General features: G+C 64.6%; 410 protein-coding genes, 5 tRNA genes, 5 pseudogenes and 1 riboswitch (3 of these 421 only partly in view). Of the genes and pseudogenes, 224 read left to right on the top strand and 196 right to left on the bottom strand.

Features of this window, described 5'->3' with window-relative positions; all coding sequences use genetic code 11:
* A protein-coding gene (locus ACEN9H_RS31150; protein ID WP_413673245.1) for a dienelactone hydrolase family protein crosses the window boundary here: on the top strand, positions 1–6 show its end. The gene continues 639 nt to the left of window position 1, outside the view; the window shows 6 of its 645 coding nt (coding positions 640–645); the start codon falls outside the window, past its left edge; its stop codon occupies positions 4–6.
* Positions 1–1,003, top strand: the 3' portion of a protein-coding gene (locus ACEN9H_RS31145; protein ID WP_413673244.1) for a CapA family protein. 5 nt of this gene lie to the left of the window's left edge; the window shows 1,003 of its 1,008 coding nt (coding positions 6–1,008); its start codon lies beyond the left edge, outside the window; the stop codon is at positions 1,001–1,003. The genes ACEN9H_RS31150 and ACEN9H_RS31145 overlap by 11 nt, the downstream gene beginning before the upstream one ends.
* On the opposite strand, the gene ACEN9H_RS31140 is transcribed toward ACEN9H_RS31145, so the two are convergent.
* The 8 genes from ACEN9H_RS31140 to ACEN9H_RS31105 all read right to left on the bottom strand — a co-directional run bounded on the left by ACEN9H_RS31140 (position 1,004) and on the right by ACEN9H_RS31105 (position 15,696).
* The gene (locus ACEN9H_RS31140; RefSeq protein ID WP_413673243.1) at positions 1,004–1,918 is read right to left on the bottom strand and encodes an NAD(P)-dependent oxidoreductase; all 915 of its coding nucleotides are present in this window, start codon (positions 1,916–1,918) and stop codon (positions 1,004–1,006) included.
* A gap of 72 nt (positions 1,919–1,990) precedes the next feature.
* Positions 1,991–3,454: a glutamate synthase subunit beta gene (locus ACEN9H_RS31135; RefSeq protein ID WP_413673242.1), complete on the bottom strand. Its 1,464-nt coding sequence runs from the start codon at positions 3,452–3,454 to the stop codon at positions 1,991–1,993.
* A gap of 177 nt (positions 3,455–3,631) precedes the next feature.
* On the bottom strand, positions 3,632–8,347 hold the full coding sequence (locus ACEN9H_RS31130) for a glutamate synthase-related protein (protein ID WP_413673241.1): 4,716 nt from the start codon (positions 8,345–8,347) through the stop codon (positions 3,632–3,634).
* A 341-nt stretch (positions 8,348–8,688) separates the two neighbouring features.
* Positions 8,689–9,387: a transposase gene (locus tag ACEN9H_RS31125; RefSeq protein WP_371763171.1), complete on the bottom strand. Its 699-nt coding sequence runs from the start codon at positions 9,385–9,387 to the stop codon at positions 8,689–8,691.
* Between the two features lie 42 nt (positions 9,388–9,429).
* Entirely contained in the window at positions 9,430–10,113 is a 684-nt protein-coding gene (locus ACEN9H_RS31120) for a response regulator transcription factor (protein WP_056126096.1), read from the bottom strand.
* A 49-nt stretch (positions 10,114–10,162) separates the two neighbouring features.
* Positions 10,163–11,308: an ATP-binding protein gene (locus tag ACEN9H_RS31115; RefSeq protein WP_413673240.1), complete on the bottom strand. Its 1,146-nt coding sequence runs from the start codon at positions 11,306–11,308 to the stop codon at positions 10,163–10,165.
* A 182-nt stretch (positions 11,309–11,490) separates the two neighbouring features.
* Complete coding sequence (locus tag ACEN9H_RS31110) at positions 11,491–14,601, bottom strand: DEAD/DEAH box helicase (RefSeq protein WP_413673239.1); 3,111 nt, start codon at positions 14,599–14,601, stop codon at positions 11,491–11,493.
* Positions 14,602–14,778: 177 nt separating this feature from the next.
* Positions 14,779–15,696, bottom strand: a complete 918-nt coding sequence (locus tag ACEN9H_RS31105; RefSeq protein WP_413673238.1) for a LysR family transcriptional regulator — start codon at positions 15,694–15,696, stop codon at positions 14,779–14,781.
* 197 nt (positions 15,697–15,893) lie between these two features.
* On the opposite strand from ACEN9H_RS31105, the gene ACEN9H_RS31100 reads away from it, so the two are divergent.
* Positions 15,894–16,649, top strand: coding sequence for an SDR family oxidoreductase (locus ACEN9H_RS31100; RefSeq protein WP_056126209.1), 756 nt, complete (start codon positions 15,894–15,896; stop codon positions 16,647–16,649).
* An 11-nt stretch (positions 16,650–16,660) separates the two neighbouring features.
* Here ACEN9H_RS31100 and ACEN9H_RS31095 read toward each other — a convergent pair whose 3' ends face one another.
* Positions 16,661–16,843, bottom strand: a complete 183-nt coding sequence (locus tag ACEN9H_RS31095) for a hypothetical protein (RefSeq protein WP_413673237.1) — start codon at positions 16,841–16,843, stop codon at positions 16,661–16,663.
* A gap of 138 nt (positions 16,844–16,981) precedes the next feature.
* Between ACEN9H_RS31095 and ACEN9H_RS31090 the strand changes: the two genes are divergently transcribed.
* From ACEN9H_RS31090 to ACEN9H_RS31080, 3 genes are all read left to right on the top strand, one after another.
* Entirely contained in the window at positions 16,982–19,342 is a 2,361-nt protein-coding gene (locus ACEN9H_RS31090; RefSeq protein WP_413673236.1) for a Tex family protein, read from the top strand.
* Positions 19,343–19,421: 79 nt separating this feature from the next.
* Complete coding sequence (grxD, locus tag ACEN9H_RS31085) at positions 19,422–19,739, top strand: Grx4 family monothiol glutaredoxin (RefSeq protein ID WP_056126084.1); 318 nt, start codon at positions 19,422–19,424, stop codon at positions 19,737–19,739.
* Positions 19,732–20,325, top strand: a complete 594-nt coding sequence (locus ACEN9H_RS31080; protein WP_056330007.1) for a UbiX family flavin prenyltransferase — start codon at positions 19,732–19,734, stop codon at positions 20,323–20,325. The genes grxD and ACEN9H_RS31080 overlap by 8 nt, the downstream gene beginning before the upstream one ends.
* Here ACEN9H_RS31080 and ACEN9H_RS31075 read toward each other — a convergent pair whose 3' ends face one another.
* The 3 genes from ACEN9H_RS31075 to ACEN9H_RS31065 all read right to left on the bottom strand — a co-directional run bounded on the left by ACEN9H_RS31075 (position 20,326) and on the right by ACEN9H_RS31065 (position 22,537).
* Entirely contained in the window at positions 20,326–20,499 is a 174-nt protein-coding gene (locus ACEN9H_RS31075) for a hypothetical protein (RefSeq protein ID WP_200948981.1), read from the bottom strand. It lies immediately after the preceding gene.
* A 235-nt stretch (positions 20,500–20,734) separates the two neighbouring features.
* Complete coding sequence (locus ACEN9H_RS31070; protein ID WP_036233319.1) at positions 20,735–21,148, bottom strand: transcriptional regulator; 414 nt, start codon at positions 21,146–21,148, stop codon at positions 20,735–20,737.
* Positions 21,149–21,484: 336 nt separating this feature from the next.
* Entirely contained in the window at positions 21,485–22,537 is a 1,053-nt protein-coding gene (locus tag ACEN9H_RS31065) for an MBL fold metallo-hydrolase (protein WP_413673235.1), read from the bottom strand.
* A gap of 136 nt (positions 22,538–22,673) precedes the next feature.
* On the opposite strand from ACEN9H_RS31065, the gene ACEN9H_RS31060 reads away from it, so the two are divergent.
* The 8 genes from ACEN9H_RS31060 (at position 22,674) to ACEN9H_RS31025 (ending at position 31,113) form a co-directional block, all read left to right on the top strand.
* On the top strand, positions 22,674–23,108 hold the full coding sequence (locus ACEN9H_RS31060; RefSeq protein ID WP_160407248.1) for a MerR family transcriptional regulator: 435 nt from the start codon (positions 22,674–22,676) through the stop codon (positions 23,106–23,108).
* An 89-nt stretch (positions 23,109–23,197) separates the two neighbouring features.
* The gene (locus ACEN9H_RS31055) at positions 23,198–24,382 is read left to right on the top strand and encodes an isovaleryl-CoA dehydrogenase (RefSeq protein ID WP_413673234.1); all 1,185 of its coding nucleotides are present in this window, start codon (positions 23,198–23,200) and stop codon (positions 24,380–24,382) included.
* Between the two features lie 167 nt (positions 24,383–24,549).
* Entirely contained in the window at positions 24,550–26,379 is a 1,830-nt protein-coding gene (gene aceK, locus ACEN9H_RS31050; RefSeq protein ID WP_413673233.1) for a bifunctional isocitrate dehydrogenase kinase/phosphatase, read from the top strand.
* On the top strand, positions 26,372–27,571 hold the full coding sequence (locus ACEN9H_RS31045; protein WP_056126073.1) for an acetyl-CoA C-acyltransferase: 1,200 nt from the start codon (positions 26,372–26,374) through the stop codon (positions 27,569–27,571). Before aceK ends, ACEN9H_RS31045 begins: the two co-directional genes overlap by 8 nt.
* A gap of 76 nt (positions 27,572–27,647) precedes the next feature.
* Positions 27,648–28,316, top strand: a complete 669-nt coding sequence (locus ACEN9H_RS31040; RefSeq protein WP_056126071.1) for an SDR family oxidoreductase — start codon at positions 27,648–27,650, stop codon at positions 28,314–28,316.
* 27 nt (positions 28,317–28,343) lie between these two features.
* Positions 28,344–29,471: an acyl-CoA dehydrogenase family protein gene (locus tag ACEN9H_RS31035; protein WP_413673232.1), complete on the top strand. Its 1,128-nt coding sequence runs from the start codon at positions 28,344–28,346 to the stop codon at positions 29,469–29,471.
* 4 nt (positions 29,472–29,475) lie between these two features.
* Positions 29,476–30,039, top strand: a complete 564-nt coding sequence (locus ACEN9H_RS31030; protein ID WP_413673231.1) for a GNAT family N-acetyltransferase — start codon at positions 29,476–29,478, stop codon at positions 30,037–30,039.
* 45 nt (positions 30,040–30,084) lie between these two features.
* Positions 30,085–31,113 carry an MORN repeat-containing protein gene (locus ACEN9H_RS31025; RefSeq protein ID WP_413673230.1) on the top strand — a complete coding sequence of 343 codons (1,029 nt, stop codon included), beginning with the start codon at positions 30,085–30,087 and terminating at the stop codon, positions 31,111–31,113.
* On the opposite strand, the gene ACEN9H_RS31020 is transcribed toward ACEN9H_RS31025, so the two are convergent.
* Positions 31,114–32,127, bottom strand: coding sequence for a zinc-binding alcohol dehydrogenase family protein (locus ACEN9H_RS31020; RefSeq protein ID WP_413673229.1), 1,014 nt, complete (start codon positions 32,125–32,127; stop codon positions 31,114–31,116).
* 95 nt (positions 32,128–32,222) lie between these two features.
* On the opposite strand from ACEN9H_RS31020, the gene ACEN9H_RS31015 reads away from it, so the two are divergent.
* Complete coding sequence (locus tag ACEN9H_RS31015; protein ID WP_413673228.1) at positions 32,223–33,122, top strand: LysR family transcriptional regulator; 900 nt, start codon at positions 32,223–32,225, stop codon at positions 33,120–33,122.
* A 157-nt stretch (positions 33,123–33,279) separates the two neighbouring features.
* Here ACEN9H_RS31015 and ACEN9H_RS31010 read toward each other — a convergent pair whose 3' ends face one another.
* Both ACEN9H_RS31010 and ACEN9H_RS31005 read right to left on the bottom strand, forming a co-directional pair.
* On the bottom strand, positions 33,280–34,467 hold the full coding sequence (locus tag ACEN9H_RS31010) for a thiolase family protein (protein WP_413673227.1): 1,188 nt from the start codon (positions 34,465–34,467) through the stop codon (positions 33,280–33,282).
* A 99-nt stretch (positions 34,468–34,566) separates the two neighbouring features.
* Complete coding sequence (locus ACEN9H_RS31005) at positions 34,567–35,010, bottom strand: MarR family winged helix-turn-helix transcriptional regulator (protein ID WP_036233287.1); 444 nt, start codon at positions 35,008–35,010, stop codon at positions 34,567–34,569.
* A gap of 131 nt (positions 35,011–35,141) precedes the next feature.
* Here ACEN9H_RS31005 and ACEN9H_RS31000 point away from each other — a divergent pair, with 131 nt between their 5' ends.
* Positions 35,142–35,684, top strand: coding sequence for a PaaI family thioesterase (locus tag ACEN9H_RS31000; RefSeq protein ID WP_413673226.1), 543 nt, complete (start codon positions 35,142–35,144; stop codon positions 35,682–35,684).
* A 28-nt stretch (positions 35,685–35,712) separates the two neighbouring features.
* On the opposite strand, the gene ACEN9H_RS30995 is transcribed toward ACEN9H_RS31000, so the two are convergent.
* The gene (locus tag ACEN9H_RS30995; protein ID WP_413673225.1) at positions 35,713–36,138 is read right to left on the bottom strand and encodes a MarR family winged helix-turn-helix transcriptional regulator; all 426 of its coding nucleotides are present in this window, start codon (positions 36,136–36,138) and stop codon (positions 35,713–35,715) included.
* Between the two features lie 50 nt (positions 36,139–36,188).
* Complete coding sequence (locus tag ACEN9H_RS30990; RefSeq protein ID WP_413673224.1) at positions 36,189–37,097, bottom strand: LysR substrate-binding domain-containing protein; 909 nt, start codon at positions 37,095–37,097, stop codon at positions 36,189–36,191.
* A 113-nt stretch (positions 37,098–37,210) separates the two neighbouring features.
* On the opposite strand from ACEN9H_RS30990, the gene ACEN9H_RS30985 reads away from it, so the two are divergent.
* The gene (locus tag ACEN9H_RS30985) at positions 37,211–37,810 is read left to right on the top strand and encodes an FMN-dependent NADH-azoreductase (protein WP_413673223.1); all 600 of its coding nucleotides are present in this window, start codon (positions 37,211–37,213) and stop codon (positions 37,808–37,810) included.
* A gap of 4 nt (positions 37,811–37,814) precedes the next feature.
* On the opposite strand, the gene ACEN9H_RS30980 is transcribed toward ACEN9H_RS30985, so the two are convergent.
* Together ACEN9H_RS30980 and ACEN9H_RS30975 are read right to left on the bottom strand one after the other, a co-directional pair.
* Positions 37,815–38,609, bottom strand: a complete 795-nt coding sequence (locus tag ACEN9H_RS30980; protein WP_056126054.1) for an SDR family NAD(P)-dependent oxidoreductase — start codon at positions 38,607–38,609, stop codon at positions 37,815–37,817.
* Positions 38,610–38,619: 10 nt separating this feature from the next.
* A complete protein-coding gene (locus tag ACEN9H_RS30975; protein WP_371763150.1) occupies positions 38,620–39,141 on the bottom strand; it encodes an ester cyclase in 522 nt (173 codons plus the stop codon).
* Positions 39,142–39,236: 95 nt separating this feature from the next.
* On the opposite strand from ACEN9H_RS30975, the gene ACEN9H_RS30970 reads away from it, so the two are divergent.
* The gene (locus tag ACEN9H_RS30970) at positions 39,237–40,139 is read left to right on the top strand and encodes a LysR family transcriptional regulator (protein WP_413673222.1); all 903 of its coding nucleotides are present in this window, start codon (positions 39,237–39,239) and stop codon (positions 40,137–40,139) included.
* A 92-nt stretch (positions 40,140–40,231) separates the two neighbouring features.
* On the opposite strand, the gene ACEN9H_RS30965 is transcribed toward ACEN9H_RS30970, so the two are convergent.
* The 3 genes from ACEN9H_RS30965 to ACEN9H_RS30955 all read right to left on the bottom strand — a co-directional run bounded on the left by ACEN9H_RS30965 (position 40,232) and on the right by ACEN9H_RS30955 (position 46,075).
* The gene (locus tag ACEN9H_RS30965) at positions 40,232–41,188 is read right to left on the bottom strand and encodes a S66 peptidase family protein (protein WP_413673221.1); all 957 of its coding nucleotides are present in this window, start codon (positions 41,186–41,188) and stop codon (positions 40,232–40,234) included.
* A 179-nt stretch (positions 41,189–41,367) separates the two neighbouring features.
* Positions 41,368–44,130 (bottom strand): TonB-dependent receptor, encoded by a 2,763-nt coding sequence (locus tag ACEN9H_RS30960; protein ID WP_413673220.1) that lies wholly within the window; start codon positions 44,128–44,130, stop codon positions 41,368–41,370.
* Between the two features lie 142 nt (positions 44,131–44,272).
* Positions 44,273–46,075 carry an ABC transporter substrate-binding protein gene (locus ACEN9H_RS30955; RefSeq protein ID WP_413673219.1) on the bottom strand — a complete coding sequence of 601 codons (1,803 nt, stop codon included), beginning with the start codon at positions 46,073–46,075 and terminating at the stop codon, positions 44,273–44,275.
* Between the two features lie 212 nt (positions 46,076–46,287).
* On the opposite strand from ACEN9H_RS30955, the gene ACEN9H_RS30950 reads away from it, so the two are divergent.
* Positions 46,288–47,526 carry a nucleoside recognition domain-containing protein gene (locus tag ACEN9H_RS30950; protein WP_056126046.1) on the top strand — a complete coding sequence of 413 codons (1,239 nt, stop codon included), beginning with the start codon at positions 46,288–46,290 and terminating at the stop codon, positions 47,524–47,526.
* Positions 47,527–47,555: 29 nt separating this feature from the next.
* Entirely contained in the window at positions 47,556–49,136 is a 1,581-nt protein-coding gene (dacB, locus tag ACEN9H_RS30945; protein WP_413673218.1) for a D-alanyl-D-alanine carboxypeptidase/D-alanyl-D-alanine-endopeptidase, read from the top strand.
* 51 nt (positions 49,137–49,187) lie between these two features.
* Here dacB and ACEN9H_RS30940 read toward each other — a convergent pair whose 3' ends face one another.
* The 9 genes and pseudogenes from ACEN9H_RS30940 to murQ form a co-directional block, all read right to left on the bottom strand.
* The gene (locus ACEN9H_RS30940) at positions 49,188–49,847 is read right to left on the bottom strand and encodes a hypothetical protein (RefSeq protein ID WP_371763143.1); all 660 of its coding nucleotides are present in this window, start codon (positions 49,845–49,847) and stop codon (positions 49,188–49,190) included.
* Between the two features lie 126 nt (positions 49,848–49,973).
* Positions 49,974–50,582 carry a M15 family metallopeptidase gene (locus ACEN9H_RS30935; protein ID WP_413673217.1) on the bottom strand — a complete coding sequence of 203 codons (609 nt, stop codon included), beginning with the start codon at positions 50,580–50,582 and terminating at the stop codon, positions 49,974–49,976.
* Positions 50,579–51,484 (bottom strand): LysR family transcriptional regulator, encoded by a 906-nt coding sequence (locus ACEN9H_RS30930; protein WP_371770744.1) that lies wholly within the window; start codon positions 51,482–51,484, stop codon positions 50,579–50,581. Before ACEN9H_RS30930 ends, ACEN9H_RS30935 begins: the two co-directional genes overlap by 4 nt.
* A 253-nt stretch (positions 51,485–51,737) precedes the next feature.
* Positions 51,738–52,517, bottom strand: a pseudogene (locus tag ACEN9H_RS30925) (N-acetylmuramoyl-L-alanine amidase); the annotation flags it as partial.
* Positions 52,514–53,470 carry an N-acetylglucosamine kinase gene (locus tag ACEN9H_RS30920; RefSeq protein WP_413673216.1) on the bottom strand — a complete coding sequence of 319 codons (957 nt, stop codon included), beginning with the start codon at positions 53,468–53,470 and terminating at the stop codon, positions 52,514–52,516. The pseudogene ACEN9H_RS30925 and the gene ACEN9H_RS30920, both read right to left, overlap by 4 nt.
* Before the next feature lie 73 nt (positions 53,471–53,543).
* Positions 53,544–55,076, bottom strand: a complete 1,533-nt coding sequence (locus tag ACEN9H_RS30915; RefSeq protein WP_082577519.1) for a family 10 glycosylhydrolase — start codon at positions 55,074–55,076, stop codon at positions 53,544–53,546.
* 69 nt (positions 55,077–55,145) lie between these two features.
* A complete protein-coding gene (locus tag ACEN9H_RS30910) occupies positions 55,146–56,282 on the bottom strand; it encodes an acyltransferase family protein (protein ID WP_413673215.1) in 1,137 nt (378 codons plus the stop codon).
* Positions 56,279–57,544 (bottom strand): MFS transporter, encoded by a 1,266-nt coding sequence (locus ACEN9H_RS30905; RefSeq protein WP_413673214.1) that lies wholly within the window; start codon positions 57,542–57,544, stop codon positions 56,279–56,281. The genes ACEN9H_RS30910 and ACEN9H_RS30905 overlap by 4 nt, the downstream gene beginning before the upstream one ends.
* Before the next feature lie 46 nt (positions 57,545–57,590).
* Positions 57,591–58,472, bottom strand: a complete 882-nt coding sequence (gene murQ / locus ACEN9H_RS30900) for an N-acetylmuramic acid 6-phosphate etherase (RefSeq protein ID WP_413673213.1) — start codon at positions 58,470–58,472, stop codon at positions 57,591–57,593.
* 175 nt (positions 58,473–58,647) lie between these two features.
* Between murQ and ACEN9H_RS30895 the strand changes: the two genes are divergently transcribed.
* Together ACEN9H_RS30895 and ACEN9H_RS30890 are read left to right on the top strand one after the other, a co-directional pair.
* On the top strand, positions 58,648–59,943 hold the full coding sequence (locus tag ACEN9H_RS30895; protein ID WP_413673212.1) for a serine hydrolase domain-containing protein: 1,296 nt from the start codon (positions 58,648–58,650) through the stop codon (positions 59,941–59,943).
* Between the two features lie 100 nt (positions 59,944–60,043).
* Positions 60,044–61,276 (top strand): D-amino acid dehydrogenase, encoded by a 1,233-nt coding sequence (locus ACEN9H_RS30890; protein WP_413673211.1) that lies wholly within the window; start codon positions 60,044–60,046, stop codon positions 61,274–61,276.
* Positions 61,277–61,298: 22 nt separating this feature from the next.
* Here the strand turns inward: ACEN9H_RS30890 and ACEN9H_RS30885 are convergent, their stop codons facing one another.
* From ACEN9H_RS30885 to ACEN9H_RS30860, 6 genes are all read right to left on the bottom strand, one after another.
* Positions 61,299–61,565 (bottom strand): PAAR domain-containing protein, encoded by a 267-nt coding sequence (locus tag ACEN9H_RS30885; RefSeq protein ID WP_413673210.1) that lies wholly within the window; start codon positions 61,563–61,565, stop codon positions 61,299–61,301.
* 1 nt (position 61,566) lies between these two features.
* Positions 61,567–63,543, bottom strand: a complete 1,977-nt coding sequence (locus tag ACEN9H_RS30880) for a T6SS phospholipase effector Tle1-like catalytic domain-containing protein (protein WP_413673209.1) — start codon at positions 63,541–63,543, stop codon at positions 61,567–61,569.
* A gap of 1 nt (position 63,544) precedes the next feature.
* The gene (locus tag ACEN9H_RS30875) at positions 63,545–64,042 is read right to left on the bottom strand and encodes a hypothetical protein (RefSeq protein WP_413673208.1); all 498 of its coding nucleotides are present in this window, start codon (positions 64,040–64,042) and stop codon (positions 63,545–63,547) included.
* 86 nt (positions 64,043–64,128) lie between these two features.
* A complete protein-coding gene (locus tag ACEN9H_RS30870; protein ID WP_413673207.1) occupies positions 64,129–65,052 on the bottom strand; it encodes a DUF4123 domain-containing protein in 924 nt (307 codons plus the stop codon).
* Positions 65,049–67,586, bottom strand: coding sequence for a type VI secretion system Vgr family protein (locus ACEN9H_RS30865; RefSeq protein ID WP_413673206.1), 2,538 nt, complete (start codon positions 67,584–67,586; stop codon positions 65,049–65,051). The genes ACEN9H_RS30870 and ACEN9H_RS30865 overlap by 4 nt, the downstream gene beginning before the upstream one ends.
* Before the next feature lie 277 nt (positions 67,587–67,863).
* Positions 67,864–68,127, bottom strand: coding sequence for a hypothetical protein (locus ACEN9H_RS30860; protein ID WP_413673205.1), 264 nt, complete (start codon positions 68,125–68,127; stop codon positions 67,864–67,866).
* Positions 68,128–68,403: 276 nt separating this feature from the next.
* Between ACEN9H_RS30860 and ACEN9H_RS30855 the strand changes: the two genes are divergently transcribed.
* From ACEN9H_RS30855 to ACEN9H_RS30810, 10 genes are all read left to right on the top strand, one after another.
* A complete protein-coding gene (locus tag ACEN9H_RS30855; RefSeq protein ID WP_413673204.1) occupies positions 68,404–68,847 on the top strand; it encodes a YchJ family protein in 444 nt (147 codons plus the stop codon).
* 40 nt (positions 68,848–68,887) lie between these two features.
* Positions 68,888–70,495: a carboxyl transferase domain-containing protein gene (locus ACEN9H_RS30850; protein ID WP_371763131.1), complete on the top strand. Its 1,608-nt coding sequence runs from the start codon at positions 68,888–68,890 to the stop codon at positions 70,493–70,495.
* Positions 70,496–70,506: 11 nt separating this feature from the next.
* Positions 70,507–71,292 carry an enoyl-CoA hydratase/isomerase family protein gene (locus ACEN9H_RS30845; protein ID WP_413673203.1) on the top strand — a complete coding sequence of 262 codons (786 nt, stop codon included), beginning with the start codon at positions 70,507–70,509 and terminating at the stop codon, positions 71,290–71,292.
* 21 nt (positions 71,293–71,313) lie between these two features.
* Positions 71,314–72,657 (top strand): adenosylmethionine--8-amino-7-oxononanoate transaminase, encoded by a 1,344-nt coding sequence (gene bioA, locus ACEN9H_RS30840; RefSeq protein ID WP_413673202.1) that lies wholly within the window; start codon positions 71,314–71,316, stop codon positions 72,655–72,657.
* 2 nt (positions 72,658–72,659) lie between these two features.
* Positions 72,660–73,847 (top strand): 8-amino-7-oxononanoate synthase, encoded by a 1,188-nt coding sequence (gene bioF / locus ACEN9H_RS30835; RefSeq protein WP_413673201.1) that lies wholly within the window; start codon positions 72,660–72,662, stop codon positions 73,845–73,847.
* Positions 73,844–74,638: a dethiobiotin synthase gene (bioD, locus tag ACEN9H_RS30830; RefSeq protein WP_371770755.1), complete on the top strand. Its 795-nt coding sequence runs from the start codon at positions 73,844–73,846 to the stop codon at positions 74,636–74,638. The genes bioF and bioD overlap by 4 nt, the downstream gene beginning before the upstream one ends.
* Positions 74,639–74,657: 19 nt before the next feature.
* On the top strand, positions 74,658–75,686 hold the full coding sequence (gene bioB, locus ACEN9H_RS30825; protein ID WP_056126007.1) for a biotin synthase BioB: 1,029 nt from the start codon (positions 74,658–74,660) through the stop codon (positions 75,684–75,686).
* A gap of 163 nt (positions 75,687–75,849) precedes the next feature.
* Positions 75,850–77,859 (top strand): acetyl/propionyl/methylcrotonyl-CoA carboxylase subunit alpha, encoded by a 2,010-nt coding sequence (locus ACEN9H_RS30820; protein WP_413673200.1) that lies wholly within the window; start codon positions 75,850–75,852, stop codon positions 77,857–77,859.
* Between the two features lie 82 nt (positions 77,860–77,941).
* The gene (locus ACEN9H_RS30815; RefSeq protein ID WP_371763124.1) at positions 77,942–78,883 is read left to right on the top strand and encodes a 2-hydroxyacid dehydrogenase; all 942 of its coding nucleotides are present in this window, start codon (positions 77,942–77,944) and stop codon (positions 78,881–78,883) included.
* Positions 78,884–78,892: 9 nt separating this feature from the next.
* Positions 78,893–79,807 (top strand): hydroxymethylglutaryl-CoA lyase, encoded by a 915-nt coding sequence (locus ACEN9H_RS30810; protein ID WP_413673199.1) that lies wholly within the window; start codon positions 78,893–78,895, stop codon positions 79,805–79,807.
* A 27-nt stretch (positions 79,808–79,834) separates the two neighbouring features.
* Here ACEN9H_RS30810 and ACEN9H_RS30805 read toward each other — a convergent pair.
* Together ACEN9H_RS30805 and ACEN9H_RS30800 are read right to left on the bottom strand one after the other, a co-directional pair.
* A protein-coding gene (locus ACEN9H_RS30805) for an IS3 family transposase (protein ID WP_413671356.1) occupies positions 79,835–81,096 on the bottom strand; the annotation gives its coding sequence in 2 pieces (ribosomal slippage) (positions 79,835–80,749 and positions 80,752–81,096; 1,260 coding nt in all).
* 89 nt (positions 81,097–81,185) lie between these two features.
* Positions 81,186–81,262 (bottom strand) — tRNA-Pro (locus ACEN9H_RS30800).
* A gap of 79 nt (positions 81,263–81,341) precedes the next feature.
* Here ACEN9H_RS30800 and ACEN9H_RS30795 point away from each other — a divergent pair.
* A complete protein-coding gene (locus ACEN9H_RS30795) occupies positions 81,342–81,968 on the top strand; it encodes a hypothetical protein (protein WP_413673198.1) in 627 nt (208 codons plus the stop codon).
* Positions 81,969–82,090: 122 nt separating this feature from the next.
* On the opposite strand, the gene ACEN9H_RS30790 is transcribed toward ACEN9H_RS30795, so the two are convergent.
* Positions 82,091–83,059: an IS110 family transposase gene (locus ACEN9H_RS30790; RefSeq protein ID WP_413673197.1), complete on the bottom strand. Its 969-nt coding sequence runs from the start codon at positions 83,057–83,059 to the stop codon at positions 82,091–82,093.
* 238 nt (positions 83,060–83,297) lie between these two features.
* On the bottom strand, positions 83,298–84,206 hold the full coding sequence (rsmI, locus tag ACEN9H_RS30785; protein WP_413673196.1) for a 16S rRNA (cytidine(1402)-2'-O)-methyltransferase: 909 nt from the start codon (positions 84,204–84,206) through the stop codon (positions 83,298–83,300).
* A gap of 13 nt (positions 84,207–84,219) precedes the next feature.
* On the opposite strand from rsmI, the gene ACEN9H_RS30780 reads away from it, so the two are divergent.
* From ACEN9H_RS30780 to ACEN9H_RS30745, 8 genes are all read left to right on the top strand, one after another.
* Positions 84,220–85,446, top strand: coding sequence for a penicillin-binding protein activator (locus tag ACEN9H_RS30780; RefSeq protein WP_413673195.1), 1,227 nt, complete (start codon positions 84,220–84,222; stop codon positions 85,444–85,446).
* A 1-nt stretch (position 85,447) separates the two neighbouring features.
* A complete protein-coding gene (locus ACEN9H_RS30775) occupies positions 85,448–85,813 on the top strand; it encodes a YraN family protein (RefSeq protein WP_371770762.1) in 366 nt (121 codons plus the stop codon).
* 173 nt (positions 85,814–85,986) lie between these two features.
* A complete protein-coding gene (locus ACEN9H_RS30770) occupies positions 85,987–86,583 on the top strand; it encodes a phosphoheptose isomerase (RefSeq protein WP_413673194.1) in 597 nt (198 codons plus the stop codon).
* Positions 86,573–87,229, top strand: a complete 657-nt coding sequence (locus ACEN9H_RS30765; protein ID WP_413673193.1) for a BON domain-containing protein — start codon at positions 86,573–86,575, stop codon at positions 87,227–87,229. The genes ACEN9H_RS30770 and ACEN9H_RS30765 overlap by 11 nt, the downstream gene beginning before the upstream one ends.
* Before the next feature lie 25 nt (positions 87,230–87,254).
* Positions 87,255–87,767: a peroxiredoxin family protein gene (locus tag ACEN9H_RS30760; RefSeq protein ID WP_056125988.1), complete on the top strand. Its 513-nt coding sequence runs from the start codon at positions 87,255–87,257 to the stop codon at positions 87,765–87,767.
* 80 nt (positions 87,768–87,847) lie between these two features.
* Positions 87,848–88,480 (top strand): hypothetical protein, encoded by a 633-nt coding sequence (locus tag ACEN9H_RS30755; RefSeq protein WP_413673192.1) that lies wholly within the window; start codon positions 87,848–87,850, stop codon positions 88,478–88,480.
* A gap of 66 nt (positions 88,481–88,546) precedes the next feature.
* Positions 88,547–89,248 carry an MgtC/SapB family protein gene (locus ACEN9H_RS30750; protein ID WP_056125984.1) on the top strand — a complete coding sequence of 234 codons (702 nt, stop codon included), beginning with the start codon at positions 88,547–88,549 and terminating at the stop codon, positions 89,246–89,248.
* A 26-nt stretch (positions 89,249–89,274) separates the two neighbouring features.
* On the top strand, positions 89,275–89,481 hold the full coding sequence (locus tag ACEN9H_RS30745) for a hypothetical protein (RefSeq protein WP_371763115.1): 207 nt from the start codon (positions 89,275–89,277) through the stop codon (positions 89,479–89,481).
* A 10-nt stretch (positions 89,482–89,491) separates the two neighbouring features.
* Here the strand turns inward: ACEN9H_RS30745 and ACEN9H_RS30740 are convergent, their stop codons facing one another.
* The 8 genes from ACEN9H_RS30740 to ACEN9H_RS30705 form a co-directional block, all read right to left on the bottom strand.
* The gene (locus ACEN9H_RS30740) at positions 89,492–91,480 is read right to left on the bottom strand and encodes a helicase-related protein (protein ID WP_413673191.1); all 1,989 of its coding nucleotides are present in this window, start codon (positions 91,478–91,480) and stop codon (positions 89,492–89,494) included.
* Between the two features lie 137 nt (positions 91,481–91,617).
* The gene (gene lipA / locus ACEN9H_RS30735) at positions 91,618–92,622 is read right to left on the bottom strand and encodes a lipoyl synthase (RefSeq protein ID WP_036239623.1); all 1,005 of its coding nucleotides are present in this window, start codon (positions 92,620–92,622) and stop codon (positions 91,618–91,620) included.
* An 8-nt stretch (positions 92,623–92,630) separates the two neighbouring features.
* Positions 92,631–93,326 carry a lipoyl(octanoyl) transferase LipB gene (gene lipB / locus ACEN9H_RS30730; protein WP_056125979.1) on the bottom strand — a complete coding sequence of 232 codons (696 nt, stop codon included), beginning with the start codon at positions 93,324–93,326 and terminating at the stop codon, positions 92,631–92,633.
* Between the two features lie 100 nt (positions 93,327–93,426).
* Positions 93,427–93,693, bottom strand: coding sequence for a DUF493 family protein (locus ACEN9H_RS30725; protein ID WP_056125976.1), 267 nt, complete (start codon positions 93,691–93,693; stop codon positions 93,427–93,429).
* Positions 93,694–93,748: 55 nt separating this feature from the next.
* Entirely contained in the window at positions 93,749–95,728 is a 1,980-nt protein-coding gene (locus tag ACEN9H_RS30720) for a DUF6600 domain-containing protein (RefSeq protein ID WP_413673190.1), read from the bottom strand.
* 130 nt (positions 95,729–95,858) lie between these two features.
* The gene (locus ACEN9H_RS30715; RefSeq protein ID WP_413673189.1) at positions 95,859–96,494 is read right to left on the bottom strand and encodes a LysE family transporter; all 636 of its coding nucleotides are present in this window, start codon (positions 96,492–96,494) and stop codon (positions 95,859–95,861) included.
* 92 nt (positions 96,495–96,586) lie between these two features.
* On the bottom strand, positions 96,587–96,871 hold the full coding sequence (locus tag ACEN9H_RS30710; RefSeq protein ID WP_036239618.1) for an HU family DNA-binding protein: 285 nt from the start codon (positions 96,869–96,871) through the stop codon (positions 96,587–96,589).
* 107 nt (positions 96,872–96,978) lie between these two features.
* Positions 96,979–97,188 carry a BrnA antitoxin family protein gene (locus ACEN9H_RS30705; RefSeq protein WP_036239616.1) on the bottom strand — a complete coding sequence of 70 codons (210 nt, stop codon included), beginning with the start codon at positions 97,186–97,188 and terminating at the stop codon, positions 96,979–96,981.
* Between the two features lie 200 nt (positions 97,189–97,388).
* Between ACEN9H_RS30705 and ACEN9H_RS30700 the strand changes: the two genes are divergently transcribed.
* A complete protein-coding gene (locus tag ACEN9H_RS30700; RefSeq protein ID WP_160407168.1) occupies positions 97,389–98,318 on the top strand; it encodes a DUF808 domain-containing protein in 930 nt (309 codons plus the stop codon).
* A gap of 300 nt (positions 98,319–98,618) precedes the next feature.
* The gene (locus ACEN9H_RS30695; RefSeq protein ID WP_413673188.1) at positions 98,619–101,099 is read left to right on the top strand and encodes a TonB-dependent receptor plug domain-containing protein; all 2,481 of its coding nucleotides are present in this window, start codon (positions 98,619–98,621) and stop codon (positions 101,097–101,099) included.
* Positions 101,100–101,157: 58 nt separating this feature from the next.
* Here the strand turns inward: ACEN9H_RS30695 and ACEN9H_RS30690 are convergent, their stop codons facing one another.
* The 4 genes from ACEN9H_RS30690 to ACEN9H_RS30675 form a co-directional block, all read right to left on the bottom strand.
* Positions 101,158–101,424, bottom strand: coding sequence for a PAAR domain-containing protein (locus ACEN9H_RS30690; RefSeq protein WP_413673187.1), 267 nt, complete (start codon positions 101,422–101,424; stop codon positions 101,158–101,160).
* Between the two features lie 3 nt (positions 101,425–101,427).
* A complete protein-coding gene (locus ACEN9H_RS30685) occupies positions 101,428–102,756 on the bottom strand; it encodes a T6SS immunity protein Tli4 family protein (protein ID WP_413673186.1) in 1,329 nt (442 codons plus the stop codon).
* A gap of 113 nt (positions 102,757–102,869) precedes the next feature.
* The gene (locus ACEN9H_RS30680; protein ID WP_413673185.1) at positions 102,870–104,621 is read right to left on the bottom strand and encodes an esterase/lipase family protein; all 1,752 of its coding nucleotides are present in this window, start codon (positions 104,619–104,621) and stop codon (positions 102,870–102,872) included.
* 47 nt (positions 104,622–104,668) lie between these two features.
* The gene (locus ACEN9H_RS30675; RefSeq protein WP_413673184.1) at positions 104,669–107,413 is read right to left on the bottom strand and encodes a type VI secretion system Vgr family protein; all 2,745 of its coding nucleotides are present in this window, start codon (positions 107,411–107,413) and stop codon (positions 104,669–104,671) included.
* 236 nt (positions 107,414–107,649) lie between these two features.
* On the opposite strand from ACEN9H_RS30675, the gene ACEN9H_RS30670 reads away from it, so the two are divergent.
* On the top strand, positions 107,650–108,288 hold the full coding sequence (locus ACEN9H_RS30670; protein WP_413673183.1) for a glutathione S-transferase family protein: 639 nt from the start codon (positions 107,650–107,652) through the stop codon (positions 108,286–108,288).
* A gap of 33 nt (positions 108,289–108,321) precedes the next feature.
* Here the strand turns inward: ACEN9H_RS30670 and ACEN9H_RS30665 are convergent, their stop codons facing one another.
* A complete protein-coding gene (locus ACEN9H_RS30665) occupies positions 108,322–108,486 on the bottom strand; it encodes a hypothetical protein (RefSeq protein WP_413673182.1) in 165 nt (54 codons plus the stop codon).
* Here ACEN9H_RS30665 and ACEN9H_RS30660 point away from each other — a divergent pair.
* The 3 genes from ACEN9H_RS30660 (at position 108,470) to ACEN9H_RS30650 (ending at position 111,538) form a co-directional block, all read left to right on the top strand.
* Positions 108,470–108,625 (top strand): DUF2269 family protein, encoded by a 156-nt coding sequence (locus tag ACEN9H_RS30660; RefSeq protein ID WP_413673181.1) that lies wholly within the window; start codon positions 108,470–108,472, stop codon positions 108,623–108,625. The genes ACEN9H_RS30665 and ACEN9H_RS30660 overlap by 17 nt on opposite strands.
* 7 nt (positions 108,626–108,632) lie before the next feature.
* The gene (locus ACEN9H_RS30655) at positions 108,633–110,417 is read left to right on the top strand and encodes a DUF885 domain-containing protein (protein WP_413673180.1); all 1,785 of its coding nucleotides are present in this window, start codon (positions 108,633–108,635) and stop codon (positions 110,415–110,417) included.
* A gap of 104 nt (positions 110,418–110,521) precedes the next feature.
* Positions 110,522–111,538, top strand: coding sequence for a zinc-dependent alcohol dehydrogenase family protein (locus ACEN9H_RS30650; RefSeq protein ID WP_056125965.1), 1,017 nt, complete (start codon positions 110,522–110,524; stop codon positions 111,536–111,538).
* Between the two features lie 3 nt (positions 111,539–111,541).
* Here ACEN9H_RS30650 and ACEN9H_RS30645 read toward each other — a convergent pair whose 3' ends face one another.
* Complete coding sequence (locus ACEN9H_RS30645) at positions 111,542–112,312, bottom strand: glutaminyl-peptide cyclotransferase (RefSeq protein WP_413673179.1); 771 nt, start codon at positions 112,310–112,312, stop codon at positions 111,542–111,544.
* 71 nt (positions 112,313–112,383) lie between these two features.
* Here ACEN9H_RS30645 and ACEN9H_RS30640 point away from each other — a divergent pair, with 71 nt between their 5' ends.
* The gene (locus tag ACEN9H_RS30640; RefSeq protein WP_371771957.1) at positions 112,384–112,815 is read left to right on the top strand and encodes a hypothetical protein; all 432 of its coding nucleotides are present in this window, start codon (positions 112,384–112,386) and stop codon (positions 112,813–112,815) included.
* Here the strand turns inward: ACEN9H_RS30640 and ACEN9H_RS30635 are convergent.
* Entirely contained in the window at positions 112,800–113,864 is a 1,065-nt protein-coding gene (locus tag ACEN9H_RS30635; RefSeq protein ID WP_371771956.1) for an NAD(P)H-dependent flavin oxidoreductase, read from the bottom strand. The two genes, ACEN9H_RS30640 and ACEN9H_RS30635, sit on opposite strands and share 16 nt — an antisense overlap.
* A 181-nt stretch (positions 113,865–114,045) precedes the next feature.
* Between ACEN9H_RS30635 and ACEN9H_RS30630 the strand changes: the two genes are divergently transcribed.
* Positions 114,046–115,035, top strand: coding sequence for an XdhC family protein (locus ACEN9H_RS30630; protein ID WP_056125957.1), 990 nt, complete (start codon positions 114,046–114,048; stop codon positions 115,033–115,035).
* Here the strand turns inward: ACEN9H_RS30630 and ACEN9H_RS30625 are convergent.
* The gene (locus ACEN9H_RS30625; protein ID WP_413673178.1) at positions 115,032–115,649 is read right to left on the bottom strand and encodes a LysE/ArgO family amino acid transporter; all 618 of its coding nucleotides are present in this window, start codon (positions 115,647–115,649) and stop codon (positions 115,032–115,034) included. The two genes, ACEN9H_RS30630 and ACEN9H_RS30625, sit on opposite strands and share 4 nt — an antisense overlap.
* Positions 115,650–115,747: 98 nt before the next feature.
* Between ACEN9H_RS30625 and ACEN9H_RS30620 the strand changes: the two genes are divergently transcribed.
* Positions 115,748–116,641, top strand: coding sequence for a LysR family transcriptional regulator ArgP (locus ACEN9H_RS30620; protein ID WP_413673177.1), 894 nt, complete (start codon positions 115,748–115,750; stop codon positions 116,639–116,641).
* Here the strand turns inward: ACEN9H_RS30620 and ACEN9H_RS30615 are convergent.
* A complete protein-coding gene (locus tag ACEN9H_RS30615; protein ID WP_413673176.1) occupies positions 116,566–117,030 on the bottom strand; it encodes a hypothetical protein in 465 nt (154 codons plus the stop codon). The two genes, ACEN9H_RS30620 and ACEN9H_RS30615, sit on opposite strands and share 76 nt — an antisense overlap.
* Between ACEN9H_RS30615 and ACEN9H_RS30610 the strand changes: the two genes are divergently transcribed.
* The 4 genes from ACEN9H_RS30610 to ACEN9H_RS30595 all read left to right on the top strand — a co-directional run bounded on the left by ACEN9H_RS30610 (position 117,029) and on the right by ACEN9H_RS30595 (position 119,769).
* Positions 117,029–117,487, top strand: coding sequence for a MerR family transcriptional regulator (locus ACEN9H_RS30610; RefSeq protein WP_413673175.1), 459 nt, complete (start codon positions 117,029–117,031; stop codon positions 117,485–117,487). The genes ACEN9H_RS30615 and ACEN9H_RS30610 overlap by 2 nt on opposite strands.
* Positions 117,488–117,661: 174 nt before the next feature.
* On the top strand, positions 117,662–118,345 hold the full coding sequence (locus tag ACEN9H_RS30605) for a beta/gamma crystallin-related protein (protein ID WP_413673174.1): 684 nt from the start codon (positions 117,662–117,664) through the stop codon (positions 118,343–118,345).
* Between the two features lie 246 nt (positions 118,346–118,591).
* On the top strand, positions 118,592–118,909 hold the full coding sequence (locus ACEN9H_RS30600) for a transposase (protein ID WP_056132584.1): 318 nt from the start codon (positions 118,592–118,594) through the stop codon (positions 118,907–118,909).
* Positions 118,906–119,769, top strand: a complete 864-nt coding sequence (locus tag ACEN9H_RS30595) for an IS3 family transposase (protein ID WP_056132588.1) — start codon at positions 118,906–118,908, stop codon at positions 119,767–119,769. The genes ACEN9H_RS30600 and ACEN9H_RS30595 overlap by 4 nt, the downstream gene beginning before the upstream one ends.
* A gap of 63 nt (positions 119,770–119,832) precedes the next feature.
* Here the strand turns inward: ACEN9H_RS30595 and modC are convergent, their stop codons facing one another.
* The 3 genes from modC to modA are packed head-to-tail and all read right to left on the bottom strand — an operon-like array spanning position 119,833 to position 122,332.
* Positions 119,833–120,912 carry a molybdenum ABC transporter ATP-binding protein gene (modC, locus tag ACEN9H_RS30590; protein WP_413673173.1) on the bottom strand — a complete coding sequence of 360 codons (1,080 nt, stop codon included), beginning with the start codon at positions 120,910–120,912 and terminating at the stop codon, positions 119,833–119,835.
* Complete coding sequence (gene modB, locus ACEN9H_RS30585; RefSeq protein ID WP_371763093.1) at positions 120,912–121,595, bottom strand: molybdate ABC transporter permease subunit; 684 nt, start codon at positions 121,593–121,595, stop codon at positions 120,912–120,914. The genes modC and modB overlap by 1 nt, the downstream gene beginning before the upstream one ends.
* Positions 121,592–122,332: a molybdate ABC transporter substrate-binding protein gene (gene modA / locus ACEN9H_RS30580; RefSeq protein ID WP_413673172.1), complete on the bottom strand. Its 741-nt coding sequence runs from the start codon at positions 122,330–122,332 to the stop codon at positions 121,592–121,594. Before modA ends, modB begins: the two co-directional genes overlap by 4 nt.
* A 108-nt stretch (positions 122,333–122,440) precedes the next feature.
* On the opposite strand from modA, the gene ACEN9H_RS30575 reads away from it, so the two are divergent.
* From ACEN9H_RS30575 to ACEN9H_RS30565, 3 genes are all read left to right on the top strand, one after another.
* The gene (locus ACEN9H_RS30575; protein ID WP_413675652.1) at positions 122,441–123,208 is read left to right on the top strand and encodes a TOBE domain-containing protein; all 768 of its coding nucleotides are present in this window, start codon (positions 122,441–122,443) and stop codon (positions 123,206–123,208) included.
* 109 nt (positions 123,209–123,317) lie between these two features.
* Positions 123,318–124,421 carry a TIGR03118 family protein gene (locus ACEN9H_RS30570; RefSeq protein ID WP_413673171.1) on the top strand — a complete coding sequence of 368 codons (1,104 nt, stop codon included), beginning with the start codon at positions 123,318–123,320 and terminating at the stop codon, positions 124,419–124,421.
* A gap of 95 nt (positions 124,422–124,516) precedes the next feature.
* Positions 124,517–126,361, top strand: a complete 1,845-nt coding sequence (locus tag ACEN9H_RS30565; protein WP_413673170.1) for a hypothetical protein — start codon at positions 124,517–124,519, stop codon at positions 126,359–126,361.
* 3 nt (positions 126,362–126,364) lie between these two features.
* On the opposite strand, the pseudogene ACEN9H_RS30560 reads toward ACEN9H_RS30565, so the two are convergent.
* Positions 126,365–126,711 (bottom strand): annotated as a pseudogene (locus ACEN9H_RS30560) (GFA family protein).
* Between the two features lie 154 nt (positions 126,712–126,865).
* Between ACEN9H_RS30560 and ACEN9H_RS30555 the strand changes: the two are divergent.
* A complete protein-coding gene (locus ACEN9H_RS30555) occupies positions 126,866–127,234 on the top strand; it encodes a hypothetical protein (RefSeq protein ID WP_413673169.1) in 369 nt (122 codons plus the stop codon).
* 4 nt (positions 127,235–127,238) lie between these two features.
* Here the strand turns inward: ACEN9H_RS30555 and ACEN9H_RS30550 are convergent, their stop codons facing one another.
* Positions 127,239–128,630 (bottom strand): hypothetical protein, encoded by a 1,392-nt coding sequence (locus tag ACEN9H_RS30550; protein ID WP_413673168.1) that lies wholly within the window; start codon positions 128,628–128,630, stop codon positions 127,239–127,241.
* A 77-nt stretch (positions 128,631–128,707) separates the two neighbouring features.
* Positions 128,708–130,048: a type VI secretion system baseplate subunit TssK gene (gene tssK / locus ACEN9H_RS30545; RefSeq protein ID WP_413675651.1), complete on the bottom strand. Its 1,341-nt coding sequence runs from the start codon at positions 130,046–130,048 to the stop codon at positions 128,708–128,710.
* A 210-nt stretch (positions 130,049–130,258) separates the two neighbouring features.
* Here tssK and tssE point away from each other — a divergent pair, with 210 nt between their 5' ends.
* The 3 genes from tssE to tssG are packed head-to-tail and all read left to right on the top strand — an operon-like array spanning position 130,259 to position 133,679.
* The gene (gene tssE / locus ACEN9H_RS30540) at positions 130,259–130,762 is read left to right on the top strand and encodes a type VI secretion system baseplate subunit TssE (RefSeq protein ID WP_371763087.1); all 504 of its coding nucleotides are present in this window, start codon (positions 130,259–130,261) and stop codon (positions 130,760–130,762) included.
* 2 nt (positions 130,763–130,764) lie between these two features.
* Positions 130,765–132,621: a type VI secretion system baseplate subunit TssF gene (gene tssF / locus ACEN9H_RS30535; protein ID WP_413673167.1), complete on the top strand. Its 1,857-nt coding sequence runs from the start codon at positions 130,765–130,767 to the stop codon at positions 132,619–132,621.
* Positions 132,585–133,679: a type VI secretion system baseplate subunit TssG gene (tssG, locus tag ACEN9H_RS30530; protein ID WP_413673166.1), complete on the top strand. Its 1,095-nt coding sequence runs from the start codon at positions 132,585–132,587 to the stop codon at positions 133,677–133,679. The genes tssF and tssG overlap by 37 nt, the downstream gene beginning before the upstream one ends.
* 9 nt (positions 133,680–133,688) lie before the next feature.
* On the opposite strand, the gene ACEN9H_RS30525 is transcribed toward tssG, so the two are convergent.
* The 5 genes from ACEN9H_RS30525 to ACEN9H_RS30505 form a co-directional block, all read right to left on the bottom strand.
* Positions 133,689–134,396: an MOSC domain-containing protein gene (locus tag ACEN9H_RS30525; protein WP_413673165.1), complete on the bottom strand. Its 708-nt coding sequence runs from the start codon at positions 134,394–134,396 to the stop codon at positions 133,689–133,691.
* 93 nt (positions 134,397–134,489) lie between these two features.
* A complete protein-coding gene (locus ACEN9H_RS30520; RefSeq protein WP_413673164.1) occupies positions 134,490–137,624 on the bottom strand; it encodes an efflux RND transporter permease subunit in 3,135 nt (1,044 codons plus the stop codon).
* Positions 137,625–137,634: 10 nt separating this feature from the next.
* Positions 137,635–138,822 (bottom strand): efflux RND transporter periplasmic adaptor subunit, encoded by a 1,188-nt coding sequence (locus tag ACEN9H_RS30515; RefSeq protein ID WP_413673163.1) that lies wholly within the window; start codon positions 138,820–138,822, stop codon positions 137,635–137,637.
* A gap of 10 nt (positions 138,823–138,832) precedes the next feature.
* Positions 138,833–140,065, bottom strand: a complete 1,233-nt coding sequence (locus ACEN9H_RS30510; protein ID WP_413673162.1) for a TolC family protein — start codon at positions 140,063–140,065, stop codon at positions 138,833–138,835.
* Between the two features lie 189 nt (positions 140,066–140,254).
* Entirely contained in the window at positions 140,255–140,599 is a 345-nt protein-coding gene (locus ACEN9H_RS30505) for a hypothetical protein (RefSeq protein ID WP_413673161.1), read from the bottom strand.
* A 173-nt stretch (positions 140,600–140,772) separates the two neighbouring features.
* On the opposite strand from ACEN9H_RS30505, the gene ACEN9H_RS30500 reads away from it, so the two are divergent.
* Positions 140,773–141,360 (top strand): papain-like cysteine protease family protein, encoded by a 588-nt coding sequence (locus ACEN9H_RS30500; RefSeq protein WP_413673160.1) that lies wholly within the window; start codon positions 140,773–140,775, stop codon positions 141,358–141,360.
* A 1-nt stretch (position 141,361) separates the two neighbouring features.
* Positions 141,362–141,982, top strand: coding sequence for a hypothetical protein (locus tag ACEN9H_RS30495; RefSeq protein ID WP_413673159.1), 621 nt, complete (start codon positions 141,362–141,364; stop codon positions 141,980–141,982).
* A gap of 3 nt (positions 141,983–141,985) precedes the next feature.
* Here ACEN9H_RS30495 and ACEN9H_RS30490 read toward each other — a convergent pair whose 3' ends face one another.
* The 6 genes from ACEN9H_RS30490 to ACEN9H_RS30465 all read right to left on the bottom strand — a co-directional run bounded on the left by ACEN9H_RS30490 (position 141,986) and on the right by ACEN9H_RS30465 (position 149,184).
* Positions 141,986–143,362 carry an HlyD family efflux transporter periplasmic adaptor subunit gene (locus ACEN9H_RS30490; protein WP_413673158.1) on the bottom strand — a complete coding sequence of 459 codons (1,377 nt, stop codon included), beginning with the start codon at positions 143,360–143,362 and terminating at the stop codon, positions 141,986–141,988.
* Positions 143,349–144,911: an FHA domain-containing protein gene (locus ACEN9H_RS30485; protein ID WP_413673157.1), complete on the bottom strand. Its 1,563-nt coding sequence runs from the start codon at positions 144,909–144,911 to the stop codon at positions 143,349–143,351. The genes ACEN9H_RS30490 and ACEN9H_RS30485 overlap by 14 nt, the downstream gene beginning before the upstream one ends.
* 11 nt (positions 144,912–144,922) lie before the next feature.
* Positions 144,923–146,320 (bottom strand): efflux transporter outer membrane subunit, encoded by a 1,398-nt coding sequence (locus tag ACEN9H_RS30480; protein WP_413673156.1) that lies wholly within the window; start codon positions 146,318–146,320, stop codon positions 144,923–144,925.
* Positions 146,317–148,266, bottom strand: a complete 1,950-nt coding sequence (locus tag ACEN9H_RS30475; RefSeq protein ID WP_413673155.1) for an HD domain-containing phosphohydrolase — start codon at positions 148,264–148,266, stop codon at positions 146,317–146,319. Before ACEN9H_RS30475 ends, ACEN9H_RS30480 begins: the two co-directional genes overlap by 4 nt.
* 65 nt (positions 148,267–148,331) lie before the next feature.
* Complete coding sequence (locus ACEN9H_RS30470; protein WP_413673154.1) at positions 148,332–148,751, bottom strand: DUF4399 domain-containing protein; 420 nt, start codon at positions 148,749–148,751, stop codon at positions 148,332–148,334.
* Between the two features lie 13 nt (positions 148,752–148,764).
* A complete protein-coding gene (locus tag ACEN9H_RS30465) occupies positions 148,765–149,184 on the bottom strand; it encodes a DUF4399 domain-containing protein (protein WP_160407117.1) in 420 nt (139 codons plus the stop codon).
* 154 nt (positions 149,185–149,338) lie between these two features.
* Between ACEN9H_RS30465 and ACEN9H_RS30460 the strand changes: the two genes are divergently transcribed.
* Positions 149,339–150,511: a formylglycine-generating enzyme family protein gene (locus ACEN9H_RS30460; RefSeq protein WP_413673153.1), complete on the top strand. Its 1,173-nt coding sequence runs from the start codon at positions 149,339–149,341 to the stop codon at positions 150,509–150,511.
* 3 nt (positions 150,512–150,514) lie between these two features.
* Here the strand turns inward: ACEN9H_RS30460 and ACEN9H_RS30455 are convergent, their stop codons facing one another.
* The gene (locus ACEN9H_RS30455) at positions 150,515–152,548 is read right to left on the bottom strand and encodes a protein kinase domain-containing protein (RefSeq protein ID WP_413673152.1); all 2,034 of its coding nucleotides are present in this window, start codon (positions 152,546–152,548) and stop codon (positions 150,515–150,517) included.
* Positions 152,549–152,773: 225 nt separating this feature from the next.
* Here ACEN9H_RS30455 and ACEN9H_RS30450 point away from each other — a divergent pair, with 225 nt between their 5' ends.
* From ACEN9H_RS30450 to ACEN9H_RS30420, 7 genes are all read left to right on the top strand, one after another.
* Positions 152,774–153,061 (top strand): hypothetical protein, encoded by a 288-nt coding sequence (locus ACEN9H_RS30450; protein ID WP_056133709.1) that lies wholly within the window; start codon positions 152,774–152,776, stop codon positions 153,059–153,061.
* A gap of 101 nt (positions 153,062–153,162) precedes the next feature.
* Entirely contained in the window at positions 153,163–153,342 is a 180-nt protein-coding gene (locus tag ACEN9H_RS30445) for a hypothetical protein (RefSeq protein WP_371763069.1), read from the top strand.
* Between the two features lie 257 nt (positions 153,343–153,599).
* Complete coding sequence (locus tag ACEN9H_RS30440) at positions 153,600–153,869, top strand: hypothetical protein (RefSeq protein WP_413673151.1); 270 nt, start codon at positions 153,600–153,602, stop codon at positions 153,867–153,869.
* Positions 153,870–153,879: 10 nt separating this feature from the next.
* Positions 153,880–154,134 carry a hypothetical protein gene (locus ACEN9H_RS30435; RefSeq protein ID WP_413673150.1) on the top strand — a complete coding sequence of 85 codons (255 nt, stop codon included), beginning with the start codon at positions 153,880–153,882 and terminating at the stop codon, positions 154,132–154,134.
* 18 nt (positions 154,135–154,152) lie between these two features.
* Positions 154,153–154,428: a hypothetical protein gene (locus ACEN9H_RS30430; RefSeq protein ID WP_413673149.1), complete on the top strand. Its 276-nt coding sequence runs from the start codon at positions 154,153–154,155 to the stop codon at positions 154,426–154,428.
* Positions 154,429–154,514: 86 nt separating this feature from the next.
* On the top strand, positions 154,515–154,799 hold the full coding sequence (locus ACEN9H_RS30425; protein WP_413673148.1) for a hypothetical protein: 285 nt from the start codon (positions 154,515–154,517) through the stop codon (positions 154,797–154,799).
* Positions 154,799–155,566, top strand: a complete 768-nt coding sequence (locus ACEN9H_RS30420; RefSeq protein ID WP_413673147.1) for a PP2C family protein-serine/threonine phosphatase — start codon at positions 154,799–154,801, stop codon at positions 155,564–155,566. Before ACEN9H_RS30425 ends, ACEN9H_RS30420 begins: the two co-directional genes overlap by 1 nt.
* A 7-nt stretch (positions 155,567–155,573) precedes the next feature.
* Here ACEN9H_RS30420 and ACEN9H_RS30415 read toward each other — a convergent pair.
* The 3 genes and pseudogenes from ACEN9H_RS30415 to ACEN9H_RS30405 all read right to left on the bottom strand — a co-directional run bounded on the left by ACEN9H_RS30415 (position 155,574) and on the right by ACEN9H_RS30405 (position 160,668).
* Positions 155,574–156,827, bottom strand: a pseudogene (locus ACEN9H_RS30415) (sigma-54 interaction domain-containing protein).
* A gap of 5 nt (positions 156,828–156,832) precedes the next feature.
* Positions 156,833–159,889 (bottom strand): peptidase domain-containing ABC transporter, encoded by a 3,057-nt coding sequence (locus ACEN9H_RS30410; protein ID WP_413675650.1) that lies wholly within the window; start codon positions 159,887–159,889, stop codon positions 156,833–156,835.
* A gap of 14 nt (positions 159,890–159,903) precedes the next feature.
* Positions 159,904–160,668, bottom strand: a complete 765-nt coding sequence (locus ACEN9H_RS30405; RefSeq protein ID WP_413673146.1) for a peptidylprolyl isomerase — start codon at positions 160,666–160,668, stop codon at positions 159,904–159,906.
* Between the two features lie 405 nt (positions 160,669–161,073).
* On the opposite strand from ACEN9H_RS30405, the gene ACEN9H_RS30400 reads away from it, so the two are divergent.
* The 4 genes from ACEN9H_RS30400 (at position 161,074) to ACEN9H_RS30385 (ending at position 166,377) form a co-directional block, all read left to right on the top strand.
* A complete protein-coding gene (locus tag ACEN9H_RS30400) occupies positions 161,074–162,417 on the top strand; it encodes a hypothetical protein (RefSeq protein ID WP_413673145.1) in 1,344 nt (447 codons plus the stop codon).
* Between the two features lie 67 nt (positions 162,418–162,484).
* Complete coding sequence (locus ACEN9H_RS30395; protein WP_413673144.1) at positions 162,485–165,622, top strand: TonB-dependent receptor; 3,138 nt, start codon at positions 162,485–162,487, stop codon at positions 165,620–165,622.
* 63 nt (positions 165,623–165,685) lie between these two features.
* Positions 165,686–166,003, top strand: a complete 318-nt coding sequence (locus tag ACEN9H_RS30390; protein WP_413673143.1) for a DUF1496 domain-containing protein — start codon at positions 165,686–165,688, stop codon at positions 166,001–166,003.
* Between the two features lie 161 nt (positions 166,004–166,164).
* Positions 166,165–166,377, top strand: coding sequence for a hypothetical protein (locus ACEN9H_RS30385; RefSeq protein WP_413673142.1), 213 nt, complete (start codon positions 166,165–166,167; stop codon positions 166,375–166,377).
* Between the two features lie 49 nt (positions 166,378–166,426).
* On the opposite strand, the gene glmS is transcribed toward ACEN9H_RS30385, so the two are convergent.
* Positions 166,427–168,256, bottom strand: a complete 1,830-nt coding sequence (glmS, locus tag ACEN9H_RS30380; protein WP_413673141.1) for a glutamine--fructose-6-phosphate transaminase (isomerizing) — start codon at positions 168,254–168,256, stop codon at positions 166,427–166,429.
* Positions 168,257–168,402: 146 nt separating this feature from the next.
* On the opposite strand from glmS, the gene ACEN9H_RS30375 reads away from it, so the two are divergent.
* The gene (locus tag ACEN9H_RS30375; protein ID WP_413673140.1) at positions 168,403–168,876 is read left to right on the top strand and encodes an Lrp/AsnC family transcriptional regulator; all 474 of its coding nucleotides are present in this window, start codon (positions 168,403–168,405) and stop codon (positions 168,874–168,876) included.
* 252 nt (positions 168,877–169,128) lie between these two features.
* Here ACEN9H_RS30375 and glmU read toward each other — a convergent pair whose 3' ends face one another.
* Positions 169,129–170,505, bottom strand: coding sequence for a bifunctional UDP-N-acetylglucosamine diphosphorylase/glucosamine-1-phosphate N-acetyltransferase GlmU (gene glmU / locus ACEN9H_RS30370; RefSeq protein WP_413673139.1), 1,377 nt, complete (start codon positions 170,503–170,505; stop codon positions 169,129–169,131).
* Between the two features lie 28 nt (positions 170,506–170,533).
* Between glmU and ACEN9H_RS30365 the strand changes: the two genes are divergently transcribed.
* The 6 genes from ACEN9H_RS30365 (at position 170,534) to ACEN9H_RS30340 (ending at position 175,542) form a co-directional block, all read left to right on the top strand.
* Positions 170,534–171,430 (top strand): DUF6279 family lipoprotein, encoded by an 897-nt coding sequence (locus ACEN9H_RS30365; protein ID WP_413673138.1) that lies wholly within the window; start codon positions 170,534–170,536, stop codon positions 171,428–171,430.
* A gap of 18 nt (positions 171,431–171,448) precedes the next feature.
* The gene (gene rsmD / locus ACEN9H_RS30360; RefSeq protein WP_413673137.1) at positions 171,449–172,090 is read left to right on the top strand and encodes a 16S rRNA (guanine(966)-N(2))-methyltransferase RsmD; all 642 of its coding nucleotides are present in this window, start codon (positions 171,449–171,451) and stop codon (positions 172,088–172,090) included.
* A gap of 121 nt (positions 172,091–172,211) precedes the next feature.
* Entirely contained in the window at positions 172,212–172,712 is a 501-nt protein-coding gene (coaD, locus tag ACEN9H_RS30355) for a pantetheine-phosphate adenylyltransferase (protein WP_036237176.1), read from the top strand.
* A gap of 14 nt (positions 172,713–172,726) precedes the next feature.
* Positions 172,727–172,990: a YfhL family 4Fe-4S dicluster ferredoxin gene (locus ACEN9H_RS30350; RefSeq protein ID WP_413673136.1), complete on the top strand. Its 264-nt coding sequence runs from the start codon at positions 172,727–172,729 to the stop codon at positions 172,988–172,990.
* A gap of 336 nt (positions 172,991–173,326) precedes the next feature.
* On the top strand, positions 173,327–174,889 hold the full coding sequence (locus ACEN9H_RS30345; protein WP_413673135.1) for a methyl-accepting chemotaxis protein: 1,563 nt from the start codon (positions 173,327–173,329) through the stop codon (positions 174,887–174,889).
* Between the two features lie 50 nt (positions 174,890–174,939).
* Entirely contained in the window at positions 174,940–175,542 is a 603-nt protein-coding gene (locus ACEN9H_RS30340) for a chalcone isomerase family protein (RefSeq protein WP_413673134.1), read from the top strand.
* Positions 175,543–176,098: 556 nt separating this feature from the next.
* On the opposite strand, the gene ACEN9H_RS30335 is transcribed toward ACEN9H_RS30340, so the two are convergent.
* Positions 176,099–176,296, bottom strand: a complete 198-nt coding sequence (locus ACEN9H_RS30335) for a hypothetical protein (protein ID WP_160407078.1) — start codon at positions 176,294–176,296, stop codon at positions 176,099–176,101.
* A gap of 200 nt (positions 176,297–176,496) precedes the next feature.
* Here ACEN9H_RS30335 and ACEN9H_RS30330 point away from each other — a divergent pair, with 200 nt between their 5' ends.
* Positions 176,497–177,477 (top strand): LysR family transcriptional regulator, encoded by a 981-nt coding sequence (locus tag ACEN9H_RS30330; protein WP_056133791.1) that lies wholly within the window; start codon positions 176,497–176,499, stop codon positions 177,475–177,477.
* 30 nt (positions 177,478–177,507) lie between these two features.
* Here the strand turns inward: ACEN9H_RS30330 and ACEN9H_RS30325 are convergent, their stop codons facing one another.
* Positions 177,508–177,963 (bottom strand): Lrp/AsnC ligand binding domain-containing protein, encoded by a 456-nt coding sequence (locus tag ACEN9H_RS30325; RefSeq protein WP_036171419.1) that lies wholly within the window; start codon positions 177,961–177,963, stop codon positions 177,508–177,510.
* Positions 177,964–178,144: 181 nt separating this feature from the next.
* Here ACEN9H_RS30325 and putA point away from each other — a divergent pair, with 181 nt between their 5' ends.
* Together putA and ald are read left to right on the top strand one after the other, a co-directional pair.
* Positions 178,145–181,780: a trifunctional transcriptional regulator/proline dehydrogenase/L-glutamate gamma-semialdehyde dehydrogenase gene (putA, locus tag ACEN9H_RS30320; RefSeq protein ID WP_413673133.1), complete on the top strand. Its 3,636-nt coding sequence runs from the start codon at positions 178,145–178,147 to the stop codon at positions 181,778–181,780.
* Positions 181,781–181,883: 103 nt separating this feature from the next.
* Positions 181,884–182,999, top strand: coding sequence for an alanine dehydrogenase (gene ald, locus ACEN9H_RS30315; protein WP_413673132.1), 1,116 nt, complete (start codon positions 181,884–181,886; stop codon positions 182,997–182,999).
* Here the strand turns inward: ald and ACEN9H_RS30310 are convergent.
* The gene (locus tag ACEN9H_RS30310) at positions 182,969–183,766 is read right to left on the bottom strand and encodes a 5'-methylthioadenosine/adenosylhomocysteine nucleosidase (RefSeq protein ID WP_413673131.1); all 798 of its coding nucleotides are present in this window, start codon (positions 183,764–183,766) and stop codon (positions 182,969–182,971) included. The genes ald and ACEN9H_RS30310 overlap by 31 nt on opposite strands.
* Before the next feature lie 1,286 nt (positions 183,767–185,052).
* Between ACEN9H_RS30310 and ACEN9H_RS30305 the strand changes: the two genes are divergently transcribed.
* The 8 genes from ACEN9H_RS30305 (at position 185,053) to ACEN9H_RS30270 (ending at position 193,074) form a co-directional block, all read left to right on the top strand.
* On the top strand, positions 185,053–186,678 hold the full coding sequence (locus ACEN9H_RS30305) for a GMC family oxidoreductase (protein ID WP_413673130.1): 1,626 nt from the start codon (positions 185,053–185,055) through the stop codon (positions 186,676–186,678).
* Between the two features lie 136 nt (positions 186,679–186,814).
* Positions 186,815–187,588 carry an ABC transporter ATP-binding protein gene (locus ACEN9H_RS30300; RefSeq protein ID WP_413673129.1) on the top strand — a complete coding sequence of 258 codons (774 nt, stop codon included), beginning with the start codon at positions 186,815–186,817 and terminating at the stop codon, positions 187,586–187,588.
* Positions 187,585–188,292, top strand: coding sequence for an ABC transporter ATP-binding protein (locus tag ACEN9H_RS30295; protein WP_413673128.1), 708 nt, complete (start codon positions 187,585–187,587; stop codon positions 188,290–188,292). Before ACEN9H_RS30300 ends, ACEN9H_RS30295 begins: the two co-directional genes overlap by 4 nt.
* Before the next feature lie 20 nt (positions 188,293–188,312).
* On the top strand, positions 188,313–189,515 hold the full coding sequence (locus ACEN9H_RS30290; RefSeq protein WP_413673127.1) for an ABC transporter substrate-binding protein: 1,203 nt from the start codon (positions 188,313–188,315) through the stop codon (positions 189,513–189,515).
* 20 nt (positions 189,516–189,535) lie between these two features.
* The gene (locus tag ACEN9H_RS30285; protein ID WP_413673126.1) at positions 189,536–190,420 is read left to right on the top strand and encodes a branched-chain amino acid ABC transporter permease; all 885 of its coding nucleotides are present in this window, start codon (positions 189,536–189,538) and stop codon (positions 190,418–190,420) included.
* Between the two features lie 10 nt (positions 190,421–190,430).
* Complete coding sequence (locus ACEN9H_RS30280) at positions 190,431–191,411, top strand: branched-chain amino acid ABC transporter permease (RefSeq protein ID WP_413673125.1); 981 nt, start codon at positions 190,431–190,433, stop codon at positions 191,409–191,411.
* Positions 191,408–192,244: an alpha/beta fold hydrolase gene (locus tag ACEN9H_RS30275; protein WP_371764100.1), complete on the top strand. Its 837-nt coding sequence runs from the start codon at positions 191,408–191,410 to the stop codon at positions 192,242–192,244. Before ACEN9H_RS30280 ends, ACEN9H_RS30275 begins: the two co-directional genes overlap by 4 nt.
* Positions 192,245–192,303: 59 nt before the next feature.
* Entirely contained in the window at positions 192,304–193,074 is a 771-nt protein-coding gene (locus ACEN9H_RS30270) for a sulfite exporter TauE/SafE family protein (protein ID WP_413673124.1), read from the top strand.
* An 18-nt stretch (positions 193,075–193,092) separates the two neighbouring features.
* Here the strand turns inward: ACEN9H_RS30270 and ACEN9H_RS30265 are convergent, their stop codons facing one another.
* The gene (locus tag ACEN9H_RS30265; RefSeq protein WP_413673123.1) at positions 193,093–194,139 is read right to left on the bottom strand and encodes a DUF1176 domain-containing protein; all 1,047 of its coding nucleotides are present in this window, start codon (positions 194,137–194,139) and stop codon (positions 193,093–193,095) included.
* A 148-nt stretch (positions 194,140–194,287) separates the two neighbouring features.
* Here ACEN9H_RS30265 and mnmG point away from each other — a divergent pair, with 148 nt between their 5' ends.
* From mnmG to ACEN9H_RS30185, 16 genes are all read left to right on the top strand, one after another.
* On the top strand, positions 194,288–196,222 hold the full coding sequence (gene mnmG, locus ACEN9H_RS30260; RefSeq protein WP_413673122.1) for a tRNA uridine-5-carboxymethylaminomethyl(34) synthesis enzyme MnmG: 1,935 nt from the start codon (positions 194,288–194,290) through the stop codon (positions 196,220–196,222).
* The gene (gene rsmG, locus ACEN9H_RS30255; RefSeq protein WP_413673121.1) at positions 196,219–196,866 is read left to right on the top strand and encodes a 16S rRNA (guanine(527)-N(7))-methyltransferase RsmG; all 648 of its coding nucleotides are present in this window, start codon (positions 196,219–196,221) and stop codon (positions 196,864–196,866) included. The genes mnmG and rsmG overlap by 4 nt, the downstream gene beginning before the upstream one ends.
* A 128-nt stretch (positions 196,867–196,994) precedes the next feature.
* Positions 196,995–197,765 (top strand): ParA family protein, encoded by a 771-nt coding sequence (locus ACEN9H_RS30250; protein ID WP_413673120.1) that lies wholly within the window; start codon positions 196,995–196,997, stop codon positions 197,763–197,765.
* Positions 197,766–197,783: 18 nt separating this feature from the next.
* Positions 197,784–198,668 (top strand): ParB/RepB/Spo0J family partition protein, encoded by an 885-nt coding sequence (locus tag ACEN9H_RS30245; RefSeq protein WP_413673119.1) that lies wholly within the window; start codon positions 197,784–197,786, stop codon positions 198,666–198,668.
* A 414-nt stretch (positions 198,669–199,082) separates the two neighbouring features.
* Positions 199,083–199,427 carry an ATP synthase subunit I gene (locus tag ACEN9H_RS30240; RefSeq protein WP_056133835.1) on the top strand — a complete coding sequence of 115 codons (345 nt, stop codon included), beginning with the start codon at positions 199,083–199,085 and terminating at the stop codon, positions 199,425–199,427.
* Positions 199,424–200,260 (top strand): F0F1 ATP synthase subunit A, encoded by an 837-nt coding sequence (gene atpB, locus ACEN9H_RS30235; protein WP_056133839.1) that lies wholly within the window; start codon positions 199,424–199,426, stop codon positions 200,258–200,260. Before ACEN9H_RS30240 ends, atpB begins: the two co-directional genes overlap by 4 nt.
* An 87-nt stretch (positions 200,261–200,347) precedes the next feature.
* Positions 200,348–200,590 (top strand): F0F1 ATP synthase subunit C, encoded by a 243-nt coding sequence (atpE, locus tag ACEN9H_RS30230; RefSeq protein WP_056133842.1) that lies wholly within the window; start codon positions 200,348–200,350, stop codon positions 200,588–200,590.
* 73 nt (positions 200,591–200,663) lie between these two features.
* Positions 200,664–201,134, top strand: a complete 471-nt coding sequence (locus tag ACEN9H_RS30225) for a F0F1 ATP synthase subunit B (protein WP_056133845.1) — start codon at positions 200,664–200,666, stop codon at positions 201,132–201,134.
* 2 nt (positions 201,135–201,136) lie between these two features.
* Positions 201,137–201,670, top strand: coding sequence for a F0F1 ATP synthase subunit delta (locus ACEN9H_RS30220; protein WP_056133848.1), 534 nt, complete (start codon positions 201,137–201,139; stop codon positions 201,668–201,670).
* A 67-nt stretch (positions 201,671–201,737) separates the two neighbouring features.
* Positions 201,738–203,273, top strand: coding sequence for a F0F1 ATP synthase subunit alpha (gene atpA / locus ACEN9H_RS30215; RefSeq protein WP_056133851.1), 1,536 nt, complete (start codon positions 201,738–201,740; stop codon positions 203,271–203,273).
* Positions 203,274–203,337: 64 nt separating this feature from the next.
* Positions 203,338–204,219, top strand: coding sequence for a F0F1 ATP synthase subunit gamma (atpG, locus tag ACEN9H_RS30210; RefSeq protein ID WP_056133854.1), 882 nt, complete (start codon positions 203,338–203,340; stop codon positions 204,217–204,219).
* Between the two features lie 53 nt (positions 204,220–204,272).
* Positions 204,273–205,676: a F0F1 ATP synthase subunit beta gene (gene atpD / locus ACEN9H_RS30205; protein WP_056133857.1), complete on the top strand. Its 1,404-nt coding sequence runs from the start codon at positions 204,273–204,275 to the stop codon at positions 205,674–205,676.
* A gap of 25 nt (positions 205,677–205,701) precedes the next feature.
* The gene (locus ACEN9H_RS30200; protein WP_056133860.1) at positions 205,702–206,127 is read left to right on the top strand and encodes a F0F1 ATP synthase subunit epsilon; all 426 of its coding nucleotides are present in this window, start codon (positions 205,702–205,704) and stop codon (positions 206,125–206,127) included.
* Between the two features lie 335 nt (positions 206,128–206,462).
* Positions 206,463–206,894 carry a CoA-binding protein gene (locus ACEN9H_RS30195; protein WP_413673118.1) on the top strand — a complete coding sequence of 144 codons (432 nt, stop codon included), beginning with the start codon at positions 206,463–206,465 and terminating at the stop codon, positions 206,892–206,894.
* Entirely contained in the window at positions 206,891–207,727 is an 837-nt protein-coding gene (locus ACEN9H_RS30190) for a PPK2 family polyphosphate kinase (RefSeq protein ID WP_371764109.1), read from the top strand. Before ACEN9H_RS30195 ends, ACEN9H_RS30190 begins: the two co-directional genes overlap by 4 nt.
* Before the next feature lie 74 nt (positions 207,728–207,801).
* Positions 207,802–208,398 (top strand): glutathione peroxidase, encoded by a 597-nt coding sequence (locus ACEN9H_RS30185; RefSeq protein WP_413673117.1) that lies wholly within the window; start codon positions 207,802–207,804, stop codon positions 208,396–208,398.
* A gap of 208 nt (positions 208,399–208,606) precedes the next feature.
* On the opposite strand, the gene ACEN9H_RS30180 is transcribed toward ACEN9H_RS30185, so the two are convergent.
* From ACEN9H_RS30180 to ACEN9H_RS30170, 3 genes are read right to left on the bottom strand one after another with little or no spacing between them, the layout of a single operon-like run.
* The gene (locus tag ACEN9H_RS30180) at positions 208,607–210,451 is read right to left on the bottom strand and encodes a chorismate-binding protein (RefSeq protein ID WP_413673116.1); all 1,845 of its coding nucleotides are present in this window, start codon (positions 210,449–210,451) and stop codon (positions 208,607–208,609) included.
* Between the two features lie 11 nt (positions 210,452–210,462).
* Positions 210,463–211,041 carry a nucleoid occlusion factor SlmA gene (gene slmA, locus ACEN9H_RS30175; RefSeq protein WP_056133876.1) on the bottom strand — a complete coding sequence of 193 codons (579 nt, stop codon included), beginning with the start codon at positions 211,039–211,041 and terminating at the stop codon, positions 210,463–210,465.
* Positions 211,042–211,045: 4 nt separating this feature from the next.
* Positions 211,046–211,801 carry an HAD-IA family hydrolase gene (locus tag ACEN9H_RS30170; RefSeq protein ID WP_413675649.1) on the bottom strand — a complete coding sequence of 252 codons (756 nt, stop codon included), beginning with the start codon at positions 211,799–211,801 and terminating at the stop codon, positions 211,046–211,048.
* A 120-nt stretch (positions 211,802–211,921) separates the two neighbouring features.
* Between ACEN9H_RS30170 and ACEN9H_RS30165 the strand changes: the two genes are divergently transcribed.
* Positions 211,922–212,812: a TraB/GumN family protein gene (locus ACEN9H_RS30165; RefSeq protein ID WP_413673115.1), complete on the top strand. Its 891-nt coding sequence runs from the start codon at positions 211,922–211,924 to the stop codon at positions 212,810–212,812.
* A gap of 328 nt (positions 212,813–213,140) precedes the next feature.
* Here the strand turns inward: ACEN9H_RS30165 and ACEN9H_RS30160 are convergent.
* From ACEN9H_RS30160 to argB, 3 genes are all read right to left on the bottom strand, one after another.
* Positions 213,141–213,217: transfer RNA gene (locus ACEN9H_RS30160), tRNA-Asp, on the bottom strand.
* A gap of 155 nt (positions 213,218–213,372) precedes the next feature.
* Positions 213,373–213,447 (bottom strand) — tRNA-Thr (locus tag ACEN9H_RS30155).
* 37 nt (positions 213,448–213,484) lie between these two features.
* The gene (gene argB / locus ACEN9H_RS30150) at positions 213,485–214,414 is read right to left on the bottom strand and encodes an acetylglutamate kinase (protein WP_156403982.1); all 930 of its coding nucleotides are present in this window, start codon (positions 214,412–214,414) and stop codon (positions 213,485–213,487) included.
* Between the two features lie 136 nt (positions 214,415–214,550).
* Between argB and ACEN9H_RS30145 the strand changes: the two genes are divergently transcribed.
* Positions 214,551–214,745 (top strand): cysteine-rich CWC family protein, encoded by a 195-nt coding sequence (locus tag ACEN9H_RS30145; protein WP_082577624.1) that lies wholly within the window; start codon positions 214,551–214,553, stop codon positions 214,743–214,745.
* A 3-nt stretch (positions 214,746–214,748) separates the two neighbouring features.
* On the opposite strand, the gene ACEN9H_RS30140 is transcribed toward ACEN9H_RS30145, so the two are convergent.
* Complete coding sequence (locus tag ACEN9H_RS30140) at positions 214,749–215,867, bottom strand: alpha/beta hydrolase family esterase (protein ID WP_056133886.1); 1,119 nt, start codon at positions 215,865–215,867, stop codon at positions 214,749–214,751.
* A 269-nt stretch (positions 215,868–216,136) separates the two neighbouring features.
* On the opposite strand from ACEN9H_RS30140, the gene ACEN9H_RS30135 reads away from it, so the two are divergent.
* Entirely contained in the window at positions 216,137–216,346 is a 210-nt protein-coding gene (locus ACEN9H_RS30135; protein WP_056133890.1) for a DUF1289 domain-containing protein, read from the top strand.
* Between the two features lie 93 nt (positions 216,347–216,439).
* Entirely contained in the window at positions 216,440–217,399 is a 960-nt protein-coding gene (locus ACEN9H_RS30130; protein WP_056133893.1) for an NAD(P)H-dependent flavin oxidoreductase, read from the top strand.
* Between the two features lie 115 nt (positions 217,400–217,514).
* On the opposite strand, the gene ACEN9H_RS30125 is transcribed toward ACEN9H_RS30130, so the two are convergent.
* Entirely contained in the window at positions 217,515–218,096 is a 582-nt protein-coding gene (locus ACEN9H_RS30125; protein ID WP_056133895.1) for a hypoxanthine-guanine phosphoribosyltransferase, read from the bottom strand.
* A gap of 158 nt (positions 218,097–218,254) precedes the next feature.
* On the opposite strand from ACEN9H_RS30125, the gene ACEN9H_RS30120 reads away from it, so the two are divergent.
* From ACEN9H_RS30120 to ACEN9H_RS30085, 8 genes are all read left to right on the top strand, one after another.
* On the top strand, positions 218,255–220,072 hold the full coding sequence (locus ACEN9H_RS30120; RefSeq protein WP_413673114.1) for an aminopeptidase P family protein: 1,818 nt from the start codon (positions 218,255–218,257) through the stop codon (positions 220,070–220,072).
* Position 220,073: 1 nt separating this feature from the next.
* Complete coding sequence (locus tag ACEN9H_RS30115) at positions 220,074–220,334, top strand: hypothetical protein (protein ID WP_413673113.1); 261 nt, start codon at positions 220,074–220,076, stop codon at positions 220,332–220,334.
* A complete protein-coding gene (locus tag ACEN9H_RS30110) occupies positions 220,331–221,104 on the top strand; it encodes an MgtC/SapB family protein (RefSeq protein ID WP_371764119.1) in 774 nt (257 codons plus the stop codon). Before ACEN9H_RS30115 ends, ACEN9H_RS30110 begins: the two co-directional genes overlap by 4 nt.
* 15 nt (positions 221,105–221,119) lie before the next feature.
* Positions 221,120–221,698, top strand: coding sequence for a DUF924 family protein (locus ACEN9H_RS30105; protein ID WP_413673112.1), 579 nt, complete (start codon positions 221,120–221,122; stop codon positions 221,696–221,698).
* Between the two features lie 36 nt (positions 221,699–221,734).
* Positions 221,735–222,565 (top strand): Rossmann-like and DUF2520 domain-containing protein, encoded by an 831-nt coding sequence (locus ACEN9H_RS30100; RefSeq protein WP_413673111.1) that lies wholly within the window; start codon positions 221,735–221,737, stop codon positions 222,563–222,565.
* A gap of 150 nt (positions 222,566–222,715) precedes the next feature.
* Positions 222,716–223,333: a PEP-CTERM sorting domain-containing protein gene (locus ACEN9H_RS30095; RefSeq protein WP_413673110.1), complete on the top strand. Its 618-nt coding sequence runs from the start codon at positions 222,716–222,718 to the stop codon at positions 223,331–223,333.
* Between the two features lie 89 nt (positions 223,334–223,422).
* Entirely contained in the window at positions 223,423–223,800 is a 378-nt protein-coding gene (locus ACEN9H_RS30090; protein ID WP_413673109.1) for an MAPEG family protein, read from the top strand.
* A 123-nt stretch (positions 223,801–223,923) separates the two neighbouring features.
* Positions 223,924–224,286: a hypothetical protein gene (locus ACEN9H_RS30085; RefSeq protein WP_371764124.1), complete on the top strand. Its 363-nt coding sequence runs from the start codon at positions 223,924–223,926 to the stop codon at positions 224,284–224,286.
* On the opposite strand, the gene ACEN9H_RS30080 is transcribed toward ACEN9H_RS30085, so the two are convergent.
* Positions 224,287–224,865: a molybdopterin-dependent oxidoreductase gene (locus ACEN9H_RS30080; protein ID WP_413673108.1), complete on the bottom strand. Its 579-nt coding sequence runs from the start codon at positions 224,863–224,865 to the stop codon at positions 224,287–224,289.
* 71 nt (positions 224,866–224,936) lie between these two features.
* Here ACEN9H_RS30080 and ACEN9H_RS30075 point away from each other — a divergent pair, with 71 nt between their 5' ends.
* Together ACEN9H_RS30075 and ACEN9H_RS30070 are read left to right on the top strand one after the other, a co-directional pair.
* Entirely contained in the window at positions 224,937–225,512 is a 576-nt protein-coding gene (locus ACEN9H_RS30075) for an alpha-ketoglutarate-dependent dioxygenase AlkB family protein (RefSeq protein WP_413673107.1), read from the top strand.
* Positions 225,513–225,695: 183 nt separating this feature from the next.
* Complete coding sequence (locus ACEN9H_RS30070; protein WP_056133924.1) at positions 225,696–226,271, top strand: porin family protein; 576 nt, start codon at positions 225,696–225,698, stop codon at positions 226,269–226,271.
* A gap of 219 nt (positions 226,272–226,490) precedes the next feature.
* On the opposite strand, the gene ACEN9H_RS30065 is transcribed toward ACEN9H_RS30070, so the two are convergent.
* Positions 226,491–227,054 (bottom strand): REP-associated tyrosine transposase, encoded by a 564-nt coding sequence (locus ACEN9H_RS30065; RefSeq protein ID WP_056133926.1) that lies wholly within the window; start codon positions 227,052–227,054, stop codon positions 226,491–226,493.
* A 273-nt stretch (positions 227,055–227,327) separates the two neighbouring features.
* On the opposite strand from ACEN9H_RS30065, the gene mrtJ reads away from it, so the two are divergent.
* The 8 genes from mrtJ to trxB are packed head-to-tail and all read left to right on the top strand — an operon-like array spanning position 227,328 to position 235,307.
* Positions 227,328–227,678 carry a JDVT-CTERM system glutamic-type intramembrane protease MrtJ gene (mrtJ, locus tag ACEN9H_RS30060; RefSeq protein WP_056133929.1) on the top strand — a complete coding sequence of 117 codons (351 nt, stop codon included), beginning with the start codon at positions 227,328–227,330 and terminating at the stop codon, positions 227,676–227,678.
* Between the two features lie 18 nt (positions 227,679–227,696).
* On the top strand, positions 227,697–229,802 hold the full coding sequence (locus ACEN9H_RS30055; protein WP_413673106.1) for a choice-of-anchor D domain-containing protein: 2,106 nt from the start codon (positions 227,697–227,699) through the stop codon (positions 229,800–229,802).
* Positions 229,799–230,311 (top strand): TlpA family protein disulfide reductase, encoded by a 513-nt coding sequence (locus ACEN9H_RS30050; RefSeq protein WP_056133934.1) that lies wholly within the window; start codon positions 229,799–229,801, stop codon positions 230,309–230,311. Before ACEN9H_RS30055 ends, ACEN9H_RS30050 begins: the two co-directional genes overlap by 4 nt.
* Positions 230,308–230,526 carry a DUF4266 domain-containing protein gene (locus tag ACEN9H_RS30045; RefSeq protein ID WP_056133937.1) on the top strand — a complete coding sequence of 73 codons (219 nt, stop codon included), beginning with the start codon at positions 230,308–230,310 and terminating at the stop codon, positions 230,524–230,526. Before ACEN9H_RS30050 ends, ACEN9H_RS30045 begins: the two co-directional genes overlap by 4 nt.
* 9 nt (positions 230,527–230,535) lie before the next feature.
* Positions 230,536–231,681, top strand: a complete 1,146-nt coding sequence (locus ACEN9H_RS30040) for a DUF3570 domain-containing protein (protein ID WP_413673105.1) — start codon at positions 230,536–230,538, stop codon at positions 231,679–231,681.
* Complete coding sequence (locus tag ACEN9H_RS30035; RefSeq protein ID WP_413673104.1) at positions 231,675–232,589, top strand: FAD:protein FMN transferase; 915 nt, start codon at positions 231,675–231,677, stop codon at positions 232,587–232,589. Before ACEN9H_RS30040 ends, ACEN9H_RS30035 begins: the two co-directional genes overlap by 7 nt.
* A complete protein-coding gene (gene dsbD / locus ACEN9H_RS30030) occupies positions 232,586–234,364 on the top strand; it encodes a protein-disulfide reductase DsbD (RefSeq protein WP_413673103.1) in 1,779 nt (592 codons plus the stop codon). The genes ACEN9H_RS30035 and dsbD overlap by 4 nt, the downstream gene beginning before the upstream one ends.
* A gap of 4 nt (positions 234,365–234,368) precedes the next feature.
* On the top strand, positions 234,369–235,307 hold the full coding sequence (gene trxB, locus ACEN9H_RS30025) for a thioredoxin-disulfide reductase (protein ID WP_413673102.1): 939 nt from the start codon (positions 234,369–234,371) through the stop codon (positions 235,305–235,307).
* A 6-nt stretch (positions 235,308–235,313) separates the two neighbouring features.
* On the opposite strand, the gene ettA is transcribed toward trxB, so the two are convergent.
* Together ettA and rarD are read right to left on the bottom strand one after the other, a co-directional pair.
* Positions 235,314–236,981, bottom strand: coding sequence for an energy-dependent translational throttle protein EttA (gene ettA / locus ACEN9H_RS30020; RefSeq protein ID WP_056133951.1), 1,668 nt, complete (start codon positions 236,979–236,981; stop codon positions 235,314–235,316).
* A 276-nt stretch (positions 236,982–237,257) separates the two neighbouring features.
* Entirely contained in the window at positions 237,258–238,142 is an 885-nt protein-coding gene (rarD, locus tag ACEN9H_RS30015; protein ID WP_413673101.1) for an EamA family transporter RarD, read from the bottom strand.
* A gap of 217 nt (positions 238,143–238,359) precedes the next feature.
* On the opposite strand from rarD, the gene ACEN9H_RS30010 reads away from it, so the two are divergent.
* Positions 238,360–240,237 (top strand): potassium transporter Kup, encoded by a 1,878-nt coding sequence (locus ACEN9H_RS30010; RefSeq protein WP_413673100.1) that lies wholly within the window; start codon positions 238,360–238,362, stop codon positions 240,235–240,237.
* 100 nt (positions 240,238–240,337) lie between these two features.
* Positions 240,338–240,817, top strand: a complete 480-nt coding sequence (locus ACEN9H_RS30005; protein ID WP_056133960.1) for an FKBP-type peptidyl-prolyl cis-trans isomerase — start codon at positions 240,338–240,340, stop codon at positions 240,815–240,817.
* Between the two features lies 1 nt (position 240,818).
* Here ACEN9H_RS30005 and ACEN9H_RS30000 read toward each other — a convergent pair whose 3' ends face one another.
* The 3 genes from ACEN9H_RS30000 to ACEN9H_RS29990 are packed head-to-tail and all read right to left on the bottom strand — an operon-like array spanning position 240,819 to position 245,239.
* Complete coding sequence (locus ACEN9H_RS30000; RefSeq protein ID WP_413673099.1) at positions 240,819–243,224, bottom strand: ABC transporter permease; 2,406 nt, start codon at positions 243,222–243,224, stop codon at positions 240,819–240,821.
* Positions 243,225–243,234: 10 nt separating this feature from the next.
* On the bottom strand, positions 243,235–243,915 hold the full coding sequence (locus ACEN9H_RS29995; RefSeq protein ID WP_413673098.1) for an ABC transporter ATP-binding protein: 681 nt from the start codon (positions 243,913–243,915) through the stop codon (positions 243,235–243,237).
* 40 nt (positions 243,916–243,955) lie between these two features.
* Positions 243,956–245,239, bottom strand: a complete 1,284-nt coding sequence (locus ACEN9H_RS29990) for an efflux RND transporter periplasmic adaptor subunit (protein WP_413673097.1) — start codon at positions 245,237–245,239, stop codon at positions 243,956–243,958.
* A gap of 160 nt (positions 245,240–245,399) precedes the next feature.
* Here ACEN9H_RS29990 and ACEN9H_RS29985 point away from each other — a divergent pair, with 160 nt between their 5' ends.
* From ACEN9H_RS29985 to ACEN9H_RS29970, 4 genes are all read left to right on the top strand, one after another.
* Entirely contained in the window at positions 245,400–246,734 is a 1,335-nt protein-coding gene (locus tag ACEN9H_RS29985; protein WP_413673096.1) for a sigma-54-dependent transcriptional regulator, read from the top strand.
* Positions 246,724–247,944: a sensor histidine kinase gene (locus ACEN9H_RS29980; protein WP_413673095.1), complete on the top strand. Its 1,221-nt coding sequence runs from the start codon at positions 246,724–246,726 to the stop codon at positions 247,942–247,944. The genes ACEN9H_RS29985 and ACEN9H_RS29980 overlap by 11 nt, the downstream gene beginning before the upstream one ends.
* Positions 247,945–248,034: 90 nt before the next feature.
* Positions 248,035–250,182, top strand: coding sequence for a PEP-CTERM sorting domain-containing protein (locus ACEN9H_RS29975; protein WP_413673094.1), 2,148 nt, complete (start codon positions 248,035–248,037; stop codon positions 250,180–250,182).
* Positions 250,183–250,219: 37 nt separating this feature from the next.
* Positions 250,220–251,524: an MFS family transporter gene (locus tag ACEN9H_RS29970; protein WP_056133966.1), complete on the top strand. Its 1,305-nt coding sequence runs from the start codon at positions 250,220–250,222 to the stop codon at positions 251,522–251,524.
* Here ACEN9H_RS29970 and ACEN9H_RS29965 read toward each other — a convergent pair.
* The 9 genes from ACEN9H_RS29965 to ACEN9H_RS29925 form a co-directional block, all read right to left on the bottom strand.
* Positions 251,517–251,978 (bottom strand): GNAT family N-acetyltransferase, encoded by a 462-nt coding sequence (locus ACEN9H_RS29965; protein WP_413673093.1) that lies wholly within the window; start codon positions 251,976–251,978, stop codon positions 251,517–251,519. The two genes, ACEN9H_RS29970 and ACEN9H_RS29965, sit on opposite strands and share 8 nt — an antisense overlap.
* 13 nt (positions 251,979–251,991) lie before the next feature.
* Entirely contained in the window at positions 251,992–253,002 is a 1,011-nt protein-coding gene (locus ACEN9H_RS29960) for a histone deacetylase family protein (RefSeq protein ID WP_413673092.1), read from the bottom strand.
* A 157-nt stretch (positions 253,003–253,159) separates the two neighbouring features.
* Positions 253,160–254,755 (bottom strand): glutamate--cysteine ligase, encoded by a 1,596-nt coding sequence (gene gshA, locus ACEN9H_RS29955; RefSeq protein ID WP_413673091.1) that lies wholly within the window; start codon positions 254,753–254,755, stop codon positions 253,160–253,162.
* A gap of 88 nt (positions 254,756–254,843) precedes the next feature.
* Positions 254,844–256,601 carry a DUF885 domain-containing protein gene (locus ACEN9H_RS29950; protein WP_413673090.1) on the bottom strand — a complete coding sequence of 586 codons (1,758 nt, stop codon included), beginning with the start codon at positions 256,599–256,601 and terminating at the stop codon, positions 254,844–254,846.
* Positions 256,602–256,671: 70 nt separating this feature from the next.
* Complete coding sequence (prmC, locus tag ACEN9H_RS29945) at positions 256,672–257,499, bottom strand: peptide chain release factor N(5)-glutamine methyltransferase (protein WP_413673089.1); 828 nt, start codon at positions 257,497–257,499, stop codon at positions 256,672–256,674.
* Positions 257,499–257,969, bottom strand: a complete 471-nt coding sequence (locus tag ACEN9H_RS29940) for a disulfide bond formation protein B (protein ID WP_413673088.1) — start codon at positions 257,967–257,969, stop codon at positions 257,499–257,501. Before ACEN9H_RS29940 ends, prmC begins: the two co-directional genes overlap by 1 nt.
* 127 nt (positions 257,970–258,096) lie before the next feature.
* Complete coding sequence (prfA, locus tag ACEN9H_RS29935; protein WP_056133989.1) at positions 258,097–259,173, bottom strand: peptide chain release factor 1; 1,077 nt, start codon at positions 259,171–259,173, stop codon at positions 258,097–258,099.
* A gap of 75 nt (positions 259,174–259,248) precedes the next feature.
* Entirely contained in the window at positions 259,249–260,523 is a 1,275-nt protein-coding gene (gene hemA / locus ACEN9H_RS29930) for a glutamyl-tRNA reductase (protein WP_413673087.1), read from the bottom strand.
* 53 nt (positions 260,524–260,576) lie between these two features.
* A complete protein-coding gene (locus tag ACEN9H_RS29925) occupies positions 260,577–261,266 on the bottom strand; it encodes a response regulator transcription factor (RefSeq protein WP_056133996.1) in 690 nt (229 codons plus the stop codon).
* A 210-nt stretch (positions 261,267–261,476) separates the two neighbouring features.
* Here ACEN9H_RS29925 and ACEN9H_RS29920 point away from each other — a divergent pair, with 210 nt between their 5' ends.
* On the top strand, positions 261,477–261,983 hold the full coding sequence (locus ACEN9H_RS29920) for a DUF697 domain-containing protein (RefSeq protein ID WP_056133999.1): 507 nt from the start codon (positions 261,477–261,479) through the stop codon (positions 261,981–261,983).
* Between the two features lie 27 nt (positions 261,984–262,010).
* Here ACEN9H_RS29920 and minE read toward each other — a convergent pair whose 3' ends face one another.
* From minE to minC, 3 genes are read right to left on the bottom strand one after another with little or no spacing between them, the layout of a single operon-like run.
* A complete protein-coding gene (minE, locus tag ACEN9H_RS29915) occupies positions 262,011–262,262 on the bottom strand; it encodes a cell division topological specificity factor MinE (RefSeq protein WP_036231293.1) in 252 nt (83 codons plus the stop codon).
* 1 nt (position 262,263) lies between these two features.
* Entirely contained in the window at positions 262,264–263,079 is an 816-nt protein-coding gene (gene minD, locus ACEN9H_RS29910; protein WP_056134002.1) for a septum site-determining protein MinD, read from the bottom strand.
* A 53-nt stretch (positions 263,080–263,132) separates the two neighbouring features.
* Complete coding sequence (gene minC, locus ACEN9H_RS29905; protein WP_413673086.1) at positions 263,133–263,915, bottom strand: septum site-determining protein MinC; 783 nt, start codon at positions 263,913–263,915, stop codon at positions 263,133–263,135.
* 387 nt (positions 263,916–264,302) lie between these two features.
* On the opposite strand from minC, the gene ACEN9H_RS29900 reads away from it, so the two are divergent.
* The 10 genes from ACEN9H_RS29900 (at position 264,303) to ACEN9H_RS29855 (ending at position 274,352) form a co-directional block, all read left to right on the top strand.
* Positions 264,303–265,481: an acetyl-CoA C-acetyltransferase gene (locus tag ACEN9H_RS29900; RefSeq protein WP_413673085.1), complete on the top strand. Its 1,179-nt coding sequence runs from the start codon at positions 264,303–264,305 to the stop codon at positions 265,479–265,481.
* 78 nt (positions 265,482–265,559) lie between these two features.
* Positions 265,560–266,300: an acetoacetyl-CoA reductase gene (gene phbB / locus ACEN9H_RS29895; protein WP_056134010.1), complete on the top strand. Its 741-nt coding sequence runs from the start codon at positions 265,560–265,562 to the stop codon at positions 266,298–266,300.
* A 62-nt stretch (positions 266,301–266,362) separates the two neighbouring features.
* Positions 266,363–267,088: an AAA family ATPase gene (locus ACEN9H_RS29890; protein ID WP_371770459.1), complete on the top strand. Its 726-nt coding sequence runs from the start codon at positions 266,363–266,365 to the stop codon at positions 267,086–267,088.
* 296 nt (positions 267,089–267,384) lie between these two features.
* A complete protein-coding gene (locus tag ACEN9H_RS29885) occupies positions 267,385–267,771 on the top strand; it encodes a DUF2750 domain-containing protein (protein ID WP_056134013.1) in 387 nt (128 codons plus the stop codon).
* The gene (locus tag ACEN9H_RS29880; protein WP_413673084.1) at positions 267,768–269,087 is read left to right on the top strand and encodes an amino acid deaminase; all 1,320 of its coding nucleotides are present in this window, start codon (positions 267,768–267,770) and stop codon (positions 269,085–269,087) included. The genes ACEN9H_RS29885 and ACEN9H_RS29880 overlap by 4 nt, the downstream gene beginning before the upstream one ends.
* 51 nt (positions 269,088–269,138) lie before the next feature.
* Positions 269,139–270,095: a prolyl aminopeptidase gene (pip, locus tag ACEN9H_RS29875; protein ID WP_056134018.1), complete on the top strand. Its 957-nt coding sequence runs from the start codon at positions 269,139–269,141 to the stop codon at positions 270,093–270,095.
* A 76-nt stretch (positions 270,096–270,171) separates the two neighbouring features.
* A complete protein-coding gene (locus ACEN9H_RS29870) occupies positions 270,172–270,618 on the top strand; it encodes a DUF2721 domain-containing protein (protein WP_056134022.1) in 447 nt (148 codons plus the stop codon).
* A 21-nt stretch (positions 270,619–270,639) separates the two neighbouring features.
* Complete coding sequence (locus ACEN9H_RS29865; protein WP_371764156.1) at positions 270,640–271,095, top strand: hypothetical protein; 456 nt, start codon at positions 270,640–270,642, stop codon at positions 271,093–271,095.
* Between the two features lie 79 nt (positions 271,096–271,174).
* Positions 271,175–273,220 carry an FAD-dependent oxidoreductase gene (locus tag ACEN9H_RS29860; protein ID WP_413673083.1) on the top strand — a complete coding sequence of 682 codons (2,046 nt, stop codon included), beginning with the start codon at positions 271,175–271,177 and terminating at the stop codon, positions 273,218–273,220.
* A gap of 97 nt (positions 273,221–273,317) precedes the next feature.
* Complete coding sequence (locus ACEN9H_RS29855; protein WP_160407023.1) at positions 273,318–274,352, top strand: acyltransferase family protein; 1,035 nt, start codon at positions 273,318–273,320, stop codon at positions 274,350–274,352.
* 6 nt (positions 274,353–274,358) lie between these two features.
* On the opposite strand, the gene ACEN9H_RS29850 is transcribed toward ACEN9H_RS29855, so the two are convergent.
* From ACEN9H_RS29850 to ACEN9H_RS29835, 4 genes are all read right to left on the bottom strand, one after another.
* Complete coding sequence (locus ACEN9H_RS29850) at positions 274,359–274,847, bottom strand: hypothetical protein (protein WP_056134029.1); 489 nt, start codon at positions 274,845–274,847, stop codon at positions 274,359–274,361.
* Positions 274,848–274,942: 95 nt separating this feature from the next.
* A complete protein-coding gene (locus ACEN9H_RS29845) occupies positions 274,943–276,064 on the bottom strand; it encodes a beta-ketoacyl-ACP synthase III (RefSeq protein WP_160407020.1) in 1,122 nt (373 codons plus the stop codon).
* A 132-nt stretch (positions 276,065–276,196) separates the two neighbouring features.
* Positions 276,197–277,624 carry a S41 family peptidase gene (locus ACEN9H_RS29840; protein ID WP_413673082.1) on the bottom strand — a complete coding sequence of 476 codons (1,428 nt, stop codon included), beginning with the start codon at positions 277,622–277,624 and terminating at the stop codon, positions 276,197–276,199.
* Between the two features lie 80 nt (positions 277,625–277,704).
* Positions 277,705–278,910 (bottom strand): glycosyltransferase family 4 protein, encoded by a 1,206-nt coding sequence (locus tag ACEN9H_RS29835; protein WP_160407015.1) that lies wholly within the window; start codon positions 278,908–278,910, stop codon positions 277,705–277,707.
* Between the two features lie 253 nt (positions 278,911–279,163).
* Between ACEN9H_RS29835 and ACEN9H_RS29830 the strand changes: the two genes are divergently transcribed.
* From ACEN9H_RS29830 to ACEN9H_RS29785, 10 genes are all read left to right on the top strand, one after another.
* On the top strand, positions 279,164–280,531 hold the full coding sequence (locus ACEN9H_RS29830) for a UDP-glucose dehydrogenase family protein (protein ID WP_056330259.1): 1,368 nt from the start codon (positions 279,164–279,166) through the stop codon (positions 280,529–280,531).
* Entirely contained in the window at positions 280,528–281,541 is a 1,014-nt protein-coding gene (locus tag ACEN9H_RS29825; protein ID WP_413673081.1) for an NAD-dependent epimerase/dehydratase family protein, read from the top strand. The genes ACEN9H_RS29830 and ACEN9H_RS29825 overlap by 4 nt, the downstream gene beginning before the upstream one ends.
* Positions 281,538–282,578 (top strand): bifunctional UDP-4-keto-pentose/UDP-xylose synthase, encoded by a 1,041-nt coding sequence (locus ACEN9H_RS29820; protein WP_056134049.1) that lies wholly within the window; start codon positions 281,538–281,540, stop codon positions 282,576–282,578. The genes ACEN9H_RS29825 and ACEN9H_RS29820 overlap by 4 nt, the downstream gene beginning before the upstream one ends.
* 52 nt (positions 282,579–282,630) lie before the next feature.
* Entirely contained in the window at positions 282,631–283,773 is a 1,143-nt protein-coding gene (locus ACEN9H_RS29815) for an FAD-dependent monooxygenase (protein WP_413673080.1), read from the top strand.
* 201 nt (positions 283,774–283,974) lie between these two features.
* Positions 283,975–284,544 (top strand): Spy/CpxP family protein refolding chaperone, encoded by a 570-nt coding sequence (locus ACEN9H_RS29810; RefSeq protein ID WP_056134055.1) that lies wholly within the window; start codon positions 283,975–283,977, stop codon positions 284,542–284,544.
* Positions 284,545–284,832: 288 nt separating this feature from the next.
* A complete protein-coding gene (locus tag ACEN9H_RS29805) occupies positions 284,833–286,830 on the top strand; it encodes a M13 family metallopeptidase (RefSeq protein WP_413675648.1) in 1,998 nt (665 codons plus the stop codon).
* 218 nt (positions 286,831–287,048) lie between these two features.
* Positions 287,049–289,115, top strand: coding sequence for a M13 family metallopeptidase (locus tag ACEN9H_RS29800; RefSeq protein ID WP_413675647.1), 2,067 nt, complete (start codon positions 287,049–287,051; stop codon positions 289,113–289,115).
* Between the two features lie 151 nt (positions 289,116–289,266).
* On the top strand, positions 289,267–290,898 hold the full coding sequence (locus tag ACEN9H_RS29795) for an ArnT family glycosyltransferase (protein ID WP_413673079.1): 1,632 nt from the start codon (positions 289,267–289,269) through the stop codon (positions 290,896–290,898).
* Between the two features lie 46 nt (positions 290,899–290,944).
* On the top strand, positions 290,945–291,943 hold the full coding sequence (locus tag ACEN9H_RS29790) for a glycosyltransferase family 2 protein (RefSeq protein ID WP_413673078.1): 999 nt from the start codon (positions 290,945–290,947) through the stop codon (positions 291,941–291,943).
* Positions 291,940–292,335, top strand: coding sequence for a GtrA family protein (locus ACEN9H_RS29785; RefSeq protein WP_056134064.1), 396 nt, complete (start codon positions 291,940–291,942; stop codon positions 292,333–292,335). The genes ACEN9H_RS29790 and ACEN9H_RS29785 overlap by 4 nt, the downstream gene beginning before the upstream one ends.
* Before the next feature lie 47 nt (positions 292,336–292,382).
* On the opposite strand, the gene ACEN9H_RS29780 is transcribed toward ACEN9H_RS29785, so the two are convergent.
* The 4 genes from ACEN9H_RS29780 to ACEN9H_RS29765 form a co-directional block, all read right to left on the bottom strand.
* The gene (locus ACEN9H_RS29780) at positions 292,383–294,011 is read right to left on the bottom strand and encodes a hypothetical protein (protein WP_413673077.1); all 1,629 of its coding nucleotides are present in this window, start codon (positions 294,009–294,011) and stop codon (positions 292,383–292,385) included.
* 618 nt (positions 294,012–294,629) lie between these two features.
* On the bottom strand, positions 294,630–296,486 hold the full coding sequence (locus ACEN9H_RS29775; RefSeq protein ID WP_229412298.1) for a hypothetical protein: 1,857 nt from the start codon (positions 296,484–296,486) through the stop codon (positions 294,630–294,632).
* A gap of 393 nt (positions 296,487–296,879) precedes the next feature.
* Positions 296,880–297,986 (bottom strand): hypothetical protein, encoded by a 1,107-nt coding sequence (locus ACEN9H_RS29770; RefSeq protein ID WP_160407006.1) that lies wholly within the window; start codon positions 297,984–297,986, stop codon positions 296,880–296,882.
* A 49-nt stretch (positions 297,987–298,035) separates the two neighbouring features.
* Entirely contained in the window at positions 298,036–298,932 is an 897-nt protein-coding gene (locus ACEN9H_RS29765) for a c-type cytochrome (RefSeq protein ID WP_413673076.1), read from the bottom strand.
* A gap of 192 nt (positions 298,933–299,124) precedes the next feature.
* Between ACEN9H_RS29765 and ACEN9H_RS29760 the strand changes: the two genes are divergently transcribed.
* The 8 genes and pseudogenes from ACEN9H_RS29760 (at position 299,125) to ACEN9H_RS29725 (ending at position 312,720) form a co-directional block, all read left to right on the top strand.
* Positions 299,125–299,200: transfer RNA gene (locus ACEN9H_RS29760), tRNA-Arg, on the top strand.
* Between the two features lie 162 nt (positions 299,201–299,362).
* A pseudogene (locus ACEN9H_RS29755) lies at positions 299,363–299,473 on the top strand (type I restriction-modification system subunit M N-terminal domain-containing protein); the annotation flags it as partial.
* Positions 299,474–299,531: 58 nt separating this feature from the next.
* Positions 299,532–301,208, top strand: coding sequence for an ATP-binding protein (locus ACEN9H_RS29750; protein ID WP_413673075.1), 1,677 nt, complete (start codon positions 299,532–299,534; stop codon positions 301,206–301,208).
* Between the two features lie 1,019 nt (positions 301,209–302,227).
* Positions 302,228–303,124: a WYL domain-containing protein gene (locus ACEN9H_RS29745; protein ID WP_413673074.1), complete on the top strand. Its 897-nt coding sequence runs from the start codon at positions 302,228–302,230 to the stop codon at positions 303,122–303,124.
* Positions 303,125–303,129: 5 nt separating this feature from the next.
* Positions 303,130–303,390, top strand: a complete 261-nt coding sequence (locus ACEN9H_RS29740) for a hypothetical protein (RefSeq protein WP_413673073.1) — start codon at positions 303,130–303,132, stop codon at positions 303,388–303,390.
* 32 nt (positions 303,391–303,422) lie between these two features.
* Entirely contained in the window at positions 303,423–306,944 is a 3,522-nt protein-coding gene (locus tag ACEN9H_RS29735) for a helicase-related protein (protein ID WP_413673072.1), read from the top strand.
* A 12-nt stretch (positions 306,945–306,956) separates the two neighbouring features.
* Positions 306,957–309,845: a DUF1156 domain-containing protein gene (locus tag ACEN9H_RS29730; RefSeq protein ID WP_413673071.1), complete on the top strand. Its 2,889-nt coding sequence runs from the start codon at positions 306,957–306,959 to the stop codon at positions 309,843–309,845.
* 10 nt (positions 309,846–309,855) lie between these two features.
* Positions 309,856–312,720: an ATP-binding protein gene (locus tag ACEN9H_RS29725; RefSeq protein ID WP_413673070.1), complete on the top strand. Its 2,865-nt coding sequence runs from the start codon at positions 309,856–309,858 to the stop codon at positions 312,718–312,720.
* A gap of 214 nt (positions 312,721–312,934) precedes the next feature.
* Here ACEN9H_RS29725 and ACEN9H_RS29720 read toward each other — a convergent pair whose 3' ends face one another.
* The 8 genes from ACEN9H_RS29720 to ACEN9H_RS29685 form a co-directional block, all read right to left on the bottom strand.
* Complete coding sequence (locus tag ACEN9H_RS29720) at positions 312,935–313,168, bottom strand: hypothetical protein (RefSeq protein ID WP_413673069.1); 234 nt, start codon at positions 313,166–313,168, stop codon at positions 312,935–312,937.
* Between the two features lie 294 nt (positions 313,169–313,462).
* On the bottom strand, positions 313,463–313,804 hold the full coding sequence (locus tag ACEN9H_RS29715) for a hypothetical protein (RefSeq protein ID WP_413673068.1): 342 nt from the start codon (positions 313,802–313,804) through the stop codon (positions 313,463–313,465).
* Between the two features lie 55 nt (positions 313,805–313,859).
* Positions 313,860–314,555 carry a DNA-primase RepB domain-containing protein gene (locus ACEN9H_RS29710; RefSeq protein ID WP_413673067.1) on the bottom strand — a complete coding sequence of 232 codons (696 nt, stop codon included), beginning with the start codon at positions 314,553–314,555 and terminating at the stop codon, positions 313,860–313,862.
* 7 nt (positions 314,556–314,562) lie between these two features.
* Entirely contained in the window at positions 314,563–315,651 is a 1,089-nt protein-coding gene (locus tag ACEN9H_RS29705) for a hypothetical protein (RefSeq protein ID WP_413673066.1), read from the bottom strand.
* Between the two features lie 97 nt (positions 315,652–315,748).
* Entirely contained in the window at positions 315,749–315,928 is a 180-nt protein-coding gene (locus tag ACEN9H_RS29700; protein ID WP_413673065.1) for a hypothetical protein, read from the bottom strand.
* On the bottom strand, positions 315,928–316,173 hold the full coding sequence (locus ACEN9H_RS29695; protein WP_413673064.1) for a helix-turn-helix domain-containing protein: 246 nt from the start codon (positions 316,171–316,173) through the stop codon (positions 315,928–315,930). Before ACEN9H_RS29695 ends, ACEN9H_RS29700 begins: the two co-directional genes overlap by 1 nt.
* A 223-nt stretch (positions 316,174–316,396) precedes the next feature.
* Positions 316,397–316,828, bottom strand: a complete 432-nt coding sequence (locus ACEN9H_RS29690) for a hypothetical protein (protein ID WP_413673063.1) — start codon at positions 316,826–316,828, stop codon at positions 316,397–316,399.
* Entirely contained in the window at positions 316,815–318,146 is a 1,332-nt protein-coding gene (locus ACEN9H_RS29685; protein WP_413673062.1) for a tyrosine-type recombinase/integrase, read from the bottom strand. The genes ACEN9H_RS29690 and ACEN9H_RS29685 overlap by 14 nt, the downstream gene beginning before the upstream one ends.
* A gap of 316 nt (positions 318,147–318,462) precedes the next feature.
* Between ACEN9H_RS29685 and ACEN9H_RS29680 the strand changes: the two genes are divergently transcribed.
* From ACEN9H_RS29680 to prsR, 5 genes are all read left to right on the top strand, one after another.
* Positions 318,463–319,446: a glycosyltransferase family 2 protein gene (locus ACEN9H_RS29680; protein WP_413673061.1), complete on the top strand. Its 984-nt coding sequence runs from the start codon at positions 318,463–318,465 to the stop codon at positions 319,444–319,446.
* Positions 319,447–319,777: 331 nt separating this feature from the next.
* Positions 319,778–321,067, top strand: a complete 1,290-nt coding sequence (locus ACEN9H_RS29675; protein ID WP_056134137.1) for a nucleotide sugar dehydrogenase — start codon at positions 319,778–319,780, stop codon at positions 321,065–321,067.
* A gap of 261 nt (positions 321,068–321,328) precedes the next feature.
* Positions 321,329–322,711 (top strand): TIGR03013 family XrtA/PEP-CTERM system glycosyltransferase, encoded by a 1,383-nt coding sequence (locus tag ACEN9H_RS29670; protein WP_229412297.1) that lies wholly within the window; start codon positions 321,329–321,331, stop codon positions 322,709–322,711.
* A 31-nt stretch (positions 322,712–322,742) separates the two neighbouring features.
* Positions 322,743–324,845, top strand: coding sequence for an XrtA/PEP-CTERM system histidine kinase PrsK (gene prsK, locus ACEN9H_RS29665; RefSeq protein WP_413673060.1), 2,103 nt, complete (start codon positions 322,743–322,745; stop codon positions 324,843–324,845).
* Between the two features lie 11 nt (positions 324,846–324,856).
* Positions 324,857–326,218, top strand: coding sequence for a PEP-CTERM-box response regulator transcription factor (prsR, locus tag ACEN9H_RS29660; protein WP_413673059.1), 1,362 nt, complete (start codon positions 324,857–324,859; stop codon positions 326,216–326,218).
* On the opposite strand, the gene ACEN9H_RS29655 is transcribed toward prsR, so the two are convergent.
* The gene (locus ACEN9H_RS29655; protein WP_413673058.1) at positions 326,202–326,405 is read right to left on the bottom strand and encodes a hypothetical protein; all 204 of its coding nucleotides are present in this window, start codon (positions 326,403–326,405) and stop codon (positions 326,202–326,204) included. The genes prsR and ACEN9H_RS29655 overlap by 17 nt on opposite strands.
* A gap of 48 nt (positions 326,406–326,453) precedes the next feature.
* Between ACEN9H_RS29655 and ACEN9H_RS29650 the strand changes: the two genes are divergently transcribed.
* Positions 326,454–327,659, top strand: a complete 1,206-nt coding sequence (locus ACEN9H_RS29650) for a right-handed parallel beta-helix repeat-containing protein (RefSeq protein ID WP_413673057.1) — start codon at positions 326,454–326,456, stop codon at positions 327,657–327,659.
* On the opposite strand, the gene ACEN9H_RS29645 is transcribed toward ACEN9H_RS29650, so the two are convergent.
* The 7 genes from ACEN9H_RS29645 to ACEN9H_RS29615 all read right to left on the bottom strand — a co-directional run bounded on the left by ACEN9H_RS29645 (position 327,634) and on the right by ACEN9H_RS29615 (position 334,482).
* Positions 327,634–328,488: a hydrolase 1, exosortase A system-associated gene (locus ACEN9H_RS29645; protein WP_413673056.1), complete on the bottom strand. Its 855-nt coding sequence runs from the start codon at positions 328,486–328,488 to the stop codon at positions 327,634–327,636. The two genes, ACEN9H_RS29650 and ACEN9H_RS29645, sit on opposite strands and share 26 nt — an antisense overlap.
* Positions 328,478–329,341 carry a hydrolase 2, exosortase A system-associated gene (locus ACEN9H_RS29640; protein ID WP_413673055.1) on the bottom strand — a complete coding sequence of 288 codons (864 nt, stop codon included), beginning with the start codon at positions 329,339–329,341 and terminating at the stop codon, positions 328,478–328,480. The genes ACEN9H_RS29645 and ACEN9H_RS29640 overlap by 11 nt, the downstream gene beginning before the upstream one ends.
* Positions 329,338–329,589 carry an acyl carrier protein gene (locus ACEN9H_RS29635; protein WP_036231460.1) on the bottom strand — a complete coding sequence of 84 codons (252 nt, stop codon included), beginning with the start codon at positions 329,587–329,589 and terminating at the stop codon, positions 329,338–329,340. The genes ACEN9H_RS29640 and ACEN9H_RS29635 overlap by 4 nt, the downstream gene beginning before the upstream one ends.
* 51 nt (positions 329,590–329,640) lie before the next feature.
* On the bottom strand, positions 329,641–331,101 hold the full coding sequence (locus ACEN9H_RS29630; RefSeq protein WP_413673054.1) for an oligosaccharide flippase family protein: 1,461 nt from the start codon (positions 331,099–331,101) through the stop codon (positions 329,641–329,643).
* 36 nt (positions 331,102–331,137) lie between these two features.
* Positions 331,138–332,061 (bottom strand): hypothetical protein, encoded by a 924-nt coding sequence (locus tag ACEN9H_RS29625; protein WP_160406989.1) that lies wholly within the window; start codon positions 332,059–332,061, stop codon positions 331,138–331,140.
* A gap of 57 nt (positions 332,062–332,118) precedes the next feature.
* Positions 332,119–333,225, bottom strand: coding sequence for a glycosyltransferase family 4 protein (locus tag ACEN9H_RS29620; protein WP_160406986.1), 1,107 nt, complete (start codon positions 333,223–333,225; stop codon positions 332,119–332,121).
* Positions 333,226–333,342: 117 nt separating this feature from the next.
* Positions 333,343–334,482, bottom strand: coding sequence for an acyltransferase family protein (locus tag ACEN9H_RS29615; protein WP_413673053.1), 1,140 nt, complete (start codon positions 334,480–334,482; stop codon positions 333,343–333,345).
* A gap of 265 nt (positions 334,483–334,747) precedes the next feature.
* Between ACEN9H_RS29615 and ACEN9H_RS29610 the strand changes: the two genes are divergently transcribed.
* Entirely contained in the window at positions 334,748–335,758 is a 1,011-nt protein-coding gene (locus tag ACEN9H_RS29610) for a polysaccharide deacetylase family protein (RefSeq protein ID WP_056134163.1), read from the top strand.
* Here ACEN9H_RS29610 and ACEN9H_RS29605 read toward each other — a convergent pair.
* The 9 genes from ACEN9H_RS29605 to ACEN9H_RS29565 form a co-directional block, all read right to left on the bottom strand.
* The gene (locus ACEN9H_RS29605) at positions 335,712–336,782 is read right to left on the bottom strand and encodes a GNAT family N-acetyltransferase (protein ID WP_413673052.1); all 1,071 of its coding nucleotides are present in this window, start codon (positions 336,780–336,782) and stop codon (positions 335,712–335,714) included. The two genes, ACEN9H_RS29610 and ACEN9H_RS29605, sit on opposite strands and share 47 nt — an antisense overlap.
* A complete protein-coding gene (locus tag ACEN9H_RS29600) occupies positions 336,779–338,005 on the bottom strand; it encodes an aminotransferase class I/II-fold pyridoxal phosphate-dependent enzyme (RefSeq protein ID WP_413673051.1) in 1,227 nt (408 codons plus the stop codon). Before ACEN9H_RS29600 ends, ACEN9H_RS29605 begins: the two co-directional genes overlap by 4 nt.
* A 55-nt stretch (positions 338,006–338,060) precedes the next feature.
* Complete coding sequence (locus ACEN9H_RS29595) at positions 338,061–339,110, bottom strand: hypothetical protein (RefSeq protein ID WP_413673050.1); 1,050 nt, start codon at positions 339,108–339,110, stop codon at positions 338,061–338,063.
* A 217-nt stretch (positions 339,111–339,327) separates the two neighbouring features.
* Positions 339,328–340,548, bottom strand: coding sequence for an acyltransferase family protein (locus tag ACEN9H_RS29590; protein WP_413673049.1), 1,221 nt, complete (start codon positions 340,546–340,548; stop codon positions 339,328–339,330).
* 424 nt (positions 340,549–340,972) lie between these two features.
* Positions 340,973–342,241 carry an ArnT family glycosyltransferase gene (locus tag ACEN9H_RS29585; protein ID WP_413673048.1) on the bottom strand — a complete coding sequence of 423 codons (1,269 nt, stop codon included), beginning with the start codon at positions 342,239–342,241 and terminating at the stop codon, positions 340,973–340,975.
* A gap of 12 nt (positions 342,242–342,253) precedes the next feature.
* Positions 342,254–343,501 carry a glycosyltransferase family 87 protein gene (locus tag ACEN9H_RS29580; RefSeq protein WP_413673047.1) on the bottom strand — a complete coding sequence of 416 codons (1,248 nt, stop codon included), beginning with the start codon at positions 343,499–343,501 and terminating at the stop codon, positions 342,254–342,256.
* A 52-nt stretch (positions 343,502–343,553) separates the two neighbouring features.
* Positions 343,554–343,919, bottom strand: a complete 366-nt coding sequence (locus ACEN9H_RS29575) for a hypothetical protein (RefSeq protein ID WP_413673046.1) — start codon at positions 343,917–343,919, stop codon at positions 343,554–343,556.
* Positions 343,920–343,940: 21 nt separating this feature from the next.
* Complete coding sequence (locus ACEN9H_RS29570) at positions 343,941–345,431, bottom strand: UbiA family prenyltransferase (RefSeq protein WP_413673045.1); 1,491 nt, start codon at positions 345,429–345,431, stop codon at positions 343,941–343,943.
* A 176-nt stretch (positions 345,432–345,607) separates the two neighbouring features.
* The gene (locus ACEN9H_RS29565) at positions 345,608–345,730 is read right to left on the bottom strand and encodes a hypothetical protein (protein ID WP_413673044.1); all 123 of its coding nucleotides are present in this window, start codon (positions 345,728–345,730) and stop codon (positions 345,608–345,610) included.
* A gap of 384 nt (positions 345,731–346,114) precedes the next feature.
* On the opposite strand from ACEN9H_RS29565, the gene ACEN9H_RS29560 reads away from it, so the two are divergent.
* Both ACEN9H_RS29560 and ACEN9H_RS29555 read left to right on the top strand, forming a co-directional pair.
* Complete coding sequence (locus ACEN9H_RS29560) at positions 346,115–347,683, top strand: acyl-CoA ligase (AMP-forming), exosortase A system-associated (protein ID WP_413675646.1); 1,569 nt, start codon at positions 346,115–346,117, stop codon at positions 347,681–347,683.
* Positions 347,680–348,909 carry a pyridoxal-dependent decarboxylase, exosortase A system-associated gene (locus tag ACEN9H_RS29555; protein ID WP_413673043.1) on the top strand — a complete coding sequence of 410 codons (1,230 nt, stop codon included), beginning with the start codon at positions 347,680–347,682 and terminating at the stop codon, positions 348,907–348,909. Before ACEN9H_RS29560 ends, ACEN9H_RS29555 begins: the two co-directional genes overlap by 4 nt.
* On the opposite strand, the gene ACEN9H_RS29550 is transcribed toward ACEN9H_RS29555, so the two are convergent.
* Genes ACEN9H_RS29550 through ACEN9H_RS29495 form a run of 12 tightly spaced genes read right to left on the bottom strand, consistent with a single transcriptional unit; the run spans position 348,906 to position 364,520 of the window.
* Positions 348,906–350,243, bottom strand: coding sequence for a putative O-glycosylation ligase, exosortase A system-associated (locus tag ACEN9H_RS29550; protein WP_413673042.1), 1,338 nt, complete (start codon positions 350,241–350,243; stop codon positions 348,906–348,908). The two genes, ACEN9H_RS29555 and ACEN9H_RS29550, sit on opposite strands and share 4 nt — an antisense overlap.
* Before the next feature lie 9 nt (positions 350,244–350,252).
* Positions 350,253–352,160, bottom strand: coding sequence for an XrtA/PEP-CTERM system amidotransferase (locus ACEN9H_RS29545; protein WP_413673041.1), 1,908 nt, complete (start codon positions 352,158–352,160; stop codon positions 350,253–350,255).
* 42 nt (positions 352,161–352,202) lie between these two features.
* A complete protein-coding gene (locus ACEN9H_RS29540; protein WP_413673040.1) occupies positions 352,203–353,369 on the bottom strand; it encodes a TIGR03088 family PEP-CTERM/XrtA system glycosyltransferase in 1,167 nt (388 codons plus the stop codon).
* A 13-nt stretch (positions 353,370–353,382) separates the two neighbouring features.
* A complete protein-coding gene (locus tag ACEN9H_RS29535; protein WP_413673039.1) occupies positions 353,383–354,600 on the bottom strand; it encodes a TIGR04063 family PEP-CTERM/XrtA system glycosyltransferase in 1,218 nt (405 codons plus the stop codon).
* A 31-nt stretch (positions 354,601–354,631) separates the two neighbouring features.
* Positions 354,632–356,194: an exosortase A gene (gene xrtA / locus ACEN9H_RS29530; RefSeq protein WP_413673038.1), complete on the bottom strand. Its 1,563-nt coding sequence runs from the start codon at positions 356,192–356,194 to the stop codon at positions 354,632–354,634.
* Positions 356,185–357,387 carry a TIGR03087 family PEP-CTERM/XrtA system glycosyltransferase gene (locus ACEN9H_RS29525; RefSeq protein ID WP_413673037.1) on the bottom strand — a complete coding sequence of 401 codons (1,203 nt, stop codon included), beginning with the start codon at positions 357,385–357,387 and terminating at the stop codon, positions 356,185–356,187. The genes xrtA and ACEN9H_RS29525 overlap by 10 nt, the downstream gene beginning before the upstream one ends.
* 3 nt (positions 357,388–357,390) lie before the next feature.
* The gene (locus ACEN9H_RS29520; protein ID WP_413673036.1) at positions 357,391–358,488 is read right to left on the bottom strand and encodes a FemAB family XrtA/PEP-CTERM system-associated protein; all 1,098 of its coding nucleotides are present in this window, start codon (positions 358,486–358,488) and stop codon (positions 357,391–357,393) included.
* Positions 358,485–359,369 (bottom strand): XrtA system polysaccharide deacetylase, encoded by an 885-nt coding sequence (locus ACEN9H_RS29515; RefSeq protein WP_413337311.1) that lies wholly within the window; start codon positions 359,367–359,369, stop codon positions 358,485–358,487. Before ACEN9H_RS29515 ends, ACEN9H_RS29520 begins: the two co-directional genes overlap by 4 nt.
* Positions 359,366–360,436: an XrtA/PEP-CTERM system-associated ATPase gene (locus ACEN9H_RS29510; protein WP_413673035.1), complete on the bottom strand. Its 1,071-nt coding sequence runs from the start codon at positions 360,434–360,436 to the stop codon at positions 359,366–359,368. The genes ACEN9H_RS29515 and ACEN9H_RS29510 overlap by 4 nt, the downstream gene beginning before the upstream one ends.
* Positions 360,437–360,453: 17 nt before the next feature.
* Positions 360,454–362,037 carry a TIGR03016 family PEP-CTERM system-associated outer membrane protein gene (locus ACEN9H_RS29505; protein WP_160406952.1) on the bottom strand — a complete coding sequence of 528 codons (1,584 nt, stop codon included), beginning with the start codon at positions 362,035–362,037 and terminating at the stop codon, positions 360,454–360,456.
* Complete coding sequence (locus tag ACEN9H_RS29500; protein WP_413673034.1) at positions 362,018–362,959, bottom strand: XrtA-associated tyrosine autokinase; 942 nt, start codon at positions 362,957–362,959, stop codon at positions 362,018–362,020. Before ACEN9H_RS29500 ends, ACEN9H_RS29505 begins: the two co-directional genes overlap by 20 nt.
* 16 nt (positions 362,960–362,975) lie before the next feature.
* Complete coding sequence (locus ACEN9H_RS29495) at positions 362,976–364,520, bottom strand: XrtA system polysaccharide chain length determinant (protein ID WP_371764200.1); 1,545 nt, start codon at positions 364,518–364,520, stop codon at positions 362,976–362,978.
* A 409-nt stretch (positions 364,521–364,929) separates the two neighbouring features.
* On the opposite strand from ACEN9H_RS29495, the gene ACEN9H_RS29490 reads away from it, so the two are divergent.
* From ACEN9H_RS29490 to ACEN9H_RS29465, 6 genes are all read left to right on the top strand, one after another.
* Positions 364,930–365,688, top strand: a complete 759-nt coding sequence (locus ACEN9H_RS29490) for a S1C family serine protease (protein WP_413337316.1) — start codon at positions 364,930–364,932, stop codon at positions 365,686–365,688.
* 132 nt (positions 365,689–365,820) lie between these two features.
* Positions 365,821–366,450, top strand: a complete 630-nt coding sequence (locus ACEN9H_RS29485; RefSeq protein ID WP_056134225.1) for an XrtA/PEP-CTERM system exopolysaccharide export protein — start codon at positions 365,821–365,823, stop codon at positions 366,448–366,450.
* 190 nt (positions 366,451–366,640) lie between these two features.
* On the top strand, positions 366,641–367,261 hold the full coding sequence (locus ACEN9H_RS29480; protein ID WP_413673033.1) for a hypothetical protein: 621 nt from the start codon (positions 366,641–366,643) through the stop codon (positions 367,259–367,261).
* Positions 367,262–367,279: 18 nt separating this feature from the next.
* Positions 367,280–367,546 carry an HPr-rel-A system PqqD family peptide chaperone gene (locus tag ACEN9H_RS29475; RefSeq protein WP_413673032.1) on the top strand — a complete coding sequence of 89 codons (267 nt, stop codon included), beginning with the start codon at positions 367,280–367,282 and terminating at the stop codon, positions 367,544–367,546.
* Positions 367,540–368,457 (top strand): HprK-related kinase A, encoded by a 918-nt coding sequence (locus ACEN9H_RS29470; protein ID WP_413673031.1) that lies wholly within the window; start codon positions 367,540–367,542, stop codon positions 368,455–368,457. Before ACEN9H_RS29475 ends, ACEN9H_RS29470 begins: the two co-directional genes overlap by 7 nt.
* Positions 368,454–369,536 carry a nucleotidyltransferase family protein gene (locus ACEN9H_RS29465; RefSeq protein ID WP_413673030.1) on the top strand — a complete coding sequence of 361 codons (1,083 nt, stop codon included), beginning with the start codon at positions 368,454–368,456 and terminating at the stop codon, positions 369,534–369,536. The genes ACEN9H_RS29470 and ACEN9H_RS29465 overlap by 4 nt, the downstream gene beginning before the upstream one ends.
* A 67-nt stretch (positions 369,537–369,603) precedes the next feature.
* Here ACEN9H_RS29465 and ACEN9H_RS29460 read toward each other — a convergent pair whose 3' ends face one another.
* The 11 genes from ACEN9H_RS29460 to ACEN9H_RS29410 all read right to left on the bottom strand — a co-directional run bounded on the left by ACEN9H_RS29460 (position 369,604) and on the right by ACEN9H_RS29410 (position 387,693).
* The gene (locus ACEN9H_RS29460; protein ID WP_413673029.1) at positions 369,604–370,500 is read right to left on the bottom strand and encodes a PEP-CTERM sorting domain-containing protein; all 897 of its coding nucleotides are present in this window, start codon (positions 370,498–370,500) and stop codon (positions 369,604–369,606) included.
* 309 nt (positions 370,501–370,809) lie between these two features.
* Positions 370,810–371,721 (bottom strand): PEP-CTERM sorting domain-containing protein, encoded by a 912-nt coding sequence (locus tag ACEN9H_RS29455; protein WP_413673028.1) that lies wholly within the window; start codon positions 371,719–371,721, stop codon positions 370,810–370,812.
* Between the two features lie 188 nt (positions 371,722–371,909).
* Complete coding sequence (locus tag ACEN9H_RS29450) at positions 371,910–373,199, bottom strand: glycosyltransferase (RefSeq protein ID WP_413673027.1); 1,290 nt, start codon at positions 373,197–373,199, stop codon at positions 371,910–371,912.
* 79 nt (positions 373,200–373,278) lie between these two features.
* Positions 373,279–374,337 carry a molybdopterin biosynthesis protein MoeY gene (locus tag ACEN9H_RS29445; RefSeq protein ID WP_413673026.1) on the bottom strand — a complete coding sequence of 353 codons (1,059 nt, stop codon included), beginning with the start codon at positions 374,335–374,337 and terminating at the stop codon, positions 373,279–373,281.
* Complete coding sequence (locus tag ACEN9H_RS29440) at positions 374,334–375,221, bottom strand: ThiF family adenylyltransferase (RefSeq protein ID WP_413673025.1); 888 nt, start codon at positions 375,219–375,221, stop codon at positions 374,334–374,336. The genes ACEN9H_RS29445 and ACEN9H_RS29440 overlap by 4 nt, the downstream gene beginning before the upstream one ends.
* Positions 375,222–375,289: 68 nt before the next feature.
* Positions 375,290–376,066: an N-acyl amino acid synthase FeeM domain-containing protein gene (locus ACEN9H_RS29435; RefSeq protein ID WP_229412290.1), complete on the bottom strand. Its 777-nt coding sequence runs from the start codon at positions 376,064–376,066 to the stop codon at positions 375,290–375,292.
* A gap of 118 nt (positions 376,067–376,184) precedes the next feature.
* On the bottom strand, positions 376,185–378,965 hold the full coding sequence (gene prsT / locus ACEN9H_RS29430) for an XrtA/PEP-CTERM system TPR-repeat protein PrsT (protein ID WP_413673024.1): 2,781 nt from the start codon (positions 378,963–378,965) through the stop codon (positions 376,185–376,187).
* Positions 378,966–379,144: 179 nt separating this feature from the next.
* Entirely contained in the window at positions 379,145–379,465 is a 321-nt protein-coding gene (locus ACEN9H_RS29425; RefSeq protein WP_056134254.1) for a hypothetical protein, read from the bottom strand.
* Between the two features lie 85 nt (positions 379,466–379,550).
* Positions 379,551–382,838, bottom strand: coding sequence for a fused isobutyryl-CoA mutase/GTPase IcmF (gene icmF, locus ACEN9H_RS29420; RefSeq protein WP_413673023.1), 3,288 nt, complete (start codon positions 382,836–382,838; stop codon positions 379,551–379,553).
* 172 nt (positions 382,839–383,010) lie between these two features.
* Positions 383,011–386,586 carry an indolepyruvate ferredoxin oxidoreductase family protein gene (locus tag ACEN9H_RS29415; protein WP_413673022.1) on the bottom strand — a complete coding sequence of 1,192 codons (3,576 nt, stop codon included), beginning with the start codon at positions 386,584–386,586 and terminating at the stop codon, positions 383,011–383,013.
* A gap of 177 nt (positions 386,587–386,763) precedes the next feature.
* Positions 386,764–387,693 carry a LysR substrate-binding domain-containing protein gene (locus ACEN9H_RS29410; protein ID WP_413673021.1) on the bottom strand — a complete coding sequence of 310 codons (930 nt, stop codon included), beginning with the start codon at positions 387,691–387,693 and terminating at the stop codon, positions 386,764–386,766.
* A gap of 133 nt (positions 387,694–387,826) precedes the next feature.
* Here ACEN9H_RS29410 and ACEN9H_RS29405 point away from each other — a divergent pair, with 133 nt between their 5' ends.
* Positions 387,827–389,047 carry an HD-GYP domain-containing protein gene (locus ACEN9H_RS29405; protein ID WP_413673020.1) on the top strand — a complete coding sequence of 407 codons (1,221 nt, stop codon included), beginning with the start codon at positions 387,827–387,829 and terminating at the stop codon, positions 389,045–389,047.
* 3 nt (positions 389,048–389,050) lie between these two features.
* Here ACEN9H_RS29405 and ACEN9H_RS29400 read toward each other — a convergent pair whose 3' ends face one another.
* A complete protein-coding gene (locus tag ACEN9H_RS29400) occupies positions 389,051–390,088 on the bottom strand; it encodes a GGDEF domain-containing protein (protein ID WP_413673019.1) in 1,038 nt (345 codons plus the stop codon).
* 388 nt (positions 390,089–390,476) lie between these two features.
* On the opposite strand from ACEN9H_RS29400, the gene ACEN9H_RS29395 reads away from it, so the two are divergent.
* The 12 genes from ACEN9H_RS29395 to ACEN9H_RS29340 all read left to right on the top strand — a co-directional run bounded on the left by ACEN9H_RS29395 (position 390,477) and on the right by ACEN9H_RS29340 (position 401,491).
* The gene (locus ACEN9H_RS29395) at positions 390,477–390,656 is read left to right on the top strand and encodes a Flp family type IVb pilin (RefSeq protein ID WP_056134270.1); all 180 of its coding nucleotides are present in this window, start codon (positions 390,477–390,479) and stop codon (positions 390,654–390,656) included.
* 62 nt (positions 390,657–390,718) lie between these two features.
* Positions 390,719–391,243, top strand: a complete 525-nt coding sequence (locus ACEN9H_RS29390; RefSeq protein WP_056134273.1) for a prepilin peptidase — start codon at positions 390,719–390,721, stop codon at positions 391,241–391,243.
* Positions 391,244–391,337: 94 nt separating this feature from the next.
* A complete protein-coding gene (locus tag ACEN9H_RS29385; RefSeq protein ID WP_413673018.1) occupies positions 391,338–392,705 on the top strand; it encodes an ATP-binding protein in 1,368 nt (455 codons plus the stop codon).
* The gene (gene cpaB, locus ACEN9H_RS29380; protein WP_371770420.1) at positions 392,702–393,556 is read left to right on the top strand and encodes a Flp pilus assembly protein CpaB; all 855 of its coding nucleotides are present in this window, start codon (positions 392,702–392,704) and stop codon (positions 393,554–393,556) included. Before ACEN9H_RS29385 ends, cpaB begins: the two co-directional genes overlap by 4 nt.
* A 20-nt stretch (positions 393,557–393,576) precedes the next feature.
* On the top strand, positions 393,577–395,130 hold the full coding sequence (locus tag ACEN9H_RS29375; protein ID WP_413673017.1) for a type II and III secretion system protein family protein: 1,554 nt from the start codon (positions 393,577–393,579) through the stop codon (positions 395,128–395,130).
* Between the two features lie 9 nt (positions 395,131–395,139).
* Positions 395,140–395,418, top strand: coding sequence for a hypothetical protein (locus ACEN9H_RS29370; RefSeq protein WP_371764221.1), 279 nt, complete (start codon positions 395,140–395,142; stop codon positions 395,416–395,418).
* 57 nt (positions 395,419–395,475) lie between these two features.
* Positions 395,476–396,648 (top strand): AAA family ATPase, encoded by a 1,173-nt coding sequence (locus tag ACEN9H_RS29365; RefSeq protein WP_413673016.1) that lies wholly within the window; start codon positions 395,476–395,478, stop codon positions 396,646–396,648.
* Between the two features lie 19 nt (positions 396,649–396,667).
* Positions 396,668–398,011: a CpaF family protein gene (locus ACEN9H_RS29360; protein WP_413673015.1), complete on the top strand. Its 1,344-nt coding sequence runs from the start codon at positions 396,668–396,670 to the stop codon at positions 398,009–398,011.
* A gap of 24 nt (positions 398,012–398,035) precedes the next feature.
* Entirely contained in the window at positions 398,036–399,013 is a 978-nt protein-coding gene (locus ACEN9H_RS29355) for a type II secretion system F family protein (RefSeq protein ID WP_413673014.1), read from the top strand.
* 10 nt (positions 399,014–399,023) lie between these two features.
* Positions 399,024–399,965 (top strand): type II secretion system F family protein, encoded by a 942-nt coding sequence (locus tag ACEN9H_RS29350; protein ID WP_413673013.1) that lies wholly within the window; start codon positions 399,024–399,026, stop codon positions 399,963–399,965.
* A gap of 16 nt (positions 399,966–399,981) precedes the next feature.
* A complete protein-coding gene (locus ACEN9H_RS29345; RefSeq protein ID WP_413673012.1) occupies positions 399,982–401,076 on the top strand; it encodes a LytR C-terminal domain-containing protein in 1,095 nt (364 codons plus the stop codon).
* Positions 401,077–401,167: 91 nt separating this feature from the next.
* On the top strand, positions 401,168–401,491 hold the full coding sequence (locus tag ACEN9H_RS29340) for a BON domain-containing protein (RefSeq protein WP_371764225.1): 324 nt from the start codon (positions 401,168–401,170) through the stop codon (positions 401,489–401,491).
* 1 nt (position 401,492) lies between these two features.
* Here ACEN9H_RS29340 and ACEN9H_RS29335 read toward each other — a convergent pair whose 3' ends face one another.
* Positions 401,493–402,257: a head GIN domain-containing protein gene (locus ACEN9H_RS29335; protein ID WP_413673011.1), complete on the bottom strand. Its 765-nt coding sequence runs from the start codon at positions 402,255–402,257 to the stop codon at positions 401,493–401,495.
* A 126-nt stretch (positions 402,258–402,383) separates the two neighbouring features.
* Positions 402,384–402,584: an RNA repair transcriptional activator RtcR family protein gene (locus ACEN9H_RS29330; RefSeq protein ID WP_413673010.1), complete on the bottom strand. Its 201-nt coding sequence runs from the start codon at positions 402,582–402,584 to the stop codon at positions 402,384–402,386.
* Between the two features lie 124 nt (positions 402,585–402,708).
* On the opposite strand from ACEN9H_RS29330, the gene ACEN9H_RS29325 reads away from it, so the two are divergent.
* From ACEN9H_RS29325 to ACEN9H_RS29315, 3 genes are all read left to right on the top strand, one after another.
* Complete coding sequence (locus ACEN9H_RS29325; RefSeq protein ID WP_413673009.1) at positions 402,709–403,944, top strand: RtcB family protein; 1,236 nt, start codon at positions 402,709–402,711, stop codon at positions 403,942–403,944.
* An 11-nt stretch (positions 403,945–403,955) separates the two neighbouring features.
* A complete protein-coding gene (rtcA, locus tag ACEN9H_RS29320; RefSeq protein WP_413673008.1) occupies positions 403,956–404,984 on the top strand; it encodes an RNA 3'-terminal phosphate cyclase in 1,029 nt (342 codons plus the stop codon).
* 107 nt (positions 404,985–405,091) lie between these two features.
* A complete protein-coding gene (locus ACEN9H_RS29315; protein ID WP_413673007.1) occupies positions 405,092–405,712 on the top strand; it encodes a DVUA0089 family protein in 621 nt (206 codons plus the stop codon).
* A gap of 73 nt (positions 405,713–405,785) precedes the next feature.
* Here the strand turns inward: ACEN9H_RS29315 and ACEN9H_RS29310 are convergent.
* The 6 genes from ACEN9H_RS29310 to petA all read right to left on the bottom strand — a co-directional run bounded on the left by ACEN9H_RS29310 (position 405,786) and on the right by petA (position 409,971).
* Positions 405,786–405,861: transfer RNA gene (locus ACEN9H_RS29310), tRNA-Thr, on the bottom strand.
* A 21-nt stretch (positions 405,862–405,882) separates the two neighbouring features.
* Positions 405,883–406,356, bottom strand: coding sequence for a ClpXP protease specificity-enhancing factor (locus ACEN9H_RS29305; RefSeq protein WP_413673006.1), 474 nt, complete (start codon positions 406,354–406,356; stop codon positions 405,883–405,885).
* Positions 406,357–406,446: 90 nt separating this feature from the next.
* Entirely contained in the window at positions 406,447–407,058 is a 612-nt protein-coding gene (locus ACEN9H_RS29300) for a glutathione S-transferase N-terminal domain-containing protein (protein ID WP_036231132.1), read from the bottom strand.
* A gap of 90 nt (positions 407,059–407,148) precedes the next feature.
* The gene (locus tag ACEN9H_RS29295) at positions 407,149–407,910 is read right to left on the bottom strand and encodes a cytochrome c1 (RefSeq protein WP_413675645.1); all 762 of its coding nucleotides are present in this window, start codon (positions 407,908–407,910) and stop codon (positions 407,149–407,151) included.
* Between the two features lie 29 nt (positions 407,911–407,939).
* On the bottom strand, positions 407,940–409,355 hold the full coding sequence (locus tag ACEN9H_RS29290) for a cytochrome b (protein ID WP_056134401.1): 1,416 nt from the start codon (positions 409,353–409,355) through the stop codon (positions 407,940–407,942).
* A gap of 1 nt (position 409,356) precedes the next feature.
* The gene (gene petA, locus ACEN9H_RS29285) at positions 409,357–409,971 is read right to left on the bottom strand and encodes a ubiquinol-cytochrome c reductase iron-sulfur subunit (protein WP_413673005.1); all 615 of its coding nucleotides are present in this window, start codon (positions 409,969–409,971) and stop codon (positions 409,357–409,359) included.
* A gap of 265 nt (positions 409,972–410,236) precedes the next feature.
* Here petA and mscL point away from each other — a divergent pair, with 265 nt between their 5' ends.
* Genes mscL through ACEN9H_RS29265 form a run of 4 tightly spaced genes read left to right on the top strand, consistent with a single transcriptional unit; the run spans position 410,237 to position 412,922 of the window.
* Positions 410,237–410,671, top strand: coding sequence for a large conductance mechanosensitive channel protein MscL (mscL, locus tag ACEN9H_RS29280; protein ID WP_056134406.1), 435 nt, complete (start codon positions 410,237–410,239; stop codon positions 410,669–410,671).
* Positions 410,672–410,688: 17 nt separating this feature from the next.
* Positions 410,689–411,825: a Do family serine endopeptidase gene (locus ACEN9H_RS29275; protein ID WP_413673004.1), complete on the top strand. Its 1,137-nt coding sequence runs from the start codon at positions 410,689–410,691 to the stop codon at positions 411,823–411,825.
* Between the two features lie 26 nt (positions 411,826–411,851).
* Positions 411,852–412,538 (top strand): DUF2461 domain-containing protein, encoded by a 687-nt coding sequence (locus ACEN9H_RS29270; RefSeq protein WP_371771679.1) that lies wholly within the window; start codon positions 411,852–411,854, stop codon positions 412,536–412,538.
* Between the two features lie 12 nt (positions 412,539–412,550).
* Positions 412,551–412,922, top strand: coding sequence for a cupin domain-containing protein (locus ACEN9H_RS29265; RefSeq protein WP_413673003.1), 372 nt, complete (start codon positions 412,551–412,553; stop codon positions 412,920–412,922).
* Positions 412,923–412,942: 20 nt separating this feature from the next.
* Here ACEN9H_RS29265 and ACEN9H_RS29260 read toward each other — a convergent pair whose 3' ends face one another.
* From ACEN9H_RS29260 to ACEN9H_RS29240, 5 genes are all read right to left on the bottom strand, one after another.
* Entirely contained in the window at positions 412,943–413,971 is a 1,029-nt protein-coding gene (locus ACEN9H_RS29260) for an NAD(P)H-dependent glycerol-3-phosphate dehydrogenase (protein WP_413673002.1), read from the bottom strand.
* Positions 413,972–413,988: 17 nt separating this feature from the next.
* On the bottom strand, positions 413,989–414,444 hold the full coding sequence (locus tag ACEN9H_RS29255; RefSeq protein WP_413673001.1) for an SH3 domain-containing protein: 456 nt from the start codon (positions 414,442–414,444) through the stop codon (positions 413,989–413,991).
* Between the two features lie 101 nt (positions 414,445–414,545).
* Positions 414,546–415,019 (bottom strand): protein-export chaperone SecB, encoded by a 474-nt coding sequence (secB, locus tag ACEN9H_RS29250; RefSeq protein WP_056134424.1) that lies wholly within the window; start codon positions 415,017–415,019, stop codon positions 414,546–414,548.
* A 136-nt stretch (positions 415,020–415,155) separates the two neighbouring features.
* A complete protein-coding gene (gene grxC, locus ACEN9H_RS29245; protein ID WP_371764237.1) occupies positions 415,156–415,425 on the bottom strand; it encodes a glutaredoxin 3 in 270 nt (89 codons plus the stop codon).
* 16 nt (positions 415,426–415,441) lie between these two features.
* Positions 415,442–415,846 carry a rhodanese-like domain-containing protein gene (locus tag ACEN9H_RS29240; RefSeq protein ID WP_413673000.1) on the bottom strand — a complete coding sequence of 135 codons (405 nt, stop codon included), beginning with the start codon at positions 415,844–415,846 and terminating at the stop codon, positions 415,442–415,444.
* Between the two features lie 88 nt (positions 415,847–415,934).
* On the opposite strand from ACEN9H_RS29240, the gene gpmA reads away from it, so the two are divergent.
* The 16 genes from gpmA (at position 415,935) to ACEN9H_RS29160 (ending at position 431,882) form a co-directional block, all read left to right on the top strand.
* Positions 415,935–416,681 carry a 2,3-diphosphoglycerate-dependent phosphoglycerate mutase gene (gene gpmA / locus ACEN9H_RS29235; RefSeq protein ID WP_056134431.1) on the top strand — a complete coding sequence of 249 codons (747 nt, stop codon included), beginning with the start codon at positions 415,935–415,937 and terminating at the stop codon, positions 416,679–416,681.
* 69 nt (positions 416,682–416,750) lie between these two features.
* Positions 416,751–418,163, top strand: coding sequence for a murein hydrolase activator EnvC family protein (locus tag ACEN9H_RS29230; RefSeq protein WP_371771700.1), 1,413 nt, complete (start codon positions 416,751–416,753; stop codon positions 418,161–418,163).
* Between the two features lie 28 nt (positions 418,164–418,191).
* Positions 418,192–419,685, top strand: a complete 1,494-nt coding sequence (locus ACEN9H_RS29225) for a S41 family peptidase (protein ID WP_413672999.1) — start codon at positions 418,192–418,194, stop codon at positions 419,683–419,685.
* Positions 419,682–420,443, top strand: coding sequence for a HesA/MoeB/ThiF family protein (locus ACEN9H_RS29220; RefSeq protein WP_371771676.1), 762 nt, complete (start codon positions 419,682–419,684; stop codon positions 420,441–420,443). The genes ACEN9H_RS29225 and ACEN9H_RS29220 overlap by 4 nt, the downstream gene beginning before the upstream one ends.
* A gap of 151 nt (positions 420,444–420,594) precedes the next feature.
* Complete coding sequence (gene gspG, locus ACEN9H_RS29215; protein WP_371764243.1) at positions 420,595–421,050, top strand: type II secretion system major pseudopilin GspG; 456 nt, start codon at positions 420,595–420,597, stop codon at positions 421,048–421,050.
* 13 nt (positions 421,051–421,063) lie between these two features.
* A complete protein-coding gene (gspH, locus tag ACEN9H_RS29210) occupies positions 421,064–421,540 on the top strand; it encodes a type II secretion system minor pseudopilin GspH (RefSeq protein ID WP_056134443.1) in 477 nt (158 codons plus the stop codon).
* An 11-nt stretch (positions 421,541–421,551) separates the two neighbouring features.
* Complete coding sequence (gene gspI / locus ACEN9H_RS29205) at positions 421,552–421,941, top strand: type II secretion system minor pseudopilin GspI (RefSeq protein WP_371764245.1); 390 nt, start codon at positions 421,552–421,554, stop codon at positions 421,939–421,941.
* Complete coding sequence (locus tag ACEN9H_RS29200) at positions 421,938–422,606, top strand: type II secretion system protein J (RefSeq protein WP_413672998.1); 669 nt, start codon at positions 421,938–421,940, stop codon at positions 422,604–422,606. The genes gspI and ACEN9H_RS29200 overlap by 4 nt, the downstream gene beginning before the upstream one ends.
* Positions 422,603–423,589 (top strand): type II secretion system minor pseudopilin GspK, encoded by a 987-nt coding sequence (gspK, locus tag ACEN9H_RS29195; RefSeq protein WP_413672997.1) that lies wholly within the window; start codon positions 422,603–422,605, stop codon positions 423,587–423,589. The genes ACEN9H_RS29200 and gspK overlap by 4 nt, the downstream gene beginning before the upstream one ends.
* Positions 423,590–423,663: 74 nt before the next feature.
* Entirely contained in the window at positions 423,664–424,875 is a 1,212-nt protein-coding gene (gene gspL / locus ACEN9H_RS29190; RefSeq protein ID WP_413672996.1) for a type II secretion system protein GspL, read from the top strand.
* On the top strand, positions 424,872–425,390 hold the full coding sequence (gene gspM / locus ACEN9H_RS29185) for a type II secretion system protein GspM (RefSeq protein ID WP_056134458.1): 519 nt from the start codon (positions 424,872–424,874) through the stop codon (positions 425,388–425,390). The genes gspL and gspM overlap by 4 nt, the downstream gene beginning before the upstream one ends.
* Entirely contained in the window at positions 425,387–426,160 is a 774-nt protein-coding gene (gspN, locus tag ACEN9H_RS29180; RefSeq protein ID WP_413672995.1) for a type II secretion system protein N, read from the top strand. The genes gspM and gspN overlap by 4 nt, the downstream gene beginning before the upstream one ends.
* A complete protein-coding gene (gene gspD, locus ACEN9H_RS29175) occupies positions 426,160–428,499 on the top strand; it encodes a type II secretion system secretin GspD (protein WP_413672994.1) in 2,340 nt (779 codons plus the stop codon). The genes gspN and gspD overlap by 1 nt, the downstream gene beginning before the upstream one ends.
* A gap of 6 nt (positions 428,500–428,505) precedes the next feature.
* A complete protein-coding gene (gspE, locus tag ACEN9H_RS29170; RefSeq protein WP_056134463.1) occupies positions 428,506–429,930 on the top strand; it encodes a type II secretion system ATPase GspE in 1,425 nt (474 codons plus the stop codon).
* A 3-nt stretch (positions 429,931–429,933) separates the two neighbouring features.
* Complete coding sequence (gspF, locus tag ACEN9H_RS29165) at positions 429,934–431,154, top strand: type II secretion system inner membrane protein GspF (protein ID WP_056134466.1); 1,221 nt, start codon at positions 429,934–429,936, stop codon at positions 431,152–431,154.
* Between the two features lie 11 nt (positions 431,155–431,165).
* Positions 431,166–431,882, top strand: coding sequence for a type II secretion system protein N (locus ACEN9H_RS29160; protein ID WP_413672993.1), 717 nt, complete (start codon positions 431,166–431,168; stop codon positions 431,880–431,882).
* Between the two features lie 3 nt (positions 431,883–431,885).
* On the opposite strand, the gene ACEN9H_RS29155 is transcribed toward ACEN9H_RS29160, so the two are convergent.
* Positions 431,886–432,617 (bottom strand): helix-turn-helix domain-containing protein, encoded by a 732-nt coding sequence (locus tag ACEN9H_RS29155; RefSeq protein ID WP_056134472.1) that lies wholly within the window; start codon positions 432,615–432,617, stop codon positions 431,886–431,888.
* A 204-nt stretch (positions 432,618–432,821) separates the two neighbouring features.
* On the opposite strand from ACEN9H_RS29155, the gene ACEN9H_RS29150 reads away from it, so the two are divergent.
* On the top strand, positions 432,822–433,202 hold the full coding sequence (locus tag ACEN9H_RS29150; RefSeq protein ID WP_413672992.1) for a cupin domain-containing protein: 381 nt from the start codon (positions 432,822–432,824) through the stop codon (positions 433,200–433,202).
* A gap of 7 nt (positions 433,203–433,209) precedes the next feature.
* Here ACEN9H_RS29150 and ACEN9H_RS29145 read toward each other — a convergent pair whose 3' ends face one another.
* From ACEN9H_RS29145 to ACEN9H_RS29105, 9 genes are all read right to left on the bottom strand, one after another.
* Complete coding sequence (locus ACEN9H_RS29145; RefSeq protein WP_056134478.1) at positions 433,210–433,407, bottom strand: hypothetical protein; 198 nt, start codon at positions 433,405–433,407, stop codon at positions 433,210–433,212.
* A 28-nt stretch (positions 433,408–433,435) separates the two neighbouring features.
* Complete coding sequence (hslU, locus tag ACEN9H_RS29140) at positions 433,436–434,770, bottom strand: ATP-dependent protease ATPase subunit HslU (protein ID WP_056134480.1); 1,335 nt, start codon at positions 434,768–434,770, stop codon at positions 433,436–433,438.
* A 37-nt stretch (positions 434,771–434,807) separates the two neighbouring features.
* Positions 434,808–435,344, bottom strand: coding sequence for an ATP-dependent protease subunit HslV (gene hslV, locus ACEN9H_RS29135; RefSeq protein WP_036231052.1), 537 nt, complete (start codon positions 435,342–435,344; stop codon positions 434,808–434,810).
* A 94-nt stretch (positions 435,345–435,438) separates the two neighbouring features.
* Entirely contained in the window at positions 435,439–436,740 is a 1,302-nt protein-coding gene (locus tag ACEN9H_RS29130) for an STAS domain-containing protein (RefSeq protein ID WP_413672991.1), read from the bottom strand.
* Positions 436,741–436,948: 208 nt separating this feature from the next.
* The gene (gene dksA / locus ACEN9H_RS29125; RefSeq protein WP_056134490.1) at positions 436,949–437,401 is read right to left on the bottom strand and encodes an RNA polymerase-binding protein DksA; all 453 of its coding nucleotides are present in this window, start codon (positions 437,399–437,401) and stop codon (positions 436,949–436,951) included.
* Between the two features lie 153 nt (positions 437,402–437,554).
* Positions 437,555–438,616: a CobW family GTP-binding protein gene (locus ACEN9H_RS29120; RefSeq protein ID WP_413672990.1), complete on the bottom strand. Its 1,062-nt coding sequence runs from the start codon at positions 438,614–438,616 to the stop codon at positions 437,555–437,557.
* A 111-nt stretch (positions 438,617–438,727) separates the two neighbouring features.
* The gene (gene xerC, locus ACEN9H_RS29115; protein WP_413672989.1) at positions 438,728–439,666 is read right to left on the bottom strand and encodes a tyrosine recombinase XerC; all 939 of its coding nucleotides are present in this window, start codon (positions 439,664–439,666) and stop codon (positions 438,728–438,730) included.
* A 1-nt stretch (position 439,667) separates the two neighbouring features.
* Positions 439,668–440,333, bottom strand: a complete 666-nt coding sequence (locus ACEN9H_RS29110; RefSeq protein WP_413672988.1) for a DUF484 family protein — start codon at positions 440,331–440,333, stop codon at positions 439,668–439,670.
* Positions 440,334–440,492: 159 nt separating this feature from the next.
* Positions 440,493–441,566 carry a porin gene (locus tag ACEN9H_RS29105; RefSeq protein ID WP_371771665.1) on the bottom strand — a complete coding sequence of 358 codons (1,074 nt, stop codon included), beginning with the start codon at positions 441,564–441,566 and terminating at the stop codon, positions 440,493–440,495.
* A gap of 483 nt (positions 441,567–442,049) precedes the next feature.
* On the opposite strand from ACEN9H_RS29105, the gene ACEN9H_RS29100 reads away from it, so the two are divergent.
* A complete protein-coding gene (locus tag ACEN9H_RS29100; protein ID WP_413672987.1) occupies positions 442,050–443,639 on the top strand; it encodes a tetratricopeptide repeat protein in 1,590 nt (529 codons plus the stop codon).
* Positions 443,640–443,654: 15 nt separating this feature from the next.
* On the opposite strand, the gene dapF is transcribed toward ACEN9H_RS29100, so the two are convergent.
* The 3 genes and pseudogenes from dapF to ACEN9H_RS29085 all read right to left on the bottom strand — a co-directional run.
* Positions 443,655–444,518 carry a diaminopimelate epimerase gene (dapF, locus tag ACEN9H_RS29095; protein ID WP_413672986.1) on the bottom strand — a complete coding sequence of 288 codons (864 nt, stop codon included), beginning with the start codon at positions 444,516–444,518 and terminating at the stop codon, positions 443,655–443,657.
* An 11-nt stretch (positions 444,519–444,529) separates the two neighbouring features.
* A complete protein-coding gene (locus ACEN9H_RS29090) occupies positions 444,530–445,393 on the bottom strand; it encodes a lysophospholipid acyltransferase family protein (RefSeq protein WP_413672985.1) in 864 nt (287 codons plus the stop codon).
* A pseudogene (locus ACEN9H_RS29085) lies at positions 445,390–446,268 on the bottom strand (lysophospholipid acyltransferase family protein); the annotation flags it as partial. The pseudogene ACEN9H_RS29085 and the gene ACEN9H_RS29090, both read right to left, overlap by 4 nt.
* A 151-nt stretch (positions 446,269–446,419) precedes the next feature.
* Here ACEN9H_RS29085 and metK point away from each other — a divergent pair.
* The 4 genes from metK (at position 446,420) to metF (ending at position 450,434) form a co-directional block, all read left to right on the top strand.
* Positions 446,420–447,589 (top strand): methionine adenosyltransferase, encoded by a 1,170-nt coding sequence (gene metK / locus ACEN9H_RS29080; RefSeq protein ID WP_056134518.1) that lies wholly within the window; start codon positions 446,420–446,422, stop codon positions 447,587–447,589.
* Between the two features lie 66 nt (positions 447,590–447,655).
* Positions 447,656–447,726, top strand: a riboswitch (S-adenosyl-L-homocysteine riboswitch).
* Positions 447,727–447,754: 28 nt separating this feature from the next.
* Entirely contained in the window at positions 447,755–449,170 is a 1,416-nt protein-coding gene (gene ahcY, locus ACEN9H_RS29075) for an adenosylhomocysteinase (RefSeq protein ID WP_413672984.1), read from the top strand.
* 90 nt (positions 449,171–449,260) lie between these two features.
* Positions 449,261–449,614, top strand: a complete 354-nt coding sequence (locus tag ACEN9H_RS29070) for a phage holin family protein (RefSeq protein ID WP_371764265.1) — start codon at positions 449,261–449,263, stop codon at positions 449,612–449,614.
* Positions 449,601–450,434, top strand: coding sequence for a methylenetetrahydrofolate reductase [NAD(P)H] (metF, locus tag ACEN9H_RS29065; protein WP_413672983.1), 834 nt, complete (start codon positions 449,601–449,603; stop codon positions 450,432–450,434). The genes ACEN9H_RS29070 and metF overlap by 14 nt, the downstream gene beginning before the upstream one ends.
* 64 nt (positions 450,435–450,498) lie before the next feature.
* Here metF and ACEN9H_RS29060 read toward each other — a convergent pair whose 3' ends face one another.
* A complete protein-coding gene (locus ACEN9H_RS29060; protein ID WP_413672982.1) occupies positions 450,499–451,062 on the bottom strand; it encodes a 5-formyltetrahydrofolate cyclo-ligase in 564 nt (187 codons plus the stop codon).
* A gap of 79 nt (positions 451,063–451,141) precedes the next feature.
* On the opposite strand from ACEN9H_RS29060, the gene ACEN9H_RS29055 reads away from it, so the two are divergent.
* Positions 451,142–451,694 carry the 5' end (the start) of a transglycosylase SLT domain-containing protein gene (locus tag ACEN9H_RS29055; protein ID WP_413672981.1) on the top strand. Its footprint extends 1,469 nt past the window's final position, so the window shows 553 of its 2,022 coding nt (coding positions 1–553); its start codon is at positions 451,142–451,144; the stop codon falls past the right edge of the window.

Below are 451,694 nucleotides of genomic sequence, written 5' to 3'. Positions count from 1 at the left end.
CCCTGACCTGCGCCTCGTGTTCGGCGGCGACGTCATGCTGGGCCGCCACGTCCGCGACGTCATGCTGCGCGACGGCATCCACGCACCACTGGAAGCCGTCTCTCCGTTGCTGCGTGCGGCCGACGCGGCCATCGTGAACCTTGAGTGCGCACTCACTGACAGCCCGGAGCGCTGGCACGGCGTCCCCAAGGCCTTTTATTTCGCCGCGCCGCCGGCGGCCGGCCAGGCGCTGGCCGATGCCGGCATCCGCATGGTGAGCCTCGCGAACAACCACAGTCTCGACTACGACGTACAAGGCCTGGCCGACACGCTGCGCACGCTGGACGCACACGGCATCGCCCACACCGGCGCCGGCCCCGACCTCGCATGGGCACTGTCTCCGGCCGTCGTGGCGTGCGGCGAGGTGCTGGTCGGGATGGCGGCATTCTGCGACCACCAGGCCGATTTCGCCGCGACGGACACTCACCCCGGCATCGCCTGGCTCGGCCTGCACGACGAAGCGGCCGCCACCGACGCGTTCGCCCGCGCGCTCGCGCCCCTGCGCGCGGCGGGCGTGCGCTGGCCGGTCCTGTCGCTGCACTGGGGGCCGAACAGGGTGACGGCGCCCGCGCCGCACCTGCGCCGCCTCGCTCACGCCGCGATCGACGTCGGCTGGAAGATCGTCTACGGGCACAGCGCCCACATCTTTCACGGCATCGAGCTGTACCGCGGCTGGCCGATCCTGTACGCGGCCGGCGACCTCGTCGACGACTACGCCGTCGACGCGGACCTGCGCAACGACCATCAACTGCTGTTCGAGGTGCACCTGGGCGAGGACACCCTGCGCCGCATCGTGCTGCATCCGGTGTTCATCCGCCACGGCCGCGTGCTGCCTGCCGACCACACGCAACGCACCTGGATTTATACGCGCATGCAGGCGCTGTGCCGCGATCTCGGCACGACGGCGCGGCTGGACGGCGGCCTGCTCGTCATCGAGCCGGATGCCGCCGCGCCGCACGAGTGATCAGCTTCGCAGACCGGCGTCTTCCGACACGTTCAGCGCCGCCGCAGTCCAGTCGAGCTCGCCGCGGTCCTTCGCCAGCGCGGACAGGAAGCGGTCGTGCATCATGCTGGCCAGCGGCATCGGCACGTGGGCCTTGCGCGCGGCCGCCATCACGAGATTCGCATCCTTGAAACCCAGCGACAGCTTGAAGCCGGGGCTGGCGTAGTCGTGCTGCGCGATCAGCTTGCCGTAATTGACGTACAGCGGCGTGGCGAAGATCGATTGGGTCATCACGTCCATCATGGCCGAGCGCTCGACGCCGTATTTCTCGCACAGGGTCGCCGCTTCCGCCATCGCCTCGATGACGCCCATGATCATGAAGTTACCGCTCAGCTTGACGATGCTGGCGGCGACGGGGTCGTCGCCCAGCGGGAACACGCGCTGGCCCATCGTTTCCAGCAGCGGCATGATCTTGTCGCGCGCGCCGGCTTCGCCCGCGACCAGAATGAACAGCATGGCGGCGGCCGCGGCGGTCGGGCGGCCGAATACGGGGGCGGCGACGAAGGCGGCACCGCGTTCGGCGTGCAGGGCGGCGATGCGCTGCGTTGTCTCCGGCGACACCGTGCTCATCGACACGTGGATACCGCCCGGACCCAGTTTTGCCGCGATGCCGTCCGGCCCGCCGACGACCTGCTCCAGCGCCGCGTCATCGGCCACCATCGTGAACACGACGCCGTCGCCGGCCACGGCCTGGCCCGGATGCTCGACCAGCGTGGCGCCCTTGGCGACGAGGTCGGCCGCCTTGCCGGGCGAGCGGTTCCACACGCGGAGCGTATGGCCTTTACTAATGAGGTTGCTTGCCATGGCATGTCCCATGCCGCCCAGGCCGACGTAGCCGATCTCCATATTGTTCTCCGTGATTGTCAGAATCTGCATGCTAGCAGTTCGCGCAAAAAAAACGGCCCGGGCTGCACACCCGGGCCGTTCATCCAGACAGGCGCTGGCAGATCAGCGCGGCAGTACCGACGAACCCATCAGGAATTCATCGACGGCGCGCGCGCACTGGCGGCCTTCGCGGATCGCCCACACGACCAGGGACTGGCCGCGGCGCATGTCGCCGGCGGTGAAGACTTTCGGCACCGACGTCTGGTAGCAGACATCGCCATCGGTCGTGGCGCGCGCGTTGCCGCGGGCATCCTTTTGCACGCCGAACGCGTCCAGCACCTGCTGCACCGGCGAGACGAAGCCCATGGCCAGCAGCACGAGGTCGGCCTTCAGTTCGAATTCCGAGTTGGCCACTTCCGTCATCTTGCCGTCTTTCCACTCGACGCGGCAGGCGATGATTTTTTCCACTTTACCGCCCTTGCCTTCGAAGCGCTTGGTGGCGACGGCGAAGTCGCGCTCGCAGCCTTCTTCGTGCGACGACGAGGTGCGCAGCTTGGTCGGCCAGTACGGCCACACGAGCGGCTTGTTTTCCTGTTCCGGCGGCATCGGCATCAGTTCGAACTGGGTCACCGATGCGGCGCCGTGGCGGTTCGACGTGCCCACGCAGTCGGAGCCGGTATCGCCGCCGCCGATCACGATCACGTGCTTGCCCGTGGCCTTGATCTGGTCTTTCACTTTGTCGCCGGCGTTGACGCGGTTCTGCTGCGGCAGGAAGTCCATCGCGAAGTGCACGCCCTTCAGGTCGCGGCCCGGGACCGGCAGGTCGCGCGGTGCCTCGGCGCCGCCGGCCATGATCACGGCGTCGTAATCCTTGACGAGGTCTTCCGGGAAGATGGTGTCGCGCGCCATGTTGCTGACGGTGGCCGGGAAATCCTTGCCGATCAGGGTCGACGTACGGAAGGTGACGCCTTCGGCCTTCATCTGTTCGACGCGGCGGTCGATCAGGTCTTTCTCCATCTTGAAGTCGGGGATGCCGTAGCGCAGCAGGCCGCCGACGCGGTCGTTCTTCTCGAACACCGTCACGTCGTGACCGGCGCGGCCCAGCTGCTGGGCCGCGGCCAGGCCTGCGGGGCCGGAACCGATGATCGCGACCTTCTTGCCGGTCTTGACGGCGGCCGGTTGCGGGACGATCCAGCCGTGTTCCCAGCCGGCGTCGGCGATCTTGCGCTCGATCGACTTGATGCCGACCGGCTCATTGTTGATGCCCAGCGTGCAGGCGGCTTCGCACGGCGCCGGGCAGATGCGGCCCGTGAATTCCGGGAAGTTGTTCGTCGAATGCAAGTTGTCGACGGCGTAGCGGTAGTTGCCGTGGTAAACCAGGTCGTTCCAGTCGGGGATCTGGTTGTTGACGGGGCAGCCGGTGTTGCAGAACGGGATGCCGCAATCCATGCAGCGCGCACCTTGCACCTTCGCTTGCGCGTCGGTCAGGGTGATCGAAAATTCCTTGTAGTTCTTGAGGCGGGCAGCGGGTTCCAGGTGGTCTTCTTCCTGGCGCTGAAATTCCATGAAGCCGGTGATCTTACCCATTTGTATTCCTTGGTATGTCGTGTTCTGTTCGGTTCGAGGAGATGCGGGCGGCGCGACTTCGGTTGCTTTTGCTTGGGTCCCCGCCTTCGCGGGGACGACGTTCAACCGCTAACGTTTGATCCGTCGCCCCCGCGCAGGCGGGGGCCCAAGTTCAACAGGCACGCGGCCCTTGCAGCATCAGGCAGCCAGTTCGATCTTGTCGTTGGCTTCTTCCATGCTGCTGTTGTGCATCTCTTCCAGTGCGCGCTTGTACTCGGTCGGGAAGACCTTGACGAACTTGCTGCGGCTGTTGGCCCAGTCGTCCAGCAGGTTGCGCGCACGGGTCGAACCCGTGTGCTTGAAGTGACGCTCGATCAGGCGCTTCAGGATCGCTTCGTCCGACTCGCGCTCGCCGTTGCGGGTCTGTGCGTGCCAGCTGGCCTTGTCGCTCTGTTCCTTGGTCGACTGCACGCTCTCCAGTGCCACCATCGCGGTGTTGCACTTCTGCTCGAAGTCGCCCTTCGGATCGTAGACATACGCCACACCGCCCGACATGCCCGCCGCGAAGTTGCGGCCGGTGTCGCCCAGCACGACGACGGTACCGCCGGTCATGTATTCGCAGCCGTGGTCGCCCACGCCTTCGACGATCGCGGTCGCACCCGAGTTACGCACCGCGAAACGCTCGCCGGCCACGCCGTTCAGGAACGCTTCACCGGCGATCGCGCCGTACAGCACCGTGTTGCCGACGATGATGTTGTCGACGGCCCAGCCGCGGAACTCCGTGTTCGGACGCACGATGATGCGGCCGCCCGACAGGCCTTTACCGACGTAGTCGTTACCTTCGCCGACCAGGTCCAGCGTGATGCCGTGTGCCAGGAACGCGCCGGCCGACTGGCCCGCGGTGCCCTGCAGCTGGATGTGGATCGTGTCGTCCGGCAGGCCGGCATGGCCGTAGCGCTTGGCGACTTCGCCCGACAGCATCGCGCCAACCGTGCGGTTGACGTTCTTCACCGGCGAGATGAACGAGACGCGCTCGCCCTTCTCCAGCGCGGCCTTGGCCTGTGCGATCAACTTGTGGTCCAGGGCCTTGTCCAGGCCGTGGTCCTGGCCGTCCGAGTGCAGCAGCTGGCGTTTGTCGTCGACCTTCGGCTGGTAGAAGATGTTCGAGAAGTCCAGGCCCTGTGCCTTCCAGTGGCCGACGGCCTTCGACTTGTCCAGCAGGTCGGAACGGCCGATCAGCTCGTCGAACGTGCGGATGCCCAGCTGGGCCATGATCTGGCGCGCTTCTTCGGCGACGAAGAAGAAGTAGTTCACGACGTGTTCCGGCTTGCCCGAGAACTTGGCGCGCAGTTCCGGATCCTGGGTGGCCACGCCCACCGGGCAGGTGTTCAGGTGGCACTTACGCATCATGATGCAGCCTTCGACGACCAGCGGTGCCGTCGCGAAGCCCACTTCGTCCGCGCCCAGCAGGGCGGCGATGACGACGTCGCGGCCGGTACGCATCTGGCCGTCGGCCTGGACGCGGATACGGCTGCGCAGGCCGTTCAGCACGAGGGTCTGCTGGGTCTCGGCGAGGCCCAGTTCCCACGGCGTGCCGGCGTGCTTGACCGACGACAGCGGCGATGCGCCGGTGCCGCCGTCATGGCCGGCGACGACGACGTGGTCGGCCTTCGCCTTCGACACACCGGCAGCGACCGTACCGATACCGACTTCCGACACCAGCTTCACGGAGATCGACGCGTGCGGGTTCACGTTTTTCAGGTCGTGGATCAGCTGCGCCAGGTCTTCGATCGAGTAGATGTCGTGGTGCGGCGGCGGCGAGATCAGGCCCACGCCCGGCACCGAGAAGCGCAGCGACGCGATGTACTCGGACACTTTGTGGCCCGGCAGCTGGCCGCCTTCGCCCGGCTTGGCGCCCTGCGCCATCTTGATCTGGATCTGGTCGGCGGACGCCAGGTATTCGGCGGTCACACCGAAGCGGCCCGATGCCACCTGCTTGATCTTCGAACGCAGCGAATCGCCTTCGACCAGCGGGATGTCGGCGACGACGCGGTCCTTGCCCAGGATCGAGGCCAGGGTCTCGCCCTTGGCGATCTTGATGCCCTTGAACTCGCCCATGTAGCGCGCCGGATCCTCACCGCCTTCGCCCGTGTTCGACTTGCCGCCGATACGGTTCATGGCGATGGCCAGCGTGGCGTGGGCTTCGGTCGAGATCGAGCCCAGCGACATCGCGCCGGTGGCGAAACGCTTGACGATCTCTTTTGCCGGCTCGACTTCGTCCAGCGGGATCGCCTTGGTCGGATCGATCTTGAATTCGAACAGGCCGCGCAGGGTCAGGTGACGGCGGGTCTGGTCGTTGATGAGCTGCGCGTACTCTTTATAGGTGCTGAAGTTGTTGGCACGGGTCGAGTGCTGCAGCTTGGCGATCGCGTCCGGCGTCCACAGGTGGTCTTCGCCGCGCACGCGGTAGGCGTATTCGCCGCCGACGTCCAGCGCATTGGCCAGCAGCGGATCCTTGCCGAAGGCCAGGCCGTGCAGGCGCAGGGCTTCCTCGGCCACTTCGAACAGGCCGATGCCTTCCACCGTCGACGACGTGCCGCGGAAGTACTTGTCGACCAGCGACTTGTTCAGGCCGATGGCTTCGAAAATCTGGGCGCCGCAGTACGACATGTAGGTCGAGATGCCCATCTTCGACATGACCTTCATGAGGCCCTTGCCGACTGCCTTGGTGTAGTTGTAGATGGCTTTATCTGCAGCCATCTCGTGCGGCAGCGTGTGCGCCAGGTCGACCAGCGTTTCCAGCGCCAGGTACGGGTGCACGGCTTCCGCGCCGTAGCCGGCCAGCAGGGCGAAGTGGTGCGTCTCGCGGCACGAACCGGTTTCCACGACGAGGCCCGTCGATGCGCGCAGGCCGCGCTGGACGAGGTGCTGGTGGATCGCGGACGTCGCCAGCAGCGCGGGGATCGCGACCTGGTCGGCGTTGACGTTGCGGTCCGAGACGATCAGGATGTTGTGGCCCGACTTGACGGCATCGACGGCTTCCGCGCACAGCGAGGCCAGCGACGCTTCGATGCCTTCCTTGCCCCACGAGACCGGGTAGCAGATGTTCAGTTCATACGACTTGAACTTGCCGCCGGTGTGCAGGCTGATGCTGCGCAGGCGGGCCATGTCGTCGAAGCCGATCACCGGCTGCGACACTTCGAGGCGCATCGGCGGGTTGACGTTGTTCGTGTCCAGCAGGTTCGGCTTCGGACCGATGAACGACACGAGCGACATCACCATCGCTTCGCGGATCGGGTCGATCGGCGGGTTCGTGACCTGGGCGAACAGCTGCTTGAAGTACGAGTACAGCGGCTTCAGCTTGTTCGACATGACGGCCAGCGGCGAGTCGTTACCCATCGAGCCGGTGGCTTCTTCGCCCAGCACGGCCATCGGGGCCATCAGGAACTTCAAGTCTTCCTGGGTGTAGCCGAATGCCTGCTGGCGGTCCAGCAGAGAAATAGCGGCTTTCTCGCCCTGCGCATCCTTGGCACGGTTCTGCGACAGCTGGCTTTCCGACAGCTTGATTTCGTTGAGCTTGATGCGCACCGACTTGATCCATGCTTTATAGGGCTTGGCGTTCGAGTAGGTGTCTTTCAGTTCCTTGTCGTCGATGATGCGGCCAGCTTCCAGGTCGATGAGGAACATCTTGCCCGGCTGCAGACGCCATTTCTTGACGATGCGCGATTCCGGGATCGGCAGCGTGCCCGATTCCGAGGCCATGACGACCAGGTCGTCGTCCGTGACGATGTAGCGCGCCGGACGCAGGCCGTTGCGGTCCAGCGTACCGCCGATGTGGCGGCCGTCGGTGAAGGCCATGGCGGCCGGGCCGTCCCACGGTTCCATCATCGCGGCGTGGTATTCGTAGAACGCGCGGCGGTTCTCGTCCATCGTCGCGTGGTTTTCCCAGGCTTCCGGGATCATCATCATCATCGCCTGGGCGATCGGGTAGCCGGCCATGACCAGCAGTTCGAGCGCGTTGTCGAAGCAGGCGGTGTCCGACTGGCCTTCATAGATCAGCGGGAACAGTTTCTGCAGGTCGTCGCCCAGCACGGCCGACTTCATGACGCCTTCGCGGGCGCGGGTCCAGTTGAAGTTGCCCTTGACGGTGTTGATCTCGCCGTTGTGCGCCAGCAGGCGGTACGGGTGGGCCAGCGGCCACTCCGGGAACGTGTTCGTCGAGAAGCGCTGGTGCACCATGGCCAGCGCGGAGACGCAGCGCGGGTCCTGCAGGTCCTTGTAGTACACGCCGACCTGGTCCGCCAGCAGCAGGCCCTTGTAGACGACGGTACGGGCGGACATCGACGGCACGAAGAATTCCTTGCCGTGGATGAGTTTCAGGGCCTGGATCGCGTGGCCCGACGATTTGCGGATGACGTACAGCTTGCGCTCGAGCGCGTCCGTGACCATCACGTCCGGGCCGCGGCCGATGAAGATCTGGCGGATCACCGGCTCTTTGGTGCGGACGGTCGGCGACATCGGCATCGTGTCGTCCACCGGCACGTTGCGCCAGCCCAGCACGACCTGGCCTTCGGCGCGCACGGCGCGCTCGATTTCCTGTTCGCAGGCGATGCGCGAAGCGTGTTCCTTCGGCAGGAAGATCATGCCGACGCCATATTCGCCCGGCGGCGGCAGTTCGATGCCCTGCTTGGCCATCTCGTCGCGGTAGAACTGGTCGGGGATCTGGATCAGGATACCCGCACCGTCGCCCATCAGGGCATCGGCACCGACGGCGCCCCGGTGGTCCAGGTTTTTCAGGATCAGCAGACCCTGTTCAATAATGGAGTGGCTCTTGTTGCCCTTGATATGGGCGACGAAACCGACGCCACAGGCGTCGTGTTCATTGGCGGGATCGTACAAACCTTGGGCAATCATGGGGGCTCCGCAGCATTTTGAAGATATTGAAGGCCGAGGATAGAGCAGACTTCGGTAAACATCAATAGCAATAATTAGGGTCGGAGTCGAATTAAATGCCGAGTTTTTTAGTCGCGAATTAAATGGGGACATAGTAAGCAAAATTGTTCAGTTCGCTTATTCCATTAATAAAATCATATAGTTATACGAAAAACCGTCGTTCCCGCGGAAGCGGGAACCCATGCTGAGCTGGCCTTAGATATTCAGTATGGATTCCCGCTTGCGCGGGAATGACGGGCATAAAAAAAGGGAGGCAACGGCCTCCCCCCTCTGTATTTGTTGCAATGACGCTGCGCACAAATCTATTCCGCAGCCTTGACCTTGAACGGCCTCCCCCGCTTCGCCGGCAGGATCTGGCGCTTGGTCTTGTGCTCCAGCTCGACCTTGAACGCATGGGTCCCCAGCGGCGCCCCCTTCAGCACCGCCGCATTGATCGTGTCCAGCTCCTGCCCCGACATGCCCTGCTGCGCCAGCTCGATGAACGCCGCTTCGCGCTGGAACGGCGTGTTGCCGAGTTCCCAGTACTTGGCGTGGTCGGTAATGAGCGGATCCGGCCGCACGCCGGCGTGATGCGCGTAGCTCGACCACGGATAGTCGAGCGGATCGAACGCCAGCTGGCTGCGCAGCGGGTTCAATTCGATGTAGCGGATGCAGGCGAGGAAATACGCGTCCGGGTCGATCAGGGACGTGCGGAAGCGGCCCTGGAACAGGGTGCCCGAGCGGCCATACTTGTTGTTGAACCAGGGAACATATAACCGTCCCACCTTCTGCATCATCGCCGCCAGGCCGTCCTCGTCGGACGGCGTCGCCAGCACATGCAGGTGGTTCGGCATCAGGACGTACGCGTGGATGGCCACGCGGTAGAACTTCGCGCTCTCGCGCAGCCATTCCAGGAAGCGGCGGTGGTCTTCGTCGTCGCGGAAGATCAGTTGGTTGTCGTTGCCGCGCTGGATGATCAGATGCGGCTGGTTCGGCAGGATCAGTCGGGGTTGGCGGGCCATGGCGTCATTCTAACGCAATCACCCCGCTCTGTCCCCAATTAATCAGGCCAGCGTGAACCCGGCGGACAGGCTGTAGCCCTCGCCATAGGCGCTGCGCAGCGGCAGGTCCTGGCCGAGGCCGGTGCGGGCCTTCTTGCGCAGGCGGTAGACGAGCATGTCGACGCGGCGGCTGGCATCCGGATCGTCGCCACCCATGCCGGCCACGATCACCTGGCGCGGAACGGGCCGGGTGTTGATGGTCAGCAGGTGCAGGAAGTTGCACTCTTTTTCCGTCAGGTCGATCACCTTGCCCATCAGCTCGAGCTGGCGGGCCGAGACGCGCAGGGTCCACTTGCTCGGCGCGGGCGCCGGCTCGGACGACGGCCGCACGCGGCGGTCCAGCGCCTCGATGTGGGCGGCCAGTTCCGGGAATTTGATCGGCTTGGTGAGATAGTGGTCGGCGCCGAGGCGCAGGCCGAGGATGCGGTTGTCGAAGGCCACGCGGCCCGTCAGCACCAACAGCCCGATCTCGGGATACAGCTGGCGCATTCGTGGAATCACGTTGAAGCCGTCCTCGTCGGGCAGGCCCAGGTCGAGCACGACCACGGCCGCCGGCGTGCGCGTCAGCGCGGCCCACATATCGCTGGCGGTGGTCGCGATCGTGACGTCGTGGCCGAGTTCCTTGAGGAAATCGGCCATATCGCCTGCGTATTCGCCATTGTCTTCAACAATCAATATTTGCGTCATGGGTTTTGCCAATTCCTTGTTTCGTATTCCCGGCTTCGTTGTCGGGCGGCTAACCCCGGTCGCCATGCCGATTATCACTGCTGGTCATTCCGGAAGCAAGACTTTTTGCCCCGCTCGCCTGTGCCGGCAGCCATAGCCTGAACTCGGCGCCGCCCTCTGGAGGACATGCATATGTCAAACTGCCACCGTGCACTTCCACCACGGAGCGCGCCATGTACAGTCCGAGCCCGCTGCCCGCGACGCCCTCGACATTCGCGCCGCGGTAACCCTTGTCGAAGATGCGTGCGACGTCGTCCGCCGGCACGCCATATCCCTCGTCGCGCAGCGCCAGTTCGACGCCGCCGTCGACCCGCCGTCCCGCCACGTGCAGCGCGGTGCCGGCCGGTGTATAGCGCAGGGCATTGTCCAACAACACCTTGAGCGCCAGGCGCAGGCCGGACGGTTCGCCTCGCAGCGCGGCCGGCAGGTCGCTGGCTTGCAAGGTCACGGGACGTCCGGCCGCGCGCGCCTGCGCCACCAGTTCTTCCAGCAGCAGCTTCGGCCCCACCTTGTTCTCGCGGCGCTGGCTGCCGAGCGCGGCCATGCGCTCGGGGGACAGATAGTCGTCCAGCATCGCGATCAGGCGGTCCGTCGCGGTGGCGATCTTGCGGTAGCGCTCGCGCGTTGCCTCATCCGCCTTCGTGCCCAGCGCTTCGAGGCGCTGGATCGCGCCGTCTATCGTCGACAGCGGCGTGCGGAATTCATGGTTCAGCATGCTGGCAAACCGCTTTCTCTCGCGCTCCCGCTCGCGCCGCGCGGACACGTCGCGCACGAGGCCCAGCAGCGCCCGCGGCTGGCCGGCGTCGTCCAGCGCCAGGGTCGAAATCACCTCGACGGCCACCTCGCTGCCGTCCGGCCGGCGCAGGTCGAACTCGCGCATCACGCGCAGGCGCGACCCGTCGCCGGCGGCAAACCGGCGCAGCCGCTCCGGCAGGCCGGCGCACAAGGCGGCCAGCGGGCCGTCCCCCCCCTGCTCCATCTGCGCGCGGATGTCGGCGAGCGAATAGCCGAGCATGTCGTCGACGCCGGGGCTGACATACGCCGGCACACCGGTGGTGCAATCGAGGATGAAGGCCAGGTCACCGCCCAGTTCGGCAATCGTGCGAAAGGCGTCCGCCGTGGAGATGTCCGCCGAGACGGATGCGCTGCGCGTCATGATGGCCTTAATGAGAATGATTCCAGACAATAAGTATAGTGCCCGATATAACGCTTTGCATAGATAACCTGGGGCCGCCGTTGCGTCAAACACGCAGAATACGAAGATAAGCGATATATGCATGCGCAAATAAAAAGGGCAAGCCGCACAGGCTTGCCCTCTTGGCCACGACGCTGCCGCGTTTACTCGTCCAGCGGCGCGAAGATCGCCTGCAGGTCTTCCTGCGTGAGCGCCATCTTCTGCGATTCGCCTTCGGCCAGGATCGACGCCGCCAGCTCGGATTTCTTTTGCTGCAGCAGCTGGATCTTTTCTTCCAGCGTGCCCTTCGCGATCAGTTTATAGACGAACACCGGTTTGTCCTGCCCGATGCGCCATGCACGGTCCGTCGCCTGGTTCTCGGCCGCCGGGTTCCACCACGGGTCGTAGTGGATGACCGTGTCGGCCGCGGTCAGGTTCAGGCCCACGCCGCCGGCCTTGAGGCTGATCAGGAAGATCGGCACGGCGCCCTGCTGGAATGCCGCCACCTGCGCGGAACGGTCGCGCGTCTCGCCGGTGAGAATCGCGTACGGGATCTTGCGCGCATCGAGTTCTTCTTCGATCAGGCCCAGCATGCTCGTGAACTGCGAGAACACGAGGATCTTGCGGCCCTCTCCCAGCAGGTCGTCGACCATCTGCATCAGGTCGATGAGCTTGGCCGACACGGCCGCCGTGTTCTTCTTGCCCGGCATCGCCTTCACCAGACGCGGGTCGCAGCAGACCTGGCGCAGTTTCAGCAGCGCTTCCAGGATGACGATCTGGCTGCGCGCCACGCCCTTGCGGTCGATCTCGTCGCGCACCTTCTTGTCCATCGCCAGGCGCACGGTCTCGTACAGGTCGCGCTGCGGGCCCGTGATCTCGATGCGGCGGATCATCTCCGTCTTTTCCGGCAGCTCTTTCGCCACGTGGTCCTTCGTGCGGCGCAGCAGGAACGGCTTGATGCGGCGGTTCAGCAGCATGCGGCGCACCGGGTCGTCCTGGCGCTCGATCGGGTGACGGAACTGCGTATTGAAGGTCTTCTCGTCGCCGAGCAGGCCCGGCAGCAGGAAGTGGAATTGCGACCACAGCTCGCCCAGGTGGTTTTCCAGCGGCGTGCCGGACAGGCACAGGCGGTGGCGCGCGTTCAGCGAGCCGGCCGTCTGCGCCGCCTTCGAGCGCGTGTTCTTGATGTAGTGCGATTCGTCCAGGATCACGAGGTGGTACTCGTGCTCGCGCAGCTTTTCTTCGTCGCGCGGCAGCAGCGCGTACGTCGTCAGCACGATGTCGGCGCCATCGATCTGGTCGAACAGATCCATGCGCTCCTTGCCCTGCAACAGCAGCACCTTCAGGTCCGGAGCGAAGCGCGCGGCTTCTTCCATCCAGTTCATCATGAGGCTCGTCGGCGCGATGACCAGCGCCGGGTTCGTCAGGCGGCCCGCTTCCTTTTCCGTCAGGATGTGGGCGATCGTCTGCACGGTTTTACCGAGACCCATGTCGTCGGCGAGGATGCCGCCCAGGTCGTATTCGCGCAGGAATTGCATCCATGCGAGACCGTCGAGCTGGTAATCGCGCAAGGTCGCCTGCAGGCCCTTCGGCGCATCGACCTTTTTCACCTTGCCGAACTGGCTCAGCTTGCGGCCCGTTTCGCGCAGGCGCTCGCCGCCGGTCCACGTCAGTTCGGTGCCTTTCGCGAGTTCTTCCAGGCGCGCCGCATCCAGCGTCGACAGGCGGACCTTGTTCTTGATCTTGTCGTTGAAATACAGCTCGCCCAGCGTCGACAGGATGGGCTTCACGCGGCCCCACGGCAGCGCCACGCGCACGCCGTCCGGCAAGGTCGCCAGCATCTGGTCGGCTTCCGCGTGCGCGGCCAGCACGTCCGGATTGAAGTCCAGCGGCGCCGTGCGAATGAGTTGCACCAGCACGGGCAGCAGCGGCATGCGCTTGCGGTTGACGACGATGCCCAGCTCCAGCTCGAACCACGCGTTGCCGGCCTCGGGCGGCTCGTCGATGTCGGCATACCACTCTTCGACCGGCACGACGTCGTAGCGGTATTTCGGCGACTTCTGCACGTGCCAGCCGAGGTCGGACAGCGCGTCGAGGTCGTTTTCGGCGAAGCGCAGCCAGTGCGCCTGGCCGTCCAGCAGCAGCGCGCCGGACAGGGCCGACAGCGGCGTCGTGGCCGGCTTGCGGAAGCCCAGCTTGTTCAGGGCGTCCAGCGCGACCGCTTCCAGCGCGTCGTCGCGCTCGATGACTTCGGTGACGTCGCCGATCTGGCGCACGACGCGCTGGGCCGGGTCGAACGAGATGCGCTGGCCGTCGTAGTCGAACGACAGCACGGCGAAGTCCTGCCAGCGCTGGCCGTTACCCTCGGCCTGCGGGATGGCGTCCAGCAGCAGGTGCGGCTGCGGTTTCACGTCGGTGCGGATGCGCTGCGTGAGCGGCTGCGGCAGCGGCATCAGCTGTTGCAGGCCATGCGCCAGCAGCAATTGCGACACGCGTTTCTTGTCGTTGCCGGCCAGCGGCGGCGCCTGCGACACGAGTGCCTGCAGGTCGGCCAGCGAGATGTCGATGCCGCCGCGGTTCAGGTCCAGCGGGCCGCACGACAGGTTGTCGATGTACCACGGCGGATCCGTCGGCAGCATGTAGTCGACGAGATCGGCGCCGGGGTGCGTCGCGCCCTTGGCCGGCTCCACCGACCAGCCGAGCTTGGCCGCGCGGCCTTCGTCGCGCCACGTGAGATTGGCCTTGCGCACAGGCCCCGCCTGCAGCGGATACAGCAGGCCATTGGTCATGTCGGACCACGAGTTCGCCCACAGCAGTTTCCCTTGCGCGAGCAGTTGCTGCAGCAGGATGGCGCCGACCTTGCCCTTGGGCTCGGTCGCGCTCGTGCTCTGGTTGGAGCCGCTGCGCATGGCGATGAAGAAACGCACCAGGTCCTCGTCGTCGCCTTCGAGGTACGCGGGCGGCGCCGACAGCAGCGAGAACACTTCGCTCACCGGGCTGGCCGCGGCCACGTCGCCGTTCGGGCGCAGGCGCGCCTTGCACAGGCAGATCGCGACGTGGCGGCCGCCGCTGGTCGGGGCCATGACATAAACGAATTTGTACTGGACGGCCTTGGGGTCAGTGACTTCCGCGGTCAGCTTCGGCTGGGGATGTGCTGCGGCCTCGACCCTTTGCAGCCAGCTTAACACCGGTGCGGGCAGGGCCGGAGCGCGTGCAGGTGCTCGAGCCGGCGGTGCGTCGCTGGTGTCGTCGCGATGAAAATCAACTGTGTGCATGGGTCTCACGAGTCTTTAATTTGAAAAAACAACAATACCTATTATCCGTCATGCGACCCGAACAGCTTTGTTAGGGATCGCACGTAGCGGGTAAAACTTTACGAGACGAAAAGAGTAGAAGTTACACTCTGGCGCCTCGCTTTGCCAGCCCCCATCACGCATTTTTTTGCGGGTGCGTCATGACACGAGGCGCCAGTCCGGCGCACTCAGGTGCTTCATGAAGAACTCGGCCAGGGCTTCCACCTTGGCCGGCCGTGTGCGTGCCGATGGCGTGACGAAGTACAGGCCACCCCGCGCCATCTGCCAGCCCTCCAGTATGGGGACAAGCCGCCCGGCGCGCACGTGATCTGCCGCAATAAATTCAGGGAACTCGGCAATCGCCAGGCCCTCCAATACGGTGGGCAGCAGCGCATCCGAATTCGTCACCCGCAGCGGCCCTTCCGGCTTGATGGCGACTTCCTCCCCGTCCGCGTTGGTGAAGCGCCACACGTCGATGCGCGCGCGATAGGTATAGCCGAGGCAGGGATGATCCGCGAGCTCGGACGGATGCCGCGGCGTTCCCCGCGTTGCCAGATACTCGGGCGAGGCGACGATGATCTGCGCCACCGGACACAGCCTGCGCGCCACCAGCGACGAATCGGGCAGCACGGCGATGCGCAGGGCGGCATCGAAGCCCTGGCCCACGAGATCGACGGTGGCATCGGACAGGTGCAGGTCGATCTGCACGTCGGGGTATTCACGGAAGAACGCGGGCATCAGCGGCGCGACCCAGCGCACCCCGAACGACATCGGCACGGCCAGCCGCACGAGCCCGCGCGGCCGCGCCGACATCTCGCGCGCGGCATGCTCCGCCTCTTCGGCTTCGCGATAAATCTTCAATGCGCTGTCCGCGATGGTGCGGCCGAATTCGGTCAGCGCCAGCTGGCGCGACGTCCGATTCAGCAGCCGCGCACCGAGCCGCTCCTCGAGCCGCGCGACGGCCCGCGACACGGTCGCCACCGACACCCCGAGCGCACGCGCGGCGCCGGCGAACGAGCGTTCCTCGGCCACCTTGGCGAACATCGCGAGACCTTCGAAATCGGGCAACAGGGACATCGTTCGTCGTCGGCGGGGAACCGATGAGTTATCGAACCCGACATGTTACGGCATCCCGGCGCCGGTGCCTATCGGCCTTCCGAAGTATGCACGACAAAAATGCAAAGATAGTTTGCGATCAGTGCTATTTTAATGTGGCGTTGACCCCGGTACGATGGTTTCCGTCGACTTCGACATCAACCAAAACGGAGAACATCATGACTGCCAAACTCGCCAACAAAATCGCTCTCGTCACCGGCGCCACCAGCGGCATCGGCCTGGCCACCGCCCAACGCTTCGCCCTCGAAGGCGCACAAGTGATCGTCACCGGCCGCCGCCAGGCCGAACTGGACGCCGCGGTAAACAGCATCGGCCACGACGCGATCGGATTACGCGTCGACTCCAGCGACCTGACCGCGCTGGACGGCCTGTATGAAGAGATCCGCGCCCGCTTCGGCCGCCTGGACGTCCTGTACGCCAATGCCGGCGGCGGCTCGATGCTCCCGCTGGGCGACATCACGGAAGAACAGTTCGACGACACGTTCGGCCGCAACGTGAAAGGCACGCTGTTCACCGTGCAGAAAGCGCTGCCGCTGCTGTCGAAAGGCGCCTCGGTGATCCTGACCGGCTCGACGGCCGGCAGCTCCGGCACCCCGGCGTTCAGTGTCTACGCCGCCAGCAAGGCCGCCGTCCGCGCTTTCGCCCGCAACTGGATCCTGGACCTGAAGGACCGCGGCATCCGCGTCAACACGATCAGCCCGGGCGCCACCCGCACCCCCGGCCTCGTCGAACTGGCCGGCAACGACGCCGCCGCGCAACAGGGCCTCGTCGACTACCTGGCCGCGCAGATCCCGCTGGGCCGCGTCGGCGAGCCGGACGAGATCGCGAAAGCCGCCGTGTTCCTCGCGTCCGACGACGCCAGCTTCGTCAACGGCACCGAGCTGTTCGTCGATGGCGGCCAGGCGCAGATCTGATGCTTGACCGGCTATCGTCCGTCGCCGCTGGCCTTGTCGGCACGCTTGTCCGGCCAGACGGCGGCGGCGATCCCGCACACGACGCCCACGAAGATGGCACGCTCCCAGTCGAAGGTATGCGCGCTGCCCAACCAGCGCGCGTAGATCAGCGTGCCCAGCGCGGCGCCAAACGCGGTCGGTAAGAATTTTTTCATGACAGCAGCGTAGCAGCGTTCCTCTCTGGAAAATTCACCCTTTCCCACGCCACCGCAGATCGCCGCCCCTGTCAAGACTGGCGCATTGCTCGCGATTGCGTATGATTGCTCGTTCGATTCATCGACTCACCCGAACTCATGCTCCCTTCGATCGAACAACGCCTCGCTCAAGAACTGTCCGCCAAACCCGCACAGGTGGCCGCCGCCGTCGCCCTACTCGACGAAGGCGCGACCGTCCCCTTCATCGCCCGCTACCGCAAGGAAGCCACCGGCGGCCTCGACGACATCCAGCTGCGCCTGCTGGAAGAACGCCTGCGCTACCTGCGCGAACTGGAAGACCGCCGCGCCGCGATCATCTCGTCCATCACGGAACAGAACAAGATGACGCCGGAGCTGCTGCAGGCGATTTCGCTCGCGGAAGACAAGACGCGCCTGGAAGATTTATATCTGCCGTACAAGCAGAAGCGCCGCACGAAGGCCCAGATCGCGATCGAGGCCGGCCTGAAGCCGCTGGCCGACGACCTCCTCGACGACCCGGCGCGCGATCCGGAAGCCGAAGCCGCGAAATATCTGCGTGAAGGATTCACGAACGCGGACGGCGTCGCGAACCCCGGCGTGGCCGACACGAAGGCCGCGCTGGACGGCGCGCGCCAGATCCTGATGGAGCGCTTCGCGGAAGACGCGGAACTGCTGCAGTCGCTGCGCGAATACGTGCAGGAACACGGCGTCGTCGAATCGAAGGTGGTCGACGGCAAGCAGGAAGAAGGCGAGAAATTCGCCGACTATTTCGATTACTCGGAAACGCTGGCGACCGTGCCGTCGCACCGCGCGCTGGCGCTGATGCGCGGCCGCCGCGAGGGTATATTGGACGTGACCTTGCGCCTCGATTCCGAGCCGGAAAAACCAAAGTGGGACGCGCCGCACAACCCGTGCGAAAGCCGCATCGCCGCGCGCTTCGGCATCAAGGGCGCGGGCCGCCCGGCCGACAAATGGCTGCTCGACACGGCGCGCTGGACGTGGCGCGTAAAAAGCTTCATGTACATCGAGACGGAGCTGATGGGGCTTCTGCGCGAAAAGGCGGAAGGCGATGCGATCCAGGTCTTCGCGCGCAACCTGAAGGACCTGCTGCTCGCGGCACCCGCGGGCCCGCGCGCGACGATGGGCCTCGACCCGGGCCTGCGCACGGGCGTGAAAGTCGCCGTCGTCGACGCGACCGGCAAGGTGGTCGACACGTCGACCATCTACCCGCACGCGCCGCGCAACGACTGGGACGGTTCGCTGCACACGCTCGCCAAGCTCGCCGCGAAGCACAACGTGTCCCTGATCTCGATCGGCAACGGCACGGCATCGCGCGAGACCGATAAACTCGCGCAGGACCTGATCAAGCAGAACCCGGAGCTGAAGCTGACGAAGATCGTCGTGTCGGAAGCCGGCGCGTCGGTGTACTCGGCGTCGGAATTCGCGTCGCGCGAACTGCCGGAACTGGACGTGTCGCTGCGCGGCGCCGTCTCGATCGCGCGCCGCCTGCAGGATCCGCTCGCGGAACTCGTGAAAATCGATCCGAAGTCGATCGGCGTGGGCCAGTACCAGCACGACGTCTCGCAGACGCAGCTCGCGCGCCAGCTCGACGCCGTCGTCGAGGATTGCGTGAACGCGGTCGGCGTGGACGTCAACACGGCGTCGGCGCCGCTGCTCGCGCGCGTGTCGGGCCTGTCGAGCAGCGTCGCGCAGAGCATCGTCAACTACCGCGACCAGCAAGGCGCGTTCGCCTCGCGCGCGGCGCTGAAGAAGGTGCCGCGCCTGGGCGACAAGACGTTCGAACTGGCCGCGGGTTTCCTGCGCATCGTGAACGGCGACAATCCGCTGGACGCGTCGGCGGTGCACCCGGAATCGTACCCGGTCGTCGAGAAGATCCTGGCCGATATCCAGAAGGACATCAAATCGGTGATCGGCGACAGCGCGCTCGTCAAACGCCTGAATCCGGCCAAGTATGCGGATGACAAATTCGGCGTGCCGACCGTGACCGATATTCTGAAAGAGCTGGAAAAGCCGGGCCGCGATCCGCGTCCGGAATTCACGACGGCCACGTTCAAGGAAGGCGTCGAGGAGATCTCGGACCTGCGCCCGGACATGATCCTGGAAGGCGTCGTCACGAACGTCGCGGCGTTCGGCGCATTCGTCGACATCGGCGTGCACCAGGACGGCCTCGTGCACATCTCGGCGCTGTCGAACACGTTCGTGAAGGATCCGCACACGGTCGTCAAGGCGGGCCAGGTCGTGAAGGTGAAAGTGCTGGAAGTGGACGTCAAGCGCAAGCGCATCGCGCTCACGATGCGCTTGTCGGACAGCGCGCCGCAGGCGGGGTCGCAGCCTCAGCAGCGTGCGGATCGCGATGACCGCAAGCGCATGGCGGATCACCAGAACAAGCATCAGAAACAGGAGCGTTCGGCGCCGAGCGGCGGCGCGATGGCGGCGGCGTTTGCCAAGTTGAAGCGTTGAAGCGACGGCCGGGACACCCGTCCCGGTTTTCTTATAAAATGCCGTCATCTACTCAAATTCTCACCAAAGGCAGAACCAAATGAGCGACGTACAATCCTGGATCAAAGAGACCGTGACCGCCACGCCTGTCGTGCTGTTCATGAAGGGCACCGCCCAGTTCCCGCAATGCGGTTTTTCGGGCCGCGCGATCCAAATCCTGAAGGCTTGCGGCGTCGATAACATCGCCACCGTGAACGTGCTGGAAGACGCGGAAGTCCGCCAGGGCATCAAGGAATACTCGAACTGGCCGACCATTCCACAGCTGTACGTGAACGGCGAATTCGTCGGCGGTTCGGACATCATGACGGAAATGTACGAGTCCGGCGAACTGCAGGCCCTGCTCAAGAAGAATGGCTGATCCTGGCCCGCGCCGGATCGTCGTCGCCATCACCGGCGCGACCGGCGCGATCTATGGCGTGCAGCTGCTGCGGCGGCTGGCCGCCGTACCCGGCGTCGAGACGCACCTCGTCATTTCCGACGCCGCCACCCTCACCCTGCACCAGGAAGTCGGCCTGCAACGGCGCGACGTGGAAGCGCTCGCCCATGTGGTGCACCGCAACCGCGAGATCGGCGCCGCGATCGCCAGCGGCTCGTTCCAGACGGCCGGCATGGTGATCGCCCCCTGTTCGATGAAGACGCTGGCCGCGGTCGCGCATGGCTTGTCGGACAACCTGATCGCGCGCGCAGCTGACGTTGTCTTAAAAGAACGCCGGCGCCTGATCCTGATGGTGCGCGAAACGCCGTTCAACCTGGCGCACCTGCGCAACATGACGGCGGTCACGGAAATGGGCGGCATCGTCTTCCCGCCGCTGCCGAGCTTTTATCACCGCCCCGCCACGATAGCCGAGATGGTCGACCACACGGTGGCGCGCGTCATGGACCTGCTGGGCGTGACGAACGATCTCGCCCCGCGCTGGGGCGGCATGAACGGCGATACGCCCTGATCAGGCGTGGTCGCCGTACGGGTCGCGTTCGGCCCGTTGCTGTTCTCTTGCGTCTTCGATTTTTCTGCGCTGCTCGTTACGCTTGCGCATGATTTCTGCGTGCTGGGCCGCCGTCATCGGCGGTGCTGTCATGAGGTCCTTCAACTGCGCGGTGTTGCTGTAGTTATTAATCATGAGGCGACTGCATCCTTATATGACCGATAACACTGGCGGACGCCAGGCAGGAACGCGAACTCGACCGTTGCGACGTTCCGTTAGCGTTACCGATTATGCGCGAGACTCGGCGGTTTGTGCGGACTAATCGCAGAAAAAAATTGCAGTACAGAAGTGCATGACGCGGCGCCCGGAGCTTGCCGGACGCCGCGTCATGGGATTCGGCCATCGTGAATCCGATGGCGATCAGGAAGGATTATTTCTGCTGCTGGTGATTCATGCGCACGAGCATGCGGATGAATTCGCGCGCCAGCTGCTTGTGGTGCTCGTCCAGGCGTTGCAGGTCCGCGATCAGCTTGACGTCGGCCGATTCGAACCGGGTGCTGCCGTCGGCGCCGTCGCCATTGGCGGCGGCATTTTCCGAACCGCCGAAGCGCAGCCAGTCGGCCGGCACGCCCAGCCACTGCGCGATCATGCGCAGTTTTTCCTGGGTCGGGATCGCCTCTCCGACCAACCATTTACGTGCCGCGTGGACCGTAATCGGACGGCCCTCGAAGCGAATGTTAAATTCCCGCGCGAGCCGGGTGGGACTGTCCGGAGAATAATGGGCGTTTTTCAGGGCTTGCTGCAGGCGCTCGCTGAAGCTCTCCCGTTCGTTAGTCGAATTCATGGGTGGCACTAAGGGTTCATGCAAAGCCGTCATTAGGTCGCTCCGTTGACCAGACCGTCTGTGACGGCAGGAGAGGCTGTAGGTAACAAATAGGTGAGTATTGATCAATTCTCACAGTGCTGTCCAGCAATTCCCGTTGTATTCAGCATGCCGTGAGATATGTGTGAAAAATATCCTACAGGAAAAGGAAAACGTTTGCTCGTTCAATTTCTTACTAAAAATTAGAACATTTCTTCCTTTTGGCACGACAAAAGATGCCAAGAGTCAACAAAGCGGCGAGAAGTCCGGTTAGATTGTCGTGATTTTTGCGACACCCATTGGCCTCAATATGTTGTTTTAAGTCAACTTAAAACGGGCGATGCCATCGTCGCCGGTTACACGCGCGAGGTTACCGTTGTACCAAAGATAATGAAGATGGGCCAAGGCCTCGCCGATCGCAAAACTGAGCTGGTGCGCATCGAGTTGTCGCTTGAACATCAACGGGACAATGTCAACTGCGGATTTCGGCTCGGCGCAGACGGCGCGGACTTCGTCCAGCCGCGCCGCATGGTGCGCGCGCAACTGCGCGATGCGGGTGTGCAAGCCGCGGAACGGTTTACCGTGCGCGGGCAGGACGAGCGTGTCGTCGGGCAAGTCGGCGAACTTGTCCAGCGAATCCAGGTACATCTGCAGCGGGTTGCCTTCCGGCTCGACGGCGAACACGGAAACGTTCGTCGAAATGCGCGGCAGCACCATGTCGCCCGAGATCAGGATGCGGTCTTGTTCATCGTACAGGGAGACATGTTCTGGCGAGTGACCGAAACCGGTGATCACGCGCCATTCCCGCGCGCCAATGACGACCCGCTGGCCATCCTGCAGGCGGGTGTATGCCGCCGGCACGGCCGGCACGAGCGACGGGTAGTAATTCTTGCGGCTCTGCATCTGCTCGAGCATGCCGGCGTCGACGAGACCATGACGCCGGAAATGCGGGATCGCCGACGGACCGTCGACGCCCGGCAGCGCGGCGGCCATCATGCGCGCGAAGCCGAACTCGCCCGTACTGATCCAGAACGGGGCGTCGAACCGGTCGCACAGCCAGCCGGACAAACCGACGTGATCCGGGTGACAGTGGGTGGCGAACACGCGCAGCAGCGGCCGGCTTTCCATCGCGTCCGTGAACAGCTGTTCCCAGGCAGCCCGGGTCGCATCGGTGCCGGCGCCGCAGTCGACGAGGGACCAGCCGCGCTTGCCTTCCGCGGCATCGTCCAGCAGCCACAGATTGATATGGTCGAGGGCGAACGGCAGCGGCATGCGCAGCCACGACAGGCCGGGCGCCACGTCCGTGACCGTGCCGAGCGGCGGGATGGCATCGCCGAATGGATAGCTGAGCTGGGCTTCGAGGGGATTCATGCAATGGACTTTCGTATGGTTGCAGGGCGCAGGCGCGTTACAATGCCGCAAACGCTTTGACGTAAACGTAAACGGAAGGCGCAGGCTGTGATTCTAAGCGATTCCGGACCGCGCCACTTTTGACCCGCAGAACACCATGGCCACCACCTACACCATTGCCGAACTGGCACGCGAATTCGACATCACCGCACGTGCGATCCGCTTCTACGAAGACCAGGGGCTGCTGAGCCCGATGCGCGAGGGCCAGGGCGGACGCAACCGTGTCTACACGCCGCGCGACCGTACCCGGCTGAAACTGACGCTGCGCGGCAAGCGCCTCGGCCTGACCTTGTCCGAGATCAAAAGCATCATCGACATGTACGAGACGCCGAAGGACACGGTGGCCCAGATCAACCGTTTCCTGGGCGTGCTGGCGCACCAGCGCGAGACGCTGGAGCAGCAGCGGGCGGATATCGAAATGTCGCTGGCGGAAATTTCGGTCCATGAAGAAGAATGCCGGCGGCTGCTGGCGGAATCGGGTACTGCCGGCACGCTGCTGGACGAGGATGCCGGCGAAAAGGACGCAGCCTGATCCTCGCTTGACGTTTACGTTAACGTCACTCCGCGCTATCATCTAGCCTGGCCATCAGCCATCCACTAGACGACGAGAACGAGGACGACATGCTGCATCTCCCTGGCTTGACCTTTGACCACGGCGAAGACATCGCCGCCCTGCGCGAAGCCGTACAACAGTTCGCCACGAGCGAAATTGCCCCCCGCGCGGCCGAGATCGACCGCACCGACCAGTTCCCGATGGACCTGTGGAAAAAGATGGGTGAACTGGGCCTGCTCGGTATCACCGTCAGCGAGGAATATGGCGGCGCCAACATGGGGTACCTGGCGCACATCGTTGCCATGGAAGAAATCTCGCGCGCCTCGGCCTCCGTCGGCCTGTCGTACGGCGCCCACTCGAACCTGTGCGTCAACCAGATCAAGCGCAACGGCAATGAAGAGCAGAAGCGCAAATACCTGCCGAAACTGATCTCGGGCGAGCACGTCGGTGCATTGGCCATGTCCGAGCCGAACGCCGGCTCCGACGTCGTCAGCATGAAGCTGCGCGCCGAGTTGAAGGGCGACCGCTACGTGCTGAACGGCACCAAGATGTGGATCACGAACGGTCCGGACGCCGACACGCTCGTCGTCTACGCCAAGACCGACATCGAGGCCGGCCCGCGCGGCATGACCGCGTTCCTCATCGAGAAGGGCTTTAAAGGTTTCTCGATCGCCCAAAAACTGGACAAATTGGGGATGCGCGGTTCGCACACGGGCGAGCTGGTGTTCCAGGATTGCGAAGTGCCGGTCGAAAACGTGCTGGGCGGCGTGGGCAAGGGCGTCAACGTGCTGATGTCGGGCCTGGATTTCGAACGCACCGTGCTCTCCGGCGGCCCGCTGGGCATCATGTCGGCCTGCATGGACGTCGTCGTCCCGTATATTCACGAGCGCAAGCAATTTGGCCAGGCAATTGGTGAGTTCCAACTGATGCAGGGCAAGATCGCCGATATGTATTCGACGATGATGGCATGCCGCGCGTACGTCTACGCGGTCGGCCAGGCTTGCGACCGCGCATCGAACCCGGAACAGGTCCGCGCCCTGCGCAAGGACGCGGCCGGCGCCATCCTGTACAGCGCGGAAAAGGCGACGTGGATGGCCGGCGAAGCGATCCAGACGCTGGGCGGCAACGGCTACATCAACGAATATCCCGTGGGCCGTCTGTGGCGCGACGCCAAGCTGTACGAGATCGGCGCCGGTACGAGCGAAATCCGTCGCATGCTGATCGGGCGCGAGCTGTTCGGCGAGACGATGTAAGTTTGTGGAGAAGAGGAGACCGGGCGAACAAGAAGATCGGCAAGAGCCGGCTAAACAACAACACTCCACGTAGCCCGAAAACCACGAACGTCGTTCCCGCCCCCAGGCGGGAACGACGGATCGGGTAATACAATAACAATAACGTTCCCCACCGCGCGAGCCGCTCGATGACCCAGGCCACTTTCCCCAAGCTGCTGTCGTCCCAGATCGCCTTCGATATCGCGCGCACTATCCTGGACGGCTTCGACCGCCACTACACGCTGTTCCGCCAGGCCAGCAAGACGGCCAAGACCTGGTTCGAGCGTGCCGACTGGACGACGGCCCAGCAGGCCGCGCGCAAGCGCATCGATTTCTACGACAAGCGCGTGCAGGAATGCGTGCATGCGCTGGAAGACGAATACGCGCCGGAAGACCTCGACGACGACACCTGGCGCGAAACAAAGCTTCATTACATCGGCCTGCTGACGGACCACAAGCGCCCCGAACTGGCGGAAAGCTTCTTCAATTCCGTCTGCTGCCACATCCTGCACCGCAGCTATTACCGCAACGATTTCATCTTCGTGCGCCCGGCCGTCTCGACGGACTACATCGAGACGGACGAGCCGGCCCCGACCTACCGCGTGTACTACCCGGCGGCGGACGGCCTGCGCTTTTCGTTGCGGCGCATGGTGACGAATTTCCAGCTCGACTGCGCGTTCGCCGACCTCGACCGCGACATCGCTCTCGTCGAAGCACGCATGGTCGAGCATTTCGGCTTGCACGAGCGCGAACCGAACCAGCAGCTGCACGTGCTGTCGAGCCTGTTCTTCCGCAACAAGGCCGCCTACATCGTCGGCCGCGCCATCAACGGCGCCCGCGAGCATCCGTTCGTCGTGCCGATCCTGCACGACCGGGCCGGCCGGCTCGTCCTCGATGCGGTGCTGACCGACCCCGAGCAGGTGATCCTGCTGTTCTCGTTCACGCGCGCCTATTTCATGGTCGACATGGAGGTGCCGTCGGCATTCGTGCAATTCCTGCGCAGCCTGATGCCGAAAAAGCCGCGCAGCGAGATCTATACGATTCTCGGCCTGCAAAAACAGGGCAAGACGCTGTTCTACCGCGACTTCCTGCAGCACCTGAAGCACAGCTCCGACGCCTTCCGTATCGCGCCCGGCATCCGCGGACTCGTGATGCTCGTGTTCGAACTGCCCTCCTTCCCGTACGTGTTCAAGGTGATCAAGGATTTCTATCCGCCGCCGAAAGAGACGACACGGGCCCGCATCAAGGAAAAATACCTGCTGGTGAAACACCACGACCGCGTGGGCCGCATGGCGGACACGCTGGAGTACTCGGACGTGGCCTTTCCGCTGTCCCGCTTCGACGAGGAGCTGCTGGCCGAACTGCGCCGGTTCGCACCTTCGCTCGTCGACATCGAAGGCGACCACATCGTCATCAAGCACCTGTACATCGAGCGGCGCATGGTGCCGCTGAATATCTACCTGGACCGTGCACAGCGCAGCGGCGACGACGACCTCATCGAACACGGCGTGTTCGAGTACGGCAATGCAATCCGCGACCTCGTCGCCGCGAATATTTTCCCGGGCGATATGCTGTACAAAAACTTCGGCGTGACCCGACATGGCCGCGTCGTGTTCTACGACTACGACGAGATCGAATACCTCACCGACTGCAACTTCCGCGACATCCCGCAGCCGCGTAACGAGGAAGACGAAATGGCCGCCGAGCCCTGGTATCCCATCGGCAAGCACGACGTCTTTCCTGAACAGTTCGCGCGCTTCCTGCTCGCGAACCCAAAGATACGCGCCGCGTTCATGAAACACCATGCCGCACTATTGACGCGCGTCTGGTGGCAGTCGCACAAGGACCGCATCCTCGCAGGCGAGCTCGAAGACATTTTTCCGTATCCGCAGCACATCCGGTTCCATCTCGCGGACCCAACGAACCCGGCGACACCCTCGCCGCAACCCCATTACTTGGAGACCTTACACAATGAATGATCCAATCGTTATCGTCGGCGCCGCCCGTACCCCGATGGGCGCCTTCCAGGGCGACTTCTCTTCGAAATCCGCGAGCGACCTGGGCGCCGTGGCGATCAAGGCGGCGGTCGAGCGCGCCGGCGTCGACGCGAGCCTCGTCGAGCACGTCTACTTCGGCAACTGCCTGATGGCCGGCCAGGGCCAGGCGCCGGCGCGCCAGGCACTGATCAAGGCGGGCCTGCCGCTGTCGACCGGTGCCGTCACGCTGTCGAAGATGTGCGGCTCCGCGATGCAGGCCGCGATCTTCGCGCACGACGTGCTCAAGGCCGGCAGCGCGGACGTCGTCGTGGCGGGCGGCATGGAGTCGATGACCAATGCCCCGTACCTGATCCCGAAGGCGCGCGGCGGCTATCGCCTCGGCCATGGCGTCATGTTCGACCACATGATGATGGACGGCCTGGAAGACGCGTATTCGCGCAACGAGAAGACGGGCGAAGGCCGCTCGATGGGCACGTTCGCGGAGGAGTGCGTCGCGAAATACGGCTTCTCGCGCGAGCAGCTGGACGCGTTCGCGATCGAATCCGTCAAGCGCGCGCAGAACGCCACCGAGTCCGGCGATTTCCAGTGGGAGATCGCACCGGTGACCGTCGCGAACCGCCTGGGCGAAACGATCGTCGAGAAGGACGAAGGCCCCGTCAAGGCGAAGGTCGACAAGATCCCGACCCTGCGTCCGGCCTTCAAAAAGGATGGCGTCATCACGGCGGCGTCGTCGTCGTCGATCAACGACGGCGCCGCGGCCCTCGTCATGATGCGCGAATCGACGGCGAAGGAACTGGGCGTGACGCCGCTCGCCCGCATCGTCGCGCACACGACGCACGCGCAGGAACCGGACCAGTTCGCGACCGCACCGATCGGCTCGCTGCAAAAGCTGTTCAAGAAGACCGGCTGGACGCCGAAAGACGTCGACCTCTTCGAGATCAACGAAGCATTCGCCGCCGTGCCGATGGCCGCGATGCACGAACTGGACATCCCGCATTCGAAGGTCAACGTCCATGGCGGCGCGTGCGCGCTGGGCCACCCGATCGGCGCGTCGGGCGCGCGCATCATCGTTACCCTGCTGGGCGCGCTGAAGAAGACGGGCGGCAAGCGCGGCGTGGCGTCGCTGTGCATCGGCGGCGGCGAAGCGACCGCGATGGCGATCGAGATGGTCTGACGCGCCCTACGCGCATGTGCAAAACACGGTATGGTGACGGACTGTCATTGTCATCCATACCGTGAAGGAGCATCCCATGTCCACAGCCCTCATCATCGGCGCCTCGCGCGGCATCGGCCTCGAACTGGCCCGTCAATACCGCGCCGACGGCTGGCGCGTCATCGCCACCGCGCGCAAGCCGGCGGATTGCGAGGCGCTGCGCCGGCTGGGCGCGGAAGCGCACCAGGTCGACGTCACCAACGCCGAATCGATCGGCGGCCTGGGCTGGAAGCTGGACGACGAAAAGATCGACGCCGCCTGGCTCGTCGCGGGAGTGTACGGCCCCGATCACGCCGGCTTCCCGACGGCGAAGGAGTTCGACGACGTCATGCACACGAACGTGCTGGCCGCGATGCGCCTGCTGCCCATCGTCGCGCCGCTGGTGACTGCCACGCGCGGCAAGGTGGCCGTGATCTCGTCGCGCATGGGTTCCATCGGCGCGCGCACGAGCAACCAGGGGTCGCTGTACCGCGCCAGCAAGGCCGCGCTGAATTCCGTGCTGGCCGACGCCGCGCTGACGTATGGCCCGCAGGGCGCGACATGCCTGACGTTCCATCCGGGCTGGGTGCAGACCGACATGGGCGGCGCGAGCGCCACGCTCACCGTCGAGCAGAGCGCGGCCGGGCTGCGCGCCACGCTGGCCAGGGCGACACCGGCGCAGAACGGCGCCTTCCTCAATTACGACGGCACGCCCATCCCATGGTGAGCCGTCCAGGATAACAACCGAGACAATATGATTTTGACCGAAGAACACCAGATGATCCGCGACGCCCTGCGCACCTTCGCGCAGGAACGCCTGGCGCCCAACGCGGCGCGCTGGGACCGCGAGCACCATTTTCCGAAGGACGAGCTGAAGGAACTGGCCCAGCTGGGCGCGTTCGGCGTGGCCGTGCCCGAGCAGCACGGCGGCGCGGGCCTCGACTACGTCGCGCTGGCGCTGGTGCTGGAAGAGATCGCGGCCGGCGACGGCGGCACCTCCACCATCATTTCGGTCAACAACTGCCCCGTGTGCTCGATCGCGATGACGTACGCGAACGCGGCGCAGAAGGAACGCTGGCTGCGTCCGCTCGCGCAGGGCGATCTGCTGGGCGCGTTCGCGCTGACGGAACCGCACACGGGCAGCGACGCCGCTGCCCTGCGCACGACGGCCGTGCGCGACGGCGACCACTACGTCCTGAACGGCACCAAGCAATTCATCACGAGCGGCAAGAACGGCGACGTCGCGATCGTCATGGCCGTAACAAGCAAGGCGGCCGGCAAGAAGGGCATCAGCGCGTTCTGGGTGCCGACCGATACGCCCGGCTACATCGTCGCCGGCATCGAACAGAAGATGGGCCAGCATTCGTCGGACACGGCGCAGATCGTGTTCGACAACTGCCGCGTCCCGGTCGACAACCTGATCGGCGAAGAAGGACAAGGCTACAAGATCGCGCTGTCGGGCCTGGAGGGTGGACGCATCGGCATCGCGTCGCAATCGGTGGGCATGGCGCGCGCCGCGTTCGAGGCGGCGCTGGCATATGCGAAGGAGCGCGAAAGCTTCGGCACGCCGATCTTCGACCATCAGGCGGTGCAGTTCCGCCTGGCCGAGATGGCGATGCAGATCGAGGCCGCGCGCCAGCTGATCCTGCACGCCGCGGCTATGAAGGATGCCGGCCTGCCCTGCCTGAAGGAAGCCGCGATGGCCAAGCTGTTCGCGTCCGAGATGGCCGAGCGCGTGGTGTCGTCGGCGATGCAGGTGTTCGGCGGCTACGGCTACGTGGCCGACTTCCCCGTCGAGCGCATCTACCGCGACGTGCGCGTGTGCCAGATCTACGAAGGCACGAGCGACATCCAGAAAATCCTGATCGCACGGGCCCTGTGAACGCATGATGGACGGCGCCGCGACATTGACGATCCGCCCGGCCGGTGAAGCCGACCTGGCGCCGTTCTTCGCCTACCTGGACGACCACCTGCGCGACAACGGCGCCGACGGTACGCCGCTGTTCCAGCCCATCGCGCCGGGCCAGCCGCGCCTGCCCGCCGGGCTGCGCATCGCGTTCATCAAGGGCATCGACATCCCCGTCGGCCAGCCGGGCTGGCGCCGCCTGTGGCTGGCCATCGACGCCTATGGCGACATCGCCGGCCACGTCGACCTGCGCGGCCGCCCGGAACCGGCCGCGACGCACCGCGCCATGCTCGGCATGGGCGTGCACCGCGTGTGGCGGCGGCGCGGGCTCGGGCGGCGCCTGCTCGAAACGGCGGCCCAGTGGGCGCGGGCCGAGACGGACGTCGACTGGATCGACCTCGAGGTCTTGTCCGACAACCAGCCGGCCGTCGAGCTGTATGCGCGCGCCGGTTTTACCACCGTCGCGCGCGTGGCGGACATGCTCCGGATCGCGGGGGTCAGCCATGACCTGAGTTACATGACGGTCAGGTTGCGCCAGGGGTGAGAATCGGTGAGCATGCGTGCCATATCTGCATGCTAGAGTTGTACGATGAAAACCGCCCTGCCTCTCCTCCTCGCTGCCTGCATCGCTCAGGCGGCCCACGCCGGCGACTGCCAGGTCGGCAAACTTCTCCCCGCACCCACCGACCAGTCTGTGCACTGGACCGGCCCCTGCAAGGATGGCTATGCGGACGGCAAGGGCGTGCTCGAATGGACGACGAAGGACGGCATCACGCGCCGCATCGAAGGCACGTTCGCGCACGGCGCCGTCAGCGGCGAAGCGAAGCTGAAGGCGGGCGATAAATTCACCTACATCGGCTCGCTGACCGACGGTGTGCCGGACGGTGAAGGCTACCTGCGCTTCGCCAGCGAGCTGCGCTACGAAGGCGGTCTCAAGATGATGCGGCGCGAGGGCAAGGGCGTGCAGATCTATCCGAACGGCGACGTCTACCAGGGCGAATTCCACGCCGACCGGCCGAACGGCCAGGGACGCCTCACATATGCCCTCGGCGGCATGGTCGAAGGCGAGTTCCGCGACGGCCGTCCAGTCGACGGCGACCGCATCACGTATACGGGCAGCGGCCGCGCCGGCACGCTCGATGCTGGCGCCCGCAACGCGGCGCTGGCCCGTCCCAAGGCGGAGAACACGTTCCAGCAGCGCCAGGCCGAGCCGGACACGGGCACGCTGCTGGCGAAGACGGACGTGCGCTCGCCGCTGCCGACCAACGTCGGCTGGGATGGCCTCACGCCCGAACAGAAGGACATCGTCCGCAACGGTTATCCGGCGCTGGAGCCGGGCGACGATCCGCCGTATCCGCAGAACGGCACCGTCGAATTCAACCGGCTCGCGGTGGCTGTCGCCGGCAAGTACGATGCGCGCGGTGTGCTGCGCCTGCACGTGCTGGTCGGCGCGGACGGCAAGGCGAAGGAAGTACGCAAGGTGGGCAGCTTCGACGACGACGTGGTGCGCTACGTCGCCGCCGGCGCCATGGCCCAGCGCTACAAGCCCGCCGTCTGCCACGGGCAGCCGTGCGAGATGGTGTATCCGATCGCGATGGAATTCACTCGGCGCCTGTAATCAGAACCCCGCCAGCACGATCTTGCCCTGCGCGCGGTTCGACTCGATCAGCGCGTGCGCGCGCTTGAGGTTCGCCGCGTCGATGCGACCGAAGTTCTCGTTGGCCGTCGAGCGGATCGTGCCCGCGTCGATCAGGTCCGCCACGCGATTCAGGATCTCGTGCTGGCGGATCATGTCCGGCGTCGAGAACAGCGCGCGCGTAAACATCAGTTCCCAGTGCAGCGACACGGCCTTGCGCTTGAACTTGCGGACGTCGATCGGGGCCGGGTCGTCGATCAGGCCGAATTTGCCCTGCGGCGCGATGATCTCGACGATCTGGTCGAAGTGCTGCTCCGTGTGCGTGAGGCTGATCACGTAGTCCGGCGCGCCCAGGCCCGCACGCTGGATCTCGTCGGCGAGCGGTTTGCCGTGGTCGATCACGTGGTGGGCGCCGTGCTCCAGCACCCAGTCGCGCGTTGCGGGACGCGATGCCGTGCCGACGACCGTCAGGCGGGTCAGCCGGCGCGCCAGCTGCACGAGGATCGAGCCGACGCCGCCCGCCGCGCCGATCACCAATAATGTCTTGCCTTCGCCGCGCTCGTCGGTCGGCACTTCCAGACGGTCGAACAGCAGTTCCCACGCCGTGAGGCTCGTCAGCGGCAGCGCGGCGGCGGCGCCGAAGTCCAGCGACTGCGGCATCCTGCCGACGATGCGCTCGTCGACCAGTTGCAGCTCGCTGTTGCTGCCGGCGCGGGCGATGGAGCCGGCGTACCAGACGCGGTCGCCCGGACGGAACAGCGTCACGTCCGGCCCGACGGCCTTCACGATGCCGGCAGCATCCCAGCCCAGCACTTTCCACTCGCCGTCGGCCGGTTTGGCGCCGGCGCGCACTTTCACGTCGACCGGGTTCACGGACACGGCCCGCACCTCGACGAGCAGGTCATGGCCGGCCGCGACCGGGTCCGGCAGGGTGATGTCCACGAGGGCGTCGGCGTGAGCGATGGGCAGGTTGTTCTGGTAGGCGATGGCTTTCATGGTGGCTCCTTGGTGATCGATGTGATCATTCTGGGCGCTTCGATCTTTTTGATAAACTGCGCAATTACGAAATCAATTTCAATTTTTATTTGAAAATGAATCTGCGCGACCTCGAACTGTTCGTCACCACGGCCGAGCAAGGCGGCCTGTCCGCGGCCGCGCGCCTGCTGGATCTGTCGCCGGCCGTCGCCAGCGCGAGCCTGAAGCGGCTGGAGGCGGATCTCGGCACGGCGCTGTTCGTGCGCACGACGCGCAGCATGCGCCTGACGGTGGCCGGCGAACGCCTGCTGGCCCGCTGCCGCCCGCTGCTGGACGGCCTGCGCGACGCCGAGGCGGAAGTGCGTGCGGGAGAAAACACGATCGAGGGTCAATTGCAGATCTCGATGCCGTCCGACCTCGGCCGCCACGTGGTGCTGCCGTGGCTGAACGCATTCCAGGAACGGCATCCGGCCGTGCGCCTGAAGTTGCAGCTGACGGACCGGCTGGCCGACATTTACCGCGAGCCGGTCGACATCGCGCTCCGCTTCGGCAAGCCGAGAGAGTCCAGCATGGTGGCGCTGCCGCTGCTGGAAACGAACCGCCGCGTGCTGTGCGCGTCGCCTGCGTATCTGGCGCGGCACGGCGCGCCGGCGACGCCGCACGATCTATCCGCGCACAACTGCCTGTGCTTCATGCTGGACGAGGCGGTCAACGACCGCTGGCGCTTCCACAAGGACGGCGCGGAGATCGAGGTGACGGTGCGCGGCGACCGCGTGGCCGACGATTCCGAGATCGTGCGGCGCTGGGCACTGGACGGCCTGGGGCTGTGCTACCGCTCGCGCATCGACGTGCAGGCCGATCTCGCAAGCGGCGCATTGCGCATCGTGTGCGCGGACTGGGAGGGCAACAACCAGCCGCTGTACATGGTGCTGGCGAACCGGCGGCAGGTGTCGCCGGCCGTCAGGGTACTCAGGGAGTTTTTGGTGGAGCGGATGCGGGAGATGGTGGCGGCGTAATCCGTCGCCCCCGGACTAGGCGTCCCCCTTGGCGGGGCCCCAGGTTCTGCATGCGTCAACGTAACACTTGAAAATTGGATCCCCGCCTGCGCGGGGACGACGTCGTTTTACGTCCGCGTATTGTTTAGCGTCCGCGTATTGTTCAGCGTCCGCGTGTTCATGCGATCTGCTCCAGCGCCAGCGCAATCCCCTGCCCGCCTCCGATGCACAGCGTGACGACGCCACGCCGCGCCAGCCCGCGCCGCATCGCATGCAGCAGCCGCACCGTGAGCACGGCCCCCGTCGCGCCGATCGGGTGACCGTGCGCCACCGCGCCCCCTTCGACATTGATGACGTCTTCCGCCAGCGACAGTTTTCTGGCCACCGCCAGCGGCACGGCGGCGAACGCTTCGTTGATTTCGTAGCGGTCGACGTCGCCGACGTTCCACCCCGCGCGCGCAAGGGCTTTCTGCACGGCCGGCACCGGACCGAGACCGAACATGCCCGGCTCCACGGCCGCCACGCCCGAGGCGACGAGGCGCGCGATCGGCTGCAGCCCCAGGCGCTCGGCCGTCGCGCGGTCGGCGACGATGACGGCGGCCGCGCCGCTGTTCAGGCCCGGCGCATTGCCGGCCGTGATCGTGCCGTCCGGCCGGAATGCCGGTTTCAGTTTCGCCAGCGTCTCCAGCGTGGTGTCCGGGCGGTTCGCTTCGTCGGTGTCGAACAGCTGCACGCCGCGCTTGCCCGCGATCTCGATCGCCACGATTTCATCCTCGAACGCGCCGGCCGCCTGGGCGTCCGAGAAGCGGTGCTGCGAGCGCTCGGCCCAGCGGTCCTGCGCGGCGCGGGTGATATCCACGTCTTTTACCAAGTCCTCCGTGTGCCAGCCCGAGTGCTGGGCGGAGAACGCGTCGTTCAGGCCGTCGTGCAGCAGGCTGTCGTAGATCTGCGCGTGGCCCATGCGCGCGCCCCAGCGGGCCTGCGGCATCAGGTACGGCGCCTGGTCCATGTTTTCCATGCCGCCGGCCAGCACGACATGGGCGTCTCCCGCGAGGATCTCGTGCGCGGCCGACGCGATGGCTTGCGCGCCCGAGCCGCACACGCGGTTCAGCGTCATCGCGGGCACGCTGACGGGAATGCCGCCGTGGACCGCGGCCTGGCGCGCCGGGTTCATGCGGTTGCCCGCCTGGATCACGTTGCCCATCAGGACCGCGTCGATGGCGTCCGGCGCGATGCCCGCGCGCTCGACGGCGGCGCGCACGGCGGCCGCGCCCAGTTCGACGGCGGGGATGGATTTCAGGGAACCGTTGAACGCGCCGATGGCGGTACGCACGGGGGCACACAGGACGATGTCGCGGGCAGACATGATGACTCTCCTTTCGGGGTGGATGGCGGGATCACGCAAATAGGAGTATATACACGTATTTTGAAAGATGCATGACGTGCGGCCTGCCGGCGAGCGGATTTATTTGACTTCGGGCTCGTGGATGCCCGTCTCGACGACGGCGCGCAGCAGCATGCGCAGTTCGAGTGCGCGTTCGCTGCCGAAGTTCTGTTCGAAGGTCTGCTGGGCGCGGCGCCACAGCGGCAGCACGGCTTTTACTTTTGCCTTGCCGGCCGGCGTGAGGACGATCACGCGCTCGCGCTTGTCGTGCTCGCTGGGACCGGTCGTCACGAGGGCATCGCGCTCGAGCGGCTTGAGGTTGCGGGTGAGGGTCGTGCGGTCCATGACCAGTTCGGCGGACATCTGGTTGACCGTCATCGGCCCGAGCCCCAGCAGCTTGTACAGGATGGAGAACTGCGTAACGCGCAGGCCGGCCTCGCTCAGCACCTGGTCGTACACGCCGGTGATGTAACGCGACGCCTGGCGCAGGGCGAGGCAGTTGCACAGGGGGTCGTTCGATGTCATGTACGGTATTCCATTGCCGGGATGGCGTTAGTGCCGTCCCTCTAGCGAGTATAACCCCGGGGATGCCGGAACCCGTGCATAATCCGCCCGAAGCCTTGCATATACACCCAATCACACGACAGGAGGATCGCATGGAGACGCAGCCGACGGTGGCACGACAATGGGAAGAACAACTGCGCGCGGTGCGTGCGCGCATCGAGCGGGGCGGCGGACGTCCGGGCGTCGTGCCGGCGCAGGAAGCGCGCGGGATGACGGGCCTGGCCATCATGGAAGCGCTGCTCGACGGCCGCTTCCCGTACGCGCCCATCGCCGAGACGCTCGACTTCTTCCTCGTCGAGGTCGAGAAGGGCAAGGCCACGTTCCAGGGCACGCCGCAGGCAAAACACCTGAATCCGATGGGGACCGTGCACGGCGGCTGGTACGCGACCCTGCTCGACTCGGCCGTCGGCTGCGCCGTGCAGACGGCGCTCGAACCGGGATACGCCTACACGACGGCGGAGCTGAGCGTGAATCTCGTGCGCGGCGCGCGGCTCGACGGCGGGCCGCTGCGCGCGATCGGCACGGTGCTCCATTGCGGCCGCCAGCTCGCGACGGCGGAAGGGAAGATCGTCGATGCGCAGGGCCGGCTGTATGCGCATGCGACGACCACGTGTTTGGTATTCGAAGCCCGGTAGGGTGGGCACGCCGTGCCCACCCCTGGATTCATGCGGACGCCAGCGTCGACAACGACTGGCGCAATTCCCCGGCCAGCCCTGCGCCGAACTTGCTCTCGAATTCCGCCTGCGCCGTCTGCCACACGGGCATCGCTTCCGCCAGCCTGGCGCGGCCCGCGTCGGTGAGGCGCACGACGTTGCGGCGCGCGTCTTCCTCATGCGGTCCGATGGCCACGAGGCCGTCGCGGGCCAAGGGCTGCAGCGCGCGGATCACGCTCGTGCGCTCCATCACCATCGCCTCGACGAGGTCCTTCATCGAGGCCTCTTTGACCTCGTCGACGTAGACCAGGATCGAGAACTGCGTGCTCGTCAGGTTCACGCGCGACAGGTGGTCTTCATACATCTTCGTAATCAGACGCGCCGCCTTGCGGGAGGCGAAGCAGTTGCAGGCAATGAGTCGTTCGGAAGCGGTCATGGGCATAGTTTTATGTGCGTACGCACACGCGTCAAGCGTTTTCACAGAAATTACCCGTTCATGAGGGCATCCATGTGCGCCTGCAACATGTCGACGAACACGCGCGTGCGCGCCGGCATCAAACGTCGTCCCGGCATCACGCACCACAGGCTGGCCGTCGGCAGCGACCAGTCGGGCAGGACGCGACGCAGGCGGCCGTTGCCGATCCAGTCGCGCAGGGCGGCGTCGATCGGCAGCGCGGCGATGCCCGCGCCGCGGTACGCCATCTCGCGCTGCAACCGGGGCGAATTGCATACGAGCGGTCCCTGCACGACCTGCTCCCAGCGCGCGTCGCCGCGCGCCAGCACCCACGGCAGCGTCGTACCGTCGTGTCCGGCGTAGGCAAGACAGGCATGCTCGACAAGGTCATCGGGCGTCGCCGGTGTGCCGTGTTCGGCCAGGTAATCCGGGCAGGCAAACAAACCCTGGCCCACGTCGAACAGCTTGCGTGCGACGAGCGTCGTATCGTCGGGCAGGTGCTGGGCGGCGCGCACGGCCACGTCGAAACGTTCGCTCAGGAGGTCCACGCGGCGCGGGGACAGGTCGATGCGCAGCCGGACGGCCGGATAGCGCGCCTGGAACGCCTGGCAGAAGGCGACGAAGTCGAATTCGATGAGGTCGGGCGGCATCGACACGCGCAAGTCGCCGTGCGGCGTTTCCTGCCGGTGCTGGGCCAGCGCCGCGACTTCCTCCGTTTCGTCGACGAGGCGGCGCGCATGCTCCAGGATGCGCTCGCCGAACGCCGTGATCGCCACGCGCCGCGTGCTGCGCACGAACAGCTTTTCGCCCAGCGCTTCTTCCAGCAGGGTCAGGCGGCGCGACAGCGTCGACTTCGGCAGGTGGGCCCGCTCGGCCGCCTGCGAAAAACTGCCCGCGTCGACGACCCGCACGAACAGGATCAGATCGTTTGCATCCACCATGGCCCAGACTCCCGTCCCATAAATGGAACAATGATATCCGGAAACCCGGCTTAATCCCGTCGAAGAGTCTCAATACAATGTTCTCCATCGACCCAACACTTCTGGAGAACACGATGAACATCCTGCAAATCAACGGTAGCGCCCGTGCCAACGGTTCGAACTCCACCCGCGTCGCCGACGCGATCACGGCGCGCCTGAAGGCACGTCATCCGGAAGCGACGGTCGAGCTGCGCGACCTGGCGCGCGACCCGCACCCCGTGCTGGACGAAGCCGCGCTGTCCGCGCTGTTCACGCCCGCCGAGCAACGCACGCCGGAGCAAAGCGCCCGCGTGGCACTGGACGACGCGCTGATCGCGCAACTGAAACGCGCCGACGTGATCGTGCTGGGCGTGCCGATGTATAACTTCAGCGTGTCCGTGCAAATCAAATCGTGGATCGACGCCGTCGCCCGCGCCGGCCAGACCTTCCGCTATACGGCAAACGGCCCGGAAGGCCTCGTCACCGGCAAGAAAGTCTACGTGGGCCTGGCCCGCGGCGGCATCTACCGCGACACGGAGCGCGACTCGCAAGTGCCGTACCTGAAAGGCGTGCTGGGCCTGATGGGCATGACGGACGTCGAGTTCATCTACGCCGAAGGCGTGAACATGGGCGAGGACCGCGCCACTGCCGCCTTCGACGAAGTGGCCACGCAGATCGACGAAGTGGTCGCGTAAACGTCTACGCGATCGTATCGACTACCCCGCCATCCACCCGCAGCGCCGCGCCCGTCGTGGCCGACGCCTGCGGCGAGCAGACGTAGACGATCATGTTCGCCACCTCGTCCACGCTCGCCGCGCGGCGCAGGATGGAGCTGGGGCGGTGCGTGCGCACGAAGTCCGTCGCCGCCTGCTCGACCGACGTATCGGCTTCTTTCGCCGCGCCTTCCAGCATGGCGCGCACCCCTTCCGACAGCGTCGGCCCCGGCAGCACCGCGTTGACGGTGACGCCGCTGCCGGCCGCCAGCTTCGCCAGCCCGCGCGAGATGGCCAGCTGCGCCGTCTTCGTCATCCCGTAGTGGATCATGTCGGCCGGGATGTTCAGCCCCGATTCCGACGAGATGAACACGACGCGGCCCCAGTCCCGCTCCAGCATCCCTTTCAGGTAGTGCCGCGCGAGGCGCACGCCCGACATCACGTTCAGCTGGAAAAAATGCTCCCACGTGGCGTCGTCGATCTCGAAGAAATCCTGCGGCCCGTACGTGCCCGCGTTGTTGACGAGGATGTCCACGTGCGGCTCGGCGTTGAGTAGCGCCGCGGCGCCTTCCGCCGTCGCAAGGTCGGCGGCGACGCCACGCAATTGCGCGCCCGGCACCCGCGCCAGCACGGCCGCGCGGGCACGTTCGATGGCATCGCTGGAGCGCCCGTTGAGGATGACGGTGGCGCCCGCGTCGGCGAGCCCGATGGCGGTCGCCAGGCCGATGCCGGCGGTGGAAGCGGAAACGAGTGCGGTCTTGCCGGTCAAATCGATGTGCATGATGTCCCTTTCAGCGGGCGACGAGGCCCAGTTGCTGCATCAGTGTGAGGTTGTCTTCGATGTGCCAGTTGTCGGCGATCTTCCCGTCCGCGATGCGATAGATGTCGGTGGCGATGAAGTCGACCGCCTGCCCTTGTCCCTGCGTGGTGTCCCACCGTCCCGTGAAATGGCCGTGGAAGCGATAGTGCACGGTGACGCGGTCGCCCGCAACGATCAGTTGTAGCAGGTCGGCCTGCAGGTCCGGGATCGCCGTGCGCACGAATTTCGACGCGGCCAACGGCCCCGGCACGCCTTGCGCGCGGCCCGGCGGCAGCGTGCGGTCCGTGAAATCGGCTGCGAGCGCGGCGCGGGCAAAGCGTTCATCGCCAGTGTGCCAGAACGTGGCGTAGCGGCGCGCCGCCTGCATGTCCGCGTCACGCCGGGCCGGCGGCAGCGACGGGTCGACGATGACTTGCCGGGCGCTGACGAGTGGTTCGTCCGCACTGGCCGGCAGCGCGACCAGCATGGCGGCGAGGATGGGGATGGATTTCATGTTCGAGCTCCTTGATTCGATGAGTCCATCATAGATTTCACGCTGAACGAAAAATAGCGGCAGAATACGAAATCATTGTTTCCAAAAAGCGCAAGATGGACACGCTCGCCAACAACTTCCCTGCCCTCGTCGCATTCGCGCGGATCGTCTCGGCCGGCAGCCTGTCCGCCGCCGCGCGCGAGCTGGACGTGCCCGTGTCCGTCGTCAGCAAGCGCTTGTCCTTGCTGGAAGCGAGCCTGGGCACGCGCCTCCTGCAGCGCACGACGCGGCGCCAGACGCTGACGGACGAAGGCCGGCTGTTCCACGCGCGCGTGCTGCGCATCCTGGACGAGGTCGAGCAGGCCGAAGCCCTGCTCGCGCAGCGCCGCGACGGCGTGCACGGCCTGTTGCGCATCACGGCGCCGGGCGAATTCGGGCGGCGCTGGCTGGCGCCGATTGCGGCCGCGTTCCAGGAGCTGCATCCGCAAGTGACGATCCAGCTGGAGCTCCTGGATGCCGTCGTCGACCTGCTGGACAGCGGCCATGACCTCGGCGTGCGCTACGGCGCGCTGGCCGATTCCTCGCTCGTCGCGCGCGCGCTGGCGCCGAACTACCGCGTGCTGTGCGCGTCGCCGGCGTACCTGCAGCGCCACGGCGAACCGCGCACGCCGGCCGAACTGGCGGGCCACCGCTGCATCGTGATCGGCGATCAACGCCGCACGGACTGGAAGTTCGACGGCGACGAGACCGCACCCGTGCGCGTGGACGCCGCCTTCCTCACGAACGACGGCGGCGCCGCGCAGCAGCTGACGCTGGCCGGCAGCGGCATCGCGCTGAAATCGATCTGGGACGTGGGGGATGACCTGGCGGCCGGGCGGTTGCGGCGTGTGCTTCCGAACCACGCGATGGCGGCGGCGCCGCTGCATGCGGTGTATCCGCACCAGAGGAATCTGGCGCCGCGGGTGCGGGTGTTCGTGGAGTATCTGAAGGAGAGGTTGAAGGCGGCGTGGCGGTGGTAGCAACCAACGTCATTCCCGCGCACGCGGGAATCCATACCGAGTACGCTACGGACGCTCAGCATGGGTTCCCGCTTCCGCGGGAACGACGGTCTTCAGCTGACGGCCGCCTCCAGCAACGTCACCGTCCGCGCCTCCGTATCCAGCCGGCCCCGGATCCCGACCGGCATCGTGAACTGGTTGCGGATATGCCCGAACGAATACCCCGTCACCGCCGGCACGCGCAGCGGCTGCAGGTGCACGTCGAGGGTCTCGTCCAGGGTCAGCGACGGCCCGTCGCCCTGCGGCCCGCAATTCTCGCAGATGCCGATCATGACGCCGGCCGCCTTGTCGAAACCGACCGCCAGGTCGAGCTGCGTCATCCAGCGGTCGATGCGGTACGGCTCCTCGTTCACCTCTTCGAGGAACAGCAGGCCGCCCGTGAAATCCGCCGCGTACGGCGTGCCCGCCAGTGCGCTCACGAGCGACAGATTGCCGCCGATGAGCGGGCCCTCGGCGACGCCTCCGTGCACGGTGCGCGTCGCGTACCACGGCTCTTCCAGCGCGCGGCGGTCGTTCTCCGCCGACATCGGGATCGTGTAGGCGTCTCTCGGCTCCATCAGCACGGCCAGCAGGTGCTCCGTCGAATACCCGGACGGCGTGCTCGATGCGACCGGGCCGTGGAACGTCACGAGACCCGCGTGGCGGTGGATGGCGAGGTGCAGCGCGGTGATGTCGGAGTAACCCAGCAAGACCTTCGGATGCGTGCGGATCAGGCGGTAGTCCAGGTGCCGCAGCAGCGAGATGCAGCCGGAGCCGCCGCGGATCGCCCAGATGGCTTTCACCTCGGGATCGCGGAACATCGCGTGCAGGTCGGCGATGCGCGCCGCGACCGTGCCGCCGTAATTGCCCCACACGTCGCGCAGGTACGTGCCCGGCTTGACGCGGAAGCCCAGCGCCTCGATGTGCTGCACGGCCTTCTCGATCGAGGCGTCGCTCGTGTAGCCGCCCGGTGCGACGAGGCCGACGACGTCGCCGCGGCGCAGGCGCGGTGGTTTGATCAGTGGTGTCATTTTTCTCGATGCGGACCGTGCAGGCGCGAACGGAAGCAGCAGCGCCGCCGCCATCATCGCGTTGAATCGTCGCCTGCTGTTCATGGAATGAGGTTCAAGTAAAACGGCCCGCGCCGCGGAAGCTTGTGGCTTCCAGGGTCGCGGGCCGCAGGTCGTGCCAAGGATACTGGCGCTACCGATTAGAAGAAGCGATATTTGACGTCGAAACTCAGCGAGCGGCCGCGCGGGTCGGCCACGCGCGGATCCCAGCCGGCGCCCACGACTTCGTCCACGTTGTGCGCCGTGAACGGCGGGTCGCGGTCGAACAGGTTCTGGATGCCGACGGTGACCGTCGTGTTTTTCAAGCCCGTGTACGTCGTCGACAGGCCCCACGTCGTATAGCTGGCGACGTGCGGATTGAAGCCGGCCGGCGGCGTGCCCTTGCCGCCGTTCGGCACCTGGTCCTTGTAGCCGTCGCGGTACAGGTTACTGAGCAGGAAGCTCCACGCGCCCTTGTTCACGCTGAACGTGGCGTTGTGCTTCCAGCGCAGGTAGATATCGCGCGTGTAGAAATTGCCGGCGTATTCGACGTACGGCTGGCCTTCGAACTCGGCGAACTGGTAGCTCTGCGTCCAGGTGCCGTCTAGGGTCGCGTTCCAGCGCCAGCCGTCCGGCAGGTTGCCGCGGCCGCGCAGGCCCACGTCGGCGCCGCGCGTCTTGAGGCCGGCCGCGTTGATCCAGCCCGCGTCGACGTAATCGATGGTGCCGTCCGCATTGCGGTGGATGTACTCGCCCAGCGCAGCCGCATTGGCCAGCACGACTTGAGGCGTGCGGTTCAGGATGCGGTCCTTGACGTTGATCGCCCAGTAGTCGACCGACATCGAGAAGTTCGCGTTCGGCTCGACGATGAAGCCCAGGGTGCCCTGCCTGGAGGTCTCCGGACGCAGGTTCGGGTTGCCGCCGCTGAAGTAGTTCAGGCGCTCGATCGCGCAGTAGCGCGGGTCGCCCGGGTGGGACGCGCAGCCGACCGGGTCGGACACGCCGTTCGGCAGTTCCTGGTCCAGGCGGCCGGAATACAGCTGCGCGAAGCTCGGCGCCAGGAAGCCCTTGTTGGCCGAACCGCGCAGCATCAGCCAGCTCGTGGGACGATAGCTGAACGCGATCTTCGGATTCGTCGTCGCGCCGATCAGGCTGTAGTCGTCGCGGCGCAGCGCCAGCTGCAGTTCCAGGTTCTTCATGACCGGGACCACGAGCTCGGTGTAGATCGCCTTGACGTTGCGGTTGACCGTGTCCTGGTTCGCGTTACCCGGCGCCAGCAGGATCTTGGTCGCGTCGACGTCCTGCGCGAAGCCATAGCCTTCGCGGCGCAGGTCGGTGCCGATCGCGCCCTGCAGCGGGCCGGCCGGCAGTTGCCAGATCTCGCCCGAGATCGAGGCATTGAACTGCGTGAGCGTCGTCTTGCCGTGCTGGAGGCGGCCGTAGAACTTGGTGCCTTCCAGCGCCTGCATCGCGGCGGCGCTCTGGCCCTGCGACGGCGCGGCGAACGGGTTCACGACGCCGCTGCCCAGCACCTGGTACAGCGCGCTCGTGTAGGCATAGCCGTCGACGAGGTCCGTCTTGGTGTGGCTCTCGCTGTGCGACAGGTCGATCTTGTAGTCCCACTTGCCGGCGAGGACGCCCTCGGCGCCCGTCATCAGGCGCACGGTGTCGGTCGTGTAGTTCTGCGTGCGGTTACCCAGCGGCCAGGCGCGCCATTTGTAGATGATCGGCTTGGTCTTGTCGAAGGACGCGATGTACGGCGACAGGTCCTGGTAGTACGGGCCGCCCACCGGATACGCGTTGCCGTTCGCGAGCGACGTGGAAATCTGCGCCGGCGTCAGGATCGCCAGCGAATTCGTGTGCGCGGCGACGGCTTCGGCGAACACGCGGTGATCCGGGTTGACCTGCAACGTGGCGCGGGCGACACCGTTCGTGCGCTCCGTCGGCAGCTGCATCACGTAGTCGCCGCCGTAGTCGTAGGCGCAGGAATAGGTCGAGCGCAGCGGCGACGTCACGTCCTTCCACAGCGCCGTCGCGTACTGGTTCATGCCCTGCACGCTGTCGCACTTGCCCTGCAGGGAGAGGAGACCGGCCTGCAGGTATTTGTTCGGATCGCCCGGCATCTGGAAGTTCGAGCCCAGCGCGGTGCCGGCGCCGGTCAGCTGGTTGGCGACCGGGGTGCCGGTGGTGTCCGGCGACAGGCCGCGCGCCGGCTGGTAGCCGTTGGCGAACGAGCGCTGGTGCGAATCGAGTTCGTTGTTCCGGTCGTAGCCGACGGCCACCATGACGTTGAAGCGGTCGGTGTCCAGGTTGCCGTGGCCGGCCACGACCTGCAGCCGGCGGGTGGCGCCGCCGCCGTGCTCCGTCCAGTTGCCGGTGGCATTCGCCTGCACGCCTTCGTAATTTGTCTTGAGGATGAAGTTGATGACGCCGCCGACGGCGTCCGTGCCGTAAATCGCGGACGCGCCATCCTTCAGCACTTCGATGCGGGCGACGGCCGCCAGCGGGATCGTGTTCAGGTCGACCGCCTTGCCGGACAGGCCGTAGCCCGAAATGCGGCGGCCGTTGATCAGCACGAGGGTGCCGGTCGGGCCCAGGCCGCGCAGCGACGCGAACGAGCCGCCGCCGCTGACGCGGTCGGCATCGGCGCCGAACACGTTATTACCTGAAGTCATATTGTCGGCGCCCGTGCCGTTGGCCGAAATCAGGCGCATCAGCTGTTCCGCGTTCGTGACGCCCTGCTTGTCCAGCTGGTCCATCGTGATCGTCTGTACCGGCAGCGCGCCTTCGGTGGCGATGCGCTTGATGCTGGAACCCGTGATTTCGACGCGTTGGATCGGCTTGTCCGTTTGCGCTTGCTGCGCGACGGCCGGGGCTGCGGTACCGATCACGGCGATCATGGTCGCTAGCTTCTTTAACTTCACGTGGCTCTCCTTGGTGCACGATGACGTTGGCATGAATTGTTGATTCAAAGGTAAGCGCACTGACGCGCGCCCAGCCAATGAAAATTCCGGCGCTGACTATAACTGCAGGGAATATTTCACGTAGTCAATCTAGCAAAAAGTATCACTTCCCTCGTGCAGCACGTGTCCTTTCCGCAACATCGACATCCAGATAACGCCATTGCGTGAATTCGACAGGGTGGCGTTTGTAGTTTTTCAGCCACGGTTGTCGGATATCTGCCGAGAGCACATGCGTCAGCGGCACCCACGGGTTATAGGCGTGGATCAGCTGGTTCATCTCGAAGTACAGCTTCTGGCGCCCGGGACCGTCCTTGAGCGCGTGCGCCTGCTCGTAGCGTTCGTTGTAGGCCGGCAGATTGAAACGCGCGTAGTTGGCGCGTCCCGCATTGGGGCCGTACAGCAGCTGGTAAAAATTGTCGCCGTCGGGGAAGTCGGCGATCCAGTTACTCTCGAACATTTGCACCTTGCCGAGGCGCGATGCCTTGATGATCTCGGTTTTCTTGTCCGACTTGAACACGACGCGCAGGCCGACGGCATTCAGGCATTTGCGCCACAGTTCGTCGCGCAGGCGGCCGCCGACCGTCGCTTCGCTGCTCATCTGCAGCGTGAGCGGTTCCGTGCCGCCACCCGCCTTCGGCTGTCGCCGAAACCCATCGGGGTCGCGCTTGTCGTAGCCGAAGCGGTCCAGCAGCGCGTTCGCCATCGCCGGATCGTACGGGACGGGGCTGCGGTAGTTCGGGTCATAGCCCAGCACGCCCGGCGGCAGCGGCGATTCGGCCTTGATCGCGAACCCTTGTTTCAGCAGCGCGATGTCCTCGGCGCTGTTGTAGCTGAGCGAGATCGCACGGCGCAGCGCCACCCTCTCCTTCGAATAGCCGCCCAGCACCGGATCCTCCATGTTCATCCACATGTAGTAGGTCTGCAGCACGGGGAAGCGGTACAGCTGCATGCCGCGCGCGGTGAGCTCGGGTTTCAGCTTGCCGTTCCTGATGACCATGTCTGTCATCGATTCCGGCACCTGCTCCAGGTAGTCGTATTCGCCGTTCAGGAAGCCCAGCATGCGGCCCTGGAATTCTTCCGCGATCTTGATGTCGACCTTGTCCACGCGCGGCAGCTTCTGGCCTTCGAGCGCGCGGGCGATGGCGCGGTCGGCGGGATCGGCGGCCGGGTCCGTCGCCACGCTGGAGTGAAAGACGGACGTCGACGCGGGATTGGCGACGAGGACGATGCGGTCGCTGCGCTTCCAGTCCCCCAGCATGAACGGTCCCGTGCCGACGGGGTGATTGCCGGCCTGGCCCGGATACGCCTCGACCACTTCACGCGCGACGACACCGGTCGCCGGCGTGGCCAGGTAAAACAGGAAATTGTTATCCGGCTCGGAAAGACGGATGCGCAGCGTGTACCGGTCGATGGCCTGCAGGCCCGGGATGCCCGTCGCGTAGCTGAAACGGTCCTTCCACGCCGCATCGCCCAGCAGTTTTCCCTCGAACATGAACGACCACGGCGATTTCAGGGTCGGGTCATACAGGCGCTGGATGCTGTAGACATAGTCGGCCGCCGTCACCTCGCGCGGCGGCCCCTTGAACGCCGGGTCGGGCGTAAAACGCATGCCGGGGCGGATGTGGAACGTGTACGTCAGGCCGTCGGCGGAGATCTCGGGCAGGTCCTTCGCGCCATCGCCCTGCAGTTTGACGGGGCGCGCGAGGTAGTCGTAGCGCAGCAGCGGATCGAACAGGTTTTCCAGCAGGGACAACGTGGCGATGTCGGACGCGACGGCCGGGTCCATGCCTGTCTCGCTCGTCGACAGGAACATGTGCAGGACCTTGGGTTGCGGGCCTTGCGCGGCGGCGAATGGGGCGAGAGCGGTGAACAGCAGGGAAGCGAGGAAGGAGCGGCGAGTCGGCATGGCGAGGTCCTGGAAGCGTTGCGTATCATAGGCTCAGGCCTTGGACCCAGGCAATACGGCAGCGCGATAACAGAACGCCAAGCTTTCCAGAGGCGCATAACTTTTTTACATATCCCTAGCCCATACTTTCATCAGTGCAGCTTGCTCAGCGCCTATACTCTCCGCTGCACAATCGAGCTCAGGCGGCATCAGCCGCCGAAACTACGACACCCATGGCTTTAAATTACATCTGGATCGGCTTCTTCCTCGTCGGCTTCGTTGCGGCATTGGCCCAATGGATCTTCCTCGGAGACACCGAGATCTTCAAGCGCATCATCGACGGCACCTTCGACGCGGCCAAGATGGGCGTGATGGACATCGCCCTGCCGCTGGCCGGCGTGATGACCCTGTGGCTCGGCATCATGAACATCGGCGAAAAGGCCGGCGCCGTCGGCTGGCTGGCGAAAGTGATTTCTCCCTTCTTTTCGCGCATCTTCCCGGAGGTGCCGAAGGACCACCCGGCCACGGGCCACATGGTGATGAATTTTTCCGCCAACCTGCTGGGCCTGGACAATGCCGCGACCCCGTTCGGCCTGAAGGCGATGGAAAGCCTGCAGACGCTGAATCCAAACAAGGACACGGCCAGCAACGCGCAGATCATGTTCCTCGTGCTGCACACGTCGGGCCTTACCCTGATTCCGCTCGCGATCATGGCGCAGCGCGCGATCCTCGGCGCGAAAGACCCGTCCGACATCTTCATCCCGTGCATGATCGCGACCTATGTCGCCACGGTCGCCGGCATCATCGCCGTGTCGATCCGCCAGCGCATCAACCTGCTGAACGGCGTCGTGCTGGGCTGGCTGGGCGGCATGACGGCCGCGATCGCCACGCTGATCTGGTACTTCACGCAATACCTCACGAAGCCGGAAATCGAGACCGTCTCCAAGGTCGCGAGCAATTTGATCCTGTTCTCCATCATCGTCGTGTTCATCGTCGGCGCGATGATTCGGCGCGTCAACGTGTACGAGGCGTTCATCGAAGGCGCCAAGGGCGGCATCCAGACGTCCCTCACGATCATCCCCTACCTCGTCGGCATGCTCGTCGCCATCTCCGTGATCCGCAATGCCGGCGTGCTCGGCTTCGTCGTGCAGGGCCTGGAATGGCTCATCCGCATGGCCGGCCTCGACACCGCGTTTACGCCCGCCCTGCCCACCGCGCTCATGAAGCCGCTGTCCGGCAGCGGGTCGCGCGCGCTGATGATCGACGCCATGAAGACGTATGGCGTCGATTCGTTCGTCGGCCGCCTGGCCTGCATCTTCCAGGGCTCGGCGGACACCACGTTCTACATCGTCGCACTGTACTTCGGCTCCGTCGGCGTGCGCAAGACGCGCTATGCGATTTCCTGCGGGCTGATCGCCGACTTTGCGGGCATCATCGCGGCCATCTCGGTGGCCTACGTGTTCTTCGGATAATGGCTATAGCAAGAACAAAAAGGACAGGCATGCTTCGTCGTCACGCACTGACTCTTCTCTCCGCCGCGCTGCTGGGCATCGGCATGCCGGCCGCGGCCCAACTGCAACCGTCACCGCCGGCGTCGATGACGACGCCGCTGCCGATTCCCGTCACGGACGCCCTGCGCGCGGCGGCGATTCCCGAGGATGCCGTGAGCGCGCTCGTCCTGCGCGGCGACAAGACGGTGTTGTCGCACCTGGCCGACCATCCGCTGCATCCCGCGTCGACGATGAAGCTCGTCACCACCCTGGTCGCCCTCGAGCAGCTGGGCCCCGTGTTCCGCGGCCGCACCGAAATGCGCACGACGGGCGAGGTCAAGGGCGACGTGCTGCACGGCGACCTCGTGCTGCGCGGCGGCGCCGACGTCGACCTGTCCACCGAGACGTTGACGACCATGCTGCGCGCCCTGCGCTACCAGGGCATCCGCCGGATCGACGGCAACCTGGTCATCGACCGCACGCTGTTCAATCCGGCGCGCGCGGACGTCGGCGTGCCGCCGTTCGACGAGTCGCCGGAGGCCTACTACAACGCCATCCCGGACGCGCTGTTCGTCAACCGCAACATGCTGCAACTGGACATCCGCTCGACGCCGCGCCCGGACGGCAAGCCGGCCACGCGCGTGCGCGTCGCGATGCAGCCCGAGCTCGACGGCGTCACCGTCGACACGGACATGAAGCTCATCGATGCCGACTGCGCCACCTGGGAAAACGGGTGGAAGCTGCCGGAAGCCGTGCCGCGTCCGGGCGGCGGCATCAAGGTCGTGCTGCACGGCACCTTCCCGAGAAACTGCGTGGCCAGCGAATCGATCAACGTGATCGACCGCCAGGAATACGTCGCCCGCCTCGTGCGCCGCCAGTGGAAGACGCTGGGCGGCACCATCACCGGCACGGCCGTCGAAGGCGCCACGCCGCCGGGCGCGCGCCTGCTGGCCGAGCACGCGTCGCGCCCGCTGCCGGAAGTCATCCGCGACATCAACAAGCCCTCCGACAACACCCTCGCCCGCCTGCTCTTCCTGAGCCTGGGCGCACTCGAGCCCGACCCCGTGCTGGGCAGCCATCCGCAGCCCAACACATCCGGCACGACCCTTACGACGCTTGCCCGCAGCGAGGCGGTCGTGCGCGCCTGGATGCGCACGCACGGCATCGACGACGCCGGCTTCGTCGTGGAAAACGGCTCCGGCCTGTCGCGCATCGAAAGCATCACGCCTGTCCAGATGGCGGGCCTGCTGCAGGCTGGCCTGCGCAGCAACTGGGCGCCGGAACTCCAGGCCAGCATGCCGATCGCGGCCGTGGACGGCACGATGCGCCGCCGCCTGCACGACAGCCCCGCCGCCAGCCGCGCGCGCCTGAAGACGGGCACGCTGTCCAACGTCGTCGCGCTGGCCGGTTACGTGCCGGATGCGGACGGCAGGCAGTGCGTGCTCGTCGCCTTCGTCAACAGCGACCGGGTCGGCAATGGGCGCGGCCGGGCCGTGCTCGATGCGCTCGTCGACTGGGTTGCGCGGCTGGATGGGACGCCGTCGGCCGTACCTGCAGTTACGAACTCGGCGAACGGCGCTGCGACGCCGTAACGGTGCCGATGGCGGTCTCGACGGTGCCGCCGTCGCGTATCGCCGCCCACCCTACGGCTTGCTGACCTGTCCGGCTGCGGCGAGCGGCGCGTCACCACCCTCCAGCCACGGCGTTCCCGGCAGATTGGGCTTCGCTTCCACCAGCGACACCTGCGCCTTCGTGTTCGCGCGGATCGTGCGCACGATGTCCAGCATCGTGGTCTCGGTGAATTTTTCCGGTGTGCCGAGCATCATGCCTCCGACCCGGCGCGGCCAGGACAGCCAGCCGCCTTCGGGCTTCGTGAAAACGGCGTACATGTCGAGGTGGTAGCCGTTCTTGTACGGGAACAGGCAGGCGACCATGTTCATGTTGTCGCCGCCGCGTACTTGCGGGGCGGCCTTGGCGGTCCAGGCGGCGCCTTCGCAGCTCGGGCTCTTGTCGACGGCGGTGCCGGGCGCGGCGCTCGTCGGGTCGGCCATCTTGAAGTGGCCCGGTAGATCGGTGGCCTCGGCGGCCGGCGTCGCGATGGAGGCTTCCTTCACGTTGCGGTTGAGGCCTTCGGTGGCGGCACTGGCCACGGCCTCGCGTGCGGCGTCGGTCTTGATGTCGAATACGCGGTAGTACTCGACCGTCGTGTCGCGCGCGGCGAACCGGCTGCCGGCGTCGGTGCCGCAACCGGCCAGCGCGGCCATGATCAGCAGGATAAAACCGGACAACAACGAACTCTTCATCTCTTTCTCCTTCGCGTGGGCGTGGGTCAGTGGACCGATTGTCCCGGCGGAGAAATGCAGGAGAATGAGCTTGCTCAAGCGTGCACGGGTGCCGTCAGCGTGGCGCGACAGCACCGTGCGACGGGGTCAGAGCACGCGGCGGAAAGTCTGACGCACGAGGTTGCGGTCGCCGCAATCGAAATGCCACCACTCCGTGTTGATGCCGACGAAACCGGCCTGGAACATGGCGTCGCGCAGCAATTGCCGGTTGGCCACCTGCTCCGCCGACAATTCACCGCTGGCCAGGAAGCGGGCTTCCAGCGCGGGATGCGACAGTTCCGTCATGTCGTCGAAGCCAGTGCCCATGTCGAGTTCGCGGCCGTCCTCGTCGAGGATGGTGATGTCCAGCGCCATCCCGAACGAGTGGATCGAGCCGCGCTGCGGATGCGCGAGATACATCTGCAAATCGGTACCGGCCAGCGCATCCCATAGTTGCTGCTGGACGCGCTGCGGACGCAGGGCGTCCAGCACGAGCGGCGTGCAGCCGGGGCGTCGCGCCTTCAGCCACGCGACGACGCGCTCCAGCGCACACGCCGCGTCGCGGTGCAGCCAGGCGCAATCGTAGGGAGAGTACAAATCGCGGCCCACGAAATTGTTCGGGGTCGCGTAGCGCAGGTCGACGGCGATACCGGCGATGGTCGACAGGTGGCGGAACTCGGGGTGGCCGGCGACGTCCTCGCTGGCGATGGTATTCATGAACATCCCTTATCCAACAGATTGCGCGCCGTGGCGCCGATGCACATGGCCAGTTCGCGCGCGCCGTGCGACAGCGGCGCGTGGCTGGCCGTCAGCAGGTACAGCTGGACGGGGATCGTCGGCGCCCACGGGCGGCACTGCACCTTGCCCGGCGCCGCGGACGCGGCCGTGAACGGATCGAGCACCGCCGTACCCGCACCCGCCTCGACGAGAGATCTCGCGATCTGGTACGTCTGCACGACGGTGCGAAAGACCGGGTGCACGTCCTGCGCCTCGCATGCGGCCACGACCATTTCGCCGAGCGGGTCACGGTCGGCCAGGCCGATCAACTCGCCGCTGAGACCGGACGGCGTGATCGCTTGCGCGCACTCCGCGTCGGTCCACGTGCCGGCCGGCGCCATCACCATCAGCGCGCCCTGCGCGATCGGCTCCGCTTCGATGCCGGGGTGGCGCGGATCCTGCAGCGACAGCGCCAGGTCGGCCTCGCCGAGACGCAACGCGTTCACGATCTCGCTCGTGTGGAACGTGGCGAGCTCGCAGCGGGTCTGCGCGAAATCGCGGCGCCACACGGTCAGCGCGGCGGGCAGCACGGAGACGGCGATCGTCGGCGTGGAGACGAGCCGCACGGTTTCCTCGGCGCGGTTTTTCAGGCTCGCGGCCAGGCGGCGGATGCCCTGCAGGTCGCGGTTCAGCTTTTCGGTCTCGGCGAACAGGCGGTGCGCTTCCGGCTTCGGGATCAGCTTGCCGCGCACGCGCTCGAACAGCGGCATGCCCAGCTGCAGCTCGGCGTGCTGCAGGACTTTCGTCACGGCCGGCTGCGAGATGTGCAGGACCTGCGCGGCGCCGCTGATGGTGCCGACCTGCATGATGGCGTGGAAGACTTCGATATGGCGCAGGCGCATCGTCAATACCTGGTCACTGCTGCACAGGCGCGGGCGGCACCGGCGGCTGCGGCGGTACCGGCGGCTGCGGCGGTACCGGCGGCTGCGGCGGTACCGGCGGCACCGGCGGCACCGGCGGTTGCGGCGGTTGCGGCGGTTGCGGCGGTTCCGGAGGTGCCGGCGGCGCGGGCGGTATCGGCGTCACATCCGGCGTGATGACGGGCGCCGTAATGACCGGCGCCGGCAACGGCTGCGGCAGCGGACCGCTCGGGTTCGTCAGCGCTTCCAGCAGCGCGGCCGTCTCGACGTCAGGATTGCCGTCGATGTTGGCCGGACGGTATTTCATCTGGAATGCCGACAGCACGGTGCGCGTCTGCTCGTCGAGCACGCCCGACTGCACGAGGCCGTAGCCCCACGTCGCCAGCTTCTTCTGGTACCACGCGATGTCCGGCAATTGCACCTGGAAGATCGGCACGAGCATGGCGACGCGGTCGGCATTTGGCCACGCGACGAGGCCGGCGGCCGCGAGCTGCCGCCACGGGAACATCGGGCCCGGGTCCTGCTTGCGCAGCGGGGCGATGTCGGAGTGGCCCAGCACGTTTTCCGGCGCGATGTGGTGGCGCGTGACGATGTCGCGCACGAGCGGGATCAGCGCGTCGATCTGCGCTTGCGGGAACGGTGCGTAGACGCGGCCGGTCGGCGTGTCCTTCCAGCCCAGGTTGACGATCTCGATGCCGATCGAGCTGTTGTTCAGTTGCGTGAAGTTCTTCCAGCTCGAATTACCCGCATGCCAGGCCGCGTTTTTTTCGTCGACGAGGTTGTAGATGACGGGAACCGGATCGGCGGTCACGAGGTAATGGGCACTGACTTCCTGCTGGGTCAGGATCCTGAGCGATTCCGGGAAGTTCTGGGCGGTGTAGTGCAGCACGAGGAAACGTACGCGGCTGGCCTGGCCCTTGGCCGTGTACGTGTGGTCGTATTGCGGTCCGGATGGAGGCGGCGTGGCGCAGCCGGCCAGCAGGGCGAGAAGCAGGGTCGCGACGAGTGTCTTCATGTCGATGTCATGGGGTTGAGTGGATCGGCAGCGAGCGCCATGCGCGCCGCCGCGTGATGGGCCTGGCCCGGGGTCTGTGTCAAGGCGATGCCGGGCAGCGTCGCGCGCATGGTGTCGACGATCAGCGGATGCAGCTCCGCCGCCCGCCCGGACACGGCGACGGGACGCGGTCCGAAGCGCCCCGTCAGCGCCAGCGCGAGGCGCGCGAGTTCGCGGCCGGCCGCGCGCAGGATGTCGGCTGCGACGGGATCCTTATCGGCCGTCGCGGCCACCGCGAGCGCCAGCTTGCCGACGGCGCCCCGTTCCTGGCCATAGATGAACTGGCGCGAATATGCCCAGTCGGCGCCGCCGACGTAGTCGAACACGGCCTGCGCCAGCGGCGACGATTCCCAGCTGCCGGGCCGCTCGTCTTCGAGGCGCCAGACGTGGCGCAGCGCTTCCTTCGCGATCCAGAAGCCGCCGCCGCCATCGTCCAGCACGACGCCGCGGCCGCCCGCACGGTGGAACTGGCCGTGGGAGTCCACGAAGGCACCGATGGAGCCCGTGCCCGCGTACACGAGATAGCCTTCGCCCGGCGCGAAGCTGGCGCGGTAGGCGATCTCCATGTCGCTGCAGAAGTGGATGCGGGCCGGATCGAGGTGCAGCTCTTCCGCGAGCCAGCGCTGCAGCAGTTCGCTGTCGCCGCCGAAGCCCGTCAGGCCCGCTTCCACCCTGCCCGGCACGCCGTGCACGAGGGCTTGCGTCGCCAGTTCGGCGAAGGTGGCGCGGACCGTGTCGCGGCCGTGCGGCGTGCCCATCTGCAGCGCGGACAGGCCGGCGACGCGGCCCTCGGCCACGATGGCGCCGCCGGGCGCGGCAAGGGCCCAGCGCGTCTCGGTGCCGCCGGCGTCGATGCCGAGTCCCAGGCTGCCAGCCGGACTCGGCGGTATAGGTTCGGGTTGCGAATCGATCATGATCACCCGCCAGTGTACGCCGTCAGGCGCTCATCGGGCGAATGAATGGTGGCGTGCGATGCATGACCCAAGGTTATGCCTTGCGCCAGGCTTCGATCCTGGGACTCTCGTTGCCCAGGCGGTCGACGGCGCTGACGACGACGGCATCCGCCGCGCCCAGCTTCGCATCGTCCGGCACGGCCCAGTCCACGCGCGACGCGGGCGCCACGGCGAAGCGCCACTGGTTGCCGAAGCGCGACCAGATCGCGTACATCGCGTTGGCCTTGCCGGCCGCGAGTTTCAGGTACACGGACGGGCCCTTGCGCACGGCCGCGACGGACGGCGCGCCCGGCCCTTCGTTGCCGAGCCATGGTGTGGCGGGCACGAGCGCGGGTCCGGGATAGGACACGGCGCGTAGCTGGTCGCTGATCCCTTTGCGGTTTTCCATCAGCGGCGCCATGCTGAAGTGCACGTGGCCATTCGCGCTCGGACGAGATCGCGTGTGGTCGATCTGGTCGAGGATTTCCTGCGGCGGATACTCCTTCGTCGGCGCGCCGATGCGGCTCGTGAACAGGCCCGGCCACACGTGGCGGCCTTTTGGATTCTGCGTCAGCCAGTAGTCCAGCAGGACGTCGTACGCCTGGCCCGGCTGGCGGATGCCCCAGTACAACTGCGGCGAGAAATAATCGAGCCAGCCATTTTGCAGCCACGTCTCGGCGTCCGCATACAGCTTGTCGTACTGCGAAAAGCCGACGATGCCGCGCGGGCGGCGGTCCGGCCGGCCCAGGCCGAACGGGCTGATGCCGAAGCGCACCCAGCTCTTCTCGCGGTGGATGCCCTCGTACATGGCCTCGATCAGGCGGTTGACGTTCTGGCGCCGCCACGACGCGCGATCGAGCCGCCCGCCGCCGGCCAGGTAGCGCTGCCACGCCGGCTCGTCCGGAAAATCCAGCTCGGCCTTCGCGGTGCGGCCTTCCAGCGCGGCGCCTTCCGCGCCGGTCGCCGTCGGGGCCTCGATCGGGTACGGATAAAAATAATCGTCGATGTGGACGCCGTCGATGTCGTAGCGGCGCACGACGTCGAGCACGACGTCCAGCGTCTGCTTGACGGCGGCTTCCTCGCCCGGGTCCATCCACTGGTATTTACCGTAGGTCTTGACGGCGGCAGGATTCGTGCGCGTGATGTGGTTCGGCGCGGCCGGCGAGCGGGCGCCGTTGTGGCGGGCGCGATACGGGTTGAACCACGCGTGCAGCTCGAGCCCGCGCGCGTGCGCCTGCGTGACCCAGAATTTCAGCGGGTCGTACCATGGCTGCGGCGCCTGGCCCTGCAGGCCCGTCAGGTATTCCGACCACGGTTCCAGCTTGGACGGATAGATGGCGTCCGCGGACGGGCGCACCTGCAGCACGATGGCATTCAGGTTCAGCGCCTTGGCGCGGTCGAGGATGGCGATGGCTTCGGCCTGCTGCTTGTCGGCGGAGAGGTTCGGCTTGCTGGGCCAGTCGATGTTGGCGACGGTCGACACCCATGCGGCCCGGAATTCACGCGGGGCGGGCGGCGGCTCATCGCCGGCGGGGACGTTGCTCACCAGCGGAGGCGTCGAACTGCAGCCCGACATGAGGCCTCCCATCGCCAGCGCACCGGCGACTCCCGCGAACGCGAATGCGCGTCGTTTTTGATCAGGTTGCAACACCAACTCCTAGACTTTGACGAACCACCGTTTGCGCCACATGCCCCACGCGACGAGGAACATGCACGCATCGAACAACACGGCATGCAGCAGCGACGTATTGACGGCGCCGATCGTCAACGCGGCGATCGGCGCATACAACACCTGCCCCAGCGTGTGCTGGCTGCCGTCCGGCTGCGCGAAATTTACATAGCCCAGCATTTTCGCGACAAATCCGGAAAATGCAAAGATGAACAGCGCGTTCATGCCGTAGATGACGAACGGAAGAGTCCAGCGCGCCGCCAGCGTACGTACACGGGACGACGGACTCACGTCCAGCGGCCAATAGAATGCGGAAAATGCCAGGCAGGCCAGGCCGGTCATCAGGAAGCAGTACGACGGTGTCCACAGGCTCTTGTTGATCGGCATGAGAATGATATCGAGAAACATCCCAATCGCGACGCACGCGATGCCGGCGACCACCAGGCCGGCCACCTGCCGCGTGCGGTCCACGTTCGACGCGAGCCAGCGCCCGGCCAGCACGCCGAACAACTGGCTGCACAGCGCGGGCAAGGTGGACACGATGCCTTCCGGATCCCACGTCTTCGACTGAACCCACAAGTGCTTGCCCAGCAGCGTGCGGTCGACCCACGCGCCGAAGTCCTGTCCCGGCTCCAGCACGCCGGCGCCGATGCCCGGCACGGGAACGTAGAGCATCAGCACGCTGTACAGCGCCAGCACGCCCGCGATGATGGCCAGTTGCGCGCGCCAGCCGCAGTACACGACGATGGGTGCGGCCAGCAGGGTGCACAGCGCGATCCGCTGCAGCACGCCGGGGATGCGCACTTTGTCGATATTGAAGTAGGGCATGAAGTTCAGCAGGAAGCCGATCAGGAAGATCAGCAGCGCGCGCCTGGCCAGCTTGGCGAGCAGGCGCGGACGGTCGGCACCGGCTGCTGCCAGGCGGCCCAGCGACAGGGCCATCGCCACGCCGCCGATGAACAGGAAGAACGGGAAGATGCAGTCCGTAAAAGTCCAGCCGTTCCACCTGGCGTGTTCCAGCGGTCCGTACAGATGACCCCAGTCGCCCGGATTATTGACCAGCACCATCGCGGCAATGGTAAAGCCGCGGAAGGCGTCGAGCGACACGAGGCGTTGATGGTTCACTTCTTGCCGAACTCCGGATCGATCTTGACCAATGCCGCCATCGCGAAGGCGGGGATCGTCGCGAGGCAGGTCCAGACGAAGAAATGCTGGTAGCCGATCATCTCCTGCAGCTTGCCGCTCCACATGCCCGGCACCATCATGCCGAGCGCCATCAGGCCCGTGCAGATCGCGTAATGGGCCGTCTTGTACGGGCCTTCCGACACCATGATCATGTACATCAGCATGGCGGTGAAACCGAAGCCGTAGCCGAACTGCTCGATCGCGAGGAAACCGCAGATGACGCCGAAATTCTGCGGCTGCGCGGACGACAGGTACACGAACACGAGGTCCGGCAAGTGCACGGCCAGGACCATCAGCCACAGGCAGCGTTTCAGGCCCAGGCGCGAGATCAGATAGCCGCCGAACAGGCCGCCGATGGTCAGCGCGATGATGCCGACCGTGCCGTACGCGGTGCCGTACTGCTCGGTCGTGAGGCCCAGGCCGCCCGCGCTCACCGGGTCCTTGAGGAACGGCGCGACGAGCTTCAGCAGCTGCGATTCGCCCAGGCGGAACGTCAGAATAAAACCGAGGATCAGCCAGATGTCGCGCTTGCGGAAAAAGCTGGCGAAGGTGGCGAAGAAGCTGGCGAGGGGATTGGTCCCTTCTGCCGCCCGGTGATCCGTGTCCGGCCGCGGCAGCACGGCCTGGTGCCATGCGCAGAGCGCGAAGAACAGCCCGCACAGCACGAAGAACACGATGCTCCACGCCTGGTGCACGTCGCCCAGCGATGTCGAGAGATGGCCGGCCAGGATCACGAGCGGTCCCTGCGCGGCCAGGGTGGCAAGCCGGTAAAACGTCGAGCGCACGCCGACATAAGCGGCCTGCTGCTGCTGGCGCAGGCCCAGCATGTAGAAGCCGTCGGCGGAAATGTCGTGCGTGGCGGATGCGAATGCCATCACCCACATGACGGCCAGGCTGATCATGAAGAACGACGGTAGGTGGAGTGTCCCGCCGACGGCCCCCAACGCGGCGGCCAGCACCAGTTGCAGAGACACCGTCCAGCCGCGCTTGGTGCCGAACAGGTCGACGACCGGCGACCACAGCGGCTTGATCACCCAGGGCAGGTACAGCAGGCTCGTATAAAAGGCGATGTCGGTGTTGGACAGCCCCATGTCCTTGTACATGATGACGGACAGGCTGTTGGCGACGATGTAGGGGATGGCCTGGCCGAAATACAGCGAGGGCACCCACAGCCACGGGTTCTTGGATTGCGTAGTCTGCATGTTCTTTCGTCGTCGGCCGGCGGGCGTTGCTGGGGCCCGCGCCGCGTCAGCCGGCCAGGGCGGCGCGCACGCTGCCGCGCGCGCTCTCCAGCAGGGCACGCGCCTGCTCGACAGGGATGTTCTTGGACAAGGCCACGATCGCGACCTTGACATGGAAGTCGCACTGCGCCAGCACCGCGCGGGCCGCCTCCTCGTCGGCCCCGGTCGCGAACGACGTCAGGCGGATGGCTCGGCGGACCAGCTTGGCGTTGGTCGCCTTCAAGTCTACCATCAGGTTGCCATAAACCTTGTTCAAACGCACCATCAAAGCGCTGGAGAAGGTGTTCAGCGCGATCTTCTGCGACGTGCCCGCCTTCAGGCGCGTGCTGCCGGAGATGGCTTCCGGGCCGGTGTCCAGCGTGACGCCGATCTCGGCCTCGCCGGCGACGGGCGCCTCCGGATTGTTGGCGAAGCCGATCGTCAGCGCCCCGGCCGCGCGCGCGGCGCGCAGGGCGCCCAGCACATACGGTGTCGCGCCCGAAGCGGCGAGGGCCAGCACGACATCGTCCGGCCCCACGTTCGCGTTGCGGATATCGGCCGCGCCCTGGTCGACGTCGTCCTCGGCACCTTCGACGGCGACGAACATCGCATCCGTCCCGCCGGCCAGCAGCGCGACGGCCCGGTCGTGCGGCCAGGAGAAGGTCGGGTATAGCTCGACGCTGTCCAGCACGCCCAGCCGGCCGGACGTTCCGGCGCCCACATACACGAGGCGCCCACCCCGCTCCATCCGGGGCAACGCGGCGGTGACGGCCGCGGCGATGCGCGGCGCGGCGGCACGCACGGCATCGACGGCCTTGTACTGGTCGTCGACGAGCACGTTGACCAGCTCGGCGGTGGGATATTGATCGAGGGACGCGTGTTGCGGGGCGGGGGTTTCGGTGTTCAGCATCGCGTTGTTGTTCGACCTGGATGTGCGGACATGACCAGTGTAATACCGATGCCGCCGGGGCTGTCATGAAAGGATCGGCCGTTATCATTCCGAAAAGTTATGCGGGATTGACATCGCAGTATTTGCCCGGCGCGGGATCAGTCCGTATTCTCGCCTGCATATGGGTGAAATGGGGATGACGATGAACAGAGCGCGGCGTTTGTTGCTTGGCATGGGCTTGCTCGGTGCCACCGGACCGTTGCTGGCGGCGCCGCCGCGCCGGTTGGACAGGGAACTCGCCGCCATCGCCGCGGATCCGGCCTGCGAGCTGGCGAGCCTGTCCGTGCTGGCGATCCGCGCCGGGCAGGTCAGCTATGCGTATCAATCCGGTCGGCGCTTCATCGGGCACGACGGTCTGCCGGACAAGCCCGTCGGGCCGGATACGCTGTTCCGCATCGCGTCGATCTCGAAGATGATGACGACGCTCGGGCTGATGCGCCTGCTCGAAGACGGCAAGGTCAGCCTGGACGCGGACGTCTCCGGCTACCTCGGTTTTACGTTGCGCAATCCCCATTTCCCCGACCAGTTGATTACCCTGCGCCACCTGCTCACGCACACGTCCTCGCTGCGCGACGATGCCGGCTATTCGTGGGGCGCGGACGTCGCGCTGAAGGATGTGATCGACTCCCGGATGTTTGCAGCCAACGCGGGCCCGGGCGCCTACTTCACGTACTGCAACCTCGGCTGGGGCGTCATCGGCACCGTGATGGAACGTGTGACGGGCGAACGCTTCGACCGCCTGATGCGGCGCCTGCTGATCGAGCCGTTGGGTTTGCAGGCAGGCTATCTCCCTTCTGAACTGCCGCCCAAGGCGCTGGCCAATCTGGCCACGCTGTACCGCAAGCGCACGGTCGACACGGAGGTGTGGGATCGGGCAGGCCCGTGGATCGCCCAGGCTGACGACTACAGCGTGAAGCCGCCTGTTGCCATCGACCGTTATGTCATCGGCACGAACGCGACGCCGTTCAGCCCGACAGGCGGCCTGCGCATCAGTGCGCGCGACATGGGGATCGTGATGCGCATGTTGATGGGGCAAGGCATGCAGCTGTTGAAGCCGGCGACACTATCGCTGATGTTCAGTCGGCAATGGACGTATGACGGCCGCAATGGCGACACATCGGATGGCCTGTTTCACTGCTGGGGTCTCGGCAATGAACAGTTCCCGGACGAAACGGGGACGAGGCTCGTCGAAAGTGGCGGCTTTCCGGCCGTCGGGCACCTGGGCGATGCGTACGGGCTGATGTCCGTATTCGCATTCGATCCGAAGCGCCGGAACGGGATGATCGTGCTGGTGGGCGGTACGTCGACGGATCCGTTCGCGCCCGTCAACAAGGGCAAGTATTCGTCGCTGGCGCGGTTCCAGGAGCGCATACTGACCGCACTGTATTGGGGCGCGATTGCGCCCAAACTCGTGCCCAACAACAGTGCATAACATGAACACCGGTTATGCCCGGCCGCTCTACATTCATTAGCCGAGCGCCAGGCCGGCCCCTTAAGCTTCCCAGCATGTCCATGATCAAAAGCGTGCACGGATGCAACAAGTAATCGTCATCGGCGGCGGCGTCGTCGGCCTGACCTCGGCATGGTGGCTCCTCGAAGCCGGCTACCGGGTCACGCTGCTGGAACGCGCACCGGGCGTGGGCACCGGCACGAGCTACAGCAACGGCGGGCAACTGAGCTACCGCTACGTGTCGCCGCTGGCGGATGCCGGCGTGCCGCTGAAGGCCTTGAAATGGCTGTTCCAGGAACACGGCCCGTTGCGCTTCCGCCCGCAATTCGACGCGCACCAGTGGCGCTGGCTGGCCGCCTTCCTTGCCAACTGCCGCGCCGACCTGAATCGCAAGACGACGAACAAGCTGCTACAACTGGGCGAACTGTCGCGCCAGGCAATGGCCGCGCTGGCACCCGTCGTGCCGCTGGACGCGTTCGCATGGCGCGACGCGGGCAAGCTCGTCGTCTACCGCACGCGCGCCGCTTTCGACGCGGCGGCCGCGAAACCGAATGCCGGCGACGTGTGGGATGCTTCCGAATGCGTCGCGCACGAACCCGCGCTGGCCGCGATGGAAAACAAGCTCGCGGGCGGGATCTACAACGGCGGCGAAGCGGTGGCGGATTGCTACGCGTTCTGTGTTGCGCTGGCCGAACGTATCGCGGCGCATCCGCGCTTCTCGGGGTTCGTGCATGGCGAGGCTTTGCGCTTCGTCACTGGCGGCGGCCGGATCGCCGGCGTGCAGACGTCGGACGGGGTGCTGTCGGCCGACGCGTATGTGCTTGCGGCCGGCATGCAGAGCCGCATGCTTGGGGAATCGGCGGGGCTGTCGTTGCCGATCTACCCGCTGAAGGGCTACAGCCTGACGGCACCCATCCGCCTGGACGATGTCGCGCCCGAGATCAGTGTGACCGACTTCGAACGCAAGGTGCTGTATGCGCGTATCGGGGACAAGCTGCGCGTGGCGGCCATGGTCGACATGGTGGGCGAAGACCTGAGCCTGAACGCTCATCGGCTGGACAGCCTCACGCGTCAGGTGAAAGAGACGATGCCGCGTGCGGCCGACTACACCCAGATCACCCCGTGGGCCGGGCTGCGGCCGGCGACGCCGAACAGCGCGCCGATCATTGGCGCCACGCCGTACTCCAATCTATGGCTGAACGTGGGGCATGGGCCGCTTGGGTTCACGTTTGCTTGCGGCACCGCGAGTTTGCTGGCGGACCTCATGCGCGGGAAGGCGCCGCCGTTTGGGCTGGATGGGTTGACGCTGGGTTAAGCCCAAACGGATGATATGCTCGCTATCCTTGGGTAGCATCCACAAGGCTGGCGATCAGCGAGCAGCCGCATGCGGTTTTATGTCCATGCAACGCCACGCTCCTCCCACCGATGCTGAACACTGGACATCCTTCGATGATCTCGTTGGTGCCATGTCCCGGTAAGGGGCACGTAACCTTATCGCCCATGCGTGCGATGCCAATGCCGCGCAGAGTATGAATCGGTGATGCGGTGATCACAGTACCACCATGCGTCGTTTTATCGCCGAGCCGGATGATTGGGAGCGCCATTTCAGATACCAATTGCAGAGCGTACGGAATGCCAACCACCTTCTACTGCCTGCATACCGGTGTCCACCGCTTGCCCAACACTTTTGGCAACGCCCGAGGCACCGTCGTAAATTTGGCTACCGACTTCGCTCACTTTTTTCTGGGTTGCCGCCGCAGCAGCACTGGCCTGCTTCTTGGCCAGATCAATCGACGTGATGACCATTTGCTCGCCCCTCTTTACCGTTGAGATCAGTACCTCTTTGCCGCTCTGATAAACCTCGACCGTGTACTTAACCCCTGCGTGAACGGTGTCGACAACAAACTTTTCTCCGACCCGGTACGTATGCGTTGCCATAAGCTTGCCGTCTTCCCAGGTCTCGACAACAACGCCCTCTGCACAGTGATACACCTTGATAACACCGTTTTTGATAGCGGTGACGGCGTCATCCATCCAGTCCAGCCCGCGAGCCAGCACGTTTCGTGACGATTCAGCCGTACCACGCGCTGTGAAATAGCTGAACGGCTCGACAGCATGCAGAAAGCCGGCCTTGGAATCGTGTACGTGATGTTGTATAAAATAAAGCACTAGTTCCGACGCGGTCGCTTGCCAGGCATCCAGCCGCCATTTCGCCGGCCGGACAAGAAATCCATTCATTCTGCCTTCTACGTTCAGCGCGCGCGGGGGAAGGTTCAGTGGAGCATTGTTTCGAACGGCTTGATCGATCTCTTCCACAGCTAAAAAAACTGCAGCCTCTCGAGCAATGCCCTGATGACCTAAATTCTTGAAGACACCACCTCGCCCCTCTGCCTCAATGAGGTCCGGCGTTTTAATTTTTCGTCGAGTCATCGTACCCCAAGCAGAATATAGAGCCCTCATATGGGCATTAACAGCTTGCTCCACGGCTTCATGCGAACCTATTGCATTCATATATTTTGCGTAGGCTACCAGAGTGTCCAGTTTAATCTCAAATCGCAGTTCAAAAAGTTCCTTATCAAATTTCTTGATATCATCGTAGTCAACAAGCCGAACTCCGCTCTTTATGGCTTCACGCATCATATCTCGCATCGGAATTCGAGCATAATTGTTCGTAATCCCCTGACAGATCGGCTCATACCCTCCCCCAACATCGGAATGCGCTCCGGGATAAGCGGTTTCAGTCCAATTCGGCATGAGCTTGCCATCTTTTCGAATAAGGTCTACTGGAAACGAAAAACGCAATTCATGAGCTGCAATATAGTGAACACAGCGGTCCACTACAGGCGAGACTACTAAGTCTTTCTCATCGAATGGCATATCGACGTTTCTTGCTGCCACACCGAAAGACGCAACCGTATCGAACAAGCCCATAAAATTAAAACGAATAGGGACGCCGTTATAGCGAAGTACCCCGTCTGATCCACGCGTGGATTGCCTTGCCATTTCGTTACTGAAAGCACGGGCTAGTGCAGCGCCGCGCGAAAAGCCAAAAATTGAAAGATTAATGATGGTGATGAGACCATGTCCCTCTAGAGCATTGGCAAGGGCTTTAATATTCGCAGGTTTTCCTTTCTCAATATAAGGCGATAATGAAATATTTAATTTCGCGGCGCTTTGGGATAGCACTGTGCGTAAACGTGCGTTAACTCTTACTTCGCCATAATCCATCCTGCGTGTTCCGCCCGCGCCCGAACCAAGACCTAACACTTCAGTGTCCTGGAGTGACATCATTTTTTGGTCCATCCAATCTGTTGCCGATCCATTAAAAGGAGTCCCTACACCAGCAATATAGATAGCATAATTCGAACTATTCTCACCGACTAAAAGCTGTGTTGCGCGCCATATACGAGCAGGATTGCTCCATCTTAGCAAGGGCTCGTCGACTTCCTTGTTATTTCCAGTTCCATCAAAGAAGATGCTGATATTAACTACATCTGCGCAATTCTGTTTTGGACTTGGCTTTGCCGTAGGCGCATCACGATTGGAGCTTGCAGCAGCTGTCAATTTTTCGCACTTCCTCATATTATTTCCTGGCGTCCATTATTGTTCTGCCACGAACGGTCCGTTCGGGCATCGATTCCGAAAATATAATCTCTGCAGTATTATCTGGGTAGAGATGCAGTCCTGCATATTGTGCATCTTTTGAAATCTGGCCGGGCGAAACTGCCAATGTATTTCTAATTTTCTTATTCTCGCGAATAACGCCCTCTGGTCCACCTAAGGTATAAGTCAGCGTTTGGACTCCAAAAGGAATGCGTACGCCCGTGATTAATCCAGTGCCACCATACTTATTCATTACCCCAAGGTCAGTGCCGTCGAAAATAATATCAACAATGACCCGATCAACATACGAAAACATTTCGACGTCTAGCATGACATAGTCCCGCATTTTCCTCCCTTCTCGACCGCATGCTACTAGCGGCACTAAAAATCCTAATCCAAGCAATCCAAGCGCACCTCGCCTACGAGCTAGCGGCAATGATTTTTTTCCAGTAATATGTTTTACTTTCCATTCGCTCATTAAATTGGCCTTATCCTTTGTTTGTCTAACTTAACATTGCGTACAGTGGCTAATTGGGAATTTTTTAGACAGGCCTTAAACCTTTCCTATTCTGCATCTGGAAATTGTTTGGTTGCAGCGTCAAGACTGATTACGCCTGCCTTGACTTTTTCCAGCAATGCGAGGATCGTGGAATCAGTCTGAAGCAAATCACCATAAATTAACGCTGCACAGATATAGTTCAAAATATCGCGCATGCCGAAGAGTTTTAGTTTCCGCGCACTCAGGAGATGCTTTTCGATCGTCCTATAGTGCTGCGAGACCGGAACATCCCAAAGCAGCTGCGACTGGTTTTCGATTACCATCGCCAGTAGCTGGTCGGGAACGCCAGCCTCTACAAGCATGTCCACTTGCACTTGCGTGAGTTTGAGCGGCAAGCTGACCAAGTCCCCAGCGGCCGCCTCGGCGTTATCCCTCGGCAGTATTTGTTGAGGATTGCCGTCGCGGTCCCAATACCACCACGCCGATATCCCATGCAGCAGACGCGAGCGCTGCCGCTCGCTCAGTACCGGCGCCGGCACGTGCAAGGTGAGATCGCTTGCTTGCCCAGTCAAAGTCCCAAGCACTGCAGGATCCCAAAACGCGAGGATCATGTCAGTATCGTCGGGCAGGAGGACCTCGCTAAATGCTGCCAAATGGTCCCATACCGTGTCGAAGGAAAGTCGGCTGGCCAGCAACGTAAAACTTGCCGGATGCTGGGCTCCGCTGCGAAGAATATCCGGCCAGATGTCTGCGTCAGCGGCAAGTAGTGAGAGTTCCAGCAAATGTGGGGCGTAGTCCTCGATGTCGGAATCCAGCGCTGCTGGCAGCAGACATTTGCTACGCACGCCGATGTCATGTTTTTCGCATTTCTGGAGCAGTGACCTGTCTTGCGCCTTGTCGACGATTGCGTAGCAAGTAAGCTCTTGGTTATCAAAGGCACTCGCCAAATTCGATTCGAAGTTAGCTACTTCCAGCGGATCGATCTTCATTGCTGGGCTCCCTTGTTGACGAAAGCGCTTCGCTGCTTCGCACGTTTTTTCAGGCATTCCAAACAAACTTCCTTGGGAAGCGTCGGCAGTGAGTAAGCCATGGTCTTTGGCCCAGGCACGGAGAAATCGGAAGTGTGACTGATGCGTTTACCGCTTGTCATATCGGTAATCCCGAAGCCATTGATCTTGATCGCCGAACCGTCGGCGCCGATCACGACTTCCTTTTTTGCGAAGATTTCGATCCTGTCGGTGGCCGACAGGATCCGTAACACCTTCTCCGCAATAATATCTATATCCCCATTTTGGGCCTGCATTTCGACTTTTCCTTTGGCAGCAAACAGCTTAATGCCGGCGTTGTAGGCGAACAGGCTGATTTTTTCCTTAATGCTGGCAACGAGGCTTTTGCCCACAGCCAAGTTAGTGTCGGCGCCTGACGACATCGTCGTCTGGTCGCTGCTGTGAATGTGAGTGCTTTTGGGCGTGCTTAACCCGATGCCGGCAGGAGAGGCAATGAGTAGCAAGGGATCGACAAAACGATTGGCCTCCTCTTGACCTGGCCCGCTGTATTGCGCCTGAGTTGCGTCGACGAATTTCTGGAGTGCTTCCTGTCCTGGCAGCGGCTCGGCATTGGATTTCTCTGCGACGTCCGACAAATTTTTCGTCAGCTCCTGCGCTTCTTTCATCTGATCGTGCGCCTCGCGGACATCCAGTTGCGAACCTTTCGGACCTGGCCGGCCGTAAGTGCTGATGTACAGGCCCTGTTGCGCCGTAATGGCCCCGTAGGCATCTGAGTTGAGCGCAAAACCAGAGCCGTAAAAACCAGCCCGATAGTTTCCCTGTTGGCCAATCAGGTAGCCGAGACTGAGCTGCGCATTCGCATGACTGCTGAACAGTTGCGCCCGGTTCTGTTCGGATGTGTCATCCATGACCAGTTGGTTGAAGCCGGCGCCTTTGTATTCTTTTGATTTGTAACCGGACAGGCAGCCGTTGCTATGCCAATGCGGTGCCTGCTCGCCGTTGTAGATCCGTCCTGTAATGATCGGTCGGTCCGCGTCCCCATCGAGGAAGGTGATGATCACTTCTTGGCCGATGCGCGGAACGTGAACGGCGCCCCATCCATCGCCTGCATTTGGATAGCTGACACGTACCCAGCAGGACGCCTTTTCGTCACCAGGATTGAGCCGGTCCCAATGAAAGCGCACTTTCACCCGGTTCAGGTTATCGGTATAGATTTCTTCAGCGGCAGGGCCCACAACGGTCGCAGTCTGCGCATGCATCGACGGCTTTGCGTGGATGAACGGGCTGCGGTATTCGACGATACGGCGTTGCACCTCGAAACGATTAAAACAGTGACCGGTGCGGCTATTCTCTGCAGCCAACACTGCATTTTGAAGGTCCGCAAGCCCTGCTTCTGTCGCAAATTTGAGCAACTGGCCTTTTAGACTGTCCGAAAACTCTTTCTGCGTCTTGGACACGGGCAAGTTGTTTTCGATAGACCACTCAACATTTAAAATAACGAACTGACGGTCCTCATCGGCAGTGTTTTTATGGCCCGGGTGGTTGGTGAGCGTGAACCATCTGCCTACTGGCAAATGACGTACACCTGAAGTGCCGAAAAAGCGTTTGGCACGGGACTCCCACTCCTGCACGCGGATTCGCGACTGGTCGGTGCTATGTGCTACTCCCGAGCTCGTGTAGGCGCCAGTATATTCGTAGACCTCCAGCTGTGACGGTATGCAGCCGTGGTCCGGAAAAATCTGCATGCCATTCCCGTTATTATTGCGCGGCGCTTTATAGTCGAAAGTCCTCGTTGAAAGCTGGCTGTTCAGGAGCGTGCGTGCCGCGCCCCACTGGACAATCTTGTTGATCTCGTCGCTAATGCCAGCTCGATGGAAGGCGATCTCTTCGGGCTGAAGCGGCCTCAGACTGTACACGGAATCGGTGATGATCCACTCGTGGCCCCGACCGTCCGGCGCTTGCTCGATATACCCGTACCAGCCTTCGCTCTCCATCATGCGCATGACGAAGTGCCAGTCTGTTTCGTACTGTGTGCAATAGGAGCGAGACCGCGCCGTCTGGTTCAGTTTGAATCTGAAATGGCCGCGACATTGAGGATGACCGTTTAACACGGTCGAGATGATCTCCTCGGCATTTTTATCCTGCCAGATGCGTGCGTCTTTTCGAAATTTAAGAAAGTGAAAACAGCTCGAAAAACCTATCTGGTACGCAGTCAGCTCGCCATCGCTGCCAAGCTTTCTGGCAGTATGCACGTATCCATGCACCGGCAGATAGCTGGCATCAGTCTGCAACGTCCAAAGGGTAACTTCTTGGGCGATAAGCTGCTTGAGCTCGATATCAGAGTTCAGCGACAGTAGATCCACGGTGTAATCAAAACCTTCGCTGATGCGGTCAACACCATGGGCTCGCTGTGGAAGTAAGGTGTTGGCTCCCAAGGGAGTGTCCAGCTTCAGCAGCCGTCTTTCCTGGCCGATTTTTCCAAACAACCTGTCTGCCAGCTGCCTCGAGTCATTCATATGATCCGACTCCTGTTCAACTCACCCATCGACAAATTATCGATAATGATGCTTTACAGAAAGATTAAACTCATCGGAAACAATTCGATATGGCAACGATGAGCCGAGCAAATTTAAATGATTGCTCCGGATACGCTTTGACGACGCTCACATCCGCGGCTAAATGCCTCTCACCGGGAATTTAGAAAAGATTAGCGCTGCGGGGTAAGCCAAACTTTAGTAACTATGGACCCGCACCCCACACTCCTGCAACCGCAGCCACGTCTTGCTACCATCGTCAATGGTAACGGTGATATCCAACAAAACTCCCCGGCTTCATGCTGTCGCAAGGCACGCGCAGATGATATTTGCCCGGCTTGACGTCGATCGCCTGCCCGCGATGCGCAACAGCATCAGCGAGTTCCCCCGCCTGCACGCGCTCGAAAAAACGCGCCTTCGCGCGCTGCGGCACGTCTTTCTCGACCGTGACTTCCGCCGCTATGGCCGTGGCCAGCATGTTCAACAGCGCAGCGGCAAAGACGATCTTGCGAATCGTGGTCATCACGGTCTCCTTCGAGGCATCAGAACGTTGTCAATATATAATCGTTAGACCACGTTGTGCCATTCTTGCACCACTTTTCGACCCGATCGCAGGGAAAACTTGTTGAACAGCCATCGAAGGTACCCAGAAACAAAAAATTTCTTCGCCCATTTAATGAGCAGTTCATTTATTTTCGGCAAAAGATCTGCACAGATGCATTAACTGCATTCCATCTGCCGTTATCCCGCACGGCAGCATCGCTCACCCAGCCCCCGGAAATGGCGGATAATTGCCGCCATGCCTACTCCTGATAAGCCTCTCCCCTGTCCTTGCGGCGGCCCGTCGATCATGCGCTGCTGCGGCCCGTTCATCGCCGGCGCGGAACTGCCGCCAACGGCCGAGGCGTTGATGCGTTCCCGCTACACGGCCTTCGTGATGCGGGACGAAGCCTACCTGCGCGCGACCTGGCACCCCAGCACGCTGCCAGCGGAACCCATCATCGACCCAAACCAAAAGGTGCAGTGGCTCGGACTTGAGATAAAATCTGCTTTACGTTTACGTCAACGTAAAGCAGACCTGCCGGAACAACCCAACGAAGACACCGTCGAATTCGTCGCCCGCTTCAAGGTCCACGGCCGCGCTCACCGGTTGCATGAAGTCAGCCGGTTCGTGCGCGAGCCGGACCCTGCCGTGGGTGGCAAGATGCGGTGGTTCTATGTGGACGGCAGTTTCCCTGAATAAAACCGCGCCACAAGCCGCGAACAGCAGGAGACAGGATCCGATGCCCCAGATCGACACGAAACTCAACCCGCGCAGCGAAGATTTCAAAGCCAACGCCGCCGCCATGCAAACCCTCGTCGACGACTTGCGCGCCAAGGTGGCGCAGGTCGCCAAGGGGGGCGGCGAAGCCGCGTGCGCCAAGCATGTCGCGCGTGGCAAGCTGCTGCCGCGCGAGCGCGTGCAGATGCTGCTCGATCCGGGCACCCCGTTCCTCGAATTCTCCCAGATGGCCGCGTACGCGATGTACGACGATGCGGCGCCCGCTGCCGGCATCATCACGGGCATCGGCCGCGTCGCGGGCCAGGAATGCGTGATCGTCTGTAACGACGCCACCGTCAAGGGCGGGACGTACTACCCGATGACGGTCAAAAAGCACCTGCGCGCGCAGGAGATCGCCGAGCAGAACAATCTGCCCTGCATCTACCTCGTCGACTCGGGCGGCGCCAACCTGCCGAACCAGGACGACGTGTTCCCCGACCGCGACCACTTCGGCCGCATCTTCTATAACCAGGCCAACCTGTCATCGAAGGGCATCCCGCAGATCGCCGTCGTGATGGGCTCCTGCACGGCGGGCGGCGCGTACGTGCCGGCGATGAGCGACGAATCCATCATCGTCAAGGAACAGGGCACGATCTTCCTGGGCGGCCCGCCGCTCGTGAAGGCGGCGACGGGCGAAGTCGTCACGGCCGAGGATCTCGGCGGCGGCGACGTCCACACGCGCCTGTCCGGCGTGGCCGACCATCTGGCGCAGGACGACACGCACGCGCTGGCGCTCGCGCGCACGATCGTCTCGAACCTGAACCGCACCAAGCCCCGGCAGGGTGCGCTGCGGGAAAGCATCGAGCCGAAATACGCGCCGGAAGAGCTGTACGGCGTCATTCCTGTCGACACCCGCAAACCGTTCGACGTGCGCGAAGTCATCGCGCGCATTGTCGACGGCAGCGAGTTCGACGAATTCAAGGCGAGATACGGCACGACGCTCGTTTGCGGTTTCGCCCACATCTTCGGCATGAAGGTCGGGATCATCGCCAACAACGGTATCCTGTTCTCGGAATCCGCGCTGAAGGGCACGCACTTCATCGAGCTGTGCTGCCAGAGAAAAATCCCGCTCGTCTTCCTGCAGAACATCACTGGCTTCATGGTCGGCCGCAAATACGAAAACGAAGGCATCGCCCGCAACGGCGCCAAGATGGTCACTGCGGTCGCGACGGCGTCGGTGCCCAAGTTCACCGTGATCATCGGCGGCTCGTTCGGCGCCGGCAACTACGGCATGTGCGGCCGCGCCTTTTCTCCGCGCTTCCTGTGGATGTGGCCCAATGCGCGCATTTCCGTGATGGGCGGCGACCAGGCGGCGTCGGTGCTGGCGACCGTCAAGCGCGACGGCATCGAGGCACGCGGCGGCCAGTGGAGCGCGGACGAGGAAGCCGCATTCAAGCAGCCGATCAAGGAACAGTACGAACACCAGGGCCACCCGTATTACGCCACCGCGCGCCTGTGGGACGACGGCGTGATCGATCCGGCCGATACGCGCATGGTGCTGGGCCTGGGCCTCTCGGCCGCGCTGAACGCGCCGATCGAGGACACGAAGTTCGGCGTGTTCCGCATGTGAGGAGACAAGACATGGACTACCAGACCCTCACCGTCGCCATCACCGACCGCATCGGCCACGTCACGCTGAACCGCCCCGACCTGCGCAACGCGTTCAACGAACAAAGCATCGCCGAACTGGCACTCGCCTTCGACGAACTGGGACGCAATGAGCTCGTACGCGCCATCGTGCTGGCCGCGCACGGTCCCGCGTTCTGCGCCGGCGCGGACCTGAACTGGATGAAGAAGATGGCCGGTTATTCGGACAGCGAAAACCGTGCCGACGCCATGCGCCTCGCCGACATGCTGCGCACCATTTATATCTGCCCGAAGCCTGTCGTGGCGAAAGTCCAGGGCGACTGCTACGCCGGCGGCATGGGCCTGGTGGCCGCGTGCGACGTCGTCGTCAGCGTCGACACCGCGAACTTCTGCCTGTCCGAAGTGAAGCTTGGCTTGATCCCCGCGACGATCTCGCCATACGTGATCAAGGCGATGGGCGAGCAGGCCGCGCGCCGCTACTTCCTCACGGCCGAACGCTTCGACGCGAAGGAAGCCCACCGCATCGGCTTCGTGCACGAAATCGTGCCGGCCGCGGACCTCGACACGAAGGTCGCCGGCATCGTGCAGGCGCTGGCCAACAACAGCCCGAACGCCGTGCGCGAAGCGAAAAAGCTCGTGCGCGAGATCGCGGGCGAACCCGTCACGGAGGCGCTGCTGGAAGACACGGCCAACCGCATCGCGGTCATCCGCGCGTCGCTCGAAGGACGCGAGGGCGTCGCCTCATTTCTCGAAAAACGCCGGCCTTCATGGCTGGACTAGCTAGACCAAACAGGACGTAGATTGAAACCCACCACCACCTCCTCCGACTGGATCGCGCGCAGCCTGCGCAGCGTCTGGCATCCATGCACGCAAATGCAGCACCACGAAGAGGTGCCGCTGATCGCCGTCAGCCACGCCAAGGGGCCATGGCTGTACGACCATGAAGGCCGGCGCTACCTGGACGGCATCAGTTCGTGGTGGGTCAATCTGTTCGGCCACGCCAATCCGCGCATCAACGCGGCGTTGAAAGACCAGCTGGACAAGCTCGAACACGCGATGCTCGCGGGTTTTACGCATGAACCGGTGATCGAGTTGTCGGAACAGCTGGCCGCGCTGACGGGCCAGCAGCTGGGTCACGCGTTCTACGCATCCGACGGCGCATCGGCCGTCGAGATCGCGCTGAAAATGAGCTTCCATTACTGGCGCAACGCGGGCTATGCGGGCAAGCAGGAATTCGTCTGCCTGCAGGGCTCCTATCACGGCGAGACCGTCGGCGCGCTGGGCGTGACGGACGTCGCGCTGTTCAAGGATGCGTACGGCCCGCTGCTGCGCGCCGCGCGGACCGTGTCGTCGCCCGATGCGCGCAACGCCGTCGACGGCGAGTCCGCGCAGGATGTCGCGCTGCGTGCCGCGAAGGATGTCGAAGCGCTGTTCGCGGAACAGGGCGACAAGATCGCCGCCATCATCGTCGAGCCGCTCGTGCAGTGCGCGACGGGCATGGCGATGCACGACCCGCTGTACCTGCAGCGCCTGCGCGAGCTGTGCGACAAATACCACGTGCACCTGATCGCCGACGAGATCGCGGTCGGCTGCGGCCGCACCGGCACGTTCTTCGCATGCGAACAGGCGGCGATCTGGCCGGACTTCATGTGCCTGTCGAAGGGCATCAGCGGCGGCTATCTGCCGCTGTCGCTCGTCCTCACCACCGACAAGGTCTATGAGGCGTTCTACAGCGAGGACATCACGCGCGGCTTCCTGCACTCGCACTCGTACACGGGCAACGCGCTGGCCTGCCGCGCCGCGCTGGCCACGCTGCAGATCTTCCAGGACGACGACGTATTGAACAAGAACCGCGAGACGGCCACGCGCCTGATGCTGGAACTGGCGCCGCTGCTGGACCACAAGCGCGTGACCAACTTCCGCCAGCGCGGCATGATTCTCGCGTTCGACGCGGTCGAGCCGGACACGCAGCGCGCCTCGACCTTCGCACGCCGCTTCTTCACGAGCGCCGTGGAAAACGAGTTACTGCTGCGGCCCATCGGGCGCACCGTGTACATGATGCCGCCGTACGTGCTGGACGAGGAAGAGATCGTGGGCCTCGCCGCGCGCACGCGCAAGGTGTTCGAATCGGTGATCGCGGAGTGACGATGAACTTGATGGATAAAGTCCGCGCCCAGCTGGACGAGCTGGCAAGCCACAGCCTGACCCGCCACCGGCGCACGGCGGAGACGCCCTGCGCGCCGCGCCAGGTCGTCGACGGCCGCGACCTGCTCGCGTTCTGCAGCAACGATTACCTGGGCCTCGCCGCGCACCCGCGCGTCGTGGAAGCGCTGCGCGAGGGCGCGCGCCTGTATGGCGCCGGCAGCGGCGCGTCGCACCTCGTGTCGGGCCACAGCCGCGCGCACGCGCTGCTGGAAGAACGACTCGCCGCGTTCGAAGCGCCGCACCTCGAATCCGCACGCGCGCTGTACTTCTGCACCGGCTACATGGCGAACCTCGCCGTGCTGACGGGGCTCGGCAGTACGCTCGACGCGATGATCTTCTCGGAAGCGCTGAACCACGCCTCGCTGATCGACGGCGCCCGCCTCGCGCGCGCGGGCGTGACCGTGTACCCGCACGGCGACGTGGCCGCGCTGGAAGAGAAGCTCGCGGCGAGCGCTGCGCCCACCAAAATCGTCGTCACGGACAGCGTGTTCAGCATGGACGGCGACCTCGCCCCGCTGCCCGCGCTGCTCGCGCTGTGCGAACGTTATGGCGCGTGGCTCGTCGTCGACGATGCGCACGGCTTCGGCGTCCTGGGCGATTACGGCCGCGGCGCGCTGGAGCATTTCGACCTGCGCTCGCCGCACCTCGTCTACATCGGCACGCTGGGCAAGGCGGCCGGCGTGGGCGGCGCGTTCATCGCCGCGCACGAAGACGTGATCGAGCTGATGATCCAGCGCGCGCGTCCGTACATCTACACGACGGCCGCCGCGCCCGCGCTCGCGCACGCGCTGCTCGCGAGTGTGGATATCATCGAGGGCGATGAAGGTGAAAAACGCCGCGCCGACCTGCGTGCGCGCATCGCGCAACTGGACGCCGGCCTGCGCCTGGAACGCTGGCAGCGTCCCGTGTCGACGACGGCGATCCAGCCCATCATCATCGGCGCCAACGACGAGGCGATGGCCGCCGCGGCCCGCCTGCACGAGCAGGGGCTGTGGGTGCCGGCGATCCGTCCGCCGACCGTGGCGGTGGGGACGGCGCGCCTGCGCGTCACGCTGTCCGCCGCGCATACCGAACAAGACGTCGCGCAGTTGATTACTGCGCTCAACCAGCTGGAAAGGACCTGGGCATGAGTCTGAACGAGCCCGAACAATCCGTCGGCATGGCCGAACCGGCCGCGGTGCCGCTGACCATCCCCGCGCCGCTCGCCGCGGAAGGCGTGCCGACGCGCTTCGCCTGCTTCGTGACGGGCACGGACACGGAAATCGGCAAGACGCTGATCTCCAGCGCCATCCTCCATAAACTCGTGCGCCAGGGCGTGCGTGCGTGCGGCATGAAGCCCATCGCGGCCGGTGCCGAGGAACGCGACGGAGAATTGCACAACGACGACGCGGCCATGCTGCGCGCGGCCGGCAACGTGCTGCTGCCGCAATCGATCACGACGCCCTACATGCTGCGCGAACCGTGCGCCCCGCACATCGCGGCCGCGCTGGAAGGCGTGACCATCGAACCGGTGCCCATCCTGACGGCGTATGCCGAGATCCTGGGCGCGTCCGACGCGACCGTCGTCGAAGGCGTGGGCGGTTTCTGCGTGCCGTTCTCCGAAGATTTCGACAGCGCCGATCTGGCCGTACAATTGGGGTTGCCCGTCGTCCTCGTCGTCGGCATGCGCCTGGGCTGCATCAATCATGCTTTACTGACGGCCGAGGCGATCATCGCGCGCGGCCTCGTGCTTGCGGGCTGGGTCGCCAACCAGGTGGACCCGGACATGCGCTTCGCGATCGACAACGTCGCGGAGCTCGAACGCCGCCTGCCCGCCCCGCTGCTCGGCCGCGTGCCGCGCCTGGACGAACCGACGGCCGCCAAGGCCTCCACTTACCTCGAACTCGCGAGCCTGCCCGGATGGCCGGCCAAGCGAGCCTGACCAAAACAAGGAATCCGAAATGACCCAAGTCGTTACTCTCCACCCGCCGGTCACGCCGGCCTCCCTGCCGAAAGACGCCACCTGGCCCCTCGAAGACGTGCTCGCGCTGTTCGAACTGCCGCTGCCGGACCTGATGTTCCGCGCCCAGCAGGCCCACCGCGCCGAGTTCCCCGACGGCGACGTCGAACTCGCGACCCTGCTGTCGATCAAGACCGGCGGCTGCGAAGAAGACTGCGGCTACTGCCCGCAGGCCGCGCGCTACGACACCGGCGTCGAGGCGAAGAAGATCCTCGACCTCGACACCGTGCTGGACGCCGCGCGCGAAGCGAAGGCCAAGGGCGCGACCCGCTTCTGCATGGGCGCCGCCTGGCGCAGCCCGAAAGAGCGCGACATGGAGAAAGTGGAAGCCATGGTGCGCGGCGTGAAAGCGCTGGGCATGGAAACCTGCGCGACCCTCGGCATGCTGGAAGAAGGCCAGGCCGAGCAACTGAAGCAGGCGGGCCTGGACTACTACAACCACAACATCGACACCTCGCCGGATTTCTACGGCGACGTGATCTCCACGCGCGAATACCGCGACCGCCTGGACACGCTGGGCCGCGTACGCACGGCCGGCCTGAAGATCTGCTGCGGCGGCATCGTCGGCATGGGCGAGACGCGTGCCCAGCGCGCCGGCCTGATCGCGCAGCTGGCCAACATGAACCCGTATCCGGAATCGGTGCCCATCAACCACCTGGTGCAGGTGGAAGGCACGCCGATGCACGGCCTGCCGCCGCTGGACCCGATCGAATTCGTGCGCACGATCGCCGTCGCCCGCATCACGATGCCGAAGGCGCGCGTGCGTCTGTCGGCCGGCCGGCGCGAGCTGGGCGAAGCCGTGCAGGCGATGTGCTTCATGGCCGGTGCCAATTCCATCTTCTACGGCGACAAGCTGCTCACCACGGACAATCCGGAAGCAGACGACGACCGCAAGCTGCTGGAAAAGCTGGGCCTGAAAACGCGCTCGGCAATGCTGGAGTCGGTGCAGAAAGAAAGCTGCGGCTGCTAAAACCACAAGCACCCGCACGTCGTCACGCAAATCGACGTCGCCCCCGCGAAGGCGGGGGTCCAAGTTAAAAGCAGCCGATCAGCCAGCAAAATTGGGTCCCCGCCTCCGCGGGGACGACGGATTGAAAGCTAACGTTTACAAAACTTAAAACAGACGAGACACCATGTTCACGAAGATCCTCATCGCCAACCGTGGCGAAATCGCCTGCCGGGTCGCCGCCACCGCGCGCCGCCTCGGCATCAAGACCGTTGCCGTCTATTCGGAAGCCGACGCCGGCGCGAAACACGTGGCGGTCTGCGATGAAGCGATCCTGCTCGGCCCCGCCGCCGCCAAGGACAGCTACCTGCGCGGCGACAAGATAATCGCCGCCGCGAAAGCCACCGGCGCGCAGGCGATCCACCCGGGCTACGGCTTCCTGTCCGAGAACGCCGAATTCGCGGAAGCCTGCGCGGCCGCGGGCCTCGTGTTCATCGGTCCTCCGGGATCGTCGATGCGCGCGATGGGATCGAAGTCCGCCGCCAAGCAGCTGATGGAAGGCGCGGGCGTGCCGCTCGTGCCGGGCTACCACGGCGATGCGCAGGATCCCGAACTGCTGCAATCGGAAGCGAACCGCATCGGCTATCCGGTCCTGCTGAAAGCCAGCGCGGGCGGCGGCGGCAAGGGCATGCGCGTCGTCGAACGGTCCGAGGATTTCCAGGCCGCGCTCGCGTCGTGCAAGCGCGAAGCCATGTCGTCGTTCGGCGACGACAAGGTGCTCGTCGAAAAATACCTCACGCGCCCGCGCCACATCGAGATCCAGGTGTTCGCGGACACGCACGGCAACTGCGTCTACCTGCACGAGCGCGACTGCTCCGTGCAGCGCCGTCACCAGAAGGTGCTGGAAGAAGCGCCGGCGCCGGGCATGCCGCCGGAGCGCCGCGCCGCGATGGGCGAAGCGGCCGTCGCGGCGGCACGCGCCGTGGGCTATGTGGGCGCGGGCACCGTTGAATTCATCGCCAACCAGGACGGCTCGTTCTACTTCATGGAGATGAACACGCGCCTGCAGGTCGAGCACCCCGTCACCGAGATGATCACGGGGACGGACCTCGTCGAATGGCAGTTGCGGGTGGCCGCCGGCCAGCCGCTGCCGAAGCAGCAGCAAGAACTCGCGATCCACGGCCACGCGATCGAGGCGCGCGTGTACGCGGAAAATCCGGAGAAGGGTTTCCTGCCCTCGATCGGGACACTCCTCTGCATGGACACCCCAAGCCATGTCGCGTTCGAACTGGGCGACGTGCGCATCGATTCCGGCGTGCGCGCGGGCGATGCGATTTCGCCGTTCTACGATCCGATGATCGCGAAGCTGATCGTGTGGGGCGCGGATCGCGCGCAGGCGCTGGCGCGCATGGCGCAGGCGCTGTCCGAATTCCACATCGTCGGCCTCGCGACCAATATCGCGTTCCTGAAACGCCTCGTCGAAGGCGATGCCTTTGCGCATGCCGACCTGGACACGGGCCTGATCGAGCGAAACACGGCGACGCTGTTCCCGCCGGCAGGACCGGCGCCCTTGTCCGCGCTGGCGCTGGCGGCCGTGGCCCTCGTCGCGGCGGAAACTCCCGCAAGCAGCAACCCGGCCGACCCGTGGACCAGCACCCACGGCTGGCGCATGAACGGCACGTATCGCCGCCGGCTGGCGTTCGGCGACGAGTACGCGGCCACGACCCAGGCCAAGGTCTATGCAATCGACATGGCCTATCATGCGCATGGCTGGACGTTCGAAGCGGACGGCAAGGCCCATCCGCTGGCGCTTGTCTCGCAACATGACAGCCGCTACGCGATCCGCCTGGACGGCCAGGCGATCCAGGGCACGGTGCGGCGCGACGGCGAAACGCTGCACGTGTTCACGGGCGGCCTGCACCACGTGCTGGATTGGCACGATCCGCTCGCGCATGCCGGCGAGCACGAGACGGCGGACGGCCGCCTGACGGCACCGATGCCGGGCAAGGTGGTGGCCGTGATCGCGTCCAGCGGACAGCTCGTCAAGAAAGGCGAGCCGCTCGTGATCATGGAAGCAATGAAGATGGAACACACGATTGCCGCACCGAGCGACGGCCTGGTCGAGGAAGTGTTGTACCAGGTCGGCGACCAGGTCGCGGATGGAGCACCGCTGCTGGCCTTCAAGGCGGCAGCGTAATCAACGCCGCGGCGAAGACCGCGGCGCAGACCTACCAACGAGACAGCAAACGCAAACATCCATAACAATCAGGAGACAAGACATGCGGATACTGCTGTACCGGGGCGACGGCGTCATCGAACCGTGGGCCCGTGATTTTGCCGATGCATTGCCGCACGCGGAGACCGTCGTGTGGCGCGAGAACATGTCGCTGGCGTCGCAGCCGCCTTGCGACTACGCCGTCGTGTGGGCGCCGACGCCGCAGCTGCTCGACCAGCTGGCCCACGTCAAGGCGATCTTCCTGATGGGCGCCGGCGTGGACGCGCTGCTGAAGTTCGGCGACGCGCTGCCGCACGTCCCCATCGTCCGCCTCGGCGATGCGGGCATGGCCGAGCAGATGGCGGAGTACGTCGCATATGCAACGTTGCGCTACTTCCGCCGCTTCGACGACTACGAGCAGCAGGCGCGCCAGGGCATCTGGAATCCGCTGGAAACGCGCCGCCGCAAGGCCGACTTCACGGTCGGCGTGCTGGGCCTCGGCAAGCTCGGGATGCCCGTGCTGCGCACGCTGCGCCAGCTCGGCTTTCCCGTGCGCGGCTGGAGCCGGTCGCCGAAAGACGTGCCGGGCGTGCCGTGCTTTGCCGGCATGGACGAACTGGGCGACTTCCTGTCCGGCACGCAGGTCCTCGTCTGCATGCTGCCGCTCACGCCCGAGACGACGAACCTGCTCGACCGCGCGCACCTGTCGCAACTGCCCGAAGGCGCCTACGTGATCAACGTGGCGCGCGGCGCGCTGCTGGCCGAGCCGGACCTGCTGGCGCTGATCCGCGCCGGCCACATCGCGGGCGCCACGCTGGACGTGTTCCGCAACGAACCGCTGCCGGCGCCGCATCCGTTCTGGAACGAACCGCGCATCACCATCACGCCGCACATCTCCGCGCTCACCCTGCGCGAGGAAGCCGTACGCCAGATCGCCGCCAAGATCGGCAAGCTGGAACGGGGCGAGGCCATCGACGACATCGTCGACCGCGCCCGCGGCTATTAGGAAATCATCATGCACAACCAACTGCCGAAACACGTCAAGATCGTCGAAGTCGGCCCGCGCGACGGGCTGCAGAACGAAAAGGAAGCGGTGTCCGCCGCGGTCAAGATCGAACTGGTCGACCGCCTGTCGCGCGCCGGTTTCACCAACATCGAGGCGGCGTCGTTCGTCTCGCCGAAGTGGGTGCCGCAGATGGCGACGAGTGCCGAGGTCATGGCCGGCATCGCGCGCCGTCCCGGCACGCTGTATTCCGCGCTGACGCCAAACATGCAGGGCTTCGAGGCGGCGCTCGCCGCGCAGGCCGATGAAGTCGTGATCTTCGGTTCCGCGTCGGAAGCGTTCTCGCAGCGGAACATCAACTGCTCGATCGCGGAATCCATCGCGCGCTTCGAGCCCGTGGCGAAGGCGGCGAAGGACAATGGCCTGCGCCTGCGCGGCAGCATCAGCTGCGCGTTCGGCTGCCCGTACCAGGGCGACGTACCGCTGGATGCGGTCGCGGACGTCGTGGGCCGCATGCGCGACCTGGGCTGCGACGAGGTCGACATCGCCGACACGATCGGCGTCTCGACCCCGCGCAAGACGCAGGCCGTGATGGAGACGGCGGCGCGCGCCTTCGCGCTGGACCGCATCTCCGGCCACTTCCACGACACCTACGGCCAGGCGCTCGCCAACATCTACGCCAGCCTGGAACTGGGCGTCACGATCTTCCACTCGTCCGTATCGGGCCTGGGCGGCTGCCCGTATGCGAAAGGCGCGACGGGCAACGTGGCGACCGAGGACGTGGTCTACATGCTGAATGGACTGGGAATCGAGACGGGCATAGCCCTCGATGTCGTCGTGGAGGCGGGCGCGTTCATTTCGCAGCATCTCGGCCGCAAGGGCGCGAGCCGGGCCGGCAATGCATTGTTGGCGAAGAGAACGTTGTAACTGACTAGTCCTGAAATAGGTTGACGGTCAAACGTAGCAAGATTCGCTAGATTCTTGCGCTCTCAAAGACGCCCGGTGTACTTCATCGGGCGTTTTGTATTTCAGGGCCAAGTGTGGCCGCTCGTTGTTGTAGATGTCCACCGATTGCTTAACCATGCGCCTTGCTTCGTTCAGGTCTTGAGGACGCCCTAGCAAGTACTCGGTCTTGAGGATACCGTTGATTCTTTCGGCCAAGGCGTTTTGGTAGCAGTCATAGCCGTCGGTCATCGAGCAGGTCAGCCCATATTTCTGGTGCAGGGCCTGATAGGTGCTGGCGCAATATTGGACGCCGCGGTCGGAATGATGAATCAACGCTTGGCGGCCATGCCGTGAGCGCAGCGCGTTCTTCAAAGCTTGCGCTACCTCCTCGGTTTGCAAGGTGGCGTGGACGTGGTATCCGACGATCTTGCGTGAGAACGCATCCGTAACGAGGCTCAGATACACGCATTGCTGCTGGGTGGGAATGTAGGTGATATCGGCAACCCAGAGCTGCTCGGATCGCTGTGCCGTCTCGATAGCTGTTCCAGGTTTGAGCAGATTGGGATGCTTGTAGAATCGATGAAAGCTGTCAGTCGTCTTGTGGTACGCCTTGGATCGGGCCACCAGCAGATGAGCGCGCTTCAACGTCGCGAACAAAGCGTCGCGCCCCAGTTTGATGCCGGCAGCTGAAAAACGACCGTGCAAGAGATGATGCAGCTTTCGCCCGCCGATACGTGGCTGGCGTCGGCGGACTTCTCGCACCATTTCCTCTACCTTCCCATCACGCTCCTGCAAGGCTACCTCAACCCGGATCTGTTGATAGTACGCCTGCCGGCTAAGGCCTATGAACCTACACGCCTTGGCGAGACTCAAGCCAACTACCTGCCTTTGCTCGATGACTCGCCGGAAGGCTTTTTTGGCAGCTTGACCCCGTACTCTTTGCGGATCACTTCCAGCATCGCCTCAAACAACTGCGCTTTCTGGTTGGCATCCTTGAGCTGCGTCTCCAGTTCCTTGATGCGCTGCTCAGGCGTTTGCGGTTTGGGTTGCTTGCTCACGGGATCGCTCCTGTGCTGGTTGGGTCCCTTGAGGCTACCCCAATCCTGCCGGCCATGCTTGCGCAGCCACTTCAGCACCGTCGAACAACCCTGAATCCCATATCGCTGCTGCGCCTGCTTGTACGTCAGCTCGCCCCTTTCCACCTCATCAACTACGGCAAGTTTAAAGGCCAGGGTGTAGTCGCGTTGCGTACGCTTTACCCTCTCGTCCATGTCGACACTCCTTGAAAGTGTCAATCTATTCCAGGACGGGTCAAACAAATGAAAAAGGCCGACGATCTCTCGTCGGCCTCTTGCTATACTGGTCGGAGTACAAGGATTCGAACCTTGGACCCTCTGGTCCCAAACCAGATGCGCTACCGGGCTGCGCTACACTCCGAAGACAGCCATCATACCGTCCGGGTACTGTCCAGGTCAAGGAAACCCGTGAATCCGTGGTTTTCCGTACAGGTGAAGACGTGACGTTTGCAATCGACAACATCGACGGAACCCTCCCCGACCGCAAGCAAATGAACCGCATCGCGGCCGGCATCGCGCTGTCGGTGCTCGCGCACGCGCTGCTGCTCGCGTTCCATCGCCAGCCTGCCGCGACCCTGCCCGCCGTGCCGCCGGAACGGCTCACGATCCGCCTGCAGGCCGCGCCGTCGCCGCCCGTGCAGGTGAAACCGGCCGAGGAGCCGCCGAAACCGATCCCGCGCGCGCAGCCGCCCGCAAGGAAAACCCGCCCCGTGATCGCCGTGCCTGTGGAAAAACGCCAGTCGACCGAGGAAACCTATGCCGTGAAACCGGCACCGGACACGCCCGCGCCGCCGCCGGAACCTGCGACGACGACGCGGCATTTCGACATCGACGCGGCCCGCAGCATGGCGCGCGGCATGGCGACGAAGCTGGCCAACGAACCCGATCCGGACAAGGTGGGCACGGCGCTCGAACGCCTGCCGAAACCGGCGCTGCAAACGGAAAGCAAGTTCGAACGGGCGATCAAGCAGGCCAAGCGGCCGGATTGCAAGGATGGCGTGCCCGGGGGCTTGCTGGCACCGATCTTCCTGGCGATGGACAAGAAGGATAGTGGATGTAAATGGTAGGCGAACCGCACAAGTGACAGCATCGCTAAACCAAGCACGTCATTCCCGCGCAGGCGCGAATCCAAGTTTTTGGCGATACGCTAGCTTAAATTAGGTTCCCGCCTGCGCAGATACTGTGCTCCTCAAGCCTTGGCAAGCGCCAAATTCACATCGAAGGACTTGCCAGATTTGAGTACACCAATCATCCAGTGCACCAGCTTGCGCATGACGGCAATGATGGCCACTTTCTTGTTCTTGCCAGCCGCAACCATGCGTGCCGATAGCGCTGCAGCAGCAGCGTTGTAGCGGATCGCTGCCATGGCAGGCCAGTACAGGATCTTGCGTAGCCTGCCGTGCCCAAGTTTGCTAAGGCGACTTTTGGCTTGTACGGAGTCGCCAGATTCGTGATGCCGCGGCGATAGCCCGACAAACGCGACAGCTTGGCGTACATCGTCAAAACGCTCGCCACGAAGCCACGCGATTGCGTAGCTGCTTACACCGCTGCCGATACCGGGAATGCTCTGCAGCAGCTCGTCCTGCTCGCGTAAGCCAGGATGGTGGTCGATATGGTCACGGATCTTCTTTTGCAAACGCTTGATTTCATCGTTGAGCGTCGCAATCACACGTTCGATGGATTCCAAAGCAATACCTTGCGCTTCGTAACTCCGATTCTGCTCTTGCACATGCATCGACTGCACGGCTTCCAATCGCGCCAGCAAACGCTGTAGTTCCCGGATTTCCCGGGGTGGCGCTTGCCAGGCCAGTGGCTTCATCGTCTGGCAAAAGCGTGCGATCAACGTCGCGTCGGCGCGATCGGTCTTCTGCCGATTCATCATCGCCTGTCCAAACGCCTTGATTTGTGATGGGTTGACGACACTCACGGTATAACCCGCGTCGAACAACGCCAGCGCTACTGGCTCGTAGTATTGGCTTGTTGCTTCCATCGCCAAATGGCAGTTCTCGACAGTTAAGCCCTGTTTCTTCAGCCAGCCGAGCAGGTCGGCATGTCCCGCCTCCGTGTTCTCGAGCGCCTTGGTCTTGACCTTCCCGTCCTCTGACAACCAAGCTACGTCGAATTTGCGCTTTGCAATATCAATACCTACAAAGTTCATCGCTTCCCTCTGATGTTAGATTTCGCATGGCTTTATCTCGTGCATCCTTACAAACACAGGCTCAAGGCCTCAGATACTGTTCGCACTCTTCAGATAAAGGGGAGTACATGCGGCTTATCTGCGTAACAGGCTCGAAGCCTCGGGAACGACACAGCCTGCATGTACTCCGTTTTCCAAGCGTCCTCGGAAATCATAACGTCTTACATGACGTATAGGGAACGACGGTTAATCAGCGCTGTCAGTCCGCGCCCTTGATCTGCAACGCCCGCTCGTACAACGCGTTCTTCTTCTTCCCGGTAATCTGCGCCGCCAGCGCGGCAGCCTGTTTCACGGAACACTCTTCAAGCAGGATGCGCAACACGCGCTCCGCTTCGACGTCGCCTTCATCGTCCTCCGTCTGCGCACCTTCGACCAGCACGACAAATTCGCCGCGCACGCGGTTCGCGTCGGCCTTCACCCAGGCCAGCGCGTCGGCAAGCGGGCAGCGGTGGATTTCCTCGAACAATTTCGTCAGCTCGCGTGCAAAGACCACCTGGCGCGTCGGCTCGAATGCGGCGACGAGAGATTCCACACAGTCCGTGATGCGATGCGGTGCCTCATAGAACACGAGCGTCGCCGGCACGGCCTTGAGCGTGGCCAGTTCCGATTCGCGCTGCTTCGTCTTCGCGGGCAGGAAGCCGACAAAATAGAAGCGGTCGTTCACGAGGCCACTCGCCGACAGCGCCGCGATGGCAGCCGATGAGCCGGGCACGGGCACGACGTGCAGGCCGGCGTCGCGCACGGCGTCGACGATGCGTGCGCCCGGGTCGGACACGGCTGGCGTGCCCGCATCCGACACGAGCGCCACGCGCTCGCCCGCGCGCAGGCGCGTGACGAGTTTCTCGGCAACTTCGCGTTCGTTGTGCTGGTGCGCGGCGATCATCTGCTTGTTCAGGCCGAAACGGGTCAGCAGCGTACCGGTCTTGCGCGTGTCCTCGCAGGCGACGACGTCGGCCAGCAGCAGCACGTGCAGCGCCCGAAGGGTGATGTCGGTGACGTTGCCGATGGGTGTGGCCACCACGTAAAGCGTTGCGGTAGGATAGGACTGCTGGGCGGCCTCGCCCATGACGGGCAGTTGGGCGATCTGGCTGGACTGGGTTTCTGTCATGTTGGGGATACGGATGAAGATTCTCGAGGCACTGTGCGCCCGGCTGGCCTGGCTGCTCATCATGATGAGTGTCGGTGGCCACGCCCTTGCCGGCACGCCATGTGCCGGGCCGCAGCGATTGTGCGCGTCCGTGGACACTAACACAAGTGCGCACGCGCCTCTCCTCGCGATGCTGGATCCCGCCATCCAGCCGCGCCCGGCCCGGCCGCCACCGAACGAACCCGCGCCGCCGCCGCCACCGTCCGCCGCCCCCATCCGCATCGCCCTGCTGCTGCCGATGCGATCCAGCACGCTGGCAACGGCCGCCGAAGCGGTTCGCGCCGGCTTCATGGCGAGCATGGAACGGGACGGTACCGGCTTCAAGGCCGAGGTCGTCTCGACGGGCGACGCGCCGCGCGACGTGCTCGACGCGTACGCGCGCGCGGCGGTGGCCAGCGACATCATCGTCGGCCCGCTCGCGCGTTCCGCCGTGGCGACGCTGGCCGACAGCGATGCCGTCACGCGCCCGACCGTCGTGCTGAGCGTGCCGGAAGGCCGATCCAGTGTGCCACGGGGGATGCTCGTGGCCGGCCTGTCGATCGAGGACGAGGCGCGCCAGGTCGCGGAATGGGCCGCGCGCGAGCATCCGCACGGCCGTGCCCTGGTCCTCACGGGCGGCGCGGCCTGGGCGCAGCGCGCGGCCGGCGCGTTCGAGGCGCGCTGGGTCCGGCTGGGCCACACGAACCAGCGTTTCGCGATCCCGTCCGGCGAAGGGGGCAAGGCTGCCATCGGGGAACTGAAGCAGAAACTGGAGATCGACCCGCCCGACCTGCTGTTCGCCGCACTCGACAGCGCCGCGTTGCGCCCCGTGCGTGCGCTGGCCGCCGCGATCCCCTGCTATGGCGGCGGCGCGGCGAATCCGGGGCGGTCGACGGTGCCGGATGCGCCCGGCCTCGACGGCGTACGCCTTCTCGACCTGCCGTGGATCGTGCTGCCCGACCACCCGGCCGTGATGGTCTACCCGCGCCCGCTGGATACGGAACAGCCGCTCGACATGGACCGTTTATATGCCCTCGGCATCGACGCCTTCCGCGTCGCGCGCGAACTGGCACTGCGGGATGGCGCGCCGTTCAACATCGATGGCGTCACGGGCCGGCTCGACGTGATCGCCGGCCCCGACGGGCAATTGCAGCTGCAGCGGGTCGAGGCGGCCGTCGTCGTCCGCGGCGGCGCGTTCGAGCCCGTCGACAAGGGCCGCTGACATGTGGCCGACCCGGCTGTCGCGCAAGCAGGAGCAGGGACGCGCGTGGGAAGACGTAGCCCTGGCCCATCTCGAGCGCCACGGCCTCGTGCTGGTGGAAGCGAATTTCCAGTGCAAGCTGGGAGAAATCGACCTGATCCTGCGCGACGGCGCCACGCTCGTGTTCGTCGAAGTACGCCAGCGCGCGGCCGGGGCCCCGGTCAGCGCGGCGGAAAGCATCGGTCCGGCGAAAATCCGCCGCATCATCCGCGCCGCCCAGTTTTATTTGCAACGTTTCAATCGCCTGCCACCCTGCCGCATCGACGTCGTCGCCATCGATGGCAACCATGTCGAATGGTTAAGGAACGCCATTGAGACTAGCGTTTAAAAACCTGCTGCGCGTTGCATTTTTGCCCGGCGATGCTCGCTGTACTATTCGTACAGCTGCGCTTCTCGGCCAAAACTGCTGCCGCTCGCGACGGTTTCGAAAGGCTTGGAAGTGTAAGCATTTTTTGCTGGCCTTGATCGCTGGGCATTGCCACTGCACTATAATCTTTGACCATGAATACTCAACGCATCCTCGCCCACTTCCAGGAAAGCGCCGAACTCAAGTTGAAGTCGGCGAATCTCCTCGCACAACCGATTTCTCAAGCGATTGAGCTGATGTTCAATGCGCTTTCCAACGGCAACAAGATCCTCTCATGCGGCAACGGCGGCTCGGCCGGCGACGCGCAGCACTTCGCCGCCGAACTGGTCGGCCGCTTCGAGCGCGAACGCTTCCCGCTGCCGGCGATCGCGCTCACCACCGACACGTCGATCATCACGGCCGTCGGCAACGACTACAGTTTCAACGAAATCTTCAGCAAGCAGGTGCAGGCGTTCGGCCAGGCCGGCGACATCCTGCTGGCGATTTCCACGTCGGGCAACTCGGGCAACGTGCTGGCCGCCGTCGAAGCCGCGCTGGAGCGCGAGATGCGCGTCGTCGCCCTGACCGGCAAGGACGGCGGCAAGATCGCACAGATGCTGACCGACGCCGACGTCCACATCAACGTGCCGCATTCCCGCACCGCCCGCATCCAGGAAGTGCATCTGGTCGCGATCCACAGTATCTGCGACGGTCTCGACGTCGCCCTGTTCGGAGAAGAAGATGCAAATTAACGCCGGCGCCGTGCTGCGCCCCCTGTCGAAGGCCGTGCTGTGCGTGGCCCTGCTGTCGTCCCTGCAAGGCTGCGTCGCGGTCGTGGCAGGTGCCGCCGTCAGCGGCGCCGTCGCGACGGCCGACCGCCGCACGCTGGGCGCGCAGACCGAGGACAAGGGCATCGAACTGAAAGCCGCGGCCCGCATGGGCAACATCGTCGGTGACGCCGGCCACGTCAACATCAACAGCTACAACCGCAAGGTGCTGCTGACCGGCGAGGTGAAGGACGAGGCGATGAAGCGCGCAGTGGAAAACGAAGTGCGCGGCATTACCAATGTCGATAACGTCATCAACGAACTGCAGATCGCCGGCCCGTCCAGCTACACGTCGCGCGCCAGCGACGCCCTTATCACCAGCAAGGTCAAGCTCAGCCTCGCGGACAAGAAGACCGTGTCGGCCACCTCGTTCCAGGTCGTGACGGAGGGCGGCACCGTCTACCTGATGGGTCTCGTGACTCAGCGCGAAGGCAATATCGCCGCCGACGTTGCCCAGGGCGTGTCGGGCGTCATGCGCGTGGTTAAAATGTTCGAGTACATCAGCGAAGAAGACCTGCGCACGATGTCGCCACCGCAACAGCAGCAACCCGAGCCGCGGGGCACGTCGTAACACACCGGATGATGGGGATGAGACCATGACCACCTCACAACGCACCTGGATCAAGCCGGCCGCCATCGGCGCGGCCGTACTGGCGCTCGCGGGCATCGGTTACGCCACGTTCAGCCAGCAGCAGCAGGCGCCCGACGTCACGTTCATTACCATCGCCGGCCAGAAGATCAGCTCGCAGGAGCTGAGGGGCAAGGTTGTCATGGTCAATTTCTGGGCGACGTCGTGCGCCACCTGCGTGAAAGAAATGCCGCAGATGGTCGAGACGTACAACAAGTTCAAGCAGGACGGCCTGGAATTCGTCGCCGTGGCGATGAGTTACGATCGGCCGGACTATGTGTTGAACTATACCGAGACGCGCAAGCTGCCGTTCAAGGTGGCCCTCGATTCCGGCGGCGACCTGGCCAAGCAGTTTGGTGACGTCAACATGACGCCGACCACGTTCGTCATCGGCAAGGATGGCAAGATCCTCAAGCGCTACCTGGGCGAGCCGGATTTTGCATCGCTGCACGCATTGCTGCAGAAATCGCTGAAGTCCTGACGATCCCCGCGCACCGCTGACCTCCCGCAAACGCCGAGGTCCCGTTCGGCCCAAGCTTGATGCCGGCAAAGGAGGAGGCGATGCGCAAGCTGATCACGTACGTGCTCGTTGCGGGCCTGCTGACGGCAGCAGGCTGCAGCAGCGTGGACACCGGTCTGCGCAACACCGTGGTGTTGCATTACCAGCACGTCGCCAACGTTCACCGGATCGATTTCACCACGCCCGTCGCGCTGCCGAACCGCGCGCCCGTCCAGTTCGTACTGCCGCTGGATTCGCACGGATTCTGGGCCGTGTTCCTGCTGTGCGACCTGGACGTCACGGGCGCCAACATTCCGAGTTTTTATTTCGACGCCGACCGCCTGCGCGTGCAATACGGCGACCAGCGCTACGGACCGCTGCGGCCGTACACGCTGCGGCTGGAAGACACGGCCGACATCAACAGCCGCTTCGACACCGACGCCCTCGCGGATGCGATCGCGGCCGAACTCCAGCGCGGGCCGTCGAGCCAGGTCTTCCGGCACGGCTATTACGCGCAGCTGCATTACCGCTACGCCGTCTACGTGCCGCGCGCGCTGCCCGACTATTCCGGCGACCAGTTACGCCTGCGCTACGAAGGCGGACAGACACTGGCACTGGGCAATGGCTATCCGCCCGCCGACATCGCAAACGCCGGCCCTGGCGGTCCGGGCATTGCCGCGCGCTGCCTGCCGTGACGGTGTGCGCCGGCCAGCCGGGCCCGGTGCTAAGATGGCTCTTTGGATCTCATCAACACATCCATCATGCTGCCGGAAGCCGAACTCGTCGCGCGCCTGTGCCTTGCGGCCCTGCTGGGCGGGGCCATCGGGTTCGAGCGCGAGCGCCTGTCCTGGGCGGCGGGGTTGCGGACACACATGCTGGTCTGCGTCAGTTCCTGCCTGATCATGATCGTTTCGGCCTATGGCTTCAACGACGTATTGAACCACGACCATATTTCGCTCGACCCGTCGCGCGTGGCAGCCCAGGTCGTGTCCGGCATCGGCTTCCTGGGGGCGGGATCGATCCTGCTGCGCGGCGACGTCGTGCGCGGCCTCACGACGGCCGCGAGCCTGTGGTCGGTGGCGGCCGTCGGCCTGGCGGTGGGCGGCGGCCTGTACGTGGCGGCAGTCGCGGGCACGACCATCATCCTGTTCATCCTGGCCGCGATGAAACCGCTGGAGCAACGCTATTTCTCGTCCAGGCAAAAGCGCGAACTGGTGCTGTCGGCCGAGCGGGGCCGGCTCACGCTGCACGTGCTGGAGAAGGAACTCGGTCCGGTGACGAACCGCATCGGCACGTTCATCGTCCAGCAGAGCGAAGAGACGGGAAACCTGGACGACGTCCTCATCGCGTTCTCGCGCATGTCCGAGGCGGAATTCCACGCGTTGCTCGACCGCCTGCGCGCCATCCCCGGCGTGCACCGGGTCGAAGTGAAGAGTCGCCCCGACCGGCGCACATCGGCGTAAGCTGGCGTCATGACACGGAGACGACCATGGATGCGAACAACCAACCATTGACGGTCGAGCAGGCCTACCGCGCCATGCTCGCCTTTCTCGAACGCGAAGTCGACCTGACGGAATCGAGCGACCTGGCCGACCTGCTGGCCGGCTACCGGCTGGATGAAGACGGCCGGACGAGCGATCCAGCCCTGTGGGAAGAGTGGCTGGAAGCTGTCGGGCGGGCCCGGCAGCTGCCGTGAATCGGACTGTTTACCAGCGCCCCCGTTCCTTTTTGGCCTGCCGCTTGCGCGTCGCCGCGTTCTGCTGCTGCAACAGCGCATCGACGCGCTCGGACGCTTCGCGCGCCAGCGTCTGCGCTTCCTCGATGCTGGGGAAGAATTCCGGCATCCGATAGCCGAGCCAGGCATAGGCCGAGTACATGCGGCATGTGTCCTCGACTTCCTGCAGGTTTTGCCAGAACAATTCCTGCGGATGGGGCTGGAGCTTGCAGACCTTCCGCTTCGCCAGCGACTGCGCCCAGTGCGACCACGCGCTTTCCAAGGTCGGCACCCTGGTCGAAATGGGCACGAGCGACATCGTGAATTTCTCCGCCACGCTCAGGTCCAGCGTATCGAGCCACTCCGCGCGCTCGTTCTGTTCTTCCGTGATGCGCGGGTAGAAAAAGCCGTCCGGCACGTCGATGTTGTGCACGAAGCGTTTCAGCAATTTCACCAGCGACGTCTCGCCCGTCACCGACGAGATGCGGTGCAATTGCTCCAGCGAGGGGGCGACCGCGAAACCGCTGGCCGGCACGGGCGGGATCTTTTCCTTCATCAACGAGCGCATGACCTCGTGCGTGTCGTCGTCGTAGCCGGCGACAAAACCTTCCTCGTGCACGCCGTAGCGGCCCGCGCGGCCGGCGATCTGCTTGGCGAGCGCGGCCGAGATTTCTTCTTCCTCGACACCGTTGTACTTGACGGCCGTCGTCATCACGATGCGCTGGATGGGCATGTTCAAGCCCATCGCGAGGGCGTCCGTGCCGACGACGATGTCGGCCTGCCCTTCGCGGAACCGCTCGGCCTGCGCGCGCCGCACTTCCGGAGACAGATTGCCGTAGACGGTGGCGACGGACAGACCCATTTCCGTGATCATGTCGCGCCACATCAGCACCTCGCGCCGCGAGAAGGCGATGACCGCGTCGCCCCGCTTCAGGTTCCTCAGCTTGCGCACGGCGCCGGGTTCCATCGACAGCGGTGCCTTGCGTTTCAGCACGTGGACTTCGAGCGGACACTCCAGGCGCTCGGCCAGCGCCTCGATCGCGCGCCGCGCTTCCGGCGCGCCGACGAGGTACACAGTCGACGCCGGCGCACCGCACACGGCGGCCGTCCAGGCGGCGCCGCGGTCGCGGTCGGCCAGCATCTGGATCTCGTCGATGACCGCGACCTGCACGGGCGTCTTCGTGTCCAGCATCTCGACGGTGCTCGCGACGTGTGTCGCGCCTTCCGCCAGGCGGCGCTCCTCGCCCGTGATCAGGCTGACCTTGATGGGTTCGCCATCCGCATCGACCGTGTTCTGCAGGCGCTCGTAGTTTTCCAGCGCGAGCAGACGCAGCGGCGCGAGGTAGACGCCGCTGTCGGCCTGCGCCAGGTGTTCCATCGCGCGGTGCGTCTTGCCGGAGTTGGTCGGGCCCAGCAGCGCGATGAAGCGGCGCGCCATCTTGTTGGCCACGTCGAACGACGCCGGATACTCGGCCAGGTTGATGCTTTCCTTGGTGCGCGCGGCGTGGCGCTCTTCCTGCTCGCGCTCGCCGGCGTGCAGCAGGCGCTGGCGGATGCGGTCGAACACGAACTCGGCCGGCTCGGACGTTTCCAGCTCCTCCAGCACGTGCAGGAACAGCATCGGGTCGAAGCCGAACTCGTCGGCCTGGTCGGCGATTTCGCGCACGAATTCCTCGACCTCCTGGTTCAGGTCGTCGACGGCGTCGCGCGTGGCCCGCTCCTCGACGAGCGCGCGCCGGGCCAGCAGGTCCATCTTGCGCCACTTGCTCGGCTTGGCCAGCACGCCGCGCGACGGCACGAGGCGATACTCGACGTGCAGGCCGTCCACGCGCACGGCGCCGGCGAAGCGCAGGAAGACGCGGCCTTCCATGCGGACCAGCTCGACACCGCGGGCGTGCAGCCCCAGCTCGCGTTCGAGGAACGCGTCGTCGTCCTGGGTGTCGTCGTCGGGAGGGGTGAAACGGGGGTGGTGTTCGCTCATGTGTCCAATATAGCGCGGGTAGCATAAAAACGTCGTCCCCGCGGAGGCGGGGACCCAATTTGCTTGCGCTGACGACACGCCAAGAACTTGGATCCCCGCCTGCGCGGGGACGACGGGTTACTGCTGCGGACTTCGGCTTATGCTGCGACGCCCGCTTCGTGCGCCTGCTGGTCCGCGTGATACGACGAACGCACCATCGCGCCGACGGCCGCGTGCACGAAGCCCATCTCGTACGCCTTCTCCTCGAACATTTTAAACGTGTCGGGGTGCACGTAGCGGCGCACCGGCAGGTGCGAGTTCGACGGCGCGAGATACTGGCCGATCGTCAGCATGTCGATGTCGTGCGCGCGCATGTCGCGCATGACTTCCAGGATTTCCTCGTCGGTTTCGCCCAGGCCGACCATCAGGCCGGACTTCGTGACGGCGTTCGGGTACATCTTCTTGAAGTCGCGCAGCAGCACCAGCGAGTGCTGGTAGTCGGCGCCCGGACGCGCTTCCTTGTACAGGCGCGGCACGGTTTCCAGGTTGTGATTCATCACGTCCGGCAAGCCGTCGGCGAAGATGTTCAACGCTTTTTCCAGGCGGCCGCGGAAGTCCGGCACGAGCACTTCGATCTTGGTGTTCGGCGACAGCGCACGGGTCTTCTGGATGCACTCGACGAAGTGGCCGGCGCCGCCGTCACGCAGGTCGTCGCGGTCGACCGAGGTGATCACGACATACGACAGGCGCAGGTCGGCGATGGTCTTGGCGAGATTCCCCGGCTCGTTGACGTCGAGCGGGTCCGGACGGCCGTGGCCCACGTCGCAGAACGGGCAGCGGCGCGTGCACTTGTCGCCCATGATCATGAAGGTCGCGGTGCCCTTGCCGAAGCATTCGCCGATATTCGGGCAGCTCGCTTCCTCGCACACGGTGACGAGGTTGTTGGCGCGCAGGATGTCCTTGATCTCGTAGAAGCGCGACGACGGGCTCGCGGCTTTGACACGGATCCAGTCCGGCTTCTTCAGGCGCTCGTGTTGCTCGAGCGGCACGATCTTGATCGGGATGCGCGACGTCTTGCTCGCGCCTTTCTGCTTTTCGCTCGCGTTGTACGCATTTGCTGCGGATTCTGCTGCTGCGGTGCCGGTGTCGATTGGAGAAGTCATGTGCGTAGTCAGTTGGTTGCGGCCTGCGCGACCGCTGCGGTTGAAGAGGGTGCCGTGGACAGATGATCGATCAGCGCGGCGGCGAGGGCTTGCTGTACGTCGGCCAGCGGCACGTCGACGCCCATCGTTTTCATGTCCACCGTGGCCAGGCCGGAATAGCCGCACGGGTTGATCCAGGTGAACGGCGCCAGATCCATCGCCACGTTCAGCGAGACGCCGTGGTAGGTGCAGCCGTTGCCGCGTACCTTCAGGCCCAGCGCGGCGATCTTGGCGCCCTTGCGCGGACCGTCGGCGATATAGATGCCGGGCGCGCCTTCGACGCGTTCACCGGCAAGATTATACGCCGCCAGCACATCGATCACGGCCTGCTCGATCTTGTGGACAAATTGCCGCGCATACAACTTGCCGCCGGGCTTGTTGCGGCGCAGGTCCATCAGCAGGTAGATCACGACCTGGCCGGGACCGTGGTACGTGACTTCGCCGCCGCGGTCGGTCTGCACGACGGGCACGTCGTGCGCGCCGACGCTCAGCAGGTGGCCGCGGTCGGCGCCCAGCCCGAGCGTGAACACGGGCGGATGCTCGACGATCCACAACTCGTCGGGCGTGTCGGGCGTGCGCGCATCCGTGAAGGTGCGCATCGCGGCAAAAACGGGTTCGTAGTCGGCGCGGCCAAGCTCACGGATAGCCGGCTGGTTCGCTTGCATGGATAGGGTCTGTGAAGAGAGAGTACCCGTCATTATAAGCCAGCCTGATGGCTGGCGTTATAAACCCCTTCCGGCCGACGGGCCGGAAGCAACACCAAGTTTACAGAACGATCTTGACCATCGGATGCGACGACAGTTCGCGGTACAGGTTGTCGAGCATTTCGCGACTGGTGGCGCGCACGATCACGGTCAGGCCCGTATAGGCGCCCTTGGCCGACGGCCGCACTTCCATCTTGCCGGCATGGAAAGTCGGATCGTGGATGGTGACGACTTCGACGATCGTGTTGGCGAACTCGTCGTGCGTCGGGCCCATGACCTTGATCGGGAAATCGCTCGGGTATTCGATGAGGGAATCTTTCGGGTCCATGGCCACTCCTTTTGTAAAACAGCATTGTAGCCAAACCGCCCCATTTCCGCCCGGATCAACGCTCTTTCTGGTCCCGGCCGCGCTGGTCGACGTGGCGCCGTTCCTCGGATCTGGCCGGCGCGGGTGCCGGTGCCGCGACGGGTGCCGGACGCGGGGCCATCTGCACGGGCGGCGGGGCCGGCGCAGGGGCGGGTGCCGGACGCGGCGCCATTTGCACAGGCGGCGGAGCCGGACGCTCGATGCGTGGCTGCGGCTGCGGCTGCGGCTGGGGCTGGGGCTGGGGCTGCGGCTGGGCCTGCTGCGCCGGCTGGCGGTTGCGGCGCCATTCTTCCAGTTGTTCGCGGCGTTCGTCGCGGCGGGCGTCGCGCTCCATCCGGTCGCGCTCGCGGTCGATGCGGTCGCGCTGCCAGGCGCCGGGGACGCCCGCCGGCGGCATCGCCTGCGGCTGCTGGATCGTCGGGCTGGCCGTCGACAGCGCTTGCGGCGGCAGGTGCGGCGTCGGGCTCGTCACGGCGCTCAGCGGCTGCGGCGGCAGGTGTGGCGTCGGACTCGTGACCGGCAACCCCTGTGCTGGTGCCGAATTGACCGGTGGCGCCGTGATCACCTGGCCTTGCGGGCGCTGGGCAATAAAACCGTCGCGCTCGGCGCGTGCCCGCTCGGCGCGTGCCGTCTCGATGCGGCGCTCGCGGCCCGGGTCCGCGTGGCGGCCCTCCATGCGGCCGATGGCGACCGGGCCGCGGATGCCGTCCCCGTCGCGATCCGCACGATCCGGACGGTCCGGGCGGTTCGGCCTCACCGGGGCGGCCGGCGGCGCGCCCGTCGGGACGTTGTGCACCAGCACGGGCGGCACGGTCGTGATGGGCGTGCGCGGGACGTTCACCCGGCCCGGCCGGTCGAAGCGGTCCTGCGGGAGGACCGTGAGGCCTTGCGGGCGGTAGTCGCGCGGACGGCGCGGGTTGTCGCGCACGTGTTCGTTCAGCCAGCGCAGATGGTGGTCGGGCGCGCGCCACGTGGGCACGTAGCGGTCGTGCGGCGTCAGCGGATACCAGCCGGCGGCGGGCAGTGGGCGGTTGCGGTCGCGGAACGTGAGGTTCCAGCCGGCGCCGCCGACCCAGCCGACGAGCGCCGGTGCCCAGACCAGGTGCTCGTGACGGCGGCCCGGCGCCCAGGCCCAGCGGTTGTGCACGTGCACCCAGCGGCCGTAGTGGAACGGCGCATAGCCCCACGGCGCGTTGTCGACCCAGGTCCAGCCCCACGGATCGAGCCAGGTCCAGCTGCCGTCGCGGTACGGCACCCACGTGGAGGCCACGGTCGGGGTCCACAGCGGGCCGTATTCCGGATCCTCGCGCCAGCTGCCGTAGCGGTCGAGGTCTTCGTAGCCCGTCATCTCGGTCGTCACGTAGCGGCTTGATGCGGCATTGTCCTCGTAGCGGTCACGCACGAGGGCCCATTCGTCGAAATCGTCACGCACGGCGGCCAGGGTGCGCACGTCGGCATCGCCCACCTCGGCGCGGCGCCCGGCGCGCAGGGTCAGCTGCGAATCGCCGTCCTCGACGAGCGCCGTGCCGTCGAACACGGTGACGAAGCTGGTGTCGCGCACGCGCTCCGCGTCCACGCGCACGCGGCCGGGCTGCTGCAGGCGCACGCGCGCCTGCGGGGTCTCGAGTTCGAAGCCGGCCAGCACGTCCGCGTTCAACACCCGCACGCTGGCGCTGCCGTAGTGCAGGCGCAGGCGCAGGCCGTTGTCGTCCATCTGCAGCACTTCCAGCGACGAATCGCCGTCCAGGCGGATCGACGTCGAACCGACGCGCAGTTCCGTGCGGCTGCCGGCCGCCGTGCTGATCGTATTGCCCGACGTGACTGGCCAGTTGACCTGCGCGGCCATCATCTCCGCGCCGATGTCGCTGCCGATGGTGACCTGGCCCTGGGCCAGCGCGACGCGGCCCACGCGCGCCGGCGGATCGGCCGCCACGGCGAGCGCCGTCAGGGTGGAGAAGGCGAGGAGGACGGCGGTTTGCGCGACGCGGTTCGGCATGATGTCTCCAGGGCGGGAATAAACTCGTATTCTTGTTGGTAGACGCGACGGATTGCGTCTCCTGCATTACAACGCACGAGCGTACGAAACGACGACACGAATTACAAATGGTTGCGAAATGTTTCCGCGCTCAGGCGTGGGCAGGCTTGACGAAGAACATCAGCGCGCCGACCGCCATCAGCACGGCGCCAAAGAAGCGGTTCTGGACCTTGACGGCGCGCGGGTCGCGGAACCAGCGCTGCATCGTCGCTGCCAGCAGGGCGTAGCCGTGCATGACCGTGGTGTCGATGGTGACCATCGTGACGCCCAGGATCGCCAGCTGCGGCAGCACGGGCGCCGCGTCCGAGATGAATTGCGGCAGCACGGCGACCATGAAGATGATGCCCTTCGGATTGGTCGCGTTGGTGAGGAAGCCGGTCAATACGCGGCGGCCGAACGACGGGTGCGCCGCGAGGCCGGCCGTCGAGACGTTCGACGCTTCCGCCTTCGCGCGCCACTGGGCGATGCCGAGCCAGATCAGGTACAGCGCGCCGACGATCTTCACGATGGTGAACGCGGTTTCCGACGCGACCAGCAGCGAACCGACGCCGGCGCCGGCGATCACCAGCACGAGCACGAGGCCCAGTTGCAGGCCCAGCACGGTGGCGCTGGCCTTTTTCAGCCCGTAGGCGAGGCCGTGCGACATCGACAGGATGGCGCCGGAGCCGGGCGAAATGGCGATCAGCGAACCTGCGATGACGAAGGTGATCCAGGTGGCGAAGCTCATGGGAAGGAAGCGGAAGGGGAGAGAAAGGATACGCGGGCATGGCGCACGGCGCCGGCGATTGCCGGACGGCCACGGCCAGCCGCGGGTACTGCTTACTTCTTCTTCGGGTTGACGGCGGCCTTCAGGGTCGCGCCGGCAGCGAAGCGCGGCGTCTTCGACGCAGCGATCTTGATCACTTCGCCGGTTGCCGGGTTGCGGCCCTTGCGGGCAGCGCGCTTGGTGACCGAGAACGTGCCGAAGCCGGTGATACCCACCGTATCGCCTTTTTTCAGACGCTCGGTGATGATGTCGATGATGGTGTTCACTGCGTCATTCGCAGCGGCGCCCGACATCTCGGTACGCTTCGCAAATTCAGCGATCAGTTCGCCTTTTTTCATAAATCCTCCGGGTTGAAAGAGCCGGAAGATTAGCATAATTAATTGCTACGCGTAATCTTCTTACACGTCATACACCCTGTATTGGCGGGGTTTCTGCGATTTTTTGCTCAGGCCGCGGCCGGATTCGCGTCGCCGCTGGCCAGGCGCAGGCGCAGCGCCGCGTTGATCAGCGTCTGGTAACCGGTGCCGGTGCGCTCGGCGCGCGAGCGGAATTCGTCCAGGACCTCGTCGTCGAGGTAGATGGTGATGCGGGTCTTGCGCTTCGGAGGACGGGCACGGCGGCGCGGAACGGACGGCAGGTCGAGGTTCTGGTTCATGGGCATCTCCTTCAGGTCGGAAAGGCTGCTGCACCGCAGCCAATGTTGTCACTATACGTATCGCCCGCGATGAGCTGCACGGGAAAGCGACGAGATGCAGATTTTCGGGTTTGAAACGCAGAAAACGCGCCTGAACCGTGTACCGGACCGACGGGTCGTCTCGGTTAAGATGTGAGCATATTGATATTGGGGAGCGGTACATGGCTGCAGGAAGTTTATTGGCACTTATCGATGACATCGCCACCGTGCTCGACGACGTGGCCCTGATGAGCAAGGTGGCCGCCAAGAAGACGGCCGGCGTGCTGGGCGACGATCTCGCCCTCAACGCCCAGCAGGTGACAGGCGTGAACGCCGACCGCGAGCTGCCCGTCGTGTGGGCGGTGGCGATGGGCTCGCTGCGCAACAAGGCGATCCTCGTGCCGGCCGCGCTCGCCATCTCCGCCTTCCTGCCGCAGGCGATCACGCCGATGCTGATGGTGGGCGGCGCCTACCTGTGCTTCGAAGGCTTCGAGAAAGTCGCCCATAAACTGCTGCACAGCGCCGCCGAGGATGCGGCGCACGAAGAAGAACTGGCGACGGCGCTGGCGGCCAATGCCGACATGCGCGCGGTCGAAAAGGACAAGATCAAGGGCGCGATCCGCACCGATTTCATCCTGTCGGCGGAAATCATCGTGATCTCGCTGGGCGTCGTCAACGAACAGGGCGCGTCGTTCGGCGCGCAGGTGGCGGCCCTCGTCGCGGTGGCGGTCGCGATGACGATCGGCGTCTACGGTATCGTCGCGGGCATCGTCAAGATCGACGACCTCGGGCTGTACCTGAGCCGCCGCGCGAGCGGCGCCGCGCGCGCCATCGGCAACCTGCTGCTGGCGGCCGCGCCTCGCCTGATGAAGTCGCTGTCCGTGATCGGCACCGTGGCGATGTTCATGGTCGGCGGCGGCATCATCGGCCACGCGTTCGAGCCGCTGCACCACCTGGCCGAGAGCGCCGCTGCGGCGGTGGCAGGCGTCCCGGTCGTGGGCAGGCTGCTGGCGGCCGTGGCACCGGCCGTCGTCGATGCCGCGGCGGGTGTCGTCGTCGGCGCGGTCGTGCTGGCGGTGGTCACGCTCGTGCAGAAAATCCGCGGAAAGTAACCCTACCGTCACCCCCGCGAAGGCGGGGGCCCATGCTGAGCTTCCGAAGTCACGTCGTTGGATACGCTGCAAATGCGTCCAACGTACCGCATCCTGTTGCTCGGCATGGATCCCCGCTTGCGCGGGGATGACGGCTTGGGGCGCCATGCACCGCGCATGATCAACTGTTGCGTCCTTACATCTAATGCGGGTTAGCACAATTGACAACGATAACAAGCGCGCGCCAGTATCAATGCGCTTGCCCGTCGTATCCGCAACCCGCCGCCCCGCGGGCCTAGACCAAGAATAAGGATCAAGAGAATGCAACAACGATTCGTGCCGCAAAAATCCGTACTCGCCCTCTCCATCGCCACCCTGTTCGCCGGCACGCCGCTGCTGGCCCAGTCCCAGGACAGCACCGCCACCGTCGTCGTGACCGGTACCCGCGTCGCCAACCGCACGGCGCTCGACACGGCCTCTCCCGTCGACATCATCTCGGCCGACACCCTCAAGACGACGGGTTCGACCGAACTGAACCAGGCCCTGTCGGTGGCGCTGCCGTCGCTGAACTTCCCGCGTCCCACGCTGACGGACGGCACGGACACGGTCCGCCCCGCCACCCTGCGCGGCATGGCGCCGGACCAGAGCCTCGTGCTGGTGAACTCCAAGCGCCGCCACACCTCGTCGCTGGTGAACCTGAACGGCTCGATCGGCCGCGGCTCGGCCGCCGTCGACCTGAACACGGTGCCGTCCGCCATCGTGAAAAGCATCGAGGTGCTGCGCGACGGCGCGGCCGCGCAATACGGTTCCGACGCGATCTCGGGCGTCGTCAACGTCCGCCTGCGCACGGACCGCACGGGCGGCGAAGGCACGATCACGTACGGCGCGCACATCTCGGAATACGACCTGCTGAACGCCGCGCCGCCGGCCGGCGCCACGTGGACCGGCCCGAACTCGCGCAAGCGCACGGACGGCCAGACCACGACCGTCAGCGCCTGGAAAGGCCTGCCGCTGGGCGAGACGGGCTATATCACCATCGCGGCCGAGTACAAGGACCAGAACCACACCGAGCGCAGCGGCTACGACATGCGCCAGCTGTACGCGAAAGTGAACGGCGCCTACGATCCGCGCGAGCTGACCATCAACCGCTTCGACGCCTGGTACGGCGACCCGGAGATGCAGCAGAAGACCGTGTTCGTCAACGTGGGCAACAACCTGTCCCCGGACGTGAAGGTCTACGGCTGGAGCAGCTACCAGCTGCGCGACGCGCGCTCGGCCGGCTACTTCCGCATGCCGCAGGACAGCCGCAACGTACAGTCGATCTACCCGGACGGCTTCCTGCCGATCATCGCCCCGACCGTCGAAGACTTCAGCGCCGCCGCGGGCATGACCTGGAGCCTCGGCGAGTGGGACCTGGACACGTCGCTCGTGTACGGCCAGAACGGCATGAACTACGACGTGCAGAACACGCTGAACGCGTCGATCGGCCCGGCCAGCAAGACGAACTTCGATGCGGGCGGCTTCTCGTACAACCAGCTCGTGTACAACCTCACCGGCGTGCGCAAGTTCGACGTGGGCGGTCTCGCGTCGCCGCTGAACGTGGCGGTCGGCACCGAGGCGCGCCGCGAAGGCTATGAGCTGCATGCGGGCGAGCCGGATTCCTGGCGCAATGGCGGCGTGATCCTGCCGAGCGGCGTCCCGGCCGCGTCGGGCGCGCAGGTATTCCCGGGCTTCCGTCCGGCCAACGCGTCGCACAAGTCGCGCACCGCGATCGGCGTGTTCGTCGACGTCGAAGCGAACATCACCGACAAGCTGCTCGCCTCCGCCGCCATCCGCGAGGAGCATTACAACGACTTCGGCAACAACCTGTCCGGCAAGCTGGCGGGCCGCTACGACTTCACGAAGAACTTCGCGCTGCGCGGCGCCGTGCAGAACGGCTTCCGCGCGCCGTCGCTGCAGCAGCAGAGCTTCACGTCGACGTCGACCAACTTCGTCAACGGCATCCCGTACGAGATCACGACGTTCACGCCGAACGATCCGGTCGCCGTCGCGCTGGGCGCCAAGCCGCTGAAGGCCGAGAAGTCGACCAACTTCTCGCTGGGCGCCGTCATGCGCTTCGCCCCCGTCAGCCTGACGGTGGACGCCTACCGCATCAACGTGCGCGACCGCATCGTGCTGTCGGAGAACCTGCTGTCGACGGCCGTGCGCAACTACATCGTGTCGCAGGGCTTCATCGGCGTCGGCGGCGGCCGCTTCTTCATCAACGGCGTCGACACGAAGACGGAAGGCGTCGACATCGTCGCGAGCATGCCGTGGAACGCGGGCGCCGCCGGCCGCTTCGACTTCACGCTGGCCGGCAACTTCAACCACACGGACGTGACCAAGGTCCCGACCACCGCCCAGCTGGCCGCGCTGAATCCGGCGCCCGTGCTGTTCGACCGCGTGAACGTGCTGACGCTGGAAAAGGGCCAGCCGAAGAACAAGATCACGGCGAGCGTCAACTGGAAGCTGAACCAGTGGGGCGTGACGGCCCGCGCCACGCGCTACGGCGAAGTGCTGTCGCCGGGCACGACGGAAGCGTTCGACTTCACGTTGAAGGCCAAGACGATCGTCGACCTGGAAGCCCGCTACGCCTTCACTCGCCAGTTCAGCCTGGCGGTCGGCGCGGACAACCTGTTCGACCAGTACTCGGAAACCCTGCCGCCGGCGCTGAACACGACCAGCAACACGCCGTTCTCGAACTACACGCCGTTCGGCAACAATGGCCGCTACGTGTATGCGCGTGCGAACTACAGCTTTTGATTGATACGGCGTCTCCACGGAAGCCCCTGGGCAGGGGGCTTCTTTTTTTAAAGCTCGACTATTCCCCGGCAAAACATCCTGTCGTGGCGATCAACGCAGCGCCACAAGTCGTCGTGTGTCCCTCGTAAGCGACGGCGATGCCATCGACGAGATGATGCGGATCGCCCTCGGCAATCGTGCAATGTTCATGTCCCTTGATGGGACAACTGCATGAATCGCCGACGCGTGCGACGGCAATGCCGTCCACCGTGAAATGCGTCGCGCCGACGCTCTCGACCTTGCCACCGTGGCTCGTGGCGTCACCGAGACGAATGACATTGCGCATGGCTCAGCCCTTTTGCGGAGGCGGGATGTCTTCCTTGCGCTCGCCCGTGGTGCCGCCTACGGGCGTTTTTGTCGCAATATTGGCATGCGCGGGCGCATTGTCGTAGCCGACCAGTTTCCACATCGTCGCCGTGCGATAGATTGGGCGCTCGCCTGTGAACTTTTGCCATAAGGACGGTTCGCCCGATGTGATGGCATGGGGCATGATGTCGCCTACCTTGACGTGCTGGCTTTCTCCTTTGACGTCATCGGACGTCCACCAGCCGGTTTGGGGACAGGTACGTCCCGTTGCGGCAAGTTCCCCCAAAGGACGGCGCGGCCCAGGCTCGGCTTCGGCAGTCTTCGCCCTGGCGGCGCTCGTCGGACGCACGCGGATAGTGCTGGTGATCCGGTCCCACACCGCGACGGCTTCTTCATCGGTCAGGCTGGCCTTGGTCGCTCCGGCGACGTTGTCGGCGACGCCGGTCTGCATTCGTATGTCCGCATACGGTTTGTAGGGGTCAGACGGTATCCCCCTGAAATCCATGCCGAAATCATGGATCGGTTGGGCTTCTGACTGGTCCGGCGTATGCGATAAGGCTTCGAAGCCACCCACCCAGTCATGGATCTGGCGGTCTCCCCTGCGCAGGTATCTGGTCTTCAATTGTAAGTGGTTGGGATCTTCGGCCTTCAGCCTTTTCTCTAGCTGTTCGAGCTGCCATTTCAGGGAGTCACTGTCTTCGTAATGCGGATTCGACGGCCCGACGAAAATCGAGAGGTGCGTGTCCGGAAATTCCTGCAGGCGGAAACCGACGCGGATCAACTCGCCCTGGTTTTTCTCCTTCGATTCGAGGTCGTCTGGCAGGAAGGCGTATTCGATGCAATTGCCTGGCTCGGTGGGGATTTCGTTTTCGGGCAGTCGGCGGAGACGACGGGCGATGCTTTTTATGTCCACGATGGTTTTGTCTTTATCGTCTTGCAGTGGCCGTGAATCGATGATGACGCCATCGTTGTTCATTCTAAAATAGCCATTAATTTGCAGTCCGCTAATCGCTTCAAAATCTTCGTAACCGGTAACTATTTGTCCTTCAGGTTGAACTATGTCTTCGACCGATATCAGCAGAGGCACGTGATTTTTGTAAATCGCTTTTTCGCTTTTCAATTTCGCCATGAACTTTTTGGCCATTTCGTTCACCTCATCCATTCTATCAGGATAAACGCTAATGCCAAGAGGAACATCGACTTCACCCCATGCTACCGTCGCCGATGCCGGCACGTCGACCAAAAATCGACCGAAGCAAACGGTTTTGGTTTTCTCGAAAATCGTTTGTAGGCGCGGCGTAAGTTTCGTCATATTTGGCGTTCTCCATTCTCTTGGATTCGGGTCACAGGCGGTCAGAGCCAACAATGCTGCACAAAGAAGGAAAGAGCGGATACAGTGAAGTATATTCATATGACTGACTCTCTTTAGCATGTCCAAGTCGCGCTCTGGGCGATGCGCACGATGCTGTACAAGGTCGACGCGATGGCGCGCGAATCTTTGAAACTGGACTGGTGTTCATAACCGGTTTGGCGGAAGATTGCCTTGAACGCGCCGCTTTTCAGCTGGTGATCGGCCGATTTGGCGGGCACGGTCTGGTCACCCGGCGCCGACGGCGGAAGAATGGTCGCGTAGATCGAGGTCGGGGCCTCATCGTTGAAGGGCAGCGCCCCGACGTTGTTGAGGCCCTCCGGATCGTAACGGACGATTTCGACCCTGCCCTGCTTGGTATCGCTCAGAATAGGCCAGTCATGCCAGCCCGCGAGATCGGCGCAGTTCTTGTCGATTTCCCATATAACTTCGCCAAAACTTCGCCGTGCCGAATCCGCACCGTAATGTGCATAACTATTGGGATGAAATGTGTTTGCAATATTTCTATGGAAGCCCTGAGTTTTATCTAAATAGTCGTGGGTACGTCTAATTGTGCCGCCATTTTTCTGTGGAGGAAGACCGCATGGGTTAATCCATTCTTCACGGAACAATGCATACCATTTACCCCGAATTTTATAAATCTCGCTATAGGGATCGCCTTGCTTTGGCCATGCGTCGAGATCACGCCCACCATGCGTAACACGCAGCCAACCATTGCCATAAGATTCAGATGGCAATAACTGCAAAGCACCTTGCGAATTCGCCAATACCGCCGTGACCTCGTCGCCGTGATTACCGGCCACCTTGGCGGCAAGGCTTTCTTCCGGAGACGACAATACGCCCGGGTCCTCGAAACCCGCGCGCATGCGCTTGTAGGCGGCCGGGGCGCCGATCGCTGGCATCACGCCATGTACGATGCCCAGCACCTTGTCACGCAGGTTGCCATATTCCGGATGAATCAACGCCCGCCCGACGAGCCCGCCCATGGAATGGGTCACGACGATCACCTGGTTGCATTCATAGCCGGACTGCTTGAACTCGTCGATGACCTGGTTGATGCGGACGGCGATCAGCCTGGCACTGTCGCCATTGGACTGTAGCCAGTTATAGCCGAATGCGTACACGGCAAACCAACAACCGGTGACAACTTTCTTGAGCTCTTCCTCGGTCAACGCCTGCTGCGGCAAACCTGGATCAGCCTGCCAGGTATTGGGATCGACACCGACGACGTCACGCCACTCCTGCCGCAGCTTGCCCTCGAAAAAAGTATTGTTGAGGCGTGATTCGAGATGCTGCAGCAAGCCTCCATAGCTCTTGAAAAAGACTTCGCCCCATCCTCGTGCCCGCGCCTTTTGCACGGCGGTACGCCGGTTCTTCGCGGTGGGAGGATCGTCCGTTAACAAGGGCGAATCGAAGTTTTTCTCTAGGATCACATTTCCATGCCGTCCATCGCCACTGACGTCGGACGGCCCTGAGGGATCGTAGATGTCGACCGTCGTTTGCAGGGGATCCAGCCGCAATTGACGCTCTCTCGGCTTTTCGGTGGCGGCACCAGTGATATTCGACGGGCCAAGGATGTCCGGCCGCCACGCGATATTGTCTTTTCTGTGCAGTTCCTTCTGCCTCTGCTCACTCATGCGCAGATTCGATCCCATGATCCCCGGCAGAAAAATAATCGGCAAAACCTTTTTGGGAAGAAACCTGGCGCATTGAGGCTTCTTGTCCTGCTTCGGTGTCGCAAAGCCTTCGGTCTTGCGTGCGGCATGCTTGTGCTGATGCGCGGGCAACGGGTGTTCTGCGTTCTTCATCGTATCGATCCGCCTGTTCGAAGATTCTCTGGTAACGAAAAGGAATATCAGTCGTCAAGTGCTTCGACGGTATAGCGTCCGAAGGGAATGGCACTGGTAAAGCGCTCGGTCCTGCCAGTCGCATCGGTCCTGCCTTCGATCGTGCGTCCGTCTTCCGTCGTGATGCGATAACGCTGGTTCTTCATTGGTTCGTCGGTCCCTATCCAGCGCAGAATGGTTTGCTGGTCGTGCGCCGCTTCGCTGGCGGGCGACACGACACCTGCCGGGCTGCCGTCGCCGGGACGGATATGCGCGAATCTCGACGATTTGATCGTGTGCTCACCGCTGCTTTGCTGCGTGATGGCGCCGGCAACCATATCGACTTGCGCGCCCTGCGATACGAAACGTATTTTCGGTGCTTGCAATACGATTTCCTCGGCAGCGGTCAGCAGAATACGCTTCGAAGACGTAAGTTCGATATCGTCACCATGCGTCTGCAACTCGACCTTGCCGCTGGCGGCAATGAGTTTGATGCCAAGTCGATGGGCGAACAGACTGATGCTTTCCGATACACGCGCAAGCAATTTTCTGCCAACCGAAAGCTGGGTATTGCCGAGACTCAATACATCGATATGTGTTCGTGCGCCTATAGCAATATTGTCCTGGCTCGTCATTGCCAAGCCGGCGGGCGCCGACAACGCCATCACGGGTTCTGCACCGGGACTGTTGCTAGCGGTATTGCTGCCGGCTTCCCATTGGTTCAGGTAACCAATCAGTTGCTTGAGCTGTTTATCGTCGGTCGCGTCGGCATGATGCGTTGCCGATAATTCGGACAGATGTTGCAGCACGCCTTGTAGTGCTTCAATGAGACCGATCAGTTCGTCACGGTCCAGTTGTTTGCCACTCGCCCGTTCGCGCGCGGCGGCGCTGATGAGCACGCCCTTTGCGCCTCGTATCGCGACGGCGTGGTCGCTGCGCAGTTCCGCCCCTTCTCCCCGGGCCTCGCCTTTTCCCGCATTGCGGGGGTGGGTGAGATAACCCAAATTCAATTCGGTACAGCCATGCTGGGACGATAACTGGGCATTGATCTCCCCCGGCGTGTCGTCCAACCGCAGCTGGTTATATCGGGTTCCATTGACCTCCTTGCTTTTGATTCCGGCCAAGTACCTATTCCCAGGCAACACTCCAATGTGGCTGAACGAAGGTGGTGGGGTCGCGCCGCCGTACACCCGCGCCACAATGATTGGCTTGTCAGGATCACCGCCAAGGAAGCCGACAATGACTTCGTCGCCCACGCGAGGTAGCGTAATCGTCCCCCATCGATTGCTGGCCCAAGTGCTGGCAACGCGTACCCATGCCGAATCCCGATCGCTATTGCTGGCGCCGGCACCATACGCATGAACATGCTCTTCTTCACGGGCGGCCGGGAATCGCACCTTGACCCGCCCAAGTTCGTCGCAATGTATTTCTTCGCCTGGCGGCCCGACTACGATCGCGCTCTGCAACTGTGGTCGTGGAAGATCGATACGTGGATCGAAAGCCGGAACAATCGGGATATCGCGCCGCACGCAAGAAAAACGGTTGTTATAACGCGTGCCGTGCTCCAAGACCGATTGCTGCTGAATGGGATTGGATAGACCATCGTCCCAACGGTTAAGGGCAAACAAGCGCCGTACCCGGTCATCGATCGTCTTTGGAAGATTGTTCTCCGCATCCACGTCCAGGCCGGTGACGACGAATTCCCGATCTTTCGCGGGATGCGCATCGATCTCATAATGCCCACTCAGGGCAATCCACTGACCGACACACAATGTACGCACACTGCCCTCGCCATAAAAGCACTTGGATTCATATTCATGGCGTTTCATGCGCAAGTCGCCGAGTTTCAGGTAATCAGCGTTGTCGTCGCCCGCGTGCGGCACGTCGACAAGATAATCGTCGAGACTGGCAGCGAATCGATTGCCCGTTTCGCCCTGATCGATACGTGACGACGAGTTGCCGGTCATTGGACGGCCCTGCATATAATCCCAGCTGTGTCGAGTCACTTTGCCCGGCTTGATCCTTCGCACCGGACTCCATGCGGTAACGGTGTCTCGCTCTTCCGTCCCATCGTCCCGGTGGTAGCGCACAGTACCAGCGACGTTTTGCGGCAGCATATAGGCGTCGTCGAGCAGCACAAGGGAATGGGAGGAGACTTCGTTGTCTTGGGGCTGGCTGGCTGGGCCGGCACGCATGAACCATGCAATGCCGCGCCGCTTCCATAGCCGGCGCAGGAAGTCGGCATCGGACTCGTTGTGCTGCATCGTGAATTCCCGCTTCGGGTAATTTCCGGTGACGTACGACCAATCCACATCAAAAGCTCTAGCAAGCACTGGATTCATGTGGCGCCATTCGTTCAGAATGACTTCGGTGATTTCCAGTTCATTCATGTTGCGGAAAACCCGGGTATTGACCCGGTGCTCCATCAATGCAAGCGCATCGCGCATGACAAGTTCATACGTGGCAAGTCCGCCATCGCTCTGGCCAGCGGCCGCTTGCGCCACGATGCCGCAAACTGCATGCAAACCACCGCAGTCTGTCACGAACTGAATTTCTGCCGGTAACGCAATGAATTCTTTCAATGTAATGTCGGTGCTTTGCGAAACACAGAGAATTCGGTATTCCAGGCCGCCGCACATTGTTTCGGATCCCGTAACGCGTTTGACCATCAAAACGTTATCGAGCGCACGCTTTCCGTGCGAGAGCCGCAAACGGATGGGTCGTTTCGTCCCGGACCAGCCATCGAAAGTCTCCGTCAAAACCCTGAGGTCCACGCCAGCCTCCTTATAGAAAACTCACGCCGACAAACACGATTACGTCAGCAGCGTCAGCAAATCGGACACGCATCGATCCATGATAAGGATAGGAGCACGGCGAAACTTGAGATTGAGCAAGTTTCAAAATTGGAAGGACGCTGGAGCTACCACGTGGGAAGCAGCCAATGCTAATATCGTGATGAAAACATCTTTGGTGCGGCGGAATCCGTCGACCTTCTTTAGCCTAGGCAAACATGACGATCACGATCACCGCCTTCGAACGTTCGCCCGACGGCGGCAAGGGTCTCGCGCGCGACACGCGCGTGCGCTGGGCGCTGGAAGAAGCGGGCCTGCCGTACGACGTCCGCCTCGTGTCGTTCCGCGCGATGAAGGAGCCGGCGCACCTGGCCCTGCACCCGTTCGGCCAGATCCCGACGTACGAAGAAGACGGCCTCGTGCTGTTCGAGACGGGCGCCATCGTCTTTCATATCGCCACGCACCACGGCGCCCTGCTGCCGGCCGGCGACCACGCTCGGGCACGCGCCATCACGTGGCTGTTCGCCGCGCTCAACACCGTCGAACCGCCCATCCTGGAACTGGTCACGGCCCGGATCTTCGAAGGCGACAAGCCCTGGAGCAAGGAACGCATCCCGCTCGTCGAGGAACGCGTGCGCGACCGCATGAAGCAGCTGTCGGCGCGCCTGGGCGATGCCGACTGGCTCGACGGCGACTTCAGCGCGGGCGACCTCATGATGGTGTCGGTGCTGCTCCGGCTGCGGCCGTCCGGCATCCTCGACGAATTCCCCGTCCTGGCCGCCTATGTCGCACGCGGCGAGGCGCGCCCCGCCTACCAGCGCGCGTTCGCGGCGCAGCTGGCCGTGAATGCACCCTGACGCCACGATTTCGCCGGCTCGCTTACACTCGGATCAGGAACGGCGGCCGAGCATCGCACCGAGCGCCAGCCCGGCGCCGAACGCGCCGTAGACGACGGCCAGCGACGGCCGCGACAGGTGGACCTCGTCGCCGGGCTGGAAGCGCTGGGGCGTCAGCGGGTAGTCGGTCGTGTGGCTGCAGATGCGCCTGCGCGACATGGCGGCGGACGCCGCGCGCGACGGCACGCCGCTTCCTGCCCTGTACTGGACATACTTCCGCACATGGGTGGCGCTCGGCGTGCCCGCGTTCATCGCGTTCGTCTTCATCTTCTGGTTCATGGTGGCGAAGCCGATCTAGCTCTAGAATGCCTGCTTCACCACTGAAAGGCAGCATCATGATCCGTCTCGGCCTCGCCCTCCTGTTCGCATCCGGCGCCGCCTGCGCAGCCGCACCCGCCTGGGTCGCGCGCAGCGACGCCTACACCCAGCCGGTCCTGAAGGACACCGGTAAATACGTTCCCGAGGAATCCACGGAACTGGGCGACGAAAGTGTCGACACCCAGGTCGCCGACTTCAAGCCGCGCGTCTGGGAGCGCGAGCTGGCCGACACCGAAAAACGCCTCGCGGAACTGCGCCGCCAGCGCGCACAGGAACAGGACGTGAAGGTGCGCCAGGACCTCGACATCCTGATCGACTCGCGCGAAAAAAAGATCGCGACGATGAAGCTGGAGCACAAGTACCTGCTCGAGTACGTCAACGTGGGCGAAGTCGTGTACGGCGGCCTGCGCGCCCTGCTCGACCCGCGCAACAAGCCGGAACGCCAGAAGCTGGCGCTGGTGCGCCTGAAGCGCTATGCCGGCAAGGAAGCCGGCTACGCTCCGATCGCCGAGCTGGCGCGCGCCCGCGGCGAGGAGCGCCTCGCCAGCAAGACGCTGATCGGCCCGTACGTGGGCGAGGTCGAGGAGGGCCTGAACAACAACGCGACCTACCTGGACGGCATCGAGGAGTTGTTCAAGAAAGCGAACATCAGCGGCTGGGAAAGCGACTTCGCGGCGCTGAAGGCCCAGGTGAAGGACTACGACGACTGGGTGCGCAATCGCCTGATGCCGCGCACGCGCAAGGAAGTGCGCCTGCCGGAAGCGATCTATGTGAACCGCCTCGCCAACGTCGGCGTCGACATCGCGCCGGAGCAGATGATCGAGCGCGCCGGGTTCGACTTCCAGGAAGTGCGCGACGAGATGCAGGTCGTGGCGGGCATCATCGCCGCGCGCAACCAGCTGCCGTCGTCCGACTACCGCGACGTGATCCGCGAGCTGAAGAAATCCTCGATCGCCCCCGACCAGCTGATGCCGTACTACCGCGAGCGTTTAAAAGATATCGAAGGCATGGTGCGCGCCCACGATCTCGTGACCCTGCCGTCGCGCGAGGCGAACATCCGCACCGCGACGCCGGCCGAGGCGGCCCGCTCGCCGGCGCCGTTCATGAGCCCACCGCGCATGATCGGCAACACGGGAGAGTATGGCGAGTTCGTGATCCCGCTGGCGAACCCGAACGCGAAGTCGAAGGACAAGATGAACGACTTCGATTTTTCAGCGATGGCCTGGACGCTGACGGCACACGAGGCGCGCCCGGGCCACGAGCTGCAGTTCGCGTCGATGGTCGAGCAAGGCATGTCGGTGGCGCGCGCCCGCTTCGCCTTCAACAGCACGAACGTCGAAGGCTGGGGCCTGTATTCGGAGGCGATGATCCTGCCGTACATGCCGCCGGAAGGCCAGCTCGTCTCGCTGCAGGCCCGTTTGCTGCGCATGGCGCGCGCCCTGCTCGACCCGCAGATCAACCTGGGCCGCATGACGCCGGAACAGGCGAAGGACTTCCTGATGCGCGAAGTCGTGCTGTCCGAACCGTTCGCGCAGTCGGAAGTCGACCGCTATTCGTACCGCATGCCGGGCCAGGCCACCGCGTACTACTACGGCTACGTCAAGCTGCGCGCGCTGAAGACGCAGGCCGAGATCGCGCTGGGCGACCGCTTCAGCCTGAAGGCCTTCAATGACTTCATCATCGCCCAGGGCATCCTGCCGCCGGCGCTGATGAAACAGGCGGTGCTGGAGGAGTTCATCCCGAGCCAGCGGGGCAAGGTGGCGGCCCGATAAGCGCCAAATAAGCGCCAGATAAGCGTGCGCCACGCGCGCCGGTCTTGCGGCGACAATATCGTCCCGCCCGGCGTGGGCGGCCGACCAACCGATGGAGGACAGCGATGCGGGCTTACCAGATCTTACCCGGCGATGGCATCGACGGGCTGCAATGCGTGGATTTTCCTCACCGTGAACTGGGCAATGGCGAAGTGCGCATCCGCGTGCACGCCGTCTCGCTGAACTACCGCGACCTGATGGTCGCCAGCGGCAACTACCTCGTCACCGTCGACGACCCCATCATCCCCTGCTCGGACGGCGCCGGCGAAGTCGTCGCCACCGGTCCCGGCGTCACGCGCGTGCAGCCCGGCGACCGCGTCGCGGCCTCGTTCTTCCCGTACTGGCAGGATGGCCCGACCAGCCCCGAGAAAGTCCGTCACGCGCTCGGCGGCGACGTCGACGGCATGCTCGCGGAAGAAGTCGTGCTGGACGAGGACGCGCTAGTGAAAATCCCGGACGCGATGAGCTTCGTCGACGCGGCCACCCTGCCCTGCGCGGGCGTAACGGCGTGGAATGCGATCTTCGAATCCAGCAACGCCGTCCGCCCGGGCGACACCGTACTGCTGCTGGGGACGGGCGGCGTCAGCATCCTCGGCCTGCAGCTGGCCCGGGCCGCCGGGCTGAACGCGATCATCACGTCGTCCAGCGACACCAAGCTGCAGCGCGCGAAGGAGCTCGGCGCGCGCCACGTCATCAACTACCGCACGACGCCGGAATGGCAGGAAGAGGTGCTGCGCGCGACGGACGGCGCGGGCGCACAGGTGGTGCTGGAAGTGGGCGGCCAGGGGACGGTCAACCGCTCGATCGCGTCCACCGCGATGGGAGGCAGCATCGCCATCATCGGCGGCGTCAGCGGCTTCGGCGGCGAAGTCAACCCGGCCACCCTGCTGGCGACCGCCAAGCGGCTCGTGGGCGTCTACGTCGGCAGCCGCGCGATGCTGGAAAAAGTCGTGCGCTTCGCCGAGGCGACCGGGCTGCAGCCCGTCGTCGACCGCGTGTTCACGTTCGACCAGGCGCGCGAAGCGTACCGGCACATGGAATCCGGCTCGCACTTCGGCAAGGTCGTGATCACCGTGACGTGACGGTCACGGGCGCTTGATCGGCACCAGCTCGATCTCGAACAGCTTCGGCCACAGCTTGCCCGTCACGTACAGGCGGTGCTGCTTCGGCTCGTACGCGATGCCGTTCAGGACCGCGTCCGGATTCGTCGTCCCGCGCTGGTCCGGCGGCAGCAGGCCCGTGCAGTCGATCCAGCCGACGACGTTGCCGGTCTCCGGATCGATGCGGGCGATGACATCGGTCCCCCACACGTTGGCGAAGATCTGGCCGTCGACGATTTCGAGTTCGTTGAGCTGGGTGATCGGCTTGCCCTCGGCCGTCACGCGGATGCGGCGCTGCTCGTCGAGCGTCTTCGGCTCGAGGACGCGGATCTCGTTGGTGCCGTCGCTCATGTAGACGTGCTTCGCGTCGCTGGCCAGGCCCCAGCCCTCGCCCTTGTAGTTGAAGCGGCCCTTCAGGGCGAACGTCTTCGCGTCGAACAGGAAGCCCACGTTCGACTGCCACGTCAGGCCGACGATGGTGTCGCCGATGGCCGTGGAGCCTTCGCCGAAGTATTCGTCCGCCAGGTCCTTCTTCTGCAGTACCTTGCCGGTTTTCAGATCGACCTTGCGCAGCGACGAATGTCCCTTCTGGCCCGTGGATTCGTACAGCTGGCCGTCCTTGAAGAACAGCCCCTGCGTGAACGCCTGCGGGTCGTGCGGATAGGTGTTCTTGACGAAGAAGCCGTACACGGGAATGGCGGCGTGGGCGGACGTGACTGAAACGGCGGCAAGCGCGAGGGAAGCAAGGATTTTCATGGGACTCCACGGATCGGGCCGGACCGTCCCGGCGCGAGCAAGATAGTAACGCAGGATGGTAAGCTAGCGCCATGCAACGAAAGACTCTTACATATCTGCACCTGCCGCCCGACGCCGACCTGCCCGACCTGGGCGCGCGCCCGCCCTTCCTCGCCATCGTGCTGGCCGAGGACGAGGTCGCGGAAATGTGGCTGTGGGACGTCGCGCGCTGGCTCGTCGCGTCCGGCGCCCGCTATGTGCAGGCCTGGGGCAAGGATGCCGAGGCCTGGATCGAAGCCGTGGACGACGCGGCGCTGGAAGCCGTCGACTACGAGGACGCGCCCGAGGACCAGCGCGTGCTCGCGACCGCGCACGATGCCGGCGACGAGGACGTGGACGAGGTGTTCTGGTTCACGAAGCACCGCGCCGCGCACCCTGCCCTGCCGCTCGACGCGGTGCTGGTCGTGCACATCGCGTCCAGTCCGCGCAAGGAAGCCATCGAGACGGCTTACGCGGACGCCTGAGCCAGTTCCGCGCCGAGCAGGCGCACCAGTTCTCCCGCGGGCAGCGCACGCGCGAGCGCAAATCCCTGGCCGGCCCAGTTGACCGTGAAATCGTTGTTGCCCGCCTTCGTGGCCGCCGCGTTCAGCGCCTTCACGGCATCGTAGGCGATCGGATAATCCGGCAGCGGCGGGTGGCCGGGCGCGCCGATCTCGCTGAACAGCCGGTTCACGAGGCCGCGCGCGGGCCGGCCGGAAACGACGTCCGTCACGGCCGTGATGACGCCCTCCCCGGCCTGCATCAGCGCGCGGTGGTGCGGTGTCGCGGACGACTCCGGACACAGGATGAACGCGGTGCCCATCTGGGCGGCACTGGCGCCGAGACGCAGCGCGGCGGCGATGCCGTTCCCATCCATGATGCCGCCGGCCGCGATCACTGGAATGCGGACGGCGTGCGCCACCCCTTGCGTGAGCGCGAACGTGCCGATGGCGGGATCGCCCCGCTCCGGATCGAACACACCGCGGTGGCCGCCCGCCTCGTAGCCCTGGGCGACGACGGCGTCGATGCCGGCCGCCTCCACCTGGCGCGCTTCATCGACCGACGTCGCGCTGGCCAGCAGCACGATGCCCGCGTCCTTCAGCGCCTGGATGCGGCGCGCATCCGGCAGGCCGAAGTGGAAGCTGACGACGGCAGGACGCGTCTCCAGCAGCACGTCCAGCATCGGATCGTCGTCGAGGAAGCTTTTGTAGATTTCGCGTAAAGACGCCGGCGGCTGCGCGCCGCTGGCGGCGAAATGTGGAGACAGGTAGTCGAGCCAGGCCGCTTCGCGCGCGGCGTCGGCCTGCGCGGGACGGTGGCAGAACACGTTGACGTTGAACGGCCGGTCGGTCAGGCGGCGCACGTCGGCGATCGCGGCGCGGCCCTGCGCGGCGTCGCCCGCGCCGACGGAGATCGAGCCGAGCGCCCCCGCCTGCGACACGGCCGCCGCCAGCGCGGCCGTCGAGACGCCGGCCATCGGGGCCTGGACGATGGGAAGATCGATGCGCAGCAGGGACAACAGGTCTGGCTTCATGATGGTCTCCAACACGGGTCGCGATCCGGCGAGTATAGCGCCGCCGGCGCGGAAACGATTTATACCGTTTCCACCCTGCACTCTTGCCGGGTGCCGCAGCCCGTCGCGGTTCGTGTTTTTGCGTTAGGATGCATGCTGCCCTGTGGGCTCAAGAATTATCGATTGGCAACAAAGGAAGGCAATGGACAGTATCGACCTCGAAGTGCTGCACGCCTGCGACCAGTGGCTGCGCGCCGGCTGGCGCTGCGAGTACGTGACCGTCGTCCGGACGTGGGGATCGAGCCCGCGGCCGGAAGGCGCCACGATGGCGATCCGCGCGGACGGCGTCGTCGTCGGCTCGGTGTCGGGCGGCTGCATCGAGGACGACCTGATCGCGGCCGTGCGCGAAAATGGCATTGTACGTACGGCGCCGGAAGTCATCACGTACGGCATCTCGGCCGACGAAGCGCACCGCTTCGGCCTGCCCTGCGGCGGCACGATCCAGCTGGTCGTCGAACCGCTCGGGGCGCACAGCCGCATGGACGAACTGCTCGCGCTGGCCCAGCGCCGCGTGCTGACCCGGCGCACGCTGGACCTGACGACGGGCGCGGTCGAACTGGCGCAGGGCCAGGCCGACGAGCAGTTGCGCATGGACGGCCAGGCGCTCGTCACGATCCACGGTCCGCGCCTGCGCATGCTGATCATCGGCGCCGGCCAGCTGTCGCAGTTTTTGGCGCAGATCGCCGTCGGCCTGGAATACCAGGTGACCGTGTGCGACCCGCGAGAAGAATACCGCGCAAGCTGGAGCCTGCCGGGCGTGGAGGTCGTGCATGCGATGCCGGACGATCTCGTGCTGGAGATGAAGCTGGACAGCCGCAGCGCCGTCATCGCCCTCACCCACGACCCCAAGCTGGATGACCTCGCGCTGATGGAAGCGCTCAAGACGGACGCGTTCTACGTCGGCGCCATCGGCTCGCGCGCCAACAATGCGCGGCGGCGCGAGCGCCTGCGCGAATTCGACCTCACCGAGGACCAGATCGCGAAGCTGCACGGCCCCATCGGCCTGTACATCGGCAGCAAGACGCCGTACGAGATCGCCGTCTCCATCCTCGCCGAACTGACGGCGGTGAAGAACGGCGTCGCGCTGCCGGCGCAGATGTCGGTCGAGCACGGGAAGGCGCTCGCGGCCTAGTTCTCGAGCAGCAGCAAGGCGGCCAGCACGAGCATCGTCGTCCCGGTAAAACCTTCGATGCTGCGCCAGACGGCGGGCCGCGCCAGCACGAACGCGCAGCGGCGCGCGCCCAGGCCCAGGGCGGAAAACCACAGCAGCGACGCCGTCATCGCGCCGGCCGCGAACGACACGCGGTGATGCGCCGCGAGGCTGCTGCCGACGGCGCCCAGCAGCACGACGGTATCCAGGTACACGTGCGGATTCAGCAGCGACATCGCCAGCACGATGCCCAGCGCGCGCGATGCCGTCGCCGCCGCCTGCCCTTCGCCCGCATGCGGGGCCGCGGCGCCCTGCCAGCAGCTTTTCAGGCACCGCAGTCCGTACCACAGCAGGAACGCGGCGGCGCCCCAGCGGGCAGCCAGCAGCAGCGCGGGGGAATGCTCGATCAGCGCGCCGAAGCCGGACATGCCCAGCGCGATCAGGGTGACGTCGATCAGCACGCACGTGAGCACCGTCAGCACGACGTGGCGGCCGGCGACGCCCGTGCGGATCACATGCGCGTTCTGGGCGCCGATCGGCATGATCAGGCTCGCGCCCATGCCGAGGCCTTGCAAGAAAATCGGTTGTGAAAACATGCTACCTCCTGTTGTTATTGCGGAGCAGCATGCCTTGTACGCGCGGCTACATCAATTATATTAATGACTTCTAAAGTTCATTAAGCTGGACTAATCCAATGACCATCGATCCACGCCGCAGCGAGGCGTTCGTCGCCGCCGTCGACAGCGGCAGTCTGGAGCAGGCAGCCGCGCTGCTGAACGTGACGCCGTCCGCCATCTCCCAGCGCATCGCCGCGCTGGAACACGACCTGGGCACGCCGCTGCTCGTGCGCGCCCGTCCCTGTCGGCCGACGGCGCCCGGCATGCGGTTGCTGCAATTCCTGCGCCGCCGTGCGCTGCTCGAAGACGAATTCTTCGCGGAGCAGCAGGCCGATCCGGGCCCGGTGCGCGTGGCGCTGGCCGTCAACAACGATACGCTGGCGACGTGGCTGCTGCCCGTGCTGGCGCCGGTGCTGATCGAGGAAGGGCTGCTCGTGGAATTCGTCACGGGTGACCAGAGGCACACGTTCGCGCTGCTGGAACAGGGTCTTGCGCTCGCCTGCGTGTCGGGCGAGACGGAACCGATGCGCGGCTGCACCGTGAATCCGCTCGGCGTGATGCGCTACCGGATGGTGGCGGCGCCCGCCTTCGCCGCGCGCTGGTTCCCCGGCGGGATCACGCGCGACGCTGCGCGGCGGGCGCCGGTGATGGTCTTCGACCGCAACGACCGCCTGCAGACGGCCTTCCTGCTGCAGCACTTCGGCCTGCCGGAAGGCGCGTACCCGTTTCACTACGTGCCGTCCAGCGATCCGTACGTGCAAGCAATCCGCCTCGGTCTCGGCTACGGCCTGCTGCCGCTGGAGCAGTGTGCGGACATGCTCGCCGGCGGCGCCCTCGTCGACCTGACGCCGGATCTGTTCGTCGACGTGACGCTGTACTGGCACGCCTGGCGCATTCAGCCGCCGCGGCTGGAGCGGATGGGCGCGGCGCTGGTGAAGGGCGCGCGGGCGGCACTGCTGCCCTTGTCCTGAGCAACCGGCAGCCACTGCGCGACGCCCCAGCAGAACTCCGGCACGAGGAACAGCCACAGCAAGGGCGCGCCGCTGGCGGCGAGTGCCCACGCCATCCAGGTGGAGAACAGGAAGCGGCCGACGCCATCGTAGCGGCCCAGGGTGACGCTGGTGGCGCGCAGGCGCAGCACGGACCACACGAGCACGATGCTGCCCATCAGGCAGGCGAACAGCACGTGGAACGGGCCGAAGTCCGGCAACGCATCGCCGCCCAGGCTGCGGTTGAGGCTCGAGAGCTGCGCGTGCGCGAGGGCGAACGTCCACGGCGTGGCGAACGGCGCCGTGAGCAGCAGGTCGTACACGGCGCTGGCGCGCACGACGGTGAGAAAAGCGGATCGGCTGAGTTGCATGGAAATCTCCCGGGATGAAGGTTCCGGCATCATCGACCCTGGAGTACACTCCAAGGTCAAGGTATTTATCGCACCCACCGCCATGCAGATCGGAGAACTCGCCGCCGCCACCGGCCTCACCCGGGACACCCTGCGCTTCTACGAGAAACGCGGGCTGCTGTTGTCGCGCCGCCTCGCCAACGGCTACCGCGACTATCCGCCCGAAGCCGTGCAATGGCTGTGCTACCTGCGCGCCGCCCAGGCGTTCGGTTTTACCCTGGCCGAGATCGAGACCGGCCTGCCGCTGCTGGACGATCCGGCCGCCGCCGCGCCCCTGCTGCGCGATGCACTCGTGCGCAAGCTGGAGGACATCGATGCACGCATCGCGGGGCTCTCCGCCCTGCGTGCCGATCTCGCGCGCGAACTGGCGCAGCCGGGATTCGGCTGCCCCGTGCTGGAGGAACAAGCGGCCGCGTGAGGAGGTCTCGACGGCCTGGGCCGGCAGATCGCCGACCTGCTTCGGGCCGAAGACATCGAGCCATGCGCGTGCCGTTCGCGTAAAATTTTGTTACAAGGAAACTGTCAGCCGTCCGTACGGCGCCCGCGTTAACAGCACAGGCGCCGACGGATGGCGCACATCCATGGAGAGATCATGAAACGCCTGCTTGCCACCGCCGCCGTGCTGGCCACCTTCACCCACGCCGCCTTTGCCGGAGAACTGACGCTATTCTCGGACAGCAATTTCCGCGGCCAACGCGTGACCATCGACCGCGACGCCGCCAGTCTGGGCGATGTCAACTTCAATGACCGCGCGTCGAGCGCCGTCATCCGCTCGGGCACGTGGCTGCTGTGCGAGCACGCCAACTTCGGCGGCCGCTGCCAGGAGTTCGGTCCGGGCGAATACCGCGAGCTTCCGGGTTTCAACGACGCCATCTCTTCCGCACGCCAGGTCGACCGCGGCGGCCGTGGCAGCTGGCGCGATCACGACCGTGACGACAACCGGGGTGGCTGGCGCGGTGACGACCGCGGCGACCGGGGCGACCGTGGTGACCGTGGAGACCGCGGCGGCTGGCGCGGCGACCGGGGCGGTGCCGACGTCGTGATGTTCGCCGGCCAGCGCTTCGAAGGCCAGCAAGTGGAACTGTCGCAGGACGTGCGCGCGCTGAGCGACGTCGGCTTCAACGACCGCGCCACCTCGCTCATCATCCGCGAGGGCCGCTGGGAATTCTGCGAGCACGCCGACTTCCGCGGCGAATGCGTCGTCCTGGGGCCGGGCCGCTACGACGTCCTCGACCGCATGAACAACCGCATCTCGTCGATGCGCCGCGTGCGCTGAAAATTCGGGGTCAGAGCACATTTCACCGCAAATTCGGGGTCAGAGCACATTTTGGAACAATGACCTCGTAGCATTTCTCACACGCAGACCGCACGTGCAGACACAGGAGCACGATGGACGACGCGACGCCGTCGTATCCCAGGAACCATTGATCGGAAATTTGCTCTGACCCCGAATTTCTCGAAAAATGTGCTCTGAGACGTACCGGGTTTAGTGGACATCCCAAATAGAGGACAATACGTTCCCATGGATAAGACTAAACCCGACGCTACCGGACGCAAAAGCTTCACGAAGGCTTTCAAGCAAGAAGCAGTCGCACGTCTGAAGAAAACTGATAACGCGACGGCTCTGGCGCTGGAACTTGGCGTGCGGCGCAACTTGCTCTACAAATGGGCTGAGGCGCTCGAGAAAGCTGGCGCGGAGAAGGCGTTTAATGGCCCGGGGCGGCCGCTGGCACAGGACGAAGATGAGTTGACCCGACTGCGGCGGGAAAATGAGCGGTTAAAGATGGAGAATGCCATCTTAAAAAAGGCGGACGCGTACTTTGCGAAACGCAAGCCGTGAAGTACGCCTTTGTTCATCAGCACTGCAAAGAGTTTCCAATTGCGATGATGTGTCGGCTGCTGCAGGTAAGCCGAAGCGGCTGTTATGCCTCGCACAGGCGTGAGCCGAGCATACGCAGTCGTGAAGACGTCGCGCTACGTATTCGCATCGAAGAATTGCATGCAAAACAGTGGCGCGCGCCAGGCGTCATCAAGACTTGGCGCCTGCTGCAGGCTGACGGAGTGAACTGCAGCCGTAACCGCGTGGCCAGGATACGCCGGATTGCTGGTATCGAGACGCGACGCATGGCGCGGTTTAAAAAAATGCGGACGTATCAAAAGAGCGAGCCACCCGCAGAAGATTTGGTCAAACGCGAATTTGCCGTAAAGTTGCCCAACCGGGTCTGGGTCGGCGATATGACGCAGATCGCGACAAGAAAAGGGCCGTTGCATCTTGCCGCCTTCATCGACCTGTGCACACGTCGCGTCATCGGCTGGGCCACTGCAACGAGCCAGACAGCCAGGCTGGCCGTGACAGCACTGCAAGCAGGTATTGAACAGCAAAAGCCTGTCGGCGGGCTAATCTGTCATACGGATCAGGGCTCGCAGTTTGCCTCGGCCATGTTTCGCAATCACTTGCAAGACAACCAAATATGCCCGAGCATGAGCCGCAGAGGAAACTGCCACGACAACGCCGTGGCAGAGAGCTTCTTTTCGAACCTGAAGAACGAAGTGACGCACCACACGGTCTATGAAGATCAGCAGTCGGCACTAGCCGCCATCACCGCCTACATCGACGTGTACTACAATCAGCAACGCCTTCATCAGACGCTCGGCTACCGTACGCCGGCCGAAGTCGAAAAAATGCACAGGTGTACCTGATTTAACCTGTCCACCAAACCGGTGCATCTCACTCTGACCCCGAATTAGGGAATTAACTCTGGATCAACTGAGCAATGCCACGCCTTTGATCTGCACCCACAGCCGCAGCCCGGGTGCGATGCCCAGCTCGCGGCGCGAGCGTTCGGTGATACGGGCCAGCAGCGGCGATTCTCCCATCCGCAATTGCACGAGCACGTGGCCGGGCGTGTCGGTGGCGGCCACTGCCGTCACCACGGCCGGCAGCCGGTTGACGATGCTCGTGCCTTGCGGACGGTCCAGCGCCAAACTGACGTCGCGCGCGTGGATACGGCAGCGCAGGCGCGTGCCGACGGCTTCGCGACGCCGGCCCACGAACAGCGCGCCGCCCGCGAATTCCAGGCGGGATAACGCGTCTTCCTCGTGGCCGGCCAGGATCGTGTCGAGCACCACGCCGGCATCGTCGGCGAAGCTGGGCGGCAGGTCCACGCGCGCCAGCGTTTCCGACAGCGGCCCGCTGGCGACCGCCTTGCCGTCGTCCAGCAGCACGAGGTGATCGGCCAGCCGCGCGACCTCGTCCGGCGCATGGCTCACGTAGACGATCGGGATCGCCAGTTCCCCGTGCATCCGTTCCAGGTAGGGCAGGATCTCCAGCTTGCGGCGCAGGTCGAGCGCGGCCAGCGGTTCGTCCATCAGCAGCAGCCGCGGCGACGCGAGCAGGGCGCGCGCGATCGCCACGCGCTGGCGCTCGCCGCCCGACAGACCGTCCGGCCGGCGCTCGAGCAGGTTTTCGATGCCCAGCAGGGCCGTCACGGGTTCCAGCGCGAAGCGGCGCTCGTGCACCGGCACGCGCTTGCGGCCGAACTCCAGGTTGGCGCGCACGGACAGGTGCGGGAACAGGCTCGCTTCCTGGAACACGTAGCCGATCGCCCGCCGGTGCACGGGGACGAACACGCCACGCGCATCGTCCTGCCACACCTCATCGCCGAGCGCGACGACACCGCCGGGCGCGCGTTCCAGGCCGGCGATGGCGCGCAAGACCGTCGTCTTGCCCGAGCCGGAATGGCCGAACAGGGCGCTGATGCCGCGCAGGGGCAGGTCGAGGTCGACGTCCAATCGAAACGCGCCACGGTCCACGCGCAGGCGCACGCGCAATCCGTCCGTCATCAGCGCCGTCCTTTCATCGCTTGCGGATACAGGGTGTACAGCGCCAGCAGCACGATGAAGCTGAATGCCAGCATGCCGCCCGCGAGCCAGTGCGCCTGCGCATATTCGAGCGCCTCGACGTGGTCGTAGATCTGCACGGAGACGACGCGCGTCTTGTCCGGGATATTCCCGCCGATCATGAGCACGACGCCGAATTCGCCCACCGTGTGCGCGAACCCGAGCACGGCGCCGGACAGGAAACCGGGACGCGCCAGCGGCACCGCCACCGACCAGAACGTGTCCCACGGACTCGCGCGCAAGGTGGCCGCCACTTCCAGCGGCCGCGTGCCGATCGCCTCGAACGCATTTTGCAGCGGCTGCACGACGAAGGGCAGGGAATAGCACACGGACGCCAGCACGAGGCCGCCGAACGAGAACGGCAACAAGCCGATGCCGAGCGCCTCCGTCAGCTTGCCGACCGGACCGTTCGGCCCCAGCAGCAGCAGCAGGTAAAAGCCGATCACGGTGGGCGGCAGCACGAGGGGCAACGCGACGACGGCGCCGACCGCGTGCCGCAGGCGCGAACGCGTGCGCGCGAGCCACCATGCGACCGGTGTGCCGATCGCCAGCAGCAGCAGGGTCACGACGGTCGCCAGTTCCAGCGTCAGGCGGACGGCCGCGAAGTCGGCGGCGTCCAGGGTCACAATGCGTAGCCGTACGAGCGGATAATCTCTCTGGCCTTGTTCGATTTCAGATAACTTGCCAAAGCCTTCGCGGCCGGATTGGCGCCGCCCCTGGCGAGGATGACGGCGTCCTGGCGGATCGGACCGTGCAGGTTGTCGGGCACGATCCAGCCGGAGCCGGACGCGAATCTGCCGTCGCGATAGACCTGCGACAGCGCGACGAAGCCGAGCGGCGCGTTGCCCGTGCTGACGAACTGGTGCGTCTGGGCGATGTTTTCGCCCTGCACGAGCTTGCCCTGCACGCGGTCATAGACGCCCAGCTTGTTCAGCGTCTCGATGGCGGCCGCGCCGTACGGGGCCGTCTTCGGATTGGCGATGGCGAGATGGGCATAGTTGCCCGTCTTGAGGACCTGGCCCTGGCCGTCGACATAGCCGTCCTTTGCGGACCACAGCGCCAGCTTGCCGGTCGCATAGGTAAAACGCGTGCCGGGCACGGTGCGGCGCTCCGCTTCCAGTCTGGCCGGGGTCTCGTCGTCGGCCGCGAGCAGTACCTCGAACGGCGCGCCGTTGACGATCTGGGCGTAGAACTTGCCGGTGGCGCCGAACGCGAGGATGGCCTTGTGGCCCGTGTCCTGTTCGAATGCCGCCGCGATTTTCTGCATCGGCGCGGTGAAATTGGCGGCCACCGCCACTTGCACCTCGTCCGCCTGGGCGGCGTGGCACGCGATCAGGGCCAGCACGCCGGCGAGTTGCTTCATGGTCGACTCCAGTTCTTTATCGCTATATAGTAGAGTATATAACGAAACGGAACAGGACAGATCGTGGAAAACGACAACACAGGCTTCGCGCTGCAGGGCGCCGTCTGGATGACGGTCGGCGGCGAAAAATTCGGCGGCCAGGGACGGGTGGAGCTGCTGGCCGCGATCGGCCAGACGGGGTCGATCAGCCAGGCCGCGAAAGCGGTCGGCATGAGCTACAAGGGGGCGTGGGACGCGATCGACGCGATGAACAACCTGGCCGGCGAAGCGCTGGTGGAACGCGTCGCCGGCGGCAAGGGCGGCGGCGGCACGCGGCTGACGGCGCGCGGCGAACAACTCGTCAGGAACTTTCGCGCGCTCGAGCAACTCCACCAGCAATTCGTGGAACAACTCAACGGACAGGCCGGCAACCTGTCCGCCGACCTTACGCTGATCAGCAGGCTGAACATGAAAACGAGCGCACGCAACCAGTTCTTCGGCACGGTCTCCCGGGTCCAGCCCGGCGCCGTCAACGACGAGATCGAACTCGACATCGCCGGCGGCCACACAATCGTCGCCATCGTCACGCACGAGAGCACGGCCAGCCTCGGCCTGGCACAGGGCGCCCAGGCGTTCGCGCTGGTCAAGGCGTCATCGATCATCCTCATGACGGAAGGCGAGGGCGCGCGCTTCTCGGCCCGCAACCAGCTCGCCGGCACCGTGTCCCGCCTGATGCCGGGCGCCGTCAACACGGAAGTCGTCCTCGACCTGACGGGCGGGGGCAGCATCGCCGCCATCATCACCAACGAGAGCGCGCGGTCGCTCGAGCTGGCCGAGGGCCGGACGGCCACGGCGATGTTCAAGGCGTCCAGCGTGATCGTGGGCGTGCCGACCTGAAACTACCCATCCGGGGTACGTTTAGGCTACCTCAAATCCCTTCCATTCTCTCCCGCGCAAGATCGGCATTAGCGCGCGCTTCCTTCGAACGTTTACCGGAGAATGGAAAATGGAAAAGTTCTATAAATTCCTGGCCTGTGTCCTGGGTGTCCTGACCTTGACGGCGGTATCCCAGGCATCCGCGAGCGACTTCTACCGTCAGCGCAACCTGGTATCGGACAGCGCAGCCGTACCGGCGGAGCAGCGCGATCCCAATCTCGTGAACGCCTGGGGACTGGCGTTCAATCCCTATGGCGTGGCGTGGGTCGCCGATAACCACACGGGCGTCTCGACCCTCTACAACGGCAATGGCAATCCGCAGAGTCTCGTGGTCACCATTCCCGGCCCGGGCGGCGCCACTGGCAGCCCCACGGGCACCGTGTTCTATGGCGGCCCGGGCTTCGTCGTGACCAAGGGCGGCGTATCCGGTCCCAGCCGCTTCCTGTTCGCGAGCGAGGATGGCGGCATCGCGGGCTGGGCGCCCAACGTCGACGCGACGCACGCCATCCGCGTGATCGACAACAGCGCGCACGATGCCATCTACAAGGGCATCGCCCTCAGCGGCAACGGCCGCGGCACGCTGCTGTACGCCACCGACTTCCACAACGGCAAGGTCGATGTCTACGACAGCACATTCAAGCCGGTCTACCTGTCCGGCAAGTTCCGCGATCCGCGCCTGCCGGCGGGCTATGCGCCGTTCGGCATCCAGGCCGTCAACGGCGACCTCTACGTGACCTACGCGAAACAGGACGAGGAACGCGAGGATGACGTGGCCGGCCCGGGCTTCGGCTTCGTCGACGTGTTCGATCCGGACGGACACCTGCTGCGCCGCCTCGCTTCCGGCGGCGCGCTCAACGCCCCGTGGGGCATTGCGTTGGCGCCGGCCAGCTTCGGCCGCTTCAGCAACCGCCTGCTGGTCGGGAACTTCGGCGATGGGATGATCAATGCCTACGACCCCGCGACCGGTAAATGGCTGGGACGCCTGAAGGAACCGCACGGCAAGGCAATCCACATCGACGGCCTGTGGGGCATCGGGTTCGGCAACGGTCTCAATGATCAACCGGTCGACACGCTGTTCTTCGCCGCCGGCCCGGACGACGAAAACCACGGCCAGTACGGGCGCATCGACGTGGCGCCGGGCGACGAGCACGACGATGCGCCGGAAACGCAATAGACGATCGATGGCGGCACGGCGTCATCCCGAATATATGGAGAGCATTTCACAAAAGACCGCATAATCCCGACTGTGGCAACCACTGGCGGACGGCGATGAGCGATTTTTTGCCCAAGGAATGCGATATCGTGATGGAAGGCGGGGTGACCTCCGGCGTGGTCTACCCCGCGTTCGTGGCGCGGCTGGCCGAAAAATTCACCTTGCGCTCGATCGGCGGGACGAGCGTCGGCGCCGTGGCGGCCATCGCGGCGGCGGCGGCCCAGTTCAAGCGCAACCGCGTGCGCAAGGACGGGCAGGGTGAGGACGACGGTTTTCATCTCCTGGCCCGGCTGCCCGGCAGCCTGCAGGAAGCCGTCGGCGCGCACACCCGGCTGTTCTCGCTGTTCCAGCCCTGCGCAGCACTGCGTCCGCACTTCCGCGTGATCGCGGCGGCGCTCAACGAAACGAGCAAGTCTAAGGCATGCGGCTATTTATCCTTCGCCATGCTGTGGAATTTCCCGCTCGGTGCCGTGGTGGGCGGGGGCATGTGGCTGCTGGGCTTTCTGATCAGCAGCAGCCTGCTCGGCGGACACTGGCCAAGCGTGCCCCTCGTCGGCCTCGCCAGCGTCCTGTGGTTCGGCTTGTGCATGTTCGTGGGCGCGCTGGCCGGGGCGCTGCTGCAGGCCACGTGGTCGGCGTGGCGCGGGCTGCGCGCCAACCGCTGCGGCATCTGCTCCGGCCTGCGCACGTCCGCGGACAATCCGCCCGCGCTGACGGAATGGCTGCATGGCCTCGTGCAGGACATCGCCGGCCTTCCACTCGACACGCCGCTGACGTTCGGCCTGCTGCGCACGTCCGAGCCCCCGATCGAACTGGCCCTGATGACGACGGGCCTCTCCGAACTGCGCGCACACCGCCTGCCGCATTCGAGCGCCGACCTTGTATTCCGCGCCTCGGAAATGGCCGCCCTGTTCCCGCCCACGATCGTCGACTGGATGACGGCGCACTCGCGCCATACGCGCCACGGCGCACGCACGGTGACCGTACTGGAACGCATGAACGCCGGTGGCGAGGATTACTACTTCATGCCCGATCCGGACGACCTGCCGCTCGTGGTGGCCGCGCGTATGAGCCTCAGTTTTCCCGTACTGCTGCAAGCCGTGCCCCTGTACCGCCTGCGTGCGCTGCCGGTGCATGGGGACGGCGTCGACCTGCTGCGCGTCTGGTTCTCGGACGGCGGCCTGACCAGCAACTTCCCGATCCATTTTTTCGACAACATCCTCCCGACCCGTCCGACCTTCGGCGTCACCCTGCAGGACGACCTGGCCGACGACGATCCGTTCGACGCGCGCGTGTCTCTCCCGACAAACAACAACACCGGCGTGACGGCCGCATACATGGCGGTCGACGACACCGACGGCCGCCCGTCGCTGCCGCGCTTCGCGGGCGCCATCCTGCGCACGATCCGCACGTGGCGCGACGAAGCCCTGAAGCGCACCCCGGGCTACCGCGACCGCGTCGTGCAGATCCGCCATACGAAAAAAGAGGGTGGGCTGAACCTGAACATGACGCGCGCCGCCATCGACGTGATGAGCCGCAGCGGGGAAGAGGCGGCGCGCCAGGTGATCGAGCGCTTCCTGAACCCCGTCGAAAAAGAAAACGGCTGGCTGAACCACCGCTGGGTGCGCATGCGCAGCACGGCGGCCGTCCTGCAGGAAACCTTCGCGCCCCTCTCCGAAGCCTGGCATGACGCGCGCCTGAAACCCTCGTACGAAGCGCTGTGGATGGCCCACGGCATGGATGCCTTGCCCGCCTACCAGCTCAGCAAGGCCAACCGCACGGCCGGCTTCGCGCTGTGGGAACGCATCGTCGCGCTGCCGCAGGAAGTGGCGCCGGCGGAGCTGTCCGCCCACGCACCGCGGCCGCAGCCGGAACTCGTGATCGCGCCGCGCCTGAACTGATGGTCAGGCGTCGCGGCCGTCGAAGTGCTGCACGGGAATCGCGTCGAGATCGATGCCCTCGATGCAGCGCAGGTTGATGGCCGCCATCGGATTCCCCTTCGGATCGACTCCTTCCGCATACGGATGGATGCCGCACGTGGGACAGAAGCGGTGCTGGATGACGTGCTTGTTGAACGTGTAGGTCGCGGCCGCGTCCTCGGGCGTGCGCAGGCGGAACTGCGCACGCGGCACGAACCAGAGCAGCGATCCCTTGCGCTGGCACATCGAACAATTACAGGCGAGGCACCCTGGATCTCGCCCTCCACTTCATACGCCACCTGGCCGCAGTGGCAGCTGCCTTGATAAATCATGTGTCGTCCCCTTTATACGTTGAAATATGGGACTCATGGTAGCGCAGGATTTTTGCAAGCGCATGTGTCGGGGCGCGCACCCGACACAATCGGACATCGACCGGCGCGCGCAACCCGCTAGAGTGGCCGCATCGTCATCGACAAGGTGCAGACCATGACATCCGGTTTGATCAGGAAGCTCCTCCCGCTGGCCGCCGCCGCGCTTCTCATGCCGCTACCCGCATTTGCGCAAGGCGTGAACGTCTGCTCACTCGTCTCCTGCAGCGCCAGCGGCCGGCATGCCGCCGTGCTCGACGAACCGGCGCAACCAGGCCGCCCAGCGCAGGCGGCTGCAGTGGCACGCCGTCCCGCGCAGGAAGACACAACGCGCGATCCGTGGGCACGCCGCTTTCAAGGACGGGAAAACGAAGACGAGGATGTCTGCCTGCTGAACTTCGGCATCGGCGGCCAGCTGGCCAGGAAGGGATCCATCGACAGCCACGTGCTGGGCCGCACGCAGGCATGGCGCGCGCCGGCCCGCTGAGAGGTCAACCCACGGGGTGCACGACCGTGGCGATGCGGCGGTCCGGCATCTCGTTGGCGAGGCACAGCACCGGCGCCTGGCGCACGCCCGCGTAGTACGTCCCCAGCGCGAGCGCCGTCACGAACGGGACGACGCCGCAAGCGCCACTCGACGCCCCTACACGTACGATGTCCTCGCTGCCGTCGAGCTGCCGCATCGTCGTGGCCGCATATTCCATCAACTCGTACACAGGCCGCGACCGGTGACCGGTATCGGCGACGATCATCGCCACGCCATCCGTATCGGCACCTGCATCGGCGAGCGTGCGCTCGACGAGTCGCGCGAGCACGCGCTCGGCGTCGCGCCTGCGCCCGTCGGCCGGCTCCGCGACGCGCACTTCCGCGAGCGGCGCGAGCAGCGCCACCGCCTGGCCATCGGATGCTCCTGCCAGCACCGCGCTGCCCAGTAACATGCCGGCGGCGCCCTCGCCCGGCATCATCCCCTGCGGCTGCGCGGACGTGAACAAGACCTGTTCCGATGCCCAGCGCGCGACCGTTGCCTCACTCACATGCGACGCTGCCGCCACCACGAGCGTGACACCGGGCGCTGCGCCGGCCGCAGTAATGTCGGTCACAGGATCGGTGCCGCACATGGCCGCACCGATCTCTCCACGCCATCCGGCCTGCGCCGCCGCATACCGCAGCCACGCCGCAGCGGCATCGCGCTGCCGTTCGGACCAATCCGCCGGCAGCAGCGGCAGCACCTGGAGCCCGGGCATGGCATCGTCGCGCACGGTCCAATCGATCGCGGCCCGTCCCGCGAGTTCCGCGACCACGCTGCTGGCCAGCGTCAACGCACGCCACTGCTCGTCGCTGAAGTTTGCGTCATTGCCTCCGTGCGCCGCCAGCCAGTCGGTGACATCTTCCCGCAGCGCCTCGTCGTATGCGTCCTCGCAGCGGGCGCACAGCACGGGGAAACCGTCGTGGTCGACGAGGGCCCGGTCCAGATCCGGGCGTGCCTTGTTGTCCGCGATGGCGGCCGCCAGTTGTTCGGCCGATGCACCCTGCGGGGCGCGCAGTGCCGTCGCGAGAATCGCCAGGTGCTGCGCGTGCGCCGGGCGCGTGGCGGCGCTGGCCGGGCGCGCGGGTGTGGCAGGCAGCGCATCGGCCTGGGCGACGGTGCTGCGTTGCGCGATCCATTTGTGTCCGACGAAGCCCGCCAGCAGCAGGGCTACGGGCAGGCCGAACAGCAACAGCATCCATTCCGACGTGGCGGGCACGCGCGCACTCGCGCGCCACCAGACGATCGCGCCGCTCCAGCAGGCGACGAAGACGGCGGCGGCGATGAAGGCCGGCTTGATCCAGACGGGCGCTGTATCCGAGGCGGGGAGCGGTTCGGCGGTGAGAGGTGTCGACATGATGGTGTGGCGTCAAAGGTTGTCGATGGTGGCCTGCTGGCCTGCGCTGAGTTCAATGAGGAATATGCAGCGCGGGCTCAAGCGGCGACAGCCAGCAGTTCCAGCTTCAGCCCCTTCATCCCCGACGGCACGTAGATCGCCATCGATTGCGCCTGCAGCATGCGCTCGTACATTTGTCCCTTGGCATCGAGGATGAAATAGCACGTGTCGGGGCGCACCGGCACGGCGGCGGGCAGTTGTGGCGCGTATTGCAGGCGCACGCCGGGCAGGGCCGACAGCACGCATTTCTCGACGTCGTCCGGCGCGCCGACCTTGAAACGCAGCGGCACGGTGTCGACGAGTTCCAGGGTCGGGATGTCGGCCGAGACGGCGACGTAGAAGGTCGTCTTGTCGTCGATCTTGCCGGAGTCGAGCATGCCGTGGTGGTACGACGGCCGCACTTCGTTCAGGACGATGGCGAAGTACTTCGACGAGATCACGGTGTCGAGCAATTCGCGGATGATCTGGAACAGCCTGGCAAAGCCGGGGCCGGGATCTGCGTGCTGGTACACCGGCAGGTCGGTCAGCGTCCAGCTTTTCGAAAACGTCATCAGCGCGCCGCCCACGCCCAGCAATTGTTCGTGCAGGCGTTCCGGGTGCAGGTCGGGATGGTGAAGGTAGTGGGACAGCGATGCGCACGCGGAACTGGCGGTGTGTAATAACCAGAACGACGACATGTCGCCGGAACGGAATTCGATCACGTTGCGGCTCGGCTCGCGGTGGTGGCCATACAGCGAACTCACCTTGGCCTGCAACGCCTCGAACAGGCGGCGCACCTGCTGGAACAGGGCGGGTGCGGCACCCACCGACAGGCTGGGCGGCAGGAAGGACGGGTCCAGCTCGAAGCCGCCGGACGGGGCGCGCCGCAGGCGCAGCACCGGAAAGCTGAGGTAGGCGTCGCGTGGCTCGAATTCCGGAACGAGACGCACGGTTTTCCTGAGGTAGGACACGGACGCCGGCGCCGCTTGCGTGTAGAGGTCGGGCGTTTCCTCATTGGTTTGCACGAAGCGGACCGTCTTGGTCGGCTGACCCGGCTGGGCGAAATTGCCGCTGAAGGGTTTGAGGCCGGGCAGGGCGGCGTAATACGTGACGGTTTGCTGGGATTGCGGCAACTGGCTGAGGTCGACGGTGTCGGGCAATTCGTCGGCACCGGGCGCATCGACCAGTTCGCCGTCCTGGAAGCGCAGCGCGAGTTCGAGGATGCGCAAGACGTTGCTGGACAGTGCCTCGCGGTCGATCTGCAGTGTTTCGATGCCCCAGGCATACGGCTGTACCGCCCGGATGCTCTTGTACAGGCGGTGTTCATGGTACTGGTCCTGGCGCTGGAAATGCTGCGGACGCAGGAGCAGCCCCTCTCCCCACAATACCTTGCTGGCCATGTTGCCGATCATCGTGCTCGTCATGCATGTCCTCCAATCATTGACTTGTCCCAAGTCGATCACCTTAGTCCTTCGTGACGGTTTTTTTTCTGCTATGACCTGCAGTTTTGCTACTGCTCAAAGTAACCGTGGGTCATTCCCAACTGAACTATTTTTTCGCGCCTGACTGTGTGAAGATGCCGGCTTGCGCTGCCGGCATGGAGGAGTTCGATGGAAGGATTCACGCCTGGTTTTTTCGACCGTCTGCTGGGCACATCGGTGCGCGGTGCCGGTAACGCCACCGTCTCGCGCATCACCGCCGAGGATTTCAAGGATGCCGTCGCGCGCGACCTCGAGGCGTTATTGAACACGCGCTCCGTCATTCCCGAAAATTCACTGCAGGGTTTCCCCGAGTGCAGCGAGTCGCTCGTGACCTACGGCTTGACGGATTTCGCCGACCGCTCGCTGTCGAGCCCGAGCGACCGCGCTTACATCTGCGACTGCCTCGAAAAGACCATCGCCCGCCATGAACCGCGCCTGCGCAACGTGAAGGCGGTACTCGAAGTGCGCGACGAGAGTGCGGTGAACCGCCTGAAGTTTTCGATCACGGCGGTGCTCGTCGCCAGCGCATCGGAAGAACCGGTCAATTTCGACGCGCTACTGCAGCCGTCGACCCTACAGTACAGCATCAACAAGGCGGGCAGGACGTCGCCGGCCGCGTCCGCGCGAGGCTAAGCTTGGAACAATTGCTACCGTATTACGAGCGCGAGCTCGGCTACTTGCGCCGTCACCTGCGCGAATTCGCCGAGCGCTATCCGAAGATCGCGGGCCGCCTGCTCATCAGCGGCGAAGTGTGCGAAGACCCGCACACCGAACGCATGATCGAATCGTTCGCGCTGCTGAACGCGCGTATCGCGAAGCGGCTCGACGACGACTATCCCGAATTCACGGAAGCGCTGTTCGACGTCCTGTACCCCCATTACCTGCGCCCGTTTCCCTCCTGTTCGATCGCCCACATGGATTTCGGGGGGACCGCCAACCAGCAGACGGGCATCAGCGTCCTCCCGCGCGGCACCGCGCTGACTACGCGACCCGTGCGCGGCGCGGCCTGCACGTTCCGCACCGTCTATCCCGTCACCGTCGCGCCGCTTGCGCTCACCAGGGCCGCGTTCTCCGCCATCATCGACCATCCGGAAGCCGTGCGCCTGCCGGAAGGCGCGGGCTCCGGCCTGAGCCTGACGCTCACCGCCACGGCCGACCAGTTGCGCCTCGGCCGGCTGGCCCTGCCGCGCCTGCGCGTGTTCATCGATGGCGAACCGTCGTTCTGCGCGGCGTTGCGCGACACGTTGTTCATGCGGGCCGCGGGCGCGTACGTCGAGGCGGATCGCAATGGCCGCTGGTTTCCCCTGGACGCGATCCCGATCGAGCCCGCCGGCTTCGCCGACGACGAAGCCCTGATCGATTTTCCCGCGCGTTCGCATACCGCTTACCGCCTGCTGACGGAGTACTTCTGCTTCCCCGACAAGTTCAACTTCTTCGACATCGACCTGGCCGCACTCATGGCCGCGCTGCCGACCGCGCTGGCGGCCGGCGCGACGACGGTGACGCTGCACCTGGCGCTGGCGGGCCTGCGCGCGGATTCGAACACGGCGCGCATGCTCGGCACGCTGTCGACCAATAACCTGCTGCTCGGCTGCACGCCCGTCATCAACCTGTTCCCGCAGCGCGGCGAGCCGATCCGCCTGACCCACGCGAGCGCCAGCTACCCCGTGCTGGCCGACGCGCGCCGCGCCTTCGCCTACGAAGTGCAATCCATCGAATCCGTCAACCTCGTGCGCCAGACGCCGCAGGGCGAAACCGTCGTCGAATTCCACCCGTTTTACTCGCTCAAGCACGCCCAGACGCCCGAGCAGAACGGACATTACTGGGTGCTGCGGCGCGACGAGACGCTGGCCGAGCGCAGCCCCGGCTACGAGACGCAGATCGCCATCGTCGACATCGACTTCGATCCGGCCGCCGTCGAGACGCAAACGCTGAACATCCAACTCATCTGTAGCAACCGCGACCTGCCGGCCTCACTCTCCTATGGCCAGCTCGGCGGCGATTTGTTCCTCGAAGGCGGCTCGAGCATGAAGACGATCAACTTCCTGCGCAAGCCCACCATCACCTACCGCTTCGAGAGCGCCCGCAGCGCCCATTGGCGCCTGATCTCGCACCTGACGCTGAACCATTTGTCACTGGCAAACGGCGGCGTCGATGCCTTCCGCGAGATGCTCGCCCTGTACGACCTGCCCCGTTCGCCATCGTCGCAGCGCCAGATCGGCGGCATTGCCGGCATCGAACAACGTACCGCCAGCGCCTGGATGGCGGGCAATCCGTTCACCTGCCTCGTGCGCGGCGTGGAGGTGCGCATCCTCATCGACGAGGAAGCCTTCGTCGGCAGCGGCATCTATGCGTTCGCCCACATCATCGAACGGTTTCTCGCCCTGTACGTGCACGCCAACAGCTTCACGCAACTGGTGGTGGTGTCCAATAAAACCGGAGAGGAATTATTGAAATGCCTACCGAGAAGCGGCGATTTGAGCCTGCTGTAATCGAGCGCCTGTTCAGGGAACCCTATCGTTTCGAGTACTTCCAGGCCGTGCGCATGCTCGAGCTCTGGCTCAAGCGGCACGGCGGCCCCCAGCACGACGCCATCGCGCATTACGTGCGCTTCCAGAACTCGACGTCGCTGGGATTTCCGGCCAGCCAGCTGGAAGCCATCCAGCCCGAGCCGCGCGACCTCGACCGCGGTGCGCACGCGCTCGGCAAGGCATTGCAGGAAGCAAGACTCAGCTACATCCGCGTCACCCCCTCCTTCATGGGCCTGTTGAGCGCCACCGGCGTGCTGCCGGCCCATTACACGGAGCGCATCGCCGACCACCAGCAGCGCCAGTCCGACGAAGGTCCACGCGCCCTGCTGGACACGTTCTCGAACCGCTCGCTGGCCCTGTTCTACGCAGCCTGGCGCAAATACCGTCTGCACTTCAAATACCAGCTCGACGGCCAGGACACCTTCCTGCCACTGCTGCTGGCGCTGGCAGGGCTCGGCCACGATGCGCTGCGCCGGCGCCTGACGCACCACAGGGACGGCGCGCTGCTGGACGAATCGATCGGCTATTTCGCCGCGTCGATCCGCCAGCGCCCGCCCTCGGCCGTGCAGATGGGGCGCGTGCTGTCCGAGTATTTCGACCACCCGGTACGCATCGAGCAATTCGTCGGGGCCTGGTACGACGTGCCGTCCGCCCAGCAGACCGTCCTCGGCCACTCCACCGCCGTGCTGGGGACGAGCGCGATGGCCGGCGACCGCGTATGGCAGCGCGACCTGCGCCTGCGCGTCGTGGTGGGTCCGCTGGACCACGCGGGTTTCTCGTCGTTCCTGCCGGGCGGCCTCGCGGCGCGCGCCCTCAAAAGCCTGCTGGGCCTGCTGGCCGGCGTCACGCTCGAATACGAGGTCGAACTGATCCTGCGCGGAGAAGAGGTCCGCAGCACCGTCCTCGGCCCCGCGCCGAGCGGGAGACTGGGTTGGGATGCCTATCTCGTCACCGGACCACAGGCGGATGATCGCGACGACGTCCGCTACGCCCTGCAGCCGATCGAACAGCTGGCCTGACGGGCAAGCCTACGGCACGACCTCGGCGGAAAACAACCGTTCCACCGGCGCGGGATCGAACAACCCGCGCCCATCCCAGCGCGGCAGGTCGATATCCGATTGCGAGGGCACCGCCTTGCCCGCGTAGCGCGGCCCCAGCCGGGCGATCATGCCCGGGAAGGCGCGGCAATAACTCGACGCGATGCCGGCCAGCTGGGCCAGCCGCTTATACGTGATCACGCTGGCGGGCGGCAGTGTATCGAGCACGTGGACGATGCGCTCGCGCCAGTCGTCCGACCAGGCCGGAAGCGGCGCGCCCGCCACGCGGATCCGGTCGCCCGGCCGGATCTCGCCGCCGCGCAGCACGCGTGCCAGCATGCCGCGCCGTGTGCCGATGCGCGTCGACAGGCCCAGGTGGAGCGCATCCAGGTGCCCGCACGCTTCGCACTGGAACATCAGCCGCAGCAGGGCGCTGTCGCCGACCTGCAGCACGGTACCGGAGACGAGCCGCGACGTGTCGACGTCCACGAGCAGGTTCTCGCGCAGCGTGTGCGGCGGCAGCGCGAACGCGTCGTACGCGTCCGTGCCGGCCAGCAGCAGCTGGCGCGGCGACAGCGGGTCGGCGTGCACGTCGCCGTCCAGTCCCTGGAATGCGATGGCCCTCACGCCATCCACGCGCACGGGTGGCGCGGCCAGGCTGGGGCGCAGGGCCAGGGCTTCGATCCGTCCGATGTCCATGTGCGTGTCCATGTCTGTGTCAGTCAGCGATGACAAAGTCTGCCACAGGTGCGGCCGATCCGGATGGCGTACCGGACGGCCGCATCGTGACGCTCAACGATTCGCCGGATCGCGTGAACTTCCGTGCGCCCACGTGTACAAGGCGGGCAGGATCAACAGGGTCAGCGCCGTCGACGACAGGATGCCGCCGATGACGACCGTCGCCAGCGGCCGCTGCACCTCCGCGCCCGTGCTCGTCGCCAGCGCCATCGGCAAAAAGCCCAGCGAGGCGACGAGCGCCGTCATCAGCACTGCGCGCAAACGTACCTGCGCGCCTTCGCGCATGGCCTCCGACGCCGTGTGTCCCTGATCGCGCAGCGAACGCACGAACGTCAGCATCACGAGCCCGTTCAGCACGGCCACGCCGGACAGCGCGATGAAGCCGACCGCCGCCGAAATCGACAGCGGCAATCCGCGCAGCCACAGCGCCAGCACGCCGCCGGTCATGGCGAACGGGATGCCGCTGAACACGAGCAGGCCATCCTTGACGCTGCCGAACACCAGGTACAGCAGCGCGAACACGAGCGCCAGCGCGGCCGGCACGACGAGCGCCAGGCGCTGGCCCGCGGCCTGCAGGTTCTCGAATTGCCCGCCGAGACTCAGCCACACGCCCGCCGGCACGTTCAACTTGTTCAAATCGGCTTGCAGCGCGGCGACGAACGACCCGAGATCGCGCCCGCGCACGTTGGCCGTCACGACGATGCGGCGCTTGCCGTTCTCGCGGCTGATCTGGTTCGCTTCCGGCACGAAGTCCAAGGTGGCGATCTCGGACAGCGGAATGCTGGCGGCCCGCCCATCGCGTGCAGGCAGCGAGATCGGCAGGCGCCGCAGCGTGTCGACATCGTTGCGCGCCCCTTCCGGCAGGCGCACCGTGATCGCGAAGCGGCGGTCGCCTTCGAACACGGTGCCCACGTCGCGGCCGCCGACCAGCGTGCCGAACGCTTCCTGCACGTCCGCCACGTTCAGGCCGTAGCGCGCGGCCTTGATGCGGTCGACGGCCAGGGTCAGCGCCGGTAAACCTTCCGTCTGCTCGATCTTGACTTCGACGGCGCCCGGCAGCCGATCGAGCACCTGCGCGATGCGCTGGGCCGTCGCGAGCATGGTCGCCGTGTCGTCGCCGAAGACTTTCACGGCCACGTCGCTGCGCACGCCCGAGATCAGCTCGTTGAAGCGCAACTGGATCGGTTGCGAGAACTCGTAGTTGTTGCCGGGGATGCGGTTGGCCGCTTCCGCGATCGCGGCCACGAGCCCGGCATGCGTTCGTCGCGGCGTCGGCCACTGGCTTTCCGGACGCAGGATCAAATAGCTGTCGGCCGCGTTCGGCGGCATGGGGTCCGTCGCCACCTCGGCCGTGCCGATGCGCGCGAACACGCGTTCGATCTCGGGAAATTCGCGCAGCAGGGCGGTCTCCAGCTTCTGCTGCATCGCCACCGATTGCTGCAGGCTCGTGCCGGGAATCCGCAAGGTCATCACGGCCAGGTCGCCCTCGTTCAGGTTCGGCGCGAATTCGGTGCCGAGGCGCGTCGCCAGCAGGCCCGTCAACAGCACGGAGAGCACGGCGAACGTCAGGGCGACCGGGCGGTTGCGCAGGGTCCAGTCCAGCAGCGGCCGGTACCAGTCGCGCGCCTTGTGCATCAGGCGGTTGTCGTGTTCGGCCACGTTGCCGCTGACGAACAGTGCGACGGCAGCCGGCACGAACGTCACCGACAGGATCATCGCGCCGACGAGCGCCATCACGACCGTGAGCGCCATCGGGTGGAACATCTTGCCTTCGATGCCGGACAGCGCGAGCAGCGGCAGGTAGACCGTCATGATGATCACCTGGCCGAACAACAGCGGCCGCCTCGCTTCCGCCGCCGCAAGCGCCACCTCCGTGCGGCGTTCCGCGCCAGTCAATGGCCGCCCGACCTCGGCCTGGGCGATCCCTAGCCTTCGTATGCAGTTCTCGACGATGACGACGGCGCCGTCGATGATGATGCCGAAGTCGAGCGCGCCTAGGCTCATCAGGTTGGCGCTGACGCCCGCCTGCACCATGCCCGTGAACACGAGCAGCATCGTGAGCGGGATGACGAGCGCCGTGACGAGCGCCGCGCGCAGATTGCCGAGAAAAGCGAACAGGATCGCGATGACGAGCAGCGCGCCTTCGACGAGGTTGTTGCGGACCGTGCCGATCGCCTTGTTCACCAGCACGGAGCGGTCATACACGGGCAAGGCCTGTACGCCCGGCGGCAGCGAGCGGTTGACCTCGTCCAGCTTGCGGCGCGCGCTGTCCGCGACGGCGCGGCTGTTCTGGCCGACCAGCATGAAGACGGCGCCCAGCACCACCTCGCGACCGTTCTCCGTGGCGGCGCCGGTGCGCAGCTCGCGGCCCGGTTCGACGTCGGCCACGTCGCGCACGCGCACGGGTGCGCCGTCGACGACGTCCAGCACGATGTTGCGAATCTCCTCCAGCGTTTTCACTTGTCCCGGCGTGCGCACGACGAATTGTTCGCCACCGCGCTCGATGTAGCCGGCACCTGCGTTGACGTTGTTGCGGTCGATGGCATTTACCAAGGTCGCCAGCGACAGCCCGTGCCCGGTCAGCTTCGCCATGTCCGGCGCGACCTGGTATTCCTTCAAATAGCCGCCGATCGTGTTCACTTCCGTCACGCCCGCGACGCCGCGCAGCTGCGGCGCCACGATCCAGTCCTGGATCTCGCGCAGGTCGGCCGGCGAGTAGGGCGTGCCGTCCGGCTTCAGCGCGTCCGGGCGCGCTTCGACCGTCCAGTAAAAGATCTCGCCGAGGCCCGTCGCGATCGGACCCAGCGCGGGATCGGCCTGGTCCGGCAACCGGCTTTTCGCCTGTTGCAGCCGCTCGCTCACGAGCTGGCGGGCGAAATAGATGTCGGTGCCTTCCTTGAAGACGACGGTGACCTGCGACAGGCCGTAGCGCGACAGCGACCGCGTCTGTTCGAGCCGGGGCAGACCGCTCATCGCCGACTCGATGGGGAAGGTGATGCGCTGCTCGACTTCCAGCGGAGAGTATCCCTGCGCCGCGGTGTTGATCTGCACCTGCACGTTGGTGATGTCGGGCACCGCGTCGATCGGCAGGCGCTGGTAGTTAACCACGCCCAGTCCGGCGAGGGCGAGGACGGCGAGCACGACCAGCCAGCGGCGCGCGATGGCGAATGCGATAAGTTGTTGGAACATGGTCGCCTCGTCAGTCGTCGTGTTCGGCTTCGCTCTTGCCGAGGTCCGCCTTCAGCAGGAAGCTGCCGCCCGCCGCGACGACGTCTCCCGCCGCCAGCCCGCGCACGATCTCGATCCGCTTGCCGTCCGAGCGCCCGGGCACGACGTCGCGCAGCGCGAATCCGGCCTTCGTGCGGACGAACACGACGCTGTGCTCGTGGATCGTCTGGATGGCGTCGCCGGAGACCGTGACCGGCACCTGCGCCTGCGGCCCCATCAAGTCGACGCTGGCTAGCATGCCCGGCCGCAGGCGCGCGTCGCGGTTCGGCAGGACGATGCGTGCCGTCGCCATGCGCGTCGTCTCGCCGAGGACAGGGCCGACGAAGGCGACGGTGCCGTCGATCTCGCCCGGCTGCGTGCCGACGCTGATCTTGGCCGCCATGCCCGCGCCGACCTGGCCCAGGCTGTCGGCGGGCACGGCCGCTTCGATCCACACGTGCGACAGGTCGGCGATGGTCAGCAACGGCTTCGTCTCGTCGACCGCCTGGCCCGCGACGGCGGGCCTGTCGACAACGACGCCGTTCAGCGGCGCGCGCATCGTCACGCTGCTGGACACGCCGCCGCCCGCCTCGATGCCGAGGGCGGCCAGGCGCTGCGTGGCGGCCTGCGCGGCGATCTCCGCTTCCTGCATCGCCGTCGCCGCGGCTTCCAGATCCTGGCGGGCCGAGATACGCTCGTCCCACAGCGTCTTTTCGCGCTGATACGTCGTGCGGGCAAGCTGCAGGCGCTGGCGCGCGCTGGCGGCCTCGGCACGCCACTGCGCGACGGCCGGGCTCTGGATCGTCACCAGCGCCTGGCCCTTGCGTACCAGGGCACCCGGCGTCACGAGCACGGCCTGCACGATGCCCGGCGCGGGGGCGGCCAGCGCGACGGTGCGTTCCGCGTCGGTTTTGACTTGCGCGGGCAGGTGCAGCCGTTGCCGCAAGGTGGCCGGAGCGGCCGTGTCGAGGGCGATGCCGTTGGCCTTGATCTGCGCCTCCGTCATCGCGATGCCGCGTGCGCCCGCGTCTTCCGCTGCGCCGGTTTCCGCGCCGCGGTCGTCGTGACCGTGCGCATCTTTGGTGGGGACCGCATCCTGGCGCGTAAAGAGCATCAGGCCGGCAAGGAGGAGGGCGAACGCGCACATCAGCGCGATCGCCAGGGTCTGTTTCTTCGTCATGGTGTTCTCTTCAATCTTGATCGGTGCCGGCGAGGCGTTCGATGTCGGCCCAGGCGCGCCAGGCGGTTTCCAGGCTGTCCCATTGGCGCGTCTGCACCTGGAACCATGTGCGCTGCGCGTCGAGCACGTCCAGGAAGGAAAACTTCCCGTACTCGTATCCTTTCAGCGTCTGCTCGTACGCGGTCTTCGCGCCGGGCACGACGTCGTCGCGCAGCAGCCGGGCTTCCTGTTTCGCCGTTGCGTAGCGCGTGTGGGCGGCCGTCAGCGCGGCCGCCGTCTCGACCCGGGCTGCAGCCAGTTCGTCGTTCGCTGCATCGGTACGGCGCAAGGCCGCACGCAGGGCGTCCTCGTTGCGGTTGAACAGGGGCAGCGGCACGGACAGGCCGACGACGGCCTGGCGCCGGCCCGCCTGGTCATCCTTTTGCGTGCCCACGGACAGGGTGACGTCCGGCACGCGCGCCGCCCGCTCGACATCCGCCTGCGCCTGCCGCGCCGCGAGCTGGCCGCGGGCGCGTCGGACCGCGGTGGACTCGCGGGCCAGCAAGGTCGCGATGGGGGCGGCGTCCGGCAACCGGTCGCTGTCGTCTTCCAGCGCGAGGGTGTCCGCAGGACGGCCGACCAGCGCGGCCAGCCTTGTGCGGGCGATGGCCAGCGCGGCCGTCGCCTGGGTCAGCGCGGTCGATGCGTCGACCGCGGCGAGGCGGGCCCGCGTCTCGTCGATCGGCGAGATTTTTCCGGCCGCCACGCGCTTGCCGGCCACGTCGACGGTCCGGCGCGCGAGGTCCGTCAAGGCCTGGGCAAGCGCGAGCCGGTGTCCGGCGATCAGGACGTCGTGGTAAGCGGCGATGACCTCGCCCCGGATGGCCAGCCGCTGCGCCAGCCGGTCGCCGCGCGCCACGTCGGCCGCGCCCTGGGCGAGCGCGACGCGGGCCCGGCGTTTGCCGCCGAGCTCGATCGGCTGGTTGATCTGCACGGTGGTCGTGCGCGTGCCCGCCTGCTGGCCTTCGCGCAGCCAGGACAGCTCGGGATTCGGCAGGCGGCCGGCCTGGCCGACGAGGGCTTCGCTCGCCGCCACCTCATGCGCGGCCGCGCGCGCGGCGGGCTGGTCGAGGGCGAGCCGGATCGCTGTGGATAAGTCGATGGGGGCGGTGTCCGCCGCGACGCGCAGGGGCTCGGCGCCGCAGCGCCATGCCAATGCGGATGCGAGGACGAGCACCGCCAGTCTTTGTCTGAATGTGTTCATGCGTGCTCCTGAAAATGGGAGCGTCGAAAAACCTGCTGCGCGTTGCCCTATCGTCCTGCGATGCTCGCTGTACTAGCGTACAGCTGTGCTTCTCGAACGACATTGCTGCCGCTCGCGACGGTTTTTCGAGGCTCCCGATGGTCGATTCAGGCGCGCGGGGATGTGTGAGGGATCAACGCCGCGCGCGGGTCAGGCGGCGGCAGGCCATTGCGGCCGTTCGGGACGGCTCGCGGGCGGCGCTTTGAGGTAGGGCGGGAAGAAGGCGATGCTTGAAGCGTGCCGGCGCTCGGCCGGTATCACGACGAACGACGCGGGCAGGCAGGCCGTGTGTCCGAACGTGCAGGCCGCGCAGTGCGGGTCGGCCAGGGAGGCGCCGTCGTCGTCGGCCACGAACACGGGCCCGTCTACGCCCGGCGCGGCGACGCTGTGGTGGCTCACGCCGGCCGGCGTCATCGCGCAGCACTTGTCCGCCACGGCCAGGGCGACCTGGAATGGATAGACGACCAGCAGCAGGATGAGGATCAGGCGGCGCATGGCGCAATGATACCGCATTAAAAGATGGCGTTATTCATCAATGAGCGGCCTCAACCAATCACGGGAATCAGGTTGGGTTCGCAACCGATCTGCATATACCTTTATCGGGAGGGTTTATCCATATGTGGGTGATTCCCGAAATAAACGATTGAACTCGCTGGAGGGTCGCCGTAATGAAAAGCGCACATATTCTTGGCGGAATTTTTTTATTGGGAACTTTATCCGCCTGTTGTCATCCACCGTTGGTGTCCACGATCGACGTCCCGACATTGCCGCAGCAGGCGTCGAACTGGTGCTGGGCGGCCAGCGGGCAGATGACCATGCGTTTCCTGGGCCATGACGTCGCCCAATGCGTGGAAGCGAATCACCGTTTCGGCCTCACGACGTGCTGCGAAAATAATTCCGGAAGCTGCAATAACGGCGGCTGGCCGGAATACGAGAAATACGGTTTTACGGCCGACCAGACCTCCGATACGGCACTCACCTTCAGCCAGGTCAAATCGCAGATTTACTGCAAAAAGAAACCCATCGCATTCAGCTGGCACTGGCCCGGCGGCGGTGGCCACATGATGGTCGTAAAAGGTTATTTCACCGTGAATGGCGTGCAATACGTGGATGTCAACGATCCCGAGCCTTATACGGATCTGGATACGCTGGCCGGCGGCACGGAAACCATCATGACGTATGCCGATTACGTCAGCCGCGCGGGTGACCACACCCACTGGAACGACTATTACAACATCACGTACAAAGGTGACTGACATGCGCAAACTTCCTTTCGCGTTGGTCGTTGCGGTCGTCCTCTTCCTCGCCGGCTGCCAGACGAGCCAACCCCGCCCCAACCACAGCCAGGACACCGCCGCGCAACATGGCCTGGCCACGCTCCGGCAGGTCGTCAATGCCGGCAACTATGCGTCGCTCGGTTTCGAGTCGGAGGCCGAGGTACGCCAGGCCACGCTCGGCGCGCCGCTGCAGGTCTACCGGGTCCAGCTCGACGCCCTGCGTGCCTTTACCGAGAACACCGATCCGGAAACGCTGCTCGTCGACATCCGCCGCAGCCTGTACCCCGTCAAGGTCGGCGACCGGGTGGCCACGGCGATCTTCGTCACCGGGTCGCGCGAAGGCTGGCGGGCGTCCGAACTGGGCAACGCGGCCGTCGCACGGCTCGTCAGCCGCTATCGTCACGGCGAGGGCGATTTCGTCGTGCACGTGGCGGCGATGAAATCCTGGTTCGTCGCCGACCGGGTCGAAGGCAAGCTCGTGCTGACGCCTGTGATGGACGACCCACGCACCAAGCTCCGGGCGGGAGAAACCGTGCCGGCGGACGTCGTCTTCCTGCAGCTCAAGGCGGCGTCCGAAGGCTACAACGGCTTGCCGCAGTAGCGATCACCCGCCAAGCTGACGGAACGGGTCGAAGGCCAGGTCGATCAGGCGGCGCTTGCGCACGACGATTTCCGCACTCGCCGTCATGCCGTAGCGCAGCGGGTACGACGTGTCGCCCACGGTGTAGTGATCGCGCTCGAGGGCGACGCGGCCTTCGTACACGGGCAGCCGCGTCTGCGGCGAGGCCCGGGTCGCGGGCGCGATGGTCTGCAAGGTGCCGTCGATGATGCCGTAGCGCTGGTAGGGAAAGGCATTGAATTTCACCTGCACCGGCAAGCCTTCGCGGAGGAAGGCGCGGTCCTGTTCGGGGATCTCGATCTTCAGCAGCGGCCGCGTGTTCTTCGGCACGATGCCGCCCAGCGGGGTGTTCGCCTGGATCTTGTCGCCGGGCTGCGTGGACGTCACCTCTGTGATCACGCCGTCCACGGGCGCAAGGATGCGCAGGAAATTGTCTTTGTCGATGTTCTCGAACTGGATGCGCGATGCCGCATCCGCCACCAGCCGCGCCGTCTGCACCTGCAGGCGCAGCTTTTCCTCGACGTTGGTCGCTTCGCGCGTCGCCGCTTCGTACTGCAGGCGCAGGCTCGCGAGCTGCTGGCCGCTCGTCTCCAGTTGCGAGCGGGCCTCGGTCGTCTCCAGGCTCTGGCGCGCGGCGAGCTCGCTCGCGCGCGATTCCGCCACGCGCACCGCGTTCTCGGCTGCCTGCAGCGCATTCTTCTTGCCCTCCACCTGCAGTTGCGAGACCCCGCCGCCGCCCGGCAACGCGAACAGGCGCTCGTACTTGGCCGCCTCATCGCGCGCCGCATCCCGTGCCCGGCGCGCGTCGTCGAGGTTCGTGCGCGCTTCCTGCGCCTGCGCGCGCTGGCCGGCGGCGAGGCGGCTCGTGCCCTCGGCCTGGCGGCGCTCGTGCTGGCGTTCCTCCGTGTCCATCGCTTCCTTGAGCGCGGCCACCCGCTCGTCCAACAAGGCTTTCTTTTGCGGGAATTCCTTCCATTCGCGCTCCGCGTCTTCCAGTTTCAGGCGCGCCTCCAGCGCATTGCGCGCCGCCTCGATGGCGCCCCGCGCGTACAGCCGCGCCACCACGTCGCCCTTGAGCACGGGCTGCCCCTCGGCGATATAGATGTTGGCCAGTTCGCCGTCGATGGGCGCATACAGCCGGCGCACCTCGGATGCCGGCACCAGCGTGCCCGGCGCCATCACGAGCACGTCCGCGCGGCCGAAGAACGACCACGCCAGGCCGGCCAGCACCAGCGCCACCATCACGTAGATGGCCAGGTGCGTGAAGCGCGCCGGCGTGGCCGTCAGGATGCCGATGCCCTCGTCGCTGTGGTCTTCCAGCGCGCCGATCAGCGGGCGCACCGGTTTGTCACTCGTTGCCATCGCCGCCTCCTGTCAGGGCCAGCTTGCGCAGGTCGCTCGCCGCCTGCGCATACGTGTCGCGGAATGCCGGGACGTACGTCGAGATCGTCGCGAACGCGCGCTGGTGCGCCGGCTGCTCGTCCTGCCACTGGCGCACCATCCGGCTCAGGCGCGCGCCGTCGGCCGCGTCACGCACGGGGGCCGCCGCGCCGCCGCGCGCATGGACGAACCGTTCCACGTCGCCGACCCAGGCGATTTCCGCCACGAGCACCCTGGCATCCGCGTTGTGGGTGCCCAGGCGCCGCATGCGCGCCTCGGCCTGCACGGTGCGATCGAAGCGGCGCGCCTTCAGGTCCGCCATCCACTGCGGCAGTTCCGCTTTCAGCAGGGCTTCCGTGCCCAGCGCCTTCATGTCCGCATTGTCCGGGTCGCGCGCGAGACGGTCGTCGGCGAGGCGGGCCGCGGTCGCGAAATCGCCGCTGTCGACGAGGCCCTGCAACGCGCGCTCCGGCGCGCCGGCCAGCTGGAACAGCAGGATGAGCGCCACCACCAGCGCTCCCGCCATGGCCAGCCAGCGGCGCAGGCGCGCGGGGTCGGTGTCGCCGGCGGCGCCCATTGCGTCCAGCAGGGCGGCCGTCATCAGGGCGGCCTTGCCGCGCCGCATGTCGCTCTTGCTGTGCGCCGGCTCCACGGCGGCAGGGTTCACCTCGTCTTCCTGCGCGCCGGGCTGCTCGTCGGCGCAAAAGATGTCGAGGAAGGAGCCGGCCGACGCGACGAACGTCGTGTGGTCCGCATCCATCGCCGCGGGGGAGGCCGCCGGCGGCAACGACACCCGCGTGACGGTCGGCTCGGGCCCGGCCTGTTCCCATTGCAGGCGCACGCGGTAGACGAAGTGATGACCGCCGAACGCGAGCACGTCGCCGTCCTCCAGCGCATGGGCGTGCTCGTCGAGCCGCACTGCGCCGATGAACGTGCCGTTCGTGCTGCCCAGGTCTTCCACGTACGGCACGCCCGCCTTGAGGAAGATGTGCGCGTGGCGGCGCGACAGATAGCCGACCTGGTGCGGTTCCTTCTCCTTGTAGCGCGCGAACGTGTCGTCCACCTTGCTGATCAGGAAGGGAAAGCTGGTGATGACGATGGCTTCCAGCCCGAGATCGGCGCGTTCCGGTTCCAGCGTGAGACTGGCGAGCCGCGCCACCGGCGCCGCTGCCGGCGGCGACGCCTGCAGCCGCACCCGGTACGCGAGCACGCGCGCCAGGCCGACCTCGTCGCCGTCGTGCAGCCGCACGATGCCATGCCGCACGGCCACGCCGTTGACGGTGGTGCCGTTCTTGCTGCCCAGGTCGGCGATATACGCGTCGCCACCCTCGACGAAGACGCGCGCATGGCGGCGCGACAAATCGGCCACGAGCTCGGGCGGATACGCGGCGAACGGCGGCTCGGTGCGGCCGATGGCGAACAGGCCGTCGTCGATGGCGAGCGGACCGAGCTCGGGATGGTTCAGCGGTTCGAGCACGATGCCGACACGCTGCGCCTGCATCTTGCCCACCAGGACTTCGTCAGGCGCCATCGGAGCGTCTTTCAATGCTGCGCCGCATCGGCCACCTCCACGGGCGGCCAGCCGCCGCCCAGCGCCTTGTACAGCGTCACCGTGTCGGACAGGATCTGCTGCCGGTTGGCGAGCAGCGCCAGCTGGGCCCCCAGCAGGGAGCGCTCGGTCTCGAACACTTCCAGCTGCGACGCCACGCCCTCCTTGCGCTGCGCATCCGTCGTGCTGGCCACGAGCCGCAACTGGTCGACCTGCTGCTGCAATTCTTCCCGCTGCTTCTTGTGCGCCTCCAGGTTGACGAGCGCGTTTTCCACGTCTTCGAATGCGGCCATGACGGTCTGGCGATAGGCCTGCTCGGCCACCTTGGTCTGCGCCTCGCTCGTGCGCACGCGCGCCTTCACGCCCGGGTCGAGAATCGGGAAATTAATGCTGGGCAACAGCCCGAACGTGAACGATTTCAGCAAGGACGACAGCGCGAAGCTGGACGTCCCGCCGCGCCCCGTCAGGCTGATCGACGGCAGTTGCGCCAGCTTCGCCTGCCCCGTCAGGTCGTACGCTTCCAGCACGCGGTATTCGGCCGCGACGACGTCGGGCCGGCGCTTCAATAATTGCGACGGCAGGCCGCCCGGCACCTCGGGCACGCGCACCCGCTCCTGCAGGCGGCCGGCGGGCATCTGGAAGTCGCCGGCCGGCACCCCGATCAGGGTCGCCAGCGCGTTGGCGGCCAGTGCGCGCAGGCGCTGCAATTCGATCGACTCGGTACTCAGGCGGTTGACCTCGGCCGATTGCTGCAGCACACGCGTGTGCGGGATGAGGCCGTTCTGCTCCATCGCCTGGTATGTGGTCAATATGTCGCGGTTGCGGGCCAGCGTCTGACGCTGCTGGTCGATCTGTTCGTCGAATTGCAGGATCTGGAAATACGTCGTCGACACGTCCGACACGAGCTTTAAATAGCCCGCGCGCCAGTCGGCCTCGGTGGCGGAAAACTCGGCCTTCTGCGCCTGCACGCCCTTTTCGACCTTGCCCCAGATATCGATGTCCCAGTTGGTCTGCGTGGCCAGGTTGAACTGCTTCGTGAACGGTTGACCCGTGACCTTCTGGAAGCTCGCGCCCGCACCCGCGTCGAGCGTGGGCAGCGCGCCTGCCCGCGCTTCGCCGATCTGCGCGTTGGCCACGCCGATGCGCGCGGCGAGCACGGCCAGGTCGACATTGCCGGCGAGCGCGCGGCTGACGAGCTGGTCGAGGTAGGGATCGCGGAATTCGTGCCACCAGTCCGGCACGATCAACTCCGTCTTGGACAGCGGCAGGCTGGCCGAGTTCGCCCATGCCGTCTTGGCCGGTACGGACGGCCGCGCGTACGGGCGCATGCCGACGTCGGCGCAGGCGGCGAGCAGCAGGGCGGCAACCAGGCAAAGGAGACGGCCGGTCATGGCGCCATCCAAGCACGGGCGTCGACGAACACCTGGAACAGCCGCGCATCGATATGCCCCGCGTCGCATTCCTCGTGCATCAGGTCCAGCGCCTGTTCCACGGGCACCGCCTTCTTGTACGGCCGGTCTCCGGCCGTGAGCGCATCGTAGATGTCGCAGATCGTCAGGATGCGCGTCTGGATGCTGATCTGCGGCCCGCGCAGGCCCGACGGATAACCGGACCCGTCCAGCTTCTCGTGGTGGCCATGCGCGATCGCGGGCACGCCGGCCAGGTCTCTCGTCCACGGGATCAGGACGAGGAACGAATACGAATCCACCACGTGTTCCTCGATCTGGCGCCGCTCGTCCGCCGTCAGGCAGCCTTTCGCCAGGCTCAGCGCAGCCACCTCGTGGTCTTCCAGCAGCGCGAGCGGATGGCCGTCCGGGTCGTGGCAGCCGTAGTGGACGATGTCGCGCAAATCGGGCAGGGTGCTGCTGCGCGAGATGGCGGGCTCGTTGGCGCTGCGGATCGTGGCGAGGAAGCCGTCGAGCCGCGCCGCTTCCTCGGCCAGGCGCGCATCGGCGGTTTCTTTCTCGGCCCGGAACGTCGCCGCGCTCCAGCCCTCGTCGATGTGGCGCTGCGCGAGCGTGTGATAGGCCTGGCGCTCCAGGCAGGCGCGTGCGTACAGGAAGCGCTGTTCCAGCAGGCGCATGTCGGCATGGTGCAGCTTTTTCTCCTTGCGCAGCACGTGCTCGCGCACGCCGACCTTGCCGAAGTCGTGCAGCAGCGCAGCATAGCGGATCTCGCGCAACTGCTCGCGCGTAAAGGCAATACGGCGCACGTCCGGATCCTGCGCGCGGTCGAGCGCCGTGGCGAGGCGCTCGGCATAGCCCGCCACGCGGAACGAGTGGCCGGCCGTGACGGGATCGCGCTCCTCGATCGCCTGCACGGACGCGCGCACGAAGCCGTCGAGCAGGCGTTCGATGTCGGAATACAGCTGGAAATTCTTGAGCGCGACGGCCGTTTCCGCGCACACGCCCGTCAGCAGTTCGAGGTCGGCCTCCTGGAACGCGCGCGGGTCGGACGAGCTGTCGACCTGGATCAGCCCCAGCACTTCCTCGCCCACGATCAGCGGCGCGCACATGACGCTGCGGATCGCCTGGGCGACGATCGAATCCTGCGCGGCAAAGTGGCGGTCGGCCAAGGTATCGACGGACAGGATCGCGCGCTTCCTGCCGAGCACTTCGTCGACGATCGTGTGCGACAGGCGCGCCTGCCTCGGATCCTCGACCATGCCGTTGCGCCGCCGCGCCGCCACCGGTACGGGCGGGTCACGTTCGTTCTGGCGCAGCAGGATGAACGCGCGCTCGGCCAGCGGGAACAGGTCGAAGATGAAATTCATGATCTTTTCCGTCAAGGTCGCGCGGTCGGTGACGGCTCCCAGCGCAATGCTGACCTGGGCCATCGCATGCAGTTTCAGCACCGATTTCTCGAGCTCGCCGCGGGGCGCATCGCGCGGGCCGGCCGCCGGCACGTACTGGGTGACGTCGACCGACTTCCTGATCACCGTCGGCATGCTGGCCGCGCCGGGTGCGACCAGCGAGCGGAACACGAGCTGGGTAGAGGCGAGCGCCAGTTCGTCGCCGTCGCCCAGCACGTGCCACGACCCGGGCTGCAGCCGCGCGCCGTTGACGAACGTGCCGTTCGACGAGTGCAGATCCTCGACCGACCAGGCATCCCCGCGGCGCCGCACGCGCGCGTGGCGGCGGCTGATCGTGTGCAGCGGGATGCAGATGAACTGGTCGGATGCGAGCGCGTCCTGGCGATCGCGGCCGATCACGACCTCGTCGTGCAACGGAAACAGCCGCGGCCGGACCTCGCGCCCGCCCAGCAGCTCGAGATACGCGCTGACGCCGCCTTCCACGGGCGGTGCTGCATAAGGTTCCGGTGCCGGTTCGATCGCCATGTCGTCCTCGCCATAAGACCTGTAAGACAATGACGCCGCGCTACAGTTCGCGATTATTTCACCGCTCATTTGACTGTAATCGTGATTTTTTTGGACTGGACCGAAGGGTCGAACGTGACGTGCTGGTCGTCGCCCATGACGAGCTGCAGCGTATGCCTGCCGGGCGGCAGCTCGATCGTCGTCTCCGTTTCTCCGGCGCCGAAGTGCAGGTGATTGCGGTCGTTCGGGATCTCCACGCCGGGTCCGGGCGCGTCCGTGTCGATCAGCAGGTGGTGGTGGCCCGTATTCGGAAATTTCACGCCTTTCGGCGCCACGCCCATGTTGCGCAGGCCGAACCAGACGCGGATCGGCTTACCGGATGACACCACCTGACCGTCGTTGGGCCAGCCGATGTACAGGTAGGCGTTGGGCGGCGCCGGCGTCGGCCCGGCGGCGAGAACCGAAACGGCGGTGGCGAAAAGGAGGGCTGCCAGTCGTATGCGCATGGGGGCTCCTGTTTCACTTGACCGTGACCGTAATCTTTTTCGAGTAGACCGGCGGATCGTGCGGAATATGATCCTTGTCGGCCAACAGCAGCTGCAGCGTATGCGAACCCGGCGGCAGTTCTATTCTCGCCTCCGTTTCGCCGGCGCCGAAATGCAGGTGGTTGCGGTCGTTCGGCACGGCCTGGTCCATGTTCTCGGGCAGGTCGGTGTCGATCAGCAGGTGGTGGTGGCCCGTCTTCGCGATGTCCGTGCCCTTGGGCGCGATACCCATGTTGCGCAAGCCCATCCGCACCCAGAACGCGTGACCGACGACCATGCCGTCGCTGGGCCAGATGAAATACACCTGCGCGTTCTCGGGCGACGGCGTGCGTGCCAGCACGGGCACGGCCTGCAATACCACCGCGCTCAGTATCAAGACAATTGTTTTGCGCATCGTCCTCTCCTGCCCGCCGTGCGGGCCGCTGTTCCGGCAGCATCCGTCAACCGGGATGCATGGCACCTGTGCCAGCACAAACGTGCGGCGGGCACAATCGCGGCGGCCAGTGGTCTAAGCGGTTTCCTGACACTTGCGGAGGCGGCCTGTGTGGATGAGGCTCTTGATCCTGTGCAGCCTGATGGCGCTGGCGGCCGTCGCGCCCGTGCGTGCGCACGGGTTGCCCACGACGTTCCAGATGGCGGGCGTCCTGCCCAAGAACAGCGCCGAGCAGTTCGAGCTGGCGTTCTGGAATTCCGTCAAGGACAGCAAGCAGGTCGGCGACTACGAGGCTTACCTGCAGGCCTATCCGAAGGGGCGCTTCGCCAGCCTGGCGCGCACGCGCATCCAGCAGCTGAAGGCGGCCCCGCCGCAGGCGCCCGCGCCCGCGCCCGCGCCTGCGAAGCCGGCCGAGAGCAAGCCCGCAGGCACGCCGCCGCAGACGAAGACCGCGCCGAAGCCGCCACCGCAAGCGCAGCCGACCCGGCCGCCCGACCACAAAATACGCCCTGTGCCGGCACCCGTCGACGGCGGCCGGGAACGGGCGCTCGCGGCGGGACCGGCCGGTTCCGTCGCCACGATGAAGGATTGCGACGTCTGCCCGGTGATGGTCGCGCTGTCGCCGCGGCCGTTCATGATGGGCAACAACAGCAGCGATCCATCCGAACGCCCCGCGCACAAGGTGGCGCTGCACACGCCGTTCGCGATCGGCAAGTACGAGGTCACGGTGGGGCAGTGGAACCAGTGCGTCCGGGCCAGCGTGTGTCCGACGATGCCGTCGCTGGGCAACGTGCCCGAGGACCTGCCGATGCGCGACGTCAGCTGGGACGAGGCGCAGCTGTACCTCAAATGGCTGGGCACGGTGAGCGGGAAGCCGTACCGCCTGCCGACCGAGGCCGAGTGGGAATACGCGGCGCGCGGCGGCACCACGACCCGCTACTGGTGGGGGCAAGAGATGAAAGGCGGGAATTCGAGTTGCGCAGGCTGCGGCATGCCCTGGAGCGAGGAACGCCCGCCGCCGGTCGGCAGCTTCCCCGCCAATCCGTTCGGCCTGAACGACATGAACGGCAGCGTGTGGGAATGGGTGCAGGATTGCTGGCACAGCACGTACAAGGGGGCGCCCGCCGACGGCAGCGCCTGGGTCGAGGGTAACTGCCAGGCGCGCGTCATCCGTGGCGGTTCGTGGCGCGAAAACGGCAGCTACATGCTGTCCACCACGCGTTTCAAATACGACGCCAGCGTGCGCCAGTCGCAGAACGGGTTCCGGGTCGCGCGGTCGCTCGATTGATGGCTAGCGCCGCGCGTGCGTCGTGATCTGCAAGAAGTCGACGCCGATCGCGCCGTGTGCCCTGGCGATCGCGGCAAGTCGCTCGTCCAGGGCGCGCAGATACGCCGGTCCCGGTTCCGCATCCGGACGCAGCCCCTCGAACAGCGGCACGGACGTGGTCACCAGCACGAGCATGTCGGTGCCGAACGGCGGACCGATCACCCAGTTGCCGAGGCTGCCGATGGTGGCAGTGTACCGCGGCGGCGCCAGGTTTTCGCGCGCGGCCGCATTGGGCAGCAGGTGGACGACATTGCCGTCCAGGACGAAATAATCGACCGACACGTACGACTGGTAGTCCGGCGTGGCCACGTCGACCATCAGCGTATCGCCTGCCGCCAGGTTGCCGCCCCGGCCGCTGCCCGGGTTCAGGCGGAGCGACACGCCGGCCGTGCGCGACGCGACCCAGTAGCGGCCGAGGACGCGCATCAACGGGCACTTCGCATCGTCGACGTCGTGCAGGGTCAGCTCGACCCGCGTCACGCCCGGCAGTGCCGCCAGCATCGTCTTGAGGCGCGCCGGCCCCACGCTGTGCGCGAGATAGCCCTGCACGCTCACGACACGCCCATCGATGGCGGGCACGAGCGCCGAGCACGGCACGCCGGCCAGTACGGTGGAGACGGCCGCCAGGGTCGGCGGCGGCGCAGGCGCAGGGGGTGGCGAATGCGCGGGCGGCGGCGTGGCGGCGACGGACGCGGGCGGTCCCTGCGTGGCCGGCGCGGTGCCATGCCGCGGCAACAGCAGGCGCAGCGCGACGAACACGACCAGTGCGGCGGCCGCGGCGGCCAGCGCGGTTCCGGCCCCGATCAGCAGCGGCTGCCGGCGCCGCGCGTCGCGCGCACCGATCTCCTTCAAAAAACCGTTGACGGTGGGCGTGCGGAGCTCGCGCCGCAACGCGAGCGTATTGCGCAGCGCGCGCCATTGCCTGTGGCCGAGTCCGGGCGGCCGCTGCGGACGCAGGCCCGCATCGCGCGCCTGGAGGGCAGACAGCCGGTTGAACGGGTGGCGCCCCGTCAGCAATTCATACGTGATGCAGCCGAGCGCATAAATGTCGTCGCGCGGATCGGGCTCGCGGTTTTCCAGCATCTCGGGACTCGCATAGGCGGGCGTCAGGGCGCCGAGGCTGCCGGGATCGAAGACGGTCACGTCCGAGTCCTCTTCCGCCTTCTGGAACACGCGCGCGATGCCGAAGTCGATGACCTTGACGCCGCCCGGCTCCGTCAGGATCACGTTGGCCGGCTTGAAGTCGCAGTGGACGAAGCCGCGCTCGTGCGCATAGGCGAGCGCCCGGCCCATGCCGCTCACGATCTTCATCGCCTCGTCGAACGGCAGGACGTGGAAATCGGGCGCGCGCAGCATCTGGCTGAGCGACTTGCCCTGCAGGTATTCCATCGTGATGTAGACCATCGCCCCATCGCGGTCGAAGTCGTACACGGCCACGATGTTCGGATGGGCCAGCGCCTGCGCCTTGCGCGCTTCCCGCTGCAGGGAGATCAGCGATTTGGGGTGCCCCTGGAACTGTACGTTCAGCACCTTGATCGCAATATAGGGATGGCGGTCCGACGCTTCCAGCTTGCGCAGGTCGAGCGCCTTGTAGACGGTGCCCATGCCACCGAAGCCGACGCATTCCTCGAGCACGAAGCGGCCGTTGAGCGTGTCGCCGACGCCTTTCATGCGCTCGACGGCCGCGCCCGGCGGGCCGGCGATGCCCGTGGGCTGCGTCGGCGGTTGCAGGGGTTTCGTCTGGACATAGGTTTCTTCGTCGCTGACGCGCTCGCGCTGGCGCTGGCGCGCCTCGATCGCCTGCGCGATGCGGCGCTCGACTTCGCCATAGACCTCGGCCGGCAGCGGCGCGCGGCGATGCGCATCGTTGAGGGTCTTGAGCAGGCTCGAGACGCTCTCGGGCGTACTGGCCAGCAGGCGGTCGACGCGCGCGAACATCTCGGCTTGCCCGAGGGTGCCGCTCTGGAACTGGCGAAGGGTATCGGCGAGGTTGTCCATGTCTTCCTCTGACAGGTGCGCCGTGTGCAAATTCACCGTACAGACGATGTGTTGTTCCCGGCCAAACCGCGTCACTCCCAGTGTTGGACCGAACCCACCGGATACCGGATAAAACGTCGCGAATGGGCGCAAAAGGTGCTGGCACGGTTCTCGCAAAGAGTAGGGTGAGCACGACGAAAGCGGCTCGCCAACCAACCTGACTTCATACACTCAAGGAGAAACACGATGAACACGCTGTCGATCAAAGACCTGGCACTCACCTGCGAACTGGACCGCGGCGCGATGGCGCATGTGCGTGGCGGTCACGGCAAGATGCAGCAACCGTCGCATGGGCTGTCCCCGATGCCGGTGTACTTCCCGAGCTACAACTCGACCGTCGACGTCGACCAGAACCTGCAGCAGTTCCAGAACGTGACGAACGCGACGGCCAACGGCTCGGCCTTCATCGACGGCGTCACCGTACACAACAATACAAGCCAGTTCGGCCAGAACAACGCGGTGGTTGCTCATTAAATGTATCACTGAGCGGAACCAACGCGAATTTAATCTGTCACTCATGCCGGCCCGGTCATCTCGCGATGGCCGGGCCGGCATTCCTCATTCAGGAGAACGACATGGCAACCATCACCATCAAGGATTTGTCCGAAAACACCGACCTGGACCGCAAGGCGATGCAGGCGATCTCGGGCGGTTCACGCGCGCGCTCCCAGGCGGGCGTGCTGCAACCGGCGCAACCGCAGCGGATCGTCGATTTCCGCACCAGGGCGAAAGCAGTCGGTACACCATCCAGATAAACCATATAAACCATTTAGTTCGATCACATGCCGCCCGGCCAGCCAGCCGGGCGGTTTTTTTTTGCCTGCAGGTCCGGTGTTCGGATCGATCCAACAGATGCGGCGCGACGTTGGTCCGTGCCCGTCACATTCGCCTCCCAAACAGCAGGAACGCCCGGTTTTACGGGCTTTTTGGCCTGGCACGCATTCTGCTCATACCCTGGTGAGCGCAAATCAAACGCTCTTCCAACCAAATCACCGACGCAAGGAGAATCGACATGAAAACCCTGATCATCAAAGACCTCGCCGCCACCTGCGAACTGAGCCACAGCGACATGACCGCCATCCGCGGCGGCCACGGCACGAGCAGCCAGTCGTACTCGCTGTACCCGATGCCGTCGTATGCGAAAACCGTCAACGCGACGCAGAACCTGACCCAGTTCCAGAACGTCCTCAACGAGACGGCCGACGGCTCGGCCTTCGTGAGCGGCGTGACGGCGAATAACAACACGTCGCAGTTCGGCCAGAACAACCTGCTGGTCATCTAAGGAGAACATCATGTCGTCGATCGTCATCCAGAACCTCATCCGCACCCGCGCACTGGACACGCATGCCATGTCCGCGATCCGCGGTGGCCAGGCCTTCGGGCCGAACGTGAACGTCAACCTGAACCTCGACCAGCGCATCGCCCAGGTCCAGGACATCAAGGTCAACGTCCTCAACAACAGTGTGATCGGCGACGGCTTTACGGCCCCCGCTGTGACCTTGAACCCGCTGCAATTTGCTACCAACAATGCCGTCGTCCCGCTGTAATTTTTTAAGGAGAACATCATGAAAACCCTGATCATCAAAGACCTGTCCGTCACCGCCGAACTCGACCACGGCGCCATGGCCGCCGTGCGCGGTGGCTACAACATGAGCCAGACGTCCTGGTACCCGCTGCCGTCGCCGTCGCCGACCTACGGTACGACAGTGGACGCGACGCAGAACCTGACCCAGTTCCAGAGCGTCGTCAACGCGACCGCGAACGGATCGGCCTTCGTCAACGGCGTGACCGCGAACAACAACACGAGCCAGTTCGGCCAGAACAACATCGCGGTCATCTGACGCCGGATGGCGGGGATCCGGCGAGATCCCCGCCAAATCGATGAACCAAAACGAACAGCCGCTGTCTTTCAAAACAGGAGGCCCATATGGCGCATATCAGGATCGATGACCTTCGCGTCGAGCGCACCCTCGACGCGCGCGCGATGGCGCGTGTCCGCGGCGGCGACGGCGCGGCGTGGTGCTTCGGCTGGATCCAGGCTTATCTGCCCGAGCAGTTACGTACGGCCGCTGTCATCAATTTTTACCAGATCAACAATTACGCGGACCAGATGATCAACCAGTTCCAGACGGTCAGCGTGAGCAATTCGGCGCCGAACGCGGTGGTGACCGTCGGCGTGGATGAACGGAGTATCAACAACGGACACGTCTGATGGGCGAGGCGCTCCAACTCCGCTGGACCTCGGCGGCGCGCACCGACACGGGACTGGTGCGCACGAATAACGAGGATGCCGTGCTGGACCGTCCGGCGCGGCGATTATGGGCCGTCGCCGACGGCATGGGCGGTCATGCGTTCGGCGAAATCGCGAGCCGGATGACGGTGGAGGCGCTGGACGCGCTGCCGCCGGACGACACCCTGCAGCAGGCCGTCGCCGCCGCGCGCGTGTGCCTGCTCGAAGTGAACGGCCTGCTCGTGGCGGAGGCTGCCGCGCGCAACGTGCCCGTCATCGGCACGACACTCGTCCTGCTGCTGGCCTCCGGCCGCACCGCCGTCTGCGTCTGGGCCGGCGACAGCCGCATTTATCTCTGCCGCGGCGGCAGCCTGCACCAGCTCACACGCGATCACAACCAGTTCGAGGAACTGCAAACGCGGAACCACCTGTCTCCTGCCGACGCATCGGCCTACCCGGGCGCGACCATGATCACGCGGGCGCTCGGTGCGACCGCGGCCCTGGAGCTGGACGAAGTGCAGGTGCAAGTGAGCGACGGCGACATCTTCCTGCTCTGCAGCGATGGCCTGAGCAATGCGGTCAGCCCGGAGGCCATGTTCGGCGCGCTGACCGGCGGCGGCTGCGCGCAGGCGGCCGATACGCTCGTCCGGCTCGCGCTGGAAGCCGGTGGCCGCGACAACATCTCCGTCATCGTCGTGCGCGCGGACGACGTCGAGGCCGACCAGACCATCCTCAATCCCTCCTTGTGAATCGTTGCTAATGCCGGCGAAAATCCTTCGAATGCAGGCCGTGCTTCTTCAACAGGATCTGCAAATGGGAGCGGTTCATGTCCCAGCGCCGCGCCAGTTCGGCCACGGTGCCGCCGACGTCCTTCAGGCCGCGTTCCAGGCACGCGCGCTCGGCTTCGTCGCTGGCCGCACGCTTGGCTTAGGCCAGCGAGGCCGGCGGATCCGGTGCGGCCGTTTCGATCCGCACAGGTGCAACAGGGCGGATATCCTCGGGCAGGTGCGCGATGTCCGCCATGTCTCCGGCCAGGCATGCCAGGCGGTACATCAGGTTGCGCAATTCGCGGATGTTGCCGGGGTAGGTGTAGTCGAGCAGGAAGGCGCGCAAGGCCGGCGTCAGCGCCACCGGCCGCCGCTTCAGTGCTTCGGCCGCCTCGTCGCCGTAATAGGCCAGCAGCAGCGGGATCTCGTCCTTGCGCTCGCGCAGCGGCGGCAGGGTCACGTGGATCACGCTGAGCCGATAAAACAGGTCTTCGCGGAACTGGCCCAGTTCAATCAGCTTGCGCAGATTCTTGTTGGTGGCGGCGACGATGCGGGCGTCGACGGCGATCGTCTCGTCCGAGCCCACGCGCTGGATCTCGTGCGACTGCAGCACACGCAGCAATTTCACTTGTCCCTGCAACGGCAGCTCGCCGATTTCGTCCAGGAAGATCGTGCCCTTGTGTGCGCTTTCGAACTTGCCCTTGCGGTCCGTCGCCGCGCCGGTGAAGGCGCCGCGCTTGTGGCCGAATAACTCGGATTCGATCAGGCTCTCGGGAATCGCGCCGCAATTGACGGAGATATAGGCCTTGTCGGCACGCGCGCCATTTGCGTGGATCACCTTGGCCATCAATTCCTTGCCCGTACCGCTTTCGCCGTCGACGAGGACGGGCAGGTCGGTCGGGGCCGCCTTTTCGGCGATCTCGAGCGCGTCCAGCAGGCGCGGGTTGTCACCGAACGTGCCTTCGAACACGAAGCTGCGCGCGAGCAGGGCCTGGCGGCGCTCGCCCGGGATCGGCTCCGGCGCCGCCTGACTGCCGACGGCTTGTATGAAACGCTCCTTGTGCGACAACTGCATGACCTCGTCGCGCACGGCATTCGCCTGGCGCAGCAGCTTGTCGATGTCGGGCCGGTCCAGGCTGCTGGCCCAGCGCAGGGTCGAGCGCAGGATTTCCAGGCGCTCCAGCAAGCCAGCGTACGACATCGACGATGCACCCTGCGGCAGGTCCTGGTTGAACAGTTTCATGATAATCAAGCTGCGGCCAGTTGCTTATGCACGAGCTCGTAATACATGCCGCGCCCCGCCAGCAGCTCGTCATGCCGGCCCTGTTCGACGATGCCGCCCTCGTACAGCACGACGATTTTATCCGCCCGCATGATCGTGCTGAGCCGGTGCGCGATGATCACGGCCGTGCGTCCCGCGAGGATCTCGTGCATGTTCGCGATGATGTTACTTTCGGACTGCGTGTCGAGTGCCGACGTCGCCTCGTCGAACACGAGCAGGCGCGGGTCCTGGTACAGCGCGCGGGCGATGCATAAACGCTGCACCTGGCCGCCGGACAGCCCGACGCCGCGCTCGCCCACCACCTGCTCGTACCCGAGCGGCATCTTGCTGATGAAGGCGTGCGCGTCGGCCATCTTCGCGACCTGCTCGATGCGGCGCCGGTCCGGGCTCTCGTCGCCGCTCGCGATGTTTTCCGCGATGGTGCCGGAGAACAGCAGATTGCTCTGCATGACGTAGCCGACCTGCGCCCGGTAATAATCCTTGTCGATCGCGCTCATGTCGTAGCCGTCGACGAGAATCTTGCCATCGGTGGGCGCATAAAAGCCGACCAGCAGTTTCGCCAGCGTCGTCTTGCCCGAACCGCTGCGGCCGACGATGGCGACGAGCTCGCCGCGGCGGATGTCGATATTGATGTTTTCCAGCACATAGGCCGTGTCGTTGCCGCCATAGCGGAAGTACACGTTCTCGAGTTTCACGTCGCCGCGCAGGTCGGGCAGCACGACGCGGCTGGCCGCCTCGCTGGGCTTTTGTTCCGGTTCGATGTCGAGCACGTCGCCGAGGCGTTCCATGGCGACACCGGCGTCCGCCAGCCGGCTCCACAACGCCACCAGCCCCATCAACGGCGCCAGCACGCTGCCCATCAGGGCGTTGAAGGCGATCAGCTGGCCGATCGTCAGCTCGTGGTCGAGGACGAGGCTGGCGCCGGCCCACAGGATCGCGATCGTCGTGCCCGCATTGAGCAACTGGCTTGCCAAGCCGACGAGGATGTTGAATTGCTGCGCGCGGTACTGCGTGTCGAGCGCCTTCACGTACTTCTTTTCCCATTTCAGGCGCACGGGACGCTCGCTGCCCATGCCCTTGATCGTCTCGACGCCGCCCAGCGCCTCCATCAGGAAGGCGTGCGCGTCGGTGGAGGCGTTGAAGACGTCGCGCGCGTACTGCTTGATGTGCGGCGTCGTCAGGATCGTCAGCGCCATGATCGGGACGACGAACGCGATCAACAATAAGGTCAGCTTGACGTTGTAGACGAACAGGATGGAAAAATAGATGAACACCATCAGGAGGTTCAGCAACGTCGTGACGGTGGATTCGGTGAGGAAGGCGCGGATCGTCTGGTTTTCCTGGAAGCGCGCGACGATGTCGCCCGTCTTGCGCTTGGCAAAGAACGAGAACGGCAGCGACATCGTGTGCTTGAAAAACCCCGCCATCATCGAAAAGTCGAGATTGCGCACCATGTAGTTGGCGAGGTAGGCGCGCACGGTCGCCATCAGTTGCGAGAACACGTTCGAAATGACGAGCCCGGCAATCAGGAGATGCAGCAGGCTCACGTTCTGGTGCACGATCACGCCATCGAGAATGTTCTGGATGATCAGGGGCGGCACGATGCCCAGCATCTGGATCACGAACGTGGCCAGGAACAGGTGCAGCAATATCTTGCGATACGGCCGCAGATAGCCGACGAAGCGCAGCCACGGCGAGCGCAGGGCGGCCTGCGCCGCCATGTCCTGGCCGGGCGTGAAGACGAGGCAGGTGCCGCTCCAGCCGCGCTCGAACTCCTCGACGGACATCTTGCGGAAGCCCACCGCCGGATCCGCGACCCAGATGGTGCGCGGCGAGATGCCGTACACGATCACGTAGTGGTAGCCCTCCCAGTGCACGATGAAGGGCAGCTCGAACCCCTGCAACGCATCGAACGTGCACTGCACGCCGCGCGCCGAGAAGCCGAGCGTCTCGCCCGCGCGCGCGAGGCTGTCCAGGGTCGCGCCCTGCGTGGTGACGTTGGCCAGTTCGCGCAGCTTGCCGAGCGTGATCTGCACGCCGTGGTGGCGGCACAGCATGGCCAGGCAGGCTGCGCCGCAATCCATTTCCTCCGCCTGTTCCACGAGGGCGAAACGGCGGATCACGCGCTCGCCGGACTCGGGCTCGGCGAGGTCCAGCCGCAGCGGCCGCTTGCGGCGCTCGGCCAGCTTCTTGTGCCGCTCCAGCTCCCGTTCGACGAAGCGGATGCGGTCTTCCAGCACCTCGCGCAGGCCTGCGTTGCGCTCGAGGATCATGTGTGCCGTCTTTTCGGGAATGACGAGCAGGGTGGCGGGAGATACCGCCACGGCCGATGCCATCTGCTCCTGCCGCATCAGGCACGCCTTCTCCCCGAACGTATCGCCCGCCTGCAGGGTGGCCAGCGTCAATTCGTCGGCGCCGTCGTGGTAGACCAGTTTTACTTGACCCTGGCGCAGCACGTACAGGCGGCGGTCGTCGCGCCCGTCCTGCCTGAGGATTTCCTTGCCGGCCGGGACGCGTTTGACGCCCACGCTGCGCACCATCTCTTCCAGTTCTTCCTTGCCGACCTTGCCGCGCAAATCGAACAGGCGCGCCACGAGGCCGCCGGCGGAGCCGATCGCGACATAGCTCGTGACGAAGTCGAGCGCCCGTGGATTGCGCGCCAGCACGGGCTCGATCGCGGCGCGCGGGATCAGCCACAACTCCGTCTTCAGCGACGCGCGCGCCGACAATTCATGGTGGGCGTCGCGCAGCATGGCGATGTCGCCGAACGTCTCGCCGGTCTTGCGTACGCCGATGCTCTGTTCCTTGCCGTGCTCTTCGGAGAACACGCGCACGGCACCGGATTTCACCACATACAGCCCCTCGGCCGGGTCGCCCGCCTTGCAGATCGTCTCGCCGAACGCGTAATGGCGCACTTGCACCGCGTCCGCCAGCTGTTCCAGCGCCTCGCGCGCGAGCGGCGACAGGATCTCCACGGATGCCAGGAAATCCGTGGACGGCGGCGCTCTGGACGGCGTTTCCATGATGACTGCCAGGCTCAGCGCGTCGGACACGCTTCGATCACGTGCTCCTGCGCGCGCGCCACCAGCCACGCTTCGCGCAGCAGGCGGCGTACCTCGGCGGCCGTGTCGGCATCGAGCGTGGCCGGGTGTTTCGCGTTGACACAAAAGATTTCCCAGCACGCGCCATCGGGCGATGGAAACGGCCCGAGCAGTTCGCCCTCACGCGCATTGAACACGCGCGCCTCGATGTCGCCCTTGAGCGAGCCGCGCAACACCTTGCCGATGACGCCGCCCTGCTGGCGCGTGCCCTCGTCGACGGCGTGTTCGCGCGCCATCTCGGCGAATGCCTCCGGCTCCTCCTGCAGCACCGACAACATCTCCCGCGCCGCGCCTTCGGAATCGAGCACGACGTGGCTGATCTCCACGCTGTCGAAGCGCGGCGAATTGAGCTTGAAGTACTGCGCGACGGCCGCTTCGCTGCACACCTGCTCCAGCATCTTTTCCTGGTACAGGCCGTCGGTGATGTACGCCTCGAACTCGTCCAGCGAAACGCCGAGCGCGTCGAGATAGTGGTTGGTGTCGGCCGCGCGATGCAGGCCCAGCGCGCGGCGGAATGCATCGGCACGCTCCTGGATCTGTTCGGGCGCCAGCACGAGGCCGGCCTGCCGCGCGGCGCGCGCCGCGAGGCGGTCGCGCACCATCTGCTCGACCAGGCCTTCGAACTGTCCGTTCAGCTTCAGCGTACGGATGAAGTCATCCGTCGTGATCACTTCGTCGTCGATGCGCACGATGCCTGCCATGGTCACGCTCCTGCGTCCGGTCGATGTCCGGGGCAGGTGTTAGAGCGCGCGGCAAAGCTTAGGTTCGCAGTCGTTCAGCGTTGCAAATCAACAACACAGCCGGGGCGTGTTTCCCCGCGTGTAATCGGCAAAAAACCAACGGCTGGTGAATTTCATGTCCTGTCTTAAAGGTTATTGTAATTGTGGCCATGCCGTTGCCAATGGCATCATAAATCATGAGAATGTCCGTTATATATAAAGAACAATAACGGTTGAAGCACGATTGGAGCCCCGCGCTCCCGGGCATTCCCGTCCCACTACCCGTCCAGTGCCTCCCTTCGGAAGCATTTGCCCGACGCGTTTCCGCGCGGCACGGTGCCATGGACACATGAATAACGCATTAACACGACAAAAAGGAAGACGACCATGAGGAGAGAAGCGATGAAATTCCATGTTTCTGCGATTGCACTCGGCTGCATCGCACTGCTGAGCGGCTGCGGAGGCGGCGGAGGCGGCGGCACCGACGGGGCAGCGGAGCAGACCATTAACTTTCAACTTCCGTTCTCGGGCCAGGCATTGATCGGCGTGCCGCCCAATTCCGCAACGGCCACGCTGAAGGCGACGGCGAGTTCCGGCGGCGCCGTGACGTTCACGTCGAACACGCCGGACGTTTGCAGCGTCAGCGGCGATCAGCTGACGCTGCTGAAACTGGGCGAGTGCTCGGTGACCGCCACGCAGGCGGGTGCCAACGGCTACGCGCCGGTCTCGCAGCGCCAGATCTTCGTCGTTCCCAAGAACCCGCAGATGATCGCCAAGTTCCCGAACCCGGGCTGGCAGCCGCTCGATACGAAGCCGGTGCAATTATCCGCCACCTTCACCTCGGGCCTGCCGGCGAAATTCACGAGCAAGACGCCCGACGTGTGCTCGGTCAGCGGGACGACGATGACCAAGCTCGCCAACGGGATGTGTACCGTCGTCGCCGAGCAGGAGGGTAATGACTTCTATCTGCCGGCATTGGTGACGGGGAAAGATACGATGTCGGTGGCGATGGCGCAGTTCATGCAGAAAAACATTCCGATCGGTACTGAACTGCCGGCCAAGATGACTTTCCTGACCGGCTACAAGGACACCGACAACACCAACGAAGGCCTCATTGGCCATTTCGGTAACCAATGGTGGTGCGACAGTTGCGATCGCGCTGCTTCCGGCGACAGCTTCACCTTCACGGCAACGTCCGATGCGCCGCCGGAAGCATGGTGGTATAGCCGCGCGTCGTTCCAGTTCTTCGCAGCCGGCCTCGCAGACGCCGATCTCCTGTCGCCGGACGGCACGTACCGGGCCGGCGTCAAGGAAACCGCTCTCACCACGCCGGGCGCCGCGCCCAAAGGCCTGCAGCTCGAGATCCAGTCGGCGCTGCATTTCAACCTTGCGCAAAATCCGGAGTGGTTCGGCGCGGCCAACAACAAGTTCAACGTCGAACTCTTCCTCGGTCACTTCAACCAGAAGGACGGCAAGGCTTGCAACGTCGCCCTGAAAGCCACCGTCCAGCCGACCGCCGCCGCCGCCACGAACTACAGCGTCGGCCTCAAGGATCAGTTCGCAATCAGCGAAACCTGTGGCCTGAGCGGGCTGGACATCATGAACGAAGTGCAGAACTACCCGGTCATCGAGATGCGGTTCTCCGCGGTGCAGCCGAACGGGCAGGTGAAAAACGCGGCGTCGAAGTACCAGACCCAGTTCAAGCTGACCGGCCCGATCTACTTCCAGTGACATTGGACTGACATTCATGGCCACCGCACGGCGGTGGCAACCAAGGCATAGACAAAGGACATCAATAATGACAAAAGATGAGACGAAGGTCGTCAGGAAAACGATCAAGATGACCGCGCTGGCGATGGCCGCGGCGCAGTTCGCGATGCTGTGCGGCAGCGCGCAGGCGCAGACGACCGACGGCGCCACCACCACCGTCGTGGTGACCGGCCAGCGCAAGCAGCTCGAGACCGCGACGGCGATCAAGCGCGATTCCGACCAGATCGTCGATGCGGTCGTCGCCGACGAAGCCGGCAAGCTGCCGGACCGCTCGATCACCGAGGTGCTGCAGCGCGTGGTGGGCGTCACGATGGACCGTAACCAGTCGCGCCAGGGCGCCTCCCTGGCCGCGAACGGCCTGGAATTCAACGTGGAAGGTTCGGGCGTGCAGGTGCGCGGCCTGTCCTGGGGTTCGTCCACGATGAACGGCCGCGAAACGTTCTCGGCCGGCTGGCCTGGACGCGAACTGAGCTGGGGCGACGTGCCGCCGGAACTGATGGCGGGCGTGGAGGTCTACAAGAATCCGTCCGCCGACCTGATCGAAGGCGGCATCAGCGGCCAGATCAACCTGCGCACGCGCCTGCCGTTCGACGCCCCGGGCCAGTACGGCGCGCTGACCACCACGGGCAATTACGCCGAACTGGGCAAGACCAAATCGCCGGGCTTCTCGGGTCTGTACTCGAACCGGTGGAAGACCCGCGCGGGCGAATTCGGCGCGCTGGTGGATTTGTCATTCAACCGCACTAAGTTCCGCTACGACACGATCGACCAGAACGTCTACTACCCGAGGAGCGATCTCATCCCAGGCCAGACCGCGTGGGTGCCGGCCGGTGGCAACTGGGGTAGCAACAACGAAGATACCCGCCGCGTGGGCTTTTATGGCGCGTTGCAGTGGAAGAAGGACAACCTGGAATCGTCTTTGACGTACTTCGACTCCGCTTTCCATCAGGTCAACGCGAATGTCTCGATGGGTGTCAACCCTGAAAATCCGTACAAGACCGTCTACACCGACGCCAAGTTCAACAGCGCCGGCGTGTTCCAGTCGGGCGTCCTCAGCTATCCGATCGGCGGCAGGGGCGCGAACCAGTTCGTGGACGGCGGTCTCGCCATGAACACCACCCAGAACTTCCGCGACGTGCATGGCCGCACGCGCGAGCTGGCGTGGAACTTCAAATGGCGCGTCAATGAAAGCTGGTCGTTCCAGAACGATCTGCAGTGGGTACACGCCACCAACAACGGCAATTACGGCATGCTCAACCTTGGCACGTTCCTGCCGAGCGAAGGCCTGGACGTCTCCGGTTCGCGGCCCGCATTCAATTTCAACGACAAGGCGGTCGCCTTCATGGCCGATCCCCGCAACTACTTCTGGGGCATTTCGCAGCCTGAGTACAACCGCGCCAAGGCGGATCTGTACGCTTGGAAACTGGATGGCAAATACAGCTTCGACCATCCGGTGCTGCGCGACGTCCGCTTCGGCGTACGTATCACGGAGCGGAAGTCCCGCAAGGACAAGAATGCCGGTTCGGGTTGGAAATCCTACCAGGAAGAATGGGGCGTGAAGGAAACCGACGTTCCAGGGCAAATCCCGCACCTCGAAAGCTGGGACTGGCAGCGCCCGAACTTCGGTTACTTCAGCGACCCGAAATACGCAGCGCTGGGCAACGTTCAACCCTTCTCGTTCCCTGACTTCTTCAACGGCAGGATGCCTGCACCGCCGACGTTCATCGTGCCCGCGCAGTCGATGGTCAGGGACATGGCCGCGTACAGGAATCTGCTGACCGTGCTGCGCTATAACTGCGAGGACGACAACAGGCTGACGGGCGCGACGAGCGATTGCTCGACGGCCGGCGCCGATTGGCGCCCGCCTGGCTTCAGCACCGAACCGCAGTACGTCAGCCGGCACAGCGAAGGCACCCAGGCCCTGTACGGCAACCTGCGCTTCGGCTTCGACAACTGGAAGTACCCGGTGGACGGCGTCGCGGGCGTACGCGTGGTCCGGACCAACACCGTGGCCCATGGTTACACGGTGTTCAAGCCGAGTTATAGCGAGACCACCAATCCGAACGTCCCGCGCTTCGGCGAGATCAGCGATCCGATGGATCTCAAGTCCAGCCACGTCGACGTGATCCCCAGCCTGAACCTGAAGGCGAGCCTGACGGACAAGCTGCAGGCACGCGTGGCGCTGTCGCGCGGTATCTACCGTCCCGGTTTCGATCAGCTGCAGGAGTACATCACGCTGTCGCAGAACGTGATCAACGATCCCAACGACAGCAAGAAGATCACCACCATCGCGTACACCGGCACCAACGATGGTAACGTGAAGCTGAAGCCGCTCAAGTCGAACAATGTCGACTTGACGCTGGAATGGTATCCGCGCCCGGGCCAATCCCTGACCGCTGCATTCTTCTACAAGCAGGTCAAGGACATCATCATGAACGAATCCTATACGAGGACGTATAAGGATCTCGCCGGCAACGATATGGAGTTCACGATCACCGGCCCGGCCAACGCGGCCAAGGCCCGTGTGCGCGGTATCGAGCTGGCCGGCATGACCTACCTCGACCACCTGCCCGGCGTGAGCGACTACCTGCCGGACTGGGCGAAGGGTTTCGGCGTGTCGTCGAACTTCACCTATATCGACGGCAAGCAGCAGCTGTACCACCCGAACCCGTCGAATTTCTGCCCGTCCGGTGGCGAGCTGAAGGGATCTGCAGCGCTGTATGGCTGCGACACCAACGGCATCCCGTACAAGGATCTGCCGGTGCCGTACATGTCGAAGCGCGCCTTCAACATGGCCTTCATGTACGACCACGGCCCGGTGTCGGCACGTCTGGCGTATTCCTGGCGTGACCGTACCTTGCTGGCGACCGGTGTCTATGGCGCCAAGGGCTCCAACGGCACCAGCGCCGATCCGGCGCACGTGGACGACAAGGGCAACCCGCTGCAGGATGCGGGCTTCGGGATCCCGGTGTGGCAGCTGCCGGTGGGCCAGTGGGATGCGGGCATCAACTACCGCTTCAGCGACCACTTCTCGGGCAGCTTCAACATCAGCAACCTGACCCGTACGGTGACGAAACAGGTCAACCAGCAGACCCCTGGCGACATGGGCCGTTCCTGGTTCGATCCGGGCCGCAGCTTCCGCATGCAGGCCACCTACGTGTTCTAACCTGAAGTGCCGCGCCGGTGCAAGCCGGCGCGGCGTTACCTGAACAGGAACGCAATGAAATCAATGTTCATCACGGCCGCCGCATTGGCGGCCGTATTCGTCGGACCCGCCAAGGCCGCCGACCCATCCTACTGTTTTTACCAGGACCAGAAGTTTTCCGAAGGGGCCGCGTTGAATGGCCGCGTGTGCACGCGTGGCAATGCCAGCGGCAAAGGCGGAGATTTGATCTGGGCACCGCAAGAGGGCTCCGGACTCCCTGCCATGCAGCAAGAGGTGGAACGCATCCGCATGCAGACCCAGCTCGTCCAGGCCCGCATCGGCTTGGCCGAGACGGAAGCCCGGCATCGTGAAGTGGCGGCCAAATCGTCCGGCAAAAACTGATCTTCCAACAGTCTCAGGCGATGTGTTGGTCCCGCACCAACACAAACCGCCGTCCATGCCGGCCTGCCCGTTACGCGGCAGGTGGCATGCTCCCTGCATGGTAGAAGGTGGGCGCGTGACATGCGCGCCGTTCCACTTCCAACCATTCGAGGAGAACCATCATGAACACATTGATTATCGAAGACCTGGCCTTTGACGGCACGGCGTCGGCCGGCTCGCGAGTGCGCTCGCTGTCGAGCGAGGAGATGAAGCGGGTATCCGGCGGCCGGGCGATCAGCGTGCTGGTCGATGGCCGGACCGCCGGCACCGTGGACGATTTCTCGCTGAATATGGAGATATTCAAAGGGAACATCGGCGGGCCGATGGTGCTGTGACCATGGCCTCTCGGTGCGGCCGTGCGGCCATACGGCCGCACCGTACGGCTTATTCGACGGTAACGGACTTCGCCAGATTCCGCGGCTTGTCGACATCGGTACCACGCGCCAGCGCCGTGTGATACGCCAGCAGCTGCAGTGCTGCCACGTGCAGGATCGGCGACAGCAGGCCGTAGTGCTCCGGCAGACGGATCACGTGCAGGCCTTCGCTCGACACGATCTGGGTATCGACGTCGGCGAATACGTACAGCTGGCCGCCGCGCGCGCGCACTTCCTGCATGTTCGACTTCAGCTTTTCCAGCAGCGCGTCGTTCGGGGCGATCGTCACCACCGGCATCTCTTCCGTCACCAGCGCCAGCGGGCCGTGCTTCAGTTCGCCGGCCGGGTAGGCTTCGGCGTGGATGTACGAGATTTCCTTCAGCTTCAGCGCGCCTTCCAGGGCGATCGGGTAGTGGATGCCGCGGCCCAGGAACAGGGCGTTTTCCTTGCGGGCGAATTCCTCGGCCCACGCGATCACCTGCGGCTCCAGCGCCAGCACCGACGACAGCGCGACCGGCAGGTGGCGCATCTGCTTCAGGTAGTTCGCTTCCTGCTCGTCGGTCAGGCGGCCATTCACCTGGGCCAGGGTCAGGGTCAGCAGGAACAGCGCGGCCAGCTGGGTCGTGAAGGCCTTCGTCGACGCGACGCCCACTTCGACGCCGGCGCGGGTGATGTACGCCAGCTTGCACTCGCGCACCATGGCGCTCGTGGAGACGTTGCAGATCGTCAGCGTGTTCGTCATGCCGAGGCTGCGCGCATGCTTCAGCGCGGCCAGCGTGTCGGCCGTTTCGCCGGACTGCGAGATCGTCACGACGAGGGTGTTCGGGTGCGGAACGCTGTCGCGGTAGCGGTATTCGCTGGCGATCTCGACGTTCACCGGCAGCTTGGCCACCGACTCGATCCAGTACTTGGCCGTCAGGCCCGCGTAGTAGCTGGTGCCGCAGGCCAGGATCAGCACCCGGTCGATTTCCTTGAACACGCGGAAGGCCTGGTCGCCGAACAGTTCCGGCATGATGCCGGTCACGCCTTCGAGCGTGTCGCCGACGACACGCGGCTGTTCGAAGATTTCCTTCTGCATGTAGTGGCGGTACGGGCCCAGCTCGGCGGCGCCGGTGTGCGCGTGCACGGTTTTCACTTCACGCTCGGCCGGACGGCCGTCGATGTCGACGATCCAGTAGCGGGCCAGTTGCAGGTCGACGACGTCGCCTTCTTCCAGGTAGATGATCTGGTCGGTGGTGCCGGCCAGCGCCATCGCGTCGGAAGCGACGAAGTTTTCGCCTTTGCCGAGGCCGACGATCAGCGGCGAACCCTGGCGGGCGGCCACGACGCGGTGCGGCTCTTCGCGGCAGAACACGGCGATCGCGTAGGCGCCGTGCAGGCGCTTGACGGCCTGCTGCACGGTGTCGAACAGGTCGCCGTTGTACATGTGGTCGACCAGGTGGGCGATGACCTCGGTGTCGGTCTGGCTCTGGAACACGTAGCCCAGGCCGGTCAGCTCGGCGCGCAGTTCGTCGTGGTTCTCGATAATGCCGTTGTGGACGAGGGCGATGCGCGCGTCGTCGCTGTTCGGCGAGAAGTGCGGGTGCGCGTTCTTGGTGGCCGGCGCGCCGTGCGTCGCCCAGCGGGTGTGGGCGATGCCCGTGAAGCCTTGCAGGTGGGTTTCCTGGATTTGCGCTTCCAGATCGGCCACGCGCGACGTGCTGCGCGAGCGCGCCAGGCGGCCGTCCACGTGCAGCGCCACGCCGCAGGAATCATAGCCGCGGTATTCAAGACGCTTCAGGCCTTCGATGAGCACTGGGGTGATGTTGCGTTGGGCGACTGCGCCGACGATGCCACACATGGGAAACCTCCGAAATCGATGAATGCATGCACTGTAGAATAGAGGAAACGAAATATGCTTTCTAAGTACATCTCATTTTGATAGATAATTTCACGGTACATTCGACATGAAATATCCTTTCATTTTTCTCGAAAGATTTTACTTATATGGCACAAGAGGGTCCAAACCTTGACGATCTGGATCGTCGCATCCTGAACATCCTGCAGGTTGATGCCTCGCAGACCAATGCGGAATTGGCGGAATTGGTACACATCTCGCCGCCGACTTGCCTGCGCCGTGTCAAACAGCTCAGGGAGAACGGTGTTATCGAGCGGCAAGTTGCGATCGTCACGCCGGACAAGGTCGGCGCGCGTCTCTCCGCCATCGTCGAGATCACGCTGGACGTGCAGGCCGCCGACCGCATGGCGGAGTTCGAGCGGGTGGTGGCGGACGAGGCTGCCGTGCTGCAGTGCTACCGCGTGTCGCCCGGCCCGGATTTCGTGCTCGTCGTGCAGGTGGCCGACATGCCGGCGTATCACGCCCTGGCGCACCGCCTGTTCACCACGCACAGCAATGTGCGTAACGTCAAAGCCTACTTCTCCACATTCCGCAGCAAGTTCGAAACGCGTATCGCCGTCTGACGTCCTGTGGATAACTCTGTGCGCTTATTCCTGGCGCATCGGCAAGCCAGTAGCGCCATCTCCCGCCACAGGCGTATTTCACTGGGTTTCTGAAACGATCAGGCCCGCCGGGATAACGCGGCGGGCCTGTGGATGACTTTGTGGATGATATTGTGGACGGGCAGTTGACATCCCTGTGCACAGGCAGTGGACCAGGCTGTGATTACCCTGTGTTTATGCCGTGGATTGCCTGTGCGTATATGGTGGACAAGCTTACTTCTTGACCTTGACCGGACGCGTCCAGTTCTCGATCGTCAATTGCTTCGGACGCGAGATCGTCAGCTTGCCGGCCGGCGCATTCTTGGTCAGCGTGGTGCCGGCGCCGATCGTCGCGCCCTTGCCGACCGTGACCGGGGCCACCAGCTGGCTGTCGCTGCCGATGAAGGCTTCGTCTTCGATGATCGTGCGGAATTTATTGGCACCATCGTAATTGCATGTGATCGCGCCCGCGCCGATGTTCACGCGCGAACCGACGTCGGCATCGCCCACATAAGCCAGGTGGTTCGCCTTGCTGTGCGCGGCGACCTTGCTGTTCTTGATCTCCACAAAATTGCCCACATGGACGTCCTCGCCCAGCTCGGTGCCCGGACGCAAACGCGCATACGGACCGATGATCGATTTTTCGCCCACGACGGCGTCTTCCAGGTGGCAGAACGGCTTGATCTGGGCGCCCGCGGCGACGGTCGCGTTCACGAACACGCTGTGGGCACCGATCGTCACACCGTCGCCGATAACCACGCGGCCCTCGAACACGCAGCCGACGTCAATGGTGACGTCGCGTCCGCAGACGAGTTCGCCGCGCACGTCGATACGCGCCGGATCCATCAGGGTCACGCCCTTTTCGAGGAGGGCGATGGCGATGTTCAGCTGGTGACGGCGCTCGAGCTCGGCCAGTTGCACCTTGCTGTTCACGCCGGCCACTTCCCATTCGGCCGACGGCTGGGCCGACACGACCGGTACGCCGGCCGCGACGGCCTGGGCGACGATGTCGGTCAGGTAATATTCGCCCTGTGCATTGTTGTTCTTCAGCGAGCCGAGCCAGGACGTCAGGTGACGGGTCGGAATGACCATGATGCCGCTGTTGATTTCCTTGATGGCACGCTCGGCTTCATTCGCGTCCTTCTCTTCGACGATGCGCACGATGTTGCCGTTCTCGCGGACGATGCGGCCCAGGCCGAACGGGTTCGCCTGTTCGACCGTGAGGATCGCCAGCTTGTCGTCGCCGGCGGCGTCGACCAGGCGACGCAGCGAGGCCGCCGTCGTCAGCGGCACGTCGCCGTACAGGACGAGCGTCGGCGCGTTCTCGTCGATCTGCGGCAGGGCCTGCATCACGGCGTGGCCGGTGCCCAGTTGCGGTTCCTGCAGGGCCGTATCGATCGCGACGCCGCCCTGGGCGGACCAGGCTTCAACCGCACTCGGCACCGCTGCGCCGCCGTGCCCGTAAATCACGCATAATTTACTCGGGCTCAGGCTGCGCGCCGTATCGATAACATGTTGCAATAGCGGCTTGCCGGCCAGTGGATGCAAGACTTTCGGCAGTGCGGATTGCATGCGCTTTCCCATGCCGGCGGCGAGGATGACTACGTTCATAGGCCGTTCTCAAAACGAGTTAAAAAAGATGAAAAAGTTTAACACGCCCCCTACCGTGTTCCTGCGGGTACGCATGCTGTTCCTGATCGCCTTCGTGGCGCTGCTGAGTGCGTGCAGCGCCATCCGCTTCACCTATAACCACGGTGACACGCTGCTGTACTGGTGGTTGAACGCGTATCTCGATCTCGACAGCGACCAGTCCGACTGGGTCAAGAAAGATATCGACAAGCTGTTCCAGTGGCACCGCACGACGCAGCTGCGCGATTACGCCGGCCTGCTGACCAAGATGCAGCGCCAGCTCGGCGACGGCAATGTCACGCAGGACGAATTGCTGTCCGACTACCGCGACGTCAAGGCGCGGACGGAATTGCTGGCCTTTAAAGCGCTGCCGGATCTGGCCGACCTGGCGATGTCGATCAAGCCGGACCAGATCGCGCAGATGGAAAAGAAGTTCGCGAAAAATAACGAAGACTTCCGCAAGAAATTCATGAGCGGCAGCGTCGAGGACCAGCATAAAGCCCGCTATAAAAAGGCGATGGAACAGCTCGAATTGTGGTTCGGCAGTTTCAGCCGCGACCAGGAAGCGGCACTCCGCAAGGCGTCCGATGCACGCCCGCTCGACAACGAGGTCTGGTTGCAGGAACGCGTACTGCGCCAGAAAAAAATCATCGTGCTGCTGCAGCGTATTCAGCGCGACAAGCTGAACAAGGAACAGACGATGGCGGCGATCCACGACCTGCTGCGCGACTTGTTCGACCGCATGGAGGCGCCGGAGCGCAAGGCATTCTTCGACGCCTATGTCGACAACACGTCGAAATTCATCCTGACGGCGATCCGCCTGACGACGCCGGACCAGAAAGCCCATGCGCAGAAACGCATGCAAGGGTGGATCAACGACTTTAACGCTCTCGCGGCCGGGAAATAAGATGCTATATTCCGCGCCATGCAAAAAAAGAAGTCCGCCCCTACCTACGCCCGCCGCCCGGGCCCGCCGCAGCAAGTCCGCATCATCGGCGGCGCCTGGAAGCGCACCCCGCTTCCCGTCCTCGATGCATTTGGCTTGCGTCCCACGCCCGACCGCGTCCGCGAAACCGTCTTCAACTGGATCAATCACCAGATGACGGGCGACTGGGACCGCGCCGACTGCCTCGATCTGTTCGCCGGCAGCGGCGCCCTCGGTTTCGAGGCGGCCAGCCGCGGCGCGCGGTCCGTCACGATGATCGACACCGTCGGCCCCGTCGTGCGCCAGCTCGAACTGATCAAGGACAAGCTCAAAGCCGATAACGTGCGCGTGCTGCGTGCCGATGCCCTGGTCGTGGCGCGCGACTTCATCCAGCGCGGCCAACGCTTCGACGTGATCTTCCTTGACCCGCCCTACCAGCAGGATTTCCTGGTGCAGGCCTTGCCGCTCTGCGCACAACTGCTGAACGAAGGCGGTCTCGTGTATGCCGAATCGGGCGAGCGCCTGCCGTTCGCGGAGACGGATGAGGCGGCCGAGGATGTCCCCGAATGGCTGCAGCCCTGGCAACTGGTCCGCGCCGACAAGGCCGGCATGGTGCACTACCACTTGTTAAAGTTGCGTTAAAACACCGCTTTTCTGGGCAAAACTGCTTAAACAATAAGCAAAAGAGGCCCCACCCCGGGGCGGCTGCCGAAATTTCAGGCATAATGCGCGTCTATTCAGGTGCATTCTCCAGGGAGCCGCAATGGTTGTAGCCGTTTATCCAGGAACTTTCGATCCGCTCACGCGCGGCCACGAGGATTTGGTGCGTCGCGCATCGGGTCTGTTCGACACCCTGGTGGTCGGGGTCGCCGACAGCAAGAACAAGCGCCCCTTCTTCTCGCTCGCCGAGCGCCTGGAAATCGCCAACGAAGTGCTGGGCCATTATCCGAACGTGAAGGTCGAAAGTTTTTCCGGCCTGCTCAAGGATTTCGTTCGCCAGCACGATGCACGGGTGATCGTGCGCGGCCTGCGCGCCGTGTCCGACTTCGAATACGAGTTCCAGATGGCGGGCATGAACCGCTACCTGTTGCCCGACGTCGAAACCCTGTTCCTGACGCCGTCCGACCAGTACCAGTTCATCTCCGGCACCATCGTGCGCGAGATCGCCATGCTGGGCGGCGACGTATCCAAATTCGTGTTCCCCTCGGTCGACCGCTGGCTGCAAAAGAAAATCGCCGACATGGCGGCCGCACCGAAAGCCTGAGGTCATATTTAGTCATGGCATTACTGATTACCGACGACTGCATCAATTGCGACGTGTGCGAGCCCGAGTGCCCGAATGACGCGATCTCGATGGGCGCGGAGTTCTACCAGATCGATCCGCATAAATGCACGGAATGCGTCGGCCATTTCGATGAGCCGCAATGCCAGCAGGTGTGCCCGGTCGCCTGCATTCCGTTCAATCCCGAATGGCGCGAAACGCGCGAACAGCTCCAGGCGAAATACGAACGCCTGACTGCCGAAAAGGCCAAAGCGGCCTGATCGCACAAGCCGGCCTGCGCCGGCTTTTCTTTTGGCGGTCCGCCATCCGCTACGCCTCATCCAATGATTGCATTCACAATAGATTCATTCATTATGCATACAATCATTATCCACGTTCCAAAACACAACACTTTTCGTGCACTGCATTGGTGCGCAACAATGCCGCGTCTTCGTTCGCGGGCAGATGACGCCCGGGGCCGGGATTGTGCTCTTGCAGCATTGAAATAGTTTTGAGTCTCTAATTTTGCCAAACACATCGGTGCTATATTTATCTTGCAAAATTAGCACGCTCATTCTTTTTTTTGGACGGAGAGACTCACAATAATGATTAGAAATATGAGTATCGGACAACGTCTGGCCATCGGGTTCGGGGTCGTCATTGCCTTGCTGGTGCTGCTGGCGGGGCTGTCATACGTCAGGATTGCCAGCCTGAACAAGGAAATGGAGACCCTGGTCAAAGTGCGTTATGCGAATACCGTCGCGGCCAACCATATCAAGGAGGACGTGAGTGAAGCGACCCGCAGCATGCTCAACGTCCTCATCATGACCGATCCGGACCAGATCAAGAAAGAGCTGGCGAACACGGAAGCGAGAAGCGCCAGCGCCACGGCCCAGGTCGCCGAGTTGGCCAGGAGCACGGGCGATGCCGAGGCCGCCGACATCCTGAAAGCGCTGGCCACCATCCAGAACAAATTCCTGCCGGCGCAAACGGCATTCATCAAGCTCGTCAACGAGGACCGCAAGGACGAGGCGATGATGAAATTCATGTTCTCGCTGCGCCCCCAGCAAACCCGCTATTTCGAACAACTGGACAAATTCGTCGCCTGGCAAAACGCCGCGATGCACCAGGCCGGCGCCGACACGGCCGCCGTCACGCAGCGCACGCAGATGCTCATTCTGGCGCTGACGACGATCGCGGCCGGGCTGTCGCTGGGCGTCGCATGGCTGGCCACGCGCAGCATCACGCGGCCGCTGGGCCAGGTGGTGGAGATCGCCCGCCGCGTCGCCGACGGTGATCTCACGAGCGACATCGCCGTCGACAGCCGCGACGAGGCAGGCCAGATGATGGAAGCGCTGCGCCACATGAACGCCAGCCTGATCCGCATCGTCGGCGAAGTGCGCACGAGCACGGAATCGATGTCCTGCGCGTCCGGTGAAATCGCCACCGGCAACCAGGACCTGTCGACGCGCACGGAATCGCAGGCCATGTCCCTGGCGCAAACGTCGAGCTCGATGCGGGCGCTGACCGGCACCGTGCAGCAGAATGCAGACAATGCGCGCCAGGCGAATCAACTGGCGGCCCAGGCGTCGGAGGTGGCGGCGCGCGGCGGTTCCGTCGTCGCGCACGTCATCGAGACGATGGGCTCGATCACGGCGTCGTCGAAAAAGATCGTCGACATCATCGGCGTGATCGACGGTATCGCTTTCCAGACGAATATCCTCGCCCTGAATGCGGCGGTCGAGGCCGCGCGTGCGGGCGAGCAGGGACGCGGCTTTGCCGTCGTGGCCTCCGAAGTGCGCAGCCTGGCGCAGCGCTCGGCCGCGGCCGCCAAGGAAATCAAGCTGCTGATCGGCGATTCCGTGGACAAGGTGCAGGAAGGCAGCACGCTCGTCGAGCAGGCCGGTGTGACGATGGCAGAGGTCGTCGAAAGCGTGCGCCGCGTCACCGACATCATGGGTGAAATCAGCGCTGCCAGCCTCGAGCAGAGCGCCGGGATCGCCCAGGTCAGCCGGACGATCGTCGCGATGGACGAGACGACCCAGCAGAACGCTGCCCTCGTCGAGCAGGCCGCAGCCGCCGCCGCATCGATGCAGGAACAGGCGCAGCGCCTGGCGCGCGCCGTCAGCGTGTTCAAGCTGCAGAATGTCCAACCTACCCTGGCGCTGGTCGCGGCCTGAACGGCGGCCACGATGTTGACAACGATAGCTTTCCCACCAAGGAGACAACCATGACTACCCGTAAATTTGCCATCAAGGGCCTGCTCGCAGGCGCCATTCTCACCGTGGCCGCCAGCCTGCCGGCCATCGCCGCCGTCGTCGACGTGAACGGCTACAAGTTCGACGACATGACGAAGGTCGCCGGCAAGGACCTGAAACTGAACGGCGCCGGCATGCGCACCAAATTCATCGTCAAGGTCTACGCGGCCGGCCTGTACCTGCCGGAGAAGAAGAACAACACGGCCGAGATCCTGAAGGAAGAGGGCCCGCGCCGCGTGACCCTGCAGATGGCGCGTGACATCTCCTCCGAGGATTTCGGCAAGGCCTTCATGGATGGCCTGAACGAGAACATCGACAAGGCGGAAAAACAGCGCATCGTGGCCCAGATCAGCAAGATGGGCGAGCTGTTCGCGTCCGTCGACGGCCTCAAGAAGGGAGACGTGCTGCACCTGGACTGGATTCCGGGCACCGGCACCCAGGCCGAGCTGAACGGCAAGAAGCTGGGTGGCCCGATCCCCGACGTCAACTTCTACAACGCGATCCTGCGCATCTGGCTGGGCGACAAGCCCGTCGACCGCTCGCTCAAGCCGGCGCTGCTGGGCGACGCCAAGTAATCCACTCGTTTTTCCCCGAAACGCGGCCCCGGGCAACCGGCGGCCGCGTTTTTTTTCGCCCCTCATTTTTTGACTGCGCATGACCCGGATTTTTGGATGAGGCGGGGTGCCAACCGGCACGTCGATGCCTCTGGCGGCGCGTCCATTCGACAGAATCGAAAGTTACCTTAACTCATAGATATGAACTGACCAATCATGAACTTCTCTTATCATGCGTTGATACCTACTAGAACTACGGTAAATCCATCTATATCTTATCGTTAGATGCAGTATTCGAGCGCCACATGGCCAATTCAGCGATATTCTTCATCTCTCATCAATATGATTCCTTTCTCTGCGAACTCGTCGCCAACTCATCAATTCATGAATCATCGATTTTTTGATACGCCGTTCATGTAGAGACTAATTGTTAAATGAAATCGGCAAAAAAACGCCTGACAACTCGAGCGACCACGAGTTACCGGCGGCGGGTAAGAGTAGGGGCGAAAAAAAAGCGGCGCCCGGTTATCCGGGCCCCGCTTTCGGGAAAGAAGCTGTGTAAACTAGACTGTAAGGATCAGTGCGATCCCACCGCTGCGGCCTGGGCACGCTGCCTGCGTGCCGCCAGTTCGCCCTTCGTCGGGCGCGGGCGCACCACCAGTACCAGCGCGCGTACGATGCCGACCAGCAGTGGGCGGAAGAACATCAACACGCCGCCCAGCAGGGTCAGCTGGACCATGCACAAGAGCAGTTGGGTGAAGGGCAAAGCCAGCACCGGGGTCTGGAAAAGGGTGTCGGAGAAGGACATGGGAAGACTAAGTAGCAAGCTGATCTATTCGTTCGATGTAACTATAGTGCAACGCAACATATAAATCTAATTACACTTGGTAATAGCTATTATATTGATCGTGAATGGAAATCGGGTACACTTACCGTACCGACAAACCATTTACTGCCAGTCCTGAACGGAGTCCCATGAGCTTCCTCACGCTTGATCTGAACCTGCTCCGCGTCTTCGACGCCGTCATGACCGAGCAAAACCTGACCCGCGCCGCCGGTCATCTCGCGATGACCCAGCCGGCCGTCTCGAACGCCATTAAACGCCTGCGCGAAAGCCTGGGCGACGAATTGCTGATCCGCACGGCCTACGGTGTGAAACCGACGCCGCGCGCGGAAGCGCTGTGGCCCGCCGTGCGCCAGGCGCTGGCCGCGCTGGAAGCGGCCGTGATGCCGGAAACCTTCGACGTTTCCAAGGCCCAGGCGACGTTCCGCATGGCGATGGCCGACGCCACTGCCGCCCTGTGGCTGCCTTCTCTGGTGCGGTCGATCGAAAAAGAGGCGCCGGGCGTCAACATCCGCATGGTGCCGCTGACCACGCGCGAACCGCGGCCGATGCTGCTGCGCGGCGACATCGACCTCGCCGTCGGCTTCTTCCCCGGCGTCGCGGCCCAGCTGTCGTACGAAACGGGTTCGCCGATCCGCCACGAGCGCCTGTATTCGGGAGAATACGTCGTCGTGATGCGCAAGAATCACCCGCTCGCACAGGGCACGCTCTCCCTCGACGATTATTGCAAGGCGAACCACCTGCTGGTGAGCTTCTCGGGCCGCGCCCACGGCCTCGTCGACGAAGCGCTGGCGCAGCTCGGCCGCGAGCGCCGCATCCTGTTGACCGTGAACCAGTTCTTCACGGCCGGCCGCGTGGTCGCGAACTCGGACCTGGTGACGGTGTTGCCGAAGCACCTGATCGCGTCGACCGGTGCGGCCGAACAACTGATCTGGCGCGAGCTGCCGTTCCAGCTGCCGGCCGTGCACCTGGACATGCTGTGGCACGAACGCGACGGCCGCAGTCCGGCCCACCGCTGGCTGCGCAAGAACCTGGAAAACCTGTCCGCCTCGGCGCAAAAGATGCTTCCGCAAAAGTCGGAAACGTCGGAAAAGATGGAAAAGATTGCCTGAGATACAACGCCCTGCCTGCCAGGGCGTTTTTCATTTGATGGGCAGCTTGGTCGTATTCTTGACTTCTTCCATCACCGCATACGTGTGCGTCTCGCGCACGCCTTTCTGCAGCAGTGTCTTGCCGAGGAATTCGCGGTAAGCTGCCATATCTTTCACGCGCGCCTTGACGAGGTAATCGAACCCGCCGGCCACCATGTGGCATTCGAGCACTTCGGGAATCAATTGCACGCTCTGCTTGAACGCGTCGAAGACTTCCGGGGTGGTGCGGTCCAGCACCACTTCGATGAACACCAGCAGCGACACGTCCAGCAGCTGCGGATTCAACTGGGCCGTATAGCCCATGATGTAGCCGGACTCGTGCAGCTTGCGTACGCGCTCGAGGCAGGCGGCGGGCGACAGGTTGACCCGTGCGGCGAGCTCGACGTTGCTGATACGCCCGTCGCTCTGCAGTTCGGCCAGGATTTTCTTGCTGATCTTGTCCAGCATGTGCTCTCTCTCCACTATAAATATTATTTGGTGAAATTCTCTCACCAAAAACTATCTATTGCTAGTCTTCTGTAAAAACAGAATTAATCCAGAAGATTTCCTTCTACAATCGAATCATTGATCCGCACTCCAGACCGGCGTTTGCCGGTGCTCGTCCTCATCCATTTTTTCCTGACCGTTCATGAACATTGCCGCCTTCCCGGCTTCCACCTACGTCCCTTTCGACGCCCTGCAGGCCGAAACCCGCCGCGAACAGACGCCGCTGCGTGCCGCGATCACCGCCGCCTACCGCCGTGACGAGACCACCGCGGTGGAATGGCTGCTGGCCCAGGGTGCCTGCGCCAACGCCGACGCCTACATGCTGGCGCACCGACTCGTGTCGGCCGTGCGTGAAAAACGTACGCGCTCGTCGGGCGTGGATGCACTGATGCACGAATTCTCGCTGTCGTCGGAAGAAGGCGTCGCACTGATGTGCCTGGCCGAAGCGCTGTTGCGCATCCCCGACACGGAAACGGCCGACCGCCTGATCGCCGACAAGATCAGCAAGGGCGACTGGAAAAAACACCTGGGCGAATCGCCGTCGCTGTTCGTGAACGCCGCCACGTGGGGCCTGCTCGTCACCGGCAAGCTCGTGTCGTCCAGCAGCGAGAAGGGCCTCGGCGCCGCGCTGACCCGCATGATCGCCAAGGGCGGCGAGCCGCTGATCCGCAAGGGCGTCGACCTCGCGATGCGCATGCTGGGCAACCAGTTCGTCACCGGCCAGACGATAGCCGAAGCCTTGAAGAACAGCATCGAGAACGAAACCCGTGGCTACCGCTATTCCTATGACATGTTGGGCGAAGCGGCGCTGACGGAATCCGACGCCGACAATTACTATGCCTCGTACGAAGCGGCCATCCACGCGATCGGCAAGGCCTCCAATGGCCGCGGCATCAAGGACGGTCCGGGTATCTCGATCAAGCTGTCGGCCCTGCATCCGCGCTACAGCCGCGCACAGTACGCCCGCGTGATGGGAGAACTGCTGCCGCGCGTGCGCAACCTCGTGCTGCTCGCTAAGGAATACAACATCGGCATCAATATCGACGCCGAGGAAGCGGACCGCCTGGAAATCTCGCTGGACATGCTGGAAGCTCTTGCTTTCGATCCATCTTTGGCCGGCTTCGAAGGCATTGGCCTGGTCGTGCAGGCGTACCAGAAGCGCTGCCCGTTCGTGATCGATTTCGTCGTGGACCTGGCCCGCCGCAGCGGACGCAAATTCATGGTCCGCCTCGTCAAGGGCGCGTACTGGGATGCAGAAATCAAGCGCGCCCAGGTCGACGGTCTGCCGGGCTATCCGGTGTACACGCGCAAGATCTACACGGACGTGTCTTATCTCGCGTGCGCGCGCAAGCTGCTCGCCGCGACGGACGTGATCTACGCCCAGTTCGCCACGCACAATGCACATTCGCTGTCCGTGATCTACACGTGGGCGAAGGCCGACAACGTCACCAATTACGAATTCCAGTGCCTGCACGGCATGGGAGAAACCCTGTACGACCAGGTCGTCGGCAAGGAGAATCTCGGCAAGGCCTGCCGGATCTACGCGCCGGTCGGTTCGCACGAAACGCTGCTCGCCTACCTCGTGCGCCGCCTTCTGGAAAACGGCGCGAATTCGTCGTTTGTGAACCAGATCGTCGACGAAAGCGTGCCCATCGACACCCTGCTGACCGATCCGTTCGAAGCCGCGCGCGCCGCGCACTGCCTGCCGCACCCGCGCATTCCGCTGCCGTTGACCCTGTTCCCGGACGGCCGCCGCAACTCCGCCGGCCTCGATCTCGCCAATGAACATGTGCTGGCCGAACTGGCCGCCGATCTCGGTACGCCGCGCCATTACGTGGCCGCACCGCTCGTCGACGGTCCCATCGCAGCGGCCGGTAAGCTGAACATCGTGAATCCCGCGCAGTCGGCGGACATCGTCGGCCAGGTGACGGAAGCGACCACCGCCGACGTCGATACCGCACTGCAGGCCGCCGTACACGCCGCACCGGGCTGGGAAGGCGTCGGCAATGCGGCACGCGCCGATATCATCGCCCGCGTCGGCGATCTGTTCGAGCAATACCGCGGCGAACTGATGGCCCTGGCCGTGCGCGAAGCGGGCAAGTCTCTGCCGAACGCGATCGCGGAAGTGCGCGAAGCCGTCGATTTCCTGCGCTACTACGCGGCCGAGATCCGCAATGCACCGGAAGCGCGCGCGCTGGGCCCGGTGACGTGCATCAGCCCCTGGAACTTCCCGCTCGCAATCTTCACGGGCCAGGTCGCGGCCGCGCTGGCCGCCGGCAACGTCGTGCTGGCCAAGCCGGCCGAGCAGACGCCGCTGATCGCCCACCGCGCCGTGCAATTGTTCCACGAAGCGGGCGTCCCGGCAGGCGCGCTGCAACTGCTGCCGGGCCGCGGCGAGACTGTCGGCGCCGCATTGACCGCCGATGCACGTGTCAAAGGTGTCATTTTTACGGGCTCGACGGAAGTTGCGCAATTGATCAATCGGACGCTGGCAGCCCGTGCCGCGCAGGAAGGCGCCGACATTCCGCTGATCGCCGAGACGGGCGGCCAGAACGCGCTGGTCGTCGATTCCTCCGCATTGCCGGAGCAGGTCGTGCAGGATGTGCTCAGTTCCGCATTCGACAGCGCCGGCCAGCGCTGCTCCGCCCTTCGGGTACTGTTTTTGCAGGAAGATATCGCGGACAAGACAATCAAGATGCTCAAGGGCGCCATGCAGGAATTGCGCGTGGGCGTGCCAGACCGTTTATCCACCGACATCGGCCCCGTCATCGACAAGGAAGCCCAGCAAAACCTGCTCGGCCACATCGAACGCATGAAGGCGACGGCGAAGCAGCATTTCTCGCTGGTCTTGCCGGACGTGTTGCTGTCGCAGGGGACGTTCGTGCCGCCGACCGTGCTCGAGATCGGCTCGATGAGCGAACTGAACCGCGAAGTCTTCGGCCCCGTGCTGCACATCGTGCGCTGGCGCCGTTCCGAGCTGGGCAAGGTCGTCGACACGATCAACGCCACCGGCTACGGCCTCACGTTGGGCGTGCATTCGCGCATCGACGAGACGATCGAATTCATCACGACGCGTGCCCACGTCGGCAACATCTACGTGAACCGCAACATCGTGGGCGCCGTCGTTGGCGTGCAGCCGTTCGGCGGCGAAGGCAAATCCGGGACCGGCCCGAAGGCCGGCGGTCCTCTGTACCTGAAGCGCCTGCAAAAGGATGCGGCACCGCTGCTGCGTCACGCACGCCGCAGCAATAACGCGCTGGACGGCCTGCTTGCCTGGGCGTGCGCGAACGGCCATGGCGACATCGCGAACCTGACGCACGGTTACATGGAAACGACCCTGGACGGCGTGCGCATCGACTTGCCGGGCCCGACGGGCGAGCGCAACCAGCTCGATTTCGTTCCGCGCGGTACCGTCCTGTGTGCGCCGAACGGCACGGCGAGCCTGCTGAACCAGCTCGCGGCCGCGTTCGCGACGGGCAACCGCGCGCTCGTGCTGGCGGAAACGCTGCCAGCGTTGCCGATCGCGGTCAAGGAACACGTGCGTTTCATTACCGCGCAGGAACTGGATGGCAGCGACTTCGCCATGGCCCTCGTCGAGCAGGGTCTCGCCGGGGATCTGCAGGCGCGGCTGGCGGCCCGTCCGGGCGCGATCGTCGGCATCGTCGACACCCGCTTGGGCGAACCGGTGGCGTTGTGGCGCCTGGTGGCGGAACGCGCCTTGTGCGTCAACACGACCGCGGCAGGAGGTAACGCAAGCCTGATGACGCTCGGTCTGTAATCCGGGTCCTGATGGCTGCGACGCCGCGGTAGCAGGTTCTTGACCTGCGCCGCGGCGTTTTGTTTTTGGAGATGTTTTTTGTAGGTTTAACCTGGAGGCAGACATGTTGATAGGCGTACCAAAAGAAATCAAAAACAATGAATTCCGGGTGGGCCTGACGCCCCCCAGCGTGCATGAACTGGTCGCGCGCGGCCATCGGGTCATCGTGCAGACCGGCGCCGGTGCCGGCATCGGGTTGACGGACGAGCAGTACACAGCCGCCGGCGCCACGCTCGTCGCCTCGGCGCAAGAGATCTTCGCGCAGGCCGACATGGTCGTAAAAGTGAAGGAACCGCAGCCGCAGGAATGCGCGATGCTGCGTCCGGGACAGATCCTGTACACGTATCTGCACCTGGCGCCGGATCCGGAGCAGACGGCGGCCCTGGTGAAGTCCGGTGCCGTGTGCATCGCGTACGAAACCATCACGGGCCCGGGCGGCGGTTTGCCGCTGCTGGCGCCGATGAGCGAGGTGGCGGGGCGGATGTCGATCCAGGCCGGCGCCAGCCACCTGGAAAAATCGAAGGGCGGCGCCGGCATCCTGCTGGGCGGCGTGCCGGGTGTGGCGGCCGGCCACATCGTGATCATCGGCGCCGGCGTCGTCGGCACGAATGCGTTGCAGATGGCCGTCGGCATCGGTGCGCGCGTCACCGTGCTCGACAAGAACGTCGACCGTCTGCGCCAGCTGGACCTCGTCTACGGCAACCGGATCTCGACCCTGTATTCGAACGCGCACGCGATCGAGGAAGCGGTGTTGTCTGCCGACCTCGTCATCGGCGGCGTGCTCGTGCCCGGTGCCGCGGCGCCGAAGCTCGTCACGCGCGATATGGTGTCAAAAATGAAAAAAGGGGCCGTCATCGTCGACGTGGCGATCGACCAGGGCGGCTGTTTCGAGACGTCGCATCCGACCACGCACGCCGATCCGACCTTTGTCGTGGACGGCGTCGTTCACTATTGCGTGGCGAACATGCCGGGTGCGGTGGCCCGCACGTCGACATTTGCGCTGAACAACGCGACGATAGCCCACGCCGTGGCGCTGGCGAACAAGGGCTGGCGGCAGGCGCTGCGCGATGACGTCCACCTCAAGAATGGCCTGAACGTCTGCGAAGGCAAAGTCACGTACGCGGCCGTCGCGAAGGATCTCGGCTACGACTACGTGCCGGCAGATACCCTGCTGGCCTGAGTGACGCCCGCTTTTTGCCACCCCAGGCAGAACTGCCTGACGATGTGAAAGGCATACCGCGCGGCGACGGATTTCACGAAACGCATCAAATCCGTCGCCGCGTGTTCGTCGGCGTTGTCGGAAATCGTCCGGATCACGCCGAACGGGATGCCCAACTCGAAACAGGCTTGCGCGACCGCGGCGCCTTCCATCTCCACCGCCAGCAGACCCGGCAATGCCCCATTCAACGCGTCCAGACGGCCCTTGTCGCTCACGAACTGGTCGGCGCTGGCGATCAGGCCTCGATGCAGCCGCGGCCCGCTGAGCGCGAATACGGCCCTTTCCGCGGGGTCGACGGCAAGCGCGAAGTCGTCTTCCAGGAAGCGGTGCGCCGCATCCGCCAGCTGCAACGCCATGTGGTGGTCGGACAGGAAGTGCGTCAAACCCGTCAGCGGCACTTCGTAGCGGGGGAACAAAGGACTCGCATCCATGTCGTGCTGGACGAGCGATTCGGCCACGACGATGTCGCCGACACGGATCGAAGCGTCTCCAGCACCAGCCACGCCCGTAAAGAGGATGTGGGTAACACCGAACTTCTCCACAAGCGTTGCGGTCGTCAATGCCGCTGCAACCTTGCCTATACGCGATAAAACACACACAGCGTCGATTTCCCACAGTCGTCCGACAAAGTACTCGCGCATGCCGTGCGTGAGCTTGTAGGGCCCTTCCATGGCCTCCACGAGCCCCTGCTGTTCTTCGTGCAGCGCGCTGATGATCCCTAATCGCATGTTTTCAGCCTGTTTTGGATGGGTTGACGAACGGTTTTGGCGGCTTGTTCACGCTGTTCCCGCTGTTTTTGTATTAATAAAACAAAGATATATATAAAAAATGGTAGTGATAGTAAACGCGTTCCTAGCTGTGGATAAGACGGAATTTGTCTACAGCGTCAACGGTTTACGTGCTTGCGGAGCGGCTGGACAAGCATTGTATCGATGCTGAACCGATGTTGGACAAAAACCGGGCGAGCAGAAAAAACGGTTGTTCTGCACATCTGCTCCTGTGGATATGCAGGGCTTTTTCCACAGTCGAGCCGATTTTTGTCTGCCGCCAGGACGTTCGCGGGTTGCGAACGCTGTTCCGGATGCGACCTGGGCATCACGTTCTTCCTGTAGACAAACGGCAGTCGAGCAGTGGTTGCATCGGCTTCGGTTGCGACGTCGGCATGACGTTCTTTCTGTAGACAGACGGCAGTCGAGCAGTGGTTGCGCTAGCTTTTTTGGATGTGATGGCGTTCAGTTTCTTTTTTTTTGCAGACAGAAGAGCGTTCGCGTCGTGCCTGCTTCGCCGTCGATCGCTGCCGGGCGAGTTGTCCTTCTTTAGTTAACTTGGATAGAAAGAAAGGATAGTAATGATAGTAAACGCCGGCTGAACTGTGGATAAACGGGATTTTTTCCACAAGCTCAAGGGTTTACGTGTGTCGAAAGCGGTCGAACAAACCTTGTTTCTGTCGAGGACCAAAACTGGAAAAAAAATTCGAGATCGACTTTCGTGGCAGTTCCGCACATTCGATCCTGTGGATATTCAGCAGCTTATCCACAAAAGGCCCGGAAACAGGGAGCTTGGGGGCCGTCGGCAGCTGGCCTGGTCGACGTCGGGCAGGTGTTGTGGTGATGGACGCATCCGGAGTCGGTCTTTTTTTTTTGTTGAGCAGAACGATGTCGGGATCGACGACGAAAAATTTTTTTCGACAGGGCCGTAGCTTTCAAGGCGGCTCGTCAGGTTTACAACCAAAAGCTTGTATACAGAATAATGGTAATAGTTAACGGTGCCACTCTTCTGTGGATAAGCCGGGTTTTTTCCACAACATCAAACGTTTACGGTTCGCATAAGCCGGTGGGCTGGTCTTGTATGTGCCTTGTGGCAAAATTGGATAAAAATTCGGACTGTGCGAAAAACCGATCTTCCTCACATTTCGTACCTGTGGATATTCATACGCTTATCCACAGCCCATGGACCCCTTGTTGAGCTTGATCATCTGGTAAGCTTGCTCAACCGAATCACGATGCGAGGGTCCATGGAGTCCGCAGGGGAATTCGATGTCATCATTGTCGGGGCCGGTACCGCCGGTTGCGTACTGGCCAATCGCCTGACACGCAGGCCCGACGTGCAGGTGTTGCTGATCGAGGCCGGCGGCAAGGACGATTACCTGTGGATCCACATCCCCGTCGGCTATCTGTACTGCATCGGCAATCCGCGCACGGACTGGCTGTATAAAACGGAAGCAGATCCCGGTCTCGCGGGGCGAGCGCTGATCTATCCGCGCGGTAAAGTCCTGGGCGGCAGTTCGTCGATCAACGGCATGATCTACATGCGCGGCCAGGCCGAGGACTATGACCGCTGGGCCGCCATCACGGGCGACGCCTCCTGGCGCTGGGATCAGGTCCTGCCCATTTTCAAGGCAAGCGAAGACCATCATGGCGGCGCCAGCGCCATCCACGGCAGCGGTGGCGAATGGCGAGTGGAGCGCCAGCGGCTGTCCTGGGAGATCCTCGACGCATTCCGCGAAGCGGCCCACCAGACGGGCATCCCGAAAGTCGACGATTTCAACGGCGGCGACAACGCAGGCTGTGCCTATTTCGAAGTCAACCAGCGGCGCGGCATCCGGCTGAACACGGCGAAAGCGTTTCTCCGGCCAGCTTCCACGCGGCCGAACCTGACGATCATGACGGGTTGTCATGTCGAAAAGCTGTTGATCGCGCAGACGGAGCAGGGCGCTGTCTGCCGCGGTGTGCAATTCACGGGCAGCGGCCGGGCATTCACGGCGACGGCGCGGCGCGAAACCCTGCTGGCCGCCGGTGCCATCGGCTCGCCGCACATCCTGCAATTGTCCGGCATCGGGCCCGCCGCTTTGCTGCATCGGCATGGGATCACCCCCGTCGTCGATGCGCCCGGCGTCGGCGAAAATTTGCAGGATCATTTGCAGCTGCGCATGGTCTACCGCATCACAGGCGCCCGTTCGCTCAATACGAGCGCCGCGTCGTGGTACGGCAAGATGAAAATCGGCGTGCAATATCTGCTGTTCCAGAGCGGGCCGATGTCGATGGCGCCGTCGCAGCTGGGTGCGTTCGCACGGTCCGATCCCGGCCAGGCGACGCCGAACCTCGAATACCACGTGCAGCCGCTGTCCCTGGAAAAATTTGGCGATCCGCTGCACGGTTTTCCGGCTTTTACTGCCAGCGTGTGCAACCTGCGGCCGACGGCGCGGGGGCACGTCCGGCTGGCGGCGAACGATAGTTACGCGCCGCCGAAAATATCGCCGAACTATCTCAGCACGCCGGAAGACCGCAAGGTGGCGGCCGACGCACTGGCGCTGACCCGGCGCATCGTCGCGGCGCCCGCGCTGGCGCAATACCGCCCGGAAGAATTCAAGCCGGGGCCGCACTACCGCACGGAGGAAGAACTGGCGGAAGCAGCCAGCCTCATCGGCACGACGATTTTCCACCCCGTCGGCACCTGCCGCATGGGAAAAATGGACGATCCGCTCGCCGTCGTCGACGGTGAACTGCGGGTCAAAGGCGTCAAAGGGTTACGCGTCGTCGACGCATCGATCATGCCGACGATTACGTCCGGCAATACGAATTCTCCGACCCTGATGATTGCCGAAAAGACGGCGGCCCTGCTCGACCGCACGTGGACATAGTGCGTTTTTGCACAACGGGTTTGCGCGCCGTCATGATGTAGCGCAGGGCGATCCGCCTGCCGCGTGCTGTATCTTGACGAGTTCCAAAAGTGTGTATGATTTGTAAAGCTTGAATGGACGAAAGCGGGGAGACGCAATGCCGGACGTCATTCTGGAAACACGTGATCTGACGAAGGAATTCAAGGGTTTTACGGCTGTCAACCAGGTGAGTCTGCAGGTGCAGCGCGGCCATATCCACGCGCTCATCGGCCCCAATGGCGCCGGCAAGACGACGTGCTTCAACCTGCTGACGAAATTTCTTTCTCCGTCCGCCGGCCGCATCCTGTTCAACGGCACCGACATCACCTCGCTCAAACCGGCGCAGATCGCGCGCATGGGCATCATCCGCTCGTTCCAGATCTCGGCCGTGTTTCCTCATCTCACCGTGCTGGAAAATGTGCGCATCGGCCTGCAGCGCTCTCTCGGCACCAGTTTTCACTTCTGGCGCAGCGAAAAGACCCTGAATAAGCTCGACGACCGCGCCATGGCCTTGCTGGCCGAAGTCGACCTGGAACAGTTTGCCGACACCATCACGGCCGACCTGCCGTACGGCCGCAAGCGCGCGCTCGAGATCGCGACGACGCTCGGCATGGAGCCGGAACTCATGCTGCTGGACGAGCCGACGCAAGGCATGGGCCACGAAGACGTGCACCGGGTGACGGCGCTGATCAAGAAAGTGGCGAGCGGCCGCACGATCCTGATGGTGGAACACAACATGAACGTCGTCTCCGGCATCTGCGACCGCATCTCCGTGCTGCAACGGGGCGCCGTGCTGGCGGAAGGCAGTTACGCGGACGTGTCGCGCAATCCGCAAGTCATCGAAGCGTACATGGGGAGCGCCGACAACAACCTGGCGGGAGCACACGGATGACGCCGGCACTGGAGATCGAGAACCTGCAAGCCTGGTATGGCGAATCGCACATCCTGCACGGCGTCAGCCTGACCGTGCAGCCGGGCGAAGTCGTCACCCTGCTGGGCCGCAACGGCGCGGGCCGTACGACCACCTTGCGCGCCATCATGGGCCTGACGGGCGCGCGCAGTGGGGCGATCAAGGTCAACGGCGTCGAGGCGATCCACCTGGCCACGCACCGCATCGCCCACCTCGGCATCGGCTATTGCCCGGAAGAGCGCGGCATTTTCGCATCGCTGTCGGCCGAGGAAAACCTGATGTTGCCGCCGCAGCTGGCCGGCCGCGAGCCTGGCATGAGCGTCGCCGAGATCTACGAAATGTTCCCGAACCTGGTCGAACGGCGCCACAGCCAGGGCACGCGGCTGTCCGGCGGCGAGCAGCAGATGCTGGCCGTCGCACGCATCCTGCGCACGGGCGCGCGCCTGCTGCTGCTGGACGAGATCTCGGAAGGGCTGGCCCCCGTGATCGTGCAGGCGCTGGCGAAGATGATCACGACCCTCAAGGCGAAGGGTTACACGATCGTCATGGTGGAACAGAATTTCCGGTTCGCGGCGCCGCTGGCGGACCGGTTTTACGTCATGGAACACGGCCGCATCGTCACGACGATCGCGGCCGCGGAGCTGCAGACCAGCATGCCGGCATTGACCGAGCTGCTGGGCGTTTGATCATCGACAACGGAGACCACATGAAAACAGCGATTGCCTTTGCCGCCGCCACCTTCGCGGCCGGTTTGTCCATGCCGGCACTGGCCCAGATCTCGGGCGACACCATCAAAATCGGCATGATCACGGATTTATCGGGCGTGTATTCGGACATCGACGGCAATGGCGGCGCCGAAGCCGTGCGCATGGCGATCGCGGATGCTGGCGGCGCCATCAACGGTAAAAAAATCCAGTTCATCGTCGCCGACCACCAGAACAAGCCGGACATCGCCGCCAGCAAGGCGCGTGAATGGTTCGACCAGCAGGGCGTCGACATGCTGATCGGCGGCACCAACTCCGGCGCCGCCCTGGCCATGGCCAAGGTCGCGGCAGAAAAGAAAAAAGTCTTTATCGCCATCGGTTCCGGCAGTGCGCAACTGACCAACGAACAGTGCTCGCCGTACACCGTGCACTACGCGTACGACACGGTCGCGCTCGCCCGCGGCACGGGCGCAACGATCGTGAAGCAGGGCGGCAAGAGCTGGTATTTCCTCACGGCCGACTACGCGTTCGGCCAGTCGCTGGAAAAGGACACGACCGACGTCGTCAAGGCGAATGGCGGCACCGTGCTGGGCAGTGTGAAGCATCCGTTGGGCGCGTCCGACTTTTCGTCGTTCCTGCTGCAGGCGCAGTCGTCGAAAGCGCAGGTGCTGGGGCTCGCGAATGCCGGCGGCGACTTCATCAACTCGGTCAAGGCGGCGAAGGAATTCGGCCTGACGAGCAAGATGAAGATCGCGGGCCTGCTCGTGTTCATCAACGATATCCACACGCTCGGGCTGCAGACGACGCAGGGGCTCTACCTGACGGACGCGTGGTACTGGGACATGAACAACGACAGCCGTGCGTGGGCGAAAAAATACTTCGCGAAGATGAAGAAGGAGCCGTCGTCGCTGCAGGCGGCCGATTATTCCGCTGCGATGAACTACCTGAACGCCGTCAAGGCGATCGGCACCGACGATGGTGACAAGGTCATGGCCCAGCTGAAAAAGACCAAGATCAACGACATGTTCACGAAGAATGGCGAGATCCGTCCGGACGGCCGCATGGTGCACGACATGTACCTGATGCAGGTGAAAAAGCCGGCCGAGTCGAAGGCGCCATGGGATTACTACAAGGTCGTGGCCACGATCCCGGGCGCCCAGGCGTACACGACCAAGGCCGAGACCAAGTGCGCGGCGTGGAAGTGAACCTGGCGTAAGCACGTCATATGGAAATTTTCGGCGTCCCCCTGCAGGCGATGATGAGCCAGCTGCTGCTGGGCCTGGTGAACGGTTCGTTCTACGCGATGCTGTCGCTGGGCCTGGCCGTCATCTTCGGCCTGCTCAACGTGATCAATTTCTCGCACGGCGCGCTGTACATGATGGGCGCGTTCGCCGCGTACATCGGCGTCACGTCGTTCGGGCTGAACTACTGGGCGATGCTCGTGCTGGCGCCACTCATCGTCGGCGCGTTCGGCATCCTTTTCGAAAAGACGATGCTGCGCTGGCTCTACAAGTTCGATCACCTGTACGGCCTGCTGCTGACCTTCGGCATCACCTTGCTGCTGGAAGGCGTGTTCCGTTCGTTCTTCGGCGTGTCCGGCCAGACGCTCGACGTGCCGGAAGCGCTGTCCGGCGCCACCGATCTCGGCTTCATGATCCTGCCGAATTATCGCGCGTGGGTCGTGTTCGCCTCCCTCGTCGTGTGCCTGGCGACCTGGTTCACGATCGAAAAAACGCGGTTGGGCGCCTACCTGCGCGCGGGCACGGAGAACCCGAAACTGGTCGAAGCGTTCGGCGTCAACGTCCCGTTGATGGTGACATTGACCTACGGCTTCGGCGTCGCGCTGGCGGGCTTTGCCGGCGTGCTGGCGGCGCCCGTCATCAACGTCACGCCGCTGATGGGGTCCAATCTGATCATCGTCGTGTTCGCCGTCGTCGTGATCGGCGGCATGGGGTCGATCCTCGGTTCCATCGTCACCGGCCTGGCGCTGGGCGTCATCGAGGGGCTGACGCGCGTGTTTTATCCGGAAGCGTCGGAAGTGGTCGTGTTCGTCGTGATGGTGATCGTGCTGCTGCTGCGTCCCGCCGGCCTGTTCGGTAAAGAAAAATGAGGCGATGACCATGAACAGAACACTCGGCTACGGCCTTGCACTGCTGGTGGCGCTGGCGGCCCCGTTCGTGGGCTACCCGATCTTCCTGATGAAGCTGCTGTGCTTCGGGCTGTTCGCCTGCGCCTTCAACCTCCTGATCGGCTACACGGGGTTACTGTCGTTTGGCCATGCGGCGTTCTTCGGCGGCGCCGGCTATGTCACGGGCCACGCGCTGGCGGTGCTCAGCTTGCCGTTCGAGGTGGCGCTCGTGCTGGGCGTGCTGGCGGCCGCGGCGCTGGGTTTCGTCATGGGGCTGTTGGCCATCCGGCGCCAGGGCATCTATTTTTCGATGATCACCCTGGCGCTCGCGCAGATGGTGTATTTCGCCGCGCTGCGCGCGCCGTTCACGCATGGCGAGGACGGGCTGCAGGGCGTCCCGCGCGGCCGGCTGCTGGGCAGCATCGACCTGGGCAACGACCTGACCTTGTACTACGTCGTGCTGGCGATCTGCGTGGCCGGCTTTGCCCTGATCGTGCGCACGGTGCATTCGCCGTTCGGGCAAGTCCTGAAGGCGATCAAGGAAAACGAGGCGCGCGCCATTTCTCTGGGTTACGACGTCGATCGCTACAAGCTCGTCGCCTTCGTGCTGTCGGCCGCGCTGGCCGGCCTGGCGGGCGCGACCAAGACAGTCGTGCTCGGCTTCGAGACGCTGACGGACGTGCACTGGACGATGTCCGGCCTCGTCATCCTGATGACCCTGGTCGGCGGCATGGGCACCCTCGCGGGCCCGATCCTCGGCGCCTTCCTCATCGTCGCGCTGGAAAATAAGCTGGGCGACCTGGGGAACTTCCTGGCCGAGAAGACGCATGTAGAATGGTTCGCATCACTCGGAGAATCGGTGGGCATCGTCACCGGCCTCATCTTTGTTGCCTGCGTGTTGTTGTTCCGCCGGGGTATCGTCGGCGAGATCGCGGCGGTGCTCCACGCTCCGGTTTCAAGGAGACGCACGTGATCGACGAATCCCTCATGCTGGACGTGAACGGCATCCGCATCCACACGACGACGACGGGGCAGGGACCGGCCGTGTTGCTCTTGCACGGTTTTCCCGACACGCACCTCGTCTGGCGCAAGCAGGTTCCCGTCCTGGCCGCCGCGGGCTTCCGCGTGCTGGCGCCCGACCTGCGCGGCTACGGCCGCAGCGACGCGCCGGGCGGCGTCTTCGACTACACGATGGACAAGTTGCGCGGCGACGTGCTGGGCCTGCTCGACGCCCTGCACATCGATAAAGTCTTCCTCGTCGGCCACGACTGGGGCGGCATCATCGGCTGGCAGATCGCTGCGCTGGCACCGGAGCGCGTGCACCGCTACGTGGCGATGTCCACCGGCCATCCGTACGCCATCGCCCGCGCCGGCATCCTGCAGCGCTTGCGCATGACTTATATCCTCGGCTTCATCATGCCGGGCATCGCCGAGCATACGCTGCGCGCCGCCGACTGGTTCATCATGCGCCAGTTCACGGACGAGCCCGGCCAGGCCGACCACTGGAAGCGCGACCTGTCCCCGCCGGGCCGCCTGACGGCCGCCCTGAACTATTACCGCGCCAACCTGAGTCTCGCCCTGCCGCGCGGACACCGCCAGGTCAAGGTGCCCGTGATGGGCTTGTGGAGCGACCGTGACCCGGCCCTGGGCGAAAAGCAGATGCGCGACTCTGCCCACTACGTCGACGGCGAATTTCGTTTCGAGCGCATCCGCGGCGCGGATCACTGGCTGCAATTGACGGCAGCCGGCGAGGTCAACCGCCTGCTGCTGCAATTCCTGGAAGAGGGGCGGGCGGCGGCCGTCTGAGTTTGTTGCGCCGCAACAAGGGTGTCGGACTACAATAGCGCTTTTACGCGTGATTCAATATGTTCGATTTTGCCCTGCTGGCCGTCGCGGCCTTCGTTGCCGGTCTCGTGGATGCTGTGGTCGGTGGGGGAGGATTGATCCAGATCCCGGCGATGTTCGCCATGTTCCCTCGTGAGGTCCCGGCGACGCTACTGGGTACGAACAAGCTGGCCGCGATGTTTGGCACGGCGGTCGCGGCCGTCAAATACTCGCGGCGCGTGACGGTCGCCTGGAGCACGGCGGCGCCGGCGGCCCTCGCCGCATTCGCGCTGTCGTTCATCGGTGCGTGGACGGTGACCCGCGTGCCGGGCCATTTCGTCAGGAGTCTGCTACCGCTGATCCTCGTGGCGGTGGCCGTGTACACGTACAAGAAGAAAGACCTGGGCGCCGTGCATGCGCCGGCCCACAGCGGCATGAAGGAGCGGCTGCTGGCGATGGGTATCGGCGCCGCCATCGGTTTCTATGACGGCTTCTTTGGTCCCGGCACCGGCAGCTTCCTGATCTTCCTGTTCGTCCGCTTCTTCGGGTTCGACTTCCTCAGCGCGTCGGCGGCGGCGAAGATCGTCAACGTCGCCTGCAATATCTCGGCGCTGATCTGGTTCGGCTACAGCGGCCATTTGCTGTGGCAGCTTGGCCTGCTGATGGCCGTGTGCCAGATCGCAGGCTCACTGGTCGGGACTCGGCTCGCGCTGAAGCATGGCAGCGGCTTCGTGCGCAAGCTGTTCCTCGTCGTCGTCGGGCTGCTGATCGTAAAGACAGCGTTCGACACGTTCAAGCGGCTGGGCTGGTAATTGTTTCACGTGGAACAGTCAACGCGACTTTCGGACGTTTGTCACGAGCGTCGGTAAGTCCCATGCGCCGCCGGGCGTGAACTGGCGGCACATGCCGGATGTTTTGTCGGAGGTCTGGGCAAACGTGCGGCCGTCCCATGTCCAGGCCGCGGTTGCTACGCAGTCGGCAATGCCCCGTCCTTTCTGGAACGAGGTAATGACGCCGTCATCGTAATCCGTGGCGGACGTGGTGACGAGGACAGCTGAGTAGGGCGGCTTCTTATTGACGACCCAGTAGCCGTCGCCCGTGTTGTACGCCGCGATCCAGCAGGCGTGCGACGCGAGCAGTTTGTCCTTCGTGAGCGGACGCACCTCGAGCTGGCCCGCCGTTTCGGACGCAGAGTCCAGCAGTTCGCAATCGCCATCCTTCACGGTCTTGCGCAATGCGGTCTTGATCTCGCGGGTCTGCGCCGGGGTAAGCTTGATGGGGTTCTTGTCCTGGCTGACCGGCGCCGCCTCGATCTCTGGCGCGCGCGATGGTGGCAGGACACTTGATTCCGGTTTGCTGCCCTTCCGCACCAGCGCGCCAAGCGTATCGAGCCGGCCCTGGAATTCGTCCATCTTGAGGAGCACGGCATTCGCGCCCGCCGTCGAGATAGTCCATGTCGTGCCCTGGCCGGTCCAGGCGATGCGCCCGTCCTTTAGCAGGGCCGGCAGTAGTGCACGCATTTGCGCATCGCTCAGCGTGAGCGTGGACGATGTCGGTTCGATGCGGACGATGCCGACGGCGCGGCCGTCGATGCTCATCGCAAGCTGGTCGGGGGCCGGATGGCGTTCATCTTCCGCCAGCTGCAGCTCGACCTTGACCGGCTGGTGGGGTCCGGCAGCACGCGTCAACAGGATGGTGGCGTTCGGACCGTCGTCTTCTTTGTTGTAACCGGCTGCGCGACAGGTTCTCGTGTTGTCACAGACAAGTTCCCAGTCCTTGTGGCTGAACGTGGTCGACGGCAGATCCGAGCGTGGATACGCGCTGACGGTGGCGCTGGCGGCGAGCAGGAGACAGGTGAGAGGACGGCGTTTCGGCATGGCGACAAGGTCGAGTGAGAGTGTGGCGAAAAGCCTAACACAGCATTGTTTCACGTGAAACAAATCGTCGTTTTCGCGGCCGAGCCGAAGCCGCATGGAAAAAAGAATCTATAATCCCTTCTTAATCCTCCTCGCAACACACTCCATCATGCTATTTCCGACTGAATTCGACGTGATCGTCGTTGGCGGCGGCCATGCCGGCACCGAAGCGGCGCTCGCGTCTGCGCGCATGGGCCAGAAGACCCTGTTGCTCACTCATAACATCGAAACCCTGGGCGCGATGTCTTGCAACCCGTCCATCGGCGGCATCGGCAAGGGCCACCTCGTCAAGGAAGTGGACGCCATGGGCGGCGCGATGGCCATCGCCACCGACGAAGCCGGTATCCAGTTCCGTATCCTGAACTCCTCGAAGGGCCCGGCAGTGCGTGCCACGCGTGCCCAGGCCGACCGCATGCTGTACAAGCAGGCGATCCGCTCGCGCCTGGAAAACCAGCCGAATTTGTGGCTGTTCCAGCAGGCCGTCGACGACCTGATGGTCGAAGGCGACCGCGTCGTCGGCGCCGTCACGCAGATCGGCTTGCGCTTCCGTGCGCGCGCCGTCGTGCTGACGGCGGGTACTTTCCTCGACGGTAAGATCCACGTCGGTTTGCAGAATTACTCGGCCGGCCGTGCGGGCGATCCGCCTGCCGTGTCGCTGTCGTCGCGCCTGAAGGAATTGAAGCTGCCGCAGGGCCGCCTGAAAACGGGCACGCCGCCGCGCATCGATGGTCGCAGCATCGACTTCTCCGTGATGACGGAACAGCCGGGCGACCTCGATCCGGTCCCCGTGTTTTCGTATATGGGGAATGCCGCGATGCACCCCAAGCAACTGCCGTGCTGGGTCACGCACACGAATGCGCAGACGCACGACATCATCCGTAACGGTCTCGACCGCAGCCCGATGTACACGGGCGTGATCGAGGGCGTCGGCCCGCGCTATTGCCCGTCGATCGAAGACAAGATCCACCGCTTCGCGGCCAAGGAATCGCACCAGATCTTCCTCGAGCCGGAAGGTCTCACCACGAACGAGTTCTACCCGAACGGTATCTCGACGAGCCTCCCGTTCGACGTGCAGCTGGCCCTGGTGCGTTCGATGCGCGGCCTGGAAAACGCGTTCATCCTGCGTCCCGGCTATGCGATCGAATACGATTATTTCGACCCGCGCGGCCTGAAGGCGTCGCTGGAGACGAAGGCCGTCCAGGGCCTGTTCTTCGCCGGCCAGATCAACGGCACCACCGGCTACGAAGAAGCGGCCGCCCAGGGGATGCTGGCCGGTATCAATGCGGCGCTGCAGACGCAAGGCCGTGATGCTTGGACGCCGTCGCGTTCGGAAGCCTATCTCGGCGTGCTCGTCGACGACCTCACGACGCAGGGCGTCGCGGAGCCTTACCGCATGTTCACGAGCCGCGCGGAATACCGTCTGTCGCTGCGCGAAGACAACGCGGACATGCGCCTGACGGAGATCGGCCGCAAACTGGGCGTCGTCGGCGATGCGCAGTGGGAAGCGTTCGAGCGCAAACGCGAAGCCGTCGCACGCGAACTGGAACGCCTGCGCGCGACCTGGGTGAATCCGCGCATCCTTGCCGCGGCCGAGTCCGAACGCGTGATCGGCCAAGCGATCGAGCGCGAATACAACCTGGCGGACCTGTTGCGCCGCCCGGGTGTCGAGTACGACAAGCTGGTCACGCTGCAGGGCGTCGATGGCCAGGCGCTGGGCGGCCCAGGCGTGGCAGATCCGGCCGTGAAGGAGCAGGTCGAGATCCAGCTGAAGTATTCGGGCTATATCGACCGCCAGGCACGCGAAGTCGAACGCCACGATCATTATGAAAATCTGAAATTGCCCGAGAACCTGAACTATCTCGAGATCGCGGCGCTGTCGATCGAAGTGCGTCAGAAGCTGGATAAACAGCGTCCGGAGACGCTGGGGCAGGCCTCGCGCATTTCTGGTGTGACGCCGGCGGCAATTTCGTTGCTGCTCGTGCACCTGAAAAAACGCGGCGCCAAAGGCTTTACCAGTGCCCCGAGCGAGGAATCGGCCGCATGAAGAATTTCGATCGAGCGGCCTTGTCCGCCGTGCTGGGCGAGGGCATTGCCGCGATGCGTCTCGACGTGAGTCCGGCCCAGCAGGACAAGCTGATGAATTACCTGGCCCTGATGTTCAAGTGGAACGCCGTCTATAACCTGACGTCGCTGCGCGACCCGATGCAGATGGTCACGCACCATCTGCTGGATTCGCTGGCCGCCGTGCCGGCCTTCGCGGCCGCGCATAACGTGCTGGACGTGGGTTCCGGCGGCGGTCTGCCGGGCATCGTGCTGGCAATCGTACGGCCAGACATGAAAGTGTCGATGATCGACACGGTCCATAAAAAAACGGCGTTTCTTACGCAGGTGAAGGCGGAACTGGGCCTGGCCAACGTCACGGTGTACACGGCACGCGTGGAGCAACTGCAGGTGAGCGACAAATTCGACGTCATCACCTCACGCGCTTTTGCCGACCTGTCGGATTTCGTCAACTGGTCTTCGCACCTGCTGGCAGACGGCGGACGCTATATCGCCCTGAAAGGGGTGGCCCCGAAAGACGAACAGGAACGGTTACCCGCAGAGTGGAAGGTCGACAAGGTGGAACCGCTGGATGTACCGAGACTGGGCGCCGAGCGTCACCTGGTATTCATCGAACGTTCCACGTGAAACAATCGCGCGAACATTACCGTCCCGGCACAAGAATATAAACTGTATAAACAGTTTATACCGTTATTACCATATAAATCGTATAAACCGTTTTAATGGTATTAACCGTATGACAGTTAAAGGCATACATGGCGAAAATTTTTTGCGTAGCAAACCAGAAGGGCGGGGTCGGCAAGACCACCACCAGCGTGAACCTGTCCGCCGGTCTCGCCAGGCTGAACCAGCGCGTGCTGCTGGTCGACCTCGACCCGCAGGGCAATGCCACCATGGGCGCGGGCATCAACAAGGCGGGGCTGACCTCGTCCATCTATGAGGTGCTGCTGGGCGAGGCCGACGTGGCCACGGCGCGCCTGCGCAGCGAAGCAGGGCGCTTCGACGTCCTGCCCGCCAACCGCGAACTGGCCGGTGCCGAAGTGGAGATGGTCGAACTGGAAAACCGCGAGCGCCGCCTGAAAGAAGCGCTGGCCAAGGTCGACGGCGACTACGACTTCATCCTGATCGACTGCCCGCCCGCGCTGTCGATGCTGACCCTGAACGGCCTCGTGTCCGCGCACGGCGTCATCATCCCGATGCAGTGCGAGTATTACGCGCTCGAAGGCCTGTCCGATCTCGTGAACACGATCAAGAAGGTGCATGCGAACCTGAACCATGATCTGCGCATCATCGGCCTGCTGCGTGTGATGTTCGATCCGCGCATGACCCTGTCGCAGCAGGTGTCGGCCCAGCTCGAGCAGCATTTCGGCGACAAGGTGTTCAAGACGATCATCCCGCGCAACGTGCGCCTGGCGGAAGCGCCGTCGTACGGCATCCCGGGCGTCACGTTCGATCCATCCTCGAAAGGCGCGCAGGCCTACATCGCCTTCGGTGCCGAGATGGTCGAGCGCATCAAGACTATGTAACCAGAACTTATCAACGTCATGGCAACCAAAAAACTCAAAGGACTCGGCCGCGGTCTCGACGCGCTGCTGGGTGGAGACGCTCCCGAGACGCCGGCCGCGCCAAGCGGCGCGCCGTCCCTGCTGCCGGTCGGGCAGATCCAGGCCGGCAAATACCAGCCGCGCACGCGCATGGACGACGGTTCGCTGGCCGAGCTGGCCGCGTCGATCAAATCCCAGGGCATCATGCAGCCGGTGCTCGTGCGGCCCGTCGACGTATCGCCGTCCGGCGCGCGCTACGAGATCATCGCCGGCGAACGCCGCTTCCGCGCGGCCCAGCTGGCGGGACTGGACGAGATCCCCGTCCTCGTGCGCGACGTGGACGACCAGAACGCCGCCGCGATGGCGCTGATCGAGAACATCCAGCGCGAAGACCTGAACCCGCTGGAAGAAGCGCAGGGCATCGCGCGCCTGATCTCGGAATTCAGTTTTACCCACGAGCAGGCGGCGCACGCCGTCGGCCGCTCGCGCAGCGCCGTGTCGAACCTGCTGCGCCTCGTGAACCTGGCGCAACCGGTGCAGACGATGCTGATGGCGGGCGACATCGACATGGGACATGCACGCGCGCTGCTGGCCGTCGACGCGGCCAGCCAGATCGCGCTGGCGAACCAGGTGATTGCCAGGCGCATGTCCGTGCGCGAGACGGAAAAGCTGGTCGCGCGCGCGCTGGAAGAGCAGAACGCACCGCCGGTCGCGGCGCGCCAGAAGGAAAAATCGGGCGACATCGTGCGCCTCGAGGAAGAACTGTCGGACCGCCTGGCGACGCCCGTCGTGTTCAAGATGGGGCCGAAGGGCAAGGGACAGATGATCATCGACTTCGCCGACCTCGACGTCCTCGACACCGTGCTTGCGCGCCTGCGCGCCTGACGCCGCGACGTTTTCACCGATGCCGGGCACGCGCCCGGCATTTTTTTTATCCACAACGGATGCACCACGGCGACGCGCCACGCACTCCCAGCGCACAGCGTCCTCACTGCCGCGGTGCAAATCGAGCAGGGCGGTGAGCATGCCCCTGGTCGCGCTACCAGGCTGCGCCGGCCGGTATATGCATGGCCGGAACTATCGGTTTACCGGGCTCAACAGTCGCAAATACACAACATTTCGTAGGAAATTTAACAGTTTCCAGGTAATTTATTTTGTCGTTTTTACACCCGATATAAGCGGGCGCGCGGAGCGAAGAGTTTGACTATGGCTCCGATAACACCTTATAATCCCGCTGATTCATGTAATTACCATACCGTTACACGGTTCCACTACGGCTGGCGCGAAAAGAACAGAAAAATGCTGCGCTTGGTCTCCCTGCAAATCCTGGCAACACTTGTGGCCGGCGTGATCGCCGGACTGCTTGGGGGGTGGGCTGCGATGTTTTCGGCGGTACTTGGCGGGATGTGTTGTGTCGTGCCCAATGGCATCATGGCGTTTCGCCTGTTCGCCAGTTCACAAAAAATGGGCGGTCCAAACCCTGCCACATTTTTCATCTGGGAATTTGTAAAGATTGCTTTAACGCTTGCGCTGCTGTACGCAACGGCGCGGCTGTACCACGGCCTGAACTGGCTGGCCCTGCTGGGCGGGTTCATCGTGGCGCTAAAAAGTTACATCATTTTATTATTTGGGCATAAACAATGACGAACACGGTAGAAACCGCGGCGGAGCATGCGCCAACCGCAAGTGAATATATCCAGCACCACCTCCACCACCTGACCGCAGGTCACCAGAGCTTCGTCGTCGATTTCCACGTCTGGAATATCGATACCATTTTCTGGTCGATCTTTGCCGGCGTGGTCGGCTGCCTGATCATGTGGCTGGCCGCGCGCAACGCGACCGCGGGTGTGCCGGGCCGTTTCCAGGCCTTCGTCGAAATGATCGTCGAGATGGTCGAAGACCAGTCGAAATCCATTATCCACGGTGACCGCAGCTTCATCGCACCGCTGGCCCTGACCGTGTTCGTCTGGGTCGCCCTGATGAACTCGCTGGACTTCCTGCCGGTCGACCTGTTCTCGACCCTGTTCCGCGTCCTCGGCGTCGAGCACCTGTTCCCGACCCACCGCGTCGTCCCGACCGCCGACCTGAACGGCACCATGGGCATCGCGCTGGGCGTGCTGGCCGTGGTCCTGTACTACAACCTGAAAGTCAAAGGCGTCGGTGGCTGGGTGCATGAGCTGTTCGCTGCACCGTTCGGCATCTACATGGCTCCGTTCAACCTGCTGTTGAACATCATCGAATATGCAGCCCGTACCGTGTCGCTCGCGATGCGACTGTTCGGCAACATGTATGCCGGCGAGCTGTTGTTCCTGTTGATCGCCCTGTTGGGCTCCATGGCAACCGCGTTCGGCTTCGTCGGTCACGTGATTGCGGGTTCGGTCTGGGCGATCTTCCACATCCTGATCGTTGTCCTGCAGGCATTCATTTTCATGATGCTGACGCTGGTCTACATCGGTCAGGCCCACGAGAGCCACTGACAGACGCGATCGCAAGAACGAACAAGATAGTGGTAGTAAAGAAGTTGTAAATTTTTAATTTTTTAACATACTTTTGGAGTAAATCTAATGACTGACTATTCTTACGTTGCGCTGGCTTGCGGTCTGATCATCGGCCTGGGTGCAATCGGTGCCTGTATCGGTATCGCTCTGATGGGCGGCAAATACCTGGAAGCTTCGGCACGTCAGCCTGAACTGATGAACACCCTGCAGACCAAGATGTTCCTGCTGGCTGGCCTGATCGACGCGGCATTCCTGATCGGCGTCGGTATCGCCATGCTGTTCGCTTTCGCAAATCCGTTCCACGCCTAATCGAATCATTATTCGGTTCTGAACAGCCGAACCCCCCAGGTTCGGCATCCGTTTTTGTGAGAAGGAATACACCGTGAACTTGAATGCAACTTTGTTTGCCCAGTTCGTGGTCTTCTTCATCCTGGTTGTTTTCACGATGAAATTCGTGTGGCCGCCGCTGATGAAAGCGCTCGACGAGCGCGCCGAGAGGATCGCGAATGGTCTGGCAGCCGCCGACCGTGGCAAGGCTGAAATGGCCGCCGCAGAAAAGCGCATTGCCGCCGAACTGGCTGCAACGCGTGACGAAAGCACCAAGCGTATCGCCGACGCCGAAAAGCGCGCCGCAGCGATCATCGAAGAAGCCAAGCAGCAGGCATCCGTCGAAGCCGCACGCATCATCGAAGGTGCCAAGGCCGACGCGGAACAGCAGATCACCCGCGCGCGCGAAGAACTGCGTGGCCAGGTGGCTACCCTCGCCGTCGCCGGTGCCGAGCAGATCCTGAAGCGCGAAGTCAATGCAGCGGCCCACGCCGACCTGCTGAACCGCCTGTCGACCGAGCTCTGATCATGGCTGAACTCGCAACCGTCGCCCGCCCTTACGCCGAAGCACTGTTCCGCGTCGCCCAGCAGGGCGACCTGGCCGCCTGGTCGGCCACCGTCGCGGAACTGGCGCAGATCGGTGCCAATCCGGATGTGCAGGCATTTGCTGCCAATCCGAACGTCAAGCAAGCACAGCTGGCCGATACGATTGCGTCCCTGGTCAAGTCGCCGCTGAATGCTGAAGCGAAGAACTTTATCGTGATGCTGGCCGAGAACGGCCGCGTTGCCCTGCTGCCGGAAATCGGTGCCCAGTTTGCTGTGCTCAAGAATGCACAGGAAGGCGCCGCCGACGCGACGATTCACAGCGCGTTTGAACTTTCGGCCGACCAGCTCACCCAGCTGGTTGCCACGCTGGAAAAGAAATTTGGCCGCAAGCTGAACCCCACGGTCGTGGTCGATCCGTCGCTGATCGGTGGCGTGCGCGTGGTCGTCGGCGATGAAGTGCTCGATACCTCGGTCCGCGCGAAGCTGCAGCAGATGCACAACGCGCTGGTCGCCTGAGAAGTCGCACCATCTCCGCGTCCAGGACTTGCCCTACGCATCAAGAAACTATTAGGAGTTAGCACTCATGCAACTTAATTCGTCTGAAATCAGCGAACTGATCAAGAGCCGCATCCAGGGCCTCGAAGGTCAGGCTGATGTTCGTAACCAAGGCACGGTGATCTCCGTCGCCGACGGTATCTGCCGCATCCATGGTCTGTCGGACGTGATGCAGGGCGAGATGCTGGAATTCCCGGGCAACACCTTCGGCCTCGCCATGAACCTCGAGCGCGACTCGGTCGGCGCCGTGATCCTGGGTGCCTACGAGAACATCTCGGAAGGCGACACCGTCAAGACCACGGGCCGCATCCTGGAAGTGCCGGTCGGTCCGGAACTGCGCGGCCGCGTCGTCAACGCACTGGGCCAGCCGATCGACGGCAAGGGTCCGATCGATGCCAAGCTGACCTCGCCGATCGAAAAGATCGCCCCGGGCGTGATCGCCCGCGAATCCGTGTCGCAGCCGCTGCAGACCGGTATCAAGTCGATCGACGCGATGGTGCCGATCGGCCGTGGCCAGCGCGAGCTGATCATCGGCGACCGCCAGACCGGTAAATCGGCTGTCGCTGTCGACGCGATCATCAACCAGAAGGGCCAGGGCGTCACCTGCGTGTACGTCGCAATCGGCCAGAAGGCATCGACCATCAAGAACATCGTGCGCTCGCTGGAAGAGCACGGCGCGATGGAATACACGATCGTCGTCGCCGCTTCGGCGTCCGAATCGGCTGCCATGCAATACATCTCGGCCTACTCGGGCTGCGCGATGGGCGAATACTTCCGCGACCGCGGCGAAGACGCGCTGATCGTGTATGACGACCTGTCGAAACAGGCCGTCGCATACCGCCAGATCTCGCTGCTGCTGCGCCGCCCACCGGGCCGCGAAGCCTACCCGGGCGACGTGTTCTACCTGCACAGCCGCCTGCTGGAGCGTGCCGCACGCGTGAACGCCGACTACGTCGAGAAGTTCACCAACGGCGCCGTCACCGGCAAGACCGGTTCGCTGACCGCACTGCCGATCATCGAAACGCAAGCGGGCGACGTCTCGGCATTCGTGCCGACCAACGTGATCTCGATTACCGACGGTCAGATCTTCCTGGAAACCTCGCTGTTCAACGCCGGTATCCGTCCGGCGATCAACGCGGGTATCTCGGTGTCGCGCGTCGGTGGCGCAGCCCAGACCAAGATCATCAAGGGCCTGTCCGGCGGTATCCGTACCGACCTGGCACAGTACCGTGAACTGGCCGCGTTCGCGCAGTTCGCATCGGACCTGGACGAATCGACCCGCAAGCAGCTGGACCGCGGTGCGCGCGTGACCGAACTGCTGAAGCAGAAGCAGTACTCGCCGCTGCCGATCTCGCTGATGGCCGCTTCGCTGTTCGCCGTCAACAAGGGCTACTTCGACAGCATCGACGTCAAGCGCGTGCTGGACTTCGAAGCGGGCCTGCACGGCTTCCTGAAGTCGAGCCACGGCGCGCTGCTGTCGAAGATCGAAGAGACCAAGGCACTGGACAAGGACAGCGAAGCAGCGCTGGCCGCCGCCGTCGCCGATTTCAAGAAGTCGTTCTAAGACCGGCTTATTGATGGATCTCGGGACGGGGAGCGATCCCCGTCCACTTAAGGAGTAAGGGCTCATGGCAGCAGGCAAAGAGATACGAGGCAAGATCAAGAGCGTAGAAAATACGAAGAAGATCACCAAGGCGATGGAAATGGTCGCCGCGTCCAAGATGCGCAAGGCGCAGGACCGGATGCGCGCCGCCCGTCCCTACAGCGAGAAGGTCCGTAACATCACGGCCAACCTCGCCACTGCGAACCCGGAGTACACCCACGCGTTCATGGCGCAAGCCAAGGACGTCGAGGCGAAAGCCGTCGGCTTCATCGTCGTCACGACCGACAAGGGTCTGTGCGGCGGCATGAACACCAACGTGCTGCGCCAGGTGACGCAGAAGTCCCGCGAGCTGGAAAGCGCGGGCAAACGCATTGAAGCCGTTGCAATCGGCAATAAAGGTCTGGGTTTCCTGAACCGTGTCGGCGTGAAGGTCGTGTCGAGCGTCACCCAGATCGGCGACACCCCGCACCTGGAAAAGCTGATCGGCCCGATCAAGGTCATGCTCGACGCTTACCAGGATGGTCAGCTGGACGCGGTGTACCTGTGCTACACCAAGTTCATCAACACCATGCGCCAGGAACCGGTCATCGAGCAGCTGCTCCCGCTGCCGGCCGGTCACCTGGAAGCGGACAGCGGCGCCCACTCGTGGGACTACATCTACGAGCCGGACGCGCAAGTCGTGATCGACGAGCTGCTGGTCCGTTACGTGGAAGCGCTGATCTACCAGGCGGTGGCCGAGAACCTGGCGTCCGAGCAATCGGCGCGCATGGTGGCAATGAAGGCCGCGACCGACAACGCGGGTAACGTCATCGGCGAGCTGAAGCTGGTCTACAACAAGACCCGCCAGGCGGCGATTACCAAAGAACTCTCCGAGATCGTGTCGGGCGCAGCTGCGATCAGCAGCTGAGCGACGTAGCGACCTCACGAAACGACATTAAAACTATATCTGAAGGAACGAAAATGGCTGATGGCAAAATCGTTCAGTGTATCGGCGCGGTGGTTGACGTGGAATTCCCGCGCGACGCCATGCCGAAGGTGTATGACGCACTGAAAATGGAAGGCTCCGAACTGACGCTGGAAGTGCAGCAGCAGCTGGGCGACGGCATCGTCCGCACCATCGCGCTGGGCAGCTCGGAAGGCCTGCGTCGCGGCATGACCATCCAGAACACCGGCAACCCGATCATGGTTCCGGTGGGTCCGGCCACGCTGGGCCGCATCATGGACGTGCTGGGCAACCCGATCGACGAGCGCGGTCCGGTCAGCCAGGAACGCACCGCGTCGATCCACCGCACCGCCCCGGCCTACGACGAGCTGTCGCCGTCGCAAGACCTGCTGGAAACCGGCATCAAGGTGATCGATCTGGTCTGCCCGTTCGCCAAAGGCGGTAAGGTCGGCCTGTTCGGCGGCGCCGGCGTCGGCAAGACCGTGAACATGATGGAACTGATCAACAACATCGCCAAGGCGCACTCGGGTCTGTCCGTGTTCGCCGGCGTGGGTGAGCGTACCCGTGAAGGTAACGACTTCTACCACGAAATGGCCGATGCAAAGGTCGTCGATCTGGACAACCTGGGCAACTCGAAGGTCGCGATGGTCTACGGACAGATGAACGAACCGCCGGGCAACCGTCTGCGCGTTGCGCTGACCGGCCTGACGATGGCGGAAGCGTTCCGTGACGAAGGCAAAGACGTTCTGTTCTTCGTCGACAACATCTACCGTTACACGCTGGCCGGTACCGAAGTGTCGGCACTGCTGGGCCGTATGCCGTCCGCCGTGGGCTACCAGCCGACGCTGGCCGAAGAAATGGGCCGTCTGCAAGAGCGCATCACGTCGACCAAGACCGGTTCGATCACGTCGATCCAGGCCGTGTACGTCCCTGCGGATGACTTGACCGACCCGTCGCCTGCAACGACCTTCGCCCACCTGGACTCGACCGTCGTTCTGTCGCGTGACATCGCCTCGCTGGGTATCTACCCGGCAGTGGACCCGCTGGACTCGACCTCGCGCCAGCTGGACCCGCTGGTCGTCGGCGAAGAGCACTACGCGACCGCGCGCGCCGTGCAGGGCACCCTGCAGCGCTACAAGGAACTGCGTGACATCATCGCGATTCTGGGCATGGACGAACTGGCACCGGAAGACAAGCTGGTCGTCGCACGTGCACGTAAAATGCAGCGTTTCCTGTCGCAGCCGTTCCACGTCGCCGAAGTGTTCACGGGCGCACCGGGCAAGTACGTCTCGCTGAAAGACACGATCAAGGGCTTCAAGATGATCGCGTCGGGCGAGCTGGACCACCTGCCGGAGCAGGCGTTCTACATGGTCGGCACCATCGAAGAAGCGATCGAAAAGGCCAAGAAGCTGGCTGCTTAAGAGCTAGCCTCTTCAAAGGACACTTATGGCAAATACCATTCACGTTGACGTCGTCTCGGCCGAAGAGCAGATCTTTTCGGGCGAAGCGGAATTCGTCGCGTTGCCGGGTGAAGCGGGTGAGCTGGGTATCTACCCGATGCATACCCCCTTGATCACGCGCATCCGCCCGGGTGCCGTGCGCATCAAGGTGGCGGGCCGCAGCGACGAAGAGTTCGTGTTCGTTGCCGGCGGCATCCTGGAAGTCCAGCCGAAAGGCGTGACCGTCCTCGCCGACACCGCGATCCGCGGCGCCGACCTGGACGAAGCGAAAGCCCAGGAAGCCAAGCGCAAGGCCGAAGAGCTGATGGTCAACAAGGACTCGGTGATCGACTACGCCAAGGCGCAAGCCGAACTGGCGGCGGCGATCGCCCAGCTGGCGGCCATCGCCAAGCTGCGTCATAAAGGACGCTGATCGCTGGTTGTTCGAGCGCTCAAAAGAAAGGCAGCCTCTGGCTGCCTTTTTTATTGCCCAAATTCGGGGTCAGAGCACATTTATCGCGAAATTCGGGGTCAGAGCACTTTTTAGAACAATGGCTTCTGCGAATCAAAGCCCTGGTAAGCGATGCCGGTAGCCCGCCCGGCATGGCGACCCTCGCGCAAAGCGTTCTTCAGAGCCATTTCTTAAAAATGTGCTCTGACCCCGAATTTTTGCCGAAATGTGCTCTGACCCCGAATCGGTATCCTGCGCCGTCTGATGATGCAAACCTGATAAGCTAGTGTCAACGACAAGACAAACTCAGGCTTAGCATGCGAACCATCGAACAAATCCTCCGCGCCGCCCGGACCGTGGCCGTCGTCGGGCTCTCGAACAAGCCCGAACGCGCCAGCCTGGAAGTCGCCACCTACCTGCAGAAGCAGGGCTACCGCATCATCCCCGTCAACCCCGCCTACGCCGGCCAGGAAATCCTCGGCGAGACCGTCTACGGCACTTTGCAGGAGGCGGCCGACGCGCTGGCGTCGTCCGGCACGCGCATCGACATCGTCGATTGCTTCCGCAAGTCGGAAGAGATTCCGCCGATCGCCAAGGACGCCATCGACGTGCGCGCCAGCTGCTTGTGGATGCAGCTCGGCATCGAGAACCAGGTCGCCGCCGACCTGGCCCGTGCCGCCGGCCTGGACGTGGTCATGAACCACTGCATGCTGATCGAACACCGCAAGCTGGGAGAACAGGCCGCATGAGCATGCTGGAACGCTTCCGCGCGCCGAAAAACCTGGAACTGCGCGACAAGGATGCCGGCGCCACCCCGCTGCGCGACGACAAGAAGGGCAAGCTCAAGAATGGCGAACTCAAGGAGCGCGAGCGAGCGCTTACTGCCGAGCTGACGGCCGAAGTGGCCAAGCTGCAGGAAAAGCTGTACGCCGCGCGCGACCGGAAGCTGCTGCTGATCCTGCAGGGCATGGATACCTCCGGCAAGGATGGCACCGTGCGCGCGCTGTTCTCGCAGATCAATCCGATGGGCCTGCACGCCACCGGCTACGTGGCCCCGACCGAGAAGGAAAAGGCCCACGATTTCCTCTGGCGCGTGCACGCGCGCGTGCCGGCCAAGGGAGAAATCGGCATCTTCAACCGCAGCCATTATGAGGACGTGCTCGTGCCGCGCATTCTCGGCACGCTGGACGGGAAGGACCTCGAGCGCCGCTACGCCCACATCCGCGACTTCGAACGCATGCTGGCGGAGACGGGGACGACGGTCATGAAGGTCTTCCTGCACATCTCGAAGGACGAGCAGCGCGAGCGCCTGCAGGCGCGCCTGGACGATCCCGAGAAGCATTGGAAGTTCGACCCAGCCGACCTCACCGCGCGCGAGAAATGGGACGTCTACCAGGGCGCCTACGCCGATGCGATCAACGCGACGGACTGCGACCACGCGCCGTGGTATATCGTGCCGGCCGATTCGAAGACGCACCGCAACCTGATCATCGCGCACCTGATGCTGGAAACGATGCAGGGCATGAAGCTCGAATGGCCTCAGCCGAAGGCGGACATGTCGAAGGTAAGGATAGACAACTGAGTCGACGGGTGAGCCTGCCGGTCCGCGCCGATTGGCATAGAATGAAGATCCACCAACCCGTGCGATTTCCGACCATGCTCAAGTCCACCGCTTTGCTGCTTTCCCTCGGCGCCGCCGCGACGTTCTCCACGCTGACGGCGGCACCCGCGCAGGCGCAGACCCCGGCCGCCCAGCCTGCGGCCCATCCGGCCAGCTGCCCCGCCGTGCTGAAGCACACCTTCAACCGCCTGCAGGACGAAGCGCCGCAGGACCTGTGCCAGTACAGCGGCAAGGTCGTGCTGGTGGTGAACACGGCCAGCTACTGCGGCTTCACCAAGCAGTACGAGGGCCTGGAAAAGCTGTACGCGAAGTACGCGCCGCACGGCCTCGTCGTGCTGGGCTTCCCGTCGAACGACTTTAAACAGGAAGACGCGGACGCGAAGAAGATCGCCGACCTTTGCTACAACACGTACGGCGTGAAGTTCCCGATGTTCACGAGCACCGTCGTCTCCGGCGATAAAGCCAATCCGCTGTATTCGGAGCTGATCAAGGCGACCGGCAACCAGCCCAAGTGGAACTTCAACAAATACCTGATCGACCGCAACGGCAAAGTCATCGACTACTTCCCGAGCAAGGTGACGCCGGAAGATCCTGCCCTCGTCGGCAAGATCGAGCAGGCACTCAAAGGCTGAGTCCGCCAATCATCCCATCGTGGGCATTTTGATGCACATCAACGATTTTTTTGAGGTGGCTCAATAGACTGTCTTCATCGAATCCAAATGAAGAAGAGTCCCACGATGCACCTCCCCGCCTGAACGCCCGCAGCACCGAATCCCCGCTTCCTCCAAAAGCGTGCCGGCCGTAACTGGCCGGTTTTGGCCGGCCTCGTGCTGGCCCTTTTTACTTGCGCAGCACGGCGCGCAGCGGCCCGCGCAGCGCGTTGCAGACGACGATCTCCTGCGCACGCGCGAGGCTCTCGCGCGTGAGCGGGCATTCGATCGCGCCCCAGGCCGGATCGTCCAGCAGCACGCCGCGCATCACGCCGGGCAGCACGCCGGACGACAGCGGCGGCGTGTACCAGCGACCGCCGATTTTCACGAATACGTTGCTGCGGCCGCCCTCCGTCAATTCGTCGCGCTCGTTGAAGAACAGGGTATCGAAGGCGCCCGCGCTTTCCGCCGCGCGCCAGGCGGCGTCGTAGCGGCTGCGGATGCTCGTTTTATGGCGCAGGAAGACGTCGTGCGCGCGCGTGGGCGCGTCCGCCAGCAGCACGGCGACCGGTTCCTGCAGCGGCGCCAGCACGCCCGTCTGCACGACGATCTCGCCGTCGGGACGCAGCGCGAGCCGCACGCGGTGCGGGGCGTCGTCCGGCAGCGCGGCACACGCTTCCACCACGGCTGCACGCGCCAGGTCCGGCTTGAACGGATGGCCGAAATACGCGGCCGATGCACCCAGGCGCGCAAGGTGGCGTTCCAGGTGACGGCACCCGTCCGCGCGCGTGGCGTGGATGGTCTCGAAGATCTCGAAGTCGTTCGCCAGGCCCGTGAGGAAGCCGGCCTTGAGCCGGCATTCGGCAAACTCGGCGCCCGCGTCGCTGTCGTACACGATGCCCGCACCGACACCCAGTTCGCCGTGCCGCACGCCATTCTGTTCCGGCAGCAGGGTCAGCGTGCGGATCGGGACGGATAAACAGAAATCGCCGAAGCGCGCATGCTGCAGCGTCCCGAACCCGCTGCCCGCCGGCGGATCGATCCACCCGACCGCGCCCGTGTAGATGCCGCGCGCGGCCGGTTCCAGTTCGCGGATGATTTCCATCGTGCGGCGCTTGGGCGCGCCCGTGATCGAACCGCAGGGATACAAGGCGGCGAAGATGTCCTGCAAGGTGGTGCCGGGCGCGAGCTGGGCCTGCACGGTGGACGTCATCTGCAGCACGCTGCTGTAGCGCTTCACCTCGAACAGCGCCGGCACGCCCACGCTGCCGGTGCGCGCGATGCGTCCCAGGTCGTTGCGCAGCAGGTCGACGATCATGAGGTTCTCGGCGCGGTTCTTTGGATCCGCGGCCAGCTGCTGCGCGCGCACGGCGTTCACGACATCGTCGTGCAGGTCCGCGGGCGCCGTGCCCTTCATCGGACGCGCCAGCAGGCGGCCCGCGTCATGGCGCACGAACAGTTCCGGCGACAGCGACAGCACCGCGCGGCCATCCGGCAGGGAGACGAGCGCGCCGTAGGGCACCGGCTGGCGTGCGCGCAGGCGCGCGTACAGCTGTTTGATGGCGCCGAAGGCGTCGAAGCGGAGACGGTACGTGTAGTTGACCTGGTACGTGTCGCCGGCCGCGATGTAGTCGCGGATGCGGTCGATGGTCCGCGCGAACGTGGCCTCGTCGACGTTGGCGCGCACGGCGCCGATGCCGGCCGGGCCACTGGCTTCGTCCGCGGCGAGCCAGGCATCGACCTCGGCCGCGTCCAGCATCGTGTAGCGTTCGAACAGCAGCACCTGGGCCAGCGGCGCGTGCAGCTCGCGCGGTGCTGCGATGCCGAGCAACTGCTCGCCCAGTTCATAGGTGAGCACCGGCACGGCGTGCAGGCCGCGCGCGAGGGCGTCCTGCACGCCGTCCAGCAGGCGCGGCCAGTCTTCCACGTGCTGGCATGCCAGCACGCCCGCATAGCCCTCGTACAGGCGCGAGCGCGCCTGCGCATGGCCTTCGGGGCTCGCGTCATCGAGCAGGGCGAACACGGTGGCGTCCATGGCGATCGATATCAGGCGGCGAGGAGGAGGGCCAGCTGCAGCGGGCTGTTCTCGACTGGGTGCTGCTTGAAACCGCTCTTGGCGTAGCGGTGCCAGCGTCCCGTCACGTACGCGACGAGCATTCCGGCGCGCGCGGCCACGTCTTCCTCGCGGCCGTGGCCCTGCGTGCTGGCCACGCGCAGCGCCTGCTTGAACGCCAGCTCGACCTTGTCGTAGAACTGGTTCATGCGCAGGACCAGGCGGTCGTCCTCGCCGACGAGGGCATCGCCGATCAGCACGCGCGTCATGCCCGGATTGTTGGCGGAGAACGACAGCAGGATCTGCAGCATCGCATGCGCCTGCGCGACGCCGTTGTCCTCGCGTTCGGCGACCTGGTTGAACAGGGTGAACACGGTGCCCTCGATGAATTCGATCAGCCCCTCGAACATCTGCGCCTTGCTGGCGAAATGGCGATACAGGGCCGCTTCCGACACCGTCAGCCGGGCGGCCAGCGCCGCCGTCGTGATCTTCTCGCCCTTCGGGTGTTCGAGCATGGCCGCCAGGGCCTGGAGGATCTGCTGCTTGCGTTGGCCCGGCTTGGTGCTTGCCATGTTGTTAGAGGTTCTCCGTGATGTGTCGAGGTGCGAGCCGGCGCAGATGCGCGGGCAGCCGAAGAACGGATTTTACTTTGACATCGACGTAACCGGGGCGTTTGACCATCTTCGGCAGGGGGGCTTTGCCGATCGGATCGCTGTAGCGCAGGTATTGCGTGACCCAGGCCGTGCGCAGGCCGAGCTGCTTGGCGCGCTTGAGGTTGATGAGTGTGTCCTCGACGAGGATGCAGCGCCGCGCCGACACGCCGTGGCGCCGCAGCAGGCGGCGCAGCATCAGCTTCGACGGCTTGGGATGCAGCTGGCCGTGCACGCGCATGTCCTCGATCGAGACGTGGTGGGCGAACTGGCGCTGCAGGCCGATGTGGCGCACGACGCCCGTCGAATACGCGGTCGGCGCGTTCGTCAGCAGGATCTTGCGTCCCGGCAGGCGGCGCAGCAGGCGCTCCAGGCCGCGCTCGTAGCGCACCAGCTCGTGCAGGGCGCCGATGTCGTGCGTCTGGCGCAGGAAGTCGGCCGCGTCGACGCGGTGGTGGCGGATCATGCCCAGCAGCGTCGCGCCGTAGCGCTTCCAGTAGCCGATGCGGGCCGCGTCGACGGCTTCCTGGCTCGCGGGCGTGACGCCGTCGCCGAGCACGCGCGCGATGTATGTGTTCATGTTGGCGCTGATCGCCGGAAAGATCGCGTGCGATGCATCGTGCAGCGTGTTGTCGAGGTCGAACAGCCAGACAGGCGAGGGGAGCTTGGACACAGTGGGAATGGAACGGACAAGGGAATCCAGATTATATCGGCATGACGCAGCGCGGTTCTTCCTCTGATCCAGATCGCATGCCGGGATGTCGGGTCGATCCAGAATGGGTCGAGGATGACTTCCGCGAGGATGCGTATGCGCCGCTTCTTCCACCTGATTCTGGTATGCCTGCTGGCCACGCCGCTCGCCCACGCGACCGACCGCGGTGCGCTGTTCCGGCTCACGCTGGACGGTCACGTGATGCATCTGTTCGGCACCTTGCACGTCGGCCTGCCGGACTTCTATCCACTCGAAGACCGCCTCACGGGCGCGCTGGCCGAGGCGTCGACGCTGGCGCTCGAGATCGATCCCGACCAGCCGCGTGCCGACCTGCAGGACGCGCTGCGCACGTACGGCATGCTCGCGCCCGGCAATCCCGCCTACGACAGCCTGCCGCCCGAGCAGAAGCGGCGTCTCGACAGGCTGTTGCAGCAGGGGGGCCTCGACGCGTCATCGATGTTGAGCTTCAAACCGGTGCTGCTGGCGACGATGCTGGCACTGGCCGAATACACGCGCCAGGGGTACCGGTCCGACCTGTCGAGCGATGCGTGGCTGGCCCGCCAGGCGCGCCGGCACCGTGTCCGGGTGCTGGCGCTGGAATCATTGGGCGGCCAATTAGCGCTGCTGGACCGCCTGCCGACGCCGGACCGCTGGCGGTTTCTGGAAGAGATGATGGACACGATCGAATCCGGCGCCCAGCGCACGGAGGCCCGGGAAGTCGTGCGGGCCTGGAGCACGGCGGACCGGCAGGCGCTCGACCGGATGGCGGCGCGGTGCGAGACGGACCGGAGCGTGTCCGGCCGCTTCGTGACCCAGGTGCTGCTGAAGGAGAGAAACGTCGGCCTGGCCGAGCGCTTGCTGCAGTTGTTGCGTGACGAAGACCGGACCGTGGCCGCGATCGGCGTGCTGCATTTGCTGGGGACGGGGAGCGTGCCGGCTTTGCTTGAGCGGAGCGGGGTGACGATTGAACGGGTCTACTGAGCCGTCATTTCCAGCATTGCTGGAAATGACTTTCCGGCATTGCCGGAAATGACTTCCCGCGCACGCGGGAATCCATATTGAAGCTGCTAAAGAGGCTCAGCATGGGTTCCCGCTTTCGCGGGAACGACGGATGCGAAACGAAAAAAGGTCCGACGAATCGGACCTTTTTTCTTGATGCTGGCGGAGCGGACGGGGCTCGCCCACGTTTCGCGGGCCGCGGTTTCGCTTGCAAGCGAAACCCTTCGAGCCCCAAACCGTGCCTCCCGCAGGGGAGGCACTCTGATAGAACGAAAAAGGGTCCGACGAATCGGACCCTTTTTCTTAATTCTGGCGGAGCGGACGGGGCTCGAACCCGCGACCCCCGGCGTGACAGGCCGGTATTCTAACCAACTGAACTACCGCTCCAGCTTTTACTGCGCTCTCGCATCCTGACGCTTGTCATCGCGCCGCGAGTGTCCTGCATTCCTGCCGCGCAAACGCGCAGCGTGGACAAGATGCTTGTCTTATCCGTTACGTCAGGCATCGGGGATACCAAAACAGGCGGGAATCTGGACAAATCCTGGTGCCCTTGACGTGGATTGAACACGTGGCCTCTCCCTTACCAAGGGAGTGCTCTACCACTGAGCTACAAGGGCAGTGATTTTTGTGGCGCCATTAAGACGCCACAGAAATTCAGTGCGAGCGGATCATAGTGCCAAAAGCCTGTTCGGTCAAGACTTCCAGCAACAAAGAGTGCTCAATGCGGCCATCGATGATGTGCACGGTGTTCACGCCCGACTTCGCGGCGTCCAGCGCCGACGAGATTTTCGGCAGCATGCCGCCGGAAATCGTGCCGTCCGCGAACATCTCGTCGATCTCGCGTGCCGACAGGTCGGTCACCAGGTTGCCGCTCTTGTCCTGCACGCCCGCGATATTGGTCATCATGATCAGCTTTTCGGCTTTCAGGATTTCCGCGATCTTGCCGGCGACGACGTCGGCGTTGATGTTGTAGGCCTGGCCGTCCTGGCCGAAACCGATCGGCGAGATGATCGGGATGAAGGCGTCGTCCTGCAGCGCTTTCACGACGGCCGGATTGATCGCTTCGATTTCGCCGACAAAACCGATGTCGAGGAACTCGCCCGGTTTCTCCTTGTCCGGCATGGCCATCCGGCGTGCGCGGATCAGGCCGCCGTCCTTGCCGGTCAGGCCCACGGCCTGGCCGCCGTAGTGGTTGATCAGCATGACGATGTCCTGCTGGACTTCGCCGCCCAGCACCCACTCCACCACTTCCATGGTTTCTTCGTCGGTGATGCGCATGCCTTGCACGAAGGTGCCCTGCTTGCCGATTTTCTTCAGGGCGTTGTCGATCTGCGGACCGCCGCCGTGCACCACGACCGGGTTCATGCCGACCAGCTTCAGCAGGATGACGTCGCGCGCGAAGCCGTGTTTCAGGCGCTCGTCGGTCATCGCGTTGCCGCCGTATTTGATGACGATGGTCTTGCCGTGGAAATTACGGATGTAGGGGAGCGCTTCGGCCAGGATCTGCGCCTTGATCTGCGGCGAGACCGCAGTCAGGTCGTTGTTCTGGTCGGCGCCCGTCAGATTGGTCAGCGTTGCGTTCATTGGGGGTCCGGAAAAGAATTTGCGAGATTTTACAGGCAATAGCCTACCGCAGTGGCCATTATAGAAGTTCTATGTTGTATTTTCTGGCACCGGCCGTTAAGGTGCATTACATCTGGATACACGATGTCACCTTTGCATGAGCACTTGTTCACAATGCGGCGCCGAATTCGGTTGCGCGATGGCGGATGGTACTGATGGCGCACCGTGCTGGTGCACGAAGCTGCCGCCCGTGGTCCCTCTGCCGGTGCCCGGCACAGCGGCCGGATGCTGGTGTCCGGCCTGCCTCGAACAGCATATCGCGCAACAGACTGACAAGGCGCCGGGCACGTAAGCGTCAGCGCGCCGTCCGGAAGAACCGCATCATTTCGCGGCTCGCATTCGGGCCTTTGCCATCCGTATAGCTGCCGCGCGTATCGCCGCCCGACCAGGCGTGGCCGGAACCGTGGATCTCCCAGTGTTCCGCGTGGATGCTGCCGTCGGGCCGGCGGTGCACGGTGCGCGTATAGGCGTGGCCATCCGGCACGTTGCCGGGTTCGACGACAACGTCTTCCGATGGATGGCGCCGGCGCTGGTTGATCAGTTCGTGGCCGTTGGCCGGATGCACGGTCGTGTCGCGGTCGCCGTGGAACACGATGATCGGCAACGATTTACCCGGCTTGTGGCCGGTGCGGAAATCGCCTTTCATCGCGGCCATCGCCGACGGCAGGTCGTGCGCCGCCGCGAACGGCAGGCCGGAGTGGACACCGACGGCCGCGTACAGGTCCGGATACAGCGTGCCCATGATGGCGGCCATCGCGCCCCCCGCGGACAGGCCCGCGACGTAGACGTGTTTCGGATCGATCACGTAGCGCGCCATGATGTCCTGCGTGAGCCCGGCGATGATAGCCGGCTCGCCCTGGCCGCGCTGCTGGTCCGCGGCGCTGAACCAGTTCCAGCAGCGCGTCGCGTTGGCCTGCTGCGACTGGGCCGGATAGGCGACGAGGCAGCCGTATTCCTCGGCCAGCGCGTTCATGCCCGTGCCGAGCGCGAAGTCGTCGGGATGCTGCGAGCAGCCGTGCAGCATCACGAGCAGCGGCGCCGGCTGTCCGGCATACGTGCTCGGGATATACAGTTTGTAGTCGCGGGTGCCCGCGTCGTTCGTATAACTGGCGTCGATGAAATGGCCGGGCAGGCCGATCGCGGCCGCGCCCGTCGACAGCGGCGGCACATTGAACGGGTTGGCGCTCTGGCCCAGGCGCGACAGGTCGGCCAGCATGTCGGAAAAGGCGTCGTAGGTCGGATAATTCGAGGCCGGCGGCGTGACGGATTCCACGCTTTTGACCGCCGCGGTCTGCACGGCGGTGGCATTCTTGACGGATTCCCGGATGACGGTGCGGGCAACGGACGGGCCGCGGCGCATCAGGGATCGGGTCGCAGCGCGCATTTGCGCCAGGAACTTGTGATTCAGGGACATCGGCACTCCTTGTGGGGTGTGTCGGCAATGCGCCGGCGCGTGGCTGAGGCATCGATCGAGGGTTCAGTCTTGATGGCAAAGCTTGCGCGAACCTTACAGATGGGGTAAGCGCAACGCGCAACGGAAGAGCTCCAGTCTACGCGGGTGGGCTCGTCGGTCAAGCGCGATTCGTCCCGGTAGGTTAATCTGCGCACCATGTGTCCTATATCCCTGACCAGTCAGCGCTCCAAGTGGCGCGACACAATACCGAAATTTTCACAGGCCGCGGCATGAACGAGACACGTCTTCCGCCGGAACAACAGACGCCCGTGCCGTCCCCATGCATCAATGTGTGCAAGATGTCGCCCGTGACGGGCTTGTGCGAGGGCTGCCTGCGCACCATCGACGAGATCGTCGCGTGGAGCCGCGCCGACGACGACACCAAGCGCGCCGTGTGGGCGGAGATCCGCCGGCGCGAAGAACAGATTCCATTCGATTGAGGCCGGCGCTGCAAATTTAGAGCCTTGAATCTAGCACGGTCGTGCTTTTCTAATCCATAATCGTCGGGTCCGATCAACTATCGCGAGAAATCCATGGCGCTGCCTCCCGTCCTGCAAAACCTGTCCCTCCCCGTCATCGCGTCGCCGATGTTCATCGCCAGCGGTCCCGCGCTGGTGGCCGCGCAGTGCAAGGCGGGCATCGTCGGATCCTTTCCGGCGCTGAACGCGCGTCCGGCCGAGCTGCTCGACACGTGGCTGACGGACCTCCAGCGCGAGCTGGCGGATTACCAGGAACTGCATCCGGACAGGAAAGTCGGTCCGATCGCCGTCAACCAGATCGTGCACCAGTCGAACGACCGCCTGGAACACGACGTGGCCGTGTGCGTGAAGCACCAGGTGCCGATCATTATCTCGTCGCTGCGCGCGCCGCCGAAAGAGATGCTGGACGCCGTGCACGCTTACGGCGGCATCGTCATGCACGACGTGGTCTCGATCCGCCACGCCGAAAAGGCGCTGGAGGCGGGCGTCGACGGCCTGATCCTCGTCGCGGCCGGCGCCGGCGGCCATGCGGGCGCGCTGTCGCCGTTCGCGCTGGTCGGCGAGGTGCGCAAATTCTTCGACGGCCCGATCGCGCTGTCGGGTTCCATCGCCACGGGCGACGCCATCCTCGCCGCGCAGGCGATGGGCGCCGACGTCGCCTACATCGGCTCGCGCTGGCTGGCCACGCGCGAAGCGAACGTCACCGACGCCTACCGCAGCGCGATCGTGGAATCGACGGCGGCCGACGTCGTCTACACGAATCTGTTCACGGGCGTGCACGGCAACTACCTGAAAAAATCGATCGTGGCGGCCGGGCTCGATCCGGACAACCTGCCGGTGTCGGACAAGAGCAAGATGAGCTTCGGTTCCGGCAGCGCCAAGGCGTGGCGCGATATCTGGGGCGCGGGGCAGGGCGTCGGGCTGATGGATGACGTGCCGACCGTGGCCGAGATGGTGGAGCGCCTGACGCAGCAGTATCAGGCGGCAAGGGAAAGGCTGGGCCTGAAGGCCTGATCACGTCATCCCCGCGAAAGCGGGGATCCATGCTGAAGTACCGAAGTACGCAGCTTTTTCGACTTCGGAAACTCAGTATGGGTTCCCGCTTTCGCGGGAACGACGGGGCGGGCGCTTAGCCCAGCACCTTGTCCGCATCCCGAATCACCCACAACCCCGGCAAATTGCGCCAATACCCATGCGCATCCATGCCGAAGCCGACGACGAACTGGTTCGGCACCGTCAGGCCGACGATGTCCGCCTGCACCGGTTTCACTTTACCGAGTTCCTTGTCCGCAAACACGGCCAGGATCACCTCGGCCGCGCCCATGTCCAGCAGGCGCTGCTTCACGTGGGCCAGCGTCTCGCCTTCGTCGAGGATGTCGTCGACAATGATGATCGTGCGGCCCGTGACGTCCTGGCGCGGGATGACTTTCCACACGACTTCGCCACCACGGTCCAGGTCGCCGTAACGGGTGACGTGGATGTAGTCGAATTCGAGCGGGAACGTGAGTTGCGGGAGCAGGTTGCCGGTGAACACCACCGCGCCGCCCATGACACCCAGCACCAGGGGAAATTCCCCCGTGTCGTCATTGTCGAAACGCTGGTTCAGCACCTCGGCGACGTTGCGTACGGCCGCCTGGACGGTGTCCGCGCTGACGATTTCCTCGGCATTGGCCAGCAGGGCGCGGGCGCGGGTGTAGTGAAAGTCTTGCATGATATTTCAGGGTCGGTTGCAGGATCGGATTGATCCCTGGGTGTGCGATTATCCGTCAGTTTGCGCTTGCGCGCGATTTCCGGCGGCGCGGGTCGGCGGTATGCTTCAGAGGGCGTATCATACCGGCTTGATAACCACATCGCGACAACCGAGCCACCATGCCAGCACCTGACTCCACCCGCGTGCGCGCCGAGCGCCTCGAGAAGCTGCGCGCCGCGATGGCGCGCCACCAGGTCGATGCTTTCATCGTACCGTCCGCCGATCCGCACCTGTCCGAATACCTGCCCGGCCGTTGGAAGGGCCGCGAATGGCTGTCCGGGTTCACCGGGTCCGTCGGCACGTTCATCGCCACGCAGGACTTCGCCGGCGTGTGGACGGACGGCCGCTACTACACGCAGGCCGAGAACGAACTGGCCGGCACGGACGTCCGGCTGATGAAGATCCCGTCCGGCGCGAGCCTGCTGCACATCGACTGGCTGGCCGACACCCTCGACGCAGGCCGGACGGTCGCCGTGGATGCGCGCGTGCTGGGTCTCGCCGTCGCGCGCCTGCTGGGCGATGCGCTGGCCGCCCGCGGCATTCAATTGCGCACGGACCTCGACCTGCTGGACGAGATCTGGGATGACCGCCCGAACCTGCCGCCCGAGCCGGTCTACGAACATGTGGCGCCCTTCGCCGTGCTCGATCGCGCCGATAAGCTGCATGCGACGCGCAACGCGATGGCGAAGCTGGGCGCCGAACGTCACTTCATCTCCACGCTCGACGACATCGCCTACCTGTTCAACCTGCGCGGCGCCGACGTCAGCTTCAATCCCGTGTTCCTCGCGCACGCGCTCGTGGAAGCGATGGGTGCCACGTTGTTCGTCGCCGACGGCAAGATCGATGCGAGCCTGCGCGCGCGCCTGGAACAGGATGGCGTGCGCGTGGCGCCGTACGAGGGGGCGCAGCAGGCGCTGGCGGCGCTGCCGCCCGACAGCACGCTGCTGGTCGACCCGCGCCGCATCACGGCCGGCATGCGCGCCGCGGTGCCGGCGCACGTGCGCGTGGTGGAAGCCATCAATCCGACGACCCTGGCGAAATCGCGCAAGCTCGATACCGAGATGGACCACGTGCGCGACACGATGGAACAGGACGGCGCCGCCCTGTGCGAATTTTTCGCATGGCTCGAGCAGACGCTGGCCGATACGAACCGCACGCCGCTGAACGAAGTCCACATCGACGACCGGATCACGGCGGCCCGCGCGCGCCGTCCGCACTTCGTCAGCCCCAGCTTCGGCACCATCGCCGGCTTCAATGCGAACGGCGCGATCATGCATTACCGTGCGTCCGAAGACAACTGCGCCGTGATCGAGGGCGACGGCCTGCTGCTGATCGACTCAGGCGGCCAGTACCTGGGCGGCACGACGGACATCACGCGCGTCGTCCCCGTCGGCACGCCCTCCAGCGCGCAAAAGCGCGACTTCACGCTGGTGCTGAAAGGGATGATCGCGCTGTCCGTCGCGCGCTTCCCGCGCGGGACGAAAGGGCCGATGCTGGATGCGCTGGCGCGCGCCCCGATCTGGGCCGCGGGCATCGATTACGGCCACGGCACCGGCCACGGCGTCGGCTACTTCCTCAACGTGCACGAGGGGCCGCAGGTGATCTCGCCGTCGGCGCCGCCGGAGCCGCACACGGCCATGGAACCGGGCATGATCACGTCGAACGAGCCGGGCATCTACCGCCCCGGCCAGTGGGGCATCCGCATCGAGAACCTCGTGCTCACGCGCAGCGTCGCTGACGAGGGCTTCGGGGAATTCCTCGGCTTCGAGACCTTGACCCTGTGCCCCATCGACACGCGCTGCATCGACCTGTCGCTGATGCGCGGCGACGAGGTCGCGTGGCTCAACGACTACCACCGCAGCGTGCGCGCGCGCCTGCTGCCGCACGTGACCGGCGCCGCGCGCGACTGGCTCGAACTGCGTACCAAGGAGATCTGACATGGCAGGAGCACGTTCCACCCGCGCCAGTGCCGCCGTCGACCGGCTCAAGCGGCGCACCGGCGTGACGTCGTATTCGATGGCGCGCACCGGCGACGGCCTGTTCTTCCTGTCCGAAAAGCCGGGCGCGCCGCCGCTGTGCGCGCCGCTCGAGCTCGACGAGTTCGTGGCGTTCGTCAACGGCCTCGGTCCGCAGGAGGTCAAGCGCGTCAGCAAGCACGACATCGAATTCGAAAAACAGCTGGTCAGGAAAAAGCCTTGACGGCTCCCGCATCGAACGACCTGGCCCTGACCCTGCCCGAGCTGGTCGGCGCGTACTGGTCGCAGGCCGAACTGGCCACGAACGCGCTGATCCTGCTGAACCTGGCGGGCGCGCTGCTGCTGGGCCTCATGGTCGGCTACGAGCGTTCGTACCACGGCCGCGCGGCCGGCATGCGCACGTATGGCCTCGTGTGCATGGCGTCGTGCGCGCTGACGATCGTCGCGGGCTATCCGAGCCACTGGTTCGGCGGGCACGGTTCGTCCGTGGCGCTGGTGGATCCCACGCGCGTGATCCAGGGCGTCGTGACGGGCATCGGCTTCCTCGGCGCCGGCGTCATCATGCGCTCGGGCTTCAACATCAGCGGCCTGACGACGGCGGCGTCGATCTGGTCGTCGTCCGTGATCGGCATCCTCGTGGGCCTCGGGTTCTACATGGCCGCGATGGGTCTCGCGTTCTTCTCCGCGATGATCATGATCTACCTGAACAAGGCCGTGGGCCTGCTGCCGTCGCGCCATGCGGTGGCCGTCACGCTGCACTTCAAGCCCGGCGTCTATCCGCAGGAAGAGACGCTGCGCCGCGCGGCGCTGGAGCGCGGCTACGAGATCGCCGGCGGCTCGCTCACGATCTCCAGCGAGAAGGGTTGCCAGGAGTGGCATTTCGTCGCGCTGGAATTGGCCGGCAAGCCGGGCGCGCCGCTGTCGCTGCTGGCCAGCGAACTGTGCACGTTCGAAGGCGTGGATGGCTTCCAGCTCTCGCACGCACGCAATTGATATGAAGGGATATGAATGACACCGCAGGACGTTCTCGATTTCTGGTTCGGCGCACCGGGCAGCCCTGAGGCTGGCAAACCGCGCCGCGAATGGTTCGTCAAGAAGGACGAATTCGATGCCGTCATCCGCGACCGCTTCGGCGCCGTCATCGAACAGGCGCTGGCCGGCGGGCTGCGCGAATGGGATGCGCAGGGACCGCGGGGCACCCTCGCGCGCATCCTCGTGCTCGACCAGTTCACCCGCAACGCCCACCGCAACACGCCGCTCTCGTTCGCCGGCGACGCGCTGGCGCTGGCGGCCGCGAAGGCGCTCGTCGACAGCGGCGCCGACCGCGAGCTGTCCCCGCTGCAGCGCGCCTTCGCCTACATGCCGTTCGAGCACGCCGAGGACGCGTACATGCAGGAGCGCGCCGTCGAACTGTTCGGCGTGCTGGCGGCCGAACATCCGGGCTTCGACGAGATGCTCGATTACGCGCACCGCCACCGCGGCGTGATCGCGCGCTTCGGCCGCTTCCCGCACCGTAACGAGATCCTCGGGCGCGCGTCGACGCCGGAAGAAGTCGAATTCCTGCGCCAGCCGGGCTCCCGTTTCTGAGTCCCCGTTTCTGAGTCCCGTTTCCGAGTCCCGTTCATGATGACGACCCTGAACATCGTCGGCGCCGGCCACGTGGGCCGCGCCCTCGGCCGCCTGTTTGTTGCGCGCGGCGTGTTCACCGTGCAGGACGTCAAAACGCGCGGCCATGACAGCGCGCGCGACGCCGTCGCATTCATCGGCGCCGGTACGCCGGCCGATGGCGAAGGCACCTTGCGGCCGGCCGACGTGTGGATGCTGGCCGTGGCGGACGATGCCATCGCCGGTGTCGCCGCCGCGCTGGCGCAATCCGCGCCGATGACGGGCGCCGTCGTGTTTCATTGCAGCGGCGCCAAGGCGTCCACGGCGCTGGATGCGTTGCGCCAGGCGGGGGCACTCGTCGCCAGCGTGCATCCGGTGCGCAGCTTCGCCGATCCGGCCGCGGTCGCGGCGGCGTTCGACGGCACGTTCTGCGGCGTGGAAGGCGATGCCGCCGCGCTGGCGGTCCTGCTGCCCGCCTTCGAGGCGATCGGCGCGCGGCCCGTGCGGATCGACCCCGCCGCCAAGACCGTGTATCACGCGGCCGCCGTGTTCGCGTCGAACTACCTGGTGACCGTGATGGATGCCGCGCTGCGCGCCTACGAGGCCGCCGGCATCCCGGCCGATGTGGCGCGCGAGCTGGCGCGGCCGCTCGCGACCGAAACGCTGTCGAACGTGCTGCGGCTGGGGCCGGAAGCGGCGCTGTCCGGACCCATCGCACGCGGCGATGCGGCCACGGTGGCGCGCCAGCACGCGGCCGTCGCGGCCTGGGACGGTCCGACGGGAGCGCTGTACGACGCCCTCGCCACCGCGACGTGGAGCCTGGCGCGGCGCAAGCCTCATAGTATGTGACGTCATGTCACGTATTTTGTCGATGAAATTTACAATTCGCGCTCGGGATGTTTCCCTGGTCGCGTAATGCCTTGTATTTTCAAACGAAAAAAATTCGGGCATTAATTTTGCGTCTCTTCTCGCGCTAAAACACGAGGGGAGGGTAAATCCATGTTTAACAAATTCTGGAAAGCCGGTGTAGCGAGCACGATGTTTCTGGTAAGCAGTTTGGCGGCTGCTACGCCCATCGCGTTTATCCCGCCAAACGACCCGACGGGGTACATCGGTTCGACGCATTCGAATGATGGGTGGTCCATGGGGCGCGGTATCGGCTTCAGGGTGACGACCCAGGAAACGATATCGAGCGTCGGCGTCTACGTGGACCTGGCCAATACGGAATTGCGTTGGGGTGTGTACACGATCGATTCGTTGGGCAACGACATCTCGAAGCTGGACACGCTCGCATCCGGCAGTTCGGTGGTCACCACCAACGGGCTCGCGTGGATCGACTTCAACGTTCCCGACGTCGTGATCAACGAATACTGGAATTACCTGATCGAGTTCTCGTTCGACGGTGACTCCAACCAGAATTTTTATTATTACAACCGTGACGAATCCTGGGATCAGGGGATCTACCGTTCACTGGACGGTGAAGCACTGGGACGTTTCGAAAGTTACTACAATGTGCCGGCGATCCGGGTCAATGGCGCCTACGTACCAGAGCCCGCATCGCTTGCATTGGTCGGTGCCGGTATGCTGGCGCTGGGTGTGCGCCGCCGCCGAAGCTGAAAACCTGGACCGGTGTGATTGCGCCGTTGTGCCTCATGCTGTAAAAAGCCTGTCTGCCCAAACAGATGGGCTTTTTTGTTGGAGTAAACATGGTGTTGACCGCATGGGCCACGCTGGCCGCACTGGGCGTGTATTTCTGGACCGGCGTCATGGCCGGCTGGGCCAGGAACAAGTACAACGTGCCGGCCCCGATGATGGACGGTCCGCTGCCGTTCCAGAGCGCGCAACGGGTGCAGGCGAACACCCTGGAACAACTGCCGCTGGTGCTGGCGCCGCTATGGCTGTGCGGCCACTATCTGGGCGACCGCTGGGCGGCCGCCGGGGGGCTGCTGTGGTGCGTTGGACGGATTCTGTATGCGCTGGGCTATTACCGCGATCCGGCCAAGCGCGAGATCGGCTTCATCGTCGGCATGCTGGCGTGTGGTTCACTCGTTGCGGGCAGCGTCATCGGCCTATTGTCGGCCTGAGCTGTTGCAGTAGAGCAAAATCTCGAAAACCATTCGTCGACAAAGTTCCCATACTGCAATAAGCTGTGTCTGATTTCAATTTATAGGATGACGGCGCCGCCGTCATGCGTGGAGGACGACAGCATGCTGTTCCTGAAAAGTACGAGTGTCACCAAGGCACCGGGCATTTATGAAGTCGACGTGGCAGCGAAGCCGCCGGGCAAGACGTTCGGCGTATTCATGGCCACCGATCCGGACAATCCGCCACGGGCCGTGCTGACGGCCCTGGCCGAACTCGGCTTCGAGAACACTTACCAACAGCCCTATGTCCACAAGGACAAGGGCAAAGTCCTCGACATGCATTTCCAGAAGAACGGCACCGACCTGTTCAACGGTTGGAAGACCGAAGAATGCGCGGCCAACCTGGCCGCGATCGACACCCTGTTCGGCAACGTCGGCATCAAGATCACGCCGCGCGTGATGAGCCTGGCCGAAGCCTACGCCTGATCAGGCTTTCACTTCGACGTGGTACAGCGCCCACGGGCAGGCGGCAAAGCGCTGCGGCAGCGGCAGTGCCGCCATCTCGGCCACCCGGTCGGCGTCGTACACGGCCCATAGCGGCCCAAGTCCTCCCAGCGGTATCGGATTGCCGTCGATATGCGTGGCGACGATGAAGCGCCGCGCACGCGCTTGCGCGACCGGCAGTTCCACGTTGTAGCCATCCACCGCGCGCAAGACCAGGACCGTCCTGTCGCCCACCGTTGCGCCGGTGCGCGCCAGCACGTCCGTCAGCAGCGGGCCGCGCAGCGTGTGCGGCTTGCCGTCGTACTCCAGGGTCGGGCGGATCGTCACGGGCGGCAGGGCCAGCAGGCTGGCGTAATCGAACGCCCAGGCTTTCGCGAACGTGACCTGGTGCTTGTGCATCATCTGGTCCAGCGCCGGGTCGAGCGGCCCGCGGTTGCTGTGCGCAATGTCTCCGGTGACTGTCAGCAGGGCAGGACCGCGGCCGGACGGTTGCGCCGCGTGGCCGGCGATCGGAAGGGCGCCCGCGACCGCAGCGGCGCCGAGGAATTGGCGTTTGTTCATGAGAAAATATCAAGGTCAGTGCGATCTTCTCATCATAGCAATATTGTCGAATGGATTTGTTTTCCACAAACATGGATTTGATCCCCATCCCGATCGAGGATGGCGAGTTGTCCATGCTGGCCCAACTTCCTATGCCGATCGGCAATGCCGAGATCCTGGCGCGCTTGCTTGCCGAGACACCATGGCGTGCCGACACTGTCGTCGTGTACGGCAAGCGCTATCTGCAACCCCGCCTGACGGCCTGGTATGGCGAAGCCAGCTATACCTATTCCGGCCTGACCCTGCACCCGCTGCCGCTGACGCCGCTGCTGGAAACACTGCGCGCCGCGGTCGAGCAGGCGACGGGACGGCGCTACAACAGCGTCCTGCTGAATCACTACCGCGACGGCGCGGACAGCATGGGCATGCACAGCGACGACGAGCCGGAACTGGGACCGCAGCCGGTCATCGCTTCGCTCAGCTACGGTGCCTCCCGTACGTTCACCCTGCGCCACAAGCGCACCAAACGTACCGTCAAGCTGGGCCTGACGGATGGCAGCCTGCTGTTGATGGCCGGGAACCTGCAGGCCAACTGGCAGCACGGCATCAACAAGACGGCCCAACTGGTTGGACCACGACTCAATCTAACTTTTCGTTACGTGAGCTAAATCGTTGTTATCTATGCTCAATTTTCATTAAAACACTACTGAATTTAGGGTCATTAAGTTACATTCGATTACAAGTCTTACGAGTTCAGCACGGACTTCACCAAATCGCGGTGCTATCTTGACCACATCACGATTCACGATCGAATCGCGAACCAGTCAAACAACGCAAAGGGAATCCGTAACATGAAAAAGCTCATCGTTGCACTGATCGCCACCACTGCCGCCGTCGGCGCGGCCCAAGCCCAGACCACCCAGACCCAACCGCGCGCCTACGTCGGCGTCGGCATCGCCACGGCGGACCACGTGAATTCGTCGGTCGGCGGCCTGACGAATTTCGACAGCGACGGCTACAAGGCCTCGGGCAAGATCTTCGGCGGCTATGAATTCGACCAGAACTGGGGCGTCGAAGCCGGCTACACCGACTTCCGCAACTCGGATTTCAACTACACCGCCAACGGCGTCAACGGCAGTGGCCACACCAAGGGCAACAGCTACTATGTCGCCGGCAAGTACAACTATCCGGTCAACGAGCAGTTCTCCGTGTACGGCAAGCTGGGTCTGCAGCACAGCGAGCGCAAGCTGGAAACCGCCGCGCTGAACCTGAAAAACACCGACACCGGTGCCTACGGCGCGGTCGGCGTGCAGTACAACCTGAACCAGCAGGTCGCTCTGACCGCCGAGTACGAGCGCTACGGCAAGAGCAAGGATTTCGGCGCCAAGGCCGACGTCTGGACCGTGGGCGCACGCTACAGCTTCTAAGCGTCCAGCTTCACTCCCAGGGTAGAAAGGCCTGCACATGCAGGCCTTTTTTTCGCCCGCAAAATTCGGGGTCAGAGCACATTTCCGATCAATTTCCCTCGGCGCAGCAGTTCCTTGACGCAGCCCATAGCCGCGACGTTGGATCCGCTGCCGACGACATGCAGCCGAATTGAACTTGCGGTGAAGATCGTGCACCAAAAAGTGCTCTGACCCCGAATTTTACGGACGCGCGATGTGTCCGGGCTGGCCTGCCGGCCGCATCCACGGCGGCAGCGCCAGCGGCAGCGCGGGCGGCGTGAATCCGGCCGAAATAAAACGGTGCAGCGACGACCACGGCCATTCCGCCGGATGCTGGCAAAAGCCGTGGCGCATCGGGTTGCCGTGCACGTAGTCGACGAGGCTTGCGTATTCCTCGTCGTCGCCCACGCGGTAGTCGCGATAGTGACGTTCCCAGATGGTGCCGTCGCCCGTGCCGCCATCGCCCTTGCCCTTGGCGCCGCCCGGCAGGCAGGCTTTATGCAAGGCCTTGGAAAAGGCGATCTTGACGGCGCGCCAGCGCGACGCGCAGTCGTGGTCGCCCGGCGGCAGGGTCCAGATGGCGTGCGCGTGGTTCGGCAGCACGACCCAGGCATCGACGTGGAACGGTTTGCGGATGCGCGCCTGGCGCATCGCTTCGCCGAAAGCCGAGAAATGGTCCGTAAGTAAGGTGCTGTCCCGATCCAACAAGCGCACCGTAAAGAAAAAGGTCCCGCCCGGGACCCGGTTGTCGCGGTAATGTGTCATGAACGTAGTCTGCCAAGCGGCGCAGCCATGCCGTGTCGATCTGGCGCAAACGCGCACGAGTTGAAGAGTCTCAACCACAACGATTCTACCCACGATGTCTCTTTGATGACGATCCATTTCCGCGCATTAAACCGTGTGGCGGATGTGGCAAACATGGTGTTTTGACACCGCAGCGGTCGTCATTTGTTCATCCGATGAATTTTTTTTCAAACGGACTGAACCTTTTCACAACGGCCGGTATTAACCGGACGATTTCCGCAGTAGCAACCTGATATGCCACCCATTGCCCTGCTGTCCCAGCACCTGGTCTGCACTGGCCAGCTCGTTGCGCCCGACGCCGCCGCGCTCGCGCGCCTGTTGTTGCTGGCGCCCGTGCTGGAGGAGTGGGTGGTGCGCGCCGGCTTGCAGGAGTGGCTGATCCGCCGGTCCGCGCCGGTGCCGGTGATCTTGTCGGCGGCCGCGTTCGCGCTGCTGCACGTGGGCGCCGGCTGGCACGCGGCGGCGCTCGTGCTGGCACCGGGACTGGCGCTGGCGCTGCTCTACCAGCGCAGCCGCGACTGGCGCTGGTGCGCGCTGGCGCACTGCGGGATGAATGCACTGGCCCTTGGTGGCTGTGCCCTTTGAACGAATCTGGGAGTCACTATGACCGGGCTGCAAAGAAGTGTTTATACCGTTCTCGCCGTGCTCGCGTTCGTCCCGGCCGCGCACGCGGCCGATGCACTGAACGGCAAGAACCTGTACCTGAACGGGCCGACCAGCGGCGGCACGTCCTGCGCGTCGTGCCACGGGCCGTCGCCCGCCGCCAACGTCAACGGCATCCTCGCCGCCGCCAACACCCCGAGCGTGATCACGAGTGCCTTCAGCGCCAACAAGGGCGGCATGGGCACGCTGTTCAACGGCAAATTCACGACGGCCGAAATCGCGGACCTTGCCGCCTTCATCGGCAACCCGACCGTGACCGCCGCACCGGCAGCTGCCGTCAATCCGGCCTCGCTGAGCTTTGCGGCCAGCACCATCGGCCAGTCGGCATCGCCGCTCGCCACCACCTTGTCCAACACGGGCAACGCGGCGCTGAACGTGGGCACGTTGACCCTGTCCGGCGCGGCCGCGGGTGACTACGCCGTCAGCGGCGGCACCTGCGCCAACGGCACGTCGCTGGCGGCGGGCGCCAACTGCACCGTGCAGGTCACCTTCAAACCCACCGCCTCCGGCGCACGCGGCGCATCGCTCGTCATCGCGCACAATGCGACGGGCGGCTCCAGCACCGTGGCCCTCTCCGGCACCGGCAACGTCGTCGCGCAGGCGACCGTCGCGTTGTCGGCCAATGCGATCGACTTCGGCGCCCTCGTCGCCAGCGTCGCGTCGCCCGCGAAGAGCATCACCGTCAACAATACGGGCCAGGCCGCGCTGACCTTCTCCAGTATCGCCGTCGGCGGCGCCAACGCGGGCGTGTTCACGCTGGGCGGCACGTGCGCGACTGCGACGGCCGTCCCGGCAGGCGGCAGCTGCACCGTGACCGTGACCGCGAATTCGTCGGCGAACGGCGCGTTCAGCGGCAACCTGTCGCTGGGTTCGAACGCGTCGAACGGCGTCGTGACCGTGGCATTGTCCGGCTCCGTCGCCGCGCCCGCACCGGCCGTCAAGGCTAGTCCGTCGGCCGTGGCGTTCGGCACGCAGACGATCGGGGCGCCGGCCGCGACGCAGACTGTCACCCTTGCCAACACGGGCAACGTGGCGCTCACCTTGAACGGCATCGCGGTCTCGGGCGCATCCACCGTCACCATCGCGAGCAAAACGTGCGGCACGACCCTGGACGTCGGCGCCAACTGCACCGTGACGCTGGCCTTCGCACCGGCGGCATCCGGCACGGCCGCGGCCACCCTGGCCGTCACGTCGAACGCCGCGCCGCTGCAGGTGTCGATCAGCGGTACCGGTACCACGGCCCCGGCGGCGAAACCGGCGCTGTCGGAAGCAGGACCCGTCGCCTTCGCGGATACGCAGGTCGGCAAGAGCGCCGCGACCCACACGATCACCCTGTCGAACGGCGGCACGGCCGCGCTGAAGGTCGCATCGCTCGTGCTGGATGGCGCGCAGGCGTCCGATTTCGAGTTGAAAGGCACCTGCGCGACGAACGTGTCCGTCGCCGCGTCGAGCAGCTGCACCATCGACGTCGGCTTCAAACCGACGGCCGCCGGCCAGCGCGCCGCAACCCTCGTCCTGATGACGGACGCGGGCAACCAGTTCACGGTCGAGATCAAAGGCACTGGCGTCGCCGTGCCCGTGCCGATGCTGACCGTGAACCCGCAATCCTTTGACTTCGGCGCGGCCGACGTCAACGGCACCTCGCCCACGCACCGCATCACGCTGGCCAATACCGGCGCCAACGCGGCCACCGTGACGGCCGCCACGTTCACCGGCCCGTACGCGCTGCAGGCGGATACGGGCGCCTGCGCGGCCGTGCCGTTCACCCTGCAGCCGGGCGCGAGCTGCGACCTCGTCGTGCGCTTCACGCCGGTCGGTGCGGGCGATGCCGCCGGCAGCCTCGCATTGACGGCCGACGGCGGCGGCGCGTGGAACGTCGCGCTGACCGGCAAGGGCAACGTGCAGACCGCGCAGGCGCCGCAGAACGCCGGTGGCGGCGGCTGCTCCTCGATCAAGGACGGCAACGATCCGGTGCTGGCGCTGCTGGTCGTGCTGTCGTTCGGCGTGCTGGGATGGCGTCGTTTCGGCAAGAAGGAGGTGAAATGATGGGCGCCCGGACGACGCGCGTACTGCGCATGGCGGTCGTGCTGGCCGCCGCACTGGAGGCGTCGACCGCTTCCGCACTCGACAAGGGCGCCGCGGCGCCAACGTTCGATTTGCCGGGCAAGGATGGCACGGTGCAGCTGGCCAAGTACCAGGGCAAGCTGGTGTACGTGGATTTCTGGGCCTCGTGGTGCGGCCCGTGCCGCCAGTCCTTCCCGTGGATGAACGAGATGCAGGCGAAATATGGCGCGCGCGGGCTGCAGGTCGTCGGCGTGAACCTCGACGCGAAGACGGACGACGCGCGCCGCTTCCTCGCCGAGACGCCGGCCCGATTCGCGATCGCGTTCGACCCGGCCGGCGCCACGCCGCGCGCCTACGGCATCAAGGGCATGCCGAGCAGCGTCCTGATCGGACCGGACGGCAAGGTCTTGTACGAGCACGCGGGTTTCAAGGAGGCCGACCGCGCGGAGCTCGAACAGGTGATCAAGAAGGCCCTGGGAGGTGCGCAATGAAGGCGCGCATTTTCTTCCTTTTGATCGTGCCGGCGCTGCTGGCGCAAGCCGGATGCGCCACCGTGCAGCCGTGGGAAAAAGGCAAGCTGGCCAAGCCGGAGATGACGTTCGGCGGCGACAAGCTCGAGACCCGTTACGCAGACCACATCACCACGAGCCGCGAAGCCGCATCCGGCGGCGCGGGCGTGGGCGGCGGCGGCTGCGGGTGTAACTGAGGAGCGTACATGACGACATCCAAGCAAGCTCCCCAGGACCTGGCGGCGTCGCTGCTCGCGGCCGCGCTGTTGCTGCCCGGCGTGCAGGCGCTGGCCGACGAGCCGCCGCAGGGCGGCAGCATCAGCCTGCGCTATCTCGACTACGCCGACCGCCAGAGCGGCCTCGATCGCATCCGTGCGCACTCGCCGTCGATCGCGGTGACGGCGCCGGTTGCGAGCGACTGGTCCATCGAAGGCACGCTGACGGCCGACGACGTGTCCGGCGCCTCGCCGCGCTACCACACGGCCGTTTCCGGCGCGTCGCACATGCAGGACGAGCGCAAGGCCGGCGATATCGCCGTCACGCGCTACTTCCGGCGCGGTACGCTGACGGCCGGCGCCGCGTATTCGACGGAGCACGACTACGTGTCGCGCGCGCTGTCGCTGAACGGCACCGTGTCCAGCGAGGACAACAACACGACGTGGGCGTTCGGCATCGCGGGCAGTCGCGACCGCATCGATCCGGTGAACCACGTCGTCGTCGATGAACACAAGCGCACGCTCAGCATCCTCGCGGGCGTGACGCGCGTGCTGACGCCGAACGACATCGGCCAGCTGACGCTCACGCGCACGAACGGCGACGGCTATTTCAACGATCCATATAAGTTGTTCGATAACCGGCCCCGTTCGCGCCGCCAGAACACGGCGCTGCTGCGCTGGAACCACTTCGTGGACAGCACGGGTGGCACGTCGCGCCTGTCCTACCGCTACTACAGCGACTCGTTCCGCATCCGGGCGCACACGCTGTCCGGAGAATACGTGCAGCCGCTCGGCGGCGGCTGGAGCATCGTGCCGGAACTGCGTTTGTACACGCAAAGCGCCGCCTACTTTTATTACGACCCCGTGTACGACGGCACGCTCGGCCCGCCGTTCCCGCCCGGCTTCGCGAGTGCGGAGCCGAACCGCCTGTCGTCGCCGGACCAGCGCCTGTCCGGCTTCGGCGCCGTCACGGCGGGGCTGAAGGTCCAGCGCGAGATCGGCAAGCTGTGGACGGTCGACGTCAAGGTCGAAGGCTACGAGCAGCGTGGCAACTGGCGTTTGTTCCACGACGGCAGTCCGGGCCTCGCGCCGCTGCACGCCCGCATCTTCCAGGTCGGATTGACGCGGCGATGGTAGACGCGGTGGTCCGCTTTCCGTTCGATGCGATGGCCAGCCGTTGTGAAGTGAGGCTGGCCGCGCCGGATGGGCATGCGGCGGAAGAACTGGCCCTCGCGGCCATCGCCGAAGTGCGGCGCATCGAGCGCACGTATTCGCGCTACCGCGCCGACAGCATCGTCAGCCGCATCAACGCCGCGGCCGGCCGCTACAGCGTGGAATGCGACGAGGAGACGGCGCAGCTGCTCGACTACGCCGATCACCTGTACCGCGCCAGCGGCGGCCTGTTCGACATCACGTCCGGCGTGCTGCGCCGCGCCTGGGATTTTCGTCAGCCGCGCGTGCCGCACGCCCGCGAACTGGCGCCGCTGCTGGCGCTGGTGGACTGGCCGGCCGTGCAGCGCGAGGATGGCGCCGTCTTCCTGCCGCGCACCGGCATGGAGATCGACTTCGGCGGCTTCGGCAAGGAATACGCGGCCGACCGCGCCTGCGCGCTGCTGCAGGAACGGGGCGTGCGGCACGGCTACGTGAACCTCGGCGGCGACATGCGCTTCATCGGCCCGCAACCCGACGGACGCCTGTGGAGCATCGGCATCCAGGATCCGCGCAAGGCCGATGGCACCGTCGCCAGTATCGCCGTGAGCCAGGGTGCGCTGACGACGAGCGGCGACTACGAACGGTTTTTCGACGTCGACGGCAAGCGCTATTGCCACGTATTGAACCCGCGCACCGGGATGCCCGTGTCGCATTGGCGCTCGGTGAGCGTGCTGGCGCCGCTGGCCGTCCTGGGCGGCAGCGTGTCGACCATCGCCATGCTGAAAGAGGACGACGGCCTGTCCTTCCTCGCCGCCAGCGGGCTCGCGTACTTCGCCATCGACGGCACGGGACAAGCGCATCACCACAGCATTTCAGGAGATTACGCATCATGAAGCAGATTTTTCGATGGATGGCCGCGCTGGTCCTGCTGGCCAGTACGCTGGGCCGGTCGGCGCTTGCCGCCGACGACTTCCTGCCGCCCGAACAGGCGTTCAAGCCGAGCGCGGAACTGCGCGCGGGCGGCATCGTTCATGTCACCTGGGCCATCGCGCCCGGCTACCACCTGTATCGCGACCGGCTCGTGTTCACGGCGCCGCAGGTCGGCCAGCCCACGTTGCCGGACGGCGTGCGCAAGTTCGACAGCAATTTCAACAAGGAGATGGAGACGTATGCGGGGCAGCTCGCGGCCGACCTGCCGGTGAAAGCCGACGCGAAGTCACCGTTCGTGCTGCGCGTGGGCTACCAGGGCTGCGCGGATGCGGGCCTGTGCTATCCCCCCGCCGAAGTCGCGTTCGCGGTGGACCCGGCGGCGCCGGGTGCATTGAAGCCTGCCGCAGCCGACGCCGTGATCGCTCCGCCGCCCGCGCACGAAGACGACAGCTCGCTCGCCCAGCGCACGCTGCAATCGGGCAGCGCCTGGCGCATCGGCCTCGCGTTCCTCGCGTTCGGCCTGCTGCTGTCGTTCACGCCATGCGTGCTGCCGATGGTGCCGATCCTGTCGTCGATCATCGTCGGCGAGGGCAACGTCTCGCGCAGTAAAGGTTTTATCCTCGCGCTGGCGTACAGTCTGGGCATGGCGCTCGTCTACACGGCGCTCGGCGTCGCGGCGGGCCTGGCCGGTGAAGGCCTCGCCGGCGCGCTGCAGAAGCCGTGGGTGCTGCTGACGTTCGGCGCGCTGCTCGTGCTGCTGGCGCTGTCGATGTTCGACGTCTACCAGCTGCAGCTTCCCAGCAGCCTGCAAAGCCGCTTGAGCACGACGAGCGGCAGCATGAGCGGCGGGCGCTTCGCCGGCGTGTTCGTGATGGGCGCCTTGTCCGCATTGATCGTGGGGCCGTGCGTGGCCGGTCCGCTGGCGGGTGCGCTGCTGTACATCAGCCAGACGAAAAACGTGTGGACGGGCGGCTGGGCGCTGTTCTCGATGGCGGCCGGGATGAGCGTGCCGCTGCTGCTGACGGGCGTCTCGGCGGGCAGCCTGTTGCCGCGCGCCGGCGCGTGGATGAACCACGTCAAGCGCGTGTTCGGCCTGCTGCTGCTCGCGGTCGCGATCTGGATGGTGACGCCGGTGTTCCCGGTCACCGTCGCGATGCTGCTGTGGGGCGCGTTCGCCGTGCTGTGCGCCGTGTTCCTGCGCGTGTTCGAACCCATCGCCGCCGGTGCGGGACTGGGCCGCTATGCCGGCAAGACGCTGGGCCTCGTGCTGTTGACGGGCGGTTTGTTCGAACTGGTGGGCGCCGCCAGCGCCGGCCAGGACGTGCTGCAGCCGCTGGCGCATTTGCGCGGCGCGCAGGTCGCCGCCGCGGCGGAGGGCAAGGAACAGAAGTTCGAGCGCATCCGCACGCTGGCCGAACTGGATCAGGTGCTCGCGTCGTCCCCCACGCCCGTGATGCTTGATTTTTATGCCGACTGGTGCGTGTCGTGCAAGGAGATGGAGCGTTTTACGTTCTCCGAACCGAAGGTGGAAGCGCGGATGAAGCAGGTGCGCCTGCTGCAGGTCGACGTCACCGCCAACAACGATGAAGACCGCGCGCTGATGAAGAAATTCGGCCTGTTCGGGCCACCCGGCATCATCCTTTTCAAGCAGGGAAAGGAAGTGCCGGAGGGTCGCGTCATCGGGTTCATGCCGCCCGAACGGTTCGCCGAACACCTGTCCCGCCACTTCGCCTCCTGACATCATGAAAAAACATGCCAAGGTCCTGATCCTGGGTTCCGGCCCGGCAGGCTATTCCGCCGCCGTGTACGCGGCGCGCGCCAACCTGAACCCGCTGCTCGTCACCGGCGTCGCGCAGGGCGGACAACTGATGACGACGACCGACGTCGAAAACTGGCCCGCCGACCCGGACGGCGTGCAGGGCCCCGATCTGATGCGCCGCTTCGAATTGCACGCGCGGCGCTTCGAGACGCAGATCGTCTTCGACCACATCCACACGGCGCACTTGCACGAGCGGCCGCTGCGCCTGTCCGGCGACCAGGGCGACTACACGTGCGATGCGCTGATCATCGCGACGGGCGCATCCGCGCGCTACCTGGGCCTGCCGTCGGAGCAGGCCTTCATGGGCCGCGGCGTCTCGGCCTGCGCCACGTGCGACGGCTTCTTTTATCGTGGGAAGGAAGTTGCCGTGATCGGCGGCGGCAACACGGCCGTGGATGAGGCGCTGTATTTGTCGAACATCGCGTCCAGGGTGACGGTGGTGCACCGCCGCGACCACCTGCGCGCGGAAGCGATTCTTGTCGAGCGCCTGCTGGCGCGCGTGGAAGAGGGCAAGGTGGACGTCCTGTGGAACCACACGCTGGACGAGGTGCTGGGCGACGCGGCCGGCGTGCACACGCTGCGCCTGCGCGGCGAGCGTGGCGGCATCCGCGTGCTGCCCGTGCACGGCGTGTTCGTGGCGATCGGCCACCAGCCGAATACGGGCCTCTTCGCGGGTCAGCTGGAGATGGAGAACGGGTACATCGTGACGCGCGCGGGACGCAACGGCCTGGCGACCGCCACGAGCGTGCCCGGCGTGTTCGCGGCCGGCGACGTGCAGGACCACATCTACCGGCAGGCGATCACCAGCGCCGCCAGCGGGTGCATGGCGGCGCTGGATGCCCAGCGCTATCTGGAGGAATGACGCAGCTTAGCTGGTGAGCGGCTTGTAGCGGATCCGCTTCGGCTTGGCGCCTTCTTCGCCGAGGCGCTTCTTCTTGTCGGCTTCGTACTCCTGGTAGTTACCGTTGAAGAAGGTGACCTGCGACTCGCCTTCGAACGCGAGGATGTGGGTGGCGATGCGGTCGAGGAACCAGCGGTCGTGCGAGATGACCATCACGCTGCCCGCGAATTCCAGCAGCGCGTCTTCCAGCGCGCGCAGGGTTTCGACGTCCAGGTCGTTCGACGGTTCGTCCAGCAGCAGCACGTTGCCGCCCTTGAGCAGCGTCTTGGCCAGGTGCAGGCGGCCGCGTTCACCGCCGGACAGGTTGCCGACCAGTTTCTGCTGGTCCGCGCCCTTGAAGTTGAAGCGGCCGAGATACGCGCGCGACGGCATCTCGAAGCGGCCGACGGACAGCATGTCGGCGCCGCCGGAGACGTCTTCGAACACGGTCTTGTTCGCGGCGAGGCTGTCGCGCGACTGGTCGACGAGCGAGACCTTCGCGGTCTTGCCGATGACGACTTCGCCGCTGTCCGGCTGCTCGATGCCCGCGATCATGCGGAACAGCGTCGACTTACCGGCGCCGTTCGGGCCGATGATGCCGACGATCGCGCCCGGCGGCACGGTGAACGACAGGTTGTCGATCAGCAGGCGGTCGCCGAACGCTTTCGAGACGTTCTTGAATTCGATGACTTCGTTGCCCAGGCGTTCCGCGACGGGGATGAAGATCTCCTGCGTCTCGTTGCGCTTCTGGTATTCGTATTCGGACAGTTCGTTGAAGCGGGCGAGACGCGCCTTCGACTTGGCCTGGCGTGCCTTCGGATTCTGGCGCGCCCATTCCAGTTCTTTCGCCAGCGCCTTCTGGCGCGCGGATTCCGTTGCTTCTTCCTGCTTCAGGCGGGCTTCCTTCTGTTCCAGCCAGGAGGAGTAATTGCCCTTCCAGGGGATGCCGTGGCCGCGGTCCAGTTCCAGGATCCATTCGGCGGCGTTGTCGAGGAAGTAGCGGTCGTGGGTGATGCCGACGACGGTGCCCGGGAAACGCAGCAGGAACTGCTCCAGCCACTCGACGGATTCGGCGTCCAGGTGGTTGGTCGGCTCGTCGAGCAGCAGCATGTCGGGCTTGGACAGCAGCAGCTTGCACAGCGCCACGCGGCGCTTCTCGCCGCCGGACAGCACGCCGATCTTCGCATCCCACGGCGGCAGGCGCAGCGCGTCGGCGGCCATTTCCAGCTGCAGGTTCAGGTTGCCGCCGTCGGACGCGGCGATGATCGATTCCAGGCGCTCCTGCTCCTTGGCCAGCGCGTCGAAATCGGCGTCTTCCTCGGCGTAGGCCGCGTACACGGCTTCCAGCTTGGCCTGCGCCTCGAAGGCTTCACCCAGGCCGCTCTCCACTTCCTGGCGCACGGTTTTTTCCGGATCGAGCTGCGGTTCCTGCGGCAGGTAGCCGATGTTCAGGCCCGGCATCGGGCGCGCTTCGCCCTGGATGTCGGTGTCGATGCCGGCCATGATCTTCAGCAGGGTCGATTTGCCCGAGCCGTTCAGGCCCAGCACGCCGATCTTCGCGCCCGGGAAGAACGACAGCGAAATGTCCTTCAGGATCTGGCGTTTCGGTGGGACGATCTTGCCCACGCGGTTCATGGTGTAGACGTAATTGGCCATTAGTAATGTGCTTCGATTTTGAAATGAGGACGACAGGATACTGAAAATTCGGGGTCAGAGCAGGTTTTTCGCCAAATTCGGGGTCAGAGCACTTTTTCGGGAAATTGCTCAGGCAGAAAAAGCAAAACCTGAATGGCGCGACACTCCTGTGTGGCGCCGTCGACGGGGAAGTGGCTGACAGCTTAACCGCATCGATGAGAAATTGTCCGAAAATGTGCTCTGACCCCGAATTGCGCCGGAAATGTGCTCTGACCCCGAATTTTGGTTTGCGGTGGCTCAAGCCTCTTTGGCCACCGGCTGCGGGCGATTCAGCAAGCCTTCGGCGGCGAACAGGGCCAGCGCGAGCCAGATCAGCACGAAGCCGACGAGGCGGTCCGCTGTGAACGCTTCGTGGAACAGCCATACGCCCAGCAGGAATTGCAGGGTGGGCGACATGTATTGCAGCAGTCCGACGATCGACAGCGGGATTTTTCTCGCGCCCGCCGCGAACAGCAGCAGCGGGATCGCCGTGATCGGCCCGGCCGCGACGAGCAGCAGGCGCGTCATGTTCGAGTCCGTGTTGATGAAGGTGTTCTGGCCGTGCACGCTGAGCCAGACGACGTAGGCGGCCGCGAGCGGGAACAGCACCATCGTCTCGAACGACAGACCCTCCAGCGCGCCGAGTGCGGCCGTCTTGCGCAGCAGGCCATAGCCGCCGAACGACACGGCCAGCGCCAGCGCGACCCAGGGCACGTTGCCGGCCTGCCACGTCAGCCAGGCAACGCCCAGCGCCGCGACGCCGATCGCCATCCATTGCGTGCGCCGCAGGCGTTCCTTCAGCAGCATCGAGCCGAACATGATGTTGACGAGCGGATTGATGAAATAGCCGAGGCTGGCCTCGATGACGTGGTTGTTGTTCACGGCCCAGATGTAGATGAGCCAGTTGACGCTGAGCAGCAGGGCCGACGCGACGAAGCTGCCGAACACGCGCGGCTGGCGCACGAGGTTCAGCCAGGCCCACTGGCGGCGCACGGCGAGCACGATCACGAGGAAGAGCAGCGACCACAGCATGCGGTGCGCGAGGATCTGCAGCGGCGGCACTTCGTCGATGGCGTGGAAATACAACGGAAACAGGCCCCAGCACAGGAAGGCGAGGGCGGCGGACAGGATGCCGGTGTTCATGGGGAGGCGTGATACGGGTGAACGGTCTGACATTATCCTTGAACGGACGCAGCCTTGCTGGCGGGCCCGCCGTTTGCGGCAACCGAGGCGTGCGCTCGGCCTGCTTCCATTGATGCAGACTTTGAGAAAATAGCGGCCGAGCAAAAGGTCGCGCTCTTGTTTTTCCTTGTCAATTATTCTATTGTGCAACGCACCAGAACAACAAAACGGTGAAACCTTGACGGCAGAACATAAGAAAAGCAGCCTGGCAGGGCTGACGCTGGCGGCGGTCGGTATCGTCTACGGCGACATCGGTACCAGCCCGCTGTACACGCTCAAGACCATCTTCGATCCCGTCCACGGCCTGGCCCTGACCACGCCGAACCTGCTGGGCATCGTGTCCCTGATCTTCTGGGGCCTGACGATGATCGTCTCGCTCAAATACGTCACGCTGGTGCTGCGCGCGGACAACCGCGGCGAGGGCGGCATCATGGCCCTGATGGCGCTCGCGCTGAATTCCGTCACGCGCACGTCGCGCTGGCATTACGTGCTGATGGTGCTGGGCGTGTTCGGCGCCACCATGTTCTACGGCGACAGCGTGATCACGCCGGCGATCTCCGTGCTGGGCGCGATCGAAGGTCTCGAAGTGGCCACGCCCGGCCTGGAAAAATACGTCGTGCCGCTGACGATCGTCGTGCTGGTCGGGTTGTACAGCGTGCAGCGCCACGGCACGGCGGGCATCGGCCGCTGGTTCGGCCCCGTCATGATCGTGTGGTTCGCCGCGCTGGCCGTCATGGGCGTCATCAACATCGTGCAGGCGCCCGTGATCCTGCACGCGCTGAACCCGCTGCACGCGTTCGAGTTCATGCTGCGCGAGAAGATGATCGCGTTCGTCGCGCTGGGCGCCGTCGTGCTGGCGTTCACCGGCGCCGAGGCGCTGTACGCGGACATGGGCCACTTCGGCAAGAAGCCGATCCGCTTCGCGTGGTTCATGGTCGTGTTCCCCGCGCTCGCCATGAACTACCTGGGCCAGGGCGGCCTGTTGATCACGCATCCGGAAGCGCTCGAGAACCCGTTCTTCCACCAGCTGGGCAGCTGGAGCGTGCTGCCGCTGGTGCTGCTGTCGACGATGGCGACCGTGATCGCGTCGCAGGCCACGATCTCCGGCACGTTCTCGATGACGCGCCAGGCCATCGCACTGGGCCTGTTGCCGCGCATGCGCGTGATGCACACGTCGGAGAGCGAGATCGGCCAGATCTACATCCCGGCCGTGAACTGGCTGCAGCTGATCGTCGTGCTGCTGGCGGTCGTCGGCTTCGGTTCGTCGGACAAGCTGGCCGGCGCCTACGGCATCGCGGTGACGGCGACCATGTTCGCGACGACGATCCTGACGTTCTTCGTGATCCGCTACCGCTGGCACCTGCCGCTGTGGCTGTGCTTCGGCGCCACCGGCTTCTTCATGGCGATGGACATCATGCTGTTCTCGGCCAGCACGTTGAAACTGCTGCACGGCGGCTGGTTCCCGCTGCTGCTCGGCGCGATCCTGCTGACGACGATGCTGACGTGGAAGCGCGGCCGCGAACTCGTGTTCGAGAACCTGGAAAAGCACGCGATCCCGCTCGACGACTTCCTGCAGTCGCTGTTCGTGGCGCCGCCCGACCGCGTGTCCGGCACCGCCATCTTCCTGCGCGGCGAAACCGACGGCGTGCCGCACGCGCTGCTGCACAACCTCCTGCACAACAAAGTGCTGCACGAGCGCGTCGTGTTCCTTACGGTGCGCATCCGCGAAGAGCCGTACGTGCCCGAGAGCGAGCAAGTCGAGGTCGTCCCGCTGGGCCACAACTGCTACCAGCTGAACGTGACCTACGGCTTCAAGGACGAAGCGGACATCCCGGACATCCTGCGCCTGTGCGCCGCCTGCGGCCTCGAGTTCGAGATGATGGAGACGTCGTTCTTCATCGCGCGCCAGACCGTGATCTCGGTGCCGGGGCAGGGCATGATGCCGTGGAGGGAGCACCTGTACGTGGCGATGCAGCGCAACGCCCGCACGGCCGCGGATTATTATCAGATTCCGAGCAACCGCGTCATCGAACTCGGCACCCAGGTCGAAATCTGAGCGGATTACAAAGGCATACAAATCCCCCACAGACGCTTGCAGGGCAGGTTGGTAAGGTTCGGGTTTCCATCCGATAACCAACCTGTCCCGTAGGAGTCCCATGAAACTGTCCTTCCCACTGGCCGCCGCCTTCGCCGCCATCCTGAGCCTGTCCGCATGCGGCGGCGGTGGCGATTCGGGCAGCACCACCCCTCCCGTCGTCAACAATCCCGCCGCGCTGACCAAGACCGACATCGCGATCGGCACCGGTGCCGAAGCCGTCAACGGCGCGCGCGTGCAGGTCAACTACACGGGCTGGCTGTACAGCGCCGCCGCGGCCGACTTCAAGGGCACCAAGTTCGACGCGTCGTTGCCGGGCAAGCCGTTCACTTTCGTCATCGGCGCCGTGAACACCAACGAATCCGTGATCCCCGGCTTCGGCCAGGGCGTGCAGGGCATGAAGGTCGGCGGCAAGCGCACGATCCTGATCCCGAGCAGCCTGGGTTACGGCGTGGGCGGCGTGCCGGGCGCAATCCCGGGCAACACCGGCCTCGTGTTCGAAGTCGAACTGGTCAAAGTCTGCGGCAGCGCGGCCTGCTGATTCATTCGCGCAGCGCGCTGGCGGGGCGGATCCGCACCGCCGCCAGCGCGTGGCGCAGGGTCGACACCAGCGCCACGACGCCCGCCACCAGCAGCGCGGCGGCGAGCGTCCAGCCGCCGATCGGCGCACGCTCGGTGAACCCGCCCAGCCAGCGCTGGATCGCCACCCACGCGAACGGTAATCCCAGCACCGCGCCGGCGCCGACCAGCGCGGCGAACTCGCGCGCCACCAGTTTTGCGATCGCCGCGTGGCCGGCCCCATACAGCTTGCGCAGCACGATCTCCCGTTCGCGCCTGCGCACGCTGTACGCGGCCAGCACGTAGATGCCGAAGGCGGCGATCGCCGTCGCGATCGCGCTCGATGCCGCCAGAAGCTTGGCGAGACGCAGGTCGTCGGCATAGAACATGTCTGACATGAGCGTCGCCACGCGCACGACGTCCAGCCCTTCGTTGGGGAAGTAACGCGGCCACAGGGCCAGGATCGCGCGCCTGACCGCGTCAACGTCGCCACTGCAGCGCACCGTGAACCCGCCGATGCGGTCGCGCAGGAGGAACACACTCGGCTGCTGGCCGTCGCGCGCCGAACGCTGGCGCAGATCCGGCGCGACGCCCACGACCTGCATCGGCTGGCTGCCCCCGCTAAACGTCACCACCTGCCCGACCGCGGCGCGTGGAGACGCGAAGCCGAGCTGGCGCGCCGCCGCCACGTTGAGCACCACGCGGTCGTCGTCGTTCACCTTATCGAACCTGGGCGAGTACAGGCGCCCGGCGATGGGCTTGACCCCGTAGACGTCGAAGAATGCCGGATCGACGCTGTAGACGTTGAGGTCGGAGGCCGTGCCGCCGGCGTGGCGCATCGACGTGATGTTGTGACCGACGCTGAACGGCAGATTCGAGACCGCCACGCCCGCGACGCCCGGCAGGCGCGCGACGGCATCGCGCAAGGCTTGCGTGCGCGGGTCGCGCAGGTCGTTATCGGCCGGGAACATCAGCAGCGGGGCCGTATCGAAGCCGGGATCGAGTGTGCTGACGTAGCGTGTCTGCCAGGCGACGGCAAGTGTCGTGGCCGTCAGGCCGATGGCGACGCCGAACTGCAGCGTGGTCAGCGCGCGCCGGATCCACAGGCCACGCGCGGTTTCTCCGGCGCCGCGTCCGGCCAGCGCGGCGGTGGCGCGTACGCGCAGTGCCGACCAGGTCGGGTAGGCGCCGGCGGCCAGGCCGAGCAGCATGCCCAGCGCCAGCGTCGCCGCTAGCGGGGCGGGGCCGAATATGCCGTCCAGCCTGCGCTGCACCAGGTCCTCGAACACAGGCAACAGCAGCCATGCCAGCAGCAGGCCGAGGACTGTCGCGAGCAGGCAGACCAGCACCGACTCGGCCAGGAACTGGCGCGCCACGGCTTGCGCGGAAGCCCCGAGCACCTTGCGCACGGCGATCTCGCGCTGGCGCGCCAGCGTGCGCACGGTGGCCAGGTTGACGTAGTTGGCCGTGGCCAGCAGCAGCACCAGCACGGCGACGGCGCCCAGGCCGATCACGCCCTGGCGGTTGCCGTGCGGCGCGAACAGGTCGTTCAGGCCGGGCGCCAGGTATACGTCGGCGATCGGCTGCAGGCGGTAATCGATCAGGTCGCGCCCGCCCAGCGCCGCCACCTGCTGGGCGTAATCGTGCTGCACGAGCGGCGACGCGCGCAGGCTGCGCCGCACGGCGTCGAGGACCGCATCGGCGTCGGCACCGGGCAGCAGCTTGAGGTAGATCCGGCCGGCCGAGCGGCCCCACGTGCCGGAGACGGACGCGCGCATGTCGGTCGGCATGATCGCGCTGCCCCTGCCGGCCAGGCCTCCGAACGACATCGTGGCGGCGGCGGGCGGGTCGGCCACGATGGCCACCACCACGTAGGTGCGGCCGTCGCCCTGCAGCGTTCGCCCGACCGCATCGGCGCGCCCGAACACCTTCAGTGCGGTGTCCGCGGTCAGCGCCAGCGCCTCCGGTCGCGTGAGGGCCTCGTGCAGGTCGCCCGCCAGCACGCGCGGCGCGAAGATCTTCTCGAAGTCGGGATCGACCAGCGTGACGCCGATGTTCCGGACCCGGCCGTCCACGCGCACATTGAGGCCGAAGTTGAGGAAGGCGGTGCCGAGCACTGGCTGGCCGCTCGCCTTCGCCGCCTCGAGCGCGGGCAGGCCGGTGGCGGTATCCCACTCGTTGCCGAGCAAGGCCAGGTTCCACCGCTGCTGCAGCTGGAACACGCGCTCCCGTTCCGGCACGTGCTCGTCGTACGAAAACGAGTGGCGCACGAAGCCGAGCAGCAAAAAGCACACGACGACGCCGACCGCCAGGCCGAGCACCACCACCGCGGAATAGGCCGGCTCCTTGACGAGCAGGCGCCAGCCGATGCGGAAATCGCGCAAATTCATCGTGGCCTCCTTATGCCGCCAGCAACGCGTCGACGACGATGCGGCCGTCGAGCAGGCGCAGCGTGCGCGACGCCTGCGCCGCGTGCGCGGGCGAGTGCGTGACCATCACGACCGTCGTGCCCTCGGCGTTGATGTTCCGCAGGAGGCGCATGACGTCGTCGCCGTGCGCGGTGTCGAGGTTGCCGGTCGGTTCGTCGGCGAGCAGCATGGCCGGCCCGGCCACGAGGGCGCGCGCGATCGCCACGCGCTGCTGCTGGCCGCCCGACAGCTGCGACGGCCGGTGCCCGGCGCGGTGTGCCACGCCCAGGCGATCGAGCATGTCGCGCACGCGCCGCCGGCGCTCGGCCGGAGGCATGCCCGTGTATTCGAGCGCGAGTTCGACGTTCTCGAACACCGTCAATTCCTCGATCAGGTTGAAGCTCTGGAAAATGAAACCGATCTTCCCGCGCCGCAGCGCGTTCAGCTTCGCCTCGCTCCAGCCGGCGACGTTGCGGCCCTCGAACCAGTACTCGCCGGACGTCGGCACATCGAGCAGCCCGAGGACGGACAGCAGCGTGGACTTGCCGCAGCCGGACGGCCCCGTGATGGCCACGTATTCGCCGGCCGCGATCTCGAGGTCGATGCGGTCGAGGGCCGTGGTGCGGACTTCGCCCGCCGTGTGGATCTTGCTGACGCCTGATAGTCGGAGCATGTCGTTCTTTCGTGGTTGATGTGATGTTGGAGGGTGCGGGTCACTTCGTCAATTCCAGCCGTCTGGCCTTGCCGAACGATGTGTAGCCGGACACGATGACGTCCTCGCCGGCGGCCAGTCCGGACAGGACTTCCACCTGCGTGTCGTTGCGGCGCCCCAGGCGCACGGTGCGCCGTTCGGCATGGCGGCCATCCGGCGCCGCCACGAACACCCAGGCGCCGCCGCCGTCGCCGGCATAGGCGCCCTGGGGCAGCAGCAGGGCCCGGGCCGGTTCGCCCAGGGTCACGCGCGCGTCCAGGCCCTGGCCGGGGCTGATCACGGGCGGCTGCGGGCCCGTGAACACCATCTCGACGGTGAAGCGGCCGTCCTTGACCTGCGGGTAGATCGTGGCGACGCGCAGCTGATACCTGGCGCCGTCCTGGACCGCCAGGCCAGGGCGTCCGGTCGTGACGCGGCTGAGATAGAACTCGTCGACCTGAGCGACCAGCTTGAAGCGCTGCGGATCGTCGATGCGGCCGATGCGCTGGTCGGGGCGCACCGTCTCGCCGACGAGCAGCCGGAAATCGGTCAGCACGCCGGCCGCCGGCGCGCGCACGGCCAGCGCGTCGACGGTCGCGTTCACGAGCTTCAGGCCCGCCTGCAGGCCCGCGATCACGCCTTCGATCTGCTGCAGCACGCGACCGCGCACCTGTTCCTCGGCGGCGCTGCTGGCCCGTTCGTCGTCCAGCAGGCGGCGCTGCTGCGCGAGCTTGTCGGCGGCATCCTCCAGCGCGGCCGTGGACAGGAAGCCGCGCGCGGCCAGGCTGGCGTTGCGCGCATGCTGCTTGCGCGCCTGCTCCAGCGCGAATTCCAGGTCCGCCAGGCGGCGCTGGTGGTCGGTGCGGCTGGCTTCCTGCGCCACGCGCAGGGTCGCGAGGTTCGAGATCTGCTGCGCGTACTCGGTCTGGCGCGCCAGCAGTTCCAGGTTGCGCTGCGGGTTCGACAGGCGGAACAGCAAATCGCCTTTCGCCACGCGCTGGCCGTCGTGCGCGACCACTTCCTCGACGCGGCCGGATTCGACCGAGTCGAGCACGATGGCGCGCAGTGGTTCGGCACTGGCGCGCACGACGATCTCGTCGCGGAAGACACCCGGCGCGACGCGGGCGATGCGCACGTCGCGTGCTGCCACCTGCAGCCCGTGCGGCAAGGCCTGCCACGCGGCGAAGGCGGCCAGCGCGCCGGCGGCCAGCAGCGCGCCGGCACGTACGGCGAGCCGGCCGCGCCGGACGGGAACGCGCACGTCCATGGCGGCGCCGGTGACGAGGTGGGGAGATGGATTGGTCATGCCGGCATCGTTTGCAAGCCCCGTGCCACGACCGTTTTGCCCGTGCCGACAAGGGTTTTATCGCGCGACTGTCCGGATCCGGACAGGGACCCCTGTGCGCTTCCGAACAGGTGACCGCCGGGCAGTACAACGCCGCGATGCGCGCTGCTAGAATGGCCCGATGGTTGAATCCCGCACCCGCCTCCTGATCCTCGACGACGACCGCGATGTCGCCTGCGCCGCGCAGATGCTGCTGCGCCGCCGCCATGGCGCGGTCGTCGCGCTCGACGATCCGGCGCGGCTGGAGGCGCTGCTGGCGGACGGCGTGCCGGACGTCGTCCTGCTCGACCTGAACTTCACGCCGGGCCGCATCGACGGCGCCGAGGGACTCGCGGTGCTCGACCGCCTGCGCACGCTGGCGCGGCCGCCCGCCGTGATCGCGCTGACCGCGTATGCCGACGTGCCGCTCGCGGTGGAAGCGCTGAAGCGCGGCGCCGCCGACTTCATCACCAAACCGTGGGACAACGCACGCCTGGTGGCCGCCGTCGATGCCGCGCTGGCGCGCCGCACGGCCGCGAACGTGCCCGGCGCGTCGGCCCTGATGGGAGACTCCGCGCCGATGCGCGAGGTGAAGGCGATGATCGCCGGTGTCGCGCCCACCGAGGCCAACGTGATGGTGCTGGGCGAGAACGGCGTCGGCAAGGAGCTCGTGGCGCGCGCCGTCCACCAGGCGTCGCGCCGCGCCGCCGGCACCTTTCTCGCCGTGGACATGGGCGCGCTGCCCGAGGCGACCTTCGAGAGCGAGTTGTTCGGCCACCGCAAGGGCGCGTTCACCGACGCGAAGAGCGACCGCGCCGGCCGCTTCCAGGCCGCGCGCGGCGGCACGCTGTTCCTCGACGAGATCGGCAACATGCCGCTGCCCGCGCAGGCCAGGCTGCTGACGGCGCTCGAGCGCAGGGAAGTCACGCCGATCGGCGCCGACCGTCCCGAGCCGGTCGACGTGCGCATCGTCAGCGCGACCAACCTGGCGGAAGACCGCCTGTTCGATCCGGCCGTGTTCCGCGCCGACCTGCTGTTCCGCCTGAATACGATCGTGATCCGCGTGCCGCCGCTGCGCGCCCGGCGCGACGACATCCCCGCGCTGCTGCACCACTACCTGTCGCTGTACGAGGGCCAGTACCAGCGACCCGTGCGCGAGCTGGCGCCGGCCGTGCTGGACCGCCTGTGCGCGTGGGACTGGCCGGGCAACGTGCGCGCGCTGCGCCACGCGTGCGAGCGCGCCGTGATCCTGGGCGCCGACGCCGACTACCGCTTCGAGGATTTCGGCCTCGCGCCTGCTGCACCGCCTGCGCCCGTCCAGGTGGAGAAGGAGCAGGACTTCAGGCTGGGCGCACTGGAACGCGACACCATCGCCGCCGCGCTGGACAAGGCCAGGGGCAACATCAGCCTCGCCGCGCGCATGCTGGGCGTCAGCCGCGCCGCGTTGTACCGCAAGCTGGGCAAGCATGGCATCTGAAGCGCGCGCGAAGGCGGTCGCGCTGCTGGCGGCGGCCGGCCTGGCGGCGCTGGCGTTCGGCGCCGGCCGCGCGGGCGATGTGCCGCGTGTCCTTGTGCTGTGCGGCCTGGCGGCCGTGGTCGCGGTGCTGGTCCTGTGGCGCAGCCTGGCCGCGCTGGCCGCGCTGCGCCGGCTGCCCGCGCCTGAACCCCGCGCCGTGCTGAACGTCGAGCAGCAAAGCCTGGTCGACAATGCGCTGGCCGTGGAAGCGCGCCTGGAACACGCGCCGGTCGCGCTGTTCGGCATCGACGGGGACGAGCACGTGCAGCCGCTGAACGCGAACGCGCGCAAGCTGGTCGCGCCGGGCCGCGCCACCGATGCCGCGGCCCTGTACCGCCAGCTGGCGCGTCAACCGCACGGCGACCGCACCTTGCTGCAGTTCGAGACCGAGCGGGGCACCGAACGCGCGCTGGCGACGGTGTCGATGCTGACCCTGCACGGCCGCCCGCAACGTCTCGCCGCGCTGATGCCGGTCGAGAGCGAACTGGAAGCCGAAGCCTTGAACGCCTGGCGCCGGCTGGTGCACGTGCTCACGCACGAGATCATGAATTCGCTGACGCCGGTGGCGTCGCTGTCGCGCACGGCGCGCGACCTGGTCGAGGAAGCGCGGCCCGCGCTGCCGGTCGACGTGGCGGCGGACCTCGGCACGGCGCTCGACGCCATCGGCCGCCGCGCCGACAGCCTGGCCGGTTTCGTCGCCAGCTACCGCAGCCTGTCCAACGTGCCGGACGCGCGGCCCGAGCGGGTGCCGCTGGCCGCCCTGTTCGCGCGGCTCGATGCGCTGGTGGGGCCGGCCTGGCGGGAGCGCGGCGGCGACGTCGCGTTCTCGGTGGAGCCGGCGTCGCTGGAACTGATGGCCGACCCGGGCCAGCTCGAGCAGGCGCTGATCAACCTGCTCAAGAACGCGTTCGAGGCGACGGGTGCGGGCGGCCGCGCGCGCGTTACCGCCCGCCTGGTGCGCGGCGCGCGCCTGCGCATCGAGGTCGACGACGACGGTCCCGGCGTGCCGGACGCGCTGGCCGCGCACATCTTCACGCCCTTCTTCACGACACGCAAGCAGGGCGGCGGCATCGGCCTCGCGATGGTGCGTCAATTGGTACATGGCAATGGCGGCACGGTACGTTACGCGCGCCCGGTGAGCCGGGGCGCGCGCTTCGTCATCACGTTCTGAACGCGTTCCGCGCACGCCTGATCTGGCTCAGTTCCGCGCGGCGCATCGGGCCGTATCGTTGGCACGCCTGAATGTCATCCGGAGCCTGCCATGTCGATACGCCGTTGCCTGTTCGCCCTGTTGTTGCCGTTCTTCGCCAGCGCGCACGCGTGGGCCGATCCGCTTTATACATTCGATTTCCTGCCTGCCGGTTTCGCGCCGTCCGCGCTCAACAACGCAGGCCAGATCGTCGGTACGTACGGCGGTGCGGCCGCCATCCTGTCCGGCGGCACCATCACGAGCCTGGGCAGCGTGCTGCCTGACAGCTACGGTCTCGCGATCAATAACCATGGCGACATCGCCGGCGCACAAAATAGCCCGTACAACGGCAGCGCGTTCGCCTACGTGGGCGGCAGCGTGGTGCCGGTGGCCGCGAGCCTGCCCGACATGTACGCGTATTCGAACGCGAGAGGCATCAACGACGCCGGCATGGTCGCGGGCAATGCTCAGCCCTACATCGGCGAGGCACAGCGCGGCTTCCTGGTCGACAGCGGGGGCATCCACCTGATCGGCACGTTCGGTGGCGACTGGAGCCAGGCCGCAGCCATCAACGCGTCCGGCACGGTGGCCGGCACGGCCACGCTTGCCTCCAGCACATTCGACCCGGACCGCCACGCCTATCTCTACCAGGGCGGCACGATGCTCGACCTCGGCACGCTGGGCGGCCTGCGCAGCGAAGCCTACGACGTCAATGACGCCGGCCTCGCGGTGGGCTGGTCGGAAACGGACGTCGTCCTGGACAACGGCGCGCTGACACGGCCCTTCGCGTACCGCGACGGTCACATGGTCGACCTCGGTTCGCTGGGCGGCAACTGGGGCTATGCGCGGGCGCTGAACAATGCGGGCCTCATCGTCGGCGCGTCGGACCTCATCACGGACGTCGGCTGGGGCTACCACGCCTTCATCTATCTCGACGGGCACATGGTCGACCTGAACACGCTCGTGACGGGGGCGAACGGCTGGGAGATCATCGACGCCACCGACATCAACGACGCGGGCCGGATCCTGGGCCGTGCCTGCCGCCTCGGCACGTGCGCGGACGTGCGCCTGGACCTCGTGTCGGCCGTGCCCGAGCCGGCCACCTGGGCAATGCTGGCCGCCGGGCTCGGCCTGCTGGCCTGGCGCGCGCGCCGGCGCCGCGTGAAGCCGGCGCTGATGCTCGGCGTATCCCTGGCAGTGGCGGCACCGGCCGTGCTGGCCGACCCGCTGTACACCGCGACCTTCCTGCCCGAAAACTTCACGGCCTACGGCATCGGCAACGACGGCAGCGTCGTCGGCAGCGGCATCAATCTCGACAACCAGCAACGCGCCTTCGTGTGGCTGGACGGCACGACGACGTTCCTGCCGACGCTGGGCGGCCCATCCGCCTGGGCGACCGCCACCAACGGCGGCGCCGTGGTCGGCGCCTCGCTGTCCGGCGACTTTACGCGCGGCTTCATCTACCGCAACGGCGACATCCGGAGCACCGGCACGCTGTACGGCGGCGAGAGCATTGCGTACGGCATCAACGCCGCGGGCCAGGTCGTGGGCGATTCCACGGATGCGTCCGGCAACAGCCGTGCGTTCCTGTACAGCGGCGGCACGCTGACCGACATCGGCACGCTGGGCGGGACGGATGCGCGGGCGCGGGGCATCAACGGCGCGGGCATGATCGTCGGGGGTTCCCAGCCGGGCCCGGGCTTCCCGGACGACGGCGCCCACGCATTCCTGTACCACGACGGCACCATGCAGGACCTCGGCACGCTGGGCGGCGGCTTCAGCTGGGCCGAGGCGGTGAACGATGCCGGCCAGGTGGCGGGCTACAGCCTCATCGGCGCCGCGGCCGTCTGGCATCCGTTCCTGTACAGCGGCGGCGTGATGCACGACCTCGGTTCCTTCGGCGGCGACTTCGGCGAAGCCCACGCCATCAACGCGGCCGGCATGGTGGTCGGTTATTCCAGCTTCGTCGGGGACGGTTTCTCGCATGCGTTCGTGTATGCCGACGGCAGCCTGGTCGACCTGAACAACGTGACGGACGGCCTCGGCATCCAGGTGCTGATGGACGCCGTCGGCATCAACGACGCCGGCCAGATCGTGGCCAACAGCTGCAACGACTTCGGGTATTGCGCGCCGGTCCTGCTCACGCCCGTGCCGGAGCCGGCGGCGGCGTTTTTGCTGCTTGCAGGCATCCCCGTGCTGTTGTGGCGCCGTAAAAATTGAGGAACTGCTATGCTGGGTCCGGACCCGGAGGATAGCTATGACCACGACGGATACAGCAGACCCGCATGCCATCGAACATCTCACATCGCGCCAGCGCGTGTTCGCCATCGTCGGCGCGTCGTCCGGCAACCTGGTGGAGTGGTTCGACTTCTACATCTATTCGTTCTGCGCCCTGTATTTCTCGTCTGCCTTCTTCCCGAAAGGCAATCCGACGACCCAGCTCCTGAACACGGCCGGCATCTTCGCGGCGGGCTTCCTGATGCGCCCGATCGGCGGCTGGCTGTTCGGCCGCATCGCCGACCGCTACGGCCGGCGCAATGCGATGATGATTTCCGTGCTCATGATGTGCGGCGGCTCGCTGATGATCGCCGCGCTGCCGACCTATGCCAGCATCGGCACGGCGGCGCCCATGCTGCTGCTGGTGGCGCGCCTGTTCCAGGGCCTGTCCGTCGGCGGAGAGTACGGCACCAGCGCCACCTACATGAGCGAGGTGGCCGAGCCGGGGCGCAAGGGGTTCTTCGCGTCGTTCCAGTACGTGACCCTGATCGGCGGCCAGCTCGCGGCGCTGCTCGTGCTGGGCATCCTGCAATTGCTGCTCACGCATGACGAACTGAAGGCCTGGGGCTGGCGCATCCCGTTCGTCGTCGGCGCCTGCGCCGCCCTCGTGTCGCTGTACCTGCGCCGTTCGCTGCACGAGACGACCACCGCCAGCGAGCGCAAGAGCGAGGCCGCGGGCAGCGTCGCGTCGCTGCTGAAGCACCACCGGCGCGCGTTCGTCACGGTGCTCGGCTTCACGGCCGGCGGCTCGCTGATCTTCTACGCGTTCACGACGTACATGCAGAAATACCTCGTCAACACGGCCGGCATGAGCACGGAGACGGCGAGCCGCATCATGACCGTCTGCCTGCTGGTCTACATGCTGCTGCAGCCGGCGTTCGGCGCGCTGTCCGACCGCATCGGCCGGCGCACGTCGATGATCGCGTTCGGTGCGCTGGCCGCCGTGTTCACGACGCCGATCATGATGGCATTGCGTAACGTATCGAGCCCGCTGACTGCCGGCGCGCTGATCGTGTGCGCGCTGGCGATCATCAGCCTGTACACGTCGATCGGTGGCCTGATCAAGGCCGAGATGTTCCCGGTCGAAGTGCGCGCGCTGGGCGTGGGCCTGTCGTATGCGGTCGCCAACGCGATCTTCGGCGGCTCGGCGGAATACGTGGCGCTGTGGTTCAAGCAGGCCGGCCACGAGCCGTATTTCTACTGGTACGTGAGCGTCATGTGCGCGCTGGCCTGTCTCGTCGCGATCCGCATGCCGGATCCGACCAAGGCCGGCCTTCTTAAGTAGCGGTGCGCACCATGTCGATGTGCATGATGCCGTCCTCGTCGTACGGCGCGGACACCGTGACGAAGCCGAAGCTCCCATAGAACGCTTCCAGGTGCGCCTGGGCGCCGATGCGGATCGCGTGGCCGGGATGCAGCCGTTGCGCGCACGCGATGCCTTGCGCGACCAGTTCGCGGCCCAGGCCCGTGCCGCGCGTGGACGGGCTGGTGACGACGCGGCCGAGCGACATCTCCTCGTATTTCGCGCCCGGCGCCAGGCAGCGCAGGGTGGCCGCCAGTTCGCGCTTGCCGTCGACGGTGCGCCAGCCGAGCAGGTGATGCGCGCCCGGATCGAGGCCGTCGATGTCCGGGTACAGGCACGCCTGCTCGAGCACGAACACCTGCTGGCGCAGCGCCAGCATCTCGTACAGTTCTGCCGCCGTCAGGTCGGCAAAACCGCTCCACTGCCATTCGATCATTGTCGTTTCCTTGTCAGGCCGCCGTCTCGAAACCTTCGAGCACGTTGACCACGTTGATGCCGAGTTCGGGCACGACCGAGCCGCCTTCGAACACGAAGACGGTCGGCAGGCCGAGAAAGCCGATGCGCTCGCCGATGCGCAGAAAATCGCCGCTGGCGAGGCCGAAGTGCGAACGCGGGTCGCCGCTGAAACCGTCGACGCCCAGCGAGACGACGAGCGCCTGCGGAGAAAAGCCCGCCATCTTCACGCAGGCCGTTTCCAGGGCAAGAAACCACTGCGCCGCCGCTGTTCCGCGCGGCAGCGGCACGTTCAGGTTGAAGCCGAGGCCCGCGCCGGCGCCCGTCTCGTCGGCGTGGCCCGCATAGTACGGGTAATCCGTGCGCGGGTCGGCGTGGATCGACGCGACCAGCACGTCCTTGCGGCGATAAAAGATGTCTTGCGTGCCGTTGCCGTGGTGGTAGTCGATGTCGAGGATGGCCACGCGCTGCAAGCCGTCGTCGAGCAGGTGCTGGGCCGCCAGCGCGGCATTGTTCAGGAAGCAGAAGCCGCCGCAGTAGTCGGCGCCGGCGTGATGGCCGGGCGGACGCGTGAGCGCGAACGTGCCGCGCTCGCCCAGGCGCAGCGCGTGCGCCGCATTGATCGCGCAGTCGGCGCCCGTCTTCGCGGCGGTCCACGTGCCGGCCGTCAGCGGCGTCGTACTGTCGAACGCGTACAGGCCGAGGCGGCCCGTGAACGTATCCGGTTCGACGTCGCGGCGCATGCCCTGGCCGGGCCACACGGAGGGGACGAGATCGCGCTCGGCGTTGCGCGGGTCGAGCGACAGCCACTCGTTCCACGCGCTGCGCAGGAAGTGCAGGTAGCGGGGCGTGTGGATGCGTTCCAGCGACGTCAGGGGCACGCCGTGCGGGGTGACGATGCGGCCCAGGCCACGCCGCGTGAACTCGTTCGCCACGACGTCGATGCGCTGGGGCGGTTCCGATGCGGGGGCGTGCTGGGCGTGGTGTTCGTTGAAAAAGGTGAGCAAGAAGAGCCCCGATTCAGCGTGAGACGTCGTTCCCGCGCAGGCGGGAACCCAAGTTCTGCTTGCGTTACCGTAACGCGTGCAAATTGGGCCCCCGCCTGCGCGGGGGCGACGTGCATGCGCGGGGCGACGTGCAGGCGTAAATGTCCAGGCTCGCGTGTTAGCTGTTACGGCACAGTGTACTACTGTTATACGCCGCCACGAAGTCGTCGAAGGAGCCGGTATCCGTCGCCTCGACCTGCGCCTGCTCGGCCAGCGACAGCCGCGCCATCTCGTCGAACAGCGCGGTCTCGGCCGGCATCAGCGGTTCGGTGCGGAAGGCCTCGGCGTGCAGTTCGCTCTGGCGCAGGCCGAACTGCGCGAACGAGCCGAGCGTGCGCACTTCCTGCAGCACGCGCGCGGACGGGGTCTTGTCCGGATCCGCGACCTTGGCCTTCTGCGCGTTCAGCGCGTCCATGTGCGCGCCCTTGTAATTGTGCTCGTGGTCCAGCAGTTCCGCGACGGGGCGGATGCGTTCCAGCAGCTCTTCCGCCCAATCCTTCAGCAGCACTTCGTGGTCGTTGCGCGTGAGGGTCAGGCCCGGACGGCGGCCTTCCTTCACGGTGCGCGCGAAGTTGCGTGCGTGGACCTGGCCTTCCATTGCATTGATCAGCGGGCTTTCCTCGAGGGCGCAGAACAGCAGGAAGGCGTCCAGGAAGCGGCCCGTCTCCAGCGCGATGCCGACCGGTTCGAACGGATCGACGTCCAGGCAGCGCACCTCGATGTATTGCACGCCGCGGGCGCACAGCGCCTGCACCGGGCGCTCGCCCGTGCGGATCACGCGCTTCGGGCGGATCGTCGAATAGTATTCGTTCTCGATCTGCAGGATGTTGGTCGACAGCTGGACCCACTCGCCATTCTTCTTCGTGCCGATCTCCGCGTACGGCGGATACGGGCGCTTGACGGCGTCCATCAGCGAGGTCACATAGCTTTCCAGGCTGTTCTCGTGCGGGCGCAGGCCGGACTGGGCGTCGTTCTGGTAACCCAGGTCGCTCATGCGCAGGCTCGTCGCATACGGCAGGAACAACGTGTCGTCCGACAGCGTCTCGAGATTGTGCTCGCGGCCGCGCAGGAAGCCCGTCGACAGGGTCGGCGATGCGCCGAACAAATACATCAGCAGCCAGCTGTAGCGGCGGAAGTTGCGGATGGTCGCGATATAGCTTTCGGACTGGAAGTCGCGCAGCGCGTTGCGGCGTTCTTCCGTGATGCCCTCGTGTTCCGCCAGCAGCTGCCACAGTTCTTCCGGCAGCGAATAGTTGTAGTGGATGCCCGCGATGCATTGCATGGCCTTGCCGTAGCGCAGGGCCAGGCCGCGGCGGTACACGTGCTTGAGCATGCCGAGGTTCGACTTGCCGTACCAGGCGATCTCGATGTCTTCCTCGGCCGGCAGCTGGCACGGCATCGACTGGCTCCACAGCAGTTCGCCGTCCAGCTTGGAATAGGCGTAGCGGTGGATCGCATCCAGGCGGTGCAGGGCCAGGCCGATGTCGTGTTCGGCCGGCGTGATGAATTCGAGCAGCGCTTCCGCGTAATCCGTCGTGATCTGCGGATGGGTCAGGGCCGAGCCGAGTTTTACCGGATGCGCAGTCCTTGCCAGGTGGCCCTGGCCATCGACGCGCAGCGTCTCGCGCTCGATGCCGCGCAGGCCTTGCAGGAGCAGGCCGCGGTGGGCATCGTCGTCCAGCAGGGCCAGGCGGCGGGTCAGTTGGTTCGACACGAGGTTTCCTTTCTTATACTGCCATGAGACGCAGAGATTAACCGAAATCGGCCAACCGCGCCGGTCAGCCCTCAATATGACTTTTTAGTTAATTCACCAGGTCAGGTTCCGGGACATTCTGCGCCGCGATCCAGCGGTCGATGCGCTTTTCCAGCAGGTCCAGCGGCACGGCGCCGTTTTCCAGCACGGCGTCGTGGAAGGCGCGGACGTCGAAGCGCGGACCCAGCGCCGCCTGCGCCCGCGCGCGCAGCGCGGCGATGCGCAGCTGGCCGATTTTATACGCCAGCGCCTGGCCCGGCTGGGCGATCATGCGGTCGACTTCGACCTCGTTGTCGGACGGCGGATTGGCCGTGTTCGCGTTCAGCCAGTCCACGGCCTGCTGGCGCGGCCAGCCCAGCGCGTGGATGCCGGTGTCGACGACGAGCCGCGCGGCGCGCAGCTGCTCGTCGGCCAGGCGGCCGAATTGCGAGAACGGATCGCGCATCAGGCCGAGCGTCGGCCCCAGGCTCTCCGCATACAGCGCCCAGCCTTCGCCGAAGGCCGGATACCAGGCGTGGCGGCGGAATGCCGGCAGGCCGTCGATGGCGTGGGCGCGCGCGACCTGCAGGTGGTGGCCGGGGATGCCCTCGTGCAGGGCGAGCGTCTCGACTTCCCATAGCGGTCGCGTGTCCAGGCGGCTCGTGTTGACGGCGAGGGCCGCGACCCGCTCCGGCGTGCCCGCTTCGTAATAGGCGCCGCCCTGAGTATCGGCGCCCGCCTGCTGCACGGGTTTGACGGCCAGTTCTTCCTGCGGGATCGTGCCGAACTGCGTGGGCAACTGGGCCTGGACGCGCGCGATGGTGCGGCGGTAGCGGTCCAGCAGCGCGTCCGCGTTCGTCGGGAACAGGCGCGGATCGCTGCGCACGAACGCGACGAATTGCGGATAACTCCCTTTGAAACCCGTGCGCGCTGCCGTCGCTTCCATCTCGGCGCGCAGGCGCGCCACTTCCTTGATACCCAGCGCGTGGATCTCGGCCGGCGCCAGCGTGGTGGTCGTCGCAGCCTTGACGAGATACGCGTACCACGCCGCGCCGCCGGGCAGGCCGGATGCGCCGATGGTCGTGCGCGCGGCCGGCAGGTAGTCGCTGCGCACGAAGTCTTCCAGCTTTTGCAGCGCACCTGCCGCCGTGCGCAGGGCGGCCGCGCCATCGGTCGCGAGCCGCGCGCGCGCGTCCTCGTCGATGGTCGCGGGCAGGCGCTGGAACGGCGCGCCGAGGGCGCCATCCTGCACGTGCTCGCGCATCGTCCGCAACTGCGCGGGCAGGCCGGCCATGATGGACTTCGGCGCCGTCCAGCCGGTGCGCATCCCCTCGCGCATCTGCTCGATGATGCCGTCGACGTGGCGGGGCAGAGCGTTCAACCGCGCGATGTAGTTGCGGTAGTCGTCTTCCGTGAAGAAGGGCATCTGCGCGACCAGTTGCGGGAAGCGGATCTGCAGGCCGTCCTGCGCGCTGACCGGCTGCGGGTCGAACGCAACGAACGCGGCGCGCGCGAGGATGCGTTCCTGGTCGCCCGTGAACAGGTCCCAGGAGAGGCGGTCCTGGCCGGCCAGCTGTGCGCGGTCGATCTGGCGCGCGAGGTCGAGCATGCGCCGCGCGTGCTCGACGATGGCCGTCTGCTCCGCGAGCGAGGTGTCGGCCAGCAGCGCGTCGTAGCGGTGGTCGCCGACGCTCGTGGCGAATTCGGGCCGGTGCTTGAGGCGCCATTGCCAGTCGCGCTCGAACAGGGCTTGCGCCGGGTCGGCGCTGTCCGCCGCGAATGCAACGAGCGGGCCGAGCAGGATGAGAGTCGCGAACAGTCGACGCATCGTGTTGGCTTCCGGGTGGTGGACCCGAAATTGTAACAAACGGGGCGTCCGGAGCGCGCCGGGGAGACGATCAGCCGAACCGGCCGCCGCTCACGCGCTCGATCCCGGCCAGGTCCTGCCAGCTTTGCACGTCGGTGAAGCCGGCGACCGCCAGCAGCGCGCGCACGGCCGCCGCCTGGTCGTAGCCGTGCTCGAGCAGCAGCCAGCCGCCCGGCGCGAGGTGGCGCGCGCTGCCCTGGATGATGATGCGCAGCGCGGACAGGCCGTCCGCATGGTCCGTCAGCGCGCCGACCGGTTCGAAGCGCAAATCGCCCTGGACGAGGTGCTCGTCGCCGGCCGCGATATAGGGCGGGTTGGAGGCGATGACGTCGAAGGTTTCCCCGGCGGCGAGCGCATCGAACCAGCTGCTCTCCAAGAAGCGCACGCGCGCGCCGTTGGCGGCCGCATTCGCCTGGGCGACGGCCAGCGCGTCCGGGCTGACGTCCAGCGCGGTGACGTCGGCATCCGGCCGCGTGTGCGCGACGGCGACGGCGATGGCGCCGCTTCCGGTCCCCATGTCGAGCAGGCGCGGTGCGTTGTCCGGCAGGCGCTCGAGTGACAGTTCGACGATCAGTTCCGTGTCCGGGCGGGGAATCAGCACGGCGGGGCCGACCTGGAAATCGAGGCCGAAGAATTCGCGCCGGCCGACGATGTAGGCGATCGGTTCGCCGCGCAGCCGGCGCGCCACGAGATCGTCCAGGCGCGACGCTTCGTCCGGCGTGAGGGCGCGGTCGCCCTGCGTGATCAACTGGACGCGGGTAAGACCCGTCGCCTCGCACAGGAGGATACGGTTTTCCAGCGGGTCGAGCGGCAGGCTTGCCTGCACGGCCGCGATGGTGGCGCCGGGCTGGATGGTCATCAGCGCGCGCGCCGCACCAGCACCCAGACGAGGGCCAGCGTGAGGATCGTGAACCACACGGCCGACCACTGCGGCACGTTCAGGCCGAACACGGTCTCCTGCGCCGCTTCGCACAGGCCGTCGGCGCGGAACAGGCCGGGCAACAGGGTCGCGGTCGGGATCTTGTTGAGCGTCGTCTGCATCGGATCGATGCCGCACGAAAAGCCCGGGTGCGCCAGCACGTACAAATGCTTGCCGACATAGCCGAGGCCGCCCAGCGCGCACAGCAGCGCGAGCCCGGCGCCGGCCTTGATCTTGTCGGCGAAGGCGCCGACCAGGCTGAAGATCGCGATGCCGAGGTAGAGGTAGCGCTGGATCACGCACAGCGGGCAGGGCAGCAGGCCCTTCACGTGCTGGAGATACAGGGCCGCACCGATCAGGGCGATGCTGACGGCGGCGATGGCGAGCAGGAGATTGCGGGACGAGGACATGGGCTTCCTGGTTGAGGTCGAAAAGGATATTTTCAGTCTAGCAACTTATAACCGTCTTAATACCGGGGTCAGAGCCCGATTTTTGGAAATTTCCCAAAAACGGGCTCTGACCCCGGTTTGTGGTTGATCAATCCCCCAGCGCTGCCAATTGTTCGGCCTGGTGCTCGGCCGACAGGGCGTTCGTCAGTTCGGCCAGGTCGCCGTCCATGATCATGTCCAGTTTATAGAGCGTCAGGTTGATGCGGTGGTCGGTCAGGCGGCCCTGCGGGAAGTTGTAGGTGCGGATACGCTCGCTGCGGTCGCCCGAGCCGATCAGGCTTTTACGGGTTGCCGCTTCCTTGCTCTGCTGCTCGCGCAATTGCACGTCCTTGATGCGCGCGGCGAGGACTTTCATGGCCTGCGCCTTGTTCTTGTGCTGGCTGCGGTCGTCCTGGCATTCGACGACGATGCCGGTCGGCAGGTGCGTCAGGCGGACGGCGGAATCCGTCTTGTTGATGTGCTGGCCGCCGGCGCCCGAAGCGCGGTAGGTGTCGATGCGCAGGTCGGCCGGATTGATCTGCACGTCCTCCACTTCGTCCGCCTCCGGCATCACGGCGACGGTGCAGGCGGAGGTGTGGATGCGGCCCTGCGTCTCCGTCGCCGGCACGCGCTGCACGCGGTGGCCGCCCGACTCGAATTTCAGTTTCGAGTAGGCGCCCTGGCCGACGATGCGCACGATGACTTCGCGGTAGCCGCCCAGGTCGGACGGCGATTCCGACACCATCTCCACCTGCCAGCGGTTGCGCTCCGCGTAGCGCGTGTACATGCGCAGCAGGTCGCCCGCGAACAGCGCGGATTCGTCGCCGCCCGTGCCGGCGCGGATCTCGAGGAAGATGTTGCGCTCGTCGTTCTCGTCCTTCGGCAGCAGCATCTTCTGCAGCTCGAGATCCAGTTCCGCCATGCGCGCCTTCGCCGCGTCGATCTCGTCCTGCGCGAATTCCTTCATGTCCGGGTCGGCGAGCATCTCCTGCGCGGCGTCGATGTCGGCCTGCGCGGTCTGGTACTGGCGGTAGACGGCCACCAGCGGGCTCAGTTCGGCGTGTTCGCGATTCAGCTTGCGGAAGCTGTCCATGTTCGCGGTGGCGCCTTCGGACATCAGGAGTTCGTCCAGTTCGACGAGGCGGTTGGCCAGTTGGTCCAGCTTGGCCAGCATGGATGGTTTCATAGGGTGTTCTTATCGGAATGACAGCGGACAAGCCGCGGGAAGCGGCACGCGGATACGGCGGAGGAGTGCAGGCCGCTAACGGCGGCCGCGGAACAGCTGGGGCAGCAAACTCGCGAGGCGGGCGCGTTCGTCGCCCTGGGCGCGGTGCAGGGCCTGTTGCGGGCCGTGCAGGAATTTCGCGGTGAGGCCCTTCGACAGGGCGTCGAGCACCGTCTCGATGTCTTCGCCCTTGGCGAGCAGCTTGCGCGCCCGTTCCAGTTCGGCCAGGCGCATCGCTTCGCTCGATTCGTGCATGTCGCGGATGACGGGCACCACGGCGCGGTCGCCGATCCAGTGCATGAACGACTGCACGCGTGTCTCGATGATGGCCTCGGCCTGGGCGACGGCGGCCTGGCGGCTTTCGACGCCGGTGCGCACCACCTCGGCCAGGTCGTCGACCGTGTACAGGAACACGTCGTTCAGGCGGCCCACTTCCGGCTCGATGTCGCGCGGGACGGCCAGGTCGACCATGAACATCGGCCGGTGCCGGCGCGCCTTGATGGCGCGTTCGACGAGGCCCTTGCCGATCAGCGGCAAGGTGGAGCCGGTGGAGGCGATGACGACGTCGAACTGCGCCAGGCGTTCGGAAAGGTCGGCGAGACCGATCGCGCTGCCGTTGAAGCGCGCCGCCAGCGCTTCGCCGCGCGCCAGCGTGCGGTTGGCGATCGTGATCGACTTTGGATTGTGGGCGGCGAAGTGCGTCGCGCACAGCTCGATCATCTCGCCGGCGCCGATGAAGAGGACGTTCTGCTCGCTGACGCGATCGAAGATGCGTTCCGACAGGCGCACGGCGGCGGCGGCCATCGACACGCTGTGCGCGCCGATCTCGGTCGTCGAGCGCACTTCCTTCGCCACGGCGAAGCTGCGCTGGAACAGCTGGTGCAGATAGGTGCCGAGGCCGCCCGCCTCGTCGGCAACGCGCACGGCATCCTTCATCTGGCCGAGGATCTGGGCCTCGCCCAGCACCATCGAATCGAGGCCGGAGGCGACGCGGAATGCGTGGCGCACGGCGTCGTGCTGCGGCAGCATGTACAAATGCGGGCGCAGGTCGGCGAAATTCAGGTCGTGGTAATCCGCGAGAAAGCGCGCGGATGCATCGAGCGGGTCGGGTGCGCAGCTGGCGGCGTACATCTCGGTGCGGTTGCACGTGGAGAGCAGCGCCGCTTCGTCTTCGCCGCGGGTATTAAATCTTGAAAACCACCCGCGCGCCGCCTGCACCGCGTCGCCCAGCTGCTCAGGCGCCAGCGCCAGTTGCTCGCGCAGCGAGACCGGTGCTGTGGTGTGATTGAGGCCGACGGCGAGCAGTTGCATGGGTGATCAAAAATTGGGCAGCGCGCCCATTATACCCCTACAGCGTCAGGGTTTCACGCGCCCAGCTTTTCCAGCCTGTAGCCGTAGCTATATACCGGCACGAGGCGGAAACCGTTCTCCGGACGCAGGCGCAGTTTGTTGCGGACGCGCGAAACGTGGGTGTCCATCGTACGCGACGGGACGGCCGTTTCGCGCACCCAGATCGATTCGTGGATGTACGCACGCGACAGCGGACGGCCCAGGTTGCGGAAAAACAGCAGCGCCAGGTTGAATTCCTTGTGCGTGACGTCGATCTGCTCGCCGTCCATCATCAGGCGGCCCGGGCGGGTCTCGAACACGTACGGACCGAACTGTAACTGTTCGGCACCATTCTGCGACGGGTACGCCCGGCGCAGCAGGGCCTGCGTGCGTGCGACCAGCTCGCCGCGGCGCAGCGGCTTGACGAGGTAGTCGTCGGCACCGGCCGTGACGCCGGCCACGATGTCGTCTTCGGCCGAGCTGCCGGCCAGGAACATCGTCGGGGTATTCGGCGCCAGTTTTTCCTTGGCGCGGCGCAGGAGTTCCGCCGCCGGGACGTCGGTCACTTGCCAGTCGACGATCAGCAGGTCGGTGCTGTCCTTGCGGAGTTGCCCCAGCAATTCTTTACCACTGTCAAATGCTTGACAGCTGTGCCCAGCTCCGTTCAGAACTTGGCAGATGAGTTCTGCCTGGGTCGTGTCGTTGTCCAGTACGGATATTCTCATGATGTTCAGGCTGTCTCGGCTGTGGGACTGTAGGACGTCACTGTAGGAACATTCCTACAATGTCACTAAATATATCAGACTTTTAAAACGCAAAGCTACCGATGCCTCAGATAAATTCACATTTTCGTTGGGAAATTGCGTCATAGTTGTGTCAGGCCGGAGACAAACTCCCGGTTACACTGGCTTCAACATTGTGGTTGAGGAGCTAACATGTTCAAGAAGAAGAGTCAGGACGGCGAATTGGCCCTGTTGCCGGTCTCCAGCGAGGACATCGAACGCGTGCGCGAACGCTGCCGCGGCCTCGTGCGCAAGCGCGCGGCCATTTCGGCGGGCGTATCCGTGATCCCGGTGCCGGGCGTGGACATCGTCGCGGACCTGTCCAGCTTTGCCGTCATGGTGGAAGAGATCAACCGGGCGTTCGGCCTGTCGCCGGAGCAGATCGACCGACTGCAGCCGCGCATGCGCATCGCCACTTACCAGGCCGTGGCGGCCATCGGCAGTACGCTCGTGGGCAAGATCGTGACGAAGGAACTGGTGCTGAAGCTGTTACAGAAGTCGGGTGCCAAGCTGGCGGCCAAGTCGGCGGCGAAGATCGTGCCGCTGGCGGGGCAGGTCGCGTCGGCCGCGATCGGCTTTGCGTTATTCAGGCAGATGGGCTACCAGCACATCGACGCCTGCACGCGCGTCGCGCGCGAGGTGGCAGCCGCGCCGGCGTGAACACCCCGGCGCGGCGGAAAGACGGAATCAGGCGTCCGGCAGGACGACGTTGACGTCGAGCACTTCCAGGTTGCCCTGGCGGTCGAGGGAAATCTTGATGTCCTCGGCGTTGACCTTGGTGTACTTGGAGATCACTTCGATCAGCTCGCGGTGCAGGGCGGGCAGGAAGTCCGGTCCGCCGCGGCCGCTGCGTTCGCGGGCGATGATGATCTGCAGCCTTTCCTTGGCCGCCGTCGCGCTTTTCTGATTCTTGGGAAACAGGAATGAGAGCAGAGGCATGTCACTTCGCTCCGAACAGACGCTGCAGGAAGCCCGGCTTTTCGTAACTGGTGAAGCGCAGCGGGATCTCTTCGCCCAGGAAGCGGGACACGACGTCCTGGTAGGCCTGGGCCACGTCGGTATCCTTGAAGTGGATGGCCGGGTTGCCCTGGTTCGACGCGTGCAGCACGGCTTCCGATTCCGGAATGATGCCGAGCAGGGGGATGCGCAGGATTTCCTGCACGTCCTGGTACGACAGCATTTCGTCGTTTTCCACGCGGCGCGGCGAGTAGCGGGTGATCAAGAGGTGTTCCTTGACCGGTTCGCCGCCGCTCTGGGCGCGGCGCGACTTGGCTTGCAGGATGCCGAGGATGCGGTCGGAATCGCGCACGGACGAGACTTCCGGGTTGGTGACGATCAGCGCCTCGTCGGCGAACGTCAGCGCCATCAGGGCGCCGTGCTCGATGCCGGCCGGCGAGTCGCAGATGATGAACTCGAAGTCCATCTTGACCAGCTCGTTCAGCACGTTTTCCACGCCTTCTTCCGACAGCGCGTCCTTGTCGCGCGTCTGCGAAGCCGGCAGGATGAACAGGTTGTCGCAGTGCTTGTCCTTGATCAGGGCCTGGGTCAGGCTCGCTTCGCCGTTGATGACGTTGATCAGGTCGTACACGACGCGGCGTTCGCAACCCATGATCAGGTCGAGGTTGCGCAGGCCGACGTCGAAATCGATGACGACGGTCTTGTGGCCGCGCAGTGCGAGGCCGGTCGAGAAGCTTGCGCTCGAGGTGGTCTTGCCCACACCACCTTTACCGGACGTTACAACGATAATTCTTGCCATGAAAAAACTGTGTCCTTTTCAGTATCTGGTCAGTGCTGGTACAGGGGCGCGCCTTAATTGCGGGTCGCCGAACCCAGCGATGATATATCGATTCGGTCGCCGACCAAACGGATTTGTGCCGGCTGGCGTGCGACCTCTGCCGGGAAACCTTCGTCGAACGTCCGGTAAACGCCCGCGATCGACACCAGTTCTGGTTGTAACTGCAGCGCGAAGATGCGCGCGCCCGCATTGCCCGACGCCCCCGCCAGCGCGCGGCCGTGCAGCGGCGCGTACACGTGGATGCTGCCGTCGGCGATGAGCTCGGCGCCATTGTTCACGACGGCGGTCACGATCAGGTCGGTGCCGCGCGCGTAGATGCGCTGACCGGCACGGACCGGCGTGTCGACGATCATCGCGTGCACCGGTGCCGCAGGGGCCGGCGCGGGCGATGGTGCAGATTCGGCGGTGGGCTCTGCCGCTTCGACCGGTGCCGCGGGCATCTCCCGTTCGCGGCCGGCGCTCGTTTGCAAGCCGCTGGTGCCGTCGTCCAGGAACAGGTCGTGGGCGCGGATCACATCGTGCAGCGCGGCCGGCGCGCCGCGCACGGCGACGGCGTTCAGGCGGTACTTCCTGAGCAGCGCGACCAGCGCCTCCCAATCGATGTGCGCGGCGTCGTCGGCGATGCCGGCGACGTCGATGACGGCAAATTCATCCTCGAAAAAATCCGACACACCCCCGGTCATCTGCTTCAGCGCGGCATCGATCGCGATCGGATCGGCCGAATGCAGGATGGTCGAAATGGCCACGACCGTGGAGATCTTGATTTCGATGGGCAGGGAGCTCGAGCTTTTGGGCATAAATCAATGTGGTTGGCTTAGCCCGTGCATTCTACTGTGAAATTTCACTCAACGGAAAAGGGTTTTGGCTCAGGTTTGGATGACTGGAAACTCCTGTTTCCTGAACAAAAATAATGTCTGATAAAGATGCTCAGCCTTAAGCAAAATCAATAAAAAGGCTGTTTTTTCCGATGAATAAGCTGATAAGATTGATTTTGCTTAAACAAGATTTAAGCGAGGTCACTAATATTGTTGGCTTTCTGTCCAAGCTTGAGCGGAGAATGCGATTCCTCAAGCGCGCGTTGTGCTGGTTTTCGAATTCTTCCAGGCCTGGGCAGAAAAAGGCCGACAGCAGGGCTGTCCACTCATTGAACCCCGGCCGCTGGGGCCGGGATACCGGAGATTGATATGGAAGATGTCGTAATCGTGGCCGCCGGCCGTACTGCAATCGGCAAGTTCGGTGGCACGCTCTCAAAAATTCCGGCTGCCGAGCTAGGCGCCCAGGTCATCAAGCACCTGCTGACGAAGACCGGCATCGACCCGGCCGCGGTCAGCGAAGTCATCATGGGCCAGGTCCTGACGGCCGGCGTCGGCCAGAACCCGGCCCGCCAGGCGGTCATCAAGAGCGGCCTGCCGGACAAGGTGCCGGCGTTCACCCTGAACATGGTGTGCGGTTCCGGCCTGCGCGCCACCCACCTGGCGGCCCAGGCCATCAAGTGCGGCGACGCCTCGATCGTGATCGCCGGCGGCCAGGAGAACATGAGCGCCTCGCCGCACGTGCTGAACGGTTCGCGCGACGGCTTCCGCATGGGCGATGCCAAGCTGACCGACACGATGATCGTCGACGGCCTGTGGGATGTCTACAACCAGTACCACATGGGCGTGACGGCCGAGAACGTCGCGCGCAAGTACGACATCTCGCGCCAGGAACAGGACGAATTCGCGCTGCAGTCGCAGCTGAAGGCGGAAGCCGCGCAAAAGGCCGGCAAGTTCAAGGACGAGATCATCCCGATCGAGATCGCTTCCAAGAAGGGCACCACCGTGTTCGATACCGACGAGTATCCGAAGCACGGCGCCACGCTGGAAGGCCTGTCCAGCCTGCGTCCGGCCTTCAACAAGGAGGGCAGCGTCACCGCCGGCAACGCCTCCGGCCTGAACGACGGCGCCGCCGCCGTGATCATGATGTCGGCCTCGAAAGCGAAGGAACTGGGCCTGACCCCGATCGCCCGCATCAAGGCGTATTCGTCGGCCGGCCTGGACCCGGCCATCATGGGCATGGGCCCCGTCGACGCCGCCCGCCAGGCGCTGGAAAAGGCCGGCTGGAAGCACGAAGAAGTCGACCTGATGGAAATCAACGAAGCCTTCGCCGCCCAGGCCGTCGCCGTCAACAAGCAGATGGGCTGGGACACGTCGAAGATCAACGTCAACGGCGGCGCGATCGCGCTGGGCCACCCGATCGGCGCCTCGGGCGCGCGCGTGCTGGTGAGCCTGCTGCACGAAATGGTCCGCCGCGACGCCAAGAAGGGCCTCGCTGCCCTGTGCATCGGCGGCGGCATGGGCGTTGCCCTGGCAGTCGAGCGCGATTAAACACCGCACGGCGCCACCGCTGGGGCGCCGTGCCGGTAACCGTAGTTAACAAGTGTGTGCAAAAACTAGGAGAAGACAATGGCTAGAGTGGCATTAGTGACCGGCGGCATGGGCGGCCTGGGTGAAGCGATCTGCATCAAGCTGGCGGCGCTCGGCTACAAGGTCGTGACGACGTACTCGCCGGGCAGCAAGAAAGCGGAAGGCTGGCTTGCTGCGATGCGCGAACAGGGCCATGACTTCAAGGCGTACGAATGCGACGTGTCCGATTACGACTCCGCCCAGGCCTGCGTGGCCAAGGTCGTGCAGGAAGTCGGCGCCGTCGACGTGCTGGTCAACAACGCCGGTATCACGCGCGACATGACTTTCAAGAAGATGGACAAGGTCAACTGGGATGCGGTCATGAAGACCAACCTGGATTCCGTGTTCAACATGACCAAGCCCGTCGCCGACGGCATGGTCGAGCGCGGCTGGGGCCGCATCATCAACATCTCGTCCGTCAACGGCCAGAAGGGCGCGTTCGGCCAGACCAACTACTCGGCGGCCAAGGCCGGCATCCACGGCTTCACGAAGGCCCTGGCGCTGGAAGTGGCGCGCAAGGGCGTCACCGTGAACACCATCTCGCCGGGCTACATCGGCACCAAGATGGTCACCGACATCCCGGCCGAAGTGCTGGAATCGAAGATCCTGCCGCAGATCCCGATGGGCCGCCTGGGCAAGCCGGAAGAAGTGGCCGGCCTGGTCGCGTACCTGTCGTCGGACGAAGCCGCCTTCGTCACCGGCGCCAACATCGCCATCAACGGCGGCCAGCACATGCAGTAAGCGGCCGCGCTTGCGACGCATCGACACCGCCTCCGGGCGGTGTTTTATTTTCCGGAGCAACCATGCCGCCGCTTACCGCCAAGCCTTACCTGCGTTCCGTCCAGGTCGATCCGCAGGCCGACATCGACCTGGAACGCTATCCGTTCACGATTCCGGCCGTGCGCGAGCTGGGCGTGCTCGAGCCGCATCCGGACGTCACTTTTTTCGTCGGCGAGAACGGCGCGGGCAAGTCCACTGTGCTGGAAGCGATCGCCGTGGCGCTGGGGTTGCCCGCGGAGGGCGGGACGAAGAACGTGTATCGGGAGCAGCAGGACGTGTCGCCGCTGCAGCACGTTCTGAAGGTCGCCAGGGGCTGGCGCTGGCCACGCAACAGTTATTTTCTGCGTGCGGAAAGCCTGTTCAATGTGTTCACCTATCTCGATGACCTCGGGCCCGATCCCCGCGGGCGGCCTTCGTTGCACCTGCGCTCGCATGGTGAAGCGTTCATGGCCGTGCTGCAGGATTTCAAAGGCGAAGGCTTTTATCTGCTGGATGAACCGGAAGCCGCGCTGTCCCCGAACCGCCAGCTGGCCGCGCTGACCGTCATCGACCGGCTCGTGAAGGAGGGCGCGCAATTCATCATCGCGACCCATTCGCCGATCCTGCTCGCGTACCCGCGCGCGAAGATCCTCAGTTTCGACGGCACGGGCATCGCCGAGATCAGCTACGAAGATACAGAACACTACGCCGTCACGCGCGACTTCCTGAACCACTACCCGCGCCGCCTGCAACAATTGCTCGACGACTAATGACCAGATTCGGGGTCAGAGCACATTTTTTCTGAAATTCGGGGTCAGAGCCATTTTTCGTCATATGTGTAAAAGCGACGAGGTTGCATCGTTCCCGTGACGTACGCATCGAGTAGAGCACATCAAGGGGACAATCTTCCCCGCAGACCATGTTTCGAAAAAGTGCTCTGACCCCGAATTTGCAGTGAAATGTGCTCTGACCCCGAATGAAGCGGGCTGGCTTGCGCGCCGTGCAGGGGCCAAGGTGTCGTATGCTCGTCCCGACGGCCGCCGCCGGGCGCGCGTGGGGAAAGTGAATGATCGATGCTGAACAAGTGAAGGCCGTGGTGCGCCTGCCGGCGCCGCAGCGCTATGAATATTTCGTCAAGCGGGTGGCCGCGTCGGGTACCGTGTGGGGCCTGTACCGCAACGGCTGGGCGCTGGCGAAGAAGGACGACGGCACGCTCGTGTTCGCGATGTGGCCGGACGAGGAGTTCGCGCGGCTGTGCGCGGAATTCGAATGGGATGGCTATGAACCGCAAGCCTTTTCGCTGGACGAGCTATTATCCGAGCTGCTGCCCCAGCTGCAGCAGGACGACCTCCTGCCCGGCATCTTCCGCACGCCCGGGTCGAAAGGCGTGATGCCGACGCCGGGCCTGCTGCGCGTCGACCTCGAGGACGAGTTGCGAAGGGAAACACCATGAACGCATTGCCGCACGGCGCGCTGGCCTTGTCCAGCCTCGAAGAACAGATGCTGCAGCCCGGCGTGAAGGGCTTGCCGTTGACGGCGCCGCTGCGCCAGGGCGCGATCGGCGTGCAGGGCTGGAACGTGCTGCATGGCGATACGAGTTTTCCCGTCGCGCTACTGAAAACGTCCGCGCTGCGCCACAACCTCGAGTGGATGCGCGATTTCTGCGACCGCCACGGCGTGCGCATCGCGCCGCACGGGAAGACGACGATGTGCCCGCAGCTGTTCGGCGCCCAGCTCGCGAACGGCGCCTGGGGCATCACGCTGGCGAACGCCGTGCAGGTGCGGGTGGCGCACCGCTTCGGCGTGCGCCGCGTGCTCGTCGCGAACCAGCTCGTCGCGCGCAGCGACGTGCGCATGGTGCTGCAGCTGCTGCACGAGGATCCTGGCTTCGAATGCGTCGTGCTGGCCGATTCGCTCGCGGGCGTGGCGCGCCTGGCCGAGGAAGTCGATGCGCATCCGCTCACGCGTCCTTTATCCGTGCTGGTCGAACTGGGCCTGTCCGGCAAGCGCGCCGGCTGCCGCACGCCGGAGGAAGCGCTGACGGTGGCGCGGGCCATCGAGCGCGCGCCGGGCCTCGTGCTGGCCGGCTTCGAAGGCTATGAAGGCTTGCTGGTATCGGACGACCACGATGCCGACCTGCGCGCCGTGTCCAGCTTCGTCGCGCGCCTGTGCGCGCTCGTGCGCGAGGCCGACGACGAAGGCCTGTTCGGCACGCGCGAGATCCTCGTGACGGCGGGCGGCTCGTCGTACTTCGACCTCGTCGCGCGCGGCTTCCAGGAGCTGCACGGCCTGTCGCTGCCGCTCGTGCCCGTGCTGCGCAGCGGCTGCTACCTGACGAGCGACCATGGCATGTACCAGCGCCACATCGAACAACTCGACGCGCGCGAAGGCGTCAAGCCCGGCGCGGGTTTGCGGGCCGCGCTGGAGATCTGGAGCGTCGTGCAGTCGCGTCCCGAACCGGGCCTCGCGATCCTCACGATGGGCAAGCGCGACGCGTCGCACGATGCCGGCCTGCCGGTGCCGCTGTGGCACCATCGGCCCGGTCCCGGCGCCGCGCACGCGCTGCCGGACGGCTGCGAGATCGTCAAGATGAACGACCAGCACGCGTACCTGCGCCTGCCGGAAGGCCCGGTGCGCGAGATGCTCGCGGTGGGGGACCTGGTCGGCTGCGGCATCTCGCATCCGTGCACGACGTTCGACCGCTGGCCGCTGCTGCTGGCCGTGGACGACGACTACGCGGTACGCTTCGCGCTCAACACTTTCTTCTAGAATGGCCGGGCGGTAGGCTACAATCGGTTGTCGTTTTTTCGCTGACCGATCATGCCCGCCACGCCGCCGTCGCTGTTCCCGCCCATCCTCCCGAACCGTCATGGCATGCTGGCCGTGGACGACCTGCACACGATCTACTGGGAAGAAGTGGGCAACCCGAACGGCATCCCCGTCGTGTTCCTGCACGGCGGTCCGGGCGCGGGCCTGTCGCCGCAGCACCGCCGCTTCTTCGACCCGAGCACCTACCGCGTGATCCTGTTCGACCAGCGCGGCGCCGGCAAGTCGACGCCGCTGGGCGAGTGGCGCAACAACACGACGCAGCTGCTCATCGAGGATATCGAACGCCTGCGCGCCATGTTCGGCATCGAGCGCTGGCTCGTGTTCGGCGGCTCGTGGGGGTCGACCCTGGCGCTGGCCTACGGGCAGGCGCACCCGGAGCGCTGCCTCGGCTTCGTCCTGCGCGGGATCTTCCTGTGCACGCCGGCCGAGATCGAATTCTTCCTGTACGGCGTGCAGTGGTTCTATCCGGAGCTGTACGACGAATTCATCGCGCCGATTCCCGTCGAGGAACGGGGCGATTTGCTGAAGGCGTACACGAAGCGCCTGCTGTGCGACGATCCGCAGCAGTACTGGCCCGCCGCGCGCGCGTGGAGCCGCTTCGAGGGGCGCCGCGTGTTCCTGCTGCCGCAGGAAGAAGAGCACGCGTCCGACACGCTCGACCTGGGCGTGGGCCGGCTCGAATCGCACTACATGGCGCACGGCGGCTTCCTCGAACCCGACCAGCTGCTGCGCGACGTCGGCCGTATCTCCCACCTGCCGGCCGTGATCGTGCAGGGCCGCTACGACGTGATCTGCCCGCCGCTGTCCGCATACCGCCTGCACCAGGCCTGGGCCGGCTCGCGCCTGCGCATGATCCCGGACGCCGGCCACGGCGCGCTGGAAGCGGGCATCGCCCGCGCCCTCGTCGCCGCCACGGAACAGTTCAAGCGACACGGCCGTTTCGATTGAAACGACGTCGATTCGGACAGAGGCCGCCGCCTGCTACACTGTCCCCAGCTTCTTACAATAACGACAAGCTACCCGCATGAATATCCAGACCAACGACATCGGCCATGTCATCCAGCTGTCGATCGCGCCCGTGTTCCTGCTGACCGGCGTGGCGACCAAGCTGACGGTATTGATGAACCGCCTCGCGCGCATCATCGACCGTACGCGCGACCTCAAGATCGAACTGCGCAAGGGGCCGGATCCGGATTGCAGCGAGGAGCTCGACGTGTTGTACCAGCGCTGGCGGCTGATCAATTATGCGATCACGGCCAGCACCGGCTGCGGCTTCCTGATCTGCGTGATCATCGCCTGCCTGTTCCTCGGCGATACCACCAATCTGCCGCTCGACCGCTACATCGCCGGCATGTTCGTGGTGGCCATGGTCGCCCTGATTGCCAGCTTCATTTTCCTGCTGCGCGAAGTGTCCGTCTCGTTCCGCTACATGCGTATCCACCGTCACGACGCGCCGGTCGGGCCGGACTAGTTTTTACGAATCGAGACCATCATGAACGACTATCAACGTCCCCCCACCCTGCACCGCTACGGCCTGCGCGCCGAGCTGGAACTGGCGCTGTCCAGCGGCCAGTTCAAGCTCCAGCCCGAGAACGGTTTCCTGACCCTGTCGTTTTCCACGGCGTGGAACCGGGGCCTGTTCGACGTCCTCGGCCCGGCCGACAGCTGCCTCGTCATCCACAACACGGAAGAATTCGGCGAGCGCCTGCACCGCGCCGTCCAGCGCGCCTTGCCCAACTGGGCCGGCATCGACGGCCAGGTCGAATACGGCATCCGCTCGCGCCTGGGCTCGGCCTTTTCCCGCCCGATTTCCGACGCGCGCGAAAAGGAGTGGAAGTTCGCGTGGCGCTCCCTGGCGCCGCATACGAGCCTGAATCCCGTCACGGTGCGCATCGGCAGCATCGAGCAGTTCGCGGAACTGCGCACGCCGGAGAGTTATCCGGCCTGACGTTCGCGCGTGTTGCGATTAGAACCACGGCTCCAGGAAATCCCGGTGTAATGCCGGGATCATCACTCACGTCGTGCCCATGACCGCCTCGCTCCCCGACACCGCTTATCCGCACCTGCTGTCCCCCCTCGACCTCGGCTTCACGACGCTGAAGAACCGCGTGATCATGGGGTCGATGCACACGGGGCTGGAAGACCGCTTCTGGAACTACGGGAAACTGGCCGCGTTCTACCGCGAGCGGGCGCGCGGCGGCGCGGGCCTGATCGTCACCGGCGGCATCTCGCCGAACCGCCAGGGCTGGCTGCTGCCTTTCGGCGGCACGCTGAACTTCCGCGGTGACGTGTTCAATCACCGCCGCGTCACGCGCGCCGTGCACGAAGAGGGTGGCAAGATCCTGCTGCAGATCCTGCACGCGGGCAGATACGGCTACCAGCCGCTCGTCGTGTCGGCCTCGAACGTCAAGTCGCCGATTTCTCCGTTCCGCCCGCGCGCGCTGACGGCACGCGGCATCGAGTCGACCATCGCGGCCTATGTCCGCTGCGCGACGTTGGCACAGAAGGCCGGCTACGACGGCGTCGAGGTGATGGGCAGCGAAGGCTATCTGATCAACCAGTTCCTGTGCGCACGCACGAACCGCCGCACGGACGCGTGGGGCGGCAGCATCGAGAACCGCATGCGCCTGCCGGTGGAGATCGTGCGCCGCATCCGCGCGACCGTCGGGCGCGAGTTCATCGTGATGGTCCGTCACTCCCTGCTGGACCTCGTCGACGGCGGCAACACGTGGGACGAAGTCGTACAGGTGGCGCAGGCGCTGGAGAACGCCGGCGCCACGATCCTCAACACGGGCTACGGCTGGCACGAGGCACGCATCCCGACCATCGTCACGTCGGTGCCGCGCGCCGCGTTTGCGTCGGTCGCGGCGCGGCTTCGGGATGCCGTCAGGATTCCTGTGGTCGCGTCGAACCGCATCAACATGCCGGCCGACGCGGAGCGCCTGCTGGCCGAGGGCAGCGCGGATATGGTGTCGATGGCGCGGCCGTTCCTGGCCGATCCCGACTGGGTGAACAAGGCCGCGGCGGGCCACGCGGACCGCATCAACACGTGCATCGCCTGCAACCAGGCGTGCCTGGACCACACGTTCGCCAACAAGCGCGCGACCTGTCTCGTGAACCCGCGCGCGTGCCACGAGACGGAACTGGTGTACACGCCGACACGCCAGCGCAAGCGCATCGCCGTCGTCGGCGCCGGGCCGGCCGGATTGTCCGCCGCGACGGTGGCGGCGCAGCGCGGCCATGCCGTCACGTTGTTCGATGCGCTTGAGCGGATCGGCGGCCAGTTCAACATCGCCATGCGCATCCCCGGCAAGGAAGAATTCGCGGAAACCATCCGCTATTTCGGCCGCCAGCTGGAGCTGACGGGCGTGGAACTGCGGCTCGGCCAGCGCGTCACGCGCGAGGAACTCGTCGCGGCCGGCTATGACGACGTGATCGTGGCCACCGGTGTCACGATGCGCCGTCCCCGCATCGAGGGCATAGCTCATCCGAAGGTGCTGTCCTACCTGGACGTGCTGCGCGACCGCGCGCCCGTCGGCCCGCGCGTGGCGATCATCGGCGCCGGCGGCATCGGCTTCGACACGGCGGAGTTCCTGGTCCACGACGCCAACGCGCCGCGCCCGCAGCCCGTCGCGGACTGGGCCGGCGAATGGGGCGTCGACCTGGACGTGGCCGCACCGGGCGGCCTCGTGAAGCCGCATGGCGTGACGCCCGCGCGCAGCATCTGGCTCCTGCAGCGCAAGGCGACGCGTCCGGGCGCGGGCCTGGGCAAGACGTCGGGCTGGGTGCACCGCGCCACGCTGGCCCGCAACGGCGTCGCGATGCTGGCGGGCGTGCAGTACGACCGCATCGACGACGCGGGCCTGCACATCACCGTGGGCGGGCAGGCGAAATTGCTGGAAGTGGACAACGTGGTGATCTGCGCCGGGCAGGAAAGCCTGGCGGAACTGATGCCGCCGGAAGGGCAGCAGGGCGGACCGGCGTTCCACAAGATCGGCGGCGCGGCATTGGCGGCCGAGCTGGATGCGAAGCGGGCGATCCGCGAAGGGGCGGAGCTGGCGGCGCGGCTGTAGGACGTAGCGTATTCGCAACTATTGGATAGAATTCAAGTTAACATATTGGCAAATAGATGGTAAGTTGCACAACTGATCCCTCTGTTTCAGCCTGACAATGTCCACATCCCCCAAAACGATTCCGTACCTCGACGGTTGGCGCGGCCTTGCGATCGTGCTCGTCCTGCAATCGCACTTCGGCCTCGGTGGCGGGGGCAGGCTGGGCGTCGCGCTGTTCTTCGCGCTGTCCGGCTACCTGATGGGGGAACTCCTGTTCGTCAAGAACGTGCCGCTGGGCCGCTTCTTTAAACGCCGCATCAGCCGCATCGTTCCGACGTACTGGCTGTATGTCGCCGCGGCGTTCGCACTGGCGGGCGCGGCGTGGTACCAGAAGCCGTACGAGGTGCGGACCGACGAACTGGTCTCGACGCTGCTGTTTGCGCGCACTTATTATCCGGCCGACGTCAGTATCTGGTCGGGCGCCTGGCAGATCGGGCATTTCTGGTCGCTGAACGTCGAAGAGCACAGCTATATCTACCTGGCATTGCTGGCCCTCGTGGCCGGGGCCGCCGGCGTCAAGAGAACCTGGCTGCTGGCGCTCAGCACGCTCGCGTGCCTCGGCCTTAACCTCTACTACACGTTTTATCCACCCGGCGGCGCGTCGCCGTGGTTCGCACGGTCGGAATGCGCGGCGTTGGGCCTGATTGCGTCGGCCACGCTGCGCGCGTGGCGGTACGAGATGCCGGCGCTGCACACGGGCGCGGCCTGGATTGCTCCCGCGACGCTGGCGCTCGGCGCCGTGTGCTTCACCTGGACGGGCCTGCCGATCCTCGCGATCACGCTCGGACCACTGCTGCTGGCCGTGTCCATCAACTATGTCGGGACCGCGCCGGCGCTGCTGCGCAACGCGCTGTCCGTGGGGGTGCTGCGCTGGTTCGGGATCTGCTCGTTTTCGGTGTACGTCTGGCAGCAACTGGCGTACGTGGCGTACCAGAACCATCTGTTGCAGCGCCAGCTGGCTGGTGTGATCGGGATCCTGGTCGGCGTCGTGGCGTTCTACCTGTACGAAGATCCGGTGCGGCGCTGGCTGAACGGCGAGCGCCGCACGAGCGCCGCCGCCGCTGCGCCGCTGCAGGCGGAAGGCCAGGCGTAACGACGCTTATTGCCCCGCGCCGCTGCTGCCTTTTTTACTCTTCTTGCTGCGGGAACCCGACGCCGGCTGCGCCGTCTGGTCACCCTGGCGCGGCGTGTCGAGATCACTCTGCCGGGAGCCCGCCGCCGATTCCAGCGAGCCGCCTTTCTGCTGCTGTTCCATGCCGCCGTAGCCCGACTGGCGCGATGCGTTCAGGCGGTCTTCCTCGCCGCGCGCCTGCATGCGCTGGGCGCTCTGGCGGGCGCTCCAGCCGGCCTGCTGCGCACCGGCGCCACCGCGCTGGCCGCCCACGTTGTCGTTGAGACTACCCTGCAGCGAGCCGCGCGCGCGCAGCGATGCGCCCAGCTGTTCGATATTGGCCGACTGCACGTTGGCACTGCCCGGCGCCACCCAGCCCGGCGCACGCGGCTGCTGGCTGTCTTGCGCGACGGTGACGGTTTTTTCCTTGGCGATGCCGCGCGAATGCGTGGTGTCCGGTCCTTTTTGTTTCGACATTTGATCCTCCTGTGAGCTGGGCTGACAAGAGGATCATGCGCGCGGGGAACGGGCTATTCCAGAGGAAGAGGGAGCGCACCTTTGTAGGACTGGAACTACCTTTTACGCACGACGACGCAGCCGATCGAATACCCCGCGCCGAACGAGCAGATCACGCCATGTGCGCCGCTGGGCAGGTCGTCCTGGTGCGAGTGGAACGCGATGATCGAGCCGGCCGACGACGTGTTCGCGTAGCGGTCGAGAATCACCGGCGCTTCGTCCGGCGTGGCGTCGCGGCCCAGCAGGGTGCGCACGATCAGCTGGTTCATGCTCAGGTTCGCCTGGTGCAGCCAGAAGCGGGCGATGTCCTCGATCTTCAGGCCCGCGTGCTCGACGGTGTCGCGGATCATCGCGGCCGCCATCGGGCACACTTCCTTGAATACCTTGCGGCCCTGCTGGCGGAACAGTTTATCGGGCTGGCCGATGCCGTCTTCATCGAAACGGTTCATGAAGCCGTAGTTGTTGCGGATATTGTTCGAGAACTTCGTCTTGAGTTTCGAATCGAGGATCTCGAACTGGTGGGCGCTCGTCGCCGTGTCGGCCGCTTCGATGACCATCGCGGTGCACGCGTCGCCGAAGATGAAATGGCTGTCGCGGTCGCGGAAGTTCAGGTGGGCGCTCGTGATTTCCGGGTCGAGCACGAGCACGGCGCGCGCCTGGCCCGTCTGGACGGCGGCCGCCGCGGTCTGGATCGCAAAGGTGGCGGACGAGCAGGCCACGTTCATGTCGAAGCCGTAGCCGTCGATGCCGAGCGCTTCCTGCACCTCGACGGCCATCGCCGGGTAGGCGCGCTGCATGTTGCTGGCGGCGACCAGGACCATGTCGATGTCGGCCGGCGTGCGGCCCGCGCGGGCGAGGGCCTGGCGCGCGGCGGCCACGCAGATCTCGGCCTGCAGCGACAGTTCCTCGTCGGCGCGCTCCTTGATGCGCGGCGTCATGTGCGTGGGGTCGAGGATGCCGGCCTTTTCCATCACGTAGCGCGACTTGATGCCCGACGCCTTTTCGATGAAGGCGCTGCTGGACGGTTCCAGTGCGGTAACCTCGCCGGCCGCGATCTTCTCGGCGTGCTCGGCGTTGAACAGCTCGACGTATTGGTTGAACGCCGTCACCAGCTCATCGTTGGAGATCGAATTCGGTGGCGTGAACAGGCCGGTGCCGCTGATGACGACAGGTTTCATGTTTGACTAGCTTTCATAGACAATAACGGGAGGCAACACTCCCTGAATCAGGCGATTCTACACAATCGTACTGACGGTGGGAACCGAGGCTCCATTCCACAGGAAGCCCGTCAGTACAGGCGTTGTGCGGAATCAGTGAGCCTGTTGGGCGAGCGAGGCGGGCGGCGTGGCGCGTTTGGATAACTGTACGGGCAGGCCTTGCAGATGGTGCAGCGCCTGGGTCAACTGAAAATCGTCCGCGCTGCCGAATTCCAGCGGCTTGCGGGTGCGTTCGGCGGCGAGGATCCGCATCTGCTCCTCGATGTCGTCGTGGTTCGTCGCTTCCTCGCCCGCGCGGCTGGTGTCGTTCTTGAGGTGGTGCTGCAGGTCGGCTTCGCGCATGCGCAGGGCGTTCAGGCCGTCGCCGTCGGCGTTCTCGTCGACGGGGACGTCGGGCACGATGCCGCGCGCCTGGATCGAACGGCCGCTGGGCGTGTAATAGCGCGCCGTCGTCAGTTTCACCGCGGTGTCGCCGGCCAGCGGGCGGATCGTCTGCACGGACCCCTTGCCGAACGTCTGGCTGCCGACGATGGCGGCGCGTTTATGGTCTTGCAGCGCACCCGCGACGATTTCCGATGCCGATGCCGAACCCGTGTTCACGAGCACGACCATTGGGACCGTCTTGAACAGATCCGGCACCTTGTCGAGCGGATCGTTGCCGCGGCTGAGCAGGTAGTACTCGGGGCTGCCGTAGAAGCGGGCCTTCGAATCGTCCAGCTGGCCGTTCGTCGAGACGATCTCGGCATTCTTCGGCAGGAACGCGGCGGAGACGCCAATCGCGCCCTGCAGCAGGCCGCCCGGGTCGTTGCGCAGGTCGAGCACGAGACCTTTCAGGTTCGGCTCCGCGCGCGCCAGCGCGGCCAGTTTATTGGCGAGATCCTCGACGGTCGGTTCCTGGAACTGCGACACGCGCACCCACGCGTAGCCGGGCGCGACGATCTTGCCCTTCACGCTCTTTTGCACGATCTCGTCGCGCACGATCGTGAACGACAGCGGCGCCGGGGCGTTCTTGCGCAACACCGTGAGCACGACCTTCGTGTGCGGCTCGCCGCGCATGCGCTTGATGGCCTCGTCGAGGTCCATGTCCTTCACCGCCGCGCCGTCGACGTGCGTGATCAGGTCGCCCGCCTGGATGCCGGCGCGGGCGGCCGGGGCATCCTCGATCGGGGTGACGATGCGGACATAGCCTTCTTCGCTCTGGTTGATCTCGATGCCCAGGCCGACGAATTTGCCTTCGGTCCCTTCGCGCAGTTCGCGGTAGGCCTTGCGGTCCAGGTAGGCCGAGTGCGGGTCGAGCGCGCCCACCATGCCGGAAATGGCCTGCGTGAGGAGCTTGCGGTCTTCGACAGGCTCGACGTAGCCGGCCTTGATCGTGTTGTAGGCATGCGCCAGCTGGTGCAGGCCTTCGATGGGCATGCCGTCCACCGGCTTGTGGGCCAGGGCCGAATATTGCATCGTGACGCCGACCCCGAGGATCACACCGAGGGTGACCAGGGCAACGTTCTTGAAGCTGGAGCGCATGGGTGATGAGCGAAAGGGGACTGCGGTCCAGTATAACCCTCCCGCGGCCCGGTGCGACGCCGGGACGCGCGGGAATCTCGTCAGGCGACGGCGCGGTTGCCGGTCGGCAAGGTGCCGCGGCTGTTGATGATGCGCGAAAACAACGTCAGCTGGCCATTGGTCGTGTCGTCCCAGCTGAAACCCTCGGCATAGCGGCGGGTGGCGGCGTGGTCCGGGTAGTTGCGGCGCAGTTCCGTGACGGCGTCGGCGATGCCTTTCGCCGTGCGCTCCTTCATCAGCACGCCGGCTTCCGGCCTGGCCACGACTTCCGGCGTGCCCCACACGTTGGATGCAACGACCGGCGTGCCGCAGGCCATCGATTCGAGCAGCACGTTGGCCCAGCCTTCGCGGCTGGACGCGAGGATCATCGCATCGGCCGCGTTGTAGTAATGCTTGAGCTCGGTCTGCGCGACGGCGCCGAGGAATTTGACGCGGTCGGTCACGCCCAGGCTGGCGGCCAGCGCTTCCAGCTTCTTGCGCTCCGGGCCGATGCCGGCAATGAGCAGTTTCACGTCCGGCAGCATCGGCAGCGCGCCGATGGTCAGGTCGTGCGCCTTGCGCGGGTCGAGCACGCCGACGGAAATGACGGTGAAGCCGTCGATGCCCAGCTGGGCGCGCGCGGCCGCGCGGTCCATCGGCACGAAGCGCTGCAGGTCGACGCCGTTGCGCAGCGCGACGATGCGGTCGCCCGGAATGCCCAGACCGATCATCTCTTCGCGCAGCGCCTGGCACACCGTGATCATGCCGGCCGCGTTGTTTGCCGCCCACATGAGTTGTTTTCTCGGCAGCGTGAACTGCGGAATCAGGTTAATGTCGGTACCGCGGGCCGTAATCACGACGGGCTTGTTGAAATACTTGCCCAGCATCGCCGCGGCCACGCCGTCCGGATAAAAATAGTGCGCGTCGATGACGTCGAAGTCATAGCCCTCGTCGATGATGCGCCCGATCTCTTTCTTGCAGGCCTGGGCCATCAGCCATGGCGCCGCCGTCATCCCGACCTTCGGAATGACGAGGTAGCGGGGGTGCGTGACCTCGATGTCGTAGCGGGTTTCACGCGCCGGCACCTTGGAGAAGGCCGCGTAATCGCCGAAACGCGGGTGCTGCGACGGGAACCAGGGCACGGGCGCGACGACTTTCGATTCGACCTGGCCGCTGGCGAGCAGGTAACGCAATCTTGTTTCGACAAAGATGCCGTGGCTGGGTTTGACCGTGTTCGGGAAGAGGGAACTGAATGTAAGGAGCTTCATCGACGATGTGCGCAGGGCGGAATAGCAGAGCGTAGCATCTATTATGTAATAGATTGCAATTACTTGGCTTTTCTAACGGAACGTGCCCCAGTTTAATAGCAAAAAAGCAAACGTGTAGCGTGCTCGCCAGAAATCTGTGATAAATTCGTCTAGTTATTAACCCGGCGGCATGTCCTCCGGCCCACCCCCTCATGAGGCGAACCGGCATGCAGCGCGGGCGTCCCATGGTCGAAACCTCAATCTGTAGAAGATCATGAAAATTTCAGTTATCGGGACTGGTTACGTCGGACTGGTGTCTGGCGCCTGCTTCGCCGACGTCGGCAACACCGTGCTGTGCCTGGACGTCGATACGCGCAAGATCACGATGTTGAAGGACGGGATCATCCCGATCCACGAACCCGGCCTGGACAACCTGGTCCAGCGCAACGCCGCCGCCGGCCGCCTGCTGTTCTCGTCGAACTACGACGACGCCGTCAGCCACGCCGACATCATCTTCCTGGCCGTCGGTACGCCGCCGGACGAAGACGGCAGCGCCGACCTGACCCACATCCTGTCGGCCGCTCGCAGCATCGGCGAGCGCCTGACGAAGCCGGCCGTGATCGTCGACAAGTCGACCGTGCCCGTCGGCACCGCTGAAAAAGTGAAACGCGCCATCGCGGGCGAACTGGAGAAACGCGGTGTGAACGTCGCGTTCCACGTCGTCAGCAACCCCGAATTCCTGAAAGAAGGCGCCGCCATCGACGACTTCATGAAGCCGGACCGCATCGTGGTCGGCTTCGACGACCTTGAGGCCGGCAAGCAGATGCGCCAGCTGTACGCGCCGTTCAGCCGCAACCACGAGAAATTCGTCGAGATGGACATCCGCAGCGCCGAGCTGACCAAGTACGCGGCGAACGCGATGCTGGCCACCCGCATCAGCTTCATGAACGAGCTGGCCAACCTGTCCGAACTGCTGGGCGCCGACATCGAGGCCGTGCGCCTGGGCATCGGCATGGACCCGCGCATCGGTCCGGACTTCCTGTACGCCGGCATGGGCTATGGCGGTTCCTGCTTCCCGAAAGACGTCAAGGCGTTGATCAAGACCGCGTCCGACCACAAGAAGGAACTGCATCTCCTGACCGCGACCGAGAAGGTCAACGAGGAACAGAAGAACGTGCTGTTCACGAAGCTGGTGCGCTTCTTCGGCGGCGCGAGCAACCTGAACGGCAAGACGATCGCCCTGTGGGGCCTGTCGTTCAAGCCGAATACGGACGACATGCGCGAAGCGCCGAGCCGCATCCTGGTCAAGTCGCTGTTCGACGCGGGCGCCAACGTGGTCGCCTACGACCCCGTCGCCAGCACCGAAGCGAAGCGCGTCCTGGTGGCCGAGCATGGCGAGGACCTGTGCAATACCCGTTTGCGCATCGTCGAGTCGGCCAAACAGGCCGTCGAAGGCGCGGACGTGCTCGTGCTGGTCACGGAGTGGAAGGAATTCCGCGCGCCGGACCTGCCGTTCCTGGCCGAGAACCTGAAACTGAAGGCCGTGTTCGACGGTCGTAACATCTACGATCCGGACGCCTTCGCCGCCGCCGGCCTCGTCTACGAAGGCATCGGCCGCCGTTCAGGGAAAGTCGAGCAATGACGGAAGCAGTGAGCAACAAGGGAACGATCCTCGTCACCGGCGCCGCCGGCTTCATCGGCAGCGCGGTGGCGGTGCGCCTGACCGCCATGGGTCACACCGTGGTCGGCTGCGACAACTTCAACGATTACTACGACCCGGCGCTGAAGCACCACCGCGTCGAGGCGCTGTTGAAGCCGGCCGGCGTGCCGTGCGAGACCGTCGAACTGAGCGACGGGGAGCAGGTGGCCGCGCTGTTCGAGCGCGTGAAGCCGGCGCTCGTCGTGCACCTGGCCGCCCAGGCCGGCGTGCGCTATTCGCTGAAGAACCCGGCCGCGTACGTACAGGCGAACCTCGTCGCGTTCGGCCACATGCTGGAAGCGTGCCGCAACCACAAGGTCGAGCACCTGCTGTACGCGAGCAGCAGCAGCGTCTACGGCGCCAACGCCAAGACGCCGTTCAGCGAGGACGACGTCACCGACGCGCCCGTGTCGCTGTATGCCGCGACGAAAAAGTCGAACGAGCTGATGGCCCATTCGTACAGCCATCTGTACGGCATGCCAACCACCGGCCTGCGCTTCTTCACGGTGTATGGACCGTGGGGCCGCCCGGACATGGCTTACTTCAGCTTCGCGCGCAAGATGCTGGCGGGCGAGGCGATCCCCGTGTTCGCCGAAGGCAAGCTGTACCGCGATTTCACCTATATCGACGACATCGTCGAAGGCGTCGTCCGGTTGCTGTTCAAGCCGACGACTCCGGCAGGCAAGCCGCCGCACGCCATCTTCAACATCGGCAACCAGACGCCGGTGCAGGTGCTGGACTTTATTCGCACGCTGGAAGGCGCGCTCGACGTCAAGGCGACACTGGACTTCCAGCCGATGCAGCCGGGCGACGTGCCGGCCACGCACGCCGATACCAGCAAGCTGCAGGACTGGGTGGGCTACAAACCCACGACGTCACTGGAGACCGGTTTGCGTGAATTTGCGCGGTGGTATAATCGGGCGATACGTGAAAATGTTTCCTACCTGAAATGAAAAAAGTCCTCATCCTCGGCGTCAACGGTTTTATCGGCCACCATCTCTCCAAGCGCATCCTGGAGACGACCGATTGGGAAGTGTATGGCATGGATATGAACTCCGAGCGGATCGCGCATCTGCTGGACCATCCCCGCATGCACTTTTTTGAAGGCGACATCACCATCAACAAGGAGTGGGTCGAGTACCACGTCAAGAAGTGCGACGTGATCCTCCCGCTGGTGGCGATCGCGACGCCGTCGACGTACGTGAAGGAGCCGCTGCGCGTCTTCGAACTGGACTTCGAGGCGAACCTGCCGATCGTTCGCTCGGCCGCCAAGTACAAGAAACATCTGATTTTCCCGTCGACGTCGGAAGTCTACGGCATGAGCCCGGACTCGGAATTCGACCCGGAGAACTCGGAACTGGTCTACGGCCCGATCAACAAGCCGCGCTGGATCTACGCCTGCGCCAAGCAGTTGATGGACCGCGTGATCTGGGGCTACGGCATGGAAGGCCTGAACTTCACGCTGTTCCGTCCGTTCAACTGGATCGGCGCCGGCCTGGATTCGATCCACACGCCGAAAGAAGGCTCCTCGCGCGTGCTGACCCAGTTCCTCGGCCACATCGTGCGCGGCGAACCGATCCAGCTGGTCGACGGCGGCCAGCAGAAGCGTTCGTTCACCTATGTCGACGACGGCATCGACGCGCTGATGCGCATCATCGAGAACAAGGACGGCAAGGCCACCGGCAAGATCTTCAACGTGGGCAACCCGGTCAACAATTATTCGATCCGCGAACTGGCCGGCATGATGCTGGACCTGGCCGCCGAGTACCCGGAATATCGCGAGACGGCCAAGCAGGTGAAGCTGGTCGAAACGAGCTCGGGCGCCTACTACGGCACCGGCTACCAGGACGTGCAGAACCGCGTGCCGAAGATCGAGAACACGGTCTCGGAACTGGGCTGGAAGCCGCAGGTGTCCATGCGCGACGCGCTGGTCAAGATCTTCGATTCGTACAAGGACAAACTGGGCGACGCCGAGCAGCTCAACACCTGATCTGCGTTCGACCCTCGTTGAAAAGGCTGCCGCGGCAGCCTTTTTTATTCACATGCACATAGCCATTCTCGGCGGCGGCGTGGCGGGTGTCGCCAGCGCGATCGCTCTCAAACTGAAAGGCCACGACGTCACCGTCCACGAACGGCGCGCCGGCGACGCGAACATCGGCGCGGGCATCGTCGTGTGGCCGAATGCCGCCTTCGTGCTGGCGCAGTTCGGCATCCTGGACGACCTGGCGGCCGTCGCGGGCCACCCGCGCGCGATGCGCCGCCTGTCGCGTGCCGGCGCGGACCTCGGTGCGCTGGACATCGGCCTGATCGAGGCGCGGATGGGCTATCCCAGCCTGTCCGTCCTCAGGAGCGATTTCCAGCGCATCCTGTCGGCACGGCTGCAGGCGCTGGGCGTCGCGGTCCGGTATGGCCGCAACGTCGCGCGCATCGAACCGGGCGCGGTCGTCCACTTCGACGACGGGGCGACCTTGACGGCGGATCTCGTCGTCGGCGCCGACGGCCGCATGGCATCGTGCGCCCGCCGCTACGTCACGGGCGGCAACACGCCCATCTACCAGGGCTTCATCAACTGGATCGGCGTCTGCGAGGGCGAGTTCGACGTGGACACGATCTCGGACTATTGGGGCACGGGCGCACGCTTCGGCATCGTGCCCGTCGCGCGCGACAAGGCGTATTGGGCCGGCGGCGCAGCGCAGGCCACGATCGGCGCGCGCGATCCGGACGCTTATCGGGACGAGCTGCAGCGCCTCTTCGCGGACTGGCCGGAACCGGTACGGCGCATCGTCGCCACCACGCCCGCCGCGCGCATCAACAAGATATACGTGCACGACCACGATCCCGTACCGACCTGGTACCGGGACAACCTGGTCATCATCGGCGACGCGGCCCATGCGGCCCTGCCCACGTCCGGCCAGGGCGCATGCCAGGCGCTGGAAGACGCGTGGCACCTGGCGAACTGCATCGAGGCGCATCCGGGCAATGTGGGCCAGGCCCTGCAAGCCTTCACCGCGCTGCGCTTCCAGAAGACGGCCGGGATCACGATGGCCGGCCGCGGCCTGGCGGCGTCGCTGTTCAACCGCGACGAGGCGTTCTGCCGCGACCGCGACCGCGCCAGCCGGCACGCGGACTACGCGGATCTCGCACGGGCGATGGCGGATGGGTGGAGCCGGCATCTGCCGCTGTAAGTACGAGATGTCAATACGACCTCGGGGTTCTTGTTAATCCTTGTATCTGCCGGCAAACACGGCGTAAGTATTTGTAAAGTGCCCGGACAGGGTGGGGGGCGGAGCATATAGTCCTTATCAGTTTTTCTCTCTCTCTCCACTCTTGAAGTGGTCTTTGCCCACGGTTCCCCCACCGTGGGCTTTTTTCTGCCCGGAGCCCAAATGATCACGACCCGGTTCGCCCGCGCTGTCCTGTGCGCGCTCGCCATCGGCAGCGCCGTCCCTTCGTTCGCCGTCCCGCTGATGGACATGCGCGCCGACGACCTGCTGTTCATGTCCGCCGACGTAAAGAAATCCCTGAGCCTGACCCCGAACCAGCAGACCTTGTGGAACCAGATGGAAGGCCGTTCGCGCTCCATCCTGCGCGAGCGCCAGCGCCGTCGCGAGACGCTGCAGGAACAGGCGAAGACGCTGCTGGCGAAGCCGGAGGTCGAATTGCGCGACCTGAACCGGGCCGTCGAGGCGGAAGCCGCGGCGACCAATACCGAGGACAAGCAGCTGCGCGAAGCGTGGCTGGAAGTGAACGATGCGCTCGACGACAAGCAGCGCGCCCAGGTCGCGACGTTCATCGGCGAGCAGTTGATGCGCGTGGTGCCGGAGGGGCGTTCGGGCACCGAACGCGGCGGCGAACGTGGCGGGGAGCGCGGCGGCGGCCGTCCGGGCGGCATGGGCGGCCACGGGCGTGGCGGGATGGGCGGCCCCGGCGGGGCGTCGATCAATCTCGGCGGCTGAGTCGTACATACAATGTATCGTTAAGTAAAAATCCGCTGCCGTTCGCTGATTCGACTATCCTTCCCCGCTAGAATTGGTGCCGCTGCGCAACCGATAACAACGATAGTCATGAGCATCAGCGAAGTCCTCAAGCGCCGGCTGCTGGCGATGCTCGTGCAGAGCGCGGCGACGGCGGCCCGGTGTATCGGCACACCGGGCCGTGTTACATTCGCGGATGGCCACAAGCCACCCCGCAGCACACAAGGACCCCTCTTGAAACGATACCTTCTCAGTACCCTGACCTTTTCCATGCTGACTACCTTCGTCTCCGCGGCAACCGCGGCGGCGGACCGCGCCGGCATCGACACGCAGTACATCGACCCGAGCGTACGCGTGCAGGACGATTTCTTCACTTACCTGAACGGCAAGTGGCTCAAGACGACCGAGATCCCCGCCGACCGCTCGAGCTGGGGCACCTTCATGAAGCTGCGCGAGGACACGCAGCCGCAGCTCCTCGGCATCATCGAAGCGGACCAGAAGGACCCGCACAAGAAAGCCGGCACCGATGCGCAGAAGATCGCCGACCTGTACACGAGCTTCATGGACGAGAAGAAGCTGGAGACGCAGGGCTACAAGCCGCTGACGGGCGAACTGCAGCGCATCCGCACCCTGAAGGACAAGAAGGGCGTGCCGGACCTGATCGCGCACCTGTCGAAGATCGGCGTCGCGACGCCGTACGGCATCGCCGTGGCGCAGGACGCGAAAGCGTCGACGAAGTACGCCACCTACATCCGCCAGGGCGGCCTCGGCATGCCGGACCGCGACTACTACCTGAAGGCGGACGACGCCAGGATGGCCGCGGCCAAGGCGAAGTACGAACAGCACGTCGCGAAGATCATGGCGCTGGCCGGCGACAAGGACGCCGACGCGAAGGCGAAGGCGATCGTCGCGTTCGAGACGGCACTGGCGAAGGCGCAGTGGACGAAGGTCGAACTGCGCGACCCGAACAAGAGCTACAACAAGATGGACGTGGCGCAGCTCGCCGCGCTGACGCCGGGCTATGACTGGAAGGCCGCGTTGGGCGCCGCCGGCGTGGGCAACCGGATCGACTACGTGATCGTCGGCCAGCCGAGCTACCTGCAAGGCCTCGACAAGCTCCTCGCCGACACCGACCTCGAGACCGTCAAGGCGTACTTCCAGTGGCAGCTGCTGCGCGAATACGCGCCTTACCTGTCGAAGGCGTTCGTCGACGCGGACTTCGATTTCTACGGCAAGACGCTGACCGGCGCGGACGTCAACCGCCCGCGCTGGAAGATCGGCGTGTCCGTCGTCGAAGGCGCGCTGGGCGAGGCGCTGGGCCGCGAATACGTGGCGAAATACTTCCCGCCGGAGCGCAAGGCGCGCATGGAGGAACTCGTCAAGAACGTCCTCGCCGCGTACCGGGAATCGATCGACCAGCTCGACTGGATGGGCCCGGAGACGAAGAAGGAAGCCAAGGCCAAGCTGGCGAAGTTCACGCCGAAGATCGGCTATCCAAACAAGTGGCGCGATTACACCCGCCTGAGCGTCAGGAAGGATGACCTGGTCGGCAACGTGATGCGCGCCGCGACCTTCGCCTACAACCGCAACATCGACAAGCTGGGCAAGCCGATCGACCGCGAAGAATGGGGCATGACGCCGCAGACGGTGAATGCGTACTACAACTCGCGCATGAACGAGATCGTGTTCCCGGCCGCGATCCTGCAGCCGCCGTTCTTCGACGCCAGCGCGGACGACGCCGTGAACTACGGCGGCATCGGCGCCGTGATCGGCCACGAGATCGGTCACGGCTTCGACGACAAGGGCAGCCAGTCGGACGGCGAGGGCAATCTGCGCAACTGGTGGACGCAAGAGGACCAGGCGCGCTTCAAGGCCAAGACCGACATGCTGGTCAAGCAGTACGAGGCGTTCGAACCGCTGCCGGGCTACCACGTCAACGGCGCCCTCACGCTGGGCGAGAACATCGGCGACAACTCGGGCCTCGCCATCGCGTACAAGGCTTATAAAATCTCGCTGCACGGCCATCAGGCCCCCGTCATCGACGGCCTCACGGGCGACCAGCGCTTCTTCATGGGCTGGGCCCAGGTGTGGCGCTCGAAGATGCGCGAGGCGCAGCAGATCGTGCAGGTGAAGACCGACCCGCACTCGCCGGGCCAGTTCCGCGCCAACGGCACGCTGCGCAACCAGGCCGCGTTCTACGAGGCGTTCGGCGTGAAGGAAGGCGACAAGATGTATTTACCGCCGGAGCAGCGCGTCACCATTTGGTAAGGAACCTCGGAAAACCGTAGCGAGCGGCAGCCATGTTGTCCGAGAAGCGCAACTGTACGAGAAGTACAGTGAGCATCGCAGGACAACAGGGCAACGCGCAGCAGGTTTTACGAGGTTGCTGTAACAAAACGGATCGCCATCAGCGATAATCAGGAGCGGCGGTACCCCCGCCGGCCCCACCATCCCACCCATAACAACCCGAGGGAGATGAAGAGATGATGAAGAAGCACACCCTGTTGAGCGCCCTGACCCTGGCGCTGCTTGCCAACGCCAGCCACGCGGCGGAAGGCGCCGCCGCCAAGAACACGGCCATGAAGAAGGGCCAGACCCTGGCCGCCGGCGTCGCCACCGAATACATCGATCCGGCGGTCCGCCCGCAGGACGATTTCTATGAATACCTGAACGGCAAGTGGATGAAGACGGTCGAGATCCCGGCCGACAAATCGAGCTGGGGCTCGTTCGCCAAGCTGCGCGACGACACGCTGCCGCAGCTGCGCGGCATCATCGAGAAAGCCGCCGCCGGCAACCCGGCCAAGGGCACCGACGCCCAGCGCATCGGCGATTACTACGCCAGCTTCATGGACGAAGCGAAGCTCGAGCAGCTGGGCATCACGCCGCTGAACGGCGAACTGGCGAAGATCGCGGCGCTGAAGGACAAGTCCGAGCTGCCCGCGCTGCTGGCGCACTTCGGCAAGATCGGCGTGAACGTGCCGTACGATTTCGGCATCCACCAGGACAACAAGGATTCGACCAAGTACGTCGCCGACATCTATCAAAGTGGCCTCGGCATGCCGGACCGCGACTACTACCTGAAGGCCGACGACGCCAAGCTGGCCGACGCGAAGGCCAAGTACCTGACGCACGTCGAGAAGACGCTGGCGCTGGCCGGCGACAAGAACGCCGCCGCCAACGCGAAGGCGATCGTCGACTTCGAGACGGAGCTGGCCAAGGTGCAGTGGACCAAGGTCGAACTGCGCGACCCGATCAAGGCCTACAACAAGGTGCCGCTGGCCGACATGGGCAAGGTCGCACCGGACTACGACTGGAACGGCTACCTGCAGGCCACCGGCATCGCCGGCAAGACGACCTATGTGATCGTCAGCCAGCCGACCTACCTGAAGGGCTTCGCCGAGATCTCCAACAAGACCTCGCTGGACACCTGGAAGGCCTACCTGACGATGCACCTGGTGGACGCGTACGCGAGCTACCTGAACAAGGCCTTCGTCGACGAGCGTTTCGACTTCTACGGCAAGACCCTGTCGGGCGTGAAGGAAATGGAACCGCGCTGGAAGCGTGGCGTGGGCGCGATCGAGCGTTCGCAGGGCGAGTCGCTGGGCAAGCTGTACGTGGCCGAGTACTTCCCGCCGGAGCGCAAGGCGCGCATGGAAGCGCTGGTGAAGAACCTGCTGGTCGCCTACAAGCAGAGCATCGACAAGCTGGACTGGATGTCGCCGGCCACCAAGAAGGAAGCGCAGGCCAAGCTGGCCAAGTTCACGCCGAAGATCGGCTACCCGAACAAGTGGAAGGATTACTCGGCCCTGGTCGTCTCGCGTGACGACCTGGTGGGCAACGTGATGCGTTCGCGCGACGTCGAGTACAACCGCGAGCTGAACAAGCTGGGCAAGCCGATCGACCGCGACGAGTGGGGCATGACGCCGCAGACCATCAACGCGTACTACAACCCGGAGATGAACGAGATCGTGTTCCCGGCCGCGATCCTGCAGCCGCCGTTCTTCGACGCCAAGGCGGATGATGCCGTGAACTACGGCGGCATCGGCGCCGTGATCGGCCACGAGATCAGCCACGGTTTCGACGACCAGGGCGCCCAGTACGACGGCGACGGCAACCTGCGCGACTGGTGGACCGCGGCCGACCACAAGAACTTCGAGGCCAAGACGAAGATGCTGGTCAACCAGTACAACCAGTTCGAGCCGATCAAGGGCTACCACGTGAACGGCGAACTGACGCTGGGCGAGAACATCGCCGACAACTCGGGTCTCGCGATCGCTTATAAAGCCTACAAGATCTCGCTGAAGGGCAAGAAGGCGCCCGTGATCGACGGCTTGAGCGGCGAACAGCGCCTGTACATGGGCTGGGCCCAGGTGTGGCGCACCAAGATGCGCGAACAGCAGCAGATCGTGCAGGTGAAGACCGACCCGCACTCGCCGGGCCAGTTCCGCGCCAACGGCACGCTGCGCAACCAGCCGGGCTTCTACGACGCCTTCAAGGTCAAGCAGGGCGACAAGATGTACCTGGCGCCGCAGGAGCGCGTCATCATCTGGTAATCCCGGCCCCAACGCCATCCCGCAGTCCGGGGATGGCGTTGTCGTTGTTAGCGGTCGCAAATACAACACGGTTACAACTTGATGCTCTTAAAGCTTGCAAATATGCTAAAGTTCGCGACGCTGTCCCATCGTTGACCTTTCCCCGACATACATGCAAGCGGTTTTCCAGAAACCCTCGTCCCGGTTCCTTTGCCTGGCTTATTTGTGCGCCGTCCTCGTCGGCGCGCTGGCCGTGTTCATGGCGAAGTCGTACCAGTCCGGTTTTTCCGGGGCGGATGAACCGTCGCACTTCCTCAACGGTTATTTTGTCTCCGATTACATTGCTCGCCATTTCGGCAGCAATCCGATGGGCGCGGCCACCGATTTCTACGTCCATTATCCGAAAATCTCGATCGGGCACTGGCCGCCGGCCTATTACGGCATCCTCGGTCTCGTATTCCTCGTACTGCCGCCGACCTTGCCGGTGATCTTCGCCGTCAACGTCCTGTTCGCCGCACTGCCGGCGATCGGCGTCGCCGCGGCGCTGTCCATGCTGGCCGACCGCCGCGCCGCGCTGGCCGGCGCGCTCGTCTACGCGGTGACGCCGCTGGTGCTCGAAGGTCACGTGATGTTCATGGCGGACCAGCCGCTGACCGCCTGCCTCGTCGCCGCCACCGCCGTCTGGATCGCGTTCAGCGTGCGTCCCGGCTGGGGCAGTGCGCTCGGGTTCGCGCTGCTCGCCGCAACGGCCGTGCTCGTCAAGGGCAACGGCTGGCTCGTCGTGTTCGTTCCCGTCTTCCACATCCTGCTGACGGCCAACTGGAAACTGCTGCTGTCGGTGCGGCTGTACGTCGCCGCCGCGCTGGCGGCCGCCATCGTCGTGCCGTGGTACATGCTGACGGCCAAGATCGCCGCCGACGGTTTCAACTATCAGGCCGGCCTGCCGTATGCGGCGAAGGCGCTGCTGTACAACCTGCAGGCCCTGGGGCGGAACGTGACGCCCGTCGGCGGCCTGCTGGCCCTGTACGCCATCGTGGCCGAGTTCCGCGCACGCCGCGCCGAGCCGCAGCGCTGGACGATCGTCAGCGCCGCGATCAGCCTGCTGCTGGCGACCCTGCTGCTGCAGTCGCTGGTGCCGGTCGACATCGTCGAACGCTACATGGCGCCCGCGCTGCCGGCCGTCGTCGTGCTGGCCGTGCTCGGCGCCGTGCGCCTGCTGGCGCACCTCCGTGCAGGCATGCCCGCACCGGCGCTCGCCGCGTTGGCCGTCGTGATGGCCGTGCCGGGCATCGTGCACCTGGTCCAGCGCGCGCCGAAGGCCGATACCGGCATCGCCGCCGTGACCGACCGCCTGGCCGCCGCCAAACCCGTGCTGACCGTCATCGACGGCAGCGCCTCCACCGAAGGCTGGTTCATCGCCGACATGGCCGTGCACGACAGCGCGCTGCGCGGCTACGTCGTGCGGGCGTCGAAGCTGCTGGCCGACTCGAATTTCATGGGCACCACCTATACCCTCAAGTACCACGACACCGCGGACGTGCTGGCCGAACTGCACCGGCTGGGCGTTCAGCACGTCGTCATCGTGCGCGAGGGCGGCAAGGACGCCTATCCGCACAGCGCCCAGGTGCGCGAGGCACTGGCGCGCGCCGATTCGGGCTTCCGGCTCGGCCAGACCCTGCCGCACCAGTACCGGTCGGGCGTCACCGAAGTCTACGACGCCGTCGCCCCGGCCCGGCCCGACATCGCGGCCGTCCGCAACATGGGCCTGCCGGCCAAGGCGACGGCGCTCACCAAATTGCAGTAATCCCAGTTCACCCGTCACACAACAGTATCCGCAGCGAGGACGCAGCATGCCTTCCACACTGAAAACCAACGTATTGCCGATCGAAGCGGCCCGCGCCGCATATGCCGGCCTCGACATCGCAGTGATCCTGCCTTGTTATAACGAGGAGGCCGCCATCGGCGCCGTCGTCGAAGGCTTCCGGCGCGAACTTCCGCAGGCGCGGATTTACGTCTACGACAACAACTCCAGGGACCGCACGTCCGAAGTGGCCGCGGCCGCCGGCGCCATCGTGCGCGCCGAGACCCTGCAGGGCAAGGGCAACGTCGTGCGCCGCATGTTCGCCGACATCGATGCCGACATCTACCTGATGTGCGACGGCGACATCACCTACGACGCCGCGAGCGCCCCGGCGCTGATCGCCAAGCTCGTCGACGAAAACCTGGACATGGTCGTCGGCTGCCGTGTCGACTCGGAGGAAGCCGCCTACCGCGCCGGCCACCGCTTCGGCAATGCCCTGTTCACGGGCTTCGTCGCGCACCTGTTCGGCAACCGCTTCACCGACATCCTGTCGGGCTACCGCGTGTTCTCGCGGCGCTACGTGAAATCGTTCCCGGCGCTGTCGAACGGCTTCGAGACCGAGACCGAGCTGACCGTGCACGCGCTGCAGCTGCGCATGCCGATCGGCGAACTGGACACGCCGTACGGCGCGCGCCTGGAAGGCTCCACCAGCAAGCTGTCGACCTACCGCGACGGTTTCCGCATCCTGCTGATGATCACGAAACTGTTCAAGAACGAGCGGCCGCTGCTGTTCTTCACGGTCCTGTTCGCGCTGCTGGCGCTGGTGTCGATCGGCGTGTCGATCCCGGTGCTCGTGACCTACCTCGAGACGGGCCTGGTGCCGCGCCTGCCGACCGCCGTGCTGGCCGCCAGCATGATGCTGCTGGCCTTCCTGGCGCTCACCTGCGGCCTCGTGCTCGACACCGTCACCCATGGCCGGCGCGAGATGAAGCGCCTGGCCTACCTGACCGTGCCGTCGGTCGGGGCCACGCGCGAGAAAAAGGCTTGAAGCAGTTCTTCCGTTTCTGCCTCGTCGGCGCGCTGGGCTTCGTCACCGACTTCGGCGTCCTGTACGCCGTCGTCAAGGGCCTGGGCCTCGGCCCCACGAGCGGGCGCATCGTGTCGTTCCTCGTGGCCGCCACGGTCACGTGGAAGGTCAACCGCCATTTCACGTTCGTGAAGCAGGACGCCGGCTCCGTGCGCGAGTGGCTGCAGTATCTGACGTTCACCGGCGTGGGCGGCTTCATCAACGTGGCCGTCTACCAGACCTGGCTCTGGTTCACCGACCACAGCACGCTGAACCTGTTCCTCGGCGTCGTGGCCGGGTCGGCGGTGGCGCTGATGTTCAACTTCGTGATCTCCAAGCGCGCGGTGTTCGCCGAGCGGCGCGCGGTGCAATAAAAGAAGGCCGCTCGAAGCGGCCTTCTTTCATGGTGCGGGTATAGCGATTACTGCGTCACGCTCGAGTAGGAGCACGACTTGACCTGGCCGCGTGCCGGGTCGCCGAACACGGCGTTGGTGCAGGCCACCGGACCGGTCACGACCTTCGAGGTGTAGATCGTGCTGGTGCCGTAGCGGACTTCACGCTTGCCGGTGAACGAGCAGGTGCCGTTTTCGGTGGCGCAGGCCGTGAAGGTCGGCGTGCTGGCCACCGGCGCGGCGGTCGTGGTCGTGCCGGCGTAGCTGCACGACTTGACAACGCCGCGGATCGGATCGCCGAACACGGCGGTCGTGCACGGGGTCGACGCGGTGATCATTTTCGACGTGTACACACCGTTCGCGCCGAAGCGGACTTCACGGGTGCCGCTGAACGCGCAGGTCGAGCCTTCGTTGCCGCAAGCGGTCCAGGACGCGGTCGTCGTGGTCGGCGCGGTGAGCGATTCGTACGCGCCGATGTCGATCTGGCCGACCACCGGACGGGCTTCGCCCGCAGCGACAGCCTTGTACTGCGCGACAGCCTTCAGCGACACGCCCTTGGCCGACACGCCCGGGTCCGAACCGGCATCGATCACCAGCGCGCTGCCGACCGGATGCAGGTCGTACGCGGCGCGGTTCGCGAAGCTCGGCGATGCCGAACGGTAGTTCGTCTTGTCGATCGTCGATGCCTGCGTGCTGAACGTGCCCACGCCGGCATAGATGTTGTTCTGGGCCACGGCCGGGGTCGGCACCTTGCCGCTGACGAACATGAACGTACCGCCGCTGCCCATGTCGTTCAGGAACGTGTTGTTGATGACGTACAGGTCGCTGCCGGCGTTGACCGCGCCTTCTTCACCGTAGGCCAGCATCGCCGAGTTCGAGTTCGAGGCCGGTTGCTGGATGATGTTACCGATGACGTAGGACGTACCGGCGTTCGGCAGGTCGATCTCGTACGACGGCTTGCCGGCGGCGGTGCTGCCCGTCTCGCCCGGGTTCAGGCTCGAGAAGCGGTTGTACGCGATCAGGTTGGTGTCCGCACGCGACTTCAGGTTGTGGCCGACGTTGGCGTCGTGCGAGAAGTTGTAGCGGAACGTCAGGCTCTTCACGTGGCCGATGTACAGGTTGTGCGACTGGCCGTCGCCTGCGCCGTTGTGGCCGAATTCGGTGTTCTCGATCACGACGTCGCTGTTCGCGTTGGCGTTCGCCAGGATACCGTTCTGGTTATCGTGGAGGAACGAGTTACGCAGCGTGAAACCGGCCGCTTCGAGGCGGAACGCGGCGCCGTTCGCGTCGGGCACTTTAGCGCCGTACATTTCGACGTTGTCCACGGTCAGGTTGTTGCCGTCGACGACCCAGATGCCTTTGCCACCGGCGTTCTTGCCGGCCGCATCGATCTTCGGACGGCCATTGACGCCGCGGATGGTCAGGTTGTGGCGCATGATGTAGCAGACGTCGCCGCTATACGTGGTGTTGCCGGTGATTTCGATGACGTCGCCATCCTTGGCGGCGGCGATCGCGGCGCACGGCTTGGCGTAGGTCTTGCCCGGGCCAACCGACAGCGTCGCTGCGGATGCAGTGGTCACACCTGCGAACGCCATCAGGACGGCAGCAGCAAGGTGCGATGCGGAGAATTGGGTGGTGCGCGATGCGGTTTGTTGCATGTCGATGTCCTCGTAAGCAGATTGCCTGTCAGCAGTTGTGCCTGCTGGAAAGTTGCAGAATACGAGGTTTGAGATCGACGGTTTGTAACGAAGTGTAACCGAAAATAGCTAAACGGCAAGCCTGAAAAGAGGCTAATTATTGTTCCTTTTAGCCTTATTTAGTAGAGCAAAAGAACATTTTGTGATCGCTTTTTCTAGCATCCACTACAAGAAAAAGGAAGCCTGAAACGACTTTTTACGGTTTTTCCCTATGGAATGTAATTTCCGGTGGAAAATTTATCGACAGAGCCAGAGTGACAATATGCATATCTGACTGGCAAGTGCCGAGCTGTCACCCGTTGTCGGAATGACTATGAAAAAAAATTTTCGAAATCAAGAGGATGTTGCGTTCACGCCGCAGTTTTTTTCGAAAAAATTTGTGTTGGCGACCAGCCCATCCGTGGACTGTACAGAAAAAGTTCAGTCCTGGAAACTATTTTATAAGGAAAAGTTGTATCTGGAGTAATTGCGGACTATTAATGAGACTTTGACGCCACAAACGGGCGCGGATCCGATCGCCACAAAAACAAAAAACGCGGCACGAGGCCGCGTTTTTCGGAAGGGGACAAGCCCCGCGAATTACTTGTAGCTGCAGGACTTGGCGATCCTGTAAGCCGGGTCACCGAAGACGGCGTTCGTGCAGGCAACCGGACCCGTCACGGTCTTGGTCACATAGTAGCCGTTGGCGCCGTAGCGGACCTGGTGGGTACCCGTGATCGAGCAGGTACCGCCTTCGGCCGCGCACGCCGTCCAGGCGGTGTCGTTGGTGGCCGGCGCGGTCGGGGCCGGGGCCGGGGTCGTGGTGCCCGAGGTGCCCGAGGTCGCGATCGTGTTGCTGGAGTAGCTGCAGGTCTTCAGCTGGCCTTTTGCCGGGTCGCCGAACACGGAATTCGCGCAGTAGATGGAACCGGTGAAGGTCTTGGTCGAGAACGAGGTACCGGCGCCGAAGCGGACTTCACGGGTGCCGCTGAACACGCAGGTGCCGCCTTCGCCGGAGCACGGAATCCACGACGGGCCCGTGGCCGCGGTCGCCGTCACGGTCGAGAGTGCGCTGGAATAGCTGCAGGTCTTGGCGACGCCGCGGATCGGATCGCCGAACACGGCGCTCGTGCACGCGGTCGAGCCGGTGACCACTTTCGACGTATAGATGCCGTTGGCACCGAAGCGGACTTCACGCGTACCGCTGAACGAGCAGGTCGAACCTTCGTTGCCGCAGGCAGTCCAGGTCACGGCCGTGGTGTTCGCAGCGTCGCCCGTCACTTCATAGGCGCCGATGTCCAGCTGGCCGGCCACCGGACGTGCTTCACCGGACGCGGTGGCTTTATATTGTGCGACCGGGGTCAGCGACACGCCCTTGGCCGACTTGCCCGGATCCGTACCGGCATTGATCACCAGCGCGCTGGCGGTCGGATGCAGGTCCCATTTGGCACGGTCGACGAAGCCCGGGGAGACCGAACGGTAGTTGTTCTTCACGATGGAGCTCGCCTGGGAGCTGAGGGTACCGATGCCGCCGAAGATATTGTTCTGGATCACCGCCGGGGTCGGGACCTTGCCGCTGACGAACAGGAACGTGCCGTCGCCATACTCGTTCAGGATCGTGTTGTTGATGACGTACAGGTCGCTGCCGGCGTTGATCGCGCCTTCTTCGCCGTAGGCCACGATGGCCGGGTTCTGGTTGGCGGCCGGCTGGACGATGACGTTACCGATGATGTAGGAGGTACCGGCGTTCGGCAGGTCGATCTCGTACGACGGCTGGCCGGTGGCGGTGCTGCCCGTTTCGCCCGGCGGCGTGCTGGAGAAGCGGCTGTACGCGATCATGTTGGTATCCGCGCGCGACTTCAGGTTGTGGCCGACGTTCGCGTCGTGCGAATAGCTGTAGCGGAACGTGAGGCTCTTCACGTGGCCGATGTACAGGTTGTGCGTCTGGCCGTCGCCGCGGCCGTTGTGGCCGAATTCCGTGTATTCGATCAGGATGTCGCTGTTCAGGTTGGCATTCGCCAGGATGCCGTTCTCGTTGTCGTGGATGAACGAATTACGCAGCGTAAAACCCGCGCCCTGCAGGCGGAACGCGGCGCCGTTGCCGTCCATGACCTTCGCGCCGTACATCTCGACGTTGTCGACCGTCAGGTTGTTGCCGTTGACGACCCAGATACCCTTGTCGGCCGCGTTCTTGCCGGCGGCGTCGATCTTCGGACGGCCGTTGACGCCGCGGATGGTCAGGTTGTGGCGGTTGATGCTGCAGGCATCGCCGCTGTACGTGGTATTGCCGGTGATTTCGATGACGTCGCCGTCCTTGGCGACCGCGATGGCGGCGCAGGGTTTGGCATAGGTCTTGCCGGGGCCGACGGACAGCGTGGCTGCGGAAGCGGAGGTCACACCTGCGAAGGCCATCAGAATGGTGGCAGCCAGGAGTGAATGGTTACGCAAAGTGTGCATGAGATTCCTCGTAAAGTTTCTGTGCGGGAAGTAATTCCCGCTGGCAAGATGCAGAATACGAGGTTTCTGTTCCGCTCTTTGTAACGGCGTGTAACAACAGTTGGTCAATTAAAAAGACCTGGAACAAAACGTTCGCCGCGCCGTTCAGCATTATGCATGCCAAAAATTCCATCTTGATGACGTCTTGAACATTTTATTCGGTCTTTTGGTGTTTGTATTTCCTCAACCCAACTTTTATTCTCCCTATGAAACGCACGAGTTTTGGTAACCAGAGACCAATAGTTAAAAATTTATAAGAGGTCTTAGCGTTTAGGCACAACGCGGCCGTTTTCACTTTTTTGAGAAAAGTCAGCGGAAAAAACGCTTACGGCCGCGAAATGTTGCGTATAAGCGTCAGCGGCGGCCGGTGCCGCTCGTCCACGGATCCGCCGCCGGCCCCGCTTTCAGGACGACCTCGTTGACCAGGGGCCGCAGCGTGAAGCCGGCACGGTCGATGAAGCCCGGTTTGTCCATGCGACGGTTGTCTTTCTGCACGGCGTTGCCCTGCGTGCTCACGGTGCCAGGACCGGCGAAGACATTGTTCTGGATTAGGGCAGGGGTCGATACCTTGCCGCTGATGAACAGGAACGTGCCGCTGCTGAAGTCGTTCAGGAAGGTGTTATTGATGACATACAGATCCTGGCCGGGATTCGTCGCTCCTTCTTCGCCATACGCCACGATGTTCGGATTGTCGTTGATGGCCGGCTGCTCGATCACGTTGCCGATGATGTAGGACGTGCCGGCGTTCGGCAGGTCGATTTCGTACGACGGCTTGCCGCTCGCCGTGCTGCCCGGCCGGCCCGGGGGCGTGCTCGAGAAGCGGTTGTACGCGATCATGTTGAACATCGCGCGCGACTTGAGGTTGTGGCCGATGTTGGCGTCGTGCGAATAGTTGTAGCGGAAGGTCAGGCTCTTCGCGTTGCCGATGTACAGGTTGTGCGTCTGGCCGTCGCCGTGGCCGTTGTGGCCGAATTCGCTGTGCTCGATCACGACGTTGCTGTTGCGGTTCGCACCCATCAGGATGCCATTTTCGTTGTCGTGGATAAAAGCCTGGCGCAGCGTGAAATTCGTGCCTTCCAGCCGCAGCGCCGCGCCGTTGCCGTCCATGACTTTCGAGCCCAGCATCTCCACGTTCTCGACCGTGATGTTGCTGCCGGTGACGACCCAGGTGCCCTTGTTGCCGAACTGGCGTCCGGCCGCGTCGATGACCGGCCGGCCCTGCACGCCGCGGATGGTCAGGTTGCTGCGGGCGATCGCACAGGTGTCGCCGCTGTACGTCCAGTCGCCGACGATCTCGATGGTGTCGCCATCCCTGGCGGCGGCGATGGCCGCGCACGGCGCGACATAGGTCTTGCCCGGACCGACCGACAGCGTGGCGGCGCCCGCAGCGCCGGCCGTGGTCAGCAGTGCCGCAGCGAGGGACAGGCGGATGACGGGGGTGTACGACGGTGACACGTTCATTCCTTATCTCATTCATGAAAAAACCGTCCCGCAGGACGGTTTTTCCGGCTTATTTCGCGGCCGCGACCATATAGTCCACCGCGGCTTTCACGTCGGCATCGGGCGCCGTGGAACCGCCTTTCGGCGGCATCACACCGGCCTTGCCCTGGAAGCCCTTGATGGCGTGCTCGTACAGCGTATTCGTGCCTTGCGCGATGCGCGGCGCCCATGCGGCCTTGTCGCCGAACTTGGGCGCGCCGGCGATGCCGGCGGTGTGGCAGGCCGTGCAGGCCGTATTGAACAGGGCCTTGCCCGCTTCGTTGTTGCCGGCCACGGCCGGCGTCGCGATCGCGCCCGCGGTGGGTGGCGTGCCCGGCGTCGCTGCCGGCAGGGCCGGGGCGGGTGCGGCGGCAGCTGCCGGTGCGGCTGCGGCCTGGGCCGGCGCCTGGGCGCCTGCCGCCGGGGCTTCCGGCTCCTTGAACTTGGCGCCCGACTGGTTGGTCATATAGACCACGGCGCGGGCGACTTCGATGTCGTCGAGATCGGGATTGCCGCCCTTGGCCGGCATGGCGCGGATGCCTTGCACGGCGTGTTGGACGAGGGTGTCGTAGCCCTGGGCGATGCGGGCGCTCCAGGCACTTGCGTCGCCAGCCTTCGGTGCACCTGCTGCGCCCGAGCCATGGCAGGCGACACAGGTGGCGTTATACACGGCCTGGCCCGATTGCAGCACCTTGGGCGCGTTCACGTCCTTGAACGCAAACCCTTCCTCGGCCACAGGGCGCACGCGCGTCGCGACGGCTTGCGCACTCTGGCTTTCGGACCCGGCGCCACCCAGGGGCTTGTTGGTGGCAAAGATCACCAGCAGGATGATGCCGATGACGATGACCAGGAAAAAACCAGCCACTGCGATGATCAGTTGCTTGGGGGTCCGGATAAAGGATTGGTGTTCGTTGTGCGCGTCGCTCATGATTTCCTTAATACAAATTAAAAAAACCTGCTTCTGCCCTGCGGAATACGTGGAATACTTATTTATATGCAATGCCGCCGGGCGATTATAGACCCAAAGACACTTGGTGGAAACGCAATTTCCCGCTGGAGCGGACGGTTGCCGTAGACGACGCCCGGGAAAGACTGTATCCTTCGCATCGCTTCCTCCAGCGCGGCTGTAGCTCAGTGGATAGAGTATTGGCCTCCGAAGCCAAGGGTCGTGGGTTCGATCCCCGCCAGCCGCGCCATCTAATCAAACACTTAGCGATATAGCTCTTCTTGAGAGAAGGCGCTGGGTTACGTCGGGGTTACTTCAACCTACTTCGCCCGCTGTTTTTAGTGCGATTGCCGCCCGAAGATGCTAATGTTTCGTCTTAGCAAACTGATTTCAGTAAACTTTGGGGCACCACATGTATTACCAAGGCTTGTCGTCGTTCATCTGGTCCGTGGCAGATCTTTTGCGCGGCGGCGACTACAGGCAAAGCGAATACGGCGAAGTCATCCTTCCTTTCACCGTTCTGCTCCCTGATCCCTTACTGCTGCGCACGGCAGGCCAAAGCTTTTACAGGGAGCACCACCATGGATGAGCAAGCGCTGCGTGATTTTCTACGCCGAAGCTTTCCCAAGGAGGACGCAAGCTGCGAGTGGAAGGAGTTCAAGAACCTGACCCATGCCGTGAGCGGGCACAAGGGCGAGGACATTGCCAGCTACGTCTCGGCCATTGCGAATATGGAAGGCGGGCATTTGCTGATCGGCGTCGAGGATGGCACGCTGAACATCGTCGGCATCGAGAATTTCGCTGGCTATACGCCGGACAATCTCTGCCCGCGCCTGCTCGGGCGCTGCCCCAACCTCGATGCCGAGGCGTTGCGGGCAGAGGCCTTCGTAACGGAAGACTCAGGCAAGACGGTATGGGTCTTGCACATCCCCCGACATCGGCCTCGCCTGCCAGTCTATGCCCATGACAAGGCCTGGCAGCGCCTGGCCGATCGCTTGGTCGAGATGCGTCCTGAAAGGCTAACGGCGATCCTGGATGAGCCTATTGAGTTGGTTGACTGGTCCGCCCAGGTGGTGCCGGCTGCCACCGTGGCCGATCTGGATGCCGAGGCGCTCGCGCTGGCAAGGCAGAAGTTCAAGGAGCGACACGCAACCGCACCATTCCTCGACCAAATCGACACATGGCCGGCGGAAGTGTTTCTGGACCGCGCCAAGCTGACAGCCAACGGTCAGATAACGCGCGCTGCTCTGTTGTTGCTGGGAGGGTCGTCGGCTGTCCACCTACTGTCTCCGAATCCGGCACAAATTACCTGGAAGCTGGAAACAGAAGAACGCGCCTACGAGCATTTCGGTCCGCCGTTCCTGCTGACGACCACACAAGTCCTGCAGCGTATCCGCAACATCAAGCAGCGCCTGTTTCCAGCCAATCAACTGTTGGCAACTGAGGTGTTGAAATACGACACGCGGGTGATTCTGGAAGCCTTGCACAACTGCCTGGCGCACCAGGATTACACGCGGCAGGCTAGGGTGCTGCTGACCGAAAAGGTGGATCGCCTGATCTTCGAGAATGCGGGCGGCTTTTTCGAGGGATTGGCAGAGGAATACTTTACTGGCGAGCGCACGCCCAGTCGCTATCGCAACCCTTGGTTGGCCCAAGCCATGGTTCAGTTGGGCATGATCGACACCATGGGTTACGGCATCCATACGATGACGCTGGCCCAGCGGCAACGGTACTTTCCATTGCCCGACTATGGACGCTCGACGGCAAACAGCGTGGTGCTGGAAATTTTCGGCCACACGCTGGACGAAAATTATTCACTGCTGCTGCTGGAAAAGCAAGATTTGGACATTGCTACCGTCATCCTGCTCGACCGTGTCCAGAAGAAGCGCCCCATTCCCGACAGTGCCGCAGCCCACCTGAGGCGGCAGGGCCTGATTGAAGGAAGAAAGCCAAACTTCTATCTTTCGGCAGCAGTCGCCGCGTCCACGAACGAGCAGGCGGCGTACACGCGCAACAAGGGATTGGAAAAAGAGCGCTTGAAACAGTTCGTCCTGAGCCACTTGCGCCAGTTTGCGCCGACCAGCCGGGAGGATTTAGACAACTTGCTGATCCCTATGCTTCCGGCTGGCCTGACAGAACAGCAGAAGCGTGACAAGGTAAAGAACCTCCTCTCTGAGATGCGGGCCAAGGACGGCACTGTCTGCTGCGAGGGCCGCGGGCCGGCAGCGGTATGGCGTACCGCCGCGCCAGTGGGTTAATTTTCGCCCAAACTTAGACAACCTTAGACGACTAATAGATAACTGGCGCAGCAGGGCTATCTGGAAGTTCTTCCAGATAGGATCATCGCATGGCGGCGACAAGCATATGCGGCACGCTATAGGCCTTGGCGATCTTGCGGTCGCTCCACTGCGCCCGCTCCGGGTCTTCCAGCAGCATCTGCACGGCGCGGCGTTTATCCGCGTTGCTGCGGCGCAGGCCGTGCGCGCCGATAGCGTGCAGCGCCGCGTTCTCGGCCAGCAGCTCGTCCAGCCGGGCCCACGGCGGTCGCGCCCTGTTCCGGGGCGGGGGGCGATCGTCGCCTCGGTGCCGGCCGTGCTAGGGGTATTTTTGGGGGTATCGGTGGCGAGGACTCGCTGCGAACTAGCGGCGGGTCCAATTCCGTCGAATTCGACGGTTTTTAAATCAGCGTCCGGCTTGGCTTTCCTGGCCGGCCGCATCGTGGCTGTGGTGCCGTGCTTGGTCGTGTAGGTGCGCGGCGTCGGTTCGCTCACTGCATTTTCAAGCAGTGAGGATTTGCGCACTGAATCCACCAGTGAGGCCGAGACCTGGCAGATCCTGGCGATCTCCGGTCGCTCCAGTTGACCTACTTAGGGTCGTCCAGCAGCAGCATCATCAGGCCTGTGACTGCCATTCTGCTAGGCGTGGTGGGGACCAAGTACGCGAGGCGACGATACTCAAGGCCGTCGAAGGCGCTCAAGCTGAGAAGTGAACATCTTCGTCGCCAGTTGAGCGCTTTAAGGTGAAGGATGTTTCATGTCAATAACCGCGACTAGGTCGAAAATGGCCTTGGGGACGGCAGTAGATAACCGAGCGTATCTGCGCCAATCGTATATCCGGGCCATTTAAGCAGTCTAGACATACTAAAGTCGGAATAACCTCGATTTCTCGCACCATCATCATCAAAATGCGATGTATATAGGATCTTTTTGAGGTGGCTTGACGTTCCATTTGGATATCCGTATGCTTTCAAAAATGCAACGTAAGCTGATCTACAACCATGTCCAGTGAGGGGCTCTTAAAAATGACTCAGGCGCAACGTGATCGGCTTGCATTCGTCGAGCTACGCCTGCGGTTCATTGGCGAAATCCGACGGCAAGACCTTGTGACGCGCTTTGGCATCCAGGCGGCAGCGGCCACGCGGGATATCGCTCAGTACAAGGAGCTGGCCTCCGGCAACATGCAGTACGACAACAAGGGCAAGGTCTATGTCCGCGCCTCGTGGTTCCGGCCCCTGTTCGACTTCCCCGCCGAGCGCATCCTTACTTGGCTGTCCCAAGGCTATGGCGACGGCGAGCCCGTCCGCTGGAAGGGGGGAGTGGCGCAGGAAGGTGCCTCCCTGCCGGGCAAGGTCGATTTGGAGCTGTTATCTGCCCTGACGCGCGCTATCCACCGAGGTGCCGTTGTTGAAATTGGTTACCGTGCGCTATCCAGCGGTCTGACTACCCGTGAGATCGTACCCTTCGCGCTGGCCGACAGTGGGCTGCGCTGGCATGTCCGCGCCTTTGACCGACGTAGCGGCCAGTTTAGGGACTTTGCATTGGGCCGATTCGACGACGCGCGGATCATCCCTGGCCCGGTGGCCGACCACGAGAAATCCGATCAGGATATCCAGTGGAACCGAGTTACTGAGCTTGAGCTCGTGCCGCATCCGGCCAATGTGCAGCACCCTGACACCATCGAAGCCGAGTACGGCATGGATGGTGGCGTGCTCAAGGTGCGCGTGCGCGCGGCGATGGCGGGTTACCTACTTCGCCGCTGGAACGTCGACTGCACCGAGGACCACAGCCTCAAGGGTGGCGAGTATCACCTGTGGCTCCGCAATCGTCAGGCGCTTTATGGCGTCACTAATTTGGTGCTCGCACCGGGCTACGGCGAATCCGGCGAGGAATGGTGACCGCGATGCTGATCAACTACGCCTGCAATCCCGCTGACTGTCACGCCGAAAGGAGTTACACCATGGCTAAGCTCTATGCCAATCACGGCAACCAATGGACGCCTGCCGAAGGTACGCAGTTAGCAGCTCATAAGGAAAACACGCCCACGCGTGTTATCGGCCTAAAGCTGGGCCGTTACGAAGACGCCATGTGCGCCAAGACCGGCGAGAATAATGTCTCGCCTAAGCCGACCAAACAGTCGCTTTATAACTGGCGCAAGCCCTGAAGGTAGACGATCAAAGAACAAAGGGACACACCATGCTGAAGCTCGAACTGATCCAGAAGAACGCGGCCATCTCGGGGCTGGAGCCCGGACAGGTGGTTCGCATTGTCACGACGGAGCCAGTCGGTGACAACGCCCTTACCGTCTACTACAAAATCGCCGACGGCACGCTGCGTGAGCGGATGCTGTTCCGCACCGACGAGGCCAATTTGTCGCTGGCCGAGGCCGGTCGCCCCTGGGGATTCGATGCGTCGGGTGAGGAGTTCAAACTTGCAGCAGAGGCCTATCGAATTCACCTTGCGCACCTATTTGATCCGATGATGGCTGTGCACACGTCGAACGTGGAGCCACTGCCGCATCAGATCACGGCGGTTTACGAATCGATGCTGCCGCGCCAGCCGCTGCGCTACGTGCTCGCGGACGACCCGGGTGCCGGCAAGACCATCATGGCCGGCCTTTTTATCCGCGAGCTGCTGATGCGCGCTGACGCTAAACGTGTGCTGATCGTCGCCCCTGGCAGCCTGGTCGAGCAGTGGCAGGACGAAATGTTCGAGAAGTTTGGCCTGTCATTCACGTTGTTCTCACGCGAGCAGGTCGAACAATCCCGCAGCGGGAACCCGTTCGACGATCACGATCTGCTGGTCGCCCGCGTCGACCAGCTGGCACGCGCCGAAGACCTACAGGAGAAACTACGCCTGTCGCATTGGGATCTGGTGGTGGTCGATGAAGCCCACAAGCTCTCGGCAAGCTACTTCGGCAACAAGATCAACAAGACCAAGCGCTTCCAGCTGGGCGAGCTGCTGGGCTCAATAACCCGCCACTTCCTGCTGATGACGGCCACTCCGCACAACGGAAAGGAAGAAGACTTCCAGCTGTTCATGTCGTTGCTGGATGCCGACCGCTTCTATGGCAAGTTCCGCGATGGCGCGCACAAGGTCGATGTCACTGACCTGATGCGTCGTATGGTCAAAGAAGACCTGCTCAAGTTTGACGGCACGCCGCTGTTCCCCGAGCGCCGCGCCTATACCGTCAACTACAAGCTCTCCGATCTCGAAGCTGCTCTGTACGCCGCAGTCACCGACTACGTCAAGACCGAGTTCGCCAAGGCCGACCAACTGGCCGACGGCGGGCGCAAAGGCACAGTGGGCTTCGCGCTGACGGCGTTGCAGCGACGACTCGCTTCGAGCCCCGAGGCCATCTACCAGTCGCTCAAGCGCCGGCGCAACAAGCTCAAGCGCCGCGTCGAGGACGAGAAACTGCGCCAACGCGGCCAGTCTCTGGCCGAGACGCTCAACGGCAAGAACGGCCTGCCGGAGGACGTCTGGGAAGCCGCCGATGCGCTATCGCCCGAGGACTACGAGACCTTCGAGGAGACTGTCGTCGACCAGGCCACGGCGGCACAGACCATCCAAGAGTTGGAGGCCGAGATCATCATCCTCGAAGGCCTCGAGGAGCAGGCCCGGCAGGTGGTGCATTCTGGCCAGGACCGTAAGTGGGACGAGCTCTCGCGCCTGTTGCAGGACACGCCAGAGATGCATGATGCCGAGGGGCGGCAACGCAAGCTGATCATCTTCACCGAGCACCGCGACACCCTGAACTACTTGGCTGTGAAGATCCGCGGCGTCATCGGCAACGAAGAGGCCGTCGTGATGATCCACGGTCGCGTCAAGCGTGAGGAACGACGCAAGGTGCAGGAGCTGTTCCGCAACGATCCAACGACGCGCGTGCTGTTGGCCACCGACGCAGCGGGCGAGGGCGTGAACCTGCAGAACGCCAATCTGATGGTCAATTACGATCTGCCCTGGAATCCGAACCGTCTGGAGCAGCGCTTCGGCCGTATCCACCGTATCGGTCAGACCGAGGTTTGTCACCTGTGGAACATGGTCGCCGCCGAGACCCGTGAGGGCGACGTCTTCCAGCGCCTGTTCGAGAAGCTCGAGGTCGAGCGCGAAGCGCTGGGCGGCCGGGTGTTCGACATCCTGGGCGAGATTTTCGAGGAAAAAAGCCTCAAGGACCTGCTGATCGAGGCCATCCGCTACGGCTCCGATCCTGAAATTCGCGCCCGCCTGTTGAGAAAGGTCGAAGGCGCGCTCGACACCCAGCACCTTGAAAACATCATCAAGCGCAACGCGCTTTGCGAAGAGGTGATGGACGAGAAGCGCCTGTTCGCCGTGAAGGAGGAAATGGAGAAGGCCGAGGCGCGTAAGCTGCAGCCCTTCTTCATCCGCGCTTTCTTCAACCAGGCCTTCCAGCAGATGGGCGGCGAGCTGCGGCCCCGCGAGCAAGGGCGCTACGAGATCACCAATGTGCCGGCGATCATCCGCGAGCGCGACCGTCAGGTCAGCGGCCGCGACCGCCGCAATACCGACCCCGTGCTGCGCCGTTACGAGCGCGTCTGCTTCGAGAAGCAGTATGTGCGGCTGGCGGACCGCGCAGGCGCCCCGATGGCCAGCCTTATCCACCCCGGCCACCCCTTGATGCAGGCAGTCACCGACCTCGTGCTGGAAGCCCACCGCAACAAGCTCAAGCAAGGGACCGTGCTGGTGGACCCGAGCGACATGGGCCTAACACCAAAGGTGATGTTTATCGTCGACCACTCAGTCAAGGAAGGAGCGGACCCGACCCGCAGTGTGTCCCGCCGCATGCAGTTCGTCGAAATCGACCCCAAGGGCCACACGATCAACGCGGGCTGGGCGCCACACCTCGACCTGGAGCCGCTTCAACCCGCCGACATGGTGCTGATCCAGGACGTCCTCTCCGCGCCCTGGATCACCAAGGACCTGGAGCACGTTGCGCTTGCACACGCCTCCAGCGAACTCGTGCCTGAGCACTTCGACGAGGTGCGGTCCCGGCGTGAGAAGGCGGTAGACAAGACGCTGGCCGCCGTCCACGAGCGACTGGTCAAGGAGATCAACTTCTGGTCCGACCGATACATCAAGCTGCAGGACGACATCGCCGCTGGCAAGGACGTGCGCCTCACGCTGGAGAACGTCCGCCGAACCATCGACGACCTTACAGCCCGCCGCGAGTCGCGTGAAAAGGAGCTACTGGCCATGCGCCACGTGGTCTCGGCCACGCCTGTCGTGTTGGGCGGTGCGCTGGTGATCCCTGCTGGTCTGTTAATGCAACGCAAGGGGCAGCCAGGTTGGTCCGCCGACGCTGACGCCCGTGCCCGCGTCGAGCACATCGCCATGCAGGCGGTGATGAATGCAGAGCGTGCTTTGGGCCACGACGTCATCGACGTCTCGGCACAGAAGTGCGGCTGGGACGTCACCAGCATCCCTAAAGCTCTCGACGGCCGGCTGCCCCCCTCGCGCCACATCGAGGTGAAAGGCCGCGCTAAGGGCCAGACCACGATCACCGTCACTCGCAACGAAATTGTCTACGGCCTGAACCAGGCCGATAGATTCATCCTGGCCCTCGTGCTCGTCGACGGTGACAAGCACGAGGGGCCGTTCTATGTCCGCAAGCCGTTCACCCAGGAGCCCGACTGGGCGGTGACCAGCATTAACCTCGATCTCGATCAACTGCTCGCCCGTGCGCAGCAGCCTGCATGAAAAAACCAACGAATGACTGCTATCAAGACTCCCAAGAAACTGATCGAGGTCGCGCTGCCCCTCGACGCGATCAACGCCGCCGCAGCACGCGAAAAATCTATCCGCCACGGCCATCCCTCCACGCTGCACCTCTGGTGGGCGCGCCGACCACTTGCCGCCGCGCGCGCAGTGCTGTTCGCGCAGATGGTCAACGACCCTGGTTACCAGCAGGGTGGAGGTTTTCGCTACGGCGTCAACAAGGAAAAGGCTGCTTTGGAGCGTGAGCGCCTATTTAAGATTATCGAAGACCTCGTAAAGTGGGAAAACACCAACAACGAGGAAGTGCTCGAACGCGCGCGCGCCGAAATCCGCCGCTCGTGGCGCGAGGTCTGCGAACTGAACAAGAACCACCCGCACGCGGCCGAACTGTTCAACCCCGACAAGCTGCCTGCCTTTCACGATCCCTTCGCGGGTGGCGGCGCGCTACCTATGGAAGCACAGCGTCTGGGCCTGGAGAGCTACGCTTCCGACCTCAACCCTGTGGCCGTCACCATCAACAAGGCCATGATCGAAATTCCGCCGCGCTTCGCGGGCCGCGAGCCGGTTGGGCCTCGCGTGCCGGGCGACAAGCAGGGCAAGCTAAGCGAGGACTGGAGCGGCGCGAAAGGGCTAGCCGAAGACGTGCGCCGCTACGGCGCGTGGATGCGGGGTGAGGCCGAGAAGCGCATCGGTCATCTGTACCCGCAGGTGGAAATCACCACCGCCATCGTGGCCGAGCGACCGGATTTGAAGCCCCTGCTGGGCCAGAAGCTCACGGTCATCGCATGGCTGTGGGCGCGCACAGTGAAAAGCCCCAATCCAGCGTTCAGTCATGTGGACGTGCCGCTGGCCTCCACTTTCATTCTCTCCAGCAAGGCGGGTAAGGAAAGCTGGGTGCAGCCGGTGGTCGAGGGCGACAAATACCGCTTCACCGTAAAAGTGGGCAATCCTACTGAGGAAGCGAAGGATGGCACCAAAGCTGCCGGTCGTGGTGCGAACTTCCGCTGCGTGTTCTCGGATGCGCCCATTGGCGGCGACTACATCAAGGCTGAAGGGCAGGCCGGGCGCATGGGCGCAAGGTTGATGGCGGTCGTCGCCGAAGGCGCGCGAGGCCGCATCTATCTGGCCCCAACCCAAGAGCATGAGGAGGCCGCCCGGCGGGCGCAGCCCGCTTGGAAGCCCTCGGGCAATGTGCCTGCCCGCCTCACAGGCGGTACATGCGTTCCCTATGGCTTGACCGAGTGGGGCGACCTCTTCACTCCGCGTCAACTAGCGGCGCTGACCACGTTCTCCGATCTGGTGGCCGAGGTCATCGCCAAAGTTAAGACTGACGCCTTGGCTGCTGGTTTGCATGACGATGACCGTGGTCTCAATGCCGGCGGTATCGGGGCGACGGGCTATGCCGAAGCGGTTGGGGTATATCTGGCATTTGCTGTCGACAAGGTTAGTGATCGCAACTCGAACCTGTGCGCTTGGGCAAGCCTGCGCGAGCATGCTCGCAATACATTTGGACGCCAGTCTCTGCCAATGACATGGGACTTTGCTGAGAGCAATCCACTTTCTGACTCCAGCGGAAATTTTGAAGGCGGCATCAAATCGATTATCGATGCCCTCGGTGAGATGAAACCTGTTGCTAGGGGTGAAGCTTGGCAAGCTGACGCGCAAACTCAAAGCCTATCTTCGAGCAGAGTGATCTCCACAGATCCACCGTACTATGACAACATTGCATACGCTGATCTATCAGACTTCTTTTACGTCTGGCTGCGAAAGAGTCTGAAGGCAACTTACCCCGATCTATTCGCCACGCTGGCAGTTCCCAAGACGGAAGAGCTTGTCGCGGCAACATACCGTCACGGGAGCAAGGAAAAGGCCGAGGTATTTTTCCTCGATGGCATGACCAAGGCCATGCACAACTTGGCCGAGAAGGCGCATGCAGCGTTCCCCGTGACGATCTACTACGCCTTTAAGCAGAGCGAAACAAAGGGCGAGGCGGGCACTTCCAGCACTGGATGGGAGACGTTTCTACAGGCCGTGATTGACGCTGGCTTCTCGGTGACGGGAACTTGGCCGATGCGGACTGAGCTTGAGAGGCGCATGGTGGGGACAGACACTAATGCACTTGCTTCCAGCATTATTCTCGTTTGCCGCCAGCGCCACGCCGACGCGGCCACTGTCTCTCGCCGTGAGTTCATCCGCGAACTCAATGCCGTCTTGCCCGAGGCGCTGGACGAGATGACGCGCGGCGGTATCAATTCGCCCGTCGCGCCCGTGGACTTGTCGCAAGCCATCATCGGTCCCGGCATGGCGATCTTCAGCCAATACGCCGCCGTGCTGGAAGCTGACGGCACGCCCATGAGCGTACGTGCTGCATTGCAACTCATCAACCGTTTCCTTGCCGAGGACGACTTTGACCATGACACGCAGTTCTGCCTGCACTGGTTCGAGCAGCTGGGCTGGGCCACCGGCAAATATGGTGACGCAGACGTGCTAGCCCGCGCCAAGGGCACCAGCGTTGGCGGCCTGCAAGCCAGCGGCGTGGTGGATTCGAGCAAGGGTGATCTGCGCCTGCTCAAGTGGGCCGAGATGCCACGCGACTGGTCGCCGGAATCCGACATCCGCCTGCCCGTATGGGAAGCGCTGCACCAGCTGATTCGCGCGCTGAACCAGGACGGCGAGTCGGCTGCCGGTAAGTTGTTGGCCCGCATGCCTGCCCGCGCCGAGCCTATTCGCGCACTCGCATATCGCCTCTACACCCTGTGCGAACGCAAGGGCTGGGCCGAAGAAGCGCGCGCCTACAACGAACTGGTCACGGCGTGGAGCGCGATCGAACAGGCTGCTGGTGAGGCAGGTGTGCTCGGCTCGCAAGGACTACTGGAAATCTGAGGGGAAGAACATGGCATTGAAACCTTGGCGCGAAATCGCGGAACCGCACTCCGATGTGCGGGAAGGCAAGTTCCAACAGGCCGAGTTCGCCGCCGACCTGTCGCGCGTGCATGCGGGCACGGCCAACGCAGAATATCAGAACCCGGCGCTGTTCTTCCAGCGCACCTTCATTACCGAAGGCATGCGGCTGTTGCTCGATTCGGTGGTCAAGCGTCTTGCGGGGCAGGGTGGCGACCCGGTGATGCAGCTTCAAACCGCGTTCGGCGGCGGCAAGACGCATACCATGCTGGCTGTCTATCATCTCACCAAGGGCGAGGCACCGGCCAGCGACTTGCAGGGCGTACCCGCCATTCTCGCTGCGGCCGGCGTGACCGAACTGCCCAAGGCGCGCATCGCCGTGCTCGACGGCATCAGGTCCTCGCCCAACCAGCCGCTGGTGAAGGATGGGCAGAGCATCCGCACGCTGTGGGGCGACTTGGCCTGGCAGTTGGGCGGGGCTGAGGGCTACAAGCTGGTGGCTGAAGCCGATGCTTCGGGCACGTCGCCGGGTAAGGAAGTGCTGGCCAATTTGCTGAGCTGCTACGCACCTTGCGTCATTCTCATCGACGAGCTGGTGGCCTATGTACGTCAGTTCGAGGAAGGCAAGGCGCTGTCTGGCGGCACCTTCGATTCCAACCTCAGCTTCGTGCAGGCGTTGACGGAGGCCCTCAAGGCCGTGCCGACCGCCGTGTTGCTGGCGTCGCTGCCGGAGTCCGCCAAGGAGGCGGGCAGCCAGCGGGGCGAGAAGGCGCTGGCATCCCTGGCGCACTACTTCGGGCGCATTCAGGCGCTGTGGAAGCCAGTGGCCACCGAGGAGGCATTTGAGATCGTCCGTCGGCGGCTCTTCAGCAACATCAACGACAAGCTGGCGATGGAGTCGGTCTGCCGGGCCTTCGCGGACTACTACATCGAGAACCGCGATGACTTCCCGCAGGAGACGCAGGACAGCAAGTATCTAGAGCGGCTGATCCACGCCTACCCGATCCACCCCGAGGTGTTCGATCGCCTGTACGAGGACTGGTCAACGCTGGACAACTTCCAGCGCACGCGCGGCGTGCTGAAACTGATGGCGAAGGTGATCCACCGCCTGTGGAAGGACGGCAACAACGATCCGCTGATCATGCCCGGCAGCTTTCCGCTTATGGATGCGGACACGCTGAACGAGGCGCTGTATTACCTGCCGCAGGGCTGGACGCCCGTGATTGAGCGCGATGTGGACGGCGAGCGTTCGGAGACGTGGGAGATCGAGAACAAAGACACCCGCTTCGGCAGCGTGCAAGCATGCCGCCGCGCGGCACGCGCTATCTTTTTGGGCAGTGCACCAAGTACATCGAACCAAGGTGTACGGGGTCTGGAGCTTGAGCGCGTGATCCTGGGCGTGGCCCAGCCCGGCCAGCAACCGAACCTGTTCAAGGATGCGCTGCGGCGCTTAGGTGACCGGCTGCACTACCTGAACCACGCTAACAACCGTTTCTGGTTGGACACCCGCCCGAACCTGCGGCGCGAGATGGAAGAACGCAAGCGCCGCTTCCAGGATAAGGAGGACGTGTTCCCCTCGATCCGCGACCGCGTGCAGCGCAGCTTCGCAAGCGGCGTCTTCGGTGGCATCCACACTTTTACCGGCAGCGGTGATGTGCCCGACGACTGGTCGCTGCGGCTGGTAGTGCTGCCGCCCGATGCAGCTTTCAGCAAGAGCGGCCAGAGCCTGGCTATCGATCGTGCCACCGAGATCCTCAAGAAACGCGGCGACCAGCCTCGCTTCAAGCAGAACCGCCTAATCTTCGTCGCGGCCGACTACGACAGTGTCAGCCGCCTAAAGGACCACGTGCGATCCTACCTCGCATGGCGCAGCATTGTTAGTGACTACAAGGACAACCGCATTGTCCTCGACAACCTGATGGCAAAGCAGGCACAAGCCAGCTTGGAGCAGGGCGAGGAAACCGTGCGACGAATGATCCGCGAGACTTACAAGTGGCTGCTGACCCCGGTGCAGGACGCCCGGCCCGGCAAGGGCTTGTCCGAAGTGATGTGGGAACATTTCCAACTGAACGCTAGCGCACAGAACTGGTCGCAGGAAGTCGAGCGCGTCCTCAAGGAAAACGAACTGCTCATCAGCGAATGGGCGCCGATCCACCTGGCTAAGGTGCTGAAGGACTGGTTCTGGAAGGACGACGTGAAGGACGCCAATGCGCTCAACGTGTGGCAACAAAGCTGCCAGCAGCTGTACCTGCCGCGCCTAAAGGACGACATTGTGTTCCAAAACGCGATGGCGGCCGGTTCCGACAGCCGCGAGTTCTTCGGCTATGCGCAAGGCAAGGAGGACGGTCGCTATGTCGGGTTCAGCTACGGCAAGCGTACGTCCATGATCCTAGATTCGTCTTCGCTGCTGATTGAGCCGCTGACGGCCGCTGCTTATATGGAAGCTCTGCGCGCGGCCGAGGAGGCATCGCGCGCGAAGATTGCCGAAGCCGAAACCGAAACCGAAACCGAAACCGGGGCCGGCACCACCGTGCCAGCGGGAGCCGGGCAAACCCTGCGCGTTGATGACTCGGGCAGAGGCGGCTATCAGGCAGGCAGCACCAGCACTGGGCCGACCGCCAAGAAGCAGTTCTACGGCAGCATCGACCTCGATCCGATCCTCGCCAAGAAGCAGTTCGCAGACTTGGTGGACGAGGTGGTCCAGCAGTTCACGCTGCGCCCGGGCGTAAAGGTCAAGATCGCAGTCGAGATTTCCGCCGAATCGCCTACCGGATTCGACGACGGACTGCAGCGCGCAGTGAAGGAAAACTGCAACGTGCTGAAGTTTAAGAACGCGGAGTTTGAGGTTGGTGAATGAGCGCACCCGTGCTTGGTCGTGTGGGTGCGCTGAGAGAGGAGTTCTCACTGTCCAACTTGGATAGTGAGGTGCGGTCACTTATAACTGTTTTAAGTGAGGCGCGCATGTTGCGGACGAAGGGCCGCGACATGCGGCACGCCTTGGCGATCGCGTTGTCGCTCCAGGTAACCCACTCCGGGTCTTCCAGCAGCATCAGCACGGCGTGGCATTAGGCTTAGCGCGATGATGCAACATGCTTTCGCCTCAGTCGCCCCAGTTGCCGTAGCTCGGCCGCTATCTCGATCAGTTGACGGCGGATCGGGTTCGGCTTGTAGGCGTTACGGGATGACTTGGATTTGCCCTCGGGCGTCCGGGGACCAGTCGACTTCTTCCATGGTTGCCAGGTCCGGATCAACATCGCCTGCCGTGCGCGGCGCTCGGTGCTCCAGCCGTTGGGTTTGCCGTCCATTAGTTCGATCTCCGAAAACAAGGTCTTCGTTCGTCACGTTCGTCACAACCTGCGGACAGTGCTGTGCAGCCGGCGCGGATCTAGGCGATGGTCTAACAAGGGACAGTCGGCCGATGGTAGCCCTTACTCGGCAGTTTACAGGGCGGCGAAGAGGACGTCGATCGCGTCTTGGCGGGCGCTAGAGCGTGAACGGCGCTCTGAAGTGTGGGTATAAGATAGTGGGTACAACTTGTACCCCTGACGGCAGATTTGGGAGTACAAGTTGTACCCCTAACCCTGCGCGCTGGAAGCTGATCAGGGCAGGACTTGGTCACCGATCCGGAACAGGGCGCAGCGTCTTCCATCAGGATCAAGACTGGCCACATGTTGACGGGTCCGAACAAGGAAGCCTGCATCAATCAGCTCGTCGCGTGCCTTGCTGAACTGTTGCCGGTTCTTCAGTCCAGCGACATGCGCGAACTCCGAGTAGGGTAAGGCGAACTCCTTCCCAGGGCGGTGGCGCCGCATCGCATAGAAGAACAACTTTGATGCAGCTCCCGACAGGGATTCAAACGCTGGCGTGTCGATGATACGGTGCGGGATCATGCTAAAGCCCTTGGTCTCATAGCTGTAGGCGCGATCGACAAGTTCTTGCACCTCCTCGTCGGGCAGGGGGGCAGACGTGTGGGCGGCGTTGATCTTGGCGATTCGTTTAGCTGCCTCGCCTTTTTGGAATGCCGCCGTGTTTGAGACCGGCAGTAGACTTGAACAGGTATGTGTTCCGCTCTCCCACAGCGATGAGTGGACTGATGCCGAAAGCATCAACAAACTCCTGAACCGGAATGGCCGGGCTGTCGTCGAGGTGGACGAGGCGGCTTCGATACGGTTGCTGCTTGTTGTGGACGAAGCCAGGAACCCGCATGACCCGGCACAGGTCCTTCACGCTGCGGTCGGCATCGAACATTTTTGCCAGCTGTTCCTGGAGATGTGAAAAGCTCTCCAGCCGGACTCCGTCGACTAGCCAGAATGCATGCCAGCGGCCAGGCGACGTTTCGGTGACCATGTGCGGTGCGATAGGTCCGTTCAGGACGGGGGCGAGTGGGGCGCCATCAAGGTCAACGAACAGTGCGCGCACGGCGCGTACGTTCGACAGCTTCCGCCCGTTGCCGTCGCCGGCGTTGACCATGACGAAGATGCCGGCGCCTTGCTCGTTCAGTCGCATCAGCGTCTTGGAGTGGACAGCCAACGACCCGTGCAAGATCCTGTTCAGGCCACGACGTTTTGCCTGACCGTCATCGAAAACTTGGAAGGTGCAGGCGCTTCCTCGCGCGAGAAAATCGAGGAAGCGCTGGGCGTCAGTCAGGTCGACCGACGCCTGAGGGAAGGAGAGGTTGATCTCGTCCGGCATGACCTGATCAGTCGACGACAGCATCCGTCAGGACGGACTGTGGTGCCGACGCCGGCTGTACCGTAGCGGCACTCTCAGCCGTTTCCTCCAGCACGTCGCCGGTACGATCATCGACATTGCCCTCCAGCTGTTGCTGGCAGTCCTTCTGATCCTGCATGTCTTGGCGCTGGACCAGCACATCGTTTTCCTTTTCCAGGATGGCGATGCGGCTGTTCAGTTCAGCGCACACGTCGGTCAGGCGCTGAACCTCGGCCTGGGCTTCGGCGAGCTGATTTTCGATCTCGGTCTTCTCGCTCGCCGTGGTCAGCTCGTCGACGCGCTTGCGCAGCACCGCGTTCTCGATGCGCAGGCGAGCCAGTTCATCGTCGTCCTCCGGCGGCAAGATGATCTCGGGCTTCGGATTGGCGGTACGTTCCTTAGATTCCTGAGCAGCGTCCTCGGCGACTTCCTTGTCTTGTTTCGATTTGCGCACATTCTTGGCAGCGGATTTCATTGCATCCTTGCCGGCCGCCGCGAGCGCGACTTGTTCCTCTTTCGGCAGGGTCGCCACTTGGGCCGCCACGTCGATCTTGATTTCCTCGGAACGTGCCATCTCGAGAATTTCCGGGACAGCGGAGATCTTGATTTTCTCGACCTTTGCGAGCGTACCTTCGGAAACCCCGGCGGCTTTGGCCAGGTCACGACGGGTGTCCATTGACGAGCCTTTCGACAAATTTGTCGACGGGCTCGAGTGCTGGTTAACACCAGCTTTTTGTTTTTTCTGCGCCAATGCTGCGAGCGCATCCTTCATTTTGAGGGCCAGATCGGACCGCTGGAAGTCGGTGAGATTGCGGCGCGCGAGCTGGTTGTTGATCATCCACGCCATCGCGCTCTCACGGCTGTCGACACGCTCCAGCGTCGTCGTCCTGAACGATTTGTTATTACGCTTGCAGATCTCGTAGCGGTTGTGGCCGTCGACCAAGATGTTGTTCCAGACCACCAGCGCGTCACGGCAGCCATCTCGCAGGATGCTCTGCTCCAGCGCCGCGTACTCCTCCTCCTGCAAGGGCGGAATGAGTGCCTTGAACTCGGGGTCAATGATCAGGTTTTTGCCCATTGGGCGCTCTCCTTTTATAAGTTAACCGCGGACTCGCGCGCTGGCGCCTGGGTACTAGAAGCAGCGCCAGCGTCGCGCACCGTGTGCTGGTGGTCGACTAGGATTCGTCGACGTCGAGTGCCTGCGACAGCTGCAGGCGGGTGAGGAAGTGATACAGCCCGTGCAGCTCGGGCGGGGACATGTGGAAGACGTCGCTGCCGATGCCCAGGCCGGAATGGCGCGACAGCAGCATTTCCAGCTCGTCCAGCGAGAACGGGTTGTCAATGCGCGCGTCCATTACTGGTTCTCCTCGACGAAGTCCACGCTGCGGGCTTTCAGGAAGGCGTCGAGGTCGGACTGGCGGTAGCGCACGAGGCGGCCGACTTTGAGGTAGGGGAGGGCGTAGCGGCCCGTGCAGCGCCACACGGCCAAGGTGGCGACTTCAACGCCCATGTATGCCGCGGCTTGGGCGGGCGTCATCAGCGTGGACGGCTGCGGAAAGGAAGCGATCGCGCTGGCCGCTTGGGGCAGGTTCTTTTCCAAGGTCTTCTCCTGGTTACGCAACCCGCCGCGTGATTGCTGCGGGTTTATGCACCGGAGTAGACCTCGTATACGTTTTGTTTTTAAGTGTTGGAGTTCAGTTGAAAACTGACTTTTTCTTCTCGGAACGAGAAAGAATTGGACGCCCTCGGCGTCGGCCACGGGGCATGACGATGTCGCCGAAGCTAATGTTGTCCGGGCAGTTCCGGGGGATATCCTTGAGCCACTAGCTTTCACGATAGACAGCGATCACCGTGAGGTAGGGCACCCCTACGTCACGTGCGACCAGCTCGAACACGTCCCTCTCCCCGCGCTCGAAACTGGCCCCTTCCTGACGTCGCCGTAGCAAAGCAGCGCGGATTTGCGATTTGCGCTGGTTCCGGTTGTGCTGGTTGTAGCGCGCCTTCTTGCTATGTGGCTTCCAGCCGAAGCACTTGTTCAGGTCAACAGACTTGCCGGTCTCGATCGCCGTTTCAATGCGCAGCATTTCATCGGCGGCCCAGCGCGGAATGACCGCCTGATAGCGCGCGCATTGCAGCAACGTTCTAAACAACGCATGCTGATCGCCTTTTAGGAAGGCGCGACGCTCCTCTGCGAGCTTCTGCATAATTTGATCGTCAGACACCAGGCAAAGTGCATCGTTTTCATTTTGCAGCATGTTCTTCCTTTCGTTGTCGTAGTGGTGCCCCGGTATTCGCCGACTGGCCTGTAGCCTGCTCGTCCGCTGGCGCAGGGACCACACCCTGAGCTGCCTCGTACAGTGCGTCAGCGGCCTGCGAAACCGATGCGCGAACCGGCTCGGCGCTCAGACGCGCATAGATCTGTGTCGCGGCCAGTGACTTGTGGCCCAGCGACTTACCAATGATCACGAGAGAGGACCCGAGCATCGCCTGCCAGCTGCCCAGGGTGCGGCGCAGGTCATGAATACGCAGGTTTTTGATTCCCGCGGCGTCTAAGATGGCCTGAACGCCGCGTTTGGGCGACTCCAAGTGCCCTGAACGGCCGGTGCCCGGGAATACCCACGTACCGCCAGGCGCTGGCCGTCCCTGCAGCACGGCCAGCGCTTGGTCGCACAGCTGTACCTCGACCGGCTCGTCGTTCTTCGTGTCCGGGATGCGCCACACGCCGCGAACCATGTCGATGTCGGCCCAGCGCATGGCGAGCACATTGCTGCGCCGGGCCCCGGTCAGGATCGACAGCAGGATGTAGTCGCGGATCGTGGTGTTCGTGGTCTGCGCGAGGGCAGCGAAGAGTCGCGGCAGTTCGTCGCGGCTCACGAACCTGTCGCGCGCCTTGATCCGCAGGATGCCGAATTCGGCAGCCGGGTTGTCGCCGTCGAACAGGCGCGCCTTGATGACGCAGTTGAAGACCACCCGCAGCAGCTTCAGCGCATGGTTTGCGGCCGCACGGCCGGCGCCCCGTGCCAACGATGACTTCAGTTCGGCGACCTGGACCGGGGTGATGCTGGAAAGTTTGCGGTGTTCCCAGTTGACCGAACCCGGCGATTTGGCGCGCGGTAGGCCGTGCTTCTTCACTTGGGAAGGCGGCAGGGCGCCGAGGTAGCGCTCGAAGTTAGCGCGCATCGCATCGACGGTCTTGAGACCGTCCGGGATGGCGCGATGCTCCACATACCAGTTAAACGCTTGTCCGAGCGTCAACTCGGCGCGCTGGTCGCGCTTGGCCTGGGCGGGATCCCGTCCGAGAGCGATGTCGTTGCGGATGGCAATAGCGCGAGCACGGGCCTGGTCAATCTTCAGGTCGGGGTACAGCCCGATCGTGATGCGCTGTGGGCGACCGTTGCGCACGCGCTTGAGCACGCAGAAGGTCTTGCGCCCGTTCGACGTTACGCGCAGTTGAAGGCCGGGTTCGCGCTTGTCGTGGTAAGTCGTGCGCGTCCCCGCCGGGGGCAGGGGGAGGTCATCAAGGGCAGCTATCGTAAATACGATACGCTGCGAGGGTGAGCGCGGTGCTGGCATGGTTCCGTCCTGGGTTACGATGGGGTTACGCAGGAGCGCAATGCCGGATAACTTTGGGACTCGTCTGTAAATATCGGCCGCGCTATAAGATCATGATTTCATAGGGAAGGTAAAAGCAAGTCAAACTTGGCGAAGCGTGGTAAAAATACCAACCTTGTGCCTCCGAAGCCAAGGGTCGTGGGTTCGATCCCCGCCAGCCGCGCCATGCCTTCCTGTCCCCCGCACACCGTAGTGCCCGTTTCCTTCCGGATTTGCTGCAAATGTGTCAACATTCGACACTGCAGCCGATTTTCCAGCCATTTCAAAGAGGACGACGATGAGCGCCAAGGTTTTTGTGGTGATAGTGACCTACAACGGATCCAAGTGGGTGACCCCGTGCTTTTCCAGCCTGCGCAAGTCGACCGTGCCGCTGCACACGATCGTCATCGACAACGGATCGAAGGACGACACGCTGGCGCGCATCGCGGCCGAGTATCCGGAAGTGGAGGTCGTCGCTACCGGAACGAACCACGGGTTCGGCAAGGCCAACAACATCGGCATGGAAATGGCGTACCAGCGCGGCGCGGACTATGTCTTCCTGCTCAACCAGGATGCCTGGATCGATCCGGACGCGGTGCAAAAGCTCGTCGAGGCGCAGCAGCGGCATCCCGCCTATGGCGTCATCAGCCCGATGCACCTGAATGGCGCCGGCGACGGCCTCGATTACGGCTTTTCGAACTACATCGCGCCGAACAAATGCCGGGGCTTGTACTCGGATCTCTTCCTCGGCCGCCTGAAGGACGTGTACGACGTCGGCTTCGTGAATGCCGCCGCCTGGCTGGTGACGCGCGCCTGCATGGAAAAGGTGGGCGGCTTCAGCCCGTCGTTCTTCCACTACGGCGAGGATGACAATTACACGCAGCGCCTGCAGTTCCACAAACTGAAGCTGGGCGTCCTGCCCACATCGCGCATCTATCACGACCGCGAACAGCGCCCGCCCAGCAAATTCTTCGAATCGGGCGAAACCTTCCGGCGCGAAGTCATCGCGCGCAGCTCGAACCCGAACACGCATTTCTCCTTCGGCCGCGAGTGGGTGTCCGTGTTCGCCCACCTCGGCTATGCACTGGCGCGCGTGAACATGCAGGACGTCAAACTGCAACTGGCCAAGATCCGCCTGCTGGCCGGCATCGACAAGGCGGCCATCGCCGCCAACCGCGAGCGCAGCAAGACCGGCCGCGCCGCTTTCCTTGATCTCGACGCCGGCAACGGCGCCGCCTACCCGGAAAGCATGGCATTACGGCAAGTTACTAGCGCTCAATAACCATGCTTACAACACTCCGGGACGTAAGGACAAGGTATTGCTTGCCTGTTTAGACCGCAGCCACTTATTCTGCTGTTCTCGGCGTGTTTCGATTCATGCGCACGGTATGTCTTGTTGCTAACTTGTAATCGATAAAATGTTATTATCTCATCAGCACGGCGGTGAGGATTCGTGAAAATTCGATGGGCTCCCACGATGTGAACGTTGGTCTGCAAACGACGATGGCACAAGGCGCCGTTGTCGGCAAGGCGAGTTGACTCGTCGAACGGGCAGGCGTTTTCCGTGCTGACTCAAAGTTATCGTAATAGCAACCAAGCGGAACGGAATCAATATGAAGCCAGACGAGGTCATCGCAGTAGTGGGATTGGGTTATGTAGGTTTGCCGCTGGCTGTCGAGTTCGGCAAGCTCGGCCCGACGATCGGGTTCGATTTGTCGACGACAAAGGTCGAGAGCTACAAGAAATTTGTCGATCCCGCCGGTGAGGTGTCGACTGAGCAATTGCGTTCGGCGCGCCACCTGAGCGTCACCACCGATCCGGCCGCGCTGGCCCAGGCCGACTACATCCTGATCGGCGTTCCGACCCCCGTCGACATCGCCCACGTGCCCGACTTCGCGCCGCTGATCAGCGCCAGCGAGACCGTCGGCAAGCACATGAAGCGCGGTGCGATCGTCATCTATGAATCGACCGTGTATCCGGGCGCGACCGAGGAAGTCTGCATCCCCGTCCTGGAAAAATTCTCCGGCATGAAGTGGAAGGATGGCTTCCACGTCGGCTTCTCGCCCGAGCGCATCAACCCGGGCGACAAGGAACACACGCTGACCAACGTGATGAAAGTGGTGTCCGGCGACGACGCGGCGACCCTGGAGCGCGTGGCGGCCATGTACGAGACCGTCGTCAAGGCCGGCGTGCATCGCGCGTCCAGCCTGAAGGTCGCGGAAGCGGCCAAGGTCATCGAGAACACGCAGCGCGACCTGAACATCGCGCTGATGAACGAACTGGCGATCATCTTCGACAAGATCGGCATCGATACGCTGGAAGTGCTGAAGGCCGCCGGCACGAAATGGAACTTCCTGCCGTTCCGTCCGGGCCTGGTGGGCGGCCACTGCATCGGCGTCGACCCGTACTACCTGACGCACAAGGCCGAGATGATCGGCTACCACCCGCAGGTGATCCTGGCGGGGCGCCGTATCAACGACGGCATGGCCAAGTTCGTGGCCGAAAAGACCGTCAAGTCGATGATCTCGGCGGGCTTCCACGTCAAGGGTTCGAAAGTCAACGTGATCGGCCTGACGTTCAAGGAAAATTGCCCGGACCTGCGCAATTCCAAGGTCGCGGACATTGTGTACGAGCTACAGTCTTACGGTGTCGAAGTGCACGTGCACGACCCAGTGGCCGAAGCGGACGAAGCGCAGCATGAATACGGCATCGCACTGGAGCGCTGGGAAGACCTGCCGAAGGGGGATGCCCTCATCGTTGCGGTGCCGCACAAGGAAGTGCTGGCGCGTTCGCTGACGGATTTCCAGTCCAAGCTGAACGACGGCGGCTGCTTCGTCGACGTCAAGGCGCAGTTCGATCCGAACGGGATCCGCGAGGCTGGCTACTGCCTCTGGCGTTTGTAATGTATCGCCGGCATCCGCAGCTGCGGATGCCGTGACTATTCGATGGGTCGTGCCGAGGGCAGGCCGCTTGGACCCCGAGCCTTGCCGTTTTGCATGTGATGATGACAATGACAGTTCCAGGCTATTTCCGGCCTTGTTTTATTTCCTTGAGTCAAGAACTTTTGGGAACGCGCACGCGTATCCCGGCTCAACTATTGGTTGTGCAAATCAGCAATAACAGCTACACCGGAGGCAATTGTGCTTAGGATTTCTAATCACTATGTGTCGAAGATCGTATTCGTCCTGCTGTTCGTCGAAGTGTTGGTGCTGCTTGGCGCAGCCTACATCGGCGCGACGGTGCGGTTCATGGAACTGGGACAGAACGCGTCCCTGCCCAACCTCGACCATCACTTCTTTACATCTGCCATCGCATTTACCGCCGCGATCATCTTCAGCATGAGCGCCATGGGCATGTACCAGCTCGACTTCAACGAAGGCCTGCGCCATCCGTTCTTCATGAAGCTGATGCCCTCGTTCCTGATGGGCTTCCTGATCCTGACGCTGGTGTTCTACGTGGCGCCCGACCTGTATTTCGGCCGCGGCATCATGGCGCTCGTGTTCGGCATCGCCGCGGGCGGCATCTTCCTGGCGCGCATGGTGTTCTTCAAGTCGTCCGAGCTGCGCTTCCTGGAAACCCGCATCCTGTTCCTGGGCAGCGGCCCGCTCGCCAAGGAATGCAGCGACCTGGCGATGCAGAGCACCAGCTACCACCGCTACAACATCGCCGGCTTCGTGCCGACGCCGACCGAGGAATTGTGCGTGCCGGGGACCAGCCTGCTGAAGTCGCGCGAGGGCGAATCGCTCGTCGCGCTGGCGCGCCAGTACAACGTCGAGGAAATCGTCGTCTCCGTGCAGAACCGCCGCGGCGGCTTCCCCATCAAGGATTTGCTCGAGTGCAAGCTGCAGGGCTTCAAGGTCACCGACGCCGCCACTTTCTTCGAGCGCGAGACCTGCCAGATCCGCGTCGATTCGCTGCAGCCGTCGTGGCTCGTGTTCGGCGGCGGCTTCGACCAGAGCTTCGTGCGCACGTTCATGAAGCGCAGCTTCGACATCATCTGCAGCCTGATCATCATGATGCTGACGCTTCCGCTGATGCTGCTGGCGGCGCTGGCCGTCAAGCTGGAAGACGGCGGTCCCGTGTTCTATTCGCAGGAACGGATCGGCAAGGATGGCGCCGCGTTCTTCGTCCACAAATTCCGCAGCATGCGCACCGACGCGGAAAAGGGCGGCAAGCCGCAATGGGCGCAGCAGAACGATCCGCGCATCACGCGCGTCGGCAATTTCATGCGCAAGACGCGTATCGACGAGCTGCCGCAGGTGCTCAACGTGCTCAAGGGCGACATGTCGTTCGTGGGCCCGCGCCCGGAGCGCCAGTACTTCGTCGACCAGCTGATCGAGGTGGTCCCGTATTACAACGTGCGTCACAGCGTCAAGCCGGGCATCACCGGCTGGGCCCAGGTGCGCTACGGCTACGGCTCCTCGGCCGAGGACGCGCTGCAGAAGCTGCAGTACGATCTGTACTACGTGAAGAACAACAGCCTGTTCCTGGACGTCCTGATCCTGATCGACACCCTGAAGGTCGTCCTGTTCCGCAGCGGACGCTGATGTTCCCTGCGGCCGCATCGTGCCCAGTAACGTGATCAATATCGCTGCTTCCAGCTACGCACTGGCCGCCACCGGCTTCCTCGCACTGGGCCTGTCGGTCCTGTCGGGCTGGCACGGCCGTGTCCAGCGCGGCACGCTGAGCGCCGCCTGCCTGGCGACGGCGGCATGGGCCGCGGCGCTGGGCCTGGATGCGGTCCAGGAGATCCTGTGGAACACGGGCACGGCCGCGCTCGAGGTGCTGCGCGACGGCGCCTGGTCGCTGTTCCTCGTGGCCCTGCTCGGCGACTGGCGCAGCGACGCGGACGGCCAGCCGGCCCGCCTGATCCTCGGCCGCTTCCCCGCGCCGCGCGCGGGACTGCTGGGGGCGGGATGCGTCTATCTGCTGCTGCTGACCGGCGTCGGCGTCGGCCACTGGGACAACGACCTCCTGCCCGTGCTCGGGCTGCCGCTGCTGATCGGCTATGTCGGCCTGTCCGTGTACGGCATGCTGCTCGTCGAGCAGGTCTACCGCAACAAGACCATCGAAGAGCGCTGGGCGATCAAGTTCGCCTGCCTGGGCATCGGCGGCATGTTCGCCTACGACTTCTACATGTACAGCAATGCGCTGCTGTTCCGCAAACTGAGCGCGGACCTGTGGACGGCGCGCGGCTTCGTCAACGCGCTGACGGTGCCGCTGATCGCGCTGTCGATCACGCGCCGCAAGTCGTGGACGACGTCGTTCGCCGTGTCGCGCCGCGTCGTCTTCCATTCGGCCGCGCTGTTCGGTTCCGCGATCTACCTGCTGGCCATGGGCTCGGTCGGCTACTACCTGCGCTACGTGGGCGGCAGCTGGGGCACGGTGATGCAGACGGGCTTCCTGTTCGGCGCCATTTCCCTGCTGGGCGTGATCCTGTTCTCCGGCACGGCGCGCTCCTGGCTGAAGGTCACGATCAGCAAGCACTTCTACCGCTACAACTACGACTACCGCGAAGAGTGGATGCGCTTTACCCGCACGCTGTCCGAGCGCGGCCCGAACCTGGGCGAGCGCGCGATCCAGGCGCTGGCCGTGCTCGTCGAAAGCCCCGGCGGCACCTTGTGGCAGCGCGATGCCGGCGGCCGCTTCACGGTGATGGCGGGCTGGCCGACGGTCGACACCCACGTGAGCGAGCTGGCCAACGCGCCGTTCTGCCGCTTCCTGGAAAGCACGCAGTGGGTCGTCGACGTCGACGAATACGTCGAGCGCCCCGACAAATACGAAGGTCTCGCCTTGCCCGACTGGCTGCTGGACTCCCCGCGCCGCTGGCTCGTCGTGCCGCTGATGCTGCAGGAAAAACTGTTCGGCTTCGTCGTGCTGCAGCGCGCGCGCAGCCCGGTGAAACTGAATTGGGAAATCATCGACCTGCTGGAGATCGCCGGCAGCCAGGCCGCCAGCTACCTCGCGCAGGAAGACGCCGCCAACGCGCTGATGGTGGCGCGCCAGTTCGAGTCGTTCAACCGCATGTCGACGTTCGTCGTGCACGACCTGAAGAACCTCGTCGCCCAGCTGTCGCTGATGAACGCGAACGCGGAGAAGCACAAGGACAACCCCGAATTCCAGCGCGACATGCTGGAGACGCTGAACCACTCCGTGCAGAAAATGAAGCTGCTGCTGCAGAAGCTGTCGCGCAGCGAGAATGCCGACAAGCCGCAGCCGCTGGCCGTCGACGACGTCGTGCGCCAGGCGCTGGCCCTCAAGAGCGCGTTCGAGCCGCATCCGCAACTGCTCGTCGAGCAGGCGGGCCTCTCGGTGCTGGCCGACCGCGAGCGCCTGGAGCGCGTGCTGGGCCACCTGATCCAGAACGCGATCGAGGCGACGCCGCGCGACGGCAACGTGATGGTCCGCGTGGCCCTGCCGGCCGATGGGCGCGCGGACGCCGTCGAGGTCGAGATCACGGACACCGGCGAAGGCATGACGGAAGAATTCATCCGCGAGCGCCTGTTCAAGCCGTTCGACTCCACCAAGTCGGCCGGCATGGGCATCGGCGTGTTCGAAAGCCGCGAATACATCACCGAGCTGGGCGGGACGCTGGACGTGTCCAGCCAACCCCGACTCGGTACCACGTTCAAGGTCGTCCTGCCGCTGCACTGCGTCGCGGCCGCCGCGACGATCGCCTGAAAGAAGACACCATGACCCAACAAAAACCCAAGCTGTTGATCATCGAAGACGATCCGGGCCTGCAGAAGCAGCTGCGCTGGAGCCTGGACGCGTACGACGTGGTGGTGGCCGGCGACCGCGAGGCGGCGCTGGCACAGATCCGCCGCCACGAGCCGGCTGTCTGCACGATGGACCTCGGCCTGCCGCCCGATCCGGACGGCTCCACCGAAGGCCTGGCCACCTTGCAGCAGATCCTGGCGCTGGCGCCGGACACGCGCGTGATCGTCCTGACGGGCAACCAGGACCATGCCAATGCCGTCAAGGCGATCGGCATGGGCGCCTACGATTTCCACCAGAAGCCGGTCGATCCGGAAGTGCTGAACCTCGTGATCCAGCGCGCCTTCTTCCTGCACAACCTGCAGCAGGAAAATCGCCGCATGCAGCAGTCGCAGGCCGATTCGCCCATGGCCGGCGTGATCTCGCGCGACCCGGGCATGCTCAAGGTGTGCCGCACCATCGAGAAGGTGGCGCCGACGTCCGCGTCCGTCATGCTGCTGGGCGAATCCGGTACCGGTAAAGAAGTGCTGGCGCGTGCCATCCACGCGCTGTCGCCACGCGCGAAGGAGCGCTTCATGGCGATCAACTGCGCGGCGATTCCGGAAAACCTGCTCGAGAGCGAGTTGTTCGGCTACGAGAAGGGCGCTTTCACGGGCGCCGCCAAGCAGACCAAGGGCAAGGTGGAGCTGGCCCACGGCGGCACGTTCTTCCTCGACGAGGTCGGCGACCTGCCGATGGCGCTGCAGGCCAAGCTGCTGCGCTTCCTGCAGGAGCGCGTGATCGAGCGCATCGGCGGCCACGAAGAGATTCCCGTCGACGTGCGCATCGTCTGCGCGACGCACCAGAAGCTGAAGGACTTGTGCGCGCAGGGCCGCTTCCGCGAAGACCTGTATTACCGCCTGTCCGAAATCGTCGTGACGATCCCGCCGCTGCGCCAGCGCGAGGGCGATGCGGCGCTGCTGGCCCATCACTTCAAGAACAAGTTCTGCGCGCAGGAATCGCGCCCGTCGCTGCACTTCGCGCCGGACGCGCTGGCCGCGATCGAAACCTACCAGTGGCCCGGCAACGTGCGCGAGATGGAAAACTGCATCAAGCGCGCCGTCATCATGGCCGACGCGAACACCATCGTCGCCGACGATCTCGGCCTGCCCGACACGGGTGTCGAGGAAGAGCCGCTGAACCTGCGCCAGGTGCGCGACGAAGCCGAGTACAAGGCCATCGCCCGCGCGCTCGCGCGCACGGACGGGAACATCGTCAAGGCGTCCGAGATGCTGGGCGTCAGCCGGCCCACCTTGTACGACCTGATGGGACGCCACGGCATCAAGGCCAGCGCGTGACGCCGGCAAAGCTGGCGCGCCGCGGCCTGCTGGCGGCGGGCGTACTTGCCGTCGTGGCGGGCGGCGTGCTGCTGGCCGCCATCGACCACGTCGGGCGCGCGCCGCGCACGCTCGCGCCGTACATCGAAAAACGCAGCAGCGGCCACAATCCGCTCATCGAGAACACGGGCCGTCGCGTCGCCGCCATCCTGACGTCGCTCGACCGCGGCGCGCCGGCGCGCCGCCCGCGCGGCTGGTGCTCGCGGCCGGCGCCCAGCCGCGGCCCGTCGGGCAGGACGGCGCCGGCATCCAGGTCGCCACGCCCGAGGCCTTGCGCGCGGCGCTCCTGCAGGCGTCGCCGGGCGACGTCATCACGCTGGCGCCGGGCACCTACCGGTTCCAGGGCAAGAGCATCGACGTACCGCGCCCCGGCCGGGCCGATGCGCCCATCGTCGTGCGCGCGGCGCAGCCGGGCACCGTGCACATCGAACTCGAAACGCTCGAGGGCTTCGTCGTCGGCGCGCCGTACTGGCGCTTCGAAAACCTGAACATCGACGGCGTGTGCCGGGCCGACGACGACTGCGAACACGCCTTCCACGTCATCGGCAACGGCCACCACTTCGCGAGCGTCAACAACACGATCCGCGACTTCAACGCGCACATCAAGATCAACGGCGCCGGCGGCCGCTTTCCGGACGACGGCCTGATCGAACACACGACCCTCACCGCCACGCGCGCGCGCGCGACCGCCAATCCGGTCACGCCCGTCGACCTCGTGGCGGCCAGCGGCTGGACGCTGCGCGCGAACCTGATCACCGACTTCGCCAAGCGCGACGGCAACCAGGTCAGCTACGGCGCGTTCGCCAAGGGCGGCGGCAGGAACAACGTCTTCGAGCGTAACGTCGTGTGGTGCGAACAGGTGCTGCGCGGCCTGCCGGGACAGCGCGTGGGCCTGTCGCTGGGCGGCGGCGGCACGGGGCACGAATTCTGCCGCGACGGCCGCTGCATCACGGAACAGGAGGGCAGCACCCTGCGCGCCAACCTGATCGTTGGCTGTTCCGATGCGGGCATCTACCTGAACAAAGCGGCGGGGAGCAAGGTCTTCGACAACACGCTCGTCGACACGTCCGGCATCGACGTGCGCTATCCGGCCAGCAGTGCGCAGGTGGACGGGAACCTCGTCGACGGCCCGATCCGCGCGCGCGACGGCGGCATCGTGCACCTGGGCGACAATCGCGCGACGCCGCTGTGGCGCGCCTACCTGGGCAGCCATCCCGTGCGTGGCCTGTTCCGCGCGCCGGACGCCGGCGATTTCATGTGGCGCGACGACGCGCCGCTGCGCGCCGAGGCGGATGAGGGAGAACGGCCGGCGGACGCGCTCGACCTGTGCGGCACGCGCCGCGCTTCTCCCGTCGTGTATGGCGCCTTCGCCCGCTTTACGGGGTGCCTGGCAACGCCGTGACCCACTCGCGGGTCCACTCGGCGACCTGGTCGCGCCACGCGCGGCGCGAGAACGTGTGGTCGGCCTCCTCGAGGCGGCGCCACGTGACGCGCGGCGTGGCGAGGAGGCGTTTCCAGGCCGGCGTCGAGCCGGTCACGTCGCAGAACTCGCGGCCCGTCAGGTCGGCGCCGCCGATCACGAGCAGGGTCTCGCCCTTGAACCCGTGCAGGCCCTGGCGCATGCGCTCGGGCAGCGACGCCGTCGCACCCTGGTCGGGTGGGCGTCCCGCGAGCGCGGTTCGCACGAGTTTCAGCATCGACGACAGCGAGCCCGCGTAATCGAACTGGCCGCGCGCCAGCTTGCGCCAGAATTCCGGGCTGCGCAGGCGGTCGCGGTAATGGTGTTTCAACGTCGTGCGGGCGACGCCGTCGTCCGTGCGCACCCAGGGGTTCAGCAGCACGAGGCCGCGCACGCGCGCATCGCCCGGCGCATACATCGCGGCCGCCGACGCGCCGTCGCACAAGCCCCACAGCACGACGTCGGTGAGGCTCGGTACGGCTTCGACGAAGGCGTCGAGCGCGGCGCGGATGTCGTCCTGGATCGCTTCGAAATCGCGTTCTTCTCCATCGCTGTCGCCCATGCCGCGGTAATCGAAGCGCATCGCGGCGATGCCGTGGGCGGCGAGATGGCGCGCCAGCAGGGCGAACTGGCGGTGGCTGCCGATGCGGTATTGCGGACCGCCGACGACGATCAGCACGCCGCGCTTACACGCCTGCGCGGGGACGGACGCGATCCCGACCAGCGCCGCGTCGCCGCAGCGGAACGACAGGGCGCGTTCGTCATACGACATGGGCGCGCTCCAGGGTGGCGTCGACGGTCGCGTCGAGCAGGGCCGGACAGGTCGAGATGCCGGTCGTGGCCCAGAACGGCGCGCCTGTCACCGTGTGCACGTGCAGTTGTGTGCCGCGCGCTTCCCAGGCCGCCTTGACGCGGGCCGCGGCCGGTCCCGGCGCCTGCCCCGGCGCGCCGAGCACCTCGAACCAGTGCGCGGGCACGGGCGGGATCATCGCATCGGGCGCGGGCAGGGCGTCGATGGCAAGCGCCAGTGCGGGCGTGAGATCGTAGCCCGCGATTTCCAGCGTTTCCCCGGCCTGCAGCGCGGCACGCAGCGCCTTCGTGCCGCTCTGCGCGCCCGCATCTTCGCCCAGCATCGCGTTCGCGGTGCGCAGGCGCAGGAACTGGGTCAGGTAAGTGGATCCCGCGGCCACCGGCTGCCACAGCAGCATGGGCGCGAGCGGGACATCCGTCGTGCGCGCATGGTCGAGCGCAAAGTCGAGCGCAAGCAGGGTGCCGAGGCGCAGGCCCCACAGCGTGAGCGGGGCGTCGACGCGCGCGCGCAGCCAGGCGGCGCCCGTGTCCAGGTCCTGCTTCCACAGGTCCCAGCGGGCGTCAGCGAAGTCGCCCGCGCTGTCGCCGGTGCCGAGCAAATCGATCTGCAGCACGCCAACCCCGTGCGCGGCCAGGCGGCGCGCGCCGAGGGCGGCCATGCGGCGGGTGCGGTTGAGTTCTTCGGCGAACGGCGGCACGTACAGGACGGCGCCGCGGCAGGGGCCCGTGGGCTGGTGGAACAGGCAGAAGCGCCGGTCCGCGCCGCTGCCGAGGAAGAACGGTTCCGTGTCCACCTCGGCCCGATCCGGTGTCATTCGGCGCGTTTCGCGGCCACGAAGTCGGCCAGGCTGCCCAGGGTTTCGAAGGTGCTGGCGCTCAGGTCGTCGTCGTCGATGGCGATGCCGAAGCGTTCTTCGAGGGCGCCGATCAGGCTGACGACGGCCATCGAGTCGAGTTCGGGCAGGCTGCCCAGCAGGGGGGAGTCGGCGTTCAGGCGCTGGCCGGCATCGCCCAGGCTCAGCACGTCGATCAGGGTCGCTTTGACTTCGTCGAGATACGTCATGATGGTCATTCGGTTCAGTAAGCGCCACGCCACGAGAGGGCGAGCGGTCGATTATACATTCGGGCGCAACAGGGCCAGCCGGGCTTTCAACGGTGCGGCCAGACGATGCACTTCGCCCACCAGTTCGTGGCGCGTGGCGCGCAGCAGGAGGTACCAGGCCAGGGCCAGCGGCAGCATCATCACGAGCAGCCGCGCCATGGCCGGGATGGACGCCGGCAGCAGCGCCGCCAGCAGCCAGGCGACCGCGCCGGTGCCCAACGCCACGACGGCGCTGGGCAGCAGGGCGCGGAACATCATCGCGGTCGTGAGGCCGAAATACCGGCTCTGCTGGATCGCGGTGACGGGGGCGCTGGCGACCGTTGCGAAGAACAGCGCCCAGGCGAATCCGTTCAGGCTGCCGTCGAACAGCAGCACGCCGAACAGGATGCGGGTCGCCAGGGTGACGACGACCGGGAAGGCGCTCAGGTAGGGACGGCCGATCGCCGTCACCGCCATCGGTATGTAGTTGAAGGCGAGCGTCACGACGGCGGCCAGCACGAGCGGCAGGATCGCCGGCACGCACTCGATCCATTTGGCGCCGTACAGCGCGACGACGACGTCCTGGCCCAGCACGGCCGTCAGCGCCAGCGCGGTCCAGCCGACGCCCGTCAGCAGCAAGGTGGAACGGGCGAGGATCGGCGCCAGCGATTCGCCCTTGTGATACGTCTGGGCCAGATACGGGACGGCGCCATAGTTCATCGTCGAACCGGCCACGTAGCTGAAGATCGACACGGTGGAATTCGCCCGGCTCAACAGGCCCACGTGGCGCGCCGAGCCCAGTTTGCCGAGCAGGATATCGGGAATCGAGTTGTTCAGCGTCGTCGCGCAGTTCGTCACGAGCGAGCCGACGCCGAAGTGCGCCACGCTCTTCCAGTGGCGGAAGCCCGGCAGCCACGGCATGCCTTTCGGGCGTAGCGGCACGTAGGCGATGCCGCAGGCGACGATGTTGATCAGGTTACCCCAGGCCATCGACATGGCGCCGTGGCCCATCTCGCCGAGGATCAGCGTGCTGGCGCAGAAGCACACGGTGCCGACGACGTGGACGACGGCCTGTTTCTCGGCCTCGTAGTGACGGGCGAGCAGGGCGCCCGTGACGGTGCCGAACGGGATGAACACGAAGCCGATGGCCAGCACGCGCATCACCGGCACGATGCCCGGTTCCTTGAACCACATGCCGAGCCAGCCGCTGGCCGCGAACAGGGCGGCCGCGATGACCCACGATGTCGTGAACACGACGCCGGTCGCCGAGCGGATCTTGTCGTTGTCGAGATCCGGTTCGCGCTGCAGGTAATAGCTGACGCCGAAGTCGCGGAACACCTGGGCGAAATTCACGAACACGACCGTCATCGAATAGATGCCGATCTCGCTCGGGCTCAGGATCCGGGCCAGCAGGATGCTGACGATGAACTGCAGGACCTTGGTGCCCGACGTCGCGAAGAAATTGATGACCAGCGAACGACGCAAATCTGCCATGACAACGCAACCAAGGAGAGAAAAACGCGCCGGGTATCAGGCCGGCGCGTTGGAGATCAGGTGGATGGCCTGGCGCGACGTCGTCTTGTACTTGTTATTGATGAAGCGCATCGGCCCGATGAAGTGGAAGAACGCCGTCTCCGCCGTGGCGCAGTCGGGCGTGCCGTATTTCGGGAACGGCAGCGATTTCGCGGCGAACGCGTTCGCCACCAGGTAGTTCGAGGTCACCTGTTCGGTACCCCAGCGTTTCCAGTCCTCGCCCAGCTTGCCCGTCATGCGGCGCGAGAAGTCGAGCAGGTTGTCGCGCATCGTCGTCGACGGCGGGAACCCCGTGAAGCCGGAGCAGCCGCGCACGTAGCGGGCATCGCCCGGCAGGCCGACGTTGGCCATCTCGGCTTCCGACAGGGTCTGGATGTGCGCGCCCGGCTTCACCTTCGGCAGCGCGTGGGCGCGGACCGCGTCCAGCGGGCGGATCGGCGTGTCCGGGATTTCGCCCAGCACGAAGCCGGCGCCGGCCTGGATGGCCTGCAGCACTTCCGGGATCGGCTGCATGGTCAGCGTATCGGCATCGAGCTGGATGACGTAGCTGTCCAGCGCATAGCCGGAAATCGCGAACAGGCGCTCCCAGGTGCCGCCGCGCGGGATGTCGGGATGGGTGAATTCGCCCGCCTCGCGCAGGATCAAGTGCGGCAGGTGGTGCTTCAGCACGGCGCGGTCGTTCTCGTCGATCGACGGATCGCACACGACCACGATGCGCGACGGATTCAGGAAATGGGTAAACGACTTGACCGCGACCAGGTAGGAATGGACGTCGCGCTGGTGCACCATCGACAGCAGCGTGAAGGGCAGGTCGCCGCGCTTGACGGGGCGGGTGTCCAGGATCTGGCGTGCGACTTTCTGGTACTGCCATCGGAAATAGTCTCGCCTGACGCGCTGGACCACCCTCTCGACTAAAGACATTCCTCGGGACTCCCTTTTCTGCTGATCAAATTCAAAGCGGTTGCGTTTGCTGGGCAATCATAGGAACCGCGCAATGTGTGCAGCGAACTCCTTGCTTTGACGCACAACATTATATGCGGTATCGACGTGCGCACGCGCGTAGTTACCATGCATTTTTGTCATTTCCGGATCGTCGACATAGCGCAGCACGGCCTGCGTGAAACCCGCGAAATCGTCCAGGCCGATCACGGCGCCGGTCTTGCCGTCGAGGATCGTTTCCTTCGGGCCCAGTGCGGCGCTGGCGACGACGGGGATGCCGCAGGCCATGGCCTCGACGATCGCATTGCCGAAGCTTTCGCGCTCGGCCGCGTGCACGAGCAGGTCGGCGGCGCGGTAGTACGGCACGAGGTCGTTCTGGCGGCCGGCGAACACGCAGACGTCGGCGAGGCCGAGTTCTTGCGCAAGCTGTTTCCACTGCGCGGCCGGTGGGCCGTCGCCCACGTAGATGAAGCCGATGCGCTTGGCCGGGCGCGCGTCGATGACGTCGCGCACCACTTGCAACAGCCGGTCCACGCGCTTTTCCGGGCGCGCCTGCGAGACGGCCAGGATCCAGAAGCGGTCGGGGTCCAGGCCCAGCTGCGCGCGCGCTTCGTTGCGGTCGCCGGGGTGGAACTTGACCGAATCGACCGAATTGCGCATCAGGACCACCTTGTCGCGCGGAAGCTTCTGGTAATTCAGCAGGAAGTTTTCCTGGGCGACGGAATTGGCGAGGTGCAGGTCGTGCTGCTGCATGCGCAGCACGCGCCGCAGCAGGAATTTCGCCACTTTCTTGATAGCGCCGTCTCGCTGGCGCGGGTCGAAACTGTCGTTTTCCGTGTTGATCGTGCGCACGCCCAGGCGGCGCAGCAGGTCCAGGCACACGGTGTTCGACAGCGCGCTCATGAAGACCATGACTTTCACGTCATGGGTGCGCACGAATTGTTCGATCGCGGCCCGTCCGGCCGGCGAGGTGTCGTAGCAATCCAGTTCGACGGGTTGCAAATTCTTCGGCTGGTAGCTGGGATTGCCGGTCAGCTTGGGAAACGCCATGTACACGTTCGCCCGCTCGCGCAGGTCGGCACTCGCGCGGTCGCGCACGGCGGCGGTGAAATTCCATACATACCCCGTATCGTCGGGATAACGCATGGTGAATACGACTCCTGGCTTGTCCGCTGCGGCCACCCTGTTCTCCGGCAATTTTGTTCGACCGGCTTTAGTTTCACTTTGACAACAACCGGCGCGAAATTATAGCCTATTGATAAGCTATCTAAAATGCAACACTTGTAACGTGCGCGCCTCGCCATGCTTCTTTGGCCCCAAGAAGTTCCTCAGCGGCAATTCAAAGAACCGGTAGCTCATGTGCGCCAGCAACAAAATGGCGGCTTCGAACAGCACCAGCGCGGCCACGAAGAACAGGACCGGGTGGTTGTTGAAGAACGGCAGTGCCCGGGCGGCCGCACCCAGGGCTTTTGCAAACACGTGCAGCAGCAGGCTGTGCCACAGATAGATCGAATACGAGATGTCGCCGATCCAGACCAGGACCGGATGATGCAGCCAGTGGCCGCCGCCGGTACCCATGCTGGCCGCATACACGAGCGCGCAAAAGCCCACGAAGGCGAGCATGTCGGCATACGGCGACGGTACGAACAGCAGGACCAGGAAGACCGCGGCCAGCGCGCCGTTGGCGGCAGCGTCGGCGAACGATGCCATGCGCCGGTGCCGGACGATCGCATACAGGCACGCGCCGGCGCAAAATCCGATCAGGCAGCGGAAGAATGCGAAACCGACCGTCAGGTTTGCGCTGCCGAAATGCATGGCCAGGAACGCGAACAGCCCGAGGATGACCGGCAGGGCGAGCACCGCCGCGGTGTTCGAGAAATAACGGCGGGCCAGCGGAATCGCAAACGGGAACACGATATACGTCCACCATTCGACGCTGATCGACCACGAAGGCTGGTTCCACGTCGTGTGGTTGAAGAATCCCATCGCGTGCAGGAGCAGCAGGTGGGCGGTAATCGACCAGTCAGGGTTTTCCTGGGCCTGCTTGATCCCGATGGCGGCCAGGCCGACATACACGAGCAGCAACAGCAGGTGCAGCGGATAGACGCGCGCGAACCGCGCGCGCAGGAACCGCATGTAGCTGCCGGCCCTGACGGCATCCGCGAAATGCCTGCCGTACGCATGGCTCATCACGAAACCGCTCAGGACGAAAAAGAAATCCACGAAGAGGTAGGTGTGCACGGCAAAATCGCGGAACAGGGATCCCTGCTGTAAAGGGGGGAACACGTCGCCCCAGATGACGATCAGGTGCGCCAGCACCGTGCACAGGGCAGCGATACCCCGGAGGGACGTCAGCGCATCGAATTTGAAATCGGATACCGGATTTTCGTGTTTGGCAGGCATCATGGTTTCCGATTCTTTCATTGATTGTCTGCGCAGCGGGCACGACCGCAAGTGTAGCAGCGTGAACCGCCTGATCTGCCATATTCTTACGCAGGTGTTGTAATGAAATCATCTTGTTCAGCCAGGTCCCGATTGCCGCACGGTTGATACTTAACAATAAGCTGTTGTGCTAGGATTGCAACATTTTTAGCGGCATCAACAAGAACGCCCGACGGCCATATTTATCGTGGCAACGTCGGGGGCATGGGACGCAAGAACGCAAGTAATGTTAACAAAAGCTCAGCATGTGCCGGCACAACTGGCACCCGGACAGCGTCCAGTCCTGCTCGTGATCGTCGACACCGAGGGCGAATTCGCCTGGGACCAACCGTTCAATCGCAGTGCGATCGGGACGACCTCGATCGCCAGCCAGCCGCTGATGCATGCGCGCGTGTTCGACGAGTTCGGCATCCTGCCCACTTACATGGTCGACTGGCCGGTCGCCACGACGCCCGGCGCGGTCGCGACGCTGCGCCGCCTGCTCGATGCGAAGCGCTGCGAGATCGGCGCCCACCTGCACCCGTGGGTCTCGCCCCCGTACGAAGAAGCGCTGTCGGATTTCAATTCGTATGGCGGCAACCTGCCGCGCCAGCTCGAATACGACAAGCTGCGCCTCCTGACCGAAACCATCGCCGACGCGTTCGGTCGCCAGCCGCTCGCATTCAAGGCCGGCCGCTACGGCCTCGGTCCGCACACGGCCGAGTCGATCGCCTCGCTCGGCTACGAGATCGATGCGAGCGTCGTCCCCTACAGCGCGTTCACGGAAGACGGCGGGCCGGATTTCCGCACGTTCGACGAGCACCCGTTCTGGTTCCAGGCGGGGCGGCGCGAACTGCTCGAATTGCCCGTCACGACCGGCTACTGCGGCTGGCTGCGCCACGTCGGGCCGCGCCTGTACGACCTCGCCCAGCGCCGCTGGGCACGGCGCCTGCGCCTGGGCGGTGTGTTGGCGCGCTCGCGCGCGCTGGAGCGCGTGCGCCTGAGTCCCGAAGTGGCGTCCGGCGCCGAGATGCGCCGCCTGACCGAGGCGTTGCTGGCCGGCGGCTGCCAGGTCTTTTCGCTGACGTACCACAGCCCGTCGATGATGCCGGGCCATACGCCGTACGTGCGCTGCGAGGCGGACCTCGAGCGCCTGATCACGACGGTGCACGATTATTGCGCGTGGTTCCGCGACCGCGTCGGCGGCGAGTTCATGAGCCTGTCGCAGCTGCGGCAGGCGCTGGCGGCGCAGCGCTGACGTCACCTGTGCGGCGTGCCGCCAGCGCATGCAGGCGGCCCAGCCACGGCCAGCGGTAGCCGTTCAAGTGGTACATCGTGCGGATCTCGTCGGTCCAGCGGGTGTGCCATTCCATCACCCGTCCATAGAATTCGATGCGCTCGAACCGGCCTTCGTCGAACAGGCCGCGCGTCGCTTCCTCGCGCATCAGCAGGGCCGGCGACAGCTGCGGACCGAGCCCCTCGTCATAGGCCGTCTTGAGGATCACGATGCAGCCGCCGCCTTCGACGCACAGGTCCATCGCGGCCAGGCGCGGGCCGTCCGGGCCGTCGAACCAGTAGCGGTAGACGCTGGCCGCATCGCGCCGCGCGAACGCTTCCAGCATCGCGCGGTAGAAGCGGCCCTGGTCGTTGTCGGCGGCGACGGCGGTGCCTTCGGACGCCTTCCAGCCGCTCGTCTCCAGCCGGCCGTAGTCGGCGACGGCAGCGGCCATCAGCGCGGGATCGCGCACGATTTCGAGGCGCGGCGCGATGCCGTCCTGGCGCAGGCGGTTGCGCTGCTTTTTGAGGTTGTTGCGCAGGTTCTTGCCGCGCGCGTTCCAGTAGTCGTCGAAGGATCCCTGCAGCGTGATGCGCGCCGTCTCGATGTAGTCGAAGCTGTGCGGCCCGGCCGGGCGTGCCGTCAGCATCGGGTCGCACTGCGTGAGGCCCAGCATCAGCGCGGGACCGGGCAGCGCGCGCAGCAGATCCGCGAGCAGGCCGTCGGCGGGACGGGTATCGCGCTGCAGCCACAGGCCGACGGGCGCCTGCGCGGGCTGGAACGTGTTCCAGACGCCGGGGCGGCCCGGGGCCACGATCGTCATCGCGTCCGTATCATCGCCCCGGCCGTGCCAGGCGAGCAGCTCGCGGCCCGTGCCGAACACGTCGAGCAGCGGCTGCACGAAGTCAAAGGCGAGCAGCGGCGATGCTGCGCCGGCCGCGTGCAGGCGCTGCCAGCGCGCGGCGTGCTGCGCGAACTCGCGCGCAGGGACGACAGTCCAGTTCATGCCGGCACCGCCGCGCAGGTTTCCAGCGCCTGGCGCACCTGCGCGTGCAGCCATGCGCGTTCGCCGTCGTCGAGCGCCTGGTGGCACGGGAAGGCGATCAGGCGCCGGCCCAGGTCCGCGCTGTTGGCGCACACGTTCGCATCGACGCCCGCCCACAGGGTCGCGCCGAAGCGCGTCATCGGCACGCCGGCGCGCAGCAAGGCGTCGAACACGGCCTGCGGCCGGTCGACGAGCAGCGGGAACATCCATGGACAGGCGCCGTCGGGCAGGGTCGAATACAGCGGGCGGCAGCCGGGCACGCCGTCCAGCGCGCGCTGCAGGTCGAGGTAGTTGCGCCGCCGCCGCGCGACGATGCGCGCGGGCGACACCGCGAGCAGCACCGCGCGCGAGAACCAGGACGAACGCTTGTCGGCCCAGCGCGCATCGAACTCGAAGCTGCTGTCCGACGATGACGGCGCCAGCGCGGGCGCCGTCGTGCCGCCGCTCTTGTTGCCGCTCTTGCCGCCGCGTGATTTCAATGCGCCCCACAGCGCGCTTTTCGCGCGCAGCGGCAGCGCGAGCAGCATCCGCAGCACGGGCAGGCGGCCGTAGGCGAACGCCGCTTCGAGCGCGTTCAGCGCGGCCTTCATTTCGAAGCCGGCGCCGGCGCCGTGCAGGGCCACGTCCAGCCGGTGCCGGCGCGAGACCAGGCAGCCGCCTTCGTAGATCGGGAAGAATTTCATCGTGCTGCCGATCGCGTAGTCGCCCACGCTCCCCACCGCGACGCCGTCGCGCGCACCGAAGAAGCAATGGGCGCAATCCTCGACGAGGCCGATGCCGTGCCGGTCGCACAGCGCGCGCAGCAGCGTGAGGTCCTGCGGGATGCCGAAGAAGTGCGTGGCGAGGATCGCCTTGACCCGTCCCCTGGCGACGTGCGCTTCGATATCGGCCAGGTCGGGCGCCGTGTCCGGCCGCACGCGGTAGAACGCGACCTCTGCGCCGCACCAGTGCGCGGGCGGGACCATCGACGGGCTGTGATAGGCGGGCACCAGCACGACGTCGCCGTCACCCACGCCGAGCGCGCGCAAGGCGAGACCGATGGCGACGCGGCCGCTCGTGACGAGGCGCGCGTCGGCCCCGTCCAGCAGCGACGGCAGCGCGGCACGGCGCCCGCCCGAGAATGCGGCAAGCGACAGCACGGGAACGGGTGGAATGGCGCGGCGGACGGGAGCTGTTGACGTCATGCATTTAATATAACATGCGCCCCCGCTTCCGTGCCCCCGGCGCGGCCCTGGAATCTCAGGCGCAGGCCTCGACGTCGACCGCGGTGCCGGCCTCCTGGTGCTTCAGGCGCCACATGGCGTAGTTGTCGTAGACGGCCTGCTCGACCATGCGCGGCACGGCCTTCAGCAGGCTTCCCTTGAGCAGGACGTTGCGCGACGATTCGGCGCGCATCGGCATGGCGGCGGCAGCGGACAGGCCATCCGTCGCGAACCGGTCGGTGTTCTCGCTCAGGAATTCGCAGAGCCGGGCCAGGCGGCGCTGGTTGACGCAGTGCCGGCGCGTCCTGGACATCTGCTGGTCCGAGGTGTGCACGTACTCGAACGGATGGGTGAGGATCACGACCTGCTCGACGCCTTCGCGGTACGCCTGCTCCAGCAGCATGCGCGTCTCGGCAAAATTGCTGCCCGTGATGGTCAGGCTTTTGAGGTGGGTCTTTCCGGGCACCTTCCAGTCGCGGAAGGTCAGGATCGGGCATTCGATCACGCCATGGCGTTCGTGGCGGCCGCTGTACAGGCGATAGTTCTCGTCGCCGCTGTCGAACACGGCCACGCCGACATGGGAACTGTAAGGAATCCCCGCGCGGGCCTGGGCGCGATACAGCGCGTCGTCGTGGTGCAGGCTCCCGCTGCGGAACACCGTCGGCGCCGGCAATCCCCACGTGTGGAACGTCTCGAGCCCGTACTCCATCAGTTTGAGCGATGCGTCTTCGGCGCGGCCATAAAAGGCGTCGATGCCGGGCTTCGTGCGCACGCGCGCGCGTTCGCGCCAGTCCTCGTGCTGGAAGATGGTCCAGCATGGGTGCAGGTGCAACTGCACGTCGTGCCCTGCCGTATGCAGTCTTTCGGCGATGTCGCGCATGGGGTCGCGATGGAAGTAATGCCGGTTCAGGACCTCGACGAAAAAGGTCGCCGTGATCCCGTACTGCGCGAAGCAGTCGAGCATATAGCCCAGGCCCTGCGATTTGCAACCGCTCACGCACCAGACCCGCTGCTCGGCGACCGGGCACACCGTTTGATCGCGAAACGCGCCCGCGATGCTGAACTCGGTGTCAACGGTAATGGACACTTGGGTACGCATATTGACACCAGGGAAATTTGCTTAAATTCAGCATATATACGCCGGCGTAAATACACAAGTTACGGTTATGAAATGAAGAGATTGCGGCGTGAAAACAACAAATTTGCTGAAATGTATTTAAAAGCGAAATATCGACACATGCGGGGTGCATGCAGATGCATGCCCCGTACAGGTCGATGAAGTGGGGTAAAAGAAGGCCGACCTGTCAGATGTCGAGGCGTCGCTCGTGATCGCTGGTCGCCAGCGGTGCGGCCATAGGATAGTCCGGGACGATGGGGACGTCCTTGCCGTGTGCCGACTGTGCCTTATCCCTTTTGAATAACGTTTTCAGGATCCTGGACAAGACAAACTTCAGGGGTTCGCATTTCAGGGACAACCATGTCGCCGCAACGAATGGAGCGATATAGATGGCCAGAACGTAGAACGTGCCTTGGGGGACCTGGGCGACGGCCAGGATGGCCTTGCAGAAGTACATCAAAGGATAATGGAAGAGGTACAGGCCGAAGCTCGTTTCTGCCGTCGTACGGACGAGGCGTACCGTTTGTTCGGAAGGGCTCCTGAAAACCCGTTGCATGCGGGCGAAGCCGTAGATGTTCAGTGCGATGAAGAAGCCCACGACATAGCTCTGCGGCCAGAAATTGATGCCCCATGACTTCAGATTGGCCAGCGGGTAAGCGATCGGGAGAGCGGTAAAGATCTTCGATCCACCCATCATGATGTACAGGGTGAGGCATACGATGGAGACAAGCAGGGCACCAAGGCCCAGCCGTGTCCTGTCCGCTGACACGTGTTTGTGCAGTAAATGGAACAGACCTACGCCGAGGAGCCATACGGGAAAGGCGATGATGATGCCGGGCCCGGCAATACACATCACGAGACCTGCCATGGCAACGCGCTGCCATCCACGAAAATAGATCAGCGTCGCAAAAATTGCGTAGTACCAGAATTCATACGACAAAGACCAGAACGGCCCGTTCGTTCCCAGCCAGATATCCAGGAACCATATCTCGTTGAGGAACAGCGCCGTGATGCCGGAAGCCGCAATCCATTTGTAGGCCGGATACGGCTGCATCGGCGCATATGCCGACAACGCAAGCCATTGACCCACCGTATCGAGGACGAGAGTCAGGACAATTGCCGGCAGAGCGACCGACCACAGGCGGGCGAAGCGTGCAATGAAATAATCGACGATGTCCCGGCGCTTGCCCGTCGAAGAAAACGCGATCACGAAACCGGACAGTACGAAAAACACGGCGACGCCCAGGCCGCCATAGGTGCCGAAGAACGGGAGCCTGTAGTGCGAAAAGTGGCCAGCGTGGAAGAGATAGACCATCAACGCGGCGAAATACCTGAGCAGGTCCAGATACACCGACAGATTCGGCTGCAACACGTTCGCTGGGTGAGAAAAAGTTGCTTTGTTTTCCATTATTCTGCCGTAGCGGGGTCAATGTGACCGGCACCGCCGGCTGGTCAAGACCGCTTACGATAACCGGTTTTGCCAGAGGAATGTCATTGTTTGTTAAATTTGCAACATAAACGTTCTTGTTGTGTCAATTGCGACATCATGCCTTCCTGATGCCTTTATGGTTTTTTTCCGTATCGTTCGAGATAATCGGACTCCATGCTCTCGCATGTTCGCAGTGCGTTGTCGCCAGGCCTGAATGATGGCTTGAGTTGCTCCACCCAGCAGTGTTCGATGGCCTGTCGGTCTGCTTGCCTGGCCTCTTCCGGTCGTGAAGCGCTCGTCGTAAGCCACGCGGCGGCGATGAGCATGCAAAACGATGCCGCGCCGCCAAGCCAGCATACCGGTTTGATCACCGCGGGTTTTAGCGCCGGAAATACATCCGTGTTCATGAGACGTGGGCGCGCTGTCGGGCGAATCGCGCCACGGCAACCGCCGCTTGCTCGAGCATCACCGCGGCCAGCACGCACACCACCGGCATGATGGGCTCGCGATAGCGGAAAATCACATAGAACAGCATGTGCACGGCGCTATACAACGCTACCGCAGTCCACAGGACTGCCAGCGAAGGCCGACTACGTACATATGGCAAGGTTGCTACCGCTGCACAAACAAGGACGGCGTATTCGATCAGCCAAACCAAACGAACTAATTTCTCTGCTCCCACAGGGGCATCGCGTCCGTTATGAATAGGCGGCATCCAGAAGAGTCCGAGCTTTTTAACCGAGAGCGCGAAAAACTCGCCTGGGTGGGACTTGATCCACGCCAGGGCTTCATGTTTGAGTGTTTCCGAGGCCTGGACCTCGCCTACTTCCTCCCGCAAAGCATGCCAGGTCGGTCCGCGGGGGGTTTTGGCGATGGACACGAACATGCCGTCAGCGGCTGGGTTATTCCCAAGATATAAATTGAATCCGCCGTTCGTATTCAACACTGGAGCACCCAGCAACGTGGCGTTTCTTACCAGCCAGGGTGACGCGACCAAGATGGCGACCACGAGCATGATCGGAACGCTCAGGATGCGGATACGGAGCGCGCACTTCGACACCAGGAGCGCGACGCCTACTGCTCCCGCCAGTGACAGCGCTGCATTGCCGGTCAGTGCCAGCAATCCGAACAGACCGCCGCACAGTACGGCAATACGAAGTTGAAACGTCCGCATCATCCGTAATGCGCACCACAAGATCCCCAGCATTAACGGGATCATGAAATTTTCTTTTGCAAGATAAACACCATACACGCCGCACGGCAGGTAAAGTGCCCAAAGAGCGGCGCTGAGCAGGCGCGCGTTTCGATTTGCTCCCGCTTCGCGAGCAACCATGTATACCAAGGCAATGGAAACCGTACCGCAAACCAGGTTAGCGAGACGCAGTCCCAAAAGGCTGTGCTCGGACAAAAAAAGTACTGGCGCGAGGACGAAGAAGGAATAGCCCATGTTGAAGAACGCGTAACCACCCGCGTTCATCGTTTTTCCGGCAACAAGATCTTCGGCCATTTTCAAATATGCCAGCTCATCGCTCTCCGGCGCGTGCGGATACACCAGGATGGCCGCGAGCCTCAGCAAGATACCGGCGACGATAATGGCGGACAACCAGCGCCATTCCTGGGAACTGGAATGTTTTTGGTTTGGAGTTGAAGCTTCACGGTTCAATGTTTTCATTGGAAAATGAATTTAAGACGTTGTGTAATTGGCGTGGCGCATATCGCGCCAGCTGATGAAGATTAACATGACTGATATCAGCAGGATCACGATGGTCGAAAAAAGATAGCGAGAATAAATAATCTGGTACACCAGATCCGGGATATGGGAACTGAGTGGAAATACTCGATAAGCCGGGACGAGCAGGATCAGGTATGTCACGCCGATAAGGATAAGCGTCAGCCTTGACTGAATTTCGCGCCCCATCAGCCATGCGGAACAAGCCAGAGGGAGCACGTATACATAGGTATGCCCCCACCCTAACGGCGCAACGACGGCAAGTATCGAAAAAATCATGGCGAGGAGCGGAATTGTGAAGCCTTTGATGAGTCTGGTTGCGATCGATATGCCTGTCGCAACTGCAACGGCGCCAGCAGTAATCAGTAACCGAATCGAAGCTGGTACCGCAAAGACCTGAAATGAACTAATACTTGTGCTAAGAGGCAAGTTGAGTCGGGCATAGAATGCTGCCAGGGACTGGTTGTATATGTTGACGATCGTATTCCCCGAAAATTTCGGTAGCAGATCGAGGAAATAGACCCGGTAAAGCCAAAAAGGCAGGGCTGGTGCCAGGGCAAGCGGCACAATGATCAGGCCGAAAGCAAATCCGGCCAGAATGCGGAGGGCATCCCGGCGAGAAAGTGCATAGGCAAGCAAAACGATCGGGTAGATTTTGATCCAGAACCCGGCAGCGAGAACCAGTCCACCCAATACAGGGCGTCCGCGCATGATTAAAACAATGTGCGCGACGCATAGAAGCAGGACCAGTATATCCACCTGCCCGGAAGCAACCGCGGCAAAGAATGGACCGGAAACACCCGACAGCAACACCAGGTTAATTTTTCCTGATTTCGAGACGGTGACGGCTTTATCGTTCGCCTCGCTGAGATTGATCCAGACTGCCATGGTTGCAAATCCGGACAGATACAGGAGTATCACGAAAACTCTGTAACTCCAGTCCAGGGGCAACAGGGAAAACGGTACGAACAATATCACCGCAGGCGGCGGATACAGGAAGCCTTGAAGCGTCCTTACAGAATTGGACTGGTAAAGCTCATTGACGTTGCTGCCGAATCGAAGCGCCGCGTTGTAAAAAATGCGGTAATCGGACCCAATGCGACCGGAAATGCTGTGTAATTCAAGGGCCAGCAAAAGAAGGCCAAGCGCGAAGCAGATGTATGTCCAGAAATAACATGTATTGAAGCTCATGTTGGGGGCCATGATTCAATGTCTCAATTCCTGATTTGGGCGCAAGAGAATTTGAGGCGGTAACTCAGCTTCGGCTCACCACAAAAACGCCAGTACAGATCAGCAGCGCGCCGAATACGCGCGGGACGCTGACTTGTTCCCCAAGAAAGACGCCGATGATCAGCGAGAGCGCGAACCCAAGTCCAACGAGGGGATACGCTTTGCTGACTTCCCAGCTGGAGAGAACCGCCAGCCACACGACCGCACCGACGCCATACAAAAGGAACCCCAACAGGACGAATTTATTGGTCGAGATGGCAATGGCGGACTGGGCATAGTCGGTAGTCGATAAGGCTGCACGAACAGCTGCGCTCGACATCCCGGCCTTCAGCGAAAACTGCGCCATTACCGACAAGGCTATGCTGCCAATGGCGATCAGAAGGATATTCATGACAATTCCGACATCGTTCTATTAATCCGGCAAAATCTCGACAAAATGTCCGAACACCATTGCGCCGACGCAGATCGCGATGGTCAGACAACTGCCGCGGTTCTTGAGCGCGTAGACGATGGGATCGTCATGCATTTCGCCGCGCGCCGTCTTTATCCACAGGCGTGTCAGCCAGTAAATCAGACCCAGCGCGACAATCCACAACACTTCCGGCGTGGCGTAGCGTTCCCGCGTTACCGACGCCGAAACGAACAGGCAGAAAATGACGACGGACGACATTGCTGCGGCAACGCCCAGCGGCCACAGTACGACGAGATCGGTGGTCCGGTAATCGCGCCCCTTGGCAGCTTCGATGTCCGCTGAGCGAAGCGAAACGAGTTCCGAACAGCGCTTGACCAACGCCAGGCTGAAAAATATGAATACGGAAAAGGCGAGTAGCCATGGGCTCATCGGGGCCCCGATGGCCAACGCACCGGCAACGATGCGTACGGTATATAAAACGGCCAATGTCAGGACATCGAGCAAAACGTACTCTTTCAGGCGCCATGTATAGGCCGTCGTAATGACCACATACGTCAGCAGGACGAGCGAAAAGCTTGGCGATACGAATGCCGAGAGCAAGAATGCGCCGCTCATCAGCGCAATGGCGGCTCCAATGCCGTCGACGATTTTGATCGCGCAGGAGGCAAACGGGCGTGCGCGCTTGCGAACGTGAGCGCGGTCGCTGCTCAGGTCCGAAAGATCGTTGACGATGTAGGTTGCGGACGCAGCGAACGAAAACGACAGAAACGCCAACAGAACCGTCAGCACGGCCGCAGTGCTTGAAAACGAAAATGCGGTCAACAGCGGCACGAAGATGAGCAGATTTTTCAGCCATTGATGCACGCGCAAAGCCTTGGCCCACGTTTTCAGTAGCGATTTCGCCGTGCGGAATTCCCGTTCCGTCGGAACGGATTGTCTGACTGCGCGCGACACGCTGTCGCCGACGTCGACCAGTATGGCGGCACGGGCGCTACGCCAGATCGGCAAATCGACCTTGCTATCGCCGGCGTACACAAAGGCGTGACCCACCTGTTCGCGTATCGCCGCCAGTTTACGCTCGCCCTTGAGATTGCAATTGGCGTCCGAAGCGATCACCAGATCGAACAGCCCGATATGGGCAGCGACCGCGTTGGCAATCGATTGATGGGCTGCCGTGGCCAGCACAAGCCGGCGCCCATCGGCCTTTTGCTCGGTAAGAAAGCGCAGAAGGTCTTCACGATATGGCAGACTTCGCGCAGAAAAAGTGGTCGCACCAGCGACTTTTGCCTTGAAATAGGCTATTCCTCGCAACAACCAGAAGGGCAGCAGGAAGAGGTTCAGCGGAGCCTGTTTGATCAGCTGAAGGACACTCTCGACAAGTGTGTCCGTCGGCGTCAACGTGCCGTCCAGATCGACCACCAACGGTGCAGCCTGTGCAATCATTGCATTGGTGTCGGGTGTAGCGAGCTCGGAGTTTTTTTGCATTTTCATATGCAGTTCGTCTTGAGTTATCGACGTCAAAGTTTTTCGAAATTTTCCACACAACCGATTGCGTGATGATGACTTGCTGATTCAGCGATATTCAGTTCGTGTTTGGAATCGCAGGGTCTTAGGCCCTGCTTGTCTACTGCACTGCGGACGAAGACAGCAGACATCGCCGATTTTTTTTACGGTACGTCGATCAATCCGGTCAGCCCGTGCAGGCAAAGTGATCGGATTCCCGGTACCAACCAGGCGCAGAACACCTCGCCGGAACGTAGCAGGCGTTTTTCGACGGTCAGGAAGTTCATCAGGACAGGAAACGCTGCGACGTGGGCATATCGGTCCGAGCTCGTTCTTTGCAGTCTGTCAATGACGAATATAAATATGCTAACAGCAGAGAAAATGTAAGTCTAGTCCTATAGGATAATGGCGCATATTCCTAACAACATACCAGCGCGTGCCGTAGACAAGGCGCGCAGGATGAGGCTCTGCAACAACACACCTGGGTCTGCAGGGCGGTGCCGGTGCGGGTTCAAACGACGATCGGACACTAGACTGCACGGCTGTTCCCGCTGACGCTGCCTCACCGTGACGCGCCGGTTCATGCGAGCGCTTCCTCTACGGTTCGATGGGTCGAACTGGTAAGATTGGCGTTTGCCCGATCACGCCTGCTGGCAGACCCTATGGCATTGATGAACCATTTGATCCACGACTCCCTGTTCGAGACCGCGGCGCGCGCACCCGCCGCCGAAGCGCTCGCGTACGGCGACAGGCGCTGCAGCTATGCGCAGTTGGCCGACGACGTGCGCGCCGTCGCCGCGCTGCTGCTGGACGCACGCCTGGAAGCGGGCGCGCGCGTGGCCGTGTACATGGAAAAGCGCATCGAGAACGTGGCTGCCATGTTCGGCGCCGCAGCCGCCGGCTGCGTCTTCGTACCCGTCAATCCGCTGCTCAAGCCCGAGCAGGTTGCGTACATCCTCGCCGACTGCAACGTGCGCCTGCTGGCCACGACGGCCGAACGCCTCGCGCAGCTGGCGCCCGTGCTGGAACGCTGCCCGGACCTGCGTGCCGTGCTGCTGGCCGACGGCGACGCCGCGTCCGTACCCGCCGCCGTGCCGGTGCTGGCGTGGCCCGAACCGCAAACCGGCGACCCGGCGCCGCACCGTCGTATCGACACCGACGTCGCCGCGATCCTGTACACGTCGGGGAGCACGGGCCAGCCGAAGGGCGTCGTGCTGTCGCACCGGAACATGGTCGCGGGCGCGCAGAGCGTGGCCAGCTACCTGGACCTGCGCAGCGACGACCGCCTGCTCGCCGTGCTGCCGCTCAGTTTCGACTACGGCCTGTCGCAACTGACGACGGCCTTCCTGCGCGGCGCCTGTGTCGTGCTGATGAACTACCTGTTCCCGAAGGACATCGTGACGATGGTCGCGCGCGAACGCATCACGGGCCTCGCCGCCGTGCCGCCGCTGTGGATCGCGCTGGCGCGCCTCGCATGGCCCGCCGCTTGCACGCTGCGCTTCATCACGAATTCCGGCGGCGCCATGCCGGTGCCGACGGTGCAGGCGTTGCGAGAGATCCTGCCGGACACGCGGATCTTCCTGATGTACGGCCTGACGGAAGCGTTCCGCTCCACGTACCTGCCGCCGGAGGAAGTCGCGCGCCGTCCCGATTCGATCGGCCGCGCGATCCCGAACGCCGAGATCCTCGTCGTGCGCCCGGACGGCACGCCGTGCGATGCCGACGAGCCGGGTGAACTCGTGCACCGCGGCGCGCTCGTCGCGCTGGGCTACTGGAACGACCCGGCGCGCACGGCGCAGCGGTTCCGTCCCGCACCCGGCCAGGATCCGGGCCTGCCCGTGCCGGAACTCGCGGTGTGGTCGGGCGACACGGTGCGCCGCGACGCCGACGGTTACCTGTATTTCATCGGCCGCAGCGACGACATGATCAAGGTGTCCGGCTACCGCATCAGCCCCACCGAGATCGAATCCGTGCTGCACGCGACCGGCCTCGTCGCCGAGGTGGCGGCCTTCGGCATCGAGCATCCGCAACTGGGCCAGGCGATCGCCGTGGTCGCCGTGCCGGTGGAGGAGGGGGCCATCGACGGCGCCGCCCTGCTGGCCGAATGCAAGCGCCGCCTGCCGGCCTATATGGTCCCGGCCCGCATCGACCTGCGCGCCGGTCCGCTGCCGCGCAACCCGAACGGCAAGATCGACCGCAATTTGCTGCGCCAAACCCTGCACACGAACGAAGCACAATGAACAAACCGCGCCACGCACCGCAGATCCACTTTCCCGTCGTCGACGACGTCCTGCAGGTCGGCGGCATCCCGCTGAACCGGCTCGCGCAGCGCGTGGGCCGCACGCCCTTCTTCGCCTACGACCGCGCCCTGTGCACGCAGCGCGTGCGCGACCTGCGCGCCCAGCTGCCGCAAGGCGTCCTGCTGCACTACTCGATCAAGGCCAATCCGATGCCGGCGCTCGTGCAGCACATGGCGGGCCTCGTCGACGGTCTCGACGTCGCGTCAGGCGGCGAGCTGAAAACGGCGCTGGATGCCGGCATGGCGCCGGCGCGCATCAGCTTCGCGGGTCCGGCCAAGCAGGAGGACGAGCTGGCGCAAGCCGTCGCGGCCGGCGTCTGCGTGAACGTGGAATCGGAGCGCGAACTGATCGCCCTCGCGCGCATCGGCGACGCGTTCGGCATCGCGCCGCGCATCGCCCTGCGCGTGAATCCGGACTTCGAACTGAAATCCTCCGGCATGAAGATGGGCGGCGGCGCCAAGCCGTTCGGCATCGACGCCGAAGAGGTGCCGCGCGTGCTGCGCCTGGCGGGGACGCTGAACGTCGACTTCCAGGGCTTTCACATCTTCGCCGGTTCGCAGAGCCTGCGTGCCGACGCCATCATCGACGCGCAGGCGCGCAGCATCGCGCTCGCGCTGCGCCTGGCCGAGGCGGCGCCCGTGCCTGTGCGCCAGGTGAACATCGGCGGCGGTTTCGGCATCCCGTATTTTCCGGGCGAGGAAAGACTCGATGTGGCGCCGATCGCCGCGCGGCTGGCGCCCGAGGTGGAGAGCCTGACGGCGGCGCTGCCGCAGGCGCGGCTGGCGCTCGAACTGGGACGCTACCTCGTCGGCGAATGCGGCGTGTACGTGGCACGCGTCGTCGACCGCAAGGTCTCGCGCGGCGAAGTCTTCCTCGTGACGGACGGCGGCATGCACCACCACCTGGCCGCATCCGGCAACCTGGGGCAGGTCATCCGCAAGAATTATCCGGTCGCCGTGGGCAACCGCATGGCGGCCGTGGACAGCGGCCCGGCCAGCGTGACGGGGCCGCTGTGCACCCCGCTCGACATCCTGGCCGACCGCATGGAGCTGGCGCATGCGCAGGTCGGCGACCTGGTCGTCGTGTTCCAGTCCGGCGCCTACGGCCCCACGGCCAGTCCGGGCGCCTTCCTGGGACACCCGGCGCCGCTGGAAGTGCTGGTCTAGCGCTTGCGGGGCGTCGCCACTGGCGCCGCCTGCTTCCAGGCGTCCGTCCGTGCCTTGCGGCGCGACAGGAAGGGCAGGCGCAGCGGCGGCGTGTTGTCCGGCTGCGGTGCGATGAACAACACCTTCTCGAGGCACACGAGGATCGCCAGGACATAGTACGGCAAGTCGTAATAGGCCATCGCCAGGAACGCACCCGCCGTCATGTAGCCGATGATGCTGACCTGGCACATGCGGGCCGTCGTCGCGGCCCAGGCGAGCTCCGGATCCTTGCCGCACTTCTTCACGATGCGCGAACCGGTGCGCCACGCGAAGAAGAACATCAGCAGGTACAGGATCAGGCCGAAGTAGCCGTGCTCCCCCAGTACCTGGAAGTAGATACTGTGGGCGACAAAGAACACAGTGGGATCGGGTGCGTACAGCTGGAAGATCTGCGGCGTGAACGTCGCGAAGCCGCCGCCGAGCGGCAGGTGGTTGGCGACGTTGATCGCGAAGCCCCAGGAGTTGATGCGGCCCAGCGCCGAGGGATCTTCCTTGTAGTTGTCGATGGAATGCATCCGGTCCATCCAGGCGGACGGCATCGCGACGAGGAGCAGCGGAATCGCCAGCGCGAACAGCATGCCGGTCTTGACCTTCGAACTCGATTTCAGCCACAGGAACAAGGCCATGCACGTGCCGCCCAGCAGGGCGCCGCGCGAATAGGAGCCGATGACCGATACGCCGGTGAGCAGTGCCACGACGATGGCCGCGCGCTTCGTCCATTTGGTGGGCGCGAACGATGATACGGCCATGATCAGCGGGACGCTCATCACCATGGCCAGTGCCAGGGTGTTGTTGTCGCCGATATAGGTGCCTTGCGGGCCGATCACACCGTTATGGCCGCCTGTCATGATGGTCCAGAGACCGCCCTTGAAGCCCCAGAATCCCAGCGACGCGGCGACGGTCAGCACCAGGGCCTTCACGTCGTTGACGGTGCGCGTGACCGCGATCGTCAGGACGACGATCAGCATCGTCTTCATGACGGTGCTCCACTGCTCCCAGGCGCCGGCCTGGTTGAGCGCGAACACCGCCGTCAGCGTGACCCAGAAGATCACGATCATCAGCTGGACGACGACCGGCGTGAACGGGAGCTTTTTCTGTTCTTTCGAAAACAGGGCGGACAGCAGTGTGACCGCCGCCATGATCATCGCGAACGGGAAGAAACTGGCGAAGCCAAAGGTCAGCCTGTGCGGATTCATCAGGCTGAAGACTGCATACACCAGCACGCCCACGATGGGGCGCTTGAGCGCGAACGGGATGCTGGCCAGCATCGCCATGAGAAGGATGATGTCACGCATGTTGCGTCCTCATGCTCCGGCGCTGACCCGCAGGAACGCGTCGAACATCATCAGCGACCACAACGCCACGCTGTGATCGGCCGTGCCGGCGTGGTGCTCGGCCACCAGCTTTTCCAGGTAGCGCCGGTTGAAGATGCCGGTATCGACCAGGCGCGCGCCCAGCACTGCCTCGCGCACGGCGTCGCGCAGCGGGCCGCGCAGCCAGGCCGCCAGCGGGATCGAGAAGCCCTTCTTGGCGCGGTACATGATGTCGTGCGGCAGGTGTGGTTCCAGCGATTTTTTCAGGATGTACTTGCCCTCGCCGCCGCGCAGTTTCAGGCTCGGGGGCAGCGTCGCCGCGTATTCGCAGAATTCGTGGTCGAGCAGCGGCACGCGCACTTCCAGCGAGTGGGCCATGCTGGCGCGGTCGACCTTCGTCAGGATGTCGCCCGGCAGCCAGGTCTTGAAGTCGAGGTACTGGATCAGCGACAGCGGATCGTCGGTCGGCGCCTCCTTGGCATGCGCGCGCATCACGTCGATCGCGCGGTAGCCTTGCAGGTCGCTCCGGAACGTATCCGAGAACAGCAGGTCGCGCTGGCGGTCCGGCAGGCGCGACACACCGTGGAAGTAGCCCTCCACCAGGTCGCGCGCAATGGACTCGAACGTCGTCTTGGCGCGGAACACGCGTGGTGCCCAATCGGCCTTCGGGTACAAACTACCCAGGGTGCCGAACAGCGGCTTCCTGATCGCTTCCGGCACCTTCGAGCGCACGCTGTGCTCGGCCATCGCGAAGCGGTAGCGGCGGTAGCCGGCGAAGTTCTCGTCGCCGCCGTCGCCCGACAGCGCCACCGTCACGTGGCGGCGCGCCAGCTGGCACACGCGGTAGGTCGGGATCGCGGAACTGTCGGCGAACGGCTCGTCGTACAAATGCGCCAGCGTGTCGATCAGGCCGTAGTCGTTCTTGTCGACGATCTGCGCGTGGTGGTGCGTGCGGTAGCGCTGCGCCACCTGCATCGCGTACTGGGTCTCGTCGAATTCCGGATCGTCGAAGCCGATCGAGCATGTCGTCACGCCCTCGCTGACCGTGCCGTCACGCTCGCCCGCCATCATCGCGACGACGGCGCTGGAATCGACGCCGCCGGACAGGAAGGCGCCCAGCGGCACCTCCGCTTCCATCTGGCTCTTCACCGCTTCGCGCACGCGCTCGATCAGCTCCGCCTCGACGTCCGCTTCCGGCCGCGCCGGCGCGACGTTGAACGACAGGTCCCACCAGCGCTTCGGCTGCACGGCACGGTCGCCGACCTTCAGCAGGATCGAGTGGCCGGGGCTGAGTTTATAGGCGTTGTGGAAGATCGTGTTCGGCTCCGGCACGTAGCCGTAGGCGAAGTAATCCTCGACGGCGCATGGGTTCAGCTTGCGCGACAGTTCGGGGAAGGTCATGATCGACTTCAGTTCCGAGCCGAACACGAACAGGCCGCTGGGCAGCAGCGAATAGAACATCGGCTTCACGCCCACGTGGTCGCGCGCGAGGAACAGCGTCTGCTTCCTGCGGTCCCATACGCCGAACGCGAACATGCCGCGCAGCCGGCGCACGCAGTCCTCGCCCCACGCGATCCAGGCGTTCATGACGACTTCCGTGTCCGACTTCGTGCGGAACACGTGGCCCAGCGCGACCAGTTCGTCGCGGAGCAGCCGGTAGTTGTAGATTTCGCCGTTGAACACGAGGGCCACGTCGCGCGCGGCGTTCAGGAACGGCTGCTGGCCCGTGGCCACGTCGATCACGGACAGGCGACGGTGGCCCATGCCCAGGGCTTTTTCCAGATACAGCTCGCCTTCGTCGGGACCGCGATGGTGCTGGCTTTCGTTCATGCGCCGCAGCGCTTCGCGGTCGATCTCCCGGTTGCCCTGGGTGTCAAAGATTCCGACTATTCCGCACATGATGTTGGCTTTCTTGCTTGTGTTGGGTGAAACGGTAACGCGTCAGTGTGCCTTGTTTCGGCAAAGTCCGTCGTACAGCGCGCCGTACGCGGCCACCATGGCGCGCAGGCTGAAACGGTCTTCCACGCGCGCGCGGGCAGCAACGCCGTGGGTGGTACGCAGGCCGGCATCCTGCGCGTAGCGCGCCAGCGCGGCCGCCAATGCGTCGACGTCGCCGACCGGCACCAGCAGGCCCTGCACCCCTTCGTCGACGACTTCCGGAATGCCGCCGACGCGCGAGGCGACGACGGGCAGGCCGCATGCCATCGCTTCCAGCATCGAGACGGGCGTGCCTTCCGCCAGCGAGGGCAGGGCGAAGATCGAGAACGTGTGCAGCACCGCGGCGATGTCGGCGCGTGCGCCGGGCAGCCACACGGCGCCGTCGAGACCGAGCTGCGCGACCTGTTCGCGCACGGCCGGCAGCAGCGGGCCGTCGCCGACGATCGCCAGCTTCAGGCGCGGCGCGAGTCGAGGCAGCTGATTGCGCAGCCGCGCGAACGCGTCGACGAGGGCGCGGTGGTTCTTGACGTCCTGCACGCGGGCCACGGTGCCGATCACGATGTCGTCCGCATCGAAGGGCGCGTCCGCCGCGGGCGTGCCGCCGGGCGCATATTTGTCCGTGTCGACGCCGTTCTTGATGAACAGCGTCTTCGCGGTGGGGATGCGCACGACGTCGCCGAGCCAGCGGTTGAGGTCTTCCGAGACGGGAATGAAGCGGTCGACGAACGGCACAAGGCGGCGGCGCAGGAAGTTGTGCTTCGGGTTCAGGCCGTGCGGATCGCTCGCGTCGCGGCCGTGTTCCGCGTGGATGCGCACGGGGACGCCGGCCAGCGTCGCCGTGAACGCGTATTCCAGCGCAGCCAGGTTGTACGTGTGCAGCACGGTGGGGCGCAGGCGCCGCATCAGGCGCCAGAACGTCAGGTGCGTGCCGAGGCCGAGGCCCGGCGGCTTGCCGAGCGCGTGCAGCTCGACGTCGCGGCGGGCGATGCGGTCGGCGAACGACGTATAGGTCGTCAGGCAGACGACGGCGTGGCGCCATGCCGGCATGCGGTTGATGCAGTCGACGAGCAGCGTCTCCAGGCCGCCCACGCCGAGCGAATACACGAGGTGCACGACCAGCGGCCGGGTGTCGACGCCGGCCGGGGTGAGTGCAGGAGCAGGTGCATTCATCGTCGCAGTTCCATCATGCCGCCAGCGCCTTCTGCGTCAATCGGCCGTAGATGGCCGGATAGCGGCCCACGCTGACCTTCCAGTTGCGTTCCGTCTCGACGTAGTGGCGGCCGGCCTGGCGCAGCTGCGGCCACGTCTCCTGCGCGGCGAGCAGCGCGCCGACCTTGTCGGCCAGCGAGTCCGGATCGTCGGCGCGGAACAGCACGCCGGTCTTGCCGTCGGCGATCAGTTCCAGGTGGCCGCCGACGTCGGATGCGGCCAGGATGCGGCCCTGCGCCATCGCTTCCAGCGGCTTGAGCGGCGTGACGAGGTCCGTCAGGCGCATCGACAGGCGCGGGTACACGAGCACGTCGAGCAGGTCGTAGTACTTGTTGACCTGGTCGTGCGGCACGCGGCCCGTGAACACGATTTTGTCGGCGATGTTCAGGTCTTTCGCCATCTGGCGCAATTGCGCGTCCTGCGGGCCGCCGCCGACGAGCAGCACGCGCAGGTCCGGCATGCGCGCCACGAGCGTCGGCACGGCGCGCAGCAGCACGTCCAGGCCTTCGTACGCGTAGAACGAGCCGATGAAGCCGATCAGGCGCGAGCCGGCGAGGCCCAGTTGTTCCTTCAGTCCGAAGTCGGGCGTGCCGCCCATCGAGAATTTTTCGATGTCGACCGCGTTCGGGATCACCGTGACCTTGTCGGCCGGGACGCCGCGCGCGACGATATCCTTGCGCAGGCCTTCGCAGATCGTGGTGACGGCGTCGGCCTGCTTCAGCGCATAGGTCTCGAGCGCGCGCGTGAGGCGGTAGCGCAGGCCGTTCTCCGTGCTGGTGCCGTGGTCGACGGCGGCGTCTTCCCAGAACGCGCGCACTTCGTACACGACGGGGATGTTGAAGCGCTTGCCGGCGCGCAGCGCGGCGATCGCGTTCAGCGACGGCGAGTGCGCGTGCAGGACGTCCGGTTTCACGAGCGGGATGATCTCGGCCAGGCGCTTGGCCAGGCCGTCGATCACGTTCACCTGGTTCAGCACGGGCATCTTCGCCAGCGCGCCCTTCGATTCCGGCGTGCGGTAGAAGTGCAGGCCGTCGACGGTTTCTTCCAGCATGTCGCCGGAATTCTGCTTGGCGCCGGTGACGTGGAAGGTTTCCCAGCCGAGCGCGCGTTGTTCGCGCAGGATCGAACGGGTGCGGAAGGTATAGCCGCTGTGCAGCGGGATCGAGTGGTCGAGGACGTGCAGTACACGCATGGTCGTTTTCCGTTCTGGTTGTCGCGTTGTGTTATTGGCGGGTGCGGGTCGCGTTCAGCGCCTGGTCCAGTGCCGGGCCCTGTTCGGCCAGGAAGCGGTGCAGCGCGGCGCGCGCCCGTTCCTTGTCGTTGTCGTACGGGACGGCGAGCATCACGGCGGCGCCGTCGTCGCCGCGCAGCAGCGCCTTGTTCGCGGCCTGCCACAGCTTGCCGACGGCGTCGTTGCCGGTGTAATGACCGCCGACCCATTTGAAGGACCAGACCATGATCGCGCTCTGCGGCGTGCGCAGGATGCCTTCGTGCAGCGTGACCGGCGTGCCGGCGACGGTCTCGGCACGCGACGTGCCTTCGACCTCGTGCCAGGCATCCTCGTAGCCGTTCAGGCGGTTCATGGAGCTGATCAGGCTCTTGTCCGGGTTCTGGTTGCGGTAGTACAGGACGGTCAGGCTGACGGGCACGCCGCCGGCCTGGTAGGCGCGGTGGAAGCGCGCATCCGGTTCCATGTAGAAGGGCTTCCAGTCCGCGAAGTCGGCCGCGGCCGGCGCCGTCACGGCGACGTCGGCCAGGCGTACGGGGGCCGGATTGTGGTTGGCGCGCTCGCCCACCAGCGCCAGCGCGGGCCAGAACGCGCACACGAGCAGCACGCCGATCACCATCGCCGGCAGGCGGCGTGGCGTGCCGGCGGCGCGCGGCGCGGATGCGGACGTGGCCGCAGTCGCGGAGGCGGAAGCCGGCGCGGCGACGGTATCTTCGCGCCAGAAGCTGCCGATCCAGAACATGACGAACATGACGAGACCGAAGAACAGCCAGCCGTAGATGATGTGGTCGACGCCGGTCGCCAGCTCCATGCCGGAGAGGTGGCCGATCATCACGATCATGTAGGCGCGCAGGCCGTTGGCGATGATGGGGACGATGACCGACAGGCCGATGAACAGCGCGCGCCGGAGCATGGACCGGTAGGTCAGGTAGGCGTACAGGCAGCCCAGCGTGATCGAGGAAATCAGGTAGCGCACGCCGCTGCAGGCTTCCACCACGGACCAGCTGCCGGTCGGCAGTTCGAAGCGGGTGCCGCTGCGCAGCACGGGGATGCCGGTGGCGCGCACGGCCCACACCGTGAAGTCGGCCGTGAACTGGATCAGCGGTGCCACGAAGATTTCGCCGAACGGCACCGCGAACAGCAGGAACAGCAGGGGGAAGGCGAGCGAGCCGGCCAGGCGCGGGCCGAACAGCGCCAGCGCGGCGACGGGGAACATCGCGACGAACGAGTATTGCGACACGACCTGCACCTCGCCCAGCTGGGCCGCGAGCCAGCCGGCGCCGAGGACGCCCAGCAGGAGCAGCGCGGGCGGCCAGGGCTGCGGCGGGTACAGGCTGAAATTCTCGCGCCGGCGCCAGATGAGCCACAGGCTGATCGGCAGGATCACGTAGCCGTGGGCGAAGGTTTCGGAACTGTTCCACACCGAGACGATCGAGCGCACGGTGCCCAGGTACAGCAGGAACGGCGCGAGCAGGGCCAGCACGATCAGCGCCGTGCCCTGGCGCGAGATGGGAGCGGAAGTGGCGTTGATCACGCCGGGCGGCGGTTTCAGGAACATTCGAGACTCTCCCCAATACAGGCCAGGTTGCTGGACCAGCTGTAGCGGCGCTGGACCTTGGCGCGGGCGGCGGCGCCGATCGCGGCGGCCGCGCTGTCCTGGCCGGCCAGCAGCGTGCTCACGGCGTCGACGAAGGCGCCGGCATCCTCGGCCAGTACCAGTTCGCTGCCCGGCACGGCGTCGATGCCTTCCAGCGCCTGCGGCGACACGACGACCGGCGTCGCCATCGCCATCGCTTCCAGCACCTTGTTCTGGATGCCGCGCGCGATCCGCAGCGGTGCCACCGACACGGCGGCATGCGCGATGTAAGGCCGTACGTCGGGCACGGTGCCCGTCACGACGACGCCCGGCAGCCTGGCCAGTTCCTGCACGGCCGGCGCCGGGCGCGAGCCGACGATGTAGAACTTCACGTCGCCGAAGCGCTCGCGCAGTCGCGGGAAGACGTCGGCCGCGAACCACTGCACGGCATCCACGTTCGGCCAGTAATCCATCGCACCCGTGAACACGAGGGCGCGCTCGTCCGGCGCATACGGATTCGCATGCGGGTGCTCGGGCGAGAAGTAGTCGGTGTCGACGCCGTTGCTGAAGTGGCCGATCTTGGCCCTGCTTTCCGGCGCCAGCTGGCGGAACAGATCCGCCTCCGGCGCCGAGACGAACAGCGACGCGTCGTAGTCGCGCGCCACGCGACGTTCGTATGCCAGCAGCTGGCGCGCCTCGTAGCGGTACAGCCAGTTCATCGGCCACGATTTCTGTTCGGCGTACTGTCTCCACTTGTCCGAGTCGACGTCGCAGAAGTCGACGACGCGGCGCGCCGAGCGGTACGGGTCGGCGTACTGCGCCATCGCCGACGAGAACACGAGCACGCGCTCGATCTTGTGTTTCGCCACGGTGGCGTCGACCCAGCGCGCAAGCGAGGCGTCGCGGTAGTACTCGAGCGACAGCGAGCGGTTCTTCAGCAGGGCCTGCAGGCTGCGCACGCGCGCCAGCATGGGCTTCATGCCGGCGAAATGGCTGCTGGCGCACAGCGCCTCGACATGCGGCACGTACTGCCAGTCGTCGGGGTCGTCCACGAACGTGGCCAGGTGCACGCGGTAGTGCCGGGCCAGGTGCTTGAGCAGGTGGTACGAGCGGATCTTGTCGCCCTTGTTGGGCGGATACGGGATCCGGTGGATCAGCAGCAGCAGGTCTTCCATCGCTTATCCCAGGTTACGGACGATGTAGGGGCCCATGAAATTCGCCACCGGCAGCGGCAGCTTCTTCCACATCTTGATGAACAGCTGGTATTTCGGGTTCAGCGGATTGTTGTCCGGCAGCGCGGTCGCGCCGTACAGCTTGTACTCGTACGGCAGGTGCTGCGCCGTGAAGCCCCAGTTCTTCTTGAAGTCGTAGGCGCCGGTGCCCAGCTTGCTGCGGCCGAAGTCGAACAGCCGGCAGCCGCGCGCGCTTGCTGCCTGCATCAGGTTCCAGTACATGAAGTCGTTGCCGGCCACTTCGCGCGCGAGGTCCATGCCGCCGCCGTAATAGGGCACGACTTCGTCGCGCCAGTAGAACGACAGCACGGCGGCCACGAGGCGGTTGTCTTCCGTGACGATGGTGCGCACTTCGCACTCGTCGCCGAAGACTTCCTGCAGCATGGCGAAGTATTTTTTCGGGAACACCGGCGTGCCCAGGCGGTGCACGCTGCGGGCGTAGGCTTCGAACATGCGGTCGACGTTGTCGTCGACTTCACCGCGCAGGCCCAGCTTGATGCCCTTGCGGACCATCGCGCGCTGCTTGCGCGGGATGGCGTTCAGGTTGGCCTCGTCGTCGCCCGTGATCTCCTTGCGGAACGTGACGTACAACTCCTTCGTGTGCCAGCTGGCGTCGTCCGGGTGGAAGCGCTGCATGCCGCGGTATTCCAGATGGCCGACGCCGAGCTTCTGTGCGAGTTCGTGCGCGGCCTGGTCGAGCATGGCGCGCGCCGCATCGGTCGTGGCGGCCGGGCCGCCGTACACGCAGAACGGCATCGCGCCCAGCGAGTGGCCGAACAGGCGGCTCCTGATTTCCGCGAGGGGGAGGACGCCGAGGATCTGGCCGTCCTGCTGCACGTAATAAAACCAGGTCTTGATGCCGAACGAGCCTTCGATGACCTTCTGCCAGCCGGACAGGTGGAAGAAGGTGGCGTCCGGGCAGGCGCGCACGAATGCGTCCCAGCGGGGATATTCGTGCGGTTGCAGCAGGTGCAGCGTCATGGGAGAAGTGGCCATGACGGGCGCGGCCCGTTTGGCCTGTGCGGCTTCGATGATCGAGTTCATGGGCGGTTCAGGAAGATGTTGTCCATGCGGTCCCACGCGAAGTCGCGCGCGAGGGATTCGATGCGGCGTTCCATCCGGTCGATGTTGATGTAGTGGCGGAAGCGCGCCTTGGCGCCGAGGCCTTCGGGACGCGGCTGGCCGGGGTCCACTTCCCACGGGTGGAAGTAGAACAGGGCGGGCTGGCCATCCTCGCGGTTGACCTTGGCCATCATCCAGCGCGACAGCGCGTACGGCAGCAGGCGGAAATAGCCGCCGCCGCCGGCCGGCAGGTTACGGCCCATCATCTGCACGGTCGTGATCGGGATTTCCAGCAGGCCGTCGGTGCCGTTCGGGTAGAACGCGAAGCGCGGCGCTTCCGGCATGCCGTAGTGGTCGTGCACGACCGGGTAGATGCTGGAGCTGTAGCGGTAGCCGGCGTCGAGCAGCTCGTCGAGCGCCCACAGGTTGTCGCGGCCGATCGAGAAGCTGGGCGCGCGGTAGCCCAGCACGGCCTGCCCGCCGATGTCTTCCAGCAGCGCCTTGGCGGAGCGGATGTCGTTGGCGAATTCGGCGCGGGTCTGGTCCGAGGCGCGCAGGTGACCGTAGCCGTGGCTGGCCAGTTCGTGGCCGGCGGCGACGATGCGTTTCACCACCTGCGGATAGCGTTCGGCGATCCAGCCCAGCGTGAAGAAGGTGGCGCGCACGCCGTGGCGTTCGAACAGTCCAAGGATGCGATCCATGTTGGCTTCGACGCGGCATTCGCGCGTCGGCCAGCTGGCGCGATCGATGTAGGGGGCGAATGCCGAGACCTGGAAGTAATCCTCGACGTCGCAGGTCATCGCATTGCGGATGCGTTGCCCCGGGGCCGGCACGGGCCGCGGGGCGAGTTCGACCATGTTCATTCTTGATTATCCATAGGGTGGGTTACCGCCCCGTGGGGCGTGGCGACGATCTTCTTCAGGATCGACAGCACGGAAACGATCGATTTCTCCAGGCGCATCATGCGTTCGTCGAGCACTTCGACGCTGCTGACGCGGCGCTCGCCGATGCGCTGGTCGATGGTGCGCAGGCCGGTCTTGTAGTCCGCGTCCCCATCGTCATCGGACAGGTGGCCCGGCAGCGTGTCCGGTGCCGGCGTGCCGACCGGGTCGGGCACCTGGAATTCTTCGCTGATGTCCTTGACGACGGTATTGATGTCCTGCTCGCCGAACGCGTGCATCTCTTCCAGGAAGCCCATCAGCAGCACGCGGTCCATCAGCGTGTTGACCTTGCGCGGGATGCCGCCGCTGTAGGCATAGATCGCGTCGTGCGCGCCGTCGTCGAACGCCGGGTCGCTCTTCCAGCCGACGGTGGCCAGGCGGTGCTCGACGTAGGCGCGGGTTTCCTGCGCATCCATCGGGCCCAGGTGGTAACTGGCGATCACGCGCTGGCGCAGCTGCTGCATGCCGGGGCTGTGCAGGGTGGTGCGGAATTCGGGCTGGCCGAGCAGGAAGGTCTGCAGCAGCGACTTGTCGTCGGTCTGGAAGTTCGACAGCATGCGCAGCTCTTCGACCGTGCGCGCGGACAGGTTCTGGGCTTCGTCGATCACGAGCAGGGCGCGCTTGCCCTGGTGGTCGACGTCGCACAGGAATTTTTCCAGGCGCGTGAGCAGGTCCGTCTTGCTGGCGCCCTCGTACGGCAGGCCGAAGGCCGAGACGACCATGCGCAGGGTGTCGTCCGGATCGAGGTGCGTGTTGACGATGTGGGCGGCCACGATCTGGTCGGAGGGCAGCCGGTTGAACAGGTTGCGCACGAGCGTGGTCTTGCCCGCGCCGACTTCACCGGTGATGACGATGAAGCCCTCGCCCTGCGACAGGCCGTACTCGAGGTAGGCCATGGCGCGCTTGTGGCCTTTGCTGCCGAAGAAGAAATGCGGGTCCGGGCGCAGCTGGAAAGGTTTGGCGGATAATCCGTAAAAAGACTCGTACATCGTATGCCTCCGCGGGCTCAATACTGGACGGTAAGCGTCGCCACGATCGCGTTCTCGTGGTAGTCGCGGTTGTCGAATACGCCGGCGCGGCCTTTCGAGTGGCGCAGGTCGAGCGATCCGGTGGTCTTGGTGTCGAAGCGGCTGCTCAGTCCCATGCTCAGCTGGCGGACGTCGTTGGTGACGCCGGTGCGCAGCGACTTGACGTTCACGCCGTACAGGCTCGCGTGGGCCGACGTGCGCGAGGACAGCTTGTAGTCGGCACTCGCGCTGGCGCCTTTCTGGTCCGTGTCCTCGTTCAGGGAGCTCAGCTGCGATGGCAGCAGGGTGCTGTCTTCCTGCTGCAGCGACAGGGCGTTCATGCGTTCCTTGAACACGGTGAACAGCAGCGTGCTACGCGCCCCGCGGAGCGTGGCGCCGCCCTGCAGGCGCTTGTTGCGCATGTAGCGGTTGCTCAGGTAGGGGATGGCGCTGGGCAGCGTGGGCGGCAGGCCCGCTTGCGCGATATAGGCCTGCACGATCTGCTGGCGCTGCACCGGATCGGGATAGCGGCTGACGAGCATCTGGTCCAGCATGGCGGCCGTATCGACCGCGGCCGGCAGCAGGAATTGCTGGCGCGACGTCGTGACGATGTCGGCATAGGTCACCGTCCACACGGTGTGCGGCGTGCGGTAGCTGGCGTCGAGCGAACCCGTGTTGCCGAAGTAACGGTGGCCGACCGTGGCCGCGATGCGGGTGCGGGTCGACGGTTGCCAGATGAAACCGGCGGACCAGCTGCGGCCGCTCGTCTTTTCGGAGAGCGCACTGTATTCGTACTTGTCGTAGCCGACGCTGGAGGTCAGGCTCAGGTGCGACGTGGCGCGGTACTGCAGGCCGGCGAGGCTGTTCTCGTTCGTCGTCTTGCCCGTGCGCTGGGCGCTCATGTCCTGGTGCGAATAATGCACGTTCCAGCCGAGGTCGGGGAATGCCGGACCGCTGGCCACGTCGAACGCACCCGTGCTGGCCAGGCTGTTGCCGAAACCGCTGCCGGTGCCGCCTTCGACCGAATCGCGCTGGTAGCGGGCGTTGAGGGTGGCCGTCGTGCCGAACTGGTGGCGCACGTAAGGGCTGATGCTCCAGGTGCGGATGTCCGTGCCGTTGTTGGCCGTGTACGAATTGTTCGGCAGCGGGCCGAACGCCGACACGGCCTGGCGCGAACCGCTCGCGCTGGTGTCCACATACAGCCAGTCCCTGACGGCGATGGCGTTGGCCACGGCCTGGTAGCGGCGGTCGCTGTTGCGCGTGTTGCCGATGTCGTCGTTGCTATAGGCGAACTTGCGCCATTCCGCGCTCGCCGCGACCTTCAGGCGCGGACCGGTGCCGGTGATGCTCAGGCTGGGCGCCGCTTCGCTGATGAAGCTGCCGTGGGCCTGATCGTCCGCCTGGTTGCTCGCGTTGTCGGAATACGTTTCGCGCAACTGGATCGTGGGGATGACCCGCCATTGTGCCCACGCCTGGTTCGACAGCAACAGTGCCGCCACTGCAAGCGGCGTGAGCCGGAGGGCGGCGCTGCGCGGCCATTTGACCGGCCGGTGGACGGACAAATTAGCCGTAGTGATAGTCATACGTTTCTTCGATGCCGGGGAACTCCCTGGTCTTGTTATAGATGAGATTGACGTTTTGATAGCCTTCCAGCTGGTGCAGCGCTTCCTTGACCGCATGCTGGGTCGTCGTCTGGGCTTCGACCACCATGACGATCTGGCCCATGTGCGAGGCCAGCACGCGCGATTCGCTCGTCAGCAGCAGTGGCGGCGAGTCGAAGATCACGATGCGGTCCGGATAGCGGTGGGCGATCTCGTCCACCAGCGAGCTCATGGACGAGCTGGCCAGCAACTCGGTCGCGCGCGGGGTGCTGGTGCCGGCCGGCAGGATCGACAGCGTGTCGACGTTGGTGCGCAGCATGACGTCGGCCATGTCGATCTTGTCGTCCAGCAGGATGTCCATCAGGCCGCGGTGCGCGGGCAGGCCGAGCGAGCGCAGCACCGACGGGCGCGCGACGTCGGCGTCGACGAGCAGCACCGTATGGTCGAGTTCCATCGCGATGCTCATCGCCAGGTTGATCGCGCAATAGGTCTTGCCTTCGCCCGGCAGCGAGCTCGTCACCATGATCAGGTTGCCGGGCTTCTCGCCTTCCGCCCGTTCGGCGAAGGCGCGCTGCAGCAGCGGACGCTTGATGACGCGGAAGTCTTCCAGCAGGCGCGTGCGGCCGCCGGCGGCGGTGACCATGCCCAGGTCGCGCATGCGGTTCAGGTCCAGTTCCACGCGGCGGGTCGAGAATTTTTGCGCCGGAGGCGCTTCGGCGGCGGCTGCGCTTGCCTGGGCCGCGGCGGCTTCTGCTGCCGGTGCTGCGTGCGCCGGCACAGTGGGCGCTACGACAGGCGCGTCCGCCTCGACGACGTCGACGGTGGCCGTTTCCGGCGTCTTGGCGACGGCGGGCGTGTTGCGCTGCAGGTCGATCCGGCTGGCCGCTTTTTCGATGATGCTCACGGTGTACTCCTTAATCTTAAAGCGTGGGACGGACCAGGATGGCAGCCATCCCGACGCCATAGGCGCCGAACAGCAGCAGGACCGAGCTCGCGAGAGCGACGAGGCGGCGCTTGCGCTTGACGGTCTGTTCCGGCGTCCAGTTCATGCCGATCGAACCCAGCACCGGCAGGCCGGTCACGTCGCGCAGCGTGCTCTGGCTCAGGAAGGTCGGACGCAGTTGGCTCATCAGGAACGCGACGGCCAGGCCGGCGACGAGGGCGCCGACGAACACCAGCGAGAACAGGCGCAGGCGGTTCGGGCCGCTCGGATGGTTCGGCACGGTCGGCGGATCGATCACGCGGAACTGCAGCATGTCGGTGGCGGACGACAGGTCGCCCGACAGGCGCGCCGACTCGCGGCGTTCGACCAGCTTCTGGTAGTTTTCGCGGTTGACGTTGTAGTCGCGGTTCAGCTGGGCGAACTGCGCTTCGATTTCCGGCGCCGTCGTGCTCTGGTTACGCAGGCGTGCCACGCGATTCTCGTATTCCGCGACGCGGGCGCGCATCGACGCCACGCGGGCCTCGGCCTGCGACAGCGACACGTTCAGCTGCTGCAGCATCGGGCTGTAGCTGGCGCCCGGGTCGAGGCTGCGCTTCTTGTTCTTGGCGAGATCGGCCTTCTGCGCCATCAGCTGATCGAGCAGGCGGCGGTTGGCGATCACGTCCGGATGCTGTTCCGTGTATTGCAGGCGCAGGTTGTCCAGGTTCTTCTGGGCCAGTGCGATGCGCGATTCCAGTTCCGGATCCACGAGGGCCGGGTCGACCGTCACGGTGCCCGGCTTGGCCGGTTCGCCGTCGATCTGGCGGCGGATCGCATTGCGCGCCTGTTCCGCTTCGGCCAGTTCCAGCCGGGCCTGGCTCAGCTGGTCGGTCGCCGTTTGCAGCTGTCCGCCGAAGTCGCCGGTACCACTGCCGCCACCCGGCAGCATGCCGAGGTTCTTGAGCTTGAACTCTTTCAGCGAGTTTTCGGCCGCGGCCAGTTTTTCCTCGTACGTCTTGATCTGGTCGTCGATGAACTGGACCGCCTTTTCGGAGTCCTGTTTCTTGCCGCTGAAGCTGCCCTCGACGAAGATCGTGAGCAGGGACGACACGACGTCCTTGCCCAGTTTCGGATTGTCGGACATATACGTCAGCGTATAAATGTCGTCGCGCTCCGTGCCGGTGATCTTGATCTGCGATATCAGTTCATCGACGATCTTGTCGTGTTCCTTGCTGTCCTTGGCCTTGACGTCGAGGTCGACCATGCGCATCAAGCGCTCGACGTTCGGGCGGCTGATCAGCGTGCGGCGCATGAACGTGACCTGTTGCTCCAGGTTGGGCACGGTCGTCATATTCGAAAGCAGTGGCTTCAGAATACTTTGCGTGTCGACATACACGCGTGCCGACGCTTCGTACTGATTGGGCAGGCGCAATACCACCGCCCAGCCGATCAATGCGACAACCCAGGTGATGACGACGGCATGCCAACGGTATTTGCCAATCGCCTTGAGGAAGTTTAGAAGTACGGCTGTGATCTCTGCCATCTCGTCAGTCTCGCCATGAACGACCCGTTACCCGTGGGGAAGAGGGGCCTAAAAAATAATCAAATATCTCGCATGATCGCTTGTACCCCGAGCAATTGCAATTACACGCGAGAAAAATATGGTGAGCTCATTCGGGAGTGCCTCATCTGCAACGCAAATGCCACCGAGCAAGCTGAGGACCGTGGGGTTTTTTGCTTAATATCCGTGAATTATTAGCATGGATTTAATAAAAAATCGTTAAACCGTTGTACGCCTTCAACGCTGACAGCGGACGGTGAGCGATCGCATCGCGTAGACTTACGTTTCAGCAATTTTTCAAATTCTAACGCTTTATTGTAATGTCTAAATTGCAAAAGGGGGTGCACGGTTGATGCCGTTTCGTAATAGATTCTGGTCACGCCGCCGCGGATTGACGGCGTTACTGGCGGCAGGCGCGCTGGCGGCAGGCGTGTTGCCTGGCCAGTCGATGGCGACCGACCTGCGGCCCATCGTGCCGGTCATCAAACGCTCGGTCGTCGGTATCGGTACGTTCGAGCGGACCCGCAGCCCGTCGACCGTCTTCAACGGTACCGGTTTCGTCGTCGGGGACGGCCTGGACGTCATTACCAATGCCCACGTCGTACCGGCCACGCCGGCCGACGGCAAAATGGTACAGCTCGGCATCGTCTTGCCGGACGGAGAAGGCGTGCGCTTCCGCCCGGCCGAACTGGTGGCGCGTGACAACGAACACGACCTGGCCCACCTGCGCCTGTCCGGCACACCGCTGCCCGCGCTCGAGCTGGGCGATTCGGATACGGTCCAGGAAGGCCAGGAACTGGCATTGACGGGTTTTCCGTTGGCCATGGCCTTGGGCCTGCATGCAGCCACGCACCGGGCGACGCTCGCGGCGATCACGCCCATCGTCCGTCCGTCGCTCGGCGCACGCAGCCTCGACCCGCGCCAGATCGCCGCACTGCAACGCGAACCCTTCAATATCTTCCAGCTCGACGGGACGGCGTATCCGGGCAACAGCGGCAGTCCCGTCTACGATCCCGCCACTGGCAAGGTGCTCGGCGTGATCAATGCCGTGTTCGTCAAAGGATTGAAGGAGACGGCGATCTCGGCGCCGAGCGGGATCACGTATGCGATTCCGGTGAACCATGTCCGGGACTTGTTGCGAAAAAAATAGGCAGAAAAGCCGCAAGCACGTCATGACCATGAACAATTTATATTGTGCGGCGTCTGTTCATTTGGCACTATGCTATACAATACCAATCTGTTAATGGCTTTATAACAATGGCTTTACCGAAAGGGATCTGACGTGGGCAAGTACAAGGCGAACCTGGGGAAATATTCGGCGATCGTGCTCGCCGCTGCATGCGTGCTGGCGCTGGGCGGTTGCGCAACGCGTGGTGGCCAACAGCCGATCGAGACGCAGGTGACCGATTCCCAATATCTGATCGGGCCGGGCGATGCCGTCAACATCATCGTCTGGCGCAACCCGGAAGTGTCGATGTCGGTGCCGGTCCGTCCGGACGGCAAGATCACGACGCCGCTCGTCGAGGACCTGCCGGCCGCCGGCAAGACGTCGACCGCGCTCGCGCGTGACATCGAAAAAGCCCTGGCCAAGTACATCCAGCAACCGGTCGTCACCGTCGTCGTCACGAACTTCATCGGCAATTACTCCGAACAGATCCGTGTGATCGGCCAGGCGACCAAGCCGCAGGCGCTGCCATATCGCCGCGACATGAGCCTGATGGACGTGATGATCGCCGTCGGCGGCACCACCGAATTCGCGGCGGGCAATCGCGCCAGCCTGATCCGTAACGTGGACGGCAAGCAACAACGCTTCAACGTCCGCCTGGACGACCTGATCAAGGATGGCGACATCTCGGCCAACGTGCCGATGCGTCCGGGCGACGTCCTCGTCATCCCGGAAAGCTTCTTCTGATAACATCAGTCGTCGATATTTTTTACACCACTCAGTGTTCCAACATACAATAGTGGTTGCTGGGTGGTACGGCGCCAAAATAAGCACCTGATTTAATGTAAGTTTTTCTTCCAGGAACCACGTTGGCGTAAAACTTGCTTGATCAGGTACTGGTCGCCCTCAGTGAGCGACAACATTTTGGGGAACGCACGTGGCTACCGAACATCAAGATAACGACAAGATCGAACCGGCGCCGTCCTTGACCAAACGGGGCGCGGCACGCCGTCGCCTGGCCAAAGCCGGCATGGGCGCGGGGGTACTCGCGACGCTGGAAAGCAAATCGGCGATGGCGTCGATGGTCTGCAGATCGCCTTCGGGCTCGCTGTCGGACGGCTTGTCGACGAGTCATTATGGGCCGAAGGCGCCGGCCTGCGGCGGCCTGTCGCCCGGTTACTGGAAACAGCCCCAGCACGCCTGGCCGGTGTCGCGCGACCTCAAGTTCACCGATGTCTTTTATGCGGCCAGCCCCGGCACGGCCTGTCCGGTACGGGCTGCCTCATACGACAATGGCAAGTGCTACGAGCCGGGCTCATACTTCTGCGCCAAGCTGGAAGACATGCTGAACCCGCAGTCGTTCGACACGAACAAGGTCGGCATGCACCTCGTGGCGGCTTACCTGAACCTCGAGCAGAAACTGATCGACTTCATCGACCTGAACGACCTGAAGACGATGTGGAGCGAGCTGCAGACCACGGGCCGCTACAGCCCGACCGCCGGCGTGTATTGGGACAATGCGCAGGTCGCCAACTACCTCTGCTCGATCCACGACTGAAGACAGGCGGCGAAACGCATGTGGCGTCTGATGCCTGGCCAGGCGCTGGCCTGCCGGGAATGGGATGGGGAAGCCGTGCTGTACAACGACTTGTCGGGCAATACCCACCTGCTGGATGGCGCCGCGCTCGACCTGTTGTTCGCCCTGCGTGACGAGCCCACCGATGCGGTTGGGCTGGCCGGCCGCCTGGCCGACCGCTTCGATGCCGGCGACGACGACCTCGTTTCCCTGATCGACGAGATGCTGGCAGCGCTTGCCGGGCTGGACCTGATCGAGCCATGCTGACGGTCGGTTCGCTGTCGCGCGCCGAACTGGCGGCACGCCTGTCCGGTGACGGCCTCGTGTTGCGCACCGGCCCCTTCATAAACCGCATCCGCAGCGACGTGGCGCCCTTGATCGACAGCGTCGCGCTGATGTATGCGGATTACCCCGTCGAGCCTGTGGGCGGCTTCGTCGACTTCCACCTCGAACTGCGGCGCTCGGGCGGCTTGCGCCGCTGGTACAAGTCACAGGTACATTTCGCCTACGACGGCACCACGCCGTTCCAGCCCCTGCCGCTGGCGCAGGCGTATCCGATGCTGGAATGGACCATGAACTGGTGCGTCTCGCACCGCGCCCACGGCTACCTGATCGTCCACGCGGCCGTGCTCGAGAAACACGGCCGCGCCATCATCCTGCCGGCACCGCCCGGCTCCGGCAAGAGCACGCTGACGGCTGCCCTGCTGGGCCACGGCTGGCGGCTGCTGTCGGACGAGATGACGCTCGTGCGCCTCGACGACGGCGTTGTCGTGCCGCTGCCGCGCCCGGTCAGCCTCAAGAATACGTCGATCGACATCATCCGTGCGTTCCGTCCGGACGCCATACTGAGCCGGCCCGTGGAAGAAACGACCAAGGGGACGATCGCCCACCTGAAGGCGCCGGGAGCAAGCATCGCCCGCGCCCTGGAACCCGCGCGCCCGGCCTGCATCGTGTTCCCGCGCTGGGAAGCCGGTGCCGCCATCGCATTGGAGCCGCTGCCGAAGGCGCGCGCCTTCATGCAGGTGGCCGACAACTGTTTCAACTACCAGGTGCTGGGGGCGCGCGGCTTTACGGCCCTCGGCGGGCTGATCGACGCCAGCGACGCCTACACGTTCCGCTACAGCAGCCTGCCCGAGGCGATGGCGCTGTTCGAGCGCCTGGTGCTGGGGGACGCATGATGCCGCTCTTGATACGCGTGTTGCGCGATCCGGGCACCGTGCAAGGACTGGACGACGCCGGCTGGGACCTGCTGCTGCGCCAGGCCGACGCCGCCAATCTCGACGCGTACCTGCTCGTCCTGCTGGAAGATGCCGGCCTGCTCGATGCCGTTCCCGCCGCGCCGCGCGCGCACCTGGAGTGGACGCGCGTGGGCGCCGCCGCACATGCCAGGGCGGCCCGCTACGAAGTGCGCCAGATCGGCCGGGCGCTCGACGGGCTGGGATTGCCGCTGATCCTGCTCAAGGGCGCCGCGTACGCGATGGCGGGCCTGGACGCCGGCCGCGGCCGCCTGTTTTCCGACATCGACATCCTCGTGCCGAAGGCGCGGCTGCCCGAGGTCGAGGCGGCGCTCATGATGCATGGCTGGATCACCACGCACCACGATGCCTACGACCAGCGCTACTACCGGGACTGGATGCACGAGTTGCCGCCCATGCAGCACGCCCGGCGCGGCAACTCGATCGACGTGCACCACGCGATCTTGCCGGAAACGGCTCCTGTACGCCCGGATCCGGCCAAGCTGCGCGCGAGCGCGCGTCCGATCCCGGGCGAGCCGCACCTGGCCACGTTGTCGCCGGCGGACATGGTCCTGCACAGCGCCGTACACCTGTTCTTCGACGGCGAATTCGACAAGGGCCTGCGCGACCTCGTCGACCTGCACCGGCTGCTGACGCAATTCGGCCAGGCGCCCGGGTTCTGGGAGACGTTGCCGGCGCGGGCCCGCGAGCTCGAGCTTGGGCGGCCGCTGTTCTATGCGCTGCGCTATTGTCCGCGCCTGCTCGGTACCGTCGTCCCGCCGGCCGTGCAGGCGGCGGTCGCGTCCGAGGGACCAAACGGGGCCCTGCTGTGGCTGATGGACCGGTTGTTCGCGCGCGCGCTGCTGCCGCTGCATGCAAGCTGCGCGGACGCAGCCAGCGGCGCGGCGCGCTTTGCCTTGTACGTGCGCGGGAACTGGCTGCGCATGCCGCCGCCGCTGCTGGCCCGGCACCTGTTTCATAAAGCGTTCCTCAGCGGGAAGAGCGACACTCAGGCGGCTTGACCCGTCGGGACATAAAAAAACCGCGGCCGAGGCCGCGGTTTTTACATGGTGCGGATGCCTGTCCGGATCAGGCCTTCGGAGCACGGCGGCGCTTGGCACCGACCAGGCCCAGCATGCCCATACCCAGCAGCATGATGCTTGCCGGTTCCGGCACGCGGCCGTTCTCGACCGAGAAGGCACCGTCGACCTTGAACACCAGGTCGCTCGGCGTCACGCTGTAGTCCGGGAACAGCGCGTCGCCACCTTGGTGGAAGCCGCTGGTCAGCGAGTCGCCGGCCGGCAGGTTCAGGTTCGAGTCGTACTTGAAGGTCACGTTCGTCAGGCCAGCCAGGTAGTTCTGGTCGATGAAGTCGCCCGATTCCATGATCGAAGCGCTCAGCTTGGTCGAGCCGATGCCGACACCCGTAGCGCTGTCGGTGGTGAACGTCGACAGCGTCACGTTCGGATCCACGGTCAGCAGGGCAACCATGATGCCATCATCGAAACCGGTGCCGGTGCTGGTGAAGGCGTTGGCTTTGGTGTCGTAGTAGATGGCGACTTTATTCGCGCCCGGGGTGTTGTTCAGGCCAAAGCTGGCGTTCAGGGTGGTGCCCGACGTGCTGGACGTTTTCACGAATTCGCTCAGCTTTGCGACGATGGTGAATTCGAAAGCCGAGGCGTCGTTCGCGGCGCCGTCCGCGGTCGAGTCAAGGTTGCCGCGGAAATTGGCGGTCGTGCTGCCGTTCACGGCGGACAGGTTGGCTTGGTAGAGGAAGTCGAACTGTTTGCCTACGGTCAGTTGCTGAGCGCTCGGGATCCCCTTGGCGACGCCGCTGCCGGTCGAGTTCCAGTCCAGGCTGGTCACGTTGGTAGCGTAGACACCGCCGCTACCGTCTTGCAGGGTGAATGCTTGTGCCGACGATGCAGCGAATGCGAAACCGAGTGCGGCTGCAACCGGAATCAATTTGCGGAACGAAATCTTCATGTTGGCTCCAAGTGGATGCTTATTAAGTTGTTCGGTATAGGCTCCGCGTTCTGCGGGCTTGTTCCCACTTAATGCAAACCCCGTGCCAGTTTTCTATTTTTCTTATAAATCAAAAGCTTACGTTAATAACTTGCGTCCGGGGTAGGCCAACTGTAAAAAATTCCGATTTTTATGTGTCCTTGCGTAAAGTTTTTAGATGTTTTTAGGAAAGAATGCGCAAAGGAAATCAGTCATATCACAAAGAAAGTTGCGCAAAATAAAAAACCGCAGCCGAAGCCGCGGTTTTTGTGGGGCTGATGCCCGTGTGAATCAGGCCTTCGGAGCGCGGCGGCGCTTGGCGCCGACCAGGCCCAGCATGCCCATACCCAGCAGCATGATGCTTGCCGGTTCCGGCACGCGGCCGTTCTCGACGGCGGTCGCGCCGTCGACCTTGAACACCAGGTCGTTCGGCGTTACGCCGTACGCCGGGAACAGGGCCGTGTTGCCGCCAGCACCGGAGTGGAACGAGCTGGTCATCGAGTCGAGTGCCGGCAGGTTCAGGTTCGAGTCGAACTTGAAGCTGACGTTCGTCAGGCCCTTCAGATAGTTCTGGTCGATGAAGTCGCCGCTTTCCATGATCGAGGCGGTCATCTTGGTCGAGCCCAGGCCGCTGCCGGTAACGACGTTGGTGGTGAACGTGGACAGCGTGGTGGCCGGATCGACGGTCAGCAGGGCGACCATGACGCCGTCGTCGAAACCGGTGCCGGCGCTGGTGAAGGCGTTGGCTTTGGTGTCGTAGAAAATCGCCACTTTATTGGCGCCGACGGTGTTGTTCAGGCCGAAGGTTGCGCTGACCGTCTTGTTGACCGGATCGACCGACGACGTTTTCACGTATTCGCTCAGCTTTGCCACGATCGTGAATTCGAAAGCCGACGAGTCGTTCGGGGCGCCGTCCGCGGTCGAATCCAGGTTGCCGCGGAAGTTGCCGGTGGTCTGGCCGTTCACGGACGACAGGTTCGCCTGATACAGGAAGTTAAAAGGGTTGCCTTGCGTCAGTGCCACGCCGTTGGCGATGCCTTTGGCAACGCCACTGCCGGTGGAGTTCCAGTCCAGGCTGTTCACGTTGGTTGCGTACGTAACGCCAGCACCATTTTGCAGGGTGAATGCTTGTGCCGACGATGCGGCGAAGACCAGACCGAGGGCGGCTGCGACCGGGATCAGTTTGCGGAACGAATTCTTCATGTAGGCTCCAAAAGTGGATGCGTGTTAGGTTTGTTCGGTTGAACCGCATGCTCGTTGATGCGGCTCATACCAACCCTAATGCAAATGCCGTGCCAGGAAGCGTTCTGCTGTTCTAAATCAACGACTTATGAAGAAATGCAAGAAATTACCCGATTCGGGGGAATAGTTGCTGTAAAAAATTTCGACAGTTATTGAGCAGCACTTGGTAACGCATTTTTTTGATTCTCGGTTGCAACGGTATTGATGTCCACGTAAGCGGTCGGTGCATGGCGATGGAATGCCTGTACGCCTTCCAGGAACGCCGTCATGCGTTGCGCCGCCGGATAGTTGGAGAAGGCGTCGGCCACGCGGCGGGCGCCTGCCCTCAGCGCCGGATCGTCGAGCATGGCGCGCACCTGGCGCGTCAGCTTCTTGGCGCGGAAGCGGTCGGCGCGCAGCAGGGCGCCGGCACCGGCCTTGATGACGCCGCTCATGTTCAGGAACTGGTCGAGATTGCTGGCGATGCCCAGCACCGGCACGCCGGCGGCCAATGCCTGCTGGCTGGTCGGGCTGCCGCCGTTGCAGACGACGAGGCTGGCGCGCTGGGCCGCCAGGTCGCCCGGCAGATAAGGGGCAACGAACGCGTTCGCCGGCGCACTGGCCACGTCGATCGTGCCGGCCGTGGCGGCGATGACCGTCACCGGCAGCGGCGCCAGCGCTTCCAGCACGAGCGGCAGGAGGCGGCCCTGGCCGGAACTGCCGAGCGTGACATAGACGATCGGCTTATCTTCCGGTAATTTATCCCACCAGTCCGGCTTGGCCAGCGGCGGCGCCCAGATGATGGGGCCGATGTAGGCATGCTGCTGGGGCAGGCTCTTCGGCGGGAAGAGATCGGGGACGTCGGCATACATGCTGTAGTCGGCGTCCGTATAAACCTTGCGCAGGTCGGTACCCAGCGACGGCAGGCCGTACTGGCGGCGTACGCGGTTCAGCGGCACGGAATGCGAGGCGAACGCGACCGGACGCGCCATGCGGAAGATCGCATTCGCGATGCGGATCGGCAGCAGGCGCGTCAGCGGGATGTGCGGCACGGCGTAATGCTGCACGACGTACGGGCTCCAGTAGGCGTTCATCAGCGACACGTACGGAATCCGGCGCAGCCGTGCACTGACCGAGAGCGACAGGCGGAAATCGCCGACGACGATGTCGGGACGGACCGCGTCGAGCACGCGCAGGTCGTCTTCGACGTAGCTGGTGAGCGTCGCCGTGCTGTACACCGGCTTGCCGCCCGCGAGCGCGTCGAGGAATTGCTGGCTCGGAATGCTGTGGATGGTCCAGCGGGTGAACTGCGTCCCGTTGAAGCAGAATTCGTAGCCGTCCGCGCACGCGACGTGCACGTCGAAACGTGCGGGATCGAGGGATTGCGCGAGCGCGATGGGGCGGCCGACGTGGGCGAGCGTCACGGCTTCCGCAAAGAACAGGATTTTGATACGTTCCATAGGGGTATCGATAGAAAGAGGGTTGCGGGAACGTGCCAGGCGGACGGCGCCGGCGGCGCGGACATCCCGCGCCGCCGGTTTACTTCATCAGTTCTTCGAGCGGCTTGCGCAGCGAACGGGCCTGGGGCGCCGTACCGGCGCCGAGCCGGCCCATGAAGACCGGATGGCCGTTGCCGGTGCCGATCAGCTTGTGCAGACGTTGTTGCAATTGCCGCGCCGAACCGTGCAATTTGTCGACGGTCGAGAACGGCTCGCCATGCTGCACGTAGGCGGAAAAGATCAGGGGCGTCATCTCCGGCTGCATCGCCAGGCCCAGGTCGGTCAGCGTGAGCCAGAAACGCTGCACGGCGCGGCCGGCGGCGACGTGATCCTCGACGGTTTCCGGCGCGTGTCTGGCCATGATGACGAAGTGGGCGGCGCAGCGCAGGCCCGGCACGAGGTCCATCTGCAGGCGCGGCGCCCAGGTGCCCATCAGGCGGTTCATCGTCGACAGGCGGCCCCAGCTGACCATCGCCCATTTCATCAGGCGCAGGGTGGCGGCATCGACGCCCAGGGCCTGGTCGGGCACGCGGTCGGGGCTGTGGCGTGCGTTCCAGTGGATGATGCGGCGGTGTACCTCGTAGGCTTCCGGCATCGTCAGGCGCAGTTTGGCGTTCGAAAACATCAGGCGCGCCGCGGCCAGTTTGCCGCTGAATCCTTCGATCCAGCGCACTTCGTAGCCGGGGCCGACGCTGTCCTCGAGGGCACGTTTTTCCTCGGGCAGCAGGGGGCGCGTGCTCATCGCGCGGCGCTGCACGCTGCGGGTCGTGATGGCGTCCAGCAGCGGACTCGGCTTCACAGCGGAATCGGGCACGAAGCGCACGTCGAATACGGGCAGGTGGTCCTGGTCGTCCGGACGCCGGGTAATCTCGGCGCGCAGCCCGTGGGCGGTGGCGGCGATCGCCATCGTTTCCAGCAGGGTGCCGTGCGAAATCTGGCTCGGGCGGCCGCGGAAGTCGTACACCGTATCCTCGCGGGTATCGTGGAAGTGCACGGCCACGTGGTCGGGACCGAGCACTTCGAAACGCCACACCTGCGTGTTGTCGCCGCTCGGCGCCCAGCGCGCCAGGTCGAGGATGTCGCGGAGGGTCTGGTTCATGCCTGTACCGCTTTCCCGGCGAGCTCGCGCGTCATCTGGCGCTTGGCGACGGCGATCATCAGGCGGTGGAACGGGTTGCCGTTGCCGCCCGGGCGCCAGGTGTGGGCCAGCTTGTTGCGATAGGCGTCGAACTGCATGCCGTGCGGCGCGGCCAGGACCTTGCCGCGTCCCAGCAGGATCTTCAGCGCCTCGGTGGCGACGATGCCGGCGCACAGCTGGCAGGCCATGAACGTGGAGGGACCGCGGCGCTCGGCGAAATTGACGGCGTCCGGCACGACGAGGTACGGGCGGTGCAGGCCGGCCGGCGCCAGGCCGACGACGAAGCGAATGGCCTTGTCCAGTTCGGGCAGGTCGCCCCATTGGAAATATTCTTCGAACGTCATCTGGCCCGGCATGAAATTCAGCAGGGCGGCACCCATGCCCAGCGGCGCGGCCGTCGTGGCCGGGATGCCGAGGCGGGCGCAGGCGGCGAACGTCTGCTGGCGGGCGTCGAAGGCAAAGAAGTCGAGTGCGTCGACGTAGAGGTCGACGCCGTCCAGGAACTGGTCGAGATTGCCCTGGTTGACGCCGTCAGGAAAGATCTTGACGTCGATTTCGGGATTGATGTCCTTGGCCATGCGGGCCAGGACTTCGGCCTTGGGCTGGCCGACCGTCGACATCATGGCGCCGACCTGGCGGTTGAAGTTGACGATGTCGAAGGTGTCGAAGTCGGCGATATGAAACTTCGCCACGCCCAGGCGCGCGAGGGTGAGCAGGTGTACCCCGCCGACCCCGCCGCCGCCGGCAATGGCGACGCGCTTGCCGCGCAGGGCCTGCTGTTCTGCGGGCGTTACCCAGCCGATATTGCGCGAAAACGCCTGTTCATAGCGGAACGGATTTGTCATTGATGAGGAAAAACGGTTTTATCGATAAAACGGCCGAAAGCACCGATATCTGCTACGCACAGCGCATTTTATGCGTGTTGTTCGTCCATGCGCAGGAGGCGGTTGATGATGCCTCGTTCTTCACGCGGCGAGAAGAAATAGGGATAAAACGAACGTTCGGACACGTTGTTATCGGCGCTGAATGTGCCACCGTATTTCTGGATCTGTTCCGTCACGAATTCCAGATTCACACGCAGCAGGTAGGCCGGTGCCTCGACGCGCGGATTGATTTTCAGCTGGCCCTCTTGCTGGAAACCGAGCATGCGTTCGTAGAAACGCCGGTGGCGCGGATTGACCTCGATGACGATATCCGTGCACTGGTGGATGTCGCGGGCATAGATCACGGCCAGGTGAAACAGGTTGGCCAGTGACGTTTTAGAGCGGACCGACGGGTCGAACGCCAGCTTCGTGAACTCGCACAGGCGCGCACCCTTGTTGCGGTGCGCGTCCAGCTCTTCCTTGAAGATCTGGTCCGCCATCAGGCCGATCGGCGAATCGATACCAATCGTGAGCGTACCGACCACGTCACCCTTGTCGGTGGCGGTGAGGGTAATGCGATTCGGGTCGTCGCTGAATTGATGGGTGCCGGCATAACCGCGCCAGGCATACATCTTGTTGATCAGCATACTTGCCGAATTTCGCCCGTCCGCAGTATCGGTAAGCCGGATTCCATACGAATCGTGGTTCACGATAACATCCTCATATTGCGAGGGCGTCATATTATCGCGATCACCAAAATCATGAGCGTCCGATAGGGATGCGGCCGAACCACCCTCTGGATCCTTGAAATCGTCGAAAGTCGTCATCGCAGGATTCCCCAATTGTTTAAAAACGTTCGCGTACTGCGAACGGAGTTCTGGTCGCCCAACGCCCTGGCAGTGCCGGGCGTGGATTATTATTTATTTATTAATGTATATTAGCTTCTTACAAAGCCTTTAGCAATGCGCGCGCTTCATCGGCCTGGGCGAACGATTTATCGTCCGCCAGAAGCTTGTCGAGCTCCTTGCGCGCGCCCGCCTTGTCGCCCGATTTGCTCAGGCCCACTGCGAGGTGGTAGCGCACTTCCGACGACTTCGGCGCCAGGGTGCTGGCTTTCTGCAGCAGCGGCAGGCCGCGGCCCGTATTGCCCTGTTCCACCAGCAGCCAGCCCAGCGTGTCCATGATGCCGGCGTTGTTTTCAGCAAGTTTATATGCCTGCTCGGCCGTTGCAAGTGCGCGCGGATCTTTCACTTGCTGATAAGCATACGCCAGGTTGTTCAGCGCGGCAGCATTGTTCGGCGTGCGCTTGACGATGTCTTCCAGGCGTGCGATCGCGGCCTTGTAATCCTTGGCAACCAGATGGTTCTCGGCGACGAACATGCCGACCAGGACGTCGTTCGGGTTGTCCTTCAGGAATTGGGCGGCACGGGCCTGTGCTTCCTTGCCCTTGCCGGTCAGCGTCATGGCCTGCAGGGATTTCATGAGGATTTCCGGCGCCTTGGCGATCGCGAACGCCTTGTCGTAGGCGGGCAATGCCTGTGCCGGCTTCCTTTGCGACATCAGCACGTCGCCTTCGGTGGCGTAGCCGACGGGCGACTTGTCGTCCATCTTCTGGATCTGGCGAGCCATGGCCAGCGCTTCGTCCCCGTGACCCATGCGCACGGCCAGCTCGACCTGGGCGAGACGGGCGGCGATCAGGTTCGGTTGCAGGTCGACGGCGCGCTTCAGGTCGTCGGCCGCAGCGCTATTGTTCTGCATTAGCATGTGCACACCGGCCAGGCGCAGGTGCGGCGCGGCCGATTTCGGGGCCAGGTTGACGAGCTTGCTGTACGTTTCCAGTGCACCAGCCGTGTCCTTGTTGGCGATCTGGGCCTGGCCCAGCAGTTCCACCAGTTCGGGATTGGTCGGGTTGGCGGTCTGGACCTTGCGTGCCAGCGTCAGCGCTTTTTGTGCCTGTCCTGTACGCAGGTAGTGCCGGCCGAGGTTGAGCGCCGGGCCGACGGCCTCCGGCTTCACATTGCTGGCCTTCTCGAACCACGACGTCGCTTCTTCGGGATGATTCTGCATCGTCGCCAGTTCGCCCAGGGCGCGCATCGCGTCGACGTTGTTCGGTTCCTTCTGCAGGACTTTTTCGTAGCGCTGCTTGGCGGCGTCGGGTTTCTTCTCGACGAGGTCCAGGCGTGCCAGGTTCTGGACGGCCGGGATGAAGGTCGGTTGCAGGGCCACGGCCTTGTCCAGCGCGGCACGGGCGGCAGGCACGTCGCCCTTGACCATGTTGACGGCGCCGCGCAGGGTCAGCACTTGCGGATTGTCGGGCTGTTGCTTTTCGAGCGCGTCGATGGCGGCCAGCGCCTTGTCGTAATGCTTGAGGCTGATTTCCGTCTGGACCAGCGCCATTGTCGCCTGCGCCGACTTCGGGTCGAGCTCCGTGGCCTTCTGCAGTTCGGACAGGCCGCGTGCCTGGTCGCCCTGGGCCAGCTTGGACAGGCCGAGCGAGGTACGCAGGCCGGCCGCCTTCGGTGCCAGCGTCGCGGCTTTTTCCAGGTAGGCGCTGGCCTTGTTGAAGTCACGCACCTGCATATAGGTTTCACCGGCCAGCGCGAGTACCTGCGGATCGTCCGCCGCGTTCTTCAGTGCCGGCGCGAGCGTGGCGGCGGCGTCGTTCGGTTGCGCGCTCTTGAGCTGGGCCTGGGCCAGCAGCTTGCGGGCGTACACGTCGTCCGGATTGAATTCCAGGTATTTGCGCAGGTGCTGGTCGGCCTGTTGCAAGGCGCCGAGGTTCAGTTCGGACGCGCCGGCCAGTAGCACGCTGGGCATGTGGTCGGGTGCGACTTTCAGTACGCGCTGCAGGGCATCCTGGGCAGCCGAATACTTACCTTGCGAGAATTCGTACAGTGCACGGGTATAGGTCACGAGCAGATTGCCGGGCGCATTCTTCTCGGCCGCGTCGATTTCCGCTTTTGCGTCCGCGAACTTGCCGCGGGTGATGTTGACGTAGGCTTTCTCGATGTGCGCCGTGCGATGGTGCGGATTCAGTGCCAGCGCCTGGTCGAAGGCGGCGAGCGCCTCGTCGGACTTGCCCTGCGTGCGCAGCAGCGAGCCGCGCGCCATGAAGACATCCGCATTCTTCGGATCCTTGGCCACGGCCTCGTCGATGTAACGCGCGGCCGCGTCCTTGTCCTGCTTGGCGACGGCGTAGCGCGCCAGGCCGAGCAGGGCGTCGCCGGCATTGGCGTTCAGCGCCAGGGCTTGTTCGAACGCCTGCTTGGCTTCGTCGAGCTTGCCGGTGGCCAGCAGGGCGTCGCCGCGCAGCGTCAGCAACGGCGCCGATTTGGCGGCCACTTCCGGCGTGACTTCGTCGAGGATTTCCTTGAACTTGCCTTGCTGCGACATCGCCCTGGCCAGCTGGGGCAGCACGCGGTCGGCGGCGATCCCATTCGAGCGGGCCTTGCGGAATTCCTTCTCGGCCGAGGGGAAATCGCCCATGTTGAGTTGGAGATTGCCGAGCTCCATGCGCGCCTCGCCGTTTTCCGGGCTCTTTTCGACCGCATTCTTGAGCTGAATCATTGCCGACTTCAGGTCACCTTTTTGCTGATACTGCCTGGCTTCAGTCAGCAGCTGCTCGGTCGACTGCGTGGAGCGGCCGCAGGCGGACAGCCCCGCGACCATGAACGCGCCGGACAGGATGGCAGCGGTAAGTTTCAGCTTGTTGGGGTGACGCGGCATCTGGCATTCCTCGAGATATGTATCGTAACCGCAATGGTGTGCGGATTCCTCTTCAACAATAATACCTGAAGGAATACTAACAAAGACGCACAAGTTTGCCGTCGTGTTGCAAATCCCCCCACCAAAGTGGTGGAAGTCAATCACATTTGACGTCATATCTCGACAATATGACGACTATATTACGATTCCGGGCCGTTTTCGCCCTTGCGCAGGCGGCTCAGCAGGGCTTCGACGTTGTCGCCGACGGGCAAGCCATGGCGACGTAACAATTGCACGTGCAATACAAGGTTTTCGAGCACGAGCTTGGCCGACACGGCCAGCAGGGTCATCAAACGGTCTTCGGTACTGAAGTTTTCCATCGAGGCGGCCATCTCGCACAGGTGGCTGGCGACGAGTTCGCGCAAGTCGTCCTCGGGAAAGGGCAGGTCCGCGAAGTCGATCGGGTCTTCCTGTTCGACTTCGCGCATGAGGTCGGCGAGTTGTTGCGGCTGGATCGGCATGAATGGCTCCTTAGGGGTCAGAGCACATTTTCGGCCGGGCCGAAAAATGTGCTCTGACCCCGAATTTTACCGCGCAGCCCCAGGCTTACATGTTACGGCGATACTGCCCGCCCACCTCGAACAATGCCGTGGTGATCTGGCCCAACGAGCAGACGCGTACGGCGTCCATTAGGCGGGCAAACACGTTCTCGTTGTCGATGGCGGCCTGCTGCAGCGCGGCCAGCGCGGCCGGTGCCGCATCCGCATGACGGCGATGGAAGTCTTCCAGGCGCGTGAGTTGCGACTGCTTTTCGTCGTCGGTGGAACGGGCCAGTTCGATCGTCGCCGGTGCTGCCGCCGCCTTCGGATTGCGGAAGGTGTTGACGCCGATGATAGGCAGGCTGCCGTCGTGCTTGCGGTGCTCGTACAGCATCGACTCTTCCTGGATCTTGCCGCGTTGGTAGCCCGTCTCCATCGCACCGAGCACGCCCCCGCGCTCGGCGATGCGCTCGAATTCCTGCAGCACGGCTTCCTCGACGAGGTCCGTCAGTTCCTCGAGAATGAACGAGCCCTGGTTCGGGTTCTCGTTCTTGGCCAGGCCCCATTCGCGGTTGATGATCAGCTGGATCGCGAGCGCGCGGCGGACGGATTCGTCGGTCGGCGTCGTGATCGCCTCGTCGTATGCGTTCGTGTGCAGCGAGTTGCAGTTGTCGTAGATCGCGATCAGCGCCTGCAAGGTCGTCCGGATATCGTTGAAGTCGATCTCCTGCGCGTGCAGCGAGCGGCCCGACGTCTGGATGTGGTACTTCAGCTTCTGCGAGCGGTCGTTGGCGCCATACTTGTCGCGCATCGCGACGGCCCAGATGCGGCGCGCCACGCGGCCCAGCACCGTGTATTCCGGGTCCATGCCGTTCGAAAAGAAGAACGACAGGTTCGGCGCGAAGTCGTCGATGTGCATGCCGCGCGCGAGGTAGGCTTCGACAAAGGTGAAGCCGTTCGACAGCGTGAAGGCCAGCTGGGAGATCGGGTTCGCGCCCGCTTCCGCGATGTGGTAGCCCGAGATCGACACCGAGTAGAAATTGCGCACCTGGTTCTGGACGAAGTATTCCTGGATGTCGCCCATGACCTTCAGCGAGAATTCCGTCGAGAAGATGCAGGTGTTCTGGCCCTGGTCTTCCTTCAGGATGTCCGCCTGCACGGTGCCGCGCACGTTCGCCAGCACCCACGCGCGGATCTTTGCCATTTCATCGGCCGCGGGCTTGCGTCCATTCTCGCGCTCGAACTTGTCCAGTTGCTGGTCGATCGCGGTGTTCATGAACATCGCGAGGATGGTCGGGGCGGGGCCGTTGATCGTCATCGAGACCGACGTGTTCGGGCTGCACAGGTCGAACCCGTCGTACAGCACCTTCATGTCGTCCAGCGTCGCGATCGACACGCCGGAGTTGCCGATCTTGCCGTAGATGTCCGGCCGCAGCGCCGGGTCTGCGCCGTACAGGGTGACGGAGTCGAACGCCGTCGACAGGCGCTTCGCGTCCATGCCCTGCGAGACCAGTTTGAAGCGCCGGTTCGTGCGGAACGCGTCGCCTTCGCCGGCGAACATCCGCGTCGGATCCTCGCCCTCGCGTTTGAAGGGGAACACGCCGGCCGTGTACGGGAAGGCGCCCGGCACGTTTTCCAGCATCAGGAAGCGCAGGATCTCGCCGTGGTCTTCGAAGCGGGGCAGGGCGACCTTGCGCACCTTGTTGCCGGACAGCGTCGTGTAGGTGAGGTTCGTGCGGATTTCCTTGTCGCGGATTGTCACGACGTGCTCGTCGCCCGCGTAGGTCTCACGCAACTGCGGCCAGGACGCGAGCAGCTTCTTCGCCTCGCCTTCCATCGCGTTGTCGCGCTCCGTGATCAGGTCGTCGAGGACCACCTCACGGTTGGCGGCGGCCAGCATGCGCTTCGTTTCCGTCAGCTGCTGGCGCTCGCGCGCAAGCTTGACCTGCTTGCCGACGTTGCGGTGGTAGCCGCGCACGGTATCCGCGATCTCGGCCAGGTAGCGCGAGCGCGCCGGCGGCACGATCACGTTCTTCCCGCTCGAGTATCTGGTGGCCGGCTTGGGCAGTTTCGGCGTGGCTATCTTCAGGCCGAGCTCCGCCAGCGCCGGCAGCAGGCCGAGGTACAGCGCGGTGACGCCGTCATCGTTGAAGCGCGACGCCTGCGTGCCGTAGACAGGCATCTCGTCCGGCGACGTGCTCCACAATTCCTTGTTGCGCTGGACCTGCTTCGCCACGTCGCGCAGCGCGTCCTGGGCGCCCTTGCGGTCGAACTTGTTGATGGCGATGAAGTCGGCGAAGTCCAGCATGTCGATCTTCTCGAGCTGCGACGCGGCGCCGAATTCCGGCGTCATCACGTACATCGACACGTCCACGTGCGGCACGATGGCGGCGTCGCCCTGGCCGATGCCGGACGTCTCGACGATGACGAGATCGAAGCCCGCGACCTTGCACGCGGCGATCACGTCCGGCAGCGCCTGCGAAATCTCGGAACCCGCTTCGCGCGTGGCCAGAGAGCGCATGAACACGCGTGCCTGCCCGTTCCACGGGTTGATCGCATTCATGCGGATGCGGTCGCCCAGCAGCGCGCCGCCGGACTTGCGGCGCGACGGGTCGATGGAAATCACGGCGATGTTCAGGCGGTCGCCCTGGTCGAGGCGGATGCGGCGGATGAGTTCATCCGTCAGCGACGATTTGCCGGCGCCGCCCGTGCCCGTGATGCCCAGCACGGGCACATGCAGGCCTTCGGCCGTATCCATGATGCGCTTGCGCAGGTCGCTGGACGCTTTGCCGTTTTCCAGTGCCGTGATCAGTTGCGCGAGCGGGCGATGGCGCTGCTCGATCGAACCCGTTTGCAGCGGCTCGAGGGTGGTCGGCGCATAGCTCGACAGGTCGACGTCGCACGCTTCCAGCATCGAGCGGATCATGCCGACGAGGCCCATGCGCTGGCCGTCTTCCGGCGAAAAGATGCGCGTGACGCCATACGCGTGCAGCTCCTCGATCTCGTGCGGGACGATGACGCCGCCGCCGCCGCCGAACACCTTGATGTGGGCACCGCCGCGCTGGCGCAGCAGGTCGATCATGTACTTGAAGTACTCGACGTGGCCGCCCTGGTAGCTGGAGATGGCGATGCCTTGCACGTCCTCGGCCAGCGCTGCGGTGACGACTTCGTCGACCGAGCGGTTATGGCCCAGGTGCACGACTTCGGCGCCGTTCGTCTGCAGGATGCGGCGCATGATGTTGATCGAGGCGTCGTGGCCGTCGAACAGCGAGGCGGCGGTGACGAAGCGGACTTTGTTGGACAGCTTGGCGTGCTCCGGCAGGTCGAGCTTGGCGGCAGGCGTGATGTCGTTCATGGTGTTCCCTGGAAAACGGAAGCGAACTGTGGGTTCTTTGTACGGTATATGACGTTAACGTAAACGTCAAGATTGCGAACGTCGTCCCGCGAAAGCGGGAACCCATTCTGAAGCAGCGTCAATGCAAACGCCGCATGGATTCCCGCTTGCGCGGGGATGACGGTCGGTTGGATCAAGCAGCGCGTTTCTTGATGCTGCCCGAGAGCAGCTCCTGCTTGCGCACGCGGTACTCGGCCACGGCCTGTTCCTTGACGTGCCCGAAGCCGCGGATCTGCTCCGGCAGCCCCGCCAGATCGACGGCGACGGCGTGATTCGTTGCATCCAGCGACGGCAGCAGTGCCTCGATCATGTCACGGTATTCGGTGACGAGGGCGCGCTCCATCCTGCGCTCGGCCGTGTAGCCGAACACGTCGAACGCCGTGCCGCGCAGGCCTTTCAGCTTGGCCAGCAGCTTGAACGCACTCCACATCCACGAGCCGAACTCCGCTTTCACGAGGTGGCCCTTGGCATCCTTCTTCGCGAACAGCGGCGGGGCCAGGTTGAATTTCACGCTGAACTTGCCGTCGAACTGGCTTTGCAGTTGCTCCACGAAGCGGCCATCCGTGTACAGGCGCGCCACTTCGTACTCGTCCTTGTAGGCCATCAGCTTTGCATACGACTTCGCCACGGCCATCGACAGCTTGTTGCCCAGCCCGAGCGCCGCCTCGCGTTCGCGCACGCGCGCGACGAGCGTTTCGTACTGCGCCGCGTAGGCCGCGTCCTGGTAACCGGTCAGGAACTCGACGCGCTTCTTGATCACGCTGTCGAGGCTTTGCGGCATCTGGATCAGGACCGGCTGCGCCGGGATCGCGGTGCGTTCCACGCGCTTCAGGTCGACGGCGGCGCGGCGGCCCCACAGGAAGCTGCGCTGGTTCGATGCGACGGCCACGCCGTTCAGTTCGATGGCGCGCAGCAGCGAGGCTTCCGACAGCGGCACGAGACCCTTCTGCCACGCATAGCCCAGCATGAACAGGTTGGCGGCGATCGAGTCGCCCATCAGCGCGGTTGCCAGTTTCGTCGCATCGAGGAAATCGGCGCCGGCCTCGCCGCCGACCGCTTCCACGATCAGCGAGCGGACTTGCTCTGCCGGGAACTCCCAGTCTCTCTGCTGGGCGAAGGTGCCGGTCGGCTGCTCGTGCAGGTTGACGACGACCATCGTGCGGCCCGGACGCATCTTCGAGATAGCGTCGGCGGCGCCGGCCGTCAGCATGTCGCAGCCCAGCACGAGGTCGGCCTCGCCGGTTGCAATGCGCTGCGCGCGCAGGCGCTCGGGCGTCTCGGCGATCTTCACGTGCGACGTGACGGAGCCGTTCTTCTGGCTCATGCCCGTCATGTCCAGCACGGACGCGCCCTTGCCTTCGAGGTGGGCCGCCATGCCCATCAGCGCACCGACGGTGATGACGCCGGTGCCGCCGATGCCGTTGATCAGGATGTTGTACGGTGCCGCGATCGAGGGCAGGGCGGGCGTCGGCAGCGGACCCCAGCCATCATCGCCATCCTTCTTGCTGGCGCCGGTCTTGTTCTTCTTCAGCGTGCCCCCTTCGACCGTGGCGAAGCTCGGGCAGAAGCCCTTGGCGCACGAATAATCCTTGTTGCACGCCGACTGGTCGATGGCGCGCTTGCGGCCGAATTCCGTTTCCTTCGGCAGGATAGCCACACAATTCGACTGCACGCCGCAATCGCCGCATCCTTCGCACACCGCTTCATTGATCACCATGCGTTTCGCCACGTCCGGGAACTCGCCCTTCTTGCGGCGCCGGCGCTTCTCGGCCGCGCAGGTCTGGTCGTAGATCAGCACAGTGACGCCCGGGATCTCGCGCAGTTCGCGCTGCACGTCGTCCATCCTGCTGCGGTCATACAGCGTCACTTCCGCCGGCAAGGCGGAACGGTCTTCATAACGCGACAGGTCTTCGGTGACGAGCGCGATGCGCTGGACGCCTTCGGCCGCCATCTGGCGCGCGATCAGCGGCACGGACGTGATGCCGTCGACCGGCTGGCCCCCCGTCATCGCGACGGCGTCGTTGTACAGGATTTTATAGGTGATGTTGACCTTGGCCGCGATGGCGGCGCGCACGGCGAGATACCCCGAGTGGAAATAGGTGCCGTCGCCCAGGTTCTGGAACACGTGCGGCACCTTGGAGAACGCGGCCTGGCCGATCCACGGCGCGCCTTCGCCGCCCATGTGCGTCGTGAGCTTGTTCATCTCCGGGTAGATCGACGTGGCCATCACGTGGCAGCCGATGCCGGCCAGCGCGAACGACCCTTCCGGCACCTTCGTCGACGTGTTGTGTGGGCAGCCGGAGCAGTAGAACGCGGGACGGAACGGCGTCGTCACGGCCTTCATCAGCACCGCATCCTTCGCTTCAAGGAACGCCAGTCTCGCCTTGATCAGGTCGCGCGTGCGGTCGTCGAGGTTCAGGCGGGTGATGCGGCCGGCGATCACGCGCGCAACCTGGGCGACGGAGAAATCGGCCTTCGGCGGCAGCAGCCATTCGCCGCGCGGCGCGACCCATTCTCCCTTTTCGTCGAACTTGCCGATCACGCGCGGCCGCACGTCGTCGCGCCAGTTATAGAGCTGTTCCTTGAGCTGGTATTCGACGACCTGGCGCTTTTCTTCCACGACGAGGATCTCGTCCAGGCCTTGCGCGAATTCGCGCACGCCTTCCGGCTCCAGTGGCCAGATCATCGCGACCTTGAACAGGCGCAGGCCGACTTGTGCCGCCATCGCTTCGTCGATGCCCAGTTCTTCCAGCGCTTCCAGCACGTCCACGTACGATTTACCCGACGCGATGATGCCGAGTTTCGCATCCGGGCTGTCGATCGTCGTGCGATTCAGCTTGTTTTCACGCGCATAGGCGAGGGCCGCATAGATCTTGTAGTCCTGCATCAGGGCTTCCTGATTGCGCGCCTGCTGGCCCAGCGGGATGGACGAGAGCGTCGTATTCAGGCCGCCTTCCGGCATCGCGAAGTCGTGCGGGATTTTCACGTCGACGCGGAACGGATCGGCGTCGACCGAGGCGCTCGATTCCACCGTGTCGGCCAATGCCTTGAACGCGACAGCCAGGCCGGAAAAGCGCGACATCGCCCAGCCGTGCACGCCCAGGTCCAGGTATTCCTGCACGTTGGACGGATACAGCACGGGGATCATGCAGGCGGCGAAAATATGGTCGGACTGGTGCGGCAGGGTCGACGAATACGCGCCGTGGTCGTCGCCCGCGACGAGCAGCACGCCGCCGTTCTTTGCCGTGCCGGCATGGTTCATGTGCTTGAAGACGTCGCCGCAGCGGTCCACGCCCGGACCTTTCGCGTACCACATCGCGAACACGCCGTCGTACTTCGCCGGGCCGATCAGGTCCACGGTCTGCGTGCCCCAGACGGCTGTCGCGGCCAGGTCCTCGTTCACGCCCGGCACGAACCGGATAGCTTTCGCTTCCAAGTGACCCTTGGCCTTCCACAGGTTCTCGTCCAGGCCGCCCAGTGGCGAGCCGCGGTAGCCGGAGACGAAGCCCGCGGTGTTCAGGCCGGCCTGCTCGTCGCGCAGTTTCTGGATCATCGGCAGGCGCACGAGGGCCTGGATGCCGGACAGGAAGATCTTGCCGGAGGTGGCGGTGTACTTGTCGTCGAGGCTGACGTCTTTGAGGGGGGCGGGAACGGCGGGCGCGGCAGGGATGGACGCGGATGCGCCCTGGCCCAGGACGGTGTCAGGCATGGTGTCTCCAAACTTTGTGTTTTCAGATGGACCCGTGCCGGAGGCGCGCCGGGTAGGCGCTGGCCGGAATGGGTCCCGGTGCCGCTTTGGCGGCTGTTACACCAAGTGTAGAGACAAGTTGACGTATACGGAAATACGGATTGGGGATGGAGCCATAAGAAAAAATGATGGCCCGGACTACACTTTCCGTGCGCCGATCCAGTGGCCCGCGGCGCACAGATCGTGCGCCACCTGGACCACGAGACGGCTGACGGCCGCCGCCGCATTCGTGAGCGGGATATTGCGCGAGGTGCACAGGACGACGGTGCGCGCGATGGCCGGATCGTGGATGGCCAGCGCCCGCATGGCGCCGCGCTCGACCTCCGCCTGCACCGGCGCCACGGGCAGGATGGTGGCGCCCATGCCGGCGAGGATGGCCGATTTCAGGATCGCGATCGAGTTGATTTCGATGACGCCGTGTGTGGCCAGGCCTGCGGCGCGCGCCGTGCTTTCGATGCGCGGCCGCACGCCATGCTGCAGGCCCGGCAGGATCAGGGTGGTGTCCAACGCATCGCGCAGGGTCAGGCTGTCATGGCCGGCCGCGGCGGGTGCGTCGGCGCGGCAGACGAAGCGCAGTTCTTCCTCGACGAGCGGAATGGCGGCAAAGCTGCCGAGCTGGCCATCGTCGAACAACACGGCCAGGTTGATGCGGCCGGCGCGCAGCTGCTCGGCGAGGCTGCCGGTGATTTCCTCGGTCAGCTGCAGCGTGATTTCCGGGTAGCGCTGGCGGATGGCCGTCAACAGCGGCAGCGCGAGGGCGTCCGAAATACTGTGCGGCAGGCCGAGCGTGACGCTGCCCGATGGCCGTTCGGCCGATTGCACGACGGCGGCCTGCGCATCCGCCACCTGTTTGAGGATCGCTTGCGCGTGCTCGTAAAACACCTTGCCGGCGTCGGTGTTGAGCACGCCCTGGGCCGAGCGATGCAGCAGTTGCACGCCCAGTTCCTCTTCCAGTTGGCGCAATTGCTGGGTCAGCGCCGGCTGCGCCACGTGCAGGACCAGTGCGGCCCGCGACAGCGACCCGTGGTCCACGATGGCAACGAAATAGCGCAGCTGACGGAGTTCCATTCTGTAAATACTTGTATCTTTATGGCTACAAAAAGCAACCAAAAGTTTATTATTAAAAAGTTTCTTGTCATCAAGTTGTTATACTTGAACGACGCCGGTCGCGGCGAGATTAACACACACCTTCTGGACGCCCATGCTCAAGAAAGTCGCTTCTTCCCGGTTGCGGGTAGGGATGTTCATCCATGACCTCGATTGCGGCTGGATGGAGCATCCTTTCCTCCGCAACCGCTTCAGCATCACGACCGAGGACGAGATCCGCAAGATCATGGCGTCGGGCATCCGTTCCGTGACGATCGATTGCACGCGCGGCCTGGACGTGGCCGATGCTCCGACGGTGGCGGAAGCGGAAGCCGCAACGGAGGCCGAGGTTGCCGCGATCGCCGCCAAACCGGTGGCGCCGCTGCGCACGACGCTGGCCGAGGAATTCGACCGTGCCCTGGCGATCCGGCGCCAGGCCGCCGGCCTCGTCAAGACCGTGATGCAGGATGCGCGCCTGGGCAAGGCGGTGGAAATGGACAAGGTGTCGCCGGTGGTCGAGAACATCACTGCCTCGATCCTGCGCAATTCATCCGCGTTGCTGGGGCTGTCCGCCATCAAGACCAAGGACGATTACACGTTCCTGCACTCGGTGAGCGTCTGCACCCTGCTGGTCGCCTTCTGCCGTTCGCGCAAGCTGGATGCCACGACCACGTACCAGGCCGGCATCGGCGGCCTGCTGCACGATACGGGCAAGGCCCTGGTGCCGGACGCCATCCTGAACAAGCCGGGCCGCCTGACCGACGAGGAATTCGAGATCGTGCGCCGCCACCCCAGGGACGGCTACGACATCCTGCGCCGCTCCTCCGAGATCGGTCCGATCCCGCTCGACATCACCTTGCACCACCACGAGCGGCGCGACGGCACGGGTTATCCGGACCGCCAGGGCGAACAGGAGATCAGCGAGCTGGCGCAGATGGCCGCGATCGTCGACGTCTACGATGCCATCACGGCCGACCGCTGCTACCACAAGGGCATCCCGGCGGCCGAGGCGCTGCGCAAGATGTACGAGTGGAGCAAATTCCATTTCAATCCGGCCCTGACGCAGGAATTCATGCGTTGCGTCGGCATCTATCCGATCGGGACGCTCGTCCTGCTGGAATCGGGCCGGCTGGCCGTGGTCGTCGAGCCGCATGAAACGAGTCTGCTCACGCCCAAGGTCAACGTGTTCTACAGCACGAAGAGCCAGACTTATATCAAGCCGGAGACGGTGGACCTGGCGCGTGGCGTGGGCTTCGGCGGCGCCGACAAGATCGTGCGCCACGAATCGCCCGACAAATGGCAGGTCGACCCGCTGCGTTTCCTGCAGGTGGCCTGAGCCTCAGAAGAATTCGGCGGTGTCGTTGGACGCGACGGTCTGCAGCAGGCCGTGCGCGACGAGGTCGTCGTAATGGCAGGCGCGGTTGCGTCCATTGCTTTTCGCGTAGTACAGCGCCTGGTCGGCGTGGCCCAGCGTGACCACGGGCGAATCGTACGCGCTGATGCTGACGAAGCCGACGCTGACCGTCACCCGTCCCACCTGCGGGAAGACATGGCTCTCGACGTTGATGCGGAAGCGCTCGATGATCTTCCAGGCATTGTCCAGCGTGGTCGAGCGCAACAGCACGACGAATTCCTCGCCGCCGAAGCGGAACACGCGGTCCTGGGCGCGGAACGACGAGTGCAGCAGGTTCGCGATCAGGATCAGCACTTCGTCGCCGTACAGGTGGCCGAACTTGTCGTTGACGGCCTTGAAATGGTCGACGTCGACGACGGCGAGCCACTGCTTTTCCTGGGCATGGTGCTGGCGCCGTTCCGGCAGGCCCGGCAGGCGCGGATCCCGTTCGTGGGCATTCTGCAACATGCGCGCCAGCTGGTCGTCGAACGTCTTGCGGTTGAGCAGGCCGGTGAGCGAATCGCGCTCGCTGTAGTCGAGCAGGTTCTGGAAATTCCGGTAGACGCCGACGATGCCGCCGATCACATATACGGTCTCGCGCGAAAACGCCTTGTCGTCGCGGATTTCGAGGCAGGTCGTGGCCTTGTCGCCGAACCAGATCGGCAGCCACAGCACGCGCATACCGTCGGCCGTCACAGCTTCGGCACTGGACTGGTGCTCGGCCAGGCAACGCTTGAGTTCGGGGAGAGCGGTCACAGGATCGCCCAGCATGCCGTCCTGCGATTCTTCCAGGCGCGCCGCGCCACCTCTCACGATGCACGCACGCGCGCGCAGATATTGCTGTCCCGACACCGTCGTGATGGCCAATATGCGCGTCTGCGCCGCACCCGCCAGCTCCTGCACTGCCGAGATCACGGAAATATCGAGCATCGCGTGATCGCGGTGGCCGGTCATGTCCACCATGTGTTTCAGAAGCGAATCCATGTCGTTCTCAGCAATGTAATCAACCGACCTGCAGGCTGGGCACAGCCGCCGTCGCGTTCGCAGGTATCAGGCGTTTCACAAAGAGCAAGCGAAACAGGATATAGCGTTTTTGCATTCTAAGCAATTATGCAAATGCAATTTTTTTAGCCTGAGTGAATTTTCTCAAAGCCAAACTACAACGTGCTCCCCCAGATTGGGGGGATGTTGATTCTTTCGAACAAAGAATAGTTCCGTGAGGCAAAGTTGTTGGTGCTCAACTTGCCGTGCGGCATCAAAACTTATAGTGAACTCACTGGCACGGAACGCAGCAAGTCAGCTGGAAGTGGTGACTTGACCAGCGTCGCCGGCCGGTAGCAGTTCTTATTAACCCACCATATGGGAGTTTGTCATGAGCAATTTCATCTCCGCAGTCAAAACCTTCGCTGCCGACGAAAACGGTGTCACGGCCATCGAGTATGGCTTGATCGCCGCCCTGATCGGCGTGGCGATGGCTGCCGCGGCAACAACCGTCGGTGAGAAAGTGGAAGGGGTATTCACCTACGTCGCAGGCAAGCTGGTTACCCCGTAATCGTCATGCCGTGGTAGCCCTCCGGGTCCCCGAGCCCGGGGGGCTTTTTTTTGGGAGCCGTCATGCAAATCGACCAATACCGCGATGCGCTGCTGCTGCTCATGGTCAGTATTGCCGCCGTCAACGACCTGGCCACGCGGCGTATCCCGAACCGACTTCTGTTCGCCGGCATGAGCGGTGCGCTGTTCCTCCACCTGTTGTCCCCCGAACCGGGCGCGGCCCTGCTGTCCGCCGTCGGCGGCATGCTGCTGGGCCTGGTCATCTTCCTGCCGTTCTACCTGGTGCGAGGAATGGCGGCCGGCGACGTCAAGATGATGGCCGTGATCGGCTTCTTCACCGGTCCGGCCGAAGCATTCCAGATCGCCGTTTTTACATGGTGTGCCGGGGGGGTGATGGCGCTCTTGCTGATACTGCTGCGCAGTCGCCTGCGACTGGCCCTCGTCAATATCGGCCACCTGCTGTCCGGACTCATCGTGCCGGGCACGAAATTAGCCGACATGACGCTCCCGCAAAGTGCCGGGTCGATGCCCTATGGACTGGCCATCGCGGCCGGTACGATCGTCGTTCTGGTCACTCAATATGGATGAGCCCGCTCTTGGCAAAGCTCAAGGGTGGCCAAAAGACCGGTCGTTAGAATCATTCTGACCTGTTTCGGAAAACAAGCAAGGCAAGGGGGTTCCGATGTTTGAAACGCTATCGACAGGCAGTACCGCGGCGGGATTCCGTGCCGCGCAGCCCGCGCCTGCGGGCGGTCCGGAGATCGCGCCAGTCCTGCCGCGCCAGGCAAAGACCGTGCGCGATACCGGACTCGAACCGCGCTTCGTGACGGATCTGGTGCTCAAGGCAATCCAGGCCGGCGGCAAGACCCCGTTGACCCATCTGGCCGGCAAGCTGCGACTGTCGATCAGCGTGCTGCGCGAGGTCCTCAATCCGCTGATCGCGGAACAGCAGGTGGAAGTGGCCTGGTGCGGCGAGTCGGACATCGACATGCAATATCAGCTGACCGCGTATGGCCAGCGCGGCGCCGCCGACGCGATGGCGCGCTGCGGCTATGTCGGCCCGGCTCCTGTCACGCTCGCGTCGTATCGCGCCGTGGTCGAACGCCAGGCGTTGCGCCATGCGGATGTGGAGCGCATCACACCCGCGCAACTGGCGGGTGCGCTGGGCGAGGAGGGGCTGTCGCAGGCAGCGCGCGACGTGCTGGGCGCGGCGCTGTACGCGCGCCGTTCGCTGCTGTTGTACGGACCGTCCGGCGGCGGCAAGACGACGCTGGCGCGCAAGCTCGGGCGCCTGCTGCCGGGCTCCATCGCGGTGCCGTATGCACTCATGGCCGGGCGCCAGGTGATCCGCCTGTACGATCCCGCCGTCCACGTGGCGCCGCCGCCGGCTGCGCGCCAGCAGGAAGAACGGCGCAGTTGCGATGCGCGCTGGACCGTGTGCCAGCGTCCGCTCGTCCACGTCGGCGCCGAACTGGGGCGCGACATGCTCGACCTGCGCTATGACGCGGAGCAGGGCGTGTACCACGCGCCGCCGCACCTGCAGGCGAACAACGGGATGCTGGTGCTCGACGACGTCGGCCGCCAGCGCATCGCCGCGGCCGAGCTGCTGAACCGCTTCATCGGTCCGCTGGATGCGGGGACCGACCAATTGTCGCTGCAGGGCGGCCAGGCGGAACTGGTGCCGTTCGATGCCGCCGTGGTGTTCGCAACCAACCTCGCCCCGACCAGCGTCTTCGATGACGCCGCGCTGCGCCGCATCGGCTACAAGGCCGACATCGGCGCCTTGTCGCCGAATGCCTATCGCGCCCTGTTGTGCCGCCAGTGCCGGCTGCGTCGCATCGATGTCGAGGACACCGCAGTCGACCACCTGATCGAGCGGCTGCACCCGCAATCCGGGCGCGCGCTGCTGGCCTGCTACCCGGGCGAGCTGCTCGACCGGGTAGCCGATTTCGCCGGTTTCGCCGGGACCGAACCGCGTCTCACGGTCGCTGCGGTCGAGCAAGCCTGGCGCAGCATGTTTATCGCTTGCGCGACGGAGATTCAAAAATGAAGAACAAGCGTGCCATCCTCGTCATGACCGTCGCGATCCTGTTCGGATTCGCGGCCGTCGTGTTCGCATCGCGCTGGCTGCTGAAGCAGCCGGGCAGCAGCAGCGGCCGCATCGTCGTGGCCGCCGCCGACATCAGTCTCGGCCAGCGCCTGACGCCCGAGATGTTCAAGCTGGCCGACTGGCCCGCCAACAGCGTGCCGAAAGGCGCTTTCACGGATCCGCAGAAACTCGGCGGCCGCGTTCTCAAGACGAACCTGTTGATGGGCGAGCCGGTCAGCGAGACCAAGCTGGCGCCGGCCGGCACGCTCGGCGGCTTGTCGGCACTGATCACGGAAGGCAAGCGTGCGATCACGGTGCGCGTGAACGACGTGATCGGCGTGGCCGGCTTCGCGCTGCCGGGCAACTACGTCGACATCATCGTCAGCACCCAGAAGGACGTGCCGCCCGGGACCGACGCCCGCCAGCAGAACATCTCGAAAATCGTGCTGGAGCGGATCCTCGTGCTGGCGGTGGCCCAGGAAGTCAACCGCGACGAGACCAAGCCGAAGGTCGTCAACGCGGTCACGCTGGAAGTGACGCCGGAGCAGGCGGAGAAGCTCGACCTGGCGCGCAGCGTGGGCACGCTGTCGCTGGCCCTGCGCAACCAGGTCGATCCACAGGCGGCCAGTACCGAAGGCGCGACCAAGCTCACCCTGCTGCCCGAGGCGCCGCCGCCCGCGCCGCGCAAGCCCGCGCCCAAGCCGGCACCGGCCGTGCGTCCCGTGCCGGTGGTGGTCAAGGTGGCGGCACCGGTGCGGCGTGACTGCGTCACCGTGCTCAACGGCCTGCGCATGTCGCAGGAGTGCTTCTGAATTTCATCCAGGGTAAAGCCATGAACGGATGCTTGACGCCATCACCGCTGTTTCGCTGCCTGTTCGCCGCCGGCCTGGCGCTGGCGGCCGCCGGACCTGCAGCCGCGGCTGCCAAATCGAAAGTCCAGGCCGCAGACAACCCGACCGGCGCCGCGCCGCTGCGTGCCGAGGCCGGGCCCAATTGCAAGGGCGAGGCCGCGAAGCCGGCTCAGTTGGCCCTGCAGATCGGCAAGTCCAGCCTGATGCGCCTGCCGGAACCGGTCCAGCATCGGAGCGTCGGCAACCCGCTCGTCGTGCAGGCGCTGATGGTGGCGCCCGACACGCTGTACATCGCCGGCGTCGACGTGGGTACGACCAACATGATCATCCAGGGCAAGAGCGGCCTGTGCAGCGTACTCGACATCACCGTGGCCATGGACCCGTCGGCCCTGCAGGCGATGCTGGCCACCGCCATGCCGGACGAGCACGACATCAAGGTGCTGGCCGCATCCGACGCGCTGGTGCTGACCGGCACCGTGAGCGACGCGAGTGCCGCGGCACGCGCCGTCGAACTGGCCTCCGCCTACGTGCGGCGTCCGCTGCGCGCACTGACGGTGCCCGACAAGGAAGACGCCGCGAGCCAGAACCAGCGCGAAAGCCAGAACCAGGGCGGCGCGGCGGCGGCCACCGCGCGGGTGGTCAATATGCTGGGCGTGCGCGCGCCCCAGCAGGTGCAACTGGAAGTCAAGATCGCCGAAGTGTCGAAGAGCCTGCTCGACCGCCTGGAAGGCGGTGCCAGATGGACCTTCAGTTCCGGCAGTTGGGGCGCCATGCTGCTGTCGAATTTCATCACCGGCACGGCGCATGGGGCGTTCGTGGCAGGTAAAAGTGCCGACCGCAGCTTGAGTGCCGCCGCCGAGAAGCAGGATGGCCTGGTGCGTGTATTGGCCGAGCCGAACGTGATGGCGATCAGCGGCCAGGAGGGCACGTTCCTCGTCGGCGGCAAGTTTTATATCCCGGTCGCGCAGGACAACAACCGGGTGACGCTGGAAGAGAAGGAATTCGGCGTCGGCCTGCGCTTCACCCCGACGGTGCTGGGTGGCGGACGGATCAACTTGCGCGTCGCGCCCGAGGTGTCGGAACTGTCGCGCGAAGGTATCGGCCTGTCTGCGACGGGGTTCAACGGCACTGCGATCCTGCCGGTCGTGACGACGCGCCGCGCCACCACCACGGTCCAGCTGTACGACGGCCAGAGCTTCGCGATCGGTGGCCTGATCAAGAGCAACCTGGTCGCCAACCTGAAAGGACTGCCGGTGCTGGGCGAACTGCCCGTGCTGGGCGCCCTGTTCCGCAGCGCGGATTATCAGCAGGACCGCACGGAACTCGTGTTCGTGATTACTGCGCACCTCGTCAAGCCCCTGTCCGGCAACGGCTACTCGCTCCCGACCGACAAGGTGGGCGAGCCGTCGCGCGCGGGGTTGATGCTGGGTGGTCGCCTGGAAGGCAAGCCGGAAAAGGCGACGACAGCCGACGTGTCGACGCCGGCCCCGGCAGCACCGTCCGCGCAAAGTTCCGGCGGTTTCGAATTGAAATAGGAGAGAGCGATGGCCATCAGATGCAAGCGAATCGCGTGTGCAGCACTGTCGGGCATGCTGTTGTACGGATGCAGCACGACCCCACGCTTCAACGCGCAGTTCGGCACGTCCGTGCGTGCCAACGTGGCGGCGCAGGTACTCGATCCGACCGCTTCCGCCAATACGAATCCCGCCGCCGGCATGGAAGGCAAGGCCGCCGTCATCGCCCAGGAACGCTACGAGAATTCGTTCAAGGAACCGGAGAAACCGATCAGGGCACTGGTCGTCAACGGGGTGGGCAGCAAGTGAGTCGTCCGCGCTTTTTCAATGACATGATTTTGACCGAACGCCGTCCCAAGGACCACGATGAAAGCCTTTCTGATCAGCCGCGACACCCAGCTTTACGCGGAGATCGCCTCCCAGGGTGCCGCACGCGTGCCGCCGCTGCATGTCGCCGCCAGCCGCGCCGGCCTGCGCGATGCGCTCGAGCGTCCGCTGCCTGATGGTCCGAGCCTGATCATCGTCGACATCAGCGATGCGGATGCCGCCGACGGCGACCTGCTGGAGCGCCTGACCCGCCACTACTCGACAGCGCATTTCATGCTGCTGACCGACAATCACCATCCCGACCTCCTGATCCGCGCCATGCGCGCCGGCGTGCGCGAAGTGCTGCAACTGCCGTTGGTGCACCGCGCGCTGCATGAGGCGATCGACCGCATTGCAGCCAGCGCCGGCGTGGCCGCGACGCGCGACGGGAAGATACTCGCCTTCATCGCCTGCAAGGGCGGCAGCGGCGCCACGTTCATCTCCACCAATTTCGGCTATGCGCTGGCTACGCTGGCGGACAAGAAGGTGCTGCTGATCGACCTGCATCGCCAGTTCGGCGACGCCACGCTGTACGTGTCGGACCAGAGACCGGCCATGACGCTGTCCGACGTGTGCCAGCAGATCGCGCGCATCGACGGGCCGTTCCTGGAATCGTGCCTCGTCCACGTGGCGCCCGGCTTCGGCGTGCTGGCGGCCGCCGACGACCCGGGCCAGACGAGCGAGGCGAAACCTGAACACATCGACACGATCCTGCGCGTCGCGCGCCAGCATTACGACTACATCCTGCTCGACGTCGGGCGCCAGATCGACGCGGTGTCGCTGCGCGCTCTCGACAGCACCGACGCGATCTACCCGGTGCTGCAGCTGGCCCTGCCGGACATCCGGGACGCCCGCCGCCTGCTCGACATCTTCCGCTCGCTCGGCTATCTGACGGACCACATCCGCCTGATCGTCAACCGCTACGAAAAGGGCGGCAAGCTGCGCCTGGCGGACCTGCATGCGGCGCTGGGCGCGGAAGTGCTGCACACCGTCCCCAACGATTACATCGCCGTCACCGACTCCGTCAACCAGGGCATTCCGGTGCTGCAGCTGTCGCGCGGCAGCGCCGCCGCGCGCAGCCTGGCCGACCTGGTCGAAGTGGTGACCGCACGCCGCATCCCCGAGGCGAAGGGTCTGTTCGACCGCCTGTTCGGGCGCGGCGAAGACGATTGATCTTTTCAAGGAGCCGTCCATGTCCCTGCGCGAACGCCTGTCCGTGACGGACGAGGAGCGTCAGCATCAGCCCGTAGCAGCTGCGGCGCAACAAGCCTATGCGGAACTGAAGAAAACAATGCACCAGATGATCCTCGACCGGATCGACCTGGAGCGCCTGAAGCGCCTGACGAGCGAGCAGTTCAAGCACGAGCTGGCGCTGCTGGTCCAGCGCATCATCGAGGAAGAGCGCATCGTGCTGAACCAGCAGGAGCGCCACCACCTCGTGCTCGACATCCAGCACGAGATGCTCGGCTTCGGCCCGCTCGAGCCGCTCCTGAACGATCCGACCGTCTCGGACATCCTCGTCAACACCTACGACAAGGTGTACGTCGAACGGCGCGGCCGCCTGGAACTGACCGACGTGTCGTTCCACGACAACGCGCACCTCATGAAGATCATCGAGAAGATCGTCTCGCGCGTCGGCCGCCGCGTGGACGAATCGAGTCCGATGGTCGATGCGCGCCTGCCGGACGGTTCGCGCGTCAACGCGATCATCCCGCCGCTCGCGGTCGACGGGCCGCTGGTGTCGATCCGGCGCTTCGGCGCGACGCCGCTTACGGTGCAGAACCTGCTCGACTATAAAAGCGTCACGCCGCCGATGATCAAGGTGCTCGAGAGCCTCGGCCTCGCCAAGGTGAACATCCTGATCTCCGGCGGTACCGGCAGCGGCAAGACGACGATGCTGAACCTGATCTCCGGCTTCATCCCAAGCAACGAGCGCATCGTGACGATCGAGGATGCGGCCGAACTCCAGCTGCGCCAGCCGCACGTCGTGCGTCTCGAGACGCGCCCACCCAACATCGAAGGGAAGGGCGAAGTGACGCAGCGCGCGCTCGTGCGCAACTCATTGCGCATGCGCCCGGACCGCATCATCCTGGGCGAGGTGCGCGGACCGGAAGCGCTGGACATGCTGCAGGCCATGAACACGGGCCACGAAGGCTCGCTCGCGACCATCCACGCGAACACGCCGCGCGACGCCCTGGCGCGCCTGGAAAACATGGTCGGCATGGCCGGCGTGAGCCTGACGCCGCGCGCGATCCGCCAGCAGATCGCTTCCGCCATCACCGTGATCCTGCAGGCCTCGCGCCTGGCCGACGGCACGCGCAAGGTCGTCAGCATGCAGGAAATCACCGGCATGGAAGGCGATATCATCTCGATGCAGGAAATCTTCCGCTTCGAGCAGACGGGCATCGACGCCGACGGCAAGGTGCAGGGCCATTTCTGCGCCACGGGCGTGCGGCCGCGCTTTGCCGACCGGTTGCGCATGTTCGGCGCCGCGGTGCCCGAGGACACCTTCGATCCCGACCGCGTGTTTACCTGAACCGCATCGCCGCGAAAGTCACGCATGGACATCCTCTTCTACGGATTCATCGTCTTCCTGTTCGCCGCCGTCATCCTCGGTATCGAAGGCGTCTATCTATGGTGGGTGAGCACGCATGGCGCCAGCGCCCAGCGGATCGCACGCCGGCTGCAGCTGATGTCGGGGAACCAGGGCCGCAGCGCCGAACGCATCTCGATCCTGAAGTCGCGCCGCTTCGGCCGGCACGACCTCGTCGACCGCCTGCTGCAGCGCTTCCGCTTCGCGCACCGCCTCGACAGGCTCCTCGTGCAGTCCGGCATCGCGTGGTCGGTCGAGCGCTTCCTGCTGTGCTCCGTCGCGACGATGCTGGTGACCGCCTACCTCGTGATGCAGTGGCCGATGCCGCTGCCGGTGCGCCTCGCGATCGTCCTGCTGTGCGTCCACGTGCCGCTGCTGCTGGTGCGGCGCGCGCGCCTGCGCCGCCTCGTGCGCATCGAGGAGCAACTGCCTGACGCCGCCGACTTCATCGCGCGTGCGCTGCGTGCGGGGCACTCGTTTTCGAACGTGCTGCAAATCGTCGGCAACGAGTTGCCGGAACCGCTCAGTGGCGAGTTTCGCATCGCGCGCGAGGAAATCAACTACGGCGTGCCGCTGGGCGAAGCGTTGCACAACATGGCGGCGCGCATTCCGCTGACCGACCTGCGTTACCTCGTCATCGCCATCCTGATCCAGCGCGAGACCGGCGGCAACCTGGCCGAGATCCTCGGCAACATCAGCCACATCATCCGTGGCCGGCTGCGGCTGGCGGCGCAAGTCCGCGTGCTGTCGGCCGAAGGGCGCATGTCGGCCTGGATCCTCGGGCTGCTGCCGTTTGCCGTGGGAGGCATGCTGGTACTGGTCAATCCCACGTACGTCAAGGTGCTGTGGACCGATCCGCTGGGCGTGAATATGCTTTGGACGGCGCTTGTCATGATCATCATCGGCGTGATCTGGCTGAAGAAGGTGATCCGCATCCACATCTGAGGAGACATCGATGACTCGCGCTCAGTTGCTGTTCCTGTTGATCGTCTTCGTGGTCGTTTGCTGCCTCGCGTGGCTTGCGGCGGTGCTGTTCGCGCCCGCCGCACTGCGTGCCCGGCTGGCGAGCTTCATGGGCCGTGCGAACGAGGACCAGACGGAACGCAGCGGCTGGATCGAACGCGTGGCGCGCGCCGCCAAGCCGCTCACCAGACTGTCGGTGCCGGAGGAGGGCTGGGAAAAGTCGGCGCTGCGCACGCGCTTCATGAACGCCGGCTGGCGCAACCCGGCGGCGCCGACGCTGTACTTCGCATCGAAGACGGCCCTCGCGCTGGGCCTGCCCGCGCTGGTCGGCATCGTACTGGCTTTCGTGCCCGCCACCATCGCCGAGCTCGGCATGCTGTTCCTGCTGCTGCTCGCGGCGACGTGCGGCTACTACCTGCCGAACACGATTCTCGACCGCGTCATCAAGCGCCGCAAGCGCGACATCTTCGAGAACATTCCCGACGCGCTCGACCTGCTCACCGTGTGCGTGGAGGCGGGCCTGAGCCTCGAGCGCGCGTTTGTCAAGGTCGCCGGCGAGATCCACATCAAGAGCGTCACGCTGGGCCAGGAATTGCAACTGGTGCTGATGGAGATGCGCGCCGGCTTCAGCAAGGAAAAAGCGTTGCGCAATTTCGCGCTGCGCGTGGGGCTGGACGACGTCGACTCGCTCGTCGCCATGCTGATCCAGTCCGAGCGCTTCGGCACCAGCATCGGCGACGCCTTGCGCGTGTATTCGGAAACGCTGCGCGGCAAGCGCCGCATCGTGGCGGAAGAGGCGGCCGCCAAGATCGGGCTGAAACTGTTGTTTCCCCTCATCTTCTGTATCTTTCCGACCCTGTTGCTGGTCCTGCTGGGGCCTGCCGGCATCCAGATTACCAAGCTCTTCGGCAGCGCCCTCGGTCATTCCAACTGAACGAACGGAGATTGTCATGCGCGCGCGTACCCGCCTCTACAGCCTGCCATTGTTGTGCAGCGGCGTGCTGCTGCTGGCCTGCAGCAGTCCACCGCCGCAGCCGTACGCCGGCTCGCCCGCATCCCCGGCGGCGGACGACAGTTATCTGCACGGCCGCAACCTGTACCTCGCGCGCCGCTACGGCGACGCGATCGCCGCCTACCAGGCCGCGCTGCGCGTCGACGCCAGGCACCTCAATGCGCGCAACGGGCTGGCGATCGCTTACGCCGAGCAGCGCGATTTCGCGCGCGCGATCCCGATCTGGCGCGATCTGACCCGTGACGTCACCATGGCATCCGGCCCCGCATCCGCTTTCCTGTTTTCCAACCTGGGTTATGCCTACCTGCTCAGCGGCGACCTTGACGCGGCCCAGGTCGCGCTCGAAAAAGCCTGCCTGCTTGATCCGCTCAACCACCGCGCCTGGCAATACCTGGGCGAGACGCTGCTCAAGGTGGGCCAGGAAGAGCGCGGCCAGCAGATGCTGCGCCAGGCTGAAGCCTTGCGCGAGCACGACTTCCGCGCCGATTATGCGACGGCGAACGGCGGCACGCGCCTGCCGGCCATCGAGCAGGCGGTCAGGACCGACCGGCGCCCCGACGACGAGGCATGGGCGTCCGTCGAAGTGATCCGCAGGGACGACGGCATCCTCGAACTACACCGCATGCCGGCGAAAGCCGCTGCGCTGCACAGCGCGCCCGTCGACGGTGCGGCCGCCCAGCCGCTCGCGCCGGAAGCGGTCGCCAGGCTCGAGATCAGTAACGGCAACGGCCGCCAGGGCCTCGCGCGGCTCGTATCGCGCCAACTGAGCGATCCAGGACTGAAAGTGGTGCGCCTGACGAATGAAAAACGATTCGACGTGCGCCAGACGCGCGTCGAGTACCAGCCGGCGTTCCGGATGGCGGCGGAACGCCTGGCCCGGCATGTCGGCACGGGCGAGCCGGTCGAGGTCGGCCTGACAGGGCACGCCGACGTGCGCCTCGTCATCGGCCACGATTTGCCGCTGCAGCGCGTCGTCGCAAGACCACCGACGGGTCCGCTCATGGCGCAGGCGGGGCGGGCCGATGCCCCTTGAACGTGACAGTGCCGTTTTCACAACAGTAGCGGGCGACAGACTCCACCGAAATTCGGAATAATAAAATTCTTGATAACTCGGGAGAATCGCCATGAAGCTCACTCGTTTTCAGTCCGCCATTGCCCAGTCAGTTCTCGCAACCTCGCTGCTGGTCTCGCTCGCAGCCTGCGCGCCGACGCCAACCCGCGAAGGCACGGGCGAATACATCGACGATTCCGTGATCACCGGCAAGGTGAAAGCGGCGTTTGCCGCCGATCCGACGGTCAAGGCGACCCAGGTACAGGTGGAAACGTTCAAGGGCACGGTGCAACTGAGCGGCTTCGTCGATTCGCGCGAATCCGCCCAGAAAGCCGTGGACATCGCGCGTGGCGTGAAGGGCGTGAAGTCCGTCAAGAACGACACGGTCATCCGCTGACTTATTGCCAGCTCACCTTGCCGAAGCCATTCGTCGTCGCGTTGCGCGTGGCCGGCTTGCCGTAGACGGTGGCCGAGCCCATGCCGCTCAGGTTGACGTTGGCCGCCGTTTTCGCGTACACGCTGGCGCCACCGAGGCCGGTCATATCCAGGTCGACGGTTTCTGCGCGTAATTGTTGAGCGTCGAGACCGCCGACGCCGCCCAGTTGCGCACGCAAGACCTTGGTCTGGCCGGACACGGTGATATGGCCGGCGCCGCCCAGGTGCAGTTCGATGCGGTCGGCCTGACCGGGATTCAGCGTGAGACCGCCGACGCCGCCCAGGCGCGCGTCGACGTCGCGATATTGCCCCGTGAAGCGCACGGCACCGGCGCCGTCCAGCGCGAGCTTCAGCTTGTCGCCGCTGAAGCCGGAGACTTCGCTCGATCCAACGCCCTGCGACACGAATTCACGCAGGTTCGGCACGGTGAGATCGGCGCGCAACTCGTTCTTGCTGTTGCCTTCGAAATGGGTATTGTTTTCCATGTCGATCACGAGCGTGTCGCCGCGCTGCGTGGTCGTCACCTTCGTCACATAACGACGGTCGCCGGACACCACGAGCGACGGCGTCGGTCCCTGGTGCAGGTTCAGGCGGATCACGCCGCCCAGGCGCACCTTCGATACGTTCGCATCCACGGTGCGGTTTTCGCGGACGAGGTCGTCGGCCACGGCATGCGCGCTCAGGGCCAGGGTCGTGGCGAGGAAGGCGCTCTTGATCAGGTTGTTCATGTTCGGGGTCTCCAAATAGTGGTCTGATGGAATCACTATAGGCAAACACCTCGTAGGCAACCTGTCGATTGCGACAGAACGCAGCATTGGCGGTACAGGCCGTGAAATCACCGTGCCATGCTGCCCTCATGCATGCACCGTGCCGATGTCCTGCATGACCTGGTCGAGCAGCGCGGTCGGCTCGCCGTTGTACAGCAGTTCCAGGCGGTCGATGACCACGTCCTCATGCTGCGTCAGCGCGACGGTCGGCCGCCATTGTTGCCAGCGCGCGCTGCCCTTGCCGTTGTCGAGCTGGGTGCCGATGACGACGGTGTTCTTCCTTATCATGAAAGTCCGTCCCTGCTGTAGCGACGGCCAACAATAAATATTCTGGATAATCAGCGATGTAGCGCCATCTTCATGACGCGACGAGGAAATGGCACGCCGTTTGCAATAGAAGAGGAGAGCAACGATGAAATCCGAACACTACGATGTCCTGGACGTGGACGGCGGCCGTCCGGTCAAGATGTGGACGCGCGGCGTCCCGGTCGAGGAAGGCGCCAGGCAACAGCTGGCCAACACGGCGCGCATGCCGTTCATCTACAAGCACATGGCGGCGATGCCCGACGTCCACCTGGGCAAGGGCTCGACGATCGGCAGCGTGATCCCGACGCTGGGCGCCGTGATCCCGGCCGCGGTCGGCGTCGACATCGGCTGCGGCATGATGGCCGCCAAGACGACCTTGAGCGCGAACGACCTGCCCGACAACCTGGGCCCGCTGCGCAGCGCCATCGAGCGCTCGGTGCCGCACGGGATGTCGCCGAAGACGCGTGCGTTCAAGGGACGCGACAAGGGGTCGTGGGACACCCCGCCGCAAGCCGTCGACCAGGCGTGGATGGCGCTGAAGGATGAATTCGACGTCATCTGCCAGAAGACGCCCAAGCTGAAGAACACGAACAACTACAAGCACCTGGGGACGCTCGGCACCGGCAACCACTTCATCGAGATCTGCCTGGACGAGCAGGGCTTCGTATGGTTCATGCTGCACTCCGGCTCGCGTGGCGTCGGCAATGCGATCGGCTCGCACTTCATCGAAGTGGCCAAGCAGGACATGCGCACGCATTTGGCGAACCTGCCCGACCAGGACCTGGCCTATCTGAAGGAAGGCACGCAACACTACGACGACTATGTCGAAGCGGTCGGCTGGGCGCAGAAGTTCGCACGCATGAACCGCGAAGTGATGATGCAGAACCTGATCGCGGCCGTACGCACGGTCATCAGGAAGCCGTTCGAGACGCACGTGGAAGCGGTGAACTGCCACCACAACTACGTGCAGAAGGAACACCATTTCGGCAAGGACGTGCTGGTCACGCGCAAGGGCGCCGTGTCGGCGCGCGAGGGCGAGCTGGGTATCATTCCGGGATCGATGGGCGCCAGGAGCTACATCGTACGCGGCAAGGGCAACCCGGAGAGCTTCCACAGCTGCAGCCACGGCGCCGGCCGCACCATGAGCCGTACCGAGGCCAAGCGCCGCTACTCGGTCGACGACCAGGTACGCGCCACCGAGGGCGTCGAATGCCGCAAGGATGCCGGCGTGATCGACGAGATCCCGATGGCCTACAAGGACATCGACGCCGTGATGGAAGCACAGAGCGACCTCGTCGAGGTCGTGCACACCCTTAAGCAGATTGTCTGCGTGAAGGGTTGAAAGGACATGACATGATCGAACTGGATGGCGCGGTCGGCGAGGGCGGCGGGCAAATCCTGCGCAGCGCGCTGACGCTCGCCATGATCACGGGGCGGCCCTTCCGCATCCGCAACATCCGCGCGAACCGCGCCAGGCCCGGCCTGATGCGCCAGCACCTCGTGGCCGTGCAGGCGGCCTTGCAGGTGAGCGGGGGCGACGCGTCGGGCGCCGCACTCGGCAGCCAGGACCTGACGTTCGTGCCAGGACCCGTTCATGGCGGCGACTACGAATTTGCCATCGGCACGGCCGGCAGTTGCACCCTGGTGCTGCAGACCGTGCTGCCGGCCCTGCTGAAGGCGGATACACCGTCGACGCTGCGGCTCGCGGGCGGGACGCACAACCCCATGGCGCCGCCCGTGCAATTCCTGCAGCGCGCCTGGTGCCCGCGCCTGGCCGAGATGGGCGCCCGCATCGACATCCACCTGGAGCGCTTCGGGTTTTATCCGGCCGGCGGCGGCATCGTCGTGGCCCGCGTGGATCCATGCGCGCTGCTCCGGCCGCACACGTGGATGACGCGCGGCGCGCACCGGGCCGCATATGCCGAGGCGTTCGTGGCCGGCATCCCGGGACGGGTCGGGCAGCGCGAACTGGAATGCGTCGGCAGGGCCATGAACTGGGGCGAGGACCAGTTGCTGATACGGGCCCTGCCGGCCGATCAGGGGCCGGGCAATGCCTTGATGCTGACCCTCGACTACGAATACGCGACGGAGGTGTTTACGGCGTTCGGCGCAAAGTCCGTCACCTCCGAACAGGTGGCGCGCCAGGTCGTGCAGCGCGCGCGCCGGTACCTGATGTCGCGGGCCGCTTTCGATGAATATCTTGCCGACCAGATGATGCTCCCGCTCGCGCTGGGCGGCGGCGGCTGTTTTACGCTGGACGAGGTGTCGATGCATGCGCGTACCAACGCACAGGTGATCGAGACGTTCCTGCCTGTGCGGTTCACGTTCGATCAGCTTGACGGTGTCCACCGCTGTACGGTGATGCGCAATGATGTCGGATAACTTTACATTCCCTGCGTATAAAATAAATTCCCTATGTAAATCAATTGCATTTTTGCGTGGCACAGCTTTTGCTGCCTTTTCCGGTGTCTAATGACCTGGGAATCAAAATGAAATTGAGCACTTTCGCCGGCATGTTGGCACTGGCTGCCATTACGACTGCCGCACAGGCAACCAACCTGTCTTTCATGGGTGCGTTCAGCCATGACAACGACGTCCAACGCTTCACTTTCACGGTGAGCGGCACGTCGACCGTGACCCTGCGCAGCTGGTCGTATGCCGGTGGCGTCAATGCGCGCGGCGACACGATCGCCCGTGGCGGCTTCGACCCGATCCTGTCGCTGTTCGACGCGACGGGGGCCAAGCTCTACGAGCAGGATGATGCGGACTGCGGCGACGTCGCCGCCGATCTCATGACGGGCCGCTGCTATGACGTCAACTACAAGAATGCGCTGGCGGCAGGGACCTACACGGTGACGGTCCAGCAGTTCAACAACTTCGCCGCCGGTTCGAACCTGGCCGATGGTTTCGCGCGCGATGGTGCGGCCAATGAGAACTTCCGCAACGGCTTCGTCGATTCAGCGGGCGACAAGCGCGATGGGCACTGGGCATTCGATATCCTGAACGTCGACACGGCTGCCGTGACGCCGCCGGCGGGCGTGCCGGAGCCGGCGTCGCTGGCGCTGCTGGGGATTGGGGCACTTGGGCTGCTGCGGCGCAAGCGTTCATAAGCTTCCCTGAACGCCAAAACACAAAAGGGTTACGTGCGTGAGCGCGTAACCCTTTGTTTTTACTGCTGAATCTTGGTGCCGGCTGCAGGACTCGAACCCGCCACCTGATGATTACAAATCAACTGCTCTACCTGATGAGCTAAGCCGGCAATGTGGCCAGAATTATACCCTTATTTGATCCGGGTCAACGTGGGGCGTCCACCTTTTTTGGGTGGTTCGTCATCGTCGTCGGGTACATGCGACACCTCGGACGTCTTGGCCGGGACGGCAGCCAGGCCGGGAGCCGGGGCGGCTACCGGTTCCGGTGCGGGCAGGGGCAGGTCGGCGGCCGTCGTAGACACGTCGAAGGCCATGCCCTGGCCGTTTTCGTTGGCGTAGATGGCCAGTACGTTGTGGACCGGGATGTACAGCTCGCGCGAGACGCCGTTGAAGCGCGCACGGAAGGTAATCGCGTCGTTGTCCATTTTCAGCCCGGAGGTCGCGCCGTAGCTGATGTTCAGGATGATCTCACCCTTTTTCACGTATTCCATCGGAACCGTGGTGGTGGCGTCGACCTTGACGGCCAGGTAAGGCGTGTAGCCGCTGTCCGTACACCATTCGTAAATGGCACGCAGCAGGTACGGCTTGGTGGAGATGTCGGGCATGGTGTGATCGGAATGATGCGAGATGTTACACGCCAGTGTACTTCGATTCGCCTGCGGCGGCGTAAACTGGCGTGCAACAGAGGTGGCGCCTTAACGGCGCATCACCTTTTCGGACGGGGTCAGGGCTTCGATGTAGGCCGGACGCGAGAAGATGCGCTCGGCATACTTCATCAGCGGTGCCGCGGTCTTCGACAGTTCGATGCCGTAGTGATCCAGGCGCCACAGCAGCGGCGCGATGGCCACGTCCAGCATCGAGAACTCGTCGCCCAGCATGTACTTGTTCTTCAGGAACAGCGGAGCCAGCGTCGTCAGGCGGTCGCGGATTTCGGCGCGCGCCTTGTCGTGGCTCTTGTCGCCCACCTTGTTGCGCTCGTTTTCGAGCGTGTTGACGTGGACGAACAGTTCCTTCTCGAAGTTGAACAGCATCAGGCGGGCACGGGCGCGCATGAGCGGGTCGGCCGGCATCAGCTGCGGATGCGGAAAGCGCTCGTCGATGTATTCGTTGATGATGTTCGATTCGTACAGAATCAGTTCGCGCTCGACCAGGATCGGCACCTGGCCGTACGGATTCATCGTCGAGATGTCCTCGGGCTTGTTGAACAAATCCACGTCGCGCACTTCGAAGTCCATGCCCTTTTCGAACAGGACCAGACGGCAGCGCTGGGAGAACGGGCACGTGGTGCCGGAGTAGAGAACCATCATGGTTTATAGTTCCTTCAAGAAACAAAGGGGTGAAGCGCCAGGCGGCTCACCCCGAATAGACATTGCCCGCATTATAACCGGGCAATCAACTCACTTTACGTCTTTCCAATAAGAAGCATTCAACGACCAGGCAAGGAAAGCGAATAATGCGAGGAAAATCACGACGATCGCGCCCAGGCGCTTGCGAAAATCGCGCGCCGGTTCGGCCATCCAGTCCATGAATCCGACCAGGTCGGCCACCTGCGTATCGAATTCCTGCTGACTCAGGGTACCCGGGGTCACCTGCTCGAAGCCGGCGAAGCGGTGCACGGTCTTGCCCGGCTCGTGCGGATCCGGTTCCTCGACCATCTTGACCGTGCGCACGCCCTGCAATTGCCACAGCACGTGCGGCATGGCGACGTTCGGCACGACCAGGTTGTTCCAGCCGGTCGGACGGGTGTCGTCCTTGTAGAAAGTGCGCAGGTACGTGTAGATGTAGTCGGGGCCGGACCCAGCGCTCGAGGCGCGCGCGCGCGTGATCACCGACAGGTCCGGCGGCACGGCGCCGAACCAGGATTTCGCATCCGCAGGACGCATCGCAATCGTCATCAGGTCGCCCACCTTCTCGCCCGAGAACAGCAAGTTGTTCTTGATCTGGTCTTCGCTCAAACCCAGATCGCGCAGACGATTGTAGCGCATCGACGATGCGGAATGGCAGTTCAGGCAGTAGTTGACGAACAGCTTGGCGCCGTTTTGCAGCGACGCCATGTCGGTGCGTTCCGGCGCCCGGTCGAGCGCGACCGTCCCTTCGTTCGCGAACACGAATCCCGGCAGCAGGGCCAGGACCGCGAGCAGTTTTTTCGAGAAAAACATCATGGTTGTCCTTTGGCTAGTTTCCGGAATCAATGCGGGGTGAACGTGACACGCTTCGGTACCGGCTTGAACCGGCCCATTGCGCTCCACCACGGCATCAGGAGGAAGAAGCTAAAGTACAGCAGCGTGCAGGCCTGGGCGAGCAGCGTGTAGGCCGGGGTCGGCAGCTGGGTGCCGAGGTAGCCGAGCGTCAGGAACGCGACGAAGAACACGGCGTACACGTATTTGTGCCAGCCCGGGCGGTAGCGGATCGATTTCACCGGCGAATGGTCCAGCCACGGCAGCAGGGCCAGGATCACGACGGCCGAGCCGAACAGCACGACGCCCCAGAATTTCGCGTCCAGCACTTGCGGCAGCATGCCGATCTCGGCCAGGATGGCGACGACGGTGATCGCGACCTTGGTCTTGTACGACAGGCGCGAACGCAGCCAGATGAACACGACGTACGCGGCAATGCCGGCCATCACGACCCACATGAAGTCGGACGTCGTCGCGCGCAGCACCGAGTAGAACGGCGTGAAGTACCAGGTCGGCGCAATGTGCGGCGGGGTCTTGAGCGAGTCGGCGGGCAGGAAGTTGTTGTATTCCAGGAAGTAGCCGCCCATCTCAGGCGCGAAGAACACGACGGCGCTGTAGATCAGCAGGAAGGCCGATACGCCGAACAGGTCCTTCGTCGTGTAGTACGGGTGCGAGGGGATCGTGTCGACGCCGTGGCCGTCCGGGCCCAGGTTTTCCTTGACCTCGATGCCGTCCGGGTTGTTCGAACCCACTTCGTGCAGCGCGATCAGGTGCGCGGCGACGAGGCCCAGCAGCACCAGCGGGATCGCGATCACGTGGAAGGCGAAGAAGCGGTTCAGCGTGGCGTCCGACACGACGTAGTCGCCGCGGATCCACAGCGACAGGTCCGGGCCGATGAACGGGATGGCGCTGAACAGGTTGACGATCACCTGGGCGCCCCAGTACGACATCTGGCCCCACGGCAGCAGGTAGCCGAAGAACGCCTCGGCCATCAGGCACAGGAAGATCGCGAAGCCGAACAGCCAGATCAGCTCGCGCGGCTTGCGGTACGAGCCGTACAGCAGGCCGCGAGTCATGTGCAGGTAGACGACGATGAAGAAGGCCGATGCGCCGGTCGAGTGCATGTAGCGCACGAGCCAGCCCCACGGGACTTCGCGCATGATGTATTCGACGGAACCGAACGCGAGGTTGGCGTCCGGCTTGTAATGCATGGTCAGGAAGATGCCGGTGACGATCTGCAGCACGAGCACCAGCATGGCCAGCGAGCCGAACAGGTACCAGATGTTGAAGTTCTTCGGGGCGTAGTAGCGGCCCCACTGGTCGTTCCACAGCTTGGACAGCGGGAAGCGGTCGTCGACCCAGGCGAGGGCCTTGTGGCTTTTCGGCGCGTCGGCCGGGAGTTTGGTGTCCTTGAACGCTGCGCCCATCTTATGCCTCGCCTTTCTCGTCTTTGCCGATCAAGATCTTGTTGTCGGACAGGTACATATACGGAGGAACATCGAGGTTGGCAGGGGCCGGCTTGTTCTTGAAGACGCGGCCCGACAGGTCGAATGTGGAACCGTGGCAGGGGCAGAGGAAGCCGCCGTGCCAGTCGTCCGGCAGGTTCGGCTGGGGACCTTCGGTAAAGCGGGCGGAGGGCGAGCAGCCCAGGTGGGAGCAGATGCCGACGACGACGAGCACTTCCTTGTGCTTGTCGTAGGCGCGGAATTCGTTCTTCGCGTATGCCGGCACCGGCAATTGATAGGGTTTATCGGAATTCGGATCGGCAACGAGGTTGTCGTTCTTCGGCAAACTGGCCAACATTTCGGGAGTGCGGCGGAGGATCCACACGGGCTTGCCGCGCCATTCCACGACTTTCAGTTCACCCGGTTTAACATCGGAAATATCCGCTTCGACCGGAGCACCGGCCGCCTTCGCTCGTTCCGAGGGCTGCAACGTACTGACCAGCACCCCGGCCGTTGAAACACCGACAACGCCACCCGCCGCGCATGTAGCCACGAGCAAGCCTCGCCGGCCTGAATCGACCTGCTTCTCATTACTCATACCAACTCCATTCGTCAAATGCGAAATGTTGCAATGCAATACGTTGCAAACCAGTAAAAGGCTTTTTTGCAACAGTCGATTATAGGTGAACAGTTTTGCAAATTAAAGAAAAAACGTTTGCCGTGTCAGGCGGCATCCCAAAACGCCCGTTTTTGACTTGGACCGCTTGACCACATGGATATCTCCCTGGATTGGATTGCCCCACGTTTCCTGTATCATCGCTGTGAACCTGACAAGGTTTTAAAAAACACAAGGGAGGTCCGTGATGGCTATGCTGGAAGAGTTCAAGAAATTTGCGATGAAGGGTAACGTCGTCGACCTGGCGGTCGGCGTGATCATCGGCGGCGCGTTCGGACGCATCGTCGATTCGCTCGTGCAGGACGTCATCATGCCCCCGATCGGCAAGCTGTTCGGCGGCCTCGATTTCGCCAGCTACTACATCCCGCTCAACGGCCAGGCGTACGGCCTGCCGCTGGCCGAGGCCAAGAAGGCCGGCGCCGTGCTCGCCTACGGTAATTTCTTCACGATCCTGCTGAACTTCGTGATCCTGGCCTTCGTCATCTTCCAGATGGTGCGCCTGATGAACCGCATGCGTGCGCCGTTCACCAAAGCGGAAGAAGAGAAAGAGGCGGCCGCGGCGGTGGCAGTATCGGAAGAGGTCGTGCTGCTCCGTGAAATCCGCGATTCGCTGAAGCGCTGAACACAGGAGTTCCCCCGATGCGCCGCTACTGGCTGCTGTTCGCGCAAACCGTCACGATCGCCCTCGGCATCTATGTCGTGATCGCGACGCTGCGGCCGGCGTGGACGGGGCGCGCGCCGACCCAGGTCGGCGGGGTGGTGCCCGTGCTGCAGGCGCCCGGCGGCGGTCCGGCGCCGGCCAGCTACCGCGACGCGGCCGGCCGCGCCATGCCGGCCGTCGTCAACATTCTCACCAGCAAGGCGTTGCGCGAAACGCATCCGCTGCTGAAGGATCCGTTCTTCAAACGGTTTTTCGGCGACAAGATGCCGCCGCAGGAACAGATGGCCAGCCTGGGCTCCGGGGTGATCGTAAGCGGCGACGGCTATATCCTGACCAATTACCACGTGGTGGAAGGCGCCGACGAGATCGAGGTCGGCCTGGCCGACGGGCGCAAGGCGGCCGCCAGCATCGTCGGCACCGATCCGGAAACAGACCTCGCCGTCATCCGCATCAAGGCGGATAAATTGCCCGTGATCGTGCTGGGCGACCCCGAGCAGGCGCGCGTGGGCGACGTCGTGCTCGCGATCGGCAATCCGTTCGGCGTGGGCCAGACCGTCACCCTCGGCATCATCTCGGCGCTGGGCCGCAACAACCTGCACATCAACCACTTCGAGAACTTCATCCAGACGGATGCCGCGATCAACTTCGGCAACTCGGGCGGCGCGCTCGTCGATACGCGCGGCAACCTGCTGGGCATCAACTCGGCCATTTATTCGCAGACGGGCGGTTCGGTCGGCATCGGCTTCGCGATTCCCGTGTCGACGGCGAAGACCGTGCTCGATTCCATCATCAAGCATGGCCAGGTCGTGCGTGGCTGGATCGGCGTCGAATCCCAGGACATCACGCCCGAACTGGCCGACAGCTTCGGCCTCCCGCGCGACCGTGGCGCCATCATCGCCGGCGTCGTGCGCGGCGGACCGGCCGACCGCGCCGGCATGCGTCCGGGCGATATCCTGCTGGCCGTGGAAGGCAAGAAAGTCGGCAGCACCAATGACATGATGAACCTCATCGCCGACCTGCCGCCCGGCGGCAAGGCGCAGATGACGGTCATGCGCAAGAACCGCGAGACGACCATCGCCGTGACCGTCGGCCGCCGTCCGCGCCAGACTCCCTGAATATTTGGACTCATTTTGGACCCCTTATGCACCTGCGCGACCTGACGCAATTCCTTACCGAACTCAAAGAGAACAACACCCGGCCGTGGTTCATCATGAACAAGCCCCGCTACGACATCCTGCGGGTCGAATTCCTGGAAGTGCTGACGGAACTGATCAGGGAGATCGGCCGGTTCGACAAGCAGGTCGTCGCCTGCGACCCGAAAAAGGCGATGTTCCGCTTCCAGCGCGATACGCGCTTTTCGCACGACAAGACGCCGTACAAAACGCATTTCTCGGCCGGCATCGCGCCGGGCAACAAGCGCCGGCCCAGCGAAGGCGGCGGTCCGACCTATTACTTCCACATTGAAGCGGACGGCACGCTGCTGTACGGTGCGGGCGAATACCTGCCGCCGGCGGCGCGCCTGAAGGCGATTCGCGAGCACGTCGTCAACGATGCGACAGGTTTCGCCAAAATGTTGAAGAATAAACATCTGCGCGAAGCGTATGGCGACCTGCAGCCGGAAGACAAGCTGCAACGCCCGCCGAAGGGATTCGATCCGAACCATCCGCTGGTCGAATACCTGAAGCTGAAGAGCTATTTCGTCTGGAAGGAAGAGAAGCTGGACATCAACGCCCCGGACAAGCTCGTGCCGCAGCTCGCGCAGGGGTTCAAGGACGCCACCGCGCTTGTCACCTGGCTGCGCGGGGTGCCGCAGACATTCGAAGAGTAAAGGGAGTCACACATGGCGTTGCACCACGCAGTCTCGGGTGAGCGGATCGCACTCCAGCGGGGCGAAGACGACATCGCGAATTTCACCTCGATCGCACTGATCAAGACGGATCGCATGGAATTGATCCGGCTCGTGATACCGAAGGAAAAACCGCTGCCGGAACATTGGGTCGAAGGCGAGATGACCTTGCTGTGCCTGGAAGGCGAGATCGCGTTCCAGGCCCACGGCCGCACGACGATCCTGCGGCCGAACGAGATGGTTTATCTCGCCGGCGGCGAACCGCATGCGGTCCACGCCAACCAGGATGCGGTCGCGTTGCTGACCATCCTGCTGCATCCGGGCGATAACACGGGCGGGCCGACGCGGAGCACGCCGGCACCGTAGTCCTGCGCAATAAACCAGGATCAGGCCAGTTCGTCGCGCGGATCCCGCGCCAGCAGCCTGGTCACCATGTCGCTGGCGGAATCGCCATCGAACAGCACGCCGGCCACCGCATTGGTGATCGGCATGTCGACGCCCAGCCTGGCCGCCAGCTCGCGCACGGCCTTGGCGCAGGGCACGCCTTCTGCCACGTGGCCGAGTTCCCGGACGATCGTGTCGAGCGGCTTGCCCTGGGCCAGTGCCAGGCCCACGCGGCGGTTGCGCGACAGGTCGCCCGTGCACGTCAGGATCAGGTCGCCCATCCCCGTCAGGCCCATGAAGGTGCCTGCATGGCCGCCCAGTGCCGTGCCGAGGCGGGTGATTTCCGCGAGGCCGCGCGTGATCAGCGCGGCGCGCGCATTCAGGCCCAGGCCGAGGCCGTCGGCCGTGCCGGTGGCGATGGCGAGGATGTTCTTGACGGCGCCACCCACTTCCACGCCAACCATGTCATCGCAGGAATACACGCGCATGTTGCCGCCATGGACGAGTGCAACGACGCGCTCGCGCAGTGCCTTGTCGGTCGAGGCGACCGTCAGCGCGCACGGCAGGCCGCGCGCCACTTCCTGCGCGAACGACGGGCCGGACAGCGCGGCGGCCGGCACGGCATCGCCCAGCACGTCGCGCACGACCTGGTGCGGCAGCAGGCCGGTCTCGTATTCGAAGCCCTTGCACAGCCAGACGATGTTCGGAATCGTGCGGCCCTTCAGTTGCTGCAGCAGCGGGCGCAGGCCGGCCACCGGGCAGGCGGCGATCAGCAGCGGCGCCTCGCCGGCGCCATGCGCGACATGCGCGACGGCGGCATCGAAATCGGCCGTGACGTCCAGGCCGTCCGGGAACGGGAAGCCGGACAGGTACTCGGTGTTTTCGCGCGCGCTGGCGGCTTGCGCCATCTGCGCGGGATTGCGTCCCCACAGCAGGACGTCGTGGCGCGCCGCGAGCGCGATCGCCACCGCCGTGCCCCAGGCGCCGGCGCCGAGGACGGTGATCTTTTGGGGTGGTTTCGGTTCGTGCATGGGTATCGATAGACGGGCTAGATGCCCCAGATGTCGGACGCCTTGACGTAGCCGCTGGTACCGTCGCGGTGGCGCACGCGCACCCAGTTGCCGGCTTCCGGATCGACGAGCTCGAGCAGGACGTTCTTTTCGGCCGTCATCACGACGGGCGCATTCTCGTCGGGCGCCGAGCGCACCTTGGCGGACGCGACGCGTACGATGACGTTGCGCTTGGCCGACAGGTTCTTCGCTTCGGTCCAGGCCATGTCGCCGGTGGCGTCTCTGACCTTGACCCAGTCGCCGTAGCTGAGGACGACCTCGACCGGCATGCCGCTGGGCGCGATGTACAGCTTGCCGCTGCGGGTGGACGGGGCGTCGTACAGGATCACGGCATGCGCGCCGACCGTCTTGAAATCGAACGCGGCGGCCGCGCACGATGCCAGCAGCAGCAGGCTGCCTGCAATGAGTCGGTGGCGGAAGCGGATGGGGCGCATGTGGGCCTTTGAAGACGGTGCATGCCGGGCGTCGGCGTGCGCGTCAAAGAAACAAGGCGTCCGGCCCCGCCCGGGACGGGCGAAGCGGGACGCCCGGGATATTACTGGTTACCAGCCGGCGTGCCTGCTGCGGCAGCCTGCTCGGCCAGCGCCTGGCGGCGCTGCTGGTAGAACACTTCGAAGTTGATCTCGGCCAGGTGGACCGGCGGGAAGCCGGCACGGGTGATCACGTCGGCGATGTTCGCACGCAGGTACGGATAGATGATGTTCGGGCAACCGATGCCCAGCAGCGGATCCATCTGCTCGGCCGGGATGTTACGGGCTTCGAAGATACCTGCCTGCTTGCCTTCGGCCAGGAAGGCCACTTTGTCCTTGACCTTGGCGGTCACGGTGATGGTGACGGTCGATTCGTAGATGCCATCGGCAATGCCTTCGGCGCCGACGTCCAGCGCGACCTCGATGGTCGGGGCTTCCTGCTCCAGGAAGATCGCCGGGGAATTCGGTTGTTCCAGCGACAGATCCTTCAGGTAAATACGCTGGATTTGGAATACGGGTTGCAGGTTTTCGTCAGCCATGGAACGCTTTCGTGTAATTTTTAAAAAGAATGGCAACATCCTGCCATTCGAGGTGCTTGACTTGTCAAGGCGCCGGCAATTGTATCAAAACCAATTCGGTTTCAATAGTTAGCCGGGGCCCTGCCAAGCCCACGGCTCAGGCTGCGCTGCCGTTCAGCAGCGGATCCAGGCGTCCTGCCTGGTCGAGCGCGTACAGGTCGTCGAAGCCGCCCACGTGGGTATCGTCCACGTAGATCTGCGGCACCGTACGGCGGCCCGTGCGTTGCATCATGATGGCGCGTTGTTCCGGATCAAGGTCGACACGGATGCGTTCGATGTTGGTCACGCCCTTGGCTTCCAGCAGGCGCTCGGCACGCACGCAGTAGGGGCAACTGGCGGTGTGATAGAGGACAACATGGGCTGTCATGGCAATTCCTTTCAAATTATTTGATCAGGGGCAGGCCGGCAGCCGTCCAGGCCGCGATACCGCCTTCCAGGCCATAGATATCTTCGAACCCTGCCGCTTTCAACAGGCGCGCCGCTTTACCGGCGTGTTTGCCGTCCTGGTCGACGACAACGATGGTCTTGACTTTCGACTTGTCCAGCTCGCCGGTACGATTGCCCAAGTCTGCCAGCGGAATGTGTTTCGCGTCGCGCAGGTGCCCTGCGGCAAATGCGTCGACGCTGCGGACATCGATCACGGCGGTGGATTTACCCCGGTTGATCATCTGGGTGGCCTGCAGCGGCGAGGCCACGCGGCCACGCGGCGCGAGCGACAACCACAGCAGGGCGCCCCCCGACAGAAGAGCGATCGCGACAGTGATGAAATGGTCGATGATGAATTTCACGAAGGTTCCGTTGGTTGAACTGAATCATCGCATTATAAAATAGAAGTCGGATCGGTATTTCCTGCTCACTTTTTTCTATAAAGCACCTATGTACAAAATCGTATTCATGCGCCACGGCGAGTCCACCTGGAACCTCGAGAACCGTTTCACCGGCTGGACCGATGTCGACCTGACCGAAAAAGGGGTCAATGAAGCCAAGCTGGCCGGCCGCCTGCTGAAGGAAGCCGGCTTCACCTTCGACCTGGCCTACACCTCGGTCCTGAAACGTGCGATCCGCACCCTGTGGCTGGCCATGGACGAGATGGACATGATGTGGCTGCCGGTCAAGAACGACTGGCGCCTGAACGAGCGTCACTACGGCGCGCTGCAGGGCCTGGACAAGGGCGAGACCGCCGCCAAGTTCGGCGACGAGCAGGTGCTCGTATGGCGCCGCAGCTACGACACCCCGCCGCCGGCACTGGAAGCCGACGATCCGCGCACGTCCTTCAACGACCCGCGCTACGCCGGCCTCGACAAGGCCCAGATCCCGCTGACCGAATGCCTGAAGGACACCGTCGCCCGCGTGATGCCGGCCTGGGACGAGGAAATCGCCCCGGCCATCCGCGCCGGCAAGCAGATCCTGATCTCGGCCCACGGCAACAGCCTGCGCGCCGTCATCAAGATGCTGGACAACATCAGCGACACGGACATCGTCGGCCTGAACATCCCGAACGGCACCCCGCTCGTGTATGAACTGGACGCGGACCTGAAGCCGATCCGCCACTACTACCTGGGCGACCAGGCAGCGATCGCGGCCGCCATGGCCGCCGTGGCCAACCAAGGGAAGGCGAAGTAAGTCTTGCGTTTTCCCTTCGTGAAGTCGACGTCCGCGGGTCTGTCCGCCCGCGGCAAGCTGGTATGCGGCCTGCTGGCCTGCGCGTTCGCCTTCGGCAGCGTGCAGGCGGCGCCGCGCCAGACCACGCGCAGCAAGGAGAAGGCCGCCGCCGAGGCGGCGCGCGCCGGTATCCAGCAAAAGCTCAATGCGCTCAAGAAGGACATCAGCCGCACCGAGAGCGAAAAGGAAGACGCGGCCGACGAGTTGGCGGAATCGGAAGAAAAGATTTCCGACGCCAACCGCTCGCTGCGCGAACTCGCGGACGAGCAGGCCGAGACCAATACCAGGCTGAAGGATCTCGCGACCGAAGAGGCGAGACTTGGCGACACCATCGCGGCCCAGAAGCGCCAGCTGGCGAAGCTGTTGCGCGAGCACTATATCGCCGGCAACGAGGACCGCATCAAGCTGCTGCTGTCCGGCGATAACCCGAACCGGATCAACCGCGACCTGCAGATGATGGCCTACGTCTCGCAGGCGCAAGCGAAATTACTGAATTCCCTGCGCACGAACCTGGCGGCCGTCGAGGCGAACCACGCCGAGACGCAGAACGCCAGGGACGAGCTGGAAGAAATTGCACAAGAGCAGACGTCGCAAAAGACGCTGCTCGAAAAGGAAAAGGCCAAACGGGCCGCCTTGCTGGCGAACCTGTCGAGCAAGCTGACGGACCAGCGCAAGCAGGCGAGCCGCCTGGAACAGGACGAGCAGCGCATGAGCGGCCTCGTCGACCGCCTGACGCGCCTGATCCGCGAACAGGAAATTGCCGCCGCGGCCGAGCGCAAGCGCCAACAGGAACTGGCCGCCGCGCGCGCGAAAGCGGCCGCCGAGGCGAAACAACGTGCGCTGGCGCGGGCCAGGGCGCAGCGTGAAGAACGCGAACGCCTGGCGCGCGAAGCCGCGAAGGAAGCGGCCAAGACCGGCAAGCCCGTCAAACCGTTGCCGCCGCCGAAACCCGAACCGGAAGAGACGCGGGTGGCCGAGGAGCCGGCACCGAAACCGGAAGCACCGCAGCGTTCGGCCGACACCGCACTGGCCGCCGACCTGCCGAGCGGCGCATTCGAAAGCCTGCGCGGCCGCCTGCCGGCGCCGATCTCCGGCAAGATCGCGGCCCGTTTCGGCGCCAAGCGCGGCGACGGTCCGACGTGGCGCGGCATGTTCATCAAGGCGCCGGAAGGGACCGACGTGCGCGCCATCGCGGCGGGGCGTGTCGTGTTCGCCAACTGGATGCGCGGCTACGGCAACCTGATCATCATCAACCACGGCGGCGAGTACCTGTCGATCTACGGCAACAACCAGACCCTGGTGAAACAGGCCGGCGACGCGGTCAAGCCGGGCGACGTCATCGCCAGTGCCGGCAATACCGGCGGTAACGAGGAATCGGGGCTATACTTCGAGCTCAGGCATCTCGGAAAAGCGTTCGATCCTTCGAGCTGGATCAGGTTCTAATTTCCGGAAGCACAATCCAGGGAACAGCATGGGCAAGAAACTCAAGAACCTCGGTCTGATCGGCCTCGGCATGGTGGCCGGGGTGGCCGTCTCGGTCCAGTATTCGGCGCTGGCACAAAAGGGCGGCGATGCGCCCCTGCCGCTGGACGAGCTGCGCCAGCTGGCCGATGTGTATGCCCTGATTAAAAGCGATTACGTCGAGAAGGTCGACGACAAGAAGCTGCTGTCGGACGCCATCGCCGGGATGGTGAGTTCGCTGGATCCGCATTCCGTCTACCTGGACCAGAAGGATTTCGCCGAGATGCGCGAAGAGGTGCAGGGCCGCTTCGTCGGCCTCGGCATCGAGGTCGCGATGGAAGATGGCTACATCAAGATCGTCTCGCCCATCGAGGATTCGCCCGCCTACCGTGCCGGCATCAAGGCCGGAGATTTGATCACCCGCATCGACAACGTGCCGGTGAAAGGCCTGTCGCTGGACGATGCCATCAAGCGCATGCGCGGCGAGCCGCACAGCAAGGTGATGCTGACCATCGCGCGCCGCGGCGCGGACACGCCGTGGGTCGTGCCGGTCGAGCGCGAGGAAATCAAGGTGGCCAGCGTCAAGGCGAAGATGATCGAGCCCGGCTATGCCTGGCTGCGCATCAACCAGTTCCAGGAAGAGACCGTCGACGACGTCGCGGACAAATTGAAGGACCTGTACGCCCGCAACCCGAACATCAAGGGCCTCGTGCTGGACCTGCGCAACGACCCGGGCGGCCTGCTGCCGAGCGCGATCGGCGTCTCCGCCGCCTTCCTGCCGGCGAATGACGTGATCGTCTCGACGAAGGGCCAGCTGGCCGAGTCGAACGCCACGTTCTACGGCCGGCGCGAATTCTATGCCGTCAAGCCGGGCGCCGATCCGCTGGCGAAATTGCCGGCCGCGCTGAAGACCGTGCCGATGGTGGTGCTGGTCAACACGGGTTCGGCCTCGGCGTCGGAAATCGTCGCGGGCGCGCTGCAGGACTACAAACGCGCCATCGTGATGGGCAGCCAGACGTTCGGCAAGGGTTCCGTGCAGACCCTGCGCCAGCTGACGCCCGACACGGCCGTGAAACTGACGACGGCCCGTTACTTCACGCCGAAAGGCCGTTCGATCCAGGCGCTGGGCATCGTGCCGGACCTGAAGGTCGACGAGACGCCGGAAGGCGACGGCCTGAACGCCGTGCGCGTGCGCGAAGCGGACCTCGATCACCACCTGACGAACGACGCGGCCGACAGCAAGAGCGCGAACGCGAAGCGCCGCGACGAGCTCGAGGAAGAGCAGTTCACCATGGCCGCGCTGAAGAATGAGAAACCGGTCGAATTCGGCGGCAAGGATGACTTCCAGCTCACGCAAGCCCTGAATCACTTCAAGGGTTTGAAGGTGCAGCTCGCCAAGGCCGATCCGGACGAGGACAAGCCCGCGCCGGCCAAGCTGCCGGGCCAGGAGCCGAAGCCGGCCGAGATCAAGGACGACGCCAGGCCGTCTGCACCGAAGCGATGAACGACCAGCAACTGCTTCGCTATTCGCGCCATATCCTGCTGGACGAGATCGGCATCGAAGGCCAGGCGCGTTTCCTGGCCGCGCGCGTGCTCGTGATCGGCGCCGGCGGTCTTGGCTCGCCGGCCGCGCTGTATCTCGCCGCGGGCGGCGTGGGCCGGTTGACGCTCGTCGACGACGACACCGTCGACCTGACGAATCTGCAGCGCCAGGTGATGCACACGACGGCCCGCGTGGGCCAGCCCAAGGTCGAGTCCGGGCGCGAAGCCCTGCACCAGATCAATCCCGAGGTCGAGGTCGTCGCCTTGCGCGAACGCGCCGATGCTGCACGTTTAGGGGAACTCGTGCGCGATTCCGATGTCGTACTCGACTGCAGCGACAATTTCGCCACCCGCCATGCCGTCAATCGCGCCTGCGTTGCCGCCGGCGTCCCGCTCGTCGCGGGCGCCGCGATCCGTTTCGACGGGCAGATCTCGGTCTTCGACGTGCGCGACCCCGCTTCGCCCTGCTATGCCTGCCTGTTCCCGGAGGATGGCAAGTTCGAGGAAGTGGCATGCAGCACGATGGGCGTGTTCGCGCCGCTGGTCGGCATCATCGGCGCCATGCAGGCGGCCGAGGCGCTGAAGCTGCTGGCCGGAAGCGGCCGTTCGCTGGCCGGCCGGCTGCAGATGCTGGATGCGCGCGCCATGGAGTGGACGGAGATCGGCGTGGCGCGCAATCCGTGCTGCCCCGTTTGCGCAGGGCGTCCCGGCGTAGAATGAGTCGCGGCGCACGCAGAAGGTGTCTTTCTGCGTCGTCTATCTTACAATTAGACAATTTTCCTGACGAGTTGGAACATTTTCCAAACGACTTTTAACGTCATCCCTGCTCGTTCGGCCTTATACTGTTTTTTCGACCATATCCATCACATCTATGCAGAACTTCAAGCATCGTTTCGCACGGCAGCGCCGCCAGCGCGGTTTCACCCTCGTCGAAATCATGGTCGTCGTGGTCATCATCGGCATCCTGGGCGCGCTCGTCGTGCCCAAGCTGCTGGGCCGTACCGGCGAGTCGCGCGTGACCGCGGCCCGCGTCGACATCGCCACGCTGATGTCGGCACTCAAGATGTACAAGCTCGATAACCAGCGCTATCCGACCACGGAGCAGGGCTTGCAGTCCCTCGTCCAGAAGCCGACCAGCGGCCCGGCCGCCAACGGCTGGAAGGAAGGCGGCTACATCGACAAGCTGCCGAAGGACCCGTGGGGCAATCCGTACCAGTACCTGTCGCCGGGCCTGCACGGCGAGATCGACGTGTTCTCGCTGGGCGCGGACGGCCAGCCGGGCGGTACCGGCGAGGATGCCGACGTCGGTTCGTGGGACAACAAATAACGTAGGTGTGTCGATGACCACGCGCGCGCCCGGCCGCGCCGGCGGCTTCACCCTGGTGGAGATCATGGTCGTGATGGTCATCATCGGCATCACGCTGGGGCTGGCCAGCCTCAACGCCATTCCCAGCCCGCACCAGGACCTGCAGAAGGAGGCGCAGCGCATCGCGCTGCTGCTGCAGCTGGCGCGCGACGAAGCCATCGTGCGCAACCGCCTCGTCGCCTTCGAGGCCACGCCCGAGCGCTACCACTTCCTCGTGCGCACCGAAACGCGCTGGCAACCGATCGTGAACGACGACATGCTGCGCGAGCGCGACTTCAAGAATGCTCCGCTGACCCTGCTGCTGGACCCGACCAGCGCGGGTACCCTGAATCCGCTGCGCATCACGTTCGGCAGCGAACCGGTCGACAAGCCGTTCGTGCTCACGCTGGCCAGCGGCAACGACCGCGTCGCCATCCGCGCCGACGGGGTCGGGCACTTCACGGTGGAGTGAAGAGGTCAATCATGCGCGCCATGCGATTCCCGAACCGGCAACGCGGCTTCACGCTGCTGGAAGTGCTCGTGGCCCTCGTCATCGTGGGCACGGCGCTGGGCGCGGGCCTGCGTGCCGTCGGCAGCCTGAGCGCCAACGGCAGCAGCCTGCGCGCCTCGATGATGGCGACCTGGTCGGCCGAGAACCGGCTCGTGCAGATCCGCCTGGGCAAGGAATTTCCCGACATCGGCAAGCACGGCTTCGATTGCCCGCAGGGCGACCTGCACCTCGTGTGCCAGGAAGAAGTGATCGCCAGCCCGAACCCGCGCCTGCGCCGGGTCGAGGTCTCCGTGTACGACATCGAAAACCCCAACCGGCGCATCGTCAAGCTGGTCCAACTCGTGCTGAAGCCGTGGCGATGACGAACTCTTCCCGGGCCCGCGGCTTCACGCTGGTGGAGCTGCTCGTGGCGATCAGCATCCTCGCCATCGTGGCCGTGCTCGGCTGGCGCGGGCTGGACGGCATCGTGCGTGCCCGCGTGGCCCTCACGCAGCAGATGGAAACGACGCGCGGCATGCAGCTGGCCTTCGCGCAGATGCAGAGCGACTGCGAACACATCGCCCAGCGCGACGTCGTCGACCAGCGGCCCTATCTCCTCGTCGGCGCCGACCGCCTGACGCTCGTGCGCGAAGTGTTTACGGAAAACCAGCCGTCGCGGCTGCAGGTGGTCGCGTACCGCATCGTCAACGGCACCTTGATGCGGCGCGAATCGCAGCCGACGCGCGACCTCGTCCAGCTGGACGCGTTGTGGCAGGCCGTCACGAGCGACGCCGACACCAACCCGGCCGTCGCCCTGCAGACCGGCGTGACAGGCATGCAGGTCGCGACCTGGCTCAACAACTCCTGGCGCCAGGGTGGCGTCGATCCCGGTGCGAATGCGGCGGGCACGGGCCAGCAGCCGGTCCAGTCGCAGCAGCCCGACCTGCCGGCGCAGGTAAGCAACGAACCGACCGGCCTGCAGGTCGCGTTGCAGGCCCAGAACCTGCAACAGCCGATGGTCAAATCCTTCCTGCTGGGGGAACCATGAGAACGCGCCAGCGCCGACCCGCGCGCGAACGCGGCGTGGCCGTGATCACCGCGCTGCTGCTCACCACGCTGGCGATCTCCATCGTCGCCAGCCTGTTCTGGCAGCAGCAGGTGCAGGTGCGTTCGATGGAAAACCAGCGCCTGCACTTGCAGACCAAGTGGATCCTGCGCGGCGCGCTCGACTGGTCGACGCTGGTCCTGTTCCAGGACGGCATCGACCACCGCGACTACACGTCGCTCGACCAGGTCTGGGCGACGCCGCTGGCGGAAACGCGCCTGGACCAATACGTCGAACGCCAGCGGGTCGAAGGAGAAACGTTCGATGCAAGCCTGTCCGGTAACATTACCGACGCATGCTCGCGTTACAATTTGCGCAACCTGGGGATGAGCCGCGGGTTGCCGGATCCGCAGCAGCAGGTGATTTTCAAACGCCTGCTGAACAACCTGCAGCTGGACCAGGGCCTGGCGCTGCGCATCGCGAACTTCGTCGCGGCCGGCTTGGCGGCCACGACGGACGAGGGCAACGACCCGACGAAGCAGACGCAGGCCGCGCCCGTGACGGGCGCGCCGATGAAGATTCTGCAGGTGGAAGACTTGTTGTCGGTGCGGGGTGTGACGCCGGCCATCGTCGAGCGGCTGCGGCCGTTCGTGACGGTGCTGCCGGAAAAAACGCCGGTGAACGTCAACACGGCGCCGGCGGAAGTGCTGGCGGCCGTCGTGCCGGACATGTCGGTGTCGGAAGCGAATACGCTGATCGTGCGGCGCAAGCAGGCGGCGTGGCGTGGTCTGAATTATTTCGAGACCGAGATCGGCGACAACCGGAAACCGGTGGAGGGTACGGCGGGCGTCAAGAGCGACTGGTTTTTCGTCGACAGCCGCATCCGCCTGGACCGCGCGGCACTGGACGCGCAGGCGCTGATCCACCGGTCGTCGAACCTGGTGGCGGGCAGCGGGCCGAAAGTGGTGTGGATCCGCCAGTATTGAATTGGACAGAAGTCTCGAGGGATAGCGCAGGGCATGTTAAAACGACCAACAGAAGATCGAGAAAGCGAGACAGTTTGAGCACACTTTATATCCGGCATCCCGCGCGTGCCGAAGGTGAACATGCGTTGTGCCGCTTCGCCCTCGTCACCGATGGCGGCGCGATCGACCAGCATGGCGAAGGCCCGCTGCGCAACCTGGGCGACCTGGTCGGCACGAGCCGCCGCATCGTCCTGCTGCTCGCCGCCGCCGACGTGACCCTGCTGTCGGTGCAGGCGCCGCCGCTGTCCGGCGCGCGCCTGAAGGCCGCGCTGCCGGGCCTCGTCGAAGAACACATCCTGGGCGATCCGATGGACGCCGTCCTCGTGGCCGCACCCGAGCAGCCCGACGGCATGCGGCCCATCGCCGTGGTCGAGCGCGACTGGCTGCAAGGCATCGTGAAAAGCCTGCTGGCGCAGGGCGCGCGCACCATCATGGCCGAGCCCGCGCAACTGTGCTTGCCTTTGCAGCCGGGCAGTGTTGCCGCCGCTATTTCCGGCGTCGAACTGACTTTGCGCCAGAGCCTATTCCAGGGCTTCGGCCTCGCGCTCGACGCCACGCCGGCCGTCGTGCTGCAGACGGCGCGCGCCTTCAGCGGCGACGCCCCGCTCGTGCTGTACGTGCCGCCCGCGCAACTGGGCGAATACCAGGCGCTGGCGCAGGAAGCCGGTCCCGGCATCCTGATCGAGGCCGACAACTGGACGCACTGGATCGCCGGTTCCAAGACGACTGCGCTGGACCTCGTGAGCGGCCTCGGCGCTGCGGGGGCGCCCACGCGCGACTGGCGCCGCTGGCGCTGGCCGATCGCGCTCGGCACGCTGGCCGTGGCCGTCAACCTGATCGGGCTGAACGTCGATTGGCTGCGCCTGCGCCGCGAAGCCACCACGGTGCGCCAGTCGATGATCCAGACCTACCGCAACGTGTATCCGCGTGAAACGACGATCCTCGATCCCGTACTGCAGATGCGCCAGCACGTCGCCCGCGCGCGCGCCAACACGGGCGACGTATCGCCCGACGAATTTACTTATCTCGCCTCGGCGCTGGGTGAAGCGACGCGCGCGCTCGGCCGTCCGGTTGGAATTGCATCAATCGAATACCGCGAACGCGCGTTGACCGTCAAAGTCAAACCTGAGACGGTCGACCCCGGTTTGACCGGGCAGTTGCGCACGGCCCTGGCCACGCGCCGGCTCACGCTGGAAGAAGGCACGCCGGGCAACTGGGTCATCCGCAGCACGGGAGCCAAACCATGAGCATCGCCACCACCTTCGCCCAGTACCGCGAGCGCGCCACGGCGCTCTGGCTCGCGCGCACCGAGCAGGAACGCCGCTTCCTGGCGGCCGGCGGCGCCGTCGTGCTGGCCGCGCTGCTGTATCTGCTGCTCGTCGATCCGGCCATCGAAGGGCGCGCCCAGCTGCGCCGCCAGTTGCCGCAGCTGCGCCAGCAGGCGGCCGAGCTGCAGGCCATGGCCCAGGAAGCGAGCACGCTGGCGCAGGCGCCGGAAACGCACGTCGTGCCGCTCACGCGCGACACCGTCGGCAGCAGCCTGTCGGGGCGCGGCCTGAATCCGGAATCGCTGTCGGTGAACGGCGAGTACATCAAGCTGCAGTTGAATAACGTGGCGTTCGCCAACCTCGCCACGTGGCTGGACGAGCAGCGCCGCGCCAACCGCTTGCTCGTGCAGGACGCCGTCGTCACGTCCCTGCCCGCCGCCGGCCAGGTCGACGCCAGCCTGACGCTGCGCCAGAACACCGGCAGCGGCCAATGAAGCGCACGTTCGCCTGGATCGCGCTGCCGACGCTCGCGGTGATCCTGACGGTACTGGCGTTCCTGCCGGCGGCATGGCTCGCGCCGATGGTCGAACGGCAGACGGATGGCCGTTTGACTCTGGGGGATGCGCAGGGTACGCTTTGGCGCGGCTCAGCCTTTGTGGGCGGGGCGCCGGGCGCGGGCGGATCCGTCACGCCGCTGCTGCCGGGACGCTTCAGCTGGCGCCTGTCGCCGCTGGTGCTGTTCGGGGATGTCAGCATGGACCTGGCCAACGACCAGGCGTTGGCGCAGCCCGTACACGTCAGCGGCAACTGGTCGCAATGGCAGGTCAGCGCCGGCCAGCTGCTGTTGCCGGCCGAGGGCCTGGCCGGGCTGGGTGCGCCGTTGAACACGCTCGCGCTCACGGGCACGATCAAACTGTCCTGGAACCTGCTGGACATCGCGCGCCAGGGCAATACGGTGGCGGTGAGCGGGCGCACGGTGCTGTCGCTGACCGACATGGGATCGCGCATGAGCCCGATCAAACCGCTCGGTACCTACGAGATGGCCATGGACTGGCACGGCCAGCGGGCCGACGTGGTGCTGCGTACGGTGAGCGGTGCGCTCCTGCTGTCTGGTAATGGAGCATTGGAAAACGGCCGCTTGCACTTCTCGGGACAGGCCGCGGCGGCCGACAAGTACGAAGACACGCTGGGCAACCTGCTCAACCTGCTGGGTCAACGGCGTATGGTGAACGGCAAGAACATAATCGCGTTAGAGTTCAGATGATGAAAAAAAATCCAACCCGCAGCATCCAGCAACTCCCGGCACTGCGCCGCATCGTGGCCGGCGCCATGCTCTGCTGCACCGTCGGAACCAGCGTCCTGCCGCCGCTCGCCCATGCCCAGGACGGTAGTGGTAATGGCGCCGCGCTCAACTTCGTCAATGCCGACATGGAGTCCGTGATCAAGGCGGTCGGCCATTACACGGGGACGACGTTCATCATCGACCCGCGCGTGAAAGGCACGCTGACGCTCGTTTCGGAAAAGACATTGACCAGGGCCCAGGCCTTCTCGCTGCTGACCTCGGCACTGCGCCTGCAGGGCTATGCGGTCGTTACCGGCGACGGTTATGCGAAGGTGGTGCCGGAAGCGGAAGCGAAGCTGCAGTCCTCGCCCACGCAGGTCGGCATCGGCGGCTCGAAGGTCAAAGGCGACCAGATCGCCACGCAGATCTACCGCCTGCAGCATGAGTCCGCCGCCAACCTGACGGCCGTGCTGCGTCCGCTGATCTCGCCCAACAACTCGATCATGGCCGACCCGGGCAACAACAGCCTCGTGATCACGGACTATGCCGACAACCTGCGCCGCCTGTCGAAGATCATCGCCGCGCTCGACGCGCCGGCCACCGGCGACCTCGACGTGGTCCCGATCCGCAACGGCATCGCCAGCGACGTCGCCACGCTCGTCACGCGCCTGATGGAACCGGCGGCCGGTGGCGATGCGGGCCGCGTCACCGTGCTGGCCGATCCGCGCACCAATACCGTCATCGTGCGTGCGCCGTCGCCGGCCCGCGCGAGCATGGCCAAGAACCTGATCGCGAAGCTCGACCAGCCGACGACGGAACTCGGCAACATCCACGTGGTCTACCTGAAGAATGCCGACGCCAGCAAGGTCGCGCAGACGCTGCGCGCCGTCGTGTCGCAGGATGCGTCGGCCGTGCCGGTGCAGCAGCAGGGCACGTCGGGCGGTTCGATCCAGTCCACCGCCACCGGTGGCGCCGGTGGTGCCGGCGGACTCGGCGGCCAGCAGGGCCAGCAGAGCAGCGTCGGCATGGGCGGCACGGGCGGCTCGTTCGCCCAGCAGGGCCAGGCCACGGCCGGCGGTGCCGGCGGCGGCCAGGGTTCCGGCTTCATCCAGGCCGACGCATCGACCAACAGCCTCATCATCACGGCGCCGGACGCCGTGTACCGCAACCTGCGCGCCGTCATCGACCAGCTCGACGTGCGCCGCGCCCAGGTCTACATCGAGGCGCTGGTGGTCGAGGTGACGTCGACCGACGCGTCCGAGTTCGGCGTGCAATGGGTGGGCCTGACCGGCAACAACAACAGCAGCTACCGCGTCGGCGGCCTGCAGTCGTTCAGCCTCGGCGGCAGCAATAACAACATCGTCAACCTGGCGCTGGCCGCGGCGACGGGCATCAGCGGCGCGTCCGGCGCGACCACCGGCAGCTCGATCCCGACGCCGACCGGCCTGTCGATCGGCCTCTTCAAGCAGGTGAACGGCGAGCTGGGCCTGGGCGCGATCGCGCATGCCCTTGAAAGTACGGGACACGCCAACATCTTGTCGACACCGAACATGATCACGCTGGATAACGAACTGGCGACGATCAAGGTCGGCCAGAACATACCGATCATCACCGGTTCCTTCACGACGGGCGCGAGCGGGGCAAGCAATCCGTTCCAGACGGTCGACCGCAAGGACGTGGGCCTGCTGCTGAAAGTGCGCCCGCAGATTTCCGAAGGGGGTACGATCAAGCTGGCGATCTACCACGAGAATTCGGGGATCGACAATTCCGTCAGCTCGGCGTCGGGCATCGTGACCACCGTCCGCGCGATCGAGAGCAACGTGTTGGCCGACAATGGCCAGATCGTCGTGCTGGGCGGGCTGATCTCGGACGATGAATCCGAGAACAACGAAAAGACGCGTGGGCTGGGCGACATTCCGATCATCGGCAACCTGTTCAAGTACCGCACCCGCACGCGCGCCAAACGTAACCTGATGGTGTTCCTGCGCCCGGTCGTGGTGCGCAGCAAGGAACAGAACGACAGCCTGTCGATGGACCGCTACGAATTCATGCGCGCCGCCGGCACGACGGCACAACCGGTCGACGACACCGTGCTGCTGAAGAACCTCGGCGCACCGGTGCTGCCGAGCCTGGTCAATGGCCAGCCGCCCGTGGGCAGTGCGATGGCGACGATGCCGCCGCCGGCACCCGCCACTGCGCGTCCGGGCGCCGCCACCGGGCCGGGCACGAGCCAGCCCAAGGCGCCGGCCCAGCCGGAGTTCCGTCCTGTGCAACCCGCGCAACCTGAATACCGGCCGGCGACGCCGACCCAACAGAATTGACAGACGATGAATAACTTGTTGCCCTACGCATTCGCACGCGATTACGGCGTGCTGGCGCGTTCCAGCGGCGACCCGTCGCAAGCCGTCGAAGTGCTGGTCTCGAACGCGACCAAGCCCGCGGCGATCGCCGAGGTCTCGCGCCGTTTCGGGCGCATCACCCTGCGGCGGATGGAACGCGCCGAACTGGAATCGGCCATTGCCGCCGCGTACCAGTCGGCCGGCGGCGACGCGTCGCAGGTCGCGGACGAGTTCGATGCAGACCTCGACCTCACGAAGCTGCTGCAGGACGTGCCCGCGATCGAGGACCTGCTGGAATCGTCCGACGATGCGCCCGTCATCCGCATGATCAACGCGCTGCTCACGCAATCGCTGCGCGAAGGCGCGTCGGACATCCATATCGAACCGTTCGAGCAGACGTCCGTCGTGCGCTTCCGCATCGACGGCGCGCTGCGCGACATCGTGCGCCCGCGCAAGGGCATCCACGCGTCGCTGATCTCGCGTATCAAGATCATGTCGCAGCTCGACATCGCGGAAAAACGCCTGCCGCAGGACGGCCGCATCACGTTGCGCATCGGCGGCAAGCCCGTCGACGTGCGCGTGTCGACCCTGCCGACCGGCCACGGCGAACGCGCCGTGCTGCGTCTGCTCGACAAGGAAGCGGGCCGCCTCGACCTCAGCCACCTCGGCATGAGCGGGCAGATGCTGCCGCAGTTCGACAAGCTGATCAACCAGCCACACGGCATCGTGCTCGTCACGGGCCCGACCGGTTCCGGTAAAACGACGACCCTGTACGCGTCGCTGTCGCGCCTGAATTCGACGACCACCAACATCATGACGGTGGAAGACCCGATCGAATACGACCTGCCCGGCATCGGCCAGACGCAGGTCAACGCCCGCATCGACATGACGTTCGGCAAGGCCCTGCGCGCGATCCTGCGCCAGGACCCGGACGTGATCATGATCGGCGAGATCCGCGACCTTGAAACGGCCCAGATCGCCGTGCAGGCCTCGCTGACGGGCCACCTCGTGCTGGCCACGCTGCACACGAACGACGCCGCGTCGGCCGTCACCCGTCTGCTGGACATGGGTATCGAGCCGTTCCTGCTGTCGTCGTCGCTGTTGGGCGTGATGGCCCAGCGCCTCGTGCGCAAGCTGTGCCCGCACTGCAAGCGCCAGGAAGCGGGACATTGGGTGGCGGTCGGGTGCGACCGCTGCGGCCACACGGGCTTTCACGGCCGCGTGGGCGTGTACGAGCTGCTCGAGACGAACGAACAGATCCGTTCGCAGATCCACAACCAGGCCGCCGAGGCCGAGATCCGCAACGCGGCCCTGAAATCCGGCATGAAGACCATGCACGACGATGGCCAACGGTGGGTGCAGGAAGGCATCACGACGGAAGCCGAACTGCTGCGCGTGACGAAGGTGGATTGATCGATGCCCGCCTTCCGCTATGAAGCCGTCGACACGGGCGGCGTGACCCGCAAGGGCGTCCTGAACGCCGACAGCCCGCGTGCCGCGCGCGCCGACCTGCGCCTGCAGGGATTGACGCCGCTCGCCGTCGAGGCCATCGCGGCCCAGGTCGACGAGAGCGGGGCAGCGCGTGCGCGCGGCTTCGGCGAGCGCCTGTCCCAGGTCGAGCTCGCGCTGTTCACGCGCCAGCTCGCGAGCCTGCTGGAAGCCGGCCTGCCGCTCGAACAGGCCTTCACCGCGTTGCTGGAACAGGCCGAGCGTGCCTACGTGCGCGACCTGATCGCGTCGATCCGGTCCGAAGTGATGGGCGGCGCGTCGTTCTCCAGTGCGCTGGCGCGCCATCCGCGCGACTTCGCCGAGATCTACCGGGCCCTCGTCGCGTCCGGCGAACAGATCGGCCAGCTGTCGCGCGTGCTGTCGCGCCTGGCCGACTACATCGAACGCCGCAATGCCCTCGTGCAGCGGGTGCGCCTGGCGTTCACCTATCCGGCCATCGTCACCGTCGTCGCGTTCGCGATCGTGATCTTCCTGCTGACCTATGTCGTGCCGCAGATCGTGTCGGTGTTCGCCAACACCAAGCAGAAACTGCCGTTCCTGACCATCCTCATGCTCGGTGTGTCGAACTTTACGCGTGCCTACGGGATCTATGTGGCATTGGTCGTCATCGCGGCGTGGTACGCGTGGCGCCGCGCCCTGCGCAACCCCGTGCTCAAGCGCCGCTGGCATACGTGGCTGTTGAACGCGCCCGTGTACGGCAAGTTCGAGCGCAGCCTGAACACGACCCGTTTCGCGAGCACCCTGGCGATCACGACGGGCTCCGGTGTGCCCATCCTGCGCGCGCTCGAGACGAGCCGCGACACGTTGTCGAACGTGGCGATGAAGGAACTCGTGGAACAGGCGACCGCCAGCGTGCGCGAGGGCGTGAGCCTGGCGCGGGCGCTGTCGGCGCAAAAGCTGTTCCCGCCCATGCTCGTGCACATGATCCGCGCGGGCGAGATCACGGGCGAACTGCCGGCCATGCTCGAACGGGCCTCGAATTCACAGCAGGCCGACCTCGAACGGCGCACCCTGACCATCGCCGGCCTGCTGGAGCCGGTGCTGATCCTGGCCATGGGCCTCGTCGTGCTATTGATCGTGCTGGCCGTGCTGATGCCGATTATTGAAATCAACCAGTTGGTGCAGTGACAAGGAAACTGATGAACAAGCGCTTGCCTTTTTTCCTGAGCCTGCTGGGCGTGGTCCTGTTTGCCGTGTCGCTGGCGTACTGGATCATGCAGTTGTACCAGCCGCCCCAGCGCCCGATCGCGGCGGCGCCGCAGGCCGCCATGCCCGACCCGACCATCGATGCCGCCGCCACTTTGTTTGGTGGCCAGGTCTCCGTGGCAAGCGCGACCAATTACCAGTTGACGGGCGTCGTGGCGGACGGGAGCAGCAGCGTGGCGATCATCGTCGCCGAAGGTTCGCCGCCGAAGGCGCTGCGAGTCGGCAAGGAGCTTGCGCCCGGCATCACGCTGGCGGAAGTCCACCCGCGCTATGTGATGCTGTCCGATGGCGGCGTCATGAAGCGTGTCGACCTGGCGACCGATACCAAGCCCGCCGCGGCGATGGGTGGCGCGCCCGGCGGCATGCCGCCCAGTGGGGCGCCGCCGGGCGGCATGCCGCAGCAGAATTTTCCGCAGCCCCAGCAGATCACGACCGCACCGGCCGCGCAGCCGGTGCAGGCCGTACCGGAGCCGCCGATGGCGCCGGGCGCCGTCCAGCCACAGCCGTCCATGACGAACCCGGGCGACGTCGGCACGCACGACAATCCGCCGCCCGCGAACCCGAACCCGATCAATCCGACGCCGAACGGTCAGCAGATGCCGCCGCAGACGCGCGGCGACAATCCGGCCGGCCAGATGAATACGCAATAAGCGTCAGCGCCGCAATGCGGTGAACGCCGCGAATTCCCACGAACGGAAACCCACCAGCAACGTGAAGCCGTCGCGCTCCTGCGGGGGCAGGCGGCGGTCGTTGCGGTGCATGCGTGCGAGTTCGCCGGCCAGCTGATGGATCTTTTCCGCCAGCTCGGCGGCGCTCGCCAGCGACAGGCGTGCGGGCAGGCACATCAAGGTTTCGCCGGCACCGTCGAAGTTACCGGCGAAATAATCCTCGACGACGTGGGCGCGGAAGAAGCGCTGCACCGGCCCGTCCGGCAACCAGCGGAACGCGTTCGAGACCCGCAGCGTGTAACGGTTCAGCGGCTTCAGTTCGATCACGCCGAGGCGGTCGAGTTCCACCAGCAAGCCGATGCATTCGGGTTCGCTCAAACGATAGGTTTCCACCATCTGTTCCAGGCTCCAGTGCCCGAGGCAGCAGATCGCCACGAGCAGCAGGCGCGGGTTGGCGACGAGCGCCGTTTCCTGGATGAGCGTGAGCGTGTCGGCCTGCGGCCGCGCATCGGCCGCGCGCCGCAGCACGTCTTCCATGGCGATGCCGGCCGCCTGGCAGATCTGCGCCAGGCGCGACAGGGTCATGTCCTTCTGGCCGAACATGCGTTTGATACTCGATTCGCTCATCGCGATGCGGTCGGCCAGCATCTTGTAGGTGATCCCGGCTGCGCGCAGTTCGGCGCGCAGCACGTCCAGCAGCATGTCGGGGGAGCTCATGGTTGTGGTCAGTTCTCTGTTTTCGTTCGTCAACTCGGCCTGACGAATGTACAGAAGAAGGCAGGGCAGTTCAAGAAATGTCGAGTCCCGCCAGCCACGACCGCCTGCTGAGTCGGGTCAGCGTTATGATACGCATCAGTTCAGGTGCGAACGTCTGTGCCCTCGCCGCTGCGCCGGTGTCCAATCGATACCAAAGGAGGAACCATGAAAACGGTAACCGTGATCACTCTGGCGCTATTGGGCGCGGCTGCGTTTGCGCAAGCGCCGGGCGTGCGGCGCACCGATCTGCTGAAGCATGACAGCGTGGTGTCGGGACGCGAAGTCGTGGAGGTGCGCGTCGAGGTCGACGCCGGTCATGGCGTGCCGAGGCATACGCATCCGGGTGATGAAGTGCTGTACGTGGTCGAGGGCATGCTGGAGTACCTGCCCGACGGCAAAGCGCCGGTGATGCTGAAGGCGGGGCAATCCGTCTTCATCCCGGCCGGCACCATCCACGCGGCCAGGAACCCCGGCACGGTGGCCGGGGCGGGCATCGCCACCTATTTCGTCGAGAAGGGCAAGCCGCTGATCATGCCGGCAAAGTAGGGCCTGATCAGTCCTCGTCCGGTTCGAGCTTGACCTTCTTGAGCGCACGCTTCGCGGCCAACCGCTCGCTGGCCTCGGGTTTTGCATGCGCTCCAGCCGCGCGCGCCTTGGCGAAGCCGGCGAACGGGTTGCGGGGTTTGAGTGGCGGCGTCGGCTCGACACGCAGCCGCATTTTTTGCCGGGTTGCCAGTGCCTTGTTTGCCATCGCCGCCTCTCCTTTTTGCAGCCGTGGATTACAACACGTAGCGCGACAGGTCTTCGTTGACCGCCAGCGCATCCAGCCGTTCGTTGACGTAGGCCGCGTCGATGACGAGCGCCTGGCCCGACTTGTCGGTGGCCGAGTACGAGATCTCTTCCAGCAGCTTTTCCATCACCGTGTACAGGCGGCGCGCGCCGATGTTCTCGGTGCGCTCGTTGACGGAATACGCGATCTCGGCCAGGCGATGGATGCCGTCGTCGGCGAACTCGAGTTTGACGCCTTCCGTCGCCAGCAGGGCTTCGTACTGCTTGGTGAGACTCGCGTCCGTCGAGGTCAGGATGCTCTTGAAATCCTCGATCGACAGCGATTCCAGTTCGACGCGGATCGGGAAGCGGCCCTGCAGCTCGGGAATCAGGTCCGACGGTTTCGACAGGTGGAACGCGCCCGAGGCGATGAACAGGATGTGGTCGGTCTTGATCATGCCGTACTTCGTGTTCACCGTCGTGCCTTCGACGAGCGGCAGCAGGTCGCGCTGCACGCCCGCGCGCGAGACGTCCGCACCGCCGTGTTCCGAACGCGACGCGATCTTGTCGATCTCATCCAGGAACACGATGCCGTTCTGCTCGACGTTGGCGATGGCCTTCTGCTTCATCTCGTCTTCGTTGATGAGCTTGGCTGCTTCCTCGTCGACGAGCAGCTTCATCGCTTCCTTCACCTTCATCTTGCGGGGCTTCTTGCGCCCCGCCCCGACGCCGGCGAACATCGACTTGATCTGTTCCGTCATTTCTTCCATGCCGGGCGGTGCCATGATTTCCATCTGCGGCGAGGCTTCGGCGACGTCGATCTCGACTTCCTTGTCGTCGAGCGCGCCTTCGCGCAGGCGCTTGCGGAAGGTCTGGCGCGTGGCGTCGCCGCCGTCCTTGGCGTCGCTGCTGACGTTGAAGCCGAAGTCGCGCGCCGGCGGCACGAGAATGTCGATGATGCGGTCCTCGGCCGCGTCCTCGGCGCGCTGGCGCACCTTCTTCATTTCGCTGGCGCGGGTCTGCTTGACGCCGATGTCGATCAGGTCGCGGATGATGGTGTCGACGTCGCGGCCGACATAGCCGACCTCGGTGAACTTGGTCGCCTCGATCTTGATGAACGGCGCGTCGGCCAGCTTGGCCAGGCGGCGCGCGATCTCGGTCTTGCCGACACCCGTCGGGCCGATCATGAGGATGTTCTTCGGGGTGATCTCGTGGCGCAGCGGTTCCTCGACCTGCTGGCGGCGCCAGCGGTTGCGCAGCGCGATCGATACGGCGCGCTTGGCTTTGCTTTGGCCGACGACGTGCTTGTCGAGTTCCGAGACGATTTCGGACGGGGTCATGTTCATAATTGTGCTCATGAGTGCTTTCGTGCGGGAGAGGCCGTTATTCCAGCGTCTCGATGATGTGCGACATGTTCGTATAGATGCATAGCTCGCCTGCGATGGTCAGCGCTTTCTTGACCACGTCGGCCGGGGCGAGATCCGTGTTTTCCTGCAAGGCCTTGGCCGCGGACTGCGCGTAGATGCCGCCCGAGCCGATCGCGCCGATGCCGTCTTCCGGTTCGAGCACGTCGCCGTTGCCGGTGATGATCAGGGTCTTTTCGCGGTCGGCCACCAGCAGCATGGCTTCCAGGCGGCGCAGCACGCGGTCGGTGCGCCAGTCCTTGGCCAGTTCGACCGAAGCGCGCAACAGATTGCCCTGGTGTTTTTCCAGTTTCGCTTCGAAACGGTCGAGCAGGGTGAAGGCGTCGGCCGTGCCGCCGGCAAAGCCGCACAGCACCTTGTTCTGGTAGAGCTTGCGTACCTTGCGCGCCGAGCCCTTCATGACGACGTTGCCCAGGGTGACTTGTCCGTCGCCGCCGAGCGCGACCTGGTTGCCGCGCCGTACGCTGACGATCGTCGTGCCGTGAAATTGTTCCATATTTGCCTCGTGGTTGATCTGCTCACCGCAAGTGGGGATGCGATATGAAATTGCAAGACTGAACCGTATCCGAGGGGCACGGCGCCTGGCGGCGTCAGTATCGGTGGGCGTACAGACGCACTTGGTCGCCGATGCCAAGCAGGCGCAGCAGCGCGGCGACGGGATGGTTAAGGTCGCGCAGCACGACCTCGCGCCCGTCCTGGGCAAGCGTGCGCAGATGGGCGGCGAGGGCGCTCGCGGCCGCGTAATCGATGCGTGCGAGCCGGGACCCGTCCAGCACGAGGACCGGATGGCGCGCCGCGTGGTCGGCGATGGCAGCCAGCAGCGCCGCGCTGTCGCCCCGGATCGCGGCCGGCAGGAGGAAGCGGTCGCCCGCCGCCGCCGGGCCGGCCGCCAGGCTCAAGGCCGCGTGCTTCGGGGCCTCGAACGACGGCGGCGACACTTCGAAGGTGACGCAATAATCCATCGCGGTCTCCTCGAAATCCTTTTCACGGTTCGTCAGCAGCAGCAGTTCCAGCAACAGCAGCCAGGGCGTCTCTCCCGCGCGGCGGTCGCCGATCGCCAGCATCGGACGCAGCACGGCGACGAGGTGGTCGGCGCCTGCCAGCACGAGTTCGCGTCCCGCCTTGCGCAGCGCCTGCAGCGCGTCCAGCAGCAGGGCGCAGCCCGGCGCCGTCACTGCGGTGACGGCCTGGAATTCGAACCGGACCAGCGGACCGGGCGAGGCGGCGCGGGCGAGTTGCGCGCGGGCGAGCGGACCGTCGTCGAGGCGGCCGGACAGGGTGGCCGTCGGGATCGCCCCCGATACCTGGCGGTCGGGCGCGTGCGACGTGTCCGCGACGGGGTGATACGTGGGCGGCGACGTCTCGAACCGGCTGGCGTAGTCGATCGCGATGCTTTCGAACTCGTGTTCGAGGCCCATGATCTGGACCAGGTCGAACAACATCCACCACGGCAGGCGGTCGCCGTCCTGGTCGCGCAGGCTCGTGCGCAGCAGCAGGGCGGCCGCGTCGAGCTGGTCGTTGGCGTACAGGATCGCCGCTTCCTCGACGACCGGCGCGCTCGACGGGGTAGCGGCCGCGTCCGGCATTTCATCCTCGCCCGGCAGGAGGTCCGTGGCCTGCTCAGGCGGCGCCGCGCCGGCGGCGGCCGGCGGGCGCCGGGTGCCGGCCCAGGCGTCGTCGTCGAAGATGGCGGAGGCCATCTCCAGTTCGATCGCATCGATCTTGGCCGCGGTGGCGCGCGCGATTTCACGCTGGCGTTCGCGCTCCGCCTCGGTATCGAGAGAAAGCCGCGTGACGGGGCCGGCAGTCAGCGGATCGTCAGGGCGCGGGCAGCCGTCCGCACCCGCCAGCGGTGCGTTGCCTTTTTTCTTCAGGAAATCGAAGAGTCCCATGCCGTCCTTGTCTGCCCATTTGCCGGTCGAGACATTAGCATGGCGGCGCGGACGGTGTGGTGCGCACGCCTGAGCTGCGTCAACTTGCCGGCGATCCGATAAGTGTATCCGATGGGAAATAATTCGTGCGCACGAACCCTAGGGTCATCGGCCCCAAAAACAAAAAAGCATGCGCGGGCGCATGCTTTTTCATCGGCGCGTACGGCGATCAGTCACCGTACAGCTTTTGCTTCAGCTCGCGGCGCTGCTGGGCTTCCAGCGACAGGGTCGCGGTCGGACGGGCGATCAGGCGGGGGATGCCGATCGGTTCGCCGGTCTCTTCGCACCAGCCGTACTCGCCGGACTCGATCGAGGCCAGCGATTGCTGGACCTTCTTGAGCAGCTTGCGCTCGCGGTCGCGGGTACGCAGCTCGAGCGCGTGCTCTTCCTCGATGGTGGCGCGGTCGGCCGGATCGGGAACGAGTACGGTTTCGCGCAGGTGTTCCGTCGTTTCGCCTGCGTTTTTCAGCAGTTCCTTTTCGAGTTCCTGCAGGCGGTTCTTGAAGAACGCCAGCTGGGCCGGGTTCATGTAGTCGTCGTCGCTCATGGCCCGAATTTCTTCTTCCGTCAGGAGGCGTTCTTCGGGCTGCGCAACGGTATTCGGTTTCGTTGTTTTAGTCATGACTTCACTTACCTTTGATACGACAGAGTTTCCATTTTATCAGCTAACTCAGCGGTTACCATTGCTTCGGTGTGCGCGCCGGGCGAGCTGCCGTGACCGTTGTTCAGTCGTTCAACCACAGGGTGCATGAGAGCACCATAGAACCGGGGTAGTTTATACCAAACACTGTTCCAATCCGCGAATAAAGACATCTTTCGGTAAATTTTTACCAATAAACACCATCTTGCTGCCGCGCGATTCGCCATCCGCCCACTTTGCACCGAGGTCGCTGCCCATGATTTGATGCACGCCTTGGAAGACGACCTTGCGATCCGCGCCCGCCATCGACAGCACGCCCTTGTAACGCAGCATGTTCGGACCGAATACTTGGACCATGCTGCCGAGGAATTGATCCAGACGCTCGGGGTCGAAAGCACGGTCGCTCTTGAAGACGAACGCGGCGATGTCGTCGCTGTGGTGGCCATGATGGTGGTCGTGGCTGTGGTCGCACGCTTCCGTGTGGACGTGGTCGTGGTCATGATCGTGGTCGTGGTCGTGACCATGGTCGTGCGCCTCTTCCGTCGTGAGGAAGGCGGGATCCAGCTCCAGCTTGTCGTTCAGGTTGAAGCCGCGCAGGTCGAGCACGTCGCTGATCGGGGCGCGGCCGAAGTCCGACGTGCTGATCGGTGCGCGCGGGTTGATGCGACGGATGCGCGCCTTCAGTTCCTCGACGGCGGCGGCGTCCACGAGGTCCGTCTTGGACAACAGGATCTTGTCGGCGAAACCGACCTGGCGCTGGGCTTCCTCGTGGCGGTCCAGCTGGTCCATGGCGTGGCGGGCATCCACGACGGTGACGACGGCGTCGAGCAGGTAGTGTGCGCCGACTTCCTCGTCGACGAAGAACGTCTGGGCCACCGGGCCCGGATTGGCGAGGCCGGTGGTCTCGATGACGACGCGGTCGAAGCTGATTTCGCCCGCTTCGCGCTTGCGTGCCAGGTTCGTCAGGGCGACGATCAGGTCGCCGCGCACGGTGCAGCAGATGCAGCCATTGTTCATTTCGACGATCTGCTCGCTCGGATCCTGCACGAGGATTTCGTTGTCGATATTTTCCTGGCCAAACTCGTTTTCGATGACGGCGATGCGCAGGCCGTGCTCTTCCTGCAGGATGCGGTTGAGCAACGTGGTTTTGCCGGCGCCGAGGAAGCCGGTCAGGATGGTGCTTGGGATCAATTCCATATGTCGTTGTCCAATGGTGGGCGCCGTTCCGGCCGCAGGGAATCGGAAGATTATGCCGGAATTTGCGGATCGTCACCACCCGGCATGCCGTGCCTGCCTGCGCTGGCGCACTTACTTTCGCTTTGCGCGCGGATGGGCCCGGTCGTAGACGGCGGCGAGGTGCTGGAAGTCGAGCGAAGTATAGATCTGGGTCGACGTGATGCTGGCGTGGCCCAGCAGTTCCTGCACGGCGCGCAGGTCGCCCGAGGATTGCAGCACGTGCGAGGCGAACGAGTGGCGCAGCACGTGCGGGTGCACGTGGACCGGCATGCCGGCCTTTTGCGCATGGGCCTTCAGGCGGTATTGCACGACGCGCGGGCTGATGCGCGTGTCGCGCGCCGACAGGAACAACGCGGCGCTGCCGTCGCGCGCCGGCGGTCGCACGGCCAGCCACGCTTCCAGCGCCGCGCGCGCCGGTCCGCCGACGGGGACGCGGCGCATCTTGTTGCCCTTGCCGGTGACGACGACTTCCTGCGCTTCCAGTTCCAGCCAGCCGAGCGAGGCCGGCTGGCCACCACGGGCGGGGACGTGGTGGACGTCGAGTCCGGCCAGCTCGGATACGCGCAGGCCGCTCGAGTACAGCAGTTCGAACATGGCGCGGTCGCACAGCTCTGCGGGTTCCGGATGGCCGGACGTCGTCTTTTCCATGAGCTGGACCGCATCGTCGACGGCCAGCGCCTTCGGCAAGCGCTTGGGGCGGCGCGGCGCGCGCACGCCGTCGGCCGGGTTGGCGGCCAGCGGGCGCTGGCGCGACAGCCAGTCGAAGAAGCCGCGCCAGCCGGACAGCTTGCGCGCGATCGAGGCGGCGCTTTGCCCCTCGGCATGCAGTTTCGCCGTGACGCGGCGGATGTCGAAATGGGTCAATGCCGCCCAGTCGGCCTGGCCGGTGAGCCGGGCCAGTTCGGCCAGGTCGCGGCGGTAGGCGGCGATCGTGTGGTCGGACAGCTGGCGTTGCGTTTTCAGCTCCGCCAGGTAGCGGCCGGTCCAGTCGTCCGCGGCCGGCGTGTCCATGTCAGTCGAGCAGTGGGGCGAGCGCGGTGCTGGCCGTCTCGCCGATGTGGACGAGGAAATCCGTCGCCATCGTGGCGCTGAAGCGTTCCGGATCGGGCGAGCCGAGCACGAGCAGGCCGAAGGCGCCGCCGTTCGCGCGCAGCGGCAGCAGGACGGTCGAGCGCACGGCGTCCACGCCGTCCAGCCAGCTGACCGCCTCGAAGTCCTTGTTCGGACCGCAGTACGGCGCGCGCAGACTGCTGGCGAACAGGCGCACGTCCTCGGAGACGCCGTTCGTGTACCACGTGTCGGCGTGCTCGGACGCCAGTTTCCATAGGCGCAGCGTAGCGTGCGGCACGATGAAATGCTTGACGAGGCCTTCGGCGACGGCGACCGGGATCTCGCCCGGCACGCGGGTGCGCAGCAATTGCTGGGTCCAGCCATGGAAACGGTTGGCGATGGCCGCGTTTTCCTCGGCGTGCCGCACCAGCTCCGACATGCGCAGTTCCAGGGTGCGGTACTTGTCGCGCATGACTTCCATCTGGCGTTCCTGCAGCGACACCGCGCGGCCCGTAAGTGGGCTCGACAGTTTTACTTCGCCCAGCAAAGCGGCGTGCTCCACGAAGAACTGCGGGTGGTCGAGCAGGTATTGGGCGATGGCGGTGGGATCCAGTGTTGCGGCGGTCATGTGCGGCTTGCGAGATGGGTAGACGGTTCATTTTAACCGACGGCAATGGGTCGGCGCAGATTTCCTGTCTGCACTGTGCCACAAAAGCCAAGGGCGGACCCGGTTTCCCGGATCCGCCCTTGCTTGAGCGATGCAGCGGGGTTGCCCCCGCGGCTCGGCTTAGAACGAGTGGTTCAGGCCGATGTCGTAGTGGTTGACGGTCGGGGTAGCCGAAGATGCGCCGGTCGCCTGGTTGAAGACGTTGGTCTTGCGCGATGCGTCGACGTACAGGTACGTACGCTTCGACAGGCTGTACTCGTAGCCCAGCGAGTACTGACGGGTGATCAGGTCGTGCAGACGGACGTTTTCTTCCTGCTTCTTCAGACCGAAGCCAGCCAGCAGCTTGCCCGGGCCGACAGCGTAGGTTGCACCGATTTCAGCACCCTTGATGGTCGGACGCTGGGTGTTGGTGTGCTCCATGTTCTGGTGCGAGTAGGTACCCATCAGTTTCAGTTCCGGGGTCACCGAGAACGAACCTGCGACCGACCAGACCTTCGATTCGACGGCGTTGCGCTCGTAAGCCAGCATCGCTGCTGCCGGACCGTTGTTGTAGGTACCAGCGATCGAGAACGGGTTGGCCGAAGCCTGTGCGCCCGCAGCGTAGGTGGCAGCGCCAGCGCCGATACCGGTCACGCCGCCGCCGGTGGCTTCTTTCGATGCCCACGAAGCGTTCACCTGGAAGCCATTGGCGACCGGCGAGTTATAGAAGATCGCGTTCGAGACACGGTTGTTGTTCGGGCTGGTGCCGCCGACGTCCAGCGGAGCCGAGTTGAAGCCGGCGACCGAGATGTCGGTGTAGAAGCCGGCCTGGGTCGGCAGACCGTGCCACGGTTCGAACGAACCGACGATTTCCTGGAACGGGGTCAGGCCACGGCCCAGACGGACCATACCGAAGTCACCCTGCAGACCGACGCGGGTCTGGCCCTGGAACAGCGGACGGCCGTTGTTTTCGTTGGTGCCGGTGTCCGGCTCGTAACGCATTTCAACCTGGAACAGTGCCTTCAGGCCGTTGCCCAGATCTTCGGTGCCTTTGAAGCCCAGGGTGTTCGAAGCACGCTTGCCGATGGCCAGGGTCTGGTCGGTGCGCTTGACCATGCCGACGTCGATGTTGCCGTAGATTTGAACAGCGGTTTGAGCTTGTGCCACACCGGCGAATGCGCCCAGCAGAGCGGCTGCCACGAGGGTTTTTTTCATCTTAATTTTTATCCTAAAAAGTGAATCGAAGGAATCCAGAGAGCATTGAGATTTTTATTAGTTGCTGAACACTCGGATGTGTGAACCTTAAATGCTTAATGCGTCAAGATTGTCTGATTTGTCAATTATGACTGTTGCACTTGGTCGAAAGCCAATAAATCCAATCGTGCTGTTGTATTTTCGAAACGGCCGTGTCGGGAAACCGGGTGCACCTTAAGGCTCGTTTAAGTTTCAAAACATCATCATTCTCTCCCCGTACCACGGCAGGGTTTGTGCGGGCTCAAAGGCCTTTGGAATCGTAGCCGAATCGCATCGCCGCGGCTTTAGACTCTGGCCCATCCGACGTCCATTGTTACCGCAGTGCGCGACACATGAGCTCATCAGTAGCGCAACGCAAGCGATCTTCACGTATTTTCGTGCATTGTGCTTGCGGAATTGGACTGCGTATATTTCATAGACGTCTCTAACATCCAGAAAAGAACGATGGCAAACCGTGAAGAACTGGCGGTCATCCGCGGCGCACGTGCCGGTCGCGTCGACTCGCAACTCGCCCTGGGCCGGCTCTACCTGTTCGGCAGTGCCGGGCTGCCGAAGAGCCTGCCCACGGCCCTCCACTGGCTCGACCGCGCCGCACAGCAGGGTTGCGCTGAAGCATGGCAATTGATCGGGAACCATATTCCGGTCGATCTTGCGCGTGACAATCCGCAACCCGTTACCGGCTGGTATGAACTGGCCTACGACGGCGGGCTCGTGCGCGCCGGGCTCGTCTATGCCCAACTGATGCTGGGCGCGCTGAACGAGGGCCAGTGCACGCCGGCCCAGCGCGCCAAGGCCTTGCGCGCGCTGGAAGACGCGGCCCGTGCCGGTTTTCCGGAGGCGCAGTGGCTGCTCGCGCGCGAGCACGGCGCGGCGCCGCCCGAGACGGACGAGCCGGTCGCCCGCGCGCCCGTGGCAAGCCCCGCGGGCCAGCGCTGGCTGCGCCAGGCAGCCGACAGCGGCGTCGGCGCCGCGCAGTTCGCCCTGCTGGAACAGGACTGGAACGCGGGCCGCTGGTCCGCCTGGCTGGAGCGGGCGCTCCCGCTGGCGCGCGCCCTGGCCGGTTCCGATGCCGCCCAGGACCACGCGGCTGCCCGCCTGGCGCCGGACGAGGTGCTGCTGCTGTCGCGCTGTGCCCGGCTCGTGGCCGCGAACGAGGCCCCGCATGACGTCGGCCAGGATGAATTGCTGCGGTTCTGGGAAATCGCCGCGGCCGAGCAGGACCGCCATGCCCAGTTCGCGCTCGGTCTGTGGTGTGCCCGCATGCGGGTGGACGGCAAGCGGATTCCCGGCAGCCATGGCGCGGCCAACTTCAAAAAGGCCGTGCGCTGGCTGACCCTGGCCGGCGAGCAGGGCCTGGCCGAAGCCTGGTACGCGCTGTCGCGTATTTATATCAAGCCGGAATTCTCCCAGCGCAATGTGCTGGAAGCGCAGAAATACCTGGAGCGCGCGGCGGAGATGGGCTATCGCGATGCCCAGCTCGAATGCGGGAACGCGGCATGGCGCGCGCGCCGCGAGAACGAGAACAACGACGTGCGCGCGCTGTTTTGGCTGCAGAAGGCGGCGGCGCAGGCTTGTCCCAAGGCTGCGGCCGCGCTGCGCAAGCTGGCGCCGCGCCAGCCCGGCGCCTGGACGGACCTGGGTGGGCTGGCCGGGCGCGACCTGGCGGCCCATCCGCTGCTGGCCGCGCGCCTGGAACTGGCGGTGGCCTTTGGCCTGAGCCGGGCCGAGGCGCTGTTGCTGGATATCCGCGGCGCCGACCGCGGCCACTGCCTCGTGATCGACATCCGCGCCAGCTACGGCCGCAGCCGGCGCCGGCTGATCTCGGTGGAAACGGCGCAGGAGCGCCAGCTGCTCGACCGCGTGGCGCTCGTCTTCGAGAACGTCGATTGCGGTCCGGGCGGACCGGAAGGGAATTACCGCCAGCGCCTGTACCGGTTGCGCAGCCTGTTGCCGGAGATGGCGAGCGCGGCGTCCGGGACGGAAGAACCGGAAGAGTCCCCGGCGCCGGATGGCGACTACTCGCTGGCCGCTTGACTCAAATATCCTTACTCAGATTTCGATTTCCCCTTCGAACACGGTCTCGGCAGGACCGCTCATATAGACAGGCTGGCCTTCGCCGGCCCAGTTGATGGTCAGCTTGCCGCCGCGGGCCTGGACTTGCACGGGCGAGTCCAGCAGGCCGCGCCGGATGCCGGCCACGACGGCGGCGCAGGCGCCCGTGCCGCAGGCCAGCGTTTCGCCGGCACCGCGTTCGTAGACGCGCAGCTTCACATGGCCGCGGTCCACGATCTGCAGGAAGCCGGCGTTCACGCGGCGCGGGAAGCGCGGGTGGTGCTCGATCTGCGGGCCCGTTTCCAGGACGGGGGCCGCATCGACGTCGGCGACGACCTGCACCGCGTGCGGATTGCCCATCGACACCGTCGACACGAGCACGGTGTGTTCCTGGCCCTGGTTCGAGACGGTGATCGGCCACAGCGTGTCGCGGCCTTCGGCGACGCCTTCCAGGCCGGCCGCATCGAACGGGACCCGGCCCGGCTCCAGGATCGGCGCGCCCATGTCCACCGTGATGCTGCCGTCGTCTTCCAGGCGCGGGGTGATGATGCCGCTCATCGTTTCGACGCGGATGCTACGCTTGTCGGTCAGCCCCTTGTCGCTGACGAAGCGGACGAAGGCGCGCGAGCCGTTGCCGCATTGCTCGACCTCGCCGCCGTCATTGTTATAGATGCGGTAGCGGAAATCGCTGCCTTCCGTGACCGGGCGCTCGACGATCAGGATCTGGTCGGCCCCGACGCCGAAGCGGCGGTCGGCCAGGCGGCGCCATTGTTCCGGACCGAGGTCGAGTTGCTGGTTGATCGCGTCGATGACGACGAAATCGTTGCCGGCGCCGTGCATCTTGGTGAACTTGAGTTTCATGGTATCTGTCATTAATCGTAGAACGAGGGCTCGCCGGGCGGCCGGGTCTTGAAGCGCTTGTGAGTCCAGAAGTACTCGGCCGGATGTTCGCGCACGCGGTCCTCGATGAAGGCGTTCATGCGACGCGTGGCGGCGATGATGTCGTCGCCCGGGAAATCTTCCCATGCAGGATAGAACTCTACCCGGTATCCCTTGTAGTTGGGCAGGAAAGTGGCGACGACCGGGATGACTTTTGCGCCGGTCGCGCCCGCCAGCCGGCCCATCGCCGTCAACGTGGCGGCCGGGATGCCGAAGAACGGCACGAAGGTGGCATCCTTCTCGCCGAAGTCCATGTCCGGCAGCATGAAGTAGGGGAGGCCCTCGCGCAGTGCGCGGATGATCGGCTTGATGCCGTCGGTGCGCGTGAACAGGCGCACGGGGCCGTAACGTTCGCGGCCATATCGCAACAAATCGTCGAACGCCTTGTTCTTTTGCGGCGAATACATCGTCGACAGCGGCACCACGCGCGACGCCACGCCGGCCACGTCCAGGCACACGAAGTGCGGGCAGAACAAGATGGTCGGGCCGCTTTCCAGCTGCGCTTTCGGCACCTTGGGGACGATCTCGATCAGGCCGTGGATGCGTTCGAACGGCGCCCACCAGATCAGCGAGCGCTCCAGGATGCTGCGCGAATAGGCCATGAAATGGCGCTTGGCGATATCGACCCGCTCCGCTTCGCCCAATTCGGGCATGCACAGGCGCAGGTTGACCAGCGCGATCTTGCGGCGCTTGGGAATCGCGTAATACATCAGCCAGCCGACGGCGTTGCCGATGCGACCAAGGACAGGCAGCGGCAGGAAGTGCAGCAGCCACAACAGGAAAATCAGGAACCTCATGCGACGGTCTCGGGGTGCGGTGCTTCGACGCCTTGCGGCTTCTTGTAGCGGTTATAACTCCAGAAATACTGGGCGGGGCAGTAGGCGATGAGCTTTTCCATCTGGCGGTTGATGGCGGCGGCCTGCTGGGCCGCGTCGCCGTCGAGCGACCCGTCGAAGGGGACGAAGCGGATGGCGAAGCCGCGGCCGCGCGGCAGGCGTTCCGCGTACACGGTCAGGATGTCGGCCTTGCCCAACTGGGCCAGCTTGGCGGGCAGGGTCATCGTGTAGGCGTCGCGGCCGAAGAACGGCGCCCACACGCCTTCGCCTTCCTGCGGGACCTGGTCCGGCAGCACGCCGACGGGCTGGCCGCCCCGCAGCGCCTTGACGAGCATGCGCACGCCGGCCAGGTTGGCGGGCGCCAGGTGCATGTGCTGGCGCTCGCGGGCGCCTTCGACGAGCGGCTTCAGGGCGCTCTGGCGCGGCGGGCGGTACATGACCGTCAGTTCGACGCGCAGCGAGACCTGCTGGGCGGTCAGTTCGAAGCAGCCCAGGTGCGGCGTGAGGAAGACGATGCCGCGGCCGGCGTCGAGCTGGCGCTGCACCAGTTCCCAGTTTTCCATCGTGACGTGGCGGGTGACGCGCTCCTGCGGCGCGCACCAGACGAACGGCAGCTCGGCGATGGCCTTGCCGGATTCGGCGATCGCGGCGCGCAGATGGCCGCCGTAGCCGGCCTGTTCGAGGTTTTCGCGCAGGCGCCGGCGGTGCGACGGCGAGAGCAGATAGACGATCCAGCCGAGCGCAGCGCCGAGCGCATGCAGGGTGCGCAGCGGCAAAAACGACAGGATTCGAAACAAAAGGACAAGCATTATTGATTTAGGGTAGAGAACCGACGGGTTGCTGTGCCAGAATTTTTGGAGGAGCGTAAAATACCACTTTGTAGCATCCGCGGAGTTAATGACAACTTGCGAAGCGGAATATAAATCTCGCTAAAGCGTCGCAGGCCTTGGTGCTGCGGCAATTTTTACAACAGTATCAGGAGCCTTAATGTCTTCCAACGACTACCTCTTCACTTCCGAGTCCGTCTCTGAAGGCCACCCGGACAAAGTCGCCGACCAGATTTCCGACGCCATCCTCGACGCCATCCTCGAACAGGATCCGCGCGCGCGCGTGGCTGCCGAGACCCTGTGCAACACGGGTCTGGTCGTCCTGGCCGGTGAAATCACGACGCACGCAAACGTCGATTATATTCAAGTTGCCCGCAATACCATCAAGCGCATCGGTTACGACAACACCGACTTCGGCATCGACTATAAAGGTTGCGCCGTGCTGGTCGCCTACGACAAGCAGTCGCCGGACATCGCCCAGGGCGTGGACGAAGGCGCCGGTCTCGACCTCGACCAGGGTGCGGGCGACCAGGGCCTGATGTTCGGCTACGCGTGCGACGAGACGCCGGAACTGATGCCGGCCGCGATTTATTACGCGCACCGCCTCGTCGAGCGCCAGTCGCAGCTGCGCAAGGACGGCCGCCTGCCGTGGCTGCGTCCGGACGCCAAGTCCCAGGTCACGCTGCGCTACGTCAACGGCCGCCCGGTGTCCGTGAACACCGTCGTGCTGTCGACCCAGCACGCGCCGGAAGTCAGCCACAGCCAGATCGAGGAAGCGGTGATCGAGGAGATCATCAAGCCGGTGCTGCCGCGCGAATGGCTGCAGGACACCCGTTACCTGGTCAACCCGACCGGCCGCTTCGTCATCGGCGGCCCGCAGGGCGACTGCGGCCTGACAGGCCGCAAGATCATCGTCGACACCTACGGCGGTGCCGCACCGCACGGCGGCGGCGCGTTCTCCGGCAAGGACCCGTCCAAGGTCGACCGCTCGGCTGCCTACGCTGCCCGCTACGTCGCCAAGAACGTCGTGGCCGCCGGCCTGGCGCGCCAGTGCCAGGTGCAGGTCAGCTACGCGATCGGCGTGGCCCGTCCGATCAACATCACGGTCTACACGGAAGGCACGGGCGTCATTTCGGACGAGAAGATCGCCGAACTGGTGATGGAACACTTCGACCTGCGCCCGAAAGGCATCGTGCAGATGCTCGACCTGCTGCGCCCGATCTACACCAAGTCGGCCGCCTACGGCCACTTCGGCCGCGAAGAGCCGGAATTCACGTGGGAGCGCACCGACAAGGCCGCGCTGCTGCGCGCCGAAGCCGGTCTCGCGTAATTCCCCGGGCGTTGTAAAACGCCTTCACACGGTGGGCAGAAGCCTGCCCACCGTGCTACACTTACCAGTTCCGAGGAGCGTTGCGACGAGATTCCCCATCTCGCCAGGCTCGGATATCAACACCGCGCTCACGTTACTTTTTTCTTAACTTGAAAGGAGGGCGTGATGAGCGCCGTACTCAAAGACACCACCCAGGACTACCTCGTTGCCGACATCGGCCTCGCCTCGTGGGGCGAGAAGGAAATCCGCATCGCCGAAACCGAAATGCCCGGCCTGATGGCCATCCGCGACGAATACGCGGCCGCCCAGCCCCTGAAGGGCGCGCGCATCGCCGGTTCGCTGCACATGACCATCCAGACCGCCGTGCTGATCCGCACGCTGGAAGCCCTCGGCGCGCAAGTGCGCTGGGCCTCGTGCAACATCTACTCGACGCAGGACCACGCTGCCGCCGCCATCGCCTCGGTCGGCACGCCCGTGTTCGCCGTCAAGGGCGAGACGCTGGACGAGTACTGGGACTACACCCACCGCATCTTCGAATGGGGCGATGACGTCTACGCCAACATGATCCTGGACGACGGCGGCGACGCCACGCTGCTGCTGCACCTGGGCGTGCGCGCGGAGAAGGACATCTCGGTGCTGGACAAGCCGGGTTCGGAAGAAGAAATCTGCCTGTTCAACGCCATCAAGGGCCGCCTGGCCATCGATCCGCAGTGGTACTCGAAGCGCCTGCCGGAAATCAAGGGCGTGACGGAAGAGACCACCACCGGCGTCCACCGCCTGTACCAGATGCACGCGGACGGCAAGCTGGCGTTCCCGGCCATCAACGTCAACGATTCCGTGACGAAATCGAAGTTCGACAACCTGTACGGCTGCCGCGAATCGCTGGTCGACGGCATCAAGCGCGCGACGGACGTGATGGTCGCCGGCAAGGTCGCCGTCGTGGCCGGTTATGGTGACGTCGGCAAGGGTTCGGCCCAGGCGCTGCGCGCGCTGTCGGCCCAGGTCTGGGTCACCGAGATCGACCCGATCTGCGCACTGCAGGCCGCAATGGAAGGCTACCGCGTCGTGACGATGGACGAGGCTGCCGAACACGGCGACATCTTCGTCACCTGCACGGGCAACTACCACGTGATCACCGAGCAGCACATGCTGCGCATGAAAGACCAGGCGATCGTCTGCAACATCGGCCACTTCGACAACGAAATCGAAGTCGCCGCGCTGCGCAAGTACGAGTGGGAAAACATCAAGCCGCAGGTCGACCACATTATCTTCCCGTCTGGTCGCCGCATCATCCTGCTGGCCGAAGGCCGCCTCGTGAACCTGGGCTGCGGCACGGGTCACCCGTCGTACGTGATGAGCTCGTCGTTCGCGAACCAGACCATCGCCCAGATCGAACTGTTCACCAATACCGCCGCCTACCCGGTCGGCGTGTACACGCTGCCGAAGAAGCTGGACGAAAAAGTCGCCCGCCTGCAGCTGAAGAAGCTCAACGCCAAGCTGACCGAGCTGACCGAAGAGCAAGCCGCCTACATTTCGGTGAGCAAGGAAGGCCCGTACAAGCCGGAACACTACCGTTATTGATCTGGTAAGCTCTTCCGTGAACTGATGCGCCTCCGCCGGATTCCATCGTCGGCGGAGGTGTGCTGGACAACCTCTCACGAAAGACACAACATGCGCCTGCTCCTGACCTGGCTGATCAATGCGGCGGCCCTGATGGCCTTGCCTTACCTGATGCACTCGGTATCGGTCGACAACGTCGGCACCGCCCTCGTGGCGGCCCTCGTCCTGGGCCTCGTGAATACGATCATCCGTCCCTTGCTCGTCGTGCTGACGTTGCCCGTGACGGTCGTGTCGCTCGGCCTGTTCATCCTGGTGATCAACGCACTGCTGTTCTGGCTGGTCGCGCACCTCGTCGGGGGCTTCCACGTGGCGGGGTTCTGGTCCGCGTTCCTCGCGGCGATCCTGTACAGTGTCATTTCGTGGGCGCTTTCTACCTTATTACTCAACAAAGATGGAAACCCCTAACATCAGTATCGAGTTTTTCCCGCCCAAGACGCCCGAGGGTGCGGAGAAACTGCGCGTGGCTCGGCAGAAGCTGGCCGAGCTGAATCCAAAATATTTCTCCGTAACGTTCGGCGCCGGCGGCAGCACGCAGCACGGCACGCTGTCCACTGTCCTCGAGATCCTCGCCGCGGGCCACGACGCCGCACCGCACCTGTCGTGCGTGGGCGGCACGCGCGAATCGATCCGCGCGATCCTGCAGGAATTCAAGGACAAGGGCATCCGCCGTCTCGTGGCGCTGCGCGGTGACTTGCCGAGCGGTTATGGCGGCGCGGGCGAACTGCGTTATGCCAGCGACCTCGTCGAGTTCATCCGCCAGGAAACGGGCGACTGGTTCCACATCGAGGTGGCCGCGTATCCGGAAATGCACCCGCAGGCCAGGTCGCCGCAGGACGACCTGCAAGCCTTCGCCCGCAAGGTGCAGGCCGGCGCGAATGCCGCGATCACGCAGTATTTCTACAATCCGGACGCGTACTTCCAGTTCGTCGACAATGCCCGCAAACTGGGTGTGGACGTGCCCATCGTGGCCGGCATCATGCCGATCACGAACTACACGCAGCTGATGCGTTTCTCCGACATGTGCGGCGCCGAGATTCCGCGCTGGATCCGTCTGAAGCTGGCCAGCTTCGGCGACGATTCCGCGTCGATCAAGGCGTTCGGCCTCGACGTCGTCAGCGGCCTGTGCGAGAAATTGCTCGCCGGCGGCGCGCCCGGCCTGCACTTCTACAGCATGAACCAGGCGGCGGCCACGACCGCGATCTGGCAGCGCATCACGGCTGCCTGATCCGGCGCCACCCTCACGAATGCCCGTGCGACCGGAAGGCCGCGCGGGCATTTTTTTTCCGGCATCAGGTGACGTGGGTGGTTTCCGTCACGATCACGTCCAGCGGCACGTCGTGCGGCGCATGCGAGAACTGGGCTTCCTGCTTACTGTAGGCAATGCCCAACGTGTGCGGGCGCGGCGGCTGTTCGAGGGTGCGGTCGTAATAGCCGCCGCCATAGCCGAGGCGATACCCATCGGCATTGAAGCCGAGGCAGGGGATCAGCAGGGCCGGCGGGCGCTCGATGAAGCGCAGCTGGGCCGGGACCTGCACGCCGGCTTCGTCCGGCAACATGGCTTCGCCGGGCGTCCACTCCGTGAATGTCAGCGGCGCATCGCGTTCCATCACGACAGGCAGCGCCAGGCGCACGCCCGCCTGGTGCAATTCCGCGTACGCCGCGCGCAGGTCGGGCTCGCCGGCCAGCGGCCAGTACACACCGATGACACTTACCTGGCGCAATCTCCACCAGGCGACCACCTGCGCGCCGATATGTGCATCCCACTGGACCTTGATTGCGGGATCAAGCCCCCCACGTGCAGTCCTGAGCGCCTTGCGCAATGCCGTTTTTGCCGCCTGTTTCTCGTCCGCCACGCTCGGGCTCGAGGGGCATGGTATTCTTGAATCGCCGGTCATGGATGAAATGAAGCCTACATTGAATATTGCATTATCGATGTCGCAGACACTGTTAGCCGGCACCGTCGTGGCCGCTTCCAGCCTGCTCTTCCTCGCGTCGTCCGCTGTCGCGGCCCAGGCCGTGTCGCCAGGGACGACGCCCCCCACACCCGCTGCGCCCACCGCGGTGCCTGCGCCGGTCGTGGCGCCCGGACCGCAGGCCGACGCCAGCCGCGAGCAGGACGAACTCTTCGCGCAACTGCGCGACGCTGCCCGCAAGAACGATGCCGATAAAGCGGCGGCGCTGGCGGCCCGGCTGCCGGATTACGCGATCCCGTCGTACGTCGACTATTATCGGCTCAAACCGCGGCTGCGCGATGCTTCCAATGAGGAAATCCTGGATTTCCTGAAACGTTACGAGGGCAGCGCCATTGCCGACCGCCTGCGCAACGACTGGCTGCTGGAACTCGGCCGCAAGCGCGACTGGGTCAACTTCGACCGCGAGCTGCCCCTGTTCGTCAAGAAAGACGATTACCAGGTCAAGTGCTACGCCTTGCTGTCGCGCGCATCGAAGGGACAAAACGTGGCGGCCGAGGCACGCGTGCTGCTCG

Source organism: Massilia cellulosiltytica (genome assembly GCF_047325105.1).
Taxonomy (GTDB): Bacteria; Pseudomonadota; Gammaproteobacteria; order Burkholderiales; family Burkholderiaceae_D; genus Telluria; species Telluria orientalis.
Note: the sequence above shows the minus strand (reverse complement) of the source record. Positions and strands in the feature narration are given on the sequence as shown.

What these genes read in the sequence shown, in the direction of transcription:
- ACEN9H_RS31140 (WP_413673243.1), bottom strand. Translation starts at nt 1,918, where the DNA reads ATGCAGATTCTGACAATCACGGAGAACAATATGGAGATCGGCTACGTC.
- ACEN9H_RS31135 (WP_413673242.1), bottom strand. Translation starts at nt 3,454, where the DNA reads ATGGGTAAGATCACCGGCTTCATGGAATTTCAGCGCCAGGAAGAAGAC.
- ACEN9H_RS31130 (WP_413673241.1), bottom strand. Translation starts at nt 8,347, where the DNA reads ATGATTGCCCAAGGTTTGTACGATCCCGCCAATGAACACGACGCCTGT.
- ACEN9H_RS31125 (WP_371763171.1), bottom strand. Translation starts at nt 9,387, where the DNA reads ATGGCCCGCCAACCCCGACTGATCCTGCCGAACCAGCCGCATCTGATC.
- ACEN9H_RS31120 (WP_056126096.1), bottom strand. Translation starts at nt 10,113, where the DNA reads ATGACGCAAATATTGATTGTTGAAGACAATGGCGAATACGCAGGCGAT.
- ACEN9H_RS31115 (WP_413673240.1), bottom strand. Translation starts at nt 11,308, where the DNA reads ATGACGCGCAGCGCATCCGTCTCGGCGGACATCTCCACGGCGGACGCC.
- ACEN9H_RS31110 (WP_413673239.1), bottom strand. Translation starts at nt 14,601, where the DNA reads ATGCACACAGTTGATTTTCATCGCGACGACACCAGCGACGCACCGCCG.
- ACEN9H_RS31105 (WP_413673238.1), bottom strand. Translation starts at nt 15,696, where the DNA reads ATGTCCCTGTTGCCCGATTTCGAAGGTCTCGCGATGTTCGCCAAGGTG.
- ACEN9H_RS31100 (WP_056126209.1), top strand. Translation starts at nt 15,894, where the DNA reads ATGACTGCCAAACTCGCCAACAAAATCGCTCTCGTCACCGGCGCCACC.
- ACEN9H_RS31095 (WP_413673237.1), bottom strand. Translation starts at nt 16,843, where the DNA reads ATGAAAAAATTCTTACCGACCGCGTTTGGCGCCGCGCTGGGCACGCTG.
- ACEN9H_RS31090 (WP_413673236.1), top strand. Translation starts at nt 16,982, where the DNA reads ATGCTCCCTTCGATCGAACAACGCCTCGCTCAAGAACTGTCCGCCAAA.
- grxD (WP_056126084.1), top strand. Translation starts at nt 19,422, where the DNA reads ATGAGCGACGTACAATCCTGGATCAAAGAGACCGTGACCGCCACGCCT.
- ACEN9H_RS31080 (WP_056330007.1), top strand. Translation starts at nt 19,732, where the DNA reads ATGGCTGATCCTGGCCCGCGCCGGATCGTCGTCGCCATCACCGGCGCG.
- ACEN9H_RS31075 (WP_200948981.1), bottom strand. Translation starts at nt 20,499, where the DNA reads ATGATTAATAACTACAGCAACACCGCGCAGTTGAAGGACCTCATGACA.
- ACEN9H_RS31070 (WP_036233319.1), bottom strand. Translation starts at nt 21,148, where the DNA reads ATGAATTCGACTAACGAACGGGAGAGCTTCAGCGAGCGCCTGCAGCAA.
- ACEN9H_RS31065 (WP_413673235.1), bottom strand. Translation starts at nt 22,537, where the DNA reads ATGAATCCCCTCGAAGCCCAGCTCAGCTATCCATTCGGCGATGCCATC.
- ACEN9H_RS31060 (WP_160407248.1), top strand. Translation starts at nt 22,674, where the DNA reads ATGGCCACCACCTACACCATTGCCGAACTGGCACGCGAATTCGACATC.
- ACEN9H_RS31055 (WP_413673234.1), top strand. Translation starts at nt 23,198, where the DNA reads ATGCTGCATCTCCCTGGCTTGACCTTTGACCACGGCGAAGACATCGCC.
- aceK (WP_413673233.1), top strand. Translation starts at nt 24,550, where the DNA reads ATGACCCAGGCCACTTTCCCCAAGCTGCTGTCGTCCCAGATCGCCTTC.
- ACEN9H_RS31045 (WP_056126073.1), top strand. Translation starts at nt 26,372, where the DNA reads ATGAATGATCCAATCGTTATCGTCGGCGCCGCCCGTACCCCGATGGGC.
- ACEN9H_RS31040 (WP_056126071.1), top strand. Translation starts at nt 27,648, where the DNA reads ATGTCCACAGCCCTCATCATCGGCGCCTCGCGCGGCATCGGCCTCGAA.
- ACEN9H_RS31035 (WP_413673232.1), top strand. Translation starts at nt 28,344, where the DNA reads ATGATTTTGACCGAAGAACACCAGATGATCCGCGACGCCCTGCGCACC.
- ACEN9H_RS31030 (WP_413673231.1), top strand. Translation starts at nt 29,476, where the DNA reads ATGATGGACGGCGCCGCGACATTGACGATCCGCCCGGCCGGTGAAGCC.
- ACEN9H_RS31025 (WP_413673230.1), top strand. Translation starts at nt 30,085, where the DNA reads ATGAAAACCGCCCTGCCTCTCCTCCTCGCTGCCTGCATCGCTCAGGCG.
- ACEN9H_RS31020 (WP_413673229.1), bottom strand. Translation starts at nt 32,127, where the DNA reads ATGAAAGCCATCGCCTACCAGAACAACCTGCCCATCGCTCACGCCGAC.
- ACEN9H_RS31015 (WP_413673228.1), top strand. Translation starts at nt 32,223, where the DNA reads ATGAATCTGCGCGACCTCGAACTGTTCGTCACCACGGCCGAGCAAGGC.
- ACEN9H_RS31010 (WP_413673227.1), bottom strand. Translation starts at nt 34,467, where the DNA reads ATGTCTGCCCGCGACATCGTCCTGTGTGCCCCCGTGCGTACCGCCATC.
- ACEN9H_RS31005 (WP_036233287.1), bottom strand. Translation starts at nt 35,010, where the DNA reads ATGACATCGAACGACCCCCTGTGCAACTGCCTCGCCCTGCGCCAGGCG.
- ACEN9H_RS31000 (WP_413673226.1), top strand. Translation starts at nt 35,142, where the DNA reads ATGGAGACGCAGCCGACGGTGGCACGACAATGGGAAGAACAACTGCGC.
- ACEN9H_RS30995 (WP_413673225.1), bottom strand. Translation starts at nt 36,138, where the DNA reads ATGACCGCTTCCGAACGACTCATTGCCTGCAACTGCTTCGCCTCCCGC.
- ACEN9H_RS30990 (WP_413673224.1), bottom strand. Translation starts at nt 37,097, where the DNA reads ATGGTGGATGCAAACGATCTGATCCTGTTCGTGCGGGTCGTCGACGCG.
- ACEN9H_RS30985 (WP_413673223.1), top strand. Translation starts at nt 37,211, where the DNA reads ATGAACATCCTGCAAATCAACGGTAGCGCCCGTGCCAACGGTTCGAAC.
- ACEN9H_RS30980 (WP_056126054.1), bottom strand. Translation starts at nt 38,609, where the DNA reads ATGCACATCGATTTGACCGGCAAGACCGCACTCGTTTCCGCTTCCACC.
- ACEN9H_RS30975 (WP_371763150.1), bottom strand. Translation starts at nt 39,141, where the DNA reads ATGAAATCCATCCCCATCCTCGCCGCCATGCTGGTCGCGCTGCCGGCC.
- ACEN9H_RS30970 (WP_413673222.1), top strand. Translation starts at nt 39,237, where the DNA reads ATGGACACGCTCGCCAACAACTTCCCTGCCCTCGTCGCATTCGCGCGG.
- ACEN9H_RS30965 (WP_413673221.1), bottom strand. Translation starts at nt 41,188, where the DNA reads ATGACACCACTGATCAAACCACCGCGCCTGCGCCGCGGCGACGTCGTC.
- ACEN9H_RS30955 (WP_413673219.1), bottom strand. Translation starts at nt 46,075, where the DNA reads ATGCCGACTCGCCGCTCCTTCCTCGCTTCCCTGCTGTTCACCGCTCTC.
- ACEN9H_RS30950 (WP_056126046.1), top strand. Translation starts at nt 46,288, where the DNA reads ATGGCTTTAAATTACATCTGGATCGGCTTCTTCCTCGTCGGCTTCGTT.
- dacB (WP_413673218.1), top strand. Translation starts at nt 47,556, where the DNA reads ATGCTTCGTCGTCACGCACTGACTCTTCTCTCCGCCGCGCTGCTGGGC.
- ACEN9H_RS30940 (WP_371763143.1), bottom strand. Translation starts at nt 49,847, where the DNA reads ATGAAGAGTTCGTTGTTGTCCGGTTTTATCCTGCTGATCATGGCCGCG.
- ACEN9H_RS30935 (WP_413673217.1), bottom strand. Translation starts at nt 50,582, where the DNA reads ATGAATACCATCGCCAGCGAGGACGTCGCCGGCCACCCCGAGTTCCGC.
- ACEN9H_RS30930 (WP_371770744.1), bottom strand. Translation starts at nt 51,484, where the DNA reads ATGCGCCTGCGCCATATCGAAGTCTTCCACGCCATCATGCAGGTCGGC.
- ACEN9H_RS30920 (WP_413673216.1), bottom strand. Translation starts at nt 53,470, where the DNA reads ATGATCGATTCGCAACCCGAACCTATACCGCCGAGTCCGGCTGGCAGC.
- ACEN9H_RS30915 (WP_082577519.1), bottom strand. Translation starts at nt 55,076, where the DNA reads ATGGGAGGCCTCATGTCGGGCTGCAGTTCGACGCCTCCGCTGGTGAGC.
- ACEN9H_RS30905 (WP_413673214.1), bottom strand. Translation starts at nt 57,544, where the DNA reads ATGCAGACTACGCAATCCAAGAACCCGTGGCTGTGGGTGCCCTCGCTG.
- murQ (WP_413673213.1), bottom strand. Translation starts at nt 58,472, where the DNA reads ATGCTGAACACCGAAACCCCCGCCCCGCAACACGCGTCCCTCGATCAA.
- ACEN9H_RS30895 (WP_413673212.1), top strand. Translation starts at nt 58,648, where the DNA reads ATGACGATGAACAGAGCGCGGCGTTTGTTGCTTGGCATGGGCTTGCTC.
- ACEN9H_RS30890 (WP_413673211.1), top strand. Translation starts at nt 60,044, where the DNA reads ATGCAACAAGTAATCGTCATCGGCGGCGGCGTCGTCGGCCTGACCTCG.
- ACEN9H_RS30885 (WP_413673210.1), bottom strand. Translation starts at nt 61,565, where the DNA reads ATGGCGCTCCCAATCATCCGGCTCGGCGATAAAACGACGCATGGTGGT.
- ACEN9H_RS30880 (WP_413673209.1), bottom strand. Translation starts at nt 63,543, where the DNA reads ATGAGGAAGTGCGAAAAATTGACAGCTGCTGCAAGCTCCAATCGTGAT.
- ACEN9H_RS30875 (WP_413673208.1), bottom strand. Translation starts at nt 64,042, where the DNA reads ATGAGCGAATGGAAAGTAAAACATATTACTGGAAAAAAATCATTGCCG.
- ACEN9H_RS30870 (WP_413673207.1), bottom strand. Translation starts at nt 65,052, where the DNA reads ATGAAGATCGATCCGCTGGAAGTAGCTAACTTCGAATCGAATTTGGCG.
- ACEN9H_RS30865 (WP_413673206.1), bottom strand. Translation starts at nt 67,586, where the DNA reads ATGAATGACTCGAGGCAGCTGGCAGACAGGTTGTTTGGAAAAATCGGC.
- ACEN9H_RS30860 (WP_413673205.1), bottom strand. Translation starts at nt 68,127, where the DNA reads ATGACCACGATTCGCAAGATCGTCTTTGCCGCTGCGCTGTTGAACATG.
- ACEN9H_RS30855 (WP_413673204.1), top strand. Translation starts at nt 68,404, where the DNA reads ATGCCTACTCCTGATAAGCCTCTCCCCTGTCCTTGCGGCGGCCCGTCG.
- ACEN9H_RS30850 (WP_371763131.1), top strand. Translation starts at nt 68,888, where the DNA reads ATGCCCCAGATCGACACGAAACTCAACCCGCGCAGCGAAGATTTCAAA.
- ACEN9H_RS30845 (WP_413673203.1), top strand. Translation starts at nt 70,507, where the DNA reads ATGGACTACCAGACCCTCACCGTCGCCATCACCGACCGCATCGGCCAC.
- bioF (WP_413673201.1), top strand. Translation starts at nt 72,660, where the DNA reads ATGAACTTGATGGATAAAGTCCGCGCCCAGCTGGACGAGCTGGCAAGC.
- bioD (WP_371770755.1), top strand. Translation starts at nt 73,844, where the DNA reads ATGAGTCTGAACGAGCCCGAACAATCCGTCGGCATGGCCGAACCGGCC.
- bioB (WP_056126007.1), top strand. Translation starts at nt 74,658, where the DNA reads ATGACCCAAGTCGTTACTCTCCACCCGCCGGTCACGCCGGCCTCCCTG.
- ACEN9H_RS30820 (WP_413673200.1), top strand. Translation starts at nt 75,850, where the DNA reads ATGTTCACGAAGATCCTCATCGCCAACCGTGGCGAAATCGCCTGCCGG.
- ACEN9H_RS30815 (WP_371763124.1), top strand. Translation starts at nt 77,942, where the DNA reads ATGCGGATACTGCTGTACCGGGGCGACGGCGTCATCGAACCGTGGGCC.
- ACEN9H_RS30810 (WP_413673199.1), top strand. Translation starts at nt 78,893, where the DNA reads ATGCACAACCAACTGCCGAAACACGTCAAGATCGTCGAAGTCGGCCCG.
- ACEN9H_RS30790 (WP_413673197.1), bottom strand. Translation starts at nt 83,059, where the DNA reads ATGAACTTTGTAGGTATTGATATTGCAAAGCGCAAATTCGACGTAGCT.
- rsmI (WP_413673196.1), bottom strand. Translation starts at nt 84,206, where the DNA reads ATGACAGAAACCCAGTCCAGCCAGATCGCCCAACTGCCCGTCATGGGC.
- ACEN9H_RS30780 (WP_413673195.1), top strand. Translation starts at nt 84,220, where the DNA reads ATGAAGATTCTCGAGGCACTGTGCGCCCGGCTGGCCTGGCTGCTCATC.
- ACEN9H_RS30775 (WP_371770762.1), top strand. Translation starts at nt 85,448, where the DNA reads ATGTGGCCGACCCGGCTGTCGCGCAAGCAGGAGCAGGGACGCGCGTGG.
- ACEN9H_RS30770 (WP_413673194.1), top strand. Translation starts at nt 85,987, where the DNA reads ATGAATACTCAACGCATCCTCGCCCACTTCCAGGAAAGCGCCGAACTC.
- ACEN9H_RS30765 (WP_413673193.1), top strand. Translation starts at nt 86,573, where the DNA reads ATGCAAATTAACGCCGGCGCCGTGCTGCGCCCCCTGTCGAAGGCCGTG.
- ACEN9H_RS30760 (WP_056125988.1), top strand. Translation starts at nt 87,255, where the DNA reads ATGACCACCTCACAACGCACCTGGATCAAGCCGGCCGCCATCGGCGCG.
- ACEN9H_RS30755 (WP_413673192.1), top strand. Translation starts at nt 87,848, where the DNA reads ATGCGCAAGCTGATCACGTACGTGCTCGTTGCGGGCCTGCTGACGGCA.
- ACEN9H_RS30750 (WP_056125984.1), top strand. Translation starts at nt 88,547, where the DNA reads ATGCTGCCGGAAGCCGAACTCGTCGCGCGCCTGTGCCTTGCGGCCCTG.
- ACEN9H_RS30745 (WP_371763115.1), top strand. Translation starts at nt 89,275, where the DNA reads ATGGATGCGAACAACCAACCATTGACGGTCGAGCAGGCCTACCGCGCC.
- ACEN9H_RS30740 (WP_413673191.1), bottom strand. Translation starts at nt 91,480, where the DNA reads ATGAGCGAACACCACCCCCGTTTCACCCCTCCCGACGACGACACCCAG.
- lipA (WP_036239623.1), bottom strand. Translation starts at nt 92,622, where the DNA reads ATGACTTCTCCAATCGACACCGGCACCGCAGCAGCAGAATCCGCAGCA.
- lipB (WP_056125979.1), bottom strand. Translation starts at nt 93,326, where the DNA reads ATGCAAGCGAACCAGCCGGCTATCCGTGAGCTTGGCCGCGCCGACTAC.
- ACEN9H_RS30725 (WP_056125976.1), bottom strand. Translation starts at nt 93,693, where the DNA reads ATGGACCCGAAAGATTCCCTCATCGAATACCCGAGCGATTTCCCGATC.
- ACEN9H_RS30720 (WP_413673190.1), bottom strand. Translation starts at nt 95,728, where the DNA reads ATGCCGAACCGCGTCGCGCAAACCGCCGTCCTCCTCGCCTTCTCCACC.
- ACEN9H_RS30715 (WP_413673189.1), bottom strand. Translation starts at nt 96,494, where the DNA reads ATGAGCTTCGCCACCTGGATCACCTTCGTCATCGCAGGTTCGCTGATC.
- ACEN9H_RS30710 (WP_036239618.1), bottom strand. Translation starts at nt 96,871, where the DNA reads ATGAAAAAAGGCGAACTGATCGCTGAATTTGCGAAGCGTACCGAGATG.
- ACEN9H_RS30705 (WP_036239616.1), bottom strand. Translation starts at nt 97,188, where the DNA reads ATGAACCAGAACCTCGACCTGCCGTCCGTTCCGCGCCGCCGTGCCCGT.
- ACEN9H_RS30700 (WP_160407168.1), top strand. Translation starts at nt 97,389, where the DNA reads ATGGCTGCAGGAAGTTTATTGGCACTTATCGATGACATCGCCACCGTG.
- ACEN9H_RS30695 (WP_413673188.1), top strand. Translation starts at nt 98,619, where the DNA reads ATGCAACAACGATTCGTGCCGCAAAAATCCGTACTCGCCCTCTCCATC.
- ACEN9H_RS30690 (WP_413673187.1), bottom strand. Translation starts at nt 101,424, where the DNA reads ATGCGCAATGTCATTCGTCTCGGTGACGCCACGAGCCACGGTGGCAAG.
- ACEN9H_RS30685 (WP_413673186.1), bottom strand. Translation starts at nt 102,756, where the DNA reads ATGACGAAACTTACGCCGCGCCTACAAACGATTTTCGAGAAAACCAAA.
- ACEN9H_RS30680 (WP_413673185.1), bottom strand. Translation starts at nt 104,621, where the DNA reads ATGAAGAACGCAGAACACCCGTTGCCCGCGCATCAGCACAAGCATGCC.
- ACEN9H_RS30670 (WP_413673183.1), top strand. Translation starts at nt 107,650, where the DNA reads ATGACGATCACGATCACCGCCTTCGAACGTTCGCCCGACGGCGGCAAG.
- ACEN9H_RS30660 (WP_413673181.1), top strand. Translation starts at nt 108,470, where the DNA reads ATGCGCCTGCGCGACATGGCGGCGGACGCCGCGCGCGACGGCACGCCG.
- ACEN9H_RS30665 (WP_413673182.1), bottom strand. Translation starts at nt 108,486, where the DNA reads ATGTCGCGCAGGCGCATCTGCAGCCACACGACCGACTACCCGCTGACG.
- ACEN9H_RS30655 (WP_413673180.1), top strand. Translation starts at nt 108,633, where the DNA reads ATGCCTGCTTCACCACTGAAAGGCAGCATCATGATCCGTCTCGGCCTC.
- ACEN9H_RS30650 (WP_056125965.1), top strand. Translation starts at nt 110,522, where the DNA reads ATGCGGGCTTACCAGATCTTACCCGGCGATGGCATCGACGGGCTGCAA.
- ACEN9H_RS30645 (WP_413673179.1), bottom strand. Translation starts at nt 112,312, where the DNA reads ATGAAAATCCTTGCTTCCCTCGCGCTTGCCGCCGTTTCAGTCACGTCC.
- ACEN9H_RS30640 (WP_371771957.1), top strand. Translation starts at nt 112,384, where the DNA reads ATGCAACGAAAGACTCTTACATATCTGCACCTGCCGCCCGACGCCGAC.
- ACEN9H_RS30635 (WP_371771956.1), bottom strand. Translation starts at nt 113,864, where the DNA reads ATGAAGCCAGACCTGTTGTCCCTGCTGCGCATCGATCTTCCCATCGTC.
- ACEN9H_RS30630 (WP_056125957.1), top strand. Translation starts at nt 114,046, where the DNA reads ATGGACAGTATCGACCTCGAAGTGCTGCACGCCTGCGACCAGTGGCTG.
- ACEN9H_RS30625 (WP_413673178.1), bottom strand. Translation starts at nt 115,649, where the DNA reads ATGTTTTCACAACCGATTTTCTTGCAAGGCCTCGGCATGGGCGCGAGC.
- ACEN9H_RS30620 (WP_413673177.1), top strand. Translation starts at nt 115,748, where the DNA reads ATGACCATCGATCCACGCCGCAGCGAGGCGTTCGTCGCCGCCGTCGAC.
- ACEN9H_RS30610 (WP_413673175.1), top strand. Translation starts at nt 117,029, where the DNA reads ATGGAAATCTCCCGGGATGAAGGTTCCGGCATCATCGACCCTGGAGTA.
- ACEN9H_RS30615 (WP_413673176.1), bottom strand. Translation starts at nt 117,030, where the DNA reads ATGCAACTCAGCCGATCCGCTTTTCTCACCGTCGTGCGCGCCAGCGCC.
- ACEN9H_RS30605 (WP_413673174.1), top strand. Translation starts at nt 117,662, where the DNA reads ATGAAACGCCTGCTTGCCACCGCCGCCGTGCTGGCCACCTTCACCCAC.
- ACEN9H_RS30600 (WP_056132584.1), top strand. Translation starts at nt 118,592, where the DNA reads ATGGATAAGACTAAACCCGACGCTACCGGACGCAAAAGCTTCACGAAG.
- modC (WP_413673173.1), bottom strand. Translation starts at nt 120,912, where the DNA reads ATGACGGACGGATTGCGCGTGCGCCTGCGCGTGGACCGTGGCGCGTTT.
- modA (WP_413673172.1), bottom strand. Translation starts at nt 122,332, where the DNA reads ATGAAGCAACTCGCCGGCGTGCTGGCCCTGATCGCGTGCCACGCCGCC.
- ACEN9H_RS30575 (WP_413675652.1), top strand. Translation starts at nt 122,441, where the DNA reads ATGACGGTCGGCGGCGAAAAATTCGGCGGCCAGGGACGGGTGGAGCTG.
- ACEN9H_RS30570 (WP_413673171.1), top strand. Translation starts at nt 123,318, where the DNA reads ATGGAAAAGTTCTATAAATTCCTGGCCTGTGTCCTGGGTGTCCTGACC.
- ACEN9H_RS30565 (WP_413673170.1), top strand. Translation starts at nt 124,517, where the DNA reads ATGAGCGATTTTTTGCCCAAGGAATGCGATATCGTGATGGAAGGCGGG.
- ACEN9H_RS30555 (WP_413673169.1), top strand. Translation starts at nt 126,866, where the DNA reads ATGACATCCGGTTTGATCAGGAAGCTCCTCCCGCTGGCCGCCGCCGCG.
- ACEN9H_RS30550 (WP_413673168.1), bottom strand. Translation starts at nt 128,630, where the DNA reads ATGTCGACACCTCTCACCGCCGAACCGCTCCCCGCCTCGGATACAGCG.
- tssK (WP_413675651.1), bottom strand. Translation starts at nt 130,048, where the DNA reads ATGGCCAGCAAGGTATTGTGGGGAGAGGGGCTGCTCCTGCGTCCGCAG.
- tssE (WP_371763087.1), top strand. Translation starts at nt 130,259, where the DNA reads ATGGAAGGATTCACGCCTGGTTTTTTCGACCGTCTGCTGGGCACATCG.
- tssG (WP_413673166.1), top strand. Translation starts at nt 132,585, where the DNA reads ATGCCTACCGAGAAGCGGCGATTTGAGCCTGCTGTAATCGAGCGCCTG.
- ACEN9H_RS30525 (WP_413673165.1), bottom strand. Translation starts at nt 134,396, where the DNA reads ATGGACATCGGACGGATCGAAGCCCTGGCCCTGCGCCCCAGCCTGGCC.
- ACEN9H_RS30520 (WP_413673164.1), bottom strand. Translation starts at nt 137,624, where the DNA reads ATGTTCCAACAACTTATCGCATTCGCCATCGCGCGCCGCTGGCTGGTC.
- ACEN9H_RS30515 (WP_413673163.1), bottom strand. Translation starts at nt 138,822, where the DNA reads ATGACGAAGAAACAGACCCTGGCGATCGCGCTGATGTGCGCGTTCGCC.
- ACEN9H_RS30510 (WP_413673162.1), bottom strand. Translation starts at nt 140,065, where the DNA reads ATGAACACATTCAGACAAAGACTGGCGGTGCTCGTCCTCGCATCCGCA.
- ACEN9H_RS30505 (WP_413673161.1), bottom strand. Translation starts at nt 140,599, where the DNA reads ATGCGCCGCCTGATCCTCATCCTGCTGCTGGTCGTCTATCCATTCCAG.
- ACEN9H_RS30500 (WP_413673160.1), top strand. Translation starts at nt 140,773, where the DNA reads ATGAAAAGCGCACATATTCTTGGCGGAATTTTTTTATTGGGAACTTTA.
- ACEN9H_RS30495 (WP_413673159.1), top strand. Translation starts at nt 141,362, where the DNA reads ATGCGCAAACTTCCTTTCGCGTTGGTCGTTGCGGTCGTCCTCTTCCTC.
- ACEN9H_RS30490 (WP_413673158.1), bottom strand. Translation starts at nt 143,362, where the DNA reads ATGGCAACGAGTGACAAACCGGTGCGCCCGCTGATCGGCGCGCTGGAA.
- ACEN9H_RS30485 (WP_413673157.1), bottom strand. Translation starts at nt 144,911, where the DNA reads ATGGCGCCTGACGAAGTCCTGGTGGGCAAGATGCAGGCGCAGCGTGTC.
- ACEN9H_RS30480 (WP_413673156.1), bottom strand. Translation starts at nt 146,320, where the DNA reads ATGACCGGCCGTCTCCTTTGCCTGGTTGCCGCCCTGCTGCTCGCCGCC.
- ACEN9H_RS30475 (WP_413673155.1), bottom strand. Translation starts at nt 148,266, where the DNA reads ATGGCGATCGAACCGGCACCGGAACCTTATGCAGCACCGCCCGTGGAA.
- ACEN9H_RS30470 (WP_413673154.1), bottom strand. Translation starts at nt 148,751, where the DNA reads ATGCGCATACGACTGGCAGCCCTCCTTTTCGCCACCGCCGTTTCGGTT.
- ACEN9H_RS30465 (WP_160407117.1), bottom strand. Translation starts at nt 149,184, where the DNA reads ATGCGCAAAACAATTGTCTTGATACTGAGCGCGGTGGTATTGCAGGCC.
- ACEN9H_RS30460 (WP_413673153.1), top strand. Translation starts at nt 149,339, where the DNA reads ATGAGGCTCTTGATCCTGTGCAGCCTGATGGCGCTGGCGGCCGTCGCG.
- ACEN9H_RS30455 (WP_413673152.1), bottom strand. Translation starts at nt 152,548, where the DNA reads ATGGACAACCTCGCCGATACCCTTCGCCAGTTCCAGAGCGGCACCCTC.
- ACEN9H_RS30450 (WP_056133709.1), top strand. Translation starts at nt 152,774, where the DNA reads ATGAACACGCTGTCGATCAAAGACCTGGCACTCACCTGCGAACTGGAC.
- ACEN9H_RS30445 (WP_371763069.1), top strand. Translation starts at nt 153,163, where the DNA reads ATGGCAACCATCACCATCAAGGATTTGTCCGAAAACACCGACCTGGAC.
- ACEN9H_RS30440 (WP_413673151.1), top strand. Translation starts at nt 153,600, where the DNA reads ATGAAAACCCTGATCATCAAAGACCTCGCCGCCACCTGCGAACTGAGC.
- ACEN9H_RS30435 (WP_413673150.1), top strand. Translation starts at nt 153,880, where the DNA reads ATGTCGTCGATCGTCATCCAGAACCTCATCCGCACCCGCGCACTGGAC.
- ACEN9H_RS30430 (WP_413673149.1), top strand. Translation starts at nt 154,153, where the DNA reads ATGAAAACCCTGATCATCAAAGACCTGTCCGTCACCGCCGAACTCGAC.
- ACEN9H_RS30425 (WP_413673148.1), top strand. Translation starts at nt 154,515, where the DNA reads ATGGCGCATATCAGGATCGATGACCTTCGCGTCGAGCGCACCCTCGAC.
- ACEN9H_RS30420 (WP_413673147.1), top strand. Translation starts at nt 154,799, where the DNA reads ATGGGCGAGGCGCTCCAACTCCGCTGGACCTCGGCGGCGCGCACCGAC.
- ACEN9H_RS30410 (WP_413675650.1), bottom strand. Translation starts at nt 159,889, where the DNA reads ATGGAAACGCCGTCCAGAGCGCCGCCGTCCACGGATTTCCTGGCATCC.
- ACEN9H_RS30405 (WP_413673146.1), bottom strand. Translation starts at nt 160,668, where the DNA reads ATGGCAGGCATCGTGCGCATCGACGACGAAGTGATCACGACGGATGAC.
- ACEN9H_RS30400 (WP_413673145.1), top strand. Translation starts at nt 161,074, where the DNA reads ATGAGGAGAGAAGCGATGAAATTCCATGTTTCTGCGATTGCACTCGGC.
- ACEN9H_RS30395 (WP_413673144.1), top strand. Translation starts at nt 162,485, where the DNA reads ATGACAAAAGATGAGACGAAGGTCGTCAGGAAAACGATCAAGATGACC.
- ACEN9H_RS30390 (WP_413673143.1), top strand. Translation starts at nt 165,686, where the DNA reads ATGTTCATCACGGCCGCCGCATTGGCGGCCGTATTCGTCGGACCCGCC.
- ACEN9H_RS30385 (WP_413673142.1), top strand. Translation starts at nt 166,165, where the DNA reads ATGAACACATTGATTATCGAAGACCTGGCCTTTGACGGCACGGCGTCG.
- glmS (WP_413673141.1), bottom strand. Translation starts at nt 168,256, where the DNA reads ATGTGTGGCATCGTCGGCGCAGTCGCCCAACGCAACATCACCCCAGTG.
- ACEN9H_RS30375 (WP_413673140.1), top strand. Translation starts at nt 168,403, where the DNA reads ATGGCACAAGAGGGTCCAAACCTTGACGATCTGGATCGTCGCATCCTG.
- glmU (WP_413673139.1), bottom strand. Translation starts at nt 170,505, where the DNA reads ATGAACGTAGTCATCCTCGCCGCCGGCATGGGAAAGCGCATGCAATCC.
- ACEN9H_RS30365 (WP_413673138.1), top strand. Translation starts at nt 170,534, where the DNA reads ATGAAAAAGTTTAACACGCCCCCTACCGTGTTCCTGCGGGTACGCATG.
- rsmD (WP_413673137.1), top strand. Translation starts at nt 171,449, where the DNA reads ATGCAAAAAAAGAAGTCCGCCCCTACCTACGCCCGCCGCCCGGGCCCG.
- coaD (WP_036237176.1), top strand. Translation starts at nt 172,212, where the DNA reads ATGGTTGTAGCCGTTTATCCAGGAACTTTCGATCCGCTCACGCGCGGC.
- ACEN9H_RS30350 (WP_413673136.1), top strand. Translation starts at nt 172,727, where the DNA reads ATGGCATTACTGATTACCGACGACTGCATCAATTGCGACGTGTGCGAG.
- ACEN9H_RS30345 (WP_413673135.1), top strand. Translation starts at nt 173,327, where the DNA reads ATGAGTATCGGACAACGTCTGGCCATCGGGTTCGGGGTCGTCATTGCC.
- ACEN9H_RS30340 (WP_413673134.1), top strand. Translation starts at nt 174,940, where the DNA reads ATGACTACCCGTAAATTTGCCATCAAGGGCCTGCTCGCAGGCGCCATT.
- ACEN9H_RS30330 (WP_056133791.1), top strand. Translation starts at nt 176,497, where the DNA reads ATGAGCTTCCTCACGCTTGATCTGAACCTGCTCCGCGTCTTCGACGCC.
- ACEN9H_RS30325 (WP_036171419.1), bottom strand. Translation starts at nt 177,963, where the DNA reads ATGCTGGACAAGATCAGCAAGAAAATCCTGGCCGAACTGCAGAGCGAC.
- putA (WP_413673133.1), top strand. Translation starts at nt 178,145, where the DNA reads ATGAACATTGCCGCCTTCCCGGCTTCCACCTACGTCCCTTTCGACGCC.
- ald (WP_413673132.1), top strand. Translation starts at nt 181,884, where the DNA reads ATGTTGATAGGCGTACCAAAAGAAATCAAAAACAATGAATTCCGGGTG.
- ACEN9H_RS30310 (WP_413673131.1), bottom strand. Translation starts at nt 183,766, where the DNA reads ATGCGATTAGGGATCATCAGCGCGCTGCACGAAGAACAGCAGGGGCTC.
- ACEN9H_RS30305 (WP_413673130.1), top strand. Translation starts at nt 185,053, where the DNA reads ATGGAGTCCGCAGGGGAATTCGATGTCATCATTGTCGGGGCCGGTACC.
- ACEN9H_RS30300 (WP_413673129.1), top strand. Translation starts at nt 186,815, where the DNA reads ATGCCGGACGTCATTCTGGAAACACGTGATCTGACGAAGGAATTCAAG.
- ACEN9H_RS30295 (WP_413673128.1), top strand. Translation starts at nt 187,585, where the DNA reads ATGACGCCGGCACTGGAGATCGAGAACCTGCAAGCCTGGTATGGCGAA.
- ACEN9H_RS30290 (WP_413673127.1), top strand. Translation starts at nt 188,313, where the DNA reads ATGAAAACAGCGATTGCCTTTGCCGCCGCCACCTTCGCGGCCGGTTTG.
- ACEN9H_RS30285 (WP_413673126.1), top strand. Translation starts at nt 189,536, where the DNA reads ATGGAAATTTTCGGCGTCCCCCTGCAGGCGATGATGAGCCAGCTGCTG.
- ACEN9H_RS30280 (WP_413673125.1), top strand. Translation starts at nt 190,431, where the DNA reads ATGAACAGAACACTCGGCTACGGCCTTGCACTGCTGGTGGCGCTGGCG.
- ACEN9H_RS30270 (WP_413673124.1), top strand. Translation starts at nt 192,304, where the DNA reads ATGTTCGATTTTGCCCTGCTGGCCGTCGCGGCCTTCGTTGCCGGTCTC.
- ACEN9H_RS30265 (WP_413673123.1), bottom strand. Translation starts at nt 194,139, where the DNA reads ATGCCGAAACGCCGTCCTCTCACCTGTCTCCTGCTCGCCGCCAGCGCC.
- mnmG (WP_413673122.1), top strand. Translation starts at nt 194,288, where the DNA reads ATGCTATTTCCGACTGAATTCGACGTGATCGTCGTTGGCGGCGGCCAT.
- rsmG (WP_413673121.1), top strand. Translation starts at nt 196,219, where the DNA reads ATGAAGAATTTCGATCGAGCGGCCTTGTCCGCCGTGCTGGGCGAGGGC.
- ACEN9H_RS30250 (WP_413673120.1), top strand. Translation starts at nt 196,995, where the DNA reads ATGGCGAAAATTTTTTGCGTAGCAAACCAGAAGGGCGGGGTCGGCAAG.
- ACEN9H_RS30245 (WP_413673119.1), top strand. Translation starts at nt 197,784, where the DNA reads ATGGCAACCAAAAAACTCAAAGGACTCGGCCGCGGTCTCGACGCGCTG.
- ACEN9H_RS30240 (WP_056133835.1), top strand. Translation starts at nt 199,083, where the DNA reads ATGCTGCGCTTGGTCTCCCTGCAAATCCTGGCAACACTTGTGGCCGGC.
- atpB (WP_056133839.1), top strand. Translation starts at nt 199,424, where the DNA reads ATGACGAACACGGTAGAAACCGCGGCGGAGCATGCGCCAACCGCAAGT.
- atpE (WP_056133842.1), top strand. Translation starts at nt 200,348, where the DNA reads ATGACTGACTATTCTTACGTTGCGCTGGCTTGCGGTCTGATCATCGGC.
- ACEN9H_RS30220 (WP_056133848.1), top strand. Translation starts at nt 201,137, where the DNA reads ATGGCTGAACTCGCAACCGTCGCCCGCCCTTACGCCGAAGCACTGTTC.
- atpA (WP_056133851.1), top strand. Translation starts at nt 201,738, where the DNA reads ATGCAACTTAATTCGTCTGAAATCAGCGAACTGATCAAGAGCCGCATC.
- atpG (WP_056133854.1), top strand. Translation starts at nt 203,338, where the DNA reads ATGGCAGCAGGCAAAGAGATACGAGGCAAGATCAAGAGCGTAGAAAAT.
- atpD (WP_056133857.1), top strand. Translation starts at nt 204,273, where the DNA reads ATGGCTGATGGCAAAATCGTTCAGTGTATCGGCGCGGTGGTTGACGTG.
- ACEN9H_RS30200 (WP_056133860.1), top strand. Translation starts at nt 205,702, where the DNA reads ATGGCAAATACCATTCACGTTGACGTCGTCTCGGCCGAAGAGCAGATC.
- ACEN9H_RS30195 (WP_413673118.1), top strand. Translation starts at nt 206,463, where the DNA reads ATGCGAACCATCGAACAAATCCTCCGCGCCGCCCGGACCGTGGCCGTC.
- ACEN9H_RS30190 (WP_371764109.1), top strand. Translation starts at nt 206,891, where the DNA reads ATGAGCATGCTGGAACGCTTCCGCGCGCCGAAAAACCTGGAACTGCGC.
- ACEN9H_RS30185 (WP_413673117.1), top strand. Translation starts at nt 207,802, where the DNA reads ATGCTCAAGTCCACCGCTTTGCTGCTTTCCCTCGGCGCCGCCGCGACG.
- ACEN9H_RS30180 (WP_413673116.1), bottom strand. Translation starts at nt 210,451, where the DNA reads ATGGACGCCACCGTGTTCGCCCTGCTCGATGACGCGAGCCCCGAAGGC.
- slmA (WP_056133876.1), bottom strand. Translation starts at nt 211,041, where the DNA reads ATGGCAAGCACCAAGCCGGGCCAACGCAAGCAGCAGATCCTCCAGGCC.
- ACEN9H_RS30165 (WP_413673115.1), top strand. Translation starts at nt 211,922, where the DNA reads ATGCGTATGCGCCGCTTCTTCCACCTGATTCTGGTATGCCTGCTGGCC.
- argB (WP_156403982.1), bottom strand. Translation starts at nt 214,414, where the DNA reads ATGAACGCAACGCTGACCAATCTGACGGGCGCCGACCAGAACAACGAC.
- ACEN9H_RS30145 (WP_082577624.1), top strand. Translation starts at nt 214,551, where the DNA reads ATGAGCACTTGTTCACAATGCGGCGCCGAATTCGGTTGCGCGATGGCG.
- ACEN9H_RS30140 (WP_056133886.1), bottom strand. Translation starts at nt 215,867, where the DNA reads ATGTCCCTGAATCACAAGTTCCTGGCGCAAATGCGCGCTGCGACCCGA.
- ACEN9H_RS30135 (WP_056133890.1), top strand. Translation starts at nt 216,137, where the DNA reads ATGAACGAGACACGTCTTCCGCCGGAACAACAGACGCCCGTGCCGTCC.
- ACEN9H_RS30130 (WP_056133893.1), top strand. Translation starts at nt 216,440, where the DNA reads ATGGCGCTGCCTCCCGTCCTGCAAAACCTGTCCCTCCCCGTCATCGCG.
- ACEN9H_RS30125 (WP_056133895.1), bottom strand. Translation starts at nt 218,096, where the DNA reads ATGCAAGACTTTCACTACACCCGCGCCCGCGCCCTGCTGGCCAATGCC.
- ACEN9H_RS30120 (WP_413673114.1), top strand. Translation starts at nt 218,255, where the DNA reads ATGCCAGCACCTGACTCCACCCGCGTGCGCGCCGAGCGCCTCGAGAAG.
- ACEN9H_RS30115 (WP_413673113.1), top strand. Translation starts at nt 220,074, where the DNA reads ATGGCAGGAGCACGTTCCACCCGCGCCAGTGCCGCCGTCGACCGGCTC.
- ACEN9H_RS30105 (WP_413673112.1), top strand. Translation starts at nt 221,120, where the DNA reads ATGACACCGCAGGACGTTCTCGATTTCTGGTTCGGCGCACCGGGCAGC.
- ACEN9H_RS30100 (WP_413673111.1), top strand. Translation starts at nt 221,735, where the DNA reads ATGATGACGACCCTGAACATCGTCGGCGCCGGCCACGTGGGCCGCGCC.
- ACEN9H_RS30095 (WP_413673110.1), top strand. Translation starts at nt 222,716, where the DNA reads ATGTTTAACAAATTCTGGAAAGCCGGTGTAGCGAGCACGATGTTTCTG.
- ACEN9H_RS30090 (WP_413673109.1), top strand. Translation starts at nt 223,423, where the DNA reads ATGGTGTTGACCGCATGGGCCACGCTGGCCGCACTGGGCGTGTATTTC.
- ACEN9H_RS30085 (WP_371764124.1), top strand. Translation starts at nt 223,924, where the DNA reads ATGCTGTTCCTGAAAAGTACGAGTGTCACCAAGGCACCGGGCATTTAT.
- ACEN9H_RS30080 (WP_413673108.1), bottom strand. Translation starts at nt 224,865, where the DNA reads ATGAACAAACGCCAATTCCTCGGCGCCGCTGCGGTCGCGGGCGCCCTT.
- ACEN9H_RS30075 (WP_413673107.1), top strand. Translation starts at nt 224,937, where the DNA reads ATGGATTTGATCCCCATCCCGATCGAGGATGGCGAGTTGTCCATGCTG.
- ACEN9H_RS30070 (WP_056133924.1), top strand. Translation starts at nt 225,696, where the DNA reads ATGAAAAAGCTCATCGTTGCACTGATCGCCACCACTGCCGCCGTCGGC.
- ACEN9H_RS30065 (WP_056133926.1), bottom strand. Translation starts at nt 227,054, where the DNA reads ATGACACATTACCGCGACAACCGGGTCCCGGGCGGGACCTTTTTCTTT.
- mrtJ (WP_056133929.1), top strand. Translation starts at nt 227,328, where the DNA reads ATGCCACCCATTGCCCTGCTGTCCCAGCACCTGGTCTGCACTGGCCAG.
- ACEN9H_RS30055 (WP_413673106.1), top strand. Translation starts at nt 227,697, where the DNA reads ATGACCGGGCTGCAAAGAAGTGTTTATACCGTTCTCGCCGTGCTCGCG.
- ACEN9H_RS30050 (WP_056133934.1), top strand. Translation starts at nt 229,799, where the DNA reads ATGATGGGCGCCCGGACGACGCGCGTACTGCGCATGGCGGTCGTGCTG.
- ACEN9H_RS30045 (WP_056133937.1), top strand. Translation starts at nt 230,308, where the DNA reads ATGAAGGCGCGCATTTTCTTCCTTTTGATCGTGCCGGCGCTGCTGGCG.
- ACEN9H_RS30040 (WP_413673105.1), top strand. Translation starts at nt 230,536, where the DNA reads ATGACGACATCCAAGCAAGCTCCCCAGGACCTGGCGGCGTCGCTGCTC.
- ACEN9H_RS30035 (WP_413673104.1), top strand. Translation starts at nt 231,675, where the DNA reads ATGGTAGACGCGGTGGTCCGCTTTCCGTTCGATGCGATGGCCAGCCGT.
- dsbD (WP_413673103.1), top strand. Translation starts at nt 232,586, where the DNA reads ATGAAGCAGATTTTTCGATGGATGGCCGCGCTGGTCCTGCTGGCCAGT.
- trxB (WP_413673102.1), top strand. Translation starts at nt 234,369, where the DNA reads ATGAAAAAACATGCCAAGGTCCTGATCCTGGGTTCCGGCCCGGCAGGC.
- ettA (WP_056133951.1), bottom strand. Translation starts at nt 236,981, where the DNA reads ATGGCCAATTACGTCTACACCATGAACCGCGTGGGCAAGATCGTCCCA.
- rarD (WP_413673101.1), bottom strand. Translation starts at nt 238,142, where the DNA reads ATGAACACCGGCATCCTGTCCGCCGCCCTCGCCTTCCTGTGCTGGGGC.
- ACEN9H_RS30005 (WP_056133960.1), top strand. Translation starts at nt 240,338, where the DNA reads ATGAAACTGTCCTTCCCACTGGCCGCCGCCTTCGCCGCCATCCTGAGC.
- ACEN9H_RS30000 (WP_413673099.1), bottom strand. Translation starts at nt 243,224, where the DNA reads ATGAATTTGCGCGATTTCCGCATCGGCTGGCGCCTGCTCGTCAAGGAG.
- ACEN9H_RS29995 (WP_413673098.1), bottom strand. Translation starts at nt 243,915, where the DNA reads ATGCTCCGACTATCAGGCGTCAGCAAGATCCACACGGCGGGCGAAGTC.
- ACEN9H_RS29990 (WP_413673097.1), bottom strand. Translation starts at nt 245,239, where the DNA reads ATGACCAATCCATCTCCCCACCTCGTCACCGGCGCCGCCATGGACGTG.
- ACEN9H_RS29985 (WP_413673096.1), top strand. Translation starts at nt 245,400, where the DNA reads ATGGTTGAATCCCGCACCCGCCTCCTGATCCTCGACGACGACCGCGAT.
- ACEN9H_RS29980 (WP_413673095.1), top strand. Translation starts at nt 246,724, where the DNA reads ATGGCATCTGAAGCGCGCGCGAAGGCGGTCGCGCTGCTGGCGGCGGCC.
- ACEN9H_RS29975 (WP_413673094.1), top strand. Translation starts at nt 248,035, where the DNA reads ATGTCGATACGCCGTTGCCTGTTCGCCCTGTTGTTGCCGTTCTTCGCC.
- ACEN9H_RS29970 (WP_056133966.1), top strand. Translation starts at nt 250,220, where the DNA reads ATGACCACGACGGATACAGCAGACCCGCATGCCATCGAACATCTCACA.
- ACEN9H_RS29965 (WP_413673093.1), bottom strand. Translation starts at nt 251,978, where the DNA reads ATGATCGAATGGCAGTGGAGCGGTTTTGCCGACCTGACGGCGGCAGAA.
- ACEN9H_RS29950 (WP_413673090.1), bottom strand. Translation starts at nt 256,601, where the DNA reads ATGCGTCGACTGTTCGCGACTCTCATCCTGCTCGGCCCGCTCGTTGCA.
- prmC (WP_413673089.1), bottom strand. Translation starts at nt 257,499, where the DNA reads ATGACCATCCAGCCCGGCGCCACCATCGCGGCCGTGCAGGCAAGCCTG.
- ACEN9H_RS29940 (WP_413673088.1), bottom strand. Translation starts at nt 257,969, where the DNA reads ATGTCCTCGTCCCGCAATCTCCTGCTCGCCATCGCCGCCGTCAGCATC.
- prfA (WP_056133989.1), bottom strand. Translation starts at nt 259,173, where the DNA reads ATGAAACCATCCATGCTGGCCAAGCTGGACCAACTGGCCAACCGCCTC.
- hemA (WP_413673087.1), bottom strand. Translation starts at nt 260,523, where the DNA reads ATGCAACTGCTCGCCGTCGGCCTCAATCACACCACAGCACCGGTCTCG.
- ACEN9H_RS29925 (WP_056133996.1), bottom strand. Translation starts at nt 261,266, where the DNA reads ATGAGAATATCCGTACTGGACAACGACACGACCCAGGCAGAACTCATC.
- ACEN9H_RS29920 (WP_056133999.1), top strand. Translation starts at nt 261,477, where the DNA reads ATGTTCAAGAAGAAGAGTCAGGACGGCGAATTGGCCCTGTTGCCGGTC.
- minE (WP_036231293.1), bottom strand. Translation starts at nt 262,262, where the DNA reads ATGCCTCTGCTCTCATTCCTGTTTCCCAAGAATCAGAAAAGCGCGACG.
- minD (WP_056134002.1), bottom strand. Translation starts at nt 263,079, where the DNA reads ATGGCAAGAATTATCGTTGTAACGTCCGGTAAAGGTGGTGTGGGCAAG.
- minC (WP_413673086.1), bottom strand. Translation starts at nt 263,915, where the DNA reads ATGCCCAAAAGCTCGAGCTCCCTGCCCATCGAAATCAAGATCTCCACG.
- ACEN9H_RS29900 (WP_413673085.1), top strand. Translation starts at nt 264,303, where the DNA reads ATGGAAGATGTCGTAATCGTGGCCGCCGGCCGTACTGCAATCGGCAAG.
- phbB (WP_056134010.1), top strand. Translation starts at nt 265,560, where the DNA reads ATGGCTAGAGTGGCATTAGTGACCGGCGGCATGGGCGGCCTGGGTGAA.
- ACEN9H_RS29890 (WP_371770459.1), top strand. Translation starts at nt 266,363, where the DNA reads ATGCCGCCGCTTACCGCCAAGCCTTACCTGCGTTCCGTCCAGGTCGAT.
- ACEN9H_RS29885 (WP_056134013.1), top strand. Translation starts at nt 267,385, where the DNA reads ATGATCGATGCTGAACAAGTGAAGGCCGTGGTGCGCCTGCCGGCGCCG.
- ACEN9H_RS29880 (WP_413673084.1), top strand. Translation starts at nt 267,768, where the DNA reads ATGAACGCATTGCCGCACGGCGCGCTGGCCTTGTCCAGCCTCGAAGAA.
- pip (WP_056134018.1), top strand. Translation starts at nt 269,139, where the DNA reads ATGCCCGCCACGCCGCCGTCGCTGTTCCCGCCCATCCTCCCGAACCGT.
- ACEN9H_RS29870 (WP_056134022.1), top strand. Translation starts at nt 270,172, where the DNA reads ATGAATATCCAGACCAACGACATCGGCCATGTCATCCAGCTGTCGATC.
- ACEN9H_RS29865 (WP_371764156.1), top strand. Translation starts at nt 270,640, where the DNA reads ATGAACGACTATCAACGTCCCCCCACCCTGCACCGCTACGGCCTGCGC.
- ACEN9H_RS29860 (WP_413673083.1), top strand. Translation starts at nt 271,175, where the DNA reads ATGACCGCCTCGCTCCCCGACACCGCTTATCCGCACCTGCTGTCCCCC.
- ACEN9H_RS29855 (WP_160407023.1), top strand. Translation starts at nt 273,318, where the DNA reads ATGTCCACATCCCCCAAAACGATTCCGTACCTCGACGGTTGGCGCGGC.
- ACEN9H_RS29850 (WP_056134029.1), bottom strand. Translation starts at nt 274,847, where the DNA reads ATGTCGAAACAAAAAGGACCGGACACCACGCATTCGCGCGGCATCGCC.
- ACEN9H_RS29845 (WP_160407020.1), bottom strand. Translation starts at nt 276,064, where the DNA reads ATGAAACCTGTCGTCATCAGCGGCACCGGCCTGTTCACGCCACCGAAT.
- ACEN9H_RS29840 (WP_413673082.1), bottom strand. Translation starts at nt 277,624, where the DNA reads ATGCGCTCCAGCTTCAAGAACGTTGCCCTGGTCACCCTCGGTGTGATC.
- ACEN9H_RS29835 (WP_160407015.1), bottom strand. Translation starts at nt 278,910, where the DNA reads ATGAAGCTCCTTACATTCAGTTCCCTCTTCCCGAACACGGTCAAACCC.
- ACEN9H_RS29830 (WP_056330259.1), top strand. Translation starts at nt 279,164, where the DNA reads ATGAAAATTTCAGTTATCGGGACTGGTTACGTCGGACTGGTGTCTGGC.
- ACEN9H_RS29825 (WP_413673081.1), top strand. Translation starts at nt 280,528, where the DNA reads ATGACGGAAGCAGTGAGCAACAAGGGAACGATCCTCGTCACCGGCGCC.
- ACEN9H_RS29820 (WP_056134049.1), top strand. Translation starts at nt 281,538, where the DNA reads ATGAAAAAAGTCCTCATCCTCGGCGTCAACGGTTTTATCGGCCACCAT.
- ACEN9H_RS29815 (WP_413673080.1), top strand. Translation starts at nt 282,631, where the DNA reads ATGCACATAGCCATTCTCGGCGGCGGCGTGGCGGGTGTCGCCAGCGCG.
- ACEN9H_RS29810 (WP_056134055.1), top strand. Translation starts at nt 283,975, where the DNA reads ATGATCACGACCCGGTTCGCCCGCGCTGTCCTGTGCGCGCTCGCCATC.
- ACEN9H_RS29805 (WP_413675648.1), top strand. Translation starts at nt 284,833, where the DNA reads ATGCTGACTACCTTCGTCTCCGCGGCAACCGCGGCGGCGGACCGCGCC.
- ACEN9H_RS29800 (WP_413675647.1), top strand. Translation starts at nt 287,049, where the DNA reads ATGAAGAAGCACACCCTGTTGAGCGCCCTGACCCTGGCGCTGCTTGCC.
- ACEN9H_RS29795 (WP_413673079.1), top strand. Translation starts at nt 289,267, where the DNA reads ATGCAAGCGGTTTTCCAGAAACCCTCGTCCCGGTTCCTTTGCCTGGCT.
- ACEN9H_RS29790 (WP_413673078.1), top strand. Translation starts at nt 290,945, where the DNA reads ATGCCTTCCACACTGAAAACCAACGTATTGCCGATCGAAGCGGCCCGC.
- ACEN9H_RS29780 (WP_413673077.1), bottom strand. Translation starts at nt 294,011, where the DNA reads ATGCAACAAACCGCATCGCGCACCACCCAATTCTCCGCATCGCACCTT.
- ACEN9H_RS29775 (WP_229412298.1), bottom strand. Translation starts at nt 296,486, where the DNA reads ATGCACACTTTGCGTAACCATTCACTCCTGGCTGCCACCATTCTGATG.
- ACEN9H_RS29770 (WP_160407006.1), bottom strand. Translation starts at nt 297,986, where the DNA reads ATGAACGTGTCACCGTCGTACACCCCCGTCATCCGCCTGTCCCTCGCT.
- ACEN9H_RS29765 (WP_413673076.1), bottom strand. Translation starts at nt 298,932, where the DNA reads ATGAGCGACGCGCACAACGAACACCAATCCTTTATCCGGACCCCCAAG.
- ACEN9H_RS29750 (WP_413673075.1), top strand. Translation starts at nt 299,532, where the DNA reads ATGGATGAGCAAGCGCTGCGTGATTTTCTACGCCGAAGCTTTCCCAAG.
- ACEN9H_RS29745 (WP_413673074.1), top strand. Translation starts at nt 302,228, where the DNA reads ATGTCCAGTGAGGGGCTCTTAAAAATGACTCAGGCGCAACGTGATCGG.
- ACEN9H_RS29740 (WP_413673073.1), top strand. Translation starts at nt 303,130, where the DNA reads ATGCTGATCAACTACGCCTGCAATCCCGCTGACTGTCACGCCGAAAGG.
- ACEN9H_RS29735 (WP_413673072.1), top strand. Translation starts at nt 303,423, where the DNA reads ATGCTGAAGCTCGAACTGATCCAGAAGAACGCGGCCATCTCGGGGCTG.
- ACEN9H_RS29730 (WP_413673071.1), top strand. Translation starts at nt 306,957, where the DNA reads ATGACTGCTATCAAGACTCCCAAGAAACTGATCGAGGTCGCGCTGCCC.
- ACEN9H_RS29725 (WP_413673070.1), top strand. Translation starts at nt 309,856, where the DNA reads ATGGCATTGAAACCTTGGCGCGAAATCGCGGAACCGCACTCCGATGTG.
- ACEN9H_RS29720 (WP_413673069.1), bottom strand. Translation starts at nt 313,168, where the DNA reads ATGGACGGCAAACCCAACGGCTGGAGCACCGAGCGCCGCGCACGGCAG.
- ACEN9H_RS29710 (WP_413673067.1), bottom strand. Translation starts at nt 314,555, where the DNA reads ATGCCGGACGAGATCAACCTCTCCTTCCCTCAGGCGTCGGTCGACCTG.
- ACEN9H_RS29705 (WP_413673066.1), bottom strand. Translation starts at nt 315,651, where the DNA reads ATGGGCAAAAACCTGATCATTGACCCCGAGTTCAAGGCACTCATTCCG.
- ACEN9H_RS29700 (WP_413673065.1), bottom strand. Translation starts at nt 315,928, where the DNA reads ATGGACGCGCGCATTGACAACCCGTTCTCGCTGGACGAGCTGGAAATG.
- ACEN9H_RS29690 (WP_413673063.1), bottom strand. Translation starts at nt 316,828, where the DNA reads ATGCTGCAAAATGAAAACGATGCACTTTGCCTGGTGTCTGACGATCAA.
- ACEN9H_RS29685 (WP_413673062.1), bottom strand. Translation starts at nt 318,146, where the DNA reads ATGCCAGCACCGCGCTCACCCTCGCAGCGTATCGTATTTACGATAGCT.
- ACEN9H_RS29680 (WP_413673061.1), top strand. Translation starts at nt 318,463, where the DNA reads ATGAGCGCCAAGGTTTTTGTGGTGATAGTGACCTACAACGGATCCAAG.
- ACEN9H_RS29675 (WP_056134137.1), top strand. Translation starts at nt 319,778, where the DNA reads ATGAAGCCAGACGAGGTCATCGCAGTAGTGGGATTGGGTTATGTAGGT.
- prsR (WP_413673059.1), top strand. Translation starts at nt 324,857, where the DNA reads ATGACCCAACAAAAACCCAAGCTGTTGATCATCGAAGACGATCCGGGC.
- ACEN9H_RS29655 (WP_413673058.1), bottom strand. Translation starts at nt 326,405, where the DNA reads ATGGCGGCGACGCGACGGCCCGTGTTCTCGATGAGCGGATTGTGGCCG.
- ACEN9H_RS29645 (WP_413673056.1), bottom strand. Translation starts at nt 328,488, where the DNA reads ATGTCGTATGACGAACGCGCCCTGTCGTTCCGCTGCGGCGACGCGGCG.
- ACEN9H_RS29640 (WP_413673055.1), bottom strand. Translation starts at nt 329,341, where the DNA reads ATGACACCGGATCGGGCCGAGGTGGACACGGAACCGTTCTTCCTCGGC.
- ACEN9H_RS29635 (WP_036231460.1), bottom strand. Translation starts at nt 329,589, where the DNA reads ATGACGTATCTCGACGAAGTCAAAGCGACCCTGATCGACGTGCTGAGC.
- ACEN9H_RS29630 (WP_413673054.1), bottom strand. Translation starts at nt 331,101, where the DNA reads ATGGCAGATTTGCGTCGTTCGCTGGTCATCAATTTCTTCGCGACGTCG.
- ACEN9H_RS29625 (WP_160406989.1), bottom strand. Translation starts at nt 332,061, where the DNA reads ATGTCTTTAGTCGAGAGGGTGGTCCAGCGCGTCAGGCGAGACTATTTC.
- ACEN9H_RS29620 (WP_160406986.1), bottom strand. Translation starts at nt 333,225, where the DNA reads ATGCGTTATCCCGACGATACGGGGTATGTATGGAATTTCACCGCCGCC.
- ACEN9H_RS29615 (WP_413673053.1), bottom strand. Translation starts at nt 334,482, where the DNA reads ATGCCTGCCAAACACGAAAATCCGGTATCCGATTTCAAATTCGATGCG.
- ACEN9H_RS29610 (WP_056134163.1), top strand. Translation starts at nt 334,748, where the DNA reads ATGTTAACAAAAGCTCAGCATGTGCCGGCACAACTGGCACCCGGACAG.
- ACEN9H_RS29605 (WP_413673052.1), bottom strand. Translation starts at nt 336,782, where the DNA reads ATGAACTGGACTGTCGTCCCTGCGCGCGAGTTCGCGCAGCACGCCGCG.
- ACEN9H_RS29600 (WP_413673051.1), bottom strand. Translation starts at nt 338,005, where the DNA reads ATGACGTCAACAGCTCCCGTCCGCCGCGCCATTCCACCCGTTCCCGTG.
- ACEN9H_RS29590 (WP_413673049.1), bottom strand. Translation starts at nt 340,548, where the DNA reads ATGGAAAACAAAGCAACTTTTTCTCACCCAGCGAACGTGTTGCAGCCG.
- ACEN9H_RS29585 (WP_413673048.1), bottom strand. Translation starts at nt 342,241, where the DNA reads ATGAAAACATTGAACCGTGAAGCTTCAACTCCAAACCAAAAACATTCC.
- ACEN9H_RS29580 (WP_413673047.1), bottom strand. Translation starts at nt 343,501, where the DNA reads ATGGCCCCCAACATGAGCTTCAATACATGTTATTTCTGGACATACATC.
- ACEN9H_RS29575 (WP_413673046.1), bottom strand. Translation starts at nt 343,919, where the DNA reads ATGAATATCCTTCTGATCGCCATTGGCAGCATAGCCTTGTCGGTAATG.
- ACEN9H_RS29570 (WP_413673045.1), bottom strand. Translation starts at nt 345,431, where the DNA reads ATGAAAATGCAAAAAAACTCCGAGCTCGCTACACCCGACACCAATGCA.
- ACEN9H_RS29565 (WP_413673044.1), bottom strand. Translation starts at nt 345,730, where the DNA reads ATGAACTTCCTGACCGTCGAAAAACGCCTGCTACGTTCCGGCGAGGTG.
- ACEN9H_RS29560 (WP_413675646.1), top strand. Translation starts at nt 346,115, where the DNA reads ATGAACCATTTGATCCACGACTCCCTGTTCGAGACCGCGGCGCGCGCA.
- ACEN9H_RS29555 (WP_413673043.1), top strand. Translation starts at nt 347,680, where the DNA reads ATGAACAAACCGCGCCACGCACCGCAGATCCACTTTCCCGTCGTCGAC.
- ACEN9H_RS29550 (WP_413673042.1), bottom strand. Translation starts at nt 350,243, where the DNA reads ATGCGTGACATCATCCTTCTCATGGCGATGCTGGCCAGCATCCCGTTC.
- ACEN9H_RS29545 (WP_413673041.1), bottom strand. Translation starts at nt 352,160, where the DNA reads ATGTGCGGAATAGTCGGAATCTTTGACACCCAGGGCAACCGGGAGATC.
- ACEN9H_RS29540 (WP_413673040.1), bottom strand. Translation starts at nt 353,369, where the DNA reads ATGAATGCACCTGCTCCTGCACTCACCCCGGCCGGCGTCGACACCCGG.
- ACEN9H_RS29535 (WP_413673039.1), bottom strand. Translation starts at nt 354,600, where the DNA reads ATGCGTGTACTGCACGTCCTCGACCACTCGATCCCGCTGCACAGCGGC.
- xrtA (WP_413673038.1), bottom strand. Translation starts at nt 356,194, where the DNA reads ATGTTCCTGAAACCGCCGCCCGGCGTGATCAACGCCACTTCCGCTCCC.
- ACEN9H_RS29525 (WP_413673037.1), bottom strand. Translation starts at nt 357,387, where the DNA reads ATGGAAGACCTGCTGCTGCTGATCCACCGGATCCCGTATCCGCCCAAC.
- ACEN9H_RS29520 (WP_413673036.1), bottom strand. Translation starts at nt 358,488, where the DNA reads ATGAACTCGATCATCGAAGCCGCACAGGCCAAACGGGCCGCGCCCGTC.
- ACEN9H_RS29515 (WP_413337311.1), bottom strand. Translation starts at nt 359,369, where the DNA reads ATGAACATGGTCGAACTCGCCCCGCGGCCCGTGCCGGCCCCGGGGCAA.
- ACEN9H_RS29510 (WP_413673035.1), bottom strand. Translation starts at nt 360,436, where the DNA reads ATGTACGAGTCTTTTTACGGATTATCCGCCAAACCTTTCCAGCTGCGC.
- ACEN9H_RS29505 (WP_160406952.1), bottom strand. Translation starts at nt 362,037, where the DNA reads ATGACTATCACTACGGCTAATTTGTCCGTCCACCGGCCGGTCAAATGG.
- ACEN9H_RS29495 (WP_371764200.1), bottom strand. Translation starts at nt 364,520, where the DNA reads ATGGCAGAGATCACAGCCGTACTTCTAAACTTCCTCAAGGCGATTGGC.
- ACEN9H_RS29475 (WP_413673032.1), top strand. Translation starts at nt 367,280, where the DNA reads ATGTGGCGTCTGATGCCTGGCCAGGCGCTGGCCTGCCGGGAATGGGAT.
- ACEN9H_RS29470 (WP_413673031.1), top strand. Translation starts at nt 367,540, where the DNA reads ATGCTGACGGTCGGTTCGCTGTCGCGCGCCGAACTGGCGGCACGCCTG.
- ACEN9H_RS29465 (WP_413673030.1), top strand. Translation starts at nt 368,454, where the DNA reads ATGATGCCGCTCTTGATACGCGTGTTGCGCGATCCGGGCACCGTGCAA.
- ACEN9H_RS29460 (WP_413673029.1), bottom strand. Translation starts at nt 370,500, where the DNA reads ATGAAGATTTCGTTCCGCAAATTGATTCCGGTTGCAGCCGCACTCGGT.
- ACEN9H_RS29455 (WP_413673028.1), bottom strand. Translation starts at nt 371,721, where the DNA reads ATGAAGAATTCGTTCCGCAAACTGATCCCGGTCGCAGCCGCCCTCGGT.
- ACEN9H_RS29450 (WP_413673027.1), bottom strand. Translation starts at nt 373,199, where the DNA reads ATGGAACGTATCAAAATCCTGTTCTTTGCGGAAGCCGTGACGCTCGCC.
- ACEN9H_RS29445 (WP_413673026.1), bottom strand. Translation starts at nt 374,337, where the DNA reads ATGAACCAGACCCTCCGCGACATCCTCGACCTGGCGCGCTGGGCGCCG.
- ACEN9H_RS29440 (WP_413673025.1), bottom strand. Translation starts at nt 375,221, where the DNA reads ATGACAAATCCGTTCCGCTATGAACAGGCGTTTTCGCGCAATATCGGC.
- ACEN9H_RS29435 (WP_229412290.1), bottom strand. Translation starts at nt 376,066, where the DNA reads ATGACGACTTTCGACGATTTCAAGGATCCAGAGGGTGGTTCGGCCGCA.
- prsT (WP_413673024.1), bottom strand. Translation starts at nt 378,965, where the DNA reads ATGCCGCGTCACCCCAACAAGCTGAAACTTACCGCTGCCATCCTGTCC.
- ACEN9H_RS29425 (WP_056134254.1), bottom strand. Translation starts at nt 379,465, where the DNA reads ATGCCGATCCAGCCGCAACAACTCGCCGACCTCATGCGCGAAGTCGAA.
- icmF (WP_413673023.1), bottom strand. Translation starts at nt 382,838, where the DNA reads ATGAACGACATCACGCCTGCCGCCAAGCTCGACCTGCCGGAGCACGCC.
- ACEN9H_RS29415 (WP_413673022.1), bottom strand. Translation starts at nt 386,586, where the DNA reads ATGCCTGACACCGTCCTGGGCCAGGGCGCATCCGCGTCCATCCCTGCC.
- ACEN9H_RS29410 (WP_413673021.1), bottom strand. Translation starts at nt 387,693, where the DNA reads ATGGAACTCCGTCAGCTGCGCTATTTCGTTGCCATCGTGGACCACGGG.
- ACEN9H_RS29405 (WP_413673020.1), top strand. Translation starts at nt 387,827, where the DNA reads ATGCTCAAGAAAGTCGCTTCTTCCCGGTTGCGGGTAGGGATGTTCATC.
- ACEN9H_RS29400 (WP_413673019.1), bottom strand. Translation starts at nt 390,088, where the DNA reads ATGGATTCGCTTCTGAAACACATGGTGGACATGACCGGCCACCGCGAT.
- ACEN9H_RS29395 (WP_056134270.1), top strand. Translation starts at nt 390,477, where the DNA reads ATGAGCAATTTCATCTCCGCAGTCAAAACCTTCGCTGCCGACGAAAAC.
- ACEN9H_RS29390 (WP_056134273.1), top strand. Translation starts at nt 390,719, where the DNA reads ATGCAAATCGACCAATACCGCGATGCGCTGCTGCTGCTCATGGTCAGT.
- ACEN9H_RS29385 (WP_413673018.1), top strand. Translation starts at nt 391,338, where the DNA reads ATGTTTGAAACGCTATCGACAGGCAGTACCGCGGCGGGATTCCGTGCC.
- cpaB (WP_371770420.1), top strand. Translation starts at nt 392,702, where the DNA reads ATGAAGAACAAGCGTGCCATCCTCGTCATGACCGTCGCGATCCTGTTC.
- ACEN9H_RS29375 (WP_413673017.1), top strand. Translation starts at nt 393,577, where the DNA reads ATGAACGGATGCTTGACGCCATCACCGCTGTTTCGCTGCCTGTTCGCC.
- ACEN9H_RS29370 (WP_371764221.1), top strand. Translation starts at nt 395,140, where the DNA reads ATGGCCATCAGATGCAAGCGAATCGCGTGTGCAGCACTGTCGGGCATG.
- ACEN9H_RS29365 (WP_413673016.1), top strand. Translation starts at nt 395,476, where the DNA reads ATGAAAGCCTTTCTGATCAGCCGCGACACCCAGCTTTACGCGGAGATC.
- ACEN9H_RS29360 (WP_413673015.1), top strand. Translation starts at nt 396,668, where the DNA reads ATGTCCCTGCGCGAACGCCTGTCCGTGACGGACGAGGAGCGTCAGCAT.
- ACEN9H_RS29355 (WP_413673014.1), top strand. Translation starts at nt 398,036, where the DNA reads ATGGACATCCTCTTCTACGGATTCATCGTCTTCCTGTTCGCCGCCGTC.
- ACEN9H_RS29350 (WP_413673013.1), top strand. Translation starts at nt 399,024, where the DNA reads ATGACTCGCGCTCAGTTGCTGTTCCTGTTGATCGTCTTCGTGGTCGTT.
- ACEN9H_RS29345 (WP_413673012.1), top strand. Translation starts at nt 399,982, where the DNA reads ATGCGCGCGCGTACCCGCCTCTACAGCCTGCCATTGTTGTGCAGCGGC.
- ACEN9H_RS29340 (WP_371764225.1), top strand. Translation starts at nt 401,168, where the DNA reads ATGAAGCTCACTCGTTTTCAGTCCGCCATTGCCCAGTCAGTTCTCGCA.
- ACEN9H_RS29335 (WP_413673011.1), bottom strand. Translation starts at nt 402,257, where the DNA reads ATGAACAACCTGATCAAGAGCGCCTTCCTCGCCACGACCCTGGCCCTG.
- ACEN9H_RS29330 (WP_413673010.1), bottom strand. Translation starts at nt 402,584, where the DNA reads ATGATAAGGAAGAACACCGTCGTCATCGGCACCCAGCTCGACAACGGC.
- ACEN9H_RS29325 (WP_413673009.1), top strand. Translation starts at nt 402,709, where the DNA reads ATGAAATCCGAACACTACGATGTCCTGGACGTGGACGGCGGCCGTCCG.
- rtcA (WP_413673008.1), top strand. Translation starts at nt 403,956, where the DNA reads ATGATCGAACTGGATGGCGCGGTCGGCGAGGGCGGCGGGCAAATCCTG.
- ACEN9H_RS29315 (WP_413673007.1), top strand. Translation starts at nt 405,092, where the DNA reads ATGAAATTGAGCACTTTCGCCGGCATGTTGGCACTGGCTGCCATTACG.
- ACEN9H_RS29305 (WP_413673006.1), bottom strand. Translation starts at nt 406,356, where the DNA reads ATGCCCGACATCTCCACCAAGCCGTACCTGCTGCGTGCCATTTACGAA.
- ACEN9H_RS29300 (WP_036231132.1), bottom strand. Translation starts at nt 407,058, where the DNA reads ATGATGGTTCTCTACTCCGGCACCACGTGCCCGTTCTCCCAGCGCTGC.
- ACEN9H_RS29295 (WP_413675645.1), bottom strand. Translation starts at nt 407,910, where the DNA reads ATGTTTTTCTCGAAAAAACTGCTCGCGGTCCTGGCCCTGCTGCCGGGA.
- ACEN9H_RS29290 (WP_056134401.1), bottom strand. Translation starts at nt 409,355, where the DNA reads ATGGGCGCAGCGTTCAAGGACACCAAACTCCCGGCCGACGCGCCGAAA.
- petA (WP_413673005.1), bottom strand. Translation starts at nt 409,971, where the DNA reads ATGAGTAATGAGAAGCAGGTCGATTCAGGCCGGCGAGGCTTGCTCGTG.
- mscL (WP_056134406.1), top strand. Translation starts at nt 410,237, where the DNA reads ATGGCTATGCTGGAAGAGTTCAAGAAATTTGCGATGAAGGGTAACGTC.
- ACEN9H_RS29275 (WP_413673004.1), top strand. Translation starts at nt 410,689, where the DNA reads ATGCGCCGCTACTGGCTGCTGTTCGCGCAAACCGTCACGATCGCCCTC.
- ACEN9H_RS29270 (WP_371771679.1), top strand. Translation starts at nt 411,852, where the DNA reads ATGCACCTGCGCGACCTGACGCAATTCCTTACCGAACTCAAAGAGAAC.
- ACEN9H_RS29265 (WP_413673003.1), top strand. Translation starts at nt 412,551, where the DNA reads ATGGCGTTGCACCACGCAGTCTCGGGTGAGCGGATCGCACTCCAGCGG.
- ACEN9H_RS29260 (WP_413673002.1), bottom strand. Translation starts at nt 413,971, where the DNA reads ATGCACGAACCGAAACCACCCCAAAAGATCACCGTCCTCGGCGCCGGC.
- ACEN9H_RS29255 (WP_413673001.1), bottom strand. Translation starts at nt 414,444, where the DNA reads ATGCGCCCCATCCGCTTCCGCCACCGACTCATTGCAGGCAGCCTGCTG.
- secB (WP_056134424.1), bottom strand. Translation starts at nt 415,019, where the DNA reads ATGGCTGACGAAAACCTGCAACCCGTATTCCAAATCCAGCGTATTTAC.
- grxC (WP_371764237.1), bottom strand. Translation starts at nt 415,425, where the DNA reads ATGACAGCCCATGTTGTCCTCTATCACACCGCCAGTTGCCCCTACTGC.
- gpmA (WP_056134431.1), top strand. Translation starts at nt 415,935, where the DNA reads ATGTACAAAATCGTATTCATGCGCCACGGCGAGTCCACCTGGAACCTC.
- ACEN9H_RS29225 (WP_413672999.1), top strand. Translation starts at nt 418,192, where the DNA reads ATGGGCAAGAAACTCAAGAACCTCGGTCTGATCGGCCTCGGCATGGTG.
- ACEN9H_RS29220 (WP_371771676.1), top strand. Translation starts at nt 419,682, where the DNA reads ATGAACGACCAGCAACTGCTTCGCTATTCGCGCCATATCCTGCTGGAC.
- gspG (WP_371764243.1), top strand. Translation starts at nt 420,595, where the DNA reads ATGCAGAACTTCAAGCATCGTTTCGCACGGCAGCGCCGCCAGCGCGGT.
- gspH (WP_056134443.1), top strand. Translation starts at nt 421,064, where the DNA reads ATGACCACGCGCGCGCCCGGCCGCGCCGGCGGCTTCACCCTGGTGGAG.
- gspI (WP_371764245.1), top strand. Translation starts at nt 421,552, where the DNA reads ATGCGCGCCATGCGATTCCCGAACCGGCAACGCGGCTTCACGCTGCTG.
- ACEN9H_RS29200 (WP_413672998.1), top strand. Translation starts at nt 421,938, where the DNA reads ATGACGAACTCTTCCCGGGCCCGCGGCTTCACGCTGGTGGAGCTGCTC.
- gspK (WP_413672997.1), top strand. Translation starts at nt 422,603, where the DNA reads ATGAGAACGCGCCAGCGCCGACCCGCGCGCGAACGCGGCGTGGCCGTG.
- gspM (WP_056134458.1), top strand. Translation starts at nt 424,872, where the DNA reads ATGAGCATCGCCACCACCTTCGCCCAGTACCGCGAGCGCGCCACGGCG.
- gspN (WP_413672995.1), top strand. Translation starts at nt 425,387, where the DNA reads ATGAAGCGCACGTTCGCCTGGATCGCGCTGCCGACGCTCGCGGTGATC.
- gspD (WP_413672994.1), top strand. Translation starts at nt 426,160, where the DNA reads ATGAAAAAAAATCCAACCCGCAGCATCCAGCAACTCCCGGCACTGCGC.
- gspE (WP_056134463.1), top strand. Translation starts at nt 428,506, where the DNA reads ATGAATAACTTGTTGCCCTACGCATTCGCACGCGATTACGGCGTGCTG.
- gspF (WP_056134466.1), top strand. Translation starts at nt 429,934, where the DNA reads ATGCCCGCCTTCCGCTATGAAGCCGTCGACACGGGCGGCGTGACCCGC.
- ACEN9H_RS29160 (WP_413672993.1), top strand. Translation starts at nt 431,166, where the DNA reads ATGAACAAGCGCTTGCCTTTTTTCCTGAGCCTGCTGGGCGTGGTCCTG.
- ACEN9H_RS29155 (WP_056134472.1), bottom strand. Translation starts at nt 432,617, where the DNA reads ATGAGCTCCCCCGACATGCTGCTGGACGTGCTGCGCGCCGAACTGCGC.
- ACEN9H_RS29150 (WP_413672992.1), top strand. Translation starts at nt 432,822, where the DNA reads ATGAAAACGGTAACCGTGATCACTCTGGCGCTATTGGGCGCGGCTGCG.
- ACEN9H_RS29145 (WP_056134478.1), bottom strand. Translation starts at nt 433,407, where the DNA reads ATGGCAAACAAGGCACTGGCAACCCGGCAAAAAATGCGGCTGCGTGTC.
- hslU (WP_056134480.1), bottom strand. Translation starts at nt 434,770, where the DNA reads ATGAACATGACCCCGTCCGAAATCGTCTCGGAACTCGACAAGCACGTC.
- hslV (WP_036231052.1), bottom strand. Translation starts at nt 435,344, where the DNA reads ATGGAACAATTTCACGGCACGACGATCGTCAGCGTACGGCGCGGCAAC.
- ACEN9H_RS29130 (WP_413672991.1), bottom strand. Translation starts at nt 436,740, where the DNA reads ATGGGACTCTTCGATTTCCTGAAGAAAAAAGGCAACGCACCGCTGGCG.
- dksA (WP_056134490.1), bottom strand. Translation starts at nt 437,401, where the DNA reads ATGACTAAAACAACGAAACCGAATACCGTTGCGCAGCCCGAAGAACGC.
- ACEN9H_RS29120 (WP_413672990.1), bottom strand. Translation starts at nt 438,616, where the DNA reads ATGGAATTGATCCCAAGCACCATCCTGACCGGCTTCCTCGGCGCCGGC.
- xerC (WP_413672989.1), bottom strand. Translation starts at nt 439,666, where the DNA reads ATGGACACGCCGGCCGCGGACGACTGGACCGGCCGCTACCTGGCGGAG.
- ACEN9H_RS29110 (WP_413672988.1), bottom strand. Translation starts at nt 440,333, where the DNA reads ATGACCGCCGCAACACTGGATCCCACCGCCATCGCCCAATACCTGCTC.
- ACEN9H_RS29105 (WP_371771665.1), bottom strand. Translation starts at nt 441,566, where the DNA reads ATGAAAAAAACCCTCGTGGCAGCCGCTCTGCTGGGCGCATTCGCCGGT.
- ACEN9H_RS29100 (WP_413672987.1), top strand. Translation starts at nt 442,050, where the DNA reads ATGGCAAACCGTGAAGAACTGGCGGTCATCCGCGGCGCACGTGCCGGT.
- dapF (WP_413672986.1), bottom strand. Translation starts at nt 444,518, where the DNA reads ATGAAACTCAAGTTCACCAAGATGCACGGCGCCGGCAACGATTTCGTC.
- ACEN9H_RS29090 (WP_413672985.1), bottom strand. Translation starts at nt 445,393, where the DNA reads ATGAGGTTCCTGATTTTCCTGTTGTGGCTGCTGCACTTCCTGCCGCTG.
- metK (WP_056134518.1), top strand. Translation starts at nt 446,420, where the DNA reads ATGTCTTCCAACGACTACCTCTTCACTTCCGAGTCCGTCTCTGAAGGC.
- ahcY (WP_413672984.1), top strand. Translation starts at nt 447,755, where the DNA reads ATGAGCGCCGTACTCAAAGACACCACCCAGGACTACCTCGTTGCCGAC.
- ACEN9H_RS29070 (WP_371764265.1), top strand. Translation starts at nt 449,261, where the DNA reads ATGCGCCTGCTCCTGACCTGGCTGATCAATGCGGCGGCCCTGATGGCC.
- metF (WP_413672983.1), top strand. Translation starts at nt 449,601, where the DNA reads ATGGAAACCCCTAACATCAGTATCGAGTTTTTCCCGCCCAAGACGCCC.